The organism is Vibrio sp. STUT-A16, assembly GCF_026000495.1.
Taxonomy (GTDB): Bacteria; Pseudomonadota; Gammaproteobacteria; order Enterobacterales; family Vibrionaceae; genus Vibrio; species Vibrio diabolicus.
Window position 1 is genome coordinate 403,700 of the sequence record NZ_AP026766.1, and the last position, 461,373, is coordinate 865,072.

Genomic DNA, 461,373 nt, shown 5'->3' on the forward strand with positions numbered 1-461,373 from the left:
TAGATAAAAACAACGAATTGATTTTCCCAGTCGGTGTACGCATGGGGTTCAGCGTAACGTTCTGGTACATAAACTCCGCTTGCTGAGTGACAGGACGTACGTTACGGCAGCGGAACAAGTAAGGACGCTGGCGCCACGTAATAAAGCTGCGGCAACCTAAATCATACACGGGCTTTGTTTTTAACTTAAACCATTCCTGCGAGATTTCAGGGAAGATATCAAAGATAGAACGACCAATTGCATCATGAGATTGCAAACCACTGTGATGAGTCATAAACCCATTCCACACTTGCACATTATAATCTCGGTCAATGACGACGAGCCCCATGTCGACGTTTTGTACCATGTCTACCATCCAATGGAATTGTTCAAACTCTGCTGGCATATTCAACATTAGAACTCCTCCATTAGATATGACAGTTTGTTATCGAGCAGCGGCAAAGATTCATCGACGAACATAAACAATAAATCACAACGGATTGACGTTCCCTCAATGTTGTAGCTCACCTCGAATGTCATGGTGCGGCTGAATGCGCCCGTCGTAGACTCAATGATCGAATCAATTGATATATGCTGACCAAGAAGCACTGGAGGGCTTTGGAAGAATCGCACTTCAGATTGTTCGCCCAAGCCATTTAAGAATGACCCCACCAAGATATTGGAAATATCCATGAGCAGCTCAAGCTCTTCCAGTTCGTCGCTATCAGCTGGCACTTTCATCAACTTCTTGAGATCCGATACGCTCGAATCGCTCAAAATCACCAGCGCTTCACCCGCAATACCTTCGCCACAAAAGCCCTGACAAACGCCCGATACGTTATCATGCGACGCTAAGTCACGGAGTGCCATGTGTAGTTCGCTCACTTCGAAAATATTAACGTTCGGAAGCGGTAATTGCACAAACACATCAAAATGACGCGCCAATGCATCTGCGGCTCGACCAATAGAGACGTTCGCCACTTCCATATAAATATCGCGACGACGTAAAATCGGTAACTCAATAGAAACAGGCGTGATAATTTGAGGACGAGGCTCTGGCTCAACCAACTCTTTAAGCGCATTCTTGAGTTCATCTTTGGCGATCGGTTTTTGAATAAACGCTTTTGCACCCAGTGCGAACACGCGCTCTTTCGCTTTAGGTTGGATATCCCCCGACACCACAACCACCGGAGTTGTATTCCCTAACCGCTGCATGTTTTCTAGTGTTTCAAAGCCATCCATTTCTGGCATGGTCAAATCAAGAAACATCAATTTAAACTCGTTCTTTTCGAGTTCTTCTAGCGCATTTTTTCCGTGGATAGCAAACGTAATATCGGCATTCAATGTGGCTGGTAGTGATCTCGCCATCTGTTTGCGTGCTAACGCTGAATCATCACAGATGAGTACGGGAAAAGACATTCAATCACCTTTTTATATTCCACAATCTGCGCCGGAGTCTAACAGATTGTTACAGCATGTAGTACGAGAAAACTGACGAGTTTTTATTTCTTTTTTTATTCAATAAGCATACGCAATATGAATGGATGAGTGAACAAAATGGCGAAAAAGCAAACATCCCATTCGCTGTTTAGTGACATGAAACAAACATGGATAAAACGCCTCCATTAAAAATAAGCACAAAGTTGCATTTTAAATTAAAAATCCGTTTTTACTCCCACTCTATCTGCTCAGTATGAGTACTGGGTAAATCGGTATCGCGTAGCAATAAAAAAGCACCCTTTCATAGGGTGCCTTGAATAATGTATTCATCAATAAAATGTCACGTCTATGGCACACCGTGACCTTTAGAAGCCACCCATACGCGATACCATTGCTCTCGAGTCAATTCGATATTCAGCGCATTTACTGCCGTTTGCACACGCTCAATCTTACCAGAGCCAATGATTGGAATTGGGTTAGATGGTAAACGACGTACCCAAGCGTAAATCACTTGGTCAATGCTAGTCGCCCCCACTTCTTCGCGAATCGCTTCTAATTCGTTGCGAACACGAACGGCTTGCTCACTGTCACCACTGAAGATTGAGCCACCACCGAGGCAAGACCAAGCCATTGGGCGCGTGCGCAACATTTGCATTTGATCAAGCGTTCCATCATGTGCAACCTCAAAATTAAGCGGGTTGATTTCCACTTGGTTAGTCACAAGAGGCTTACCCAAACGAGATTGCAACAATTCGAACTGACGTGGAGTAAAGTTAGATACACCAAAGTGCTTCACTTTACCCACTTTGTGTAGCTCTGAGAATGCTTCAGCCACTTCATCGGCATCCATTAACACGTCAGGGCGATGGATTAAAAGCACATCGATTTCGTCCACATTCAAACGCTCAAGCGAGTTATTCACCGATTGGTAGATGTGAGCGGAACTCGTATCATAGTGATTGATCTTACGCTCTGGTGTTTTATCTCCGCACAGATTGATATCACACTTTGTGACGATCTGAATCTGCTCTCGCACACTCTTATCGAGAGCAAGTGCTTCACCAAACAATTTCTCACACTCATAATTACCGTATATGTCCGCGTGATCGACCGTGGTAATGCCTAACTCAATATGTTGCTTGAGGAATGACAAACGCTCTTGAGCAGTCATGCCCCAATCAACTGCACGCCAATATCCTTGGACCAGCTCTGAGAACTCAGGACCTTTTGGTGCAGTCACAACTTTTGCAACCATGGTTTTTCTCCTTCAATTGATCTGCATTCATCGTAGTCTTGTTTTCACATCGGCTCAACGGGTAAACTTTGGCAATTCGAACTGGAGTACGAAATATGTCTTTTGCCCAACGCCTAGCCACCTTGATCGGAGAAGAAAGCATCAGCGGATTTGCACGACGCGTAGATGTGTCTGAAGCTTTAATACGCAAATATTTAAAAGGCAGTGAACCGAGCCTAACGAAAGCAAATCAAATTGCGATGCGAGCCAACTGCTCTCTTGAATGGTTAGCGACCGGATGTGGTTATTTATATCGCCGCGCTGAAGTCGTAGATATGGATGCGTACAAACTTGCATTTCAACACGTTATGAATCAGCCGTTGCCAGATGAGGCAGAAGAACAGCACCGTAAGCTCATCGCTGGCTATCAATACCTGCGTGCGCACAAAAAATCGGATGGATTTTTGGACGAGTCTGCGATGGCGACCTTCCTATCTCTCCATAAAGAATCTAAAAACGAGTCACTTTAACATCGATAATTTCGCCATCGCTGTGCAATTCCACATTTAAAGACGGTGATGGCGACGAAAACTCGTCCGGTTTTACCCAAAATAAGCTTCGAATCGTTTCTTGCGGATAGCGGTTTATCAACAAGATAACTTCTTTATCGACGAGCTCAGAAGATTTCTTTTCCAGCGCTTCAACGACGTCATAGTGTTCTTGTCCGATAGTTATATTGCGTAAAACCAATCCGTCTGTTCTTAAATTGAGGATTAAGTCATTGAGACTTTGCCATTGATATTCGGTCAAAAAAGAGAACTGAGCACTGTCCTTTCCCAAAACAACTTCACCATACAGATGCTGCTGATAGTACGAAAAATCGTCCAAACAAAATGTGCTGAAATACGTTGAAGCATCTTGCTGCTGCACGTCACAGCGATACCAGCTTCCCTTTGTTTCTATACGCTCTCTTAAATTGGAGTACGGCATTGCAGACAACGTGTCCTGCCACCAACTCTGGGTTGAAAATGCTGGAAACGTTACCGAAAAACAACATAAAGAAAACAGGACTCGAGGATAAAAGCGCATGAATTACTCTGGTTGATTAACATCGACCCCAGACATTACCGACTAGTAGAAATTGTTCAAGATAAAAATAGTGGCAGGTAGTGCGGAAAGTTGTAGAGCAGAAATTAAGAAGGCGCACATTTGCGTGCGCCTCTACCTCGTTACTCAATCGTGAGTGTGCGAATCGGAGATGTCTATTGATGCATCCCGAACATAAAACGAGGACTTACCGTAGGGTTTGAATCCATCCAAGTTGTGTGTAAAACCTCACATCCCTCCTTCTGAAGCAGTCATGTTGCTTTACACCTAAAGCATGGTTCATTTTGCTCAAAAAACAAGTTTTTTATCCCAAATTATGAGAGCAATAGCACAGTCTTGGTGAATGAATGACATCGCGACACTTCGAACACTCAATAGTGAAAAGCTAAATTGCATCTTTATTGATTAGGTCTAGACTCTGCGAAGCGTATACTTTCTCGCGTCCCTTCCACCAGCAACAGGAGAACTTGTTAATGACCAAACGAGAGAGAATTGTGAAATCTGTGTTAGCGCACGTACCGAAAGATGCGATTAACCAGTTTGTCTCTCGAGGGTCCACACCATTTTCTGTCCTGATTATGGCCGCAATCGTTGGCACACTAGCTGGTTTTGTCGGCACTTACTTCGAACTTGCGGTTCATTTTGTTTCTGAAACTCGTACCGAATGGCTAAGAAGCGAAATCGGTAGCGTACTTCCTCTTTGGCTTGCTGCGGTGCTGATCAGCGCGTTGCTTGCTTTTATTGGCTACTTTCTTGTTCACCGCTTTGCCCCAGAGGCGGCGGGCTCAGGTATCCCTGAAATTGAAGGCGCGATGGACAACATTCGCCCTGTGCGTTGGTGGCGAGTCCTGCCAGTAAAATTCTTCGGCGGCATGGGCGCACTTGGCTCCGGAATGGTGCTCGGTCGTGAAGGCCCAACGGTGCAAATGGGCGGTGCTGTCGGTCGAATGGTGACCGATATTTTCCGTGTGAAAGATGACGATACTCGTCATTCCCTACTCGCTTCAGGTGCCGCTGGTGGTTTGGCTGCCGCCTTTAATGCCCCACTCGCTGGCATTATGTTCGTTGTGGAGGAAATGCGACCTCAATTTCGCTATTCTCTGATCTCAATTCGCGCGGTGATCATCTCTGCTATTATGGCCAACATTGTGTTTCGCGCCATCAACGGGCAAGACGCTGTCATCACAATGCCGCAATATCACTCTCCAGAGCTTCAGTCCCTTTGGTTATTTTTATTGCTTGGCGCATTGTTTGGCGTATTCGGAGTGATCTTCAATAAATTGATTACCGTGGCACAAGACAGTTTTGTCGCAATTCACAAAAACGATCGTAAACGCTATTTAATTGTGGGTTCACTACTTGGTGGCATTTTTGGTCTGCTTCTCTTATACGTGCCACAGCTAACTGGCGGTGGCATCGGCCTTATTCCTGATATTACCAATGGCAACTACTCGGTATCCGTTTTAGTTCTGCTTTTCTTTGGTCGCGTCATCACGACGTTGCTATGCTTTGGCTCTGGTGCGCCGGGTGGTATCTTTGCACCGATGCTTGCTCTGGGGACCTTGTTTGGCTATGCATTCGGAGCGAGTGCTGATGTGTTGCTTCCTACGCTTGATATCGAACCTGGCGTATTTGCTATTGCGGGCATGGGGGCCCTGTTTGCTGCAACGGTACGCGCACCGATCACGGGCATTTTGTTGGTGATTGAAATGACCAATAACTACTACTTAATTCTACCACTTATCATTACTTGTTTAGGTGCCGTGATTATTGCTCAGTTGTTTGGCGGACAACCGATTTACAGCCAGTTGCTACATCGTACAATCAAAAACGATAAGTTACGTCAGCAGGATCTTCCTGAAAACCAATCGACATAATTCTCGCTTTGTTATTATTTCGCTCCAAACTATCGAAGGGTTTGGAGCGATAAACTCTACATTTTTACATCTTTTCCAAAATATTCGATACCAAACTCACAAAAACACCATTCTCTGATATTTCCTCACCACCTTTCATGAGTAAGCACTCTCTAAACTTGCTAGTATTCGCTACTCAAATAGAGCATTTCATCCAAATCATCACGTTTCGTTTCATTCAGGCAAAAATCAAATGGAGTAGATTTGAACTGGAGAAGACTTGTGCAGTTTTATAGCGTTCCGCCGTCTCAAGCCGCGTTAGCGCTAGGTATGATAGGTTTAGGACAAGCTTGGGCACTCTATGTCCCTGAAATTGGTGAACCAATACGCCCATTTTTAGCGTCACTCGGCGCGCTTTTACTCGCCCCTGTGCTGATAAAATATGCCACGAATCCACGATTATTTATGGTCGACATTCGTCACCCATTGAGCGGTAGCTTAATGGCCCCCATGAGTATGGCGTTACTGATCCTTGCAGATTATCTTGCTTCTGTAGCGCCAATCATTGCTTATCCACTCTGGTTTATGGCACTTTTGCTGCATTTTACTATGATGGTACTGTTTTTTAGCTTTCAGCTAATGAACTTCAAAATGTCGAATATTGTACCTAGCTGGTTTCTCTATCCAGTGGGACTGATCAGCAGCTCATTAGCAGGCTCCCAATTGGGTCACAACCTATTCTCTGAAACCTTAGCGATGATGTGCATTGGCATTTATTTCTTTATGTTACCGCTGGTGCTCTATCGTTTGGTGTTTTTCGGATCTCTACCGAGACGAGCCAGGCCGACCCTCGCAATTATGGCCGCACCGGTAAACTTGTCATTGGCGGCATACTTGGTGAACTTTCCCCTGCCCGATCCGATACTGACTGGCGCATTAGCAGGGATTGCTATCACAATGACGTTATTGATCTACCTGTGTTACTTCCGCTTACTTCGACTGAAGTTTCAACCTTCTATCGCGGCGGTAACCTTTCCTTCCGTGATCAGTGCCATTGCGATGCACCGCTTAACCTCCTTTTTTGCCGAATCGCATCCACATTGGCACTGGCTACACGATTTTGGCTTTTTAGAGCTCAGTATTGCGACTGTGTTAGTGGTTTGGGTATCGGCAGGTTACGTCAAAATGTATTGGCCAGAAATCGTTAAGTCGCCCTCTAAACAAGCATAAAAAACGGCCTCATCTGAGGCCGCTGTTCATCTCTATCAATAAGACATCAACCCGCAAACTTCGCCATGAAGTTCCCAATGTTAGTCAAACTCGATGCCGCCATTACGATAACAATCGCTGCTCCAGTTAGCGTTAAGTACATTGGGTGTTGGTAGTCACCGACAATATCTTTGCGTTTTGTCGCAACCAATACAGTGCCCAAAACGATAGGAAGAATAATGCTGTTCACTAGGCCCGCTAGCATCAAAAGAAGAATTGGCATGTCCATGGTTACCGTGCCTAGCGCGGTTAGGATAATGAAACCAACACACCACGCTTTCTCGTTTCGCGCCACAACTGGGAAAAGCGTCTTAATTAATGATATAGCCATGTAAGAGTTGCCAACCACAGACGTGATGGAAGCTACAAACAGTACTAAGCCAAAGATGAAGTAGCCGAGTTGGCCCGCACCTTGACGGAAAGCATCCGCCGCAGGGTTAGCTGTATCCAGCGTTGCGCCTGTCGCGATAACGCCAAACACCGCCAAAAACAGTAGGATTCGAATAACCACCGCGATAGAAATACCAGCCCACGCTGTTGAGGTGATGGAAGGCACGTTCTCTTTGCCTTTCAAGCCGATGTCTACTAGGCGTTGTGCACCCGTGTAGTAACCGCCAACTGCGCCGCCAACGATAGTCAACGTAGGCAGAAGCAAACTACCAACATCCATAGGCATCACCGCTGCACTTAGTGTCTCTCCCATCGGAGGTAAGCTCGTCATAGCCACGTATGCGATCAGAACAATCATAAACAAGCCAAGATAGCGGGCCATTTGGTCCATTCGTTTGGAAGCGTTATGAACCACAAACAACAAACAGCCAACGACACCGGTAAACAGTGCGCCCCATGTTGTGTCCACGCCCGTTAGCACATTGATGCCTAACGCTGCGCCACTCACGTTGCCAAAGTTAAACGCCACTGCACCAAGCGCAAGGAGAATACCAACACCATAACCCATGCCGGGTGCCACTTTGTTCGCAATGTCTTGGATTCGCATGCCAGAAACGCCCACAATGCGCCACAAGTTCATCACGATACCAAATGTGATAAAAATGGAAGCCAAAACAGGAAATGCCATGTCGACTTTGTAGATATTTGTGAAGACTGCGGTTTGAGTCAAAAAGCCGGGACCAACAGAGGTTGTCGCCATCAAAAAAGCGACACTAAGCATGGCTTTCTTTTGCCAACTGCTTTCTTTAACTGGAGCTGAAATAGAGGAGGTGCTGATAGTGCTTTGTGTAGTCATGCCGAGTCCCAAATTTGTTGTCTTTCTATTATTAGAAAATAGAAATACAACTGACCGAGATCAGCTGAACTTAGAGAAATATCTCTTTTTAAAACAAACGATTACAAGTTGTAGTCGTTCATTGGGCGCATATATTAAGAGCAACGAATGTGACTGTCAATACACAATTGCATAATTACTATTTATTGCGACTCACTTGACGATGATTTGGATATAAAAGATATAAAAAAGGATGGCAACTCGCCATCCTCTCTCAATTTTATTTGTCGATTTGATTAACGCAGGCCATGCAGAAATTCAGCACGGGTCGCTGGGTTGCTCTTAAAAATACCACCTAACGCTGTAGTCGTGGTTTCACTGGTGGCATCCATCACACCGCGTGATTTCACACAGTAATGCGTCGCGTCGATAGTCACCGCTACATCGTCAGACTCAAGCAATGTTTGCAAAGCAACAAGGATTTGCTGGGTCATACGCTCTTGAACTTGAGGGCGTTGCGCAAAGAAACGAACAATACGGTTGATCTTAGACAGGCCAATGATCTTACCGCGAGGAATGTAAGCAACAGCGGCTTTTCCGTCGATTGTCACAAGATGGTGTTCGCACGTACTGGTCACAGTAATGTCTTTCACGCGAACCATTTCGCTCACGTTCATCTTGTTTTCGATAACGGTGATCTTGGGGAAGTTGGAGTAATCCAAACCAGAGAAAATCTCGTCCACGTACATTTTTGCAATGCGGTGTGGCGTTTCCTCTAAGCTATCATCCGTAAGGTCGAGCTGAAGCAGACCAAGAATCTCACGCATGTGGTATTCAATCTTTTCCTTCTTCTCTTCACGGCTAACGGCATTAGGGCGCATTGGTGTTTCTAACCCGCGTTGCTCTAGCGCTTCTTTCACTAACTTTGCTGACTCGCTAAGACCTGACATTCCACTTCCTCTTTTGTAACTACCACTCTCGGTGTGAAATACAATTGCCGTGTTTTCATCCCGTAGCGTTAAAGTCGCTCAGTCCGATGTTTATAACGCCAAGGCACATAACAAGAATACACTGAGCTATTTTCTCATGCTCCGTAGGAACTTTACCCCTTTCGGATGGGTGACAAGGATACTCGGATTTTTGAATAATTACACCCATATTTTATAGGTGGACATTCTTACTCGGTCCCCTTTTATGGTAGAGTTGCCACAAAACAAAAGAACATAGGATTATCTCAATGGGCTGCTGCGACGCACCTGGCTTGATGCCAATTGAAGAAGCGATGGATAAGATGCTATCGCGAATCAAACCTATCCAAACGACACTTTCTCTTCCTCTTGCTGACGCTCTGGGTTTTGTGCTGGCTGAAGACATTTTATCGCCAATTCACGTGCCCCCTTTCGACAATTCAGCGATGGACGGTTATGCCATTCGTATTCAAGACCTAGAAGTGTCTACAGTGTTGCCTCTGGCAGGTAAATCCTTCGCAGGTCAGCCTTTTGAGGGTGAATGGCCGGCAGGCACTTGTGTTCGAATCATGACTGGCGCGAAAATTCCGGAAGGCTGTGATGCCGTTATCATGCAAGAAAATACGGAAGTGACCGACGCTGGTATTCAGTTCAACCAAACGGATGTGAAGCCGCAAAATAACATCCGCCCTACGGGTGACGACATCAAGCAAGGCGATATTGTATTGGCAAAAGGCGCGCGCCTGACACCGCGCGATATTCCAATGATTGCCTCTCTTGGTGTCAGCCATGTCACCGTCGTGCGTAAGCCAAAGGTGGCATTTTTCTCCACAGGTGATGAACTTAAACCATTGGGTGAGCCACTCAAGGCGGGTCAAATCTACGACAGTAATCGTTACGGTATTAAGCCGCTGATTGAAAACTTTGGTTGTGAAGCGATTGATCTTGGCATTATCCCTGACTGCCCAGAAACACTAAAAGCAACATTCGAAAAAGCACAAACTCTCGCGGATGTAGTTGTAACGTCTGGCGGCGTCAGCGTTGGTGAAGCAGATTACACCAAAGACATTCTTGAAGAACTTGGCGAAATCGGTTTCTGGAAACTGGCAATCAAGCCGGGTAAACCTTTCGCATTTGGCAAGTTAAGTACTGCTTGGTTCTGTGGGCTACCAGGTAACCCTGTATCTGCGGTGCTAACAATGTACGTACTTGTTCAACCAATGTTGACTAAATTGGCAGGCCACACTGAATGGAAAGCACCTGAGTCTATCCCTGCGACGACTAAAACCGCATTTAAGAAAGCGCCGGGACGTACAGACTACCAACGCGGTATCTATACTCTAGAAAACGGTAAATTTGTCGTTGAAACCACTGGCAACCAAAGTTCAGGAGCCTTCCGCTCAATGAGTTTGGCAAACTGCTTTGTTGTGTTGGAACGTGAGCGTGGCCGTGTGGAAGTTGGCGAAACGGTTCAAATCCAACTGTTTAACTCAACGTTATACTAGGAACATACCGTGGATATTCTTTCCGATCAGGAGATGCTGCGCTATAACCGCCAGATCATTCTTCGCCAGTTCGATTTCGAAGGGCAAGAAGCGCTCAAACAAAGCTCAGTGCTTATTTTGGGTGCTGGCGGTTTAGGTTGCGCTTCTAGCCAATACCTTGCCACGGCTGGTGTTGGCAATATTACTTTTATCGATGACGATATTGTTGAGCTCTCCAATTTACAACGCCAAGTATTGCACCACGACGCCGATATTGGCAGTAAAAAGGTTGACTCCGCGGCGGATGCATTGCGGGAACTTAATCCTCATATCGAAGTAAACACCGTCGCTAAACGCCTTGACGACACTCAGCTTCAAGCTTTGATTGAACAACACACTGTGGTGGTCGATGCTTCAGATAACGTCGACACTCGCAATCAACTCAACCGACTCTGCTTTGCAACAAAAACACCGCTTATTTCTGGTGCAGCCATTCGTATGGAAGGCCAAGTGAGTGTGTTTACGTACGACGACCCAACTCAACCGTGCTATCAGTGTTTGAGCGCGCTATTCGGCAGCAGTGCATTAAGTTGCGTTGAAGCTGGCGTCATGGCGCCTGTTGTGGGTATTGTAGGCGCTGTACAAGCGATGGAAACCATCAAGGTGATTGCAAATTACGGCCAACCCAAAAAAGGGAAGATCCTCATTCTCGATGCGTTTAGCATGTCCTGGCGGGAAATGAATTTGATGAAAATGCCGACCTGCCCTGTTTGTGGCTAAGTAATGCTGTCAGCTTATCAATGAAGATTCTCAAAAAGCTCAACGTAACGTTGAGCTTTTTCTTATTCTGAGATTCATATTTCGAACCAAATAACTTACCGATATAAAATTCATTATAAACAGTAAGTTAAAAACTGGCACATTCCTTTCATTGCATATCATACAAACCAATGAGAGGGCGAATCATGAAAAGGACATCACTATTACTTGGATCTCTGTTTGCAAGCGCATACGTAAGCGCAGCGCCATTCGACACTTGTCCGAGCAAAGCATATTTATTCCAATCGACCCCAGTGCAAGTTTACGGCGTTAATCTGGTTACCGGATCAACCAAGTTACTGACCGACGATGTGGGCTTAGCATCTGGTATTAACGGCGTCGGTTTCAACTTCACTGATCGATACATCTATGGTTACGATACAACCAACTTGAAAATCGTACGTTTAGGCCAGGACTTTCAAGCAGAAACTCTCAACGTACAAGGGCTTCCTAGCCATACGTTTTTTGTCGGTGACGTGTACAACCACGTATACTACTTGTATCGCAAAGGTAAAGGGCTGTTTTCCATTGATCTGTCGCCGTTAGATACGGACCCAAATGCTACCTTAACCCTGAATAAAATCACATCAAATGCAAGTGTGAGTTTAACCGATTTTGCGTTCCACCCTGGCGACGGTGCGCTCTATGGTATCGATAATGGGTCTGGCGTATTGTATAAATTCGATACAAAAACAGGCCAAGCAACCGCGATCGGCAATACAGGGGAAACGGGTACCTTTGGTGCAGGCTACTTTGATGTAAACGGAAACTACTACGTATCGCGTAACCAGGACGGCAAAATTTATCGCGTCGACTTATCAGAAAATAATGCCGCCAATATCGCTGCGGGCATTGTTCCTGCTGTAGAGTTTGTGTCTAACGGTCCAAGTTCCAGCCAAAATGACGGTGCCCGATGCGCGAACGCTCCTGTTATTGACGAAGACGAGCCAATTGACTTTGGTGACGCACCTGACACTTACGCTACCTTGCTCTCTTCTAACGGACCACGCCACGCTGTTGATGGTGTAACTTGGCTTGGCACAATTGCGCCAGATGGTGATGCCGATGGACAAGTGGCTCCGTCTGGAGATAACAAAGTTGGTACAGCAGATGAAGATGGCGTCGGCTTTGTTGCCGCACTCGACCCAGGGTTAAGTTCACTAGTGAGCGTAACTGCATCAACATCCGGCTACTTGTCAGCTTGGTTTGACTGGAACCGAGATGGTGACTTTGCTGACGAAGGTGAGCAAGTATTCACCGATGAGTTACTCTCTGCAGGCAGCAATACGCTTCCATTTGTCGTCTCTGAACTGGCAACCGCAGGTCCTAGCTGGAGCCGATTCCGCTTTAGCCAACAAACTGGTCTGAACTTCGATGGCGGATCAACATCAGGTGAAGTAGAAGATTACCCAATCACAATCACTGAAAACGGCGTATCCGTACAGCACTTCCCAAGTGCCGATTCCTACGCAACGGTCGCGTATGAAGACAACTGGCCTTACACCGCTGACTACGACATGAATGACGTAGTCATTAAGTTCCGTATGACTGAAACACGTATGGACGGCACGGTGGAAAATATCCAAATTAGCGGAGATCTGGCCGCCTATGGGGCTGGCTATAAAAATGGCTTTGCTATTCGTCTACCTGGCGTTTCGAAAGCGAGCATTGAAAACGGCTTAACAAAGCTAACGTTTAATGGCAAAGAACAACCGACCAACGGTCTAGAAGCGATATCAGAAGAAGCCATCTTTATTATCAGTGACGACCTCAGTCAGTATGCGCAAAGTCAATGTGCGTATTTTCGAACCCAAACGGGTTGCAATGATAACGTCGCGTTGTCTTTCACACTGACCATCTACTTTAAGGAAGGAGCCGACCGCTCAGCGCTACAGGCCATGCCTTATGACCCATTTATCTTTGCCACACCCAATACATATCACGGCGATGGCATCACCTTTCAACCAGGTAGAAAATGGGAAGTACATTTGCCAGACCAAGCACCAACTGAGCAGTTTGATGACGCAAACCTATATGGCGTGGGCGTAGACGCAAGTGACCCGGCTCGAGGCGTGTACTTCAAAACAGCGAACAATCTCCCTTGGGCATTGCTTATCGTCGAAGAGTGGAATTGGCCGCTAGAGAAAGTTGACTTAGTTGACGCTTACCCAGAGTTTGCCACCTACGCCGAGTCTGGTGGGCGAGAAGGAGCAAACTGGCATACCCAACCTAAAGCAAACAAACGTTACATTCCATAGGAGAAGCATCATGAAAAACTTAATCACAATCATCATGGGATTAGCGTTAACAGCCTGCGGTGGTGGCGGTGGCGGCGGTGGCGACAAAAGCAACGATAACGCTACTCCACCTCCAGCTCAAACTACCGTTATTGTTGAAGAGCCAAGCATGCAAAATTTAGACGTACCAGATGGGTTCGATTATGACCCAAGGTTAGAAAGCTCACTTGCGGTAGATATTAGTGGTTACTCTTTACAGCGCGCACATCTGAGCATTTATAAGGAGTACCGTGAAGATGCGTCTGGAACCTACCAAGCGAAATATTCGAGCAATGTTGCTTCTGCTGCGCTGACGAGTGGGAAAGCTAACTTAGACTTCTCCACCTCGGATAGCCAAGGTAACCTGTTAATCGAAATTTGGTTCTACGATGGCTCAGAACCTCTGCAAAAAGTCGTCTCAACCGGAAATACGACATGGCGCATGTAAGATGCTCTATTGGTGAGCATTGATACTCGGGACTGGCGCAAGCCACAGGTTTTAAGACAAAATCGCATCGTTCTTTGAACATGCGATTTTTTTGTTGTAAAACAAAATGATTACTTGAAACAATAGCAATGGAGCGCAAATTGGATAATCCCAAAACCTATATGTTGGTCTTCAGCGGTTTCATTGCCCTACTTGTGCTCTTGTTGCTCATTAAGCAGACGGATGAGAACACGGTTTCAGCCACCGTCATTAGCAACACTTTAACTCAGTCCCTTGATGGTCAACGTCGGTACCTCACTATCAATTCACCTGAGATAGAGCAACAACGAGTGACGGTTCCAGTGTCCGCATCTTGTCCAGTGGGCTCTATTGCGTTGTTCCACCAAGCATCCCGCTCAAGTTTTGACTCATCCCTTTCATTCATTCGCTGTGAGTAAAAATACTGTGCGGACTTCCCAAATCAGAAGGATTTAACCATGCAAGCATTGATCGATGCCAAAGAACTTCATGCTTTATTAGACCAACCGAATGTAAAACTTCTAGACGCGAGTATTCGTTTTCAAATTCCTTCCGAAGGGAAAAAGGTCACCAATAAGTGGATTCCAGGCTCATTGCGTTTCGACTACGACAATGACTTTTGTCTCCCAGATACCAATCTCCCTCATATGATGCCAACAGAAGAAGGGTTTAATCACAGCGCTCAGAAACTTGGCCTGAACAACGAAGACCTTATTATTGTTTATGACAACTCTGGAACACTCGCCTCTCCGCGCGCATGGTGGATGTTTAAGGCAATGGGACACGATAATGTCAAAGTACTTAATGGTGGCCTCCCGGCTTGGATTGAGGCTGGATTGCCTGTCACGGATGCCTTGTCAGAAGCTAAGCAGCTTGGAAACTTTACCGGGAAATTAAATAAACATGCTTTTTTGGACGCAAATGCAATATTAGAGTACTCAAACAATTGCAGTGCAAACATTGTTGACGCTCGCTCACGTGCACGTTTTTTAGGCGAGGTACCAGAGCCAAGAGAAGGACTGCGTTCTGGTCATATTCCTAATTCTGTTTGCCTCCCTTTTCAAACATTATTGAGTAATGGCTTTATAAAGGCAGACTCGGAATTGAAACAAGCATTTAGTGCACTAACGTTATATAATGATAAATCAATCATTTTCAGTTGTGGCTCAGGTGTAACGGCCTGTATTTTGCTGCTAGCAGCATACCAGTTAGGTTGGCGTGATTTATCGGTCTATGACGGGTCATGGACAGAATGGGGCGCAGACCACTCATTACCCATTACTCGCTAATCTAGGAGCTATCGAAGCGGCATGGTCAGGTTAAAGAAGAACATTTGGACACTATACATGGCGCTACTTACGATAAGCGCCGTGCTGTTCGTGTTGTTTGGCCGCTACCATTATGAGTCAACCCTGAATAAGTACAAAGATAAGCAGCTCCTACAATTGGAGCTGTTTGCCTCTTCTGTCGAATCACTTCTGAAAGGACAAGAATCGTTACTTGAAGTCATTGGTCATCAGTTGGTCGAGAGAAATGACTTTACTCGTACAGCAGCAGTTCAAACTCGCCCGATGCTGGACAAACTGCTCAGTATCCATCCGGCGATTATTGGATTCGGCCTAACCAACCCCGATGGAGACTACATCGCCGTAAGCTCCAATTTGATCTTGGCAAAGCTGCATAATCTAAAACAAGATCCACTGACTCGTGATACCTTTTTGGCAGCGCTCAACTCTGACCGAATGATTATAGGTCGAACGTATTTTATGCCAGCTCAAGATTCACTTGTGATTCCGATCCGAAAAGCAATTCCAAATAAAGATGGTGTTGTACAAGCAGTGATGACGGCTGGCTTTAATATGAATTCATCTTCGGTTTTTCGTAACGACATCCATGCTAATGAGCACAACCGGGTCACATTGATCCGCAGTGATGGCTACCTTACTTTTAGCTCGTCAGAAGACACAACCCTAGAAGATTACCTAAAACCTGCCAATGATTTAGATATAAAAGCCGTTATGGCTCAAATAACAAAAGATTCAGGCTGGGATATGGCGCAACTAAAAGAGCTCACACGAGCGCTAAATATTGTTGTCGACAATTCTCGCCTGAGTGAGTTAATCACATTGAGATACCTTCCTGATTATCATCTTTGGGCCTCTTCCTCGACAGATTTGAATTTTATTAAGCGCGGATTTTACGAACAGTTTGCACTGTACTCGATTGTTTTTCTTATCGTCCAAGGTGCTTTTTACGCTTTATTTCGCTCCATTGCGAATAATGAACATAAAACAAAACTGCGTTTGCTCTATCAAGCGAACCACGATCACCTCACTGGATTGCCAAACCGAGAGTACTTACGCGCAAACATTCGACACTGGCTTTCTGGGAAAGGGAATCCTTTTTCTTTGATGTTTATCGATATTGATAATTTCAAATCAGTCAACGACACACATGGTCATGACTTTGGCGACGAAGTTCTAAAACAAATATCTATCCGCTTAAACACCTTTGTTAGCGATGGCCGATTAATCATCCGTGAAGCCAGTGACGAGTTTATTTTTCTAACGAATCGAATTGATGAAGTAAGCGTTAAAAGACTAGCGAGCGACTTAATAAAGGCGCTATCAGAACCCTACGAAGTCAATGACAGTCAGTTCCTGCTCAGTTGCAGTATTGGTATTGCCTGCTATCCACACCATGGTGAAACATTAGATGAATTGCTCCTGTCAGCCGATATTGCGATGTATCAAGCGAAAAAACAACGCAACGTATACAGCCTGTTCAATCAACAGATGCAAGCTACACATCTGCGTAAAATGAAAATTGAGCAACGCCTGAGGCTCGCGATAGATAAGCAAGCGCTTCATATGGTTTATCAACCTCAGTTAAACCTAGAAGGCGATATTTATGGTGTCGAAGCGCTTATTCGTTGGAGTGATGATGAGCTCGGCTTAGTCCCACCAAGTGAATTTATTCCCGTCGCAGAAAGCACTGGGTTGATGGTTCGTATTGGTGAACAAATCATTGAAAATAGCCTGACAGATATGGCTAAACTGACTGGTAATATTGATACATCTATCCAGATGTCTATTAACATCTCGGTCAAACAGTTTGTTCACGCCAAATTCATTACTAATCTTATGAATGCTATTGAGAAACGCGGCATCGAATGTTCAAAGATTACCCTAGAGATCACCGAAAACCTGTTTATTGAAGATCTTGAAAAGTTCGCACCAATTTGCGAGCGCTTGCATGCTCTTGGCTTTAAAATCTCGCTCGATGATTTCGGGACTGGCTACTCTTCATTAAGCATGTTGCGTACGCTACCTATTGACGAGGTGAAGATTGACAAGAGCTTTGTCGATCACATTGAGCATGACAAAAAAGCACTGAATATGGTTAAGAATATCATTTCTATCGGCAAAAACTTTGAAATGAAAGTACTGGCTGAAGGAGTAGAAACGCTGCAACAACTGAATGAGTTAAAAGCTTGCGGTTGTGATTTGATTCAGGGCTACTTCTACTCTAAACCTTTATCGCTTGAAGACCTGATCGCTTTTACGAAGCAGAACCAAAGCAAAGAAACCGTAGTTGAATAACTACGATCGCTTTGCTTAGAAGGTTTTATTTATTCATTTCTTGGTACATCACCTCCACCAACTCGCCTTTCGGGTCGCCTGATAATTCCCAGGTAAAAATGCCACCTAAGTTCGCCTGTTTAGCCCAATTTGCTTTGGCTTTGATCGAGCGTTGATCTTCGTAAGAGATAAAGACTTTCTTTACAGGATGCCACAAGTAAGGCGCTTGAGATTGCTCATCATACTTGTACTCGTAGCCCTGCTCCGCTCCATAGTTCTTCACTAAATCCCAGAACATGAAATAGCCGTTCTCACCCGTACCAAACTGCGCTCCTTGCTCGGATACGAGATCTTGCGTTGGTAAGCCACCCGAAAAGTCTTTAGTACCTTGCCAGCCACGCCCATAAAATGCAGCGCCAATCACCAGTTTTTCACTTGGAATACCCAGCTCGATCATCTGGTTGATGAACACGTCTGCGCCCATGCCCCACCAGCTTCGCTCTGTCGCGTGCAAGTTGGTAGTATGGCCAGTTTGTTGCCCCCACCCACCAAGAAAGTCATACGTCATCGCAAACATGTTGGTTAGGTACGGCTCTGCTGCTTTCCAATCGATACCTGCCGCTTTTGGACCAACGCCTACCGCCGTAGAAAGCTCGTATTCACGTTTGGTTTGATTTGTGAGTTCATCTAACTCTGCACGCATGGTTTTCACCAAGTAGGTAAACGCCTCACGCTCAGACGCTTTTTGTTCATCAGAAAGCTTGGTATCTGGGTTCCAAGGCGACGTTGTTAAACCGCCACCGCCTGGGTATTCCCAATCCAAATCAATGCCATCAAAGAAATCATATTGAGCAATCAACTCAACGGCACTTTTTGAGAATTGATCCATCGCTTGTTTGTTTTTCGCCATAGCATGGAACGGTTCGGACATTGTCCAACCACCAAAAGAAGGAAGAATTTTGAGATCAGGATGTTGTTTCTTCATTTCGGCAAGTTGAGCGAAGTGACCTTTGTATGGCACGTTAACTGAGACAGCGCCAAAGTTCTTTTCCAGTGCCGCTTCGGTATCGACAATGATCGCCGTATAGGGATCTTTTCCTTCGCATTGTTTAGCTGCTAGGTTTTGCACCGTTTCAGAGGCACCGGTATGAGGACCGCACATACTGAGAAACGCGTAAATCACATGTGTCAGTTTATCGGCGGGAATATCTTTCACCGTGTATGGGTTTTCTGCATTCGCGTACTGCCAATCCGCAAAGTAACCCGCTACGACTTTTTGCTCGGCGTGCGCCGCACCAGTTATCCCCATAATTAGTGCAGCAAGAAGTGTCTTTTTCATTGTTTTCTCCAGAGTAGGTGTACAAATTTAAAGCTACTCCTAGAGAATATTTTTAACTTGAAAACGAAATCAGGCTGCGAGTCATTTATAAATCCTCGCAGCCTGATTACATAAGTTGCATATTATTTGTGCTAACTCTCAGATGCCGCGTTACCGTGCATCTGCTCATCCAAGTTCAATACTGTCAAAGCGTTGCTTACACTGGTAGCAATCACGTCGATTGCACCGGTACGTAACGCACCAAGTAATGCAAGCGGTTTACTGTTTTCAGCAGCGATAGCAATCACTTCTGCGATTGGCCGAAACTCTTCAATTCCAAGGCCAATGACACGGTCACTCATTACGGTGTTGGCAACGTTACCGTGAATATCAAAGAAGTCATAACCCGCAAAGTCCCCTACTACGCCTTGTTTTAGTCGGGATTGAACCACTTCATCTGGTGTAAACCACCCTAGATCGACCATGTAGCTGTTTTCGCTCATATCACCAATACCGACTAAAGCGACATCGGCTTTACGTGCCAAATCGAGCGTTTGTTTGACGGTCGCATTCTGCATGAACGCCATTTTTTGCTCGCGGTTTTCTGCATAAGCCGGCGCGTAAAGCGTTTCGGACGTTCCGCCGTACTTTTTCGCTAACTGACGACAAATGTGGTCAGCATTGTACATACCACCACGCGGGTGAATACCGCCGATACCACACACAAATTTGCAGTCTCGTGGGGTGATCACCCCAATATGATGAGCAACAGAAGAGACGTTACGCCCTTGTCCAACGGTCACCACCATGCCGTTTTTAAGCGTACTGGTGAGATAATTGGATACTAATCCCGATACCTGCAGTCGCTGCGCTTCTTCATTCGGTTGGTCAAGAGCGACAAGCGCGCGCTTTACGCCAAATCGCTCGATCAAACGTTGCTCAATCTTGGCGCTGAATACCGGGTGATATTTAACGGTGATTTCAACGATGCCTTCATCACGCGCTTGTTTGAGCATTCGCCCTACCTTCGCGCGTGAAATGGCAAATTTTCTCGATATCTCTTCCTGAGTCGCACCGTCCTGATAGTAGGCAACGGAGATCTCTGTCAACAAATCCGTGTTTTCAATGGAAATATCTTGGTTAGAACTGCTCATGTTTACTCTCGTCGTTTAAGAGGCCCGACATTGTATGCAATAAGTGAGCATCTGCTCATTGACTTAGCATATGTTCTCCATCAATTTAAACGCAACATTTGCTCACTGCAATAACATTTTCTCAGTACGATTTTTTGCTATTTCTAACAACGCTCAAGCATTGAGCAATAAGGGCAAACGTTTATTTGGGTTAACCGCTAAACACACAGTAAAAAAACGTTGATGAAGTTCACTATAAGTCGATTTCACCGATTGACTTTCGGCATAGATAGGATAAATATGAACACATCATTTACTCAGCTATCGATCAAATGTTCATAGCATTTGTTCGGTAACGAAATTTTCCGTAGTTGGCTGAGCAGATGTCTCATTAAACGCGATGAGACGATTAGCTAACTCGCTTGCAAATGCACAAGCTGTGGCAACAAAAACCACGCTTAAGCCCATTTATATAGGATGATCGATTATGAGCAACAAGTTAGAGCAACTTCGTAAACTAACGACTGTAGTAGCAGACACTGGTGAAATTGATGCAATCAAAAAGTACCAGCCAGAAGACGCAACAACTAACCCTTCTCTTATCCTAAAAGCAGCTCAAATCGCAGAGTACGCACCTCTAATCGATGCTTCAATCGAATACGCTAAAGCACAGAGCAACGATAAAGCTCAACAAGTTCAAGACACTTGTGACATGCTTGCAGTAAACATCGGTAAAGAAATCCTAAAAACTATCCCAGGTCGTATCTCTACAGAAGTTGATGCTCGCCTATCTTACGATATGGAAGGCAGCGTAGCGAAAGCACGCCAACTAGTGAAAATGTACAACGATGCTGGCATCACTAACGACCGCATCCTTATCAAACTGGCGTCTACTTGGGAAGGTATCCGCGCAGCTGAAATCCTAGAGAAAGAAGGCATCAACTGTAACCTGACTCTTCTATTCTCATTCGCTCAAGCGCGTGCTTGTGCAGAAGCGGGCGTATTCCTAATCTCTCCATTCGTTGGCCGTATTATGGACTGGTACAAAGCAAAAGAAGGCCGCGACTTTGAAGCATCAGAAGATCCAGGCGTACTGTCTGTTACTAAGATCTACAACTACTACAAAGAGTACGGCTACAAAACGGTTGTTATGGGCGCAAGCTTCCGTAACATCGGTGAGATCCTAGAACTTGCTGGTTGTGACCGTCTAACTATCGCTCCTGCTCTACTTGCAGAACTAGAAGCTGCAGAAGGTGAAGTGGTTGAGAAGCTAGTTGATTCTAAAGGCGCAGCTGAGCGTCCAGCACCAATGACTCATGCTGAGTTCCTATGGGAACACAACCAAGACCCAATGGCTGTTGAGAAACTGGCAGAAGGCATCCGCAACTTCGCAGTTGACCAAGGCAAACTAGAAGCGATGATCGAAGCTAAGCTTTAATTGCTTACCAAGAGCGAGTAGCCCGTCTACTCGCTTTTAGCATCAACGCTCATTCAAAATTTTCTATTTGAACTTGTTTAGACGAGTTCCCTCTATTTAAACACTTATCGAGAAGTAATCACTATGGATCGTAAATACCTAGCAAATGCAATCCGTGCGCTAAGCATGGATGGTGTTCAACAAGCTAACTCTGGCCACCCAGGCGCACCTATGGGTATGGCTGATATCGCTGAAGTTCTTTGGCGCTCTCACCTAAACCACAACCCATCAAACCCTGAATGGGCAGACCGCGACCGTTTCGTACTGTCTAACGGCCACGGCTCAATGCTAATTTACTCTCTACTGCACTTGAGCGGTTACGAGCTATCTATCGATGATCTGAAAAACTTCCGTCAGCTTCACTCTAAGACTCCAGGTCACCCAGAGTACGGCTACGCTCCTGGTATCGAGACAACAACGGGCCCTCTAGGTCAAGGCATCACCAACGCTGTTGGTATGGCAATGGCTGAGAAAGCGCTAGCAGCGCAATTCAACAAAGAAGGCCACGACATCGTTGACCACTTCACTTACGTGTTCATGGGCGACGGCTGTCTAATGGAAGGTATCTCGCACGAGGCTTGCTCTCTTGCTGGTACGCTAGGCCTAGGCAAACTGATCGCATTCTGGGACGACAACGGCATCTCTATCGACGGTCACGTTGAAGGTTGGTTCTCTGACGATACACCTAAGCGTTTCGAAGCTTACGGTTGGCACGTAATCCCAGCAGTAGACGGTCACGATGCTGACGCAATCAACGCAGCGATTGAAGCTGCAAAAGCGGATCCTCGCCCTACTCTAATCTGTACTAAGACTATCATCGGTTTTGGTTCACCAAACAAATCTGGTTCACACGACTGTCACGGTGCACCACTAGGCGCTGAAGAAATTGCAGCGACACGTAAAGAACTAGGTTGGGAGCACGGTCCTTTTGAAATTCCGCAGGAAGTCTACGCAGAATGGTCAGCGAAAGAAACAGGCGCAGCTAAGGAAGCAGCGTGGAACGAGAAATTTGCAGCTTATGAAGCAGCGTACCCTGAGCTGGCAGCTGAATTTAAACGCCGCGTAAACGGTGAACTTCCAGCTGAGTGGGAAGAGAAAGCAAGCCAAATCATTGCAGATCTTCAAGCAAACCCAGCAAACATTGCGTCACGTAAAGCATCACAAAACGCTCTAGAGGCATTTGGTGCTTTACTACCTGAATTCATGGGCGGCTCTGCTGACCTAGCGCCTTCTAACCTAACCATGTGGTCTGGTTCTAAGTCTCTAGAAGCGAATGACTTCTCTGGTAACTACATCCACTACGGTGTACGTGAATTTGGTATGACTGCTATTATGAACGGTATCGCACTACACGGCGGTTTCGTTCCTTACGGCGCAACATTCCTAATGTTCATGGAATACGCTCGTAACGCAATGCGTATGGCTGCTCTGATGAAAATTCAGAACATCCAAGTGTACACTCACGACTCTATCGGTCTTGGCGAAGATGGCCCAACTCACCAACCAGTTGAACAAATCGCGTCTCTACGTTTGACTCCAAACATGAACACATGGCGTCCATGTGACCAAGTTGAGTCTGCTGTAGCATGGAAACTAGCGATTGAACGTAAAGATGCACCAACAGCACTTATCTTCTCTCGTCAAAACCTAGCGCAACAACCACGTAGCGCTGAGCAAGTTGCAGACATCGCGAAAGGTGCTTACATCCTGAAAGACAGCGATGGCAAACCTGAGCTAATCCTAATCGCAACAGGCTCTGAAGTTGAGCTAGCAGTGAAAGCCGCTGAACAACTAACCGCAGAAGGTAAGAAAGTACGCGTGGTTTCAATGCCATCAACAGATGCATTCGACAAACAAGACGCAGCTTACCGTGAAGCAGTTCTACCATCAGACGTAACAGCACGTATCGCTATTGAAGCGGGCATCGCAGATTTCTGGTACAAGTACGTTGGTTTCGACGGTCGCATCATCGGTATGACAACGTTTGGTGAATCTGCGCCAGCTGACCAGTTGTTCGAAATGTTTGGTTTCACTGTAGAAAACGTAGTGAACACAGCAAAAGAACTACTAGCGTAATTGCGTTAAAAGATAATCAGTTTTCTCTATTGCGAATTTGAAAACTGAAAAGCCCCGCCAGAAATGGCGGGGCTTTATTTTATCTCGAATTTGTTTGAGATATTTGGCGTCGCTAAAAGGCAGCTTTACGACTGCTTATCTTCAAATCGAATCGCAAGCTGATAGAAATCTTGTACTTGTTCTTTCAACTGACGGCTGTTTTGCTCAACAGAATGCGTAGCTGCTAAATTTTGCTCTGCGGTCGACGCAATAGAATGAATGTGCTGGTTTACATCGCTAGATAGCTTTAACTGGTTATTCGCCGCTTCTGCCACATCAACCATCAAACCACTCATGCTTTGCATCATCTGTTCAACTTCAGACAAACGCAGCGCGCTTTGCTCAGCAACTTGAGAACAGGCATCGGTTTGCTCTTTGTTTGCCAAAATATCTTTCTGCCAACCTTCTATCGTCGAAAGCATAGCAGAGATAGACGCTTGAATTTGCTCCGTCGCATTCGACGTACGTCCAGACAGTGCGCGAACTTCATCAGCAACAACAGCAAAACCACGACCTTGCTCACCTGCCCTTGCTGCTTCGATCGCCGCGTTCAGCGCCAGCAAGTTGGTCTGCTCTGCAATACCACCGATTTCAACCATCAAATGATTCACTTTCTGTGCCTGATCGCTCAGTTGATACGTCGTTTCCGTTGCTTTTTCAGCTTGAAGACTCAATTGAGCTAGGTTGGTATGCGTTTGATCGATCGTCTCTTTGGCCATCATGCATGACTTCAAGGTGTCATCAATTAGCATATGCGCATCGTTGGTGCTTGAAGATACCGAATTCGCTGAAGATTCCACTTCTTGCGTCGCATCTCGCACGCGTCGAATATCACTGTTTTGTTGGTTCAACGCGGCTGAAACCTCAGCAGTTGTTTGACTGAGTTCTTCAGCGCAATTTTGCAGTGGCAGCGCCGAATCGGTCATTCTTCCCAATACGGTTCGAATCCTTGCAGACAACATTTTGATATGGAAATCAGCAATCGAAAATGCGCTATTGCCTGAATAGATCAAACGGCTCACGCTGTCATACTGTTTTTGCAGCTTTTTGAGCTGTTGCGGCGTATCAATCAACTCTTGGCGGAACAATAACGCTAAAACGCTCGCTGGTAATCCACTTGCAAGCCAAGCAAGCGGACCTTCAACAGATAGTGCGTACGCTGCGGCAGGTGCAGTTAATGCACCAAGTAGAATCGCATAGCGAACCGTTTCGTTAATTTTTAACGACCAGGTTCTACCCGCTTTCTCGGCGGCTAGCATCCCCTTGTAAGCTTTTGCAGCAATATCCACCCATTCACGCTTAGGCTTAACGCGCACAGATTGATAACCGACAACTTGGTTTTTTTCATAGATAGGCGTTACGTAGGCATCTACCCAGTAATAACCGCCAGATTTGGTGCTGTTTTTAACCATACCTCGCCACGCTTTGCCTTCTTTAAGGCGTGCCCACATATCACCAAAAGCGGCTTTAGGCATGTCACTATGACGGACGATGTTATGATTCTGACCGACTAACTCCTCGTACGTGTATTCTGCAACGCGACAAAACGCGTCATTACAATAAGTAATAACGCCTTTTAAGTTAGTGGTCGAAACGAGTTCTTCAAGTTCTCCGACGAGGGTTTCTTGAGCTTTCTGAGAAAAATTGGCTGACATAGACGATACTTCTATAATTTTTATTAGTTTTCGGCGAGATGTATACAGGATTATTGTTTTTATTACAAAATGTTAGATAAAAAGTATTATCAATACGACATTTTTAGTGTGGGAATTATCATCACTGGCAGAAATTTGCGCGTCACCAGTCAAAATTTGAGCTAATAAACAAAAAACTCAGCGTTCATATGCTGAGTTTTTCTGTGACAGGTTGAAAGTTAGGCTATTTGGGATTCTGTTTTGTTATCCGTTTTCATCGCAAAGATCACAATCACGAGCAATACGAACGGAAGAACATACAAGTTCAGGTTTTGCCAACCGACTGTCGATTCAAGCCAGCCAGAAAGTAAGGCAGTAATGGTGACACAGCTGAACACGAAGAACTCATTAAACGCCTGCGCTTTACTGCGGTTTTTCGCTTCGTAACTTTGGCTAAACAGCCCCGTTGCAGCGATAAACATGAAGTTCCAACCTACGCCCAACAAAACTAAGGCAAGGCTAAAGTGCCAAATGGACACACCATGAATGTTAATCCCTATACAAGCAATAAACAGCACACCTCCCGCTAGGATCATTTTCTTTGCGCCGAACTGCTCAATTAATCGACCAGTAATAAAGGCTGGAGCGAACATGCCGAGCACATGCCACTCAATCACACCTGCGGCTTTGTCGAAATCGAAACCACAACCAATCATCGCCAAAGGCGTCGCTGTCATTAGAATATTCATCACCGCATAAGCCACCATTGCCGCTAACACAGCAATCATAAAGTTCGGGCGTCTTATGATGTCACTAATAGTATCGACTTTAACATGCGACAGCTGAGTATACGCTGGCGGGAACCGAATCGTTTGAAGCAATACAAGCGCGGTGATGTAGAGAACAATCAGGACAGAAAAAGCACTCGTATATAAACCATCGTCTGACCATTGTTGCGAATACACCGCTAAGTTCGGACCGAGAATAGCCGCTAATACCCCACCCGCCATAGATATTGAAATTGCTCTGTGTCTTGCCGATTCTTCACACACTTCTATTGCAGCAAAACGATAGAGCGTGCCAAAGCCGATTCCGACACCGAGCAAAAACGTAGAAAAACAGAATAGATAAAAGGTTTGTTGGCTTAACGCGTACGTCGCTAGGCTGGCACCCAAAATGCCAATAACATTACCGAGACTAAACCCAAGGCGACGTCCTAACTTGCCCATAATCAGTGATGCTGGGATCGTCGCAGCCATCAGTCCTAAAAATTGCAGCGCAACGGGCAACGTAATAAAACTTGATGACGGCGCAAGTGTTTTGCCAATAAGGGCAATAACAGATATGAGTAAAATATTCCCTGTCATTAATAGGGCTTGGCAAAGGGATAATAGCCATACATTACGATTCAATTCCAAATTCCTTTTGGTTACAGCGCATACAGATAACATATAGGAAAGCAGAAACAATAGAAAGAGATGCGAGTAATTCTCAATAAAAAGAGCCAGAGGCACAATGCCTCTGGCTCTTTAAAAAAGTTCTTTCTGTTGAGCTTATTTGTTACGGCGCGCTTTTACTGCATCAGAAAGCTGACGAAGTACGGTTTCCGTATCTTCCCAACCGATACATGCATCGGTAATCGACTGACCATAAGTGGCCGCTTTGCCATCTACTAGGTCTTGGCGACCTTCAACTAAATGAGACTCAATCATCACACCAAAAATTGCTTCTTCGCCACCAGCGATTTGCTCTGATACGTCATCAGACACCAACATTTGACGTTTGAACTGCTTCGAGCTGTTAGCGTGGCTAAAATCAATCATCACTTTTTTCGGTAGCCCTGCACCATCTAACTCATCTTTAATTTGAGCAACATGCGCTGCACTGTAGTTTGGCTCTTTACCACCACGGAGAATGATATGGCAATCAGGATTGCCAGCGGTTTCTACGATCGCAGAATGTCCGTATTTTGTTACTGATAAGAAGTGGTGAGAAGCACTTGCAGAACGAATCGCATCGCTCGCGATCTTAATGTTCCCGTCTGTACCATTTTTAAACCCAACAGGACAAGAAAGACCAGAAGCAAGCTCACGGTGAACCTGAGATTCTGTCGTACGAGCACCAATAGCACCCCAACTGATCAGATCCGCCACGTACTGAGGCGTAATCATATCTAGGAACTCACTCGCGGTCGGCAAGCCCATATCGGTAAGATCAAGAAGAAGCTTACGTCCAATACGCAGACCATCATTCAGCTTGTAGGTATCATTTAGGTAAGGGTCGTTGATCAGACCTTTCCATCCTACCGTTGTACGCGGTTTCTCAAAATAAACTCGCATCACAACTTCTAGTTGTTCACCAAGTTCATCACGTAATACTTTTAGCTTTTTACCATATTCAACCGCAGCAGCAGGATCGTGAATGGAACACGGGCCAACAATTACAAGCAATCGGTCATCTTTTCCTTCAAGAATATTGTGAATGGCATTACGGCAATCAAAAGTGGTCGAAGAAGCGGTTTCAGTCGCTGGGAACTTCTCTAATACTGCTACAGGTGGCAATAACTCTTTTACTCTATTTATTCTTACATCATCAGTTTGAAACATTACTTCTACTTCCTGGTTTTTATTTCCGACCCAATTTTTTGCCAACTGAACTCATTGCAACATTGTTCACAAAGCGAGCAGCATCAAGGGCTCTGGTCATTTTCTGTCTAGCGTTTAAGTAACTTATCGGCTTAGGCGTAGACTTGCAATCAGTTTTTGCAAATAAATGCAAATAAAAACCACCCGTTAACTACCGCGCACAATGTAAAATAAAGTTTACGAAAAAAAGTTCAAAATAATCATCAATTTTCTTATGACCCCAAAAATCTTTACTACAATGTAAGAAATATCAGAAGTTTGTGAGGTGTTATTGGTTAGTAAATGTTGATCAAGTTCAAAGATATTGTTGCTTGATATGAAATGATTAGAATATTAAACTAATTTCTTATAAACGCTGGTTTTTTCTAATTTTTTGATAAAACGAAGTAGAAGTTAATATGCAATCAATACAAGGAAACATTATGAACAAAGTAGCAATTGCAGTAGCAGCAGTGGTAGCTGGTAGTAGCGCGCTTTTAAACTCTGCTCAAGCTGAAATGTATATCGGGGGCAAAGTAGGCATGACTACACTTGACGATGCTTGCTATCTAAATAGCCCTTGTGATGATGAAGCTTTTGGTGCTGGACTACATATCGGTTATGACTTCACCGATATCATCGGGCTAGAGTATGGTGTCGACTTCTTAGGCGATTACAAAGCTAACTTTAAGTCAGGGGCTAATACAGTTAATACAATCGACGGCAATTTAACGGCTTTAACTCTCGCACCTAAATTTAACTGGCACTTGAACGAATCTTGGAACTTATTCGCTAAGATCGGTGGTGCTTACATGATGTCTGATGACGAAAAAGATTTCGTTCCAACTGGCTCGCTAGGTGCTGAATACACTATCGACAGAAACTGGAGCGTACGCGCAGAATATCAACGCTATCAAGACCTGTCTGATGACGTATGGGACGACATGGACGCTAACTTCTTCGGTATCGGTTTTAACTACAAATTTGCGGCTGCGCCAGTGGTTGCGGCAGTTGTAACAGAAGAAGTGGTTGAGCCAGATCCAGAACCAGTGATGATGAGCAAAGTGCACAAAGAAGAGTACGGTACAGGTACGTTTGAATTCGACAGTGCTAAGCTAACAGACTCTGTTTCGGAGCGTCTAGACAACTTCGTATCATTCTTGAACGAATACCCTCAAGCTCAAGTTGAGATCACTGGCTACACGGATAGCTCTGGTCCTGCGACTTACAACCAAAAACTGTCTGAGCGTCGTGCTCAATCTGTTGCGGATTACCTAACTGCTGCAGGCATTGACTCAGATCGTTTAACTGTGAAAGGCATGGGTGAAGAAAACCCAGTTGCTGACAACAGCACTCGTGAAGGTCGTGAGAAAAACCGTCGCGTAGAGGTTGTGGTTCCTTCGTTTGAATACCAAGAACTAGTTCAACCTGAATAAACATTTATGATACTTTATCTATGATGTTGTAAAAGTTAATGGGGTGCGTTTGCACCCCATTTTGATCTCGCTTTATCGCTCTTTTTACTATGGTTTTGGAAAAAAGATTAACTCGTTATCTTGCACCATAACGCAATCCATACCCGCTGCATGCGCCGCTTGTTTACCTAGCTCGGTATCCTCGAATACAAGACATTGTGACGCTTCCAACCCGAGATGCTCGGCCGCCACCAAAAAGGTATCCGGAAAAGGCTTATGATTCTCTACATCACTTGCTGTTACCACAACATCCAACTTATCCAATAAACCGGAGTGGCTCAGTAAGCGCATTGCACTTTCTCGTTGACTGCCAGTTCCGACCGCTATTTTCTTGTGGCCTAAATATTCTTCTAACACGATATTAGTGCACGGAATAACGTCCCCGTGTAGCTCCATAGCAGCGAACGTTTCCATTTTAAATGTAGCGACGGTTTTAGGATCTAATGAAAGCTCATGCACACGGTTTAGCTCCTCAACAATTTTAAAGCTCGGCATGCCCCCTAAACTGTGAAACCACTCCTGACAAAACGGAAAATCAAAGCGATCTGCGGTTGCTTGCCAAGCAGCCAAATGGGCTGGCATGGTATCTATTAAAGTACCATCCATATCAAATATGAATCCCTCATAGGGCCTAAAATCAATCGTGCTCATGTCTTTTCTTCTATTTGTACATCTGTGATGTTAATTTATCAGCTCTTTCAATCGTCCTTACCGGCATTTACTTATCATGCTCAAAATTTCGAACTCCGTCACAATTCAAGAGTGGGAAATTCAATTATCCCCAATTAGAGCTCAAGGAAATGGTGGCCAGAACGTTAACAAGGTAGCGTCCGCTATACATTTACGCTTTGATATCCGACATTCCAGCTTACCTGACTTCTACAAAGAACGATTACTTGCTCTTTCTGACAGTCGTATAACTAAAGATGGCGTGATCATCATCAAAGCGCAACAATTTCGCACGCAAGAACAAAATAAGGAAGACGCCCTGAATCGGCTTCAAGCTTTAATTAAAGCTGCCGCCTTACAGGAGAAGAAGCGTATTAAAACGAAACCAACCCGCGCTTCTCAACGCCGAAGACTTGATACCAAGAACAAGCATGGAGCGAAAAAGCAGCAACGTAAGAAAGTGCTGTATTAATGCATGTCGTTTTCTCGACATGTTAGTTGAACAACGTTTGCTAGCCCTTGGGAAATCTCATTGGATTTCTCTTTTTAGTTACTTATTCAGGAAACAACAATATGACTATTAGGCAAAAACTCTACTTCCTCGGAGTTATCGCCATTTTAGGCATCGTGGCCCTTTTGGGTACGTCATCCCATTTCGCCAATAAGAGCAATGAACTTAACCACGCCATCAAACTCGTTGGCGATCTAGAAATACGTTTACTCAACTTACGCAGAAACGAGAAAGATTTCTTACTGCGTAGTAATGACAAATACTTAAACAAATTTGATGCGAATGTTGATAAGTTTCTAAATACCGAAAAAGAGCTTGCGAGCATACTCACGAGCAATGAATTACCTTCCAGTCAACGATTCAAACAAGACCTTCTTGCATACCAAAAGGGCTTTCAGAATCTGGTCAGTGCTTACCAACGCTACGGACTTGATGCAAAGAGTGGCCTTCTTTCTGGTTACGAGCAAGCACTGTTAGAAGCCAAGCAACGCTCCGACCACCAGCAATTGCTGGCGTTGGTTCGTTTTGACTCTGCAGTCAAATCAGGTCAATTCAATAGTGATTTGCTTGTTGGGCTATATGCTCCGGAGCTCATCAAAACAGGTAAGCTAGTAGCGGCACAAAAACAAGTTGTAGGGGTCGCTTACGACCAAGGCCTACTTGGTGAAACTCGCGCATTATCTCATGCTGTAGAAGAGCAATTTGAAACCTTTTCGACAGCCCTTAGCTCTGCTGCTGCAAAGCGTGATGAACAAATGTCGACCATCAAGCAAGTGATTACTGCCCTGATCTTAGGTGTTATTTTCGCATTGATTTGGCAGATCTCTCGCTCAATCAATACACGAGTAAACAGCTTGCTTGGCACCATTCGAAGCATTAGCGAAACAAACAACATGGGACTGCGCTCTGACTTGAAAGGCAAAGATGAGCTATTTGATATCAGCCACCACCTCAATGATCTGTTGGATAAGCTTGAGCAGTTAATTAGTGGCACCCAAGAAAAATCGGCGCAGTTAACGGCCAGTACCGATAATATGCATCGTGAGCTAGAAGGGGTTATGGAGCAGTTCCATACTCAAACTGACCACACTGCATCGATGGCTACTGCGGTTCAGCAAATGGTGGCAACGATAGGTGAAATATCGGAAAGCACGTCGGTTGCGGTAGAGGGTGTACATCAAGCCGCGAATAACGCCGAACAAGGCCGAAGTGTTGTTGAAACCACTGTAACCAACATTGGTCAATTGACCAGTATTTTATCGAACAGTCAGCAGTCGATTGGCTCGTTGAACCAGCATGTAGATAAAATTGGTGGTGCGGTGAACATCATCCAAGAAATTGCGGAACAAACTAACTTACTGGCTCTCAATGCAGCAATTGAAGCCGCGCGAGCAGGCGAGCAAGGTCGTGGCTTCGCCGTTGTTGCCGATGAAGTACGTGCCCTAGCTAGCCGAACTCATCAATCTACCGAGGAAATCACGCGAGTTGTTGTTGATATTCAAGCTCAAATGTCGACGGTCGTGGCGGATATTGATCAATGTAACGATCAAGGACAACAAACGCTTAATGCCTCTGAAAAACTGGATTCTAGCCTGCAACAGATCATCACTGACATGCATGCAATTCAAGGCAATTCGGAGCGCATTGCTTCAGCGATTGAAGAGCAAGGTATCGTGATGAACCAAGTTAGTGGCTCAATCACCGAGCTTAACGCGATATCTGAAAACAACATGCAATCTGCTCAGGAATGCTTGCACGAAGTGAACTCTGTTTCTGCTCAAGCTCATGATATGGACGAAGCCGTTGCACAATTTAAAACCGCGCTAAAATAACCTTCCCTACAAATAAAAAGCCCGAGGCAATCATTGCTTCGGGCTTTTTTTCGACTTTAACTTCGTGCTCTACTGTGCACAGCGGGTGTGATTACTCATCATCAAGAGGAACCAGCTTGGTGTTGCCGCCATGAACTTTCTCACGCTGTCTTTGCACCAGAGCGTAGAAGCCTGGGATCAAGAATGTACCTGCTAGAAGCACACACAATAGACCACCAATCAGCGACACGCCGAGCGAGTTTTGACTCACGTGCCCTGCACCTGCGGCGAAGATCAGCGGGAAGATACCCAGGATAAACGACCAAGATGTCATATTCACAGCGCGGAAACGTAACGTGCCTCCTTTAACCGCTGCACTATCGATATCAGCATCTTTTTCTTCACGTTCTTGCTTGGCGAACTCCACAATCAAAATTGCGTTTTTCGCCGCCAAGGCTATGAGCAAGACAAGACCAATTTGCGCATACAAGTTAAGCGGTGTCCCAGTCAGATTCAACGCCAAGAAGGAGCCTAACGTTGCTACTGGCACCACCAAAATGATGGCTAATGGAATACTCCAGCTCTCATATTGTGCCACCATGAACAAGTAAATGAAGATCAAAGCCAGTGCAAACGCATAAATGGCTTGGTTACCCGCAAGTACTTCCTGGTAAGCCATACCTGTCCATTCGTACGTGTAGCCCTGCGGAAGAACCTCTGCAGCAACGCGTTCCATTGCGGCAATCGCATCACCACTAGAGTAGCCCGGAGCTGGTTGGCCTTGAATGATAGCACTGCGGTACATGTTGTAACGCCATGCCACATCAGGCTCAAACACTTGCTCGTAGCTCACTAGCGTACTTAGCGGAACCATATCGCCGTTCGAAGAACGAACATGGAAACGCTCTAGATCTTCCATGCTGCTACGGTGCTGGCTATCAGCTTGCATGGTTACGCGGAAGTTCTTACCAAACATGGTGAAGTCATTCACATAAAGCGAACCTAAGTTGCCTTGCAAGGTTTGGAAAATAGACGATAGCGAAATACCCAACTGCTGTGCTTTCTCACGGTCGATATCAACGTAGTAGTGCGGAACATTCGCGCGGAACGTACTAAACGTGTAGGCAATTTCAGGGGCTTGGTTGGCCGCTTGGATCATTTCTCCCATGACCATCGACAAATCGGTACGGCTTCGCCCTAGCGTATCTTCAAGCACAAACTCAAAACCAGACGCTGCCCCCATACCAGGAACCGCTGGTGGCCCCATCGCAAACACAACCGCTTGAGGCAACTCTGTTGCAGCACGACCGTTAATACGCGCCGCGATGGCATTGGCAGAGTGCTCCCCTTGCAACGAGTTACGAGTATCCCAGTCATGCAGTTTGATAAACACAGATGCACCGTTTGATGCTGCTGCGCCTGTCATAAACGAGTAACCGTTCGCAACCGTCACGCCATCCACACCAGGTTCTTCACCAATCATGTTCATTAAATCATTGGTGACTTCTTCAGTACGAGATAAAGAAGCTGAATCTGGTAGCTGAACGTTAACCAGCAAAATGCCTTTATCTTCTTGAGGAACAAACGCTGTTGAGGTGGTTTTCGCAAAGAAAGTGACGGCCGCGATAGCGACTATAAAGAACGTCACGAGCAGCAAAGATTTCTTCACCAAAAAACCGGCGACCTGACCATAACGCGTTGTGATACGCTCTAAGCCTCGGTTGAAAGCCTGGAACCAGTTAGCAGTGTTGCCCCCACCCTGCTTCAATACCAAAGAACAAAGCGCTGGAGACAGCGTCAATGCGTTAATGGATGAGATCACAACCGAAATACAGATGGTCAAAGCGAACTGGCGATACATGATACCAGTGATACCCGGCAGCATCGCGACTGGTATGAATACCGCAAGTAAAACCAAGGTCGACGTGATGATTGGGCCCGTTACTTCTTTCATCGCTAGCAACGTCGCTTTACGCGGTGAAATGGTTGGGTCTTTCGCCATGGTGGTATCGACGTTTTCGATAACCAGAATCGCATCGTCCACCACGATACCAATTGCGAGGATCAAGCCAAACAAAGTGACCGTATTGATGGTGAAGCCCGTCGCCTGCATGATGGCAAACGTACCAATCAGAGAAACGGGGATCGCAACAACAGGAATCAAAGTTGCACGCGCACTACCTAAAAACAAGTAAGTTACAGCAATCACCAATAGAATCGCTTCAATCAGTGTTTTGACTACCCCTTTGATCGATTCAGATACGAACACGGTTGTATCGTAGCTGGTCTCATACGCCATGCCCTCAGGGAAGTTTTTACTCAAGTCCTCAAGCAGCTCCATGACGGCCTGACCACTTTCTAACGCGTTCGCATCCGATTGAAGAGACAATGCAACAATTGACGCGTCCTGACCACGGAATTTACCGTTACCATCGTAGAACTTTTTACCTAGTTCGACACGAGCGACATCTTTCAGATAAACCGTGGAACCATTTGGATTAGCTCGAAGGACAACGTTCTCAAACTCGCTCACGCTTTCCAAGCGACCTTTGGTCACAAGGTTAAACTGAACTTCTTGCGGATTGTTGTATGGTGCTGCACCAACACGTCCTGCCGCAACTTGAACGTTTTGTTCAGCCAAAGCGGCGTATACGTCTGACGTGGTTAGCTTAAGATTGGCCATTTTTTCCGGATCTAACCAAACACGCATTGCGTATTCGCCACCACCAATCACGTTAACTTCACTGATACCTTTCGCACGAGCCAGCTGATCTTTTACATTCAAGTTAATGTAGTTAATCAAGAACTGATCATCGTATTTGCCATCAGGTGAATAGAAGTTAAGTACCATCAGCAAGTCAGGTGAACGCTTTTTCACCGTCACACCAACCATGCGCACTTCTTGAGGCAGTTTTGACTCGATCTGTGACACACGGTTTTGCACGTTTACTTGCGCCATATCTGGATCGGTCCCGACATCGAACGTGACGTTTAGGCTGTATGAGCCATCGTTCGCGCTCTTTGAAGACATGTAGATCATGTCCTCAACGCCATTGACCGACGTCTCTATGGGGTCCGCAATGGCCTGCTCGACAACTTCCGCACTCGCACCGGTGTAGTATGCCGAAACGCTGACTGATGGCGGACTTATCTGTGGGTACTCCGCCACTGGCAAAATCGCCAGTGAGATAGCGCCTGCTAGCGTTAATATGATCGAAATAACCAGCGCGAATTTAGGTCTCTGAATAAAGAAACGACTTAACATAGTGCCCCCTACTGCTTATCTTCAGCAGGTGTTTGAATGCGCACTTCTACACCATTACGCACACGCTGTAGGCCCTGTGTAATAACCGTATCTTCCTGTTCGAGGCCTTCTCGAATGATAATGCCTTGTTCAACCTGAGGTCCAAGCTCGACATTACGACGCTCTGCCACACTTCCCTCAGCCATCACCATCACAAAGTCACCTTCTAAGTCAGTCTGTACGGCACGTCGTGGGATAACAATAACGTCTTTTGTGTTCTTATCTCTCAAGTTCACTTTGATGTGCTGACCCGGAAGTAACTTCTGCTCTGGGTTTGGCACTAGCGCACGCATTGCAATCGTACCAGTTTTGGTATCAATACGATTACCTAAGAAATCGAGCTTACCGAGATGCTCAAAAAACTGACCATTTTCCAGCTCAAGCTGAACTTCAACTCTGTTTGATTCTGCTGAGCCGTCGCCTTTGACCTGATCCATCCCCATGGCTAAGCGCTCGCGCTCACTCACACTAAATGAAGTATGAACTGGGTCTAAGCTCACCAATGTCGTCAGCACGCCAGATGAAGGGGAAACAAGATCACCGGTACTCACTTTGGTATCGCTAATGCGACCGCTGAACGGAGCTCGGATTTGAGTATAAGAAAGGTTAACTTCAGCAAGCTTAAGCTGAGCATTTGCTGCTTCTAGCTCTGCTTTCGCACCAAGAAGTGCCGCAGTTAAGGCGTCAAACTCAGATTGAGAGATACTACCGCGAGGCAACAAGTTTTTACCTCGGGTGTGGTCTAGTTCCGCTTTTTTTAGCGCGGCTTTTGCTTGTGCAAGTGCCGCTTTAGCGCTCGCGACTTGTGCTTCAAAAGAAGATGGCTCGATAGAATAAAGAAGCTGCCCTTTTTCTACCATTTGCCCCTCTTCAAAGTGACGAGCTTTTAAATAGCCAGAAATCTGCGCGGTAATATTGGTATCTTCTACTGCTTCAATGCGACCGATATAAGACTTGCTCGGTTGGTAGTCGATAACCGTGACATCCTGAGTCACTACGAGAGGCGCCTGGCCTTCCCTTTGGGCATTATTAGCTTCCCCGCATCCAGCGAGGATTGCTGTAGCCGCCATTAGTGCGACAAGTGGTTTCTTTTGCATGTATTTACCGTCTTTATAGAACAGGATATTGTTGAATTCCCATCAACCTTACTCCTTGCTGCAACTGAAAACTTCACTCAAAAGCCCCCAAAATGTTTCTAAATGTAAACATGAGAAACAAAAAGAAAATAAAGTAATTTAGTTAACAGTGATATTTAACGAACAATACACAAGCATCTCAATCATAACTATTTGATATACACTCTCAGGCATCGTGCATTTAGAGGCGCCAGGAAACACTAAGTGAGATATCGTATAAAGACGGAAAGTGAGATTCGGTGCTCAAGATAAGAACGTTTTATGGTTAAAAAGACAAAAAATGACGCCTTCATACTCAAGACCCCGATTTTGACTATTTTTTTAATATAAATGGGTTATCATTCAATTAATTCAACGCCTTCGACAGAGAGGATGACTATGATTTCTAAATGGGCAAAACGCTTTTACCAGATGGCAGAACTAGTGGCGTCATGGAGTAAGGACCCATCAACACAAGTCGGTGCAGTTATCACTAAACAGAATCGCATTGTATCTGTTGGATTTAATGGCTACCCGCACGGTGTTTCTGACAGTGTCGATACCGATGAACGCGAGTTGAAATACCTTAAAACACTACACGCGGAAGAGAACGCAATTTTGTTCTCAAAACGTGATTTAGACGGATGTGATATTTGGGTGACTCATTTTCCATGTCCTAACTGCGCGGCAAAGATCATTCAAACAGGGATCTCACACGTACACTGCCCTGAGCAGTCTGAAGACTTTTTATCTCGCTGGGGAGATAAAATCCAAGTCAGCCAAGACATGTTCGATCAAGCGGGTGTGAAAGTCGACTGGCTACCACTAGAAGACATTGAAATTGAAGACAAAGACGTACGTTAATGTTTCGTTTTTGAATTTAAAAATAGCCCAGATGACTCTGGGCTATTTTTCCCCATTCAATCGAGAAGAACCGCTCGACCTGGTCTGTTAACCGTGTTTTTTCGCGGTGAGTTCAGCAATTTTGACGATGACAAGCACTGACTTCTCCATCATTTCAACCGAAATAAACTCATGAATCCCATGGAAGTTAAAACCACCAGTGAAGATATTCGGGCACGGCAACCCCATAAAAGATAAACGTGCGCCATCTGTACCACCACGAATAGGTTTTATAATCGGTTCAACATCACACGCTTCCATCGCTTGCTTCGCTAACTCAATGATATGCGGGTAAGGCTCAACCATTTCTCTCATATTGTAATAGCTGTCTGTTATTTTCAGTTCTACAGAACCATGGCGTAAGCCCGCGTTCATGTCATCAACGAGTTTCTGCATAAAGGCTTTTCGCTCTTCAAGGCCCTGACGATCAAAGTCTCGGATAATGTAACCAAGTTCGCTTCGCGCCACGCCCATTTCTGCCGACTTTAAATGGAAGAACCCTTCGTAGCCTTCGGTTGTTTCGGGAGTTTGATCTTGAGGCATTTGAACCTGAAATTTCGCAGCCAAGTTCATCGCATTAACCATTTTACCTTTTGCAGTACCAGGATGAACGCTGACACCATGAAAAATCACATCTGCGTTTGCCGCATTAAAATTTTCGTATTCCAGTTCACCTTGCGGGCCACCATCAATAGTGTATGCCCATTTCGCGCCAAACTTTTCAACATCAAATAAATCTGCGCCCCGGCCAATCTCTTCATCTGGTGTAAAGCCGATACAAATGTCGCCGTGTGGAATGTCTGGATTTTCTAGTAACAGCGCGACTGCAGAGAGAATCTCAGCAATACCAGCTTTGTTATCCGCGCCAAGTAATGTAGTGCCATCGGTAGTGATAAGATTGTGGCCATGTAGATGATGTAAATCTGGATATTGCACCGGAGATAGCACTTCATCCCCCAACCCTAGCGCAATATCGCCGCCTTGGTAATCTTCAATAAATTGCGGTTTTACGTTTTTTCCTGAGGCGTCAGGCGCGGTATCCATATGGGCAATAAAGCCTATAGGCGGCACCTCATAATCAACGTTAGCTGGCAGTCTAGCCATCAAGTAGCCATTTTTATCTAATGTCACATCACTTAAGCCAAGTTCAATCATCTCTTTCTTAAGCAACTCAGCAAACACAAGCTGACCAGGCGAGCTTGGGCAAAGCGTAACATGTGGATTTGATTGGGTATCGAACGTGACGTAGCGAAGAAATCTTTCAACTAAATGTTTCATATTTATTCTCATTGTTTTTATACGATGAGGCTTTATCAACCATCAATAAGCTGACCTTACCTCATCAAACCTCAAGCTATGTTACGCTCTTAGCTCAATAAGAATTTGCTTTGAATCATTTTTTCATAAGAAAGGCTACGGCACATCCCCTCGTCAATTGAAGCATGAATCTAATCTAATAATTCCTCAGCTAGTACTCGCCACTCTTTTACCTTACCGCGAAAATGACGCCATTGTTTATCGGTCATAGATTGAGAAATATCTAATGTCAGTTGATCGACCAGCACAAAGTTAGAATCAATATTTTTAGAAAGCTGCTCACTGTAATAGCTCTCTGGCTCGAACAACAGGCGCATAAATATATCCTGATAAGTGACAGCATTGGACTTGTTGTCGAACAGATATTCGAGCTCTTGATATATCGTTGCTCGATAACCTTTCCATAAAGGACTGTTAAGAGTGACTTGCTGAGAAAACGTTTGAGCTAATTGGCGCTGACTTTCTGATAGGCTTCCCAACCACTCTTCCATCCATTCTTCTGTGTTATCTAGAATAATTTCACGTATTTCATCTTCCGTTTTATCCGCATATTTTGCGTTTCGCTCTTGATAATGCTCTTGTACATTACTCAGAAATTCCCGTTCTTGATCTGTCGTTAACTGTAAACTCAAAGCAAAAAGGTCTGGTGCCGCTTTGCTTACCACTCTATCGTAATGCGCTCGCATTCTATCTCGATTTTCCTGCAAATAATTTAGGGTGATATCGCTCGCTTTTAATCTCTCAAGCTCTTTTAAATGATCGATATATAACGGTAACTCTTCTTTCTTATGCCATTCTGCTAACAATAATAAGCGTTCTTCGACCAAGACTTCTTGTTCACCTTGCAGAGAAACATAATCCTCTATGTAATCGATAACGAACCAATCGATATTGTTGTATAGAAACTTCTTCGTACATCCGGCAAGAAGAAATACGAAACAAAATAGAAGGCCATAACCAAGCACCTTATTAGATACACCCTGTAATTTAGTCACTTATTCGTATTCCCTTTTCTATTGATTAAGTTCTATACTCAACTTGTATCACTTAATATTGCGGCAAACTTACACCAGTGTGACAAATATTGATTGCCACCTTAATAATATATAGAGTTTGAAATTAACTTTTTGATCACAACTATCCGCAAAAAAGTGAGTTAGAGCGCAATTATCGGCTAAAAAACACACCGAACGACGCTCCCTATAACGGCATATAATTTGCATGGATGTTTTTTGGATGGTTTATGGAGGCGAAGTATGGCAGCCGCTGAGCAACTTGATACCAGTGTAGAATATGAGATTCGATATTTTGAACAGGGGAAAATGCACTGCATGAGAGTCATTGCTGAAAGCAAAAAAGTGGCTTATCAGTATTATTTAGAGTGCGGTAAGCACAACAGTGACTTGTACTCTATTCGCCCAGACAAATAAAAAAACCGCCTTAAAGGCGGTTTTTTTATTATTAAAATTACGCTAAATGGTTGATTATATTAGTGATTTTTAATCAACCTTCAACTGTATTATTTGATGTCTCCAAAACGCTCAAGATAAAGAACGGTTGCCGCAGTGCGAGAAGGAACTTGAAGCTTTTTAAGTAAACTCTTCATATGCACTTTAACCGTTGATTCAGAAATAAAAAGACGATCGGCAATCTGCTTGTTGCGGAAACCTCTTGCCACCTCTCTTAAGATCTGCGTTTCGCGATCCGTCAGCGTATCAAAAACGTCCTCTTGTCCTGAACGCTCACTCAAATACTTAGAAACTTCCTGGCTGTAAGCTTTGTCGCCTTGATGCGCTTGATTTAGCAACTCAACCAGCTCATCAGGCTCAGTGTCTTTCAATAAATAGCCATCTGCGCCACTTCGAACTATTGCTTCTATGTCAGCAGGACTATCCGATACGGTTAAGATAACAATTCGAGCTTCACAACCATCAGCACGTAGCGCTTGTAAGGTATCGAGGCCTGACATGCCTTTCATATTGAGATCAAGAAGTACAAGATCCAGTTCCAGCTCATGCGCTTTCGCTACCGCATCTGCGCCATTACTTGCTTCTGCAACGACTTCAAACTCAGGCTCAAAGCTTAAAAGTTGGTGAATACCTCGTCGCATGAGTGGATGATCATCCACCAGCATTACTTTACACACTGTCACTGTTTACTTCCTTACTATGTTGGAATTCTAGTTTTACGGTACAGCCTTTGTTGATCGATGCTTCAATGTGAAGATCGGCATGCAGCCTAGCGGCTCGCTCTTGCATGATACTCATACCGTAATGATTTAATTTTTCGTCTTGATGTTCAAAGCCTATTCCATCATCGGTAACGGTTACTGTGACTTTTCCATCATTATCAAGACATTGAATGTGAATATTATCTGCTTGCGCATGCTTGATGGCATTAATTGCCGCTTCTCTTATCAACTGTAGTAAATGAACCTGCTGGTGTGCATCCAGTTCAGTTGAAGAAAGTCTATTTTTTAACGTAATGTCAGCGACGGTTTGTTCGTTGAGCGTTTCGACCATATCTTGCAATGCTTGGCCAAAACTGCCCTCTTTAATCGTAAGACGAAACGTCGTCAGTAATTCGCGTAGTTGGGTATAGGCAGCAGATAAGCCCGTATCCAACTCGGCAATGACTTGATTCGCCTGAGCTATCGCTTTTTCATCAGGCAAATTCTTTACGCTTCTCTTTAATAAAGCGACCTGAATTTTTAAATAAGAGAGTGCTTGAGCTAATGAATCATGCAGTTCCCGAGCAATGGTGGCTCGCTCTTCCATCAGTAGGATTTGTTCTGCTTGGCGTTGGGCTCGATTGTAATACACGGCACGCGATAAAATCTGCACAAAGTTGTCAATCAGTGCCTCATTCGGACAAGGTAACCCGGCCTTCCAATACAAATAGCCTAAGTGCTCACCGTCTAACGTTAGAGCCTTACTGTGGCAATCTTCATCACAGTCGTGGCAGCACTCTTCCCCTTCCATCAATATCCAGCTCGGTTCTCCCAATTGCTCTATTTCAAGTTTGACCGCTTTAATGCCTTCAAGACTTGCAATATGTTGCAATATGGCTTGGAAGTTATCCTGATTAATACGCGAAGCCGTTAACTCTTTCGACGAGTCATACAATACTTCTAAAGACTGATTCGCATGCTGTAATTTACGCGTTTTTTCATCAACCGCTTGTTCTAGCCCTCGGTATAACTTACCAAGGTCCGTCGCCATCCGATTAAAGGTTCGAGTCAGGATCCCCATTTCATTATCGCTGGATACATCAAGCGATATATTAAATGAGCGATTCTTAATTTGCTCGCTAGCAAAAACTAAAGCACGCAAAGGCCGTACAACTTCGAGGCGCACAAAATGAACAACAAACATACTGACACAAAGAATGCCGCCTAGCCCTAACCCACCAATCCAAGCTAAGTTAATCAGCTTTTGTTCCGAAAAGCTTTGCAGCTTAAATACAAACTCATCGATCTGATTTACAAAACCAGCCACTAGGAGTTGGTACTCCGCCGGATTATCTCCTCTCAACACCGACTTGAGCTCATGCCATCTCATAATAAGACGGTAGTAATCATGAGTAATGTCTTCTGGCACTGACCAGTGCTGGAGTGCTTTCATGGAAGGTGAATATATCGAATGTTCAAAGGCGTCAATATGTGAAGAGTAATCAACAGATTTAATCTGAATATCATGTGCCAAACGATAACTTTGCATTCGCATTGAGCCAGCAACATTGACGGCTTCTGCATCATTCAAGCTTGACGCTAACGTAAAAATTGCAAAACCAGTCGTAGCAACTGAAAGCAGCAAAATAAGAAGCATCGCGGACGCAATCGTGCGCGTCACTGACTTTTTCACATTTTTAAACAATCTGAGTTCCTCGCCCATTAACAACCCTATTTGTACGTGCAATGAACCCATTACCTTTCAACTTTATCAATATGTGATCACCTGCGACGGAATTTATTGATCCAAAACAATATTGCATCCCATTTACCTCCTAAGAGGTATTTATACAAATATGTCAAAAACTACAATTTCGTTAGTTTAAATGACAGTTTATTAATGAAAATTGTGGACTATGCTTAGTTTGGGTTCCAAGTTTCGAGGTGACTAAGTGGTAGACCTTTCCAGAAGAAGACTCTTTGCAAGAAAAGCGCACCCCGACAACGCCGTACGTTTGCCTTGGTTAACCAAGCCAGAACAGTTTACGGACGATTGCACTCGCTGCGGTAAATGCATTGAGGCCTGCGAAACAAAGATTATAACTAAAAGTGATGGCGGATTCCCTTCGGTCGATTTTTCTATTAATGAATGCACATTTTGTTATCAGTGTGCAGACGCCTGTCCTGAGCCCCTTTTCTTGCCAAAAACAGAGCAACCTTGGCAAGCGAAAGCAAGCATCAATGATAGCTGCTTAGCAAAACAAAATGTCGAATGCCGAAGCTGTGGGGATATGTGCGACCCGATGGCAATTCAGTTCAAATTAGAGCTGGGGAAAGTAGCACAACCCAATTTAGACCTTGATGAGTGTAACGGCTGCGGCGCCTGTGTTTCAGTATGCCCGACTTCATCCATCAATGTGAGCAATATAACAGCCTAAGCCGTATGTCGTCGGCCAAAGGCAATAAATGAGAGAGCTATATGTCACTAAATGAAGTGCATATTTCAAGTTTGGTAGTACACGTACTGCCAGAACATCTGGACGAAATCAAACAACAGATCGAAGCACATGAAAATGCGGAAATCTATGGTGACAGTCCAGAAGGCAAGATTATCGTCGTGCTTGAAACCGAGAACCAAGGTTTTATCACAGACACTATCGATGCCATTAACAATTTACCGAATGTCTTGAGCACGGTATTGGTTTATCACCAAATCGAAACTGGGCTTGAAGAAACGGATGAAGAAGACACTGGAACACAACATTCCCAAATCGAGGGTGAAGTATGAAAATGACAAGACGTGCGTTTGTGAAAGCAAACGCGGCTGCATCAGCTGCTGCTGTCGCAGGTGTGACACTACCAGCATCTGCAGCCAACCTGATTGCAAGCTCTGATCAAACCAAAATCACATGGGACAAAGCACCTTGTCGTTTCTGTGGTACAGGCTGTTCTGTTCTTGTTGGTACTCAAAATGGCAAAGTGGTAGCAACACAGGGTGACCCAGAAGCACCAGTAAACAAAGGCCTAAACTGTATTAAAGGCTATTTCCTTTCTAAGATCATGTACGGTCAAGACCGCCTGACTCAGCCGATGCTGAGAATGAAAGATGGCAAATTCCACAAAGACGGTGAATTTACACCTATCTCTTGGGATGACGCTTTCGACATCATGGCTGAGAAATGGAAAGCTTCCCTCGAGAAAAAAGGTCCAACAAGCGTAGGTATGTTTGGCTCAGGCCAATGGACCGTAATGGAAGGCTACGCTGCGTCAAAGCTAATGAAAGCGGGCTTCCGTTCAAATAACATTGATCCAAACGCTCGTCACTGTATGGCTTCTGCTGTAGTTGGCTTTATGCGCGCATTCGGTATCGATGAGCCGATGGGTTGTTACGATGACTTTGAGAACGCAGACGCATTCGTTCTATGGGGCTCGAACATGGCAGAGATGCACCCTGTTCTATGGACTCGTATTACTGACCGTCGCCTAAGTCACCCTCACGTTAAAGTGAACGTGCTTTCTACTTACTACCACCGTTCATTTGAGTTGGCAGATCACGGCTACATTTTTAATCCACAGTCTGACCTAGCGATTGCTAACTTCATCGCGAACTACATCATCGAAAACGATGCGGTAAACTGGGACTTCGTGAACAAGCACACTAACTTCACTCAAGCAGATACCGACATCGGTTACGGCCTACGTGACGATGATCCGCTACAAAAAGCAGCGAAGAATCCTAACTCAGGCAAACTAACGTCTATCTCTTTCGAAGAGTACAAAAAGTCTGTTGCACCTTACACCGCTGAGAAAGCCTCTGAAATCTCTGGTGTTGAAAAAGAGAAGCTTATCGAGCTTGCGAAGCAATACGCCAATCCAAATACGAAAGTAATGTCACTTTGGACAATGGGTATGAACCAACATACTCGTGGCGTGTGGATGAATAACTTGGTTTACAACATCCACCTACTAACCGGTAAGATCTCGACTCCGGGTAACAGCCCATTCTCACTAACGGGTCAACCATCAGCATGTGGTACCGCTCGTGAGGTTGGTACGTTTGCTCACCGCCTACCTGCGGACATGGTGGTTGCTAACCCTAAACACCGTAAGATTGCAGAAGACATCTGGAAACTGCCAGAAGGTACGATTCCACCAAAACCTGGCTTCCACGCCGTATTGCAAGACCGTATGCTGAATGACGGCGTTCTGAACTGTTACTGGGTTCAATGTAACAACAACATGCAAGCAGGTCCAAACATCAACACAGAACGTCTTCCAGGTTACCGCAACCCAGAAAACTTCATCGTTGTGTCTGACCCATACCCGACGGCAACAGCGCAAGCAGCAGACCTTATTCTTCCAACAGCAATGTGGATTGAGAAAGAAGGTGCTTACGGTAACGCAGAGCGTCGTACTCAAGCTTGGTACCAACAAGTGGGCACGGTCGGTCAGGCAAAATCTGACCTATGGCAGCTAATGGAGTTCTCGAAACGCTTCAAAATGGAAGAGGTGTGGCCTGAAGAGCTACTAGCGAAAGCGCCTCAGTACCGTGGTAAAACCATGTACGACGTACTATACCGCAATGGTAATGTCGACAAGTTCCCTATCGAAGAAGCTCGCGAACTGAATGACGATGCCCACCACTTCGGTTTCTATGTTCAAAAAGGTCTGTTTGAGGAATATGCAACGTTTGGCCGTGGTCACGGGCATGATTTAGCACCATACGACCGTTACCATGAAGTGCGTGGTCTACGTTGGCCAGTTGTTGATGGTAAGGAAACACAATGGCGCTTTAAAGAAGGTTCTGATCCATACGCAAAAGAAGGTTCTGGTTGGGATTTCTACGGCAATGCTGACGGCAAAGCGAAGATTATCTCTGCACCATATGAAGCGCCACCAGAAGTGCCAAACGATGAGTTTGATATGTGGCTATGTACTGGTCGTGTTCTTGAACATTGGCACACAGGCACCATGACTCGTCGTGTACCTGAGCTATACAAAGCAGTACCAGACGCAGTGTGTTACATGCACCCTGAAGACGCAAAAGCGCGTAACGTTCGTCGTGGTGAAGAAGTACTCATGGCAAACAAACGCGGCGAAGTACGCGTTCGTGTTGAAACTCGCGGTCGTAACCGTCCGCCAAAAGGTTTGGTATTCGTACCGTTCTTTGATGCACGTATTTTGATTAACAAGCTCATCCTAGATGCGACTGACCCACTGTCTAAACAGACAGACTTTAAGAAGTGTCCAGTCAAAATCACTAAGATTGCTTAACCTTCAGATACCGAATGCTACGGCCGTCACTATGGCGGCCTAATAAAGAATTTAAGCCATAAAGGCGGAGATGAAATGATGAAAAAATTACTTGTCGCACTTTTATCTGTAGGTGCTTTAGTGACAGGCATTGCGCAAGCTGAGTTAGATAATCCAGGTGGTATTGGCGGTCTAGAGTCTCTACGTGGAATGTCTCAATTGGAAGACACACGCCCAGCAGATGAGTTCAAAGACTTCCCAAAAGACCAGATTGTTGAAGATAGCTTTGTTTATCAACCACCGTTGATCCCACACAGCATCCGTCACTACGAAGTATCGTTAAATGCTAACAAGTGTCTTGCGTGCCACAGCTGGAAAAATGCAAAAGAGTCAGGCGCGACTAAAATTAGCGTAACGCACTATGTAAACCGAGAAGATGCTGTATTGGCGGATATGTCTCCTCGTCGTTACTTCTGTTTGCAATGCCACGTGCCACAAACTAATGCTAAGCCACTAGTTGAAAACAAGTTCGAGGCAGTTGATTCGCTTCAGTAATTGAAACGCGAGTACGAAGAGGTTATTTATGAAAATACTTAAAGCGTTTTGGAAAAGACTGAAGAACCCAAGTAAAGCTGCCGCTGGTGTGGTTTTGTTCTTAGGTTTTGCTGGAGGTCTTTTATTTTGGGGCGCATTCAACACAGGTATGGAGGCAACCAACACAGAAGAGTTCTGTTCTGGCTGTCACGCACCAATCGTTGCTGAAATTCAAGAAACAATTCACTACTCTAACCGTTCTGGTGTTCGTGCCATCTGCTCAGACTGTCACGTTCCTCATGAATGGACAGATAAGATCGTTCGTAAAGTACAAGCATCCAAAGAGCTATTCGCTCACTATGTTCTGCGTACTATCGATACACCAGAGAAGTTCCAAGAGCGTCGAGGACACCTTGCTGAGCGAGAGTGGGCGCGAATGAAAAAGAATGACTCTCTTGAGTGTCGTAACTGTCACGAGTTTGATTACATGGATTACTCTCAACAAGGCTCACGAGCAGCGGAGCAGCACTCTACTGCGCTAGCTTCTGGAGAGAAAACCTGCGTAGATTGTCACAAAGGCATCGCGCACAAACTACCGGACATGAGCGGCGTTGAAGGCTGGCACTAAGGAGACTTCCCATGAGTACTTTAGAATCTGTAATTTGGCATATCCTTGGCTATAGCGCCATGCCTGTGATTATTCTTTCCGGCTTTGTGGCAGTAGCAGCAATCTCTCTCTGGCTGCTGTCATTTGGTAAGGATAAAGAGGTGTAACGTAACGCACTTCTACCCGTCAACTTGCCTATTTGTTGACACTAAGCGCTGAGTATCTACTCGGCGCTTTTTTATTCACCGTCACTTTCGACCCCAGAGTTTCCTCAACCGATACGCATATTCAATCGGTGTAATAAGGTAGTCAGTAACGACCAAAAAAAGCGACCATAAAGGTCGCTAAAATTTACTGCTATAGGGAGTTGTTTAAGATTCTTTTACTGGCAGAACCTGCTTGACGTATTGCCCTGGAGCTTCATCGATTGCTGGGTGGTCTTCCGAGCCAATAGGGAATGGTTCGACTTGCTCTTTTGGATTGAATTGAAGTAGCCATTCATTCCAATGTGTCCACCACGATCCCTCTTTGTGCTCGGCATTATTCAACCACTCGTCAGCCGAATCATCCAAAGTATCGTTCAACCAATAACCATACTTATTTTTCGCTGGAGGGTTCACGATACCCGCAATATGACCCGACTCACCGAGAACAAACGTTTTGTTGCCACCAGTGTTCAGGGCACCACGATAAGTTCCCTGCCATAACGCTATATGGTCTTCTTTCGTTGATACAAAATAGCTAGGAATTTTGATCTTATTTAGATCAATCCATACCCCACCAATTTTGACTCCTTTGTCTTGCACCAGCTTGTTCTCTAAATAGAGTTCACGAAGCAAAAAGTTATGAGAGGCAGCACTCACGTTGGTGCTGTCACTGTTCCAGTACAACAAGTCAAAATCGACTGGGCTGTTGCCCTTCAAGTAGTTGTCGACATAGTAGTTCCAGTACAAGCTGTTTTCACGCAGTAAGCTGAATGTGACGCTTAATGAACGACCGTCCATATACCCTTTTGCGTTGTTTTGCGCCTCAATTGCACTCACAATGGTGTCATTGATGTACGCGCCAACTTCGCCTGGCTGAGAAAAGTCGAGCAATGTGGTGAAGAAAGTCGCTGATTTAATACGCTTCTTCATACGTTTTGCCGCATAGTACGCAACCGTGCTCGCCAGAACCGTACCACCGATACAGTAACCAGCCGCGTTGATTTGCTCTTGGCCCGTTATATCTTCAATTGCGGCGACGGCTTTGACGACGCCTTCTGTCACATAGTCACCAAACTCTACATGCGCTTGTGCCTTGCCTGGGTTGCGCCAAGACATCATAAATACGCTATGTCCCTGCTCTAGCAACCATCGAACCATTGAGTTCTTCGCTGTTAAGTCAAGGATGTAGTATTTATTAATGAAAGGAGGAACGATGAGCAGTGGCGTCGCGTTCACTTTCTCTGTTAGAGGTCGATATTGAATCAACTCAAACAATTCGTTTTGAAAAACCACATCGCCCGGAGTGGTCGCAACGTCATCACCCACACGGAACGCATTATTGTTCGTCATACGAATTTTCAAAATGTCCGCACTGGACTCAACGTCTTCTTTTAACTGCTCTAAGCCAGCCAGCAGGTTTTGACCGTTTTGCTCAAGTGTCAGTTTCAAGAGTTCTGGATTCGTCGCGATGAAATTCGAAGGGGAAAGTGCATTGATGGCTTGACGAGAAAAGAAAAGTATTCGCTCTTTAGATTTTTCATCCAAACCTTCGAGTGACTCAATTGTATCTAAATAAGTCTTGCTGAATAACAGGTAGGATTGCTTAATGAAGCTATACATCACCTCATTTTGCCACGCTTCATTAGAAAAACGCTTGTCCCCTTTTTCTGCTTCAATGATCTGTTTTTGGTTACCCGCCAACGCGACATTCTGCCAAATTTGTAGCTGCTGTTCCCACCATTCTGCTTGCAGTTTTAAGATCGCAGCAGGCTGATTTACAGCTTGTTCGAAGAGTTTGGCAGTGTCTTCCAAGTTCACTTCTTGCATGGCCTTATTTAAAGGAGAGTTCACGACTGCCTTGTTCACTTCGAAATCATGCCACCACTGTTGATTGGTTTGTTGAAGCTGTACAAGATAGTCCGAAAAGAAGTGCTGAAACATAGTCTTACTCCTATATTCGGAAAAAACAACGCCGCCCAAATTAGGGTCTAGAGACCCTAAGGCGGCGAGAATCGGACAAATTACGCTGGAGTAACAGTCTTTAGATTTTCCGAAGTCATTTTCTCAACGTCTTCTTTGAACTCCTTTGCAATAGCTTGAAGCTTGTTGCTGTCGTCCATCATTTGTTGAGAAAGCTTAGTAAGAACGCTTAGTTGCTGGCTGTTGAAAGCAGTCAATGACGTTACGTCTTTGATTTCTGATGCCGCTTTCATTTGGTTCAGACCCACTTCGCTGTAAGTACGAATTGCGTTCAGTTGAAGCTCAGTCAACACTTCTACGTTTTTTGTCACTAGCTTGTTGAACTTCAAGTAAGGTTCTAGATTTTTTTCAGTTTGATCGCTAAAGGTTTTGAAGAAATCTGTGTACATGGTTTATCTCCTAGAGAAAGAATTAAAAATGTCCGTTTAAATAATTACTTAACTGCTTTTATAACCACAGCCGTCCCCATGCCGCCGCCCACACAAAGTGATGCGACACCATATTGACCATTTTGCTTATGAAGCTCGTGAACAAGCGTCACTAAGATTCGGTTGCCCGATGCACCAAGTGGGTGACCTAGCGCGATAGCACCACCATTAAAGTTCGCTTTATCTTGAATCGCGTTAACGGGAACTTGGTTGGTTTCCGCCAACTGATGAATCACGCCAAGTGCTTGCGCGGCAAATGCTTCGTTTAACTCGTAAACGTCAATGTCGTTTACCGTTAATTCTGCTTTTGCTAATGCTTTATTGACTGACTCCACTGGACCTAGACCCATGATTTTCGGATCAAGCCCCGATTGCGCATAGCTTACGATCTCAGCAATAGGCGTGAGTCCATGCGCTTTAACTGCACTCTCAGACGCGACGATAATTGCACTCGCACCATCGTTAATACCTGATGCATTCCCCGCAGTCACAGTGCCTTCACGGTCAAAAGCAGGGCGCAACTTGCTTAACGCTTCCATAGTCGCATTAGCCTTTGGGTATTCGTCGGTATCGAATAGCACCGTTTCACGGCGTTGCTTTACTTCTACGGGCACAATTTCGTCTTTGAATTTACCCGCTTCGATTGCCGCCACCGCTTTCTGTTGGCTAGACAGCGCATACTCGTCTTGCTGTTGACGGGTTAGGCCGATTTCTTTTGCAACGTTTTCTGCCGTCACACCCATGTGATATTGGTTATAAACGTCGGTTAAACCGTCCGCTACGAGCAGGTCTTTCAGCTCTAGGTTGCCCATTTTGTTGCCATCACGAATACTACTTGGCGCGGCAAACGGAATCTGAGACATGACCTCAACACCTGCTGCAACAACAATCTCTGTATCACCACTACGGATATGTGAAACCGCATCCATGACGGTTTTCATGCCACTGCCGCAAACCATGTTTACACCATACGCAGGAACCGCGTCCGGAATCCCAGCGAACAATGCCGCCTGACGACCGACTCCCATGCCTTGACCTGCGCCGACAACGTTGCCAACAATCACCTCATCAATCTTATCACCAGTCAACTTTGCCGCTTCTAACGCGCCTTTAATCGCTACTGCTGCCAAATTGCCAGCAGAGGTATTTTTCAGACTGCCACCAAAGGCGCCAATTGGAGTGCGCTTCGCTGCTACGATAAACACTTTTTCCATCATCTTATCTCCTTAGTGCATGTATAGGCCGCCGTTCACCGACAAAGTCTCACCGGTGATATAGGCTCCTGCATCGCTGACCAAGAAGCTCACTGATGCTGCAATTTCTTCTGGTGTAGCAAGGCGTTTCATTGGGATTTGATTCGTGATGGACTCCAATACTTCTGGCTTCATTTGCTCAACCATTGGTGTACCAGTGTAACCTGGCGCAATAACATTTACTGTCACACCCGAACGAGCACCTTCATACGCCAAGGCTTTAGAGAAACCTATCATCCCAGCTTTCGCCGCCGAGTAGTTTGCTTGACCAAACTGCCCTTTTAGGCCATTGACTGAGGAGATGTTAATGACACGACCACCGCCTTTTTCGCACATCGCAGCGAACAGAGGTTGCGTAACGTTGAATAGACTATTGAGGTTGGTATTAATGACGTCATTCCAAGCTTGCGCAGTCATCTTTTTAAACACGCCATCACGTGTGATACCTGCGTTGTTGATAACGACATCAATGGTCCCTTCTTCCTCAAGCAATTGCGCTAACTTTGCTGCACACTCTGCAGTGTTTGTTACGTCCAACTCAAAAAGGCGAACCTGATCTTTGGTAAACCCTTTACTGTTGAACCACTCCAACGCACATTCATAGTTGCCTGTAAAATACGTAGCGATTACACGGTAACCATCATTCACTAATTGAGAGGAAATAGCAGAACCAATTCCGCCTTTTGATCCGGTGATCAAAGCGACTTTCTTCATCGAAGACTCCATTCTTAACGGCATTTAAAAAAGCAAACTAAATACACTGATGAAATAAATCACCAACTGACGTGTTTATTTATTCTTTTGGCTATCAATCCTGTGATGCCTTTTATTTTAAGTTAAACCAGAAATATTACATTTCAAATAAAAAACTAATCCATTTGCATAAGATTGATTTAGATCTCATTAAACATGAAATGTTATAAAATGGTTAACTCTTTATAAGTCATTGTTTTAAATAAATTTAAGTTAAACACAAGCTTATCAGAACATAAATTTAAGCATTATTTATCAATAGGTTACATACCGAACAGTGGACGTTACATCATCTCATGATTTAAGATACCACTCTCATGCTCAGAGTTGTTCTCTATAAATACGATTAGAATAATAATTCAAATATCAATATAAGCAATTGTCAGTAATATCATTTAATTACTAACTTAAATGATATTTAAGACAGTATAAACTTAATTTTATATTTATAGTTTCGCTTATGAAAAGTGGTATATTTAGAATGTAAACAATAGAAGAAAACGTCTCATTTTGGTGCAGTTCGCACTATTATGACGCAGCAATTAAAAAATAATTTCAGTTTTATTTTAAATATCCAAATAACATCAATTAACTAGCATTTAACGTATCGAATCACTTTTTATCTATTGAAGTACCGGTACGGTGCAATATTCGATGGTGCCATCTCCTAAAGCAATCATCTAGATTCTTTAACCCAGTAAATTGATGTTATACCCAAATGACGTCAAGATGCAGAAATCGTGTCAGTGACATGCTCCGCAGGGCGAGTTGCCTTATCCCACAGCCTTTGTTAACGATTTTTGATTTAGAACCACTAGATCTTCAAATCGTTGCCGTGCCTGTGAGCCAAGTCATTCTCGCTGAACCTAGCACCTTGAGGTTATTTGGGGATATTTGGGGATAGTATCCTTTATCAATTTGCACTATCTTTGTGGCTTCTATCAAATCACTTAGTTATCAACAAACATGAATCTTGCATTGCTCAGTATGTTCATCCCTACCTTCTTTTTTGTCTCAATTACACCAGGAATGTGCATGACGCTCGCCTTAACGCTAGGAATGAGTATCGGTTATCGCCGCACATTATGGATGATGATTGGTGAACTCGTCGGTGTCGCGCTGGTTTCAGTCTCGGCCGTATTAGGGATCGCAGCGATCATGCTCAACTATCCTTGGATGTTTATCGCACTAAAGTTTATTGGTGGCGGCTACTTACTCTATCTTGGTGTAGAAATGTGGCGATCTCGAGGTAAGTTAGCAATAAATGTCGATAATTTAGAAAAACCCAAAAGTGGCAATGTCGCGCTCATCATGCAAGGCTTCGTTACCGCTATCGCAAACCCAAAAGGCTGGGCATTTATGATTTCTCTACTGCCGCCTTTTATCGATCAAAATGCGGCTCTTGCTCCACAGCTGATCGTGCTTGTCTCCATCATCCTTCTTTTTGAGTTCATTTGTATGTCTCTGTATGCCACGGGTGGCAAAGGACTGAAACGCGTGTTGGGTCAATCAAAGAATGTGCGTCTGATGAACCGTATCGCGGGCACTTTAATGATGGGGGTTGGTGTTTGGCTATTACTGAGCTAAAGCAACGCTGGAAATGATGAAAAATATCCTAAGAAAAATTACGCGAAACATAAGTGAAGTATTAGATTTTCAGGCCCGAGTTTGGGTCGTAAACGTTTATGCTGGAGAACACAAAGGCGAATCTTACGTTGTAAACGAAGACAGCTTTTCTGAGCCATTGCAATGGATGAAAAAGAAAGGTTATCACACATCCATGCTGCGCCTGGTTGAATCGATGAAGCGCTCTCAAATCATTGAGTTCGATTTAGGTCACGTCAAACACCGCCTGATGCGTGTGAAATAGCACAAAGTAAAACGCCACTCAAACTGAGTGGCGCAAGCACTTTTTACCTTCAACACCTCGCATTACGGCGCGGTATCAATCTCAACAGGCAAGTAATGCTTCGGTTCTAGTTTGAACAGTTCAGGTAATACGGTACCAATGGAAATGGAAGACCATGTACCTGATAGCACACCAATAAACATCGCGGTTGAGAAACCCGCTAGCGGTGCTCCCCCCATAATCCATAGTGCACCAACAGTAATCAGTGTTGTGCCTGATGTCACCATCGTTCTAGAGAACGTCGCGATGACAGCCTGGTCATTGATGTCTTCCATTTTCCAACTTTGTTTCGCGATCAGTAGCTCACGAATTCGATCTGAAATGATGATCGAATCATTCAATGAGTAGCCTAAAATTGCCAATACGGCAGCAAAAACCGTTAAGTTGAATTCCATTTGGGTAACGGCAAAGAAGCCGAGGACGACAATTACGTCATGAGCCAGAGCAAATACAGAGCCACTCGCTAAGCGCCATTCAAAACGGAAACACAAGTAACCAAGGATGCTCAGCACACAAATCAATAGTGCTAAACCGCCTTGGTCAAACAAATCCTGACCAACTTGAGCACCAACAATACTGTTGCTGACGACATCAACTTGATGTGAAACTGGCTTTAATACCTCTTCCACACTCGGCAGAGTTTGTCCTTCTTCTGGGGCGGAGTAGCGAATAAGCCAACGACCATCTTCACCTGTGCGGGTGACAGAGGTTGATTCACCAAGTTTTGGTTGCAGTGCATCCAGCAGATCGTGGTTGGTTAACGACTTATCGACTTTCACTTCTGTCACCATACCACCAGTAAAATCCAAGCCGAGGTTCAACCCTTTAAAGCCCAGAGCACCAAGTGCGATCACCGTCAAAACGATAGAAACTAGCGTAGTGAAGTGGCGAATTTTACGAATATTTTGTTTTAGCATTTCGACCATGATTAAACCCTCACATCACGACGGGCATCTCGGCCCCAAATTAAATTGATCATTGCTCGAGAGGCAAATACGCCTGTAAACATACTGGTTAACAAACCTAATCCGAGTGTTAAGGCAAAGCCTTGGATAGGGCCGTTACCGATGGCGTATAAAATCACGGCGGTGATCATGGTAGTAATGTTGGCATCAAGGATGGTCGAGAACGCGCTATCAAAGCCCAGATCAATCGCTTGAGCGAAACTGCGGCCTTCACGCATTTTGTCCTTAATACGTTCGAAGATAATAACGTTGGTGTCCACTGCCATACCAACGGTTAACACCAACCCTGCAATACCTGGAAGCGTTAGCACCGCACCTGGTAACAAGGCAATTAAGCCAAGCAAACAAAGCATGTTGGCACAAAGCGCCACGTTCGCCACCCAACCTAAGCGGCGGTACCAAAGGGCCATAAAGGTCAGTGTTAACCCCATACCCAAAGCAAGTGCCGCAAAGCCATTTTCAATGTTTTCAGCTCCCAAAGAAGCACCAATAGTGCGCTCTTCTACGATAGTAACCGGGGCAGTTAACGACCCCGCACGAAGTAATAGCGCTAACTGCTGCGCTTCGTCCATGCTGCCAGCGCCGGTAATACGGAATTGGCTACCAAGTTGAGATTGAATAGTCGCAACGCTGATAACGCGCTCGCTGCGCTCTGTTACGCCACGATCGTTTGTCTTGTATTCGCGATAAACCGTCGCCATTGGCTTGCCAATATGCGTTGCAGAGAAATCACTCATCTTTTTACCGCCCGCGTGGTCAAGCGAGATGTTAACTTCTGACATACCCATATTGTCGACGCCTGCACGAGCGTTAACAATGTGCTCACCCGTTAGGACTGGTCGTTTCTCTAGAACAACAGTTCGGCCATCGTTATCTTTCAGTACAAGATCTTGGCCGCTTCGCGCTTGGCCTGCATCTTTCACTTCGTAGAATGCCAAACTCGCAGTGGCACCAATAACGTTTTTCGCTTGTGCTGGGTCTTGTACACCTGGGAGCTCAATACGAATGCTGTCTTTACCCTGACGCTGAACTAATGCTTCCGTAATACCTAGCTCTTCAATACGACCACGCATAATCTTCAAGTTTTGTTGCAATGTCGTTGATTGGAACTCTTGAATATTCTGCTCACTTGGCTCAAGAACAAAACCGCGAGACGAGCTTTTCACCACCCAACCTGGATAGTTTTGACGCAAGAATTTGTTTACTTCAGCTAGGGCGGTATCACTCTCACTGTTTATCGCAATGCGGTTACCACTTTCTGCGCGAATTTGTACACCACGCACGCGCTGATCTCGCAGGCTTGCTTTGATCTCATCGATCAAAGCATTACGTTGCTCCTCAAATGCTTTATTTACGTCGACATTCAAGAGGAACTGTACCCCACCGCGAAGGTCAAGACCGAGTTTGATTGGGCTAAAACCCATCTCATTCAGCCACTCTGGAGCAACAGACACATATGAGAAGGTAATGCTGTCTTCTTTATTTAGCTCATTGTTTAGTAACGCACGAGCTTTGCTTTGCGCATTTTCATCATCGAATACAATGGTTGTTTTGCCATCTTTTTCGATGATTTTGTCTGCTGAGATGTGATTGGTTTTCAGTAGTTGATTCAACTGAACAACCGACATTTCACTGCTGTTTTGGTTTGAAAACGTTAGCTGGATCGATGGTTGCTCACCGAACCAAGTCGGAATCGCGCTTAACGTTAAGATAATGACCGTCGTGATTAATACGACATATTTCCAAGCTGAATAGTGATTCATCAGCTTTCTGTTCTTTTGCTGCTTTGCTGTTTTTTTCATGTAAACATCATCCCTTCACTACGAAGTGAAGCTTTTAATAACAAGGCTTAACACACGACAGATGCCCCCAGAAAAAATTCAGGGTATGAAATGCTCAGGACGGTTACGCCCTGTTGAATACAATCGTCGTGTTAAGAGTGCACAATGGTGCAAATAGATGGTGTTTAGGCAGAAAATTGACTATTGAGTGCGACGTACATTGCGTTGGTCTCTTTCCAACCAGAAATGCGATGACCGCTTGTGAAATGATAAAAAGTGTACTGGTTTTGACGCCAATTGATATCCATCAGGCTGTAGGCATAACCTGCGTCAGCATAGAAAGGCGTGTTTAGGTCACCAACAACGTCAACATGCTCATCATCAAGGCCTTCACGTAAGTGAGAAACCCAACGTTGAGTGTTAAATAGAGCTAGCGTATCGAGTCTTGCATGACTTTCAGAAATCGGAGACTGCGTCGTTTCTTCTGAGACTTCAGAAAAATCGATTGAGGTATTTGCAAAAGCAATACTCGCAACAAATGGTTGCAGCTTAGAAAAGTAAGGTAAATGAGCTTTCTGATCGATTTGCGCAGCAAAAACATGCGCTGGTAGCAATACCATCGCAAGCAGCATAAAAAGCAATTTTTTCAAGCAAATCTGAGACATAAGAACTCACTAAAAACAAAACGAGTCGAGTTTTTTCACTCGACTCGATGATAGTATTCCTATTAATTATGGTTCACAACTAAAAAGTTATAAATCTCTAGAGGCTTTAAACTAAAGGCGCTCTGTTAGCGGTAAAAGATATCGCCTTTATCGACATCTAAATAGATTTTGTTCTCTTGCTCCAAACCACCACAATAAATGAAGTACACATTGCGCTTGTCATAAGTAACCGAACGAACCCAGCCTCCGAGCTCTTCAAAATCACTCGGATCACAGGTTTCATCGTCTAACAATTGCTGGGTTTTCTTGCGGAAGATGTCCAAGTGGACTTTTAAATCATCCGACTTCTGCAAATATCCATCCAGTATTTCTAAACGCTCTTGTTCTTTAATAACTGGCTCTGCATCAGATAATCCTTCGGAATTCAACCACTCAGCTTTTTCTTCACCGCCCTCTTCATAAACAAGGTAACCAGAGATTCGATACCAACCATCCACTTTTTCTAACACCGATACTTTTTCTCCCTTATAGAGCGTATCGACAACCAAAGCATTAGCATTTGGCTTATTGTAAACATTAATTCGACGCTCAATGACATAGTATTCGGTCACTTCAGGAGGGGAGGTTTCTAAATCCAGAATCGGTTTGGATGTTTCTTCTTCCACTGGCGCTTGCTCCACTTGCGCAGCTTTTGGCACTTCAGGTTCATCTTTTGGCATAAAGAAGAAATAGTATCCAGCACCCGCCCCACCGAGCAATAGTATGACAATCAATGCGATGAGAATTTTCTTCATGTACTTTTCCTTTTCATTCTTTGTTCTTATCTCACCGGCAACACGCATGTCGCGGAAATTTGGGTATATACTCAAAAGGGTCGGTCAACTAACGCGAGCAATAATGATCAACAAACTCAATTGGATACTGTTGCTTCTTCTGTTCCCCATTGTGGGGCACGCCAATATTCAATGTAACCCGTCGTCGTGGAATGACAATCTTACCCAATTCAATCGTTTAGAGTCCAATTACAATAAGCATGTTGAGGTATTCAATGCACTTTTAGCCGAACATAAGCAGCGTCAGTTATTGTCCCAAACCTTTTCCCTACATGAACTCGTGTTACTTTGGCGCGCCCGCTCGAACCAAAATGCGTTCAAAACTCAATTAAAAGCCTCCATTCAATATAAAGAAGAACTCACGACTAAAGCTAATGAGTTGATTAAATTGAGCACACAATCTCAATGGTCAGCAAATGGATGGAAGAAACTTGCCCAAAAGTGCCGTGAGTCAAACGAAACTGCCAATCAAATCACTGCGGAGTGGTATAACACCAACGCTTTGCAACTTACCGAGGATTACAAACGCCTTTCTTCACAGTACCAAGCACTAGCGCAACTCTATGATAAAGAAGCGAGATCGCTTCAATACGCTCAAGATGTTTCGAGGTAAAAATCGAGCCCGTTTTGAAAAGACGATGTCGGGTTTTCACTCCAATATTGGACGTTATTCGTGCTTTAATTCCCTCTTTTAGTGATCCCAACATTATATGTAAAAAATGGGACTGTTCCCTTTTACAAACTTGACTAAACCATGACCAAGAGAGGCAACTTATAGAGACATACGTCACAATAATGCTTTACTTATGGCCAATTTTTGGTTAATTTACCCATTAATAAAATTTAATAAAAAGTCACATTTGGCTGGAGATGATGCTACAACCATGGTTATCAATCGATTAAGTAACAGGGACTGTCCTAATGCTACCAAAGCCAAGTTTTTGTCAGTAGTTAGGCACGTAAAAGAGTTTGGTTCAATCAGCGATTTGGACCTTTGTAAAATCTTCGGAGAAACAATTTGGAGTGATGGGAGGGAATACCATTCAGCTGCGTTCTCATTCAAGGTTGATAGATACACAGGTAACTGTGAAATCTCACAATACAAGCACCAATAAGGCTTAAGAATTTATAAGGCGGAGTCAGGAAACTGATTCCGCTTTTTTGATCATCGCGATCGTAAAGTCGTGATCGGAATAACCCTCGATCAATTGTGCGTCTGGACATAACCATCGGCAATAGCGTAACACCCCAACTTTATTATGCGATGCGAGCATTCTCATGCTCGGCAGCTTTTCTTCATCCAATAAGTTAAACACGCACCCTTTCTCTGCGGCCCGGTACATTTTCTCGATCATCTCAATGGTATGATTTGGATTCGCGGATTGATAATTCAATGATCCAGAAGCAAAGACATAATCACTACGGGGCAATACCAACGTTGAAAAGTCACCGCATACGAACTCACTTTGAGTACGAAAGTCCCGCTTTCTGGCCTCAGAGATAAACTGTTTTTGCTGATCAATGCCAATATAACTTTGGGGGCGCAGATTGTTGAACTCAATAAACGCTAATAAGTCTCCGTAGCCGCACCCAATATCTAAAAGACTTGAACCGTCTAACGTTAACCCACGGCACAAGGCTTCAAATCGACTGATTTGGCTGTAATTATCTCTCCATCCCAGCGTTCGCGCTCTGTCTGTACCGAACTGTCGGTATCGCTTTCGGTGATAGTGAGCAATCTTAAGTCTATCGAGAAATTTCATCTTTCTTATGCATAAATCGGCAAGCTTCCATTTCCTTTCACTTGTCTAATCGCCAAGTGCGTATGGATATCTTTTACGTTTTCTAATCGTTGTAGCTTTCTAGTGAATGTTTCATAACCAGCGAGATCTTTGCTGACCACTTCTAACAAATAATCATAAGCCCCTGATACAACATGGCACGAGATCACCTCGTCCATTTCAACAACAGCATGTTCAAATTCATCAATCGAAGAAGCTTGGTGGTTGTTCAAACTGACTTCAACAAATACAGTCATCGCAATACCCACCGTGTCTCTGGACACAATGGCTCGATAACCGCTAATTACGCCCTCCTGCTCTAAACGCTTAATGCGTCTTGCACAAGGTGATGCCGATAATCCTACTTTGTCAGCGAGCTCTGCCGTAGTCAGGGTTGCATCCTTCTGCATCAAGTTGATCAGTTGCCTGTCAATTTTGTCCATTTATCCTTCCATGCCAATAATCACTAACAATTAACATTTATACGCGCTTTATCACCAACATCAAGCTTAATTACGTCAAACTTTGCCTCCCTTTGGCACGTGTTTTATTCAACAATTAACACATCATTTACAAATGGACATGCCGACAATGATCTTGGGATACGCAGCTATATTAACGACCTTACTGCTTTGGTCTGGTTTCTTTATTTCTTTAAAAGGGGGCGCAATTTCTAACTTGCAGCCAGCCGATATCGCGCTAGTTCGCTTTCTAATCCCAAGTTTAATTTTATTACCATTTGTGATTAAGCATAAGCAGGCGCTTCGCGTCGTGCCTAAACGCTACCTAACTGGTGTTGTGGTAGGGAGTGGCCTGCCCTACCTGCTGGTCGTCGGCACAGCTATGCACTTCGCTCCCGTGGCGCACGGCAGTGCATTAGTACCTGGCACTTTGCCATTATTTGTTTCGGCTATCGCGGTGTTGTGCTATCAACAGTCGCTGAGTGCTCACCGCTTAATCGGGCTTTCTACGGTGTTGTTAGGGATTTTCGTATTCCTTCTTTCTAATAGCGGTGCAGAGTACAACTGGTCTCAATTACAAGGCCACATCCTGTTTCTAACCGGTAGCATTATGTGGGCAGTTTTCACCATCAGTGCTCGTGTTGCTAACCTTAATGCGCATGTCTGTGCTGGATTCGTTGCAATCGCGTCTTTGGCACTGCTCATCATTGCGGTTGGCTTCGGATGGGTAGATAGTTACCTAGCGATAACGCCGATCAGTCAGTGGCCGTGGGAAGAATTATTTGGCCACGCGATGTTGCAAGGTGTCGGCGCAGGCTTAATCGCCTCTTTTACCTTTATCTATGCAATCCGAATTATTGGCGCCGAAGCCAGTGCTGCTTTTGGGTCATTAACTCCAGTCGTCGCGACACTTCTTGCCGTTCCAATCTTTGGTGAACAACCAGATTCACTTACTTGGTTAGCGCTGATGCTGGTAACCTGCGGCAGTATTGTGGCAAGCCAAATCTTTATGAAAGATGGAATGAGCCAAACTTATCGCCCACCACTTCACAGATAGCGATAATTTTACAAAAACTTTTGTCCTACTATCTTGAATAACAAAATGGCGTTTTGATAGCCTCGATTTAACCAATAATTAAAACGCCAATGTAATGCCTGCCACTCATACTAAAGATGAACTGCATAGATTCCTCAAACCGGGAATGAAACTTTCGACTAATTTCGAGTTTGGGCCTAAGGACCAGTTTACGTATTCCACCACCTATCTTGGGATGAAAGAGAACGCGTATTTGATTCTTGATATACCGATGCGTTTGCTTGAAGAGCAAGTGATGAGAAAACTCCCAAACGCCGATGTCATCGTGCGTGGTGTATCAGATACGGAGTTAGGCCATGTCATTGCATTTAAATCCAGTGTTCTAACAACTGCGGTTCGTCCTTCGCCCCTTTTATTTATTCGAATTCCAGGAACATTTGCAACCAAACCAGTCCGGGAACACGAACGATATAAGCTGCAAATGGATTGTAAGATTGTTCATGCGGGGAATGTTTACGACGGTAGCCTTATCGACTTCTCACTGGCAGGTATTGGTATCTCAACCTTTATAGAGCCTGAATTCAACGTTGGTGAAAGTGTCACTATTGACTCTTCTCTAAGTCACTATATCGGAGAAGAAAATCAGTGTGTCATTGCCAACATTAAGAAGTTGGTGAAAGGCTGGGTAATAGGAATTAAGTTTGAAAGCCCAATAGCGATGAGTCACGAGCTAAAAACAGAGTTACTGGAGCAGTCCTTTCTAACCAGTAACGTCTGAACTTACTGCTGGCTAAAGCGCGTCGCCTCAAAGCTGTTGAGCACTCTGTGCACCGCATAGGTCACGAGCAGAGTGACAACAATAGCAAACAAAATACTACTCACGCGATACAGCGCGCTGAACATTAAATCGCCATCCGGAGTAAGGTATTGGCCAAATAAAATACCTAATGTGGTTAATCCGCCAAATCCGGCTCCTGAACCACTAGACTCTTTTACGTGCATATAGCTGAACATCATCGCGCCAATCCACAGTAATGGGACGATAAACAGCAAGGTATCCGACCAATCGTATAGTACGAGCTGCCCAGCGATACCAAAGGTTACCCCCATCAAGGTCCCCATTGCTCTTTTGCGCGCATACCCTAAAGCACCGTTCCAATGCATAGGAAACAATAAAAGCAAGGTTGTCGCCTGAGCGGACATAGAATCACTGAGGTCAAATAACTGGAATACAAGGAAAGACATTGTAGCGATACTCGCCCCCATAAGGGCTTCATGACGCATGCGGTGATTCTGTTTAGGCTGAGATGGTTTGGCCGATGGCTGACGAGGCTCTGCATCAGGGATCAAAAATGTCACGACGTAGGCCACGATCACTGAAATAACATTCGCTTGTAGGTTGCTGAATATCAGATCATTTAAGTCGGTTGTTGGATAACTCGCAAAATGCAGCATGATGCTTAAGCTCAGCACGCTATTTGCCCCAAACAGGAATAAGCTCCCTTTTGACATACAGGCGAACTTATACAAAAACAACCCGAAGGCGATGATCGTCATCATGCCAGGATGTCCACCAAATAGCCCACCAAGAATACCGACCTCCAATCCGCATACGACCGCTGAAAAAATCAGCTGTCGTGCAGCATGCAGGCTCATGACTGGTACCATTCCAAGTAACAACATCGGTGTTACGGTAAAAAATACGCCATAATTCCAGCCAAAGACCTTACATAAGGTGAAGCCAATGGTCGCGCCAGTTGCAATGCGCAAACACTGACGGAAGTCGTTTTCCGACATGGGATGATCCCATAACTTCATATCGCCTCCCCGTTAATAAATGTAATGAAGAAGACTCAAAAATCGGATCTGACATCTCGCTAACCAGCCAGATAACGAGTTTTCTGGCAACAGTTGCACAGTCGCACGTGCCCCGGCCGGAAATGCGCGCTGTTGAGGTTCATCGATAGCTAAATGTAAACGTAAACGCTGCGCGTCTCTCACCCAACGGTTTGAGTCTGTCGGTGTTGCTAAACGGCCATCCGCATCAAACTGGCCCGAGCTTACTCCCGCATCCACACTCGTAATACGAGCTTCAAATACGTCACCTGGCAAGCTATCAAAGGCCACTAACGCCCGACTGTCCTGATTGAAGTGTCGCAGACTCTTTTCACGAAAGTCGGCAATAATATCCACGTCATCCGAGACTAAAGCCACGAGAGGTGTACCAGCTGCTGCATAGGCACCCGTTTCCAGTTGCAAGTTAGCGACAACGCCATCATGTTCGGCCACTACTTGAGTGTAAGACAGATTAAGTTCCGCTTGTTTTAGCTGGTTTTGTGCCACGCGGATATTTACATTCGTTGCACCTAAATCGCCTCGGTTTACTTCCAACTCTTTTAAACGAGCGCGCGCGGCCAGTAAGTTTGCTCTGGCTGCCGTTGCACTACTTTGTGCGTCGTCACGCTGTTGTTGCGAGGTGCCATTGCGATGAAACAATGTATCAAGACGTTTGGCTTCGCGAACTTTTTGCTCGGCGACAATTTTGCTCGCTTCAACGTCCGCTTTTGCCGCTGCAATAGAGGCATCAAGCTGTTCATTATTTTGAATCACACGCTCAAGGTTAAGTTGAGCCTTTTCTACGGCGAGCTGATAAGGCTGTGGATCAATCTGGAATAGTAGATCGCCTTGGCTTATTTCTTGGTTGTTGGCAACATAAAGATGCGTAATCTGTCCACTCACACGGGGAGCTACTTTAGTTACCACTCGCGTTGCCATTGCCTGAGGCGTCAATGGCATGGCGAGATCTGCGACTAGAAAATAGGCAAAGACAAGGACAAACGCGACGCAAGAATACTTGATCCAACGTGCGAATTTTTGATCTGGAGTCATAGGCGTTTACTTCTCTTTTAATTCGGGTTTCTGACTTATTCGCTAAGTGAATCAAGTGCATTGTGAGCAATCTGATCTAGGATCAATGAAAGCTTTTGAAGCTCTTGGTCATTGATTTCCGTCAGTAGCTTGCTCCGTACTTGAAGAATTCGAGTCTCCATTTGCTTGAGTAGGGTTTTACCTTCTTCTGTAAGGCTAACAATGCGTGCTCGCTTGTCATGCTCACTGCAATGGCGAGTGATCAGAGATTGCTCTTCTAATAGCTTTAATGTGCGCATCAGCGATGCCAACTCAATCTCAAGCGCTTCAGCCAAATGCTTCTGACTAACGTTGTCGCCCATTCGATAAAGTTTCCATAACGCAGTCCAACGCGGGTACGTCAGGTTTAAAGGCTCCAACTCGCGATCTGCAACCATTTTCCACAAACGGGCAACACGAGATAACTTTTCAGCCAGAGAAAGGTCGCGCAAACTGTTGATGTCTTGAATCATAAGATCTACTCAATTACTTAGCTTGCTAAGTAATATAAAATAGTTAGCACGCTAAGTAAATAATTTTTTGTGATTTAAATCACATAGAATATGCCATTGGAGAACAAGTTTGCGTAACGCAAAGTAGTACTTGGGTTGTAATAGTAGTGATATACGACACTAAAGGTGATATCAGCACTCCAGGCTTATCAACAAGTGAAGCATTGAGATACAAAAAAAGCACAACCCTAAGTTATGGCGTTGTGCTTTTCGGTTTAGTGAGCGATTGAATTATCAATTAAGGCTCATAGCGAATGAGTTCATCACGTTCGTTCAATTAAGAATCGCTGCTTGAAGTCAACAAAGGCTTCATGCAGCGCATTTTCTTTAATCGGTTTGAGCAATACGTAATTCGCGCCCGCCTCCATAAAAGCATCACTGGTTTCTTTCGCCGTATCGGCAGTACAAGCATAAATTGGCGTGCCTAACTTCAGCTTCTGTCGGATCTCTTTGGTTGTTTCAATTCCTCCAAGATGCGGCAGTTGGTTGTCCATCAAAATCAAATCGTAAGTATGATCTTTTAAGAACTCCATCGCTTCCAATCCATCTTTTGCCCAATCAACCTGCATTTTGTACTTGTTACAAAATGCTTTGAGAATGAAAGCATTGGTATGGTTATCTTCTACCAACAGTACTTTTAGACTCTCTGCGAATAACTCACCAGGTTTAACTCTCAAGCTTGAATCAAGAGGGGTGAGCACTCGCTCACGATCTTTCACTGGCATTGTAATAACAAAGGTCGTACCCAAACCTTTTTGACTACGTACTTGAACGTCACCTTCCAGCATATCGACGAGGCTTTTCACAATGGTCAGTCCCAAGCCACTGCCACCGTATTCTCGAGTGGTCGTTGCTTCCTCTTGAACGAAAGGTTCGAACATTTGGTCAAGCTTATCGGGCTCTATGCCGATGCCCGTATCCGTAATTTCCACTACCAACACACTATTTTCGGCGCCGTAGAACTGCTCCAGTTCAGCATGCAAGCGTACGCTGCCCGAGGGGGTAAACTTGACTGAGTTACTGACTAAGTTAAATAAAATTTGGTTCAGACGAACTTGGTCAGTAAAGATTTCAACATTGGGATCAATCTTGTTTTCAATGACAAGGTTAACGCCTTTATTTTCGCAAATTGGACGATAAATGTTTTCTAACGTTCGAATCGTGTCAGTGAACGAAAACGGGTGCTTTTGAATATTAAACTTACCCTGCTCAATCTTCGAAAAATCCAAAATATCATTCAAAACAGCAAGTAAGTGCTCACCACTATGTCGGAGTACATCAATTTGGTTATTCTGCTCTTCCGTTTCGACCGAGTCTTTTAATAATTGAGCAACTCCTAGAATGCCATTGATTGGCGTTCGGATTTCATGGCTCATTTTAGCCAGAAAATCGGCACGTGCTTGGGCGGATTTTTCTGCCTCTTTACGTGCCAAGTTACTTTGTTTTTCCGCTTCAATAAGCGTCGTAATATCCTGACCTTGAACAATGATACCGCTGATATCACCATCCACTCGAATCGGCGATAAGTTCCAGCGATATACCTTGTCTCCAATTGGTACATTGACGCCAGTTAACGTGGCTCCTTGAGCTGCCATTCGCAGGTGCGGCATCAACTTTTCTTTGAAGCCTTTAAACACTGGGTGCATAGTTTCAATGTCGTTTTCCATGACCAATTCTTTGCGGGCTGCCGGATTGATTTGGATGAGTACACCAGACTCTGACCACACCATAATCGGCGATAACGCAAAGTTAAACAGATCGCGGAATGAACGCTTTTGCGCTTCCAGCTCTTCAAAGGTGTTTTCTAGTGTCGAACCAATATGATCGAACTCCTCGATATCCGACCCGCCAAACCGTTCGAACCCTTTTTCTTCACGAGCCGAACGAGTGTATGCCATCAACGAGCCAAGCTCTTCGACGACTCGATTCTCAATCCACTCTTTGGTCATCAACGCAATCATCACCATCCCGATAACCGAAGCCAGCATCGCCAAAAGGTGCTGGATTTGCAGCGTCACAACACTCTGATTGTCTTGCACGGTTAGTAAACACAAATCCGTCGTGGCAGCATTGACTTCGATAGGGGTTTTAATGATCAACAACTGGTCAAGCTTTTGCTGAGACTCTCGCCGCTTCAGAACATCAAATATCTTGTACGCTTCATCTCCGACTAGTGAGCTAGCTAGTGGCGTATCGTTGGCCACCAAAACAACATTATCAACGTTTCCTTCGTTTTTTAGTCTTTCCATCAACCCGAAGTTGTTATCTAGAACAACAACATTGTAAGAATACCCCATCACTTCACCGGTTTTAGGTTGTAAAACCGGTACACGACGCAGTAACAGGTGGCGAGTTCCCATTGGGGTATGTGAAGGAAGGTAATACCAATTGTTGCTAAAAGTCACTTGGCTCGCGAGATCATTGAGAATCAAGTTATTGATGCCATAGAAATGCGCATTCCCATCGTCCCAAATAATGCCTTGATGATCGGTGAGAAAGCGAAATTCTGGCGTATGGGAAGGATCACTCTGGTCAATACTCATGAAAAAGTAATTGAGAGCTTCTTCATCCCGTTCTGTATAAAAATCTAAAACAACATCACTCTTCGAGTTACTGTTGTGATGAATCTGAATCGCAGCAAAATGGCTATCAAAAATATTAAGAATCAGCGCTGACGTCTGTTGCTTAGTTCTGTCGACTTCCTGCCAAATAATTTGCTTCGAGAAGTAATAACTCTGAACGAAGATACCTAAAATGATCGGAGCAAGTACGAGAATGATTATTTTCGTAATAAGCGTCGACAATGAGCGACGCTTTCTTGTTTTTGATGTAGTTGTCATCAATTGTCTGAGTATCTAAATGCGCGTTTTCTTAATGCTTCAATTCTTTCTGGAGAATCAGATTTCGTGACGACTTCAAAATCACCAGAATAAACGGTTGGAACGGGTTTCCCTTCAAGATCCCACTTAATCGCTTCTGCCATTGCAATGCCAGTATCATCGTTCATACGCATAACGGTAACGTCTAACTCCCCTTTCGAAAGCGCTTCTAATTCTGCAGAGCCGCCACCCCAGCCGTTGATCATGACATCTTCACGCCCTAATTCTTTCAGCGCATCAACAGCCCCTAGCGCCACATCTGTAGAACACGCATAAATAAAATCGACGTCAGGGTATTTTTCCAAACTCGCTTTTGCTGCTTCATACCCAGACTGCTTTGTCGCTTTGGTATAGTAAGCAGATTGTAGTTCAAAGTTGTTATCACGGTTGACTTGATTGATAAAGGTATTGCCTCTGATATCGCTGATATATCCTTCTGAAAAGTAGAGCACACTATAATGGCTCTGTTTTGGAAAACGCTTACCAAACTCCACGGCAAGCTCACGGCTGCCTTCAGCATGATCAAAACCAACATAAAGGAACGGTTGGTGATCCTCCCAATCTCTTACCGGTGTAGTGATATTTTGTAAGATCAACTTGGTTTTCTTTGAGTCTAAGACGTGTTCAACAAACTTACGATGCCTAGTGGTATCGAGAGTGAAAATCAGATAATCGGAGTTGCTCTTCAGCGCTTCCATTAAAGACAAACTTTGTTGCTTAATATCTGCGTTGGGACGGGTAAATACTTGATTAAGTTGATAGTCGATATCGAGTTTATCTAAACGCTGTTCAAATGCGTCAATATTTCGAATCCAATAATCCGAAATCTGTTGACCTGGATAAACCACAGAAATTTTTAACGGACGCTTTTTGTCTCTTTCAACCGGAACAGGAGTCTCTCGCACGGCGTCAGCCAACGCATTCGTTAACTGCTTCTGTTCTGGAAACTGGTCTAAAAATTCTTGATATGCCCAATACCCATTGAGGACTTGAGTGGCTTGCGCTATCGGCGCGACAGTGGCCATTGACATCAGGGAGAATACTAACGCTTTTTTCATCTACTGCTCTTTTAGCTTTTTATGAGCCTAATTCAGCTCTATTCGTTACCTAGCCGAGTCATCCTTTACTCTTGTAATCTACCTTCCTCTGAGTGCCTGTTTCAATAATAAATTGGTTCTTAGTCTGAGTTGGAACGAATAAACGTTTATTGTGTACCTAATTGTAAGGTCACAAAATATCATTTCTCCTTTTCATACTCTGAGTGTTTAAACAGAACACCAACCCATTATGCGTCAGTTTGTTCTTACATGGTACTCCAAAACTAAAAAGAAACCGCCTCAGTGGACGGTTTCTTTGTTATTCGGCATGTCGCGAACGCTTATTTCGATAAAGCCATTTCTAACATCATCTGCTGATTTTCATCAACGACAATACTTGCTTTTGACGTAACAAGCAGCTCTTTCTTAGCTTTTGTTAGTTGCTTAATATAATACTCAGCCCGCATGGCAAGTGTCTTTGAATCAAAATCCGAAGACCACTCCAATACCAAGGGACCTTTTCCCTTTAAAGCTTTCGCTCCTTTGCCCGTTTGGTGCTGATTGAATCTTCGCTCAACATTGTTTGTGACACCGCAATACAGCGCATTGCGGTTATTTCGTATCAAATAGACACTCCAACGCTGCGCTGTATTTTCAATCATGAAAGTAGTGACTCGACCTTAGCTTTGAGTTCATCGAGCTCTTCTTTAAGCTGAGCAACTTCGAGCTCTAGCTGGCTGACTCGATCAGAATTAGAGCCAGCCGCTGACACTGGCACTGCTAGCTCAGAGACGTCAACGTCGCCACAGAACAAATGCATATAGCGTGATTCTCGCTTCCCGGCTTCACGCGGTAACTTGACCACTAATGGTCCTTTTTCTTCGCTTGCTAAGTGCTCCAAAACCGTTTCAACTTCTTTTACATCATGAAATGTCGCGAGACGATTGGTACGAGTGCGAATTTCCCCAGGCGTTTGAGCACCACGCAAAAGCATACAACATACGATTCCCTTCTCTTGTTCTGTCAGTTTTAAATCACCAAACTCCGTATTACAGAAACGGTGCTGATACTTGCTAACACGGCTGTTAAACGCACTTTCGTCACTGACGAGCCTACGTTCAATTAGAGCATCAACGGCATCGAGAACGTCTGACTCAGAGAGCGACATTACGGGATCACGGTTGCTTTTTTGATTACACGCGTTGGTTAATGCGTTTAGGCTGAGGGGGTAAAGATCTGGGGTGGTGACTTCTTTTTCGATCAAGCAACCAATGACTCGTGCTTCAATTGCCGTTAGCTCAACTTTCATAATGCATTTCCTTATTATTTTTGCATTTGACTTGGTACCTAAATCGCTTCGATATCATGCATCATACATTGGCAAAGAGATGCAAGAAGCGTTAGCGATTCAGGTGTCGGTGTCAGGCTAAAGCATAGCGCAAGACCTGGCACCCTTTGCGAATCGGGTCAGGTATCAATGCTCCGAGAGAATTGGCACTTTCGTCAAATTGCCATCTTGATCAACCATCATTATTTTTGAACGATTCAGCTCAACTTCGATGATTTCGAGTTGCTCGCGAGCGTTGATATACGCTGTTTTTAACTTTTCAGCCACAGAGCGAGTGGCTTGCTCATTATCTTGACTACTTACTTGCTCCGCAGTGTTCCCAGAGTCCATATCAAGTTCATCATTTTGCATTCAATGGTGTTGATAATATAGTGAAGGCCACGTTATGACAATGAATCGATGGATTCTACGATGTTGCCCAAAACTCGATTAGAGAAGCGTGATTATGTGGACACATCGCAATTGGTTGAGAAATGTTCAACTCTGCATTGTGATTGATCTAAAGACTGTTATGCCACTGGATGTTGTGCTTTAATCGAGGAAGATATTCATAAAATTAGGAAAGAGAACTATGAGTAGCGTATTTGAAATCGTTAACCAAGCTCGTCGTAAAAACAAACTAAAACGTGAGCTGCTTGATAACGAAAAGAAAGTTCGTGATAACCGCAAACGTGTTGACCTTCTAGAAAACCTTCTAGATTACATCAAACCAGAAATGACTCACGATGAAATCGTCGCAATCATCAAAAATATGAAAGCAGACTACGAAGATCGTGTTGATGACCACATCATCAAAAGTGCAGAAATCTCTAAAGCACGTCGTGACATCAGCCGTCGTATTCGCGAACTGACTGAAGAAGACAAGCAAACTAGCGGCAAAAAATAAACGCTTAAGCTAGATTTTCCAACCCCGAGTAAAGCTACCTTACTCGGGGTTTATTTTTGTCTCTAAACTAAGCGCCGTGTACAATCAATCCAACTCTTATTCCTAACGCATTCAGCTTTCTATGTCCTCAACTACGACAAGTACACAACCAACACTTGCAAAACAATTATTTACGATGACCTGGCCAATGCTATTTGGCGTTCTATCTTTAATGAGCTTTCAGCTTGTAGATAGTGCGTTTATCGGTCAGCTCGGCGTTTTACCTTTGGCCGCTCAAGGTTTTACTCTTCCGTTGCAAATGGTCATTATCGGCATTCAAGTCGGTTTAGGTATCGCCACGACCGCTGTCATTTCTAAAGCGCTTGGTGCGAATGAAAGTCGTTATGCCAAACAGCTCGGTGGCTTAGTTTTGATGATTGGCTCAATCGGCGTAGCCGTTTTTGGAGGGCTAATTTGGCTTTTGCGCTACCCCATTTTATCTCTATTAAGTGCTCCAGAGTCTGTGATGCCGATTATCGACAGCTACTGGCCTTGGTGGCTGCTAAGTTCATGGACTGGAGCGGTTTTATATTTTTACTACAGTATTTGCCGAGCTAACGGCAACACCATGTTGCCTGGCACAATGATGATGGTAACCAGCGGTGTGAACCTTGTGCTCGATCCACTATTTATTTTCACGTTTGACTTGGGTATTAACGGAGCCGCAATAGCAACCATCGTTGCTTTTGGGTTTGGTATTTTAGTCGTCGCGCCTCGCGTAAAGAAGAATCACTGGGCAACAACGCAGTGGCAAGACCTCAACGTAGCTAAAAGTGTTGCGTCTATCGGTAACATCATGGGACCTGCGATGATCAGCCAACTGCTGCCTCCGTTGTCGTCCATGTTAGCAACAAAGTTATTGGCAAGCTTCGGGACCGCAGCAGTCGCCGCTTGGGCGCTCGGTTCACGCTACGAATTCTTTGCTATCGTTTCGGTGTTAGCGCTGACAATGTCTATGCCCCCAATGGTCGGGCGCTTACTTGGCGCAAAGAACTACCAAGATATCCAATCGCTAGTCAGTATTGCCGTAAAATTCATTCTGGGCTTTCAACTTTTGATCGCAGCCATTACGTTTGCCGTCGCAAACCCACTTGCACTACTGATGACCAGTGATGTTCAAGTAGAGCAAGTATTAGAAATGCATTTGCTGATTGTTCCTATCAGCTTAGGTTCACTAGGTGTATGTATGTTGATGGTTTCTCTTTGCAATGCATTAGGTAAGTCTTACACCGCGCTCACCATTTCAGCGCTACGCTTGTTTGTCTTTTTCCTTCCTTGCTTATGGGTTGGCGCTCAAATGGGGGGAATCCGAGGTCTACTTTTAGGCGCTTGTATCGGCAACATTCTGGCGGGCATTTCCGCTTACCTAACCTATCGACAAACCATACGTAAACTCGCTGGCGCTCAAGCAAACGCATGACAATGAATGGTTAAATTAAAGCCCCTTTGATTGGGGCTTTATCGTATTGAAATGTTATCGAGTTAGGCGAGTTTTAATTCATTGAAGAGCTCAAATAGCTGATTCGATTTATAAGGCTTAGGTAAATAAGCATCCATACCTGCAGCAAAACAGTTGTGAATGTCTTCTTCCAAAACACTCGCGGTGAGCGCAATAATGGTCGTTTTCTCACGCCCGGCTTTCTTTTCCCAACGACGAATTTCTTTCGTCGCGGTCAGTCCATCCATCACCGGCATCATACAATCCATTAAAATTGCATCGAATTCTTCTCCCTTTGTGATGGCTTCCAACGCTTCTTGTCCATTGCTTGTTATCAAATAGTCATACCCTGCTTTATCCAGAAAGAAACTCGCGATTTTCTGATTCATCAAGTTATCCTCCGCGATTAAGATCCTCCTGTGAGAGCGCGACGTTCGATATTCAGACTTTGGAACACCATTAGTGACAGCGTCACTTGAAATGATTTTTTCTACCTTCGCTAAGTCGTCAATGACATGCTTAAATCGATTGCCAAGAAAAGGCAATGTGAGTACAGCATGTACTCTTTCTGCATTGTCGTAGGGAGTGGATAGATGATGCTGACAAATAATCACACGACGAAGATCATATTTGAGTGACAATTCATCTAAGGCTTCATCCGTATTGGAGTCGTCACTATGGCACAGAAATATGACATCAAAGTCATCGTTTATTGCTTTTACTTCATTAACATTATTCGCACCAAAGAGATTGATTTTTGCTAATCGACACTCTTTCAAAAGTTGATCAGCGTAATCGTAATTTGTGCAGATCAAGAGCCCTTTATTTATCACGTCCGAGCGCCAGCCAAACACCGGAATAACATCAACCTCAATAGAGAATTCAAAGCATGTGCCCACTCCTTTTGTGGATGTCGCTATAAGCTGCCCTCCCATCATGGATACCAGTTGACGACAAATTGCCAATCCCAGTCCCGTTCCGCCGAACTGCCTCGACACCCCTTCATCTTCCTGAGTAAAGGGTTCAAAAATCGTCGTTAACTTATCTTGTTCAATGCCTATCCCGGTATCTTCGACTTTAAACATCAGCGTTCCGCGCTCGTTCTCAGGTAACTCGTCATAACTGACATCAACACGTATATGACCGCTTTCGGTAAACTTGACCGCATTCGATACCAGATTCGTGATGACCTGCTTGATGCGATGATCATCAACCATCACTCGAGTTGGAATGTTTTCAGCTAAGTTAATCCCCAGCTCTAGCTGTTTAGATGTGGCTTTGGATTGAAATAAAACCATCGACTGGTACACCACCTCTAGGATATCGGCCTCGACTAACGACAACTCCAGTCGACCAGATTCGATTTTAGAAAGATCCAAAATATCGTTAAGCAAGGTAAGTAAAGTTTGGGATGAAGAGTCAATGTCATCAACGACTTCTTGTTGATGGGAAGATAATTCGCTTTGAGAGAGTATCTCCGTCATGCCCATAATACCGTTTAGGGGGGTGCGTATTTCATGCGACATGTTGGCAAGAAATACTGATTTAGCGCGATTAGCAGATACTGCTGACTCTTTAGCATGGAGTATTTCGTCTGTTTGTCTCTGCTTTTCTTCAACCACTCGATTCACTTGCTGAGCGAAAATCGTCAGTTCATCACTGCCATCGACTTTGACTTTCGTCTGTTTCTCTTCATCGTTGATCAGCGCCGTTAAGGTATGAATAATCGCATCTAGTTTGCTATTAACCCGAAACCAAGTGCCAAAGCCAAGCCAGCAAAGCATGACGATAACCAAAATAACGCCAGAGGTAATCATCGCAATATTGGTCTTTTGTTCATGAACTTGTGTTAGGAGCGACTGCTCTGTTTGTTTCGTGAACCCATCAATGAGTACTTGCAAGCGTTGCACACGGAAATCGAGTTCTCTCAAATACGCTTCATAGTCACTACGTGACATGTCCCCTGACATTAATCGCCCACGAGATGCCAAATTTCTCTGATATCTCGGCGACGTAAACAAGCCTAGCAATTTATCAACTTGATCGTATGACCCTCCTAAATTTAAAAACGCATCCAAATTTTGCTGCTGTCGATCAATAGCCTGAAAAAACAGACTCTGACTCAACCGACTCTTAGGATCTTGAACTAGGCGATGTGTCAACCAGGCTTCTTTCTGTGTCCAAAAAGACAGCTGAGCAAGGTAAGCAATAAAATTCTGCATTCGAATACCGTCCTCACTGCCATACCACTGATGATTTTGTAGCAAAGAGCGCGACATATTTTGAAGCAGTTGAAATGCCCAATCGCCAAGGTCATCCATCTCGTCCAACCTACCGGATAATACCCCTAGCATGGCCTCTTTCAGCTCATCAGCATATTCAGCGGTATTGGGGTTACTGACGAATTTTTGATGCATGGAAGAAATAACACCGTCTTGTTCTTCTATATTAAGTGCGGCTGATGCTTGAAGCGTAGGCTGGCGGCGTGCTTTCTCTATGGAGTATATAAAATGAGAGGCTTGGGATATCAACTGGAAACCTTGGATATTGATTACCGTTTGATTGAGACGGCTTACGCGCAACGCATTGTCAGAAAACTGCTGAACTGCAAAAACCACTATCACCACCGTGGGTAATAGTGCGAGGAGTGCTAAGCGTGTTTTTATTGATAATCTCAACATCCATCAGCCCAATGGTTGATCTCATCCGATTATTTAATACTAGACTAGTTTCTAGCATTGAAAGGCATATACGACATGGTTACTTTAAAACAACATTCACCTACCAAAACCATGGTCATTCCGCTTATTTCGCCATCGGTCAATGAAATGGTAATTGTGACTCGAATCATACTTTTTGATCTTCAAGCTGAGTTCAAACAGTTAAGTTTCACTCATACCTAAGATGCACATCACTTTTCATAAAATTCCAAACCATATGTTCACCTATTTCGTTGCCTTATAGAGACAAATCACACAAAAATGCAAACGAATTCACAGTGACAACAAAACTAATTTGAAAACACACATTATCATCGCGAAAAAAGTGGATGACTTTTTAAATGTCAATACGTGAAAATCACCGCTTTAGTCACATTAATTCACCACTAACACGACCTTAACTAGTGTTTTACACTGGATTTAATTTTCCTAGCAGAATAAGGGCTCCGACCTTAGAATCCGCACACATAACTATTACAACCCGATTACATAACCCACTACACTCTTGCACGCTGCCGAAGAGGCAACAGCAGGGAGTATGGTTAGCCCCCAAAACGTGAAAGGTCTAATACAACAATGAGTCCAGAGAAATATCTCCAAGACTGGCAAACTAGCCAAACGATTGCTGAATCTATTTCCCCTCTAATTGGTAAGCTATATCGTCAAAAAGGAATCGAAGTGGTTCTGTTTGGTAAAACGCTTATCAATGCTACTACTATAGACATTCTCAAAACTCATCGCGTTGCAAGACGTTATACAGGCAGCCCACTCTCACTTGAGCACACGATGCCTATCATTCAAGCGCTATGTGAAATGAGCATTTCTTCGTGTCGTGTCGATGTTGGCCAATTGGCAACTAAGTACTGGAATGAACATGACGATACTGCCTCTCTAAATGATTTCCTTATCACTGCACTTGATGGCGCACGCGATGCAGACTCTTCATTGAAAGCGCGTGATGTAGTTCTTTACGGTTTTGGTCGCATTGGTCGACTACTAACTCGCCTTCTAATCGAGAAAAGTGGCCCAGGTTACCCACTACGACTGCGAGCGATTGTGGTTCGTGGCGGTAAAAAAGGCGATTTAGAGAAGCGTGCTAGCTTACTGCGTCGTGACTCAGTCCACGGTCAGTTCAACGGTAGCATTGTGATCGATGAGGAACGTAAAGCTCTGATCGTTAACGGTAACTACATCCAAATCATCTACGCAAACAATCCAAGCGAAGTGGACTACTCTGCTTACGGTATTAACAACGCGCTTGTTGTTGATAACACAGGTGTTTGGCGTGATTCTGAAGGCCTAAGCCAACACTTAGCGTGTCAAGGTGCAGAGAAAGTGCTGCTAACGGCACCAGGTAAAGGCGATATCAAAAACGTTGTATTCGGTGTAAATGAATCAGTTATTCAAGAAGATGACACCATCATCTCTGCCGCGAGCTGTACCACAAACGCAATCACGCCGGTTCTTAAAGCGCTGAATGATAAATATGGTGTCCTTTCTGGTCACATCGAAACCGTGCACTCATACACAAACGACCAAAACTTGATCGACAATTTCCACTCTGGTGACCGCCGTGGACGTAGTGCTTCTCTGAACATGGTTCTAACTTCAACTGGCGCAGCTAAAGCAGTAGCAAAAGCACTGCCAGAGCTAGCTGGTAAGCTAACAGGTAACGCAATTCGCGTACCGACACCAAACGTTTCGATGGCAGTCGCTAACCTAAACTTAGGTGAAGACGTAGACCGTGATTCACTGAACGATTACTTGCGTGAAATGGCGTTGAACTCTGAGCTTTCGGCACAGATTGACTACACCGATTCAACAGAAATTGTATCAACTGACTTAGTTGGCTCTCGCCATGCAGGCGTCGTAGATGGTCAAGCGACTATCGCACAAGACAAGCGTTGTGTACTTTACATCTGGTACGACAACGAATTCGGTTACAGCTGCCAAGTTGTGCACTGTATGGAACAAATGATGGGTGTTCGTTACCAAACATTCCCTCGATAGGTGAACTTTGCTCCACAACGTTAACCACATAGCGTAACGGACAATATCTCATATTTGTTCTAAATAATAAGCGCAAAGCGCATTACTAATATTTTTCCCCGTTTATACGCCTGATCACCCTCAGGCGTTTTTTCATTTCGCTCATTTGACACTCTCCGGACAAAGTGAAGGCTATCATTCATGTTTTGTTCATGTTCACAGCATTAATCTGAACACATAAATTACAGAGAGGTCATGATTATGAATCGGATTATTGTTACCGCACTGGCACTGATTACGGGCTTTTTTACATTAGTCTTTAGCTTGATCATTGCGATTCCGTTGACCATCGCAGCATTGATTACAGGCAAGCGTATTGAGAAGCGCGTGAAGAAAATGCAGAAAGAAATGCATGAAGAGTATGAATTCAATACTGGTAAAGCCGATGCTATCGAAGGTGAGTTCGAAGAGGTTCGCCGATAAGTAAATAGAATTTATATAAGTTTCTCTCCCCCGACTGCTCCTGAGAAACTTCTTGCTTTCACCCTGTCTTTACAATGGCAGGGTGCTTTTTTTGAAAAGCACAACGTCAAATAAGCAACTAGCGGCTTATTGTTTTATCTTTGTGTTGTGAGAGGCTGTGTAGCCAGCCTCCCACAAATCACCATCAACACCAGAGTATGGGTTAGATTCTTTCGGGGTCCCATTTTGGCAAGCTTCTCTGCCTTCTCTCTTTATTTCTTCTATGTGATTTAAAACGAAGTCAAAGTGCTGAGGATCAACCTTTTGTAGTAGCGCGTACAAAAGCCCAAAACCAAGCATCGTGAATACAAACAGTTCAAAAAACACCCATATGCTCTTTGTTGAAAGGAATATCCAAGCAACGCTGCAAACACTGGTCAAAATTACTACTAGAGCTAGATTTACTATTCTTTGCATATTGCTCTCTCACCTTCTAAACGGTCATGAAGTCTCTACCCCTTTCATAGGATAAGTAAGAGGAAAGTCCGTTTTACCCAATAAAGCATTCTCGACTTAATATGCGACACTGTTAGTATTAACGTTAAGTGGCTCTCGTTCTAATTATAACAGTGCGTTGGAAAGCTGCGCTTACTACAAATGATAATGTGAACCAAAGTAACACTATTGATAGTATTAACTTTAGCAGCACTTAGCGTCAAGATTACGTAAATTATATGAGGGTTTACTGAGAGCAGAAAAAGGCAGCCATCCGGGCTGCCTTTAATATTTTGTTGTCTTTGCAAATTTATACGGTTACGACCACTCGAAGTGCCAATAGCATGAGAACAATCCCTGACAAACGATCAATTAACACCGCTTTAGAACGAATTCTGTCCACTACTTTAGAGCTCGATAACACTAGGGTGATAAAAGTATACCAAAGCCCGTCCACAACAAATGGTGTAGCCACAATGATCATTTGATTGCTCAAATCATTACCTAGCGCTACAAACTGACTAAATAGTGCGATAAAAAACAAGGCAATTTTGGGGCTTAAAATCGAGATAAAAAAACCTTCTCGAGCAGACTGGCTTACCGTTGTTTCCTCGCCTGACTCCAACTTCGCCGCCACACCGCCTTTCGAACGCAGCGCATTGAACCCTAAATATGCCAGATATGCCGCGCCTGCAAGGCTGATCGTCTTGAACAACATCGGGCTTTGCTGCAAAACAACAGCTAGGCCAATCAGCGTAATAAACGCATAAATGCCAATTCCAAAAGCGTGTGCCCAAGCCGTTGCCAAACCATTGATGCGTCCACCAGCCAAGGCATGTTTTGCCACAATTGCTAGGCTAGGCCCAGGTGACATAGCACCGAGTAAACACACGGTAAAAAGTGATAACCAAACTGTTAGTGTCATAAATAACCTCTCTCCATTTGAACTCAATCTATCAATTGAAGAGCTATAATTTGAAATCAAAGTTTCGCATAAAAGTCATGATTTAAAATCATAACCTAATGAATGGAGTATTCCGATATTTTCATCACCGCGTGGATTTGCTCTCGCACCCACTGATGAGCTGGATCATTGTCGTATTTAGGATGCCACATCAGCCAATATTCATGGGTAGGTGTCTCAAAAGGAAGCGCTTTATGAACCAAAGGCCAGTGCTTGGCCAAATTATTTGCAATGTGCTCCGGAACTACCATTAAGTGCTCACTTGAGACCAAACGGTTTACCGCCGCAGAGAAAAAAGGCACTTTAAAGGTAACATGACGCATCAGCCCCCTGTCTTTTAGTGCCATATCAGTACTTGAGTCTTTGTCTCCCCCACCCGTCACTTGAATATGCGAATGACTGATGAGGTCCTCTATAGAAATCGAAGCCTTACCAGCTAAAGGGTGAGACGCCTTCATCAAACAAACTGACTTATCAGAACCAATATTGATGCTAGATACACCTTCAGGCTGAGTGGGATACATAGAAGAAGCAAGATGGATTCCTAACTCGTGAAGCTTATCGATAAAATCTAGTTGCCACAGTCGATACGCCAAATCCAATTGTGGTGCTTGTTCACCTAAGTGAGATGCAATATCGGGCAAAACGTATTGTGCCACGTAATCACTTGAGGCAATAACCAGCTCGCCTTGCCACAGTTGCGGCTCAAAAGGTTTGTCATCGAGTAAATGGTCAAACTCAGCCAGTAACGCATCAAGCTTTGATTTTAATGCTATTGCTCGCGGGGTTGGTATCAGCTGATTACCTTGACGAATAAGCAGTGGGTCACCACACAGATCGCGCAATTGTGCAAGCTGTCGGCTAACCGCAGACTGAGTAATGTGCAAACGTTCTGCAGTTCGGCTGACATGACACTCTTCTAAAAGTACATGCAAGGACCTAAGTAGATTCAAATTGATGTTGTTTAACATACCGGCTCAAGAAGGTTTAATAAATAATGACACCCATGATGCTTATTTCACAAACTGGTTGCCAGTCGTATTAAAGAACTCAGCTAAAACGGTATGAGTCATGAGGTGCCTTAGCTCTGGGTAACGTTGAATTTGATCTCTGATTTCGTTCAAACGAGTCATCGTAGGTACTTCGACAAAAACCATCATATCCGTTTCACCACTGATTGCATGGCACCATTTTACGCCATCGATTTTGTATAGTTCGTCGGCATATGATTCGCAATAATACGTGGATGTAGATTTATCGAACTTTAGAGCAAAATAAGCACAAATCGAGTCCCCGCCTGAAGAGGCAATTTCAGCGTGATACCCGAGAATCACTTTGTCATGTTCTAGCTTACGAATACGAGCCGTCACCGCAGAACGAGAAAGGTTCACTTTATCCGCAATTTCAGTCACCGACAGCCGAGCGTTGTGTCGGAGAAGATCCACAATCTTGTGATCAAACTTGTCCATATACTTACCAAGCTTTCCTTATTTTTCTCATTCTATACCGATTCTAACTGCATAAGAAACCAACATTTTGTTGGAAATATTTAAAACAACCGTCATATTGACGGTTCAGTAAATCATTTTGTTATTAAGATTTTGGATATGCTATTTGGTAAGCATGAGATGAGCACCGTTATCCATTCAAATAAAAGAACGATAACGCATTGAAATCAAATACGCTTCTTATGCACTCAGCGCACCAGCGGGCTCATTAAACTCCAATAAATGAGATAATTAGAAGCCACAAGCGTTTTCGTCATAAGTCCTACAACATTGGATGAATCAATTAGCATGGAACAGCTCAAAAAAGACATTTCACTCACATCCGGTATCGCCCAACTATCCACAACATTAATGGGAACGGGGCTTTTTATGATACCAGCCATTGCAGCAGGCATAGCGGGTCATTTTTCACTATGGGCCTGGATTTTATTATTCATCGCCATTTGTCCTATTGCGCTGACTTTTGCCCAGCTAGGCAAGCGATATCCCAACGCGGGCGGAACCGCATTTTTTGTGCGTAAAGCATTTAACGCCAAGCTGGAAAGTAGTGTAGCTTGGCTATTTGTTAGTGTCATTCCGGTAGGGGTTCCGGCCGCGATTGCACTCGCCGCAGGCTTTCTACAGCAAATATTGCCAGAGCCTATTAGCAATAATCTGTTTGCACAAATTCTAACGGTATTACTTCTTGTGTTCGTCAACTTGATGGGCACTAAGTCATCAGGTCATTTACAAACTCTTATTGCTTTGAGTGTCTTTGCGCTCGTTGGCACATTTTTATGGAAAGGCGACGTTAACACCGCCGATCTCGTGATGCCAGCTATCACACAAGAGTCAATCTGGCCTATTACCGCAGCGCTTGGCGTGATGTTCTGGTGTTTTGTTGGCATAGAGGCTTTTGCTCATATGGGGGAAGAATTCAAAAACCCTCAAAGAGACTTCCCTATTGCCATTATTGTCGGTTGTTTTGTAGCGGGAGCTACGTACTGGGCTTGCTCTGTTGTTATTTTAAAGTTTGGTGCATATGGTAATGCTCAATTCGATAATGCATCGATTCCATGGTTGAGTGCTCAACTACTTGGCGATGGGGCCAAATGGATAATCAGTTTGATCGGATTCTCCGCTTGTTTCGCGAGCGTTAACTTATACACACAGAGCCTAGCGCGAATGGTCTGGGCTCAAGCTCGGGAACATCGTCCTTACAGCCCACTAGCCAAGATTTCGCGTCGTGGTGTCCCTTTCTCAGCCACCTTATTAGTTGGCGGCGTACTGCTAATATCTTGCGTGATAGGAACGCTATCGCAGCTCGATCTGGAGTTTTTCCTAAAGCTAGCAAATAGTGTATTCGTTTTGGTTTACATGTTGGCGATGTTAGCCGCTTATAAATTACTTCGTGGGTTTGGTAAAGCGCTTGCGGGACTTTCTCTATTGCTTTGTACCGCTGTTTTTATATGTTTAGGCTGGTCAATGTTTTATGCACTTGGCATTTTCACTCTACTTTTACTGCCTTGGAAACAGTGGCGACATAAACGACAAACACGCGCAGTTGAATAGTCACCGCTTCCCATGTCGAAAAATTTGGGCTAAACGTTGGATACCAGCGTCTATGTTCTCTAACGCGATATTACCGTAACCAAGCACGGCACCATGCCAGTAACGTGCTTGGAAACCTGGATGTTCATAATAGCTCAAAGGTCGCAAGATGATCCCTTCATGCTCTGCCAGTTTTGTAAAACGCAGCTCATCTATACCGTTTTGCCATTTCAACGTAATATGAAGCCCCGCCGCTTGGCTAACGACACAAACACTGTCGCCAAAATGCTGTTGAATGGATAAATGCACCTGTTCATGCTTGGTTTTATATAGTCGGCGCATTTTTCGGATATGGCGCAACAACCCACCCTCGGTAATAAAATCTGCCAACGCTTCTTGAGTGTGCGTCGGTGAATCACCACTTAACGCATCTTTAACCACCAAACATTGCTCTACTAAACGTTCAGGAACCACAAGGTAGCCAAGCCGCAATCCGTTAAACATCACTTTACTGAAGGAACCCACATACAACACACGATCATCTCGACCCATTTGAGCTGCTAGCCCCTGTAAGCTGGTGTAGGGACGATGAGCAAACTGAAATTCGCTGTCATAATCGTCCTCGATGATCCAACTTGATTGCTCGACCGCCCAGTTGATGATCTTCCCTCTTTGCTCGGTATTGAGTGTGGTACCCATCGGATATTGATTACTTGGTGTGATATACAGCGCATCGGCATCGCTTGAGGTCACCGCTTCCACATCAAAACCTAATTTCTCTCTTACGAACAAAGGCTCAAATTGATAGTTTTGGAACTGAATCAACTTCCGCATTTGCGCGTAACCTGGTTGCTCCATCAAAACCTTATCACCTTGTTTGAGCACTACCATCGTCGCAATTGACAACGCTTGCTGCGCCCCAGAGGTAATAATAATGCGCTCTGGGGAACAATTCACTGAACGACTTGATGCAAGGTAGTCAGCTAAAGCACAGCGCAATGCCCAACTGCCCTGAATATCTTGATTCCCTAGCAAGCAGGTGCGGGACATGTGGCGAGCAACTAGCTTTTGCCACTGCGCCATCGGAAATGCGTCCAAATCCGGCACACCCGGTGCAAATGCGCGGTTGATGTCAAAGTTGGTTTTCGGTGATGAGTCTCTCTGAACTGAATTAGGTTCAGGCAAGTACTGCTCCGGCAGTTCTACGGCAACATAAAAGCCAGAACCTTTTTGGCTGTTCAAGTACCCTTCCGCCACTAACTGCTCGTAAGCCGAAATCACGGTATTCCTACTTAGATTAAGCGCTTGTGAAAGCTTCCGCGTAGAAGGCAACTTCCCATTCTTCACCCACAATCCTTGAACAATTTTCTTGCGAATAGCAAAAAACAACGCTTGCTGACGCGTTCCATCACTGTCTTTTAAATGCAGGTCACCGATATCAATCAAAGACAAACTGGATCCATCCATTAGTTAAAAGTGGCTCTCTTTAAGCTACCAGTTAAACGCTACATTGCAATCAAAGAATGAGGATCAATCGCTCGTAATCGTGAGCAAACAAGGAGAGAAAATGCTATCCAACACCAATAGAACGGAAATTAAGAAAGGCGCACATAAAGCCGTCTCTGATGTTAGCAAACTGCACGCCATCATAGATGAAAGCCTAATCGCTCATATTGCGATAACCAACGAGTCAGGCCCTGTGGTCATCCCTATGCTGGCATGGCGTGTCGATGATTACGTGTATATCCATGGTGCCAACAACAGTCGACTGTTACGCTCACTCAAACGAGGAGTGCAAACGTGCTTAACCTTTACTTTGCTTGATGGTTGGGTATTGGCTCGAAGTGCATTTCACCACAGTGCGCATTATCGTAGCGCCGTGGTCTTTGGCCAGTTTGAGATGGTGGAGAATAACCAAGAAAAAGACAGGTTGCTGAATCACTTTATCGAACAGATCGCTCCAGGGAGAACAAAACAAGTCCGTTTGAGTAATGAAAAAGAGCTCAAAGCCACCATGCTGCTGCGTATCCCACTCACAGAGGCATCTGTGAAAATCAGCAATTTTGGCGTCAACGACGATGCGGAAGACATGGATATTCCTGTTTGGGCAGGTGTCCTACCCTACCGAACTGTCGTAGGTCCACTGCAAGCTTGTGAAGATTTGTATGAAGGTATCGCTGAACCAGACTACCGCAATGCCTACTCTAATCGTTGGCAGGAATAAGCACCGTAAAACGTGCGCCGCCTAAGTGACTCTCGCCGACAGAAAGTTCCCAACCTAATTGCCTCGCTGCACTGGTAGCGATGGCAAGCCCTAAACCAAAGCCTTTCACGTCGGCGTTGCGGCTTTTGTCTAAACGCGAAAATGGCATAAATACTTCTTCTCGCATCGCTTCAGGTACGCCCGGACCATCGTCCTCAATATCGATGCTCCAGCAATCCGCTACCATTCGAATCGTCACCTCAACGCAGGATTCACCGTAACGCTTGGCGTTTTGCAGTAAATTATCGAGGACGAGGTTACCCAAAGTAGGCTGAAAGTGAATCAATTGGTTCGCGAGTTCATTTTCCGCTCTCAACATGGCGGACTCTAAGCCTAGGTAATTCATACGGCTTTTGCACCAAAGTGGCAGTTCCATGGTTTCAACAGAATCGACCCAAGAGTGGTTTTTCACACTCAAGCGAGACAGCATGACGATGTCGGAAGTTAAATCCGTCACTACATCAACGTATCGTTCAATATCGTCATGTAACTCTGCCTGCATTTCACCACTCGTGCGCCTAGCTAAATCCGTCGCTAGCTGAATACGACTCAGCGGAGTGCGCACTTCATGAGGAATAGCTTGAGTAAAGATGTGTGTTTGGCGTACTCGTCTCTCAATCTCTTCAGACATGCAGTTGAAGCCTTGGGCGAGCTCTTTCACGGGTTGCGAAAATTGCTTTAGATCGACTCGCGTATTCAACTCACCATAACCAAATTGTTGTTGTGCAGCCGTTAGTTGCCGAATTTGGCGGTCAAGACGTCGTACAGGTATGTAAACCATAATGCCTAAACTGCACACAACAACCAAAAGTAGAGTCAGTATAAATACAATCTCAGAATCTTCATTCCAATCAACATCTGGGCTAAAGAAATCCGTTTTTTCTTTGAAAACTAAACTCTTCGAGGTGTTAGGTAAAGGGAATACCGCAGCATAGGTACTGCCATCAATAAGATAAACAGGTATCCCTTGTATTCGGTACAGCAGCTTACAATCTCGACAAGGCGGTGATCCGTCCCAGTTTTCAACCAATGTTAAATCAAAGATAAAGAAATCTTGCTTGCCGTTTTCGGTTAACTTCTTGTAGAGAGAATCCGGTGTACCTCGTTGCTCAATGTATTGATCGACAAAATAAGCACCATCACTCAAAAAAACACCGACTTCTGTTTTGCGCATGTACTCTTCCCCCATAAAGAGAAACAAAGCAACAGTCAGCGCAAGGCCAGTAACTAACCCCACATATAGACGAGTAAACAGGGAAAACATGCGTCATTTACCTGTCAGCATATAGCCGTGGTGACGTATGGTCTTAATGGTAGCGGTATGGATATGAGCCTTAGAGAATTTCTTCCTTAGTGAGGATATACGCATATCAATCGAACGATCAGTAATACAGTATTCAATACCTCTGGCAAGACGGCAACATGATTCACGAGATACTGGCTTATCGACATTCAGCATCAGGAGCTCTAAAATTTCAAACTCAGAACTCGTCAAACCAATATCTTTTTGCAAATAAAATGCTTGGGAACGACGAAGACAAAGGCTAATGCCATATCGGCTCAGCTTTTCTTCTTCAACGGTATCAGCTTGACTACGATAGCGACGCAACGCCGCTTCAATACGGGCGAGAAGGATATTGCCTTTTATCGGTTTGGTAAGGTAATCATCAGCACCGAACTTAAATAAGCTCACCTCGCTCATTTCATCATCGGTTGCAGTCAAAACAATGATAATCCCATGATAAAATTTACGTGCCTCTTGGCATATTTCTGCGCCATTTTTTCCCGGTAACATCAAATCTAACAGCACTAGGTCCGGATTGAGTCCGTGAATCGTTTCTAATGCATTTTGACCGTTATCGATAACAGTTACTGTATAGCCTTCGGCTTCGAGGTACATTTTGGTTAATCGAGCAATCTCAGAGTCGTCTTCTACCAGTAAGATTGTATTGCCCACCATGAATCATTTACTCCACCAATATGATGGAGGGAGTATATCGCTCGTCCTATACTGCGCAACCCACTTAAATGATAATTTTAATAAAAAGCAGGCTTACATACGCTTACAAACCATACATATACGATAATCCTAATCATTCTACGCCCCTAAAACCATGCAATAACCTGATGTTTTATTCATTAGCAGAATATAGCTTCACATAAAAAATAAAATTCGGAATAAAAATCTACTATATTTTTAAATATATCGAATGATAGTCCTTACCAAAAAATAATATCGATATATATGACTTAGTTTGCTTATATAGACAGGACTTTATGTTGCTTCTAAGTTTCTTGCTCTAATAAAGTCTACGAGTAACATGAAATGAGATATTCCCAATTAACACCTTTAGCCATATTTTGCGCGATAAGTCTAACTGCTTGCGGCGGCAGTGAATCTAATTCGAAACCATCGACAGCGACACCTCCAACACCACCAGCGCCAACATTGAGCACTGTCACAATCCCAACTGTCGTTTCTACAGAGCTTCCAGCCAAGTTAAAAGTGGCTGCTGATGCGGGCTTCACCCACTATGTGAAAATCTCCCTTTCTGAAGCAAATAACAATGATGCATTTCACATTGTGGCTGTTGATGACGGTGCGAATAATGAAAAAATCTTTCGTGCAGCCAAAATCATCCAACACCTTCTCACAAACCAACCAGACTCTAAGTACGGCGCTGACAAGTCTCGTATCGCTAAGACATTAGCCGAGCGTGATGCCACACTAATGCTGACCGAAAACGACGAACAGAATGATGAGATGCTAACCAAAATCTTTATCAACGAACTGATTCGCCAAGACAAACTGAACGATGCAGTGACAAACTCGGGCTTAGCACACTCTTTTGATACGAGTTCTCTAGAAAAGTTTGTTGTAAGCATGATGGTACTTAACGAAGATGATATGGATACACTTGTCACATCTATCGTGGCAACAGTAGTAAATAGTAAAGAAACACCAAACTGGCTAAGGAACAGCCAATCTCTGATGTATCGAGAACTGACAGTTGAAGGCGATTGCCATTACATGAGTAATTTTGCCGATTACTGTGCCAATCTTGGTAAAAAAGCCGAACGAGACGCCGCTTTTGAAGAAATTTTACACTTGGTCCAAGCGCAAGGTATTGCACCTAACACGGGGACTGCGGCACTGCAAAATGACATTCAAGCTCATGCGTTAAAAATCTATAACGATATTCAAGCGGGCAAACCGACGGTGTGGCGCCCAACTAAGTATGACTGGGACGATTGGAAATCGGACGACTTCGATCCTGAAAGTGTTAAACAAACGGGCCCTTCATATTCTCACGAATACTTTGCTGCCGCTTTTGAAGCTTACATGGGTGTAGCAAAAGCAAACGGACAAGGTTTAGATGGCTACCAAGCGTTAACACGTGAAGAAATGCAAACTCAAGATCCACAAGCCGTTGATTGGATCAGCGGCTTATTCCACGGATACTTGCAATACACCGCGAACATCGACTCTGCGGGCGTCAAACTTTACACAGAAAAGACAAATCCAGGCACAGTGCCTACCTTTCGTATGGCTCCCAACAAAGACGGCTTGATAGAAGCATACACCTACAAATCTCAGTGGCTGACAAAAGTGAAGATCATTGGCGACGACGCGATGAATGTCATCGGTAATGACCAAGACAATACCTTTGAAGGCAACAGCAAAGACAACAGCATTTATGGTGAAGGTGGTATCAACACCTATATCGTGCCACACAAACTGGCAGAATGTACTGTTATCAAAGCAAAGAGCGTTTCTGTTAAGTGCCCGAGTACAGGCTCTGATGAGTTGTACGACATTCAAAAGATCCAATTCACCGACCAAATCTTAGATGTAACCGAGCTATAAACGATGAAAAACATGAAGAAACTTACTCTATTCGCTCCCCTACTCCTTGTAGGTTGTGGTGGCCTAGCCGTCATGGATCGTACTGACGCCGTAAAAGCACAACCAGAAATGCTGATCAAAACCGACGGAGATTTTTGGGGATTCGGTGCAGATGGTCATTTTGATTTTGCTGGTAAGTACAAAGGCAACTATTCACGCAGTGCTTCTAACTCAAGTTGGTTTAACCATATATCTTTCAAAGAAGGTGCGATGGGCGCAGAAGTGACTCGTATCGACAACGGGGAAACTTGGCTTTTGAACTGCACTGGGGGCGGTATGTCGGTTAACTACATGGGCGTCGATTTTGGTGGGAATGATCCTTACACCTGTGATATCACCCAAGATGGCGTCAAAGTGGGAGAATTTGCTATGGAGCCAAAATCCGCTCTCATCGACATCAGCTTTGAGAAAAAAGAGATTGGCGTAGTGCGTATTGGCAGCACCCACTTTAATGTAGAAACCGTACATACTAGTCCCGACGCCATGATGGCGGTAGACATTCCATTGGGTTATAGCTTTAAGGAAGGCACACAAGAAATTGCCGCTGTACAGACGAACGGTACCATTGCGGTACAGATGCTCCCAGAACTTAGTGAACAAAAAAAGGATGTGATTGCCATCGGCGCTGTTGCAAGTGCACTAAGCTGGCGCCCTAAGAAATAGCCATTACATTAAACAACACCACACAAAAAATAATAAAGCCCTCTACCTTGAGGGCTTTTATTGCTTGTTTTCATAAAGACAAGTGAAGCATTACTTTTCTAATCTTCCCGCATACTGCTTGGGTGTTAATCCACGATGCTTCTTAAACATACGATTGAAGCTCGCCACATTGGTGTAACCAAGGCGCATAGCTATGTCATCAATACTCACGCGCTTACTCAATAATCCAGCCGCAACATTACTCAATACATAGCCGGATACCATCGAGAAGTTGAGGCCTAATTTGTGCAAACGACGTTGAAACTGCTGTTCAGATAAATCAAGCAGAGAAGAAACGCGCTCTAACGTTGGCAATCCATAATGGCTGCTGTAGTTCACCACTTCATAAATCACTTTCAACTCATCTTCTGGGTCGGGCATATTAAGCAAATCATCCAAATCGGAAAAACTCATAGCTAGACGGCTGTCTTCGCGATGGCTCACTTGGCGGGAAGCTAATCGGTCATCTCCCGGGATCCATATTTCTGTTTTTGGCTGACTCCATTCCACCTCGCAGCCGAAATATTCTCGGTATGGTTCAGTATTTTTTCTCGACCCTGAAACCTTCACGCGCAAAGGCTGATAGTCTTTACCAAGAAATTCGCGTAGCACTTTAATCATAAATACCGCACAGCGGATACTATCGTGCACCTTTACTGACGTTTCTATAAACGGATTGTGGTAAGTCCATTTGATGATTTTACCCGACTGTTCGCCAGCAAAAAACGCCCCAGATTGTAAGTTACTCGCACCATAATTAACGCGTCGAATCGCGCTGGCTAAATCATTCCCAGAAAATAGCCAGCGTCCCACAGGTCCAAGCTTTTGCAGTTCAATACCTCGGCTGAGACTCAACACCACATCTGGATCACTACTGGCTTGTTCAACACAACGATACCATTCTGCGACGGCTTTTAGCGGGATCAGTGTCATTGGGTTGTGAAATACCGACGACGGAATCCCCAGTTCATCCGAGCCCAAATTGTATTTAGATAACGCAAGGTTATGCATGTTTAGAATGCCCATCGCGCGAATAAATCGAACCGTCTTCATTACCAATCACATCAAATTTAATCCTCTATTGATTGAATCTGTCACAAAGAAAGACCTAAATCAAATCCAGATCACAATACGCCAACCGTTTGATAGAGGAGTGTTTAATGAGTTTACTGAGTGTCCCATTTGTCGGAACTGGTGCAGATACAGCGTTACATGTTGTCGCTGCTGTCGTTTTAATCGCGAGTGTCGCGGGCGCGTGTTACGGCTTTTGGAAAATCCATGAATTGCCAATTAATAAGGCGCACAGCAAAGACCATCATCAGATAGGGCTCATCACTGCGCTCACCTGGATAGGGTTTGTCTGGCACTGGGTTTGGGTGCTAGCTGTTATCTTTGCATTCGTTGATATGGAAAAAGCCATCATCAATCTGCGTGATACATGGAGAAGTAAACCGCAAACAGAAACACAGCCAAAAGAGGACGCGTAATGTTAGAAGGTTTAGCGGTATGGGCTCTCTTCATCTATCTGCTGCGTTTGGTTGGCATGCCTTGGAACAAAGCAACCAAATCGTTCGCTTATCTTGGCGGTTTGAGTTGGCTGATGTTCGTATGGGTAGGTTTGATTAACTTCACCCCGATGGATTTATCCGGTGGTTCTGTCGTGCAGTCACCACACATCCAATTGCGTCCAGATTCAACCAATGTGAAGGGTAAAGTTGACCACATTTACATTAGGCCGAATCAGAAAGTTAGAGAAGGTCAGCTCATTTATGAACTTGACCCAACGCAATACAAAATCGCATTAAATCAAGCGAACGTATCCGCTGATTCTGCTCGCGTTGCATTAGCTACGGCAAAAGGCGACATTGAGATTGAAGAAGCTAACCACGAAGCGCTAGTGCAAGATCTAGAAACATCCAAGAGCCAGTTGGAAGCGGCCAAAGTTGACTACAAATTGCAGAAAAAAATGCTAGATCGTTATGTTGAGCAAAACCGAGTGGTGCAAAACACCATCACGGAAAGCGACATCGACAAACAATCGAGTGCGGTTGATATGGCACGTCACAACGTGTTAACCCTTGAGTCTCAAATTAAGAAGAAACAAGTCGATATCTCACGTGCAAAACTGGCGATTCATAAAGCAGAGCTCGCAGTTGAAACCAAACAAGCCGAACTGCGCCAAGCTGAAGAGCAAATTGCAAAAGCGCAATGGGATTTGAACAGCACCAAAGTTCATGCCCCAACAGATGGCTTTGTCACCAACTTTATCCTGCGTGAAGGTCAGCGTGTATCGATGATGCCGCGTATCAACATGTACACTAACGAGAAGTATGTGCTGATGCGGGTCAACCATCAGGCGATTCGTAACATCAAACCGGGTCAGCCAGCGGAATTCTCTTCGTCCGTTTACCCAGGTAAGATCTTCTCAGCGGCCGTCGAAGGCATTGTTGAAGCAACAGGTGAGTCACAAGGTAATCTACTGGGTTTCGATGATTCCGTACGTGTCACCACTGGAAAGAACTTACAGAACAAACACCACTTTGTTCGTCTTAAGATTGATGAGCCAGAAGGCTACGACATCCCTGTTGGCTCTGTTGGCCTCGCATGGGTCAGCGGTGAAAAACCGATAGGCTTCATGGCCTTCTTAGATGTGATTCGCGGGATCATCATCCGAATGAAGTCTCAACTGTACTTCTTCTACTCTATCTAAACTCGCAAACCGCCAGTTACGCTGGCGGTTTTCTTTTCATTTGTATCCAAACATATCCTTTTCCCGTATAACAATTAGTTAGTAAATAGCGGAGAAGATTCATGTCGGCAAAGGAAAGAAGCCTACCTACCCATCGCATCTCAAGATTCAGCAAATTCGCCTCACTTGCTACCCGTGTCGCAGGCAATGTGATTGCAGAAGGCACGAAGCAGATAGCCAAAGGCAACAAACCAAAAGCGAAAGACCTATTGCTGACGCCGCAAAACATCGCGCGTTTAACCGACCAACTTGCTCACCTACGTGGCGCTGCAATGAAGCTTGGTCAAATGCTCTCAATGGATGCTGGTGATGTTTTAGAACCTGAACTTGCCGATATTCTCTCCCGCCTTCGCTCCAACGCAGACCCAATGCCTGCAAAACAACTCAACGCAGTAATGGAAAGTTCGCTTGGAACGAATTGGAAAGCTGAGTTTCTATCATTTAACTTCAAACCAATCGCCAGTGCATCAATAGGACAAGTGCACCAAGCCTACAGCGATGCGGGCGATAACCTAGCCGTCAAAGTGCAATATCCGGGCATACGGAAAAGTATTGATAGCGACGTCGATAATGTCGGTACACTACTCAAGGTCGTTGGGTTGATTCCCGAGTCTGTCGACTACAAAGGATTGCTCGAAGAAGCGAAAAAGCAGCTACATGATGAAGCCGATTACGCACGAGAGGCGCAATTTGCCATTCGTTATCATGACGCTTTGAAGGAGCACCCTCATTTTGTCGTGCCGAAGATTCATACTGAAAGTTGCTCAGACTCCGTTCTCGCGATGGAATTCATTGATGGTAGCCCGATTGAGAAAATCGAACATTATGATCAGAGTACACGGGATTTTGTCATGCACAGCCTACTCGAATTACTGTTCAGGGAGCTGTTCGAATTTAAGATGGTACAAACCGACCCAAACTTCGCCAACTACTTATATATCGAAAACACTCGTCAAATCGGCTTGCTAGATTTCGGGGCCACTCGCGAGTACAGCGAGCGGTTCAGCACTGGTTATCGCCAAGCTTTTGCATCTGTCGTTAACAATGACGAACAAGGCTTGAATGATGCGCTTGAACAAATAGGCTTCTTCAGCCAAACCATCCTACCTGACCAGCGCCAAGCGATTCTCGATTTAGTAAAAATGGCATGTGAACCTATGTTGGTCGATGAGCCCTATGATTTCAAAGCCAGCGGCTTAGCACAAAAGCTTCGCGAGGCTGGCACCATTCTAAGCATGGAGCAAGAATACTGGCATACTCCACCAGCAGATGCCCTATTTTTACACAGAAAAATCGGCGGAATGTACTTGCTGGCAGCCCGTATTGGCGCAAAAGTGAACATTCGCCAATTGGTACAGCCATATCTCACCATCAACAGCGAATAGCCTATTGTTTTTCTGTTACTTTCAAGTACCTTGAGCAAGGTTAAGATGCATAGTTGTGCATCTCAATAACATGCCATACTTCCATAAAACGAATTAACTATCGGGGTACTCGGTGAGCAAGTTTCAAGATCTCTCCACTCTAATCCAGCAAATTGGCCAAGCCGAAGAAGCGGATCAAGTCGCAACGCTCAATGAATCTATTGAAGCGGGTCTCGAACCTGGCGCAGTCGCCCTAATTCTGGAAGCCTTTCCAATCGATGATCGTGTTCGCTTGTGGCGAGCTTTGCCACTAGAACTGCATATCGACGTGTTAACGGAAATGCGTGCCGACGTACGTTTTTCTATCATCAATGCATTATCTGAAGTCGAGCTAAAACTCACCCTCGCTAAACTTGATAACTTATCGCTGATCGAATGGGCGGATTCGTTGCCTGAGTCGATCATCAACGAAGCGCTCGCGTTAATCGAAAAAGATGAGTTAGAGCTTTACGATCAGGCAAACGAATATGAAGATGAAGAACTCGGCCACTGGGCTGAGCGTAAAATCATCACCCTGCCCTTTAATATTACGATTGGAACGGCTAAGCAGTTAATGGAGCGCTATAGCTACGACACACCTCAACAGGTCTACCTGATCAACCGTAATAAACAGTATCGAGGGACTGTCAATTACTACGAAATTTTACGTAGTGATCCTGATACTCGCTTGAAAACACTCGTTATTGAAGCGGTGACGGTGCTAGACAGTAAGATGATGCTTCCCGAAGCGGTAGAAGCATTAGAGCACAGCACACTGCCCGCTCTGCCTGTGACCGATGCAGACCAAACTCTGATTGGTGAAGTCGATTGGCAATTTGCATTAAGTACGCAACGTGAAATCTACGAAGCGCGCTTAATGGCCGGTACTGGTATGGATGAAGGCGATGACTTGTTTGCGCCAGTATTAAAAAGCTCGCAAAAACGCGGCGTGTGGCTGGGCATCAATTTGCTGACTGCAATTTTAGCGTCTGTCACTATCGGGCTATTTGAAGACGTGATTGCTCAAGTGGTGGCTTTGGCCGTACTAATGCCAATTGTTGCATCGATGGGTGGCATTGCAGGCAGCCAAACGCTGACTCTAATGGTTCGTGCGATGGCGCTTAATCAGATTACCCCAGGTAACCGATTCAAATTCTTAAAAAATGAGTTGGGCATAGGCTCACTGAACGGCATTGCTTGGGCGCTAATCATCGGCGGGTTAGCCGGATTGTGGTTCCAATCACCAGTTTTAGGCGGAACCATCGCGCTGGCCATTATCGTCAACATTATTACCGCTGCTTTATTTGGTGTGTTGATACCCATTATTTTGGATAAGTTTAAATTGGACCCGGCTTTGGCTGGCTCGGTGATTCTAACAACAGTGACAGATGTAGTTGGTTTTTTCGCCTTTTTAGGGACGGCGAGTTTAGTCATGCTCTAAAAAGTCCACTGTTTATTAATCAATCATTAGCATAATAGAGTCAAATTGCATAACGCAGTTGCAAATTGCAAACAAACTCAAACTTTAAGCAACGCATGTCACAGAAACTACGTATTTTAGGGCATATTAAAGTTGGCACAGTAACTGCATTATATAAATCGACCCTTCTTAAGCCGAGGGTCACCTAGCCAACTGACGTTGTTAGTGAACTTGATTTTGTTCACATGTATATAAGCCAATCGCACTCTTTGCGGTTGGCTATTTTTTTATGTGGCTATTGCTCTTGCTCTCTTATCCTCTGACCGAGCTCGGTTGTACTTTTCTTGCCCACAACAGATTGTTTACTGTTTATAAAATTCAAATATTCGCCCACTAAACCATTAGAAATGCCAGTTTCAACAAAAACAAATCACCTACATAAAATAAAACCAAGAAAACACACCCCAAAAAAAGAACAAATAACGTCCAAACCAAAAACCTCACCATGAAATCGTTTTCTTTTCATAGAAATCGACTGAACAATCCAGAGTTATAGATAAATTTAATCCATAAAAACAAATAGCAATTCAAAACATTCATTTCACATAGAAAACCTGTCTATAAATCATAGAAAATACGTAAAAATAAACTTTTCACTTTTAGAAATTAAAAACCAAGCCATTGTTATTAAAATAAAAAACAGACACCAAAAATCAAGCAAACGTTTAAATTGCAATTTTATCATTGACTATTAAATTTACATCACGATAATACGCGCCGTTTACCTGAAAACCAGGTGCTATAATTAATATTTCAATGTGCGGAGGTAATAATGGCTGGAGACAATAACTACAGTCTTGGACCAGTTCCCAACACGGCCAGAAAAGGCTTGGCATCACTAACCATGGTGATGTTAGGACTCACTTTTTTCTCCGCAAGTATGTGGACAGGGGGTTCTCTCGGTACTGGGCTCTCCTTTAATGATTTTTTCCTCGCTGTTCTCATCGGTAACCTAATCCTCGGTATTTACACTTCTTTCCTCGGTTACATCGGCGCTTCTACTGGTCTCTCTACTCACCTTCTTGCTCGTTTCTCTTTTGGTTCTAAAGGCTCTTGGCTTCCTTCCGCTCTTCTTGGCGGTACTCAAGTTGGGTGGTTTGGAGTTGGTGTCGCGATGTTTGCGATTCCGGTGCATAAAGCAACGGGCATCGATACCAATACTTTGATCCTTGTATCCGGTTTGCTCATGACCGCGACCGTTTACTTTGGCATCTCAGCACTGATGGTGTTGTCAGCAATCGCCGTTCCCGCGATTGCGCTACTTGGCGGCTACTCTGTCATCGAGGCAGTAAAGAGCGTTGGCGGTATAAGCGAACTACAACAGGTTCAACCAACCGAGCCACTCGATTTTTCAATAGCTCTCGCGATGGTTGTCGGCTCTTTTGTCAGTGCTGGTACATTAACGGCGGATTTCGTACGCTTTGGTAAAAAGCCGCGCAGCGCCGTGATGATCACCATGGTGGCATTTTTCATCGGTAACTCGTTAATGTTTATCTTTGGCGCGGCAGGTGCGTCGGTGACGGGTCAATCAGACATCTCTGAAGTGATGATTGCGCAAGGTCTTCTTATTCCAGCTATCATCGTTCTTGGCTTGAACATCTGGACGACCAACGACAACGCGCTCTACGCATCGGGTCTTGGATTTTCCAACATCACAGGCTTACCAAGTAAATACATCTCAATGGCGAACGGTCTTGTTGGCACACTTTGCGCTCTCTGGCTCTACAATAACTTTGTTGGCTGGCTGACCTTCTTATCTTTGGCAATTCCACCGATTGGCGGCGTGATCATCGCTGACTTCTTCACGAACCGTAAACGCTACGCAAACTTTGAAGCCGCCCAATTCCAAAACGTTAACTGGGCTGGCATTATCGCTGTCGTGATTGGCGTTGGTGCGGGACACTTCCTGCCTGGCGTAGTGCCGATTAACGCTGTACTTGGCGGCGCAATTAGCTTCCTGATTCTTAATCCTATTCTTAACAAAAAAGCACTGGCTACACAGCCAGCGTAAGGAACCATCATGACAACACTACTGATCAAAAACGTAACGCTAAAAGGACAAGAAGGTCTGCAGCAAATTTTGATTGAAGATGGTCAATTCAAGCGCATTGAAAGCAACGATGTGGAGCTTAGTCATAACGGTGACATCATCGATGCTGAAGGCGGTATGGCGGTTGCGCCTTTCTGCGAGCCACACATTCACTTAGATACAACTCAAACCGCAGGCGAGCCAAGCTGGAACAGCTCTGGCACATTGTTTGAGGGGATTGAACGTTGGGCTGAGCGCAAAGAAATGCTGTCGATTGAAGACGTGAAAGCGCGCGCAAAACAAACCTTAAAATGGCAGATAGCAAACGGCGTACAACACGTTCGTACCCACGTCGATGTTTCAGACCCTACCCTAATTGCCCTAAAAGCGATGGTAGAAGTACGTGAAGAGATGAAAGAATGGGTAGATATCCAAATCGTCGCCTTCCCGCAGGAAGGAATTCTCTCTTACCCAAATGGCAAAGAGCTGCTAGAAGAAGCCGTCAAATTAGGTGCAGACGTTATTGGCGCGATTCCACACTTTGAATTCACACGCGAATATGGCATTGAATCGCTGCACTACGTGTTCGAATTAGCGCAAAAATACGACCGCCTGATCGACGTGCATTGTGATGAAATCGATGACGAGCAATCTCGCTTTGTTGAAACGCTGGCAGCATTAGCGCACAAGTTCGATATGGGAAGTAAAGTCACGGCTAGTCACACAACAGCGATGGGTTCCTACAACGGCGCATACGCATCTCGCCTGTTCCGTTTATTACGCATGTCCGGTATCAATTTCGTGGCAAACCCTCTGGTGAACATTCACTTACAAGGCCGTTTTGATGATTATCCGAAACGTCGTGGCGTAACACGAGTAAAAGAGATGCTGAATGCCAACATCAACGTCTGCTTTGGACACGATGACGTATTCGACCCATGGTATCCACTTGGTACAGCAAACATGCTGCAAGTGCTGCATATGGGTCTGCACGTCTGTCAGGTGATGGGTTACGACCAAATCAACAACTCACTGGATCTGATCAGCACCAATTCAGCACGTACACTGAACATTCAAGACAAGCACGGCATTGAAGAAGGCAAACCAGGTAGTTTACTGATTCTTCCCGCAGAAAATGGTTTTGACGCAGTACGTCGCCAAGTGCCGGTTCGCTACTCTGTTCGTCACGGTAAAGTGATTGCAGAAACACAGCCTGCGACAACTCATATTCATCTTGAACAAGCAGAGCAAGTAACGTTCAAACGCTAAAAAGATCGGCGAAACGAAAAAGGCCTGACGACATCGTCAGGCCTTTTTTCTACTGGTAAACATCACTGCTCGCTCTGTCTATTCTTATCTCATAAACCGCTGAACACATTGAAAGGTCATATAAAACGGCTCAGTACCAAACGTTGCATAAGGTTCTGATGGCTAAATCTCAATTACACTATTGAACTTGGAAATTCCTCTCTGCGTTCGGCATACTTCTGCCTTCACTTTAGTTGTAGATATAACTCATGACCTTATTAAGCCAGATAGAATCGCAATTTTTGGAATTTATGCAGCAAGAGATGCAAGTCGATGCGGCGCACGACATAAGCCATGTTCAACGGGTCGTAAACACTGCAAAAAAACTGGCTGTAGAAGAAGGCGCCGACTTATCTATTGTGCTTCCCGCCGCCTATTTACATGATTGTTTTACCTATCCGAAAGATCATCCAAACCGCAAGCAGAGCTCAATCATTGCAGCCAAAAAAGCGGTCGCGTTTTTAGAAAGTATCGATTATCCGCAGCAATACCATGATGCCATTGCCCATGCGATAGAAGCACACAGCTTTAGCGCTAATATCAGACCCAACACATTGGAGGCAAAAGTCGTTCAAGATGCCGACCGTCTGGACGCTTTAGGCGCAATTGGCATTACTCGCTGTATACAAGTGAGCACTGAGTTTGATGCGCAACTTTACGATGACAAAGACATCTTTGCTCAACAGCGAGAACTCGACGACAAACAATTCACTCTGGATCACTTCCAGACCAAGTTATTCAAAATCGCCGAAACCATGAACACAGAGTCAGCAAGACGCGAAGCGCAAAAACGCAAAGCCTTTATGCAAGCGTATATAGAGCAATTACACGACGAGGTGACAGCGTAAATGTCTGAAAGCCATACGTTAATTAAAGAGCTTAAACGCCAGCTAAAGTTAGCTGGGCTGCATTATATCGATGTTGCACAACACCTTGATTTAAGTGAAGGCAGCGTCAAACGGTTACTCGCTGAAGGTCAACACATTAGCCTTGAGCGCTTAGAGCGAATTTGCCAATTGATTGGTTTAGAAATGGCGGAACTGTTTAAGCTCGCGGCTGCGCACAATAAAGGTCTAGAGTCGCTAACGTTAGAGCAAGAAAAGCAGTTGGTTGACGATAAAGCCCTGCTACTCGTGGCGATCTGTGTTGTAAATGGTTATCAGTTTGAACAAATCGTTCAGCAATACACCTTCAATGAGTTGGAACTGGTGCAAAAGCTGGCTCAGTTGGATCGTCTGAACATCATCGACTTGCAGCCAAATAACAAAATTCGTTTGCGTATATCTCCGACATTTAAGTGGCAGATGGGAGGCCCTATTCAACGTTTCTTCCAACAGCAAGTTCAAGATGCCTTTTTCCAAAGCTACTTTTCCGGTGAAGATGAAAAGTTGTCCATGGCAACAGGATTGATGAGCGTACCAACCAACAAGAAGCTGCAACAGAAACTGCAAAAGGTCATCGATGAGTTTTATCAGGCTTGCCAAAGTGATAGCCCTCTCGATATGGACGAAAAACACGGCACCTCTCTGGTTATTGCGATGCGTCGTTGGGCGTTCCCTCTGTTTGAACCATGGGAAAGAAAACCCACTCAGAAGTCTCGAAATTAGTAACTCAATAAACAAATGGAAATAGAAGTAACGAATTTCGTTACTTTTGGTGGCATACAACGTCACTTGAAAGAGAAAGCTGGTTTAATCGTTCATTGAGCATAAAGTGCTCCCATCTCATTCAACTTTGTTTAATCGGGGCCCGTATGTTTTTCTCAAAACGCTTTTTTCCTTACTTTGTGACGCAATGCCTTGGCGCACTCAATGACAACATCTACAAAAACGTTCTGTTATTGATGGTGACATACAGCCAAATTGATAACCTACCAATATCCGTCAATCTATTCGTTAATTTGGCGGCAGGCTTATTCATCCTACCTTTCTTTCTATTCTCAACGCATGCTGGTGCCGTCGCTGACAGCATGGACAAAGCCAAATTAATACGACGTCTAAAGCTCATCGAGCTGGCTATCATGTCTTGCGCAGCAACCGCTATTGCGACCCAAAGTGCTATGCTGATGCTGGTTCTGCTGTTTATGACAGGCACTCAATCGGCCTATTTTGGTCCCGTAAAATACGCCTTGCTACCACAAGCACTCAAACCAAATGAGCTTGTTAAAGGAAATGCTTGGGTTGAAATGGGCACGTTCCTTTCGATTCTTATAGGTACGCTTAGCGCAGGCCTGCTGTTAGCCATTCCTAATGGTACCTTGATTGCTTCTTGTGTCGTGATTGCCTTGTCTTTGCTTGGTTTTATGAGCAGTGTGAATATTCCAACGATGCCTAGCCAATCGAATGACAAAGCGAAATTTGAACCGATTTCTGGTTTAAAGAACACGTTAAAAGTGGCAAAAAAACAGAGAGGCATTTGGATGTCTATTCTAGCCATCAGTTGGTTTTGGTTCATGGGTGCGACTTACCTGACTCAATTCCCTAACTTTGCGCGTGAACATTTGTTTGCAGACAGCACTGTCGTTTCTTTACTGTTGGCATTGTTTTCCATTGGTATCGCTACAGGCTCTTGGTTGTGTGAAAAGCTCTCTTTCAACCACGTTGAGCTTGGTATTTTGCCATTCGGTATCCTTGGTCTGACAGTCTTTGGCGTCGACTTGCTATGGGCAGTCCCAAGTTATCCATCACTTCCGGTGCACTTTTATGATGTGCAAAACTTCGTTGCCGAATCCAAACATCTGCGCGTCATGATTGACCTATTCCTTGTTGGTGTAAGCGGCGGTGTCTTTATTGTTCCTCTTTATGCGTTCATCCAATCGCGTTCAAACAAAGGTGAATGTGCACGTGCCATTGCTGCTAATAACATCATGAATGCGTTGTTTATGGTGGTGTCTGCTTTGGTTTCGATCGTTGTACTCAGCGCACTAGAGCTTTCTATTGTGGAACTGTTTGCCATGATGGCAATAGGTAACTTCTTCGTGGCAATCTATGTCTATCGTCAAGTACCGGAATTTACACAACGCTTTATCAGTTATTTACTCAGCCACTGTATGTATCGTGTGTCAGTAAAGGGGCGCCAACATATTCCTGAACAAGGTGCTGCGTTAATCGTGGCTAACCATGTTAGCTATGTCGATGCGTTGATTTTGATGGGAACCTCTACTCGCCCGGTTCGTTTTGTGATGGACAAATCCATCAGCGAGCTACCTGTTCTTAAATATGTATTCCGTCATGCCGGTGTTATCCCGATCTGTTCTCCACGTAAGTGTGCCGACACTTACCGACGAGCATTTGAACAGATTGAACAAGCGCTTAACGACGGTGCAGTTGTCTGTATCTTCCCTGAAGGTCGCTTAACGTCTAACGGTCAATTGGGTGAGTTTCGCCCTGGTGTGGAAAAAATCCTTGAACGTAATCCTGTTCCTGTCATCCCTATGGCACTAAAAGGGCTTTGGGGTTCTTTTTTCAGCCACAAAGGCGGACATGCTCTCACAAAACGACCGACTCGTTTTTGGTCAAAAGTGGACGTTGTTATTGGTGAAGTGTTAAGCCCAGCTTCTTTAAATCGTCATCAATTGCAACAACAAGTACAGGATTTACTGGGCTGATACGCTTGCTATACCGATCAAACTTTGCAGCAAAACGTAAATATGCACCACAAAGGGCAAGTAGTTCTTTGTTAATTAGAGTAGGATATCTACAACGTCATAAATCTAGGAGGTATTATGAAAATCATCATCTTACATGGTCTTTATATGCATGGGCTGGTCATGCAGCCTCTTAGCCAAAAGCTGAGAAAACTCGGATACGAAACGCAAGTACTCAGCTATAACACTGTTGCTATCGATGAGTCTTCACTGTTTGATTCTATTGATCATTCGCTTAATCCACTGACCACAAACGTGCTCGTGGGGCACAGCTTGGGAGGCTTGATGATTAAGCGCTATCTCGCCAACAGAAAACCGAGCACTAGCTTAATCTCTCATGTTGTCGCTATCGGTTCGCCTCTTAAAGGCGCGTCCATAGTAGGTCGGATTCAAGATCTCGGGTTGGGTGCCATTTTAGGAAACTCGCCACACCACGGATTAAACAAACATGATGACGCGTGGGCTTTTCCGCAAAAACTCGGCAGTATCGCAGGAACGATGCCGATTGGTGCTCGCCCATTGTTGATCCGTAATGACAACACCATGTCGGACGGTACGGTTACCGTAGAAGAGACAAGACTGGACGGTATGCAAGATCATATCGAAGTGAAGCAAACGCATACGAGCCTGATTTACAACACCTTCGTGCCGCAGCAGATTGATCACTTTATTCGCACAGATTATTTCCGTCGATAGCACACTTTTCCATCATACAGATGGAATCGACTTTCCAAGCTATTCAGTTCGCAGTACTATCCTAGCTCCACTTCCTCACAACTTGAATGAAGTGGCACATTTTTAATTGTTCTCAGGGCGGGGCGAAATTCCCCACCGGCGGTATACTTTTTCAAGTGAGCCCGCGAGCGCTCGATTCGTCGAGGTCAGCAGATCTGGTGAGATGCCAGAGCCGACGGTTATAGTCCGGATGAAAGAGAATAAGAATACACCAGTATCGCGAATAAGATCGCGTTGAATACTGGTGCACTTCTTTTTGATCGTATTTTACGACGATCTCTCATACCGCCCTGATTCTGGTGAAATTTAGGAGTTAACCATGAATCAGTCATCACTACTTGCCGAATTCGGCAACCCAATCACTCGCGTTGAAAACGCACTTATCGCTTTAAAAGAAGGCCGTGGCGTACTACTTCTTGATGATGAAGATCGCGAAAACGAAGGCGATATCATTTATTCAGTCGAGCACCTCACCAACGAGCAAATGGCGTTGATGATCCGCGAATGTAGCGGCATCGTTTGTTTGTGCTTAACAGATGCTCAAGCGGACAAACTGGAACTGCCTCCAATGGTGGTAAACAACAACAGCGCAAACCAAACCGCATTTACGGTTTCTATTGAAGCGAAAGTGGGTGTAACAACGGGTGTTTCAGCAGCAGACCGAGTGACGACCATTAAAACGGCGGCAAACCCGCATGCGAAACCTGAAGATCTTGCTCGTCCGGGTCACGTATTCCCTCTGCGCGCACGTCCAGGCGGTGTAATGACTCGCCGTGGTCACACAGAAGGTACGATTGACCTGATGCAAATGGCAGGGCTTCAACCCGCTGGCGTACTATGTGAAGTGACCAACCCAGATGGCACGATGGCAAAAGCACCAGAGATCGTTGCGTTTGGTCGCCTGCACAACATGCCAGTGCTGACGATTGAAGACATGGTGATGTACCGCAACCAGTTCGAGTTAAAACTGGCATAATTAAATCCCAGCTCTGAAAGAAGCCGCGCATTTGTGCGGCTTTTTTGATCGATCCTCTTTGCACTTGAGTAGTTATACTTATTGAAAACAAGGGGAACAACACCATGAAAGGATTACTGAAACTCGTCGCTCTCGTTGGCTTTATCTCCATGAGTTCGCTTGCTCTCGCATCTGAGTGCCCTGATATTCTTCAAGGTAAACAAAGGCTGTTAAATTCAACAGAAGAAGTCGACCTATGCGAAAGCTTTAAGGGAAAGACGCTTCTGGTCGTCAATACAGCAAGCCAGTGCGGCTTCACTCCTCAGTTCGAACAGTTAGAAACCCTCTATCAAACTTACAAAGAGCAAAACTTCACCGTCATTGGTTTCCCGAGCAATGACTTCCGACAGGACAGAGGAAGCGAAACAAACACAGCGAAAGTCTGTTATCTCGATTACGGGGTCACCTTTCCAATGATGGCTCGCTCCTCAGTATTAGGCGTAGATGCAAACCCCGTATTCAGCGAGATTACTAACCAAGCTGGCATCAAACCAAAATGGAACTTCTATAAGTTTCTAATTAGCTCCGAAGGCAAAGTTATTGCTACTTTTCCAAGCTCCACTTCACCGACAAGTACTACGCTTACCAATATGATAGAGCAACAATTGTAAGGTGACGACCATGACAACACGCTCAACCATGCTACAACTCGGTTACTTAGGCTTGGTTCCATTTGTGTTTAGCTTAGGGCTGATTTTCACTGACATCTCACTCTTCAATTTAAGTGGTCAGCAATTTTTCATCGCATATAGCGCCGTTATATTAAGTTTTTTATCCGGCATCCTTTGGGGTAATGGCATTGAGCATTACTACCACCGCCTTAGCCGAAATATATTAATTCTCAGCAACCTTTTTGTCTTACTGGCTTGGGGCGCATTACTGCAGGGCCACAAACATTACGCGGTCGCTACCCTACTCTTAGCAATTGGGTATCTTGCTGTTTGGTATGCAGAAAAACTCGTGAGGAAAGTCGAACAAGACGCCGAGCCCAAGGGATATCAAGGAATGAGGAGCAAACTGACCTTCGGCGTAATCGTGATGCACGGATTGGCTTTAGTTTCATAGCCTGGTCTGTCCAGTGCTAAGATCACAAAAAAACGTCTTTTTATAAAACAATGTTCATTTCGTGAATGCACACATATTTTGAACACTGTTTTGTTTCATTTATGAATCAATCCACATATAAGTATTTCAAAGCATTCACAAAGGATATGAATATGTTTTTTCGCAAACTTTTGTTTAGCACAGCGATGATCAATGCAACGACAGGTTGCGTGTCTTACCAGGCACAACAAGCCGCCGCTCAAACAGTAAACAATACAGGTGCCGTGCTTACCAATGTGATTAAAACCACGATTGCTCAGCCATGTAATGTCGCAATCACTGCAGCTAGCTTGTTTTATCCGCATGCCATATTTATGACTAGTGTTCCGACTCAAGCATGCACAAGCGTTCTTAGATAATGCGAAAGTGATAAGCATAAAAAATGGCGACTCTACCGTCGCCATTTTTAAGCATCAATGCTATTTATAGTTACAGCGTCAATAAGTAATTAACTAATTGATTGTACTCGTCGTAAGTACGAATTTCGTTGGCCAAAACAATGTATTTATTATTCACAACCACACCTGGAACCCCTCTTAACGTGCTGGCTGCAAATTGTTTGTCAAAGCCTTTCTGCATTGAGTTTACGGCAAAGCTATTGTAAGCGGCATCAAACTTCTTACCTTCTACGCCATTATCAACGAAGAGCTGTTTCAGCTCAGCTTCATCTTTTGGCGCTTGTCGCTTTTGATGAATTTGGGCAAACATGGCAGGAATCATTGTATCTTCAACCCCGAGCGACACCATCGTCGCGTAGGACTTGGCCATCGGAATCGCCATATCTCCGCCCATGAACCCCACATGTACCTTTTCAAACTTTGCCTCTTTTGGCAGAGCAGGTTTTAAACGCTCAATAAGCGACTCGAACTTGTAGCAATGTGGGCAATAAAAAGAAAAGAATTCCGTCACAACAGGTTTCGATGCTTTCTTAACATCCAGAACTTTGTAGTGCTTCCCTTCTTCAAATTGCGCTGCATGAGCGGTAAAAGTCAGTAAAAGTGCGCTACATAAGGCAAGTAGTTTTTTCATTGTTTATTTCCTTGTGGCATTCAAATGCCAAATCATTTCATTTGGTAAAAAGGGGGGAAACCCCAAGTAATTTGAGATGAGGAATTAAACAATCGGAGGACGATAAAGCTTGGTGATTACTGTCACTACTTTTTCGACTAAAGGCCTATCAATCAATGCAAGGCTGTAAGGAAGAAGCAGTAAGTCGTTTTGAGATAAGTTGGCGGGAATTTTGACCATACAGGAAGAGCTACAACTCGTGTGAGACTGTTGCACCTTATTGATAGTTGACTCATCGTGATGTGATTCTACGCAGTCGTCATTGACGCCAAGTTGTTTGTGCAGAGCAGCCTGTTGAACAATAATATCGCGTACTTCAATTGTTTTCACCGGGGCTGAAGCCTTCGCCATAGGAGCGACACTGCTCAAAAGCATAGCGGCTAAACAAACTATCGCGGTCAACAATGTACGGTTAAACTTCAACATAGCTACATCAACAAAAATGGTGATTTAAGATAATACATGATAACGGTTTGACTTCAAGATACGGACTCTGAGTTCCGCCTCGCCTAAAAACTTGGTACGTTAATGGTTCCATATCCTTGAGGCTTCTCAATACCGCTCCCCTCTCACAAGAACTCATAGCGATTAAGCTATTCATCATTTAGATAGTTCTTCACCTGATACCAGCGACAATTCGATAAAACTTGAAATCGTTATGAAACACGAGTAATAGTTAGAGCAGTTTTTGTACGAACAAGGAAAGATCAATGCTTAAAAAGAGATTCTTTAAGACAAGAGATGAAGTTGAAGTCACGTTCGAGCTAGATAAAGACCAGTGGGACTCCATCCATATTGCTGGGGATTTTAACAACTGGCAGCCAGAACCGATGAAATTAGTGAAGAAAAGCCGTCAATTTAAATTTAAAACGCGCTTACCTAAAGAGCAGAATGTTCAGTTCCGCTACTTGCTCAATGATGCAAAGTGGGAAAACGATCCTCAAGCCGACGCTTATGTTCCCAATGCTTTTGGCAGCGACAACAGCGTCGTGTGCACCACCGAATAAAACGTAAGTTCACTCTAATATTCCATATTAAGGCGCAGCAGTTGCGCCTTTTTTAGCCTCTTCATAATGTGATTAATGATTAAGTTTGAATCATTACTTGGGGTATTTATCGAATCAACTCATCCGATAACCTTATTCTGAGAAAGCTTTATTTGAAATAATTCGTAAATTTGTTTAAGTTCCAGTGATATTAAATATTGTATACATCACTCAAATGAACGCACAACAAGTCAAACCATCTTTAATCATCGTGGAAGACGATCCCAAATTACAAGCTATGCTGGGAGAGTATTTTGTTGAACAAGGTTTCCAGGTCAAATGTATCGACAACGGGACAGACGCACCCGAAGCGATTATTGACACACAGCCAGACGTGGTTTTGTTAGATTTGATGCTACCTGGACAAGACGGCCTGAGCGTATGTCGTCAAATCCGTGAATGCTACAAAGGCAAAGTGTTGATGCTGACAGCGAGTGATGACGACTTTGATCACGTCGCCGCATTAGAAATTGGCGCCGATGACTTTGTTACCAAGCCAATCAAACCTCGCGTGCTGCTGGCGCGCATTCGCATGCTATTGAGAAGAAAAGAGGCAGCCTCTACCGAGTCCGAAAACGGTCTACAAGTTGGAGTGCTGTGTTTAAACCGATTACGTAAATCATGCGTCATGAACCAGGAAGAAATTGCGCTGACTGACGGTGAGTTCGATTTATTATGGGTTCTCGCAACACACGCAGAAAAAACACTCTCACGTGAGTGGTTAACGAAAACACTACGTGGTATTGAGTACGACGGTACAGATCGCACCATTGACAACCGTATTGTGACATTGAGAAAAAAATTAGGCGATGCCTCTTGCTCTCCACAAAAAATTATTACGGTTCGCGGCAAAGGCTACCTATTTATGCCTGACGCATGGAATGAATAATGAGACGGATTTATCTGGAAAGCTTTGTCGGTCTTATCATTCTATTTATGGTGAGTTTGTGGGGTTACGAATTCTTGGTCTATGAGATCAACACAGATTACGATTACCTGCTACAAGAGCAAGAAGGTCAAGCTTTCCACGATCTTATCTACCCTATCTACGAAGAGCACGGACTAGAATACACTCAACAACAGCTTGAGCAATTTGCCACGTCCAGCCATCGCTTGTTGATTCCTCACACGCTCGAAGAACTTCCAGAGGACATCAGAAAAGCATTTGAAAGTGACACCTCTGTTAACGTGGCTTACGACGAAGAAAGGGATATATGGTTCCGCCTAGATGCGCACACCCCTATTTTCAAAATGATCGATGATCCGGATAGCTCAGTTATTCAGGCGATTAACTTTGATGACAACATTGTATGGTTATTCTGTTTAGCCGGATTTGCTCTGTATTGCATACTGCTGATCTGGTTTTTGAGCCGTCGAATTCGTGAGTTAGAAAGAGTCACGGTAGAGTTTGCTTCAGGCAACTTCAAAGCACGAGCAAGCACCTCAAGCGCTAAGTCGGTTGGAACGCTGAACAAAAGCTTTAATACGATGGCTGACAAAGTTTCTCGCCTGATCACTAGCAATAAAATGCTGACCAATGCAGTTGCGCATGAATTACGCACTCCTATTTTTCGTTTACAGTGGCAAGCTGACTTGTTATCGGACTCTACATTAACCGAACAACAGAAAAAGCATGTACGTAGTATCGTCGAGGACATTGACGAGATGGAAGACATGGTTGAAGAGCTGCTTTATTACGCCAAAATGGAACGCCCAGATACGGCGTTACAAACAGAAAACGTAGCGCTCGCCAAGTTAGTTAATGAGTTAAAACAGAGATGGCAAAAAGAGACCAAATTATCTATCTCACTCAATGAAACAAACTCTGAAAACGCGCGCGCATTCGCCGATCCAAAACTGCTAAAACGTGCCTTGGATAATCTGCTACGCAATGCAATGCGATACGCAAATACTCAAATTATGGTTGAGATAAAAAGTGATCAGCAAAGCTGTTTAATCCATGTACATGATGATGGTATAGGCATAGAAGAGCAGCATTGGCCTCACCTTTTTGAAGCATTTTATAGCGCGGATGAATCCCGAAACAAAAACACGAGTGGATTTGGGCTCGGTTTGGCGATCGTCAGGCAGATAATGGAACTTCAACATGGTGAGGTTTCGATTTCTCATAGCCCACTTGGTGGTGCTTGCTTCACACTTCGTCTTCCAAAATCAGACAGTTAAGTTAACGTCTTTCCTCCTTTACAGAAGACGACACTTCAATACACTCCAGCGACAGAGCTCAACAATAAAACAGTGTACATTTAATCCATAAATTCACAGAACAAATGGATAATACTCATGTACAAACCTTTTATTCTGGTTATGACGCTTGCCTCTACTCTTAGCGCTTGTACTTATAATCAAAAGCCTGTTGTCGACATGACTAATGTTGATCCTGCTAAATATGAACAAGATTTTCTTTATTGCCAAGGGTATGCGGACAACGTAGACAAAACGGAAGCTGCAAAATCTGAAGCCGCTAATGGCGCAGTTACAGGTGCACTAATTGGGGCTGCAGCTGGAGCGCTAGAAAGCGGGATAGATGGGGCTGCTGTGGGTGCCGCTGCAGGCGGTGCTGTAGGAGCAGGGGCCGGAGCGTTGAGTGGAAGCAATGACTCCACCAAGACACAATCTCTCGTACTGCGAAAATGCCTTCAGAATAAAGGCTATACCGTCTACGACCTTGATTAATTCAACTCTTTTTTCTTATTCAAACCCTATATCGTTGTGTGATGAATGCCATTCACAAATGTTTCACGCAAGAACGATTAGTCTCATTTCATCGTTTGGATAGATGCACAATCTAAATTATTAAGCTGTAGTAAGGTCATATTTTGAAGCCAGGAAAAACAGGTCTACGCCGTGTCATGGATGCGACCGGCTATTCATTTCAGGGATTGAAAGCCGCATGGAAATACGAAGCCGCCTTCAGACAAGAATTGATTCTAGCCTTAGTGCTTTCCGTCTGTGCTTTTTTCCTTCCAGTCACCACATTTGAAAGAGTACTGATGATCAGTAGCCTGTTATTGGTCCTGATCGTCGAACTTATTAATTCCGCCGTAGAAGCGGTTGTCGACCGTGTTAGCGATGACTGGCACGAGCTCAGTGGTAGAGCCAAAGATATCGGCTCGGCTGCAGTATTTGTTGCGCTCACTCTTGCCCTTTTTGTTTGGGCTTCGTTCTTGCTCTGATTTTGATTCAAGACATTTACTTATGAAGACACATAATTTGCAACAAAAAGGTATCTCGTACGTTACCTTTACTTTCTTGTTGGCACTCTATTTCGCGCTGGTTGTAAACATTCCTATTTACAAAGAGCTGAATGGTATTTTTTCAAGCCTAGATAATGTCAAAATTGGTTTTATTATTACGATACCCATTTTCTTTCTTGCCGCGCTCAATTTCCTTTTTAACTTATTTAGTTGGCCTTGGGTTGGAAAGCCATTCTTTATTATTTTGCTCATAATTTCGAGTATGGTGAGCTACGCAAGTTACAACTATGGCACGCTTTTCGATTCTGGAATGATTGCTAATATTGCTGAAACCGATTCGAGCGAGGCAAGCTCTTACCTGAGTACTTATTCTGTAATCTGGACGCTACTTATGGGGGGCGTCCCTGCGATGATTGTCTATAAGGTCAAGTTGCAATCTCAGCGCCACCAATTGCTATATTTTTCTCTCACGAAGTTGGTATCGATGTTGTCATCTCTTGCAGTAATTGCTGTTATTGCCAGTGTTTACTACCAAGACTATGCATCTGTCGGTCGCAATAACAGCTATCTGAAAAAAATCATTATTCCCACTCAATTCGTTTACAGCGCGACTGGGTATGTAAAGGAGAAATACTTCACCACGCCAGAACCGTACCGCGAGATTGGAATCGATGCAAAGCAGTCAGATAGCGCAGTAAAGCAAGCACAGAACAAGCCGACACTACTGGTGTTTGTTGTCGGAGAAACCGCTCGAACGCAGAACTACCAACTCAATGGCTATAAGCGAGAGACAAACCCTTACACCAGTAAGCTGGATGTGATTTCATTTCAAGAGGTTGCGTCTTGTGGCACTGCAACTGCAGTATCTGTGCCTTGCATGTTTTCTCAGCTCACGCGAAGCGAGTTTGAACGGACCAAGGCAGATAACCAAGATAATGCTCTCGACATCATGCAGCGCGCTGGAGTGGACCTCATCTGGAAAGAAAATGATGGCGGAGACAAAGAAGTCGCCCACAAGATCAAGAAAATTGAAGTTAACCGAAAGCAAGCAAGTCCTCTGTGTAACGGTCAAACCTGTTACGATATGGCGCTGTTAGATCACTTTGATCAAGAAGTTGCGGATATGTACGGCAATCGCGTTGTCGCCATGCATCTTATAGGAAGCCATGGTCCTACCTACTTCCAGCGTTATCCTAGAGACAAAGCGTTTTTCAAACCAGACTGCCCACGTGCAGATATAGAAAACTGTAGCGTCGAACAAATCGTGAATACGTACGACAATACGATACGCTACACTGATCTTGTATTGGCAGAAACTATCAACAAACTCAAAGCATTAGAGTCTCAATATAATACCGCTCTCATCTACGTATCAGATCATGGTGAATCATTAGGCGAAAACGGATTGTTCTTACATGGCATGCCTTACGGCCTTGCACCAGACTTCCAAAAACGTGTTCCTTTGCTCATGTGGCTATCTTCCGGCTTTAAGCAAGTGAAACAAATCAACACCGACTGTTTGTCGAATGAAGCGCAAAAGGCAGGCCAGTACTCACATGATAACGTATTCCACTCTTTATTAGGCATTATGGATGTACAAACCCAAGCCTACGACGGCAAGTTAGATATATTCAAGGACTGCCGCACTACTTCCTAAGTGGACCAACAAAGCCTGACTCAAAATGTGAGTCAGGCTCTTTTCTAACAAGGCATTTAAACTCATCAGCTTGCCAAGCGTTATACTACAACCTGCCATCCATACATCGAAATAAGGACTAGGATGAAAATTGGTATTATTGGTTTAGGAGATATTGCTCAGAAAGCATACCTTCCCGTTATCACTCAGCTTCCAAATATCGAACTTGTATTTTGTACACGCAACGCAAATGCACTTGAGAGTCTGGCTAAGCAATTTCGAATCTCAGAGACCTGTCAAGACTACCAGCAGCTTCTGCACTTTGACGTAGATGCTGTCATGATTCATGCGGCAACAAGCGTACATCCTCAAATCGCAGCATTCTTTTTGCAGCATGGAATCCCAACCTTTGTCGACAAACCATTAGCGGACAATGCTGATGACGTGGAAAAACTGTACGATATTGCCGAAAAAGAAAAACAACCACTTTATGTGGGCTTCAACCGACGTCATATTCCGCTTTACAACCAACACATGCCAGAGGTACAGCAAGGCAACATTTCTGACCTAAAATCGCTACGCTGGGAAAAAAACCGTCACCAACTACCAGGCGATATTCGTACCTTTATATTTGATGATTTTATTCACCCATTAGACAGTATTAACGTGACAGCCAAGACCGATTTAAAAGAGGCTTACATAACGCATCAGCTTGAAGGTGCCCAATTGGCGCGTTTAGACATTCAGTGGCAACACGGAGATACTTTACTCCACGCTTCGATGAATCGTCACTTCGGTGTGACTATGGAGCGCGTTCAAGCTTGTTATGCTAACAAAGCAGTGGAATTCGACTCTTTCGTTGAAGGGAAACGATGGCAAGCGAACCAAGAGCAAAAAATCAATTTGAAAGATTGGACGCCAATGCTGACGAGCAAAGGTTTCCATGCGATGTTGCTCGACTGGTTTAGCGTCGTTGAATCTGGAAAAATCGCTAGTGAAGTAATGAAACGCAACATTGCTAGCCATCAGTTAGCAGAGCAAATTTGTCAATATATCGAGAAAGTTACCTCTAGGTAGCTTAATTCTTGGCTATGTGCTTAATCGAGTATTACGCTCTATACTAAAACAAACGTAGCTTCAGAGAGTCATTCATTCTCTGTTAATACTTATGCGGCTATTCTATCAAGCAAGTGAATGAGGGAACGGCTCACGTTCATTAACGGATCGGTTGGTGGTTTTAGTTTTACATTACGATCCCCTCAGGAACCAGCATCATCACATTCAAGAGTAAAGGAAATAGAATGAGAACACTCGGTAACATCATTTGGTTTGTATTTGGTGGCGTATTTATGGGGTTGCTATGGTGGTTTTTCGGTATCTTAGCCTTTATTAGCATCATCGGAATACCTTGGGGGCGTGCGTGTATCGTTATGGGTAATTTTTCCTTTTTCCCATTCGGAAAAGAAGCCATTTCACGCGATGAATTGACCAATGAAATGGACATTGGTACGAGCCCTCTAGGCGTTATCGGTAACGTCCTTTGGTTTGTCTTTGCAGGCCTTTGGTTAGCAATCGGTCACGTACTTTCCGCCGCAGCGTGTTTTGTAACCATCATTGGTATTCCGTTTGCACTCCAACACCTGAAGCTTGCGGTTATTTCACTCGCACCAATTGGTAAAACGGTTGTGTCGTCAGAAGAAGCTGCAATGGCTCGGTACAATATCAACCGCTAACAAACAGCCAATATACTTTCTATCCTCTGGGCAATCGTGCTCAGAGGGCAACTCCCGTCAAAAGTAAGCCTATTATCGCTATCGCATATTCAATAATGGTTGATTGTATATCCATACCGTCACCTTTAAGTTGAAGTTCACCCTAGCTATGTACTACTTTACTTTTTATTAATCAATGGATTAGCTTAACTCTCCAAGCTCACCCACGCTCAAAAATCAGTATTATTTCCTCTCCTCTAAATTGAGTTTATTTACGAAAAGTCGAACTATAAGCATAGTTGATATTAATGATTTTTGACGATAAATAACTCACACCAATCCAGCGATAGTTCCAGCGTTTACTTTTTCTCAATAAACGTAAGCCGTTACGAAAGCGGGTTTCTTCCCGATCAAAGCCACCACTTCGCATCACTATCGCTTTTCTTTAAAAGGCAACAAATATTCGTTGTTATCTTGAGTAAATTATTTTGTTTGTCGCATTTAAGTTCAATCAATATTATTCGCGACATCGGAGAAATAGACCATTGAGCTCCTTAGCATTTATCACAGACATAGAACGTAAAGCCCCTTTTTTGCTCGTTTTTCTTTTTACAAATGTTCTAACTCAACGTCTATTCAGACAGGAATATACCGTGGATAAATATCAAGCTGCTTATGCCAAACGTCTAGAGAAGTTAAAGGGTAATCAATCCCCAAAAACGATAGCCCGTCTTTCGGCTTGGGAGGCATTTCTTAACAAAGAGTACGAACTCCAAGACTTAGAATACCAACTATCAGACGCAGCACACCTACACTATGAACAATCTCATGTGAAAAATGATATTTCTTTTAAGGCGTTCAAGCGGGCGTTCTATAACGAATCCATCAAAATCTACAATCTAACCGATGGCGCCTCTATACAGAAAGTATTCACTCCGCTGCTCGCATTAACGACAGTTTGGGTGCTATTTATCTGCTTTTTTGACAAGTGATCATCACTTTTATTAGAACAATAAACTTAGGGCGCTTGCATCATGATTCAAAATGATAACCAGACGCACAACGCCCCACTTAAATATAAAAAAGGAGTTTGATCTTGTATGTCTAAGATGACACTTCTTTTAATTACAACAACGATCAGTATCGGAATTACAGGCGCCGCTTTCTGTGTGGGAGTGACATATTTATTCAGTGCGCTTTCACTAAATGAGCTGCTCAATAACCTGTAACTCCCTAGGCTTAATATAAAAAGGGCATCCATCAATGCCCTTTTCTTTTACTTAAGGAGATGCCCTAGCACTTAGGACCACTTGGGTATAAAACCGTTATGCGTTAAGCTGCATTCTATTCATCCAATAGGTAAAGAATGGAACACAGTGATGGAACAAGTAGGAGAGCGTGCGTTGATTGTCGAAGGTGGTGCGATGCGAGGTGTATTTTCTTGCGGCATACTCGATCATTTTCTCGCTAACGATTTCTCTCCATTTGATAGCTTTTGGGGTGTATCGGCGGGCGCAAGTAACTTGGCGGCGTATTTAGCTAAAATGCCCGGGCGCAACTTAAAAATCTATCTCGATTACAGTTTAAGGAAAGAATTCATCTCACCATCTCAGATTCTACGTGGCGGCGATATGATGAACTTAGATTGGATGTGGAACGTCACTCTCGAAGAGCTTGGTATCGACAAGTCCGCACTAAAAGCGGATTCGAGACCTTTCTTTTTAGGCGTAACACGTCAAGACAATGGCCAAGCCGAGTACCATACTCCTGATGTCGACAAGCTCGCAGAAACAATGAAAGCCAGCAGCGCACTTCCCGTACTTTACCGAAATGGTGTCTTACTGAACGGTACCCGATACGTTGATGGTGGGGTTTCTGATGCACTTCCTGTCGCAGAAGCAATAAAGCGAGGCGCCAAAAAGATTATGGTTTTACGCAGTCAACCCTCTAGCTATCAAAAGCCGAAAGGAAAGTTCAGCACACTAACCAAACGGATGTTGAAAGAAACGCCAGGATTAATTGAGCCGATGTTGACGCGTGAAGTTCGCTACAATCAAACTTTAGCACTGATCGACAATCCACCATCGGGAGTCGAAATCATCCAAGTTTGTCCTCCTGAATCATTTAAATTAAAACGATTGAGTCGCTCGCCAGCACCATTGCGCCAAGCTTATGAGTTAGGTATTGAAGCAGGAAAAGAAGCCATCATGCGATGGAATCAGAAGTAGAAAAAAGCCACGTGTATTAGACGTGGCTAACGCAAATTCGATGGCAGTGGATTATCGTATTTGCTTCTGGTCGAGCCCAATGGTCAGGCTCAAAACTGTTGATAACTGCGCTACTCACAGAAAAGGGAGTTAGGATGTTGATGCTAGTAGCTTTCAAACAATCCTGAATTGTAATCTTGGATTGCTTGTTCTATTTCTTCCATGCTATTCATTACAAAAGGGCCATAGTGAACAACTGGTTCATTGATTGGTTCGCCAATAAAAATCAGAGCACCACTCTCCTTTTCGGCTTGTAATTCAACCCATTCACCTTTCGATAGAATCGCCATTTCGCCTTGATTGATCTCACGATCTTTTACCTGAATACGACCTTTATAAACGTAGAGCATCATGTTGTGGTCTTGCTCCGTGGTCAAATTCAAAGCGTGACCAACCATCGCTCTCCAATCGGCCACCGTGGCAGCAACACCTGTTTCTGTTAAAGGCCCCTGAATACGTTCGTTGTCTATAGTCAGATGACCAGCAATCAAGCGAACAACACCCGAGCTTTGAGTTTCGAATTCCGTTATCGTTTCAGGTTGAAAGTCATGATATTGAGCCGGTGACATCTTATTTTTCGCAGGCTGGTTTATCCAAATTTGGAAACCATGCAATTCACCTTCCTGCATAATAGGCATCTCACTATGAATGACGCCTCTTCCTGCCGCCATCCATTGAGCGCCACCAGAACGAAGCTCACCAACATTATCCATGTGGTCACGATGCTGGAAATGACCTTTCAACATATAAGTAAGCGTCTCGATGCCGCGATGAGGATGAGGAGGAAAGCCACCCACATAATCAGCACGGTCGTCAGACTTAAGTTCATCCATCATCAAAAATGGAGAAAAACTCTCATTATTAAACCCTGCTACTCGACGAATTTTCACTCCGTCACCATCAGCAGTGGGTTGTGATTGAATAAGCTGACGAATTTCTCTGAATGTGCTCATACTATTTCTCCTCGTTTACCTTTGTGGCCGCTTGCAAACCGCATGTTCAGCCATGGCTATCGATATGGTTCTATTTTAGATTGAAGAAAAATAATCATGAGCCTTGCTATTTGAGCTACTTATTCAAATTTTTCGAACAGCACACTTATCCAAGCTATCGACATATATTTAAAAATAAGTGTAGCTATTTCCTAAACAAGGTGTATAGTAGGCCTTGGCTCTTAGAAGAGAGCTGTTAATGCAACATTTAGTTTAAGTTTCCTCTCAGTAAAATCTTGAATCCCCCAATTCAGACACCTGCGTACAACTTCCTCTTGATTGAACATTCAATAGCTTAGAAAAGATCCACAAAACAAATTCAAATTTTAATGTTTAATTCAAAGGTATTTTTATGTCTAAAGTAAACGGCTCAGTAAAATGGTTTAACGAAACTAAAGGCTTTGGCTTCCTATCTCAAGACAACGGTGGTCAAGATGTATTCGTACACTTCAACGCTATCGTTTCTGACGGTTTCAAAACACTGACTGAAGGTCAGAAAGTAAGCTTCAACGTAGAGCAAGGTAAAAAAGGTCCTCAAGCGACTGAAGTAACTCCTCTATAAGACTGCTTTTCTTGGTGTAGCATCCCCATGCTGCACCAAACCTCTCTCCTTCAAAAATATTCTCACATTAATCACTCAGCCTAATATCAGGCATTGCTTTGTGCTACCTAAAATAAATAGGATAGTACTGCTTAATTTATTATTTATAGGAAAAATCATGTCCTCAAAAAGAACAGGCCGTCAAAGGCATTGGTATCAATTACTTAACAAAGACAAAATCACTAAGAAACAGGAGAATAAATGTTAGAAATTGAATTTAATCTAGAACAAGCTCACACCTCTTGGAACGCTAAAATACATCAATTAAATGGTGATATTTTACGAAGGCACGTATTACCTAAGCTTCATTCTCATAGCTACATGATCGATTTTGAATATTGTGAGAAAACGCAATCTGGAACTATTCTCTGTGATTCAGGTTCAAAGTTAGGAAGTTTTACTGTTAACTAATTCAGTTTTCATGCATTAATGAATGATGCAACTAATTTGGAAGGTATCCAATGGCTAGAAAAAGTAAGAAGCAAGCAGAAAAAGACAAAAAAGAGTCTGAGCAAAACGCGGCGGCGGTAAAACAAAAAACGCGACGCCGTATAGAAGACATTATGGAACAAAGAGAATTTGACAAGTTATTTGATCTATAAGCTATCCTTGACTCTCTCAATGCTTTCTCTGCTCCATCGTTGTGCAAGGTACCGCCACCTACCTTTGCTCAAACGAAGCCTCACTCTTTTCCTCGCTTATAACAACACGATAAGCCTCGTTCACGCTCAAAAACCAATTTGCTCCTCTATACCCAAGTGACTTATACGGTTGCCAGTTACTTTTCTTAGAAAAACCCTTCGACTACTGACAACTAGGTTATTTGCGTATAGCCAAATTGAGAATTTTGCGTATAATCGCCTCGTTTGCTTCGTATAACCCCAATGATATGGTTTGGGGGTCTCTACCAGTTCCCGCAAAGTGCTGATTACGAAGAGTTGAGATCATCGTGGGTCTTACTCTTTGTGATAGCGTTCGATTTATTCTTATCTATACCTATTCTTAGAGTAACTGCATCCACAATACACATAAGGTGGAATATGAACGCATTTATTCAAGGTCTTCCAAAAGTAGAGCTGCACTTACATATCGAAGGTTCACTTGAGCCAGAACTTCTCTTCAAGTTAGCACAACGAAACGGCATCGACATTCCTTACTCTTCTCCGAGTGAACTACGCAGCGCGTATCAGTTCGAAGACTTACAGTCATTCCTTGACCTTTATTACCAAGGGGCGGATGTTTTGCGTACAGAGCAAGACTTTTACGATCTCACTTGGGAATACTTACTGCACTGTAAAGCGGATAACGTTATTCATACCGAAATCTTTTTTGACCCACAAACGCATACAGAGCGCGGTATTGACTTTGACACCGTTATCCACGGGATCGCCCGCGCACTACAAGATGGGCACGAGAAGCTCGGCATTACTTCACAAATCATTGCGTGTTTCCTCCGTCACCTTTCAGAAGAAAGCGCTATGGAGACTCTGCAAGCCGTTCTGAAACACCGTGATAAGATCATCGGTGTCGGTCTAGATTCTTCAGAACAAGGCCATCCACCAGCTAAGTTCAAACGAGTATTTAAACAAGCGGTAGAAGCAGGCTTACTGACTGTTGCTCACGCAGGTGAAGAAGGCCCCGCACAAAACATTACCGATGCAATTGAAATGCTTCACGTCAGCCGCGTGGATCATGGTGTTCGCTGTGTTGAGGATGAAGCATTAGTCGAGTCGTTAATTGAAAGCAAAATGCCACTGACGGTATGTCCATTATCGAACCTTAAATTGTGTGTATTTGACGATATGAACGATCACAATATTGTCGAGCTACTGCGCAAAGGTGTCGCTGTGACGATTAATTCGGACGATCCGGTATACTTTGGTGGTTACATGACAGATAACTTTTTAGCCGTCAACAACGCACACCCAATGAGTAAGAATGAACTAGCTCAATTCACAATGAATGCGATTGATGCTAGCTTCATCGATAATGAGTTGAAAGCGAAGTATCGCCATCTCGTTAGTCAATACGTAAGTCAGCATGAAGCGTTGTAATAAAGCCATCAGTGCTACATCTTGGGTCAAACACTTAGGTGTTAAAACCTTACAAAAGCTCTGTGGTTAACCGCATTTATAAGCGCTAGACTGAGAAAGCTAAACTAGCACACAAAAAGGAATAAAATCATGATTCAACAAGGCCAAGCTCTACCAGTTGCGACTCTAAGCGAATTGACTGCCAATGGTATGGTTAACCACGACGTTACTGAGCTGTTTGCAAACAAGAAAGTCGTACTCTTCGCTGTACCTGGCGCATTCACCCCAACGTGCTCGGAAGCTCACCTACCAGGCTATGTGGTATTAGCCGACGAGTTGAAGGCAAAAGGTGTTGATTTAATTGCGTGTGTTTCTGTAAACGATGCATTTGTGATGCAAGCTTGGGGCGAAGCTCAAAACGCTTCAGAAATCCTGATGTTGGGTGATGGCGACGCAAGCTTTACTAAAGCATTGGGACTTGAAATGGATACTGGCGGCTTTGGTGGTATTCGCTCACAACGCTACGCCATGATCATTGAAAACGGCATTGTGACCAAACTTAACGTTGAAGAACCAAAAGAGTTTGAAGCAAGCAAAGCAGAAACGATTTTAGCGGCGCTTTAAGCTTACCCTTAGATACAAAAACGGAAGCCATCGCTTCCGTTTTTTGTTGGCTAACGCATTCTCACAACACTCGTTTGTTGCTTACGCTGCATTTCCGCAAAAGTCAGCACAAATGGGGATGACTGCTTTACGCGGCTCGGCAGTGAAGAAAGCGCATTGTAGGCATCCTGTTTCGTTTTAAAATCACCAACAGTTACCGTATACCAACGCGTGCCTCGGCTGTTTTTCCAGTTAACCCAAACCGGATGCTTAGGATCGATATAACGAATGTAATCTTTCACATCTTTTTCTTGCTTTAGCGCGAGTACCTGCATCGTGTAATGGTTTGGGTTTAAATAACCATACGCATCCTGAGAGGTCATTACTCCAACACATTGGCCACTATCGACCTGCTGCTGGTAAGGCATAGCGCAGCCCATGAGCGATAAAATCAATGTCAAAGATAAAATCTTGTGCACGTGTCACTCCATTTTTGTTCTAGTTTCTTTTCTCTCGCACTCAAAAACACAAAAACGCTTCTAATTAGGCGAAAATAGCCCCATACGAGAAGGTTCGATGTTTTAGCGCAACGAGTATTCCAAAAAAGTAAGGCGACCACGTTGGCCGCCTTAGTAAATTGATTTAATAGAACAATAACAAGATAGAGTGATAATGGCAGAAGTTAGCTGTTTTTTAGAGCCAACTCGCGACCAATTGCTTAAACCAGTCTAAAATTCGCTTGAATAAGCTGCCTTCTTCCACCGATTCCAACGCAACAAGTTCGGCTTCATTCACAACTTTACCTTCGACTTTGTAAAGCACTTTACCAACCACTTGTTGTTGAGAAATTGGCGCTACCAAATCGCCATTATATTCAACTTCAGCTTGTAGCTTTTTCACACCCCCTTTTGGTAAAGTGAGATAAACGTCATTGGCCACGCCTACTTTAAGCTCATCTTGTTCACCCATCCAAATTCGAGCGTTCGCAACTTCCGTTCCTGCCTCAGTCGGCATTACCGTATCGTAAAAGCGGAAGCCATAACTTAACAATTGCTTGCTTTCGGATTCACGGATATTCTCACTTTTCGCTCCCATTACAACAGCAATCAAACGCATATCACCTTGAGTCGCTGAAGTCGCTAGACTATAACCAGCACCGCTCGTATAACCAGTTTTCATGCCATCAACATTCATACTGCGATCACGAAGCAAGCCATTGCGGTTATATTGCGTAATGCCGTTGTAGGTAAACGAGGTTTCGCTATACAGTGGGTAGATGTCAGGTAAGTCACGAATAATAGCTTGACCCAACTTGGCAATGTCATAAGGTGTTGAATATAAACCGTCACTGTCTAGACCATGAGGGTTGGTGAAAGCCGTGTTATTTAATTCAAGCTTAGCAGCCCAACTATTCATCAAGCTTACAAACCCTGACTCACTACCTGCGACATGTTCAGCAATGGCCACACTAGCATCATTACCTGATTGAACAACCAGGCCACGGTATAAGTCAGATAAAGAAACGGAAGTATTGACTTCAATAAACATCTTTGAGGAATCTGGGAAGTTTTTTGCCCAAGCATTTCGGCTAATGACGACCTCATCATCCAAAGTAATATTACCTGCGTTAATTTCTTGACCAGCCACATAAGCCGTCATTAACTTCGTTAAGCTCGCAGGATTTAGCCGTTTATGTGCATCACGTTCAACCAGCACTTTCCCAGTGTGAAAGTCCATCAAAACATAGCCACGAGAACTGAGTTCCGGTGCATTTGGCACAACCGTTGGTGCTGCATAAGCCAACGAAGATACAGCAGCGAACCCTGTAATTAACACTGTGTTTAATATAGTACTTTTTCTCATCATGACATCTTATCTTAGTAGCATTTAAGGCTTACAAACGGTACCCGAATGAATTCAAAGCGCAGGGTTACCTAGGTAAAGAGCGAGTATATTGAAACGGCGCTCAGTTACAGCCACCTTGTTACGATTAGTTACTTTTACTCAATGTTTGTCGAGAATAATGAGAGGTAAGTAGAGCTTTCGTCTAGAAAGATGAGACAAGAGGCGAGAAATCATGCCGTTATGCTATGTAATTAGTGTTAAGAGAAAAAACCGTACAAGCCAGATCTAAAACTAAACTTGTACGGGAAAAGATAGCTAAAAATTTTATCACTATCTAACTAGGGGCAACTAAGAAAATCTACAATTCAATTAATAATCCGAACTAATAATTTACCAACCAATGCTTCATCTCGGTCATAACAAAATAATAATTTATTGTCAGAATTTCAGATAAAAATAAAAATTTAATTTATATATAACCTAAATATTATCTATTACTAGACAGGAGAAAAGTATAATTTCCCTTTCTTAAAACTAAGGGAGGCTTTTTTCGATGCCTTTGAGTTTGTATCGTCATCAGTAAACTGAGTGTAACAATGAGGGATAAGGCATCCGGCTTTAGCACGAAAAGATAAGCCACTGTTATTTAAGTTCACTCTCTGCTTTTTTATCACTAAAGACTTTAAATTTCGGTTACCTTCAGTTTGTATAGCAATTCTTTCACGTACCCCAACCCAGTACGAATCAAACGACGACATTATACATATCCTCTTTCATGGTATAAGCAGTTGTAATTAAACATTGCTCAAAGCTAGATGTAGAATTCAGTAAATTATTTAAATTTTATTTATCTCTAAATTTTAATTTAAATAGATTAACCTGCATATTCCACACAAAATAAAAGGTTATGTCAAAGATTAATTATCATTAAGTTTATTTATATTAGATATAAAATTAAGTTATAAATTTAAGGTTATCTAAAGTATAAATTTTTAGAATGTCATCAGCTAATAGTTAATAGAAATGCAGAGGGCTTGTTGAATATGAAAACGACAAATAGAAGCAAAGAACTATCTATAGATTGAATAATCTTCAACGGGGTTACAATTCAAATAAAAGTAGCGCATCTAGTAAGATGCGCTATGGATTTGATCAGTTTTGGAGTATGAGTTCGGATGAAAACAAACTTACTTGAAGTGACTGAGCCAAGGTTGCTTATGGTTTAAGCTTCAATACCTTATCAATATCTTCTGCGCTGTGACGTTCAGGTAACTGCTCCCACTCTTCTCCCCATGAGCGATTCACAATACGACCACGCTGGACAGCTTCTCGCTCATCAATCGCTTTCGCCCAACGCACAACGTTTTTGTAGCTTTCTACATCTAAGAATTCAGCCGCATCGTAAGCACGACCCAGTACAAGGTTGCCGTACCATGGCCATGTTGCGATATCAGCGATACTGTACTCATCGCCACCTAGGAATTCATTGTTCGCAAGACGCTTGTCTAATACATCTAACTGACGTTTTGCTTCCATTGTAAAACGGTTGATTGGGTACTCGAACTTCTCTGGTGCGTACGCGTAGAAGTGACCAAAACCACCGCCTAGGTATGGCGCAGAACCTTGCAGCCAGAATAACCAGTTCATTACCTCAGCACGCTTAGCGCCTTCTTTTGGTAAGAAATGATCAAACTTCTCAGCTAGATAAAACAAGATGTTGCCAGATTCAAACACGTTCACTGGCTCAGAACCCGAACGGTCAACCAATGCCGGAATTTTCGAGTTTGGGTTAACAGCTACAAAGCCAGAACCAAACTGGTCGCCGTCACCAATCTTGATCAGGTATGCATCATATTCTGCTTCTTTTACGCCTGCCGCCAGAAGCTCTTCAAACATGATCGTTACTTTCTGGCCGTTTGGAGTCCCCATGGAATAAAGTTGGAATGGGTGTTCTCCAACAGGCAATTCTTGCTCATGACGAGCGCCTGAGTCCGGGCGGTTAATGCTCGCCCACTGGCCACCGTTTTCGTTATCGTTTGTCCAAACTTTTGGTGGAATGTATTCGTTAGCCATTGTTATCCCTTATTGTGTTTGAATGCATTATCAAACTGGCAAACTCAGTGCGCCAGCAAGCATGATGAAGTAACCCACCGCATTCGATAAATGGGCATACCCAAGATATTAGGCCGGAATCTTCAAATAAAAGTCCTGACCTTTCACTTAATTAGAACCTTTGGTTATGGGATTTTCTTTCACGCTATAAGGAAAAACGTTGTGTTAATGTGAGTTAGGTTCGAGATGCTAACAATAATGAGTAAGCCCAACTCGGCGGCGCACCTCTGTTTGGTGATTTAGAACAACCGCTTAACTTTACAGTCACTAAGAGCGAAGTAGTGTTAGATACTTTGGTTCAGAAGACTTACGTACGTGAAAGATAGTTAGGTTAGATAATTAAAAAGAAAAACGCCCTTCACTGAGTCAATGAAGGGCGTTTTAATATCTTTGTAATCGAAACCGTTACTTAGCTGATTCAAACAAACCAGTGATGCCTTTCAAAGGGAAAAGCCTTGCTTGCTCCAACCCTTTCAACGTTACCTTATTGAGGTCATCAATAAAGAAACGACTGGTCATCGTGTGTTTGCCACCATTAATAAAAATCTCGATGACAGAGTTGTCGATATATATATCAATCGTCTGCTTAGCGTCCAATCTTGGTGCTTTTCGAATGCCACCAAATTCTTCTGCGTACAAATGAGACATGTAACGACGGTCCAGCATAAACTCGTGCTCTGTCGCACTAAAGACGATGTTGTCACCTTTGAGGTTACTCAGCTCAAGTTCAAAGCCATCGCCCTCAAGGTCTAATTGGATCAAACAATTGGTGCTTTCCAGTGTATGGGATTGTGCAAAGACCACCTCTTCTTTTCTCAAACTCTTCAGCTCAGGGAGTGGAGTTTGAACAAGAAAACCATCTTTCAACGTTAGTTCTCTAGGAAGAGACAACATTCCTGCCCACTGGTGTGTGACCGATGGCGTGTCGATTTCTGGCAACCCTATCCATGCAATAAGAATGCGACGCCCACTCTCATCTAAATAGGTTTGTGGGGCGTAGAAATCAAACCCATAATCTGGCTGTAAAATATCTTGGTGGTTTTCTAAAGTCATCGACTCTAGGTTCAACTGATCACCCACGATATACGCGACAGAATAGATGTTTTTGAAATCATAAGGATTACTACTGCTCACGCCCTGTGGCGAAAACAACATCACCGACTGAGCATTAATCTCAAAGAAATCAGGACACTCCCACATGTACCCAAGGTCAGAAAACTTGGTCTTGATAGGACCTTTATGCTGCCACGTTTTCAAATCTTTGCTTTGATAGAGCGCCATTGAGCCATGCTCGGTTTTGGTTTGAGCACCCACCACCATCAAATAGTCGTCGCCTTTCTTCCAAACTTTTGGGTCACGAAAGTGCTCCGTGTAATGTTCGTTCTCAATGACTACACCGTGCTTTTCAATGCTGCCGTCTGAATCCATGGTGGCAAAACACTGTGTTGGGATTCGATTCCAGTTTTGGTCACGCTTGTTGCCAGTAAAAAATAGCAAAACCTGGTTGTTTTCCACCAAAGCGCCGCCCGAATAGACACCATGTGAATCGTAGTCTTGGTCAGGATGAAGACCCACGCCATGATCAGTAAAATGGATGAAGTCTTTAGTAGAAAGGTGATACCAATACTTCATTCCATGGACTGGTCCCACAGGCGTCCACTGGTAAAAGATGTGGTGCTCACCATTGAAATAGCACAGCCCATTTGGGTCATTTAACAGCCCAAATTTAGGGGCGATATGAAAACTAGGAAAGCCTTTATCTTGCTGACGTGAAAGTGTCATTTCTTCGATATCACACTGAGGGATTTGCTCAAGTCGGCGATATCTTTGCTCTACAGTCCAACGGTTGTTTAAGCTCATAATTTTTCTCAACTGAAATTGGATCTGAAGATCATTGCCCAATAAATCGCAGCAATTCTGTCTGGGTCGGAAGCGCGGTCATTGCGCCTTTTTGCGTCGTCGCTAATGCACCACAGCCATTTGCCCATTGAATCGCAGAGCTAACAACAGGATGATTTTTCCAATCGGCATGCCGAGACAGACATGCAAGTAGCCCTCCGACAAAAGCATCACCAGCCCCTGTAGTATCAACCGGACTAACGACTTGACCAGTGATCAGCTCACTCTGGCTTTCAAAGACTCGCCAAACGCCTTTCGCACCTTGTGTCACCAAGACCAAAGCAATATTCAAAGCGGCTATTTGTTGTAAACCTTGTGCCATCGATGTTGAGTCAGTTAAGAACAAAAGCTCTTCTTCAGAGAACTTAACCACGTCAGCCATCGCTACAGCCTTCATCACGACAGCTTGGATTTCTGATTGATCTTGCCACACTTCATCGCGCAAGTTAGGGTCAAAGCTAATGAAACCACCAGCGGCTTTTGCTCTTTTGATCGCCTCAAATGTGCTGCTTCGACTTGGCTCATTTGCCAGTGAAATCGAGCAAACATGCAGCCAGTCACCTTGCTTAAAGTTTGGGATGTCTTCAACAGACATAAACTGATCAGCGCTCGGTTTTACCATAAACGTAAAGCTGCGTTCACCTTGATCGTCTAAATCCACCACCACTGTTGATGTTCTTTGCTCAGGGTCTTTAATGAGAAACTCCGTGCAAACGCCCTCTTGATCGAGTATTGATTGCATGAAGCGACCAAATGGGTCATCACCCACACGTCCAAAAAACGCACTCTTACCAGATAGACGAGCAATTGCTACGGCGACATTCGCTGGTGCACCTCCGGGACATTTGAGTAAAGAAGTCTCAGATTCCGGTATTAGATCGACAACAGCATCACCAGTTACCCACACTTGATTCATCTTGCTTACCTTAAAATTAAAGCCCTGATAGTCCAACGTGTTGAACACATTCACTACCAAGTAAAAATTGAAAAAGGCTAGCCAAACCATGAGTGCTTGGCTAGCACCCCAAACATTTAGGAAAAGAAGTGGACTTTGGGGGACTCCACCCTTAAGGAGTTCAGATTAAGCCGCTGCTTTTTTACCGACTTTAGCGCGGTCACGCATACCTAGAACAATGGTGAGAACAAATGCGGTCAAGAACGCGATCACCATACCCGCGATGTAGTACCCAATCTTATCTGGCGTGATGGAAATGATGCCTGGAAGACCAGCTGCACCCAATGCCTGAGCTTTCACATTAAACATTGTGATGAACGCACTTGATAACGCCGCAGCGCAAACTGCCGCAATAAATGGGTAACGTAGTTTTAAGTTAACACCAAACATGGCTGGTTCTGTAATACCCAGCAAACCCGTAACACCAGATGGAATCGCAATACCTTTCATCTTCTTATCTTTGCTCATCACGCCCACCGCCAACGCTGCCGCTCCTTGAGAAACGTTAGACATCGCCGCAATAGGAAAGATAAAGGTGCCGCCCGTCGTTGCAATATCCGCAAGAAGTTGAGTTTCAATCGCAATGAAGCTGTGATGCATACCAGTAATAACAAACGGAGCATAAATAAGACCAAATACCGCACCACCAACAAAGCCAGCTGTGTTGTATAGCCAGTTCAGACCATCACCCAATAGGAAACCGATATCACGCGTGAACGGACCGACGACAGTAAACGTCAGCAAACCCGCTATGAAAATCGCCAGTAATGGCGTTAAAAGGTTGTCTAAAACAGAAGGTATGACTTTACGTAAGCCTAGCTCAACCTTCGCAAGAATGAATGCCGATACCAAAACCGGTAACACTGAACCTTGGTAACCCACTTTTTGGATTTCAAAACCAAGAATATTCCAAACCGGAATGTTGCCAGACACAGATGCGCCGCCGAATCCCCAACCATTCAGCAAGTCAGGGTGAACCATCAACATACCTAGCGCTGCCCCTAAATATGAGTTGCCGCCAAACTTCTTACTGGCTGAAAATGCCAACAGGATAGGCAGATAAACAAATGGCGCGTTGGCAAACGTGTTGATCATGTTCGCCAAGTCAGTCAGTCCTGGATTGGCCTCAATCAAGGATTTACCATCAATAAACAAGCCTTGGGCAGTCAGTAGGTTGTAAATACCCATCAACAAACCGCCAGCGACGATTGCTGGAATGATTGGGACGAAAATATCAGACAGCCCCTTCACTGCGCGCTGAACGATGTTTTGTTTCTCTACGCCAGCAGACGCAACGTCGTTGGTGGACATTTCACTCATACCCGTCAACTTCGCCATTTCTGCATAAACTTGGTTTACGATGCCTGATCCAAAAATGATTTGGTACTGACCCGCAACTTTGAACTGCCCTTTTACCCCTTCAAGGTTATCAATCGCTTGTTCATCTATTTTTTGCTCATCTGCAACGGCAAGGCGTAAGCGTGTTGCACAATGTGCAAGTGCGGTGATGTTGCTTTTACCACCTAATAGAGTTAACAACTCTTTTGCTACTGCCGGATAATTCATTTCATACCCCATTGGATTATTATCTGAGCTTGCGAAATTTTCGGGAACGTTTGCAAAACAGATTTTTGCTCAATAAAACCAAATGATCAAAGATAAAGCAGAGAGAATGTGAGAATGATCGTCAAATTCTCTCCCTAAGAGCAGTATAGGAAGTTAGAATCGCTACTTATCAAAGAGCTTTTCATCTTCTCTTTGCAAACAATCCCAAAAACGAAAAACAGAATGGATAGGAACAATGGCGAGTCTACATGATGTCGCCCGTCTGGCTGGCGTATCAAAATCAACAGTGTCACGGGTTATAAACGATGAGTATGGCGTAAAAGAAGCGACAAAACAGAAGGTCCGCCAAGCAGTAGCGGAGTGTGGCTATGTGCCGAACCAAGTCGCTAAAGATCTAAAATCTCAAAAGACCAATCTGGTTGGTGTCATTGTTCCTCGGGTTTCCTCTCATGCCACATCCCAAGGTGTCGATGGATTAACCGATGTCCTTGAAAAAGCCGGGAAACATGTCTTACTTGCTAGCACTCACCAAGCCCACGAAAAAGAACTGGAATACATTCAGATCTTTAACCAAAAACGGGTTGAAGGGATCATTCTTTACGCGACCCACCTCGATTCCAAGCTGGTCAAAGCAATTCAAAACTCAGCGGTCCCAGTTGTGCTCGTCGGTCAAGATGGTTCCATGTTTAATATTCCAAGCATCATTCATGATGACGCACGAGTAGGGTTTGAAGCGGGAAATAGACTGGTTGCAAAAGGTTGCCAAACCATGGGCTTTATTGGCGTACAAGGTGACGATATCGCGGTAGATAAGCAACGCTCTGAAGGATTTGTTCAGGCGCTGCAACACCATGGTTTTGAGCTAGCCTTCCATGCTCGTGGTGACTTTACCATCGACTCTGGCTATTCATTGGCAAAACAACACTTAACAGAGAACCGTAAGCTAGATGGCTTGTTCTGTGCGACAGACCGTATTGCTATTGGTGCGATGAGAGCGATTCAAGAGATCGGGTTAACACCGGGTAAAGACGTTTTAGTGCTAGGAGTTGGTGATGATGAGCTCGCATCAGTGTGCACCCCAACCTTATCAACATTTAACTATGCATTTGATAAAGCAGGTGAAAATGGTGCGAAACTGTTGCTAGATAGAATTGCCAACAGAAGTTTTGAAATGAGTAAGATGGTGCTAACCTTCAAAACAATTGAGCGTCAGTCCTGTTAATGAAAAAGCGCCAACTGAAATCAGTTGGCGCTTTTCTTATTACTCTTTGTCGGTTAGAGCCCTTTAGAACCAAGTTTCCATTTGCAGTGCAAACAGAACTTCACCACCATCCCCCATCGTTGCAGCGCCCGTATCCTGGCTAATCGAGTAGCCATTCAAGTCTTCGCTCCAATCAACGTAGCTAACAGCAAAACGTAGCTCCGGACGGTCAAAGAAACCTGCTGCGGTAGACATCTTAAGCGTTGGTGCAATTGTCGCTTTGTAAAAACTGCCACTTGCTTTATCAATCGCATTGTCTAGGTCCATGTATTGGTATGAGCCTTCATAAACCATCTCAAAGTTTTGTGTAAACTCTTGCGCTAAGCGGATGTTGAACGATGCCCACGTAAATTCATCATTTTTGGCAAAGCGATCTTGGCTGTGCTCTGCTAACAACGCAGGTGCTACACGCCAATTGTCGCCGATGCGTGTTACACCATAGCTGAACAAGCGCACGGCTTTTGCGTCTTCTAGCAAATCACCGTTTGAACCTATGCCTTTAAGTTCCGCCCCCAGTCCATCACCCATCAAAATACCAGTTTTAGAGAAGCCTTCACTCATGCCAAAGAAGGTATCGCCATGGTAGGCAAACATCGCATGTAAACCTTTGTCCGCTGAGCCTTCTGCTCGATCATTGTTATCAGCAGACGTCATGCCGCTCAGCATCAATTGCCAATTACCAAAGCGGTTGTTCATTGTCGCGATATAGTTTTCAACATCCGTTGACGAGCTATCAATCTCACCAAAATCACGACCATAGATCGAGAAGTTTACTTTCCACGAATCGCTCATTTGGACGTCATACACGCCAGCACCAGTACCAGATAAGAAAACGATATCCGAGTCAAAGAAGTGAATGTCAAAGTTATCACGGTCAAATCGTTTACCTGCCCAAAAAGTTGCGTCAGCAAACGCACTTGATTCAGAGAACATGCTCAACTTGTTTAGCTCAGCATATACCTGACGAACGTTTAATTGACTCTCGCTCGCCGTCCATTCGTTATTGGTTTCCGTACTATCTGCCAACATGATTCGGAACAAAGCGCTGGAGCCATCATCTGCAAAGCGTTTGTGAATAAGGTTTGCTTCCACATAATGATCATCCTCAACCCCTAATCGTCCAATTGGAGCGCCAATAGCACCAGCTGCCGTCATGTAAGGACCAGTACCCACTGCACCATTCAGATCATCATTAATGAGCAGCCCGGAACGAGCGTAGCCATGAAACTCAAAGCTTGAGGCTTTCTCATTTGCTTCTGTGGATACTTTTTCTGTCTGTTCAAGCCTCTGTTCTAATTCATTAATTCGCTTTTCAAGAGCGTCAACATCTGTTGTTGCGAATGCAGGTGCAGTAACCAGCCCAAGCGCTACTGCCATCGTCAAAGTGTGTAGTTTCATTTCCATAGTCTCACGTAAATTTATACTTAGGTTATCTGCAAACGTTCCCAAGAAAAATTGCAAACTTATGGTGACTTTAAATGTCCATCTAAAGCCTGAATTTCAGAGCGCTCAGATACAGAGCGTCTCTACCACTTGTATCAATGAAGGCGATAATATATAAAAATTTCGGGAACGTTACCGCAAGGAAGCGATTTTGTTACTTCTATCACGTTCAATTGTGTTAATTACAGAAAAATCATTAACCAGCGCACAGTTAAATTATTCGTTCTAGCGGAATTAGTTTGAAGATATCAGGTTGTGAATGGGAATTTGATGTTCGCTTGAGGGAATGATAATCACTCACTTCCCCAATCTACTTTGTGACGACGCGCCTCTAGAAGAACAGCGGCTAAGCTTGAAAGTGACTAAGAGCGAAGCGGATCTCGATACCTTGGTTCAAACAACATAAAAGGCAGTTAAGACGAGATAAACGCCCTTCACTTTCTGTGAAGAGCGCTTTGTTATTCTAATTCAAACAAACGAAACACTTTTTGGGAACAATTGAGTTGCATATTTTGCTAAATTAGCATTTAATGGATAATCATAGATGTTATAAATTCTTTTGTTGGTTGGCCAAATCAACCCACCCACTACATCTTAGAAATGAATCTCGACTTAACAGTTCCTCTCGGGCTTTCTCAGCTTCTCATTTTCATTACGCTTATTAAAACCGCGCTAATTAGTGTATTCGATATAGTCGCCTGTGAAAAGCGGATCCCCGTCCTCTTTGATACTAGAGATAAAGACTGCTTTGCAATCCTGACGCCTTGATTGCATGATTTCATATTCTACTGTTACTAAAGAAAAGATAGAACTAGCAAGAAATGCAACTTCTAATGTGGCTCTACTGTGAAAAACCACGAGCCGATTAACTCACTAACGTTAGCTTAGGTATTGCAAATCTCTAATAGTAGTGGCTGAATTCATTCACCCCATTGGTCAACTACTAAAACGGATCCAGCAAATCTTCATCAAACTTAAGTCCTTCTAGTCCATGCTCTTCGCACAAAAGCTTGAAAGATTCTGTAGCATAGAGCACTGTACAGCCTTGTAAGCGAGATTTGAATACATAGCGTGGTTCGATATCCTCTTCATCAAACTCAATGGTTTCCAGACCATCTTCAAAACCATCGGTATACTTCTTAAGGCACATAGACTCATCTTCAGCGCCAAAACTAAGGCAATTAAAAGCATATATGGTTTCGTCACCAACGTTTATGGGCAAGAACTCCCCCTCAGACGCTAGTACCGATCCTAGCTTATCGCATGCACCTGCAGTTAGCGCTAGATATGTGCTATACCATGTTGATATGTCCGGCATCGTAGAGTTTTTTCCTAAAACATCCTCAAAATCGCCAACCACACCATCTTTCCAAATTGGTAGTAAAGGCTCATTAGTAGAGGGCTGTAGTCGGAGTTGCCTTACTAGCTTTTTATTACCAAGCTGATTAGCAAGATTCATAATATCCAGAGTTAGAGTTTTAAACTCCTCAGGGCGTTGCTTTAACTGGTAGATTTTCATGATTGACCGCTCCAGCTAGTGTCTTTCTTTTCAATAATTTTCTGCGGATATCCACCATGCAGAAGTTTGTGCTTTACTCTTTGTAAGCGACTAATCATTGCCTGCTCAGGCAGCATTGGAGAACTAAACGTATTCACAATCCATGATTCATAGTTATACCGATGTATCTCTCGATGAGCAGGTGCTTCACTGCCTGCCCAGTGCCCTTTGTGCTTTTTATAGCGAGGTAGCCAAGCGCCATTCAACGGGTCATTGATTCCAATACCGTGAGCATGAAGAGCTAATCGTGTCACAACAAGTCTAACCTGCTGAAACCGCCCTTTACCCGGAATGATATGATGTGGGTCATGGATGCTACTCGGCTTAGGTTCACCAACTGCAGTGAGATTACGAGCCAGCACACGAGTCGGATGATGAGCCTCCTCGAACAACTCATCTTCATCTTTCAACTTGTTTTCAGCACGGTATGTTTCAAGATCCTGCTGTAGCATCACCTGAGCAGTGATCTTTTTTCGCTCATGCTGAAGGTGTGCCCAATCCTTTTCTAAAGCATCAATACGCTGCTTGCAAGCTTCTTTAGATTCATTGTTAGGCGCAACACTATTCTTTTTGTCGTGATATTCAGCGGCCTGACATTCGTAGCGATAAATAGCCAACTCTAATGCAGATGGGTTGCTAGGTCGAATAGGCCTTGGCTTTGGCGTATACTTCACAATTCCTTCCTTGTATGTTTGGTTAATTAGGTGTGACTGGCACAACAGCTTTAATAAGAGCTGTAAGCTACCAGAAAACAAGTGGCTACAAAACACTCAATACAATCAGTTTCTTCGCTAATAAAAGTAAGCAATTATACCTTTCATTACGTACTATTGACTGGTTCCACTGAATCATTTAGGAGCAAAAAATACCAGCAGCTCAATTAACGTTCCCCAAACAGAAACGCCCTTCACATAAGTAAAGGGCGTTTGTTATTTGAGGTTTTGATTAGCGAGTTATAACACCAACCCACCATCAATCTTGAGCACTTGTCCGGTTATAAACGCACTTTTATCAGACGCTAGAAACGCAACGCCATTCGCAATGTCTTGCGCCGAGCCCATGCGTCCCAGAGGCGTTTTACTTTCCATCATTTGAATGACTTTTTCAGGCAAGCTCTTTGTCATGTCGGTAGCGATAAAACCTGGAGCAACACAGTTGACTCGGATTTGAGCGCCTTTTCTTGCGAACTCTTTCGCCCAGCCTTTGCTCATCGCTATCACGCCACCTTTACTCGCGCCATAATTACTTTGACCAATATTGCCATCCGTTCCCACGATAGACGAAATACTGACAATACTGCCTGCGCCTTGCTCTAGCATGACAGGTGCAACGCGCTGGGTGAGTAAAAACACCGCCTTTAGGTTCACGTCGATAACGCTGTCCCAGTCTTGCTCTAACATGTCTGGCAGCAGTGCATCTCTCGTTATCCCGGCGTTGTTGACCAGAACATCAATGCGTTGATGTTTCGCGACGATGCGGTCGACCACTTCACTTACCGCTGCGGCCTCACAGAGATTCACTTGATAACTTGAAAGGTTTGGCGACTGACTCCACTCCACAGGAGAGATATCTAGCCCCACGACGTGGAATCCATCTTCGAGTAATTGTTCGCAAATGGCCTGCCCTATACCGCGAGCAGCCCCTGTAACGACGGCGACTTTTTCGTCTTTCATCTTGGTCTTCCTTAAATGTTGAGAGTACAGATTCGCTTGTATCCCTAGCGTTTTTTGTTTTTATGCCTAGTCGCGCTACAGCTGCGCTTCTCATACGCAGGGTCTTTTATATCTTATAAAAACTATAGAAACAGTCTGGGAGTCGGATGTGAACTAATCAAGGCAACTTGATGACTATGGCAAGATCAACTTAAGAAAGTGTGTTGGAAGGAGCAAAGTTACACGATTGGAGGACTTGGATAGAAAAGTATTGATCTGATGACTCAAATACTACTTCATCAGACCAATATTACTTGTCTCTTAATCTCTTACAAAAGCTGGTTTTGTTATTTTCACCAGAAAAGGTTGAAGCAAAAGATTAAACAACATTCCAGTAATAAACAGGGTGATCACAATACTCGCACCACTTGGTAAGTCGTAGCGAGCCGATGCGGCAATACCCGATAAAATCCCAACAATACCGATGCTGATACTGGCGACAAAGAATCGAGTTCCCTTCAATGCTGCCGCACATAAAGCTGGAATAACCAACAAAGCAAATTCTAAATAAATGCCGGTTAACTTGACCGTAATGGGCATCAGGATAGCAAAGATCAGATAAAAACCACTACCACACATAAACGCAGGTTTTAACCAAACCAATAGCAACATCGCAGCGGTAATGAGTGCCAAAGGCCAAACGTCTGCCCAAGTCGCCCATAACAGTTGCCCATTAAGAATGCCTTGAATAAAGTCTCCGCCGTGTGGGTCTTTGCTCACCAGCAGGATCGCCAGCGATGCAGACACCACAAACAAGCTGCCAATCATGGGCTCTAAATGTTGCTGGTATCGTTTCTCCATTAAGGCAATCAAACCGCAAAGCATCAAAGACATAACCCAAGGGCCAATCATTTCACCAAAGAATGAGCCTGAGAACAGCGCGTATTGGCTCAACCAGTAGTGGCTTAATGCTGCCCCCAATGCCGCAACTTGCGCCACCGCCAAATCTATAAAGATGATCTGACGATTAAGAACTTGTTGCCCCAGAACGATGTTGCCAACTAACGCAATTAAGCCACACAAAACCGCAGGTAAAAGCCATGCATAATCTACCATGACTTAGATCTTCACTGGAACGGGTGGCACTAACACATCCAGTAAATCATCAATGACCTGATCGTACATCTCATCCAAGCTTTCACCCTCAGAAACGGTCAATGGCAGTTGAATCACAGGTTTGTCAGTATGCTCCTGCAACCAGTTCGCTGGACGCTGATCCTGATGAGAGGAGTAAACAATCGCATCAAAACTGTCGGCATCTAACTTGGTAAGTGATTTCAGGTGAGATGTGGTCGGTGAAATGCCCGGTTTAGGTTCGAGATCGGCAATCTGCTTCATTCCGAGCCAATCGTACAAATAACGATACGTCGCGTGATAACCGACAACTTGCTTACCCTTTAAAGCCGCGCCTTTCTCATTCCATTCATTAAGCTTTTTTTGCCACTGCGCGCGAAACTTCATACCATTAACTTGGTAACTTTGTGCGTTGTCGGGATCAATCGCTTTTAAGCGCTCCGTTACTTTGCGAGACAACGGAATCATGTCATTTGCCGCAAATTGAACATGTGGGTTTCCGTGCGCATGAATGTCCCCCATGCTGCGGTCAACATGATCATGAGAGTCCAACATACGCACGAAATCGGTCGCATAAATCATGCTTTGAGCACCATTTTGAACGGCACTATTGCCACTTCGATTTTGAAGCATCGGCAGCCAACCTACCTCCAACTCAGCGCCAGAGCACATCGCCATGTCAGCTTGGCGCATCTTGGCAATTAAAGACGGACGAGCTTGAACATAATGCGGATCTTGCTTAGCCGTAGTTGCTGAGTAAATGGAGGCGTTTGGGGCATGACTTTCAAGAAAAGCTTTCCATTCAGGCTCACAAACGAAAATGTTGAGAGCTAAAGCAGGCGAAGTGATGATGGCAGATCCCGCCGCCATCATCACTAAACTGCATTTACTTATCGCAAGTTTAGAACGCATGTGCACCGTGCGCTCCAAATGTCATCACGTATTGCAGAGTAAACACGTTGTCTGTTTCGCTGTCTTGGTTATCAATGCGAGTGTATTGCGCACGGATCGTACCGAAATGAGAAGAATCCCATGCGATCATCGCATCCATCTCTTTATCATTCAGTGCTGTGAAATGCATGTGATCGCCGTGTGCGTGGCCATCATAGCTTTCTGCTTCGCCGTAACGTAGGCCTGCAGACCAACTTGGGTTGAAGCGGTAAACGCCCGAAACATAGTATGCGCTTAGGTTGTCTGGTGACTCTGTATCGTTCTTGTATTTGCTGTCTACTACACCGTCTAGCAGCATGTATTCAGCCGATAGCGTGAAGTTTCTGTATTTGTAATTACCATCTGGTGCCCACTTCCACACAAAATCTGCGCCGTATAGGTTCGCACCCGTTACAGCCGCAGCGTGGCTGTGGTCATGTTCTTCTTCGTGACCATGACCATGGTCGTGATCTTCGAATTCTGTAACTTTACCATTTTCGTTACGCAGGTAACTTAAACCAAACTGCCAACTTGAAGATTCAGAGAAATCATTACCAAGCTTCATCGTTGTCGTGTAAACACCAACTTTAGAGCCATCTTCAACAGAAGACATCTTGTTGCCGCTTAATGCTTCTACACCAAACTTCACGTAAAGATCGGTTGGCAGAACGATGTTTGCGCGTACACCGTCATCATAGTAATGCGAACCAAGGAAAGTACGGTAAGCAATTGGGCGTTCAACGAAACTGTCAGTGTGCATGTGTTGATTGTTGAGGTAACCGAAGTCAGATAGGAATCGGCCTGCGCGCACGTTTACACCGTATGGCAATGCCAAAGTTTCGATGAATGCTTCTTCAAGCTCTAATTCTGTCTCATCGCCATGACTTTCAAGAACAGCGGTCAACGCACCGTGAAACTTATCGTCAATATTTGATGATAAGTTCAATTCCGTATGGCCTAGGCCAAAGCCTTCTTCGCGCTCAGAATTATGACGTTGACCATCTTGGTAGTAGCCATCAACAACAACACCAATCTGTGGGTTCGATAATGTATCGGCAAAAACAGGGGACGCAAAAATGCTACCGATCGCGAGAGAAACCAATTTCTTATTCACTACTTCTTTCCTTTTGTTATGTTATAACATTTAATTTTGCGATGTTATAATATAACAATTATCATTACACAAGCAGAAATTTAACTCGGTTCCGACTGCTAGCTCGTATTCAATCCCTGATTTTGACTATCAACAAGTGAATCAATTGATGTTTTTTATACGTATACTATTGAGAGTCAATCATTAGATAAGTAACGGAATTTCAGTATGTTGAATATGGATTTCTCGAAAAGAATCGTGATAGAAACAGGTGAACAGGAGTGGATCGCCAGCCCTTCCAAAGGCGTGTGGCGTAAGCCTTTGGAAAGAGAAGCCAAAGAATCAGGGCACACCACCAGCGTAGTGAAGTATGAGCCAAACTCGCACTTTTCGACTCATCCTCATCCTCACGGAGAAGAAATATTAGTGCTCGAAGGAGTGTTCTCTGACGAACATGGTGACTACCCTGCTGGAACCTACTTGCGTAACCCTCCTGGAAGTCAACATGCGCCCTATAGCAAAGAAGGCTGTGTGATTTTAGTTAAACTAAATCAATTCAATTCTGATGATCTTGAAACAGTTCGCATCAACACGAACGAAGCGAATTGGTTATCTGGCATTGGTGGGCTGAAAGTCATGCCATTGCATGATTTTGAGCATGAACATGTCGCATTGGTTAAATGGCCGAAAGACGAGAAGTTTCAACCACACCGTCACTTTGGTGGTGAAGAAATTTTTGTGTTATCGGGAGAGTTTAAAGACGAGCTAGGAACCTATCCTCCCTACTCTTGGATACGCAGTCCACATATGAGTGAGCACTTTCCTTTTGTAGAGCAAGAAACGGTCATTTGGGTAAAAACAGGCCACCTGCCACTCCAAGCTCCTGCTCAGCAATCCTAATGTTGGAATACTTGGCATCGTCCCTTGAAACTAAAATCGGCTCGTAGATTACGAGCCGATGATCATTGCGTCGCTAAGAGCCCATAATTCTCGAGTGGAGCCAATCTTTGAGCTCAGCTCGATTATGTTTTAACACGTTCATTTCGTGATCATCAATCGGGCTTCCTTGCAGTTCTAGTACGCGGATTTCCTTATCTAAAGCATTGTAGTTTTTAACGGTTTCAGCAAATGATGCATCGTTTTCGGCAAGCTGAGTAATGGTATCCAAATGTTCTGGGAATTCATGAGTTAATGAGTGATTTTCACCTAACATAGAGACCTCTTGGCTAGAGTTATTGATGTATATCTCCGCTCATTTTTTGAGCGACACATTCTTAACCATAGCACTTCATTGAGCACAATATCGTCGATTTGAGCACACTTTTACTGAACGTCTTAATGATGGTTCGTCGCTGTTTTCGACCCGGTAACTCCGCTCGTTGTTATTCTGTATTTTGTCAATAATAGGCTACATTTAATACACTTATCATAAAAAGGTACATCTAATGAACAGCATGAAAATTGGCCTAATCAGTGCATCAATAGCCGTTGCACTTGTTGGCTGTAATTCAGACAGTGACTCTGTCAGTACAATGACTCCTGTTACTTTGTCTGTATCAGATGCCCCTATTGATGACGTATCAGAAGTGGTGATCACATATAACAAAGTTGCATTTCTTCCTCTGGATGGTGGCACACCACAAGTATTCGATGTGTATAAAACAGACGAAGAAGGCAATTTGGTCGACGAAGATGGTAACCCCCTTCCCGAAGGTGAAGATCCACTCCCACTAAGTGTTAACTTACTCAACTTCCAAGGCAGTGACGCGCAAGAATTGGTGGATGATGAACTGATACCAACTGGTAATTATAAACTCTGCGTGTTTGCTAATGATGGCGATCATCCAAACTACCCATCATATGTGATTGACGAAGCGACAGGAAATCAAATCCCACTGACCGTCAAAGGTGATGGGGCTTGCCCACAAGGTGTCGGAAAGGATCCTGACTCTGGAGTGCTGTTCTTTAACAACACCTTTGCAGTCAACCCTGACAATAATGAGTTCGTAGTTGAATTTGATCTGCGCCGTGGCTTAAAAGACGGAACAGGCCAAAACGAAGGCTACAGAATTCAACGCACCTCCGTCACTTTAATTAACACGGTGACAACGGGGGAGATTCAGGGTGATGTCGCAACATTGACCTATCAAAGCTGCGAAACGGATACCCCAAGTGCAAACGGATATGCGCACGCGGTCTACTTATATCAAGGAAATATCGCCGAAGAAAACATGGGGCCATTTGCCGGCGCAGAAGGCCAAGCAATGCCAATCGCAGCAGCGAACGTGGTTCAAGATGTTGATGATGCAAATTACGAGTACGAATTCGGTTTTGTAGAACCTGGTACTTACTCGGTCGGTTATACCTGTACGGCAAATGACGATTCTGAAGAAGGTATTGTCGCTGGCGAAACTTTCAGCATTTATCAATCAACTAGCGGACTTAACGTATCCGTTGGTACTAATACAGACGCAAACTTTTAAGATCCCCTAGAAATGGCAGAGTCAGCACAAGCTCTGCCTTTTCTTCATGGCGTTCTTGGTCAGCTCTTTGCTCACCACAAATCGACTCACACGATAATACGTTCGTTTTCATCCTTAGAAGAAGCTAATGGGTAGATAGAAATCCAGCTCAAACGCCTCATCATGGCTGAGAAAGTGATTTTTATGATAATGGACATAAGCGGGCGTAGAACGCTGTTTAAAGCCAGAGTTAGGCAACCACTTCTCTAATACCATACTCAGTTGAGGAAGAAGCTCACCATATACTCCCGTTAAGCGAAAGACGGCATGTAAACCGCCTGGGATGGTCATTTGATTCACGACGCCACGCACTTTGAGCGGCGTATCAATCGCCATACAAGCCACATAGCGACACTTGTCGAGTTCTACCCAAGCAGGGTTGGAGTGATGCAAGCCGTATTGAACCGAAAAGTCCCGATTCTCAGAACTTGCCCACGCTTTCAAAATCAGCCACGCATTGCGAATGGAACGGTTATAGCCCTCATGTCGAACATACGCCGCAAAGCGTTGTGGAACCTCCATAATTTTAGGTTCTGGCAACTCGCGTTTCGCAACACGATGATAACCCGCAGCCACTTCCGGATCCTTCAAATACGGTTTTTCTGCGACTTGTAAATCATGCTTTCGCCACGCACCAGGTGACATAGCGAACGTCGCTTTAAACGCTCGGCTAAAAGAAGATACCGAGCTAAAACCGCACTTGTTAGCAATGTCTAACACCGACGAGCTGGTATCAAACATCAGTTGATTGGCGGCGTATTCCATTCTTGTGCGGCGGATATATTGATGGACAGACTCCCCTACCACATCTTTAAAAATACGATGGAAGTGTTGCTCAGAATAGGCTGCTACATCTGCTAGCTCTTTAGCTGATAAATCTCTGCTAATGTCCTGATGAATGTAAAACAGCACGTCATTGATTCTGGAAACTTGTTGATGGCTCACGGAGTAAACTTTCGCTCAAATAGCATAAATGGATATATTTAACAGCATAAATGGACACACCAAGCTTGGCAATTTACCTATACTATTTCTGACATAAAAAAAGACAATTACGAGAAGCACAGCACATGGAAATAGCACAGTCATTACAACAAACTAAGTCATCCTACATTCGAGAGATCCTCGCAGCAGCGAGCGATAAGAACGTCATTTCTCTTGCGGGTGGCTTACCGGACGAAAAAACCTTCCCGATCGACTTAATGAAACCGACGCTCGAAAACCTCGCGAACATGCCAGAGGTGTTTCAATACGGCGCAACAGCAGGCTACGCACCGCTACTTAACTTTTTGACCGATTATTACCAGCTACCAGAATCTCATTTGGCGATGATCACAACGGGTTCTCAGCAAGGTCTAGATTTGATTGCGCGTGCGTACGTGAATCCGGGCGATAAAGTGGTGATGGAAGCACCAAGCTACCTTGGTGCTATGCAAGTATTCGGTTTAGTGCAAGCCAACATCGTGACCGTTTCGCAAACCGAGTGCGGCCCAAACCTTGAAGAACTTGAGCAATGCTTTGCTACGCAGCAACCGAAAATGTTCTACGCCGTGCCCGATTTTCACAATCCAACGGGCGTATGCTGGGCGCTAGAGACTCGCCAAAAAGTTGCCGAGCTTTGTATCCAATACGACGTTGCATTCATTGAAGACGCACCATACCGAGAGCTGCGTTTTTCTGGTGAAGCACTGCCACTAGTTTCGGATTTCTGCCCGCAGCACTCCATCGTATTGCGTTCATTCTCCAAAATCGCCTCACCAGGCTTGCGTATTGGTGTGGTAACGGGCAAACGCAGTTACCTTGAGCCACTCATCAAAATCAAACAAGGTGCCGATCTGCACTCTAGTATTCCTATGCAAGCTTTGCTGCATGGTCTACTGCAACATGACAACTTCGAAACGCACATTTCAACCATCTGTGCGCTTTACAAATCGCGTTACGATGTCATGTTTGCTGAGCTGCAAAAACAGCTGCCAGAAAGTTGCGTACTCAAACCTGTCGATGGTGGCATGTTTGTATGGGTCGAAATTCCAGAATGCGACACCTTCGAACTTGCGAAGACTCTTCTCGCAAACTGGGTTGCTGTGGTGCCTAGCCCGGTATTTTATCCGGAAGGTTCAAAGGTAAAAGCCGCTCTGCGTCTTAACTTTACCAATGCCACACCAGAAGAGCTGACGACTGCTGTCACTCGACTTGCGGATGTACTCAACGCTTTGTAATTAAGCGCATGCGTTAGAATCTGCCTTTGAGATTCGAAAAAGTCTCAAAGGCAGCATCAAAAAAGTTCCCCAAAAAAATTTATATTTTTCTCTCAAATCAACTCTCTACAGTAAGTGCCTGTTTTCTCTTGATCCTCTCACTCATATAAAAATGAGAACCTAATCACGTATTTGATGGTTAGAAAAGTTACGTCTATCTTTCAAACAAAAGACATCAACTTCGCAGCATTAATGTTCTCAATTTCAGACACTTTACTCAGTCGTGGCTTAGCGATTGAGAAAACGACTAGAAAGCATCTGCGGGCATACCCACTACGAAGGATTGACCAGAACCATTCTGAATGTCGCGAGCCAATCTTTTGATTGGCAATTACGTCAGTGAATCGCACCAAATGACAGAGGGGTTATCAGGATGAACACTCGAACCACGACAGGACTCGTCGCCACTGGCTGGCCCGTTATCTTTTCACTTTTTACCGCATTCGCCGCGTATGCGAATACGTCTCCAAACTGTAGTGATGTTTTAGCGGGCAACACAACTGCCGTATCGCAAAAAATGATGGTTTTACTGGGCGAAGACATCACTAAATCCAACCGCATCACCACGGTGATTCCAGCCGAAAACAATCCATTTGTGACCGAAGCACTGGTCTCGGTTTCCAACGACGTGTCACCCAATGGACGTTTGCCAAAAAAGACATTGGAAGAGATCAGAAAAGTACGCTCAGATTTAGAAAAAGCCGCACAGGAAGTGAGCCGATTACAAGGTACTTTTGAAGTCGCATTTGTTAGCTTGATTGATGGTTACTGCCAGTTCTCGAACCACGAACTTACTCAGCATGCCAAAATCGACTTTGACCATTTGGAAGGTCTCACGTTGTATTCAATCCCCGCTTTGTTAGCAATGGTGGATCAATCTTACGCCATGGCAGAAAATAGAATTGCTAGCGAGCAAGAACAGTTAAGCAACATCGAGAAAGAACAACAGAGACAGAAGCAGCAAGCCAGTGCTGCCGCAGCAGCGCGTTACCAAGACGGTAACGTGTTGGTGAAAGTCGAGAATTTTGATGGCTCTAATGTGACGTTTTCCGTCACTAACGTCGGTTCACAAGGTTCATTACAGCCAAACTTCAACACGTTTAATGCCTATCGCACCGAAAGCGGAGAGCTAGTGTATAAATCGGAGTCTTTGTTGAACTTAGCAGATACCGCAGGTAATACGCTTGAAACCATGGGAATCGCAGAGCTCTCATCACGAGGGGGAAACAACTTGTCAATCTCTCCGGGTGAAACCCGAAAATTCGTCACCAGTATCGCTTCAGAAGTCGCACCACACGCACAGTTAAGCTTGGAGTTCCCAGCCAAAGTATTAAATACCGAACAAGACTTCACGCTGTCGTTTTCTGACACGACGGCCGTGGCTACAGCGAATGTAAATTAGCTGAAAAGTGCTCATCACAACGCGCACAGACGTAAACTTGTTGTTTGGCAGCAAGATCAAAGACAGGCACATTTCGCCTGTCTTTGCTTTCGGAAAAGTAAAATTATGGCTGTTTGCACTTATAAGCATTGGCAAACATAGTAACCGATGTGGAGAAGTCCAACGGCTCATATAAATACAATGTATCTGCGCCCAAATCTGCCGCTTTGATGCGCATTTGGTTTAACGTACCCCAAACCATGTCTTTATCTGCGTGCAGCCAATAATCATAAAAGTGCCCTTCCGAGCCAATTACCGTTCCCATTAGCTCGCAGTTTTCAATCGCATTCACGTTGTCCCAAAGCACTTGGACTTGCTCAGATTCTTGGGTCGGGAACGTCACACATCCCGTCAATGATGCCGCTAACGCAAGACACATCACTCGCTTTTTCATAGTCATATCGCCTAAAAATTATTTAGATGGCGGATTTTATGAATTGCTTATGTGATGACCAACAAAATATTTCTATCGCCCCTTTAAATAGAAATAATGGAAGCGCAGAAAACTCTAAAGGCAGCGTATACCGCTAGTAATTACATGGTATCTAAGATAAAACAGTAGCGATAATATACGGATGAGGGATAGAGTTTGGTTTCTAAAAATAAGCTAATTCGCTATACGGCTACGGAAGTCGCTGATGCATTTGAAAAAGAAGATGAGCTCATTAAACAAGTTCAGTCCAACCAACTCTCGCAAGTGCTATTACTTTGGCAAGTAAAAAGCCCGACGCTCGTGCTTCCCGCAGGTAAAAAGTGGCCTATTTCTAACGAGTTAGAACATGCGTTAAATGCGTCTGGCTGGAAACTCTTTTCCCGTAAAACTGGTGGTGCCCCCGTCCCTCAAGTACCGGGTATTATTAATCTATCCCACATCTATCACTGGCCAGACGGTGAGCCTTACGACATCAAGAAAGCGTATCTCGATTTGTGTGCGATTTTGACAGTTTTCTTTGAGCAGCAGGGCGTGAAAGTAGATGTCCATGCTACGCCTTATTCCTACTGTGATGGCGAGTACAACCTCAATATTGGTGGTCAAAAAGTTGTGGGAACCGCGCAGCGCGTTTTACTGAAAAAAGGCGGTGGACAAGTGGTGTTATCACAAGCATGCATTCTGATTGATGCCGACGTTGAAAAGATTGTCGCACCGGTAAAATTGTGTAATCAACTTTGCGGTTACAACGATGATATTCGTGGTGATGTCCACACACCGCTCTTCCATCATATATCCGACCGCCCCTCGATAGATTCACTCTTTCAGCAACTGACTAGCGCGTTTTTAATGCATGCTAAAGGCAACTAAAGGCGCGTTAACAACCAAAAGGAAAGGAGCTTTTCGCTCCTTTCCTACTCAATCAACCAACGTTAAAAGCGAACTTCCACTTCGACCCCTTCAATCCATCGACTTTTTTCCAACGGCTCATCAAAGCTCAGTGTGACTTTTAAATAGGCCGGCTGCCCTTCAAATGGGCTTTGAAGTTCCGAAGGCAATTTGTTCACAACCTCAACCGGCTTCGATACCGTCGCTCTAAACTTTCGACCATCAGGAAATACGACTTTTGCTTTGGTTTCCATATTACTGTATTCGAGGTATTTAGGATTTAGAAAAGCCGTAATTTCAGGTGTCACGTTGCGAGCAATAGTGAGCAATGGCGTATTTTCCGATACATTTTGCCCCTCATGCACATGAATATCGAGTACACGACCGTTCATAGGAGAACGGAAGGTGAGATCTTCTTGTTGAGCACGCTTTACTACCAGCTCACGCATTAAAGAACGATACTCTTGTGTCACTGGACCAGCCAACTCTAACTCTTCCAAGTTACGCATCGCATCCACATAAGCAATTTTCTGACTGCTTAACTGATTACTCAGTGAGTTATTCACACTCACAATAGCCGCGTAATCCACCTCAGACACTTGCCCTTTCTTTCTGTAAAGGTCGTATTTTTTCTGAATATCACGGACCTTCTTCAAGCCTTCGGTTGAGCTTTCAATAGCACTTTTGTATAGCTCATCAGTACTTTGCACCTGATTTTTAGACAGTTTCACCAGCTCATCTTTAATGAAATCAATCTCTTTATTCAACGCATTATCTTTTAACAACAGCAGCGCTTGATCCTGAGTCACTTCCGTACCGACATTCACAGGCACTGGCCCAACAATGGCAGAGCGAGTTGCCGTCACCGTAAGTGGATGTGACGTGATAATGGCAGGCGCCGTCACTAACACTTGCGTTCTAAACAAGTAATAAGCCATAAACAAAAGCGGACTGATTACAATCGCTAAAATCAAGTACCAACGGAGACGATAACCGCCACGCTTTGCCTGTCCGTAGACGACTTTCATCCCGTTCTCAGACTGCGGTTTGTTTTTCTTATCTAAGTGAAAGTTAACTTTCATACTAAAACTTTTTACCTCGCTTCAATACCCACCAAGGTGCCATACTCGACTCTTCATGACTTCTCCTCACAACTTCATTAACCATTGAGAAAGCGGTAATCAAACGCATGAAAAACTGGTAGACAGGGTAAAGAAATAACCATTTCGCTGACTTCAAATCCTCTTTTTTTCTCTCTGATACAAGCCCAATGTAGACAACAAAAATCAGAGCAGATAAAAAGAGGTAGACAAAATAGAGCATTAGCATCAACGCCAATACAAATTTAAGTGGATAGACAATCACCATGTACACGCTAAATATCACCACAAGCAGCGGCAATAAAACGTTTTGAATCACGCCATAAGCCAAAGTGAATAAAAAGTTCCCCCAACCAAGTAGCCGTGGAGACAACCCTTCATTGTGTTTACGCAAAAACAAAAACAATAAATCGCCATCCCAACGCAACCGCTGCAATACCAAGCCTTTCAACGTATCTGGTACATCAGTATGGCCGATGGAGTGCGTCGAAAAGGCCAATTTATTATCAGGGTAACGACGTTTGTATTGCTTCAAGCGCATGGTTAAGTCGAGATCTTCTGCGGTATGCGTATCCCAGCCCCCCACTTGCTTAAGCAGGTTCTTCCGAAACGCTCCGAATGCGCCAGAAATGTTATTGAGCACTCCCCATGTCGCCATCCCCGTTTTACCGGCTTGCATCGACAGCATGTACTCCAAGGATTGCATTTTGGTCAACAAGTTGGCGTTATGGTTGCGAACTCTTAACGCACCACCGCTCGCAATCACATTTTTATCCGCAAACTGTTTCATCATGGTGAAGACCATGTCGTTATCGAATGACGTATCTCCATCCACGTTAATGACGATTTCACCACTAGCCATTGATAGGCCGGCATTCAGTGTAGATACCCGGCCTCCTCGTTGCCATTTTGGCAACACGCGCACTTTACGATTACGAACGCCTGCATGCCTTTTCTCACCATTTAACGCGGCTTGATAGGTATCTTGGTTTTGTACCGCCCCATCAACCACAGCAAGTACTTCGATATGACCTGGGTAAACTTGCTCAACTAACGTATCGATAGTGATCCCAATCGCGTCACCTTCACCATAACAAGTAATAACGAAACTCACTGAAGGGAACTGTTTTAATTCTGGATCTTCTTGCGCATATGACCAACGAAATATCCCTGTTAGCACCAGCAAATATAGAGGTAGCTCGATAATGATCATGACGGGAAACAGCAATAGCCATAACTCTTCGTTGTGAAGTAGCATACCTCGAAGATAGTCGAGCAGAACGAGACTATCTTGCAGCATAAATCTCACCCATCAGCGATTCCATCCAAACAGAAACACCGTCTTCAATGATCGGATCGGGCAGGTCCCAAGCAAAGACATCCAACTCAAACTCTTCGTCTTCAACAAGCTCACCCAGATCCGATAATTTTTGCTGTAAAATGGACAGGCTCGCGTTGGTCGTATTTGGCATTAGGACAAGCAGCACATCCTGTTTGTACTGGCAACAGATATCGGTATCTCTAAACAAGCCGCTAAGACGACGCGTCAGTTGATCCATCAATGAGAATAATTTTGCATCGCCATATTGCTTACCGTATTCATCGATCGTCGGTAAATGCAGTCCAAGTAGAAGGTGCTGTTCTTTGTGTCTCAGCGCGACTTTATTTAACCATGCAAGCAAATTTTGGAAAAAGCTGACTTCCACTTTGCCTTTGATCGATAGTTCAGGAGCTTGAATGGACTTACCGTGTTGGAAAATGTATTCACCCACTTCACCAAGTCGATATTGGTAAATTTTACGGACAACAAGCTCTTCAACTTTGATCTTTGAGTCACAACTTAAACATTGACTGATCGTCGCCGCTTCAACAAATAAACTGGAGCAACTATTACAAACGTGGTTTTCAAGCGGGCGGTCATAATCAACGCCGATATGGCGCAGCTGGGTCAAACATTTAGGGCACTCGAGCTTTCCACGGCGCTGAAAGCTGTGTTGTTCACCAACATGGCCACAAGTGAAACAGTGCAAAGAGCTTTGAGAGTCGATATCGATGCTGCTGCAATCCGGGCACACCTCTACATAATTCAAGTGTCCGCTGTTGCAATGAGAACAAACACGAATTCTATCGATCAGCACTTCCGCTTCTAATACTCCGCGACCTTGCTCTGAGAGCACGTATCGATAAGTCGAATAAATATCAGGAAACAACATATCGATGATTGGGTACGAATAAACCGACATAGACTCTAAACTTTTTAAAGCAGTCACTCTTCGCTGACGATTGACCCCAAGCCAACCAATCAAAGGATCTAACACTTCCGGTTCATCAATGGCATCGAGCTTGCTCTGAATGGATCGCCAAATTTTTATTGATTCTCTAGCTTCAAAGACACCGTCGGTAACGCATCGAGAATAAGGGGTTTCCACGGTGACATAAACCGCCCAAGACCAACGCCCTTTCTCCTGATAAAACGCTTTCAGCGCGGTATCTATTTGGTGTGGATCTTGATAAGCAATACACACCATGCCACCGAGTCCCGTTGCCACCTCATCAATATGATCAACCAAAACCATATCTTCAGCTAACTCACTGACAGGCTGTTCACCAACCCAGTAGAAATTGTTATTTATTGACGACATTTTATTAGTTCTCACAACCACAAAATTAATTCATAACATCAGAAATATAGAACTTGCAGTAACAAAGCACTCTAGGTAGACAAGCCTTGCCACCGTTAAATACAACAATAGAACAAATATTTAGAGAGCTTTAACTCAGGCAGTAAAAGCAGAAAGATCTCTGAATAAAGTGTGAAGGAGGCCGTGAGTAGAGAAATCGGATAGCAAAGCGCATAGTACAACCTTTTGTTAGCAAGCTGGGATAATAGTGCGATTTGATGATGAATGAGATCCTTGCATTCACATCAAGCTCATTGTTTTATATCAGTCGATTCCTTTCTGCTCAGCATTTAACCACACCGACACGTATCAAATCTGAGACTTGGTAATACTTTACTAACTAATTTCCATTAAAATTGAGTGGTAAAACACTGAATAACATCCAATCATTCTGATTATTTATCAAACAAGTATTTTTAAGCCGTTTGAGTGATTAATAATCACCATTTGTCTCGCTGTTTTTTCCGAAAGAACACGTAACACATTCAAACTACAGAATGAATCTACGTCACTTTTCTATGCTCTTTTTTGTTCAAAAAAGAAATGAGATCCAGTTCAAATATTTATCCATAACAGAATTAGTTGAAGCCAGCGCGTAAAAGCCTCAGAATGTCGCACTTTTCGTACCGATTTGTTTTCGGCGCGTTGTTATCTAACTCTACAATTGAGAATCATACATATGGGTTTTACCTCTTTAGGTCTATCTGCTCCAATCCTTAAAGCTATTCAAGAAAAAGGCTACGACACCCCTTCGCCAATTCAGGCAAAAGCAATTCCTGCTATTTTGGAAGGGAAAGACGTAATGGCAGCAGCGCAGACTGGTACAGGTAAAACTGCAGGCTTTACGCTACCGATTCTTGAGCGTTTATCGAACGGCCCTCGCGTTCGTGCTAACCAAGTTCGTGCACTTATCCTAACGCCAACACGTGAGCTCGCAGCTCAGGTGCAAGAAAACGTGTTTATGTACAGCCGTCACCTTCCACTAAGCAGTGCGGTTGTTTTTGGTGGTGTGAAGATCAACCCGCAAATGCTGCGTCTTCGCAAAGGTGCGGATGTGCTGGTAGCAACACCAGGCCGCCTGATGGATTTGTACAACCAAAATGCGGTCAAATTCGACCAACTAGAAGTTCTGGTACTGGACGAAGCAGACCGCATGCTGGATATGGGCTTTATCCGTGACATTCGTAAGATCCTAGCTCTGCTACCAAAACAGCGTCAGAACCTACTTTTCTCTGCAACTTTCTCGGATGAAATCCGCGACCTTGCGAAAGGCTTGGTGAACAATCCGGTTGAGATTTCAGTGAACCCGGCGAACTCGACAGCGAGAACGGTTGAGCAAAGCATCTACCCAGCAGACGTGAAGAAGAAAGCACCGATGTTGGTTAAATTGATCAAAGACGGCGATTGGAAGCAAGTGCTGGTGTTTACGAAAACGAAACACGGCGCAAACCGTCTGGCGAAGTTCCTTATCGAACAAAACCTACCGGCTGCTGCCATCCACGGCAACAAGAGCCAAGGCGCGCGTACCAAAGCACTGGCGGATTTTAAATCGGGTGAAATTCGTGTGTTGGTCGCGACGGACATTGCTGCGCGCGGTATCGATATTCCTCAATTACCACAAGTGGTGAACTTTGAGCTACCTAAAGTGGCAGAAGACTACGTTCACCGTATTGGTCGTACTGGCCGCGCGGGCGAAGTAGGTAAAGCGATTTCACTTGTATGTGCGCTAGAAGCATCTGAGCTGTTTGCGATTGAACGTTTGATTCAAGAAGTGCTACCACGTAAAGAGTTGGAAGGTTTTGCGCCAACCAATGTAGTGCCAGAATCTAAACTGGATACTCGCCCAATCAAACCGAAAAAACCTAAGAAGCCGAAAAAACCAAAAGCGCCAAATGCTGCGGGTGAAAACGCTCCAGCAACCGAAAAGAAAGCAGGCAATGGTGCAAACAAACCTAAACGTCGCTTCAACGGTGGTAACAACGGCAACAAAAACAGCACCAATCAAGGTGGTACGGGCAAGCCTAAAGGCAACCGTGAAGGCCAAGGTCGTGCAAACAGCAAACCAGATGACCGCAAACCTAACGGCAACAAGCCAAATGGCAATAAACCGAATGGAAATAAACCAAACGGTAATAAGAGTGGCAACGCTGGTAAACCGTCAGGTAACCGCAAGCCAAACAATGCTAAGCCTGCAGGAAACAAACCATCAGGTCAGCGCCGTAAACCTCGTCCGCAGGCTGCAAACTAATCTGTAAACGGCCACTGATAGCAAATACAACAAAGCCGCTGATAATCTCAGCGGCTTTGTCTTTCTTAGAACACAATTTTTAGAACACAGCTTTGTTAAAACAGCCTACATTAAAGGTGTGATTCGAATATCTGCGATTTGCGCTTCGTTCTTTTCACCCTCAATACCACCAGCGTAGATGTAGGTTTCATTCGATGTGAGGTAACTCATATTGAAGTGGTCCTTCAGCGCGATCTGATAGGTTTTCCCCTGCTCCAACGTCACTTCAATTGGCGTTGAGTAACGCATACCTTGGTTTTCACCAATATGGCCCATCTGCAAATAACCTTGACCAACCACTTTGCCTGCATCATCCAATACCTCTAACAATTTCACGGTATTCGTGATGCCAGTATTAAGTTGCCCTAGGTTATTGTTGTACCAAGCATCGAACTGGTAAGTACCCGTTACAGGAGCTGTAAACGACTCTGCACCTTTTACGATGCCACTCTCTTTGCTCACCGTAACCACTGAGACATTGTCTTTGAGTGGCTGATATTCGCCATCAAGTTTGATGCGGATCTCTTCACCGACACAAACCGGCTGGCTTGGGTTAGAACGGAAGCCTTTATCGTTAATGCTTTCAGCCAAATAACAAGCAAAACCTGTTGGCGTATCGGAATAAGATTGAGCAATCACGTTCTTTTGAATCAGCTCGCCATTGCGATACAAGTTCACGTTGTACTTGCTCGTCACATCAATCGAAACCGAATTATCAACGCTTGTTACCACCAATGTTGGCTCTTGCGGAGAATAAACGCGGCTATCTTCACTCACATACGGTTTCACACCAGAAACTAAAGTAATGCTGCTATCTGCATTCACAAGCGCGCCCAGTGTCACGTGGAAATGCCCCTCTTCGTCCATCGTGACATTTTCAACTGGGTAGTAGCCTGTTTCATCTTTGCTTACTTCAGGCAAGTCAATCGTTACCGAGTAGTTCTTTCCTTTGAAGGCAAAGTTTTCCAACGTGATTTGTTCAGACTGAGCCAACAAGTTATTGCGCACCCAACTTGTGATAAATGGCTTCACTTCCAACTTACCCGTTTCGGTATGGATGCCAAATAGGGTCTCTACCACCATGTTCAAGTAGCCACCCACAGACCAAAGCTGACGCTGAGAGTTAATCACTGGGCCATCCAAGCTCGGATCTTCGCCATGATCACTATGGATGATGAATGACTTACCAGAAAGCCACTCTAAGTTCTCCATGTTGGATAAGTTGGTTGCCGTACCACGAACCAACGATTGAATCGCATTGTTCGCCGCAGCCACGTTTTGTGTTTGATGCGCGGCGCGCAAGCTGTACGCGGTAACAAATGGCCAAATTGCGCGGTTATGGTACACAGGCACATCCGGTTGTTGAGGGAAGTAAACCGGCACGCCAAACTCACTGTGTGGGTAATTGGCCATGATTTGTTTCGCCTGTGCATCACTTGCCACGCCACTGATGATCGCCAACGCTTCACCCAGCATGTCGTATTTGTCGACCGCGATGTCTTTGCCATTATCAAACAAATAGCTTACGTACATACCGCGTTCGGCATTCCAAAACTGCTCGTTGATAGCGGTTTTTAACTGCTCAGCCCAATCGGTGTATTTGACCGCGTTGGTTGAATCGTACTTCTCTGCCAACTTAGCCGCGAGCTGAATTGCACGGTAATGAACCACGTTTGTCGATAACGCTTTGCTGCTACCAATCGCATTGACATCGTTTGGCGTCCACGTTGAGTAAGTTTGCTCACGCCAATCGAGGAATGATTGTTCACCAGTGTATAAACCGGATTTCGCATCAAAAGCCGCCAGGCGATCGGCTTCAAGTGTATTACTGATCGCTTTGTAAGCGCGCTCGGCAAATTGGTTGTACTCTTCCCCATCCAATGCCGAAAGTAAGCGTTCTGCACCAAGCGCCCAAGTCGTGCGGTCGGTACTGATTGGCCAGCTGCCGCCAGTGCCCGTATCTTGCACAATCTGCTCGCCATCGTATTGCTGAGCGGTCGTGTCGCGAAAAGCGGACAATTTGAAATTCAAACCATTTTGCACGCGCGTTGGATTCATCAATGCAAGCGAAAGGTCTGCTGCGTACGCCAAATCACGCGTCCACACGTAATGCCACTTCGCGCCCGTCTCAAAAACTTCCGCTTTTATTGGGTTGTTGTAGTTGTAATTGCCGTCTTTGATTTCAGAAACGGCAAGCTGGTCTAGCTCTTTCATCGTCAACGCAAACAACGCGTCAAACGCGACATCACCCGACACCACTCGCGGCCCTGTTTGCTCATTAATCACTAAGCCTTGGTCGAGCGCATCACGCAATTCTGTCGTCGTTGAAATACCAAATTCACGCAGTTCAGCTTTAGGATCTTTCACCGAGAAAATCACGGTATCACTCGAGTCATCGTAATTGGCGAACAGTTTCACTTCTTTACTCTGATGCCCTTCATGCACCATTGCAGGGTCGAGAATCGCATCAGAGTAGTATTTTTCCGCTTCTTCTTGCGTTGCTTTCGTCACAGTCATTGTCGCGCGACTTTCATCGGCAAAGCTCACAGAAAACTTGTAATACCCTTTGTCTTCAAACGTGATCTCAGAGTTGCAATCATCGTTCATACACGCTTCATTTGTGTCTGGTTTTGGCAGGTACTCCTGAGCTTTATCGAACGCCGCGGGCTCCTCAAAATAGGTGTATTGGATCTGCCAACCCGGATCAGCAATCTTGAACTGATTGCTACCTCGAGCGACGCGCAGTACGGTTTCGTACTCGTTATTACCCAAATAGTTTAGCTTGGCATGCTCTGCCGTGCCCCAATCCCCATTTAAACCACGTAAATATAAGTCGGCTGAAATAATTGGTTTGTCGACCTGCACAGGCGCATCAGAGGAATCTGACCCACACCCAGCAAGACCAATACAAGACGCGACAGCAAGCGCAATAAAACTCGGTTTCATGTTCATCCCTTAGATTGTTGTTTTAGCGACAGTCTAAAGAACACCCTTTTGAGGGGAAAATAGGAAGTCAGGAGCGAGCTATAGATAACATCTATACGTCAAACCCCAACAGTGATGTAGATCTATGAAATGCGCATAATTTCAATCAAATGAGATTACAGATTTGTGATTTATAAATGAAATTGTGCAAAATACCCCTCATTCTTAGAGGGGAAAGAAAATGGACAAATCTCTGCAGCAATTTTTACTGGTTGCACGCTGCCAAAGCATCAGCGCTGCGGCAAGAATGGCAGGGTTAAGCCAGCCAACAGTAACAAGCAATTTAAAGAAGCTGGAAGAGAATCTCGGCGTGACGCTGTTTGAACGTCATCCTAATGGCATGGTGTTGACCGAATACGGACGCATCCTCTATCGCCATAGCAACGCGATGCAGCATGAATACAACCAAATGATGCAAAGCATTGATGAACGGAAACAGTACCAAGTCGGAAAAATTAAAATGGGTACTGGCGATGCGTGGTGGCCGCTGTTCGTCAAACAAGCACTCAATGAACATCTGACCAAGCAGCCATCGGCATCTACGCACGTCGAATTTGGCAACCACTTAGGCTTGATGGATTCATTAATCAACGAACAGATTGAATTCTTCATCGGCCACGAGATTGTCGGCTTGTCGTCTAAATGCGATGTTACGTTTATTCCACTATTTCAAACGGTTGATGCCTATTTTGTTTCCCCAAGCCACCCACTTCTAGGGAAAACCGTCACCGAAGAGATGCTGCACGAATACCCCGCTCTTTCGGTCACTTATGACGCTAAGAAATTCGCTCACGTCATCGATAACCCAATCCCGAAACAAAATGAACGCGAAAGGCAGCAACTGGATGACAGACCGACTTACGAAGTGGATTCTCTGCTCGCCAGCATTGATGTACTGAAAGAAAGCGTCGCGGTGATGTCTTATACTCGCCATCTGCAACCGTATTTGGAATCCTTTGGCTTACAATGCTTAACCATGGAAAACGAACCAAACCCTGGCACCGTCGGGATTTATCGCCACCGCCGAGAAACCTCTGAATCGCATCTAGATCTGATTGCTGGCATCACTCAGCGCGCTAAATTGCTCAACTAGAAAGTCCAAAAACAGGCGAGCTCTTTTCGGTTGATATTGACGGCTTTGATAAATGACATGCAGATCCGCTTCAGCGCCTTGCGAAAAGGCGCTGAAGTTTTTCATATACCCATCCAAAACCGTTACTAAACGTTGTTGTTTGAGGTCTTGCTGAATATCTAAAATCGATTTCAACGCAATCCCCGCACCGTCCAACGCCCATTGTCGAATTACTTCACCATCATCAGAAAATCGCTTTGGCGTGACCGTGATCGTTTGGTGAGACTCTTCATCTTTAAAGTGCCACGTTTTTAATTCTTCATTGCTGCGCACCATCGCTAAGCAGCGATGATCCGCGAGATCTTGTGGGCAGTTTGGGATACCTTGCTTCGACAAATAATCAGGTGACGCGCACAGTACGCGTTGACTCGACGCCAGCTTGCGCGAAATGAGATTACTGTCCGCTAACTCGCCGTAGCGAATCACTAAATCGAGCCCCGATTCAGCCAAGTTCGATAAATTGTCATTAAGGTAAAGATAAGGCGTGACATCCGGATATTGCTCAGAAAAAGCCGACACCATCGGCGAAATAATTTGTTTGCCAATATCTCGTGGAGCTGAAATTTTCAACGTTCCGCGCACTTGCGAAATACCCGTTTGCAGTAAGTTTTCCGTCTCTTTCACGCTATCAATGATGTTCAGACAAGCTTGATGGTACATTGCCCCTGCGTCCGTGAGTGATACGTGGCGTGTGCTTCGGTTGAGCAGCTTTACGCCATAGCGTTCTTCTATCGCTTGCAGCCTTGCCGTTACCGTCGCCGGAGATAAACCTAACTCCCTTCCCGCCGCTGCCAGACCTTGATGTTTAACGATGCTGACAAACAACGTCATATCCGAAAACTTATCCATCTTCGCGCCCTTATTATTTGGAAAAACTGAATAATCAATTCAGATATTACCCAATTATCAAATTAAGTCGAATCCATATACTGACCCTATCGACATTGTTTAGACCCAGAACGTTATGTGACAGGGCAAAGTTAAACGCCGTAACGCTGTATTCGGCGTCACTGTGTTCAACGCACAACAACACGCCCTGCCCAGCCAAGAGATAGGAAACAAAAAATGAAACTGTACATTTATGAACATTGCCCCTTTAGCGCCCGCGTCCGTTTTGTTGCAGGCATGCTGAATATTCAGCTCGACGTCATCAACATTGCTTATGACGACGAGAGCACCACCACAAACATCATCGGCGCAAAACAAGTTCCTCTTTTGATCAAAGACGATGGCGAAGCGATGGCGGAAAGCTTAGACATCATCAACTACTTCCTTGAATTGGCATCTTCCAATGAAAGCAGCCAACCCTCAGCACCGGTTTTAGACTGGCAAAAACAGGCGTTTTTACCGCTACAAAAAGTCGGGTATCCGCGTTGGTCAAACATGACGTTACCGGAATTTGCAACAGAAACCGCTAAACAAGCATGGCGTGCAAAAAAAGAAACCGAAGCATTAAATTTTGAAGCCTTGATTAACGATACACCTGCGATTGCGAAAGAAGTCGCCGCTTTGATAGAACAAACCAAATCCTTGCTCAACCTAAGTTCAGAAAAGCAAACGTCACTGGTTGATCAGGCCATTATTTTCTCCATTCTACGCGGCTTTTTCAGTGCGCCCGAAGTGCAATGGGATCCAGCCGTACTTCACTGGATGGCAACCGCTCGTAAAGCGACCAACGTGCCAGTACTTATCTGAGGAGCGCAACATGAAACAAAGAACAAATAAGCTGTTTGAACCAGCTCAACTAAAAGCGTTGTCACTACAAAACCGTATTGTCATGGCACCAATGACCCGCGCACGCACCACTCAGCCGGGCAACATCCCGAATGAGATGATGGCAACGTATTATCAACAGCGCGCTTCTGCCGGGCTGATCATTTCCGAAGCCACACAAATTTCGGACGATTCTCAAGGCTACTCGTTCACCCCTGGCGTTTACACCGATGCGCAAGTGGCGGGCTGGCAGGGTGTGACCCAAGCGGTCAAATCACAAGGCGCAGCGATGTTTTGTCAGCTATGGCATGTGGGCAGAGTGTCTCACCCAACATTCCAAAATGGTGAACAGCCTATCGCGCCATCGGCGCTCGCTCCTGTAGAGACGCAAGTTTGGATTGCGGATGAACAAGGCAACGGCAATATGGTCGATTGTGTTGAGCCACGCGCCATGACACAAGCGGACATCAACCGAGTTGTCGGTGATTTCGCGAACGCAGCCAAACGCGCTATTGAATCGGGTTTTGATGGTGTAGAAATCCATGGCGGGAATGGGTATCTGATCGATCAGTTCTTAAGGACCAACTCAAATCATCGAACAGACAACTACGGTGGTTCACGAGAAAACCGTATCCGTTTTCTTATCGAAGTGGTGGATGCAGTTATCGCCGCTGTTGGTGCGCATCGAGTTGGAGTGAGATTGGCACCATTCATTACGTTTAAAGATATGGACTGCCCAGATATCGTGCCAACAATCTTAGAGGCATCAAAACAGCTACAGGAGCGCGACATTGCCTACTTGCACTTGTCCGAGGCCGATTGGGCCGATGCGCCAACGATTCCCGAGACGTTTCGAATCGAACTTAGAAAGCGCTTTCGCAACGCTATCATTGTCGCTGGTCGCTACGATCCTCAACGAGCAAACGAAGTGTTAGAGAAAGGCTACGCGGATCTTGTCGCATTCGGACGGCCATTCGTAGCAAACCCAGACTTAGTCTCTCGCTTGCAACATCACCATCCGTTGGCAGAACTCGATGGCTCAACGTTGTTCGGTGGAAACGAACGAGGCTACACCGATTACCCTGCTCTGCAACAGGAATACGCAGAACAGGCCGCACAAAAAAAAGCCCCAACCTAGCTGCTACGGTTGGGGCTGTCACCAAACTAGAATTGGTTTTAGCTAGCTTAATCTGGCTAAGAGTTAAATCACTTCTAACGCGCCGCTGCGCCAAGGTTCGATAACGACTTTGATGTGATCATTTGGCGTCATTAACTGTCTAAACGCGTCTTCCACACCATCGATTCCCACTTTGGCGGTAAGCATTTTCTGCCAAGGCAATTTGTGTTCGGCAATCGCTTGTAGGCATTGCTCAAACTCGTGCGGTTGATAGTAGTAAGAGAATCTCAAATCGAGCTCTTTTACCGTCGCGTACGCGTAGTTAATGGTCGCTGGAGCCGTATGAATGCCTGATACAACGATTCGAGATCGGGCAGGAGCACGGCGCATGAAGTCATCAATTAAAGTATGTTTGCCAACACACTCATAAATGACCAAACGTGAATTCATTGCGTACTGTGCCCCGACGGCGATCTCGTCTTCCTTGGTCGGGTTGATCAATCGATTTGCGCCAAACTCGCTGGCAAGTTGCAGCTTCTCTTTCTGAAGATCGACCGCAAGAATGTTACTCACGCCGCGTTGTTTGAGCGCTGCAATCACCGCCAGCCCTATAGGGCCGCAACCGACAACTAGTGCTGTTTCTTCTGTTTCGATATCACTGCGATTGACCGCGTGTAAACCGACTGCCAGTGGTTCGGTTAACGCCGCTGCCTCAGACGGTACTCCATCTGGCACAGGCAGTAGGAGCGCTTCATCAAGCAGGAAGTACTCAGAGTAAGCACCATAAGTACCCGGAGTGACGCCAACGCCCGCACCATTTTGACTGAGCAACAAAGGCACAGACGTGACTCGGCTACCGACAGGCAACGTTTGCTGCGTATCGGCACCGTATTCGACAATTTCCGCACAGAATTCATGTCCCAACATCACTTGAGCGTGCTCACCTACTTCATCAGGCATCAACCCGAGCTGGTAGAATACATCAAACACCTCATCCGCGTGTCGAGTAATGTGTAGGTCGGAGCCACAAATCCCACAGGCGAGACTACGAACCAAGACTTGTCCCGCTGCGGGTTTGGGGATTTCGACTTGCTTCAGGCGGACACTACCATCCTGCATTACGATACTGTTCATCTGTTGCATGGGGTTACTCCGCTAGCTCATCACTCAGGGCAGCAATCGCACCCGGTTTGATATAGCGCGCAGTGAAGCCTTGCGCTTTGGCAGCGGCAACCACCACTTGCTCAATCCAACCTGCATCCATGATGTTGATAAAGTTACCCTCTTCGTCAAAGTTAATGTTCGCACCTTGGATCACCATAAAGCCATCTGCACCACCGGAGTTTTCAGGGCAGTGGAAGGTATGAATCGAACCACCTGGCTCATATAAGTAGCTGCCTGCGGTTTGGAGTTGGTCTGGATACTCGATATAGTGCCAAGCGCCACTTAGGGTGTAGAAGTGCACCACACCAGTATGGAAGTGTTTAGGTAGGGTCACGCCCGGTTTAAATTTGGCGCGAATCACCCAAGTGCCGTTTTCTGGATCAAGAAACAGTGGGTAAACATCAACACCCGGTAGCGCGTCTTTAATGATCGACTCTTCATTAGTATTAAGAGTTAATAGGAAATCTTGATGCTGAATAACTTCTGGTAATGACATAACTTACATCCTCACTATTGCTGTAATATGGCGCGCTCGCCTATCCCATGAGTGGGTACTTAAAGTTCTCGAATCCATCGGAAGCACTGACAGTGCAACCATTGATGCAGTTAGCTTTTTCGCTGACCAAAAACGCCACCACGTTGGCGATCTCTTCGGGTTGAGTGAAAGTTTGGCGCATCTGTTCTTTGCGGATGTGGTTCCACAAGCCAATCTCTTCGTATTGCCTTAACATCGGAGTATCAACGCGTCCCGGAGCGACGGCACACACACGAATATCCAGAGGCGCTAACTCTAAAGCGGCGCATTTGGTCATCATATCGACTGCGGCTTTGCTGACGTTGTAGGTAAACGTCATCTCGGAGGCCATTTGGGCGTAAACGGAAGAGGTATTGAGGATCACGCCCGGTGTCCCTTGCGCTTGGAATTGTCGTGCAGCGGCGAGAATTCCATAGTAAACGCCGTTTTGGTTGACTTTAGAGATAGGCTCAAAGTCGGCAATAGGATCATGTTCAAGCAGAGGTTTCGGTGCGCCGATACCTGCATTGTTGACCATGATGTCAAGTGAGCCAAATTGTTCGACCGCGTACTTCACCATGGCTTCGACTTGTTGGTAATCGGTGACGTCCGCAACAAAGGTTTCCAACTGCTTAGAGCCAAAACTTGCGTACATTTGCAGTGATTGCTCTGAAATATCGACAGCAAGCACTTTGGCTCCTTGCTCTCTTAGCTTTGCAATAATAGCTTGCCCAATTCCACCCGCAGCGCCAGTCACGATGGCAGTTTTATTGATAAGTTCCATACAGCTTCTCATCCATGCGTTGTTGTTATCGAAATGTAACTTAGATCAACTCACTGGCACTCACTTGACCTTTTACGAAGTAAATTTGATATATTGCGATTTACAACCTGTTAACATTTTAAAATCGAGACATGTATATCGTACGAAGTGGCGCTGCCGATAAATTTGATAGCTTGGTTTCAGAATTAGGTCAGAATCCGCAAGAGATAATGGCCGCTGTTGGCCTGTCTGCCGCGCAGTTTCGCGATCCCGATACCTATCTCGCCTACCCTAGGTTGGCTGAATTACTGGAAGAAGCGGCTGCTCGTTGTAAGCAACCGTTGTTTGGTGCGTTACTCGCCGAGCGCCAAAACCTGCAAAGTTTAGGCGATTTGCCGATGCTGGTTTCTCGTGCTGAAACGGTCGGTGATGCATTGGCGCGGGTGAATGATTATCTCTATCTGCATTCGTCAGGCGTTACTCTCAACATGACGCCACAAGATGATTGGGTACGATTGTCGCTCAATATTGATGTGAATAGTGACCGCGGTATTGCGCAGTTGATGCAGCTCAGTGTGTCACACTTAGCCATGTTTATCGCCAGTTTGCTCGATATTGAAGCAAGCCACTTCGCGCTACATTTGACTCAACACGCAACATTGGAAGTAGAGCAAAGCAAGTTTGCCCAACAGAACAAACTGCGTTTTGGTGATAAGTTTGACGGTGTATTGCTCAAAGCCAACCTGCTCAACGCTAAGAATCACCAAGACGAAGACGCACTGGATCGCCACTTTCAACAGCACCTCAAGTATTTGCAAACCCGCTATCCTAACAATCTCAGTGACCAAGCGGCCAATATGATTGGTCGTTTGCTATCGACGGGAGAATGCAGCGTTGAGCGCGTCGCCAGAGCATTAGACCTGCATCCGAGAATGCTACAAAACAAGTTGAAACAGCAGGAAACAAGTTATCGACAGTTGTTACAACAAGTACGACAGGATTTTGCCGAGCAGCGTTTAAGTGAAAATATTCAGAGTATTACCGATATCGCATTGCAACTGGGCTATGCAGAACCCGCGGTATTCAGCCGCCACTTTCGCAGTTGGACGGGGAAGTCTCCCAGCCAATGGAGGCTGGAGAAAAGAATAAGTTGAACCAGTTTGAGAGCAAAGATTAAAAAGCCGCTGATATTCAGCGGCTTTGAGCGTTTAGTCGATACTATCGAAACGCTAAATCACGTAAGAAAAGTGAAATCGAAGGGAAGAAAATCAACATCACAGAGACCAACAGCAAGATGAACACAAACGGTGGTGTGCCGCGAATCACTTCTACATAAGGGCGTTTAAACACGGCAATTGCGGTAAAGATGTCGCAGCCAAATGGTGGTGTTGCAGAACCTATCGCAGCTTGCAAGGTCACGATGGTGCCGACCAGTACTGGGTCAATGCCAGAGGACTTAATCACAGGTGCAAAGATAGGGATCAAAATCAGCATCACTACGATTGGATCAACGAACATACAACCAATAAAGAACGCAATTGAGATAACGACCAGTAACTCGGTCTGCGAAAGATCATTAATCCCGATCATACCCAACAATTCTTGCGGGATCTGGGCAAATGAAATTACCCAAGAAAAAGCAGCCCCTGCTGCGACTAAGATAAATACCACCGCGGTAACCATGCCCGTAGAAAGCGCGATTTCGCCAAGCTCCTTCCATTTCACTTTACGGAAGATAACCATTTCTAATAACACAGCGTACAACACCGAAACCGACGCCGCTTCGGTAGGGCTAAATACCCCAGCATAAATACCGCCAACAGTAATGATCGGAAAACCAAATGGTAAAACCGCTTTGCGTATTGTGGTCCAACGTTCTTTCCAGCTGGCTCGCGGGGCATTTTCTACAGAGCTTTTGCCTGCATAAAAATAACAGTAGGCAGAAAACATCAATAAAATCACGATCGCCGGTCCAATACCAGCAATAAACAGCTCCGCAACCGATGTTCCAGACACCACACCATAGATGATCATACCGATACTCGGTGGAATAAGGAGCGCTAAGTCAGAGGCGTTAATAATCAAAGCCAAAGCAAAACTGTCTTTGTAACCATACTCCAACATTTTCGGTCGCATAATAGAGCCAACAGAAACAACGGTGGCTTGTGTAGACCCCGATACCGCACCAAACATCGCACAGCTAAGCGATGAGGTGATCGCCAGACCGCCACGAACGTGCCCTACAAACGCCATTGCGACATCTAGCAAACGCGTTGCTGCCACGCCTCGGGTTATAATTTCTGCCGCGAGAATAAACATAGGCACAGCGATCAACGCAGCGGGTTTGATGCCAGCAAGCATTTGCTGGATCATAAAATCTGGCCCCAAGCCAAGAAAAACAATAAATCCCAACATGGTCGCCGCTAATAGCGGTACCAACATCGGAAAGCCAAAAGCCAACAACGTGATCATCGTTGCAACAAGAGCGGTCGTCATAGCGCTTTCTCCTGCTTAGTGGCAGAGCCGATGCCATCTGGTCGAGATGAGCGTGAACGCTTTGTCAGCGTTATAAAACGTTTGATATGGCGACCACCCACACGCGCGAACTGAACCGTGCTAAAGAAAAGGCCAACCGGTGCGATTAAGTACACCCAACTCAAAGGTACTTGCATTGCAGGAGAAAGACGCCCCATTTGGCTCACCTTGCCAATGTATTGCCACGAATACCAAGTTAGCACCGCCACCAATGCGGCGGTGAGTAAATAAATAATGCCGTTTGCTAAAGTTTGTATACGCTTTGGAAGCATATCGGTAAATGCCGTCATACGGATATGGCGAGATTGGCGGGCAGCATAACTGCAACCAATAAACGTGACGGCAATAATGAGGAAATAATTGAGTTCTTCTGAAAAGTAGATGCTTTGGCTAAAGAGGTAGCGCCCTAACACGTTAGCAATTGAGTTCAACGCAATAAGAAGCACCGAGCCAATGAGCAGTGCCGCCTCCGCTTTCTGTATATATTTATCTAGCCACTGAAAAATCCCTTTCATCCGCGCTGCTCCTGATCAACAAAAATGTTAATGAAACGTTATCTTTTTCATGACAATCAAGTCAATCAGGTGAATAAGAAAGATTTTCTGAACTTGGCGCTTTCGCAGAAAAAATTGGTCAGAGCATACTGCTCAGACCAAAAAGTGAGAGGTTGGAGGGTTTGTATCGAGAATTTCTGCAATCACAGATAACCCATGCTTAATGTAGCCTCGATTAGTCTCTGCTCCCAAACTGATTCGCACGTAAGGCATTGGCTGATTAGTATCGAGAACAAAAGGTTTATACCCCGTGATCTGCACCCCAGAACGCTTAGCCGAAGCGACCAGATCATCACTGCTCCACTGCTCGGGTAACCTCAACCAAATGTGCTGACCATTCGGGTGTGAGCTATAAACATGCCCTTCTAAGGTGGCTTTTGCTATTCGCTGGCGCTTGGCAAATTCATTGACTTGAAATCGAACAAGTCGATTTAATGTACCGTTTTCGATCCAAAAATGAGCGACTTCAAACGGTAACGGGGTCGCAGACCAACTCGTCGCAGCTAAACGGCCAATCGCATGCTGCAAAAAATGACGTGGGACCGTTAAATAGCCCGTACGCATACCTGGCGCTACGACTTTGGTTAAACTGGTGACATAAAAAGCCTGCTCGGGTAACAGTGCGGCGAGAGGTGGTACACGATTGGGCTCTAGTGCCCCATACACGTCATCTTCAATCACGTAGATCTCATACTGCTTCGCAATATTTGCTATCGCCTCTCGGCGCGAAATGTCCATATGCGCACTATTCGGATTGGCCATGCTCGGTGTGCAACACAGCGCCTTGATTGGTTTGTGTTTACATGCCCATTCAAATGCATCCGGCGTGATACCAAACTCATCCATCTCAAGCGGCTGTAACTTAAATCCAAGCATTCTCGAGCGAGAGATCAAGCCATGATCGACTAAGTGGCCACAAGCGACTAAATCACCGTGTTCAACAACGGTGCTTAAAGCCAAGGTCAAGCCATGGCATGCACCGTTTGTGAGTAATATTTGATCGGTACCAACGTCTAACCCTTGGCTACTGAGAAATCTCGCTCCGGACTCAATATGATGAGGCTGACCTGTTACTGGCTTTGCTTTACTGATCAAACTGCGATTGTTTGTTTGCCCAGCAATTTCCATTAACGCCTGATTAAAAAGCGTAATGTGGCGATCGGTTACTACCGGATGAGCGATCGACATATCAATTTCATCCGGCGTTTCTTTCATCTCTTGCGTCAGCATGAACTCCGTGTCCGTGCTTTCATCCACAAAACCTGATTTTACAAACGTACCGTTTCCCACCCAAGACTCGAGCGCACCTTTTTTCTCTGCATAACCATATGCATGACTGACGGTTTGTACGCTCACGCCAATTTGCTCCGCAAACTCACGATGTGTGGGTAGTCGAGTACCGGGTTTTAGGTAACCACTGCGGACACATTCGACAAGATAATTGCCAATGGAGATGTACTTAGCGGTGCCTGGGCGAATGATCGGGTTCAAAGAAATTGTCATGACACAATATTTTAATTGATTCATTTTTAATGCTCATTGTAACTTCAATTTAACAAATGGCGAGTTTTTAGCCATCAAATGCGGTGTAATGCACAAAAATGAGCCACAATTGTAATGATTGACATGAGAAATATAGATTCAACAAACATGTTAAATGGCATCGTTTAATCCAAACCCAGCCGCAGTGGTGAGTTGCAATAGTTTTTAAACGCAGGTCTGGCTGACCTGGTGGAAGGTAGAAATACCTCAACGTCTCCGAAGGCCCATAAGGCGTCGGATTTTTAACAAGGAGAAAATATGAGAGGCGTTGCTTTGCATTTTACACTGGATGAATTCCAGGACCGATTAACAAAAGTTCGGCAGTCGATGGAAGAACGAGAGTTGGATGTCCTTATCATTCACGATCCTTCTAACATGGCATGGCTGACAGGTTATGACGGTTGGTCTTTTTATGTCCCACAATGTGTCGTTGTAGGATCATCTGGCGAGCCTGTTTGGTTTGGGCGCTGCCAAGATGCCAATGGGGCATACAGAACTGCATATATGTCGGCAGAAAATATCACCTACTACCCAGACCACTATGTAATGAACCCACCATTGCACCCAATGGATTTTCTGGTAGAAGCGGTACTCGCCCCGCGTCTTTGGGATCGCGGCCGTATCGGTGTGGAAAAAGATAACTATTACTTTAGTGCCACCGCTTACGAGTCACTCACCACGCACTTACCGAATGCTCAACTTCTCGATGCAACCGGGCTAGTCAATTGGTGTCGCGCCGTTAAATCTGATCAAGAACTGGCTTATATGTACCGCGCAGCTCGCATTGTTGAAAATATGCATCGCGTCGCGTTCGATATGATCGAGCCAGGATTGCCTAAACATCACCTTGTCGCCGAGATTAACCGCCAAGCAGTACTTGGGCATGAAGATCACTTTGGCGATTACACCGCGATCGTACCGCTTTTGCCATCTGGTTCTGATGCTTCTGCACCTCACTTAACGTGGGACGATAGACCTTTCAAAAAAGGCGAAGGTACTTTTTTCGAAATCGCTGGGGCGCATCGCCGTTACCATTGCCCACTCTCTCGCACTATTTTTCTTGGAGAACCGGACGACAAATTCAAACGTGCAGATGAAGCATTAACTTTAGGTCTCGAAGCAGGATTAGAAGTGGCAAGACCAGGCAATACCTGCGCCGACATCGCCAATGCATTGAACCAAGTCCTCGATAAAGCAGGATTCTCACGTGAAGGCGCCCGATGTGGTTACCCAATTGGTCTGAGCTACCCTCCTGACTGGGGCGAACGAACCATGAGCTTGCGAGACACCGATAAAACCGTATTAAAAGAAGGCATGACATTCCACTTTATGCCGGGGCTATGGTTTGAAGATTGGGGGTTAGAAACCACCGAAAGCATTGTGATCACCCGTGATGGTGCAAAAACACTGTGTGATTTCCCACGCCACTTATTTGTTAAACACTAACTTTTCAAACCGTAAGTTCTGTTGAACTAGGCTTAAGAACAAAAAGGACTCGATATGCAAAAGAGCTCGATCACAGCCACCGTAGACTTTGACCGAGAAGGCGTGCAGCACGGCTTTTTAGCGCTGCCCTATTCCCATGATGACTCCGCTTGGGGAAGCATCATGATACCTATCACCGTGATAAAAAATGGTCACGGGCCAACGGCGCTGCTTACTGGCGGTAATCACGGTGATGAATACGAAGGCATCACCAGCCTGCTAAAATTGGCAAACTCGCTGCAAGCAGAGCAAATACAAGGTCGCGTCATTATTGTGCCAATGATGAACTTACCTGCGGTACAAAATGCCTCGCGCACATCGTCTATCGATAAAGGGAATTTAAATCGCAGCTTTCCCGGAAACCCTGTAGGCTCAGTGACCGAAAAAATCGCGGATTACTTTACTCGTTACTTAGTACCCATGTGCGACTTTGCGTTAGACATTCATTCAGGTGGTAAAACGTTAGACATCGTGCCTTTCGCCGCCGCCCATCGTCTCGACAACCTCGATCAAGAAGAAGCATGCATCTTAGGTGCAAAACTGTTTGGCGCACCTTACACCATGATCTTGCTCGAAATGGACGCCACTAGCCTGTACGACACCGCAGTGGAATCTCAAGGCAAAACCTTCGTCACCACAGAGCTCAGAGGTGGCGGAACCAGCACTCCAGAAACCATCGCTTATGCCGACCGTGGTATTCGTAACTTCTTGCGTTTTTCAGGCAACTTATCAGGTGATTACGAAAAACCCACCCTGCCAACCAGGTTGCTTGATATGCCCGATGCAAGTTGCTACGTGCAAAGCCAGCACAACGGTATCACCGAATACTTATTTGAGCTTGGCGATACCATCAAACAAGACGATGTACTGGCAAGAATCTATTCAACCGAGCGTACAGGGAGCGACCCAATCGAATACAAAGCGCAGCGCAGTGGGATTTTTGCTGCACGTCGTTTCCCAGCCATGGTCAACATTGGTGACACTGTCGCCGTAATTGCCGAAGACTGTGGCGAATTAAACTAACTCTTATTAGGGCGTATTGACCTTTCGCGGTTAAATTTTGTTCGAGGTAAAATCGTTTTAGGCGCGGCGAAGACTATGCAGCCTAGTCATTCTAAGCAAATGGTCTTCAACAAAGCATAAAACGATTTTTGCGGGGGCGCCTAGCTCGAACCCTTCGGGCAGCCTTTGTGGTTCATTTCTACTGCGTTATCGGCTTTTTATGTAGGCCACCCACAAAGCGCTGCAAAAATCAGCTCGAAAGGTCAACACGCCCTAAACACGACACAACATCGGGTCTGGTGTATCACCTGCCGTTGGTGAATTGACTCACAAACTGATTAAGGAAGAAATGGATGAATCCGATGAAACACAGCTACCTAACGAGTGCCGTACTGATCGCAGCCAGCTTTGCCACCAGCAATGTTTATGCAGAAACGTGGAAATTCGCTCTAGAAGAAGTCAAAGGCTCGGTGCAAGATGCTTATGCGCAAGAGTTTAAAAAGCGCATCGAAAATGCAACCGATGGCGACGTCACAGTGGAAGTCTATCCATACGGCACATTAGGTCAGTCAGAAGATCTTACCGAGCTTACTGCGAACGGTATTATCCAATTTACCAACGCATCGCCAGGTATTTTTGGTTCATTCGTGCCCGAAATGCAGGTTTTCTCCATCCCTTACCTTTTGTCGCAAGACAATGATGTGAATAAAAAAGTGCTGAGTTCAAGCCCTACTATCTATGACACACTCGGCGGAAAGCTAGAACAGAAAAACCTCAAACTTCTCACTATGTATCCAGAAGGTGAAATGGTGTGGACGACCAACCGTGAGATTCGTTCTCCAAAAGATTTTGATAACTTCAAAATGCGCGTGATGGCATCGCCAATGCTGGTTGAGGCTTATAAATCGTTTGGAGCCGACCCTACGCCTTTACCCTACTCAGAAGTCTATGGTGCTCTGCAACTTAAAATGATCGATGGTCAAGTAAACCCCGTTTTTGCTATCGAAGAAATGAAGTTCTACGAAGTGAACGACTACATGATCTGGGCAGGACAACAACAATTTACTACTACTGTCATTACCAATAACAGCTGGTTCGAAACCCTCCCACAAGCCCGCCAAGATCAGGTCAATAAAGTCATCGCTGGTATGACTGACTTTATATTTGAAAAACAAGATGAGTTTAACCAAAAACGTCTTGATCAAATTAAGCAAGCAAAACCAGATATGCAGATGATCAAACTCGACAGTGACGAACGTGCAGCATTTAAACAAGCCTCTATGCCAATGCGGGACAAATACATCGAGCTTACAGGCGACAGCGGTAAAGCGGTGCTGAGCTCACTGGAGCAAGAGTTCAATCAATAACAGAATCAATAACAGAATCAATAACAGAAAAAGGAGTGGCCTTCGGGCCACCTTATAGCGGTTGACCAGTCATCAACTATTCTGAACTGATTGGTATTTTACAGGGAGACCAATTATGCGCCTCGATCGCTACGACGTAAAAATTCTACAAATACTTCATGACAATGGCCGTATTACCAAATCTCACCTTGCCGAGGCCATTAACCTATCCGTGAGCCCTTGCTGGGAGCGTGTCAAAAAACTGGAAGAAGCAGGCATCATTGAAGGCTACGGGGCAAAAGTAAATACCGATGTTTTGTTCAAACGAACGTCGGTCATGGTTGAAGTTACGCTCAAAGAGCACAGCGCCCAAGCGTTCAAACGTTTCGAGCAACTGGTTCAACACTCACCAGAAGTCACTGATTGTTATGCCACAGGCGGCGGTGTCGATTACATCCTCAAAATTCAGTCGGAAGATATTGATCAATATCAGCGGCTTATCGACAACTGGTTAGAGTCAGAAGTGGGCATTGAGCGCTACTTTACTTACATCGTGACGAAAACAATCAAACGTGATGCAGGCACATTAGAAGTGAACCAAAACGCCTTGTTCTAAAAGGGAAAACACGCTTAAAAGACGACCAGAAAAATCACCATATCTGATGGTGTGGAAAAGAAAGTTTTGATGGTTTAAACCTCGGCATCAGAAATTATTTCGGTCACTTCTCCATTACAGTTTAACTATGGACAACGACGCTGGGAGAAGGACTCATGACAGCACTGCACAGCTTACATGCTGAGGAATTAAAAGCCTCGCACGACATGATGGCGATAATGAAAGACGTACGTTTGGTGAGAGGTTTAGCGTACGTAAATGGCAAATGGGTAAGTGGTGACCAATTTCATCCGGTGGATAATCCAGCGGATGGTACGGTCATCGGCTACATTACCAAGCTATCTCAGCAACAACTCTATCAAGCGATTGATGAGGCCGACCAAGCCTTTCGTCAATGGCGAAAAATGCAAGCAGAAGAACGCGCTGAAATTCTCATGCGTTGGCACGATTTGATTTTAGAATCAAAACAAGATCTTGCTCGTTTGATGGTTACGGAGCAAGGCAAAACATTAGGTGATGCTTTGGGTGAAATCGACTACGGCGCATCCTTTGTTCGTTGGTTTGCAGAGGAAGCACGCCGCAGCTATGGCGAAACCATCCCAAGTCATATTCCGAATGCGCAGCTATCGACGGTACGCGAGCCGATTGGTGTCGCAGCACTGATTACACCATGGAATTTTCCTAATGCAATGGTCACCCGTAAAGCCGCCGCAGCATTAGCGATAGGCTGTCCGGTGCTCATCAAACCTGCCAGCGAAACGCCTTTTTCCGCATTGGCCTTGGCAGAATTAGCAGACCGAGCTGGCTTTCCACCTGGTGTATTTAACGTGATCACTGGCGATGCGGTGATGGTGTCACAAACCCTGTGTCACTCCGATAAAGTCAAAGCGCTCTCATTCACAGGTTCAACTCGAGTGGGTAAGTTGCTGCTGCGCGACGCGGCACAAACCGTGAAGAAATGCAGTATGGAGCTCGGTGGTAATGCCCCTTTCATCGTGCTGCCAGATATGGATGTCGAGCAAGCAGCCAAAGCCGCCGTGGATGCCAAGTTTCAAACTGCAGGACAAGACTGCTTGGCCGCAAACCGTATTTTCGTCCCTGACGATAAGTACGAAGCGTTTTTGGAAGCGTTTGCCAAAGAAATGAACCACATTGTTTTGGGCAATGGTTTAGATGAAAAAACCACCATGGGGCCGCTGATCAATCGCGCTGCGGTGGATAAAGCGCATGATTTGGTGCGTGACGCACTCGACAAAGGCGCGCGATTGGTAGCGGGATACCACCAGCCCGTACCAGGCGAAAACTTCTTCGCGCCGACATTGCTGGCCGATGTCACCCCTGATATGGCGGTGTATCGCGAAGAGAATTTTTGTCCTGTGGCAGGCGTATTGCCTTACCAAGACTTAGATACCGTGATTGAAATGAGCAACGACACTGAGTACGGCTTAGCTGCCTATGTTTATGGCCACGATATTCACCAAATTTGGCGCTGCATGCGTGGTTTGGAATTTGGCATGGTGAGCGTGAACTCCGTCAAGATGACTGGACACCCTATCCCATTCGGCGGTGTGAAACAGTCTGGACTTGGACGAGAAGGCAGTCGCCACGGCTTTGAAGAATACAGTGAAATCAAATACTGCTGCTTAGGCGCTTTACCAACCGTCAGTGGCAGTTAAGGCACGAAATATGGATATCCAATTATTCGAGGAGAAGGATCATGAGCAACAAAACCCAACAACTTTTAGAGATCGACCGTCAGAGAGTATTTCATGCCTCAACCCACCTGAAGCAGTATGCGGCTGGGGAGCTTTCGGGAAGAATTATCTCGAGCGGAAGCGGAATACGCATCACCGATTCAGAAGGCATCGAGCTGATAGACGGCTTTGCCGGGTTATATTGTGTGAACATTGGCTATGGCAGGACTGAAATGGCCGATGCTATTTATGAACAAGCCAAAGAGCTGGCGTACTACCACACTTACGTCGGTCATACCAACGAAGCACTAGTGACACTGTCAGATCGCATCATCAAAATGGCGCCTGAAGGCATGAGTAAAGTCTACTACGGCATGTCAGGCAGTGATGCGAACGAAACTCAACTTAAGTTGGTGTGGTATTACAACAATGCTCGTGGTCTACCAGAGAAGAAAAAAATTATCTCCCGTGATCGCGGCTACCATGGTTCAAGTATCGCTTCGGGTTCAATGACAGGGTTGCCTCTGTTCCACGCACATTTTGATTTACCGCTTGAGCGCATCAAGCACACCATGGCGCCGTATTACTATCGCCGTGAAGACGAGAGCATGTCTGAGCTTGAATTCTCTCAATATTGTGCGGATCAACTCGAAGCGATGATCTTGGAAGAAGGCCCTGAAACGGTGGCAGCGATGATTGCAGAACCAGTGCTCGGTACTGGTGGTATTGTGCCACCACCAGAAGGATACTGGCAGGCGATTCGCAAAGTACTCGACAAATACGATGTACTCTTGATTGCGGATGAAGTGGTCTGTGGCTTTGGCCGCCTCGGCTCCGATTTTGGCTCACTGCACTACGACATGAAACCGGATCTCATCACGGTAGCGAAAGGGTTAACCTCAGCGTATCAACCGCTGTCTGGCGTGATCGTCGGTGAACGAGTTTGGAGTGTGCTAGAAAACGGCACCGACCAATGGGGCGCTATCGGACATGGTTATACCTACTCCGGTCACCCAATGGGAGCGGCAGCCGCGAACTGTAACCTCGATATCATTGAACGTGAAGGCTTGGTGCAAAACGCAGCCGAAGTCGGCGCTTACTTGCAGCAACGCATGGCGGAGACGTTTAACGATCATCCATTGGTCGGTGATACTCGTGGCGTTGGCTTGTTGCATGCGTTGGAGTTTTCTTCAGACAAACTCCGCCGAGCACACTTTGATCCAAACTTGAAAGTGGGTCCGCAAATCGCGGCAGCCTGTTTAGAGCAAGGCTTAATCGCTCGCGCCATGCCACATGGTGACATCCTCGGCTTTGCTCCACCGCTTATCGCGAATCGTAATGACATCGACACTATTGTCGACAAAGCGCACCAAGCGGTCAATAAAGTGATGGATAACCTCGTCACGTCTAAACAGTGGCAGCCAAAATAGCCGCGAATTAACCAACTCACAAACCTACCAATGATTACCGCCCCCTCTGACCAAATTAGAGGGGGCGGTCCTAAGAGACGTACTACATGGAAACACAAGCAATCTTTGCCGCAAAGAAAGCGATTAACGGATTAGTCAGTCGCACACCATTACTTCACTCACCACTGTTATCGCAACAATATCAATGTGAAATTTGGTTAAAACTGGAAACACTACAACCTATTGGTGCTTTTAAATTGCGTGGAGCGACTCATGCCATGAACAAACTGAGTGAGGAACAAAAACAACATGGCGTCGTCACTTGCTCTACTGGTAATCACGGCCGTGCCGTGGCTTATGCTGGGCAACGACTAGGAGTCCGCACCGTGATTTGTATGTCCAATTTAGTGCCACAAAACAAAGTCGACGCAATTAAAGCATTAGGCGCAGAAGTTCGAATTGTTGGGCAAGCTCAAGACGACGCGGAGCGAGAAGCATTGAGGCTAACAGAAGAAGAGTCGATGACCTATCTCTCACCATTCGAACACCCAGACATCATCGCCGGACAAGGGACCATTGGACTAGAAATCATTGAAGATCTTCCTGATGTCGACGTCATTTTCGCCGGGCTATCTGGCGGCGGATTGATTGGTGGTATTGGCTTAGCCGCAAAATCAAACAGCAGCAAAGTGAACGTGTATGGCGTTTCCATGGACAAAGGCGCAGCGATGGTAGAAAGCATTAAAGCAGGAAAACCAGTACAAGTTGAAGAGCACGAATCGTTTGCTGACAGCTTAGGTGGCGGCATAGGTTTAGACAATCGCTATACCTTCAAACTCGTGCAAGAAGTCATGGATAAAGCGTTTTTAGTCAGTGAACACAACATCGCCAAAGGCATGGCAGATATTTTCGATGCAGAAAAATTTGCCGTAGAAGGCGCGGCCGCAGTGGGGCTTGCCGCCATTCACCAACATCAACTGGACTTACGCGGTAAGAAAGTCGTTTTGGTGCTCAGTGGAAAAAACGTCTCTTCAGACACTTTTGAGACGGCATTAAAAATTGGCCGCCAAGTCAAAGAATAACCGAGGTCGTGCGAATGAAAATCTATAATAAATCTCAGATAGAGCAAGTGACTCAGTTAGATCTTAATGCGTTAGCGGCCGTGGAAAATGGCTTCAAAGCGCTTGGGCAAGGCAACGTCACCATGCCTCCGATTCTTAGCATGGCAATTGAAGAGCATAACGGCGAAGTGGATGTAAAAACGGCGCATATCAAAGGTAATGAGCGCTTCGCGATAAAAATCAGCCCAGGATTTTTTGATAACCCAAAACTAGGACTACCCAGCCTAAATGGTTTGATGGTGCTCTTTAGCGCGAAAACAGGGCTGGTTGATAGCGTATTGTTTGACGAAGGGTATCTAACCGACATTCGTACTGCTCTCGCCGGCGCTATCTCCGCGAAATACCTGTCGAACTCAGAAGCATCCAAAATTACGGTTATTGGCAGTGGGCTTCAAGCAGAACTCCAAGTCGCTGCGATAAAATTAGTTAGGCCAATCTCCCAAGTGAACATCTGGGCAAGAGACAACACAAAATCGCAGGCTTACAAACAACGTATGGAGCAACGATACGATCTATCCGTATCCGTGCATTCCTCTATCCAGCAAGCATGCCAAGAAGCCGACATTATTGTCACGACAACACCATCAAAAGAACCTTTGCTGAATTGGGAAGATATCCCATCAGGAGCACACGTGATCGCTATGGGTTCAGACAGCCCTCATAAACGTGAGCTTGCCACCTCAGTCATCCTAAACGCTGAGCATCTGGTGGTTGATCGAATCAGTCAGTCAGAATCACTTGGCGAATTACGTGGTGTAGACAAACCGCTCACCCGCAGCCTAGTCGAACTTGGCGACATCATTTGCGGCAAGCACCCCTACTCAAGGCGCGTTGACGATGTTTCGGTATGTGATTTAACAGGGACTGGCGTTCAAGACACCGCAATCGCTGACTATACCGCTCAACAACTCACCAGCATTCAATCCACGATGTAACTTATTCCCTGTGACTTTGGCGGTGGGCAACCACCGCACTTTTTGAGGGCCGTAACATGCCAGAGCTCTGTACGTTTCAATCTTTAACCACTCAGTTTGATTTTTCGGCGGATGTATCCACTTATCAACGTTCAATCGGACTCATTCAACTCGCGACCGACTATGTGCTAGAAAACGAATGGCGCGAGCATTTACCCGCAGATGTTCGCTTATACACTTCACGCTTTCTCACCACAGGTACTGTCGATCCTCTGCACTTAACAGACATGCAAAACAGTATCCGCGAGTGTGTACGCACCATCGTGCCAATGTGGCCAATCAACGTCATGGCGTTTGGCTGTACGTCAGCTAGTGTGCTCATTGGCTCCGATCAAATCACTGATTTAATTCGTCAAGAGAGACCCGAAGCCATAACAACTAACCCTTGGCAAGCCGCACTGAGAGCGCTTGAACACCATCAAGCTCAAAGAATCGTTATGCTGACGCCGTATACTAATGACGTCAATCACCCACTTTATGAGTCCATGACCGAACATGGCATTGACGTTCTGGCCTTTGGGTATTTCAATCTCGACTACGATCCCCATATCCCAACCATTGGAGGGCAAGACGTAGAAAATGCCTTAGCGCAGCTGCTTGAGTCGATTGATTGCACTGTGGACGCGGTATTTATTTCATGCACGAACATGCGAGTCATGCATCTACTGCCTTATTTCTCAAGCCGCTTTGGTATTCCTGTACTAAGCTCCAACCAAGTGATGCTTTGGGACGCATTGCGTTTGCTTGAGTCTGATAATTTCTCCGACGTGTCATCATCGCCCTTTCCTTGCTGATAAGGACTCGCTAAAATGCACAAAATTGCGCACTAACTGGATGAAACATGGCAAAACTTACCCTTCAAGAACAAATGCTGAAAGCTGGCTTAGTTAATGAAAAGAAACTAAAGAAAGCGAAGAAAGGCTCTAAAAAATCACGCGTTCAAGCACGCGAAGTAAAAGCGGCGGTTGAAGAGAATAAACGCCAACAGTTAGAGCGTGATAAACAATTGAGCGAACAGCAAAATGCCGAGCGTTTGAATAAAGAGATCAAAGCGCAAATCAATCAATTGATTGAGATTAACAAGATCGACTTAAAAGATGGCGATATTAAGTACAACTTCACCCATGGCACCTTGGTTAAGTCACTGTATGTTGATGCTCTCATCCGTGAACAGTTGATTAAAGGCATTCTAGCCATTGCTATTGTCGGTGAAAGCTACGTTGTCATTCCACGCGGAGTAGCAAATAAAATTGCTCAACGTGATGAATCCGTCATCATCGAACAGAAAGAACCAGAATCGGACATTCCAGCAGAAGACGACCCATACGCAGATTTCGTCGTGCCAGATGACTTGATGTGGTAACAACAAACAATAGATGCATCAACGAAAAGAGCCGCTGATATAACCTCAGCGGCTCTTTTTTTAATAGAAAAAATACGCTACAGAAATGATGTGCGTTATTGCTTACTTAGTAGTAAATTCACACCAGATGCGGCTAAAAACAGCGAACATCCGCGATTGAAACGTTTCGCCATTTTTGGATTTGAAAACCAATGTCTAAGGTACAAACCAAAAATCGCGTAAATTGAAATGGCGACCATTTCTAAAATCAAAAACGTGGAGCCAAGGGCAAAAAACTGCTCTTGAACGTTGGCGTTCACGTCTACAAACTGCGGCAAAAACGCAGTAAAAATAAGAATCGCCTTCGGGTTACCGGCGGCAAGCGTAAACTCTTGTTTCGCAAGCCCTGCATAGTTGCGTGAGTTAGTTAACTCAGAGATCGGGCTCGATTCCGAACGCCAAAGGTTGAATGCAATCCACAATAGATACAACGCACCCACCAGCTTTAACGCTAAAAACAGCATTTCTGATGTGTACAAAATCACGGCGAGCCCAGAGGCAGACAGCGCGATCATGCCAGAAAATGCCGTAATACGCCCTAAACTAGCGACAAACGCGGCACGAAAACCGTAACAACGCGCATTATTCATTGCCAATAAGTTGTTTGGGCCTGGAGTCATATTCAGAGCAAAGCAAGCGGGAATAAAAAGGAGGAGCTTCCAAATATCCATGATAAAAAATGGCCTTAATTTTTAGTAATAGCCCGCACCGTAACATTGGCTGCTAGAATGAGTAAATAAAAATTCTACGCTAGAGCATTTCCGCTTCAAACCGAGCTGCTCTGGCTTGTGCAATCGTACAGTGCGTTTCTGTCATCAACTCTGCCAAGGTGATATTTGGGTTTTGCACCACCAACCGAATCAGTTTTTCTTCTAACGGTTCCAGTTTGTCCTGATGAACGGATAACCCTTTCTCCAACTTATTCATCACAAACCTTAGCTCTTCACACTGCCCTGCTTTTAGCTGATCAAGTAACGCTTTTAAGTTCAAAGCTTCTCCAGAAACTTGCCAATGACGAGAGCGCCTAACTCGCTTAACGTCACACCCGCAATCCGCCGCAATGACTTTAATGCGTTTAGCATTCTCACCGCCAATGCGATGAATCAGAGAGGGCAGCGAAACAATAATGTCGTCATCTTTCATCCGTTACTCTCCCACTACTGACACATTCTCTCCAACCCAAGTGAGTAGCTGTTTGGCGGCTTTGGAGAGTACCTGATTTTGGCGCACAATGTAGCCGAAATCGGTGTTTGGAAAACTAGGCAAAGGCGTAACTTCTCGGGAAAGCATTAGCCTCGGATCAAGAGAGAAATCCGGCACAATGGCGGTCCCAAATCCTGCTTCTGCCCAGTCGATTTGTGCTTCCACACTGCCCACTTCCATCACGCGATGCTTAGGCAGATTTAACTCAGGTAAAGATGCATCTATCAGCTCACGGGTTCGCGTGTCGTGCCCTAGCAGAATCAACGTCTGGCTCTCTTTTCGATTGTCCTGCCACTCAAAAATGTTATCGCCAAACGCACACCAGTGAATCTGCGTGAGAGGTGTAAAATGCAGCGGTTGACTCTCTTTTTGTGCGATAACAAAGCCGATATCGGCACGCGCACTTTTCACCAAATCCACCGCTTGAGAAGATGTGGTATTGAACAATGCCAAGTCGATACCCGGATATTCACTTTTGAATTGCTGGAACGGTTTGATAAGTAGTAAACGTGAAACGATATCGCTCGCCGCAATAGAAAGCGTCCCCTGCGTAAGATCGTTGATGGCATTGAGATCCGACTGGCAAATTTGCAGCTCATTAAGCATCCGCTGCGCCGTATCTAACAAACGCTTCCCCGCCTGCGTCAGCTGTACAGGATTTCGCTCAATCAGTTTAGTGCGCGTGGCCTGCTCCAACTGCTTGATATGCAAACTTACGTTCGGCTGCGTCATGTGCAGTTCCGTCGCTGTTTTGCCGAAATGTTTTACCTCTGCAAGAGTTACGAAGGTTCGCAGCCAGTTCAAATCTAACATTGCCAATTCCGATATGGGATTCTTATCAAGTTAATGAGTATAATTAATTTCTCTTATTATGGCGAACGCCTTAAGATTTTTGCATCTGTTTTTGGAGATTAAATTATGTCGTCTATCGTTGTTGTGGGTGCAAACTGGGGTGATGAAGGCAAAGGCCGCATCGTTGACTTTTTGGCAGAGCAAGCTTCTGCGAGCATTCGTTTCCAAGGTGGTAACAACGCGGGTCATACCGTGGTTAACGACCTAGGTACGTTCAAGCTGCACCAGCTACCAAGTGGCGTTTTCAACCCAGACTGTTTGGCAGTATTAGGTCCGGGTATGGTTATCAGCCCTGCATTGCTGTCTCAGGAGATTGCGGAAGTTGAAGAAGCGGGCGTAAAAGTGAATATGTGCATCTCTGATCGCGCAACACTGTGTCTACCTCTACACGCACTAGAAGATACGCTAGAAGAACAACGTTTAGGCGACCAAGCATACGGTTCAACTCGTCAAGGTATTGCACCTGCGTACGGTGACCGCGTAATGAAGAAAGGCATCCTTGTTGGTTGGTTGAAGCAACCAGAAGTATTGGTTGAACGCCTTCAATTCATGATGGATTGGAAACTGCCGCAACTGCGTGCGCTTTACCCGACGTTCGAGTTCGAGCAAACCGCTGAAGAACTGGCGAACTGGTTGCTAGAGGTGTCTGCACCTTGGCGCGATTCAATTTGCAACGTAACGCTTCCTTTAAAAGAGCTACAAGCAAAAGACAAAACACTATTGTTCGAAGCGCAGCTTGGCGCGGGTCGTGACCTTGTTTACGGTGAGTACCCTTGGACAACATCTTCTAACGTTGTATCAATGTACGCGGGTATCGGTAGTGGTCTTCCGGCTCTTCGTCCTGAGCGCGTTATTGCGGTTGCAAAAGCATTCAGCTCATCAGTAGGTACTGGTACGTTGATCACTGCAATGGAAGAGCAAGATGCTTTCCGCGAACTTGCAGGCGAGTTCGGTGCAACTACAGGTCGTCCGCGCGATATGGGCTACTTCGACGCAGTCGCTACGAAGAACGGCGTTGAACTGCAAGCGGCAACTGAAATTGCGCTAACTAAAGTAGACTGTTTGACTGGTCTTAACGATCTGAAAATCTGTGTTGGCTACGAAGGCGACCACAGCGAAAACCCAATCTGGCCTCAAACGGCAGCACTAGCACCAATCTACGAGAAGATGGAAAGCTGGAGCGAGGACATCACAGGTTGTCGTAAGTTTGAAGAGCTTCCAGTAGCAGCACAGAAATACGTTCTACGCATTGAGGAACTGATGGGCGTACCAGTAAAAATGGTGTCTGTGGGTCCTGGTCGTGAACAAATGATTATGCGATAAGATGTGAATTAACACATCATTGGCAAGCGGCTTTTATCTGTTCCGGGGTAAAGCCGCTTTTTTTTACACTGTAAACTTTGAAGAAATTGCACTTCTCAATTCGTGTTTAGTAACCTAATCGCGCCTCCCTTCCCTCTTTATTTCCCAATCAATAGATTAGAGCATATAACGCATTATGCACGTTATTAGTACATCTCACTTGTTAAAGAAGCACGTTATTTAAGTTAATTGTTTGAATTAATGTTCTTTAACTGATTGCTTGATCACGATCTTCATCTGCAATTTGTTGAACTAGTGCTCAAAAAATCTAACCCGCTGTTTTTAGGATAGATGAGTTCCCAACATCCAACCTAATAGCAGGTGATTCCTATGACGAAAAATCTTTTCCGCCTCAGTACGATAACTCTCGGTTTATGCATCAGTTCGTTCTCTTTTGCGCAATCCGATCTTCCGAACATTAAAATCCTTGCCACTGGTGGCACCATAGCTGGAGCAGGTCAATCTGCAACCGAGTCAAACTACACAGCAGGTAAAGTCGGCGTTGAATCATTGATTTCTGCGGTGCCGAGTATGACCAACATTGCCGATATTTCTGGAGAGCAAGTGGTCAGTATCGGTTCACAAGATATGAATGATGAGGTATGGCTTAAATTAGCCAAACGCGTCAACGAACTGCTCGCTCAAGATGATGTTGACGGTATCGTCATCACGCATGGTACCGATACGTTAGAAGAAACCGCTTACTTCCTTGATCTGACCGTCAAGAGCAAAAAACCAGTCGTGATTGTCGGTGCAATGCGTCCTTCCACCGCAATGAGTGCTGATGGCCCAGTTAATTTATACAACGCCGTCGTGACAGCAACCGATGAAGATTCTGAAGGGCGCGGCGTATTAGTCGCGATGAATGACACTATATTCGATGCGCGAGACGTAACTAAAACAAACACCACTTCCGTCAGTACTTTCCAATCACCTAACTTTGGCCCTATCGGCTACATTCATAATAGCGATGCCAAATATCAACGAAGCCCAGAGCGTAAACACACCACAGAAACACCATTCGATGTATCAAAACTCAACACACTACCTAAAGTAGGCATTGTTTATAACTATGCAAATGCGTCGAGCTTACCAGTAAAAGCCTTTGTTGATGCCAAGTTTGACGGTATTGTAAGTGCTGGTGTGGGTAATGGTAACTTGTACCACACGGTCTTTGATGAGCTAGAAAAAGCGAGCAAAGATGGCGTTGTTGTTGTAAGAAGCTCTCGCACACCAACCGGATCAACCACTTTGGATGCTGAAATTGATGACGACAAATATGGCTTTGTTGCCTCAGGCACACTAAACCCACAAAAAGCACGTATCTTACTGATGCTGTCACTGACTCAGACCAAAAACTATCAAGACATCCAAAAGATGTTCCAATACTATTAAATCATTCTGTGTAAGGCATCTTTAGATGCACAAGAGGAGGTGTTACTCGCCTCCTCTTGCATACGACAATGTTGGCGCCCCCTATTAACCAAACAAACGGCGTTTCATCCCTGCTTTTTCAAGAATACGCGTGGTGATCTCTTCCACAGAGAGAGAGGACGTATTGATGTATGGGATCGCCTCTCTTCTAAACAACGCCTCTACGGTGTCTAGCTCCAGCTTACACTGCTCGGTACTGGCGTAATCACTTCCAGACAAACGATTCTCACGGATTTCAGTCAAACGTTCAGGGTCGATAGTAAGCCCGAATAATTTATGACGATGGATCTCAAACTCAGGCAACAAACGCATCATCTTCACATCTTCCGCAATGAACGGATAGTTCACGACACGCAAACCAAATTGCATCGCCATATACAAGCTGGTGGGGGTTTTTCCGCTGCGCGATACTCCCAGCAGGATGATATCGGCTTGCTCCAACCCTTTTAGCGTGATGCCATCATCATGCGCCAATGTATATTCAATGGCCGCGATACGGTCGAAATAGGTATCGGAATCTTTCCCCACACTGCGAGAACGTTGCAACTTGGGTTTTGGTGCCATCTGAATGTCGTCTTGCACTTTCTGTACAATGCTTTCCAACACATCGTAGCTGTATGCAGGCGCTTCCAGCAGCATTTCACGTACGTCTGGCACCACGATAGAGAAAAACACCAGAGGTTTGACGCCATTGCGTTGGTAGGAAGTTTCAATTTCTTTTACAACGTCAGCAACTTTGTCCTGGCTTTCTACGAACGGAAAGGTTTTTTCGTTAGGAATGAACGGAAATTGACCGAGAACAACATGTCCTAATGTCTCACATGTTATCGCCGTACCGTCAGAAACATAGAACACATCACGACTTTGGTTATTTATTTGCATTTCTGTTTAATTTTTCAAAATCTTTTGAGTAGGATGGTAAACATAATATTAATAAATCAGTTTGGCTTTCAGTTAGGTTCACCACAGCTTTAAAAATTCTTTTGAATTTTTTTCAGCCAGAACGTAATCGTTTGCCTTTGATATCAATCTAAATGAAGCAATGTATGGTCAACGTGTAATAACAGCCAACATGCGATTGTTTAGAGCGATTTAAGTCCCCCTACTAAGCTGCAATGTTTCTGGAGAAAGACATGCAAAAGAACACCCTCTGGTTCAATGGCCTATCCATGGATGATGTCGACAAAGTCGGCGGTAAGAATGCTTCACTTGGCGAAATGGTTTCTAACCTAGCGAACGCAGGCGTTTCTGTACCAAATGGTTTTGCGACAACCTCATACGCGTTTAACCAATTCCTTGACCACGAAGGTTTGGATGAGCGTATTCACCAATTACTTGATGAACTAGACGTTGAGGATGTGGAAGCTCTGCGTAAGACAGGTGCAACCATCCGTCAATGGGTATTAGAGGCCCCTTTCCCTGCGGACCTTGAACAAGAAATCCGTGAAAACTATCAAGAACTGATTGAAGGCAACCCTGAGCTTTCAGTCGCAGTTCGTTCATCTGCTACGGCAGAAGACCTGCCTGATGCTTCTTTTGCTGGTCAGCAAGAAACGTTTTTGAACGTGAAAGGCATCGACGCAGTACTAGAAGCAACTAAGCACGTTTACGCTTCTCTATTTAACGACCGTGCGATCTCTTACCGTGTACACCAAGGTTTCGACCACCGTGGTATCTCGCTATCGGCGGGTATCCAACGTATGGTGCGTTCAGACAAAGCTTCTTCGGGTGTAATGTTTACGCTTGATACTGAGTCTGGTTTCGACCAAGTTGTCTTCATCACCTCTTCATGGGGCCTAGGTGAAATGGTCGTTCAAGGCGCAGTAAACCCTGATGAATTCTACGTTCATAAGCCAATGCTTGAAGCAGGTGAGCACCCGATCGTTAAGAAAACATTTGGTTCTAAGTTGATCAAAATGATCTACTCTGACAACCAAGAGATCGGCAAACAAGTTGATATCGTTGATACTTCTGATGAAGAGCGCAACACGTTCTCACTGAACGACGAAGAGATCAAAGAGCTCGCCAAACAAGCGATGATCATCGAGAAGCACTACCAGCGTCCAATGGACATTGAGTGGGCAAAAGATGGCATCGACGGCAAGTTGTACATTGTTCAAGCGCGTCCTGAAACCGTATGTTCACAAACGGAACAAAACGTGATTGAGCGCTACGAGCTACAGAACAAAGCAGATGTTTTGATTGAAGGTCGTGCAATCGGTCAACGTATCGGTAAAGGTGCAGTACGTTTGGTTGACTCTCTGGACCAAATGTCATTGGTTCAAGAAGGTGATGTGTTAGTTACAGACATGACTGACCCAGACTGGGAACCAGTGATGAAGAAAGCTTCTGCTATTGTTACCAACCGTGGCGGACGTACTTGTCACGCAGCAATCATTGCTCGTGAACTTGGTATTCCTGCAATCGTTGGCTGTGGCGATGCGACAAGCAAACTGACTGATGGCGCAACAGTGACAGTATCTTGTGCAGAAGGCGAAACGGGTTACGTTTACCAAGGTGAACTTGAGTTTGATGTAAAACGCTCTTCTGTTGATGAACTGCCACTACTGCCGACCAAAGTGATGATGAATGTGGGCAACCCAGATCGCGCATTCGACTTTGCTCAGATTCCAAACGAAGGTGTTGGTCTTGCTCGTCTAGAGTTCATCATCAACAAGATGATCGGTATTCACCCGAAAGCATTACTTAACTTTGATGCGCAAAGCGATGAGCTAAAAGCAGAAATTAAACAGCGCATTCGTGGTTACAAAGATCCTATCGATTTCTACGTGAGCAAGCTGACTGAAGGCATCGCGACTATCGCTTCTGCTTTCTGGCCAAAACGCGTCATCGTTCGTATGTCTGACTTTAAGTCGAACGAATACAGCAACTTGGTTGGTGGTAAAGCCTACGAACCGCATGAAGAAAACCCAATGCTCGGCTTCCGTGGTGCGTCTCGTTACATTTCTCCAGTGTTTGAAGATTGCTTCGAGTTAGAAACTCAAGCTATCAAGCGCGTTCGTAACGAAATGGGTCTGAAAAACGTTGAAATCATGATCCCATTCGTGCGTACACCAAGCGAAGCTGCATCAGTGATTGATTTACTAGCGAAGTTTGATCTGCGCCGTGGCGACCAAGGTCTGAAAGTCATCATGATGTGTGAGCTGCCATCCAACGCCGTGCTTGCTGACGAGTTCTTGAAGTACTTCGATGGTTTCTCTATCGGTTCAAACGACATGACTCAGCTAACGCTTGGTCTGGACCGTGACTCTGGCGACGTTGCTCACCTATTTGATGAGCGTAACGCGGCGGTGAAAATCATGCTGAAAATGGCAATAGACGCAGCAACCAAAGCTGGCAAGTACGTGGGTATTTGTGGTCAGGGCCCATCAGATCATGAAGATTTGGCGGAATGGTTGATGGAGCAAGGCATCAGCTCTGTTTCACTAAACCCAGACACCGTTATCGATACTTGGTTACAGCTCGGTAAAGTTAGCAGCAAGTAACGCGCTAAAAACTCAAGCCCTCACACTCCCCTTGTGAGGGCTTTGTTATTCATACGTCATTTCGCAATCAGTTCGTGATTCCTCTCTCAAGATCGCCATTTAGTCAATTTCATTATCAAAGTCTGATGACCTAGAATGAATGATGTATCGACAACTCCAGAGAGAATTTGATGAAAAAGTCTATCGCACTCATTACCACATTGATGCTCCTAGCCTCTCCCGCTTACGCAGATTGGGATGATATTTCCAACAAAATGTCTGAGCTAGGCGAAGCGGTTTCTGATACTGCGCAAGATGCTTGGGACGATACCAAAGCCTTTTCAAAACAAGCGTGGCAAGATTTCACGAACTGGTCCGAGGAAGCAATCAATACCGCGGGCGAGTGGACAGAAGCCAGTATTGAGAAAAGCAAAGAATGGATAGATGCAGCCGACAAGAAAATTGATGAACTGATGGAAGGCGACACGCCAGAAGAAGCTCGCCAAGCCGTAGACTTAATGGCGGATAGTGCTTTACTCAAGTTGTTTAATGAAAAGCCGGAGGCCAAAGCCATTTACGACAACGCTTACGGCTACGCGGTCTTTGATTCTCGTAAATTGTCTTTGTTGTTTCACACCAACTCAGGGTCAGGTGTCGCAGTCAATAAGGAAACAGAAAAACGCACTTATATGAATATGTTTGGTTTGGGCGTCGCACTTGGGGCTGGCGGCAAGTTTTACCAACAAGTGATTCTGTTTGAGAGCAAAGAAGACTTTGATACGTTCGTCAACGAAGGATGGGAAGCGACCAGTGAAGCCTCTGCTGTAGCTGGCGAAGACTCAGAGCAACTTTCAAAACAATTTAACAGTGGCGTCGCCGTTTATCAGTTGAATGCAAAAGGCTTGCTCATCGATGCCAACGTGTCTGGTTCTAAATATTGGGTTAACGAAGAGCTCACCAACTCGCAGTAACGCATAGCAACTAATCGCTTAAACAGAACGGTTGTTATGCACCCTTATCAATAAGTTAACGCAGCTATGACTCCTCAAAACTGAGTACTTGTGCAACTTTCTCATGGGAAGTCACCAGAAGATGGTGACTTCCCTTTCTCGTTGGATGGCTTTTCGTTATGCTTGCCCAAAACCATCTGCGATTCGGTATCCCATGCCTGACAATAACTTTAATAATCTGCTGGCAGAAGCAATTTCTGCTCTTAATACGCCTAACTTTACTCCTAAGCTTATGCGTGTCATTCGCACTCTTTTTCATTTTGATTGCGCGGTTATTTTAGGTTATCGAGAAGGTAAACATCCTATTTATCTCTACGACTCGATTGAGAACGAGCGAGAGTTACTTTTTCAACGCTACCTTACTGACTCATTTCAAAATGACCCTTTTTTTCTCAAACTAAACGAGACAAAGCAACAAGGCGTATTTACGCTCAAAGACGTAGCACGCAAAGGCGTTGATTTTACTTCCTACTGCGAACAGTTCTACCATCAGACAGGGTGGAAAGACGAACTGAGCATGCTAGTCGAAGTCGAACCTGGCCGTTGGGTCATGTTGTACTTCGGGTATATGAATGATGGAAAATACTTTTCTCAACAGCAAATCAATAAATTAAAGCCCTACTTCCCGATAATTCAATCGCTTTGTCAGCAGCACTGGAAACAAACGGAGTTTACCTTTTCTGAGCCTGTTTTTGCCCAGAGTGCTTATTCTGGCAGTATGCGATTGGCCATTGAGCAAGCTTTAGCAACATTTGGCGTAGAATCACTCACTCGTCGCGAGCAAGAGGTGGCTTCACTTCTCGCTCAAGGGTTTGACACCAAAGAAATTGCCGCGCGGTTACACTTAGTGCAAGGCACAGTCAAAAATCATCGAAAACGCATTTACTCGCAGTTAAATGTGTCTTCATTGAGTGAGTTATTCCAGCTTTTCCTCAATCACCTCATTCTCCATTCAAGATAAAAAACTGTCCCTTAAGGGATATATGGAGAAAAGGTGTCGCGTTTTAGTCTGAATACAACAACCACTAAGACAGACAAAAAGAATGACGACACCATTACTGCAAGATTTACAAGATCGTGGCTTGATCGCACAAGCCAGCGATTTGGAAGAAATTCAGACACTTCTCTCACGGCCACAAACCGTTTACTGCGGCTTCGATCCTACAGCTGGCAGCTTGCACATCGGCCACCTTGTGCCTTTGATCATGCTTAAGCGCTTTCAAGATGCCGGACACCAAGCTGTTGCCTTGATTGGCGGTGCAACGGGCATGATTGGCGACCCGAGCTTTAAAGCGACCGAGCGCAGCCTGAATTCTTCAGAAATCGTCTCAGGTTGGGTTAACGATCTTTCTAATCAAATTCAGCAGTTGATGAATCACCAACTGACCAAGCCAATGATCATGGTGAACAATGCTGACTGGATGAAAGCGATCAACGTCATCGACTTCTTCCGTGATGTGGGTAAGCACTTTTCGATCAATACCATGATCAACCGGGAGTCGGTAAAGCAACGCTTGCAACGCCCTGATCAAGGCATCTCTTTTACCGAATTTAGCTACGCTCTGCTGCAATCGTACGATTTTGCCGAGCTAAACCGTCAATACGATTGTCGTTTGCAAATCGGTGGCAATGACCAATGGGGAAACATCGTCAGTGGGATCGATTTAACTCGTCGTCAAAATGGTGAGCAAGTATTTGGCTTAACTCTGCCGCTGATCACCAAATCCGATGGTACCAAATTTGGCAAAACCGAAGGCGGCGCAGTGTGGCTAGATCCTAGCAAAACCTCGCCTTACGCCTTCTACCAGTTCTGGCTTGGCGCAGAAGACGCCGACGTTTACCACTTCTTGCGTTACTACACGTTCTTGAGCTGCGAAGAAATTGCCAGCATTCAAGCGCAAGACCAAGCAAGCCAAGGCAAGCCACAAGCACAACGTATTCTCGCTGAAGAAATGACGCGATTTGTTCATGGCGAAGACGGCCTATCTAGTGCCGAGCGCATCACTCAAGCACTGTTCAGCGGTAATGTGCAACAACTGAGTTTGGGTGAATTAAAACAGTTGGAGTTAGATGGTTTACCAAGCATTGAGAGCACACAACAAGATTTGGTTGAGCTATTGATTGAGTCGGGCTTAGCAAGCTCGAAACGTGTTGCACGCGAACACATCAGCAACAACGCCATCAGTGTAAACGGTGAAAAAGTGTCGGCTGATAACCCGAGTTTAAGCTTCCCACTGTTTGACCAATACTGGTTACTGCAACGCGGTAAAAAGCACTTCTGCCTCGTAAAGCGTGCCGCTTAACAAAGCATCGGAGTGACACCTCACAAGGCAAAGTGATATAGCGAGTTAACTGACAAGACTTTATAAGGTTAGCTCGCTCTAGTATCGGCTGTGCATACCAAAATGATGAGACATTCCATCTTCCATTCGGCCGCCTTTCCAGCCACCAGCACCGAATAAATTAAGCACATCTTGAGCGGTATAATCGGCACTAGCAAAGAAGTCATTCGCCACATCAGAGCGGATGGCTTGCAACTCTGGTTGATTTTCCAAATCAAGATCTTGCGGATTCGCGTACAACGCCAACGCAATTTTTTGTTGGCACGTGCTTAACTCACTGGTGCTCATCTTTACCTGACCGACGGAAAAGTACTCACGACTGCCGTATCCCACCACCAATCTGGTACTCATTAGCTTAATCACTTTCTTAATGCGGCGACGTTGTATAAATCTCAACATGTTGAAGCCCTTATTTATATTTCGACAATTAATAATAAGTTTTGTATACCACACATCAATACTCTAGAGTGTCAGGGTTTAGCACGGCGCTCAAAGAGTATGGAGTTCAAGAGTGAAAATTGACGATCTAAAACTGTTCACCAAAGTCGTCCAACTTGGCAGCTTTACAGCGGCAGCCAATGCTTTGGATTTGCCACGAGCAAATGTTAGCCGACGCATTGGAGAACTGGAACGTTACCTCGGAACGCAACTTTTTCACCGCACTACTCGCAGCCTTTCGCTGACAAACAAAGGCGATGCCTACTACCAAGATCTGCAAAAAGTGCTCACCTTGCTTGATTCGGCAAACCAGCAAGCCAGTAACGAAAGCATCGAGGTCAGAGGCAAAATCAAACTTGGCCTTCTGCCAGAAACCTATGAACCTCTTCAACCCATTTTGTTTGAATTTCAGGATCAATACCCGCAGGTTGAGCTCGACATTCGCAATATCAACAATGGCTTTATTGATATGTTTCAGCAGGGGTTGGACATCGCGCTGCACGGCGGCATGCTGTTTGATTCAGACATTGTCGCCAGAAAGATCTTAACGCTAGACCGATGTGTCGTTGCCTCACCGAACTATCTTCAAACTCACGGCACGCCCGCTACATTAGAAGCGTTGAGCGATCATCAGTGCATTTGTTTTCGCTGGCCAAATGGCAATGTCGACAACCTTTGGCACTTTCAGGAACAAAACGTAGCGCTCAAACCGAAACTCATTTCCAACAACATCGGCTTTATCAAAAGCTCCACAGTGCTTGACCGCGGCATTAGTTATATCCCAAAACTGTTGGTAAAAAATGAGCTCGAATCCGGTGCATTGGTGCAAGTATTGTCTCAATATGCCGTCACAGAAGAAACGGGGTGGTTACTCTACCCTAAGCCGAAAACGCTGAACCAAGCTAGCCGGTTACTTATTGAACATTTGTGCAATAAAATTCCAAAACTTTTGTAGTTTACATTTATTGTCATAAAATTCGTGACATTGAATCATGCACACGCATGATTATCTGAACATCTGTGAATTATAAGATGGCGCCGAAATTATGGAGCCATCTTATGAATCATCAAATCAAAACCGCTGCGCTGAGCACTATCGCGCTCTCTCTACTCGGCTGTAATCAAGCTCAACCTCAGGTTGAGGAGCCAAGCGCATCCAGACCCGTTCAAGTGATTGAAGTCAACGAAAGGAATGAAGAACTCAGTAAATCATTCAGCGGGATCGTAAAAGCAAAAGAAACCGCCTCACTCTCTTTTCGTGTACCTGGCACCGTGGAAAGCGTGTTCGTAAATAAAGGCAGCTTGGTAGAAAAAGGCCAAGTCATCGCCACGCTGGACAAGCACGATTACCAAGTCTCACTAGAAGAATTACAAGCGCGCATGTTAGAAGCGCAATCAGCACACAAACTCGCGAAAGCCGAGTTAAAGCGCGTAAAACAAGCAACTTCTGATGATGCCATTGCCAGCGTCAACTTAGATCGAGCCATCAGCAGCTACGAACGTAGCGTCTCTGCCGTCAAAGTGGTTGAGAAAAACATCCAACGTGCAAAAGATGCCCTGCGTTACACCACTCTACGTGCACCATTCACTGGCATTGTTGCCGACGTTTCTGTTGATCCACATGAACAAACCTTGCCGGGCGGCAGTGTTGTGTCAATTCAGCAAGAAGGCAGCTGGGAAGTGGACATCGACGTGCCGGAAAATATGATTGCGCAATTCGCACTAGGTCAGCCAGCATCGTTGACTTGGTATGATTCGGAGCAATCCTACCGAGCAACCGTGGCAGAAATCGCGCCGAAGAAGCACCTGCTCAAACAAACCTATACCGTCACGCTAGACATCGATTCGATTTCCAGTGCGCTATTCAACGGTAAAGCAGTCACGGTTAATACCGCGCTCAACACCAGTCACTCAAGCCATTGCTTTCCTTACTCTGCAATTTTGGGTGAGAAACAAACTCTGCACGTGAATGTGGTTCGTGATGCGGTTATTCATTCAGAGCCGGTCAATCTTGACTCTATCGACGCATACCAAGCGTGTGTGACAGGAAGTTTTGAGCAAGGCGATTATGTGGTGATCAGCGGTAGCCATTATCTGAGCGAGGGTGATGCCGCCCCAAACCTGACCATCAAGACGTTGTAGGTGCGAATCCATGATCAATTTAGCTGAATTCGCGATTCGCCAACGTAAGTTCGTTCTGTTCTTTATCGTATTGAGCGTGATCGCTGGCATCTATTCTTACTTCGACTTAGGCAAGTTGGAAGACCCGAGCTTTACAGTAAAAACTGCGGTAGTCGTGACCCTTTACCCGGGTGCGTCAGCCGAAGAAGTCGAGCACCAAGTCACCGATACCGTGGAAACCAAATTGCAGGAAATGGCGGAGTTGGATCGCTTGCGCTCATTGTCTCGCCCAGGTTTGTCTATGGTCTTTGTTGACCTCAAAGAGAGCCTTAATTCCAAAGCACTTCCGCAGGAATGGGACTTATTGAGACGCAAAGTGGACGATGTAAAACTACAGCTGCCTTCCAGTGCGCAGATCAGCGTAGTACAAGACGAGTTCTCTGAAGTCTACGGCATGCTTTTCTCTATCCACAGCACAGATGCTGCACCAGAAGAGTTGCGTCGCTACGCCGAAGAGCTGCAACGCCAAATCAAAGCCGTCGACGGCATCAAAAAGATCGAGCTACACGGCGTTCAACCTCGCGTTGTACATATCGATATGCCAGACGAGCGCTTGGCTCAATATGGTTTGTCGATCGCACAAGTTTGGAACCAACTGAGCACACAAAACAGCACGTTCGAAGCGGGAAAATTCGATGCAGGCACAGAGCGTATTCGTATTGCGCAAACCAGTGAGTTTCAGTCTCTAGAAGACATTCGCAATTTAATCATCAATGGTGGCACCGGCGAGTTTGGCTCGGGGTTGATTCGTCTTGGTGACATCGCCGACATCACCATGGGTTATCAAACACCAGCATTGGCAGAAAACCGCTACAACGGAGAGCCCGCTGTGACTTTGGCGGTGAGCCCAGTTCAAGGCATTAACGTGGTGTCACTTGGCGATACGATTCAAGACATCATCGCTAACTACCAAGCAACACTGCCGCTGGGTGTCGACATCTCGACCGTTGCTTATCAACCTGAAGAAGTACAAAAGTCTATCGACGACTTTGTTGGCAACCTGCTTGAAAGTGTCGCGATTGTTTTTGTGGTGTTGTTGGTTTTCATGGGCTTTAAGAGTGCAACCATCGTTGGCGCAAGCTTGCTCCTGACGATTTTGCTTACGCTTGTATACATGAACATCGCCAGCATCGATTTGCACCGTGTCTCGCTAGGTACGTTTATTCTCGCACTGGGCATGTTGGTGGATAACGCCATTGTGATCACCGATATGATGATCGCCAAGCTCAACAAAGGTATCGAGCGAACTCGCGCCGCGATTGATTCCGTCAAAGAAACCGCTGTGCCACTTTTAGGCGCAACTGTCATCGCGATTATGGGCGCAAGCCCAGTGTTGTTCTCCAAAACCGACTCTGCCGAGTTTGCGAGCTCTGTGTTCTACATTGTGGCGTCGTCACTGTTGCTTTCATGGATCGTCGCGATGACGTTTACGGTATTAATGGCGTGGATGTTCATCAAGCCAAAAGCTAACAGCGAAGAGACCAAACCGAGCCGTTATAAACAGTTGGTATTCTGGACGGTGGACAACCCGCGTAAAGCATTAGCCGCTTTGGTTCCGTTGATTTTAGTCACCGCCGTGGCAATCCCGTATGTGGCCGTGAACTTTATTCCTCAGTCGGATCGCTCAATTGTGTTTCTCGATTACTGGCTACCCAATGGTGCCAAGATTGAACAAACCTCGGCAGACATGCGCAAAGTTGAAGAATGGTTGGTCGCACAACCAGAAGTGGAAAGTATCTCTAGCTATGTCGGCACCAGTGCACCTCGCTTCTCGGTAACGGTAGAGCCTGAGCCGCTCGACCCTGCCTACGGGCAGATTCTGATCAACACCAAAGACTACGAGAGCATCAGTTACTTGGTGACGCGTGGTGATGATTGGCTGAAAGAGGCGTTTCCGGATGCCGAACCTCGCTTCCGAGCACTGAAGTTGGCAACCAAAGATAAGTTCGCGGTTGAGGTGCGTTTTTCTGGTCCGGATGAAACCGTATTACATCAACTAGCGGCGGAAGCGAAAACGATTTTTGCTTCAAACCCTGATGCAAAATACATTCGCGATGATTGGCGACAAGAAAGCAAAGTGCTCAAGCCGATTCTAAACCAAGACAAAATGCGTCAAGCAGGCATTAACCGCGCCGATGTCGCTTTCGCGCTAAAACGTGCATCAGACGGCATGCCGCTCGGACAAATGAACCTGAATGATGAGCTGATTCCAATTCAGTTACGTGGCACATCGCAAAACATGGCGTCACTAGAAACGCTACCTGTGCGCTCGCTACTTGGCTTTAACAGCGTTCCGCTTGGTCAAGTGGTGGATGGATTCGAACTGGTCACCGAAGAAAGCATGATTTGGCGACGCGACCGCGTGAAAACCATCACGGTTCAAGCGGGTGTGAGTCGAGACTCCACACCAGCGAATGTAAGAAATGCCATTAAAGATCAGGTTGAAGCTATCCAACTTCCGGCGGGTTACAGCATGGAATGGGGAGGCGAATATTACGATGAAGACAAAGCGGTCACCGACATCATGAAGCAGCAACCAAAAGCAATGCTGATCATGGTGATCATCCTAGTCGCGATGTTCAACGGCTTTAAGCAGCCAATCATCATCCTCGCAACGCTACCACTGGCAGCATCAGGGGCTGTGTTTGCTCTGCTTGGATTCGATAAACCATTTGGCTTTATGGCACTGATCGGAGCCATCACGCTGACCGGGATGATCATCAAAAATGGCATCGTACTAATGGATCAAATTGAGCTCGAACGCACAAATGGCAAGAGCTTGTCTGACGCGATCAAAGAAGCCACGGTCAACCGTACTATGGCCATTTCTATGGGTGCGTTAACGACCGCGCTCGGCATGATCCCGCTGCTGTCAGATCTGCTGTTTGACCAAATGGCGGCAACCATCATCGGAGGCTTGGCAGCCGCAACCATATTGTCACTGTTTGTCATGCCTGCGCTGTATCGCCTTGCTTACAAAGAAAACGCACCATCCACACAAACCAACGCTGAGCTAGAGGAGGCGTCATCGTGAAAAAATTCATTCTAACGCCTGTCGTTCTAGCCCTAAGTTTAGCAGGTTGTGCAGTGGGCCCCGACTACCAAGCACCGACCACCAGCATGGCAGAAACCTACTTGAACGCCGAAAATGCAGGGTTGAGTACCGATTCACAACCCGTTGAGTTTTGGTGGACTAAGTTTCACGATCCGGTGTTGAATCAAATGGTTCAAGACATGCAGAGCCAAAACATTCCGCTGAAAGTGGCGGCCGAGCGGGTGAAAATGGCCAACAACTATAAAACCATGGTGGAGTCATTCAAGGTACCGACAATTAATCTCGGTGCGGGTTACATGAACTATCAGTTCAGTAAAAATGACTCTTCACTCGCTCCGATCTTGAATCCACTCAGTGATTCCGTGTCGGGTCTGCCACCTCAAATTGGTAACGTCACCCTAATGGATAATCAGCACGATGGCGTATTTGCAGGCGCGAGTATCGCTTGGGAAGTTGATCTGTTTGGGCGCATTGACCGCCAAGCGAACGCGGCGCATATTCGTCTCGAACAAGCTCAGATCTATCAAAGCGGCTTGAACACGGTGATCACAGCGGATTTGATTCACAACTACTTGCAATACCAAGGCGCGAGTGAGCGCCTTGAATTGGCAAAGTCGAACTTAGAAGATCAACGACGCACACTCGACCTCGTCGGAAAAGTCGTGCGCAGCGGCTACGGTTCTGATCTCGATTTAGCCCAAGCAAAGGCCACACTTGCGGCAATGGAATCGCTCGTTCCGCAGTTAGAGATTGCCCAACAAGCGCACAAACATCGTTTAGCAGTATTGCTTGGTGAGCCGCTAACGCAAGTCGAAATCCGTCTGTCTAAGCAACATAGTGTACCTGTCATGCAAGACATGGTGCCGGTCGGTTTACCTTCCGATCTGTTGAAACGTCGTACCGATATTCGCTTAGCCGAGCGCGAAATGGCCGCGCTCAATGAAGAGTTAGCAGCAAGCGTTGCTGATCAATATCCGAAGTTCTTTTTGACGGGCGCTCCGGGGTTGTCGGCGTCAAGCTTTGACGATCTCTTCAGTAGCGATTCTTTCGGTTGGATGGGCGCGGCAGGCGTAAGCTGGAACTTGTTCGATGGGGGGCGTGGCGAGGCAATTGAAGCCATCAACCAAGCGCGTTTTGATTCGGCGACATTGTCTTATCAACATACGGTAGAGGCGGCTTTGGCAGAAACCGAATCCACGCTGTTTACTTATGGTCGCAGCCAAGAAAATCAGCGCCGAATCGATGAGGCATTGAAAGCCACCAATAACGCCGTCAACAAAGCCAAGTCACTGTACCGAGCAGGCTTGATTGATCACTTATCAGTTTTGGATGCGCAACGTCAGCAACGCATGATGCAAGATCAGCGAGTCGCGGCAAAGTTACAAACCGCACACGCTACGATTGCGCTCTACAAATCGCTTGGTGGTGATTGGACGCTACAACCAGAAGCACAACCCGACACGAATGCCAAAGGTTAGGTTTCTTACAAGCCTCACACCTTTGCGTCATAACGGATGCCGTTAAATCGGTTAAAAAGAGGCCACTTAGATGGCCTCTTAGTTTGTGAGGCAAATATTTCTACCACCTATACCCTCTCTAGGTTGTATAATGCATGCTCTGAAATATTTTGTTACGTTACCTCGGTAACACCTGAGATTACAACATGAACAACAGCAGATGGGTCGGCTTTATAGGCGGCACGATTGTCTTACTTAGTACCTTTATCCTCTTCGGATCTTCCGTCCACGCTGCTTGGTACCGAATCCCTGCGGAGGCCATTCATGGTATCGCCTTCACTCTGGCTTTTGGTTTAGGGTTAAACAGCCTACTGGCGTACGCTACGGCAATGCTTACTCTCGCAGCGCTATTCTACATAGGTTTTGTTGTTGGCTACCGTATTCATCAGAAACTTAAATAAACTTCTGTCTCAACCTGAGCTTAATAACGGATACTTGATAACTAAAAAGGGAGCAAAGGCCCTAATGCCGTTCACTTAAGGCGATCGGCATTGTTTTTCTAAGATATCGACTTGGCTTATTCTTCACTACTCTAGGACAGAATCTTTCTCACCTAGGCTCCAATATTAAACTCCCACTCATTGCGTAAAAGTTTTGAAGTTGTCTCGGTATGGCTCCTAGTGACGAGTATGGAAGTCCCACTATCAGGCGTATGATGTGAGCTAATGCTCCATTGAAGCTAAGTTGATCTGGCAAGTAATCTCCATTCAACGTATTACACATCTGCACCATTTGATACCAGACCAAGTTATAGGTCAGTAGTATTCCCCAGAGTTCTTGCTTCACTAATTCAGGGAGTCCGACTTCGAAGCGTGAGTCGGTTACCAAGCATGTACTGTTTTTGCTCACGGTAGCAGAGTTCAATTTCCCAACGATACCCATATAAGCCTACGATACCTGACTTTGGTTAGAGCATAGGATCAAGCATTGAGGTGAGAACATCGTATTACTTGCCATCTTTTACTCTTGTGATTAAGCGTACAACTACTTCTTGTTCTAGCTCTGGCCACTTCTTACGCGCTTGCGGATTACTCTTCAGTTTTATCAGTTTATCTTTTCTGCCTAGAGACTGAACAATTTCATAAGTTAGTCCTTTTTCATCGGGATAAGCCAATGTCGATTGATGCCTTTCGAGCTCCATGCTTGAAGCAAACCAAGGGAGTAAAAACCTTTGTCGAAGAGCGTTAGGCTTTTATTGGGGGGTCGTCTCTATAAGTTGCTAGGCTAACTTCATTTCGTTCACGGTATAGCAGTCGAATGCACTGCCTGTGATCAAATGACTGCTCAATTCCATCTGACATACCATATGTAACTGTGGATACTGCGTCTCTTGGCCATCCTTGTTCGTGGGCTTAGCAAACGCTTCAGCATTGTCTTTCGAGTCTTCTGCTCGCCATAAAACCCCATCGACGCAGAGTAACCTCACCATTCCAATTCGGCAAGTTAGCCTGAGCGAACCAATGACGCTGCGTACACTCAAAGAGCGCTTTAGCGGCTGATTCTCCGAGAATTTTTTCTTCGCTGTGGTAATGCACTTGGAACAACAAATGGCTTACATGTGCGGTAAGCAATATCGAGCATGTTTACAATATCTGCCATGGATTTATCGTTATAGATAGCCATGCCAACCAGTAACCACAACATCGACTCTAAAATTAGCTTTCGTTTTCTTAGAGTAACGGTGTCAGTCAGCTCATAAGCACTATTGATGAGTTCAATTGGCAGGAGATCTGCGAGAATCTCAACTTGATTTGGTTTGATGATGTTGAGGGCTTGGGAAACGTGCATAAAAATCCGATAAACGTAGTCTATCGGATTTTTACATACAGGAAGAGCGTGCAATTGATCTGCCGATTAATCCGTTACCTGATCGGCATTAGAGCATTTGCTCCTCTTTCGTGTAGCGTCATATTAGATGACTTGCAGTTGAGCATCACCTTGCTCAGACAAAAAGCCGCCGGTTTGATGCTTCCACAACTGAGCGTAAACACCACCCAATTGCAGCAGCTCGTAATGCGAGCCTTGCTCAATGATTTTGCCGTCATCCATCACAATCAAACGATCCATCGCGGCAATCGTTGATAAACGGTGAGCAATCGCAATCACAGTTTTTCCTTCCATCAGAACTTCAAGGTTTTCTTGAATTGCCGATTCTACTTCTGAATCAAGTGCAGACGTTGCTTCATCCATGATCAAAATTGGCGCGTTTTTCAGCAGCACGCGAGCAATCGCCACACGTTGACGCTGACCACCAGACAGCTTCACACCGCGTTCACCCACTTCAACGTCATAGCCAACGTTACCTTGCTCGTCTCGTAGAGATTGAATGAAATCATGGGCATGTGCTTTCTCAGCAGCTGCGATAACGGCATCCATTGAAGCATCTGGATCACCGTAAAGAATGTTCTCTTTAATTGAACGATGCAGCAAAGAGGTGTCTTGCGTGATCATACCGATGTGTTGGCGAAGCGACTCTTGTTCGACTTGCGAAATGTCCTGTCCATCAATACAAATCTTACCGCTATTTACGTCGTAAAAGCGCAGCAACAAGTTGACCAACGTGGATTTACCTGCCCCAGAGCGACCGAGAATACCGACTTTTTCGCCCGGTTTGATAGTCAGATTCAAGTTCTCAAATACTGCCTTCTCATCACTGTAGTTAAAACCTACGTGATCAAAGCAGATCTCACCTTGCGAGATTTGCAGAGGCTTGGCATTTGGCACGTCTTTCACTTCAACGTCGTTTGAAATCGTATTAATACCGTCCACTACCGTACCGATGTTTTCAAACAATGCGCTAACTTCCCACATGATCCACTTCGACATTCCTTGTACGCGCAACGCAATACTAATGGCAATCGCAATAGCACCAATTGTTACAGCGTGATCTAGCCATAAATAAACCGAAATGGCACTGATAGACATCAGCAGTAAATAGTTGATGGCATCAACACTAAACAGCAAACAAGTCACCATGCGCATTTGGCGGTAAACCGTCACCAAAAATTGCTTCATGCTGCTTTCTGCGTATTCCAACTCTCGCTGTGAATGAGCGAATAGTTTTACGGTAGAAATGTTGGTGTAAGAATCGACAATGCGTCCGGTCATAACCGAGCGAGCATCCGCTTGCTCTGTCGCTACTTGTTTCATTTTAGGGATAAAGTAGAACTGGATAACCGCGTACATTCCTATCCAAATCACAATAGGCAACATCAGCAAGCCATCGGCCTCGCCCATCATCCAAAGCATCGAAAGAAAATAAACGCTGATATAAACCAGTACATCCACCAACTTCATGACCGTTTCTCGTACCGCTAACGCACTTTGCATCACTTTGGTCGCAACTCGGCCTGCAAAGTCACGTTGGAAAAATCCAACCGCTTGTTTTAGCAAGTAACGGTGAATCAACCAACGGATAGACATCGGGTAGTTACCCAATAACGTTTGGTGCATCACCATTGAGTGGACAAAACCGAGAACTGGCATCACAACCGCCACTAAGAACAGCATCATTAGCATGCGATCACCCTGATCTTGCCAGAATGTTGCGCGATCTTGATTAGAGAGAATATCGACGAGCTCGCCCATATAACGCAACAGCGTCACCTCAGTAATGGCAATAAGCGCACTGAACACAGCCATAACAAGTAAAGGGGCTTCAAAGCCACGAGTGTAAAAGCGACAGAAGCCAAAAAGTGTCTTCGGTGGCTTTTCGGTTTCCATCTGGGGAAAGGGTTGGGTCAGTTTTTCAAACCAATTGAACATAACAACGACTTTAAGTACCGCGAATGAATTTGCGAACGTTTTACTATCTTTTGATACAAAAGTCAGTAAAATACCGAAACAAAAGTTCAAATGATAATAATTACAATTAAGCTTAGCGTTAATCATAATTGTCGGGAATATATTTATGACAAAGAATAACTTACTGACCATCGCGATCCGTAACGCGTTGGTCTGTGCTTTGGCACCAACAGCAGCAGTGGTTGCATTCACAGCACAAGCTCAAGAAGACGTTGTACAAGATGACATTATTGCAATGGAGACCATTACGGTCACCGCGCAAGCACTTAAAGTAGAAACCCCTGCGGCAGAAACACCACGCAGCGTTTCTATTATCTCTGAAGACGAGCTTCGCGTTCGTGCATCGCAAAAGTTGGACGAAGCATTACGCTACACATCTGGCGTAACCGCTCAGCCTTATGGCGCCGACAACGACACTGATTGGTTCAAAGTTCGTGGATTTGATGCAGCGACTTACCTAAACGGCAACCGCCTATTCCGCGATGGTTACTACACATGGTTGGTCGAACCTTACGGCCTAGAAAGTGTGGAAGTGGTTAAAGGCCCATCAGCTATTCTGTTTGGTGAATCGGCACCAGGCGGTATCGTGAATGCGGTACAGAAAAAACCAACGTTTACGCCTCAAGGCGAAGTAAAAGTCGAAGTAGGCAACAACCAACACCAGTCTGTAGGTTTTGACATTGCTGATGAAGCAAACGACGCTGGCACAATCCGCTACCGTTTGGTTGGCCTGATGACAAGCCAAGATGGCGAACTGGACGGCACTAACAACGAGCGTTTTTATCTAGCGCCAAGTGTCGAGTTCGACATTTCTGACCGTACAATGCTGACCGTTTTGGCTACTTACCTTCGTGATGACGGTGTGCCAACCAACCCATTCTTCCCAGCAGCAGGAACTTTGATTGGTTCTAACTTTGGCAAAATCGATCCTTCGACTAACCTTGGTCAGCCAAACTACGATAAATACGAACGCACGCAGTTTTCTCTAGGTTACTTACTAGAGCACGACATCAATGACACGTGGTCACTCTCGCAAAACCTCAACTACGGTTCGAATGAGTTGTACTTGCGCAGCTCTTACGCGTTCTCAAACAACGATCCAGCGAAAGAAGAGTTAACGCAAGGCATCGTATTCCGTGACGGAAAAAACCAGAGCATCACGTTCGATAACAATGCTGTCGGCAACTGGATGACAGACAACGCAGAGCACACAGTGCTTATCGGTATGGTTCTGCAATTCCACAAAACCGATGGCGACGAGCAAGACAACTACGCATTTGGCACCATCAATCCGTGGAACCCAGTTTACGGCAACTTCACCCCTCTTGATCCTGCCAACAACGTGAAACGTGAGATTGAGAAATCTCAAGCAAGTCTCTATTCGCAATACCAATTGAAACTGCATGAACAGTGGATTGGTAACGTGGGTGCTCGTTACGACTGGGTGAAAACAGAAAACTCTGGCAAAGGCGCAGGCGTTGATCAAAACGAATCTCGTGATGATGGTCAGTTGTCTCTCAGCGCGGGTGTAATGTTCCTTGCAAACAATGGTTTGTCACCTTACGCAAACTACTCTCAGTCGTTTGAAGTGATCAGCACCATTGATGCTGCAACCAATGAGCTTTATAAACCGCTGGAAGGCGAGCAAGTAGAAGTGGGTGTGAAGTATGAGCCAAGCTTTATGGATGGCTTTATCAACCTTGCATGGTTCGACATTAAGCAAAAGAACGCGTTGGTGACCAACCCATCAACATGGATCGCGACACAAACGGGTGAAGTGACTTCTCAAGGTATTGAGCTTGAAAGCACAACACAGCTAACCGACGATCTAAAACTGATGGCAAGCTACACCTACACCAAAGCGAAAACAGATGAGAGCTTTGGCCAAGGTAAAAAACAAGCCGCACTTATTCCTGAGCACCAAGCTTCTGCATGGGTAGACTACAGCGCCTACAGCCTGATTCCAGGCCTCAATATCGGTACTGGTGTGCGCTACGTAGGTGAGTCAAAAGATAACCCTAAGAGCTCAAACCTAACTGTTCCTTCAGTCACTCTTTGGGATGCGTCAGTCACTTACGACATCACTTCACAGTGGCAAGCACAGCTAAACGTGAACAACATTCTGGATAAAGAGTTTGTTTCAGGTTGCGATTACTGGTGTTACTACGGCCAGTCTCGCTCTGTCATGCTAAACGCAAACTACCGCTGGTAATTGAACTTTCTACTCCCCTCTCTTGAGGGGAGTTTTCTCCTAAGAGTCATCCATGTTTCAACTGTCTAATATTGAGATCGTTCGAGGTGGACGTCAGATCCTCGTCATCGACCAACTTAACATCCCAACGAATGAACTAACTGTCGTTTTGGGCCATAACGGTTCAGGCAAATCGACACTGGTGAACCTGCTTTCTGGTCAAATGTCACCAGATAAAGGCACGGTAGCATTAAACGACACTTCCCTTTCATCACTCAAAACCAAAGAGCTGGCAAAGCAGATCGCCTATTTGCCACAAAAGCTGCCCTCCTCGGCTGGTTTAACAGTAGAAGAGCTAGTGCGCTTAGGTCGCTTTCCGTGGCGTGGCGCACTTGGTCGCTGGAAACCTGAAGACAAACAGATCATCGCAGAAGCCATGGGTCTCACTGGCGTAGCTCCGTTTGCTCAAGCATTAGCGGACGATTTATCGGGCGGTGAGCGCCAACGCGCTTGGGTGTCTATGCTGTTGGCTCAACAATCACCGATTTTGATCCTAGACGAACCGACCTCCGCGCTCGATGTTCACCATCAATTTCAACTGATGGCGCTACTGTCAGAGCTGAATAGAACCGAGAACGTAGGCATTATCGTGATCCTGCACGATTTGAACTTAGCACTGCGCTATGCAACCCACATTGTTGCGCTCAAGAAAGGTCAAATTGCGTTCGAAGGCAACGCCGACATGTTGCTAGATGAGGATCGCCTTTCTGAGTTGTATGAGTCACCGATTAAGCTCATTGATCATCCAACGCCAGCCAACACATTGGCGAGCCAAAAGGTGGCTGTTGTATGCGCATAATAGCTCGTTTACTTACTGTGGTTACACAATCTGCTTTTCTGTTGGCATTTTTTATGACTAATGCAAATGCAGTCATCACCGTTACCGATGAATATGGTGAGCATAGTTTTGAGCAAGCGCCACAACGCGTTGTTGCCTTAAACTGGGACATCTTAGAACAAGTTTTGGCGCTAAACGTAGAACCAATCGCAGCCCCAAATTTACCAGGCTACCGCCAATGGGTGGTTAATCCGTATGCACCAGAGTCAATTGAAGATATTGGAACCCGAGCAGAGCCCAACTTAGAAAAAATCGCCAGCTTGAAGCCAGATGTCATCCTTGCTGCGTCTCCACAGCAAGACTTGATTCCGTTACTCAAACAAATTGCTCCGGTAATCTATTTACCTAATTTTTCTGAAAGTGAGGCCGCAGCTGAAACGGCCATTCGTCACTTTCGTACGCTCGGCAAGCTATTCAATAAAGAGGCTCTTGCTGAACAGAAACTGGCAGAATTAGATGCTTCATTTGCGCAGATGCGCCAGCGAATTCGCCACTATTACTCTGAACCACTCAGTGTTCTGGTGATGCGTTTTTCAACGCCGAATACGGTGTTTCTTGCAACCGAAACTTCCACCACAGACTACGTGGTCAGAAAGCTGGGATTACAGACTCCAATTAAAGAGGCTCCACGCGCGTGGGGCGTAAAGCAAGATCGGATTAATCGACTTCAAAACCTTCAAAACAGCTACGTTCTCTACGTACAACCTTTTCCAGAAGAACGCAAACTGAAAGATTCGCCACTTTGGCAAGCGATGCCGTTTGTAAAGAAGCAGCGGGTAAATTCAGTCAGAGCAGTGTGGGCGTATGGCGGTGCTATGTCTTTGCAATACACCGCTGAAGCGATTACCGACAGTCTAATAGAGTTGGCACCAAAGCAATGAGAACGAAACATTATATTGGTTATCTGGCGCTGATTACGTTACTTAGCGTCTTTAGTCTACAAATTGACACTAATTTATCACTCTTCGAACAATGGCAATTATTAACAAAACCAGAGGTAGCGAGCGAATTTCGTGACGTATTTTTTACGCAAGCTCAGCTTCCTAGGTTAAGTATGACCCTGCTTGTTGGTGCCATGCTTGGTCTCACCGGCAGCTTAATGCAGCAATTAACGCAGAATAACCTCACCTCGCCGTTAACTCTTGGCACCTCTTCTGGTGCTTGGCTTGCATTAGTCGTGGTAAACATTTGGTTCGTCGATTGGGTAGCCGATTACTCTGCATTAGCCGCAATGGCGGGGGCTTTAGTGGCGTTTGGCCTGATCGTATCAATTGCTGGTGTGCGTAATATGACAGGTTTGCCGCTGGTCGTTTCGGGGATGGTGATTAATATCCTGCTCGGTTCTATCGCCACAGCCATCATTATTTTAAATGCTCAGTTTGCGCAAAATATTTTTATGTGGGGAGCAGGCGACCTCTCACAATACAGCTGGGATTGGTTTGAATGGTTGCTGCCACGCGCTGCTATTGCAATCGTCATTTTGATCGTCGCACCACGCATTCTGACTCTAATGAAACTAGGGCAAGAAGGCGCAGCAGCGCGTGGGTTAGCAGTATTACCTGCTTTTGGTACGTTAATGGTGATGGGTATTTGGCTGGTATCTGCCTCAATCACCGCAGTTGGCATTATCAGCTTCATCGGATTACTGACCCCCAATATCGCCAGAGCGATGGGGGCAAGAACACCGCGCGACGAATTGATCAGCAGCATGCTTTTGGGCGCAATGCTGTTAATCATCACAGACTCTGCCGCCATCTCATTAAGCTTATGGTTAGAGGAAACCATTCCTAGCGGCGTAGCGGCTGCAGCTATTGGCGCTCCCGCTTTAATTTGGTTTACTCGTAAAAAGCTGACGGCAACCGATCAACTTAACCTTTCAATGAGCCAAGGAAAAACGGCGCTTTCTAAACGCGCGGTATGCAGCATTGCGCTATTCAGTCTGGTTGGGGTTCTAGCTTACTCATTCGTTACCCATGGTATAAACGGGATCCAATGGTCCGTGCCAGGGGAGTTTCAATGGCAATTGCGCTGGCCGCGAATGTTAACCGCACTTTCTGTCGGTATTGCTCTATCCGTTGCCGGAATCATTTTGCAACGCATTGTTTACAACCCTCTGGCAAGTCCCGATATTCTCGGTGTGTCTTCCGGAGCCACGTTTGCCATTATTACGACAGGAGTCATCGCTGGGTCACTTCTATCCGCATTTAACTGGGGTATCGCTTTTTTCGGAAGTATGTCCGTCTTGATGTTATTGCTGATTATCGGTAAACGAAGCCATTTTAATCCATCTAACTTCGTGTTGTCCGGCATCGCACTAACGGCACTACTAGAAGCCCTCGTTCAATTTTCGCTAGCTCAAGGTTCTGGTGACAGTTACAAGATTTTATTGTGGCTAACTGGTTCAATTTATCGAGTCACAGCCGACACCGCACTGATGCTATGTTTGGCAATAATGGTTCTGCTTACCGCTGTATTCGCGATTTCTCGCTGGCTAACATTAATTTCCATCGGACGACAATTCTCAAATGCACGAGGACTTAACCCCACCGTAGCCAATACGCTAATGCTCACCATCGTTGCTTTATTATGCGCCTTTTCTACCGCTACAGTTGGTCCGATATCTTTTGTTGGCTTGGTCGCTCCCCATATGGCGATGATGTTAGGAGCAAGAAAAGTGAAAGAGCAACTAAGTGTCGGAGCCTTAATTGGTGCAACCCTAATGTTGTGGGCAGATTGGCTGGGACAAATCGCTATTTATCCAAGTCAGGTCGCAGCTGGCACATTGGTCGCTATTTTAGGCAGTACTTACTTTCTGTTTTTAATGCTGAAAAGTAAATTCAGCTAAGTATTCAGGGAATATAGTTAGAGCTGGAAATACCGTTAGAAAAACAAACCCCGCTATGTTTGATAGCGGGGTTTGTTTTAACTGGCGTACGACACTTCTCTATTTTTCACTCACCACAGGAAAGCGCTGCTCATAAAGTTCCATAAAGTCTTTACGAATCAAATGCTCCAAGTGGTTAGCTTTATCGGTCGGGCAGAAAATCATAACATGCAAAATCTGCTCACCATTGATATTACTAGAAATATGCATATGTGGCTCTGCACCGGGAAGATCGACCCCCGCGTGTTTTTCAATCATCGCATTGTAGCGATGCGCAACATCACTGAAGTAGCTACAATGCTCTTCAATCTTGTCGGTCAAGATTGGTAACAGAGGATACAAATTAACGAAGTCTTTCACCACGATAGAAAAATTGTGGTAGACGTAGCGCTTCATAAAATTGAGGTTCTTTACTGGGTAAGTAAAAAACATACTATTGGGTAAGGTCGCGGTTTTTCCGGTGTAGTGATATTGCCCATGGTGCAGGTCGATCTCTTGAATCACCGTCGCCATCATATTGTGCTCGATCACTTCGCCGCACAGTTTACCGACCTCAATCCAGTCACCGACACGAAAAGAACGTGAGCTTGCTCTTTGAATCGAGCCTGTAAAACACAAAATTATCTCTTTGGATGCCACAACAATGGCAACCGCTATCGCCGTGACACTTAGAGCAAACTCGTTTATTTCTGATTGCCATAAAATAAATAAAATCAGTAATGTAACGGCAAAGGTGCCGTTCTTAGTTCTGGACATCCAGCTGCGCTGATCTTCAGAAAGAAAGGCATGGTCACCACGAATCATCGATAAAATGGTACGACGAATTAACCACATAATCACAAAGATCAGTGCGGTAAAAATCAGTTTATGAGTGAGAAGAAAATCGACGACTAACTGCACTTTCTCCATTCCACGGCTCCCTTAGAATTAAAATACGGCCTAGTAACGGGTAACCATAACAAATTATTTTGTCAGTTGTCCGTGTTCACTCAAGTACTTTTGAGATTACTCCTCTCTAAAGGCGCGATTCATGCTTTCAGTGATTGGCTTTATTAAATAACTTAAAGGCGTTCGCGGTTCAGATAAAATAAGCACTTCCGCGTTCATTCCTGAAGTTAAGCGGTGTTTGGCTACATCTTCTTGCGAAATTGCAATTCTAGCGAGGTAAAAATCCTCTTGGTTTTCTTGTGAAAGCTTATCCGCAGAAATCGTTAACACCGTACCGTCTAATGGTGCCAACGTTCTAGCATTCAGAGCGGTCAGACGAACATGCGCCTGCTGACCCGGGTTAACTAAATCGATATCCTGAGGATTCACGCGAGCCTCGACTAACAACTTATCGTCTTGAGGAACCAACTCTAATAGCGTTTCACCCGAAGCAATCACACCTTTTTCGGTAAATACCTGCATGTTGACCACACGGCCTGCAATAGGTGCATTGATGGTTGTTCTCGCTACAATATCTTGGGCTGAGCGATACTCTTCACGGATGGCGACGATTTCCTTTTTGGTGTTTCGTAGCTCCTCGACAATCTCATTCAGTCTTTCAAGCTTCAACTCTTCAATTTGCGCTTGGTTTTCATCCAACCTTTTGCTTACTGTGAGTGATTGTCTGTCTAACTGACTTAAGGTACTCCGCACTTCCGCTGCAAGACGTTTGAGTTGAAGTAAGGTGGATTTACCCGAAAAGCCTTTTTGAACTAGAGCTTGGTTACTGTCTATTTCTTCGGTGATAAAATTGAGTCTTTCTCTCTCAATTACTTTGGTTTGCTGGAGGTTTTCCAGCTCCAAATTTGCCCCAGAAATACTCTGCTCAATGATGCTCAGCTTACTATCAAAGAATCGCTTTCTCGCTTCAAAGATCTTGTTTTGAACCAGTTGAGCTTCTTGGACGATATCGACGCGAGGAATACTTTCAAGATCATCAGACCATACGATCGTTGGCAATTCATCTAGCTCAGCACTTAGACGGTTTTCCTTCGCTAGAGTATGAATAAACTGACCACTTAATGAATCCAACTTCGCCATAGCTTGTCGCTTAGAGAGTTGAATTAATAATTGACCTTTTTCAACCAAGTCTCCCTCCTGCACGTACAGCTTTTCAATAATGCCGCCTTCTAGATGTTGAATTTCTTGTCGCTTAGTGAGAACAGACAAATCGCCATAAGCAATTGCAGCACTCTCTAATTTCGCTGTCGCAGCCCAGTAGCCTAGGCCACCAAGAAAAATACTTAGCGTCACCACACCAAGTAAAATTGGCTTTCGAAAGCTTAGTTTCGCTTGCGGACTAAAACGATAAACGGTTTCAGACGGATGCTGATTAACGGCTGGCAGTTGATTGCTCATTTCTTACCCTTGGAATATCTGTTCTTTCTTCGCCCATCAAGCGTTTTAATACTTCATCTTTAGCACCGTATAATTTGACTCGACCTTCAGCCAAATACAGCAATCTATCCATTTGTCGTAATGTACTCGGATTATGGGCAATGACGATAATCGTTGATCCTTGCGCCTTTAAATGGGCAATCAAACGTTGATATGCAGCCTCTCCTTCACCATCAAGGTTGGCATTAGCTTCATCGAAAATCACAATAGATGGATCGCCATAAACGGCCCTTGCAAGTGCGATTCTCTGCCTTTCTCCTCCAGATAAACCACGGCCATTTTCGCCAATAACGAAATCATAGCCTTTGTTTTTCTTGAGTATTAATTCATGACATCCTGCTAGTTGCGCCGCCTTGATGACTTTAGCGGGGTCTTCCTCTTTGAAGCGCGCGATGTTCTCCCGAATTGTGCCAGGAAACAACTCTACTTCTTGAGCGAGATAACCAAAATGGGCGCCGCGGTCTTCCGATGCCCAAGTAGACACTTCCATACCATCAAGCGTAACCTTACCCGCTAGTGGCTTGATCGTACCTAATAACAACCGAGCAAACGTCGATTTACCAGTACCAGAAGGGCCAATAACTCCGACAGCGACTCCGGGAGGAATAGATAAGTTGATCGATGAGAGTACAGGCTCTGTTGTGCCAGGATGGCGATAAGCAAGTCCAGTAAGTTCATAGTGTCCTTTTGGCTTTGGCAGTGGCATATTCGATTCATCTTGGCGCACGATTGCATCGATTTCTTTTAGTCGTTTATACGCGCCTTTAGCAGACATTGCACTTCGCCATGTTCCAATCGCCTGCTCCATCGGCGAGAGTGCCCGACTCATTAAAATGGAACTCGCGATCATCGCTCCCGCAGTAATCTCATGTTGGATCACTAACCATGCTCCGCCTCCCAACAAAAAGATCTGTAGTGAAGCACGTACAAACTTAGAAAAGTTAGCCATGTAAATGGACTTACTTGCAACTCGCTCTTCGAGCATATTGACTTCATTCACGCGCGACTGCCATTTCTCTAAAAACGCGTTCATCATCCCCATCGCAAGAATTGAATTGGCATTTTGCGTGGCTAGCTCGGCGTTGTTGATATGAGAGATCGCCCTAACTTCACTTTCTTGCATGGTTTTACGCGTCATTAGCTCATTGAGTAGCCCGAGACTAAACAATACGATAGACCCGAGTAACGCGATGTGACCCAATACTGGGTGCAATAAATATACGAACAAAATAAACAGCGGTGTCCAAGGCGCATCCAATAGTGGATAGGGTGCTTGGCTGCTCAAAAAGCTTTTGATGTTCTGAATGTCTCGCAGCGTTTGCGAGGTGTAACTCTTCCCTGTGTGCGATTGGTATTGAATGCTGCGCTTAAGCATAAAAGTGGACAGTTTGGTGTCCATCCAATAACCAAATGATTTACTCATTTGCGCGCGAGCGATATCAATAATCGACATAGTTAGTAACGCGACAATCACGATAATAGTGAGCAAGAGTAGCGTATCGGTTGAATAAGAGGATATCACTCGGTTGTACACTTGAAGCATGTACAAGGGAATCGAGAGGACTAGTAAGTTGATAAAAAGGCTAAAAGCGATTAGCAAGCCCGCAAGCGTGCATAGTTTTTGTCTCACTTCTTTGAAAACCGTTTTTTGCACGACTATTTCCGTTTAGATTGAAAATGTAGGCGCTAGCATAAGCTAGCACCTAACTTAAGACAGCCTCAAATACACTCTAGAATGACCGAGTTAGTTCACCTCAGCGTGACAGAGCCACACAAACTAAATCCCATTCTGAGTGATTTAAGTCATTTAGATTGCAAATAAATCCGCACCGTAAGTATTGATGTCAGTTTCGGTAACGCCAATGAGTTTCACGGTTAGATCAGCACCATCGGTAAACACGGCATTACCTACAGCATCATAGCTAAAGCTTAAATCACCGAAGTCTGTGACCGAGTCGCTAATAATGTGCAAAGAATCTTCACCAATGGTGAAATCCACAACTTTTGCTTCGCCATGGCCACCAAACTTATCCGTGAACACAAACTTATCGCCATTGCTGCCGCCAACTAGAACATTATCACCAGAACCAGCTACAAGAATATCTTCACCGACGCCGCCATTTAGTTTGTTGTCACCCAACAAACCCAAAAGCAAATCATTACCTGTACCACCGCCGAGGTAATCGTTTCCTGTACCAGCCCTTAGGATGTCATCACCAGCACCACCAGTTAGGCGATCATCACCGTCGCCGCCGATCACATAATCGTTACCGCCACCGCCAACAAACGAATCATTACCACCAAAACCAATAAACAAGTCATCGCCGCCATCGAAATCAGCAAATTGGTTATTTACACCTGCATCGCCTAGATACGTGTCATTGTCACTTGTGCTCATTTTTATTCCCTCTTGTCTTAATAATTGAATAGACCTTTTATTCTATGTCTGAGTAGATTTGTAACAGACATGAGAAGTCTAATAGTCAACCGAATAGGAATAAGTTTGAATATGGGATGATATTTCAGACTGACATTTTAATAATAAATATAAAACTTAGTACTTTATAGAGTATTTTCTTTTTATTACAGTAAGTTAATACTAGTACTACAGATTTCGCCTAGCCCAACTTGTTGCTTGCGTACGGTTCTTTACTTCTAACTTTCTAAAAATATTGTATAGATGTGATTTAATAGTATGCTCACTGATAAATAAAGAATCAGCAATTTCCATATTTGAACCTCCTTCTTTCAACATTTTTAAAACTTGAATTTCACGCCGAGTAAGCTCTACCTCGATAGCAGGCTCAATAATGCTATTCGCTTCTTTTCCTCGATAATAATTAACCAGCTGATCCAGTAATCTTCGAGACAGCCAATTATCTCCTTTTATTATTGCTTTTAACCCCTGACACACCTTGTCCATGGAGTCTCCCGGACCGAATATACCCTTTACATGCGGCCATGAGGCGAGTTCTTCTGTGTCTAAGTCATAACCTAAATTAAGCATTATGGTTCCTAGCACTTTATTACTATCTTTTAAATAAACTAAAGTTTCGGATGGAATCTCAACTGAAAAATCAACAAGCAAAAAGTAGCGTTCCGGAATGAGTTCGTGATAACTAGGGTTTTTAGTATCTATGATCGTTATTTTAGTTTCTATATTTTTAGAAAGCATTTCCTTAAAGTTTTCACTCTGTAAACTTTGTTGAGTGAGCATTAGGACTTCAGGCTTTTCCATATACTGTTCCATAATGTTTCTCATACTTTCAGTGACTTAACATTCTTAAATTAGTCGTTAATCGTCCGCACTTAGTGTGATATGTAAGTGCTAGTCCACAGAGTAAAGTTATTTGCTACTTTTTTAAATTCCAAAGTTATTAAAAAGAGAATCAAAAAAAGTGTTTCTCATAAAAGAAACACTTTTAACACATTTAGGTCACAGCAATGATTAAGAATTCACTAAATTAAATAACGTAATATTTCAAGGAGATTACACTGTTAACGAGTTATCCGAAATATTTTCTTTCGCCCAAATAAGTGCTTGGACTCTATTTTTTACTTCAATCTTCTTGAAAATATTGTGTAAATGAGTCTTTACCGTATTCTCGCTCACAAATAGTTGTTCGGCAATTTGTTGATTGGAAGCCCCCATAGAGAGAAAGGTAATTATTTGTTGCTCTCGTTTGGTCAAAATAGCGGGAACATTCTTATTTATAGGTTTGCAGTGGCGACGAAGGTGAGTAATGTATTGCTGAGAAAACTTACGGCTGAACCACATATCCCCCTGAAGCACCTTACCAATCCCAACTTGCAGCGTTTTTATATCATCAGAGGTATAGAAAATACCTGCTAGAGTACGCCAAGCAAAAAGATCTTCAGTCGAAATGGATTGATCACAATTAATTAAGATTTCGAGCGTATCTTTCTGTTGCGATTCTTTAAATTCCGAATAACGCCGAAATATTTCATCAGTGATCACGCTGCAATCAACAACAATGGCTGACGCTAAAGGCAAATCTAACGCTCCTTTAATAAGAGAGTCTGGTGTGATTAGAGCAACACTAATACCGAGTTTGGTCTCCAATACATCTTTCAGCAGAGATGACTGCAGACTGCCCTCCGTGATTAAAATGACATTTCTTGTTTTTTGTTGCTCCATCCTGATCGCATTCCCTTGGTCGCTTTTATTGAAATACGCAATAGATTTAGATAGAGCAGTAGTATTGTCAAGTATGAAAATAACTAGTACTAATTAATAACTCATTGAAGTGTCAATAATTTTTAAGTGGCAAGTATGTAAGAGGTATTAGCATTTTTCAGGCATTAAAAAAGGGAGCATACACTCCCTTTTTTGTATTTGAGTTGGTGATTTTGTCGCGCCCGTTAGAACCGAAACCTCACCCTAGCTTAGTGAACTGGAACAGAGTTTTTTTGGTTAAATTTACCAAAGTGTTGCTCTAGCACTTCTGGCGTCAACTTACCTTCTGCTTCCAGCTTTTTTAGCTCAGCGACGATCGCTTTTTGCTCTTCTAGCGACGGCAGTTTTACTTCTGGCTCCTGAGCGGCTTCCTGAGAAATCTGCTCTAGTTCTTTTTCGAAGTCATTCATAGTACTTACCTAAATTTAGTTAGTGAACTTTTAAACTTCGGCTATTCTATCCAACTCTATAGCTTGAAGCTACCAACCATCTTGTCCAGACGTGAAGAGAGCGCTTGAAGATCACGACTTGCATCCGCCAGCTCTTCTGCCGTTGCCGTTGTCATTTCATTGATCGCGTTGATTTCTTCAATGTTTTGGTTAATGGTATGCACCACAGTGGATTGCTCTTCCGTCGCCGTCGCAACTTGCGTATTACGATCAGAGATGTCTGTAATTCGCTCAGAAATATTGACTAACACTTCCACGGCTTCATCGGTTGAAGCAACCCCTTCAATAGTGACCGCTTTACCCGCTTCCATCGCACTTACTGCGTCTTGTGCGTCACTTTGAAGTTGGTTGATCATCCGTTGGATCTCTTCTGTTGAATCAGCAGTGCGTGACGCTAGGTTTCTTACCTCGTCAGCAACCACCGCAAAACCACGACCTTGCTCTCCAGCGCGTGCAGCCTCAATCGCGGCATTCAACGCGAGCAAGTTGGTTTGTTCTGATATGTCACGAATTACGCCCAGAATCGAGCCAATATCTTTAGTTGTCGATGCCAGCTGCGTGACGACAATATTGGTCGTTTCTACGTCATCAGCTAGGCGGCTAATCACCTCTTTGGCTTTCATAACCACTTCACGACCCGTTTGAGTATTATCAGAAGCCTGATTTGCCGTATCGGCAGCAGTAGCCGCGTTCGATGCAATTTCGCTGATGGTCGCCCCCATCTGGTTAATCGCCGCAACAACTTGAATGGTTTGATCACGTTGCTCTTGGCTGTTGTCATGTGTGGATGTTGCTTTCGTCGAAACACTTTCTGCCGCTTGACTTAATGAGCCGCTAGTTAAAGCAACTTCTTTCATTGTGGCGTGGATCTTCTCAATAAATCCGTTGAAGCCTTTTGAAAGCTGAGCAATTTCATCATTACCCTGAATTTCAATGCGCTGCGCCAAGTCGCCTTCACCTTGCCCAAGGTCAGTAAAACGATCGGCAATCAGTCGAATTGGTTTAGTAATACTATTTGCCAACCATACGCCCATCAGAATGAATACAACGGCGACAATGATGGTCGTAAACAGCATTTTTTGCGCAGTAGCATTTAGGTCCGCGAAGACTTCATCGACAGGAACTACACCAATGACAAACCAATTCATTGAAGGAACATACAAACTGGAAACAAACGTGTCCTGCCCTTCAAAGTCCACATTAATCAAATTGAAGCTGTTTTTATTCAGCAGTGCACTCGCATCACTACCAAATAGCTTGGTGATAGAAGTTTGGTTTTTACCTTGTTGACGATGTATTTGAATCTCACCCTGTTCGTTAGTGAGGAACACATAACCCGTATCTTCAATTTTAAACCCATTGAGCAGCGCAACCATGTCGTCCATCGACTTTGAAAGACCTGACATTGATGTACCATTTAAGTCTTGGTAGTTGGCAAACATTTTTACTTCGCCGTTTGCCTCTTGGAAAACGCTCACTGACGTTTCTTGACCAGAAGACGTAAAGCCAAAGAACCAAGCATCTTGAGTTCGATTAAGCTGACGCAAGAACCCGTTTTGATTCCAGTAATATGCCGTTTGACGATTGGCTACCGACGCATCATTAAGTCCGTACTGGGATTTAACGTTATTGAGCTGCTGAACTAACTGAACTTCTACCGACGGATCGCGGTCTGTATTAGATAGAGCTTCGACAATAAACTCGTTTGTTGCGAGCTGTTTTGCGGCTTGTTGCATCTCTACAACTTCGCGGTCAATTTCTGTATTGATTTGCTGCAGCATCGCAGGTAGTTCGATATCAATAAGACGGTGGCTCAACACATCTCTTGCATGACGCTGAGCCATAACACCAACGATAATTGTTGATGCTAAAACAGCAAACGTAATACCAAGTACAACCTTCTGTTTGATGCTCAAGGAATGAAGTTTCAACATATTCGGACCTTTTAAAAGAATCACTTGTTATTGGCCCCATAAGGGGAATCTGGTGCATATCTCATGACACGCACATCACAGAAACTTTATCGGCTCACATATACAAAACTAGAGGCATTTCTCACTATATTATGAAAAATAAATGTAACGCTCTGTCAGATAAGAACTTTCAGTGATAGCAAGTACTTGCAATTCTCTGCAGCGTCCCAATATTGAAAAGATAAATTGCGAAAGCGCATTGGAACTTTTTCCATCTGGAAAATGACCAATACTCAACACAAAAATCAAATGGATATCGAGAGTCCAAAGCATGCATAAATCTAACTTCGAAACTCTTCAGCAATACCTAGAGTCGCAGATCATTGGTCAGCAAGATCTAGTTAAACAACTGCTTGTTGCCCTTTTAGCAGATGGACATATTTTGGTTGAGGGCCCTCCTGGGCTGGCAAAAACCCGTGCAGTAAAATCGCTCTCAGATTGTGTTGAAGGCGACTTCCACCGAATTCAGTTTACCCCTGACTTGCTGCCAGCCGATTTAACCGGCACTGATATCTTCCGCCCTGAAACCGGAGAGTTCACTTTCCAATCTGGTCCTATCTTCAATTCTCTTATTCTTGCGGATGAGATAAACCGTGCACCGGCCAAAGTACAAGCGGCGATGCTTGAAGCAATGGCAGAGAAACAAGTAACAGCAGGTCGTCATACCTACCTGTTGCCAGAGTTGTTTTTGGTCATGGCGACTCAAAATCCGATTGAACAAGAAGGGACTTATCCACTACCTGAAGCGCAGCTAGATCGCTTTTTATTACATTTAGAAGTGGAATACCCAGATGCGGAACATGAGCTATCTATCTTGCGTATTAACCGCGGTGAAGCAAAAGGCGAAACTACCGTCGAGCGCCCAATGTTAAGCCAACAAGATATATTCACTGCGCGTAAAGAAGTGTTGGATATTCATATGGCCGAAACGATAGAGCAGTACATCGTCCGTTTAGTTATGGCAACACGTCGAGCCAGCGAATATGACACTGAGCTGGATAAGTGGTTGTCAATGGGCGTTAGCCCACGTGCCACCATCGCTCTGGATCGTTGTGCCCGTGCGCACGCTTGGCTTGCAGGTCGTGATTTTGTGTCCCCAGAAGATGTTCAAACCATGGCTTATCCGGTTTTGCGCCACCGTTTATTACTGAGTTACCACGCTCAAGCGGAAGGCATTACGGCAAACCAAGTCATTGATAAGCTGCTAAACCTCGTTGGCAGTGCATAAGACGAGGGAGTGATATGTCCACAACGCATCCACTGCCACCTCATGCGAATGGGGTGACATTAACCCTTGAAGAGCTGCTGCAATACCGCACTCAATCTGTACGTTGGTTGCCACCAGCACAAAGTGTCTGGTCGCAAATGAGCGGTAACCATACCAGCCGCCAAAAAGGGCGAGGCATGGATTTTATGGAAGTACGCCAATACCAACCTGGCGATGATATCCGCAGTATTGATTGGCGGGTAACTGCTCGTACAGGGAAAGCGCACACAAAGTTATTTGCAGAAGACAAAGAGCAAGCTGTGATTCTTTACCTTGACCTGAGTTCTAGCCTGCATTTTGGGTCTAAGTATATGCTTAAGTCGGTTCAATTGGCTCACTTTGCCAGCGTGTTGATTTGGCTCACTTTGGCTAAAAAGGATCGCATCGGTGCGGTGATTGACGATGGACATCAATGTTTTGAGTTTCGCCCTTCCTCTCTACAAAAACAGGGGCTGCGGATTCTTAATGCTATCGTCGATACACATAACGCGCAGGTGGCTCGTACTGCCAACAACGAGGCTCGTACACTGCAGTATACTCAGGTGTTAGAAACACTTCATACACTGACACCTAAGGGCAGCGAACTGATTATGCTCAGCGACTTTGCCCACATAAGCGCAGCAGAGTTGACGCAGTTACGTCGACTAAAACAGCACAACAGTGTGAGGGCTATTCAGTTTTATGATCCTTTAGAAAGAGGTGAAACAAACTTTAGAGGTCAAGTAAAAGCCTCGGATGGACAACGTAGTCAATGGTTCAACTTTGGCTCCAAGGGCCAAAGAAAGGAACTCGAAACACACTTTACTCAACACCAAGAAACCATTAAACAGCAATGCCATTCGATGGCGATTCCATTTAACACGCTATCAAGTGGTTGGCCCTTGATTTCACAATTAAGCTAACAAACTGTACAAGCAGCATTTATTAAGCAGTAATAATAATGACAACAAACAACCAAAGCCTAGACCTTGAACCTCTGATTTTACCAAACGCTCCGGATTGGTTTCCGCTCGCTTGGGGATGGTGGGCAGTGCTTGCGGCCACCGTACTTTTCGTTTTCAGCATTTATCTTTATACGAAGTGGCGTAAAAAACGCCTACGCGCGCAAAAGGCAGCCTTAAAACTTTTAACTCAATCTGTCACACCTCATACCCCTTCCTCTGCTCTAGAAATATTGCGTCAGGCGGCATTGAGTTACTTTCCGCGTGAAGAAATCGCGCCATTAACTGGAATCGCTTGGTATGAATTTCTCGATAGCCATACCAAAGAAACTCGATTCGTAGACAAACAACATCAGTGGCAAGAAGCGCTGTATCAGAAATCCTCTCAAGAAAATCATCAAAGCTTGGTCGATGATTGTGTCTTTTGGATAACTCACGCTTTGCCACCAAAGAAAAAGGCAAATAACCGTGACTGAGCAAACACTCATAACCGATCTTGCCCAATGGCTAAACATTGAATTTGTCTGGTGGTGGGCACTATTTTTGCTGCCTGTCCCCTGGCTGGTATACAAGCTCCTGCCACAAGAATCTCAACAAGCCGAGATCAAATTGGCGTACTTACCAACTAATGAGAATGGCAGCAAGCCTAGGCAAGCCCTGCAAAAATCACTATCAATGGCGATCTGGGTTCTTCTTATCATTGCTTGTGCGCGTCCAGTTTGGTTTGGTGATCCAGTTGAGTTCCAACCCAAATACCGGGACTTGATGTTAGTCGTCGACCTATCTGGCTCGATGCAGCAAGAAGACATGGAGCTCAACGGCGAATACATCGACCGCCTCACCGCTGTCAAAAAAGTTCTGTCTGATTTCGTGGCAAAGCGAAAAGGCGACCGTCTCGGGGTTGTTTTGTTTGGCGATCACGCGTATTTGCAAACGCCACTCACTGCAGACCGTAAAACCGTCATGCAGCAGATTAATCAAACCGTCATCGGCCTGGTTGGTCAACGAACCGCCATTGGTGATGGCATTGGTCTAGGCACGAAAACCTTTGTAGACAGTGATGCTCCGCAACGAGTCATGATTTTGCTTAGTGACGGCAGCAACACTGCCGGTGTGCTCGAACCGCTCGAAGCAGCGGAAATCGCAAAAAAATACAAAGCGACCATTTACACCGTAGGCGTAGGTGCTGGTGAAATGATGGTGAAAGAGTTTTTCATGACTCGTAAGGTTAACACCGCAGCCGACTTGGATGAGCAAACACTAACTAAAGTGGCAGAGATGACTGGTGGACAATATTTTCGGGCGCGAGATACTGATCAGCTCGAAAAGATCTACGACACGATCAACCAGCTCGAGCCCGTGTCAAGCGACACGCAAACTTGGCGTCCGCAGTCAGAATGGTTCCCATACCCATTAAGCGCTGCATTCGTACTGTCGGTATTGTTATTCCTACTGAGGAGAAAACATGGCTGAGTTTATTTTCCTTAACCCTTATTGGCTTTTGGGGCTTATCGCAATCCCTATTGCGCTCTTGCTCAATCACAAATTTAGAGCAAAAAAATCGACACTGATTGCCCCTCACCTAGCTAAAGTGCTCGGACAAAACACGCAGTCCAAACACTATTTTATTCTCTGGGGCGTAGCTTGGGCCATTGCCTGTATTGCGCTAGCGGGACCAAGCTGGCAATCCAACGCTCGCCCAAGCTTTGAGTTAAACCAAAACCGCATTTTGGTGCTTGATATGTCTCGCTCGATGTTCGCTACGGACATCAAGCCTAATCGACTCGCGCAAACACGTTATAAGGCACTGGACTTACTTCCTAAATGGAAAGAAGGGGCTACGGGTCTTATTGCTTACGCTGGCGATGCCTATAACTTAAGTCCACTGACGACTGATTCCAGTACGCTTGCTGGAATTATCGAGAATTTGTCACCAGAGCTGATGCCTTTTCAAGGGGCAAACCTGCCTTCCGCAATTGAATTAGCGCTCAACCAGTTCTCTCAAGCAAGTGTGCAACAAGGCGACATCATCGTGTTAGCTGATGACCTTGATGAGTCAGAATTGTCTCGCGCGTTGAATTTGGTCGAAGGTAAAAACATTCGCATCTCAGTTCTTGCAGTAGGAACCGCTAATGGCGCTCCCATCGCCCTACCCGATGGTTCTCTTTTAAAGACAGCACAAGGCACAACTGTCGTAGCGAAAACAAATCTGAAGAATTTACAAATACTAGCAAAGAAAACAGGTGGAATTTTTGTTCCTATTCAGCACACCAATCGCGATGTTGAGAACATTTCGGCCTTTACGAGCAACGTTGGCAGTCAACTTTCGGCCAAGAAGAGTGAAGAAGTGAGCACTGACTCTCGCTTAAACGGTGGCTTTTGGTTGCTGCCGCTTTTACTTCTGCCTGCAGCTTTACTGTTCCGACGCGGCCTGATTTGGATGTTTTTGGCCACAATAATACCGATGACTTGGACACAACACGCCGAAGCAAATCCGTTCTTAAATGCCGACCAACGAGGAGCGGAACTCTACAAGCAAGGTGAGTATGAACAGGCGCAAAACCTATTTACAAACCCAAGCTGGAAAGGAGCCGCCAGTTACCAAAAAGGTGACTACGAAGCCGCTATCGAAGCATTTTCTCATGACTCCTCTCCTAACGGCCGCTATAACCTTGCCAACTCTCTGGCGCAAAATGGTCAATTAGAAGAAGCAGCAGAGCTTTATAAAAAACTGCTTGAAGAAACGCCCAACTTTGAAGCTGCAAAGAAAAACTTGTCGGTTGTGGAACAGAAGCTGAAACAGCAACAGCAACAGCAACAGCAACAGCAACAGCAACAGCAACAGCAACAGCAACAGCAACAGCAACAGCAACAGCAACAGCAACAGCAACAAAAGTCTCAAAACGGTGAGAAGGAAGAGCAAGGACAACAGTCACAAAATCAGCAAGAATCTGAAAATAAAACAGAAAAGCAAAAAACAGAGCAACATCGACCGAAACGAGGTGAAAAGCAGGCTCAGGAACAAGGTGAACCAATGCAGGCTCAAGTGCAGCCAAAAAACACGCATCGGGATGATCCTGAATTCCGTCGTCTAGAAGCCGTCGAAAGCGCTCGCGATCCAAGCTTTTTGATTCGTGCACAAATGCAGCTTCAAGCTCAACAAAAACAACCTCCACAACAATCTCAAAAGGAGTGGTAAGCCCCTGATGAACAAAGGCGTACAACTGATCTTTATTCTTGTGGCCAGCCTATTATCCAGCTTCTCGGTGATGGCACAGACGCTTCAAGCAAGCGTCAATAAAACACAAGTTGCTAAGAATGAAGTGATCAACCTCAGAATCATGGCAGATACTGAGCTCAGCTCAGATGCAATTGACTTTAATGTACTTGAGAACGACTTTTTCTTGGGTCAACCTCGTTATGGGCGCTCCAGCAATAACATTAACGGAAGAAAATCTGTACGTACTGAGTGGAGTGTCTCGATTGCGCCGATGAAAGAAGGTGTTCTGACTATTCCGAGTTTTTCCGCAGATGGCATGAGAACGGAGCCAATAAAGCTTCGTGTCACCGCAAGCCAAGCTGAACCCAATCTCGATAACCTATTTAGCTTTAATATCAGTGTCGACAACAGCACGCTGTACCCTCAGCAATCTGCGACATTACGTATGCAGCTTTTGATCAAAGCAGATACCCGCCGTCTTGATAACCCACAAATTGTGCCTCCACAGATTGAAGGCATGAAGCTTGAAGCGATTGGTGGCTTACAGCAGGGGCAAAAGATCTTAAATGGATTAGAAGTAGCGGTCATTGAACAGTCGTTTCGCTTAACGGCGAATCAGCCGGGTACTTACACCTTGATAGGTCCTAGACTGACAGGCTCTTACATTTATGGCGACAGCTTGACGGGCTCTACCAAGATCATGCCAATCAACACCAAAGCTGAGCAAATGCCTATCGAGGTAAAACCAATCCCAAGCGAATTTGAAGGGGAATGGCTTCCAGCTTCAGCGTTAGAAATGACGCAGAGCTGGCAAGACGATCAAGGTAATCCACTGTCGGTTAATGCGCTCAACACTGTCAAACAGGGCTCTTCACTCACTCGAACCATTCAAATTAAAGCTCGCGGAACACAAGCCGAATACCTTCCACGAGTAAGTATTGATTATCCAAGTTCGCTGCGGGTCTACCCAGAACAGCCTCAATTCGACAGCGCGAGAGATGGCACCGTTATCATGACAGTGAAGCAAGTCATTATCCCCACTGAGGCTGGGTCATATACCTTGCCGGGATACCATTTGAACTGGTGGGACAGCCAAAATGATGAAGCGAAAAAAGCGACGTTACCAGAGCTACAATTAGATATAGAGCAAAGTGACACCGGGCTTATCACGTTGCCGGAATCGCCTCTGCCAACACCACCTGAGTCAGCCATCAGTCCCGAACCAAACGGTGGAGTGAGCAGTCTCTGGCAAACCCTGACCTTTGTTTTCGCTGGACTTTGGGTGGCGACGTTAGGAATCGCGATTTGGGCATGGAAGAAGCGTCCTATGACGGCGAGTAACACGGTTTCGAATACCGAGCAACCTCTTTGCGTTGATGCGTTGAAAAAAGTCATCAATGAAGGGGACGCTGCTAAAATTGAACGCTCAGTAAACGAGTATCTAAACACTCACCGAGACAGGTTAAGCTCTGGTGATGCGCAAGCCGTAAAACAAGAGCTTGACGCCATGAACCAAGCGCGTTTTAGTGCCAATCAACAACCTTGGCATCCAGACTCGCTACTGGCAAAAATTCAAAACCTTGGCAAAGCAAACGTAACGAAAACCGACCACCAGCTAGAAAAACTATAAAGCAAAATGGCAGCTCAAGAGAGCTGCCATTTTTCTTGTGCGACCAAACTCACTTTAGCAGTTTTATCTAAAAATCAACCAAACTGTCTCAGTAACTTTGATGTTATGAGCATCACTTATTCAACAAAAGCTTGATGCTCGTACTCATATCGCCTTACGCAATTTCGACCATGGCTCTTCGCTTGATAGAGTGCCTTATCCGACAGCTGATAAAGATGGTCGAAATTAAAGTCTTTGCCTTTCGTTTTGTAGCAAGAATAACCGACTGACACGGTGAGCAACTCCCCTTCTGGGTTGTGTTGGTGTTTGATGCCTTCATCTTCAATGCATTGACGAATACGTTCCGCTCTCTGCTTTACCGCCTCTTGATCGGAGCCGATCATTAGTAACACAAACTCTTCTCCACCAATGCGACAGAAAACCTCGTCTTCGCCTTTGGTATGATGATCCAAGATATGACCCACGCGCATTAATGCGATATCCCCTTCGAGATGGCCATAGTGATTATTAAACAATCCAAAGTGATCAATATCAATCAGGATAAGACCAAAGGACATCGCTTCCTCACACTCTAGCGCGCAATATTTCTGCATCACATGTTCTAACATACGACGATTGCCAAGACGTGTCAGAGGGTCAAGTTTAGAAAGCACCTCAAGCTGTCGGTTGGCTTCCTCCAACTCTTTGGTTCGGTTCTGTACTTCTAGCTCCAGGTTTTCGTTTAATCCGCGAATCGCCTCTTGCGCTTGAGTGCGCTGCAAAACCTCCGCTAGACTGGAAGCGAACATACGAATCACTTCACGTAGCTGAGAAGTCAGCGGCGCGCGCGTCAATAAGTTATCAACGGCAATAAAGGCGATGGGCCCGCTGCTATTAGAAGTCAAAACCGTCATCGCAGCCCAGCCAAAGCCGACAATATTACAGTCATGATAAATAGGAACGGATTCCTCAAATGCAACTTCACTAGGTACGGCGCGAGCTAAATTGATCAACGAAAAGTCTTGTGTCTCACCAAAGAAATAAGACTCATCCACCACATTGCCTTGAATGTCAGTCCCCCAAGTACCTTGCATGTATGAGCAGTTTTCATCGGTCAAAAACACCGCCATCCGATCAATACCAAGATTTTTGATGGCAAAAGTGACGGCCGATTTACATACATCACTGACGGTTGTACAGCGTGATAGCTCAACCATGCTTGAATGCAACATACGCACGTTCTGCTCTTGGCGCTTTCGAATGTAAATTTGTGAGAAAAGGGAACCAAACGAGTCCAACATCTGTTTTTGATACGCTGTTATCGGCTTGCGATGAATAAAGTTATCAAGCGCGAACCAACCAAATGGCTCATTGCCATCACGTAGAATCAACATCGCGTTCCACCCCTGCCCAACCACTTTACCTGCCGTGTATATCGGCGCATCTTCCACGATCACTAGGTTGCTCTCAAGGCTCGACAGCGCAGCGATGTATTCCTCACTCAGTTGATGAAGGTCGTACTGCGTGTGGAATTCATCGATCGTAATACCAGACTCATCCGTGCCGTATGTACCGCTGAAACTTCGCTTTTTCATGTCCAGCAGCATCAGTGTGGTGCGGTCAAACCCCAACCGTTGACGTAGCGCTTCGACGGCTTTGTAATACAAATCTTTTAAGGAATCAGGGTTGGAGATCTCGAGAGCAACTTGCTGAACTAACTTCATGTTCTCGATAAAGCGCTCGCGTTGGTTAATTTCATCGACATATTGCGCTTCACGAATGTCTCTGTGTCTCATCTCTTGCGACGCATTTTTCTCGGCGCGAATGCACTGCCAACGCGCCGCTGCAAGCTGCATTGCATCATAGCTTTCTTCATAGATATTGTGTGCCGTGCGAGCATGAACAGACTGAATCAGTAGGTAGGTGCGTTTGATAGGCGTGTTATCGAGCATCATTATGTAACTATCTCCACCTAAATCTTGGGTGTGATTCCAGTTACAAGTATTGATCGCCAGAGGAATGATGCTTTCAGAAGTGTCAAACTGACTCGCCCACTCCCAGAAGCTGTCAGGATAGCTTTGGATTGGGTAAAGCTCCCCGCGAGAGAAACTCACAGAATAACGAGGATTGATTGAAGGATCTTCAAAAATGGCTAAGGCTTGAGGGGAGAACAAACTCTCTAAATGATCAAATATCGCCTCCGCTAATAAGCGATGATCCCTCGTTGAAGACACTTTTCTTGTAAAACTTCTTAAACTCACCCTACCAACCTAATCTACTTTTTTATTCTCGATAAAAAACTACTTAGGCCATCATATGCAATCAATACAATCAAATTTGAGCTGTTAAGTCATTCGCAAAATTATCAGACTTAGTTTCACATTCGAGAGCTCTTCAGCACTTTTATAACCGTATTTCACATAAGTTACATGTTCTATAAAAAAGGGGGATATTTGTGCTTCCTTGCAAGAATTATTGGTATAGGTTGGTGTTATAAATCTGCAGCTTGAAAAGAAAAAGGCCCCTCAAAAAGAGGGGCAAAGTTACCATCGCTTATAGTTATTTAGTTATGCTTGTAAATATGGCGAATTAACCGAAATCACCATTTACGTAGCCTTGAGTACGGTCATCTTGAGGGTTGCTGAAGATCACTTGAGTATCGTTATGCTCAACCAGTTCGCCCATCAGGAAGAACGCAGTACGGTCAGAGATACGACGCGCCTGTTGCATTGAGTGAGTCACGATAACGATGGTGTAGTTCTTCTTCAGCTCTTCCATCAATTCTTCGATTTTATGTGTCGCAATTGGGTCAAGTGCCGAAGTTGGTTCATCCATCAGAATCACATCCGGCTCCATAGCGATCGTACGAGCGATACAAAGACGCTGTTGCTGACCACCCGACAGACCAAATGCGTGTGACTTCAGACGATCTTTCACTTCGTCCCAAAGTGCTGCACCGCGTAGTGAACGCTCTACCACTTCGTCAATGTGTTTCTTGTCTTTGATACCTTGAGCACGTAGGCCGTAAGCCACGTTTTCGTAGATGCTCATCGGGAATGGGTTTGGCTTCTGGAACACCATGCCAACCTTGATGCGAAGATCCGCGACATCAATGTTGCCGTAAATGTCTTCGCCGTCCATCGCCAATTTACCCGTGATTTTCACGCCTTCGATTAGATCGTTCATGCGGTTCAAACAACGTAGAAGCGTTGATTTACCACAACCTGACGGGCCGATAAGCGCCGTTACTTGGCGAACTGGAATTGGTAGGTTGATCGATTTCAGTGCTTGGTTTTCACCGTAGAATAAGTCTAGGTTTTCAATATCAAATTTGTTCATTTTCTTAATCTCTTAAATCTTGAATTCGTGTCTTTTAACGTGCGTTCTTAATTAGTGTTGTTAGTAAGTTGCGGTGTTAAAACGTCTAGCAATCAGTTTCGTTACCATGTTGATCAGAAGAACAACCACGATAAGCACTGTTGCGGTACCGTAAGCCTGATTCCATTCTTCAACGGTAAACAGTTCGGTAGTCAGTTTGTATAGGTGAACGGTTAATGTACGACCTGAATCCAATAAAGAATCCGGAATACGTGCAACCATGCCTGCTGTCAGAAATACAGGAGCAGACTCACCAATGACACGACCAATACTTAGAATGACCGAGGTTAAGATACCTGGCATTGCACTCGGAAGAATCAAACGCCAGATAGTGTAAATTTTTGAAGCGCCAAGGCCGTAAGAGCCTTCACGATACGTTTGAGGCACTGCCATTAGTGCTTCTTCCGTAGTACGGATGATCACTGGCAGAATAAGAATACTTAGAGTCAGTGCACCCGACAGAATCGAGAAGCCCAGACCAAGAATTGCCACGAAGAACGTCATACCGAATAGACCGAAGATGATCGACGGGATACCCGCCAACGACTCAGTACAGAATCGGATAATTTTTACCAATCGGCTACCGACTTTCGCGTATTCGGTTAAGTAGATTGCCGTCATGATACCCAGTGGCGCCGCTACCGCGATGGATGCGATAACCATGTAGATGGTCGAGACGATCATCGGGAAGATACCGTGCTCTTCACCAGTACGTGTGTAGTTATCAGTAATGAAGTTCCAATCTACGTGTTGTAGACCATTTGATAGGATGTACCAGATAATCCAGAACAAAAAACCTACCGTTAGTGCTGCCGAAATCCAAACCAAAGCGTTAAAGACGTTATCTTTGAACTGGCGAGCTTGTTTTAGTTTTGCGCGATCCATAATAGTCACCTTTAACGAGCGATTACTTCGCTTTTTCTCGGTTTAGGTAAAGAAGTACAGCGTTCAACGACATGATGAAGACCAGAAGTACAACACCAGTGGCGTAAAGAGCGTTGGCGTGAATACCACTTGCGTAAGACATTTCAATCGCGATGTTTGCGGTTAGCGTACGTGCCGAATCCAGGATGCCTTCTGGCATAGCAGGTGCATTACCCATCACCATGATGATCGCCATTGTCTCACCTAGAGCACGGCCAATACCCAAAATCACACCCGTCATGATGCCTGAACGAGCCGCTGGAACGAGCAATTTGAAGATTGTGTATATTTTCGAAGCGCCAAGTGCCAAAGAGCCTTCTTTGTATGCGCGAGGCACAGCTCGAATAGACGTTTCAGATACCGTGATTACGGTCGGTAGAATCATCACACCAAGCACGATGATACCTGCCAAAATCGTGTTACCCGCAGGGACATTAAAGATGTTTTGAATCAGCGGTACAATGATAACCAAACCAAAGAAACCATAAACCACAGACGGGATACCTGCCAAAAGCTCAACTGCAGGACGAATAATATCCGCAAGACGCTTTGGTGCAATTTCGGCAATAAAGATAGCCGTCAGCACACCAATTGGCACACCGACGATTACCGCACCTGCCGTCGATACAATAGATGCAACAATCATTGTCGCAACACCGTACAGTGCAGGCGGCAGCCAGTTTTGTCCAAGAACGATGCCCGATATACCAGCTTCTTGGAATGCCGGGATACTCTCTCGAACAATGAAGTATGCAATAACGGCTAATGAGACGATGCCGATAACGGCACTGGTTAGGAACAAGCCGTGGAAGATACGCTCTTTCCAGTCTACGCGACGTTTCTCGCGCAGGCCGGGCTTGCTGATAGCTTTAGCGTCAGTATTCATAAGCTTTTCACTATTTGTTGCGATGGTCATTTAAAAAATCTCACGGTTCTGGGCGTTTTGCCGGTGAACACTATGGATAGAAAAGGCTCAGCCCTAAATGGTGGGCTGAGCAAACTTAAGAGTCCCGATAAAATTAGTGAACTGAGATGTAACCGTTTTGGTCAACTAGCTTTTGCGCATCTTCAGTTAGCATCCAGTCTAGGAATTTTTGCGTTTCAGCTGATGGCTTGCCTTCTTTGTAAAGAACAAGGAATGGACGAGCTACTTTGTAAGAACCGTTTTTCACGTTAGCCACTGTTGCATCAACACCGTCGATTGCTAGAGCGTTAACTGTGTTGTCTACCGTACCTAGTGAAATGTAGCCGATTGCGTATGGGTTAGATGCAACCATTGTTTTGAGTGCGCCGTTACCGTTTGCAACTTGAGCACGTTGAGAGATAGCTGATACCTTCTTACCAGAAATCTTCATTTTAAGAGACATGATGTCTTCAAATGCGCCACGAGTACCTGAAGCCGTGTCACGAGTAATTGCTACGATTGGCTTGTCTGCACCACCGACTTCTTTCCAGTTTGATACTTCGCCTTTGTAGATTGCAGTCACTTGCTCTGCTGTTAGGCCAGGCAGTTTGTTTTGTGGGTTAACAACCACTGCGATACCATCACGAGCAACCACTTCTTCGATTAGTGTTGATTCTTTTTCAGAGTCTTTTAGATTACGAGAAGACATACCAAGGTCTGCTGAACCATTTTTTGCTGCTTTAACACCAGCTGAAGAACCAGGGCCTTGAACTTCGATAAATACGTTAGGGTTCTTCTTCATGTACGTTTCAGAGAAAACTTCCATCAGTGGAGTTACGCTGCTAGAACCCACTGCAGAGATAGTTTCTTTAGCAGAAACAGGAGTCACTGCCATTGCGCCTAGAAGTGCGATTGCACCGATTACTGTCTTTTTCATCACAATTTCCTTAAGTGGCTTTATTGCCGTTGTGTTTCACTTGAACGGTGCTCACTTTAGAATTTGAATATGACAGTTGTGTTTCACTTAGTTGAACCCTCTATGACACGTTGTCATTTCTGTATATTAATTCCGCGACTGATCCCTCTACCGTTTTTAGCTTAGCGCTTTTATAAATTGCCGCGCGTTCAAAATGATAACTCCATCGATTTTGGTACATTTCATAACAATTGGATATGAGTAAGTCATTGATTTGACGAGTATGGCAATTAAAATCGAAATGCTTATTTATAAAAAAGATAATAATCAAACCGATAGAGGGTCAATCATGCGTCAACTTCTTAGTACGCTTTCTATTAAACTGCAGGTCTTTTTACCTGTTCTATTCACCGTTGTATTACTCATCATTGGATTGAGCGTCGGAATCGGCAAGCTCGACCAAGCATTCAATAAGGTTTCCACTTCCACCAACAAGCTGATCATTCATAAAGAGGAACTCAGCGCCATCGTAGACAACACCTACGCCATGCGCATCAAAGCCATTTACAGTCTATTTAGAGCCGAAGATGTCCAATCTCTCAACCAAGAACTGTCTGAACGACAAAACAAAAACCGCGATTTTCTGAATTCCATCGATAGCCTCCCAGGCGTTCAAACCGAAGTGAATGCAATGCGCAAAGCCATGGATCACTATGTTGATTTCACGCGCGTCACCATGACACCTCTACTCACCACCAAGCACTCTTCTGGCTACACCACATCCGATTTCAATCAAAAGTACGAATCTGCGATGGCAGAATACCGATTGGCTGGCGAAGCAATGATCAACGCCATCGACAACCTGTCTAAACAATTGAATCAAATCGTCACCGATGAAGTGGAAGCGAATGGCGAACAGCATTCAACCACGCTCACTTACAGTGCGGTTTCACTTGCGGTGATCTTGAGTGCTGCTTCGCTTATTAGTTGGATACTAGCCAGCTATATCGTTGCACCGATTCGTAACCTTCAAGGAACCATGCAAGAAGTCGCGAAGGGAAATCTATTGGTTAAAGCCGAAGCCATCGGAAAAAACGAAGTGTCGCAACTGGCTCAGGATGTAAACCAAACCATCGACAAACTGCGTGAAACCGTGAGTGCATTAGTTCGAATTAGTGAAGATGTGGCATCAGCATCGACCGAGTTAGCGACTGTTATGACTCAAAGCAGCGTTAACTCAGATGAAGAAAAGCAAGAAGTTGAGCAAGTAGCTTCGGCAATCAACCAACTAGAATCGACTGCAGCTGAAGTGTCGACCAATGCACAAGAAGCCGATAGCGCATCAAATCAAGCACGCATGCTTACCTCACAAAGTCTGAGCATGTTTGAGGAAAGCACTCGCGCAAGCGAAAAAATGGCAGAACAACTCAACGAAGCCGCAGCCGTCGTGACATCGCTGAAAGATCAATCAGAACACATTGGTCGCGTGATCGAAGTGATTGAAGGCATTTCTGAGCAAACCAATTTGCTTGCACTGAATGCAGCGATCGAGGCTGCACGAGCGGGCGAAAGTGGCCGAGGCTTTGCGGTAGTCGCCGATGAAGTACGTATGTTAGCGGCGCGAACTCAGGAATCGACAAAAGAGATCCAGACCATCATTGAAGAGCTTCAACAGCAATCTGGTCACGCGAATGAAAGCATGCACTCTAGCTTAGCCATGTTGTCAGACAACCAAACTCTGGCACAAGAAGTTAGCCAATCACTTGTTAATATCAGTAACGCTATCGCCGATCTGAACTCAATCAACACGCAAGTGGCGACCGCATCAGAAGAGCAGAAACAGGTCACGGCCGATATCAACAACAACTTAACGAACATCTATGAACTAGTGAGCCAGAACGTGACTGGCATTACGCAGTCCGCCGCTGCCGCTCAAGAGCTTTCAGACTTAGCGGAAAACCAAAAGCACCAACTTAAGCAGTTCCAAGTTTAAACATTCTGCTCAACACGATAAGTTCCAAAGGTTAGAAATGAAGAAAGCTCCGCACTGGCGGAGCTTTTTAATATCTGGATTAGAGAAAATCCAACGGTGTGGTTATTCTTCGTCAGTGACCAGTAGAACAGAGAAAGTGTTCGTTGGCTCTAGTGGGTTCCAGTTGTAAACCTCACCATTCACTGAATCAAACACCATGACATTTGACCCATCACCGTTTGGAGTGTTACTCCAGATGTAACCTGCATAATCACCCACCTCTAGCGTGTAGCCACTTGCGAATGCAGTGCCGTTCATCGCAGGGCTGTGGCAAGCACGCTCCGTCAGCGCGACCAATTCCTTAATGTTTGGCAAGCGCCAATTCTTTTTGCCAGCGAAGTCATGTAAAGCATGATTACCCGATTCATTGCGGATTTGCTCAGCGGTTGATAGCGCTAACTGCCATGACATCTTAGTCGCAGCGCCGTCACATGCTTCATTTGCCGCATTCCACGTTGAGCCAACAGGGCAACGCATCCACGTTAGGCCCGTTTTTAAGTCAGTTACCGTCCCAGCATCAGAGTAGGTGTAACGAGAGTTAGGCGCTGTTTTTCCAAAATCAGCTGAACATTCTTGTGCCGCCATGGCTGCTTGAGAAGCTAGAACAAGAGATAACGCGGTGATTAGTTTCTTCATCTTATTGGCCCTTTACTGCTACTAGACGGATTGGGAATTGGAATGACGCGCCTGCGTTACGCTCCACTTTGTCAGAATAAATCTCAACAAAGCTGACGTAACCACGGTCAGCGCCTTTCGCTGCAACGACTGCAAATTGAAGCGCACCTTCGTAGTTAGCAGTAGAGTAATTATTAAATGTGAAATCACTCAGCCAAATAGCACCGGATTCAATATCAGGGCTGCCCTTACCCTGTTGAGGGAAGTAAGCTGTCGTCATACCATAGACATTGCCGTCGGTATCTTTCTCTGTCTCACCTAAGTCGAGAACATCGTAGAACTCTTGGTATGTTGGTAGGCGCCAATCAGTAATGCCACATAGTGATTGCTTGTTTATATGTTCAACATATTGGCTTGTTGAACAGATGCCATCAGCAGCATCCACACAACCAACAACTTCAAGATCTTCGTAATACGGTTTGAATGTTGCTGACTCATACACGAATGTACGATCTTTAAATTGAACCGAGCTCGCATCCGCACTTTTGTTTTCCCAAACAAGACCAGTACGCTCGTCCATAGTACAAGCCCACTCCGTGGCATCTGCAGCTAAAGCAGCACCTTGTGAATCTAGCTTAACGAACTTAAAGCCAGCGCCTGTCGACGTTTGCTTGTCCTCTTTGTCGAAACCGTATTCCGCATCTTGACCAGGGTAAGAAGCTTGAACCTCAGCAACGTCTGTGGCGCCATCAGCAAAATGAAGAACGGCGCCCGTATCGTTGCTGCCAACCGTTTGTTCAGCAACCGCTGCAATTTCTTCAGCAAATGCACTCACTTGAGCTTCAGACAGAAGATCAGAAACCAACGATTTACCTTGGAAGCTAAGGCTTTGAGCAAGCAACGCTACACCTTTGGTCATTTGTTGTGGTTGCATCGCAGCTAATAGCGCAACCGTGTTTTGCTCTAGCTTGTCTAGCTCGCTGGCTTGTGCGTTAGACATTACCGTACCAGACAGAGAAACGCCGGCATCGGTGAGTTGCGCTTTTACGATCTCTTCAGCTTGAGCAACGGTTTTACCGTCAATTACAAGACCTGCGAGCAACGTTGTTAAACCATTGACCGTGTTACCCGTTGCTAAGTTTTGGCCCGGAGCCGCAAGACGCAACGTTTGGTTTGAACCTTGATCAACTTGAGCAAGAATGGTGCTGGTTAGTACGTTCTTGTTGCTTGAAGTCAGGCTAAATGTACCAGCATTATCCGTTTTAGCACTCGGTTCAGTGGTATCACAAACGTAGTTTTGGTTTAAATCGATGCACACTGGCGTATCAAGAAGTGTACCTGCAGAAACGATGGTGCCAGCTACATCATAGGTCGGTGCCGACGTGTCACCACCAGAACCACCGCCACAGCCAGCTAGGGCTAGTGACATAGCAACGAAAGAATATTGAAACTTCATAGATTTTATCTTCTTTTGATTTTAATTAACGAGAGCGAATCACTCTCACCATTGAAAGCAGGAAAAGTCCTAACAAGGTCCAAGGCGAGCCACTGCCACCTGAACCACCACCACTGCTTTCTTTAGTGGTATCAGCACTGCACTGATACTGAGCAAAGTGACTCACACCCCACTCTTTCAACACCCCAGAGTTCCCTGACACACGGTCAGATACTTCGAGACGCCAAGTACCCCAACTCGGTTGACCGACAAGAGCTTGTAACTCCTCGTCATACTGAGCGGTGAAGTAACCTTTAAATCCATTGGTATTGCTTGATTGATGGCTGAGTAACACGACCGATTTGCCTTGTGGAGACACTAGCGTCACTTGCAGATCCTGCAGTGAGTCATGTTCGATGTTCAGGTAAACCGCAAACGAATCATCAATCGTGCGCGACTTGTCCGATAGCGTCTGAGAGAACAGTCTGTCGCCCTGCTCCGGCAAAGCAGAGCTCACTGATTGAGGCTGGATATCGAGATCTGGCGTACCATTAACCAGCATCACCTTTTCACTCCACTGGTGAGTCTTTAGGCCTTCAGCAAATTGGTAATCCAATGAAATAGAGGAATCGAATTGCGTGCCACACGTCAGACCGCTTGGTAACGCTACCTTCATTGAGGTCGAATCAGAAAGCGTTTCATCAAAGTCGAAAACGGATGCGTTGTTTAGCTGCCATTGCCCTTTGATGCTCGCTTCGCGGCCAGTTTGGCTCAGGCTCACACCAACGTCTTGACCTTGTGCGATGTATCGAGCGTTATAGCGAACGCGAAGAGGCGCTTTAAGTAAGTTGTGTTTGTTGAAGCTGTCCGTTAGGAATTGGGCATAGTCTTTATTTGGGAACAAGGTGTTTGCGGCAAACACGGTCGATTCCGCCAGATCATGCATTTTCACGCCACGACCAATGCCATACATGCCTTCAAGGACAATGGCGTCAAACTCGCGGAACACGCTATCGGTGTCATCACCGTATCGTTCAACCGATGCTTTAAGCGCTTGGAACAGTGGCGTTGACCACAGCTCATCGCCTAGTTCACCGCCCACACTAACGTGCGCTGGATACTCTGAGCTCTCGAAGTAACGCGCTCTTTGGTTCCATAAGCTACGAGTTGTTTTGCGTGTTCCGAACATACCGTCCCAGTTGAACACCGTATCTAACTCGAATTCTTGGCCACGGCGAGCTGCGTCTAAATACTGTGTTCGGTAGCTCGCGCTGCCCGCCCAGTAATCACCAACACCTTCTCCAATCGCGCCAGTATGTCCATACGCCCAATCAGGAACGATTTGATAGTGAATACCGTGTCCTAGCTCGTGCAAAATCACATCTGCATCTGCAGCATCTGGAGATACTCCGCCAACGCCTAACATCAGCGCACGCGAACCTGTGTAGTAAGAAGAGTTGTCGAGCGCTAAACCACGCCCATCAAAACGAAGCGGCTCTTCAAATAAGTCATAGCTCAAGCTCGATAAGTACTGCAGTGAGCTATCAAGATGGTAAAACACCATCAACTGCAAAAAGGCATTGTCGCCAAGTTGAGCGCTTTGCATCGCTTTTACATCCGCAAAAGATTGAACCCCCTCAGGCGGCAAAATACTGCTTGTATCACGCACAGGCTCCGCACCTACCGCAGGTGAAGACAGTAATGCAAGTGCATCCACCTGTTTAACGCGCTCGTTGGCTAGGTAGAACTTGCCACCAGACTGCAAAACTTGAATCTGCTTCTCAACATATTGAAGTGGCTGCGGATAATCCTCTAACGAATTCCAAGTAGAATCAGGCGCAGCTTGTTGTTGCATTGTACGTAAATCAGGATCAAAGAGTGAGACGGGAACCGTCACTAACTCACCAGAGCTCAATGCTGGCGGCTCGGTCACTTCCAATCGAACAGGCAGCTCCAGTTCTCCGGCTGGCATCGCCTCGCCATTACGAATCACCGTATCTTCAAGGCTTTTGAAAATACGCTCGACTTCGCTGTCTTGGTTAGTCGACAGCACAATGGTGCGTTGCGGTTGATACTGCCCATCGACCCACACATCAAAGTTGTAATGATCTCCGAGCTGAGAACGGGTTTGATAGCGAAACTTAAGTTCGCCAGCGCTAGCGTAATTGGCTTGTAAATAGCGCAGCGCTTCGGCTTGGTTCGTGACCGTAATAGCCGCGCTAGGGTAATCCCACTCTGCAGCGTTCGTCACTTGAACGCCTGCCAACGTAAGAGAAAGCGCCAAAAGTTTGAGTTTCATGCAGGACTCCTACTAAAAGATGTACTTCGCGTTAACCGTAAAGTAACGACCTGGTTCCGTTGAGTAGCGTTTGCTCTCATCTGCTATGCCAGCAACGTCTTGGTAGCGAATGTATTCTTTGTCGAACAGGTTGATGATGGTCGCACTCAAACGAAAATCTTTGGTGATTTGGTAACTTGCCCCCAAATCGAACGTGTTCCATGAATCTGTTTGTGCGCACTCGGTCTTTTGTCCAAGTGACGTTTGGCAACTCGGCACACGATCCATCGAACCAGCCCAGTTCCACGTTGCGAACGCATTAAAGTCTTGCTGCTGATAGTTCAGCCCAACATTGCCCTCGAAAGGTGTGATGCTACGAACGTACTCGCCTTCGGCATCCTTTCCGTCAACATAACCAAGCTTGGTACTTAGCTTCCAAGACGATGTGAAAGCATACGCACCAGAAAGCTCCGCGCCGTAGGTTTCAACGCCGTGTAAATTTTGGTATTGCTTGATGTAGTTACCGAAGTTATCTTGCCCTGTGGTAACAACATCGATGAAGTTTTGGAACTTGTTGTAAAACGCAGAAACGTAAAGTTGCGCGTGGCCATTATCGAATTTGTTACCGATTTCAAAGGAATCCGAAGTTTCAGCCTCTAGATCCATGTTCGGTGCAATGACAAACGGCGTTAGCGGCACAAAGTCATGGTTTACGAAGCCATACGCTTTGTCGTATTCCGGAGCACGATAACCGTGGTTATAAGATATATAAGCGATGTTATTGGCAAACACTTCACGAGAAATCGATAGGCTTGGAGATACCTCTGAGCTATCCATGTCTTTTAATGGGAAACCGCCCACTTCACCCTCACCGTCCGGTGTTAGACGGTGCGCATCAAAGCGCAGGCCGCCTGTAATGGTCCATTTATCCAGCTCCACCATGTCTCGAACGTACAGACCAATGTTATAAGCACGAGCAGGAGCGAAAGGTTGTTTGGTCGAAGGCGTTACCCCGTTCCAATCAATCTTGGAATCGCTATCTGTGCGTTCATAATAGTCAGTAGAAAGCTCGATACCGTAAGCCAATTGGTGCTCAGCATTTGCAGCATAAATCGTATTGGTGAAATCACCACGGAAGCCAATTGTTTCGTCAATGAAGGTTTTGTGTTCTAGCTCGCGACGTCTAACAGTCAAACCATTGTGGTCAACTTGTCTCATTAAACGATTCGTGTCTTCCACCACTTCGGTGTGGCGCCAGTAGACCTTTGTATCTAACTCTTCGAACCAAGTTGGATTAATCGGTGTAACCTCTGCACCAATGTAAGCGCTGTACTCTTTTGTCGATTCATCTTCTGCGAAGTCTTCGATATGCCATTTGCCATCCTTCTGTATAGATGGCGAACCTTCCAGGCGTTGTTGGTCTTGCCGATAAAGTTCGGCACGCGCTTTGACCATCACTTCATCATTGAGGAAATGATTGATGGCGTATGACGCGCTGTAACCATCCAAATCGCGGTTGTACAAATCTTGGCTGAAGTTACGCGTCTCTTCACCTTGCCAATACGCCGCGTTGACTAAGCTCTCCGTGTCGCCAGAACGAAATGCCAGATTGCTCGCGCCTTTGTATTTATTGCTGATCCCCGTGTACGTGCCCGTGGCATCAACATAAAAGTCACGATCTTTTAAAAACTCGCCCGGCTGTTTGGATTTTAGAATCACAGCGCCACCGATAGCACCAGAACCTAAGACTGAGGAGCTCGCCCCTTTCACTACTTCTAATGATTCCAAATTAGAAAGATCAAACGTATCGCGGCCCACTTTGTCATTGCTGTCATTCGCACCAAAACCGTCTGCTGAGCGAATGCCGTCACGAATGATCATAATGCGGTTACCCGTCATGCCTCGAATCGTGATGTTTTGTGGACGCCCAGCGCCACCCGACACACTTACCCCAGGTTCATGACGCAGCGCATCATAAAGTTCTGTTTCGCCCTTTTGTTCAATCTCTTCGCTAGTGACAACTGCGACGCTGCCTGCTAGTTCAGACATTGGTTGTTCAATCCGATTCGCCGTCACCACGACCTCTTCCATAGAGAAAACGTCAGATTTGGCGTGCACTTGGCTGGCAGCTAGTACCGAAAGTACTGCCGCTGACACTGGGGTAAGCTTCATTTACTGCTCCGCTTTAGATGTTTTAATTAGTGATAAAAGAAAGGCGTATTCTTTTGCTTGTTGTTCTTGCGCTTGTCGTGGGTCCATTTGGTGGCCCGAATTAAAATCGGTCTGCAACAAGTACGGCCCGTCGAGCTCACTTAGCGCGGAAACCTTGGCGAGATACTTGGCACCTTCCCAGTAAGGCACGCGCTGATCGATCAAACCGACTTGAACCAGCATGGGTGGGTAAGCGTCTTTATGAATGTTGAGAATTGGATCGTACGCTTTCATTAGCGCCAATTGCTCAGATTTGGTTGGGTTACCCCATTCGCCATACTGCTGTGTGGTCAGCGGAAGTGAGGTGTCCGACATGCTTGCTACCACGTCAACAAAAGGTACTTTAAGCACGACACCTGAAAATAATTTAGGGTCTTGATTAACCGCTCCCGCGACCAACGTGCCACCAGCACTTGAGCCGATGGCAAAAACCTCTCTATTGCCACGTTCGAATGTTTGCAACGCCTTAACCGCCGCGACAAAATCACCAATAGAATTGGCTTTTCGCACACCACGGCCTTGTTCGTGCCACTCATCGCCAAAATACCCACCGCCGCGAACATGGGCGATAGCGTAAATCACGCCTTGGTCGAGCAAGCTTATGACTTGAGGCATAAAGTACGGTTTCATCGTAAAACCATATGCGCCATAACCGTAAATCATCACGGGTGATTTCGCGTGTAATTTGTCTTTGCGATACGCTAAAGAGACCGGGACAGAAACACCATCGTGCTTGATAAAAATGCGTTGGGAGACATAACGTTGACTATCAAAATCTTGGTAAGCATCTTGAGAATACAAGGTTTTAGTCAGCGTTTTTACATCGAACTCTTCCCACTGAGGAGGCGTAGTCATCGACATGCTTCGTATACGAATCTTGTTTGATTCAAAATCGCCCAACGTGCTCAACCAAGCGACATTGCCATCCTGTTCCAATGGCAGTATCACTTTTTCCTGACCTTGGTATGAATACACCGTCAATGTCGCTACGTTGTTCGGCTTACTGAGTGCCACAACTCCTGCATCATAAAGGTAGAACTGGTCAAGCGGTTCACGAGGGGTAGTAAAGCGTTGCCATGTTGCGCTAAGAGGTGCTAGATCGGTTTGATAAAGTGCAAATGTACCTTCAAGGTTGCTGTTGATGTAAACGCGCCCTTTCGCCACATCCGCGTAATATTCCACGCCCGCTTCCGGCACTCTCAGTGAATCGCTTACGGTGCCCGTTTCTAGATCAACAAGCTTCTGCTCTGTGGTTGACTCGTTGTTGCTTTGCAGCACCACGTAACGGCTATCTGCCGCACGGTAGAAAGAAAGTAACCAATCTGATTTGTATTCGTGCCATACAACTGTTTTAGCCAAAGATTCAGTGGAGATGCGTAGGATCTGATGAGGTCGCTGTGTACGCATTTCCTTCGAAACGAGGTAAGCCATCTTACCATCAGGTGAAAGCAATACACCGCTATCGACGTGCGTTGACAGCTCCGTAGATTGGCCAGAGAGTAAATCAACAACCACGGCGCGATATTGCTCGCTGCCATCAATATCTTCAGTGAAAAGCAACGTGTCTCCGCTTACTTGCCACTGCCCTACTTGATAATACGGATATGCAGATTGACGTTCAGAGAAATCAAATACTGTGTTCTCTTGTGCATACTGGTTCGAACGTGATAGCAACACATAACCACCGTCACGACGCGTTAACGTCCATTCGCGTCCATTTACGATCGACCATGGTTTATCACCTTTATCTGCCACCATGGCTTCCCACTGCGCGAGCAGATCTTGCGTCAACGTCTGATATTTTTTTTGATGCTGTTCAGTCTTACGGTTCAGCTCTGTTAGGTAGGTAAGAACTCGCTCATCTTTACGAGCGTCATCTCTCAACCAATTAAAGTCATTAACGGCAAAGCAAGAACTAGAGGTAATTATGAGCCCTAAAAAAACATGAGTAAATTTCATATAGAGAGCGAATTCATTTATAGGATTAATACAATGGCGCGTATTTTGCCCTTAAATAAAAATGAGATCAATTATCATTTTCATAATCATGTGAAATTTTTATCTAGTATGTGAGGAAAAACGTTTGCTTGGACCGAGGTGATAAAACTTAATATCTCTCTAAATTAGCGATCTATGCTGTTTATATAAAACCAGATAAATATAAAAGCCTAGCAAACACGTTAGTATAGAAAGACATCATTTCGCCTGGAGATAAGCATAAAAAAACCCGAGTGCGAACACTCGGGTTTTGAAAAACTAAAATCAGTTGAAAACTGGAGCGACTTTTACTCTTCAGAGTTTGGTGCCGCTGGCTTTTTCTTCGGGATGAACACATCATCACCCACTGATACGTTTTTGTAGAAACTCTTGTCACGTTTAACAGGTTTCTTAGCCGACTTCTTCGCTTGAGGGCGTGATTTCTTCGCTGTCGCTTTCTTGTTACGGAAATCTGGCTTAGGTGGCTTCAGGCCTTTGAACTTACCTTTCAGATCTTCGAATACTGAAAACTCAAGATCTTGTTGTAGGTAAGCTTCTACACGTTTAAAGCTATCCCAGTCTTTTGGACCAACAAGAGAAATCGCATCACCCTTGTTACCAGCACGGCCCGTACGGCCAACACGGTGTACATATTCTTCAGTATGCTTTGGCATATCGAAGTTAATGACGTGTGTCACTGTCGCAATATCCAAACCACGAGAAGCAACATCTGTTGTCACTAGGATCTTGAATACCGCTCGCTCAAACTGGCTCATGATCGTATTGCGTTGAGTCTGGTTCAAGTTACCACTCAATGCAACGGCCTTCAGTTTCTTCTCGTTTAGCTTCGCTGTTAGGCGCTCAGTATCATCGCGCGTCGCCGTAAAGATGATAACTTGGCGATATTCTGCTTCTGAAAGTACGCGATCTAGAATCGCCTCTTTATGATCAAGATGATCACACAGGTAGAATTTTTGCGTGATATCTTTGTGTTCTTCGTTAGAAACACCTATAGCAATACGTTTCGGAGCATTAAGCATTTCAGCCGCAATGTCATTTACGTCGGCGTGATCCAACGTTGCAGAGAACATTAATGTTTGACGGCGACGATGCTTAGCTGCTTTATGGATACGACGAAGCTCTGGTGCAAAGCCCAAATCCAGCATACGGTCTGCTTCATCAAGGATCAGCGTTTCCAAACCTTCAAGGTAAAGCGAGCGGTGCTCTAAGTGGTCAGCCAGACGTCCTGGTGTCGCCACGATGAATTTCGGGTAACGGCGCAGTGCTTTCACTTGATCATTAAAGTTCTCACCACCCAAAATCAATGCAGCTTCATAAGATAGGCCAGCAAGCATAGAGCGAAGCTCACCATACACTTGTTTCGCTAGCTCACGAGTGGGAGCAAGAATAACTGCGCGAGGGTCTTTGGCAGAAAACGATTTTGTCTTTAAAGACTTGTGAAGCATTGGTAATACAAACGCCAAAGTCTTGCCCGAACCCGTTTTCGAAGATGCCAATAAATCCTTGCCTGCAATCGCAACAGGAATAGCCTGCTTTTGAATGTCAGTTGGTTTTTTAAAATCGTAGTGTTTTAGGTTCTTCAACAATCGGTTGTCTAGGCCTAGATCTTTAAATTGCAAAGTATTCTCCAATAAATCAGTCAGCGTCTGAGCGCTCTGTAATGTCGTTTCCGCTCTAACGCAGCAAAAAAATAAAGCTCGGTATAATACCGCAAATCATAGGAGTATAGATAGAGATCACACAAACTAATTCCCACAGATGAAAACAAAACATCATTTGCGGCTCAATTAAGAACAAACCCTCGCTTTATTGGTCAGCTGCTTGGCTTAAGATTTAGAGAAAAGCGAACTCAAGGTGTGCCTCTCGTTCTCCAATAAAATTGCGCAAATGGCAGTTATTTGCGCCGAGAAACTTTCATTTGTGTCAATATCGTCTAAATTATTGATATCAGGAACGTGGCAAAAACACCTGCTATGAGAACTGTTGTGGGAATAAGGGAGATGATAATTCACTCACCTTTGTTAAGCTCAGGTAAAAGTTGACGTCAGGTACTCCATGAAATTCTTGGGTTTTTTTGACTTTTGCTACATCATGTACTGATAAAATGTATCCACATTTAACCTCGCTACTGTATAAAATAATAGTTGGTAGCGAGACTTTCACTATAAGCAAGGAGTTCTTATATGAACAAAACGTTGATCGCAGCTGCAGCAACTTCAGTACTTCTACTAGCAGGTTGTGCTTCTTCTGATGACGCAGCAACAGCAAATGCAGCAAAACTAGACGAACTAAGCAACCAAGTTAGCCAACTAAGCCAAGACGTACAAGCTCTTCAATCTGACGTTCAAAAATCAGGTGCAGCAGCAATGGCTGCTCAAGAAGAAGCTGAGCGTGCTAACGAGCGTATCGATAACATCGCTCAGTCTTACACTAAGTAAGATTTGATACCGCGTCTTAACGCCTGTTAAGGCGCGGTTATTTCGACAGGAACCCCATTCTGTGCGGCAATCGCTGCTTTAGCCTTCACATTTTTCAGTCCGAACTCATCCAGCCACCACTTTAGCTCTTTTGGTACCTGTAGGTGATCTTTCTCACCATTGCTGCGAGTCAATGGCTCATGTGCCTCTAAAAATACACTTCTGTCCGGCTCTAGTGATACTTTCACTGGTTGGTTAATGATATTCACTTCTTCACCGTTACGAACTTTTTCAAACAACCATTCAATGTCGCTCGGGTCCATACGAATACAACCCGCGCTGACTCGCATGCCGATGCCGAAATCTTTGTTGGTACCGTGAATAAGGTACTCGCCATTTCCGTAGGCTAAACGCAATGCAAACATCCCAAGAGGGTTGTCTGGACCGGCAGGTACAACGGTTGGCAAGTCAATGCCCTTCGCTTTGTACTCGGCACGAATCGAGGCTGGCGGCGTCCACGTAGGGTTTGGACGCTTTTGGCTAATACGCGTTGTCATCACCGGGGTGTCTCGCCCAATTCGCCCGATTCCCACGGGGAATACATGCACAATATCTTCTCCTTTCGGGAAGTAGTATAAGCGCAATTCCGCTAAATTAATGACAATGCCTTTGTGGGGTACATCTGGGAGGATCAGTTGTGTTGGAATAGTAAGAACGTGTCCCTCTTCTGGCAAGAAGGGATCCACGCCTTTATTTGCCGCCATTAAACCTAGCATCCCGACATCATAGTGCTTGGCAATATTTGCCATGGTTTCGCCTTCTTGCACGACGTGGTTTTCAAGGCGACCAATTAAACGACTGCCATCCTCTGGTAGCTCGTACATTTTAGCGAATGACAAACCACTCGCTAAAGATAACGATACAGATAACAGCGTACGTTTTGCGAAACTCATTGATCGCTTTTTGCTAAGCATTTCACTTTATTCCTTGGCACTTTTAAAGAGCCGTAAGGTTATCTCTCTTTCTGTCTTGTGATCAACCATCGGCTTGTGATATTCCAGTAAAGAAAATCCCTCCCAAGTCCAAGGTTTATGGATGTATTTGTTTGGCACACTTTTGAGTTCAGGCACCCAGTGGCGCACGAATTGACCATCAGAGTCAAACTTCTCACCTTGGCTTATCGGGTTGAAAATACGGAAGTACGGCTGCCCATCACAACCCGTCGATGCAGACCACTGCCAACCACCATTGTTTGCTGCGAAATCGCCGTCCACCAGCTTACTCATGAAGTACGCTTCGCCCCAACGCCAGTCAATGTGTAAATCCTTGGTGAGAAAGCTCGCGACAACCATACGAAGCCTGTTATGCATCCAGCCTGTTTGGTTGAGCTGACGCATTGCTGCATCGACGATCGGGTACCCTGTCGCTCCAGCCTTCCACCGCTCAAAAGCCTGCTCATCATAAGACCACTGGATTTTATCTTCCCAGTCGATAAAGCCTTTGCCTTTAACGAGCTTTGGTTCGAAAACCAACAGGTGCTGATAAAACTCACGCCAAATGATCTCACTCAACCAAGTTGCTTTCCCTTCTGTTAGGTCATTTTGTTGGTTTTCAGCATACAAGCGAGCAATACATTGCCTTGGTGACAATGCACCAATCGCAAGATAGGGAGACAGTTGACTGGTGCCAACAATAGCCGGAAAATCTCGATCTTCCTTGTAAGCATCACTGCGCTCACGAGCAAATTCCCTAAGCTGCTTTAAAACATCATTGGTCGAAGCAAACCAATCCTCGCTGGACTCTCGAGGATAGCTAAACGTGAAGTCTGAACTAAATCGAATAGGCTCTAATTGTTCCAATAGTTTACTGCTTAGCGGCGCTTGTTCGTGAGGCTTTGTTACCGCTGGCATTTGAAACTGCGTCAACCAAGCACGTTTGAATGGTGTAAATACCTTAAAATACTCACCTTGCTTATTGAGAACCGTCGTTGGTGGGTGCACACATTTGTCGTGAAACAGTTCAAAATCGATATCATGGGAAGCTAGCGCCTCATTCACTTGTGCATCGAGCTCTCGTTCATTCACTTCATAGTGAATATTCGCCATAACAGACGTTGCTTCAAGTGTTTTCGCCCATCCACTAATCACTTCGGTACAATCAGAAAACGACGGCACCTCTTTATATAAAAAAGGAACATTCAGGCTTTCCAACTCGTCGTTGAGATACTCTAAACGACGAGCAATGAGATCCGCCTGCATCGGTGCCATGTGGTGTTCTCGCCACTGCTCTGGCGTCGCGATAAAACAAGCGACAACAGGCTGACCTGAATCTAACGCCGCCTTAAGTGCGGTGTGGTCTAACGTTCGTAAATCACGTCGAAACCATACTAAGATCATGGTGTCTCCTTCGTTTCGTCTACTCTGTTAGGTGCAGTTTCTCAATCACTTCAGAACATCCAATACGTTCTTCAAAACGTGTTTGAAGCATTTTGATGGACTCCACTTGCTTAGCTGCCAGCGCTTTATTGGAAAACAGGTAAATGAGCGAGTAGCTATCAACAACTTCGTGCTCCAGTAAACCAGAGACATCATCAACTTTGTCGATCAACGTCGTGTGATACCCTTGCTCACACAACTTCGCTGCTTGAATCCAGCTCTCTGCTTCTCTATGTTGTTCAAAGCTGATAAGCAAGCACTTCCCTTTGGAAGCGGCTTTGTTTTCAGAGTCGATAACAAGGGCAAGACGAGTAATCAAACAAGTTTGAAATAACCCCATCTGCAACGATCTCAGCGATCCTTTGACCATCTCCAGCGCGTCAAATACAGGGTCGATAAATTGTTCAATAACCAAGTTCAATGGATACTCTTTGAGAACAGAGGCAAGTAAGCTCTCCGCTTTACCTCGATTCAGTTTCGAAAGTGCTGATAACATGGTTTCTACTTCTTCGAGAGTACGAACTTCATTGTTGACTTCTACGTCAGCACTTTTTCCCAAAAGTCCCTTTACTTTACCGATGGCAATCCCCTTCGCGAGCCAACTCTGGACTTCACGAATCGTATCGAGATCTTGCTGTCGATAAAGTCTGTGCCCTTTTTCTGTTCGCTGCGGCTGGATCAAATTGTATCTTCTCTGCCAAGCTCTTAGCGTAACTGGTTTCACACCCGTGATTTCTGCGACATCTCGGATCGCGTATAGCTTTTCTTCTGAACTACAAACCATAGCGTAATCTCATCTCCTGCGGATACGGTTCTAAAAACTTCTGTTTTGCTAAGTACTCATCTGGGTAAGTGTTTAAGTAGTGCTTAATCAATGTCAACGGTGCTAATAATGGCAATGTACCAGTGCGGTAGTCATGAATTACTGTTGCTAATTCTTCTTTTTCGTCTTTAGTTAAAGCGCGCTTAAAATACCCTTGTAAATGCATTAGTACGTTAGTGTTGTTTTTTCGGCTAGCACGATTCGCAAGTGCCTTCATAAGACCTAAGCGATACTCTTGATAGAATTCTTCGATTTCATAGCTAGCGACATCGGCAACTAAACGACCAAGAGAGCGGTATGACTCAGGGTGATGCGCCATCAAGGTCAACTTATAGCGCGAATGAAAATCGATAATTTTGCCTCGAGTTGGCTCTCCGTCCATCGAGTCATAAAAGTCGTTTAGGCAAAATACTCGGGTAATAAAGTTTTCTTTTAATACAGGATCGTTGAGTCGGCCATCCTCTTCGACGGGCAACCAAGGCATTTTTTTCATCAGCGTTTGTGTGTACAAGCCGACGCCTTCTTTCGCTGCGTTATTTTTGCTATAAACCTTGACGCGCTCCATACCGCAAGTTGGAGACTTGGCACAGACGATGTAACCACAAAGTTGCTCGCTTTGTAGCTCCTCCACTTTGTTAGCAGAGTAAGCAAGCATATTATCGGTATGGTCATTTTCTGGATTTTTAGTTTCTACCAGCGCCACACGCTCTTCTTCGGAAATCAAACGAATTGTTGGTCGCGGCACTGGCATTCCGACGCCCACTTCGGGACATACCGAAACAAAGTCAAAATATGGGCTGAGCTCTTTAGTCACAAAGTTACTGACTTTATGACCAGAGTCAAAACGAACCCGTTCACCCAAAACACAAGAACTGATACCTACTTTGATTGAAGATTCCATGATGACGCATCCCTATACAAAATGTTTTGTTGTATAACTTATAGCAAGGCTTTTCAGATTGTACAAGAAAATAAATTGTACAATTTAATCGTTTTACTTTTCTCAAGAGCATTTCGATCAGCGCTTTCTCAAAAGTTTTTTATGTTCTCAATGTCCATTTTGTGCGCGCAATCGACAAATCGCTCAAAAGCGAATCGATTGCTCTTTTACTTTCAACAGATTTAGTTATCAATGACGTTCATGGTTTCTAAAAGCGTGGTTTTTGTGACTAAGCTCTCAAGGGGCCACTGTACGTCCCGATATTATTGCTTCAACGAAAACGAACAAGTTCAACAGAATTGGTAATAGCGTTCTATACTAGAGGCGTTTTATCAAAACAAAACTTTGGAGAGCACTTATGGCAACCCCACACATCAATGCACAACCAGGTGATTTCGCTGAAACGGTTCTAATGCCAGGCGACCCTTTACGTGCTAAATACATCGCAGAAACGTTTCTTGAAGATGTGAAGCAAGTTTGTGACGTTCGTAACATGTTCGGCTTTACTGGCACTTACAAAGGCAAAAAAGTGTCTGTTATGGGTCACGGCATGGGTATCCCTTCTTGCTGTATCTACGTACACGAGCTAATCGCAGAATACGGTGTGAAAAACGTAATCCGTGTAGGTAGCTGTGGTGCGGTACGTGACGACGTTAACCTAATGGACGTTGTTATCGGTATGGGAGCTTCTACAGACTCTAAAGTAAACCGTATCCGTTTCAACAACCACGACTTCGCTGCAATCGCTGACTACGGCCTTCTAGAAGAAGCGGTAAACCAAGCACGAGCTCAACAAGTACCAGTGAAAGTTGGTAATGTATTCTCTGCAGACCTGTTCTACACACCAGAAGCTGACATCTTCGAGAAGATGGAAAAACTAGGCATCCTAGGTGTAGACATGGAAGCGGCTGGTATCTACGGTGTTGCTGCAGACCTAGGTGCGAAGGCGTTAACTATCCTAACGGTTTCTGACCACATCATCCGTGGCGAAAAACTAAGCTCAGAAGAGCGTCAAAAGTCGTTCAACGACATGATGAAAGTTGCGCTAGAAACCGCAATCAACATCTAAGAACAAGTAGTAAGTAATAATTTGCAGCCAGAGTTATTGCTGGCTGCCCGAATTATCCCGAGGGGGCGATTGTGTCTAACGGCGAACTGCCAAAAGACGCAGATGGGTTACAACTCAACTTTTGTAAAACATTGGCGTGTGACAACTTTGGATTGAGTGATGCAAAGCGTTACGTTCTGCAACATGCTAACCCTAAACGTCCGGCGATGGTATGCCGTGAATGTGGAGCTTTCCCCCCCTTACTTAACAATCGCGATGTCGTGAACGAACTTCATCGCCTGCGACACGTCCACAGTGACGGGTTGCCTGCGTGCCGCAATGATGATTGCGAGAACTTTGGACTATCCGTCCACACACATAAACACCTCTACCACGCTTTCGGTTACAGTGGTGATCGTCAACGTTACCGTTGTAAAGCGTGTCAAAGTACCTTTGTTGATAAATGGTCAGGCGCGAACAAGAAGCTACAATTCCAAGAGAATTTAATGGGCTTATTGTTTACTGGTTACTCTGTGCGCGAGATCTGCCGAAAACTCAGTATCAACCCGAAAACCTTTTACGACCATGTTGATCATATTGCGAGTCGCTGTCGCCGTAAATTAGCCACTATTGATGCTCGTTGGGTAAACCACGCAACGCACTATGAATTGGCCTCAAACTATGTTGCATTGCAGCCAAACAGCAATAATGGTGTCTACTGGATTGTTTCTGGTGAAGCCCACTCAGGCTATATTCTTTGTCAACATGTGAACTATTCTGCTGATGAAGAGCCAATCGCCACGCTAGACCATAACCCGTACGACGAGGTCTCTCGTTTTGTTTCCCAAGAGTACACAGCGGAAGCAAGTGAACCGCCAGCGGAACCTTCGAACCTCCTGCGTGAGCGTATTGACCAAAAATACCAAACCATTTTGGCTCGCGGTAACGTGGAAGATCCTCTTGGTAATCTTTCTGTATTCCATTACCCATCTAAAGGTGCATTAGTTCGTCCGCCTTACACATCATACGCTCATTACCTGCATGTACTTGATATGTGTTGCCCCAACAAACGTGTATCTCTATATATGCCTCAAGACCCCCTACTACGTTCGGCAGCACTGAGCGTTTGTTTGTCTCGAATTAAAGAGAAAAATGTCGACTTGATGTACGTAGAAGAAGATGCAAATTGGGACATGAGCACACCTTTTGGCAAGGTCGATATCGCCTATATGAGCTGGTGGCGAGATCGCTGGGCGATCTCCACTCAAGACGAAAGCCACAAAGGCATTTGCTACCTTGCAGGTGATAGAAATGAGCCCGAGAAATGGTTTAACGTTGCAACAACTCGCCATGTGCAGTTCTATCAAAATCGCTTCCAGATCCTTTTCGAAAGCTTCATTAACGAGCCACGTCGCAAATTACGACCTGCTGGAATTTTACCTCTTTTAGATATATTCAGAGCTTGGCATAATTTGTGCTATCAGGATAAGCAGGGTCTTACCGCCGCACAAAGGCTAGAAGTCACTGATGCTCCTTTGACCATCAAACAGCTCCTATCGTAACTATTGGCATTTAGATGTAGTAATTAGGGGCTGTGACAGTATACATTACGGCACCTAATCGTTTACCAAAGCGTTATCCGCATCGTTTTGGTAATAAAACATGCATCTAACCACTTAATATTAGGTGTGAATTCCAGTTCGATAGTCATGGATGTGAACGTTGGATAAAAACCAAATTCAGCTAGAAGATGAGCTCAAAAAGCTTAAAGGCCAAATAAAAACGGCCCCTGAACACACCTTCAGTATTGCGCAGCAATACCGTATCCGCGCGGAGCAAATTTTATTTGTGGATGGTGAAATCAGAGCATTGTTGATAATGGCGCAGTGCTGTTGGTGCCTAATGGATTACCGACAAGGCTTAAAGCTAGTCAAAGACGCCTATAGCAAGCAAACTCAACTTGAAACCGACGACCACCTGCCCGAAATTCTTCATTTATTTGCTCTTCAATATTGGGGACAAGCAAAGTATTACTCAGCCCAACAATATTGGATTAATGCACTCGAACAATCCGCCCTCGTTGATGATATTGAAATTCAAATCGAATCTCTAATTGGGCTTGGCAACGTATGGCGCATCACAAATGAGCATCAACTTGCCGCTTCCACTCATGAGTTGGCCGTTAAAGTGGCAAACAACGTCCGTATTGCTTGGTTGGAAGGCAAAGCTCGTATCCTGTTGGCTTGGGACTATTACTTACTGAATAAGTTTGTCGAAATGCTCACTGTGCTGGATGGTGCAACCGAAGTACTAAAAGATCATGATGACAGCACATGGCAAGCCGAGATCTGGGACTTTAAAGGCCTAGCGCTACTTGGGCTAGAACGCCTTGATGCCGCAGAAGAAGCCACACAAAAGGCCCATAAACTCGCTATTGAACATGATCTCATTTGGATGAAGGCACACTCGTTTATTAGCCGCGCAAGGCTCGAACTCTTACGCAAAAATACGGATAGTGCAGCAAAGTTACTACTCGCAGCAGAAGAGTCCGCGCTTAGTTTTGACAACGGCGAGCTACTAAGTCAGATCTGCTTTCAGCAATCTCGAGTCGCTGAAGAGCAAGGTGATTTTGAATCGGCGTTTAACGCGTTTAAAAAATACCGTAAACATGCACTTAAAATGCTCAAAGAACAGACTCATCGAGTCAGTATGGATAAAGCACGCGGCTCCAAACGCCAGCTAGAGCAACGAGCGCGTAAGCTGATTAATCGAATCCGTTCTCAACATGAATATGACCCTGAAAAACAGTTTTCTAATGTTGTGTCCGAGACCTACTGGTGGGAACAGTTAGTTCTATTTAAAACAGAGCTCAAACGCTCCAACCACGCGATCATTATGATTCAGCATACAAACCCCGAATTTCTCGATGTTTGTACTGAGCTAGTTCATGCATTGACGACCTCAAATGATCTCATCTCACGAATTTCCAGTGACAGACTAGCTATGTTAATTGCTGAGAAAGGTCAAGCAGCAGAAGATGTCTATCGTACGGTTCAGGCAATGTTAGACATCTATCCATGGAAACGTCGCGGGCTAAAAGGTCCCAAACCGATACTGTATTTGCAAGATATCCTGACCTTCCCATTCACTTTGGAGCAACTCGAAGAAAGCTATATTGAGGTAATGAAGCATGGAACAACTGCTTAGCAAGGTTACTGACGCAGGCATCGATCCTTCTTCCGTCTCTGGTGAAGAAGCGATTACGCTGTGGGAGCACATCGGGTTACATATTGCATCCACGAACCGAGAAAAAGCACATTGCTATATCATTAGTGCCGAGTATCGACGAGAAATTAAACAGCTCAACGACAGCATCGAAGAACTACGACAAGCCCTTGAGTTGCTCGTTTTACCCGACGATGTAGAAGATATTCTGTCTGTAAAAGCAAGCTTGAGTGATCGTTTAGTAGAAGTAGGTGACTACAACGCGGCATTAACCGAATATGTTGCTGCAACGAATATCGCCGTCGAATATGGCTATATTGATGAGTACGTACTGGCTATTATTGGAATGGGCAATTTGTGCGATGCCTATGGGGATCACCATCGCGCCTTGCGTTATTACCAAAAAATCGATGCGATCGATCACGCCATTAGCAGTCGCTCCCTACGTCTGCGCTACAAACTTTACATGCTTGCCTGTTACATCAGTTTGAACCGTACCGCAGATGCACAAGAATTATTGAGTGAGTGTGAAGAGCTAAGTATCCTCGTCAGTGACAAAAACCTTGCTGCGCAAATTCATCTCTACCGAGCCAAACTGCATCGTTTGCAAGAGGATTACCCTAACGCATTGCTTGCTATCTCGAATGTTCAGTATACGACGGGCAGTGCTACCACGTACTGGTTGTCCACAATGGTCAAAATCGAGACCGCATATTGTCTAAACGGTGTCGGACACATCTCTTTAGCCAACTTAGTGCTGGACTCTATCGGTAAACGAATTCAGAAGCACTCGTCTCCTCTTGTCGCTCAGCATTTTTACAACGCAATGAGTCAAGTTTACGCTTCTCAAGGGTTATTTCAGAAAGCATTAAACTGTGAAAAAAAAGCGTTTCGCATTGAATCTGACCTTGTCAAACACATTCCAATTGGTGAATTGGGTTCTACTCAATTACGTCGACTTTCTCGTTTTGAACTACAGCTCAAACTCATTTTGTCAGAACTTGAAAACAAAGAACTCAAGGAAACCACCAAACAACATAAGAATACGGTCGCTCAACTACAGCAAGATGTCTTTACTGACCCGCTGACCTCTTTGCACAACCGACGTTGGTTAGAAGTCAAACTCAAAGACCTGCTTTTGCACGATACTGAATTTGCGTTGATGGTCATCGATATTGACCATTTTAAGTCCATCAATGACGAGCTCAGTCACCTTGTTGGAGACAAAGCGATTAAACGTGTGTCTCAAGAATTAGCAGGATACTTCAAATTTAAAGGCGCTTCTTGCGTTCGCTTTGGCGGTGAAGAGTTTCTTGTCATTCTAGAGAATAGCAATCTAGAGCGAGCAGAAATGCATGCCGAGAATTACCGCGAACGCATTTATCAATATGGTTGGGTCGATATTCTTGGCGAGCGGGGGTTGACCGTATCGATCGGGATTACCTTACATCGAGAAGGAGAGAATACCCAACGTACCTTCTATCGCGCCGACAAAGCCTTGTACCGCGCCAAAGCCAATGGCCGAAACCAAGTCTGTACCGAACTTTAAACCATGCCCCAACCTTCACTTGGGGCATAACCGTGGCTTTTATTCTCCATTCCTTACTTTATTACTACTTAGTTTGATTATAAGCGCCTTCACTTCTTATTGTCCTCGAATAGCAATCGATACGGATATCGCATAAACATAATTCAAGTACAAAATAACTTGATTGAACGATAGTTAAGACAAATACTTAAACTGTTCATTTACGTAAGATTTTCCATTAGGTAACAAGCACAGGCAGGTAAGATGTTTCTAGACTATTTTGCACTTGGGTTACTCATCTTCGTTGCTTTGGTGATCTTCTACGGGATTATCGTTATTCACGATATCCCGTATGAAATTGCTAAAGAACGCGAACACCCTCATCAAGACGCAATTCATTACGCAGGCTGGGTTAGCCTTTTCACTTTACATGCACTGTGGCCATTTTTATGGATATGGGCAACATTGTGGCGCAAGGAGCGAGGCTGGGGCTTCAAACAACTTGAGCAAGAAACGCACGACATTCATCACCGTCTTGAAGAGCTCATCGACGAAGTCAACGAACTTAAAAACGAAGTATCGATGTTGAAACAACAAAAGATTCAGCAAAGGCCTTTGACTGAACAAAGTAAAGAGGACGAATAATGGATTTATTGCTGATTCTGACTTACACAGCCCTTTGTATCGCCATTTTTAAAGTCTTTAATATTCCTTTGAACAAATGGACCGTACCTACAGCCGTACTTGGCGGCGTAGTGTTGGTGGGCACACTCGTCCTTCTTATGAACTACAACCACCCATTTACTCAGTTAGGTAACCAAGTATTCCCAACCACGCCTATCGTCTCTGGTGTACGTGGCCGCGTTGTGGAAGTGCCCGTTCAAGCGAACCAACCGCTCAAAACGGGCGATATTCTTTTCAAAATCGACCCTGTGCCTTTTGAAGCGGAAGTCGCACGCCTTGAAGCGAAAGTTAAAGAAGCAAGCCAAGGCGCGTTGAGTTTAGAGTCTGACTTGAGAGAGGCAGAAGCGGCAGTTTTGAAAGCACAAGCCGATAGAGATAAAGCGCAAAGAGAATTTAGCCGATATCAAAGGGGCTTTGATCGCGGCGCGTTTACGGAACAAGATTTAGATACTCGACGCCAAGCGTACAAAGCGGCAGAAGCCATGCTAGACGTTGCCATTTTGCAGCAAGAGCAAGCACAGATCGCATTAGAGTCGGAAATCGGCGGTGAGAATACCCAAGTCGCGCAACTACTCGCTGAGCTACGTAAAGCAGAGTTCAACCTTGAGCAAACCGTCGTTCGTGCGCCAACCGATGGTTACGTTACGCAATTGGCTTTGCGCCCTGGTGTGATGGCTGTGCCGTTGCCGCTTGCCCCTGCAATGACCTTCGTTCATACCGAAGACATTACGTACACCGCAGCGTTCAGACAAAACTCGCTACAACGTTTGAAGGCAGGCTTTGAAGCGGAGTTTATGTTCCGTGCGATACCGGGCAAGGTATTCCGTGGCGAAGTCATCGACGTGATTCCAGCTATTGGTGAAAGCCAAATTCAAGCCAGAGGTGCTCTGCTTGGTACCGATGCCCTGCGCACAAGCGGACGTGTATTTGCGAAGCTGAAAATCACGGACGATTTGAGCGAATACCACCTACCAATGGGTACCGCGGTTGAAGTCGCCGTTTACTCAGACAGCTTTACTCACGTGTCAGTGATGCGCAAAGTGCTGATTCGCATGAAGAGCTGGCAGAATTATTTGTACCTAGACCATTAATGAACAGCTAGCTCATTCATTTATCGATGAAAATAGTATCAGAAAGTGTAATCGGGGGCTGACAATCAGCCTCCGATTTCATTCTAGCCATCCAGACAGATAGCATTCCCACTGTTATCAATATTCTGTATAATGCGCGCCTTATTTTTAATGCTTGCTAAAAAACAAAGCCAGTCAAAGGGATACGTGAATCAAATCACACATTTCCTGAAGAAAAATAGAGCAAACAATAAGCAGCTTGGTTGTTTTGGATATATGTTACACAATCAAATAACCAATGCTTTCCAACAATATAAATGAACGTTCTTTAAAATCGACCATTGAACTGAGGTTATCTATGAATCTTTCTGCTAAAACCGTTGTGGTTATTGCAATTGGTGCTGCTCTTTACGGCATCGGTGGCTTACCTATGTTTGGCATCCCTGTGTTTGCAAACACAACGCTAAAACCAGCCATGGCAGTATTAGCATTGTTCTCAGTACTATTTGGCCCACTTGTTGGCTTTTTGGTTGGTTTTATTGGCCACTGGGTCACTGACCTATTCGCAGGTTGGGGCGTATGGCTCACTTGGGTACTTGGTTCAGGTATTGTTGGTTTGATTATCGGTCTATTCCCTTCTCTAACGCGCTACCGTTTAGAGAAAGGCGATTTCAATATGAAAGACTTCGTGTTATTCGTAGTACTTGCGCTATTAGGCAACGTATTTGGTTACGGTTGCTCTGCATTCCTCGACACGATTTTATACGCAGAACCGTTCACTAAAGTGTTTACCCAGCTTTCAATTATCGCGATCGGTAACACCATTCTTATTGCTATTGTTGGCTTCTTCATTCTTAAGTCTGTCGCTAAACGTAACAAGCAAAGCCGTAACTTAACAGAGGCTTAATGTCGAATGACAATCGAATTTTCTAACTTCTCTTTTAGATATGAGTCGCTGGACAAACCGACGCTAAAAAATATCAATCTAAGGATAGAGAAAGGAGAGAAAATCGTCATTATAGGTCCAAGTGGTAGTGGTAAATCTACCCTTGGGCAATGTCTTAACGGACTGATCCCACACGCAATCAAAGGGGAAACCAGTGGAACACTGACCATCAATGGTCAAGACACCGCCCCTTTCGACATGCACCAATACACTGAGCAAGTTGGCACCGTACTGCAAGATACGGACAGCCAATTTGTCGGCTTGAGCATTGGCGAAGACATCGCATTTGCGCTGGAAAACCAGCTAACTTCTAACATCGACATGTACCCATTGGTCAAAGCCACGGCCAAAATGGTCGACTTGGAACAGATGTTAGATCGCTCTCCCCACGATTTATCTGGCGGGCAGAAACAGCGTGTTTCTTTGGCGGGCATTCTCGTCGATGACGTCGATATCCTTTTGTTTGATGAACCACTAGCTGCGCTTGACCCTAAAACGGGTAAAAAAACCATCGAGATCATCGATAACCTACACCGCGAAACGGGCAAAACCATCGTAATCATTGAGCATCGTCTTGAGGACGTTCTGCATCGCTCAGTTGACCGTATTATCTTGATGGAAAGCGGCGAAATCATTGCCGATACAACACCAGATGAAATTTTAGCGTCGCCTCTGCTAGAAGATTACGGTATCCGCGAGCCGCTTTATATTTCGGCTCTGAAAGAAGCAGGCTGCGCGATTGAGGGCGATGCAAAACCTTCTAGCTTAACTACCTTACCGTTGGAGCAATATAAACCAGCAGTACAAGCATGGTTTGATGGTTCAACAGCACAACCACCTAAAACGCTAGCCGAGACTTTGCTTGAAGTCCGTGGCCTCACCTATTCTTACGACGGTGAGAAAAACGCGCTAGAAGACGTGAGTTTTGACATCAAGCGTGGCGAGTTTGTCTCTGTACTTGGCAAAAATGGCTCGGGTAAATCGACCATCACCAAACTGATTATGGGCGTTATTGAAGCGGATAGCGGCTCAATGAGCATGAATGGTCAAGATCTAAACGAACTGACCATCTTCGACCGCAGCCAGAAAGTGGGCGTGGTGATGCAAAACCCGAATCACATGATTTCCCATCACATGATTTTCGACGAAGTGGCCTTCGGCCTCCGTAATCGTGGCATTGAAGAGAAACAAATCGAAGCAAAAGTACTTGAAGTCCTCGAGCTGTGCGGTTTGAGCAAATACCGTCACTGGCCAATCGAAGCATTGAGCTACGGCCAGAAAAAGCGCGTAACCATTGCGTCAATTTTGGTCTTGGAACCAGAGCTTCTGATCCTTGATGAACCGACGGCAGGTCAGGACTACCGGAACTACACATCAATGCTGAGTTTCATCGAAAAGCTCAATCGCGAGTTGGGCGTAACCGTGATGATCATCTCCCACGACATGCATTTAGTGCTGGAATACACCACACGCTCTATCGTGATTGCAGACAGTAAATTAGTCGCGGATGCACCAATGACGCAGGTATTCAGCAGTCCAGAGCTACTAGACCAAGCAAACCTCACCACAACAAGTCTGTTTGAGTTGGCTACGAAAGTTGGCATCGAAGACACCAATGGCTTTATGCAGCATTTTATCAATGTAGAAAAAGCGCACCGCCAACAAAAAAGCAGCGAAGTAAACCAACCAGAGAAAGCGGTGGCATGAAAGACAATAAGATGAAGTTTGGTATCAACTACATCGATACCCAATCGCCACTTCATAAGTTGAATGGCATTACTAAGTTCTTGCTTTTCATTGCTTGGGTAACGGTGGTGTTGACCACGTTTGACTTGCGAATCATTGCACTGTTGATCGTGCTTGGTTTGGGCTTATTGAAAATGACCAAAGTGCCATTTCATGTCTACAAACCACTTTTACTCGGTACTGGCACGGTATTGCTGATCAATGCCCTGTTTATGTTCGCGTTAGCGCCGCAACAAGGCACTGAGTTCATGGGCTCATCAACGGTTTTACTCTCGTTACCCGGTAATTACTCGCTCACTCAAGAGACGTTGTTTTACCTAGTAACAGTGACGTTGAAATACTTCAGCATGTTCCCAATCGCGTTAGTGTTTGTATTTACCACTCACCCGACGGAGTTTTCAGCTAGCTTGAACCGCTTGGGTGTGCCTTACAAAATCGCCTATGCCGTGAGCTTAACGCTGCGCTACTTGCCGGAAGTGAAAAAGGACTTTGTTAACATCATGCACGCGCAACAAGCACGCGGAGTAGAACTGAGTAAGAAGGCTCCGTTGTTCACTCGTATGAAGAACGTGGCGAAGATTCTTGGCCCTCTTATTTTCTCTAGTTTGGACAGAGCAGACCAAATCTCAAACGCGATGACGCTACGTGGTTTTGGCCGTCACTCATCTCGCACCTGGTACAGCCTAAAACCCCTGACCAAAGCCGATATGATCTGCATGGCGGGGATTGCAGTGATAGTGATTGCTGCGATCAGCAAGCGTGTTATGGACACACAACTGTTCTGGTATCCGTTTTAAATTCTAAAGCTTCAAGCTGAACATAACGTGGTTAGTGTTGTGACCACGTTATGTTTCCCTCTTTCCCCTCGATAACCCGCTCATTAGCCTCTTGCTTGCAGGTGCTCAAAATAGGCGTGTAATCTCAGCGGCTCGTTGATGTGCCAGAAAGTTGCTTATTTAAGCGACCAACATGAACTAAACTCATCAGTTTTATCAGGGGCTTAATGATCAACTGTGCGCTGCCTACGATGAACAGCCAAGTCCCGCTTTCAATCAACGAATCATTCAAAAAGAAAAAACTACCAATTAAAAACCAAATAGCTATGAGCAGATCGTTGGCAGCACCTAACGCCTCATAGCGACGTTGAATAACGACGTGACGGTTTCCTAGATCTAAATCCAACTCCCTGCCATGTACCTGCACTGTAAAACTCTCCTTAGTGTTTCGACTCATGTTGTACCCGAGTAATTTCAACATACTTAGGTATAAAACCCTAACGGACTCAATAGATATGTACAACCATAGAGGAAACAACATCAAGATAAAGAAAGGGGTGCCTAAGTACCCAATTCAATGAAGCTATTAACAGTAATTAACTTCTATTACTAGTACCAACTTAGCTCCACTTTAATAAGCGGGTCTCATTGCCCTCTTCTGGCTTCGCTGGAATATTGAGTGACAGCAGTAAGCTCACAGCCGCCATACCTGCACCGATGTAAAATACGCTAGCAGGAGAAACCAGCCAAATCACACCAAACGTAACGGGTATCACAACCGCCGCAATATGGTTAATAGTAAACGCAACCCCAGCGGTCGACGCCATATCGGCAGGATCGGCAATTTTTTGGAAGTAGGTTTTGATAGCAAGCGCTAGCGCGAAGAACAAATGGTCGACAACATACAATGCAGCAGCCCACTCCGCGGTTTGCACCAAACCATAACCGACGAATACGAAGATCAAACCGACGTACTCAAACATCAGCGCTTTACGCTCACCAACAACGCCGATGAAGCGGCCGATTCGCTTCGCAAACAAGAAGTTAAAGACATAGTTGATCAAAAACAGCAAGGTAATGTCTGCGGCAGAGTAGCCAAACTTCTCTACCATCAAGAAGCCAGCGAAAACTGTGAAAATCTGACGGCGAGCACCACTCATAAACGTGAGCGCGTAGTACAACCAGTAACGTTTACGCAAAATGAGTTTCTTGTTTTGAGGCACTTTGGTCTTAAATTGAGGGAAGGCAAATGCCATCACCAAAATAAGCACAAAACCTAAACCACCAGCCATTAGATAAACCGTTTTAAAATCAAGTTTGAGCTGTTCGAGCGAAACCCAAATGGCGCCGTAGGTAAACAGAGAAGCCAAAGCTCCAACAGAAATAAATTTACCCAACATTTCCGGTGCTTCTTCTTTCGATAGCCATTGTAAAGACAAAGACTGCTTCAGCGTTTCGAAGTAATGAAAGCCGGTAGACATCAATAAGGTTGTAAAAAGTAGACCGTACAAAGTGGGAAAATAACCTGTTAATGCCGTACCAAGCGTAAGCATCGCCAAAGAGACGAGCATAAAGCGTTGTTCACGGATAAAAAGTAAAACGAATACCGCAGTGAAAGCTAGAAAGCCAGGTACTTCCCTAACACTTTGAAGTAAACCGATATCAGCGCCATCAAAGTTCGCTTTCTCGATAACAAAGTTGTTCAACAACGCCATCCAAGTAGAAAAAGCAATGGGCACGATAATGGAAATTAACAGGAGGAAATTTTGCGGCGTTCTCCAGCCTTGCGATGAGGTAGTCATGATGTTTCCTTTAAATATGAAGGCATCATCATAGCTTCAAATGTAACAAATTCGCAATATCATTATTATTTTCAACCCAAACCAAGCAGATATTGCATAGGGATATTGTTATGAAGATAAACATCGCACTCAATTCCTTGGCTAAGCGCGATGTTGAAATATCGAGAGAAATAGGTAAAACGCCAGTGATGAGGCTCAGTAACTTAATCGATATTCTTTACTGTTAGACGATTCTTAAATTCAAACACATGTTCTGGACACACATCCAAACAGCGGCCACAGCTAATGCAGTTTTGATCCATAACTCGACGATCTCCCTCTTTCAATGGTTGTCGAAGCACCTCAGGTTCTGGGCAGACGTAAAAGCAATCCATGCATTTGGTGCAATCTTCGCGGCGAACAGCAGTAACGCGCAACAGGCTTTTTCGGCCTATCACACCATAGGTAGCACCCAGTGGACATAAGTGCCCACACCACCCATGCTCAACTAAGAGTAAATCCAGTACGAACACCAGTGCGATCAACACCCAACCTGCGCCCATACCAAACACCAATCCGCGATGCAATGCCGCCACTGGATCTAACCATGTCCAAAGAATCGCGCCAGACAGAGCACTACCCAACATCAAAACAGGGATCAGCCAATAACGAATAGTAGGAGACCAACGATAGCTCGCTTTAATGTTGAGCTTTCGACGCAACCACGCCGCCAAATCTGTCACGACATTTAACGGGCACACCCACGCACAAAATGCGCGCGGTGCTAAAATCGCGTAGAACACCACGACAATCACTACGCCTAACAGCGCATTAAACTCCGGAACATGCCCTGTCGCCAAAGCTTGAAGCAAAATTAACGGGTCACTTAACGGCACTGCATCGAGCAACATACTCGATGAGAGGTTACCAGTTAGAGCCCCTAATGTCGGCCCAGCCATAAACAGCGCAATGATGGTGAGCTGGCATAGTCTGCGTAAAATCAAAAACCGATGCGCGCGCCACCAGCCAAGCTTTTCAACCGCTTCTTTGCCAGCATTTTGAGCTAAGTTCTTTGCCATTACTTACCTCCTTTTAGCGATTCAAGCGCACCTTCCGGTACAGGCGTCTCACTAGGGAGGATATTTTCGAGTGGTTTGTCGATCTCTTTCCAACCAAAATTGTAGTGACTACCCACTTTGCCTTTCGCCAAATCCGTCGGGACGACTTTAATAGCAGCGACATCCAACACGCACGCTTGTTCGCACTTACCGCATCCGGTACACACTTCGGAATTCACTGTTGGGATAAGTTTGGCGTGATAACCGGTTCGGTCGTTGTGAACCATCTCTAACGTGATGGCTTCATCAATCAGCGGACAAACGCGATAACAAACGTCGCATCGTAATCCTTGCCAGTTAAGGCAAGTTTCATGGTCAATAAGAACCGCTGTCCCCATGCGAGCATCATCAATATCGGTTAGCTTCGGATCCAGCGCCCCACTCGGGCAAGCCACCACACAAGGAATGTCTTCGCACATTTCGCAGGGAATATCGCGCGCAGTAAAGTAAGGAGAACCAGTGGCTACAGGAGAAAGTAATGTCGCGAGTTTCAATGTGTCATAAGGGCATGCTTGAACACACAAGCCACATCGAATACAGGCTGATTCGAAATCGCCTTCTGGCAATGCACCGGGTGGGCGAATAGGCACACCTTTAGTTTCTCGAGCTTGGCTTTGCAGCGATTGTAAGCCCAACACACACGCCGCTGCGCCAACGCCTGCCGCAGTTCGGACAGTATCACGCAAAAATCGACGCCGACTTTGCGATGTTTTAGACTGAGAGGATTTCATGCTATTTCCTCAACGAAACTCCTTTATCAAGTTAAGCATAAATAGCGCTAAACGTACCTCTTCCCCATACCTCATAAGAGGTAACTCCACCCTCAATTGATTCAAGTCAACTGATGTACAGTGCCGTCGTCACAGTTTGAATAATTCCATTTATTTCCTCCAACATGAAATTCACCACGATACTCTGCCGTGCACGCCATTTTCAGTACAATAATTCAACACCTTTGCAATCTATTCGCTAAATTCAAAGATAAATGACTACTAAAATTTAGAAAAACATCGCTATAACAACCTAATTTAAAAGGTGTTTATCTCTCAAACTTAAAAAAATACTATCCAAAATAAGGAACTGTGGTTAGATTGAAAATTAATACTAAAAAGCGAAGGAGAGAAGCATGGAAATTATCGTACGTCCAACAACCGTTGAAGACTCAGCGGCACTCGTAGAAATCTATTCACAACCAAAAGCACAACGTGAAACCCTGCAACTCCCAAAACCTTCGCTCGCAATGTGGGTAGAACGATTGTCAAATATGCCCGCTGGCGTTTACAGCTACGTCGCTGAAATCGATGGTAAAGTAGTGGGTAACATTGGCTTTCATCACTCGCAGCGTCCAAGAACGGCGCACACGGCCGCGTTTGGTATTGGCGTTCACGACCAGTTTCACGGCCTAGGCGTGGGAAGTAAGTTAATTGAAACCATCATCGAGTTGGCGGATAACTGGTTGAATGTAAGACGCATCCAGTTAGAAGTTAATGCCGACAACGAGGCCGCCATTGGCCTGTACAAAAAGCATGGATTTCAAATTGAGGGCGAAGCGATTGATGGCTCCTTCCGAGATGGCAAGTTCATCAATACCTATTACATGGCACGTATCAGGCCAAGTAAAAAAGTAAATCAAAGCCTCCTAATTGGAGGCTTTGCTTTTTAAACTTCTACTCACTTTTGTAAGTGAGCCAACGCTCTGCTAGTCAATGCTTCTGTGTAAGGGTTGATCTTCCAGTGATCAGGGCTCCAGCCTTTCACAAAGCGTTGAAAGTCAGCCCACGCAACCGCAAACAAAGGACGCCATTCGCGCTCGACTTCATTGGGGCCAAGATTCGGCTGATAAACCATTAACGCCTGTTGCAACTGAGCAAAATACGTGTCCAAGACCCAAACTTCCATCTCTGCACAACGTTCTGGCTTGACGGCGCTGCTCATGAACAGTGCTACGTCTTTCATCGCACAACCATGTCCAACGTATTGAAAGTCGACCGCAGCAACGCTTGATTCTTCTCGATCAAAACAGAAGTTCGCCAATTTGGCATCACCGTGTACAAGCGTCTTGAACTTGGCTTGCGAAAGCATTTGATCAATTAATTGAGCGGCATTTTTTAGCTCGGTGTCTTGCAGCACCTCAAGCTCATCAGGTCTGGTTGCCAAGTGCCAATACGTGCCGATATGCCACAGCTTATCCGAGCGAACACCGATGTAACGCGCATGAAAGTTCGCCAACCAAGCAAGGCAGGCTCGTAGATGCTCTAGCTTTGCATCGGTGATGACTTTTGGAAAGCCCGCCTCGGCGAGGTCTTCCATCACAATTAGCCATTCATTCTCCGATTGGAATGTTTTTAGACCTTGTGGTACTCGGCAGCGAGTGTTCACTTCTCTGGAAAAATCCGTATACCAATTCACTTCCACCTGATAAGAGTGCAGCTTTCTTTGGTGAGAGCGGTCCGTATTCCAACCTCTTGGGTGCTCTGAAGGCTTAGGGAGTTTTACATGCTTAATGATCACCGAACAAGTTGAATAATTAACTCGGACTAACTCACCATAGCCTCCCCATAGCGATTGTATGACTTCTACCGATTGATAATTCCCAAGCTTTAGCTCCTGGCCAATGCTTTGGTAACGTTGGTGGTTGTCGTTCATCATCATGCAAGCAGATGTGACCACGCTTGGTTTTTCTCCATATAATGAATGACATATGGACAGACTGGTTTGATTTGGTAACCGAGTGCCTCAATTTCTGGCAATACCGCTTCCATCATCACTTTTCCGTACCCTTTACCTCGTAATGCTTCAGGAACTACGGTTGATGTGATGTGCATGACATTATTCTCAAGCTGATAAACCACCTTGGCTTTATAACCTTGTTCTAAATCAACCCAAAATGTGTTGTTTTCAACTTCATGAGTTACTTTATGCATATCTTGCTCTCTAATTTTTGTTACGGATTGATTGAATCAAACTATATCACTGAATAGAATCAACACCATGCGGAAGTGCTCTGTCACTTCACGCCATTACCTTCTCAAATCAGGTACGACAATAATAATGAGAAATATGAGCCCTATTGCCAGAGACGGCAAACTACCTCTGCAAAGCAAGAAGGCACCCGAACGTCAGGCAAGTACACTAAATAGCACCGATGCAATGGCAATGGTCGAACATGGCAGTGAAGTAAGTTTAAACGTCACGACACCTGTTGGTACCAAGTTTATTACAACCAGCACATTTGTCGGCTGTCACTCAAATAATACCGCATTGATAGAGGTTCCGAACATCTCCGATGAGGACTTGAAATTCTATTTTCAAGAAGGCTTTTGGATCAATGTAAAAGCGTACTCTCATCGAGGGGAAGGTGCTGTCATTCCATTTCGGGCGCAATTGCAGCACCGACTCGGCGACCCGTATCCAATTTTAGTGCTAAGTCTACCTAACACCATGCAGGTCTTTCAGCTTCGTAAAGAAGTACGTTACGAAGTGAATTTGAGGGCGCGCGTTTGTTTAGAAGCCTATCGAACTGAATGCGAGATAAGAGATTTATCTCGTAGTGGCTGCCGCTTTGTGACATCACCAATGAGCCGACCACTTCAGGTTGGTGATCGCGTTTCATTGGACCTAACCATGCCCGGTGAAAGCCACATGCTCGCGCCATTGCGAGGTCGTATTTGTAACTTACAAAAATCGACACACCATGCTCGCTATGGAATGGAGTTTGATGAGGTTGGTAAAACCAACGCTAAAAGTCTCCTGAGTCACCTAAAATTTGATGGGACTAAACTCACACTAAAAAGGTAGCTTTGATAACGAGCACCAAGCATCGGCCAGTATTGATACCCGGAAAACAAGAAACCCCTTACTGTAAAGTAAGGGATTTTGTTTACTAAGAATAAGGCAGAATCTTAGATAACAGTTTCGACTTAGAAGTCGTAACGTAGACCTAGCGCTAGCTCATCTTTTTCATCAGCACCTTCGTTATCCATTAGATCGAAGTTGTATGATGCGTAGCCACGGAAGTTAGGCTTGAAGTAGTAAGTAACATCAACAGCTAAGTTTTCTACAGTATCAGCATCTTCTAGCTCACCTTTGTTGAACGTAGAAGTAAATACAGTTTGACCCATAGTGTATGATGCAGCTAGTTCGTAGCCTTTGTAATCCGCAGACTCACCTGCAACATCCACGTCTGCGCCTGTGTAGTTACCAGCGAAGTAGAAATCACCTACAGAGTATGCAGCAGCAAGCATGAACTCATCACTATCGTTTTGGTCTGCATAACCAGCACCTAGTTCAATACCAGTATTAGCAAATGCGTAGATACCAGATAGAGAGAAGCCATCTTCCTCGTTGTCTGTAAAACCTTTTGCATCTGTTGTGCGATCAGCAAAGCGGTAGCTAGCACGTACAGCTAGTTGCTCGAATTGGCCTTTGTAAGACAGCATGTTGTCTGTACGGTCAGATACAGGCAGTTTAAGTGCTGCAGTGTTACCGTGGTAAGCCATAATATCGGTAAAATCAGTAAGAACGAATAATGCACCGTCGTTTTTACCGTAAGTTACTTCACCGTATTTACCGCCTAGGCCTGCGTAAGCGTAACGAGTTTCAAGATCACTGTTGTTATCTACGGCACCTTCTTCTTTTGTTTCGAACTCACCTTCCCAAAAACCAACACCGTATAGGTTTTCATTGATTTCCTGTTTGCCTAGGAAGTTAAGACGGATGCGAGTACGGTCTTTTGCCTTACCATCCATCATAGAAAGACGCGCTTCAGCGCGGCCGCCCATCTCAAGAGAAGTGCCATCTTGGTTGTATAGTTCTGAAGCGACAACTTGAGATCCTGATGCCATTAGCGCCACTGCTACAGCTAAAGTTTTTAATTTCATTGTTATTTTCCATATCATTGTTTTATATGTATTTTCTCACCAGAAAAACAGGACTTTTCTGTACCAACGAGAAAACTGGCGGCATAGTAGCAGCTGTTATTTTTCACGCAACGCGTTGAATAAACAGCACTTATAGAAGAAAACACCAAGTAAAATGACGATATGAATACCTCTCAACCATCAAGTTATCGGTTGAGGTAAAAAAATCGTTCGCGTCAAAAAAAAATTGACGCAAAAAATGTAAAAACAATCTCATTATATGTGATTTTGCTCGCAAAATATTTTCACTAAATGACTGTTTTAGATAGACTTCCTGATTTTAAATCAGTTTCTCACAAACAAAAAAATCCCCAAGCAATAGCTCAGGGATTTATACATTTTGTTAGGCGAATAGCGAATTAAAGCTTAAAGAAGCTCAATTGCTCTTTCTGCTTCTCTGCAAGTAATGAAAGCTCAGTACTCGCGCTTGCGCTTTGACTAATACCCGCCACATTCTGGTTAACCAGTTCAGACATGTTAACCACGTTGCGGTTGATGTCTTGAGTGACTTGAGACTGCTCTTCGGCTGCGGTTGCCACTTGCGTGTTTGAATCGTTAATGTTGGCTACCGACTCGGTAATACCAACCAATGCCTCATTCGCTTGTTGCGTCAGTTCGTTGTTACGACTGAGCATGTCAAGGCTGACTTGCATGCTGTCATTCGCAAGCCCAGACTGCGCTTGAAGTTCTTCAATAATCGTTTGGATCTCTTGAGTCGAGTCTTGCGTGCGTGCCGCGAGCATACGTACTTCATCCGCAACAACCGCAAAACCACGACCAGACTCACCAGCACGCGCAGCTTCAATCGCAGCGTTCAATGCGAGTAAGTTGGTCTGCTCAGAGACACCGCGAATCACTTCAATAACGTCGTTGATCTGAACCGACTGCTCTTTTAAACGCAGTACGACTTGCGCTGCATCGTTCAATGCTTGAGACATCTGTGCGCTTGCTTCTGCGCTCTCTTGGAAGATAGCCAGACCTGATTGCGCAAGACCATCAGCTTCGCGAGCTGTCGAATCCGCAGACGTTGCGTTATCGCTCACGTTGTTTGCGGTGCTGGCAAGTTCATTAACAGCCGATGCAACTTGTTCTATCTCAGCGAGCTCTAGCTGAGCATTCGCTTCTGCTTGCGTCATTACTGCGGCAAGCTCAGTCGATGCCGATGCAACCTCTTCACTGATGCGAGTAAGCTGGTCGACCGTGTTATAAAGCTGTTCTGCTGTTTGGTTAACATCTTTGCTCAGCTTCGCAATTTCGTTATCACCATCTACATCTGCGCGAACTGATAAGTTGCCCATTGCCAACTGACGCATCACTTCTTGAAGTTTTTGAATAGGCGTAACAATCATGCCTGATAAGATCCACGCCCCCACCAATGAGAACGCAAATACCGCAAGAACTGTCAACATAGCGTTGTTTTGTACACGCTCATTCTGTTGATGGCTTCTTATGGTCGACTGCTCTGCTTGATCATTCACATGCTTCGACAGAGTATTGATTTGTTGAACCATTTCTCGGCCAACATTACGGTACTCTTTAATGAATGCACGGTACTCACTGTCCGATTTCAAGCCTTGATCGTACTGGTTAAAGAAAGCCACTGAGCGCTCTGAATATCGAACATAGGCTTCGATCGCTTGGCGAACTTTAATCGCATCTTCACGAAACAGATTACGAGCTTCAATCGCACTTAAATCAGCTTCAACCTGCTTTAAGCCTTCTTTCAATTCATTAAGAAAATTTTCACGACGGGAAGCGTCGTAGATAGCGTAAACCGCTGTAATACGAAGTGGATAAATTTCATCGTCAATACGCGCCAAAGTGTCTTTATGGAAAACCAAAGACTCTTGGTTGGAAGCAATAACATCTTGCTCAGCTTGAAGATTGTTTTTAGTAATCCACAAAGCAATAAACAAAACAATCGCGGTAAATAATACCGGAACCAAAATTTGCGTTCGTACTGACAAATTTTTCAGTGATAACTGCATGACTGGACCTCAGTTGTATGCGTGATGCCTATATCCAAACGAACTCAAGCAACTCTCAATACTGAAGCTGCATTTCGGTTATTTGAATATCTATGCTTCCTTGCGACGGGAAAGTTCCCAGACGAATAAACAAGTGGCGAATATTAGAGGTCGATCACACTTTTGTCTAGTACAAAAAGTCTCCATTTTCAATCTGTTATTGACAATATCCCGACAGTAGTGTCGGGATATTGTCGTTATGATAAATTTTGATCACTTATGATGAGATACATTCACATTTAGGGCGGTTTTAGGCTATTTTCTCAACGAATTGAGCTTAGCTTGAGCACGGCCAAAAATCGTATCTATTGGATAAGAACCTTCATCGGTTGGCTCACCGGCGACTTTCCCCGTGAACAGCTCGATGGCTTCAGTGACATGATCAATCGCCCAAATATTAAACTCACCTTTTTCTACTGCTTTCACGATGTCGGAACGGAGCATCAAGTTATGAACATTAGATTGCGGGATAATGACCCCCTGCCCTTCATGACGACCTTTAATCACACACACATCGTAAAAGCCTTCAATTTTTTCGTTCACACCACCAATCGGCTGAGCTTCACCAAACTGATTCATCGAGCCTGTAATCGCAATGTCTTGTCGGTTTGGTTGCTTTGAAAAAGCAGACACTACAGCACATAGCTCTGCCATGCTGGCACTATCACCGTCAACACCACCATAAGATTGCTCAAACGTAATCGTTGTGGTTAATGGTACTCGCGCCGTTTTACCAAACACGGAAGACAAGTAGGCCGATAGAATCATCACGCCTTTAGAGTGAATACTGCCGCCCAAATCCACACTGCGTTCGATATCAATAACATCCCCATCGCCGTAACACGTCGTCGCGGTGATGCGATTCGGCGCACCAAACATGTAGTCGCTGGTACTTAATACCGAGAGGGCATTCACTTGACCGATAGCCTTCCCTTCAGTGCGAATCAAGGTTGTACCGTTAACAAACGTTTCCATCACGTTGTCGCGTAATCGGCTCACTCGCATTTCTTGGTTCTTGAGCGCCTCTTCCACATGACCGATACGGATCATGTTGGAGTTGGCTTGACGAGCAACGTAGTTTGACTCACGTAATAAATTCGCAATATTGGCAGAGTGGAGTGATAGCTTGGTTTGATCACCAGACAAGCGTGAACTGTATTCGATAATCCGTCCCATGGACTTTCTATCACAGTGCAGCATATTGTTATCGTTCACGACGCTAGAAATAAAGCGCGCATAGTGCAGTTCCGACTCTGGCGTTCGCTTCATCTCATCTTCAAAATCCGCTGTCACTCGGAACAACTCACTGAACTCTGGATCGTAATGCTGCAGCAATTGATAAGTTCGGTAGTCACCAAACAGAATGATTTTAATATCGAGCGGGATAGGCTCGGGATCGAGTGATACCGCCCCTGTCAATGTCACTTCTTTTTCTAGGGAGGTAAAGCTCAATTGACGAGCACGCAGTGCGCGCTTCAAACCATCCCAAACGTAAGGCTGTTCAAGCACTTTCTGTGCATCCATTAACAGAACGCCGCCATTCGCCTTATGCAAACTCCCCGCACGAATCAGCGAAAAGTCGGTAAACACGGTTCCCTTGAAAGTGGCTGTCTCAATCGAACCGAAGAGCGAATGGTAATTGGGGTTTTCTTCAACAACGATAGGAAAGTCACTGCTGTTGCGACTTACCAAGACGTTCACTTTATAACGACGTGGCAATTTTTTATCCAACGACGCCGTTGCAATTTCGCCTTGCTCACCACTTTGGTCAAGGAAGATATCTGCGTTTTCAACAATATCTTTTTGCAGCTCAGTTAAGTACGTTTTGATTTCAGAATATTCTGCGTAATCCACTTTGAGCTTTTTAATGAAGTGAGTAATCACATCGAGCGTCACTTCATCATTAAGCTTTTTGATTTTGTCGCTGTAAGTTTCTTCCCACTCTGTGAGTTCACGGACCATCGAACGTAATCGTACTTCGAGTTCATCAATGGCATCACTGAACTGCTCTTGCTCTTTCTTACTTAGTGCATCAAAAGACTCTTCCGTATGAAGCTCGTCACCATTCATGGCGACAAACTGATAATCGCCTTGTGTGGTAAGCGTCAAGCTAATGCCTTTCTCTTTTGCCTCTCGGCTAATGCGGTCCAGCTCGTTTTGTTGCTTCGCCGCCAATTGGTTTTTTAATCGCTCAGCTCGGCTAAAGTACATTTCATTGTCGAACGCTAGGGGTAAAGCATTCAGTAGTTTGCCCATTAAGGCTTCAATATCAACACGTAACTTATTCCCGATACCACAAGGCAGCTTCAATACCTTGGGTGTGCGGGTATCTTCAAAGTTCGCAACGTAACACCAATCAAACAAGGCTGCTGCATCGTGCTGGTGACGATTCAGATAGCGCAGGATCATGGTGCGTTTACCTAGCCCATTCTGACCAATGGCGTAGATGTTATACCCTTTCTCTTTGATGGACATCGCAAACTCGACCGCTTTTTGCGCGCGCTCTTGGCCCACAATCTCATCAATTGGAGGTAACTCCTTGGTCGACTTACATGGCATATTCTCTAGATCTGCTACAGAATATAGCTGCTTAGCTTCCAATCTTAGTATTGCCATATCCACTTCCTTTTTTCTTATTTTCGTCATTTGAGTGTAGAGATTATTTGCTTAATTTTAAGTGATTTACCTTCCACCCTAGTTTGATTGGACATTTTATGAGCACAAAAGTGATATCAATACGCACTTGCAATTGATAATCAATTTCATTTAATATCAAAGCAAATCAACTCTTGTGGAGATGGACATGAATATTGAGCAATGCTGGATGCGCTACTTGAAAGCAGAGCAATTGATGGAACAAGGCCACTGGCCCGAGGCACATCGTTTATACGACGATGTACTCAGCAATCTACCGAACCACATTCATTCGGCGCTCGAAAATGCTCAAACCAAACCTTGTCAGTTTGTCTGTCTCATCACCGGGCTGAGAGATGCGTGCGTCGCACAATCGGAGATTCTCAACAAACTCGGATTGCAGCACGATGCTTTTTCAACACTCAATCAAACGTACGCACTATTCCAATTCTTGCAACTAGAGAATCATGAACTTATTGAGCGTGTGGGTCATTTACTTGGTCAACAAAGTGAAGACTTGTTAGCTCATATGGCGGCATTTTGCTTCGCTCAACGTAATGCTCAATGGATGATTGAGCTAGACCATGTGACGCGCGCACATGAGCAGTTTTTGCATTTGCAAGCGATGAGTTCGGCAAAGTCTTCGCCTTCTCACCTGTACAATTAATCTAGAATCCAAGCAATGAGGTCTGCCAGACTTAGCGCAGCCCATTGCTTGTGTTTCATTTGCTTTATCAACCACAAGGATCTGTGATGTCTTCTAAAACCATTCTTTCGGTGAATAACCTATCGGTCAGCTTTACGACAAACGATGGGATCGTCGATGCAGTAAAGAATGTTAGCTTCGATTTAAAAGCAGGCGAGACGCTTTCCATCGTTGGGGAGTCTGGGTCTGGCAAGTCAGTATCAACCAATGCACTGATGAAACTATTGCCAGACAACGCTATTTTGCATACGAACTCATCCATCATGTTTGAGGGTAGCTCCATCTTGGATAAAACGGAGCATGAAATGCAAAGCGTTCGCGGTGATCGTATCGGTATGATTTTTCAGGAGCCGATGACCTCATTGAATCCATACATGCGGGTGGGAATCCAAGTCGCTGAGGCCATCATGTGCCACCGTCCAGTGGATAGATGGAAAGCCAAAGCGAGAGTGTTAGAGCTGTTTGAACTGGTTCACATGCCAGAGCCAGAGAAAGCGTACAGCAAATATCCGCACGAGTTTTCTGGCGGTCAGTTGCAACGCATCATGATTGCGATGGCACTGATTAACGAACCCGATATTTTGATCGCCGACGAACCAACAACGGCGTTGGATGTCACGGTTCAAGCAGAAGTGCTGCACCTGATTAAAGAAATTCAGGCTCAGATGGGCATGGCGATACTTTTTATTACTCATGATTTAGGCGTTGTAAAACACTTTGCCGACCGTGTCATTGTGATGTGTAAAGGGGAAGTCGTCGAAGAAGGCGAAACGCAAACACTCTTCGAAGATCCAAAACACGAATACACACGTATGCTGATCAATTCTATTCCAAAAGGCAGTAAGGACCCTATTAGCGAGAGTGCTACACAACTATTAAAAGCTGACGATATACGAGTCAAATTCTTGATAAAGTCGCATTTTATTGCCAGTAAAAATGAGTACTTCGAAGCGGTAAAAGGCATTTCTCTTGAGCTTAAACAAGGGGAAACACTCGGGATTGTTGGGGAATCCGGTTCAGGCAAGTCTACCCTCGGCCGCGCATTGATAGGTCTCTTGCCATCCACAGGTAAAATCGAATACAAAGGCCAAGATATGGCTTTGCTAACAAACAAAGAACGTTTTGAGCTGAAAAAAGACGTTCAGATGGTGTTCCAAGACCCTTATGGTTCGCTTTCTCCTCGTATGACTATCGGCGAGATCATCACTGAAGGATTAACTGTCCACCAGCCAATGTTGAGTAAAAAAGAACGTATGCAGAAAGCACGCGACGTGCTTCGAGAGGTTCGCTTAGATCCCGCGTCCATCAACCGTTATCCGCACGAGTTTTCGGGAGGCCAACGTCAGCGTATTGCTATCGCGCGAGCACTGATCCTTGAACCTTCGTTTATTCTGCTTGATGAGCCGACCTCTGCATTGGACCGCTCGGTTCAACTGACTGTGATTGATCTGCTGAAAGATTTGCAGAAAAAGCATAACATTGGCTACTTGTTTATTAGCCACGATCTATCAGTCGTCAAAGCCCTTTCTGATCGTGTTCTTGTCATGCAAAAAGGCGAGGTCATGGAACAAGGTACGGCCGAAAATATTTTCCAAAACCCTAAAAATGACTACACGAAAAAACTGATAGATGCCTCATTTGATCTTGAAAACAGTGAAAATCAGCACAATGCGGCTTAGGTTCATCACAGTTTCATATTCATAAACTAGGATTAAGAAAAGGTGATGATTTCATCTTGTCTTAAGAATGGCGTAGCTGCCTTTCGGTTTGGCCGCCGAGACTGGTTGGTTCAAGAGTCAGACTTAGTCAACCTGGCTCACATACTGGCAAACAGTATGAATTGAGTTCCCCCAACCATGAAAAATGCCGCGACAGTGTCGCGGCATTTTTTATTCTCAGAAGCTGAGAGTAACTAGGGCATTAAATCGACTCAATACCCATATTATGTAACGTAAATGCATACACGTCTGTGGTGAGGTCAATTTGCTTACTCAGCGGCATCCCTGCACCATGACCAGCATTGACATCAATGCGTATCAATACTGGATTAGCACCTTGCTGCTTGTCTTGCAGCTCCGCAATAAACTTGTACGAATGTGCTGGAACCACACGATCGTCGTGATCGGCGGTTGTCACCAATGTCGCAGGATACTGCACGCCTTCTTTTACATTGTGAACAGGAGAGTAGCCAAGCAAGTATTGGAACATCGCTTCGCTTTGCTCAGACGTGCCATAGTCATACTTCCAGCCTTCTCCAGACGTAAACGTGTGGTAACGGAGCATATCAAGCACACCTACGGCTGGCAGCGCCACCTTAAATAACTCAGGACGTTGCGACATACACGCACCAACCAACAAGCCGCCATTTGAACCACCACGAATCGCTAGACGCTCGGAGCTAGTGTAGTCGTTTTCAATCAGGTATTCCGCCGCCGCAATAAAGTCATCAAATACGTTTTGCTTTTGCTGCTGAGTGCCTGCGTTGTGCCAAGCTTTACCGTATTCACCGCCGCCTCGCATGTTGGCGACAGCGTAAATACCACCCAATTCTAGCCAGTTGGCCACATTGCCAGAAAACATCGGAGTGAGGCTGATATTAAAACCGCCATAACCATACAGCATGGTTGGCGCACTACCATCAAGTGCGATGCCCTTCTTGTATGAGATGATCATCGGTACTTGCGTGCCATCTTTTGAGGTGTAGAACACCTGTTTTGATTCATACTCACTGCGATCGAATGGCGCTTTTGATTCTTGAAACTGCGTCGATTCACCAGACTCAACATCAAATGAGAAGATCGTCGGTGGTGTCACGTAGTTAGTGAAGGTGTAATACAACGTGGTTTCTTCTTTTTTACCCGCTAGACCATAAGCCGTGCCTTCTCCCGGCAGTTCTACATCTCGAATCCACTCACCTTGGTAGGTAAACTGCTTCACTTTAGAAAGCACATCCACCATATAAGTCGCAAACAAATAACCGCCACCTTTGCTGATTTCTAGCGGCTGTTCTTGTTCAGCAATCACGTCAGCCCATTGTTCTGTCTGAGTGTTGTAGCTGACAACTTTGCCGTTCGGCGCATCTAGGTTGGTGTAAAGCAGCAAGGTTTCGTCTTGGCTATCAATCAAGTAGGTGTCGCCTTGCGTCGTATCGCGCAGTGTTACAATCGCTTGGGAGTCAGACTGTAAATCTATATAAAACAGACGATTACCCGATGTTGATTCTGCGCCAGAAATAATGAGGAAGCGATCATCTGTCGTCGTCGTACCAGACACATAACGATGTATCTGAGCACCCTGCTCACCAAAAATCACTTTGTCTTCAGATTGAGAGGTACCAAGTTCATGATAATAAAGCTTGTGATGCTCAGTTCGAGCAGACAACTCACTGCCTTGCGGCTTGTCGTAACTTGAGTAATAGAAGCCTTTGCTGCCCAGCCAAGAAATCGACGTAAACTTCGCATCAACGATCTCTGGCTCTAGCTGTTCTTTAGTTTCCGTATCAATGACAAAGATCTTACGCCAGTCACTGCCTCCTTCCGAGATGGAATATGCCACCAAACGATAGCCTTTCGAGAAGCTGACTTCGCCAAGAGAGGTCGTGCCCTCTTCAGAGAACGTATTTGGGTCAAGGAAGACTTCGGCTTCTCCCTCGCCTTTACGGCGATACAATACGCTTTGGTTTTGCAAACCGTCGTTTTTGTAGAAATAGGTGTAGTCACCACGTACAAATGGCTGGGAATATTTTTCGTAGTTTTGGCTGTTCGCGACCAAGTCACGAATCTGTTGGCGATACGGGATCTGACCAAGAAAATCGAATGTTACCGAGTTTTGTCCCGAAACCCATTGTGCGGTTTCTTCGCTGCGATCATCTTCTAACCAACGATAAGGGTCGGCAATGTCGTGACCAAAATAAGTGTCCACGACAGAATCTTTACGTGTTTTTGGGTAATGCATAACGTCCGTGTTACTCCGTTGTTTTTATTAAGTTGTTTATTTTCATATCGTTTTATTGCGGTGACCACCTTAGAGCACCCAATTTTGATTTCAACGACATTGTTTTAAATCTATGAAGAACCTAGAAATAATGAGATATCGTTAAGTAACGATCACGAATGTGCTCAATAAGCAGTTTCACTTTATTCGGTGGTTGACGAGTAAACGGGTACACCGCGTAGATACCCAACTTTTTACCCACTAGTTCAGGAAAAATATCCACCAGTTGACCATTGCGAATATCGTGATACACCAAGCATCGCGGGACGTAAGCTATACCATGGCCGCCCAGAGCGGCTTTACGTAATGCAGTCGCGTTATCAGTAGAAAAGCAGCCCGATACTTTGACGATGTAATTTCCGTCTTCGCCTTTAAACTCCCAATCTGTTGCACCTGTGGTTTGGTAAGCGTATTGCAGACAATTGTGTGTGGTGAGATCAATAGGCTCGATCGGCTTCCCATTTTTAGCGATATATGAAGGGGACGCGCATACCACCCATTGGGAATCGAGAATATGTCGTGCGATCAAACTGGAGTCCGCTAGGTAGCCAGTTCGAATGACTAAATCGTAACCATCAGCCACCAAATCGACAAAGCGGTTATCCAATGACATGTCCACGGTCAGGCCCGGATGAAGGTTACAAAATTCCGCAACGGCATCAGCAAGTATCAAATCTCCAGAGATACAAGGCACGGACATTTTTATGTGACCGCTCACATTCTCTCCAAAGCCTGCAACAGCGTCCATAGCCTCCTGAGTGGCCTGCTTCACATTTTTAGCACTGTGGAGTAACACCTTACCTGCTTCGGTTAAGGTCAATTTACGCGTTGTTCGATATAATAGCTGCGCCCCTATCTCTTCCTCCAACCTTGCCATTCTTTTGCTAACTACCGAATTTGTAAGGTTATTTGCTTCTGCAACCTTACTAAAACTGCCCAGTTCGATTACTTGAGAAAATAGGATTAAGTCGTCTGCTCTCATACGATTATGTCACTTTTGGAATTAATTATTTTCATTATTTCCCTATATCAACAAAAAATAAAGGAGTAAATTCACGCCAAATTAACAAAACCATTACAACAAAAAGTCACCTCTACAGCGGATTGACACCGTTCGAGAAGTCAGCGTACGAAGGATGTACAAATGAGTGAAACCCTACTTGCCCTAGTGGCATTTTCGCCAATTGTTGTTGCCGCCATCTTATTGGTTGGTCTCAACTGGCCTGCTAAAAAAGCCATGCCTGTTGCGTTCGGTTTAACCGTCGCTATTGCCCTAATGTTTTGGGATATGTCAGCCAATCGCGTACTGGCTTCTGTATTCCAAGGGCTAGGCATTACTGTCTCTGTTCTATGGATCGTGTTTGGTGCCATCTTCTTGCTCAACACTTTAAAACACACTGGAGCGATCACCACTATCCGTAATGGATTTACCGATATTTCAGCTGACCGCCGTGTGCAAGCCATCATCATTGCTTGGTGTTTTGGCTCATTCATTGAAGGCGCATCAGGGTTTGGTACCCCGGCAGCAATTGCTGCACCACTACTGGTTGCAATCGGCTTCCCTGCGCTAGCCGCTGTCCTAATGGGCATGATGATTCAGTCAACGCCTGTTTCATTCGGTGCGGTGGGTACACCAATCATCGTGGGTGTAAACAAAGGTTTAGACACGCATAACATCAGTGAGTCTTTGGCTGCACAAGGCGCAACATGGGAAATGTACCTGCAAGATATCACCGCGCACGTTGCTGTGATTCACGCTGTTGTAGGTACGATGATCCCTGTATTAATGGCGATGATGTTAACACGTTTCTTCGGCAAGAACAGAAGCTGGAGTGAAGGTCTGGATATTCTACCATTTGCTTTATTCGCAGGCGTCTCTTTCACTGTGCCATACGCGTTAACTGGTGTGTTCTTGGGTGCAGAATTCCCTTCACTTATCGGTGGTTTGGTTGGTCTTTCTATTGTTGTTACCGCAGCGAAAAAAGGCTTCTTAGTACCAAAGACTAAGTGGGATTTCGAAAGCGAAGACAAATGGCCTGCTGAATGGCTGGGCTCGCTAAAAGTCGATCTAAACGACAATCCAGGCAAGCCAATGAGCATCGTAAAAGCTTGGGTACCATATGTAATGCTGGCGGTAATTCTCGTCGCAAGCCGCGTAAGCCCAGAACTGAAAGGCTTTGTACAAAGCGTAAGTTTGTCGTTCAGCAACATTCTTGGTGAGACTGGCGTTAGCGCTGCAATTCAGCCGTTGTACCTTCCTGGTGGCATTCTGGTGTTTGTCGCACTGCTTGCCGCAATGTTACAAAGCGGCAGCGCAAAGCCATTGCGTGAAGCGTTTGGCGAATCAAGCAAAACACTGATTGGCGCGGGGTTTGTCTTGGTATTTACCATCCCGATGGTTCGTATCTTCATCAACTCTGGTATTAACGGCGCTGACCTAGCAAGTATGCCGGTCACAACAGCTAACTTTGCCTCTGACCTTGTTGGTTCTGCGTTCCCAGCATTGAGTGCCACCGTTGGTGCGCTGGGTGCTTTCATCGCTGGCTCAAATACGGTTTCAAACATGATGTTCAGCCAGTTCCAATTCGAAGTGGCACAAACACTGTCTATTTCGAGTGTGATTGTTGTGTCGCTTCAAGCCGTTGGCGCAGCCGCAGGTAACATGATTGCGATTCACAACGTTGTTGCCGCATCAGCCACCGTAGGCTTACTTGGCCGTGAAGGCGCGACATTACGTAAGACTATTATCCCTACGTTCTACTACATTGTAATGACGGGCATTATTGGATTGGTGTTGATTTACGGCCTCCAAATGACGGATGTCTTGATGAAGTAACGCGAAACGCAGGGTTTGTAGCCCTGCCTAATTTGACACAGCTGTCAGCACTACTACCCCGACATGTTGATTTAGCTTGCTACATCAATCCCCCCGGCAGCTGTGTCATCCTCTCCAATTTGTATAATTGATTGAGTGATTTAACAAAATTTTTCAATCAATTATGTAAATGAGTTACCAACATCAGCAGTTCAAAAGTAAGTGAACCATAGGTAACTATACTCATTTTGATGCCTTCACTGCTTTGCGATGAAGGCTCAACGAAAGAGCAAATTGCTCCACAACTTTGCTTAGAATAACCGCTAGGACACCATTATGATTATCTCAGCTTCTACTGACTACCGCGCTGCCGCGAAAGCCAAGCTTCCCCCGTTTCTATTCCATTATATTGATGGCGGCTCTTACGACGAACGCACGCTGAAGCGTAATACTGACGATTTAGGTGATGTCGCCCTTCGCCAACGCGTCCTACGCGATATGACAGATTTGAGCCTAGAAACCGAGATCTTCGGTGAGAAACTGGCAATGCCAATCGCGCTAGCTCCTGTTGGTCTAACTGGTATGTACGCGCGCCGAGGCGAAGTGCAAGCAGCAAAAGCGGCCGAGAAGAAAGGCATCCCGTTTACTATGTCGACCGTTTCGGTTTGTCCGATTGAAGAAGTCGCACCTGCAATTGAACGTCCAATGTGGTTCCAGCTTTACGTGCTTAAAGACCGTGGCTTTATGAAGAACGTGCTTGAGCGTGCAAAAGCTGCGGGCGTAACAACGCTGGTGTTTACCGTTGATATGCCAGTTCCTGGCGCACGTTACCGTGACATGCACTCAGGTATGAGTGGTCCTAACGCAGCCATGCGTCGTGTATTCCAGGCGATGCGCCACCCAAGCTGGGCACTGGATGTGGGTCTACTTGGTAAACCGCACGACTTAGGTAACATCTCAACGTATCGCGGCGAACCAACAAAACTAGAAGATTACATCGGCTGGTTAGGCGCAAACTTCGACCCGTCTATCTCCTGGAAAGACCTTGAGTGGATTCGTGACTTTTGGGATGGCCCTATGGTCATCAAAGGCATCCTCGACGAAGAAGATGCGAAAGATGCGGTACGTTTCGGCGCGGATGGCATTGTGGTATCTAACCATGGTGGTCGTCAGTTAGATGGCGTACTTTCAAGTGCTAAAGCACTACCAAGCATTGCAGATGCGGTAAAAGGCGATCTTAAGATCTTTGTTGACTCAGGTATCCGTACTGGTCTTGATGTGGTTCGTATGCTCGCGCTGGGCGCAGACTGCACACTGCTTGGTCGTTCATTTGTGTACGCATTGGCTGCACAAGGCGGCGCAGGCGTTGAAAACCTACTGGATCTGTACGATAAAGAAATGCGTGTAGCTATGACGCTGACAGGCGCGAAGTCTATCGCGGATCTTTCTCGCGATTCGCTAGTGAAAATCCCATAATCTTTGCAGGCGAGCAAAACAGAAACGAAAAAACGAGCCACAATTGGCTCGTTTTTTATTGCTATTCAACCCGATAATTTGACGAGCAAGCTAGCTTACTTGGTGAACGTACTCAATCACGACTTGGTTGCCGTCGATAAACACGTTACTGATATCACCATCCACCGTTACACGATTTTGTAAATAAACCGTACCAGATGCAGATAGATCACGCTCCGTCAAAGACGGAATCACCTGACCAGGACGTACATGTAGCTGCTCGCATAGCTGTTTTACAAAACCTAGCGTCAGTGGAGAATTACCACGTAACAAGCCAGAAAACTCGTGTAGACTCAAACCAAGGCGCTTCGCCATTTCCATTTGAGTGATGTGCATTTTGGCTTTTTGTGACATCCAGATGTCGTAGAGCGCGTTTCGATCCAGCTCTGTAAATTCCATATCTGCCTCCGCTAATTCAAGAGCCAATACACTCTCACACTTACTTAAGATAAATGTTAGCGATAAGTCAGAGAAGTTATAATTGATCGTTCAAATATCAACGTATATCGGAGATGACGAAGCTCCGCGCACGAATGAAACGGCGGCTCATCACCCAGTTTCGACCACTCACTTTTCACCTCACGAACTAGCCTACCTCAGGCGATTTAAACATAAGTAAATGATTTAAAGGAAATCACTGGGGTGAAGGAGTAATATCTGCTACCTTTCCTTCCATGGTTCACTAGAAAGAAGTTACATATGTCACAGTGGTTTACCGATTTGCAAAGCTATATTGAAACATCTCATCAAGATTGGAGTGGGAGTGTCCTTTTCATTACACTCGCCAGCTTTATTGCTTGGATAGCTTGGCGACTGATCCGCTCTCGTCTCGCTGTACTAGTAGAGAAAACCCCTTTCCACTGGGATGACATGTTGCTTGATGCGCTAAAAGCGCCAGTCAGTACACTCATTTGGTGTTGGCCAGCAACCGTCTCTATCGGCATCATATTAGAGAGCGAGCTCAACGATAAAATAAACTGGTTAAGCACGCTGAAACTGATTTTGGTGATCAGTATCTTCGTCTGGACCGTTATGCGACTCATCACCAATGTTGAAGAGTACGTCCTAGAACAAAAAAACCGAGATGAAACCACAGTGCAAGCGATAGCTAAAGTCGCGCGCTTGTTCTTTATTACCGTCGGAATTCTCACTGTGATGCAGGCGTTTGGCTTGTCACTGTCAGGATTGCTCACCTTTGGTGGTGTCGGTGGTTTAATCGTTGGTTTAGCGGCGAAAGATCTGCTGTCGAACTTCTTTGGCGGCCTTATGATCTACTTCGATCGTCCGTTTAAAGTTGGCGACTGGATCCGCTCTCCAGATCGCCAAATTGAAGGTACGGTAGAACGAATTGGCTGGAGAATGACCATCATCCGAACTTTCGATAAGCGTCCTCTTTATGTGCCAAACTCTGTGTTTAGCAACATAGTCGTAGAAAACCCATCTCGCATGCTAAACCGACGCATCTACGAAAAAATTGGACTTCGTTACGACGACGCCGAAAAAATGCCGCAAATCATTACAGCGGTGAAAGAGATGCTTAAGAATCACAAAGATATTGATGCACGCCAAACGCTTATCGTCAACTTCGATACGTTCGGTCCATCGTCACTGCATTTCTTCATTTATACCTTCACAAAAACCGTGAATTGGGTGAGATACCATGAGGTTAAACAGGATGTTCTTCTTCAAGTAATTAACATCATTAAAGAACACGAAGCAGATATCGCCTTCCCAACTCAAACACTCAAGCTCGACCCAGTTCAAATGATAAAAGCTGAAGAGCAAGAAGATCACGGCTTCTAATTTCCATCAATACCAATAACAAAGCCCGCTTTATTCAAGCGGGCTTTTTCATTTTTTATTTGCTTGGATTGGTTAGTGTTGCATTAACACCATACGAGCATTCAATGGTTGGATAGGACGATTGTTTTTCCCCATCACTGTCGTAAACGCTTTAATCTGCTCAGGGGAAATGGTTTGTGCTTCTTTCATCACTAACCAACGTACCCCTTCAGAGCATGGTGGTGTCGTTAGTGAGCCATTAAAGCGATAATACGCTTTGTCTTTTGGAAGCAACGCATCCGCTTCAAATGGCAATTTAATCTCTACACCTTGATCTTTACTTGGTATGTTTGCTAGTAACTTCGCTAAATCTGGGTTCGCTTTTCCGGATTGAAAAAACACGGCCACAACCGCCAAATGGCCAGTTGTATCAGCATGCACAAAGTGCGCTTCTAATGGGTATTCTTTGCCATCCACATGGTTTTCTGACGGAGTATGGAAGTGGAACTGCTTTAACGTGAATGCATTGCCATCAATCAACAGTGTGTTGTCACCCTCTAGGCTGGTTTGCAGGGTGTGGCCGTTATTGAGCAATGAGATTGCTTTGCCATGGTAGTCGAACTGCAATTTGTCTAACTTCGCTTCTGCTGCGGAGACAATATTAATTGGGCTTTGGTTTTGACCTTTGGAACATTCAGACGCAAACTCGCCCCAATGCTCAGGCCCGTGACTCCCCTCGTAACCCCAGCTTGCTGCGTAAGCTGTTCCTGTAAATACCAACGCCAAACCTAGTGCTGCCAGTGACTTCTTCATAGTTTTCCTTAATTCCTTCAAGTTAAATGTTGTGAAAACAAAACTATACTAATCGCACAGAATTAAGCGGGAATAGAGTGAAAACTATGATTACAAAAGTTTTTTGGAATAGATGCCTCTAGTTATGCAATTGATATGATGCTCAAAATTGAACATCAACGATTATCGAGTCGGTATAAGTGCCAGCTGGTGGGGTGGTTTGGCTTGTTATTATCTCTGCGCGATAATTGAAGTTCTGCGGAGTGATGCCATCGGGAATGGTGTCACCCGTATCCACATCGCTCTGTTCACGACGTTCAGAACCAGTACCCCCCCACCGCTCCGTCGATGAGGATTTATAGATTTCATACTCCAAATAGTTACCGCCAGATGCCATGCGTCGTTGGCCTCCGAAGGCATTCACACCGTCGTTTAAACCAATGGTAAAAGCACTGTTCTTGGTACAGGTTAATGATATAACCTGACTGACAGGGTCAAAACCTGCCACCAATGGTGATGAACCAAAATTAATATCTGGCGCCGTGATCATACAATCGGGAGTGACTTCCAACTCTACCGTAATCAAGCTTTGTGCATTGCCTGTTTCTCGCCCAAGACATACGCCTCCAACTCCAATTCCTGAGCAATAATTCCAAATCCAAGACACCGTAATTTGGTCTCGATAAGTCCCTGCTGAGAGATTACTACCAGCTCCTGTCCGGGCATAAAGCGGAAATTCAGCTTGAGTGCCAAATAAACCTAGTAAATCGAGCAGCCCAATTTCAAAAAAATTGTAAGTTTGGCCAAAAATGTACTCTTGCGAAAGGCTTGGGTCTCCAAAAATCTGATAGCTAAGTTCCGAACTGATATCCGCCGCATTAAGCAACCGCCCATCGTTAGCGCTGTTAAACGTTGCAGACACATAATCGCCACTCAACAAAGAAACAAGTGTAGAAAAGTCACACGTTATCCCTGCGTGAGGCTGGGCTGAGCTCTGTTGCTGAATAGTTGAAACGGTAAACGAGGAAACGCTTCCAAATTGAATCAAAGGCGTCGGCGCAGTGAGCTCACAAGCCATGTTACCGGACGATATAAAAAGAAGAAAAAACCAAAGATAACGAGAATACCGACTCATAATTGTGCCTCTGTTTTTTGCTCTTTCGTGCAGACTTGTTTACCTAATGTCTGTATTTTCTCGCTCCGTGTTTGATAGAGTCCCGTTATAAATACTTTACATGGTGGAAAGCCTTCGGGGTAAAAGATAATGTACTCACCTACATTACGCCCCTCAAAATACGTTACTCCATCCCAACCAATTTGCCCAACCACTCCAGTATCTGATTGACCATAAGTTCCTAACGGCAAGTAGGCGTCATTTTCATCAACAACCTCCATACTTAACGCAACTTGCAAAGCTATTGGGAACTCGAGCAAATAGCCATACCCAGAATGTATCGACGCGTATTGTTCTGTTGTTGGGAAAAAAGCATTGGCAGGTAATCTAAGCGGATCAATTTCATATTTTGCGGTGTAATATGCCATTGCCCACGGTACAAGTAAGTAACCGTCATCATCAGTCAATCCAACGACTTGATTCTCATATTTGACGGGCACACCTTCAAAACCGCTAGTACTGACAACAGCGAAACTATCATACACATTATTTGCAGGGAATATTTCACCATCGAGTGACGCAACCGAACCCGACATTTCGGCAAAATAATCGTAATTACCACTCGTCCCGTTTAAGCCCGCTCGGAACTCCGCCCAAGAGGCTCGGTAAGTAACATCGGCCTGCTTTCTATTGTCAGGCTTTTCATTAATATCATGCGCTAAGTTGATTCCCCAACCACCTCGAATCGGCGCAAGTCGACTAACACTAGCACGGCCACTAAGATGACCATCGCTTTCACGCTTCATGGTTAATCCCGCGCTACCAGAGAAAGCGCTCAAAGGTAATGAGAATTGTGCTAACGTAACTGCCTCCCCACCTATGCTCCGATTAAACGACAATGACATGTTGATATCGAACGGAAGCGAGCGGCTGTAAGTTACATTAAGTATTCTCGATCGAGAGTCGGTTTGCTGAACATCAAAGTATCCCCCTGATAACGAACCCCACTCATTCAGCCGGGCGCCAACATTTATCTGAGAGACATGCCGAGACAAATTCTCTCGCTCGTTAGTGTTGTCACTTCTCAAGTTCTCTGGTGCTTGGGAAAGCGTGTAAAATCCCTCGCTCTCAACTTGGGTACGAGCGGAAAAGCTAAACATTCGAGATTGATAACTATAACCAACTGAATAGGAACTCGCTCTCTGCTCATAATTGCTAAACCTTACCGCCCCATCAATCGTTCCCATATTGAATAGGTTGGTAACAAAACCGACTCCCGCAACAATTAAGTCATCTTTCGCTTCGGTTTGTGCCTCCAACGTTAGCCAGTTTGTCATTCCGTGCCTCGCAGCTGCGACAACAGCACCATCGCCATAGTCATTTGAAGCGTTGCCATAGTTTCGGCGTAAAGCACCAAAACTAGCGTTGTAAGAGGTATAGTTAGCCTTCAGCAAGTTAGCTGAAAGGAAAAATGGACTGGTCATTGCAGTCCGCCTTCCCTGGGCATCCGTTGCAATCACTGTCGCTTCACCAGTTCCCGATACCATTGGAATATCATTGATAACAAACGGTCCCGACCCCACAAACATTGAATCGGTTTTTAATCCGTTTACAAATAAATCTAACGTCGTGGGAGCAGTTACTTCGCCATAAAATGCAGGTAAAGGTGCGGTAACCACATCTGGACGCATAGAGAAGTCATGTGAGAGTTGAATACCAGCCATTCGAACTGGTTGACTCCACGCAAGGGGCCTCACAATGTAATCCCCTACTTCAAAGCGCAATCGACGACTTTGATCAACATATTCGTACCTCGTGTCGAAGCGCGTATATTTATTACTTTGTTGCGCTTGAACGTCTCGATGAAGGTTAGATTTAAATATTCCCGTCGTAGAAAGTACGCCGAATTCGGAAAAGGCTCTCAATTCGTGGTTAATAGATACTTCTTTTTGACTACTCTCGTGATCATAAACACCAAACATACTGTAATTAAATAACCCACCAGTTCCGAATTTAGCAGGGGAAAAACGCCTCCTGTTCTGCGCAGAAAAGCGTTGCATCGGCAACCAATTCGGAGGCACTGTGATTGATAATTGCAGTGACGATTGCAAATAATCGACCTCTACACCCGATATTGATGTTATGTCTAACTTCTCTTGCGTCCCAGGTAATACATCCGCGACCACGCCAGCAGACAGTAAATCGTCTCTATACACGAAGTAACGCTCGCCTTTACGTTCAACATCCGCGATTAAACCAGTCGGTCGTTGATTAATGACTAGTTCTAACGACAAATGAATATTTTCAAAGTTCTCATAAGAAAAGTTTTCAGGACTAGGTAACTGCGATAAATGGGTCACTACGTTGTCGCACCAACCCACGCCAGGCGTCATACTGGTAAATAAACAAGATAGATATAAAATCTTATTCATTTTGTTCGAGTGGAATAACGTAACGCTTACCTTCAATATCCGCCTTTACTTTTATATTTTTCATATTGGAGTAAGAAATAGGCCACGTTTTATATTGCTCAGGTAATATATACCCTGCTAACCCTTTCGAAACGATAAAAGGCGATTGGTTTGGTGCGGTCACTGCTAGGTTGACTAATCTGACATAGTGATTACTGGTGTTTTCTATATGAATAAGGTCCTTATCTTTACTCTTTATAATCTTTGCCTGTAGTCCGTTCCAAACTTCATTTGTTCCTTGGGATTGTCTTTTCATCCCTTTACCGTACATAAACAATGGTATGGAATATCTCATTCTCACTTTTACTGCCAGATCATTTTCTTTATTTTCATCTTTAGGCCCTTTAGCTGGCGGGAGTTCGTCGATGATAATACGATATGCGTACTCTTTATTTGAAAGCGCCCCATCTTGATTTAATATACGAATAAGTTGCTTGGCACCAGGTGCAATTTTCACAAAAGGAGGCGTAGCTATCAGTTGTCGTTGCTGCGCATATGTATCCTGCCCATCCTTCTGTCCCCACTGAAAAATACGAACCTGCAAATAAAAATCTTCAGTGCCTTGATTAACCATCCAAATTGATGTCGCATTCGATTCAGAAGATATTTTAGGGTAAATAGGCCAAATAAGGAGAGAATTAGCATAGGCCTGTGAAGTTAACGTTGATAAGAAAATAATGATGAAAACCAGTCTTTTTATTATTAAATCCATTTAATTTCTCCGAAGGTTATCATTTCTTCGAAACAGCGCTTACCACTCAAGCGTTAAGGTAAGAGTATCTGTATAAATACCAGCGATTTCATTTCCATTTAATATCGCCTTTGCCCAAATTGGCACCTGAATGTTGTCAGGGTCTTCATTAGTTCCAACAGAATAGGGGGTATCAATGTCTAATACTTGAGAGTGTTCTGCATCTTCAAATAATAAATAATCCACCGTACTCGACTTTTCTGTGTGCTTCAGCTTGCGCACCCCTAGCGAAGCGTTCAAACCACCGTCAATCTTAATATTCATGGCTATGCCTGGAGTACAACTTAACGTAAGCCCACCGTTGTAGGTGATGCTGCCTTCTACTTCCGCAGCATAAATAGCTGAATGTTCACCAAAGTTTAACTCTCCTATTGTTCCAATTTGAGTGTTACTCTCTTCTGTCAGCGCACCATTGATCAGACATCCCGTATCAATGGTCGCTGACACTTGGAAAGTTTCACTCTGCGCTGCAAAAATAGGATAGGAAAAAGTGGCACAGGCGATGAATAAAAATACTTTGAGTAATATAGAGTTCACTTACCAACTCAGAGTTACGTTTAGTGTATCAACATAACTCCCTGCGACGCTGCTGGTACCGTATGCCGTGGCGTACAAATTAATGGTCTCTGAATCAACACCATTAAATGTAGAGAGTGCTATAGGGTTACTCGAGGTAAACTGGGTAGAACGATCTGAATCAGTGAAGAGAGTGTAATCCACAAACTCGGATCCGTTGGTCATTGCGTGATTACCTGTCGTCGAACTGGGATCGTTGGCACCACTGACTAAAGAGAAAGTAGGCGTGACTCCATTGCTGCAAAGTATTTCGATCCCCGTACCACCTTCCCCAGTCAAGACTGCGTCTTGCTCAGTAAAAATGGCCGGAACGTCACCAAAATTTAATGAGCCAAAACCAATATTACTGGAACCGTTCACCGCATTGTTGCCATTAATGACACAGCCTTCCACTAAATTGATCGAAACGTCTATCGTACCGCTAATTGTCTCTGCCCTCGTTTGTAAGCTCAACACTGTAAATAACAAGGGAATAATCAAACAAAAAATTTTCATATGAAGCTCCATTTCTATCTCTGTGAACTCTATACAGATGATTGTATTATTAGTTATAGCTCAACAAATAAAACAAAGTGCATATCAAGATTAAAAAGATAAAAAGAAGTCAGTTCATTGTAGTTGTCAAAAGAAAAGCAGAGCTTTACACCGAGATATTCTTTTAGGTTGGAATATAAAACCACCAATTAACCATATTAAATAAAAGGTCTTTGGTGTATTCTGCATACGTTGAAACACGAAGAAGGAAGTTTTTTCTGAATTAGACAGCTTTTAGAAACGAAAAGAGATAGGGTGTGAGCTAAATAATAAAAAATCTAAGCGTTTAAAAAATGAAAAAACGCCCCTTTCGGAGCGCTTTCTTATTTGAGCAGATTATTCCCAGTCAAGGATAACTTTGCCAGACATGCCTGAACGCATGACATCGAAGCCTTCTTGGAAGTCATCAATCTTGTAGTGGTGCGTAATAATTGGTGATAGATCCAGACCAGATTGAATCAGTGAAGCCATCTTGTACCATGTTTCGAACATTTCACGACCATAGATGCCTTTGATAACTAGGCCTTTGAAGATCACTTGGTTCCAGTCAATGCCCATATCTGATGGTGGAATACCGAGTAATGCAATACGGCCACCGTGGTTCATTGTGGTTAGCATTGAGTTGAATGCCGCTGGGTTACCAGACATTTCTAGGCCTACGTCAAAGCCTTCTGTCATGCCTAGTTCAGCCATTACGTCTTCTAGCTTCTCTTCAGCAACGTTTACTGCGCGTGTTACGCCCATCTTACGAGCAAGTTCTAAACGGTATTCGTTAACGTCTGTGATAACCACATGACGAGCGCCGACGTGTTTCGCAACTGCAGCTGCCATGATACCGATTGGGCCAGCACCAGTGATGAGCACGTCTTCACCAACTAGATCGAAAGAAAGCGCAGTGTGTACCGCGTTACCGAACGGGTCGAAGATCGATGCTAGATCGTCAGAAATCTCGTCAGGGATCTTAAACGCGTTAAATGCAGGAATCACTAGGTATTCTGCAAATGCGCCTTCACGATTTACACCCACACCGATCGTGTTGCGACACAAGTGAGTACGACCGCCACGACAGTTACGGCAGTGACCACAAGTGATGTGACCTTCACCAGATACGCGGTCACCGATTTCAAAGCCACGAACTTCCTGACCAATCGCAACCACTTCACCCACGTATTCGTGACCTACAACCATAGGCACTGGAATTGTCTTTTGTGACCATTCGTCCCAGTTGTAGATGTGTACGTCCGTACCACAGATAGCGGTTTTCTTAATTTTGATCAGAATGTCATTATGGCCAACTTCAGGTTTATCAACCTCAGTCATCCAGATGCCTTCTTCAGGCTTTAGCTTTGATAATGCTTTAATTTTCATAATGTAACCTTAATTAAAGGCCCTATTATCTAGGACCTAGAGTCTTAAATAAGACCCATGTCCTTACCAACTTCGATGAACGCATCAATTGCACGATCTAGCTGCTCACGAGAATGCGCTGCTGACATTTGAGTACGGATACGCGCTTGGCCTTTTGGTACCACAGGGAATGAGAAGCCGATTACGTAGATGCCTTTCTCTAGTGCTCGCTCAGCAAATTCTGCTGCCACTTTCGCATCACCTAGCATGATTGGAATGATCGCATGGTCAGCGCCGCCCATTGTGAAACCAGCAGCTTCCATACGTGCGCGGAAGTGTGCTGCGTTTTCCCATAGACGGTCACGTAGGTCACCGCTCTCTTCTAGTAGATCTAGAACTCGGATAGAAGCGCTTACGATTGCTGGTGCAACAGAGTTAGAGAATAGGTATGGACGAGAACGCTGACGTAGCCAGTCAATCACTTCCGCTTTACCAGACGTGTAACCGCCTGAAGCGCCACCCATTGCTTTACCTAGCGTACCTGTAATGATGTCGATGCGGTCAACCACGTTGTGGTATTCGTGCGTACCTGCACCCGTTTTACCCATGAAGCCAACCGCGTGAGAGTCATCAACCATGGTCAGTGCGCCGTATTTTTCAGCTAGGTCACAAATAGCCGGAAGGTTCGCCACTACGCCATCCATTGAGAACACACCGTCAGTAACGATAAGAATGTGGCGTGCGCCCGCTTCTTTCGCAGCAATCAGTTGTTGCTCTAGCTCTTCCATGTTGTTGTTTGAGTAACGGAAGCGCATTGCTTTACATAGACGAACACCGTCGATGATTGACGCGTGGTTTAGTGCGTCTGAAATAATTGCGTCTTCTTTACCGAGAATGGTTTCGAACAGACCTGCGTTTGCATCGAAGCAAGAGGTGTAAAGAATCGTATCTTCTTTACCTAGGAACTTAGACAACTTCTGCTCAAGCTCTTTGTGGATGTCTTGAGTACCACAGATGAAACGTACTGAAGCCATACCAAAGCCGTGCTCGTCCATGCCCGCTTTACCCGATTCAATTAGCGCAGGATGGTTAGCAAGACCAAGGTAGTTGTTTGCACAGAAGTTTAATACTTCTTCACCGGTAGAGATTTTAACAGCCGCTTGCTGCTGAGACGTGATTACGCGCTCTGATTTGTAAAGACCTTCAGCCTTCACTTCTTCAATTTGCTGCTGAATCTGTTGGTAGAATGCAGAAGACATTTGAAATTCCTTCCTGGTTATTTTGGCGAGTATTTACTCGTTTAGAATTAGGTTGAGCCTTTATGTGACGGGCATCACGGGCTATCACTCATCAATTAATTGTAGTGTAATTCAAGGAAGGAAGAAGGATTATCCCTTAAGGTGGAAAAGCATTAATGAATTCAAGGCACGAATTCAATTAATGCTTTCCTATAATATTGTAATAAAAGGAGTTATCGCCCAGTTGGTTGTTTAAGTAGTGCTTCAAAGTCTTTGGCTGGTAACGGGCGGCTATAGTGGAAACCTTGCCCGAACTCACAGTTTAAGTCTTTTAGATAATCGACATGACGCTGTTCTTCAATGCCTTCAGCAACAATCTTAAGGTTCAGCGCTTTCGCCATTGCAATGATCACGTTGACGAGCTCACGATCGGAGTCGTTTTCGAACATATTTTGCATAAAGCTGCGATCAATCTTAAGGCGATCGAACGGAAATTTCTGTAAGTAACTCAACGCAGAATAGCCAGTACCAAAGTCATCGATGGTAAGCTTAGTGCCTAACGCTCTTAAGTTATTGAGCATGTCTAATAGCTCTGAGTCGTGGTTAAAGAGAAGGCTCTCTGTCACTTCAATATCGAACTTATCTGATGGAAGACCAGACTCCTCAAGGCTGTTCTTAATAAACGCAAGTAAGCGATCACAATACCTAAATTGAACACTGGAGAAATTCACAGAAACAAACAGCGGCGTCAGATTTTGCCATTGCGCCGCTTGGCGGCACGCTTGCTGGATAGCGAATTCACCAATTTGATGAATCAAGCCATTTTTCTCAGCAATAGAGATAAACTCTTCAGGATTTACGAATCCGTACTTCTCATCATTCCAACGCATTAACGCTTCTGCGCCAACAATTTTACCACTGCTTAGCTCAATAATAGGTTGATAATACAACTCTAGTAATTGACTAGAGATGGCATTTCTTAGTCGATTTTCCAAATCCAAATAGCGTTGCAAGTCTTGGTTCATATTGTGGTTATAAAAACAGAAGGCATCGCGTCCATCTTGCTTCACGCGATACATCGCCATGTCAGCACAGGCGAGTAGCTGCTCGGCGTTATCTCCATCATCCGGAAATACGGACATTCCGACGCTGCTACTCAAGAAGAATTCATGGTTGTTCCATACAAATGGATCGTTAAACGCCGAAAGCACGCTTGAAGCAACGCGCTTCGCGGTGTCGTTGTCAGGCAAGTCAGGAATCACTAATAAAAACTCATCCCCACCAATTCTCGCCAGTAAGTCTGTTTTTCTCGCGACTTGATGCAGTCGTTGAGCACTAAGTTTAAGGATCTCGTCGCCAACAAAGTGACCCATTGAATCGTTAATCTGCTTAAAGTGGTCTAAATCAATAAACATGACCAATACTTTTGAACCACTACGTGACGCTCTAATCAACTCCAAAGCCAGTCTCTCAGAACCGTAGCTACGATTAGGCAAGTTAGTCAACGTATCGTATTTAGCTTGGAAGGCGAGTTCTTTTTCAGACGCTTTTCGGCGTTCAATTTCGTTAGTTAGTTTTCGGTTCTGTTGAGAAAGTATGTCTTTTCGCTTTTTCTCTTCTTCAAGTTTAATTTTCAATTCAATTCTATTATTGTTTGTGATGAACGCATAACACAGCGCAATAACAACCATAACAGCAAGAATACTCAAACCGAGAATGAAGATCCGTGATGTGAAAATATCTCGCTCACTCAAAGGCTCAAACCAAGCCATAAGTTTGAAGTGATGTTTTTCAACAGGCACTTCAAAATATATTTTTCCATCAACGGCTTCAGATATTAAATAATTCTCATCTTTATTATGAGAAGACGTTTTATTTATTGTATCCCATACGACCATCTCAACGTCTTTTATTTTGAGCACCAGCCGGCTATAACTGTCTTCGTGCTCTTGATTAGTGAGCTGATCAATAACAATGTTTTTATTGAGATCTGCAATTAGAAAGGCAACTGGCTTTCCAGAGAACTTAACTTGCTTAATGACTTGAATACGCACGTCGTCGTTATATCGAGTTGCACAAACCTCTTCGGGATGCCCATGTTGAGTCATTAAGGTTTGGATATCCATCTTATGCTCTATGTTGTCTTCAGAGCCCGTCGTGACAATCGTTGTGCCATCACTTCCTACCAGTGTGAGCTTTTTATAGATTTGGCTGCTATTAATTAACTTACCATCTATCTTTTCATCGAAACGACGCTTCAAGTTAATTAAACTCGCTCCTAATCCGTACTCCATTGACATGCCAGAGGCTAAATTAGCAAAGAAGGTTTGTACTGTTTTATCTGTAGATAAATTATCAACATCCTCACTGGCAATGGTAAATAAATTATCGAGTGTGCTTGCGTAGCTTTTTACTTTTAAACCGAGTTCCCTATGTTGGGATTCTTTTAATTTATTTTGCCCCAAACTTGTCACAACAATAAGCATAGCTAAATAAATAGAGACTAATATTGCGCTTATTGCAATAAATTTTTTACTGGATATTTTTTTAACGGCCTTTTTCATCGGGTTTTCTTACTATCTTCTATGAAGTAATCGTTATAAAAGTAGTAAATAGATGGATAGTATTTTTTTACTAATTTTTCGTAGGTTCCATCTTTCTTTATTGAATCTAAATAACGATCAAATGCTTTGCGTAATTCCGGCGAGTTTTTCCGGAATGCAACAGCCATTTTCTGATTTTCGGATACTGGACCAATGACTTTTATTTCACCTGGCCATTTTTCTAATGCAATTAACGTATCGGCGACGTCTAGTAATGTGCTTTCCGCATCATTTTTCATTATCGCTGGCACCATCTCATTAAGAAGACGAGCCCCATCAGGCAGTATGACTTTTGCGCCTGTGTCATATAAGTCATAAAGGTTAGGGTCCAAGCAAGAGTGCTCCAACGCTAACACTTCGCGACCATGAATAAGCTGCTTGACGGTTTTTACATCTTCATCAACCGAACCACTGGGTTTAATCGGACTCAGCGTGGAATCTGTTCTGGAAACTAACCAAACACCTGACGGGAAGTAATCTTGTGAAAAGTCTAAAACTTCAGAACGCCAGTCAAGAATGGTAACGCCATTTGCGATCAAGTCCCCCTCGATTGGAACACTTTCTCCCACGACGGCTTGCTTATTATGGTATTGAACATCTTGGCCCGTCAGCTTACCGACCATATCGCTCCACTGAGCTGGAACATATTGGTACTTAACGCCCAACGACTTGGCAAAGCCTTTTACTATCTCTACATCTAAGCCAGTCAAGGTTTCCACTTCACCTTGTTCAATATAAGAAACGAAGTTAGCGTACGGCACACCAATATGGCGCAACACTCCGCGATCACGGATCTGTTGTAAGTCGTCTGACCAAGCGGAAGAGGACATAACAGAGGCCGCCATAAGCGCCATCGCCGCTAAAGTTCTTTTGAATGTTTTGACTGACATAATAATATCCTTACCTTTCACAAAGCGCCCAATCATGGGCGCTTGAGTGATAAACAACGATGTTAGAACGACGAGTAATACAAATTCGTCATCGCCACCACGAGCCCTTCAACATCCTGCTCGTCATGGAACAAGTGCGTGGAGATACGGAGTGCGTAAGTATCAAAGTCATCATCTTTATGCAGCTTAAAGCTGGTTGTTCGAATGATGTAGCCATATTCTTCACGCAGACGATCTCTGAATTCAGTCAATATGTCTTCATTCGTCACATCAGAGAATGGGTTAACTGTGGTTAAGCCACTCGTTAAACCTTCCACGTTTGGTGAGTACATTTGGGCTTGTGGCAAGTACTCTTGAAGTAAGGTTTTACACAAACTACCAAGACTTAGAACACGTTCCTCAATGCGGTCACGGCCAATCTCATCCCACATTTTACAGCTATCAACTAACGCTTGTTTAGCAGGATAGTTGTCGTTCCCGATGTACTGCATCTGTAACTGCTTGCCTAAGTAATCCGCATGAGAAAGTGAAGAGTTGATCAACCACAACGGGTTATCACGATCACTCCAATACTCATTCAAGCGATTGGCGTTATCACGTACGTACAAAATACCGGTTGCGCCAGGACCACACTGCCATTTGTGGCCAGAACCTGCATAGAAATCACAATCCATATCATGGAAATCGAGGTCAAACATACCGACAGTATGCGCTCCATCTACAAGCGTAGGCACACCATATTCTTTCGCTAAAGCACAAATGGCTTTGGCTGGTAACGCCGTTCCCGTTTTATAGGTGATATGAGAGAACATGATGAGGCGAACGTTTTGATGCGCATCAAGCGCGTCACGGAAAGCTTGGATGTAATCTTGTTCAGAAACGTCTTCAGTACCGGTAAATACTGGTAGTTGAATTTCAACAACATCGACGCCAAAACGATGTTTTGCGACGTTCATCGGTGATGTTGCTGCCATATGCTCATGGTGCGTCGTTAGAATCACATCGCCTGGTTCAAAGTGTAAGCCGTTAATGATCGAACATAGACCATCAGTAGTATTGCGGCTGAGAATGATCTCTTCTGGGTTCGCACCAAAGCCAGGCGCTACTTCTTGAACCATCTCAGAGACATAAGGCCAAGAGCCAAATTTGCCCTTCATATCCCAAGGATATTTAGCCACCAACTTGTTGTTATGCTCGTAATCTTGAAGAACTTGTCTTGGCATAGAACCCGTTGTGCCAATGTTCATGTAAGTCGTACGTTTATCCAAAACGAACTGTCGTTGCACTTTACGCCAAAAGCGCTTATCGTGTTTTCTACCTAGCCCGCGGCTGCTCCAATCAATTTTCTGTTCTCGTGCTTGAACTGCGCCCGAGAAAGCGGAAGCACTCACACCAGCAACAACAGCTCCTGTTGCGCCTTTCAGAAAATTACGGCGGCTGCTATTAGTCTGAATAGATTCCTTGTCTTTCATCTTTTTCAATCCTTGTCGGAAATTAGCCATATTATTAATTTTAAGTGCGTAACTATCTGTTACTAAAACATTATTACCCATTAAAACCAGAGTTTAATTTTTTCCCCTGCCATTAAGTGACTTTAGTTCCAATTTTTTATCTTATTTGATGATATAAGCAACAGTTTGACCACAAACCTATAAACAACCATATTCACATTAAAATATTCATTAAATTGATTATTTTTTATAGAAGACAATTCCGACAACTTCTTTATAAAACAATTATGAGCTTTGTTATAAAGTCATTAAAAATTTAACTTTGCGTTAATTTAAAAATATTCAGGCTATTTTTTGATTGACGTCTATTCTTTTTATATCTGAACAATCTCAATATGTTAAGTCTTAATAATGGAGAACTGATTTCGCAGATAGATACCAGTTTAAGACCATAGAGTGAGACACATCACTCTCTGACATAAACCCACCGCTCAACAGACATAAGGAAGAGAAGTTTTCACTAATATGTGCTTTAGCGTACAACCAAAAAGAAGGAAGTCCCATGTTAAAAGGATTGCTATGCATTTCAGTTGCTGCCACTCTCGTAGCCGCTCCTAACGTACTTGCGCAGACTGTCGCGATGACCGATCTCAACAGCAAGAAGAGCGCTGGCACCATTGAGATTTCACAAAGTGACTATGGCGTGGTATTTATGCCTCAGTTATCAGGTTTGTCATCAGGGGTACACGGTTTCCATGTTCACACCAATCCATCGTGCGATAGCGCGGAGAAGAATGGCAAAACCGTCCTTGGCGGTGCAGCAGGTGGTCACTATGACCCCAGCAACACAGGGAAACATGGCTACCCTTGGACCGATGACAATCATTTAGGCGACCTGCCTCCACTCTACGTGGACATGGATGGCAATGCTAATCAGCCCGTTGTCGCGCCTCGCCTAAAATTATCAGATTTAAAAGGCCGAGCATTAATGATTCATGCTGGTGGTGACAATCATTCCGACCATCCTGCTAAATTAGGCGGCGGCGGTGCGCGCGTTGTATGTGGCGTTATTAAGTAGTCATTCGATAAGCCAAATTCGCGCTTCTCCTCAAGTAGCGAGAAGTGCGAATTTTTGTTGATACTCAGTGTCAGTCTCACACGTCTCTAAGTAGCTGTGGTGCAACATTAAAATTGACTGCACTATCTTTGTACCAATTCCTAATGCGCCACCGACGGCATCTTTATCAATTCGATTGACAAAAGTGAACAGGATTCGCGACTTATCCTCACTCAAATGCGCTCGACAATGCACTTCCGAGCCGATTGGGCTGTGGCGTAAGGCATTTTCAAGCAGGTTCAATACCAACCGCTCTAAGAGTCCTTTATCACCCACAGTTTGAATCTCGCTATCGATATCCACTTTCAACACCACTTCTTTGCGAGAAAACTGGCTCTGCATCGTTTCAGCACATTCTGCCATCAACGCGCCAAGATCCACGGGGCGGTACTCGTAGTTTGGCATTGGGGCTTCTTTACGGGCAGCGTCTAATAAAGAATGCAATTGAGTTGAGAGCTTCTCACAATTTCGGAACGCGACATCAATCAAAGGATCAGATTCCGGATGTTTCAAACGCCACGTTTCCAAATAACCAAGCACGCTCGATAACGGCGTTTTTAAATCATGACTGAGCTGCAACAAGCTCTGACGACGATGAGAAGACTGATACTCCAACTGTAAAAACTGCTGCTGAATGTGCTTCGCCATCATCTGATAAGAGTGCGCAATCGGCACGAGCTCCGGCACTTGGTGAGTAAAGTCAGGTTGCAGGTGAAAATCATGTTCGGCTTGCTGTTGAAGTTGCTTGGTCACACGCTCAATCGGGTTCAATAGGCTACGTTTCACCAGCACATAAGCCCCTAGAGCAAAGCCTAAAATGGACACTAAGACCAATCCTGCCAGCGCGATGTAAGGCGTATCGACTTGCGCATTGGCAATGGCGTCATGTCGGGTACTGCCAATCACCACATAAAGATAACCGACCGTAGAGCCTAATTCCTCTATCGCCGCAACAGAAAACACTTTGTGTTCACCGCGATTACGAGGATCTTCGCCTAAGATGGGAAGCGGTTCGTTGTTTAAGAATTGCTGAATGGGGTTCAGATCCACCGAGTCCATAAGCTTTGCCCCATCTGGCGCAGCATGGGTGGTGATATTGCCTTGGCTATCGAGGAAGTAGATTTCAAAATCAGGGCCGATCAACATGAGCGTATGAAAGATCGACTTAAGCGCTTTCGGGTTGTAATCCGTCCCGATCATCAGCGGATTATCGTCACGCATGTGGCTGGCTAGTTCTTTATGCAGGCTTTGCTTAGTGCGTAACTCAATGGTTTCTTTTTGCCAATTGTAAGTCAGTGCAATCACCACCGCCGCGAGGCAGAACCACAAGCTGGTAAATACCACTAAGCGAGATTTGAAGCTCATCCTATCGCCTCCTTAAACAGCGATGTTTTTGAAACAACCGTAATGATTGAACAATGATGGTGAAACAACTGCCGACTTACTGTCTTGCATTAGTGCCTTGGTTGAAACTTATACCCAACACCCCACACGGTTTGGATGAAGTGATGATCTGAATCAGACAAAGACAATTTGCTGCGTAAACGGTTAATGGTGCTACACACTGTGTGGTGATAACCAGAATGACTGGTGTTCCATACGTGATCGAGCAATTCATCTTTACTGTAGACTCTGCCCGGACGAGTCGCGAGAAACTGCAGCAAAGTAAACTCTGTCGCGGTAAGAGTGACATCCTTGTCGTTTAGGGATACTTGGTGCAACTCCGGAATGATTCTTAGCGGACCAAAGTCCATCGCTTCGTCGAGGACTTCATTTGCTACTTTGACTTCTGCGGTTTGGCTGACTCGGCGCAGCACGTTACGTACTCGCGCTTGGAACTCTAATACGCTAAATGGCTTAGTGATGTAGTCATCAACGCCCGCTTCTAAACCGTCAACCTTGTCCATTTCACCGTCTCTTGCTGTCAACATAAGCACTGGGCTCCAATCTTGTTGCTGACGCAAATAATGGCAGATATCTAGGCCATCACCACCTGGCAACCCTCGGTCAAGGATCAATAAATCAAAGGGGTGTTGCTGATATTGCGCTTTAGCATCGGCGACATTTGTGGCTCGCGACACTTGGTGTCCTTGAAACTTGAGATGCATCTGAACCAGTTCTGCCAAATCATCGTCATCTTCCACCAACAAGATGTTCGCGACTAAATTGATTGCCTGTTGTTCCATGGTCCTTTCCTTGCCTTCGAGTATCCTCACTTTGCACATGACCGGAACAAACTAACATTTCTTTCATATCACCAAGTGCTCCCTTACTGCTATATTCAGTGAGTATCACCTTAGGTAATGATGACGCCATGAGGGATAAAGCGCTCGGCTACAAGCGCTTTGGAAAGGAGACGTCATCGGAGCCTGTGTTACTCGACTCGGGTGATGGTGACTTTCGCACCTGGGTTCAAGAAACGATGGTTCGCAGAGAGTGCTGAGTTTGCCAATCCATCATCTTGGCTAACAACACCCGCATGGAATGCAACAACGTCATTGCTGTCATTACGTGCGGCATTGAAGCCCTCACCGCCACCTGCTGGGCCTGGAATGGTTGCGACAAGCTCATCGTTCAGTTCTGTGCCAGAATCCCAAACGTTCATGCTCATTTCATAGCTTTCACCCACTGCAAGCGATTTGAGCGATAGCCCCGTTTCTCCAACAAAGGCATCGTTGGTATTCACAAACATAGACGCCACAGACAAGTAACCGTAACGACGAGGGTCGACTGTGATGGTGACTTCGTCCGATGCACCCGGCAACACCAATCCATTACCTGAAATACCTTGGTAAACATTGTCATTGCTGTTCATCAACTCAATCAGCTCGGCGTTACTACCGCCTTCAGCAAGATGCTCAAGTTCAACAGATGCGGCTTGGCCAATTTCAAACAGTTGATAGTCGCCATTGTGAGTGAGAACCGCGAGCGGAGACATAGGTTGATTCGCAGTCAAGTTCGCAACGTTAATCGTGTAACGGTACGATTTCACTACGTCATTATCATCATCGCTTGGACAACCGGCGAGCAAGCCGACTGAAGCTGCTACTAGTAAGATTCTGTATTTCATACATCCCCCTTACTTCACAACGATTGTGATGGTTGCAACTGGGTTTAACCAACGATGGCTGCTGCTGTCTAGGTCACTGATGCCGCCGGTTGGATCACTATCACCAAGGTTACCCGGATGCACGTGGACTTTATCGTTAGTTACCGTTGCTTCAACGCCTGTGCCGCCAGTACCAAAGGTAATGAAAGGTGGGTTTGGCATGCTAGACGCAAGTTCATCGTTCGCTTCTGTACCGGCATCGTAACTTCTTAGCGTTGCTCGGTATGTACCCGTTTCCGTTGGAATCTTCCAGCTATCCAGACCGACGAAGCCATCGTTGGTTGGCAGCAACATCGCGCTCAGAGAAAGATATCCGTGGTCGCCACTGTCCAAGGTGAAGGTGGTTGCAACACCCGGATTCAAAATACCACCAGCAGGGTTCTCAACCACCGCACCACCAGCGTTACCAATCACACTAGCAAGCCCAGAGATATCACCGCCTTCTGCCATTGCTTCTAGTTCTGGCGTTGCTGCTTGACCCATTCTGAACATTTGAAGATCAGAGCCATGTGCGGCAACAATAAGTGGCGTAAAGTAGATGCCTTTGGTTGCGTTTGTCACGGTGATTTCCAATTCCGCCGCATTCACTGATGCAGAGCCTAATGCCATAGCGACTGAAGTCATGACGAGTCCGAGTTGGGTACGTTTTTTCATTGTGATTCCATCCTTTAATGAGGGTTGAACTACCCAAGCCCATGTGTACGGCTTTACTTCTTTGTTCGTGACTTGAGTAGGTTAAGCATTACGTTTCGAACGTTTTGCGTTCTTGCCTCTAAGAATGACGAGCAAATCTATCAGCAACTTCATCGAATTCTCATAAAATTCTCACAAGTTCTGTTCGAATTCTGTCAGCAGCACTTTTTTACTCTTAATCAGCTATTTACACTTCGCGCTTTCCCCTCCTACAATGCGGTATTCTCTGTTTAAATCACGATTCTCACCATGATTCATAACGTTCTGTCTGCCTACTATGGCGAAATCTACGGCATCGCTTTTTTCAACCACTACTTGAACCATTACGCCCAAAGTGAACAACAAACGCTGTGGCAAACCTTGATTGAAGTGGAAAAGCTCACCGCAGAAAAGCTCAAACCTGTACTGCTGACAAATGGCATGGATATCGAAAGTCGACACCAAGAGATGCTTGATAAAGGCTTGGCAGATGCAACCAAGTGGATTGGTTTGCCATGGCAAGAGTTGGTGGCGACTCTTCTGAAATGGGTAGAACCTTATGAGGTCAAGTATCGAGAGTGGCATGAAGAAGTGAAAGCTTCACAGCAGTATTCAATCGCTGAACGAGAAGCTATCGAGTTGATTGCAGACCACGAAACGGCCATTTATCACTGTTGGCAGCAATACCATACTGGTGAATCTGGCTTGCCTGCACTCAATGCATTTTTGGCAAAATATCGTTAAAGCGAGACGGTGACACTTGAACCTCGTGAAACCGTACCAGACAATATCGTTATTCCGCTGCGCAGAACTGAACAATTATGGTTAATCCAAAACTCATTGCCCTACTTCCTGATCTTGCTTCGTTTATCTTAGTGGTAAACGAGGGCAGTTTTACCGCTGCAGCCAAACAGCTTGGCGTGACGCCATCGGCTTTAAGTAAGTTGATCACACGGTTAGAACAAGCCCTCTCAGTGAAACTGTTCGAGCGAACGACTCGCAAGTTGATCATCACTCAAGCGGGGCAAAAGGTTTACGACCAAAGCATCGCCATGGTGAATGCGGCGCAGCAAGCGGTTGAATTATCGGCTGAAGATCATGCCGAGCCCACGGGTGCACTCACAGTGGCTGCACCCGAAGCGTTTCTTAACTCGGTGCTTCAACCATTTGTGTTGCCATTCCTAGATCGCTACCCAAACATTCAGCTCAAGCTACGTGCTGCTGATGGTGAGATTGATCTTTTTCGCCAAGGTATCGACGTAGCATTTAAGCTCACCGACAAACCCGATGAGAATCTGGTACTCAAAGAGATCAGCAAGACCAATCTTGTTTTGTGTGCTTCTCCAGATTACCTCGCCAAGCACGGTATGCCAGCGCACCCAACCGAGCTTGAGCAGCACGACTGCATTTACCTTGCCGAGAACGACAAAGACAACATCTGGTCGTTCTTTAAAGAGGAAGCTTTCCACTCCATTGCAGTAAGTGGACGTTATGCCGTCAACCATTCACAAATGCGCTTAAATGGCGTTAAGTCTGGCTTGGGAATTGGGATCTTCCATGACTTCGTGATCAAAGACGCGTTAGAGCAAGGGGAAGTGGTGGAGGTGCTACCGGATTGGATGATAAAGAGTAACTATCACGGCGCTATCGCGATGCAGTATGCGCAAACCAAATACATGCCTGCTCGTCTGCGCGTGTTTATCGACTTCGTTAAGGAGCATTTAGTCTCCGAGGACACTAACCATGTTTAATGCCATTCATCACGTCGCGATCATTTGCAGTGATTATCCAAGGTCAAAACGCTTTTACACCGAATTGTTAGGGCTAAAAGTCATTGCTGAAAATTATCGTGAAGCCAGAGACTCGTACAAACTTGACCTTGCTCTGCCTGACGGTAGCCAAGTTGAACTATTTAACTTTCCGGACGCACCAGAGAGACCGAGCTTTCCTGAAGCTCAGGGGTTACGCCACCTTGCTTTTCAAGTGGATGATGTCGAGCATGTTAAAGAATATTTAGAGGCGAGAGAAATTGAGGTAGAGCCCATTCGCATCGATGAATTTACAGGCAAAGCGTTTACCTTTTTCAAAGATCCAGATGGCTTGCCGCTAGAAGTTTATCAACGCTAACTTTGGTGGGGCACGAGGAACTGGCGTTTCAAATCGTACACTTAGAGCCAAAAAAGTGTAGCTTTCAGAAATGACCAAGCTCAGTTGTGGAAGTATTGGTGTAGTTGGAAGTGAATCATGATGAAAGGTCGAGAAGTGGCTAAAAGGACAAGGTTTGCCTTTATGGCTGACGGCATTGTCACTTTCTTCGATTTGAACCAATTCAAAACCGTTAAGCGTACATAGCGTCGCCCACACACCCATGCTGTTACCATGAGCATTGATAACAGGCATCAGGGTCACTAGCACCCAACTTAGAGCACTAGCAAATAGCATGGAGCGATAAAAAGGAATTAATCTAAGCATAACGGTGACTTAACAAATTTAATTCAGCGTAACTAATTCTGAGTGCTAGCTCAAAAACAGGATCAATAAGTGGTTGCCACCTCACAGCTTTTCTTCAATAACGCAATTGACAGACACAAAAAAGCCCACCAAAACGGCAGGCTATTTTCATATTCTATTGTCAGCTTTTATCGCGATTAGCCGAACAGCTTACTCCAAATACTTGGGTTACGCTTGTCGTGGTATTCTTCACGTAGGCTATCAATTTCACGTAATTGTGCTTTCGCGTCTTGCAGGTTACCAGCGTCTAAGTCTGCTTCAATCTTGTCTAACGTTACCGTTAGTTTATTAAAACCTTCTAAGTAGGTATCGAATTTCTCTGGTGGATAGTTACCGCGCTTAGATTGCTCGACGATTGCTTGCAAGCTATCAATTGCAGACTTCATGGTTTCAACATCCGACGCTTCTGCCGCCTGTTTGAATTCCATCTTCATCTGCTTCATGTTTTGTTTTAAATCAACCGCTTCCGCCATTGCGTATGTTGAGCCAAACGCAATCGCACACCCTAGGACTAAAGGACGTAACATTTTCACTTCTCCATTTATAGTGCCGAATTCTGTGTCGGCTTTATTTACCCAAATAACCCACGCCATAAAAGGCGACAAACTAGCTTAGTTGAGTATTTCCGGCTCGCAGTGTAAAGCAATCTTACGCCAGGTGCATACCTAAAATGTAATCAAGTTTATGCGTTGCGAATGTCGTCATACTCTGGAATTGGCTTACGGCCTCTCAGAGCCAAGAAAGACAAAAACTGCTGAGCGGTGTGAGTAATCACTTTTTTGCTATCGATACCCACTTTATCCATTAGCTCTCCAACCAAATCCAGATTACCAACATCATGACAGAAATGCGCATCACTTCCTGTTGTGAAGAAGACACCGAGATCTTTACCGATTTGTGCAATCTCGTGGCAACGGTCTACGCTACCCACTCGGCTATTCCCTTTTAGCGTGGTGTTATTGATTTCAATCGCAACATTATACTCTTTCGCGCACGCTAAAACGGCCTGAAAATCAAAGTCGAAATTTGGATTCCCAAGATGGCCAAGCGCATCAATACGACCGTTTTGAATCACATTAATGAGTGCTTCCGTATTAGTTTCTTTGTTTGCAGGACGAAAAACAGGTTCATGGAAACTTGCAATAACCCAATCTAGGTTACGATCGACACTCAGCGGAATATCGATGTCGCCTTCGGTATTAAGAATGTTGGATTCCACACCCCGAATGATCGCGATACCGTCTAAAAATCGAGGCAGGATTTTTTGGTTGGAGAAAAACCAGTAATGCGGCGCGCCCGGCATTGATTCTGCGTGATCGGTCGTACAGAACATATCCAAGCCGTTCTCTTTCGCCAATTTTGCATTTTCAATCAAGGTGCTGTACGCATGACCACTGGCGTACGTATGTGTATGGGTATCAACTTTAAATTCCATCATCCACTCTCTTAGGTGCGCTATCTTGCGTGCTATTGTATACCTACACGTGACGTACCGTCAGCCCAAGATGAGTATCAGACTTAAGCTTGCTCCTCACTGATGGCTTTTATTAGGGGCAACGCTTTTTCCCATCCGTGATTAAACATAGAAACAAAGTCGCTGTGCGTATGAATGGTGACATTGAGTAACAAACGATCACTGTTGGTGTCGATCTGATAGATCTCTCGTGATCCAATCCACTTAGATGCTAAATCTCCATCCAGTTGCTGCCTATTATCCGGATTAAAAATGGCAATGTGATGAAATTCAAGGCGCTGTTGCGGTTGCACGATATCGATAGTCGCTCGCGTTCCGCCCATATCGGGATCAAAAAAAGTGATGTCTTGCCCTTCTTCCCATATCCCATCAAATTGAGACTGGGGTGAGAAAGCCTGTGCCCAGCGTTTGTATAACTCAGCATCGGTTAGCACTTCCCACACCCGTTGCGGTGTAGCCGAAATCTCAACGTAATAATTTAGCGTAAGCATTATTTCTCTCCCTGAACCTTTCTTGACGCTAGTTCATTGTCAGAAAAAATCAAACCTCACCTCTGATTTGCCTTATTTAATCCTCTATTTTCCGACAGGCTAAGAAGTTCTCGCTTGTAACCTACCACCACGATGCGCCGTAAAGCGAACCCAACATGTGTTCAGTATGGTTGCGAGCACGATTAAACTCATCCCGATAATTTGGCTTTGACTCATTCGGTCATCGAAAAACGCACTCTGCCAAACCGCGGTGAACAGTAGGTTAGTAAAAATAAGTGGTGCAAGTTGAGAGCCGCTGCTTGCCAGTTGATACGCTTTGGAGCGGAAAACTTGGGTGTTAATGATCATCAGGGACATCACACCGAGCCACAGCATATTAGAAGAAACAGTAGATTCCATCACATTGGCTTTGAGGAAAACATCGATGTCGTTAAACAACGTTAGCGGTAACAGAAATACGGCAGCAAACCCAAACGCCCAAAAGTTGATTTCTAATGGCGACATATCAGTTTTACTCACTTTATATAGCGTAAGCTGAGAGCCGGAATTGAAGAGTCCACCAGCTAGACCGAGTAATAAATCCGAGCGCCAAGTAAACTCCCCACCAACTCCCGCCAACATAACCACTCCAGTAAACGCCATTGCTAAAGCCGCCAATGTTGAAACGCGAATGTGGCCTCCCATAAACAGCTTTTCAACCAAAGGAATAAATAATGGGCCAGTGGCAAACAATACCACCCCTTCTACCAGCGTTAACGTTTGTAATGACGCGATGAAACACAACTGTGATAAGCCGATACAAAAGGCGCGAAGCAAAATCGGTTTTAACGTCCCAGCTTTAGGAAAGGTAAGATTTTTGAAACGAAGTAAGACAAGCAAAATAAGTGCAGGAGCCAAAAAGCGTAAGAAACTAAACAGTGTGACGGAAAGTTCACCTGTCAACTGCTTTGCTAACAACCCAGTAACAGATAAGCTTAACGTAGACATCAGCATGAAAAGGATAGATTTATTTACTGCATTCATTCGATACTCCTTAATATGTGGAGTATTTTATGAGATATCACTTATTGTAAATAGCGAGTAATATTAACCATTAATGTAAGAAAAACTTACAGGTTAACTTATCTCTCATCATGTTATGGTTTCTAAAATATGCGTAAATTAGTCCCTCTAAAATCCATCTATGCATTTGTCGCTGTGGCGGAATCTGGCAGCATGACAGAAGCAGCGCAGATATTAAGTGTGAGTCATTCGGCGGTGAGTCAGGCGATAAAATCACTGGAGACTCAGGTCAACAAACCTCTATTTGATCGCGTAGGCAGACAAGTTCAACTTAATGCAGACGGTAAAAAATATTATCGAAAGGTTGCGCCAGCTTTAGAACAAATTGTCGATGCCACAGAAGCGCTAATCCAAGACCAAAACTTGCAACGTATTACGCTTAATATGGTGAATTCCTTGGCGCTGCATTGGTGGATTCCGCGAATGTCGAGTTTGCAGGACTTTGCTCCGCAATTAGACGTTCGTTTATCAAACCTGTCTGGCAGGTTTAATCTAGAGCAAGAAGGTATCGACGCTGCCCTCGTGCATGGAAACACCGAGGAATGGCAAGATTATTACTGTGAAAAGCTCAGTGAAGATGAACTGGTTTTGGTGTGTAGCCCTGAATTGATAGCTAAGACGAATGACTCAAATATAGCTCAACTGTTAAAGCAGTATCCCATCATTGAAGTCACTAACGAACGAAGAAAAAATGACTGGAACGTGTGGCAGAATGCGACTGGCATCCTGCGACCTAAAAGCAAAAAACCAATCACTTTTAATATGTCGATACAAGCCGTGCAGGCGACGACTCGTCGTTTAGGCTTATTGGTGACTCATCGCTTGTTTGTGAAAGATGACATCAAATATGGCCAGTTAATCGAGCTGGGCGAACCCGTCATTAATCCTCATCAACAGCTTTACTTTGTATGCCCGCCACACAAGCTAAAGCTGGAATCGTTTCACCTTCTGCGCTCGTGGTTGCAACAATCATTCAATTAAAGAAACCTTTTGTTAAGCACATTCATTGAAAAATTAGTATAAAGTTAGAAAGAGCACTTTTCATCCAAGGATGGTTTATGAAGCGGTATCAAATATGGTTAAGCGTACTCTGCCTCGCAGTACCCATGAGTGCAGTCGCTGAAAGTGAAGACGCTCATTCAGAGCAAGGTATATCAACGGCAATCATAGGCGGCCAGCAAGCCACTCAAAATCAATTGCCCTTTTTCGCACGACTCATTCTACACAAAACTGGCGCTAATCAATTTGCCAACATCTGTGGCGGAACTGTTGTTAATGACCGCTTCATTTTAACCGCCGCTCATTGTGTAGAGCCGAGTGTTTTTTCTGACGGATGGACAATCAATGATCTGCGAGTCTTAGTAAAAAACCCGACAATGAACGATGTGTTTGTTGATGAATTCAAAGATGTTCGCTCTATCACTATCCATCCAAATTACGAGCCTAGTGATTTATGGATTAATGATATCGCCGTACTTGAACTTACCCACCCGATCACCGACAACGTTCAATCCATTACGTTGCCGCAAGATTTTGGTGATTACAGCAGCAAATCGGTTTATCAGATATTCGGTTTAGGGCAAACCTCGACCAACGATGAAAATGGACCAAACTATTTGCGATGGGCGGAAGTAAAACCACTCACCGATGCGCAATGTGCTTCTTTAGTGACGGGGTTTAATGCTCAAGAAAGCTTATGTGCCAATGGGTTTCCTGAGCGCAGTTATACCGGTATTTGCAGCGGTGACTCTGGTGGCCCTCTCACCTATCAAGACAACAACGGAATGTATCAACAAATCGGTATTGTAAGCTATGGTTCTTCTGTTTGTGAATCCGCTGCGATTCCGAGTGTGTTTACTGAGGTTCTAAATTACACAACATGGATTGAAGCCCAAACCAGCTCGGGAGTGAAGACTCGTTACAATGCTCTCTTAGCAAGCACAGAAGATTATCATAGTGAAGGTGATTCCGGCTTTGAACCAGAAGATACCAACACATCTGGCTTTGAGGATAATGGCAGTAGTGGTGGCGCACTTGGCGCAGGGATGATCATACTTGGAGGCTGGTTTGGTTGGCTAAGACGCCGCAGAAATTATTCGCGCTCCTAATAGCTTCGATAAGACATCATAATATCTTGCGCTTAACACGAGAGTTGATGATGTCTTCTATTATTTTTTGCTCTTTTTTCGCTTTTTCATAATTTTGCTTAGTACGCCATCGTTCGAGCACTTTTTCTAACCCTTGAACACGAGCGTGTTTGTGCTCCAGCGTTTTTTGTACAGACGCGCATTCCGCTTGCATGACGGCTTGTTCATGCTCATGGTGGCGAAGCATTTTTTGCAGCATTTGATCGACACGATTAAAGTTCATCAGTGCTGCGCTTGTCAGTGTTGGAACAGTTCTGGTTGATTGTCCCGCATGACCTTTCAATGCTGACAATTGTTCCAACTGCATTGAAAGATGGGAGTGACGTTGACGCATGGCATCAAGTTGTTGACCCACACGATCACGTTGCTTTTCTTCCATTTGTTGCAGCTTACCCACTGCTTTTAACTTGGATTTCATCTCAACGATGCCACTCCCATTTGGTTAAGCACTTTGAAAAAGCTGCGCGAGCTCGGTCAAACTGGTTGGGTAATCCACTGACTCATTGGCGGCTTGTTGTAAATACGCACGTAAGTTTGGATACATAGCAACAGATTGATCTAATTCAGGATCTTGCCCCGGTTGATAGCCTCCTAACGGCAGCAGTTCTTTCACCTGAAGATAGTTGGAGTACATCTGGCGGAAATTATTCGCGATCGTGCTATGCGCCTCCTGTGTACAGGTACTCATACAACGGCTGATAGACGCATTAATATCAATGGCAGGATAGTGCCCTTGCTCGGCAAGTTGACGCGATAATACAACATGCCCATCTAAGATAGCACGCGCAGAATCCACGACAGGATCTTGCTGGTCGTCCCCTTCCGCCAACACGGTATAAATTGCGGTTAGGCTACCGTGCTGATTTTCACTGTTGCCCGCACGCTCAAGGAGTTGCGGTAACACGCTGAAGACAGAGGGCGGATAACCGCGAGATGCCGGAGGCTCGCCAAGAGAAAGAGCGATTTCACGCTGTGCCATGGCGTATCGAGTGAGAGAGTCCATCAACAACAGAACATCTTTGCCTTGGTCTCGAAAATACTCGGAAACGCGATGACAAAGTAGTGTCGCTCTTAACCTCATCAGCGGGGATTCATCAGCAGGAGCTGCGATGATAATCGCCTTCTTGCGCGCCTCTGGGGTTAAGTTTCGTTCGATGAACTCGCGTACCTCTCGGCCTCGCTCACCAATAAGACCGACCACAATCACATCGGCTTCGGTGTTTTTGGTGATCATCCCCATTAAAACACTTTTACCGACACCACTGCCCGCCATTAAGCCAATGCGTTGACCTTTTCCGACGGTCAAGAGTCCATTGATTGCGCGCACCCCAACGTTGAGTGGGGTATCAACAGGACGTCGCTTCAATGGGTTAATCGGTTTTGGTTCAAGTGAAACACGATCTCCCCCTTTAAGCGGTGCCCCGTCATCCAACGGCTCACCTAAACCATTCAGCACTCGCCCTAACCACTGAGCACTTAACTGCACGGTACTGTCACCGTCCAGAGGAATGACTTTCGCACCAGCAAATAAGCCACCTAAGCGCCGAATAGGCATTAGGTAAGCAATAGTGTGCTCAAAGCCCACCACTTGCGCTTCGATCATGTCGCCTTCTGCGGTTTCTACGAGACAGCGCTGCTCCAGTTTAAACCGGCACCCAACGGCTTGTAACATTAAGCCGTTTACTTTAATCAAGCGCCCTGTCACGCGAGCAACAGGGATTGAATCGAGCGAAGCCAATGCTTCGCTCAAACGCTCACTCAATAGCTCATGGCTTAAGGTATTACTCATGCTCTGATTCTACCTGCGGAATACTAACTTCATCCAAAAGGTGTTGTTTTACATTGTCCATACAGGCTTCTAAACGAGAGTCGCAACTTGCATCCGCCTCTGCATCATCGGTCACTAGTTGGCAGCCACCAATCGGAAGTTCCGTATTAGCCACCAGTTTCCAAGATTGTGGCAGATCAGCATTAATGTGAGTAATTCGTTCTAAATCCTGCGGATTTAAATGCACAGTTACGGTTTCCGCTTTGCCTGGCATGGCAGACAATGTCTCATCCACCAAGGCAAGGATCTGTTGAGGCATTAAAGTGAGCTCAGCACGAATCACTTGCTGAGCCACTTTTTGTACCAGCTCACAAATCATATGGCGTTGCTGTTGCTCTTTTTCGTCTTGCCAGCGAGACAGCGCATGAAAGAGCTCGTTCACGGGTTTCGCCGCCTCTAGAAAACTCTGTTTTCCTGACTGCTCACCAGACACAAAGCCTTTTTGGAAGCCTTCTTTTTGTCCATCTAACAGACCTTGTTGCTTACCCTGCTCGATACCTTGACGTAAGCCTTCTTCATGCCCTTGTTGTAAACCTTGTTGAAAACCGGCTTCAAGCTGCTGTTGAATATCAACTTGCGGCTCTTGCCAACCTTGGTTATCTAGCCCGAATTCGTCTTCTATAGCCTTAGGCTGCGCCAAAGGCGGAAAACGGTGCAAACGGTATCCACTCGGCGGCAGTCGCATCGTACTTGATTTTGTCTCTACCATGACGTTACTCCACCGTTGGCTCTTCATAAAGAAGCAACTGAACTTCACCAGATTCATCCAATTCACGCACCATTTGCATGATGTCTTGACGCGCTTTTTGAACACGACTTAGCGCAACAGCCCCGCGCGCTTCCATATCGTCTTCCAGTGCTTTCACCATACGCTGAGGCATAGAACGTTTAATGGCTTGCTGTAACGTAATTTCTGAACCTTTAAGTGCAACTGCCCACAATTCTAGTGGGATCTGCTGCACCAGCATGTCCATGGTTTCTTCACGCTGACGACCAAGAACCATAAAGTCGAACATATTCTCTTCAATGGCATTAACGACATCTTCATCATGCAACTTCAGCATTTCCATCAACGACCCGCGATCACCTTCAAAGCGGTTAATGATGTCAGCAGCTTGCTTGACACCAGATAGCGGTGTGCTTTGGCTTGCAGATACTTTTTCAATGCAGCGCTCAACGAGCTCGTGCAAATCAATAGCAACTTGATGATCGATGTCTTGCAGCTGAGCAATTCGGAACAAGATTTCGTCATGGTAATCTTGTGGCAGGTGCTTCAACACCGCTGAAGAGCTATCAGCTGGCAAATAGGCAAGAAAAATCGCTTGCATTTGCGGGTGCTCATTCACAATGAAACGAGCAAGCGTTTCTGCTTCTACCCACTGTAAGCGCTGCATATTGTTGCGAATTTCATCACCATACAGCGTATTCAGCAGCCCTTTTGCCAAATCATTACCCAATGCTTTACGTAGCGTATTAGACAAATATTCTTTAGAAGCTCCACGAATGCCACTGTGCTCACGAAAGTCTTCAAAGAAAGTTTGAATAACGCCGCGAGCGGAATCGCTCTTAATGCCATTCAACTTCGCCATTGCACGAGTCACCCGCTGGGTTTCATCACGGCTAAAGTGCTGTAAAACCTTCGCAGCGGCATCCTCGCCCATGCCTAATAGCACGAGCGCGGTTTGTTCTACATAACTAAGCGTCTGCTTTGATGGAACTGTGTTCATTGATGTTTACCCATTGTTTCAGTATTTCGGCTACGCGCTCTGGCTCTTCATTGGCAATAAGCTGTAGGTGTTTCAATTGAATCTCTAGTGGCGAACCGGCTGGAGGCAGCATGTCGCTGTTTACATCTAAACCGGAAGAGGCTGAGATACCTTTTTCTGATAGACGACGATCAAGCACTTCTTCATGCTCACGCTCTTCACGCGTTTGCAGGTTGTCGTAATCAGGCTCTTCTTGCGGCTCTGCAAAGTCTAACTCTGGTACTGGCTTATCAACGCCAGTGAGGTGCATGATCAATGGGCGTAGTACGAAGAAGATCATCGCCAAGCCTAACAAACCACCGATAACGTAACGTATTGGCTGCTGTACTGTAGGGTCTTGCCACCACGGCAGCGCAGGAGGCGCATCAATTTCAATTGGAGTGAAGTTGAAGCTCATCAAGCTTAAGCTGTCGCCTCGTGCCGCAGAAATACCGACAGCATCCATGATCATATTTGAAATCTGCTCTTTATCTGCTTCACTCCAAGCAACACCATCCGGAGAGGCTTTCGAGTTCAACAGTACCGACACACTCATTTTCTCAATTTGACCTTGTTGGTATTGAGTACGACGAACACTACTCCCCACTGCATACTGACGGTTTACTTCAGAGCGTGCGTTGGTGTTTTGGCTATCGTTCGTTTCTACTTCTTCACCAGTTACCGGCGGTTGGTTGCTTAGAGAACCTGGTACGCCTAGCGCAATTTGGTCAACTGAGTTGTTGTGAATGGTGTGCTCGTTACGTACGACAGGTGCGTTATCCAAAATCTCTTGCGTTTCTTCAACTTGGCTAAAGTCCATATCAGCAGCGACTTGCACACGGAAGTTACTCGGACCCACAATTGGCGTAAGCATGTCTGCTGCGCGTTGAATGATCTGCTTCTCAACGTTCTTTTGATATTCAAGGTATTTTGCATTGACTTTACCTGCTTCCGCCGAAGCAACATCTGCACTGAGTAAACGGCCATATTGGTCGATAACAGATACAAATTCAGGCTTCATCGCCGTCACGCTACCAACCACTAAGTTGATGATTGCTTCAACTTGCTCAGACTTGAGGTCTTCGCCAGGTTTCAGCTCAAGCATCACTGACGCTGAAGGGTTCTCGCTGTTTTGACGAACAAATAAGGTTTGACGAGGAATAGCTAAGTGAACACGCGCATTCGCCACTGAATTCAGAGACATGATAGTGCGTACTAACTCACCTTCTAAACCATGACGGTAACGCGCCGTTTCCATAAATTGGCTTGTACCGAGAGAGCTGTCTTCTTTAAGCGAATCCAAACCTGTCGGCAGTTTGGCTTTAACACCTTTTGACGCAAGCAACATGCGAACTTTCGCAACTTCGCCTTCTGGCACAAGAACTTGGCCATTTTGCTCTTGCATACGGTAGCTTACACCTTCGCTTTCTAATACCGAGACAATCTCTCCGATATCAAAACGTTCTTGTTGGCTATACAGTGGACGGAAGCTTTGTGAGGAACTCCAAAGAGCGACCACAATGATTGCCGCAACAATCGCAGCGAGTACGGCAGATAACACTAGGTTTCTCTGGCTACTCGACCAGATTTGCTTCAGCTTCGTTGTTACATCGTCCATGCTATTCGCAGTAGAAAATGTCTGTGCTGAGCCGGAGGTCATGGCTGTATTTCCGGCGACTTGGGGGGTTAGTTCTGACATGAATTACACCGGCATCTTCATAATATCTTCAAATGAGGTCACGACTTTGTTGCGCACTTGCATCAAAGCATTAAATGATAAGCTGGCTTTTTGGCTAGCGACCATCGCACCAACTAGGTCATCACTTTTTCCTGTTTCTACGGCCGTCATTTTTTGACTAGCCACTGATTGATGTTGATTCACTGTATCCAACACATTTGTCATCGCTTGTGAGAACGATAATGGTGCGTTTAGTGATTGTTGATCTAAAGGATTTGCACTCACGATAAACTCTGGCGGCTGCACTTGTGCCTGCATCGCCTGCATTTTTGACAACATAAGTTGCTCTGCCGAGACCGCATGAGTAGGTTGACTTGCCATCTATTTTTTCTCCTATTAGGCAGCCGAGCCTAGTGCCGACTGTAAATCAATACCATGTTCTCGCATGGCTGCGAGTTTGTAGCGTAGCGCTCGAGTTGATACTCCAAGCGCGTTTGCGGTTTTCGTTCGGTTTCCACCAAACTGACGTAATTTTTCTAAAATAAATTGATATTCGGCCTGCTTCTTCGCTTCTACATGACCAAAGCTTGAAGCTGGCTCAGCGGATGGAACTGGCGCAACAAGTTCAATAGGCAGCATCAGATCATGGGCAGTAATGTAGTCACCATGACGCATGACCAATGCACGCTGAATGACATTTTCCAACTCGCGAATATTGCCTGGCCAGTGATACTGACTCAGCGCACTGATCGCATCTTGGGATAGATGACAGCGACTGCTATCTTGATACTTTTCAATAAAGAATTGGCTGATCGGTAAAATGTCTTCTTTTCTTTCACGCAAAGGCGGCCAGTGCAGAGGCAAAACATCCAATCGGTAATAAAGGTCTTCACGGAATGTGCCTTTTTGAACTTCTTCACGTAAGTCTTTATTGGTTGCCGCAATAACACGAATATCAAGCTTCACCGCCTTGTGGCTGCCTACGCGTTCCACTTCACGCTCTTGAAGAACGCGTAATAACTTGGCTTGAACTGCAGGGGACATTTCACCGATTTCATCTAGCAAAATCGTCCCGCCATTCGCTTCTTCAAACTTACCGCTTTGAGAGTTAGTCGCTCCTGTGAAGGCACCTTTTACATGACCAAATAGAACCGCTTCTAGCATCGACTCTGGAATGGCGGCGCAGTTAACCGCCACAAATGGACCATCAATACGTGGAGAGTGCTCATGCACATATCGAGCCAGCACTTCTTTACCCGTTCCCGATTCGCCTGTAATTAACACACTGGCGCTGGTGCAAGCGGCACGATGCGCCAATTGCAGTACCTGCTTGCTTCGCCAAGATTCCGCAACAATGTTGGCCATTGGCTTACCTAACGCTTCAACGCGCTTCAGTAAATTAAGCAGCTGATTCGCTTCAAATGGGCGTAATAGATAATCGGTTGCTCCCGATTTCATCGTCTCAGCCGCCAAGATTCCCTGCTCTTGATCGACAATAGCGATAACAACACCAGAGTTACGTTGCTTTTGGTGGCAAGCAACAAACTCGCGGACACACATGTCCGGTAAAGTAGAGCTCACAAGAGTGATTTCTGCTCGCTCTTCAAGTAATGCGCCTCGGCCAGTACGAGTGTGTTTTGCGGTGTAACCTGCATTTTGCAACACATCCAATACTGGTTGAGCAAGAGCTTCATTCGGCTCAACCAACAAAATTTTCGTTTTCGTCATCATTGAACCTTAACTTTCGTTTGTTGATTTTGTTGTTGTACATCAGGGTGGTGTTTCACTGCCGTTCGCTCGTTATCTCTCACTAGGCGCAACGTTACACGTCGATTTTTCGCTTGGCCCTTCGTCGAATTATTGCTGGCAATTGGGTAACGAGAACCATGCGCTCTTGTTTCGATCATCGATTTATCAATACCAAGTTCAACTAAGGCCTCGGCAACTTGCTCTGCTCTAGTACGTGATACTGAAAGGTTCGCCAAACTAGAACCAACGTTATCCGTGTGGCCATCAATTAAAATCTTGGTCACACGATCATCAACAGATACATAGCTATTTAGCGCTGCGAGCGTTTCTTGCTGCTTACGACTGAGCGCCTTCTGACCAAAGTCAAAAGACAGAACAAGATTTCGTGCCTCTGAAAACGAAAGCTTAGGCAAACGCGCTCGACAGGCATTAAATGACTTGAGCGCGTTTTGAATTTGAATAGTCGGAATCACAATCTCCGACAAAGAGGAAGTATTACTTCCCCTTAGTGACAACGTCACCCAATTACCAGTAGCAATTAAATCCATGAGTTCATCAGCACCTTTGCTGAAGACAAATCGTTGGGATGGCTTAGTAAAATCAAGGGTGGCAAACTCTTTTCTATAAAGCTCACTAGACCAAGGGGCACTTTGACTTATTAGAGCAATCGTTTTCCATTTATTATTTTCATAATGTATATCGGAAATAAAATAAGTTTTATTGTTAGGTTCCGAACGGAAATAAAACTTCCCATACAATCTATTTGATTGCAATAAGTTGCACTCAAATAGATTTCCTTTATATATCCATTTTGAAAGATCCATTGGTATTGTTAAGACCTCTCCAGAATATGTTAGTTTAGAAAAAATAAAACTCACAAAAATAAGTGTGTTACAAATTATCAAACGGATAGAGTCCATGTATATCTTACAATTCCATGACCTTATCAATTTAATTAAATATGCCACTAAGCCGTGATAACTGGCATAGCTAATCATGTTAATTACCTATTCTGAATATTGAAACTGGTTACAAAATGCTCACAAGAGCATGACCAAACCTTTAAAATCAAGATTTAAGCTTTAAAAACAATGTTTTATAATTTAATTATCTAAATTAGCCGTTACACCATGAAGATGGTTTTAAAAAGTTAATAACAACTAAAACGCTTAATATTTTTATATTTTCTTATTAAGCAATTTATAAAGGAAACTAACCCTTTTTAAATTTTATTAAAAGATTAAGACTATATGCTCAAGGCAACATGTGAACTAAAGTCACAATCTTAGAGTTTGAAACTAAAAGATCATTAAAATTTCTGTGTAGACTACACGCCATTAAGTTAAAACAGTTTCGATTGTTAACGCACGGTAAAATATAAATGGAAAATAGAGTTAGCGAGCCTATTTCTGATATTCAACTACTTGATGTAGAATTATTAGGCAAACCTATTCATATCATTCGTGAAAAGCTTGAAGGCTTGATTTCAGAGTCTTGTTCCAGCCTTACGATTGAATTACAAAATTGGCTCAGTACGAGTAAAGTGGAAGCTAGCTTAACCTCTGTAGACTTGCATCGCTTTACACCGATAAAAATGGATAAAGACCAAACGTCAACCTATCAACACCAAGAGGGCGGCATGGTATTTGTTCATGGAGATGCTCACACGTTAATAAAACTGGCAGATCGGTTCTATGGCGCCAGCACTGAGCGTTCAGCAACAACACTGACAGCAAGTGACCTCCGCTTACAAGAGAGAATCAGTCGTATCATTATTGGTTGGCTTGCACCAGGTGAGATGTGGGAAATGGGTGAGTACGAAGCGCCCCGAGGGATTGGAATTAACGTGCAATTAAACATCACGTTTGACGATCACCAAGGCTCAATTCATCTCAAACTAGATAGCCACCTTATTCAAACACTGATCGAGCAGCTTGAACTGCAGCCCGATACGGATTTGTACCAACCATTCTGTCGCTCTTTAGAGGCAACGCCTGTTCGACTGAATGTTGTTTTAAGTAAAAAGAAGATGCCGTTGAGCGACGTTGTTGGCTTACAACCTAACGATATTTTACCAATTGAGCTTCTTAATACGGTTCCAGTCAGCATTGGTAACCAATCTTTATTTACAGGTCGTATTGCTGAGCAAGACGGCCAACTTGTTTTGATCTTTAACCCTGATAAGGAACCGCAGCGATGAGCGAAGCGCCAGAAACGAATGCATTCGACGCAGAAGAATTGAACTTTGACGACTTTCAATTAGAAGACTTTGAAGCTGAAAGTACGCTCCAACAAGAACCAGCAACTGCGGAACGTGATCTTAGCTTTTTCAAAAGTATTCCCGTCACTGTCACGCTGGAAGTTGCAAGTAAAGAAATCCCACTTGGGGACTTAATGAAAGCCGGAGAAGGCACGGTTATCGAACTTGAAAAGCTCAATGGTGAGCCTTTAGACGTAAAGGTAAACGGCTCTCTAATGGGTCACGCTGAAGTCGTCGTCGTTAATGATAAGTACGGACTTCGTCTGATCGATGTACATGACTCTGCATTGAGTGGCGTTGGTCAATAATCTTAGGTAGGCATCACAATGAAAAATCTGAGCGCTTGGCACCGTTGGTTACCTCTTTTGGTACTGGTGTCACTTTTGTTTGCTTTCCCAACCATGGCGGCAGACAACGGCTTAACTATCTTGTCCGTTTCTGATGGCGACACACAGCAAGAATACAGCGTTAAATTGCAAATTCTGTTGTTGATGACGGCGCTCAGTTTTCTTCCAGCATTCATTCTGATGGCAACGAGCTTTACTCGGATTATCGTCGTCCTCGCGATTTTGCGCCAAGCCCTTGGTCTTCAACAAAGTCCTCCTAACCGCGTATTGGTTGGGATTGCTTTGGCATTGACCTTGCTGATCATGCGACCTGTTTGGAGCGATATTCATGAAAATGCATTTCAACCGTATGACAATGGTGAAATCACGCTCATACAAGCATTCTCTGTAGCAGAGAAACCAGTGAGAGAGTTCATGCTGGCACAAACTCATCAAAGCTCTCTTGAGCAAATGCAGCGTATTGCCAATGAACCACTCGACCAAAACGTTGAAGATATTTCTTTTGCGGTTGTCTTGCCTGCGTTTGTCATCAGTGAACTAAAAACCGCCTTTCAAATTGGCTTTATGCTCTTCATCCCCTTCTTGGTTATCGACTTGGTTGTCGCCAGTGTGCTCATGGCAATGGGTATGATGATGCTATCGCCTTTGATTGTTTCACTCCCTTTTAAACTGGTGGTGTTTGTACTCGTAGATGGCTGGGCAATGACGGTTGGCACATTATCTGCCAGTTTCGGTTAAATAGGAGCATGCTATGACCCCTGAACTAACCGTAACGTTATTTTCCGATGCAGTATGGCTGATCATTTTGATGGTTGCGGTACTGGTTGTTCCTGGCTTAATTGTCGGTTTGTGTATCGCCGTTTTCCAGGCCGCCACACAAATCAACGAGCAAACACTCAGCTTTTTACCACGTTTGCTCGTTACGCTATTGATGGTGATTTTTGCGGGTCATTGGATGCTCCGAAAAATCATGGAACTGTTTGATTTCTTATTCCACAACATACCGGGGATGATTGGCTAATGGCCATCACATTTGCAGAGCTCTCAGCGATACTCGGTCAACTCTGGTGGCCGTTTTTTCGTGTGGGAGCTGTATTTATTTCGATGCCCTTCTTTGGTGATGCAATCATTCCCGTTTGGATCCGTACCTTACTGGCACTTTCGATCGTCGTGATTACCGCACCATTGATGCCACCAATGCCACAAGTCGAATTATTCTCCATGACGTCTCTATTCCTTGCTTTTGAGCAAGCGATTTGGGGCGTGATGTTTGGGCTAATTTTGCATATGCTCTTTAACGTTTTCACCATGCTTGGTCAGGTCGTTTCTCTGCAAATGGGATTGGGTATGGCAATGATGAATGATCCTATCAACGGACTTTCTGTCGCTATTTTGGGCCGCATATTTCTTATATTTTCAACCTTGTTATTTCTCGCGCTAGAAGGACACTTGCTCGTCCTTGATATCGTGATTCAAAGTTTTGTCGTGTGGCCGGTCGGTTCTGGCATCACATCGCTTTCTCTGCAAGGCGTTGTAAATATTTTCGGTTGGATGTTTGCCTCTGCTTTAGCACTAGCGTTGCCTGCTATTGTTTCAATGCTCTTAGCCAACATAAGTTTTGGTGTGATGAATCGCGCCGCCCCCTCACTCAACGTGTATGCGTTAGGCTTTCCAATGACGATGCTTCTTGGCCTGTTCAGCGTATTAATTTCAGTATCTGGTGTGCCGGGTCGCTACACCGCGCTTGTGCACGACACCATCAGACACTTGAGTAACTTTATGTTGGGGGGCGCATGAGCGATCAATCGTCTCAGGACAAAACTGAAAAAGCCTCGCCGCAGAAAGTAAAAAAAGCACGTCAGGAAGGACAAATTCCTCGTGCTAAAGAGTTTACTACTGCGGTGATATTTCTAGCGGTGGCGCTCTACTTTTACTCTCAGCTCAATAGCATTTGGGAAAGTATGTCAGGTATTTTTCGCTACAACATGATGCTGACGCGAGCCGACTTAGAAAACCCGAAACAGCTTGTCGAGCAATTGGGACAAAGTTTAGCGGTAATCATCGACATGTTATTACCGTTGTTTACCGTCATTATTATCGTAACCTGTGGTAGCAGCCTTGTACTAGGCGGTTGGATGTTCCGTCCGGCGAACGTTATGCCAAAGCTGAGCAAAATTAATCCTTTAAGTGGGATAAAGCGCATTTTTTCGACACGCTCAGTGGTTGAGCTATTAAAGTCCACGTTCAAAGTAGCCGTTATTTTCGGCATCTTATATGGCTATTTAGACAACCACTTACAGCCTCTGCTAGGTATGCAAAACTTACCTTTAAGCCAAGGCTTTTCCCTGGTGATGTCTATTCTCTTTGAAGGCTTACTGTTGATGGGGTTTGCGTTATTGTTATTTGGTGTTGTAGACATTCCCTACCAACGTTGGGAGCACCTAAAAGAGCTGCGTATGACCAAACAAGAGCTGAAGGAGGAATTCAAGAACAACGAAGGCCGCCCTGAAGTAAAGCAGCGAATCCGTCAAATTCAACAGCAGTTTGCACGCCGTAAAATCGATAAGATGGTACCAACGGCTGACGTAATCATCACTAACCCAACTCACTACGCTGTCGCTCTGAAGTACGAACCTTCACTTTCTGATGCTCCATTTGTGGTTGCAAAAGGCGTAGACGAAACAGCCATGCACATTCAACGAATCGCCCGAGAAAACAAGGTGGAGATCATCAACTCACCACCGTTGACTCGTTCGATCTATCACACCACGGCGATTGAACAAGCAATCCCAAGCCAACTATACATTGCCGTGGCACATATTCTTACTTACGTTTTGCAATTGAAAGCCTTCCGTAAAGGTGAAGGAAAAGAGCCAACTCCTTTGCCTCATTTTTCGATTCCAAAACATTTGCAGCACTGATTAACCCGCGTTTATCCAAGGACACGAAAGTATGCTTAACCGGTTAAAACAACTTCAAACATCAACCAAAGGCTACATTGGCATTCCAATTGTCTTGCTAATGATTTTGGCAATGGTGATTTTACCTTTGCCTCCCCTGCTATTGGATGCGTTGTTTACCTTCAATATCGTCTTGGCAATCCTAGTATTGCTGGTCAGCACTACCGCAAAGCGACCATTAGACTTCTCAGTTTTTCCAACGATTTTGTTAGTCGCGACATTATTACGTCTTACACTGAACGTCGCTTCGACACGAATCGTACTCCTAGAAGGACATAATGGGGGGGATGCGGCAGGTAAAGTCATCCAAGCGTTCGGTGAAGTCGTTATTGGCGGTAACTACGTCGTTGGTATGGTGGTGTTTGTTATCTTGATGATCATCAACTTCGTCGTAATTACCAAAGGTGGCGAACGTATCTCTGAGGTGTCAGCGCGCTTTACTTTGGATGCCTTACCGGGCAAACAGATGGCGATTGATGCCGACTTAAATGCCGGTCTTATCGATCAGGAAACCGCTCGATTGCGTCGTAAAGAAGTCGCTAACGAAGCCGATTTCCATGGCTCGATGGACGGTGCCTCAAAGTTTGTGCGAGGCGATGCTATCGCTGGTTTGCTGATTCTGTTTATCAACATCATTGGTGGTATCAGCATCGGCGTCTTTGAGCATGGACTCGCAGCATCTGACGCCTTTAAAACCTACGCACTACTTACAATCGGTGATGGCTTAGTAGCTCAAATTCCATCACTTCTATTGGCAACGGCTGCAGCGATTATCGTTACGCGAATTAATGATAGCGATAATGGCATGTCGGAAACCATGCAAAAACAATTGCTGGCAACCCCGGCGACACTGTTTACCGTCGCAGGCATCATGGCTGTGATAGGCATGGTACCAGGCATGCCACATTTGGCCTTTTTTGCTTTCGCGGGTGCTTTAGCTTTCGCGGGTTGGCGTCAAACGAAAAAGCCCGTGCAAGACTCCCAAATCGAGGAGGTCGAAGCACTTTCACAAGCCATGCAAGAGGACGATACTCCACTTACGTGGGAAGATATTCCTCATGTTCAAACGTTGTCGCTTTCCCTGGGTTACCGTCTCGTTCACCTAGTCAACAAAGAACAAGGTGCACCTTTATCACAGCGTATTCGCGGTGTGCGCCGTAACCTATCTGAACAAGTCGGCTTTTTATTACCAGAGGTGCGTATTCGAGACAACCTAAGCCTTAAACCGAATCAGTATACAATTTCTCTCAATGGCGAAGTGATCGAACAAGGCTTTATCGAGCCAGAACGTTTGATGGCGATTGCAGTCGGAGAAACGTACGGTGAAGTAGATGGTATTTTGGGCAGTGATCCTGCTTACCAATTACCAGCAGTGTGGATTGAACATCAAGACAAAGCGAAAGCGTTGAACATGGGTTATCAAGTGGTCGATGATGGCACGGTCATCGCGACTCATATTAGCAAGATAATGAAAACAAACCTTGCAGAGTTGTTTACGCACGACGATGTTGAAGCCATGACGCAACGTTTGACACAGCAAGCACCGAAGTTAGCCGAAGCCCTAGCCGCGGCACTTAACCCTGCGCAGCAACTCAAAGTATATCGCCAGTTGTTACTAGACCAAGTGCCACTAAAAGATATTCGTACGATTGCTAACACGATGCTGGAGTCCGCAGAAAACACTAAAGACCCGATTTTACTGGCATCTGATGTGCGTTGCGCACTAAAACGCACGCTCGTAAACCTGATTGCGGGACAGAAAAACGAATTAAATGTCTATGCTCTCTCTGATGAACTAGAACAAATGCTACTGACTTCGCTACAACAAGCACAATCTTCTGGTACAGTAATGTTAGACAGCTTCCCAATTGAGCCAAATATTCTTGGTCAGTTCCAACAAAACTTGCCACTGATAAGACAACAGCTCAAACAACAGGGATTACCTCCGATTCTTCTCGTTATGCCTCAGTTACGTCCACTTCTGGCTCGTTACGCACGCACATTTACGCAAGGACTGGCAGTATTGTCTTACAACGAAATTCCAGAAAACAAACAAATCAATGTGGTAGGAAACCTTGGTTAATCTTATTTCAACACATGCGATGTACGAACATTTGGTTGGTCTCGCAGTACAACATATCGTCACGGATGACGATCAATTAGTATTTGATGCTTTAAAGCACAATGACATTCAACACGCGTGCCAAGCCATTCGCGAGACTCAATCAGGAGAGGTAGAATTCCAACACCTGACGTTGAGATTTGGCACGCGTGGCGAACAAAGCGTCTATCAATTCGAACTCTCTGAACAAATGCAGTACTGCCTAGATTTGTTCAGCCTTTATCTCGCATTGCGACAAACACAGTTTCAGCTAGAAGCCTTTCACCCCGACTTAATCAGTAACGTCGTCGTGCCGATAAGAATTGACGCATTACTATGGGAGCCAGGCATATACTTTCTCGAACAGATGATTCAGTTTCACTCTTCCGCTTTTCAACATGTGATTCCTTCTCTTCAAGCAGACAAAACGCTATGCGCCTATGATAAAGTCTCAGCGCTGATAGAGAAGTTAAGAGAAAACGCCTACTCACTTTGGTTTGAAGTCGCGACATCACAAGTGAACTTCGAACGAGTCGCTGACTTTAGCCCCGACATGATCAAACTATCGGTCACATTAGAGGATAAAGAAGAAAGACATGCTTTCCTACCGATTGCTAAGTTCTTAAGAAAGCACAAATACCCTTGGGTAGCCGGGCGGGTAGCGAGCCAAACAGAGCTAAACCGCTATCGCTTGTTAGGGGCCAATTATTACTTTGGTTATTTCAGTGACATCCCGACCTCCCTCTCTTTTCAATCTTTTGGTGAGGAATGACAGAATTTTAACTATTAATCTTTATAAAACAGCGCGAATTATTCGCGCTGTTTTTTTATTTATAACGAAGAACGACAATATTGATAGATGACTGCTTCCCTGATTAAGTCAGGCTTATTCAGGTTATTTGATGTTATATCTGTATTTTCATGGAATACAAGTCACTAAAAATCATCAATTTTGATCTTTTTTAGGAATTTTTTAATTTTCAAATTAATCATTAAAGCTGACCGACCGCCTCTAGTTAGTGACTAGGGAATATCCCGAGGCCTGAAAGATATAGTGACTAACTAAGGAGACTAAGATGGCTTTATCAATGCACACTAACTACGCATCGCTTGTAACTCAAAACACTCTGAACAACACAAGCGGTCTTCTAAACACCGCAATGGAACGTCTAAGCACAGGCTACCGTGTAAACTCAGCTGCAGATGACGCTGCTGGTCTTCAAATTGCTAACCGTCTAGAAGCACAAACGCGTGGTATGTCAGTAGCAATGCGTAACGCTCAAGACGGCATCTCTATGATGCAAACAGCTGAAGGCGCAATGGATGAGATGACTAACATCACATACCGTATGAACGACCTAGCAACACAGTCTTTGAACGGTTCAAATAGCGATAAAGACCGCGCGGCAATGGACGCAGAATTTAAACAGCTTACAGCTGAACTAAAGAACATCGTGGACAACACCTCTTTTGGTGGCCAAAAACTACTAGCAACTGGTGGTGGTTTTGAAGCTGGTGCAGTTACCTTCCAAATCGGTGCTTCTTCTGCTGAAACTCTAGATGTTGACGCATCTGCAAGCATCCAGAAAGTTGCAGCGACTCTTGCTGACGCAGCAATCACAGACGGTATCGGTGATACAACTAAAGCGAAAGCAGCTCTTGATAAAATCAGTGGCGCAGCTGGTCTAGTGGAAGATATCGGTGCTACTCGTGCTCAATTTGGTGCGAACATCAACCGTCTTGAGCACACTATGACTAACCTGGGTAACATGGTTGAGAATACTTCTGCTGCTAAAGGCCGTATCATGGACGCAGATTTCGCTGTAGAATCTTCAAACATGACTAAGAACCAAATGCTAATGCAAGCTGGTACGACAGTTCTGTCTCAAACTAACCAGCTACCTGGTATGGCAATGTCTCTACTTCGTTAATAACGAACTAGAAATAAAATATACCAAAATAAAAAGCCTCCCTATGGGAGGCTTTTTTATCACCTGCGAATATAAATATAGCTTTTATTCCCACGTTGCTCTTCCGGTACTCTAAAACCTATTTTCCGCATTATATTATGAAGCACTTTATTAAATAGCTCCAACTCAACTGTCTCGCTTCCCTGTCCTTGCTGATATGTTTTCAACTCAGGGAACTTGGATATCGCTTCTTGTAGGATACTTGCTAGTTCATCTGAATTAATATTTTGTTTGCTCAGTAACTTAGCACTAATAAACGTTTCGTAAGATCGAGCACATTTCATCAGTCGCAAAACAAATTCATTCATTTCTGCCGTTCTTATCTAAGTGTTAAACTAACGTTGGAAAAATATCTTCAAACACCAAATACATACCAAGTTAAAGATACCAAAAAGCGACATCCCACTATGTAGGAATAGTCCCAATAAAATAGCAGGAAGAACCTAAAATACCGCACTATTGATAGTTTACTTAAACTCCCTCCCCCCTAAAGTGGATTAAATAATTTAGTTTTTTAGTCGCCTTGTCTTATAAGGAAACACTAGATGTTTTCTAGAGGAAGGCGGAACACACTAGGTGGAAAATCTACTTCCTCTCAAATCCAGATAACATCGTAAGCTTATGTTTTAAAAGCTCATTTCAATTGGGCACGTATCTTGCGATAAGACATATATTCCAGGCATAGAGTTACGCCAATTACCGATGAGAGAGGGAATAAGCTCGTGAGTTCATTAGATCCAATATCCATGGCAACTAAGTTGGCTACGTACGACGTTCAACCATTTAAACAGCGCTATCAGCTACAAGCCGATAAATACCAATCTCAGTTATCTGCCTTGGGCAAAGTTGAAAGTGCAATGCGTGAGTTCCGAACTGCTCTCAAAGAGATGAACAGCAGTACTAGCAGCATCATTAAAAACTCAACAAGCATTTCTCAAGAAGGTTACTTTACAGCTAATGCTGACGCAAAAGCGCTATCCGGTAGCTACCAGATTTTCGTTGAACAAGTTGCAACATCACATCAAGTCTCTACAGGCATGCCTGCAGACCTTGACGCCACTACAGAGGTTCCGACTTCAGGAACTCTCGAATTCACCATCAACGGTGAAACGATGACACTTGATCTATCAACAGTCGATACTGACGGTGATGGTACAGCAACAATAAGTGACTTAGCGACTGCAATTAATAACGACAGCGATAACCCAGGTGTAAATGCAACCTTAGTGCGCTCAAACGGCCAGACTCACTTTATGCTTTCAAGCACTGAAACTGGTGTTGCTAACCAAATCAACGTATCGGCGTCTGGTACTGGCCAAGCCTGGTTTGAAGATGCATTCACAAACCTCAATCAGATAAGTGCTCCACAGGATGCTGTGATTTGGTTAGGAGCAGAAGGAACTGGGCTAAAACTAACAAACTCAAGCAATACGTTTGAAGGTGTTATCGATGGCGTAGATATTACCGTTACCAAGGCTCAAACCTCAGGAGAAACCGCTATTGGTTTAGGTATCGGAGCTGACGACGAAGCAACAAAAGAGCAGCTCAATAAGTTCGTAGAAGCCTACAACACATTGATATCTGCGATTGATGAGCACACGCAAATCGGCGGCGAAGATAAAAAGCGAGGCGCTCTGGCAAGCGATCCAACTATGCGTTCGATTGAAAGCCAGTTAACCAGCCTGGTTCGAGGTGAGCACGGCGGCATGCGCTTGAGCGAAATCGGTGTGACATTGGACCGCAATGGCAAAATGAAAGTGGACCAAGAAAAGTTTGCCGAGGCACAAAAAAACAACGGTGCGGGCTTGGAAGCGATGTTCAATGGCGACGGCGCTTTACTCGACTCTATTGATGCTATGGTCGAACCATTCCTCAAATTCTCTTCTGGAGCGTTCAAATCTCGTAAAGAATCGCTACAAGCAAACATTGATCGCATCTCAGATAAACAAACTACTTTAGAGCGTAAATACGACATGTCGTACAAGCGTTACCTAAAACAGTTCACTCAAATGAATACATTAATGACCCAAATGAACCAAACCATGTCAATGTTTGGCTAAGGCTTTAGGAGAATATCTCATGCTTATGGACTCTGGCTATGACTCGTACCAACAAGTCGATCTCGACGCGCAAGCGGCAGCAGCAAACCCACACCAATTAGTCATTATGTTGATCGATGGCTTACTTGATGAAGTTGAACGTATTCGTGGCCATTTGGCTGCGAATCGCTTGGCTGAGAAAGGTAACGGAATCAACAAATGTATGAACATCTTGATTGGGCTCACAAGCGCTCTAGATGATGAGAATGGTGGCGAAATTGCTGAAAACTTACGCCAGCTGTATGACTTCTGCCAAGTTGAGCTTTATTACGCCAGCGTGCAGAACGATGCGAATCGCTTGGTTAATGTCGAGCGTGTAATGGGTAACATTCGTGAAGGTTGGATGAATTTTGGACAACAAGCATAAAGTGTCGCCAGAGCGATTTCGTCATTTATCTCAGCTCATCCAATTCGCTACAAAAACAGCAGATTGGCATGCGCTTAAGCGCTATGACTTGCAGTTGCGAGAGCTATTGATCAGTCACAAACCTTTTTTGAAGGATCCTAAGCTTGCACCTGAAATTCAACGTGCCAAAACCGTTCATGCTGATGCATTCGCTAGATTAGAAAAGTCGAAGAACGAGTTAGAAAAAGAGATGAACATGGTCAATGACCATCAAGAGCGCGCTATGGCCTATCAATTAGCGATGACCATGGAGCTAACTCAATGATCGTATCTCCTTCAACTCAAATATCCGGCAATGCATCACCTAGCCATGAAGGCAACATAAAACAAGCAAGAGCTGTACACGGTTTTTCTCATAACCCTATGTCTGAGCATAGCCAGTATGACGGCCAAGGTTTCGCCTCAGCTTCAACCGTGCCGAGTTTTCATCTTACCGCTCCAGCTTTGGACAGCGAAGAAAAAGCGCATGCTCGTGGTTTGGATACTGACGAACACTCGGCTTCTGAAGCAGATACTCACCTGACAAGTACACTGGGTTCAACAGAATCACCTGATCTTGCTATGCAAGCTCAGGCTCTAACCCAGAGTATGCTCACTATGGCAGAAAAGCAGTCGGGTCAGTTCGGAAAAACTCCGCCTTTATCGGTAGCTAACGACGTCAAGTCTACAACACAAGACTCAAATAACGCCTTGCTAAACACCTCTCTAAAGCAACAAGAGGTGCAGCAAAGCCAACCGATGTCATCGAACTCGCGCCTATCAATCTCCAGTGCCGACTTTCAGACCCTATTGAGTCAACCAGCTCAAGGGCAACCAACGGCCTCACCACTCCAAGGACAAACACCAACGCCACAAGCCCCGAACACCGCCGTTGCCACGAGTCATATTCAAACTCAAGGCTCTGAGTGGGCGGCTGTGCGCGTTGACACCAGTGCTGGGAAATGGGGAGAGCAAATGATGCAAGTTCTGCATGACCGTGTGACTCTTCAAGCGCAACAAAATGTACAAGAAGCCAAAATCCGCCTCGACCCACCGGATTTAGGTAAGCTGGATTTACTTGTACGTGTTGAAGGCGACCGACTAAGCGTGCACATCAATGCCAATGCAGCCGCAACACGAGAAGCTTTAATGCAAGTGTCTGAGCGTCTACGCACAGAACTGCAAGAGCAGAACTTCGTCCATGTCGATGTCAACGTGGGCTCTGATCAAAGCCAGAGTCGCAATGACCAACATACAAATGAAGAAGACGCCACTATTTTCGCAGCACGAGAATCTGGTGCATTCCAAACTACAACAACAAACTATTCAGAACACTGGCTGAACACTCAAGCCTAGTTAATCCTCGAGGAAAAAGGTTATGACCAAACAACAAATGATCGCCCTGTTTATCGCCATGATCATCACCAGCGCCCTCGTTTCGGCCGCCACGATTATGGGCGGAATCTGGTACTTAAACAAACACGCTCAAGAGTCACCTGATTCTGGTTCCTTGATCGATGATTCTCCATTGTCATTTTTAGTCACAGAAGAACCGACAAGCAAAGGTCCTAGCTTCCATCCTTTAGACAAAGTCGTTTTAACCGTAAAAGGTAAAAAGCAAACTCACTTTGTCATGCTAGAACTAGCAATTGAAACACGCCGTCCTGAGCGTATCAAAGACATTGATGAATACATGCCAATGGTACAAAACTCATTATTAAAATTGTTTAGCGACAAAACATTTGATGAGTTACAGCAAGCGGGTGCCATCGATATTCTGCAAAACGAAGTAAAACAAACGCTTTTACTGGCTTTTGCTAAGACAGACATCGTTCGCGAAATCGACGATGTTTTGTTGACTAAATATGTTGTGCAATAACGGAGCACAACCATGTTAGACATGAATATACAAGACACCTATACCACAGAAGAGGAAGTGACGACGCCATCACGTCCAATTGACGAAAATGCACTACTGCAACGTCATCAAGTTATGGTGAAACGCGTCGTTAACCAGCTACGTGTTCATGCCACTTCTCACTGTAGTATTGAAGATATGCAGCAAATTGGCCTTATCGCTCTAGTTGAAGCTGGACGCCGATACGGCGATGTTGACGATCCTCATTTCCCTGCCTTTGCCGTGTGTCGCGTTCGAGGTGCAATTTTAGACGAATTACGCCGGCTAGATTGGCGCTCACGTAAAACTCGCCAACAGGCTCACGAACTCAATGACGTGACTCGAGATCTCACACGCTCTTTAGGTCGGATGCCCACGGATGCAGAAATCATCCAAGCTTTGGGGACGAATGAGCAGGACTATTATAACCGCCAAAATGCCGCCCTTGCGGGAGAGATGCAAAGCCTTGACCAACTGATGGAAAGCAGTGGTGATAGCTATATTGGCGGGCAATATGATGGCATGGAACATGAGCATATTCGTCGTAGTTTAGATAGCGCTTTAGGCAAATTGCCGAAGCGTGATCAATTGCTGCTTACTCTGTTCTATCAACATGAACTCAACTTACACGAAATAGCTCTGGTATTGGATCTGACACCACCTCGTATATGTCAGCTTCACAAACAAGCGCTGAAACAACTCAACCAATTAATGTCCTCTTAGGAGTCACAAGATGCAAAAGTTTTTTGGAGTCCTCACTATCCTGGTGTGCGTCTTCGGTGGATACATGTGGGCCGGCGGTAACTTAGGCGCTATCTGGCAACCAGCCGAATTCCTTATCATCATTGGCGCTGCTGCTGGTTCTTTGATCATCGGTAACCCACCTCACGTACTGAAAGAAATGCGTCGCCAAGTGCCTGCGACCATCAAAGGCCCGACAGAAGAGCATGAGTACTACATGGAATTAATGGCGCTGCTCAATAACTTGCTCGAGACAGCGCGCAACCGTGGTTATAAGTTCCTCGACTCTCACATTGAGTCGCCAGAACAGAGCTCTATGTTTCTCGCTTACCCGACGATTGCAGAGGATCATCGCCTAATTTCTTTCATTACTGATAATTTACGTTTAATGGCAATGGGACAAATGTCGCCTCATGAATTAGAGGGACTGCTAGAGCAAGAAATTGAAGCTATCCAAAACGAAATGCTTTTGCCTTCACGCTCATTACAGCGTACAGCAGAAGCCCTACCTGGCTTCGGTATTCTTGCAGCAGTTGGTGGCATCATTATCACCATGCAGGCCATTGATGGCTCAATCGCTATGATTGGTTATCACGTTGCAGCAGCTCTCGTAGGTACATTCATTGGTATTTTCGGTTGTTACTGTGGTTTAGACCCACTAAGTAACGCCATGGCTCAGCGAGTAAAACGTAATATGACTGCTTTTGAATGCGTACGCGCAACCTTGGTTGCCTACGTAGCGAAGAAGCCGACATTGCTCGCCATTGACGCTGGTCGTAAACATATTCAGCTAGACATCAAACCAACATTCAACCAAATGGAGAAGTGGTTAGCTGAACAGGAGGGATAATGCAAAAACAAGAGCATGTAGTGTTCAAACGTGCCAAAGCACACAGCCATGATGAACCTCATGGCGGCGCGTGGAAAGTCGCGTTTGCTGACTTCATGATCGCCCTAATGGCGCTGTTTCTTGTGCTTTGGGTTATGCAAGTGGTAGACAAAGAAGAGCGTAAAGCAATTGTCGCCCACTTACATAGCTCAAGCGTATTCGACAAGAGTTACGGTAATCCATTTGATACTTCACAAAGTATCTCTCCTATTGACTTGGCACAGGACTCTTCTGTGCCAAGTAAACACAATTCCAACCACGTGGTAAGCTCATACTTTCGAGGTGACGGCGATGGGCCAGAAATCGACTCGTTGATTCCTGGTAACTTCGATACTCAGGAGCAACTTGCAGCGCTGGCGAAAGTCATTGAACGAATGACCGCTCAGATTAACGCACAAGGAAATGTCAACGTCACCGTGACCCCACAAGGCCTACGTATCGTCCTTCAAGATGATTACAAACAGCATATGTTCAGTCGTGGTGGCGCAGAGCTGACCCCTTTCTTCGAAGACTTATTACTTGCACTTGCGCCTGTATTTCAGCGTGTGAACAACCCACTGATCATCAGCGGACATACGGATGCGATTCCATTTAAAAAACGCTTTGGTCGTCAATCAAACTGGGCGTTATCTGCATCTCGAGCTGATGTCGCAAGAAATACGCTGGTTGAAGGTGGCATGCCGGATGATCGCGTCATGCAGGTCACAGGCATGTCGGATAGAGCACTGCTTAACCCTGATGAACCAGATTCAAGCGAAAACCGCCGTATCGAGCTGTTCGTTTTAACGACGCCAGCAGCCAAAGTACTCGAAACTCTTTTTGGTAACCACCAAGAAAGTGAACTGCAAAAAGCGAAAGATAAAGCCGAATTTAACCAACCAGTCATTCGACAAGAAGTCATCAATTACTCGGGTGATACGGCCACCAACGAAGTAAATATTCAAGAATTATAACCTCAAAAGGTCACCTCGCCTGATGGTGACCTTTCTAACTGAAACCTCTGTTACTGTGACTTTTTAGTTGAGTTCTATATGCACATAACACCATCCGAAAACAAAAAACGCGATCTGTTGAAGAAAGCCTTTTTATGGTTAATTGTCTTCGACTACCTTTTATTGGCGTTTTTCTTAACTCAGCTGTCCAGTTTAACGCTTAACAGTGGGACCATGATTAGTATGCTGCTCGTCGTCTACAACGTCTTACTCGTTTCTCTGTGCTTTCAAAGAACCAATAAACAGGACTCTTATATTATCTACCCTGTTTTATCCGCGACGTTGTTGGCATTTGTCTGCTTTCTTTATTTCTTTTTTTTAATTTAGATACCAGACTCCACCATTGATTTGATTTTTAATGCTTTTTCGAAGTGGTCGAGCCGATGGGTCTGAATCCACCACGTAGCTGCCTCCATCAACCGTTCAGGATCATCATTTTTGTTGGCGAAAAACGCATAAAATGAGAGCCCAACCTGCTCACCTTTGCTTTCGATCTTTTTGTCACAGACCTCTATTATTTTGTCTCTCAATGAAGCTCTCATTTCTATTCCCTTACGCTAGTACATACTCGCTAACCATACGGTTGAAAGAAATCAGATCAAACGAACCTTTAATTTCAAAACGTACTCTTCCCACCTCACTCATGAAGAACTCAATTTCACAATCTAAGTCAAAAGTACCAGACGTCTCGATAGAAAATGCATTGATCTTGCTATAAGGCAGCGACGTGTAATCCACTTTTGAGCCCGTAATCCCTTGCACATTCGCCGCAATCACTCGCTTGTTGGTAAACACCACTTGGTCGCGAACCGTTTTAAAGCCCGCAAATACCGACTCGCCATCAATAAGAAACTTGTGAAAATCTTCCCTAACTTTTGATACCTCAATGGGTTTAAGCTTAAACACTGATGAATTGTCGAAATCGATCATAGTCATTCCTTTTTAGTTGATAGCGAACAAACTCAACGTAGCAGATACACAGACCGTTGCCTATCAGTTAAGTACCTCAAGCCTAGGAAAAAATTCAACAAAGTGCATTACTTCCACCCTTGCCGCCATAGCCCTGGGTCTTTCAGCTCTTGCCAATTCATCTCTTGCTCGCGTTTACTCATAATGGCTTCAATAACACATTTCACAACATTGCCGTCTTCATCCAGCTCCATTTCTGTTACGACAAAGTGCTTTTCTTTATTTTTAGGTGACGTCGCCGTCCATTTGCTGTGCAATAGTTTCTTGGGGTGAATTTTATTCATAGTGGTATACCAATTTAACTATCATCTTTATGTATACGACTGAATACCAAGAGAGAATCAGATTTTATTTTTAAGCATCCACGCAAAGAAAAAGCCGCAAAAGAGGTCATCCCCTAATGCGGCCTTACTTGCAACCCAATTAGGTCTTTTGACCGTTCAAACGAGGGTTTAAGTACTGACTCTGTAGCAACTGCAACGCCTTACCAACCAGCACAATCACCACCGCGCCGATCAGTACTGGCGTGAACAGAAAACTCCACCCCTGCCCCGATGCCATGATCAAGATTGGATTTGCGCCCGCAGGTGGATGCGTTGTCTTCGTAATCAGCATTGCTGACACTCCTAACCCAGTTGCAATCGCCAGCGTGATTGGCGTGATCTCAACGTATTGACTAAACGCAATACCGATAGATGCCGTAATGCAGTGACCAATGATCACATTTTTTGGTTGAGCGAGAGGGCTGCTAGGCACCCCAAACACCAACACCGCCGTAGCACCAAATGGCGCCATGAGAAGTACAACCTCAGTAAGAGACACCTCGGCGTAAGACAACACACCAATAGCCAATGTCGCACCAAGCCCCGCGACCAACGATAAAATTAAATTATTCATAAACACCCCAAAGTAGACCGAATTGTCTACAAATTAAAATAGACAAACCTGTCTACCTTTGTCAATATGTGTTTGTAGAACTTTTTGAGGACGTAGTTATGAACAAAAAGAAACAGTTATTGATCGATACCGCGTTGTCGCTGTTTTACAAACAGGGCATCAACTCCATTGGCATCAATGAAGTCCTTAAAGTATCTGGCGTGGCTAAACGCACGCTGTACAGCCATTTTGAAAGCAAAGAAGCGCTCATCCTTGCCGCACTAGAACAACGCCACCAAATCTTCATGGCGTGGCTAGAGGAGAAACTGTCATCAGCACTATCGAGCACAGACGTGATCGACCAGTTGTTTACCGCGCTAAACGGCTGGTTTCATGGTTCTGAGGAAAAGTTGGGCGAGTTTCGCGGCTGTTTCTTCATCAACACGTCCGCCGAATTCAGTGACGACAGCGGCGAGATTGCAACGTATTGCCGCCACCATAAACAACAGGTTCGTGAGCTAATTCAACGCTATCTCAAATCAGACAACACATCATTACTCGATGCCATTTGCATCATGAAAGAAGGTGCCATCACTACCGCTTACATGACAAAAGAGTACGACGACGTCACAAAGAAATGCGTGGAAATTTTGCACAAGCTGTAGCGGTAAGAAAGCAAGAAACGAAACGACCAAACACCAAACTGGCGAGAATGTTCAGAAATGGTAAGGTTATTTTATCAACCTAATGAGACACGCTTGATATGAAAATTGGCGAACTGGCACAAAAAACGGGCCTTGCTCCCTCGCGTATTCGATTTTACGAGCGCATCGGACTGCTAAAAACCGTGACCCGTAAAGCCAATGGGTACCGCGAGTATCCGCAAGAAGCGTTAATGATTCTGGACATGATCACAACGGGTCAGCAAGCTGGATTCAGTTTGGATGAACTAAGTGCGTTACTGCCATCCGACCTTTCTAACTGGGATCATCATCAGTTGTTGACAACCTTGCAGCAAAAAGTCCAAGAGCTAGACGAGCTTGAGCGAAAAATTGCGCAGAGTAAAAGCAAGTTAAAAGAAGTACTTAAAGAGATTGAAGCTAAGCCAGATGACATGGACTGTGCAATGAATGCAAAACGCGTCATGTCTCAACTTGGTCAAACGATTCTGACCAAAGAAAATCCCTCAAATAAAAAATAAGACCGTCACCAAGTCAAGGCAATGTTAACAAGCGAAGCCTTACTCTTGATGTTGAGTTAAAGATTCGCCAATTCCCCTGCCCGCCACTAAATTGAGTCTGTCAAAACCATTCGCCCTTAGCTCAGGTGTGCCATCTCCTTGTTTCTATACTCAATAAAAAATCAATCCAATTTATCCTCAAAATGTGGGTTGACCTTAAACCTAACTTTAACGTTAGGATGAATATCAAAGTAACACAGCAGGAGATTGGTGAATGCAAACGATATTGGGTGCAAGTGGGCAAATTGGCCGTGAGCTGGCATTAAGCCTAAAACGAGACTTTACGAGCGACATCCGATTGGTGAGCCGCAATCCGCATCGAGTCAACGAGACGGATCAACTGGTAAAAGCGGACTTGCTCGACGCGAAACAAACATCAGATGCCGTAAAAGGTTCTAGTATCGTTTACCTTACTGCAGGGCTACCAATGGATACCCAACTGTGGGTGGAACAGTGGCCAACAATAATGCGTAATGTCATCGCCGCATGTAAAACTCATCAAGCAAAGCTTGTTTACTTTGATAATACCTACATGTACCCGCAAACAGATACGCCTCAACAAGAAGATGCACCATTTCAACCCAATGGAGAAAAAGGTCGAATTCGTGCGGTCATTACTGACATGCTGCTAGAATCGATGAATAAAGGAGAAATCGAAGCCGTTATCTGTCGCGCTCCGGAGTTTTACGGCCCGGGGAAAACGCAAAGCATCACTAATTCCGCCATTATAGATAATCTACTTAACCAAAAGAGCGCAAAAGTGTTTTTACGTGATGACACCAAACGCAGCTTAATTTATACGCCAGACGCAAGCCGAGCGATGGCGCTAATTGGGAATACGCCCGATGCTTACGGACAAACTTGGCATTTGCCTTGCGATGATCGTCGACTGACGTATCGGGAGTTTATCGCTGTTGCAGCAAAGTTTTTTAACGTTCAACCGAAATACAAAGTCATCAAGCGCTGGCAATTGTGGCTAGCTGGGCGATTTAATCAAACCATTCGAGATGCAGCCGAGCTTTTGCCTCGCTACGAATCTGACAACCTTTTTGTTTCGGATAAGTTTCAGACTCGTTTTCCAGATTTTAAAATCACCACATTCGAACAAGGCTTGACCACAATTCAACAAGAAAAAGCCAATGACCAGAAACCTCTTTAAGCAGGCATTGATAGGAGCTGTTTGATGAAAGATAACACACCGGCATCATCCCCAGATCGTTGGATCATATACGGAGCCAATGGTTATACAGGCGCGCTGATTGCGAGAGAGGCCGTAAAACGGGGTCACCACCCAATCCTTGCAGGTAGAAGTTTAGAGAAAGTACAAAGCCTAGCGGCTGAACTAGGGCTGCAAAGTCTTGCTTTTTCTCTTGAGGATAAAAGCAGCGCGATCCAACATATTTCGGGCTCCTCACTGGTATTAAACTGTGCAGGCCCCTTTTCTTCGACAGCAAAACCGATGATGGAAGCGTGCCTAGAAGCAGGTGCACATTACCTCGATATTACAGGTGAGATCTCTGTATTTGAGTTTGCACAAACGCTGCAATCACAAGCAAATGAAGCTAGTGTCGTATTGTGCTCTGGTGTTGGTTTTGATGTTATTCCAACGGATTGCATTGCAGCCACATTGAAAGCTGCGCTACCAGATGCAACACACTTGTCTCTCGGTTTTGACTCTCGCTCTGGTTTTTCTCCGGGCACGGCGAAAACGTCTGTCGAAGGTTTGGCTCAAGGCGGAAAAGTGCGACTTAACGGAAAAATCACCACCGTTCCGCTAGCGTATAAAGTTCGCAACATTGATTTTGGTGACGGCGAAAAACTTGCTATGACCATTCCGTGGGGCGATGTTTCAACCGCCTATTACACCACGGGGATTGAGAATATTGATGTTTTTATTCCCGGATCGCCAAACATGATAAAAAACGCTAAACGAGCGAATTGGGTTCGCCCCCTTCTCGGCATAACCTGGGTACAAAGTCTCATAAAAAGCCGTATTGAAAGAACCGTAAAAGGGCCGAATGAGGAGCAAAGAAACCAATTACCCACATATGTGTGGGGTAAAGCAAGCAACAAACTCGGACAAAGCAAAACAGCACGGGTACAAACGGCCAATGGCTACAGCTTAACCGTAACGGGATCTCTGGCGATTGTAGAACACCTGCTACATACAAAGCCTGCAGCCGGTGTATACACACCCTCTAAACTTATGGGCTCCAGTTTTGTGTCGCAGCTTCCCGGTTCTAGTGACATAACCATTGAAGAGTAAACAAAAAGGCACCAATCGGTGCCTTCTGCATTAACAGGGGTTGAGGCCATCACAACTCGTGTTCGGTACGAGCGATGATGTCATCCTGCGCGTCTGGTGACAGCGCGGTAAAGAAGGCTGAGTAGCCCGCGACTCGCACGACAAGGTCACGATATTGTTCTGGGTTCTTTTTCGCCGCCAGCAAGGTTTCACGAGAAACGATGTTGTACTGTACGTGCCAACCTTTGTGGTGATTAAAGAAGGTACGAATCAGCATCGATAGCTTGAGCTTATCTCCTTCTGAAGCGACAGCCGCTGGGCTTAACTTCTGGTTAAGCAGCACACCACCCAAGATTTTATTAGCTTGAATTTTACCGACTGAGTTGTACACCGCCGTTGGTCCCAAACGGTCAGAGCCCGATGCTGGACTTGCGCCTTCTGCCAGTGGCGTTTTCGCTTTTCGACCATCTGGTGTTGCCATCGTGGATGCGCCAAATGGCACGTTAGCAGAGATGCTCGATGTTCCCGCGTAGTAGCCGCCACCAATTGGACCGCGCCCATGACGTGTATTGACAAACTGCGCCAACTCATCAATGTAAACCTGATAAGCATCAGCCAGCAATTGGTCGACATAATCGTCGTCATTGCCGTATTTTGGCGCGAAGTTGATTAAGCGTTGGCGAAGTTGTTCGTTCTCAATACCATCGAAGTCTTCTTCTAATGCTTTTGCCAATTCCGTTTGGCTGATTTGTGCTTCTTCAAACACCAAATGTTTGATCGCCGCCAAACTGTTACCTAAATTGGCGATGCCCACTTGCAGGCCAGATACCCAATCGTATTTCGCTCCGCCTTCTTTTACTGTTTTACCACGCGCCAAACAGTCATCCACCAGCGATGAGCAGAAAATATCTTGCGCTTGCTGCTCAAGCACACTGTCGACTACGGTATCGATCTCAATCGATTTACGTGTGTAGTAACGAATTTGCTTCGCCCAAGAAGCGGTGACTTGCTCAAAGCTCTCGAAGTTACCTTTTGCTAATGACTTATCATGCGGCAAGAAGGCTTTGCCCGTCGTTGCATCCACACCTTCGTTAAGCGCAGCCAGTAAAATACGCGCAAAGTTAATGAAGCTCATGCCCGTGCAACGGTAACCCCACTTGCCTGGAACAGCGGTTTCAATACAGCCAATAGACGCGTAGTTGTAAGCGTCTTCTTTCTCGACACCTAGCTTGATGAATTCTGGAATGACGATTTCATCGTTGTTGAATGCAGGCATACCGAATCCGCATTTGATCACTTCAATACAGCCCATCAAGAACTCTTGATTCAGACCTTCATGATAGCGAACACTCAAGTTCGGTTGCGTGGAACGTAGCTGACCACAAGACTCTAAAATCGCCCAAGATAGCGGATTTACGGCGTCTTCAGGTTCTCCATTCTCATTCAGCTTTTGTCCACCGATACAGACGTTTTGATACAACGGAGAACCTGCCGACGCTTTTGAGTGCGCACCAGAGCGAATCTTGTTTACTTCAAGCAATTTCAACCAACAGCTTTGCAATAACTCAAGGGCGAACGCTTTGTTCATCGTGCCACTTTCAAGATCACGCACGTAGTAGTCGTTTAGGAACTGGTCCATCCGACCGAATGAAACAGAGTGGCCATTCGATTCTATTTGCAGCATCAACTGCACAAAATAGCTCAGTTGCAGAGCTTGCCAGAAGTTGGTTGGCGCATGGAAAGCCACATGACGACAGTTTTCTGCGATTGTCTCCAGTTCTGCTTTCCTCTCTGGTCGAGTTTCGTTTTGTGCCATTTCCAGAGCGAGATCGGCGTAACTCACCATGTTCTCCTGAATCGCAAGCAAGACAATTTCGACGGACTTATAAAACTGCTCTTTCTTTAACCCTTCATACGTCGACACGTCGTTATTAGCGCGATGCTGGCGAACCTCATCCAACAGACCGTTCATACCGATCTTCAGGATTTTTTCGTTATCCACTGCAAGGTGCGCGTCGCCCGAAGTCATGTTGCCCTCGGCTTTAATGATAGTGCTGGCTAGGATCTCTTGTTGCTCGTCGGTAAAAAGTCCATAGCAGCGATCTTGAACCGTTTTACCGCGCCAGTATGGCGTAATGGCGTGAATGCTTTGTTTGTCTTCTTCACTTACCGCAAAACCAGCCCCAGGTCGGTCGGCCAGTTCGTCGATTTCCGCTTCAATCCAACGCACCGTGTATTCAGGGAAGATCGGCGCAGCGCGTACTTTGCTCGCTTGGTTACCGACAATCAGCTCGTCGTGCTTAATCCAAATGGTACGAGTGCGTAAGTGCTCTTGTAACGCCAACGCTCGTTGCACAATCACAGGTTTGTCTTCATTTGCCTGATACGCTCGAGTATAAGCCTCTGCGCGCTCGGTACAGATAGGCGGCGTTACGATGTTGACCAGTGCCGATTTGTGGGCTTTGATTCGCTCTGGAAGGGTATGTAGGTCCATGGTTAACCTCTAACAATCACGTTAAGTTGAGTATGTTCGCTTGCGTATTGCATTGCGTTTTCTAGCAGTTCTGGATTATTTAATGGTTTGTCAGAACACTCGTAAGGCATATCGAGCAAACGGTATTTATTGATGCCGAGGGTGTGATACGGCAACAAGTGGAGTTCTTGACAGCTTTCTAAAGAAGCAGCGAAGTCAATGATCGCTTTGAGCTCATCAATGGTGTCATTGAAGCCCGGCACAACCGGCACGCGAATAACAATACGTTTGGCAATTGGTGCCAATTTTCTAAAATTGTCTTTGATGCGTTTTAACGATCCCTTCGCCCAGCGGAGAAACTTTTCTTCGTCGGTGTGTTTAAGATCCGCTAACCAGCAATCAATATACGGCGCGACTTTTTCTACGTTTTTCCACGGAACATGCATGCACGACTCCACCGCCGTAGACACATGGTTTTGATGCAAACGTTCGGCAAGTTCTGCCACAAGACTTGGCTGCATCAGCGGCTCGCCACCAGAAAATGTCACGCCACCTTGGCTTTGATCGTAGAAAGGCTTGTCTTTCATCAACACTTCAAACAGGTCGTCCGATTTCGCCTCTTCTCCACATATGCTGAGCGCTTGTGTTGGACATACGTTTCGCAGCGCAATGATCTGCGCTTCGCTCATAGCTTTTCGATTGATGATGATTTGATCGTCAATGCGTCGGATACCATCGCTCGCCATATTGCCGTTTACGGTTTGTTTATAAGCCGATATACAAAGCTGGCAGTCCGCCATACAACTGCGCTCATCAAACAGCAGAGAGTGCTTTTCACTGCGGCTTTCTGGGTTTTGGCACCAAGGACAAGACAGACTGCATCCCTTCAGAAACAGAATGGTGCGAATACCATCACCATCGTGGGTCGAGAACCTCTGAATATTGAAATACATTGCTGTCCGCCTCTTGGTTTGCTCTTCTACTTTTCACGCTTTTCTTTTGCTGAAAGCTTCATTTGATAATGAAATATTGGCACTTAACTTTCGTTTTGTGAAATTATTATAGTTTCAATTGAAATTTCAATTGATCAAAATCAAGATCTCAGCGGATTGTCAGATCTATAGTGATCCCATCATCAAAACGAAGATTTTGTATAAGGCAGAACCCATGATCGAACTCTATTTAGATACTGCTGACGTGGCAGAAGTAAAACGCTTTAACCAATGCCTACCTCTGAAAGGGGTAACCACAAATCCAAGTATTTTGGCGAAATCAAAACAAGGCTTGAACCAAACCTTAGCTGGCATGCAAGAAGCGTTAGGGGGAACACCCCGTTTCCATGCTCAAGTGGTGAGTACTACTGTAGAAGGCATGGTGGAAGAAGCACGCCAAATCCATGAATTACCCTATGATATGGTCGTCAAAGTGCCAGCAACCGAAACGGGCTTAGCGGCAATTAAGTTAATGAAAAAAGAGGGAATTCAAGTGCTCGCCACTGCTATTTACTCTGCTCAGCAAGGTTTCCTTGCGGCATTGTGCGGCGCTGACTATCTTGCGCCTTATGTGAACCGTATTGATGCGATGAACGGAAACGGTGTAGAAGTGGTCGCAGACCTGCAATTGCTACTGGATCAAAACCAACTGCCTGCAAAAATTTTGGCAGCGAGTTTTAAAAATACCCAACAAGCGATGGAAGTGATGAAGTTGGGCATTGAAGCGATCACCTTGCCTGTCGATGTGGCCGCGCAGATGTTTTCTCATCCAGCAGTTCAGCCGGCTGTCGATCAATTTGATAAAGACTGGAAATCCGCGTTTGGCAACAAACTTTCATTTGAAAGTTAAGCATAAAATTATCGAAAGTCCCGTTCCTCCTCGATCGAGGGGCTTTTGATATGGGAATCTCTGAGAAAAAGTAACATTCGCGCAGGCAACTGTTTGTAGATGCGGCTTACGAAGAGATTCCCAGCCCACTAGTCTCACCTCTCCCTTCACGCAAAGCACTCTATTCGTAACATCACTACTGACGAACAACGCTCGTTCCACAAGCAAAAAATTTTTGCTTCAAGCCGACAAACTCACAAGCGAAACGCATCAATAACTCGGTAATTATTAATTTTATCTATTGGAAATGAACACTGTTCATTTATAATCAGCGAACCTAACGCAGTAACAAGGAATCCACTTCATGAAACGCATTGCGCTTCTCTTTGCCATATTTGCATTACTTTCTGGTTGTAGCAGCATGTCGCCAGAACAATGCCAAACCGCAGACTGGTATCGCGTCGGCTACCAAGATGGCCGATCAGGCAACAACCCAAACATTTTGTACGAATACATTAAAGACTGTCGCGAAGCAGGCGTAACGCCAAATCACGTTGAGTGGCAAGACGGTTTTGATAAAGGCACCATTCTTTACTGTTCGCCAGACAATGGTTACACGGTGGGTGTAGAAGGAAAAACCTACTATGGCGTTTGCTCTAACGATCTTTTCCTTAAAAACTATCAGTTAGGCCATCAAGAATATCAGCGTCAACAACGCATTAACGCGTTAGATGCGGAGATATCACGCCTTGATCATCAATTGGATGCAAACTTAGATAAAGACAACGCGAAGCGTATTAGAGAGAGAAGAAAACAACTGGCGCGTGAGCGTGCATCACTCATCTCGCCAGGAGCTAATTACTACTTTAACTTTTAGTCGCGACGGGCTACAACGCTAGGGTCATAAAGCGGCTGTTTGGATCAGGTTGATAGTCACCAAACTGCTCGCAGTACGCGAAGCCATGTTTTTCATATAGGCGATGCGCGGGTTCAAAAAATGCCATCGACCCAGTTTCCAAACTTAGACGTTGTATCCCCTGATGTTTCGCTTGCTCAACCACGTGATTGAGTAAGCGGGATGCCACGCCCTGTTTTCTCGCCGACGGCGTCGTACGCATCGATTTCAACTCTGCGTGACCATCTTCTAGTTGGCTCATTGCCACACATCCCAATAGCTGCTCACCATCCCACCCCGTCCAAAACGTGATTGAAGGCAGCTTCAACTTGCTTACATCTAACGCATGCACGCTCTCTGGTGGCGATGTAGCGTACATGTCCTGCAAATGCTCTTCCAACAACGCAAGCACCTGCGGCCGTTCTAAATTGTCGATTTCAATTCTCATATTTCCATCCTTGGTGTTTTCCTAGTTAAAGCGGTTGTCTCATAATGTGCTGCGGTCCAACGGGGCCGCCGTGGTAAAGCTCATTGGTATCTTCAAACCCTGATTTTAAATAGCACTGATAAGCAGGTATGTTGCGGCAATTCACGGTGAGATAAAGCGCATCAAACTCGGGATAATGGCGTTTGGCGAAATCGGCAAACTGTTGAATGGCTTGCTTGGCGATGCCTTTGCCTTGATGACGGTGATCCACCAGCAAAGCACGTACGCCTAAGCTGTTTTTCGGGCAAAAATCGTATTTCTCGCTGTAAGCAGCATCGAACAGAAAAAAGCCAACCACGTCATCGTCTGCCAAAATCAGATGCGGAAGCTCTGTGGGTTCAAGACGTGTCAGCATTTCACCCACATCCGCGACCGTAAACTGCGATTGCTCTTCTAGCACGCTAAGTTCGCAAGTTTGTTCATGTCGCTCAGGCGAATACTTTTCAATGGTAATCATAATCTTCCTTGTTGTTTTTATGCTCAATTCATACAGGGTATGTCGTAAATAGAAATACCTAGTGTCGTATTTCCCACTCGCAGGCAAACGTTTAGCACTCTATTATCCTCGCCATTCGATAGAGAGGTTTCCATGTCCCGTTTTTTACTTTGTAGTTTTGCACTCGTTTTACTCTACCCTACTGCCATTGATTTGTATCTTGTTGGTTTGCCTCAAATTGCGTCAGATCTCAACGCCAGTGAATCTCAGTTGCATATTGCGTTTTCGATCTATTTAGCTGGCATGGCTACCACCATGTTATTCGCGGGGAAAATTGCAGACTCTGTGGGACGAAAGCCTGTTGCCGTCGTCGGCGCGATGATCTTCGTGCTCGCGTCTTTTCTCGGCGGGATGGCTGAGCACCCAAACACTTTCTTGATCGCTCGCTTTTGCCAAGGCATCGGAGCTGGATCTTGCTATGTCGTCGCATTCGCGATTTTACGCGACACGTTAGACGATGAACGCCGCGCGAAAGTATTGTCGATGCTCAATGGCATCACCTGTATCATTCCAGTGATCGCACCCGTGATTGGTCACTTGATTATGCTGAAATTTCCTTGGCCGAGTTTGTTTACCACGATGGCAGGAATGGGCATTCTCGTCAGTGTATTGGCCATTTTTGTTCTCAAGGAATCACTACCCAGCCAACAAGGTGAAGAACAGACAACGCCAGAGAGCCATCAAGAGACTTTCTTCGAGCGATTTTTTATCAGTAGGCTGATCATTACTGCACTTGGAGTGACCACCATTCTGACCTTTGTTAACGCTTCACCAATTGTCGTGATGAGCATGCTTGGTTTTGATCGCGGCGGCTATTCTTCCATCATGGCAGGGACTGCGACGATCAGCATGTTGATTTCGTTCTCGGCGCCATTGGCATTGGGGATTTTTAAGCAGCGAACCTTAATGATCACCTCTCAAGTATTGCTCGCTTGTGCAGCCATAGTACTCAGTGCTGTCCATTTCCATGATGGACAATCTCTTTACTATGTATTCGGACTTGGGCTGATTTGCGCTGGCTTCGCTTGTGGCTTTGGCGTGGCCATGAGCCAAGCGCTCAGCCCATTCTCTCAACAAGCTGGCGTGGCGAGCTCGTTACTGGGCATTGCTCAAGTTTGTAGTTCCGCGTTCTATATTTGGTTTATGGGTTTCATCGGCGTTAGTGCTCTGAATATGTTGGTGTTTATCTTAGTGTTAGGTAGCGTAATCAGCCTTGCTCTAATACTATTGATTCCAAAGCCTGTTCACGATACCTATTATGAAGAAATCCCTAGCGCGACTTGATTTAAACTTACTGTTCACTCTGCAATTATTGCTGCAAGAGCAAAGCGTCTCGAGAGCCTCGAAAAAGCTGAACGTTACGCCCTCTACCGTAAGTAAGTCGCTCAACAAACTTCGTCATTGGTTCGATGATCCTTTGTTTGTCAAAACACCTAAAGGTCTTGCGCCAACGCCTTTGGCACAAAGCATGGAGCAAGATCTTGCAGAATGGCTGCAAATTGGCAGCCAAATTGCAGAAAAACGCAGCGATATTACGCCGAAAGGAGTGCGTTTTGATATCACGATTGAGTCGCCATTAGTGCTCACGGTGCTGGACAGACTCATCGTCGCTATCCACCAGCGATACCCTGAAGCGAAAGTAAAAACCAGTAACTGGGATTACGATTCACTCGACGCCATCATTCGAGGCGAGGCGGATATCGGTTTTACCGGCCGAGAAAGTCACCCTAGATCGAAAGAGTCGTTGGATCTTCTGCCGTATTTCTTGGATTTTGAGATTCTATTTTATGACCTGCCGATGGTGTATTTACATAAAGATCATCCGGCATTACAGCAAGAGTGGAATCTCGAGACCTTTCTGAGCTACCAACACATCAATATTGTTTGGGAAAAAAGTGAAACTTGGGCGTTGGATGAAGTGTTAACGGAACTAGGGCTACAGCGCTCTATCGGGCTGACGATGTCCAACTTTGAGCAATCCCTTTTTATGGCTGCGCAGCCGACGCATGGCATGATCACCACCGCGCCGCACTATTGCAAAAGCTACACAGAAAAGCTGCATCTCGATTTGGTGTGCTTGCCAATTCCGTTAGACCAAACTCAACAAGACAAGTTACTGATTCCATTTACCATGATTTGGCATAAACGCAATGCGTACAATCCCAAATTGCTATGGTTGAAAAACACCATCAAGTCATTGTACGAACAACCATCCCTACCATAGTAACACTCAGGCTAAGGTCAGGTTTTCTCTGGTGATTTTTGATGATTTTCTCGCTCTGACAGCTATAACTAATCACTTTATCAACTAATGAAAAAGGTCGTTTGACGCTACACTCAATCCATATTTCTGCGTTAAGGGCCAAGGATGTCGACCTTTTTACTCACTGCTATTACGATGCTGGCGTTCGCCGCCAATTCATTATTGTGCCGACTTGCATTGGCCGAAGGGTTGATTGATGCAGGAAGCTTCACTCTCGTTCGATTGATATCTGGCGCGATTACCTTAATCGCATTGCTTGTCGTGAGAGGTCAGTGGAAAACCGATCGGCCAACTTCTCGCTTTCGCTTTTTTGCTGGCGTGGCGTTATTTGGTTACGCTGCCCTTTTCTCTTTCGCGTACTTACAACTGGCGACAGGAACTGGAGCTTTGCTTTTGTTTGGTGCCGTGCAACTTACATTACTGGCCATCTATTGGTGGCAAGGTGAGCGCTTTCAGTTTCTCGAAATCATCGGTATCGGCCTTTCGATTGTCGGCTTTGTTTGGTTAATGTTGCCATCTGCCACTCGCCCCGATATCAGTTCTGCATTTCTCATGTTGATTTCTGGCGTTTGTTGGGCTGCGTTTACTGCGCTCGGCAAACAAGCGCCTTCTCCAAGTAGTGGCATCACATGGGGGTTTATCGCTGCATCTATAATTGGCATACTCCTATCACCATTGATGCTGTCCTCAATCCATCTCTCTCTGAGCGGAATTTTGCTCGCTATCACGTCTGGCGCCATTGCATCTGGCCTTGGGTATACGCTTTGGTATCAAGTCATGCGTAAGCTCTCTTTACTTCAAGCCGCCGTCAGCCAACTTTCCGTGCCGGCCATTGCTTTGCTGTTAGGTACCGTCGTACTCCACGAGTCTCTTTCGCTGCATACACTTTTAACCAGTGGCATCATTCTTGGTGGTATCGCTTTGGTTTTTTTATCTCGATCCAAAAAAACAAGCGAACAATCGGCAAGCCGATAAAAAATAATAACTTTCCCTCTCAAATACCCATTCATCATCTATGCTTTTTAAAGCAGCAAAGCTCATTGCAGATGGTACGAGTGGCCTGCTTTAGTATCAGGCGAAGGATATAAGGTGAGAATTGGCTCACAAAACACGACGTTTTTGTTTCAAAAGTGAGAATCGTCACAGATCGCGATTTTGCTCGTTTTAGGCGTTTCGTCAATAACGCCAAGGGCTAGCGCGAGATCGAGCCAAATACGCTCTTTGTGTTTTGACAAAGGGTTTACAAAGCACACTTTTTCACCCGCTATATTCCGCCCCCCGAATTTATTCAGAACAAGATTCTGATTATTCACATAAGAAATTCATCAACTTATAACGATAAGCCTGAGCAAACTTTGACACTATGAACGACAAAATAAAATTCGCTATTAAAGTATCGCTTAGCCTGACTCTGGCTTATCTAATCCCGTTTGCCATGGGTTGGCCGCAAGCATCGACGGCCGCAACCACAGTGATGCTGATTGCATCCACAGGCAGTCGTCGTGAATCCCTCGCCAAAGGTACCTTACGCGTGTTCGGTACGTTGGTTGGCGCCGTCGTTGGCTTGTTACTGGTGGGATTGTTTGCTCAAGACCGCTTGCTGTACATGCTGAGCGTGTCGGTTGTGGTCTCTTTCATTTTTTACTTCCGTAATGCCTATCAAAAAGATCCAACGCTACTCATGCTGACCGGTGTGATGACGCTGATGATGTCCAATGGCGGTGACGCAGAAGGTGCGTTTCTTTATGGCGTTGACCGCGCTTATATGACGGTGTTTGGGGTAGTGGTTTACACGCTCGTGGGGACTTTCTTATTTCCGACCAAAACAGAACAAAATCTAAGACAGCTCATCGAACAACTCAACCAAGCACAACGCGCGTTGTTCACCGCTATCTTGCAAAATTTCGAGCAAAAATCGGCAGGGCAAGTCTCTCCTCAAGAAAAGGGAGAAGAAAATCCAGAAGCAAGAGAGCCGCAACCTAGCGTGGATTCTCTTATCGAACAGATGTTTGCCGCCCAAAATGCGCTCGAACAGCGTTTTGCCACAGTCAGTGTGGAATGCAGCGACGTGTCAGCCTACATAAAAGAGTGGCGCTTGGCAGTTCATTTGAACAAGCAGGTAACGCAACAATTGACCGTTGCGGCGCACAGCCACTTTAGCCACCAGCAAGACCGTGAAAGCATCAGCAACTTTGATCAAGCCGTTGCGGAAATTGACGCGCTATTTGATACCTGCCAACAAGTCTGGGACGAAAAAGAGCCCGCTTTTCGTGCTCAAGAGTTCAAAGTCGAATACAACCAGGCGTTGCTTGAAGACGCAGCGCACCTAGAGAAAGGCTCTGCGCTTATGCTAGGGCACCTCTTGGGGCTCATGCATCAAAACTTGTCGCGTTTAGCGGAGAGCATTAGCTGCATTGACTCTGTGACGAACAATGTCTCCTTTGACGTGCCGCTGCCGAAACCGAAAGGCAAGTTTCTATGGTGGGACGCAGAAAACTTTAAAACCGCGGTCAAAACCTTTGTCACTTATTGGGTTGCAGGACTGATTTGGATTTATTTCAATCCACCAGGCGGCTACTCGTTCGTGGTCTTCTCGACCATGTTTATGTCTTTGCTGTCGTTCGTGCCTGTGCACCCGATTTTGTTGCTTGTGCTGTTCACTTTCGGCTTTTTGTTCGCGGTGCCTTCTTACGTCTTCATTCTTCCCCAATTGGATCTCGGGTTAGAGCTTGGCCTATTCATCTTTATCTACACTTTTATCGGCTTTTATCTGTTCAACGGGCCAGTGACGATTTTCTACATGGTGGGCTTGTTTGTTCTCGGTTTAGACAACAACATGTTCTATCACTTCGGGATCCTCATGACGATCATGCTGCTGTTCTACATGGTGGTGTTCATGATCATTTTCGCGCACTACTTCCCGTTTAGCTCACGACCAGAACACCTCTTTTTGACCATAAAAGAGCGCTATTTTAGGCACACTCGGGATCTGTTTGACTCCTATCAGAAGCAGTCCAGCTCGATTATCACGCCGCTCAAACGGGCCTTGCACTTGGTGACGCTCAACGTTTCATCGAAAAAGCTCAAGGTGTGGGGTTCGAAAATCAACCACAAACACTTTGACAAAACCACGCCAGAAGCGATTGGCGCGTTTAGCAAAGCGTGTGATGTACTCAGTAATCACATCAACATCTTAATGGCCGCCGAGCAAAAGTTGCTGACCAATCCGCTGATTACTCAACTTCGCCAACAACACCGCGATTCCATCATTCCTTTGATGGCGGGCGCTTTAGCCAGCCATCAAGCAACACAAGAACTCGATTCCGTATTCGACCAATACAGTCAGGATTACCAATCATTCGAAGATAAACTGGAAGATTTTTTTAGTGAGTTAGATTTATCTGACTACGCTTATTCAGAGATAGCCAGTTTTTATATCTTGCTGAATTTAAAACGGAACGTGTTCGAAGCAATCAAGCATTGCAAGCAAACCTACGAGGATATCGATTGGGTGAACTTACAACAGAAGCGTTTTTAAAGGTGGGGATATGATGCTTCCAAAACTAACTAAACCAAGCCTCGCCATACTTTCTCTGCTCGGGCTCAGTGCGTGTACCACTGTCGGACCAGATTATGTTCATCCAAAGCAGGCGCCAATGCCAAGTGACTGGTCGGTGCAAAAAGCAGCCAAAGATACGCAGCAATCAGAGCAACAGCTACAACGATGGTGGCAGCAATTTAATGACTCAACTCTCAATCAACTGGTTGAGTTGGCGAGCAAACAAAACCTCGATTTAGAAGCCGCGGGACTGCGCATTGTCCAAGCTCGTTCATTGCTTGGCATTTCGACTGGCTTGCAATACCCGCAAGTTCAAACCGTGTCAGGAAATCTAGCGCGTGCCTACGTGAATGATCAGGGTGTAAACAACGCCGCTCTGTCGTTTGATGCTGCGTGGGAAATGGATATTTGGGGCAAATACGCTCGTGGTATCGAATCTGCAGAAGCCGGTTATTACGCATCCATCGCGTCGTATCACGACATCATGGTCACCATCACCGCTGAGGTGGCGCGCAATTACATCAACTATCGCACATTCCAAGAACGTATTTTGCTGTCTCGCCGCAACATCGAAATTCAAGAGCGTGTCGTCCGCATTACACAGGTGCAGTTCGACTCTGGCAACGTTACAGAGCTAGACGTACAGCAAGCGAAAAACCAGCTTTACACCACAAAAGCCGCGCAACCAAGCCTCGAAGTGGCGATGAAGCAGTCGCGCACGGCACTTGCTTTGCTGTTGGGTGTACTGCCTGAAGAAGTAGAGAAATTGCTGCAATCGGACGGTTTGACACAGCAAATTGCTGACTACGAAAAACAGTTCAAATCGACAGGCAGAAAATCGGCGTTATCGGGCACCGACGAGCGCTCCATTGTGCCGCGTCCACCGCTGTTGGATACCCAAGTGGACGCAAACTTAGTGATGCGACGTCCAGATTTGCAAGTCTCTGAGATGCAAGCTCGCGCGCAGAGTGCGCAAATTGGCGTGGCGGAAACCGCTCTGTATCCAAGCTTTTCGCTGTTAGGTTCCATCGGTATCGACAGTACCGTTCCCGATGGCAGCAGTTTCAGTTTTAGCGATTCGCTCACCATGGTGGTTGGCCCAACGTTCAGTTGGAATATTTTCCAATACGGACGCGTGAAAAATAACATTCGTTTCGAAGATGCTCGCTTCCAAGAAACGCTGACCAACTACAACAAAAAAGTGCTGCAAGCCGTTAATGAAGTGACCAATGCAATCGAAGCGTATGACCTGTATTTACAGCAAAAAGATTTACGTTTGCAATCAGTCAACTCTTCCATTCGTGCATTCAACATCTCCATGACGCAGTACGAAAACGGCCAAATCTCTTTTGAACGTCTGCTCAACTCGGTAGAGAAAATGACCCGTGCGGAAGACAGCTACGCAACGATCAAAGGGAACGTCGCGAACCAAGTTGTCGCGCTCTACAAAGCCCTCGGTGGAGGCTGGCAAACCCAAACAGGCAAACCCTTCCTCAGTGAATCTATTGCCAAGCCAATGACAGAACGTACTGACTGGGATGGTTATTTAGATGAAGAAAACCGCGTATTGCCGCCTTTGCGCCTCGAAACTCCGGCTGAGAACAGTGATGAAAACAAAACGGAGGATCTCTAATGCCTCATGAACTTTCTTTGGGAGACATTTACTTTTCTCCCACGTTACTGGTGCTCTTTCTCGCCGTCACGGCAACGTGGATAACGGTGATGATATTGAACAAGACACGTCTGTCTCGCTTCATTGCTTTTCCGTCTCTGACGTTTATTGCCATCATGGTCGGTTATGTGGTGGCCATCGACAGCTTTTATATTCAATTTTAGGTGCCAAACAAGATGAAAAAACTATTCGTAATCGCACTCAATCTTGTCATTCTTGGTGGCGCAGCTTGGCTCGGCTATCAAAAATTTGAAGAGTATTTTAATAACCCTTGGACACGCGACGGCCAAGTGCGCGCGAACGTCATCAAAGTAGCTCCTCGTGTATCAGGCCCAATTGTAAATGTCGCGGTGCAAGACAACCAAGAAGTGAAAACAGGCGATTTACTGTTTGAAATCGACCCTGCGACTTACGAAGTTGCTTTGTCTCAAGCCGAAGTGGCACTAGAACGCGCCATTGTTAGCTCTCGCGGTAAAAAAATCGAATACGACCGCCTTAAAGATATTCGCGCCAAAGACCGCGGCGCGGTTTCTCACAAGGATCTGATTCGTCGTGAAATCGCTTACGAAGAATCGCTACTGCAAATCAAATCTGCAGAAGAGCAATTAAAGTCAGCGCGCCTTAACCTCAGCTTCACCAAAGTTTATGCGACCGTCGATGGTTTTGTGTCTAACCTCGATATCCGAAACGGTACGCAAGCGGTCGCAAACCAGCCACTGCTGGCGCTGATCGACAAGAACAGTTTCTGGGTGTTTGGTTTCTTCCGTGAAAACCAACTCGCGCAAATCGAACCGGGTAGCCAAGCACGTGTCACTTTGATGTCTCACCCAGACACGCCAATTGACGCAACGGTTGACTCTATCGGTTGGGGTATTGCGCCGAAAGACGGCACGGTCGGCTACAACCTTCTTCCAAACGTAAACCCTGTTTTTCAATGGATTCGCTTGGCACAACGTATTCCGGTGCGAATCTCAATCCAAGAACTTCCAGAAGATGTTGATCTTCGATTCGGGCTTTCTGCGTCCATCATGGTGATGAAAGATTCATCAGCAGAAAATGAACAGTAACTAAGTGAGAAGAACCATGGTCATTGGTAAAAAACTCAAAAACATTAATGAAGAAAACAACTTCTTCTATCTAACTTTAGCGCTGGTGATTTTGTTGCTAGGGAGTGCGATGGCACAAGTGGTGGGCGAAGGGACGATTGAACACATACTGCAGGCATTCACGGTTCTCACGTTCATTGTCTGTTTTGCCAGCCTTCGCTTCGACAAAATGTGGTCTCGTTTCCTCTATACCCTGTTTGGCGTTTGGGTTCTTGTGATTGTTATCAAGACCGTTTTCAACATCCGAGAGATGAATGTAGTGATGCTTGCCCTCACCTTCGCATTCTTTTTCGGCACTTTTAAATCCATCGCAAGGCAGATTCTTTTCACTGGCCACGTCAATAGCAACAAAGTCATTGGCTCAGTCGCGCTTTTCTTACTGCTTGGTCTGATGTGGGCAATTGCCTATCTCATTCTTCTAGAGTTCTCGCCAACCTCATTCACTGGGATGGAAGCCATTTCTTGGGGGCAGAATTTCTCTAATGCGGCGTATTTTAGTTTCGTCACCTTAACCACGCTTGGTTATGGCGATATCAGCCCTCTAACGCCATTGGCTCAAGTCGTGGTGTATTTAGAGGCCATTACAGGTGTGTTCTATATGGCGATTGTTGTTTCAAGTCTCGTCAGTTCTAACATTGATCATCAGGTAAACAAAAATGGATAAACAATCGGTAAAAATCGACAGTAAGCTTTTCATCAGTAATATGGTGGAATCAGCAATACGCATTGGCTTGATCTTCGTCTTGCTGATGTTTACGTACGACATCATCAAACCCTTCATTCTTCCCGTTATTTGGGGTGCAATTATAGCCGTCGCTTTAATGCCACTTACAAAAAAGCTGGAGCGTGCATATGGCGGTCGCAGAGGCCTGGCAGCCACGACGATTGCTTTACTTGGTATTGCACTCTTAGTCACACCACTTGTTATGGTGTCAGGTTCCATTGTAGATGGTGCAACGCATGCGCTTGAAGTATTGCAAAACGGACAAGTGAAGATCCCAGGTCCAAAACCTTCCGTTGCGGATTGGCCTGTCGTAGGTGATAAGCTCTATGAGGTTTGGACCCTATTCGCGACTAACCTTGAACAAGCGATTCAAACCTTTATGCCGCAGATAAAGTCCGCGCTCACTTCTTTGCTAGGCACACTTGGCGGTGTATTGGGCAGTTTATTGCTTTCAATCTTGTCACTTGCGATTGCAGCAGGTTTTATGACGTACTCTGAATCTGCAGCATCAGGGCTAAGAACCATCGCTATTCGTACCGCTGGTGAAAACGCTAAAAGCTGGACCACGCTTATCGCCGCAACCATTAAAAGCGTACTGCTTGGCGTAGTCGGTGTGGCGGCGATTCAAGCCCTATTGATCGGTGCTGGTTTCTTTGTATTTGGCGTTCCGGCAGCTGGTTTGCTCACTCTGATTCTGATGATCTTGTGTATCGCTCAGCTACCAGCGCTGCTTGCCGTACTACCAGTGATTGGCTTCATGTACATGACTCAAGATACAACGACAGCCACCATGTTTACTGTCTGGGTAGTAGTTGCAGCACTTTCTGAAAACCTGTTCAAACCAATGTTAATGGGACGTGGTGTCGACGTACCAATGCCTGTGATTCTGCTCGGTGCCATCGGTGGTATGCTTTTCTACGGCATCGTTGGTCTGTTCTTAGGTGCCGTTATCCTGGCGATTTGGTATGAGTTATTTGTTTGGTGGTTGAGCATTGAGAAAGCACAACAGCAAGAAGAAATGGCAGAACAACAAGACGCTTCTGATGACCAATCAGAGCCTGGACACGGTGCAGGCATTTAATAAATCAATAGGTTAGAAAGAAATTTAATCCATAACTTATGATATCAAACCGCTCTATTGCAGCGGTTTGATTCTATTTGGATCACAGTTTCCCCGTAATAAATGCGATAAAAATGACGTTCTTGTTAAATTTTCATACTTCTTACACTTGGGAGTTGCAATCGGGCAATGAACGATGCACTCTCGATGACCACTAATTTGCTTAGGATAAAAACAATGAAATTGATCAAGCCTTTAACTTGTGCGCTTGCTCTCGCAATGAGTGGCATGGCATTCGCAGATGTAACCGTGAGTGTTCCTGACAACGTTTCAGTATTAGCGGCTAACGGTGAAAAAGCAGACCTTTCGGGTGGTTTTTTCGCCTCGGAAAGAACACTAACGTTACCTGATGGCGTTAACCAAGTCGTATTTCGCTTCGCCCCTTACTTTAACCAAGGCAATGACCGTTTAAGTGTTGAAAGCGATGTTATCGTTACACGATTTGACGCTGCCAATGCCGAGCTGACGCTACAAATGCCAGAATACCGCAACCTTCGCGATGCGGAAGAAAAGATCAAGGACTTAGATTGGAAACTGGTTGATGATTCAGGCAACACCGTCGCCGTTGAGCAAGACAAATTGATCAAACCGGGTATGCAAATCGGTCGTGATTACGTGCGTGAAGTGGAAAGCTACAACAAAACAGGCGGCGTTGCTGCTATCGCTGTTGCTGGTGCAGCCGTTGCTCAACCAGTCACACTGCCAGCAAAGATTCCTGAAGATATGAAACAAGCGAGAGCGACTGCGGTTAAATCAGATTCGACAGCAGAAGAGATGCTGCACTTCTGGTACCAAAAAGCAGACGCAGAAACCAAAGCTCGCTTTAAAGCGTACGTTAATCAACAATAAGTCTGATTAACTCTATCGATATTAAAAAAGCCACTTCATGTGGCTTTTTTGATCGAACAAGCTAGGACGCTTGAGCGACTTTGGTATTGGTGATCATCATGTCTTCAATATGGTTATATCAATTTAACCAAACACTACCAGTAACGCTCATAGATGATATTGCCTCCTGTTTTAGGACGATACTTTTCCAACCCAAGCCCTTGTAAGACTGGCAAGGTATCTTTGATCATCTGCGGGTTCCCACACATCATGACAAAACTACTTTGAGCAGAGAATGGCACATCAGCAGCGTTGGACAGTCTACCCGATTCGATGAGTTCAGGAATTCGACCTTGTAACTGACCATCCACCACTTCCCTACTGACTATCGGGATGTACTTTAATCTGCCTTCATATCGTTGCTGTAGTTGCTCAATCAGATATTTGTAGACCAGATCTTTTTCGTAGCGAACCGCATGAACAAGCACAATTCGCTCATTATGAGGTGGTAAGTTTATATCATCCAGTAGCGATAAAAACGGTCCAATACCTGTACCTGTAGATAGCAGCCACAGATCATGAGCCTGTTTAGGAATAGAATCGTGGATTAAGTCACCATGTGCAGTCTCACCAACATAAATGCTATCACCAGATTTAAGCTTTTGGAGACGTGGAGAAAGTTGTCCTTGAGGGTCGGCTACTATTAGGAACTCCAACCAATCGAACTGTTCGCTTGGTGCATTAACCACAGAGTAAGCACGGCTGATCGGCTTGCCCTTATCATCTAGCAAAGCAAGCTTGGTGAACTGGCCGGCTTTAAAGGTAAGAGGCGCGCCTGAGACCCTTAAACTGAACAGCTCGCCAGTCCAGTCAATGCGTTTTTCCACCTTGGCTAGATTGAAACCTTTCAGCTCAGTCATGAGACACCTCCTATTTGGTTACTCTTAGTTAAACTTACGCCTTCAACTCGATTATGTAAAGTTTCTAGTTTACATAATAAGATCGCCATTTCATTTCACATTTTAAAAACAATTTTATTACATATTAAATGATTACATCTAGAATAAATGCTCAAAGTGATAAGTCGCGTCGCAATTTGTGGCAATGCAGATGAAAAAGGAGCACTAAAAATGGACACACTGTTAAAGGACTTTCCCGTTATCACAGAGATCAAAGTCGCATGGGGTGAAATGGATGCTCTGCAACACGTCAATAACGTGGTCTATTTCCGCTACTTCGAGACGGCGCGTTTAGATTACTTCAACAAAATTAATCTGCTGGTCGACCTGCAAACCTCGCAAATTGGACCAGTACTGAGCGAGACGCAATGCCGCTACAAGCTGCCTGTCACTTACCCAGACACGTTATTAGTCGGCTCGCGCGTGATCGACATGCAAGAAGATCGAATCACGATGGAATACCAAGTGCTGAGTAAGAAGTGGGGTAAGATTGTGACCATCGCCACCGCCACTGGTGTGATGTTTGATTTTAAGAACAACGTAAAAGCGGCGATTCCAGACCACGTTCGCCAGTCGATTTTAGACTTGGAAGGAACTGTGGGTAGCACGCATCATTTGGAGTAGCAAGAAACGAGAGATTAAAGGCGAGGTTCCCGACAGCGCTTCTTCATCGCTATCGGGAATAATGCTGAGGTACTATTCCAGCCTACACGATAAGAAAAGCTGCGTCATTCTAGCAAGCCAAAGCGCGACGAAGAATCTACATACCGCTTGCTGCAGACCATAGAGCAATGAATGGACTCAATATATTCTGAGAGTAGATTCTGAATCACGCTCGTTCCTCTCGGTTCAGAATAACAGTTCGAGTTTGGCTCTGACCTCTACATAACCATCTAAAAAAGCGATTCCAGACAAGCCTAAGTGACCATCCGAAATCTCGCTTGAGACGCATCAGCAGCGCGACTCTGCCAGCCTACGCGATAAGAAAAGCTACGTCATTCTAGCGAGCCATAGCGAGACTAAGAATCTACTTACCGCTTGCTGCAGACCATAAAGCCATGAATAAACTCAATACAATCTGAGAGTAGATTCTGAATCACGCTCGTTCCTCGCTGTTCAGATTGACGGTTCGAGTTTGGCTCTGACCTATACAAAACTATCTAAAAAAGCGATTCCAGACGAGCCTATGTGACCATCCGGAATCTCGCTTTGGACGTATCAGTGGAGCGATTCTTCCAGCCTACGCGATAAGAAAAGCTACGTCATTCTAGCGAGACTAAGAATCTACTTACCGCTTGCTGCAGGCCCATAGAGCTATGAATAGACTCAATACAATCCTGAGGGTAGATTCTGAATCACGCTCGTTCCTCGCGGTTCAGAATGACGGTTCGAGTTTGGCTCTGACCTATACAAAACCACCTAAAAAAGCGATTCCAGAAGAACCTAAGTGAGTCACTCGGAATCTTGCTTTAGACGCATCAGCAGCGCGACTCTTTCAGCCTACGCGATAAGAAAAGTGACGTCATTATAGCGAGCCAAGGCGAGACTAAGAATCTACATAACGCTTGCTGCAGACCATAGAGTGATCAGCAGAACGTCTCGATATATAGCGCTTCCACCTTATCTCTTGCCCATTGCGTTTTACGCAAAAACTTCAGCGAAGATTTGATCGACGGATCTTTCTTAAAACAGTTCACTCGAACGCGCTCATACAGGCCATTCCAACCAAAGTGTTCAACTAGTCGGGTGACGATTTTTTCTAAACTCAACCCATGCAGAGGGTTATTCGGCTGTTCGTTGCTCATGTTGTTGATCCAGTAGCGATGTAAGTGGCGGGCTAATCTAACTCAAAGTGACCACTTAACCTAATGTTTTCACCTTCAAAGGCGTTTAGCTTGAATTACTTTGCTCATCTCCCCTATAGTAGCTCAAACTTCACAAACATCCTTTTCACGATGAAAGCCCTCAACGACCTCAATATTTTTGTCGAAACAGCGCGCCAAGGCAGCTTTTCAAAAGCTGCTAATAGCATGGACATGACACCTGCCGCCATTAGCGCATCGATTAAGCGTCTTGAAGGGCAAATCGGTTTCCCGCTGTTTGTGCGTTCCACCCGAAGCCTGCGTTTAACCTCAGAGGGCGAACTATTTTTAGACAAAACCACGCAAGCGTTGGCAACATTGCAAGAGGGGTTGGATCAGATCTCAAGTGCACGTGGCGAGTTATCTGGTCAACTGCACATTACTGCGCCCTCCGATTTTGGTCGCAATATGTTGCTCGATTGGGTGGATGAGTTCATCGATCTCTACCCAAATGTTTCCATCAAACTAGAGCTGTCCGATAGCTTGACGGATATGTACACCAAGCCTGTCGATATTGCGATTCGCTACGGCGAGCCTGCCGACTCCAATCTGGTCGTGTTGGCTTTGTGTGGGTCAAACGAACGGATCTTATGTGCATCGCCAGAGTACGTAGCTACACACCCAGAACTCACCTCTCCTGCCGATTTAATGCAACACAACTGCTTGTGCTATATGGTCGCGGATTCGGTCTACAACAAATGGACGCTCACGCGTGACGGCGAGAAAGAACAAGTCGTGGTCAACGGTAACTTGATGAGCAACGATAGTGACTTGCCACATCGGTTAGCGATCAAAGGCAAAGGCATTGCGAATAAATCGTTGATGGACATCAGCCGAGACTTAATCGAGGGAAGATTGGTGCGAGTGCTACCAGAGTGGGATTGCGGCCCAGTGCCACTCTACATGGTGTGTGCCGATCGTCGCTTACTGACGCCAACGATTCGGACTTTCCGCGACTTTATCCAACAAAAATGCTGCCAACAACGCGCCAACGTGCTGGCAACCTTCTGTCATTAGGCGATAAATCGAAGAGGACGAATCTGGGTATATTCAACCCAATCGTTCTCTTCTAATGTTTCAAGAAACGTCGACATGTGCGGGCTTTGCAAATGCTTATCCAAGGCCTCTTGCGATGCCCAAATCTCTTGGAACATAAATAGGCCATCAACTTTTTCGTCGAGATACAACTCGTATTGGCAACAGCCTTCTTCTTGACGAGTTGGCTCTAGTAAACCAGCAAGCAAATTCACCACCTGATCCTTGCTGTCTGGATAGGCTTTCACTTCTGCAACTAAGTGGATCATCGTTTTATCACTCTTTTGCGATTTATACATTGATTACAGGGTTCTACGTAACCTGCAAGTAAGCTCGAATTAGATCTCGGTGAATACGGTTTCTGCGTCCCAGCGAGACTTTGGCGTTTTCGCGTTGAAGTCATCTTCCGCGTGGTAGCCAAGCGGCACGATCACAACGCTAGTGTAACCTTGTTCACGCAAGCCAAATTCTTCATCCAGCACTTTGGGATCAAACCCTTCAATTGGCACTGCATCAATTTCTAGCGTCGAAGCTCCCAGTAGCAACGTACCCACGTTGAGGTAAACTTGTTTCTCCATCCAATGGTTCGCATCTTTCAGATCAAAACGGTGCATGTTTACAAAGTAGCTACGACCACCGCGCACAGCCGCTTTCGCTTCTTCAGTTGGGAATCGGCCATCTTTTTCTTCTTGCACCATTAGCGCTTCAATGTAGTCGTTATCGATGCCTGTTTTTGCACAAAACATCAATACGTGAGAAGCGTTGAGAATCTTCGCCGCGTTAAACGCGTAATTCTCTTGCGCCGCTTTAGCGATGCGCTGTTTACCTTCTTCTGTGCTTGCCAGAATGAAATGCCAAGGTTGAGAGTTCACACTCGATGGACTAAAACGAATCAGCTCTTTAACTGCGTCGATTTTTTCTTGAGGTAGCTTGCGCGTTGGGTCAAACACTTTCGTTGAGTAACGAGATTTTGCAGCTTGTACGATATCCATGAGGTTCTCCAATTAATGAATTTAAGCTGTGTAACAGCATAACCTCATGAGATAAAGGGAAAAACCGATTTCGATTAAAAACATTTTCAAAATAAATTTGAAAATAAAACGATAAGAAAGGCTTTGAACGTTCTCACTGAACTTCTTCATCTTTTCAGCAATAATGCATGTTTGCTCGCAACCAAACTCAACTCATGCTGCCTCAAGATAACGTTATTACATCCTTTCTGTGCAAAAAGCTCGGTCACAATCACCTGAGAATTGCCGGCGAATATTGGCACATTGAGAAGTTGGTTGCCTTGCAATGCATGATGTTGAAAGAAGCGCCTAACCTCCAAGAAGGGCTGCTTTGGTGGAGTAAAAGTGTTTCATTATTCGACCGCCGTTTGTACGTCACATTTCAACATGGTGATGCCCAAATCCATCTGCAAGTCGAATGTAGAACGGCCGATATGCCAAATTGGGCGGAGTCGGTGTTTGGCTTGCTCAAAATGCAATTGGAAGTGCTTGAGCTAAGCGAATCAATACAGGTACAAGTTCACGCCAACAATCCACTCGCGGCCGATATTTTTCTAGAGGAAACGCAAGATTCTAAAACGAGTTCAAACGTGTTTGACTTGGTGAAACATGTTTATTTGCTGCTTTCTCACCAGCCAATTGAACAACCAGAATTACTGAGTGTTTTGAACGCCTTGTTCATCAAAAACAGCAATTACGCGCTCAAGTTAGAGCAAGCGGCAAGGCAACTGGGCGTCTCCAAACGCACCTTGCAACGTCGACTGCAAGAGAAGCAAATGAGCTACTCTCAATGCGTTGATTTCGCTAAAAGAAAGCAAGCACTCACTTTGCTTGCCGACACCCAACTCACAACGCAGCAAATCGCCTATCAACTCGGTTATGAAGAACCATCGAACTTTCACCGCACTTTTCGTCGTTGGTATCCGTTTTCCCCCATGCAGTATCGCCAACAATGTTTGGATAACCGAACTCAACTAAATCAACAACCGATCCGCTTGTACTACGCCAAAGCCAATACCTTCGACGATAACCACATCGACCAACCTGTCGGCAAAATCTGGATGGAAGTGGACAATATTGCGTTTGAAAAAGTGGTCTCGGTAGAATGCCGTGACCGTGATGGCGCATGGCGGCGCTACCCCGCCTTCTTCGAGCGTTTTTTAAGTCATGGCACCGAACTCTGGGCAACGACCGAACTTCCGGTGGCGCATCCCCTTACCTTTCGCCTGTGTTATGAAGTCGATGGAGAACGTTACATTGAGAACAACCACCAGCGTGACTATGTGGTTTCTAAGGGGCTTTTAATTGGAGCAACGGAATACATTGTCCCGACTCGGCAGCTTATTAATATTGGGGCGCAATACACGCTCTTTGTCGAACTGGCATGCCGACTTGAAAACGTTGCGAGGATTGACTGTTACGCCGATGATGACCCCACACCTCACGCAATGCGCTTGACCAAACACTCGCTACATTATGCTTGTTGGGTGCTGCAATTATCGCTCACTCAAACTGCAAAGCAGTGCCGTTTCCGCCTTTATGATGAATACGACAACGAGCTCGCGAAAGAGCATTACCCGATACAATATCCTATTGTGCAACCGCTCAATTAAAACTGTCGGTCAGATCAAAGTCGCCGCTTCGTGACATCATTTCACGTCTTTTTTGGCGTGAAATGACACCCTCAATTTCAAACCTTTGCTTTATCGTTTCTGCATTGCTGCATAACGGAGGCAAAAACTGTGTTTGAAACTCTACCTAACCCAATGAGTAAAATAAAAATACTTCCTTTCGCGATCGCTCTTGCCCTTTCTGGCTGTGGAAGCGACGAAACCACACCAGTCGATACAGGCAGCCACGTGGCATCTCCTGATTGGCAAGATCAAATCATTTACTTCCTGATGATCGACCGTTTTAACGACGGCGACAGCGCTCTTAATGATCAAGGGCAAAACGAATTCGATCCGACTTCGGATAAAAAATTCAGCGGCGGCGACCTCGTTGGTGTGAGTGATAAGTTAAGCTACATCGAAGATCTCGGTGCCACATCGATCTGGATTACTCCGCCAGTTGCTAACCAATGGTGGGATGCAGAGCAAAACTACGGCGGCTACCACGGGTACTGGGCGCGCGATTTCCAAAAAGTGGATGAACACTTTGGTGACATGGAAAGCTACCAAGCGTTAGCACGCGAAGTGCATGCGCGTAACATGTTCTTAATTCAGGACATCGTGACCAACCATGTAGGCAACTTCTTCACTTACGATGACCCATACAATTACGATCCTAGCCTACCTTGCCAAGGTTTCCGTTTGATTAAAAATGCGCTACCCGCCGGGCAAGAACTGCCGTACCCACTCAACATGAACGAGTGTAAAACAGACGGCACAGGCAGCTACCACTGGACGCCAACCATCACCGACCACAACGATCCGGTACAAGAAAAAACCTGGCAGCTCTCTGATTTGGATGACCTTAATACGTCCGATCCTGAAGTACGCGCTTATCTAAAAGAGAGCTACCGAAAATGGATTCGCGAAGTCGGCGTCGACGGATTCCGTATCGATACGGTGAAGTTTGTTGAACACGATTTCTGGAACGATTTCCTACACGCCGACGATGGTGTGATGACGCAAGCCGTTGATACTGGTCGCGATAACTTCCTGACCTTTGGTGAAGTCTTCGAAACATCTACGCCTTACAACACCGAAGGCGAAGAGAAGATGCTGACTTACATCGGCGAAAGCGGCTCACCGGAGCAGTTAACCTCGGTGTTAAACTTCCCATTGCAAGCCACCATGACGCGCGTATTTGCATCAGGGCAACCGACCGACTATTTGCGTTTCCGTCTTGAGAAAATGATGGAGATGTTCCCAAATCCATACATCATGCCGAACTTCATTGATAATCACGACATGCCGCGTTTTCTGTCGCAAGGTAGCGTGAATGACATGAAACAAGCACTGATCACCATGATGAGCGTACCGGGTATTCCTGTGATTTACCAAGGTACAGAGCAAGCGATGTCAGCGGCGCGTGATGCGATGTTCGCCGGAGGGTACCGTGAAGATGGCAACTACGTAGACTCGTTCGACCAAAACAGTGAGATGTACTTGTTTATTCAAGAACTGGCCAAGCTACGCACTGAAAACAAAGTCATGACACGTGGCGAAATAAAAGTGATTGACAGCGATAAAGCGGGTGCGGGCGTGTTCGCCTTTACTCGAACGTTGGATAACGACGAAGTCTTGGTTGTGATGAACACATCCAACTCGCCGATGTTGATGAACCAACTCGATGTAGAGCAAGCGGGCGGTACCGTCTTCAAACAGCAAATCATGTCGAACTGGGCAGACGCTCCAGAGCAGTTAGTCGCCGATGAAAACGGTCATGTAACCCTAGAGCTACCAGCCAAGTCTGCAGTGATTTACTCAAAAACAAGCAGCAATCAATCTGTAGATACGCCAGACCTCAACATCCAACTAGCGCAAGATTGGGAAGGAAAAACCATCACTGGTGATATTGTTATCGCGGGTAGTGCGAACGCCAACGAGAAGTTGAACCTTGTCGTCGATGGTAACTTGGAAACAGCACAAACCATTACTGTAGGCGCTGATGGTCAGTTTAGCGTCACGCTGTCGACTCGTCACTTTGCAATTGGCGAACAGCAACACCGCTTCGCGATTTACTCCACCGAGAAAAAAGCAGGCATCGAGGACGTGAATTTTGTCTCTAACCTAAGCTGGTCAAACACACCGGATGACACCATTGATGATGCAGGCGATGCACAAGACGGCATGGGCGGCCCTAATGGTAACTACTCGCTACCAACTGATCCAACGTTCGACAAAGACAACAGCCAACTCGCAATCAATAAAGCAGAAGTGTTTACCGTTGGCAGTAACGTACGTTTGACCTTCACTATGGACAAAATCACCGACACTTGGTTACCACCAAACGGCTTCGACCACGTAGGTTTCACCATCTTCATTGATTTACCTGAAGAAGCCGCAACCAACTTGTCTGAGCTACCGAAGATCAACGCTTCTATGCCAAGCGGAACCTGGAGTCGCAATGCGGTTGTTTTTGGCTGGCAAAGCTCTATTTACAACACCAAAGGAGCAAATGCGACGACATGGGGAGAAGCCGTAACGCCAGCACCAACAGTGACAGTAGACAAAGCCAACAACACCATTTCAATGGACTTTGCTAGCGATGCACTAGGCCGCCCAGATTCGCTCGATGGTATCCGTTTCTATGTCACGACTTGGGACTTAGACGGTCTTTCAGCAACTTACCGTCCGCTAGAGCAAGACAAAGGCCCTTGGAACTTCTCCGGTGGCGCATCGGATGAAAGTAAGATTTGGGACGATTTACCAATCATCACCTTGTCGGAATAAACCGTTAAAAAAGACACCGCCCAGCGTTTAGCTGGGCGGCCATCAACAAAAGAATGCAGAAAGACACTTCTGCTCGTTTTTATTCTAGTTAAAGAACGATTTCACCCACAGCACCAGACTGTCCCAAAGCTGACCGAACCACGAGCCCTCTTCTACCGCTTGGCTGCTGACCAAGGGATAACTCGCCACGGTACTGTCATCGCTTTTCCAAACGACCTTACCAATCTCATCTCCTTGCGCGATCGGCGCAATCAACGGTTCATTTAACACCACACTCTTATCAAGCCCAGCCGTCATTGAACGAGGTAGAGTGAGATAGGCATCTTTAGCGAAGATCGCTTCAACTTGATTAGCATTTCCCTTCCAAACGCGAACTTTAGACTCAACTTCTCCCTGTTTAGCAACTTGCTTGGTGTCATAAAAGCGAAAACCATAGCTGAGTAGATTCTTCGATTGGCTGATCCGAGCCTGTTTACTTGGCGTGCCCATCACCACCGAAATAAGGCGCATTCTTCCTTCTTTGGCCGAGCTCACCAAGCTGTATCCGGCATTGCTGGTGTAGCCGGTTTTGCCCCCGTCGACATCAATGGAATTGTCCCACAACAACTTATTGCGGTTGTACTGCGTAATGTCGTTCCACTTGAAGACTTTCTCGCTGTATAGCGCATACACATCAGGAACATCGCTGATGATCGACTGCATGAGTTTTGCCATATCGGTTGGTGAGGTTTGGATGCCATCACTATCAAGACCATGAGAGTTCACAAAATAGGTGTCTTGAAGTCCTAATTTCTCCGCCCAACCATTCATCAAGGCGACAAAGCCGCGTTCACTACCTGCAACGTGCTCAGCCAGTGCAACGCACGCGTCATTTCCTGATTGGATGATCACGCCGCGCATTAAGTTCGCAACACTAATTTCATCTTTCGGTTTGATGAACATTTTAGAAGAACCGGGAAACTTGGCCGACCACGCGTTTTCGCTCACGGTGACAACATCATCCCAATTCAAACGCCCCGCTTTGATTTCTTGTCCAACTACATAAGCGGTCATCAACTTGGTTAAACTCGCCGGAGCAAGGCCTGCTCGCCCGTTATGCTCGGCAATAATGGCACCGGATTGAAAGTCCATTAATACGTAGCCTTTTGCCTGTAACTGAGGTGGGTTAGGCGTAACAACGGCAAAAGTAGGTACGCTTATTAAACAAGTCACAATTGTCCATCGAGCCAGTGACACTTTCATCCGACTTCCTCCATGCTCTTACTTTGTCGCAACTCTATTGAGCATAGCTCACTCAATCAGTAGCACCAGTCGCTAATCGTTTCATTTTCTTGAACTTACATTGATTTGACCAAGGTATAGAACTGAAGAGGCAATTGGGAAATAGCATTGGTTCTTCGCGCCATTCGCAGTAAAGTAGCGCTACCCCTCAATAAGGAAATAAAGATAACAATGAACGCTCAATCATTTATCGACGCAGGATTGCATTACACTCCCCACAGTTTTACCGTTCCTCTGGATTACCAAGACGCGAGCAAAGGCACCATTGAAGTCTTCGCCCGTTCGGTTTGCCTAGTTGGCGATGAAGAATCGACCAAACCTTGGTTGGTTTACTTTCAGGGCGGGCCTGGCTTTCCTTCTCCACGTCAAAACGGCAATAACGGCTGGGTAAAACGCGCCCTGCAAGAGTACCGAGTTTTACTTCTCGACCAGCGCGGTACGGGCAACAGCAGCGTAATTAATCACCAGACGCTTGCTCACCTCACGCCAGAGCAACAAGCAGACTACTTGAGCCACTTCCGAGCGGATAACATCGTGCGCGACGCGGAATACATTCGTGAGCAATTTGGCGTCGAAAAATGGGCGATCTTAGGTCAAAGCTTTGGTGGGTTTTGCTCCCTCACCTATTTGTCTTTGTTCCCAGATAGCTTGCTACAAAGCTACATCACAGGTGGCGTGCCATCAGTCTCACGTCATGCCGACGATGTGTATGAAGCCACTTTCAAACGCACCATGGAGAAAAACCAAGCGTTCTTCCAACAATTTCCAAGTGCGCAACAACTTTGCCAAAACATTGCGAATCACTTGCTGGAAAATGAAGAGTACCTACCAAATGGTCAACGCTTCACGGTGGAGCAATTTCAACAAATCGGCATCAACTTTGGTGTGAGTGATACTTTCTTACCAACTTACTATTGGCTAGAAAGCGCGTTGATTGAAGTGAACGGCAAACCACAACTTCGTTATGAGTTCTTAAACGATATGTTGGCGCAGCAAAACTTCCAAACCAACCCGATCTACGCCATTTTGCATGAATCGATTTACTGTCAAAGCTTCGCGTCGAATTGGAGTGCGCACCGCGTTCGCCAAACCCGATCAGAGTTTAATTATGAATCTGGCAAGCCATTTTACTTTACGGGGGAAATGGTCTTCCCATGGATGTTCGACCAATACGTTAACCTCAAGCCACTAAAAGACGCCGCAGAAATATTGGCCGCGAAAGAAGATTGGGCTGCGCTGTACGATCAAACACAATTGGCTCAAAATAAAGTGCCTGTCAGTTGCGCCGTTTACGCCGATGATATGTTTGTTGAAATGGATATCAGCCGAGAGACGCTCGCGTTAATCCCAAATTCAAAAGCGTGGATCACCAACGAGTACGAGCACAACGGTTTACGTGCCGACGGTGAGCGCGTTTTAGATAAGTTAATTGCGATGGGGAATCAAACCGCCGCTAATTTGAAATAAATACTATAAAAACGCCTCTTCTAGAGGTAAGAGGCGTTTCATTCCTACCATCTTGTTTTTACGAATCTCTTACGCGCTTGGTCATACGTTTCGTCATCACCCGGTAGCCCATTTTATGATAGAAATCCTCACCTTCATGGTTAAATGACGCCACGGTTAAGCCGATTTCTTCTATTCCTTGAGCACACAAATCACTTTCCATCTTATCCATCAGCGATAAACCTATTCCTAAGTTTCGATGGTTCTCTGCAACAATAAGCTCATTAATAAAACCAACGCGTTTTTCTGGTGAAATCAGCGACTGAACGTTACGAACCGAACCAGAGATAAAACCGACGACTTTTCTTTGCGAACAAGCAATAAAAGCGCTCACGCTCCCATCAAAATACTTTTCGAAGGTGCAATATGATTCTCTTAGTTGTGCCAATTCCTTGGGTGGACGATAGAAGTTCGGTTCAGCTTCATAGTGCGATGTATCGAGTTCAACGAGTAATTGTTTGAGCAAGGGAGCATCTTCTTCCCTCAGCCGCCTGATATAAAACTGCTGCATGTCCTTTCCTTGCCAACTGATCCGATTATTATTTTGTAGCTCTTGCGCACAACTTTAATGAAGAGCCGAAGAAGGAATCACAGTACAAATTTAAACCAAAAGTGTCGAGTTCAACTTACCTTGTTCTCTACAATTTATGCTTATAATTTGAACACATAGCGATTTTACCCGCGTGACGCTTTGCCGCATCAAAACACCGCTACATCCCGCCTAGCCATAATATCCGCATAATTTGTCCGTATTTCCGACTAATTTAGTCAGGTATACTTCGTGCCGCTAAAATTTTAAGGTCGTTGACCACCTGTATTTTTAAAGGAAACCTCATGAGTCAGTATGTAGTTTGTGCGCTGTACAAGTTTGTTGAGCTGAATAACTATCAAGAACTACGCGAGCCATTACTTGCGTTGATGGAAAAACACCATATTCGCGGAACATTACTGCTGGCAAGTGAGGGCATCAACGGCACTGTTGCCTCTGATCGTGCAGGTATTGATACGCTACTGGAGTGGCTAAACAACGAGCCTCGTTTGACAGGCACCGTATACAAAGAGTCGTACTCTGAGACCCAGCCATTCAATCGCACCAAAGTGAAATTGAAAAAAGAGATCGTAACATTAGGTGTTGAAGGCATAGACCCTCGCCACGTAGTGGGTACTTACGTGAAACCTCAAGAGTGGAACGATCTTATTGCTGATCCTGAAGTGTTTGTTGTCGATACACGTAATGATTACGAAATCGAGATCGGCACATTCAAAGGCGCTGTAAACCCAAATACTGAAACCTTTCGTGAATTCCCAGACTATGTAAAAGAAAACATGGACCCGGAAAAGCATAAGAAAGTGGCGATGTTCTGTACCGGTGGTATCCGCTGCGAAAAATCAACTGCTTACATGAAAGAACAGGGCTTTGATGAGGTCTACCACTTAGAAGGCGGCATTCTTAAATATCTTGAAGAAGTTCCTCAAGAAGAGAGCATGTGGGAAGGTGACTGCTACGTTTTTGATGGCCGTGTTGCAGTAAACCACCAGCTAGAAAAAGCAGATTACGACTTATGTAACGCTTGTCGTCTACCGATCACTGAAGAAGACAAACAGTCTGATTTGTTCGAGCAAGGCGTGAGCTGCCCGAAATGTCACGGCACACACTCAGAAGAACAAATTGCTCGATTCCGCGAACGTGAAAAACAAATTGTTCTTGCAGAACAACGAGGCGAGCAGCATGTTGGTGGCGAAAGTGCCAAGCAAAGAGAAGCTCGACGTGCCGCTAAGTACGCACAAAAAGAAGCTCAGCGTAAACAAGACTAAGCTCAACTCTAATTCTATTTTAAGCGAGCTGCCGTAAGGTGGCTCGCTTTTACTATGCACCAACACTCTTTCAATACAATTTTGTATCCCTCACCAAAACCTCTAGTTGATTGTCTCTTTTGCCTTCGGGTAGCCCCACCATCTCATCATAAGCACTTTGATGTACTAAAACCTGCTTATTTGCTTTGATATTCTTGCACTTCTTTTGCATCTCGATAAGGGAATGAGCCCTCAAAAAGATACCGTTGTCATCAGTGATGAATTGCGCTTTCCCATCAACTACGACAGATGCTTGATACAATGCGAGATCAAGCGAGTGAATGATCAATTTATCTACGTAGAAGAACTTTTCTAACTTACTCAGTGGTATCGACATATCTCACCTCCTTGTGAGCAACCTCTACGTTTTAATGAACAAAACCGATCATTAGGTGAGGTCTCTTCGGATCATTTGCGTACAACATCGGAAACAAAGAGGATTCCGATGCAAACAATCAATGTCGTGTGGTTAAAACGAGATTTAAGACTGACTGACCACCAGCCCTTAACACAAGCATTGTCGTCAAAGCACCCAACGGTACTTTTATATATTGTTGAACCGTTGCTGTTAAACAACCCTCACTATTCTGAGCGTCACTGGCGATTTGTTTGGCAATCATTGCAAGACATGAATGAGACGCTCAAAGCCTATGGACACCGCATCACGGCTCTGTTTGGCGATGCCTTAGCATGTTTTCAATCAATTCAAATGCAATATCAAATCAACGCTGTGTTTTCTCATCAGGAAATAGGGCTCAACTGCACCTTTGAGCGCGATAAGCAAATTGCCGACTGGCTGCATGAGCAGAACATCACGTGGTTTGAGTTCGAGCACGGTGCTGTTATTAGAGGAGCAAAAGACCGGCAGGGTTGGGACAAACATTGGGATTTGGTCATGAGAGCCTCCATAAGCCCTCTTGAGCTGCAAACCAACTTGTTGCATTCATTGGATGCAGAAGCACTCGGCTGCGCGTTTTCGCCACCTTCATCCTGGCTATCAAAATGCAAAGGAATGCAAACGGGAGGAAGCCGGCTCGCTTGGAAAACACTAGAGGACTTTTTTCATCGTCGAGGTCGTGATTACTATCGAAGCATTTCTAGTCCCACAGCCTCACGCACAGCCTGTACTCGACTTTCTCCATACCTCGCTTGGGGTAACATATCCTTGCGTGAAGTTTATCAATACCTTTTGAAACACTGGCAAGTCGCTGGATTTCGTCGCAGCTTAATTGCATTGTCTTCACGGCTTCATTGGCACTGTCACTTCATCCAAAAATTCGAATCGGAATACGACATGGAGTTTTACTGCGTTAATCGGGCTTACGAACCATTGATTAAACAAAGTAGTACTTTCGATGAAGAAAAGTTAGCAGCATGGAAATCCGGGCATACTGGCGTACCTTTGATTGATGCCTGCATGCGCTGTTTGCACCACACTGGTTACATTAACTTTCGCATGCGTGCCATGCTGGTTAGCTTTCTTACTCACCACATGAACATGGATTGGCGAGTAGGTGTAACGCATTTAGCGCAACTATTTCTCGACTTTGAGCCTGGAATTCATTACCCACAATTCCAAATGCAAGCAGGAGTAACCGGGACTAACACAATCCGTATTTATAATCCGATCAAGCAAGCCCAAGAACATGATCCTAACGGTACGTTCATCTACAAGTGGGTGCCTGAGTTACAAATGGTTCCTCCCCCTCTTTTATTCGAGCCCTGGACAATGACCCAGATGGAAGCTGTCATGTATCAGTTGCAGCCAGATAGCCGTTACCTTGCACCTATTATCGCACCAGACAACACAGCTAAGGCAGCAAGAGAGCGCTTATGGGCGTGGCGGAAACGAGCCGATGTGAAACAAGAAGGCAGACGAATTCTTGCGCGACATGTTAGGCCCTCAAAAGAAAGTAGGACGCGATGATCATCTTTCAATCACGATGCGTACAAATGCAAACACACTCAAGGGAACCCGCTGTACCCTCAACTAGTAAGGAACACACTATGTTCAAACGTATCTTAGTTATCGCGGCGACACTGATGGCGACATTATCTTTTATGCTGCCCGTCAAGGCTCATGAGCATGGCATTATGAAAGCCGATATTGTCGACGTTGCCGCTGAAAACGGCTCTTTCAATACGCTTGTTGCTGCGGTGAAAGCAGCGGGCTTGGTTGACACTCTCAAAGGGGAAGGCCCATTTACTGTTTTTGCACCAACGGATGACGCTTTTGCAAAACTGCCAGACGGCACAGTCGACATGCTCTTAATGCCGGAAAACAAAGACAAGTTAGTATCTGTTTTGACTTATCACGTCATCCCAGGGAAAGTGATGGCTGCCGATGTTGTTAAGCTAGACAAAGCGACTACGGTTCAGGGGCAAGATGTGATGATTAAAACCATGGGCGATAAAGTCATGGTTAACGATGCAAATGTCATTGCAACCGATGTGAAAGCTAAAAACGGTGTCATTCACGTGATTGATACTGTCATCATGCCGAAATAACACCATTCAGAGGGCGGTACAATCCGCCCTTCAGACAGAACTTCTTCCACCCTTAGCACGATTCCTCTCCACTTATCCCCACCCCCACTCATTCACCATGACTATAAAAAAGATAAAAACAAAATTAAAATCAATACCTTGCAATACGACACTGCACAATATTGACGAGGTTAAGATATCGTTATCTTTCAATTTGAGAACAGGATTCCATGTCAGTGACGTTTACTTTTCCACATGTAAATTCTTAAGCTAAATTTTGGCTGCTCAATCACATTTCGGCAAACCATTCGAAAGGGTGGGACGCAAAGCTTCCGGTCTGTCAGCATTTAAAAATCTAAAAGAATGCTCATGATAGCGGGGTTACCATGTTGCAACACTACATTATCCAAAGTATGGATTCATGCAGCGTTGCTTCATGCTCAGCATGCGCCGAGGTGTGACATTAATTTGTCAGCCATAACAGAGGACATGTGATGAAATCCTTCCCAACCAAATCCGTACTTGCATTAGCACTTGCAAGCATTAGCTCAAGTGCCGCGGCTCACGGCTACGTATCAGAAACCAATGATGGTGTCGCTGCAAGTCGCGCGGCACTATGTAAGTATCCAACACCTGATACTAACGAAAAAAATAATAACTGCGGTGCCATTCAATACGAGCCACAAAGTGTTGAAGGTCCTGATGGTTTTCCACAAACAGGGCCTCGCGATGGAAAAATAGCAAGTGCCGAAACCGCTCTAGCTGCCGCTCTTGATGAACAAACTGCCGACCGCTGGGTTAAACGTCCTATTCAATCAGGTACACAGACTTTTGAATGGACATTTACAGCTAACCATGTGACGCGTGACTGGAAATATTACATCACCAAACCTGATTGGAACCCAAATGCCTCACTATCACGCGACTCGTTTGATCTGACTCCTTTCTGTGTAGTCGACGGCAATATGGTTCAACCTCCAAAACAGGTGAGCCATCAATGTAATGTGCCTACGCGAGAGGGGTATCACGTCATTCTGGCGGTATGGGATGTTGGCGACACAGCGGCTTCATTTTATAACGTGATCGATGTGAAATTTGATGGTGACAGTCCAGTCATTCCAGATTGGACGCAAGGCGGTCAAATTATTCCGACGATGGATTTAAATGTTGGAGATTCGGTTTATACGCGCGTATTTGATCAGGCGGGTGAAAACATAGCTTATCGAACCGAGCTAGAAATTACCGATGCAGTCATGGGCAAAGCGAAAAATTGGTCTTACGCTCTAGCAACGAAGATCAACCAAGAGCAAACTAAACTGCAAGCTGGACAGTATGCCGAGGATAAATTCACTCCTGTTTATGGTACTAACCCGGTGTACCTGCAAGCTAATAGCGGCCTTGAGCGTGTAGAAATCGGCTACAAGATAGAAACTCCCGCTCCAGAGTACTCACTCACAGTAGATGGCTTTGCAGACGAATATATTATTGAGTCAACACCGACAACGTTGGAGCTGACACTAACTGCTGAAGGCGATTTAAACGCAGAACTCACCGTGTACAATCACCACCGTGAGCCACTTGCAAGCTGGGCAGACGAAATGAAAGACGGCTCGGTGGAGGCTGTATCGCTCGCTTTAAGCAAATCAGAGTCTGGTCACCATATGCTCGTGACTCGTATTAAAGACAAAGATGGTAACTTGGTGGATCAGCAAACGCTCGACTTTCACTTAAAAGAAGAGTCAGTAACGCCACCACCATCTGGCGAGTACGATTTTGTCTTCCCTGAAGGGCTATCTAGCTACACGGCGGGCACAAAAGTGCTTGCAAGCGACGGTGCCATTTACCAATGTAAACCCTTCCCATACTCTGGTTACTGTGTACAGTGGAAAGAAAGCGCAAACCAATACGAACCAGGAACAGGTTCACACTGGGAAATGGCTTGGGACAAAGTCAACTAAATCGCCCTTTGAACGTTAAGTAAAAAGAGCCTCGCTATGAGGCTCTTTCATTATCAAACGCAAAAATGGCAGTTTTCCCGATCTAAACCATGAACACCTGACAAATTAGCCAAATGAGCCCGCCCTTCAATCAGCCCCATTTCATAACCTTCCAATAGAACGGTTTGTCGCATTGATAAGCGCTGAACAGGAAAATTATCTGGTGGTGCAATCACTCTGACATGCGTTCCCGGTGGAGGGTTACGAATAAATTCCAACGATTGATTGTAGTTATCTGCACGTCTTAACATCGCGTCCGCCATTTTAGGATGTTCGGCAAATAACTTCTTCATCAGCCATGTGGTTTTTACTGGCTTCTTGGCATAATTTAGCGGGTGAGAAAGCACAACGGTTATGTCGCGAGCCCCGCGACGATAAGCCTCACGCACCGGGATAGAATCTGCAACCCCACCATCGGTATAGCAGCCTCCAGAAAAGCAAGGGGTGTGCTTGTATGCAATGGGTAACGCTGTCGTCGCTTCAATCGCATGGTGAAAATTATCACGCGTCACGCGATAATAATCTGCCTGTCCTGTATCTACATTCGTCGTCGCTGCCAGAAAAGGAATACCATTAAACAGTTTATTTTCATCGACGGGATACAAACGATTAGACTCTTCAAACAGCCACTTCACATCAATGAGATCCCCACCTTTAACAAATCGAGTCGGATCAAAAAAGCGTTTACTCGTTGCCAGCTTAGTAATGACATTAATGCTGCGATGCGGATAGTCGGTCAAATAACCAATCAAGTTTGATGCGCCAGCAGATACACCAATGGCAAAATCAAACGGTTTATAGCTCTGCTCTAAAAATGCATCTAGCACTCCGCTTGCGAAGACACCTCGCATCGCGCCACCTTCCACTACAATTGCTTTTGTTGCCATATTTCCCCCATTATTCTTGCCAAAAGAGTAATGAAATTCGTGCAATCAAAACAATTGAATATTCTTATTATTGAAATAGGTGAAGTCTATTTATTTCTTTCTTAGAAAGTGAAAACTAAAGTTCAAAAAATCCACACCAGCTAGAAATGTAGGTGTGGATTTAGACGAGATGGAAACGCCTAAGAGAAAACAGTTTTATAGGCTTCGCCCGCGCCATCAATAAACATTTGAGTACCGATAACCGCTAGGATTAAGCCCATCATTTTCGTCACGACGTTCAGAGCACTCGGTCCAACTGCTTTGACCAATTTGTCTCCAAATAAAAACAGTATATAGGTAATAACACACAACACAGCAAAAGAAACGATGGTAATAATGGTTTGATCAAAACCACCCGCCGTAGCAAAGTTCATCGCGGTAGCAATCGTTCCAGGCCCTGCTAATATCGGCATTGCAAGTGGAGAAACGGCAATGCTCAACGCCGCCTGCTGCTGCGCTGGAGAATACGCTTTCTCTTTAGTTTTCTGATGCGTCGAATCACCTTGAAGCATATTAAAACCGATCAAAAACACCAAGATACCGCCCGTTATTCGCAAGGCGTACAGCGTGATACCAAACAAATCAAAAATTAATTTACCGGCGATCGAAAATATCGCAATGATGACAAATGCAATAAAAACCGAACGAAGCGCCATGGAACGTACGGTTTCCCTATCCTCATCAGCCGTTAAACTCAAAAAGATAGGAATATTGGCGATGGGGTTCATGATCGCAAAGAAGCCCATAAACACCGTGACTGTATGAACGATGAGTTCTTTCATATTTTCCACTGCAGTTAAATTGTTGATTCTAAAAACAGTATATACGCTCTCAAGCAGAACGAGTGATGTATTCTCTATTCATCTTCACACTTATGCGCTAAGCATTGTTTTTCTTTTGAGATAGTTTACCGACTCATCAAATATCGCTAAGGTGAGGCTTCAGCCTTTACATGTAACAGGGGATGTTAAGTCACCATGAACAGTACGATACAAACAATTCTCAATCACCGCTCAATTCGAAAGTTCACCTCGCAACCTATTGAAAGCGAACAATTAGAAACGATTCTACAAGCTGGCCTTGCGGCGTCTTCATCAAGTATGTTGCAAGTCGTCTCAATTATCCGCGTGACTGATAAAGAAAAGCGTACGCTATTGGCACAATATGCGGGGAATCAAGGGTACGTTGAAAGCGCTGCTGAGTTTTTGGTGTTTTGCATTGATTACCAGCGCCACGCCAGTATCAATCCTGATGTGCAAGCTGATTTCACCGAGTTAACACTTATCGGTGCTGTTGATTCTGGCATCATGGCACAAAACTGCTTACTTGCGGCAGAGTCTATGGGACTAGGAGGCGTGTATATTGGTGGCTTACGAAACAATGCTCAAAAAGTCGACGAGTTACTAGGCTTACCTAAAAATACAGCCATTTTATTTGGTATGTGTCTTGGTCATCCAGATCAAGCCCCTGAAGTTAAGCCACGTCTACCTGCTCATGTCGTGGTGCATGAGAATCAATATCAAGACCTAAATTTGGATGATATTCAGGCTTATGACCAAACCATGCAAAACTACTATGCAAACCGTTCGAGCAATCAAAAACAAAGCACTTGGTCACAAGAAGTCACCAGTAAACTAGCTGGCGAATCACGTCCGCACATCCTGCCTTACTTAAACAGTAAAGGGCTCACTAAAAGGTGATGACCACTGTACGATAGGATCAAAAAAGGCCTCTGAAGAGGCCTTTAGAATTTATCAGCAAAAACTCGCTTAGTTACCGCCTGTCGCGCCAGTACCATCTCCAGGTTGTGGTTCTGGTTTAATTGGCTTACCAGGTTTCGCTTCAGGAATTGTAGGAACAGTTGGTTTAATTTGATCTACAGGTTTACCTTCAGCGATATCTTTTTCAACCTGCTCAACAACGTTCTTTGTATCTTCTTCAGAAATCTCTACGTAAATCACGTCATCAGAACCCGCACTAGCTTTAGGGTAATGTGGATTTTTCGCAATCACTTCTTCGGTAATCGATTTTGCAGCAACTGCTACAGCTTCAGGTGCAGCTGTTGGGTTTGCTTTAATGATATCCGATACAACGTTCGCTGTAGCAACTAACTTCGTAGCAAGTGCACTATTACCGCCTTCACTTTGAAGATCTTCAACTACTGACTCTGTATCACGAAGGATTTCATCAACCGTTTTACCACTTGCATTGATATCAATACCTAAGTTCTCGAATACTTTTTCGGCGATATCAGAAGAGTAAACCTCACCTTCTTTCAAAGAGTTAGAAACCAAAGTCGTAAATGGAGAGCCTGTTACTAATGAATCCGCCTGCGCTAAGCCTTGAGGGATTTTGTAGTCAGATGTAATAGGTTTGCCATTTGATGCGTCTTTACTCTCATCAGTATGCGTCAATACGAAAGCACAGTCACCTGGCGCATTTACGACATTGATATTTTCAAAACGCGCTTCACCAACCATACCTTCATAGTTTGTTGTCTTTTCAATCGCGTCGTATGTCTCACCACCACATACTGCTTGAACTTTCATGCCGATAACAGCTGGGTCATAAGCCTGAACTGAGTATCTTTTTACCTCAGGGTCGCTGTCACTACCACAACCTGCTAGTAGTACCGCTGCCACACTTGCCGTTAAAAGTTTGATTTTCAAAATTAGCTCCAATATTTGTTGTTATATCCGACCGCAACAGGAAGCATAACGGCAGTTGCATATAGTGTAAATAGGATGCATACAACTTTGGCATGAGTTTTTTCACATTCTTGCCTGTTTGCTTGTGCAAAACCATGCATTCATCTCAATAACGTCAAATAGACACAATTTTGTCATGTATTCGTCAGTATTTTTTCAAGTAACTTGTTGCCTTTATTGCAACCAGATGGATAATGGTTGACTATTTTTTGTGGGTCAGATTTTTACACCTTCATTAATGAAACTAAGAGCTCTAAGTCGCTAGCAGCCATTTGGAGTGTTTATTACACAAATAATTCTGAATGGACTCGCTTTCTAAAGGCTTAAAACTGCAGTAAATCGTCAACATTGATGAAATGCAGTTCAATTAGAATGAATCAATTTCAGTCGGCAAACTTTCTTTCGGTAGTTATAAACCAATGAACACATTTAATAAATTTTTGGGGATATCAGTACTTCCTATCCTTCTTACAGGGTGTACTCTGCCTGGTAGCCACCTTTCGGTCAGTGACAAAACAGTAATGAGCACTGAATCGAGTGATATAGAATCGCAGGTTACGGTTTATCCTTTAACTTTGGAGCGAGTGACCTCTTTAAATTCAATAGATCCTTTTTCAAAGCCAAATCCAGAGTTAGATATTGAAATCGCCAAGTATGAATACGAAGTAGGACCTGGCGATATCTTAAATATTACTATTTGGGACCACCCAGAGCTCACGATCCCAGCTGGCTCATATCGTAGTTCAGCCGAAGCAGGTAACTGGGTGCACTCAGATGGCACAATCTTCTACCCTTACATTGGTGTTGTACACGTTGAAGGTAAAAACGTTCGCCAAATTCGTGCAGACATTGCCAACCGTCTTGCAAAATACATTGAGAGCCCGCAAGTCGATGTAAGCGTTGCAGCTTTTCGTTCTAAAAAGACTTATGTGACTGGCGAAGTGAACAAGCCAGGGCAACAACCAATCACAAACATTCCTCTTACACTTCTTGATGCCGTAAATAGAGCAGGCGGACTGGCAGCCGAAGCCGATTGGCGTAATGCAACACTGACGCGAAACGGTGTGGTTGAAAATGTCTCTTTATACGCTCTGATGCAACAAGGCGACTTAACTCAAAACCGTCTTCTAAAGCCCGGTGATATTGTTCATATTCCCCGTAACGATGCACAAAAAGTATTTGTTATGGGCGAAGTTAACGATCCGAAGCTACTCAAAATTGATCGCAGCGGTATGAGCCTTACTGAGGCTCTAAGTAGCGTTGGTGGCATTAATGAAATCTCCGCCGATGCCACTGGCGTTTTCGTCATCAGACGTTCAAAAGAAGAAGCTAAAATGGCGGACATCTATCAGTTAGATGTTTCTGATGCTTCTGCTTTGGTGATTGGAACAGAGTTTGATCTCAACCCATACGACATAGTCTATGTAACAGCTGCGCCTGTTAGCCGTTGGAACCGCGTTATTGCTCAACTTGTTCCAACCATTTCCGGCTTTAACGAATTAACCGAAGGTGTACTACGAGTACGCACTTGGCCGTAAAAACGACGTGCCGCAAGAAAGTTATCTCTTGCGGCATTCAATAGTTACGTAGCTCAATTGTGCAATATAAAGAAGCAAGCAATTCAGTTGGGATCATAGGCATACAATTTAAAATAGGGTAAGCATTTGTTTTCTAATATTCTTGTCGTCTGTGTAGGTAATATTTGCCGCTCTCCAACAGGAGAGCGGCTTTTGCAGTCTTTACTACCAAACAAACATGTCGCGTCAGCGGGAATCGCGGTGGATAAAAGTCATTTAACAGGAAAAGCTGCTGATGATATGGCAACCACCATCGCGAACGAACATGGCGTAAGCTTAGATGGACACGAAGCACGACAATTAACACCTGAGCTTTGCGCTCAATACGATCTGATATTGGTTATGGAAAAAGGTCATTTAGAAGCCTTAACCAAAGTCGCTCCTGAGGCACGAGGTAAAACGATGCTGTTTGGACAATGGATAAATGAAAAAAACATCCCAGATCCATACAGACAAAGTAGAGAAGCCTTCGAACATGCTTATACGCTTATAGAAAAAGCAGCAAAAGCGTGGTCTCAAAAACTATAAGCCGCAAGGCTAAATAAATAAACGCCAATGGCAAGGTATTTAAGAAGTTAAAGTAATGACAACACAAACTATTAAGCAATCACGTCAAGCCGACGATGAGATCGATTTGGGAAAGTTATTTGGGATCATTCTTGATGCCAAATGGCTCATTCTATGTACCGTAGTCCTATTTTCAATTATAGGTGTCGGCGTTGCCATTCTATCAACACCTATCTACAAAGCTGACGCTCTTATCCAAATTGAAAGTAAGAGCTCCGGTGGTATTTCAGCGATGGTTGGTGATATGGGAGAGCTGTTTTCAGCAGAGTCATCAGCGACAACAGAAATTGAGATCATTAAATCTCGTATGATTTTGGGTGGTACCGTTGATAAGTTCAACTTAACCACGGTCGTCTCTCCGAATTACATGCCTATCATCGGTAAGGGCTTAGCTCGACTGCAAGGCGAACAAATCAGTCTGAGCGTTTCACGATTTAATACCCCTTCTTACGCAGTTGGAATTCCTCTAACTCTCGAAGTTATTGATTCTGAAAAACAGACGTTCAGACTTATAGAAGATGACAATAACGTCATTTTAGAAGGTAAGGTTGGCGAGCTCATTGAAAAGAATGGCTATCAATTCTTAGCTACAGAAATGATAGCGCAAGACGGCGCATCGTTTACCGTGAGTAAAGTCAGCAAATTAGATGCAATTAATAAACTTCAAGAAAACTTATCGATAAGCGAACGTGGTAAGCAAACCGGGATTATTTCTTTAAGCTTCTCTGGTGAAGATCGCGCTAAGATTCAAGCTATCTTGAACGACATTAGCCAGAACTACTTCTTGCAAAACGTTCAAAGAAACTCAGCAGAGGCAGAGCAAAGTCTCGAGTTCTTGAAAGGCCACCTTCCAGACATCAAAACAAAACTGACCGCTTCTGAAGACGTTTTAAATCGATTCCGTCAAGAAAATGAATCTATCGACTTAGGCCTTGAAGCTCAATCAACGCTTAAAGTGATGGTTGAATTAGAAGCGCAGTTAAATGAGCTTACATTCAAAGAGAGTGAAATCAGCCAGCGCTTTACACAAGATCACCCGGCTTATAAGTCTCTGCTTGATAAACGTGAGACGCTACTCAAAGAGAAAGAGCGTCTTAATAAACAAGTTCAAAAGTTACCGAAAACACAGCGTGAAGTTCTACGCATGACGCGCGATGTAGAAGTAAACCAACAAATCTACATCCAGCTATTGAACAAGGTTCAAGAGCTCAACATCATTAAAGCAGGAACCGTTGGCAACGTTCGAATCTTAGATAACGCTCAATCGTTCTCTAAGCCAATCAAGCCGAAAAAAGCGCTTATCGTTGTGCTAGCAACACTGCTTGGCGGCATGGCAGGCGTGGCTTTCGTATTAATTCGTGCGGCATTCCACCGTGGTGTAGAAACACCAGATCAAATTGAGCAGATTGGTATGCCTGTTTACGCTAGTGTTCCAAAATCTATTCAACAACTGGAATTTGCAAACAAGCTTAAACGAAACAAAGGCAGCAACGATGAGCTAGTCCTTCTTGCTGAAGCTAACCCGGCCGATCTTTCCATCGAGGCCCTGCGTAGTCTTCGTACTAGCCTGCACTTTGCGATGATGGAAGCGAAGAACAATGTTCTTATGATTTCAGGTCCAGCACCATCTATCGGTAAAACGTTCGTATCGACAAACTTTGCAGCCGTCGCTGCGAAAACAGGTCAGAAAGTACTGCTTATCGATGCGGATATGCGTAAAGGTTATTTGCAGCAATGTTTTGGTTTACGTTGGGATAACGGTCTTTCTGATTATTTGAGCGGCAAGACATCCCATAGCAATATCATTAAATCAACATCCATCGACAATCTAGATGTGGTTACTCGTGGCCAAGTACCACCAAACCCGTCAGAGCTTTTGATGCATCCTCGCTTTAAGAGCTTTGTTGACGAAATGTCGGCGCAGTACGATCTTGTGATCATCGATACGCCGCCTGTACTCGCGGTTACCGACCCAAGCATTGTTGGTGCAATCGCAGGAACAACACTGATGGTAGCTCGTTTTGATCAAACGACTTTGAAAGAAATTGAAGTCGCACAAGGTCGCTTTGAACAATCCGGCGTGGAAGTAAAAGGCGTAATTCTAAACGCCGTAGAGAAGAAAGCGTCAAACTCATACGGATATGGTTACGGTTACTATAACTACGCTTACAAGAGCGAGTAATTAATATCTACATGTATTACAAAGCCCTGCTAGACCTAGCAGGGCTTTTTTATTACTGGATCCTGTAATGCATATCTACTAGAAAACGGATGGTTGTTAGCATCTACATAGGCATTGGCTGTCAAACTATTCAGCACTTCTTTAATGGGGCTGATATTTTGTGATGCAGCTCTCTCATGAATAGTTGCATGATGGATTGTGAAACTCTACTATCAGCCTGCTCACGCCTAAAGCCCCCAACACTCGCGGAAAGAACTTGGTTCACGGCAACTCTTCTACCCTGCTCTGTATAGCAGGAACAATCTGTTTTTACCTTCTTTTTAGCTTCTATTTAGGCGAGTGTGGAAGAGATAAGAAAGGTGAAAAATGAACTCTACAAATAGCTTCTTAATCAACATTAACCAACAAAAATCCGTTGCTAAAAAAAGGCTCAAAGCTATACGTCAACACGATGATGAGATGTTGGATCGAGTTAAGCGATTTCATTCCAAACCAGAATCATTAGCTCCCAATACAATTCAATTAGCTGACGTTCAACATTCGCTAGCCAGAGAATTAGGTTTACCAAGTTGGAGTAAATTAAAAGCGCATGTCGAAGAGTTAGAAGCTCACAAAGACGCCATCAAAAAACACTTCCCTCCTCTTGATAGCGAGCTAAAAACGCTCCATGTCCGCTGTGGGCATGATATTCAGCAACAGCTTAAAGACAGCGGATTCGAGGGAGCATTTTTAGCCCTAATAGATCCGCTTTGTATTGGCCCCATACCAGCAACACCACAAAACTTCCTTGCCATTCGTGCCCAATATGTCGTAGAGACTCTGCTGCCCGTGATGAAGCGTGAAGATTCAGTGCAGGATATTGTCAAATTTGAGCAAGCTAATATTGATACGCTGCTCAGTGATACATTTGAACGAATCGTCTTTTGGGTCGAACATGACAGCTATGACCAATTAATGCTGCTTCGTGCCCTAACCTTGTTAGAGAATGTAGAAAACAAGGTGATAGAGATCATTGAGTTGAACCAGTTCCCTGGCACTGAGCGATTCATGGGTTTGGGGCAGTTGCCTAAAGAGGCTATTCGCGCTTGTTGGCAATACCGTAAACCCGTGACAGCCAAATTATTCAGTCAGGCTAAACATTCCTGGCACGCTGTCACATCACCGACACCCATCTCTATGGTTAATTTGATCGAGCAGCATGATCTAGATTGCTTACCCAATATGCTCAACGTGCTAATACGCCATATGCAAGAGTTACCTCATTCACAAACAGGATTAAGCTTGACTCAGCAGATTGCATTAAAGGTCCTAAGTTCTCAAAATCGTTCAATTCTCATCAAAGATTGGTTTGAGCAATATCAACAATGTGAACCTCTACCTTACCTAGGCGATGTGATGTTTTACGCCTTACTCCTCCCTCTAGCACAATGTCAAAAGCCTTTAATCACGATTGAGTCACGTGAAAGGGACTGGTGGGAACAGAGCGTCCATATCACTGAGGCTGGTCAGCATTGTTTGGAAGGCTTCATGCTAGCGAAGCAATGCTATTGGGTTGGGGGTATTAGCAATACCAATCAGAATTATTGGAGTTGGGATCACCTCCAATTATCTACATTGACCAACCATCATTGATTCAGCGGATAGGTAACATAAGCAGGGGCATAGACGGCTCGTTAGCCCCTTGTGTTCAGCCCAATACAAAAACAGTCAAAAAGAGACGGCTTCTAGCCTGAATAAAATCTAGATAGTTATGCAAGAGCAACATTCCTTAGAGATAATATGCACTCCATTTACTACTAAAAATAAATGTAAACACTCCTTCTTATCGGTTGTATGTTCGATAAAAGTGTTAAAATACAAACTTTTCGACCAGTCAAATAGTTAAGATTTGGTTAAAACTCTATTTTTATTAGTGATAAAGTTCACATCTATTAACCATTTAGAGGATTATTCTTTCGTATTTTCTCACTCCACTGCTACTCTGCTCGCCGCTTTGAAGTGAACTCAAGGTGCATAACTATAAGGAGTGTTCTCATGAATACCAAGAAACCGATGTCGCTAACCAGCCGCGTAATTTTGGGTATGGTAGCGGGTATCTTGACAGGATTTGCAATTCGCACACTTTTTGCCGGCAACGGATTTGTCGACGCATACATTGTTAATGGATTATTTGAAGTTGGTGGACAGATCTTCGTCGCCAGCTTAAAAATGCTCGTAGTCCCTCTAGTGTTTGTTTCACTAGTTTGTGGTACTAGCTCCCTCAAAGACCTTTCTACACTGGGTCGCATGGGTGGTAAAACCCTCGCTTTCTACGTTACAACAACGGCTATCGCGATTACGCTTGCTCTAACTATGGGTACTCTGTTCCAGCCAGGTGCTGGCGCTGACCTAACCGCAGCAAGTTCATTCAAATCAGCAGAAGCACCATCTTTGGGTCAGGTGATCATCGATATGTTCCCAACCAACCCTATCAGTGCGATGGCTGAAGGTAAAACCCTGCAAGTTATTGTGTTTGCGGTGCTATTTGGTATCGCGATCAGCGCAGCAGGCAAACCTGGTGAACGTATTGCAGCGTTCTTCTCTGATCTGAATGAAGTGATCATGAAACTGGTAGCGATTTTGATGAACTTAGCGCCTTATGGTGTGTTCTTCTTAATGGCGAAGCTATTTACTGGTCTTGGTCTGGGCGCGATCGTCAATCTGGCAGAGTACTTCTTAGTACTGGCGGGTACGCTTGTCCTACACGGTCTAGTTACTTACAGCTTAATGTTAAAAGGTTTCACCGGTCTAAACCCAATTACGTTCCTACGTAAGATGGAAGACGCGATCATGTTTGCTTTCTCGACCGCATCATCAAACGCGACGATTCCAGTGACAATGGAAACGGCTAAGCACCGTATGGGGGTTGAGAACCGCGTATCATCGTTCACAGTACCACTTGGTGCAACCGTGAATATGGACGGTACGGCGATCATGCAAGGTGTAGCAACCGCCTTTATTGCTCAAGCCTTCAATATTGATTTAACTATGGGCGATTACCTAATGGTAATCATGACAGCTACATTGGCATCTATCGGTACTGCGGGTGTCCCTGGTGTTGGCCTTGTAATGCTAGCCATGGTATTGAACCAAGTTGGTCTGCCGCTTGAAGGTATCGCGCTCATCATGGGTGTTGACCGTCTACTTGATATGATTCGTACTGCGGTAAACATTACTGGTGACAGTGCAGTTACCGTCATTGTCGCAAAATCAGAAGGTGCATTGGATGAAGCTCGCTTCAACGACCCAATGGCAGGCGTTGCCGAAGAAGAAGTGCATCTTAAACGCGCTGACGCCTAAATCGTTCTACGATTACCATTCTGAAATTATATAGTCCTGTCTAAAAGAAAGCCCCGATGGAAACATCGGGGCTTTTGTTTTCTCCGCGTCTAGAAATGCTCTTTCTAATCCGCCATCGAATTCAGTTTTTCTCTAGCTTGCTCTTCGTGTTCTTTAGTGATGGCATTGCCAACAGAGTTGGCGGCTAAGGTAAGCGCTGCCATGTCATCGGTAAAGCCGACGCCTGCTAACACATCTGGCACCATATCGGTGGGTAATACGAAGTAAGCCAATGCGCCACCTAAAATCGCCTTATGGCGAACGGCGGTGTTGGAATCTGTCATCGCGAGCCATGATTTGATGCCCATTACAGCAATTTCTTCACCCGCTTTCTTAACCGACCCTTTCATTTTTCGCCAGAATGTTTTCTCATCTGGCGCTTGCATCGTTTGATCTTTGGCGTCTTTCGGCGCCGATTTTACAGACATTGTTGTGCTCATCGTTGCCTCCGAAATTTATGACTGTGGTCAACATATTAATAAATCGAACCTGAACGCAAGATTAATAACAAGAAATGATAGTAAAGTGAAACAAAAACACAGATAGAAAAATCCCCAAACCGAAGTCCGGGGATTATTGTCTTGGGAACCAAGCTTTAGAAGCAGAATGCCTTATTGAGCAATCTTCTCCAGTACACGCATCAGCATTTTGATACGTGGTTCGATAGACTCAAGCAACAAGTACTCTTGGTCACTGTGGAAACCTGCACCGATAGGTCCTAGACCATCCAAAGTTGGAACGCCAAGAATTGCCGTATTGTTTGCATCAGAGCCGCCACCCACTTCTTTCCAGTTGATGTCGATAGCCAGTTCACTTGCTGCGTCTTCAACTAATGCCATCAGGCTTTCGGTTTGCGCGCTTGGCACCATAGAAGGTTTGTAAGCTTCACGAACCAACTCGATGCTAACGCCATCAACGAATGGTGTTTCCAGCATGCCGTTTAGCTTGCTATCGACATCATCGTATTCTTCATTACTCCAGAAACGCACATCCACGATCGCTTCAGCGTGCTCAGGGACGATGTTTGCGCCGTTACCGCCAGACACAATACCCACGTTTAATGTGGTGCCAGATTCGAAGTTCGTCATAGCATTGATTGCGAGAATCCAGTTCGCCATCTCGGTAATTGCACTGCGGCCATTTTCTGGCTCGTTGCCAGCGTGGGCTGCAATGCCATTAAACGTGATTTTGTAACGCGCCATGCCTTTGCGCGCTTTGACTAAACCGCCGTCTGCGCGTGCTGCTTCTGCCACCAATACGTTTTTCGCGTTTTTTGCAACAGATTGAATCCAGTCGACCGAATCTAACGATCCGGTTTCTTCGTCTGGGTTCATGCAGATACAAATCGACAGTTTATCCAACACCGCTTGGTCGAGGTTACGCATCGCGTACACAATATTCAGCAAGCCAGATTTCATGTCCGAGACACCCGGACCGTACGCTTTTTCAGAGTCTTGAGACATAGGACGTAATCCAGCGGTACCGACAGGGAACACTGTATCCATGTGACCAATCAGCATCACGTCAACTTGCTCAGCTTCAGGCTTGTTTCGAACTTCAAGACCGATACCCGCTCTGCCACAGTCGATGCGTTTTACGCTCCAACCTGACATCGCTTGGTACTTCTCTTCAAATTGAGAAGCGATGAACTCAATGCCATCAGTGGTGTACGTACCACAATCGACATTGATGAGAGGACGAAGTTCTTCGAGATATTCATTGAGAGAAAACTGCATGATTGCCCCCTAAACAAACAAGTTCATGACTAGCATTGCGCCAAATGCGTTCAATACGGAAATCGCAATCATAATTGGGATATAACGACCTTCAGTACCGATAGGTCCCATAATTCGACCCATGTACTGAACCTGTGAGCCCATTAGATAAATTGCAGGTGCAAGAATCGCGATGTGCGTTCCGTTCAAGATGCCTTGGTCAAACAATGTGATAACCACGCCAACTGCGCCGCCCATCGACATCCAAGCACCAATCAGCACCGCAGCCGCTTCACCTGGCAAACCAAAAACTGCCATTACTGGAGAAAATACCGAGCCCATCAAATCCAACGCGCCAGTAATCTGCAACGCTTTAATGATGACAAACGCCATAAGAACGTTAGGCACAGTTGATGTTGTCGCAATAACCCAGCCTTTTTTAGCGCCTTCAACGAAAATATCTGTCACCATCGGCTTACTTACTTTTACGTCACTCATTACGCCGTCTCCTCTTTTAAGTTCTCAGATTTGTTTTGCTCTTGCTTGTCTTCTTTACCTTCTGTGATGTTTAGGTAGATACGGAATAAGTTCGCGCCCACAATTTTAAACAAGAACATCACCACAACCGCCAAACCAATAGAAGACGTTACGGCAAGCGAACCATCCGCCATCGTCAGCGTAAACAGCACCGCACCTGAGGAAAAAAAATTAACAATGGTGGCACCAGCGGTGAACTGGAACATAGTGAACACATCGGTTTCGCGTTTGGTGAGGTGACCTTCATCTTTAAGCTGACGAGTCATCGCCGCACCTGCGTCGGTACTTTGCAGCGAAGCGATAAGAGCCAAACCAGAGTTACCTGGGATGCCCATTAGAGGACGTAGAAGAGGAGTAAGAAGCTTACGAGCTGCTTCAAGCGCACCATAGTGCTCAAGTACATTGATCATACCCAGTGCGAACATAACGGTAGGAATCAAAGTAAGTGCAAAAATGAAACCGTCACGTGCACCGCTACCACCAGTACCACGAAGCGACGTTGTTGCAACTTGCACACCGTCAGCCGTTTCGGTGACACCATAAGCCACCTTGCCAAAAGAGCCATTCAACGTGGTGAAATCAAATACGCCATACCATTCGTTCGATTGCATGAGACCAGAAAAGAAGACGACCGCAAACGCCAGTGCAACGTAGCACCCCAGCGTAACCTTGCGCTCGGTTTGAACAGGATTTTTCATAACATTACCTACACATGTGGGACAGGACACATATGTTCACCCGAATAATGTGCTAGAGAGATGATCAAAATCAATCCGCCTGCCGAACATTCTGGCGACTCAGTTATGAAGTTTTGTTTTATGATTTTAATCACATTTGAAAGATAATAAAAATTTGTGCTAACAATTAGGTATATTAATCTATATCGATACCTCAGGACTTCTTCATCAATCCGACCAATGATTCCAACGAATATTGCTTTCTACAACATTCATGACGTACTTCATACTTTGGCATTGAGGCGATATCGATTAACTCGAAAGTAACATTCCATAATGAAATTTAGGTTAGGATTGTCCGGTCATATGCAAACGGCATAAACCAGAATCAACAGGACTAGGCAGCCCATTGTTACGCTCACAACCTAAAATAGCCAAGTGGACACTCGCCCTCGTGTTTTGGGTGGTGATGGTATGTTTAAGCCAAAACTCCGGCTTCTCGAAAAGCTGCCCTAAGGCTCACCAAATACAGAGTCAGCAAGATGAAAGTGTGAATTTATCACCATCTTGCGACCTTTCAGAGAAGCTGGTTCAAGCGTACCAACACCAGTTGGACCATATTCTTATTCCATTTTTTCTGTTTGCTTTGATTGTGGCGCTGCCGATGGCATCCACAGCAATTCGTTATCTGGAATACACAGAACCGATACCGGAAAAGTATCGGGTTCACCTAAAACTTTGCGTGTTTAGAGAATAAACCCAGCAAGGCGAGAAACCCGCTCGCCTGACTTTTGTACGTATTTTATTCACTTCACATAACAAACAACGAAATCTAAAAGTTTTAGGAAATATTATGACATTCACTCGTACACTTTTGGCGTTAACGATGGCTATCGTACCTGCCGTATCTTTCGCATCAGAAAAGACCTCAGAACAAAAGCTAGAGGAAATTACTCAGATACTAAAAGAGAACCCTCAAATTCTTGATTCATTGCACCAAAACCTGCAAGAGTACATTGCGTATCAACAGTCATTTGGCGACACCTTGAAGGAGGTTCGTCAATATCTAAATGATGGCAAACATTCCTCTTTTGGAGCTGAAACCCCAGAGTTAACCATTATTAACGTAACGGACTACAGTTGCCCTTTTTGTAAACGTTTAGAAGGAGAACTGGTCAAAGTTGGTAAGGAATACCCGCAGATAAAAGTGCTTAACCTCAATGTCTCTTTTAAAGAACAATACGAGAAAAACGGCTACAACTCGGCAAGTTACGCATTAAATGTTTGGCAAAAACAGCGAGATAAGTACGAACAAGTGCATGAGTTATTGGTGAAAAAACCGGGCGCACATGATGCACGCTCGTTAAAGCAAATCGCGAAGAAAACAGGGACAGAAGCGCAGCTTGTCGACGACAAAGAGACCAAAGCGCTGCTTGATAAGAACTATCAGTATTTCACGCAACTTGGTTTACGCGGCACGCCTGCGTTGATCATTAATGATCAAGTCATTCCTGGCTATGTGCCGTTTGACGAGCTAGAAAAAGTCATCGACCAAGAACTGGCGAACTAAAACAACAAAGCCCTTCCTTGATAACTCAAGGAAGGGCTTTTTATTTATCGACATAAAGAGCGTTTAGTTACTTATTACGTCCTACAAACGCCACGACGACTTTGTCATTGCCAAGCGAACGAGAGAACACATACGCGCCTTCTTGTTCAATCACTTCGTGCTGACCCGCACCAATCGCTGGGTGCGCTTTACGAAACTGACCAAGGGTTTGCCAATGTTTCAGCAGCGCTTGCTTCTCATCCGATAGTTTCCATACCATGTCAGAGCGTGTGCCTTGGTGGAAATCATCCGCGTAAGGGCCAATGTTACGACCTACTTCATCACCATAATAAACCTGAACCGCACCTGGGCTAAGAAGCAATGCGTTCGCCGCGTTACGTTGCATGCCGTAATCTTTAAAACGTGAGAAAAACAACTCCGTATCGTGAGAAGACATGTAACTGACTGGGTTGAAGTCTTTCTCGTTCGCGATAGTTTCCGCATAGCTTTGGTAAGTGTCTGCCATTTGGCTAAAGCACGCCGCGCCTTTGTCTAGCTTCTTCTGCATATCGAAGTTGATCAACGCGTCAAAACCATCATCGAAATAAGGGCTGCGATACGCGGTGTGTCCCCAGACTTCGCCCATCATCCAGAACGGCTGACCTGATTTGCCATTTTCTTTACGCCACTGCTCTAGGCTGTTCGATGCCTCTTCTTTCAAGCGTTTCCACACATCACCTTCAACGTGTTTCACCGTATCGACGCGATAGCCATCAATGCCAAAGCGTTTCACCCAATCAGTTTGCCACTCAATTAGATAATCCGAGACGGTGTAATTGTCACGCGCCTTTACGCGAGTACCAGGGTTATCCAATAACCATTGCGCTGGCTTCACGGTTTTGTCTGATTCGGTGATAAAGTCAGGCAAACCCGCCAATGACATAGTGATATCACTGCTACCCGGAGCTGGGTATCCCGGTAGACCTGTTCTTACCCAGTCACCGCCCCACCATTTCGACCAGTTAGGACTCTGATAATCAATATTCTGGTGATAGCTATGCCAATTTTCACCCGCTTTTGGTTGCCAGTCGCCCCATTTCTTGGGCAGATCGGCATTAGGCTTTAACACATCGATACCGTCGAACTGTAGATCCGCCAATGTTGAGTAACCAGAATGGTTGATAACCGCATCCATCAAGACTTTGAGGCCTCGTTTGTGCGCCTCTTCCACCAGCGTTTTTAAATCTTCTTCGTTACCGAAGTTCTCATCAATCTTGGTGAAATCGCGCGTCCAGTAGCCGTGGTATGCATAAAACGGAAATGAACCACTATCGCCACCACCGACAAAGCCGTGCACTTGCTCAACGATTGGCGACAACCAAATCGCGTCTGTACCTAGGCTCTTAATGTAATCCAGTTTCTCAATCACGCCTTTAAGGTCACCGCCGTGGAAAGTACCTATCTCTTCTTTGCCGTCTTTTTTGCGACCATAACTGTTGTCGTTACTTGCGTCTGCGTTGTTGAAACGGTCGACCATCACGAAGTAAATGTTGGCATTGCGATAATCAAATGGCACCGCTTCTTTGGTTTTCTGTACAGGCTCTAAAAGCACTAGGCCGCCAGAGTCTTTGCTTGGCGTCAGCGATACTTGCTGATCTTTCACTTCAACCATTTGCCCCGAGTAAGCATCTCGCAACTTGGTGCCATCCGGGAAACTATCACCTAACGCAATAGTGACTTCTCCGCCTTGGTAAACCTCACATTGCACTTGTGGGATTGGGCGTTTGAACTCTGTCTTGGTGGCTTTCTTGGGTTCGCGCTTAAAGCGCAGTGTTTTCGCTTCCGCATCAAAAGCGAAAGAGTAATCGCCGGTAAAACGGATTTTTAACGGTAGTTCCGTTGGCTTACCGCAGTTTAGCGCAAGAGGTTTATTGAACTTCACTTTCTGACCATCGGGGGCAATGCAGTCGCCTTCAACGCCCGTGATTTTAAGCGTGTATCCGTCTTTGGTTAGAGGCACAACCAAAGGCTGCTCTGCACTTAGCGGGAAGTCACGGCTGTTGGTCGTGGTAGAAATGGTGATGTTAGGCTCGGCGATGGCACTTGCCGACGCAAGCAGTAAAGTAGTGGTAATCAGGTTCAGTTTCATCGTTCAGTCCATTGGCAGCACATGGTAACCATGCACATTTATTAGTTTTATTCACACTAATTGTGCCTAGATAAGAAACTGAACACATCATTCTAACTGCCTACGCCCCAAAGGTCGTGACGCTTCACATTTTATTGATATAGGGGCGTAGTTCTATTTAAGCGCAATAGATTGAGGGAGTTAAAGTTGCACGCTGCCAAGATTGCTCATTTGGTTCATCGCCCATCTTGTGCGGCGAGCAGTGTAATCACTTTGTGGGTAGACTTTGATTCGATATGGGTTTGGCAACACCACGGCTAAACGCGCTGCTTGCCACTTCGAGAGTTGCTTTGCACTGACACCAAAATAATTCTGCGCCGCCGCTTCAGCGCCGTAAATACCGGGACCAAATTCAACCACATTTAGATACACTTCGAGAATGCGCTCTTTACTCCACATCAGCTCCATCAGCAAAGCAAAGTAAAGCTCGTAAGCCTTGCGAGCGTAGGAGTGAGAAGGAAACAAAAACACATTTTTCGCGGCTTGTTGGGTAATCGTGCTCGCGCCTCTCGACGGGCCATTGTCACCTGCCTCGGCAATCACGTCGAATAGCGATTCGAAGTCCAATCCATAGTGATGAGGGAATTTTTGGTCTTCGGTCGCAATCACCGCTAACTGCATATTTTTTGAAATACGCGACAAGGGTACCCATTCGTGTTGGCTGCTGTCTGGATAGTTCTTTGGTGGCACAACAATGCGGCTTAACTTCCATCCCCATATTGGTGGATCGACATATTTCACCACACCAACCAAAACGACTGGGGCGATCAGCAATATCAACACCATTTTAAATAGAAATGACTTAAGCCTTTTCAACATGTGTGGCTCCCCAATGCATTAGCGATTGATGATAAACAAACCAGCGAGCTTGCCTGATTCAATCAGGAACAACAAGTTTTCGAGGTAAAAAATAGGTCAAAAAAAGCCCGATTTACATTGTAAAACGGGCTTAGAATTTGATTAGGTTGAATTATTTGTTCAGCTTGTAGAACACGGTTGAAAGTGGTGGTAAACGAAGCTCAAGTGATTGAGGCAGTGATTCACTTTCGACTTTTTCCGTTTTCACACTGGTCTGCACTTTAAAATCGCTGCCGCCGTATTTGCTGTCGTCCGTGTTCAGCAGTAGTTCGTATTGACCTGCATTTGGAACACCTAAACGGAAACGCTCGTGTGGTACGGGCGTAAAGTTGGTGATGATGAGAATACGCTCACCCTCTTTACTGATACGCTCGTGCGCTAGGATACTCGCATCCGCTTCGTCTTGTAGACGCCACTCAAAACCAGCAGGAACACAATCTTGATCGTGCATCGCCGCTTCATTTCGGTACAAGTGGTTCAAATCTCGCATCAGCTTTTGAACGCCTTGATGACGCTCATATTCCAGCAAGAACCATTGCAACTGATCATCGTGGTTCCACTCCGCCGTTTGGCCGATTTCCGCGCCCATGAAGTTCAGCTTTTTGCCCGGTTGACCATACATGTAACCGTAGTATGCACGTAGGTTTGCGGTTTGCTGCCATTCATCGCCCGGCATCTTGTTATGGATAGAGCCTTTGCCGTACACCACCTCATCGTGAGAGAGAGACAAGACGTAGTTTTCGCTGTGCGCATAAACCAACGGGAATGTGATGGTATTGTGGTGGTATTTGCGGTGAACAGGATCTTCTTTGATGTATGAAAGACTGTCGTGCATCCACCCCATATTCCACTTGAAGCCAAAACCTAAACCACCCATAAAGGTTGGCGCAGACACCCCCGGAAACGCCGTTGACTCTTCCGCAATCGTCATAGCATTCGGGAAGTGCTTGTACACTTCTTCGTTCATCCATTTTAAGGTTGCGATTGCGTCGTAGTTTTCGTTGCCACCGTCGACGTTCGGTACCCACTGATCGTGGCTACGTGAATAATCGAGATAGAGCATCGACGCGACTGCGTCCACGCGAATGCCATCAATATGGAATTGTTCAAACCAGTACAGCGCATTCGATACAAGGAAGCGACGCACATGTTCACGACCGAGATCGTAGATGTATGAGTTCCAATCTTGGTGCCAACCGCGACGTGGGTCCGGGTCGTGGAACAGCGGTGTGCCGTCAAAGTTTGCTAAACCGTGGTCATCCGATGGGAAATGCGCCGGAACCCAATCCAGCACTACACCGATACCAGCTTGGTGACATGCATCCACGAAGAATTTGAAATCATCAGGAGAGCCGTAACGGCTAGTTGGCGCAAATAAGCCAACGGGTTGATAGCCCCATGAACCGTAGAATGGATGCTCAGAAACAGGCATCAGCTCAACGTGGGTGTAGCCCATATCCACAAGGTATGGCACCAACTGCTCCGCGAGTTCGCGGTAGTTGAGGAAATCACCTTTCTCGTCGCGCTTCCATGATCCAGCATGCAGCTCATAAAACGATAACGCTTCATCACGCTTTTGTGTCACTGCGCGGTTTTGCCATTTTGCATCTTGCCATTGGTAACGCTTGTGATCGTAAGTAATGGACGCGAACGATGGGTACTGCTCAGAGTAAAAACCCCAAGGGTCTTGTTTGTGTGGCAGCCCTTCCCCATTTGGCCCTTTGAGCTCAAATTTGTACTGAACGCCTTCTTCTAAGCCAGGAATGAACAAACCCCAAATGCCATAATCTAAACGTTGCATTGGGTGACGACGACCGTCCCATTGGTTGAAGCACCCCACAAGGCTAACAGCCGATGCATGCGGTGCGTAGACAAGGAAGCGAACACCGGAGATGTTTTCACCGCCACGTTCTAGCGTGACAAAGTGTGCGCCCATATAGTGATACATGTCTTTGGGCGTATGCAGATGCTCGTACTCTTGGTAAATATTGTGGTACTGGTACGGGTCATCAATAATTTGTTCAACACCATTCCAATCGACCGCCAAACGGTAGTGGGTCAGGTGTAAATCGCGTTGCTCTTTTAAGATGAAACCGCTGTCACCATCACGCTCAAGCGCCACGCGAGGTTCGCCATTAACAAGCAGTTCAACCTTGTTTGCGCCCGGCATCCACACTCGCAGCGATCCTTCGCCATCATCAATGAATGGCCCCAACGCCGAAAATGGGTCTGAGTAAGCCGCCTCAGCAAGCAGTTCATATGCGCGTTCGTGTTGTTTCTTTATTTTCTTGGTTTTGGTGGTTTTCAAATCTTTCTCCCTAGAGCCAATATCCTTTTCAAGACCAGAAATCTGAATCAAACATCGGTTTCTCCACAGCCAACGTTGTGAACTCACAAAAGACTTCGCTTAAAACATGTATGCATCAAGCGATGTCAAAAACAAAAAATGCCCGCTATTGTCGCGGGCATAATAACGGTACTTCATCCTAACGGATTGTGTTTTCGGAATGAGTGACCTAGACGGAACTTTCGTACCTCTGAGCTAACAAAATTGGTAATCCGCTCATTCATCTACGTCACTCTACGCATCTTATTTGCTCGCCTGTGCGCGAACTTCAGTGAGGCGTTTAGAAATGCGATTCACATCTTCACGGCTGAAGATTTCATCTAGGTTCATCGACAGCTTACGACGCCAGTTTGGATACTCATCCACCGTGCCAGGAATGTTGACCGGTTGATCCATTTCTAGCCAGTCTTCAAGCTGAACGCTAAGCAGTGCAGAGTCACCCGCTGCCACGTGCAGTTGCAGCGCTTCGCTTAGGTACGAGTCCATCGGTACGTACTGAGCATCATGACCAATGCCTTCTGGCAAATAGCCGTGCCAGCGAACGCTGTCTAAGATGCCTTGCTTGCACTTCAAGCGATCAGCAAATAAGCCTTCCAACTGTTTTTCATCTGGGTACAGGCCAATCTCACGACCCATTTTCAAATCGTCGCAGTGCCAGAAACCACGCAGGGTTGGCATGTCATGCGTACACAGTGCCGCCATAGATTGCTCTGCGTAGTGCTTCGGAGAAATGAACCCACCGTCTTCTTTCGAAGTTTCGAAGAAGAACACTTTGTATGAGTGCACACCTGCATCACGAAGGATATCGACGATTTCATCTGGCACAGTACCTAAGTCTTCACCAATCACAGAGCACTGATGACGGTGCGACTCAAGCGCTAGGATTGCGAGCATATCTTCCACTGGGTAGTACAAGTAAGCGCCTTCTGTCGCTTTCTCGCCTTTTGGAATCCACCAAAGGCGAAGCAGGCCAAGTACGTGGTCGATACGCAGTGCACCACAGTGCTTCATGTTGGCACGTAACAACTTGATGTACGCGTCGTAACCAGTCGCTTCTAAAACTTGAGGGTTAAGCGGTGGCAGACCCCAGTTTTGACCTAGTGGACCAAGTACATCCGGCGGCGCACCGATACTTGCGTCTAACACTAAGTTACCGTCGTCGGCCCAAGTTTCACTACCTGAGTCGGCAACACCGACAGCAAGGTCACGGTACAAGCCCACAGCCATGCCTTTTTCTTCTGCCAGTGACTGCGCTTCTTTGATTTGATCGTCTGCGATCCACTGTAGGTACATGTACAAGTGAACGCGGTCTTGGTTGTCTTTGATGTATTTCTGAGTACCGGCTGCGTCGAATGTGCGGTATTTCTCAGGGAATACAGGCCAACCCCACATGTTTGAATCTTCTGCATGTAAATCAGCGTGAAGCGCATCGAATGCAGCTTGGTGTAACAAGCTGTCGCCGCCTTTTTCTACAAAGTCCAAGAATGCTCGAGCGCGGTCGGTGTTTTTGTCTAAATGGCGAGCTTTGAACTCACTAAACAGCAGCGGAAGAACGCTCATTTTCAGTTGCGAAACTTCTGTGTAGTTCACCCAATGAGAGTCACGTGCTTTTTGTAGACGCTGTTGAAAGTCTGCACTGCCAACACGTTGCTGAGCTTCAGCACTCAGTGCGAATTCAGGTACAGAACTTACGTCGATGTACATGATATTCAACCAACGACGAGAAGACGGGCTGTATGGGCTCGCACCTTCTGGGTTCGCTGGGAACAGTGAGTGAATCGGGTTCAAACCAATGAAGTCACCGCCACGAGAAGCGATATCGCTCACCAACTGTTTTAGGTCACCAAAATCACCGATACCCCAGTTGTGCTGAGTACGCAGTGTGTAAAGCTGGATACTAGGACCCCATAGCTTTTTATGTTGGTTTAGATCGTCTTGTTTGAAACACGCTTTCGGCGTGATGATCAATGACATCTCGTAAGGCGTTTTACGACGCTTACGGCTGACAATCAATTTGTGATAACCCCAAGCCAAGTTCTTTGGCAATGCAAACACTAGAGGGCCACCCTCAGCACGCTCATCACGAACAATTTGGGACTGAAGATAGCCTTCAAGTACCTCTCCTTGTTCTGTTTCTAAACGCCAGCTGAATTCACTCTCACGAGCACTCGTACCTAGGTTTAGTTCCACTTCGACTGGTTCGCCGTCGCGTAAAACAAGAACAGGGGCTAGTACGTCTTTTTTATGTTTCTTTTCAGCAGAAGCCAATAGTTTTTCATCGCTGCTAGTATCGTAGCCAAGCGAAGCGAGCAAGCGGCGTAGCGTCTCCTCAGACACTTTTGCCTCATCTCCCCAAGCACTGACATAGCTATCAGCCAATCTCGCCATTTCCGCGACTTTCTTTAATGCTGTTTGTTCTTTCATCGCTTTCTCCGAAGGTAATACCAACACCTTCCATGTAGGGTTTTATTGTTATCAATAACTTCTTTTGGAAAATGACCAAAGGTAGCGCTTGGCTACCTTGGTCTTAACTCTGTTCTATTAACGGTGAACCGCTTTTAGTTTCCAGATGTTGTTCACATAGTCGCGAATTGAGCGATCTGAGGTGAACTTGCCGACAAGGGCGGTATTAAGAATGGCTTTCTTCGCCCAGCCAGCTTGGTCTTTGTATTGTTCGCTCATGTCTTCGTGCGCTTTCACGTAAGATGCAAAGTCCGCAAGACATAAGTACGGGTCACCACCATCTAGTAGGCTGTCGTACGTTGCACGCAGTAAGCCTGGTTGACCTGGAGTGAATTCTTCACCCAGTAGTAGGTCCATAGACGCTTTGAGTAGGTGATCCGCATTGTAGTAATCAAATGGGTTGTAACCTTGAGCTTTCAGCGCTTTCACACCTTCAACGTCTAGACCGAAGATGTAGATGTTCTCATCGCCTACTTCTTCACGAATCTCAACGTTAGCACCATCCATCGTACCGATCGTTAGGGCACCGTTAAGCGCCATCTTCATGTTACCAGTACCTGATGCTTCTTTACCCGCAAGTGAAATTTGTTGTGATACGTCCGCCGCAGGAATAATAATTTCAGCCATGCTCACACGGTAATCAGGAATGAAGACCACTTTCAGCTTGTTGCCGATGCGAGGGTCGTTGTTCACTTTCTCAGCAATCTTGTTAATAGCGAAAATGATTTCTTTCGCTAGGTGGTAACCCGGTGCCGCTTTCGCTGCGAAGAACACAACGCGAGGCACACATTCGAAGCCTGGTTCGTTAATAATGCGATGGTACAGAGACAGTACGTGTAGAAGGTCTAAGTGCTGACGCTTGTACTCGTGCAGACGCTTGATTTGAACATCGAAGATCGCATTAGTATCGAGTTCGATACCCATGTTCTCTTTCACCCAGTTAGCTAGGCGTTCTTTGTTCTCTTTCTTCACTGCCATGAATTCTTTCTGGAATTTCTCGTCAGTGGCGTACTTAGCGATGCCTTCTAGTTGCTCTAGTTTCGCTGGCCATTCTGGACCGACTTTCTCTGTGATTAGCTTAGAAAGACCTGGGTTACAGAACTTCAACCAACGACGTGGCGTAATACCGTTCGTTACGTTGTGTAGACGTGTTGGGTACATTTCGTGGAACTCTGGGAACAGATCTTTCTTAACCAATTCAGAGTGAAGTGCCGCTACACCGTTTACTGCGTAAGAGCCAATTACACATAGGTTTGCCATGCGAACCATGCGGTGGAAACCTTCTTCGATGATAGAAAGCTTCTGTTGTTTCGCGACATCACCCGGCCACATTGCACGTACGTCTTGTAGGAAGCGGTGGTTGATCTCGTAAATGATCTCCATGTGACGTGGTAGTAGATGCTGAATTAGCGACTCTGGCCATGTCTCTAGTGCTTCTGGAAGTAGCGTGTGGTTTGTGTACGCGAATGTTTGAGAGCTGATTTCCCAAGCCGCTTCCCAAGTTAGACCTTTTTCGTCCATCAGGATGCGCATTAGCTCAGGAATCGCAATCGTTGGGTGCGTATCGTTAAGCTGAATAGTCTCTTGCTTCGGTAGATCCGCTAGCGAGTAGCCAGCTGCTTCGTGGCGACGTAGGATGTCACGTACAGACGCAGCAGAGTGGAAGTACTGTTGCATTAGACGCAGTGTTTTACCTTTCTCGTGGTTGTCATTCGGGTAAAGCACTTTAGTGATGTTGCCTGCGTCGATCAGTGCGTGCTGCGCTTCGAAGTAGTCACCGTTGTTAAAACTTGCTAGCGAGAATGGTGCAATTGCCTGACATTCCCAAAGACGTAGCGGGTAAACCGTGTCTGATTCGTAACCCACAATTGGTAGATCCCAAGGCATTGCTCTTACAGACATGCCAGGAACCCATTTGCGAACTTCTTTACCGTTCTCGTTAACCACTTCAACGTGACCGTAGAAACCGATCTCTTGTGCAAGTTCTGGACGAGCAATTTCCCAAGGGTAGCCTTCTACACCACGCCATGCGTCAGGTGCTTCTTGCTGGCGACCATCTTTGAAAGACTGTTTGAACAAACCGTATTCGTAGTGCAAGCCGTAACCGACGGTTGGGAATTCTTGTGCCGCACATGAATCCATGAAACATGCCGCTAGACGACCAAGACCACCGTTACCCAATGATGGGTCACGTTCTTCTTCTAGCAGGTCAGTTAGGTTGTAACCCAGTTCAGCCATTGCTTCTGTTACTTGTTCGTACAGACCCATGCTGATTAGGTTGTTACCCGTCAAGCGACCGATAAGGAACTCTAGAGAAAGGTAGTTAACGCTCTTCGCACTTTTAATGCGTGGATCTTCTTCAGTAGCAAGCAAATCTAAAGTAGTGAACTCAGCCAGTGCATGACCCATTGCTAGGTACCAAGCTCGACTGTCTGCGTTTTCAATCGTGTGAGCGTAAGTTACAGATAGGTGTTTCTTTACGCTTTCTTGGAACGACTTCTTGTCAAATTGTTTTTGTTGAGTAGGTTTCATTACGAAATTCTCACGTCTTTTGGTAATTCATCTGCCATACATCGTGCATTTACCTCTGTGAATAAACATCCTCCTAATTCTCCTCCTTTGAAGGAGGAGGGCTGAGGGCGTAGAGGGGGTACCATTGCTAGGTTAGTGATCCAAATCTCAACAAAGTGAGCTTTGCTACAGTTCTTAGTGATTTTGATCACAATGGAATATGAGAAAAGTTAAAACCCGTTCATGACGCTTTTTATAGCCCTCTCATCTGATGATGTGAAAATTGTAATATTGGTCACATTAACTTGGTTAACATGGAAAGATTTTTCATAATCGATGTGCAACGCGTTCTTAACGCTAACGACACAAACGATATTTAAGTGACAAGAATCACAAATAAAGGGCGTAGTTGATGGTAAATCCATCAACCCTTGAGAATTAGGAAGTGGATCAAAGTAACGGACATTTCTGATGTCGTAACATCCCACACGGCTCACAGGATTGTACGCTTTTTATACAAACTAGAATTAGGCGGTGTGAGTTATTTCTAGTTTTCGCTAGCTTTTATATCTAAGTGACCGTATGGAATGGTTTTTCAGACGGATGCAAGCCCCAACAAGAGGCGACATTAACCGGCATTCAAGCAGTTTTTGATGCTGATGACATCATTCAGTAAGACGAAGCTTTCGAGGGGGCCTTACTGAAATGATCACGTCGCAATCACTTGGGTATACATAAATAAGGACATAATTACTAATGTGGATTCCATCTAAGCTTACTCGACCAGGACGCCTGCACAATGCCATCGTGCGCCCACGAGTGTTGGACTTACTACAGCAAGCGCCTTACTACAAATTGGTTTTGTTCCGCTCCCCAGCAGGTTACGGAAAAACCACCATGGCAGCGCAGTGGCTATCCGATAAACCAAACGTCGGCTGGTACAGCATTGATGACAGCGATAACGACGGCTTTCGCTTTGTAAATTACCTGCTTCAAGCATTAAACAAAGCCACCAACTTCAGTTGCTCTAACGCACAAAAACTGGCGGAAAAACGCCAGATCTCTTCTCTACGTTCTTTATTCAGCGAAGTGTTCGCGGAAATGGCTGACTTTCATCAAGAGTGCTACGTGGTGCTTGATGACTACCATTTAATCACGAATGATGAAATTCATGAATCCATGCGTTTCTTCTTAAAACACATGCCAGACAACCTTACCGTTGTGGTAACAAGCCGTGCAGCGCCGCCTCTGGGTACTGCAAACTTACGTGTTCGTGATTTAATGATCGAAATCGGCAACGAGATGTTGGCGTTCGATACCGAAGAAACGACTCGCTTCTTTAATCAGCGTATTGCTGATGGCATCGACGAAGACATGGCAAACAGCCTCAGAACCTATGTGGAAGGTTGGCCATCGGCGATGCAGTTGATCGCGTTGCAAGCGCAACATCAAAACCGTACATTGGCACAAACCGTAGAGTCGGTATCTCAGTTCAATCACGCGCATTTGTGGGATTATTTGGTCGAAGAAGTATTTGACCTACTCGATCACGAAACTCGTCATTTCTTGATGCAAGTTTCCGTGCTTGACCACTTCAATGATGAGTTGGTGTTTGCCCTCACCCAACGCGAAGATGCGCTTGGTTTGATCGAATCATTAAACCGCTACGGCTTATTCATCTACCCACTCGAAGGGGAGCAAAACTGGTTCCGATTCCATAACTTATTTGGCGAGTTTTTGTCTCATGAGCGCCAAGCGCGTATTCCTCAGCAAGAAAAAGATCTCCACCGCAATGCAGCTGTTGCCTGGTTACAACAAAAAGCACCGCACCAAGCGATTCACCATGCACAAAAGTCGAACGATAAAGACTTGGTGGTAGAAATTCTAAACGAATTCGGCTGGAAGATGTTTAACCAAGGCGAGCTCAGCACACTGGAAAGCTCAATTAATAAGTTGGATGCTGAGCTTCTGTTCAGCCACCCAAAACTTACGATGCTCCGAGCTTGGTTGGCTCAAAGTCAGCACCGTTATAACCAAGTAGGCCACCTGCTTGAAGAAGCGGAAGAGGAGCATAAAAAGCGTAACATTGAGTTAGATATTCATTATCAAGGTCAAGCAAACGCGCTGCTTGCTCAAGTAGCTATCAACAGCAACCAACCAGAGAAAGCACTCGAATTAGCGGAGCTAGCACTTAGCCAACTTGATAACACGATTTACCGTAGCCGCATTGTGGCAACTTCGGTTGTTGGCGAAGTTAACCACGTGCTAGGTAAACTCGACCGCGCGTTACCGATGATGCAACAAACCGAAAAATTGGCGCGTCAGTACCAAGTTTACCACCAAGCGTTATGGGCGATTTTACAACAAAGCGAGATTTTGATTGCGCAAGGTTACGTACAAGCCGCCTTTGAGCTGCAAGATTCCGCATTCCGTTTGATTGAAGATCAGCAACTTCAACATGTTCCTCTGCACGAGTTTTTGCTGCGTATTCGAGCGCAAGTGCTTTGGTGCTGGAACCGACTTGATGAAGCAGAGGAATGTGCCTACCGAGGTCTACAAATTCTCGAAAACCATTCGCCAAGTAAACACTTACACAGCTACTCGATGCTGGCGCGTATTGCGGTTGGCCGTGGCGAGCTAGACAAAGCCGGTAAATTCATTGAGCACATTCAACATTTGATGAAGCAGTCGACTTACCACGTAGATTGGACAGCAAACGCCTCACTATCGTTGATCCTGTTTTGGCAAGCGCGCGGGAATACCGATGCAATGCAAGAATGGCTCAACACTGCAGTTCGTCCTGAATCGGCATGCAACCACTTTTCACAATTGCAATGGCGCAACATTGCACGAGCACACATCAACTTAGGTCAATATACCGAAGCGCGCGCAGCATTGGATTTCCTCCAAAGTGAAGCTCGTCGAACCAACCTGATCACAGATACTAATCGCAACTTAGTGGTCGAAGCGGTGTTTGCTGCTCGTCAAAAAGACGAAGAGCAAGCAAAAGCTTTGCTAAAAGAAGCGTTAGTGATGACAAACCAGACGGGGATGGTAGGTAATTTCCTCATTGATGGCGCCACCATTGGCGGGCTACTGGAGAAGTTAAGCCTCCGCCATGAGTTAGGCGATCTAGAACGTCACCGCGCTCAACAATTGATGAAGGATATTTCCTCCAATCAGCGCAGCCGCTCTATTCACTTTGATGAAGACTTCATTGAGAAGCTGGTAAACCACCCTAACGTACCGGAACTAGTTCGCACAAGCCCACTGACTCAACGTGAGTGGCAGGTGCTTGGTTTGATTTATTCTGGTTTCAGTAATGAGCAAATCGCGCAAGAGCTTGATGTGGCAGGCACCACGATTAAAACCCACATTCGCAACTTGTACCAAAAGCTCAATATCGCCAATCGTAAAGAGGCCATTGTGACAGCTGAAAATTTACTCCAGTTGATGGGGTACTGATCAGCTCAAGAAAACAGATTAAAACCTAAAGTGAAATACAAGGGGTTGGCGTGATGCGTCAGCCCTTTTTTATGAGTCTAGAACGAGGGAAGTGCAATTTGCAAAGCACGTAAGTAACGTTGTTCATATAAAAAAATAGCCAACCGCAATAATCGCGATTGGCTTATATTTAGTGTGAACAAATTGTATTCACTAACAACGTCAGTTGGCTAGGTGACCCTCGGCTTAAGAAGGGTCGAGCATTATTATGCATTAATCATGCCAAAATGCAAAGACTTATTTTTGGGCACAGGATCTCATATAAAGTGAATTTGTCTATATAAAATATAGCAAAACGCAAATTAAATTATCAAATTGCATTTGCATAATGCAACAAACGTAGCCATTGATAGTACAGTTAATCATCTCAATAATGTAAACCAAATATTAAGATATCGTTGTATTTGAATCACCTCATAACCTGTAACAAAAATAAGCAATTGCTTGGATATAAAACCTATTAGCTACAGCACTATTTCATACTTTTTTCGTCGCAATGTTTGTATACTCTGTGCCATCGAAACGACTTAGCATTAGAGCAATGAACTACTTAATTACTTTCTTCAAAGGAATCGCCATGGGCGCAGCTGATGTTGTTCCTGGCGTATCAGGCGGCACCATCGCGTTTATCACCGGCATTTACGATACGCTGCTTGAGAGCATTCGACGCATTAACCCATCACTTTTCTCTATTTGGCGAAAAAAAGGGGTTAAAGCCGCCTTTAATCACATCAACGGTTTCTTCCTTATCGCTCTGTTTGCCGGTATTTTCACCAGCATTGCTACACTAGCAAAGTTGATCACTTGGCTTCTTGACACACACCCGATCCCACTTTGGTCATTTTTCTTTGGTCTGATTTTGGTATCGGTCTATCACATTATTCGTCAAGTTGAACAACGTGATCTTATCCGCTTCGTGACTTTACTCGTTGGTGTCGGGTTTGCTTACAGCATCACCGTGCTTAAACCTCTGCACATGGAACCAACGGCGATTAACACATTGTTCGCTGGTGCTATCGCGATTTGCGCGATGATCTTACCGGGCATCTCTGGCAGCTTTATCTTGTTATTGATTGGGATGTATGCACCTGTATTAGCCGCCGTGAAAGGTTTCCAAGTCGATACATTGGCGCTGTTTTTGTCAGGTTGTGTGATTGGTTTGCTGTCCTTTTCGCATCTATTGTCGTGGTTACTACGCAAGTTCCGCGATTTCACTCTGATGTTTTTAACAGGCTTAATGATTGGTACGTTACCAAAGATTTGGCCTTGGAAAGAAACCATCACTTGGCGCACCAATTCAAAGGGTGAGCAAGTGCCCTTGCTACAGCACAACCTATCACCATTTGAATTTGAACACGTGACATCACAACCTTCTCAGTTAGTGCTTGCCGTTGTGATGATGCTTGCTGCCATTGCGCTGGTTTTGAGTCTCGAAAAATTCGCAGATTCAGACAAGTAACTGCGGTATCAAATCAATACGGAATCAACAAACAAGAACGGAGCCAATTGGCTTCGTTTTTGTTTGTTGGCTAAGAGAAAATCATCGCAATTGAAAATCTTTATGGGCTTGATTCAAAAGCCCCTAAGCCGCGCGGTTATTTTGATCTCTGGCATCGAGGCACAACGCACAATTTATCTAGGCCACGAGTTGGCGAATGACGCTTCTGTGCTACGATGCAGGTAATGTTAAGTGATAAATGCTGAACCTTAATGAAAGTGTTACAAATCGCCGCTGTTTCAGCCGCACTGGTTGCGGGATTTTATGCCCCAACTTTACTAAAAAGCTTTTCTTCATCCACTCCGATCAAACCGATAGATGAGTATTGCGTTCTCTCTACTGCCTCGTGCGTTCAAGAGAATGTTACGATGACGCTCAACGCAGATACTGCTCAACCCTTGGTCCCTACTACTCTGAATGTTGAGTGGCACACAAGCGATGCTGAGCAACTCGTCCTAAGCCTTTCAGGAAGAGAAATGGAGATGGGAGAACCCAAGTTTTTACTGAAGCAAGTCGCTCCCGGTCGATATCAAGGTGACATCATTCTGCCGGTTTGCACTCAAGACGCCATGACCTGGGTTGGTGAACTCAGTGATGGAGAGAGTACCGTTTACCCTGCTATAAAAATGCAAAGATAAGGAATCGTTATGAGCCGCAATTGGTCCCTATTTCTCGTAGTTGCTTTCGCCCTCGGGTTTGGCGTAAAAAGCTATTTAGATAATCAGAAAACGAAGCCAGAGCAAGTGGATAGTTCCACCTCTCAACAAACGGTATTGTTTGGGGAAAATAACCAAGCCGTCAATATCTTCGATGTGAATGACCCTCGCATTCGAGTCGTCTATTTTGGTTTTACTCGCTGCCCAGATGTTTGCCCCACTTCGCTTGCTATGCTGGCAGGAGCCCTGAATCAAATCGATGAAGCGCAAAAAGCACAACTGCGCCCAATGTTCATTTCTTTAGACCCAGAGCGTGATGAGGCCGATGCCTCGGCGAAATATGCCCATTACTTCCATCCAATGATTGAAGGCCTATCGGCACCGCTTGATGTAACCACACCTTTGGCACACAACTATGGTGTTATTTTCCGAAAAACCGAATTGGAAGGCTCGGAGCTCAAATACACGCTTGATCACAGCTCTTACTTTTACTTCTTGAAGCCGGATGGCACGTTAATCACCAAGGTACCGCATACACTCTCGCCGGCACCGATTGTTGAAGCCATTTCAAAACTGACGACTGAAGGCTCCTCAAATGACAGTTAAGTCAGTGCTGAAACAGTTTTTCAGTTTCCTAACTCAAACCAACCCCAATGTCGAACAAGACGTCGATACGATCATTGACGCCATTGGGGGTATAGAAAACCTGCTAGAAACCGGAGCATGCGCGACTCGGCTACGTCTTACCCTCAGAACGACGTCCATCATAGATAAAAATGCACTCAAAAATCATGGCGCACATGGCATCGTGATATTGGATGAGCGTCATGTCCAAATCATATACGGCTTAAAAGCCAACACGTATTCGCAGATTATGGAAGAGCGCATCACAAAACAAAGTTAATATTTTCGCAGTATAGCTACCCTCTAAGATAAAGGGCGGCTATACTCTTTTGGCTTAATTAACTCACTTATTTATTAGCCAACGAAGAGGACACAAGATGATTGTATTGAATAACACTAACTGGGCATCGCAAGGGTAACCCTAACAGAACCAACTCTGTGGCATAACCACAACTCCCCTTCTCTGCCCGGTCTTCACCGGGGTCAACTCTATCCGAATTAGACCCTAATGCGATTTGTATTAAGGCGCTTTTTTGCGTCTGGGATAATTCAACAATGAATCAAACACATACTTTTTGTGACACATTAATTTCAACTTCAAACCCACTAAAACGATTGGGTTGGAAACCATTTTTTCAGCAACAACTGACACTAGACGATTACGACAACACTATCTTTGCTCGTGTGATTGCGCACCACCGAAGTGGTTACTTATTGGCGACAGAAACTGGGCAAGTTCATCTTAATGCCCACCACTCTCTACCCAATATGACCGTCGGAGACTGGGTTATCTTAAATGACGATCAGCAATTTGTTCGCTTACTGGATCGCTTGAGCCTCTTTAGCCGCAAAGCAGCAGGCAGCAAAGTGGCAGAGCAACTCATCGCCGCAAATGTGGATACCGTTTTTATCGTCTGTTCCCTTAACGACGACTTCAATTTAAGTCGTATTGAACGCTATCTCGCCTTGGCTCATGAAGCCGAAGTCGAACCCGTCATCGTGCTTTCCAAAGCCGATTTGTGTGACGACGTCAATGAACTCAAAAGCCAAGTACAGAAGCTAGACCCTCTGCTAGTCATTGAGACGGTCAACGGCTTAGATGCAGAAAGTACTTCTAAGCTCATGAGTTGGTGTAATGAGGGGCAAACCGTCGCTTTTATCGGTTCTTCAGGCGTTGGCAAATCAACTCTTGTGAATGCATTACTCGGGCAGCAAGAACAGGCGACTGGGCATATTCGTGAAGACGATAGCAAAGGGCGACATACAACCACATCGCGCTCTATCCATCTATTACCTGATGGCGGCATCTTGATTGATACTCCGGGAATGCGCGAGCTTCAACTAGCAGACTGCGAAGTGGGCGTCAGTGAGGCATTTTCTGACATTGAGGTTCTCGCTCAGCGTTGTCGCTTTGGTGATTGCCAGCATCAAACTGAAACGGGTTGCGCAGTTCAAGCTGCGATTGAAAATGGCAAACTGGAGGTTCGTCGTTTCAATAACTATCAAAAACTATTGCGAGAACAAGCCTTTAACGGCGCGACTTTGGCAGAACAACGAGCTCAAAGTCGACAGTTCGGGAAACTCACTCGAAATGCCATGAGTGATAAGCGCAGGCGCCAACAAAGTTATTGATTTGTTACGTTTGAGTTGTCAATAAAATCAAAGGAGACGAAAGTCTCCTTTTTAACAACTTTATTAAAAACCATTACTCATAACTAATGATAATTTTCAACATAAAAATCCCATTTAAATAACATTGAGCAAACATTTAATCCAAAAACAAACTAAAACTAGACACAAAATATTACCAAGCTAAGATATGTGATATTCAGCAAGAAAATGGCTGAATTTATAAAAACAGGATAATTGATAATCATGTGTCTTAGTGACCAGAAGCAATGCTCACCCCTTGCAATACAAGGGCATTATCGCCGTGTAATGATGGACTATTGCCCTGCTCGCTCTGGCATAAAATTGCAGGAATGATGTATGCAACACAACAGCCTCGTTGCCCGATTTGCTCGTGGTAACCTCGTCGTCCAGATCCTTGTCGGTATTGTCTTTGGTATTTTGCTCGCCACAATCTCCCCAAGCCATGCCGAAAGTGCAGGATTAATTGGTAGCCTTTTTGTTGGTGCTCTTAAAGCGATCGCGCCAATCCTTGTGTTTATTTTGGTTGCCGCTTCAATTGCGAACCAAAAGAAAAACCAGCACACGTACATGCGTCCAATCGTTGTACTGTACCTGATGGGTACGTTCTTCGCGGCGCTATCAGCAGTGGTTCTAAGCTTCCTTTTCCCGACCAATTTAACGCTTGTCACCGGCGCTGAAGGTGCAACGCCGCCTCAAGGTATTGCTGAAATTCTACGCACACTGTTGTTTAAACTGGTCGACAACCCAGTAAATGCACTAGTAGAAGCAAACTACATCGGCATTCTTGCTTGGGGTGTGGGTCTGGGTCTTGCGCTACACCACGCATCTGCAACAACGAAAGCAGTGTTTGAAGATCTTAGCCACAGCGTGTCTCACATTGTTCGCTTTATCATTCGTCTTGCACCATTTGGTATCTTTGGCCTGGTTGCTTCAACGTTCGCAACAACAGGCTTTAGCGCACTAGCAAGCTACGCACACCTTCTGGCGGTTCTTCTTGGCGCTATGATGATCATCGCACTCGTTGTAAACCCGGCGATCGTGTTCGTTAAAACTAAGCAAAACCCTTACCCACTTGTATTCCGTTGCCTACGTGAAAGTGGTGTAACCGCGTTCTTCACTCGTTCAAGTGCGGCGAATATCCCAGTAAACATGGCACTATGTGAGAAGCTAAAACTGGACGAAGATACATACTCAGTATCTATCCCACTAGGTGCGACCATTAACATGGCTGGTGCTGCAATCACTATCACAACGCTAACGCTTGCAGCTGTGCACACTATGGGTATTGAAGTTGATCTACTGACTGCGCTACTGCTAAGTATTGTGGCTGCGGTTTCTGCATGTGGCGCATCAGGTGTTGCAGGTGGCTCGCTACTACTTATCCCACTTGCGTGTGGTCTGTTTGGTATCTCAAACGACGTAGCAATGCAGGTTGTAGCGGTTGGCTTCATCATCGGCGTGATTCAAGACTCTGCTGAAACTGCACTAAACAGTTCAACAGACGTTGTCTTCACAGCAGCAGTTTGTAAATCAGAACAGCAAAAAGCTCAGTAAGACTGACAGAATAAATAGAAAGGGGAGCCGATGATGGCTCCCCTTTTTTATATACTAATTATTTGCGCTCAATTACGCGGTGGCCAGAGCCACCTCTTCAATTGAGAAATGCTTACTTGGCTCAACAAACTCTTGCTGTGCCGCGATAGTTTGCAGCTCCCACTCCCCTGCATGGTAAGTGGCGCTTAATACCCCGTAGCACGCGTCATGGCAGTGTTGGAAAGCTTGCTTAGGAGACCACCCCTTCAATAATCCAGCGGTGAAGATAGCCGAGATAAGATCACCCACACCCACAGGCTGTTTGGCAAACTCAAACTGCGGACGCTTCGCTAAGTAAATGCCTTCTTGCGTTGCCAGTAACATGTTGAAGCTGCCATTCTCTAGGCAGTAAAGGTGCTTCACTAGCACTATTTTTGGACCTTTCGCTAGTCCACGTTGGCATGCCGTGATCGCATCGTCTAACGAGTGGATTTCCATCTCTGCAAATTGGCTTAGCTCGAACTGGTTAGGCACGATCACATCTGCCATTAGCATCAGACGGTTTAACAAGTTTTCTGCAATACCCGGTGCCACAATGCAGCCTTTGTCTGGCGCGCCCATCACAGGGTCGCAAACATAAAGTGCGTTCGGGTTCGCTTGCTTCACCTTCGTCACGGTTTCTTCAACAGCAAGGCACTGCTCTGCGCTGCCTTGGTAGCCCGTCAACACAGCTTGGCATTTTTCCAATGCACCGATGTTTCCAAGACCACGAACTAACTCGCTGATGTCTTCAGCCGCAAACGCTCGCCCAGTCCAGCCTTCTTGATACTGCGTGTGGTTAGAAAATTGAACGGTATGAATCGGCCATACTTCGAAGCCCATGCGTTGCATTGGGAAAACGGCACTGCTGTTACCAGCATGACCAAAAGAAACATGAGATTGTATAGAGAGGATACCTTGCATAGTACCTTACCTCTTATTGTTGTTATCGATAGTTCAAAGACAGCGGCAAGCGCCAGTTTTGCGAAACCAGTAGTGTATCCGACAAACCAAGATTCTCTAACTCAATTCTCGTTAACTTCTTCAGAGTAAGTTGGAGCGCTGGTTTTCAACACCATCTTCTTGATTTCCATTTTGTCTTTATTCAGTGCGATTTCTAGGGTATCTCCTTCCCTTATCCCGAGTTGAGTCAGGATTACGCTTGGAATGACTACGGCGGTATCGTCACCGATTTTAACAGGTTGACTTATCATCTTTCGTCCTCCAAATGTCGAAAATGAGTTTTCACATCATTGGATATTTATTCCCAAGAGCCTTGTTCTGACTTGGGCTTGGCATAAGCGCCTAAAAACAAAGAGCCTTCCACACCGCGTTTGGGAAGGCTCTTTCATTATTATTTTTTAATTTGCTAAAGGCTCATGCTTGGCAGCAATCAGACCGTAAGCACTCCAGCCTAGGAAGGTGACGATTGAGCCCCACATCATCGCTTCGTAGCCGGAACCATATAGCGCGTAGAAGCTGTATAGGGAACCAATCAGAGCGATAATGTTGGTGGTTTTCATCTCGCGCTCTGGCACGTGCGCCACTTGCTGCATGATGAAAATTGCGCCCATACATAGGATGTAAGGAATAACGTTCGTTACTACCGCTAGGTTAACCAGCGCTTCGAACTGCTCGTTCAGCGTTGGAGAAATAGTCATTAAAGACAGCACCGATTGGATAACCGTGATGGCCACCATACCTTTGATTGGCGTACCACGTTTGTCCACTTGAGAGAACAATTTAGGGAAGAAGCCCGCATCAGAAGATGATTTGAACACTGACGCGATAGTGAACTGCCAACCTAATAGAGAACCCGCACAAGCCAATACCGCCATACCAGCAACCGCTTTACCTGCTGCTGAGCCAAGCATCACAGACCATACGGTTGAGAATGGTGCGGTAGAAGCGGCAAGCTCAGAGTTTGCAACGATACCAGAACAGATGTTTGTCGATACAATGTAAACCACCGCAGCAATCAACGTACCGCCCAATACTGCGATTGGTACATTCTTCTCTGGGTTTTCTACCGCTTCTGAGTTCGCACATGCCGATTCAAGACCAAGAAACGCCCATAGTGTCATGGCAATAGAAGCACTCACAGCTTCACCAAATGGTAGGTGGTGTGGGTTCCAAGCTTCTATGTACATGGTTGGGTTAAACCAGAACCAACCAACAATACCTAGCGAACATACCGGTAGGATCACACCCCATACCGTGAAGGTACCGATTTGACCTGTGATTTTCGCACCACCGAAGTTAGCGAAAGTACAAATCCAAAGAATGGCGATGGTATACAAACAGGTTTCGACCGGAGATAGGGTCACTTCAAAAAATGCGGAGCCGTAACCCACACAGGTAATCGCGATCGCAATATTCGCAATAAGGAGCGACAAACCGTAAGTCCAGCCCGCCATAAACGCACCCGATTTACCGAATGCGTAAGACGCGTAACCGTTCATACCGCCGTCACGTTTACTAAAGCGACCACATTTTGCAAACACATAAGCCAACGCCAAAGAGCCCGCTGCCGTGATCAGCCAAGACAACACAGAAATGGTGCCCACCTGCGCCAGTTTACTTGGCAGCATGATAATACCGGAGCCAGCCATATTGATGAACGTCAGAATGGTTAACTGCACCACCGACATTTTTTTAGTTTCAGTACTCATAAATTATTCTCCACGAATAAGCGGTTCGCACCGACGCCGGAGCGTGGTGCGAACGGGTAGATTAATCTTTTAGGACATAGCAATGTGCGGTAGTGCGACCGTCGACATCTTCAAGGTACACACCTTGGATTTCTGGCGCGAAGCCTGGGAATCGGTTGATGCCTTCTTCTAGAGATAAGAAGTAATCCACCACCTGTTGAGTCCAGATTTCACCAGTGATCACACAGATAATGCCTGGAGGGTAAGGCAGTGCACCTTCGGCGGCTACGCGGCCGACGGCCTCTTTAAGTGGTAGGTAATCGCATTCACCGCGGAAGTATTTACGTGTTGCCACGTCTGGTTTGTGAACCATTTGTGGGAAGTATTCACTGCGGAACATCGCTTTTTGTAGCTGTTTCACGTTCAGCTCTTTGTACATGTCATGCATTTCCTGACATAGCTGACGGATGGTGTAACCACGGTAGCGCTCTTTGTTCGCTTCGTAGACGCCTGGTAGCACGATACTGAGAGGTGCATCATCACGAATGAATTTTTCAAATCGGTTGATTTGCGCGACAAGGTGACGGATCTTACCCATATCTTCGGCAGGAGTGAGTAGGAACAAGATGGAGTTCAAGTCGCACTTCTCAGGGATGATGCCGTTTTCTCGAAGGAAGTTCGCCAATAGCGTTGCCGGAATACCGAAATCTGCGTAGCTGCCGTCTTCGGCAATGCCTGCCGTGGTTAGCAACAATTTACATGGGTCAACAAAGTATTGACCTTCGCCATAACCTTCAAACTTGTGCCAGTTTGCATCTGGCTCGAACATAAAGAACTTCTTGTTGGTCGCGATCACATCCGTGTCGTAACTGCCCCAAGGTTGACCTTCAATTTCATTTGGAATGAACGGACGAATTAACTCACAACTTTTGAGAATTTCTCTACGCGCTTCGATACCTGTCTTAACTGCGTCGCTCCATAAACGTAAGCCTGCTTCACCATCGTGGATCTTCGCGTTCACATCCAATGCAGCAAACAACGCATAGAAAGGAGATGTCGATGCGTGCATCATAAACGCGTTGTTAAAGCGTTTGTGATTGCAGTAACGAGCTTGGCCTTTGATATGGCGGTCTTTTTTGTGGATTTGCGACGTTTGAGAGAAACCAGCTTGTTGCTTGTGAACAGACTGGGTCACGATCACACCCGCATCTTCTGGTTTCAGATCCAGTAGCAGTGGCGAACAATCTTTCATCATAGGGATGAACTGCTCGTAGCCTACCCATGCCGAGTCAAACAAGATGTAGTCACAAAGGTGGCCAATCTTATCCATGACGTAACGAGCATTATAAATTGTACCGTCGTAAGTCCCCAACTGGATGATGGCCAGGCGGAACGGACGTTCATCTCGTGCACGCTCTGGAGATACTTTCGCGATTTGAGCACGAATATACTCTTCATCGAAACAGTGCTCATCCATACCACCAATGAAGCCCCAAGGGTTACGCGCCGTTTCTAGATAAACTGGCATACCACCCGCTTGGATTAACGCGCCGTGGTGATTCGACTTGTGGTTATTGCGGTCGAACAATACCAAATCACCTTCAGTTACTAGCGCATTACACACCACTTTATTTGAAGCAGAAGTACCGTTAAGTACGAAGTAAGTTTTGTCAGCGTTAAATACTTTTGCAGCGTGTGCTTGCGCTTGGTGTGCAGAACCTTCGTGGATCAGTAAGTCACCTAAGTCCACGTCCGCGTTACACAAGTCGCTACGGAATAGGTTTTCGCCAAAGAAATCGTAGAATTGTTTACCAGCAGGGTGTTTTTTGAAGAACTGACCACCTTGGTGCCCTGGACAGTCAAACGCCGAGTTACCCATCTCAACGTAGTGCGTTAATTGCTTGAAGAAAGGAGGGAGCAGACGACACTCATATTTAGTCACAGCTTCATTAATTTGACGGCAGTAGTAATCGATAGATTGTCTTTCTAAATCAATAACCCCCGTTAACCAAACGTAATCTTCTGCCGAAACTGGAGTTTCATCGGTCACTAAGAAAACAGGAATTCCGTACCCTGTTTCCGAAATCATTCTGTGCAGACCCGCTTTAATGTCTGCTGACGTAATAATAGCCGCACCAACGTCGGTTAATTCAACTTGTTCTAAAGGCAGTAAGTGACGATTAAATTGTTCATCTAAAGATTCAGCTAATAAGCTAAAGTCTTCAGGCATGTAATTACTAACACCTATAATTAAACGTTTCATTTGAAATATCTCTTTTTGTTCTTTAAAAATGACAAGGACAGATATTACAAACGAAATATTTATTTAAAATTCAAATTACAAATTTCGTGATTAAATTTTCATATTTAAAAGACTTATTTTATCGAATTAAAATTTAGAGACTTTCATCACTTTCCAGCTTCTATCTCAATGATATTGAAACGCACCTAAAAGGAAAGAACCTTCAATAATTATGTGACAACGCCCATTATTAAAAAGAAGGTTATTATAAGAAAATAAAGTTTTGAGATTTCCATCACTATATAATAAGTTAAATTATATTATTGCAGTTTAAAACACTCCACTTTTAACCAAATTTAAACACATAATAAAAGAGCCATCAACACATGTATTGATGGCTCTTTACTTTGGATATAAAGAAAAAACAACTTAATTGAATAAATGACTATCTAGCTTGACTCCACCATTCGACCATTGCTGATAACGCTTTACAGACATGCCTGACGAGTACATGGTATGTTTACAATCCATACACTCAACAAAATACAACCCACTCATTCCTGCCATAACGTGCAGCCTTCGGCTATCGCAGCGCTTGCAGGACAGGCGCTTTACTTTGGTGTTGACGTCAATACGCCGAGCAAAGTTTAACGTTTCGTGAGAGCATAAAGCGTCAACAGCACTATCTTTAAAAGGATGCTCACTAAGTAAATAATTAATGGCGTAATCGTACACCGGGGGGATTGAAGATTTTCCACTTTCAATATTACTTATCTTAGCAACGGAAACGCCTAATAAAGAAGCGAACTCAGCCTTACTGTACTCTAAGATAAATCTTGAAGAGATGAATTTATCTGCACTAATGATTCTCAACATACACAAATCTCTAATAGAAATAAAAACAGAGCAAACTAATTCGCTCCATTTCTGCTGAAACATGTAATGAAAAAGTTACTTCCTAGTGTAATTCTGCATATTATCTATGCTATTTTATTTTGTACGTCATCTTGCGCCTAATTAATTATAAAATCAATAATCCATGCCTAAATATAAAAACACAATTTAAGATTTATAATACAATTTTTAATTTACATTATTAGATAAAGTAATGAATACTATTCACCTATTACTCTGGGCATCAAGTATTGCTCTTCAATCATTATTACTATCAATTGAAGAGACTTGATTTGAGCCCAACAGGAGAAGTAGATAAAGAGGGAAATCCCTCTATTTGAAGATAAACATATCCCGCCTTAGCGAAGTACTAAAAATGTGTTGAAAAATCGAATAAATAGTATGCAATCCAGTAAATAAATCGCTTAGATAAGTTTACAGTCTGTAGTTGTGACCGACAGAGATACTGAGCCAGAAAGGCAAAAGAAAAGCCTCAATTATGAGGCTTATGGATAAGATAAATTATGGTTGAAGGAAATTCTGCGTGAAATCGAGCGCCTCTTTAGAGAGCTTTTTTTCGGTAGACGATGTGGTTGTCTGTCCTTCCGTCGTTGCTGTGGTCATGTCTGGCTGGAAGTTCGGCGCCGATGCTTCATCCCATGCGTTAGCATCGTCTTTATTTTCGTCACTCAGCACCGCGTTAAGCTCCTCCTCTGCAGGAAAATACGCTTCGCGTTTGTACACCTTGTTCAGCGCCCGAATAATGGAATGCTTTCTTACCATCCCTGACGCCAGCTTTCTTTGCAACGGTTTCGCTATAGATTGCAATCCAACGACGACGTCAACACCAATATTGGTCGCCACTTCGTCACGCAACGTACGCGCTGGCTGATACCCCATATTGGCAGCAAGAAACAGCCAAACATAAGCAATCGCATTGCCTGTTTTACCTTTGTCCTTCCACGCTTCGCCAGCATGATACATCGCCTCGGCGCTGCCACCTTCTGCGGCCCTTTCAAGCCAATAGCAGCCTTTGACCATGCTTTTTTCTGTACCAACACCATTTAGGTAACATAAGCCAACTTGGATCTTTCCGTCCGCACTGTCTTTTTCAGCCGCTTTCATAAACCAATAAAGCGCATCTGCACTGCGTCCTGCACTATTGTCTGGTGAAAGTTGCCATTCACCCATGTAAAGCATGGCATCAATACAGCCTTCTTCGGCTGCAGTTTCAATCAGTTGGTTACCTTTGGGAATATTTTTTTCCGTTCCGCGACCAAAAACCAACGCTTTGCCTGTCGCAAATTTCGCTTCGGTATCACCTTCCATTCCGGCAATGGCGGTACGCCAAAAGTTTGCCTGCTCTTTTAAAATCACATCTTCACGCATGCGCTCACTCAAGCGAACAATACCGTACATTCCCGTCACGTTGTCCAACTTAGCGGCTTTATCATACCAATACAGCGCTTGACGAATGTTGTCCTTCTCGGCTTCTTTCGCTAGAAATAAAATGGTGGGGATATGCCCGGTTTCTGCTTTGAACTCACGCTCTTTACGCTCTTGCTCTCGCGCTTTTTGCATCGCCTTTCGATAAGCGGCTTCGCGAGCTTTCCTCTCTGCCTCGAGTCTCTGTTTCCGCATCGACAACGAGATCATCCACACAAATATCAGGACGAGTGAAAGGCCAGTTGCCGCAATGGCAATGCCCATACTACTCATAAATAGCCTCTTTTGGTTTCAGGGCCCAATTCATCTCCCTCTCAGGGAAATCTTAAGATTACGCGCCGACATAACGCCGACTACCTTCATTATATAACGACCACTTAGCGAAAATCTGAAGCTTGCCAAGACTTAATGGCGGTATTTTATTCAATATCACTGCAACTTATTTTTAATTAAAAAATATCGCTGCGATTTTTATAGAACTTAATCACGGTTTTGGGGCTGAGATATTCTCCTCCCCTATCATCCCCCCTTGCTCCTCCTATAAAAATTCACATTTTAATGATGTGCAGAAGCTCTCACTATGCGTCTGTTTTATTATTTAATTTGTGAACAAAATCGACTGTGACAGAAAATTTTCACTTGTAAAAAACTTAACTGCCTGCTCTCACATTTTGCTGATGATTCAGTGTATTAGCATCTAGTTGAACATTTCCTTTTTCGGCATCTGCCTTTCTAGCGTGTGCGAAACCTTCTTGATGACTGAGTCAGCGAAGGCAGCGCGCAGCTCAATATCAATTCAATAACAATGGATTTGTAAACGTGGACAATAAGACATTTAAATTATCAACAATTGCCAAAACCGTACTGCCTTTGATTTCCGTCGCAGTCATCAGCGGTTGTGGTAGTGATAGCACGAACGAAGATACGACGAACCCAGGCTCAGGCTTGTACCCTGCGGGAGAGAACGAGGTCGTCATTTATTACAAACGCGACGTGGCGTCCGCTTCAACGGCCAGCGACTACGAAGGTTGGGGCTTGCACCTGTGGAACGGTGAAGGCTGTACCAGCACAGATTTAGACGCAATGGGCATTCCTGGCACAGGAACGGATTGGTCGGCACCGCATCCATTCGATGGCATCAACGACACCTACGGTGCTTACTACGTACTGAAAGTGAACCCAGATGCCTCTGACCCACACGAATGCATGAACTTCATTCTGCACAAAGGTGATGAGAAAGCATTCGGCAGTGCAAACTCAAAAGTGGAGCTGACGAAAATCGGCGAATCTAAAGGGTTGTTTGGCTTCCACGGCAGCAGTGAGCTTTACTACGAGCCAATCGAAGAACGCCCTGTTGATATTGATGGTCAAAAAGCGCATTGGCTAGATGCCAACACCATCGCGTGGGAAGCGGCGGCCAATGCGGATTCCATGAAGCTGTTCTACAGCCTCAGCAACGATATTAAAATGGATGAAGACAAGCAAATCTCCGGTGGCACGGCGGTTGAGTTGACGAAAGCAGGTGATTTATCTGATGGTCTGAAATCACGCTTCCGTCACCTTGCTAGCCTCCAAGCTGCAGGCATTGATGTCGATGACGCGACTCTACGCACGATCCTGAAATCACAAATCGTTATGGTAGCTTACAACGCAAATGGTGACGTCATTTCTGCAACTGAAGTGCAAAAGCCGGGCGTTCTCGATGCAGTATTTGCCGATTCCAAGGCAGGTAACGCGATTGGTCAAGAACTCGGCGCAATTGTGGAAGGCGGTGCCGCAACCTTCAAACTATGGGCACCAACTGCCCAAGATGTTGATCTGATAATCTACGATGAAAACTTAGCAGAAGAAGCGACCGTTGCCATGACGGAAGACCCAGCAACAGGTATCTGGGTTTCTGAGGCACAAAGCAACGTTGTCAACAAATACTATCGCTACCAAGTTAAGGTATACCACCCAACAACTGGCGTCGTTGAAACGCGTTTGGTAACAGACCCATATTCAATGAGCTTGTCTAAGAACTCACGATACTCGCAAGTGGTTGATTTAGATGATCCAAGCTTAATGCCTCAAGATTGGAAAAACTACGCGCGCCCAACGGTTAAAAAAGACGAAGACCATGTCCTTTACGAGTCACACATTCGTGATTTTAGCTTTAATGACAGCAAAGGCACGCCAAGTCTTGATGGCAAATATCTTGCCCTTACAGAACCTGAGCGTGAGTCTGTATCTCACTTACAAGCTTTAAAAGACGCTGGCCTAACAACGCTACATATCCTGCCAGCATTTGATATTGCAACCGTGGATGAAGACGCTGACCAGCGAGTCGATATCACCGACACCGTGGGTAAACTTTGTGGCATCAAGCCAGAAGCCTCCATTTGTGAGACCGAAGACGACGGCAAAGTGATTGAAGAGGTATTAAACAGCTACGACCCAACAACGGGCAAAGCACAAGCGTTGATGAACGATCTTCGCATGCTAGACAGCTTCAACTGGGGTTACGACCCATACCACTACACCGTGCCAGAAGGCAGTTATGCGACCGATCCTAACGGGTCTAAGCGTATTCTTGAGTTCCGCGAAATGGTTCAAGCGACGCATAAAATGGATCTGAAACTGGTCATGGACGTCGTGTACAACCACACAAATGCATCTGGTGTGAACGAAAAATCAGTACTGGATAAAATTGTCCCTGGGTACTACCACCGCCTAAACGTCAACACTGGCGGCGTAGAAAACTCAACCTGTTGTGATAACACCGCAACCGAGAACCTAATGATGGGTAAACTGATGGTTGACTCATTGATGGTGTGGGCGGATGACTATAAAGTCGATGGTTTCCGTTTTGACCTTATGGGCCACCAGCCGAAAGATGTCATGGTTTACGCACTTGAAAAAGTCCGTGAAATTGATCCGAATACTTTATTCTACGGCGAAGGCTGGGACTTCGGTGAAGTCGCGCAAAACGCTCGCTTCGATCAAGCGACACAAGTCAACATGGCGGGGACAGAAATCGGTACTTTCTCTGATCGTCTGCGTGACGCAGTTCGTGGCGGAAGCCCGTTTGATGGCGGTGTAGATTCAGAAGGTAAGCACCCACTTCGCTTCAACCAAGGCTTTGGTAACGCTGCTTACCCGAACGAAGAAACCAAAACTGACGCAGAATCTGTGAATGGCCGTCTACACAACCAAGATCTGGTTCGTCTAGGTATGGCTGGTAACTTAGCTGACTACGTCCTTCTGGATTACAAAGGCGAAACCAAACTTGGTAAGAATGTTGATTACAATGGTGCTCCAGCAGGCTACACAAAAGTGCCATCAGAGAACATTTCCTACGTGTCTAAGCACGATAACCAAACGCTGTGGGACAACAACGCTTACAAGATTGCGACAGGTACTTCATCTGCTGAGCGAGCACGAATGCAGTCTGTATCACTATCAACGGTGATGCTAGGTCAAGGTATTCCGTTCATTCACATGGGTTCTGAGCTATTGCGCTCTAAGTCAATGCAGCGTGACTCGTACGATTCTGGTGACTGGTTCAACCGTGTATTCTTCGATGGAAGCGACAATAACTGGAACGTTGGTCTACCACGTGAAGACAAAGACGGTGCAAACTGGGAGTTGATCAAAACCATCGTCGGTGACAGCACGACGAAACCAGACTCAACAGACATCGAGCTGACGAAGCAACAATTCCTAGAGCTACTAAAAATCCGCAGTACAAGCGAACTGTTCCGCTTAGACACCGCGCAAGAAGTGATGAATCGTGTTGATTTCCGCAACGTGGGCCAAGACCAAGTAGAAGGCTTGATTGTGATGTCTATCGACGATGGCACATCAGCAGGTGCCGATTTGGATTCGAACTACGATGCTGTCGTGGCCGTTGTGAACTCAACATCAACTGAGAAATCTTTCAAAGTTGCTGGCGCAACTGGTTTCGAGCTGCATGAAGTTCAACAAAACTCTGCGGATGACATCGTGAAAGGTGCAAGCTTCGCCAATGAAACGTTCACAGTACCAGCACTGACAACAGCGGTATTCGTACAGCCACAAGACGGCGCGCAAGGTGCAGGCCTACCAGTAAACACGGACAATAAAGACGTATCGAGCATTCCTCCTTACGGCGAAACTGTGGTTTACGTCAAAGGCACCATGAACGAGTGGTCAGATAGCAGTGACTGGGCGATGACCTTTATTGGCAACGGCATGTACTCTGTAACTGGCGTTCTTGAAGCAGGTGAACACGAGTTCAAATTTGCGGACTCAGGATGGGCAAATCCAAACATCGGTTGTGATGCTGCGGATTTGGCTTCTGGCTCACTAGACTTAGGCTCTGCGGGGAACTGTACGTTGTCTGTCGCTGAAACTGGTAAGTACAACTTCACTCTGAACGCGTTACACGTTCAAGATGAAAGCGTAGAAAAACCTGTCGTTTCAGTGACGAAGTCAGCAGATGCACCAACGTTCGGTGAAACAGCACTTTACCTACGTGGCACTATCACCACATGGGATACTCCAGCGCAAGACTCAACTGCGAAGTTCAGCTATGTAGCAAATGACGTTTACTCGCTAGACATTGACCTAGCGGCGGGCAACTACGAGATGAAAGTGGCGAGCGCAGACTGGGCAGCAGACACCAACTTCGGTGGCGAAGGTAGTGTTGAGCTTGGTAAAGCGCTAACGATGGAAGTCGGTGGCGGTAGTGCAAACCTGAAAATTGCGATTGCAGAAGCGGGAAATTACAACTTCCACTTCAACGCGGCTGACAAGTCGGCGCCAATCGTGACGGTAACGAAAAACTAGTTTCATTTAAAAACATCCGTAATGAAAAAGGGGAAGCATCACGCTTCCCCTTTGTTTTGTTGGCATCACTAAATGGTGGATACCAAAATCAAAAAGGTGTTAGTTTCCCCAAATCTGTTCAACAAACTCAGGATGATCAATGAATGGATTGCGATTGCCCTGAAACTCAAACACTTGTTGATTGCGGTTTTGTTCTTTTTCACTAACGGGATCATTTTTGTGCCAACGTTTCAGCATGTTTAACATCCAAGGTTCAAAAACCGTTGAACTTGAACCATCAAGGACAGCATCCGCATTACTTGAGTTACCTTCCCAGTTACCTACAACATTTTCATAGCGGGTTGCCATGTAGAAATAGGCACGAGCAAAGTCGCCTTTGAACTCATCGATCGGCTCAAACACCGTACCGGAATAACCTAGGCTAGTACTTGCTTGACCAAGTTTAGAACCATTACTAGACACGTACGTCGCGGTGGCAACTTCACCAAATGGCCAGTTACTGCGCTTCGCGTTCACATAGCCATCGGTCGCAAACAAATGGTGACCATCTGAGTTCATCGGTTCAACTTTGCCGCCAAACCAGCTTTTCGGGAACGAGTGTTCACGGTTGTAGCAATCCCCTTCTTGGCTATATTGACCACATTGGTCTGTCACTTTCGTGAAGCTGATAGCATCACTGCCCGCAGGTTTCTCTGAATACATATCGAGAATAGAGCCATCATTTTCGTAATAGCGATCAATATCAGCATCTTTTACCAAGGTCCACACCGCAGAATAACCTCGGCTAGTGTGGTTGTTGATGATGTTAAACAGCGCCGTTTTTAGAGCGTAGCCCGTCTTGCCAGACGCCGCTTGGTAGTAACCATCAACCACTGGTGGGCTCGTGGTTGAGTCACCTAACGTAAAGTCGGTGGTTTCGCTTTTCGCAAATTCAGCGCCAGAAGCAAGAGTCTTATCTCCCACCTTCAACGCGTAAGACCCCGAACCATTGCCACAGCAAATGCCGTCGCCATAGCTGTCTTGAATCGTAAATTGGTAGTTACCATCGGCTAAACACATGGTCTTTTCAACAGTGGTTGACGACTCATACCCCTGACCAGAGAAAAGCACTTGCGCTTGGCTATTTTTCAACTCCCAGCTAGTTTCTGAGCCATAGTTGTCCGTCGTGAGTGTAAGAAGCACTTCATGATCACTACAACTTTCTACAGGAGGTTGTGTACTTGTCTCGGTCGGTTGAAAATTATCGATGTAGACAACTTCTGAGCCGTCAAAACCGGCCTCGTCATAAAAACGCAACCCGACATTGATGGTCTTGTTCGAACTCGCAGTATAGTTATGCGCCAGCTCTTGCCACTGGTTTACCTGCTGCGGATCTGAGTAATTGTGATAACCATCAACCACCAGACGTGCTTTTACATTTCCTTCGGTGTGATAAACCGAGACAGAAAACGGATAGGTTTTCCCTTGCTCCACATTAATGGTTTGCAAAAGGTCAGTGTTGCTTTGGGTACCTGTATTCACGACGACTTGAGCAGCCAGGCCGCCCGATTTGATTTGTTCGCTGCTTGGCGACACCGCGATGCCAGCGTCAATCACTGACCACTGCGTAGGCGCACTGCCATTCCACTGTTCAAAGTCACCATTGAGAATTTGGCTATATGCAAGCGGAGAGCTAATAACAGCAAGAAGACAGAGGGGTTTCGTTATGGATTTCATTATACTTTTCCATTAGTTATGTAAATCCCAAACACGATAAACATATTAGTAAGGCATAAGTAATCCTTCGGTCACACTTTTACGTTGCACAAGTGTTAATTTACTTTTTAATGTGCAGCTTATCTCACAAATATCTACCTGCCGAAAACAAACGCCAATGCAAAAAGCGAAGCAACCTGTTGGCTACATCGTTGGAAAACCATTAAGGGAAAAGTAAAACGGACGGAAAAAAGCCAAGTGTGCGCCTATGGGGGGTCAGCAACAACACTTGGCTTGTGTATGAGAAAAGCTTCTGGTCAGCTCAACTGATGAGCGGTGATTCTGGATACTTCCTAGGGTGTAACCGCAAAGAATCGACCTTGTAATGGCGACATCGGAATTTGATATTGACCATTGCTTGGCGTAATTTTTTCATTCGTGAGCAGATCCACCAACTCACCAGTACTAACACTTTCCTGATTAAGAATAATTGTTCTCGCGCTTTTCGAAGTGTTTAGCGCAAACAGTACTTTGTCTGTACCAGATTGTTTCAAGTCCACATAACTGCCGTTACTCGCAACTAAATTCGTGCGTGACCCCTGATACAATGCTGGGTGCGCACTGCGCATCGTCATCAGCGATTTCACGTAAGCTTTGAGATCGGCTTGGTTTGCGTCAAGTGTCGCCGTCACACCTTCAATTTTTGCACTGCTGCGCGCAACGTGATCATCGCACAAACCTTGAATGGCGCAGGTGTTGTTGTCTTCTTTTGCGGCAAAACCATCCACTTGATCCCCGATTTCATCACCGTAGAACAACGTGATTGGCCCGGTGTACGCAGCTTGGAAGGCAAACGCGGCTTTATGGCGTAACCAATATTCTGCATCATTCACATCCGCCAAGTTTCCGCGTTGCAACAAGTCACCAAAGCGTACTAAATCATGGTTGCCGATCATCAAATTCGGCTGCGCATGCGTTGGATATTGGTTGTGTGTGCTATAGCCGTTGTCTAGCCAATCCACACCGCGACCACCCACGCCACTCTCGTTCACGGCCAGTGTTTCTACGATGCGATAGCGCATCGGGAAGTCAAATGCAGAGCACAATGCTGGATCGCTGTTCGATCCATACGCCTCATTCGCGATCTCAGACTCCCCTTTCCAAATCTCTGCCACCATGTAACCCAACGGATTCACTTGTTCACCTTTGCTATTGGTGTACGTCACACTTTGTGAGGCTTCATCGACAGCTTTACGAAGTTGTGTCCAAGCGTCTGTCGGAACTTGATAGGCTTGATCTAAACGCCAACCGTCAATTTTGAGTTCTTTGATCCAATACGTCGCCACCTCTTTGTAGAAATCGAGACTGGCCGGATAATCAACCGGGTTGCTTGATCCAGATGGCAGCAAACCGGAAGGTGAGGGTTTGATCAAACCATCTTTGTGATGACCAAATACGCCATCAAAAAACACGTATAAACCGCGCTTGTGTGCTTCTTCGACTAGAGTTTTCGCGGTCGCTAAATCACCAAATTTTGGGTCGATCTTAAAGTAATCTGTCGCAAAATAGCCCGTGGCGTCCAAACGATCGGCCCAGTGATCTTGTCCTGCTATCGCTTCAGACTCAAAAATCGGCGTCAACCAAATCGCGTTCATCCCTAAATCTTGGATGTAATCAAGTGAATCAATCACCCCTTGCAAATCGCCATTATGGTGACTGGTGCCATAGCCCGTACCGTGACCAATGCTTGCATCACCATCCACAAAACTCTCGACCATGATTTGATAAGTACGAAGTTGGTTACTTTGCTCCATGACATTGGCTTGGCAAGCATAACTGGTATCCGGTAGCGGAGTGCTGCTATTAGTATCGCCACCACCAGAAGAATTACACGCAGATAAAGCACCAATCACACTTAACGCAAGCAGCGATCGATACAGGCGATGGTTACGTCGGACGTTACGCATTTTACTCTCCCTAACTTACTCAAGTTAAATAAAAACATTTGAGTAATAAAATTAACCCCAACATGCTTCCCATGTAGGAGTTAATAAATAAAAATAGATTTTAAATAACTTAATGGAATATTATTGACACTTATTTACCATAACATGAAGAGGTTTGCCTTTTCCTTCAAATTGAAGGCTCCAAACATATTTCCCGTCTTCTTTAATATCAACTGAAGTATCTGTACCGTAACCACCAAATGTTAATGGTGTTAATTCTCCAACGTTCATTCGATTGCCTTTTGCGGTAAATTGTGGGAACCACAATTCGGTCGCATACTGCATTTTGTAGGAACCTACTTTTTCCTGAACCACAGCTTGGTAGAAGTTATTTCCTTTGTAGGTATATTGACGTTGAGGCACGTGTTTCCAGTCGGAATCCGCAAACGTACCCACCACAAACAATGGTTTAGAAATTGGTCCTTTCGCCGTGCTATCTGGGTTGTCACACGCTTTCATGAAAGCAACCACTTCGTCTTGAGGCATATTCACAACAGGCTCTGCGGCCGCTTCTGGTTCTGCTGTCGATTGACAACCCACTAAGGCAACAAGTAGGGCAGCAGCAAGAGAGGTCTTCATCATGTTCATTTCACGTAATTCCTTTTTAGTATATCCAAAGCAAAATAAACTCAACGTTTAAAAGAAATATTAATCGTTATTAAAATGGAAATATCAAACGCTAAATAAATAGAGTCGGGTTGCGAATTTAAATTACTTCGAGAAGTTCATTTATTTCCTAAGTACAAAAAATAAGTTAGGAGCTGTCAATAATTATTGATCTAACCAATATAAAAAACAAAACAATAAAAATAATTATGTGAATAAGATAACTCTATGTAGGGGTATTTTTATTGGTTTATATTCTATGAAAAAAGGCCAGCATTTTGCTGGCCTTTTATATTCAATTATTTTTTATTTACGGCTTTCACAAACACTTGTTGCGCACCTTCAATACCCAGTTCTTTTGCTTCATCGAGCAAGGTGAGTGCTTTCGGAATATCGTTCGCTGCGACTGCCGCTTCAATTGAGCTGTGATAGTAGCTAGTGAGATCCGTACCTTGAGGAATGTTGTCGTTTTTCGCAACAATCTTGGTATTCACGATATCATTTGCGGATACCGACAAACGGAACTGACCCAGTGGGCTGTGTTTCGCTAAAGGGTCTGCAATATCTGGCGGCTGAGTGTGGCGCGCCATGGCGAAGGCTTTTGCAGGATGCAGAACTTGCGTACTGCCTTTTAGATCAGCGGAAGTCGTGTACACCAATACATGCAGATCGTTACCTGTCATGTCTGGAATCACATTGAGATCAAGTACGAATTTATCGTTGTCCAACAGTTTTGCTGGTTCGTACTTAAACTTTGAGAAATCGGCTTGGTAAATGGTTTCTCCTGCCGAGTTCATCACTGCGATATTAGGAGCATAAAATTGAAGTTCTTTACTTACGAATGTCTCTAATTTGATATCGAGACTGCCACGGTTGCCCGGAAGAGCAAACGCTGCAATAGCGCCAGCACTGTTACCATCCAACAGCATTTGGCTTTTATCAGTCAAAGCGAATTCAGTAACCACAGGTACATCAACCGTTACCCATTGAATATCACCCGATTGAGTGATCACTTGTTGCTGACCTTTTGGACTCATCTCTACTTGTTCTACAGACGCACAACCAGTAGCCAACATGCCCAGCAGTACGGGAGCAAGCCATTTTTTCATTACTGTCTACCTCGACTCTTTATTGTTTTTTAAATAAATACAGCCAGATAAGTTCTGGCTGTATCATTCTAGGACAATTTAGGACTTAGTGGTTAGATGATTACCACCAAGCTTCAGCTTGTACACCGAATTGAAACGTATCGTCTGAACGACCGTTGTCAAATGCGTTTGAGTTGTCGTCTTTATCAGCCGTTAGGTAAGACGCGTAAACGCGGATTTCAGGACGAGCCCAGAAGCTAGAGCCAGCAGACCATGCTTGAGCAACAGTAAACTTGGTGTATGAGTCTGTAGCACCATCTAGGTCATCTGAGCCGTAACCAGCTTCAAAGATAGTTTTGTGGTTGTCATCCCATTTGTACATAGGGCGAACAACAACTGACATGGTCTCTAACTTATCCATGCTACTCCACATATCCTCACCTACTGCGTATACTAGTTGGTGACCCATTTCCCAGCTGTCACCCATACCGATTACACCCCAGTTGATTAGGCGGTAACCTGAAGCGCCATCAGCAGCTTCTGCGCCGTACCAGTTACCACCACCATAGTATGCCATCGTTTTTGAGTAGCCTTCTGTACCGTACTGGATAGCCGTTTTGTTAAATCCAGAAGATAGACCTTGAGTTAGCTCAGCAGTTAGCATAACGCCATCTTGAGCTGCTTTTGCTCCAGCTGATGCATCGTCTGTCTCGTTGATCATTGCGTAAGCCGCACCAAGCTCAAGCGAGCCATTTTCCCATACAGGAAGACCAGCATAGCGCACATCAAATGTATTTACGTTTACAGCTCCGCCATTGTTACCTTCATCTGGTGTATCACCATCAGGATTCCAAGGTGGAGTATCATTACGGTCGTTACGTACCCATGCAAAAGATAGTTTGCCTGGGCCAGCTTCGATGTTCTCAATACCAGCACCTGCACCGGACATATCCCAGTAGTAGAAGTCAGAGATATGGATGTCGTGACGTTGGTAGTAACGTTTACCTGCCCATAGAGTCGCTTCTGGCGCGAAATCTAGAATGCCTTTAGCTTGAACGTTGAACTGACGCAGCGCAAATTTAGCGTCATCATCTTCTGTTGACTCCCAGTCGTTAGAACCATTAGAGGTCATTGCTACCATTGAGTCTACATAGAACGTTTTACCATTGTTGTTGTATACTTCTTTACCTAGTTGAATCTCACCATAAACATCACTTTCATTACCTAGACGACCGATCTGACTCTTTTTGAAATCGATTTGTTGACCACCGTCAGCGTTCACGCCAACGCCAGCACGCATGTAACCGTGGAAATCCACTGCGAACGCAGAACCAGCAGCTAAAGTTGCAGCCACAGCAGCAGCAATTGCACTTACTTTTTTCATTCTTAACTCCATTAAGGGTATTTATAATTCTGTCTTCCCTGCTCACTCTTTTAGGTGAATATAGGCAGTAAAAACACACCTAAAGAAAGAGAGGTAAGATGGGAACGAATCCCCGTTTGTTTCAACAGTTATGAGATTACCCGAGGCGTACAAGGATGACTTCCTCCGCCCCAAACTAATTTAGGGGGGATGAGAAGGGAGTAGAAAATTTACCGAATGGTGTTTTTTCGAGTCAGATCACCAATCTAGGGAGGAATTAGTAAGTTTATTCGGTTTTGAGCCGCTACAAAGTGATAGCCATTTCATATTTTTGACTCTAAGCCGTCACATAAAGTAATTAAATTACATGAATATTTTTATATTTAGGGTGGTTGACCTTAGTAAGACAAAGTTTTTAACTTATAGTTTCCTAAAGGTAGCAATAAATATTAAATAAAGTATCTCCGATGACACGACTTCTCTCTCGCCCTTACCCCTTGGGTGCAACTGTAAATAAAGAAGGTTGTAACTTCTCTATTCACGCACCAGGGAATAAAGACATAAAACTCGCCCTGTTTGCAGACGATGGCAGTTACGCGCTTCATGATTTACCGAATGAATACGCTGGCATACGTCATACTTTTATTCCGGATATTAAGCCGGGGCAAAAATACGGTTACCTTGTCTCCCACAAGGAAGAGCCACTATTAATTTCTGACCCTTACGCAAAGTCAATTGATAAAGCCCTCCACTACCACCCTCCCTACTCTCCAGCCAAAAGTTTCGATATGCCGAAGTGCATCGTTATCGAAGATAATTTTGACTGGCAAGATACGGATCATCCGCGTATACCCAGAGAAGAGATGGTGTTGTTTGAGACACACGTCAAAGGGCTTACCCAACTTCACCCAGAAGTTGAGGACAAGCTGAAGGGGCGCTATTTAGGTCTTGCATCACCTAAAATGCTGGCCTTTTATGAACAGCAAAACATCAACACGCTGCAATTGCTACCTGTCGCTGCGTGTATGCATGAGCCTCACCTACTAGAGATGGAAAAGGTCAACTATTGGGGGTACAACCCTTATCTCTTTATGGTGCCTGATCCGCGCTATGCAGAAAAAGACGCCGTCACAGAGCTCAAAACAACGATTCGAGAACTGCACAAAAACGGCATCGAAGTGATTCTCGACGTAGTTTACAACCACACCGCAGAGGGGGGGGAAGGGCCTACAATTTTTAACCTGAAAGCGCTCGATTCCCGTTTTTACATCAAACATGGCAACCACTTCGCAAATTACACTGGCTGCGGAAACACGGTCGATCTCACCTATCAACCCGCTTTAAATCTTGTAATGGATACATTGCGCTACTGGGTTAGCGAATTTAAAGTCGATGGTTTTCGTTTCGACTTAGCCGCAACGTTAGGGCGTCAAGGCGATGATTACAACCCTGAAGCAGCTTTCTTTAAAGCCGTCGCGCAAGACCCAATTTTGCGTGAAACTAAATTGATTGCCGAACCTTGGGATATTGGTCCAAATGGCTACCAAGTGGGTAACTTTCCATTTGGCTGGAACGAGTGTAATGACAAACTGCGTGATATTTCCCGCAGTTTTTGGCGCGGTGATCAAGGCTATTTAAAAGAGTTTGCCACTCGATTAATGGGCTCTCGTGACATTTATAGTGCAGCGAACTGGCCATACAAACTCACGGTGAATTACATCACGTATCACGATGGCTTCACACTGCAAGATTTAGTGTCTTACAAGCACAAACACAATGAAGCTAATGGCGAAGAAAATCGCGACGGCCACGGTGACAATCGCTCAGAAAACTACGGTGTCGAAGGCGAGACGGAAAATCTGATGATCATCGCCACGCGTGAGAAGCAAAAACGCAACCTTATTGCCAGCTTGCTGTTTGCTTTTGGAATCCCACACATCCTCACTGCTGACGTGCTGTCTCACACCCAAGGCGGTAACAATAATGCCTATTGCCAAGATAACGAAACCAGTTGGCTTAACTGGGGAGAAACGGAGCGTATGCAACATTTCAAAACGTGGATGTCGCAAATGGTCGCCAACCGAAATCAATACATGGTGCCATTTATCCGAGCTTTCAGTGGCGAAAACCGCAATAACAACCGCATTTTCTGGCGCCGAACAGACGGTCGCTTAATGGAGCATGATGATTGGAACCGTTTAAGCTCTGTCGCACTTCACCTTGGCATCGGTAAAGAAGGACAAGAGCTGGTCTATCTCATCAACCAAACTAACGCCACAGCGCGCTTTAAGCTCCCAAATGAGCGAAAGCAAGAATGGGTAACGATCTGCGACACAAACGTACGTAACCTCAACCCAGGACATGCTGAAGGTGAGGTTTTGCTATCACCTACTTCGATGGTGATTTTGCACTATCAACCAAACCAACGCACACCAAAAGGTGAGCAAACGCATAGCTAAATTATAAACGCTCCAAAAAAGCAAAGCCGATGCATCTCTGTGCTTCGGCTTTTTTATTGGTTAGATTTACTTAACTCATTATTCGCAAGGTGGCGCTAGGTGAATCAGAGCCAATCCACCCAGTGACGTTTCGCGGTATTTCTTGTTCATGTCTTTGCCCGTTTGGTACATGGTTTCAATCACCTTATCCAACGAGATCAAACATTTACTATTACGCTTTAATGCCATGCGAGAAGCATTGATCGCTTTCATTGCACCCATTGCATTACGCTCAATACACGGTACTTGCACTAAGCCACCAATTGGGTCACAAGTCATGCCTAGTGAGTGCTCCATGGCAATCTCGGCCGCAATACAAATTTGCTCATTGCTGCCACCACGTAGCGCGGTTAAGCCAGCTGCCGCCATCGAAGAAGACACGCCGACTTCGCCCTGACAACCCACTTCTGCCCCCGAGATAGACGCATTAGTTTTGTACAAGATGCCAATCGCACCGGACACAGCAAGAAAGTCTTTAAGCTGTTTAGTATCGAGCTCTTTGATGAAGCGATGGTAGTACATCAATACCGCTGGAATCACACCCGCCGCACCATTGGTTGGTGATGTCACCACTTGTCCACCAGCCGCGTTTTCTTCACTCACAGCAAAAGCAAACAGGTTAATCCAATCCATGATTTCCATTGGATCGTTTTCGATTGCTGCATTTGCTTCAAGCTTTTTCAGCAAGTTAGGCGCACGGCGGGTCACGTTCAAGCCACCATCCAAGATACCTTCTGTCTCGAAACCGCGCTCCATGCAACGCGTCATCACACGCCAGATCTGTTCTGCGCGTTGATTGATGGCTTCCATATCCTGAAACGCTTGTTCGTTTTTCAGAATCATACCGCCGAGGCTCATGCCATTCTTCTCTGCCTGTGCCAACATTTCGTCTGCACTGGAGAATGGAAACTCAACGTCTACGGGTGAAGTCGCACTGCCATTTTGCAGTTCATCCGCCGTTGCGATGAAACCACCACCAATAGAGTAGTAAGTTTCAGACCCAACCTGATTGCCGTGCGCATCTAACGCAGTAATCGTCATTCCATTCTCATGCAGAGGAAGGTTCTCTTCATGGAACAACATGTCCGTTTTGTAGTTGAATTCGATTTCATGACGGCCATCGACAGACATCATGCCCTCTTCAATCGCCTTGCGCATCGCTTTATTAGCAGAAGCGATTTTGATGGTATCTGGTTTGTTACCCAACAGACCCAAAATCGTTGCGCGGTCTGTATGGTGACCAATCCCCGTTAACGAGAGTGAGCCATATAAATCGACTTGAATACGAACCACTTTTGCCAAGTTCGATTCAATCAAACGAGTGAAGTGGTAACCCGCGATCATTGGACCATTGGTGTGAGAGCTAGAAGGGCCCACACCAATCTTGTAAATATCAAAGATGGACAGCATAAACTTACCTATTACGACAATGCAGCATAAAGCCAATCAGGGAGAACCATACAAGCGGCGATGGTCGCCACAGCGAACATCAATAGCCCGTAATGGCTTGCGGTTGGCTTTGCAAAAAGATGTTTTTGATTATTGATAAAAATTTGTTGCTCGGCAGTCACAGCGCCCCAACGACGGCTCACTAACACACCAAACAAAAGGAAGACAAACGTACCAATTGGCGCGAACCACGGCCAAGCCACGTCGAGATACATGGCAGTAAACACCGCAATCACACTCATGATACTGCCAACGATCACGCCTTTCTCATTGGCTTTCGCCCAGAATAAACCAAGCACGAATGAACCCAATCGGATACCAACGAAGATAGAAGTCAGGCTAGCGATGGTTTTGAGTACCGATTCATTCGATACCGCCAGAAGAGCTGGCACTACCACCATGGCCGCAGCGAGCAAACTCATCTTTCTCGCGACTTTTTCGTAGTGCTCATCATCGGCACTTTTGCGAACGAAACGCTTGTAGATATCGAACGTTGCGACGGTCGCCATCGAGTTGTAGGTCGAATCTAAGGTCGACATTGCGGCCGCTGCCAATGCGGAAATGATCAAACCAACGACGATTGGGTTAGTGTGGTTGAAGACGAAATCCAAAATCACTTCGTTGCTGTTTTCAAACGATTGATCTTGATAGAAAACACTTAGAAGAACACCGAGTACCGCGAAGAACAAGTACACGAAAAACGCACCGTAACCACACAACAGCATCGATTTCTGCGCCGTCTTTTCACATCTCGTCGCTAACGTGCGTTGGATGATCAATTGATTGGTGCCATACACACTCAAATGCAAAAAGCTCACGGCAACCACGCCAGCCCAGAGTGTGGTATCCACGCCCAAATCAAAGTCTAAGTTGATGATATTCAGGTGATCACGAGAAAGATAATCTGCCGCATTAATCTCTGTCATTAGAATGGCAAAGATAGCGATGCTGCCCGCCACCAATAGTGCAGATTGCAACATATCGGTCCAGATAACCGTGGAAATCCCGCCCGCATAGGTATAGCAAGCGGTGAAAATACTAATGTAGATAATGGCTTCAGAAATACTGATAGGCAGAACTTGCACTAAGATCAGCGCCACAGCATACAAAATCACACCCGCAGAGATACATTGAACCACAATGAACACAATCGAGTTGATGGTTCTTGCATACACCCCAAAACGGTGCTCAAGGTATTCATAAATCGAAGTCAGGCCCAGCTTATAGAAGACAGGCACAAAGAAAATGACGGTGAAAAAGATAACGATGGGATAGTTAAGGTGAATACTCATCGCTTCCATGCCAGAGCTATAAACCCAACCAGGCATCCCTACAAACGTCATCGCACTAATGTAAGTCGCAAGTATCGAAACACCCGCCGTAAACCAGCCAAATTGCTTTCCACCCGTGGAAAAGTCGCCACCATTGCTGTAACGCTTATTCACTAAATAGCTGATTAGTATGGTGATTAACACGTATAACGCAATCACCACAAAACTTGAGTACGTAACCATTTCAGGTTTTCCATAATTCTGGGTGCTAATTATTTGTGCTTGGATATTACTTTAAAAAAGCATATCTAAACGATAATCCCGCCATAACTGTGACTATAATCACCAATATAGACGGTTATATATTCAAAAACGCCAAAAAGACCGATTTAATGAGACTCCCATCACTAAAAATTACTAATTGGGTACGCATTCATTTTAAAATTGATATTGATCACGGATCTAATGACCTTAAAAAAACTATGATTCACCACGACACGAAATCGAAGATGATCCCAATAAGATCGTGTTCTTTAAGTTTGAATAGCAACAAATCCTAAGTGAAATAGAGGTTTATCGGTCATGAATGCCAAAAGACACATGAGCGAAGTTCCTATGATTCAAAGGGTAGCTGCCTATCTAGCGATACTGGTTGGTTACTTTTTTTATTGTTATAACTTTGTAATTATTGACTACGTACGCCCATACATCGTTGAAGCGTATGATGGTATTAGCCTGTCAGACACTGCCCAGTTCTATACATGGCAGTCGGTTGGTGCACTTATCGGTGCATTGAGCTGTGCTTGGTTCGCAACAAAATTTGGTAAGAAATCCACTCTTATTACCATCACAGCCCTAAACGGTGGCGCAACGATCATCAATATGATGTTCACCGACTACACAACATGGGCAGCAATGCGTTTCATCATTGGTTTGTCACTGGGTGGTTACTTCACCGTGGCAGTGAGCCTGATGATCGGCCTATTTACGCCAACGGTACGTGGTAAGTTGACGGCATTCGCGTCTTCTATGTTCTCTGTAGCACTGATGGTAATGGGTGCGTATGCAGCATTTATTGCAAGCATCGATGCACCATGGGAAAGCCTAATGCTTGTAGGTGGTATCCCACCATTGGCAGCCGCTGTTGTCATGATCTTTGTACTACCTAGCGACAGCAAAGTGATCGCTTACGGTGAAGAAGAGCAAGCAAAAGCAGAAGAATCAGATGCACCAGCGAAAAAAGGCTCTTGGGGCGAAATGCTAAGCAAGCCTTACCGTAAGATCACATTAACGTGTCTATTACTGGCTGGCCTTAACTTCTACGGTTTCCAATTCTTTGGTGGCTTCGTAACCACTTACCTACGTGATGTACGTATGTTCGACGCTGCAACCATCGGTCTCATCTTCTCTATCTCAGCATTTGGTTCACTGTTTGGTGCGTGGGTCTGGGGTTGGGCAGCTGACAAATTCGGTCGTAAGGTGAACGCATTTGGCTTCATCCTAGCGGGCATCATGGTTTCAATCTTCTTTGTTGCACCTGGCGACATGGTGATTGGCGGCCTAAACATGCTGGCTCTACTCGGTCTGATTTACAACTTCGGTCTGTCTTCTTCAGCGGTATGGGGTGGTTACTTCTCAGAACTGTTCCCAGCACACCTACGTAGCTACGGCGCGGCGCTATTCCACGGCGGTCGTATCCTCGGTATGTGGGCACCAATGGTACTTATCTTCATCCAAGAGCGTACCGACCTACAAACCGCAATGTGGGGTTCACCAATCGTATGGATCCTTGCTGGTCTTCTATGGCTATCACTGCCAGAGACACTAAAAGACGGCGTGTACGATAAGAGCAAAAAAGCCGAAGCAGCAAAAGCGTAACTGAATTTCAAAAACTCCGGCTGGCTCCCCGGCCGGATGAAAAAACTTAATTTCGAGTCCTGTTCCCAAAGCCGACTCGACAGCAAATAAGAGAGTTTATTATGTCTAAATATCAAGAAGCGAAACGCGTTGTACGTGAATACTTCAGCGCAATCGAAAACGCAACTCACGAGAACGTGGCAGAAGTACTAAAAGCACACACTTCAGAAGATTACCTATGGCGTGGTGTTTACCCATTCCGTGAGCAACAAGGCGCTCAAGCAGCGGCTGACGTTTTCTGGGCTCCTTTGATGAAATCAATGACTCGCATGCAGCGTCGTCAAGACATCTTCATCGGTGGTGAGAACGAAGTAACATCAGGTGAAATCTGGGTAATGAGCATGGGTCACTTCATGGGTCTATTCGACGCTGAATACCTAGGCATGCGCCCAACTGGCAAGATCATGAACATCCGTTACGCAGAATTTAACTGTGTTGAAAACGGCAAGATCACTAAGACTGGCCTATTCCTAGACCTTCTAGGTGCAATGGACCAAGCGGGTTGTTACCCACTACCACCATCAACAGGTAAGCACTTCGTATACCCTGGTCCTCGTAACCACGATGGTCTACTGTTCGAAGACGCAGCACCAGAAGAAGGCGTAGCAACACTAGCACTAGTGAACAAGATGGTTGATGACCTATCTGCACTAAACGACAGCGGCGCTATGGGTTGCCCACCAGAAGTTCTTGAGAAGAGCTGGTCTAAAGACATGATCTGGTACGGTCCATGTGGTATCGGTGCGTCTTACACAATCCCTCGTTACCAACAGCAGCACCAATTGCCGTTCCGTAACAACCTGAAAGACAAGAAGTTTAACGGCCACGTATGTCGTTTCGCAGAAGGTAACTTCTCTTGTTTCTTCGGCTGGCCAAACCTATCTAACACGCCAATCGGTGGTTTCCTAGGTATGACAGGTGGTGAAGTACGCGCAGACATGCAAGTGGTTGACGTTTACTACCGTGACGGCGACAAGCTATCTGAGAACTGGGTACTGATCGACCTTCCTTACTGGCTAAAACAGCAAGGTCTAGACGTTTTCGAGCGTACTCAACAGATCCTAAACCCTTCTCTATAAGAAGTCCTAGGGGCGGATTGTCAACCCGCCTTTATGTTGCCTGAATCCCCTCTCGGTTCAGGTGACATGCTCCCAACTCGTGCCTCAAGGATGGGGCACAACCTCAAGATAGAACCCTTATTCAAAACGGGCATGAACGCACGGTGGCTTTCTGCGCCCTGAATAACGAGATTGATGATGAAAAAGTCGACCCTTTCTGCAGTGATTTTAGCAGCGCTTACTTCTAGCTCAGCCTTTGCTGCACACACTTTTGTTAATGACGCTGGCGACAGCCTAACCATCGATGGCCGTTTCGATCTTCGCTACCAAGACCGTGGCGGTGATGACAACGGCGAATGGAACAGCGGCAGCTCACGTTTCGGTTTGAAAGGCCAAATGGGCCTAGATAACGGCTGGACTGGTTTCGGTCACGCGGAATGGGGCTACAACTCTGGCGCGAACGGCGACAACATTTACGACCGCTTGCTATACGCAGGTGTTGATCACGAAAAATACGGCAAGATTGCTGCGGGTACTAAGCAGTGGTCTACCTTCTACGACGTAGCATGGTACACCGATTTAGGTCGTGTATTCGGTACTCGTGGCTCAGGTGTTTACAACCTAGCTGACTGGGGTATCGCATCCGGCGCGGGTCGTGCAGAAAACTCAATTACGTACCGTAATTCAATCAATGAAAAAGTGAGCTACGGCTTTACTTACCAAACCACGCGTGAAGATGTTGCTCTAGCAAGCAATGCGACAGCCTCATTGAAAAACGGCATGGGTGCGTCGATCACTTACAAACCGGTTGACGGCGTAACACTTGGTGCAGCTTACCATCAAAATGAAGTTGCGGATCTAGACGCAAGCGTGGTTGGCGTAGAAAACAGCGACAACATGCGCATCATGCTATTGGGCGCAAACTACAGCAACGGTGGCTTCTACGCGGGTGCGACTTTCCACGTTGGCGAAAACTGGGAAGCAGTGAGCCAAGGCGGTACGGACGTAATGTTCGATACCCTAGGTGGTGAAATCTACACTTACTACCACTTCGACAACGGCCTACGCCCAACGTTGAACTACAACTACATGGAAGATCGCAGTGACGAGACACAAGGTTACGAGCGTAACTTGCTGACTCCTGGTCTTGAATACCACTTCCAGAAGAACAAATTCCTAGTTTGGACTGAATACCAGTTCGACCTAGGTAAAGATCAGTACGATGGCAGCAAATTCGAAAACCGTGATGATCAATTCGCGGCAGGTATTCGCTACTACTTCTGATAACCACGAGATAAGTTATTCCGGTTACGTAACTTATTTGATTTAGTGGAAATGGGAAATAAGAGCAAGCCTTACCTTTCTTAGGTAAGGCTTTTTTCGTATGCAAAACATGAAATGTGACTTGGGTACTACCCAAATTGCGCCACCAAAGACAATCCAATCCTTTATTTACCTAAATCTTGCTTATTTCTCTTTATGAGTACGTACCTATTTGTGTTAACCTAGTCACAGTTAAACTGACTTATGAATCCACTCACATGAATCCTGCAAAACAAACCGTAACATCGAAGGACGTTGCCAAACTGGCTGGCGTTTCTCAATCTACTGTATCGCGTGTGTTTGTTCCGGGCAGCTCAGTGTCAGAGAAGACCAAGCAAAAGGTCTTTGAAGCTGCGAAAGCCCTAAACTACCGTCCAAATGCTTTTGCACGTAGCTTGACCACCAACGAATCTAAGTTGATCGGTTTGGTATTCCCCGATGCGGATTACCCTATCCACATGAAAACACTCCAATTGATTTCAAGTGAATTGCAGAAGCAAGGCTACTCAGCAGTGTTGATTCCATGGCAAGTGGATGATGAAGACAACCACTCAATCCCGAACATCTTCCAATACCGTGTAGATGGTGTCATTGCCGCTTCCGCTACCTTCAACAAATCACTGTATGAAGAGTGTGAAGAGTTCAATATCCCTATCGTTCAGTATGCACGCGTCGTAGAAGGCACTAAGAGCAGTTACGTTATCAGTGACAACTACGAAGCTGGCCAACAAGCCGCGCAACTTCTGCACAAAAGTGGCGTGAAGAATGCGGTTTACCTGACGGGTGAAGTGCCAACCTTTACCAACGACGAGCGCCAAAGCGGCTTCTGCTCTGAATTTGAAGACCTAACTAGTAATACGCCACGCATCGTTGAAGCCACTTATGATTACGCTAGCTCACTCGACAAAATCCGCGAAATACTCGCTGATAAAAACCGACCAGAAGCCGTGTTCTGTGCGACCGACAACCTTGCAATGGCTGTTATGGATATTGCGCGTATCGAATGCGGATTGAGTATCCCGCAAGACTTACAAGTCATTGGTTTCGACAATATTCCGCAGACAGAGTGGTTGAGTTATCAGTTAACCACATTCCGCCAAGATTTTCGTCGTCTCGCTCGCGAATGCGTGAAGATCATTGTTGATCAAATCAATACTAAAAACGGTAGCTTGGTCAAAATGATGGTACCAGTGAAACTAATCGAGCGGCAGACAACGAAAGCTTGAATGACTAAAGCCAACCATTCGGTTGGCTTTTTTATTTGCTTTTGCTCAACCTCAATGGTCCATTTAGTGTTGTAAGCATTAATGAACCTCTGTATATTTATGAGCCATTACAGCATATGAACCAAACTTAAAAGGCGTATAGTCCATATGGCTACTTATCTTTACACACGTTACTCGCCAAAGAATCGAGCTTATCAAGATCACCTCGGTGTCCTAAAAGCGTTCGTGCCTGACGCCCTACATTTTGAGGATAAGGTTCGTGGTTGCATGCCGCCAACAGAACGAGAAGCTTTCCAACAACTACTCAATATCGTCAAAGCAGGTGATACGATTGTGCTCTGGTGGCTAACGGCATTTGGTCGCGATTTTAGTCAGGCGTTAAATACAATCAAAGTATTACTAGCAAAAGGGGTCACACTGAAAACCGTTTGTGAACCACTCACATTTGAACCGGATTCTGTTCAAACTCAAACGCTACTCACCGTGTTATCTGGATATGGAAAAGTGCAGACTGAACATCGCCTGTTTGCCGCGGAGCAAGGGCGACAAGCCATTAAAGAGCAGCCAGATTTGTGGAAACAGAAATTTCGCGGACGCCCAGCAGACAAAACTAAACACCAACAGATCGCAACGTTGCTGTTAGAAGGCTATACGTTGAAGAGTGTTTCGGAGCAGTGTGATGTCAGCCTATCTACCGTAAAACGCGTCAAATCTAAGTTAAATGAAGTGGATGATGAAGGCTGCCTCAGAACACGAAAGCAAAGAGGTTATTCTAATGGTGATCCATCATGAGTCGCCCAATCAACTTTCGCACTATCTTACTCGCCTGTCTTATTATCAGTGTTGGCCAATTGAGCATGGGGCTTGTTATGCCCTCTTTGCCATGGATCGCAAAAGACTTTTCTATCTCTCTTGATCAAGCCCAACTGCTCGTGAGTATTTACTTACTCGGTTTTGGTCCCTCTCAGTTCATTTACGGTCCGGTATCGGATGCTTTGGGTCGAAAAAAAGTGCTGCTGACGGGCTTGCTCATCGCGATGTCTGGTCTATTAATGATCATTTTCCTCAGTGACACCTTCACAGGCATGGTGATGGGGCGTTTTCTACAAGGCTTAGGAACTGGGTGCTGCGCGGTACTTGCGAGAGCATCGACTCGAGATAGATTTAGCGGTGATGAGCTCCCTGTCGCCATGTCTTACATCGCTATGGCAGCTTCGATCACGCCACTCATTGCACCTGTGATTGGCGGTTTTATCAACTTCCACTTTGGTTGGAGTATGGTGTTCATTTCACTGTTAGGTTATGTCTCACTCGCTTGGGTAATCATCGCCTTTAAGTTTACAGAAACCATTGCAAAACGATCTGTTATCCCGTCACCACGCAACATGCTTTTCCAGTATCGAGACTTGGTGACGTCACGTTACTTTATGAGTTTTGCCAGCATCAGTTGGTTAAACTTCAGCCTGATGATAACGACCGTGTCCGTGATGCCATTTATCATGCAAGACCAAATTGGCATGACATCCGATCAATACGCAATGTGGGCACTCATTCCCGCTTTAGGTATGTTAGGCGGCACCACGATTTGTAACCGAGTAAGGCCAATTATCGGCAACAAAAGAATGCTACTTTGTAGTCCATTCCTGCATCTCAGTGCTGCAATATGGTTGTTCTTCTGCCCGGTAGAACCGCTGTATTTAATGTTGGGCCAACTATTAATGATCTTAGGTAACGGCATTGCCCTACCTTGCGCGCAAGCCATGGTAATGCAACCCTACAAAAAGCAGGCTGGTGCTGCAGCAGCCATGTCTGGAGGTGGACAAATGATCGTATCCTCATTGGTCAGCTTAACATTGGTACAGCTTGGTTTAAGCCAAGCCTGGCATCTATCAATCGTTATTGTGGTGTTTGCAGCAATAACGCTCACCAACATTCTACGAGGTTTTGGAGCAGGGCAACCTTCAGAACAGTAACGAAAAGACTTACTATTGTTCTTACAATTAAGAACACATCGTATAAGCTTTAACTATGGATAAGTTGGCGGGTACTAACATGATGTTGCATTTACGAATTGGCGCACTACTAGTCGCCACTTTTATATCCGCTGGCACCACCGCGAAAGCCAACGAGTACTGGCAATTTGATAGTGACGATAACGGAATCACTATCTACTCTCGAGAGCATACCGACGGTTTAGTTGAGATTCGTGCTCGGATGTTCACACCCACCAGCTATGGCGCATTTTTAACGCTATTGGAAGATAGTGACAATATCCCGAACTGGATTGACAATGCCAGTCATAGCCGGGTTTTAAATCAAATATCAGCCACCGAAAACATCGTTTATACCCAATTTACGGCGCCATGGCCTGCAAAAAATCGTGATATGCTCACCTACTCTGAATATTGGGTCGATGAGCTTGGGTTCACGATAAAAATCAAAAGCGCACCAGACTCATATCTTGCTGAACAAAAGGGCTATGTTCGCATTCGTTCGGTTGCTGCAACTTGGGAATTACAAAAGCTCACTAATGGCACGACACTCATTGACTACAAAGCGTTTGCTGACCCCGGAGGCCTTTTGCCAATCTGGCTAATAAACAAACTATCAAAACAAAGTGCACGAGCAACATTTAGTAATCTAAGAAAAGAGTTACCAAAATATCAGCAATACTCCCATCCTCAGATAAAGGAGTAAACTTCACGTTTGCTCTTTAATTACGATTACGGTGTTTGAAAAAAGTGCCCACAAAAGAGGCGAAGGCTAACCCTAAAAAGAGCCAAAACAAAGGGATAAACCCAAATGACTCTACTAATAAGCCATTTTCATCTACGTAAGAGCCCTGAGCGTGGTACGCAATTAAACATGTCACACCGCTCAAAAATAAAACTACGCTCAGTTTATATTTACGAATAAACCCCATCTAAACCTCAAGTAATCAATTGATATGTCTTCGACATATTGCCACCGTATATAGTTCACTCAAAAAACATATTGTCTCTATGCTTGCTCCAATCTTTATTAGAGGTCTTTTAGCCAGAAATAAGATAAAAACCCAAACAAAAAGAATAAAAAGTCAAATTGAACTCAAAATATTATATGCATTCTCAGAACTATCTTGACCTTTTTTCTCACATATACAGTGTAATTGTTATCATTTTGTTTGCTCAATGCTGCCAAAAATCGTTCACATCCCTCCCAAAATAATTAGTGTTCTAAATATTTTTATTACTCTATACAAAAACGAATAAAACAACAAAAGACCTTTAAAATCAAAACTTAAGATTCAGAAATCAATTGTAAAACAATAATAGAAACGAGTTGACCTCTTCATTTCTTTCGCTTTTTTAATTGAACGTCTAATCAAGTTAACGCACAATGCCATCGACAACTCACATAATAAATCATGAAAAAAAGGAAGTGTCTTCATGCATAATTTTTCAAAAAGTGCAGTGGCAACTTTAATCTCTGGCCTTTTACTTGGAACTTCAGCGCATGCGGGAGTGAGTATCACACAAGGAAAGACCACGATCCCCGATGGCGAAGCAACACACGCTCAAGACATTACCGTTCAAAACGAACATGTCGCCTTCGCTCTCGCTGTTGAATCCGCACCACCATGGGGCGTACCGCGAGGAACATTGGTCGATTTGGCAGCAGTAAAGAATGGCAAAGTAGACCTTGACCGGGTTGCCTTTGCTGACTTCATTCCTAACAGCTGGTCCGCATGGCCGAATGATCGCAAATCCATTGAAATTATCGAAGACAGCGACAATAAAGCGGTCATTAAAGTGAGCCGCAACTTCGATAACATTGATATCACAACATGGTATACACTCGCTTCTGGATCTGACTCAATTGCGCTTAAAACGGTCATGACCAACCAAGGTAAAAAAGATCTCGCGTTAGAATCAGGGCACACCATTTGGCCAGACACTGGCTACCAATTTGCCGTGCCGGGGTTGGAAGGGAAAGAAGACTCCATGGCCGACAATGCCCTCGCCGATCGCATGGTCGCTTATGATCGAGACTGGGCCTTTGCACTTCATGCTCCTTATTTTGATCGCGTCAAATACAATGGTCGTGACATGTACCTGGGGCATACCTTGAAAGCAGGTGAAAGCCGCACTTTCCAATCCCGACTACAAGTGGTTCCGAATGGAGACATGGCTCCCATTGTTAAGGCAGAAGCTGACCGACTAGGACAAGCGACAGGCACCATCAACGGCCAATTACGCGCGGATAATGGTCGTATTCCTGAAGATGCCATCGTGATGATCGAAAAAGAAGGACAACCCTATGCCTGGACATTGGCCAAAGATGGCCAGTACAGCATGGCGCTGCCTGAGGGTGAGTACCAAATCTACGGCACAGCGACTGGTCACGCAAACAGCAAGCTGCAATCGATTAAAGTGGCGAGAAATAGCGAGCAAACACTCGATTTTACGTCGCTAAAACGCCCAGCAACTCTCTCACTTCAAGTTGAAGAGGCAACATCAGGTCTGGCCAAAGATGCGAGAATCACCATTCTTGAAGGTCAAGCGCCACCGGTTGAATTTTTGGGTAAACGCACCTTCTTTACCGATCTGCTGCCTGCAGGTCATGCGGAGCTAAAACTGGCACCCGGTCAATACAAATTAGGTATCAACTCTGGTGGAGGCTTTACAGCTAAAACCCAAACATTAGACGTAACCCTAACATCCGGTAAAACGACGAAGCAACGAGTAGAAGTGCCTCAAGTGACGTTTCCTAACCGTCAGCATTGGTATGGCGCAGATTTACACCATCATGGCAACGTGTTGGAAGGCGTTACTCCGCCAGAGATTGTTGTGCGTGCTCAATTGGCAACGGATCTTGATCTGACTTTCATTAGCGATCATGACTCAACCATTAACCACCAGAAGTTTGCAGAACTATCTGCGAAACGTGGCGTGCCTTTCATCCCGTCGATCGAAGTTTCGCCATCATGGGGACATATGAACCCATTTCCTATCGATAATGGCGCCGAGCTAACGGTCGATCCTGGCACTGCTGACGTTCACACGTTACTTAACGCCGTACATGAGATGGGGGCTGAAGTCGTACCGATGAACCATCCATACAACGATTATGGCTACTTTACGAATATCGCTAAAAATGCAGTCCCTGGTGGTAAAACGGATCGCTTCGACCTTATGGAGCTTAATGCGCGCGTAGACAATGAACCAACGTTGAAGAAAGCGCATAAACTCTGGGACCTGGGTGAAGCAATGTACTTTACAGCGGGAACCGACACCCACGATGCGTGGAACCAACTCACGGGGCAGATTCGAATGATGGCAAGAGTCGATGGAGAGCTAACGCCGTCGAAGTTTGCGCAAGCACTTAAAGCCGGCCATGGCTACGCAACACAAGGCCCTATTCTTTATCCGCAAAACATTATGTTTGGTGAAACAGCAACAGCTGGCGATACGTGGGACATCCACGTCGTTGCAGCCGATGGTCTAAAAGAAATTCGATTGATCGGTAAAGGCGGCAACGTGCTGAATACCCTGACGATTAACCCGAAAGTTGATACTCAACGCATAGAGTTGTCGCTACCTATACCTAGCGACGCAGAGGGATGGATAAGTTTAGAAGTCGAAGATAAAGACGGCAACACGGCCTGGAGTAACCCTGTTTGGTTACAGTCATAGTCTTGATGAATGTCCGACTCGATGGTAAACAAACCTGAGTTCGACGATGAAATAAAGGCGGCACAGTGCCGCCTTTTTCTACTCGATGTTTTACTGCTGTGCAACCGTCACGGGTTTAGTCGCACCACGGTAATCAAACTCAAAACCAATACCTTGATCTGTTACATCCATCGTCATACCACCAACAAGCTCGCCTTGTAAGCTTTTCATAACATCATCAGGTAGCGGCTCACTAGTCACGGCTGACGCACTTTCCAACACTTCCAAAATGCGTTCTGAATCGAAGTCAAAACTGAACAAGCCATTTGGAGAAAGTGGTTGTGCCATCACTTCTTTGCTCGCGTCTTCGGCATTCTCACCACTGTAGAGCGTAAAATGGTTTTCGTTTAAGCGAGCAAACACATCCATCTTCAAGCCTGTGTGCATTTCGAGCAGGTCACTGACATTAACAGGCTGGTTATCCGGCTGAATTTGTAATTGAGCAAGCTCAGGGACAAACATTTGCGCGGTTTGAATCAGCATCATTGGATCATTGGCAGATAGAGACAACATACCATCTAGCTGGCTAAATACTTCACCGTGCTGAGCATTAGTGTCAACGTGGATATCAAACATTTGCAGGCTTAATCCTTTCAGGCCGTTAACCATGCCGGAGCCCATGCTCACAGCTGCGGCTGGGTTTTGGCCACCCATCTCTTGCTGCATTTGTGTCAATAAAGAACATTGGTACTGAGGCTGAGTCAAGTCGCTCCAAATCTGACCAATCGATGGCGCTAGCGTATTAATGTCTAAACCAAGCGCCATGCTAAAGAAGCTCTTATCATTGTTCGATTCTGCCAAAACGCCACGAATCGACTTAAGCGCATCTAGAATCACTTTATTTTTCGATTCAACAACAAAAGCACCTTTAATGAATGCCTGCTCGCCTTTCAGCTTGTATTCCGCAAATGCGACGGATTGAGGCCAGTTTTCTGCAACTTGAGTAAGTTCAGTATGACAAGCTGGTGAGCGCATCTCCTGAATAGTCGGCTCAGGATCAATGGCATCCAGCATGCTGACTTGACGCGCAAAGATATTGCCATCTTTCGTCGTCAAACCTTTAACCAATTCACGGTGATCAAAGTAACCGAAAGAGTTATTGTTTTCGCCGTATTTAGCCTGCAACGCCGCTAGGCGTCCACTCTCCGCAATGCTTTGACTTGGCGACTCAAGTCCCAATGCCATTTTAAGCGGGTTTTGAACACCCAATTGCGGAATATCAACCGTTAACGTAAGTACGTTGTCAACCACGGCAACAACCAAGCCAATGCCATCTTGCGGGTCAACCGAATCTGTCATCTCGTAACGACGAAACTCAACTTCACCGAGTTTAACCAGCTCGTGCTTAGCACCGCTCATCTGCTCTTCGTGATCCAATGTTTTCCATAACGCGGCAGGGTCTTCAATCTTCAATTTGTACACTGGTACCATACCGATTGTGTACAACACAGGATTAATATTTTCTCCGGTACCTAAGTAGGCTTTTAACGTTTCTGGCGATGCAGCGCTCTCCAGATATCCATCAAACAAGTTAACGGCAAACTGTTGCTGTGGAGAAAGTGGTTCATCGGCAAAAAGTTCAGCAATCGAGCCTTGATTAGCCGTACCAAATGCATTCATGTATTTATAATGATTAAAAGGTTCCGTCTGATACGTCACCATGAGCGAATCCGCGGGAACTTGCGAAAGTAGTGAGCCTGAATCACTCGAGGTAGTGTTATTTTGGTACAGGTAGCCAGCGCCCCCTGCAGCTGCGACCACTGCTGTAGCCAATAGTAGTTTTTTCACGACCAACTCCGTTGTCATAGTTATGTGTTCCTAAGCGAAATATTACGCTTAGGTTTAAAGCCTTTGAATAGCACTTTTATATCGACCGCTATCATAAACAAGTTATCGATATAATGAATGTCGGTTTGATAAATTATCCAACATTTATAAGGTAAACCGTGAAGTAAGTTGAATTGCGTGAGGATGCTATTGGCAATATTCACAATCTAATTTCTCGGATAACCACCTTATAAATCAAAATCTTCAGTTCAATAAAGCGATTTGGAGTAACTACGACCAAAAGCACTAGGATATTAAATCTTTATTGAGTCTTTTATCTAATATCTGAAAACGCCTCACGGCCTGACACTTCTTTCCAATTTGCCTCTAGCGGTCCCCGTTTGTTTTCCTTACATTCCCATTAACTCAGTGACGAGACGTATACCAGATACGAGCAGTAGAAGACGATGAAAGACCAGTTGACGATCTCTATATCAACCATCAATGGCTCCAGACATTGGTACTTCAGTAAAAGGATGCAACGCAATCTAAAAACGTTTTTATGCTTTTTTGTCATTGCTCTGGCCGCAACCGCGATCTTAATTCATCACTTGTACACTCGCGTCGATAATGCCGCGTTAAAACAAGCTGAATTGACAGAACATTCGCGCACTATGGGTGAAGAGCTCAGCACACTGAAAGCATTAAAATCCGAGCTGGAAAGTGATCTCTCAGAGCGAGAAGAACGAGTACAACTTGTTTCGGAGCGTTTGGGAGAGTTAGAGAAAGTCCTTGGAGTTGGAGAACATACTACCACGGATAATTTGGATGCCCGACTTGATGCGGCGGCGATTACGTCGAACGTTCGCATGGTGTTGTTAAACCAAATACCAAGCGGGTCTCCGGTCGGTAAAGCGCGGCTCTCTTCTCGCTTCGGTAAGCGCATTCATCCGGTGACAAAAGTCGCTAAGATGCATCGCGGGCTCGATTTTGCCGTGAATACCGGTACTAAGGTTTATGCCCCAGCAGATGGGGTTGTGGAAGTCACCCGCCGCAGCAATAAAGGCTCTGGTAACTTCCTCAGGCTGCAACATTCTTTCGGTTTTTCGAGTTCTTATTCGCACTTGAAAAAGTTCAAAGTAAAAAGCGGTCAGTTCGTCAAAAAAGGGCAACTGATTGCAATTTCCGGCAACAGTGGGCTCTCTTCTGGCCCTCACCTTCACTACGAGGTGCGTTTTGTTGGGCGAGCACTGAATCCGAAGCCATTTGTCGATTGGAGCCTCAATGATTTCGAAGACATTTTTACTAAGGAGCGAAGAATACGATGGGAATCTTTAATCAAAACCGTGGAACAACGAGTAGCTCAGCAGCTTCAACTCTCATCGCCAAAGGCTGTGCTGTTAGCGGAGAACTCAAAGTAGAAAACGATGTCCAGATTGATGGCATCGTCGATGGTCAAATTAATGTAGAAGGCACTCTCGTCGTTGCAGAAAGCGGCCGAGTAAACGGTGAGATCTACGCTAAGCAACTGATCATCAATGGTATGATGGATGGTAACTGTCACGCAGAACACATTCAAGTACTTGCCAAGGGACGTGTAAGTGGGAGGATCTGGAGTAATAACCTCAGCATCGAACCTGGTGGTAAATTCTTTGGTGAGGCGGCCGAATTACCTGAAAAAGAAGTGGTGACACTGAAAGGGAAGACTCAAGAGAACGCCAGCACGAAAGAAAACAATACCAACAATGAAAAGCGACCTGCGCGTAAATCAGCGTAAACTCTTTGGTTAAAGTGCATAAAAAAGACGGCTTTCACGCCGTCTTTTTTATTACTAGAGACACGAGCTTCGTCAGAAACTAAAGTGATTATTCGGCCGGGTTTAAAATCATCACCGAGCGCTTTGCTTGCGGACCAAAGGCCGCTTTCGCATGCGCTTTCACTTCTTCTAATGTCACACTCTTAGCCGCTTTCTCAACGTCAAGCAACACATCGACGCCGTAATCATGCACTAAGTAGCGAGTATACGACCATGCGCGCTGAGCAGGGTTATCATCTAATCCTTGCATCGCTACCGCCAATTGCTTCGCTGCCGTATCCACCTCTTTTTGCGTGATGTTCGAAGCCAAGTCATCAAACATTTTGCCTAACTTGCTATCTAAAGCTGCCACGTCTTCGGGCTCAACTTGAGATTCCAAGAGCCAATCAGAGATTGGTTCGCGATCTTGCGTCACGGTGTAAATATTTGGGCTGTAATCGAGACTAGACTCTTCTCGCACAATATCCAAGACACGCGCATTACTGATACGTTGCAAAATATCTTCGATAACCGTATCCCTTGCCGTACGTTGGTAATCGTTCGTGTTAGTCAAACGCATTACATACAACGATGAAGGTTCATGACCATCCGCAACGACTGTTCGCGCCGGCACGTCGGTGTTGAACGCAACATGGTAATCAATCGAACGACCCGGTTTCATCTCGATGGAGGCCACATACTTACGCAAGAGTGGCGTAATTTCTTCCGGCTCGACATTTGCCACAATGACCATCTTAAAACCATCATTGGTTTTGAAAAGTTGCTCATGCACCGCCAGTATTTGCTCGGAAGTCACTTGTTCAACATCATCACTGGACACTATACGATGACGACTACCCGGCAAATAAGAATTACCGTTTGCTTTCTGAATCAGTTTTCCCATCGGCGATTCAAAAAAAGCACCGCTCTGCTGCTTAAACTCTTGCTTCGCTGCCGCCATCTGGCGCTCGTCGACTTTAATCTCCGTCGCTAGGTTGTATAGTCCATTCAACGCGTAAGTTAAATGCGTTGTTGGCGCGGTAATTTGTGAACCGTGACTGGTCGCACCAAGAATCGCGCTAAGCGCAATGTTATTTTTGCGTAAGTAACTGTCTAACTCTGAACCAGAAAATGCCCCTAACCCACTGCGTATCGCCGTCGTTGCAGCGATTTCATACGCAGCATATAACGCTGGATCAACGGCGGCTTTACCACCTTGGCTCGCATAGTAAATATAAGCTCGGCCACCCGCTTTGGCATCTTTTTGGAACCACACTTCGACACCGTTTGATAGCGTATAAACTTGAAAACCACCCGCTTCCTGACGCATGCTGGTGATGGTACCTTCTTGAGTAGGCTGTAAGAATCCATCCACTTTGTCATACATCTCTAACGGTTTTTCGCCAGTTTGGAGGTAGGCGCTGTATAGATCGGTAAATACATCATTGAACTGAGCTGACGTTTCACTTTTCCCCAACCCAATCACAAAGATTGGTTGCTCAGACAACAAGGCATTCAATTGCGTGTTAATGCTCTCTAGATTCTCGTTGTTGATGAATTCAGACAAACTCTGGGCGTAACTCTCTTTTGATTGACTCACACTGCCTTGGTCAATTTGGAAAACGCGCGCTTCTGCATAACTGTTTGGCTTACGTTGGTCCCAGTCTGAATCAATATTTGCGAACTCACCTTGCCAATTTGACATGATGCTCTCTAACTCAGATTGCGTCGCACCATAATCTCTCAGTGACGCCAACGTGCTGATGAAAGTTTGATGCATTTGTTCACGACGCTCAGGCGCAAACGAAATACCTGCCGACATCATGCGCTGGTAGTTGGAGTAGTAAGGCTGGGCATAAGCATACTGAAAAGGTTCAGCGGCATCATTAAGTACACGAATCAGACGTTGTTGAATTAGCTGTGTTGCGACTTCATCACGCCACACTTGATGCTGTTGTTCAATCGTAGTGCTGCCACTTAGACCACGCTCAATCACTAAATGAAGGCTTGGTGATTCCATCGTGTTACTTGGCAAGATTCGGTTTTGGTTGTTCACTCGAATATCGCGGCGCTTCTCTATTACGGTATCCGACGTGCTTTCCCAGTTCGAGAATTTGTTTTTGATAATATTGGACAGTGAATCCACGTCGATATTACCGGTCACAACCAACTCGGCATTTTGTGGTTGGTACCACTTGTCGTAAAACGCTTTTAGCTTGCTTGATGAGGCATTTTGAATCGCTTCGCGAGCACCAATTGGGTCGTGTTCACCATACATAGTGCCTTCAATCGACGATTGATAAGCATGCATAGAAAAGGACTTATCATCCGGGTTAGCACGTCGCCATTCACCAAGGATCACCCCTTTTTCTTTCTCTACTTGTTCAGGAGCAAACTGAAGTCCGTTTCCGATATCTCTCATCCACTTCAGGGCATCTTCCAGCTTTGTATTATTGGCAAGATCAAGTTGGTAAGAAGTTTGCTGATAAGTGGTAAAGGCGTTGATATCGGCACCAAAGCTACCACCAGATTGCTCGAAAAGTTTAACAACGTCGTTGCCGGTAAAATGCGTGCTGCCATTAAACGCCATGTGCTCAACAAAGTGAGCGTAACCTTTTTGATTGGTTTCTTCTTGGAATGAGCCGACATTCAGAACCAAACGGACCGATACTTCTTGGTCTTTTGTTGGGTAAAGATGGTATTTCATACCGTTCGATAACTGGTCGACATGCCAATTGGCGTCAGGCTGAATCGGCGTCGATTGTTGTGTCAGAGCACACCCTGACAGTAATAACGCGGGGACTAACAATATACTGCGCATAACTATTGCCCATAACAATGATTAAGCCGATCAATATAATCCTCGTTCGATGACCTTCACATTTTTAATGGATTATTTACCACTCAAACGTGATGCAAATCACCTTTTAATGAAATCAATTATCATTTACAAAAATAGACATATCCTTACTTTACAAATAGATAAATAACACAACTTAAAAGCCTTTTTCTTATTTGATGTAAAACTCAAAATCGCGACATGGAGTCAGTATTTATTTTGAGCAATAAAATATAATTATTGAACAGATTCGAATCTGACTTTCTGCTGCATATTCAACGGCTCGGTGAGTCCTGATGAGAATAAAAACACAACAACTATTATTCAAAGATCTATTATTCGCTTTATGTTCAAAAATCTATCATTAAAAAACAAACTGGCAATCTCTGCCAGTGCTGCCATCATTCTCGGGGGAGTGCTGGTAGAAGGGCTGTCTTTTCGAGATTCATTAAACAGACTGGATGTCGAAGTCGCGCAACGACTAGAAAGCACCAGCGCATCTTACAATCAATACGTAAAGGACTGGTTACTCTCAAAAGAGCGAGCACTGACGTCACTCTCTTCCGATTCAGAGAAGCGTTCTCTAGTTACGCACTTGAAACAAGTCCGAGACTCTGGCGCGTTTGATAACGTCTTTCTCGCTTACCCAGACGGCTCACAAGACAACGCCAATGGGGTGGTTTTGCCACCAGGTAATAACGATCCTCGCAAGTGGGGCTGGTACACCAACGCCATTGCCAATCCATCGAAAGTCTTTATGGATAACCCAACCGTCGCAGCAGCTACAGGGGCTAACGTCGTGTCGCTCGGTAAAGCCCTGCAATTGCATGGTCAAACCGTCGTTCTGGGTGCTGACGTAGAGATCGGTGATATCCTGAACAGTCTGAACCAAGTGATCCTACCAGGTGAAGGTTATATGTTTATTGCCAATGAACAGGGCAATATTTTCACTCATAACAACGGTAAACTGCTGAATCAACCGGTTAGCAAGCTAGGCCTCAACAACAACGACATTACGTCTGCCGCACGTTCAGGTACAGAGCGTCGCGTCTCTATTAACGGCACCGAATATGTGATTTACGCGCGCCACATAGAGGGTACCAAGCTCACAACAGTGACGGTGTTAGATCAAAACTCGTTGGTTGCCCCACTCTACGATGCTGTTTGGGATCAGATCATCGCAACCACCATCGTCGTCGTTATCTGCGTAGCTTTGTTTAATCTGCTATGTAACATCTTGTTCCGTCCGCTCTACAACGTTTCGAATGCGCTTGCACAAATCGCAAACGGTAGCGGCGACCTAACTCAACGCATCAAAGTAGAAAACCGTGACGAAGTTGGTGAGCTGGCTGAAAACTTCAACCAGTTCGTTGAAAGTTTGCAGCAACTTATTGGTCACATTCGTCACCAAGCGGAAGAACTGAGCCAACAATCGGAGCTGAGCACGAATCGCGCGAATCAATCGGTTTCCGATCTGAACCATCAGCAACAAGAAATCACTATGGTGGCGACCGCTGTGACTGAAATGGCATCGGCAACGCAAGAGATTGCAGCACATGCAGAGCAGACGGCTAAAGCCGCTCAAGACTCTTCAGCAAGCACACAAAACGGTCATGAGTTGGTGATCAACTCCAAATCGTCCATCAACAATTTGTCTTCTGAAGTCAACCAAGCGAGCGTTGTCATCGGCGAGCTCAACCAGCACGCGCAAGACATCTCTACAGTACTATCAACGATTCGAGACATCGCAGAGCAAACCAACTTACTGGCTCTGAATGCGGCGATTGAAGCGGCGCGTGCAGGTGAGCAAGGTCGCGGTTTTGCCGTTGTTGCAGACGAGGTGCGCGTGCTATCACAACGCACACACACCTCAACCGAAGAGATTCGCTCGACGATCGAAACTTTGCAACAGACCACACAACGCGCTGTGACCATCATGGATACAAGCTCTCAACTTGCCCAAGGATCAGTGGAAGATGCCGATCGCGCAGCACTGGCTCTGGATGAAATCAACGCGGCCGTTGCGTTGATCAGCGATATGGCAACGCAAATCGCGACCGCAGCCGAAGAGCAAACGCACGTAACAAATGAAATCACACAAAACGTCACGTCAATTAAAGATGTGACTGATCACTTGGTGGTTGGTGCCGAAGAATCGATGAATCAATCTGCTGAGCTGAAATCACAAGCCGAGGATCTCAACTCGAAAGTAGCGACGTTTAAACTGGCTTAAACGCCACGTTAGGAACGCACTTAAAAACAACAAACCCCGCTAGCAAATGTATAACTAGCGGGGTTTATTTTTATGGCTCGACGTTTTTATTGCAGATAGCTTTCGAAAGACGTAAACCTACACCGCCACACACATCGGCGTACCTGAGATTGGGTCGTTAAATACTCTCGCTTGTAAATCAAACACCGATGCCAACATGCCCTCTGTTAGTACCTCTTGCGGCGTTCCCTGAGTGACTAACTGACCTTTTTCCAACACCACCAAATGATCACAGTAACGGCAAGCTTGGTTTAGATCGTGCAGCACTACCACTACAGTTTTGCCTTTGTCGTTCATCTGCCTCATAAGTTTCATCAGCTCAACTTGGTGAGAGAGATCCAAGTAAGTGGTTGGTTCATCAAGCATCACTACGTCAGTATCTTGCGCCATTACCATCGCAATCCACGCCCTTTGTCTTTGACCACCAGACAACGATTCAACTGGCTTGTCAGCAAACTCTATCACGCCAGTATCTTGCATTGCTTGCTCGACTAAGGCTTTGTCTTGTTGACTTAACCTGCCCCAATGAGAGAGGTAAGGCGAGCGGCCATATTCGACCAGTTTTCTGACGGTAATACCTTCAGGGCTGACAAGAATTTGCGGCAGCAAAGACAACGAACGCGCCAAGCGTTTATCGCCGTAGTTGCTTAGTGGTTTTTCGTCATACAACACTTGGCCGGAAGCTGGCTTGTTAATGCGTACCAAGGTTTTTAATAATGTCGATTTACCGCAACCATTTGGGCCAACTAGTGCGGTAATTTTACCTTGAGGAATCGACAAAGAGAGATCTGGAATGATGGTCTGTTTGCCGTACGCGACGGATAAGTTCTGCGTTCGTAACATGCTTACCAACCTCGATAACGATACAAAAGAAAAATGAAATATGGCGCGCCAATAACAGAAGTCAGCACACCCGCTGGCAGCTCAATTGGTGGCTGTAAGCCTCTCGCTAGACCATCGGCGCAAATCACCAACAGCGCGCCAAGGGTTGTAGAAGCAGGAATCAACAACTTGTGGTTGTGACCAAACAGCAAACGCGCAAGATGCGGCGCAAGCAGGCCAACAAAGCTGATCGTGCCTGCCACAGACACACTGATGCTCGCCAATAGCACGGCAGCAATCAACGCAAGAATTTGGATCTGTCTTGGTTTCGTGCCAAGTGTAGTGGCACTTTCTTCTCCCAGCCCCATCACATCTAGCCGCCAAGCCAGCCAAAACGCCAATGGCAGTAGCAGCATTAGAGCACTCCAAATAAACGGTACTTGTTGCCAGTTTCGTCCCCACAAACTGCCGGTTAGCCAGACCATCGCCGTGTTGATTTCAATAGGGTGCACAATCAGAAGAAAGTCGATACCGCTGGCTAAAAATGCGCTGACAGCAACACCAATCAGCGCCAGACGTGCTGGTGTTGGTTTCGACCAGTAAGCCAGCACAGCAATAAAGCCAGCAGCAAGCAAACCTCCCGCCATAGCGACCATCGGCAACATTGCCACCGGCGCGCTCGGATACAACACCAAGCAAACGGTAGCCGCAAGCCCTGCCCCTGCGCTTATCCCCATTAAATCTGGGGAGGCAAGTGGATTACGGATGACGCCTTGCACTAAGACGCCTGACAGCCCCAACCCAGCGCCCACGCCAATGGCGAGCAACATTCTCGGCAGTCGATATTGGTGAATCACAAAGTCCGAATCAGAGAAAGAAAACAACAATGCAAAAACCTGTTGAGCCGACAGATTCGCCGCGCCAACAAACAGTGTGAGAGACGACGCAATCAGCAAAAGCCCAAGCAGTGCCATCAGTTTGGTTTGATTCATCATGATGATTTCCTCATTGCAATCGCGATAAAGCAAGGAGTGCCCAACAGTGCGGTAATCACGCCCACCGGCGTTTCGGCCGGAAAGGCAATCGCGCGTGATAAAGCATCTGACCACGTCACCAATGCCGCGCCACACAAAGCGGAAACCGGAATGAGGATGTGATAGTTGTGACCAACAATCGGGCGTACCAAGTGCGGCACTAACAACCCGACAAAGCCAATTGGCCCAGCAATCGCCACGCTAGTACCCGCCAACAGCACAACCGCTAAACCACTGATTAATCGAGTAAGACGAATGTTACCACCCAACCCGACAGCAACTTCGTCCCCCAACGCGAGTAAATTTAAGTTTCGCGCTAAGCCCATAGCGAGCACCAAACCTAAAGTCGCAAAAGGCCACAGTTGCTGCCACTGCTGAGAATCTACCGCAGAGAGTGAACCCGTTAACCAATGCAACACGCTGTAAGCCATGTCATCCGCCAAAATTACCGACGCACGAGTTAACCCTATCAGCAGTGCACTGATGGCAATGCCCGCTAGCACTAAACGCAATGGGTGCGAACGCGCGGAGAAAAAACCGCCCAACAACATGACCGCACCACCACTTAGTAGCGCGCCGAATACTGCGTTGATGATGGGGTTCAATTGACTAAAGAATGGTACGCCGATGGAGGCCAAGGCCATAAAACACGCCGCACCAGCATTAATGCCGAGAACGGATGGCGACGCCAAAGGGTTGCGAGTTAACCCTTGCATCAGCACACCGGATACCGCAAGCGAAGCGCCAATCAATAACCCAGCATAGGCGCGAGGCGCACGCAGCGTCGCGAGGATTTGATGAAGCATATTGCCCTCATCAAACGCAAACCAATAGCTTGTCAGATCATTAACACTCAAAGAAAAGTTGGACCACCCAATCATTGAGGCGGTATAGCCTGACAACGTACACAACGCCATAGCACAGACAAACAAGCTCGCTTTCCAATGCGATTTGCTAACCGAAGACGGGCTTTCTGAGATTATCGACGCACTCATGAGCGCCCCAATAACGCTTCAAGGTTGCGGGCAATTTCTTCCGCCGCCAACATGCCGCGATTTAATGACCACAGTTCCGGAGAGACTTCTACCAGTTGCTGCTTTTTCGCCGCAGCTAACAGCTTAAATAATGGATTTTTGCGCCATTCATCCACGATATTTGGTTGAGAGTAAAGTCCAACTAGTAACCAATCAGGGTTGGTTTTTAGTAAAAGTTCGAAGCTGGTTGGGATATACGCATTGCGCTCAGATGGAGCCAGCGGGCTTTGGATGCCTAGAGTGCTCAAAACGCCGCCAGCGTAAGAAACCCGACTATGCAGCCACATCCCTTTGTCGGAAACCACACCAAACTGAATGGTTTCTTGTGTCGAAAAATGCTGTTTGAACTCTGCCATGGTCTGTTTGTGCTGCTCAATGCGTTGCGTCATTTGCTCTTGCTTGCCAATCGCAACCCCGATTTTCTGTGCAGATTCGAGGTTTTCTTGATATGTCTCTCCACGGCTTTTTAACAGCAAGGTTGGCGCAATTCGCTGCAAATCCTGATAAATAGCACGATGGCGTTCGGCATCGGCAATGATCAAATCAGGCTTGAGCACCGCAATCGCCTCTAAACTCGGTTGTGAGCGCATGCCGACCGATTGCCAAGGTTCGATCTTGTCACGAACAGCAGGGATGACTCGTGTGGCATCGTTGTCATCGGCAACGCCTACCGGTGAGACATCGACGGCCGCCAGAGCGTCCACAAACGAAAATTCTAAAACCACAATACGTTGTGGTATCGCTTCTGGCTCAAAAGTGCCTTGCTCATCTTGCACGCTGCGCGCCTGAGAAAATGCGCTAAATGACATCAAAGCTGAGCTCAACAGCATCAACAGCATCAACAAAACGGTTGAAAAGTATTTGATCGTAAATTGTTTTTTATTTTTCATCTTGCTTTTTCCAGTGCTAAGAGTTTTCCATTACCTAAGATCGGCAAAGTCGCCAAGGTAAATTGGCGACTTTTCTTTTCAAACTCAGTGAACGAAACGCTTAAAACTGATAGTTCAGATCCAGCGTGTAAGAGCGTCCTGGAGCTGGGTACCGACCAACTGGGCTTGTATCAATCCCGCGGAAGTAATACTCCTCGTCAAACAAGTTGTTCACCGCAACATTCATGCGTAACTTGCCTTTGTCGTCTTTGTATAAATCCGTACCTAAGTTGAAGTTCCACACCATGTAAGACGGCACTTTGCCCGTTGCACCTGTTGCGTCTTCGGCACTGGTGTTGGCGTTATCGGTATACGAATCACTGAAGTAGAAGCCCGATAGCGTGGTGTCCATGCCGTAAAATGCGTAGGTTGCATCCCAACCAAGCTGATGCTTAGAGGCGTGAGGCAGTTGATTACCTTTATTCGCGCCTTCTTCTTCAAGCGTAGCGTCTAGATAGTTGTAGCTTGCGCCTAAACTCAGTGCAGGTAGAACTTCAGGCACGTAACGAGCAGAAAGCTCTATGCCTTGGTGAAGTGTTTTTCCGATGTTATCGAAGGTCTGCGTTGAGCTTTGCCATTGCAGTTGGTCTTCAAAATCGATGCGATAAAGTGCAGCGTTAAAACTGGTCGCATCTTGGGTGTAACGCGCGCCGACTTCGTAGTTCCAAGCCAGTTCGCTCCCTTCTTCACCCAAGCCTCGGATGTAGGCAATTTGTGGCGCACGAAGTGATTTTTGCGCGTTCGCATACGTCACCCACTGTTCAGTTAAGTTGTATGCCACCGTCAAACCTGGCAACCATTCCGTCACGGTGTTGTCTGCCGTTTGTTTTTTACCACGATCGGTAAACGTCATTCGAACCGACTCAACACGCAACCCAGGCGTTACCTTCAATGTATCATTGAACAAACCAATTTCGTTGCTAACGTATCCAGCAAACGCGTCCGTATCTAAATGCCAATCACGCGGAACGCTGGTTGCACCACCGGCGATTGGAGTCTGAGTGAGTTTGTAGTCAATGTCTTCGTTAACATAACGAGTACCCACGATCCAGTTTTGGGTAACGGATTTGCCTTCACCAAAATACATCGCCATTTTCGGCTCTATGCCGTACACGGTAAATTCACGTGGAGAGGTACGAACGTCCGTCGCTGGCAGAGCCGGATCCGCCCAATGGCCACCCGCACTGTTAAAGCCCCACTTGAAAAGACGCTCTGATTTGTGACCAAACGTTAGCACTTCTAGCTCGGCACTGTCGGCAAATGGCAAATCGTGGATGTACTTAACACTCCAGCGCGTCGACTTACCTTCATAATCATCGTACGGGCGTTTCGATTGATGACGATCTTGCTCGTAATCTTGTGGCGAAAGTGCGCCCGGCATTTGCGTTTCAGCATCGTAACGTTGCAGGAATGCTTGAATCTCTTGAGTATCACTCAGTAGCCATTGTGCTTTAGCTTGAAAGTTCTTCACGTCCGTATCGGAATGTTCACGGAAGCTTTCGCCTTTTAGAAAGTTACCTTCCAACTGTAGCGCGAATGTGTCGCTTAACCAACCGCCCGTGCGTAGGTAAAAATCATTCAGCGGCGCATCACCGCCATCAAACACGGTAAGGCGGTTACTGATTTCAGTTTGCCAAGTGTGTGGAATCGGTTTGGTCACTAGGTTGATCACACCACCGACGTTGTTTGGACCGTACTGCACTGCGGCACCGCCGCGTACAATGTCAATACGATCAAGCATCGACAGCGTTGCTGGGAAGATAGACTGACCAGTATGGCCGTATGGCGCGAGCGTTAGCGGCACGCCATCCATCAAGAACTGCGCATGACCACTGCGGCTTGCTTTCAAACCACGTACGGAAATGTTAGGCAATACGCCCGTTCCGCTTTCATCCTGAACTTTAATACCCGGAACACGCTGTAGCGCATTATCGATCGAACCCGCTGCGGTTTTCTCAATTTGATCACGGGTAATGACGGTACGAGCACCAGGGTACTCTTTGACGTCTTCAATGTCAGAGTTGCCAATCACGCTGCCAGTGACAACAACCGTTTCCATCACGGTGGTTTCGTTTTTTGCGGCAGGAGCGGCAACTGCGCTCATGGAGGTGGCAGAAGCGATAGCAATCGCGAGCACACTGTAAGTGGTAGACAAACCAGCACGTACACGCACTTTACCATCCAAATTCTGGTAAAACATTAAGGTCTCCTTTGCGAGAAATTGAGCCTCGGGCAGAACATTTCCCGTAGGCTCTCGGGGCTAAAACATCCTCAATAAGAGGTAAAAGTCGGCTAACGTGCATCAACTACGCACAACAAGCCTAGAACTGGTATCCGTAGCTGAGCATGAACTCGGCTGGTGCGCCGTAGCCAATCTGGTTTAGGCCAGACGTGCCGTTTGTTGCGCCAAGAATGTATTTCTCATCCAAAATGTTGTAAGCGTTCGCTTGGATCTTGTGACGACCAGTGGTGTACGCCGCCATCAAATCCACCGTGGTGTAATCGCCGAGTGCGACGGCTTCGTCGTTACCTGCGTAACGGTCGCCCACGTACTTCACACCACCTCCTAAACGCCAGTTGTCATCCAATTGGTAAGTGCTCCAAAGAGAGAACAAGTGGTCTGATACATCGTTAGGCTTTTTGCCTGTGGCTTTGTCTTCCGCATCTAAGTAGCTGTAACCAACAGAGATATCCCACTGTTTGGTGATTTGGCCGCGAGCCTCTAATTCAATGCCTTGGTGACGCACTTCAATTTTATCGATCACATCGCCGTCCACGTTAGTTTGTGGTTGCTCTTGATCAATCTGGAACAGTGCAGCATTCAACATTAATGCGTTATCCAAAAGGTACGCTTTCGCACCCACCTCTTTTAAGTCAGTGTGGAAGAATTCCGCCAATTTTGGATTGATGTAGATACCAGCGTACGGTAACTGCCAAGAGCGCGCTAAACTAGCGTATACGGATGTGTCGGAGTTGATGCGGTATACCAAACCAGCACGGTAGCTGACTTTATCATCATCCAACTTTTCTTTATCTGAACCCGCTTTTTGTTGTTCGAGTTCCATCGAGTCGTAACGCACGTTACCGATCAAAGAAAGGTCGCCCCACGTATAAACGTCTTGCACATACAAACCTGTCGTGGTGGTGGTATTGTCACGAAATGGCTTAAAGCCCGGATCAGGCGTTGGACCAACGACTGGGTCGTAGATATTTTGCGGAGGAAGCGTTTTGTCACTTGCCAACGTTAGGTCGATATCGATCTGGTTGAAATCTGCACCCACCATCAATTGATTGTCCCTGGTTTCCCAAACCAACTCAGATTGTAAAGTGGTCGTAGTACGTGGATCGTAACCAAAGTTGTTGACGGTTTGAGACACTTCATTGCCCGTCACTTTGCCCTGACGCGTGCCTTTTTGCTCAAGTTCGATATGGTTGAACGCCGCTCGGTTGTTCCATACCCATTGATCATTCAGACGCCATTCGTAATCCACCGCAATACGGAGACTGTCTGACTCCTGATAGTCGTTTGTGCCGCCAAAGTAAGTGCTTACTGGCAAATCAACTGGCTTGCCATTTTTTGATGGCACACCACGATATGGCACTAGTTCTTGATGGGCGTATTCCACGTCAATATCAATGGTGTGACCGTCCGCTGGCAACACACGAATGGTCGGTGCAATGAAGAAATCGTTTGAATCAACATGATCAACGTACGAGTCGGCTTGACGGTATTCCAAGTTAATACGCCCGTTGACCTTATCTGTGAACGCCATTGAGCTGTCGACCTGACCGACATACTGGTTGTTGCTACCTACACTGCCGTTTACGTGAGTAAAATTCTCACCGTTAGCGCGTTTCGTCACCAAGTTGATGATGCCCCCAGCCGAGCCACGGCCATACAAAGCGCCCGCAGGGCCTTTCACAATTTCAACGCGTTCAACATTCGCTAAGCTGCGGTAAGACTGCAACGTACCGTCATCTCGCAAGCCATCACGGTACATATCGTTGAGTGAATCAAAACCACGTATCATGAACTGATCGCGGCTGCCTTCGCCCAAGGTGTTATTGACCCCGGCTACCCCATCTAGCGCATCCACTAAGCGCACCGCGCCTCGGTCTTGCATTTCTGTTTTCGTTACTACGGATACCGCTTGTGGCACATCAAGCCATTCCACATCGGTTTTGGTGCCTGATTGAGGCATGTGTTCAGCATAACCTTCGTACTGATGCCCGAAGACTTGAATCGTTTCAGTTGCTGATGAGGTTGAGTTCGTCTCTTCTGAAGCCACTGCGCTTGGTGCTACTAGTGAAGAACCAATCGCGACCGCCAAGGGGGTCAGGGTCAATAATTTATTCATTCCATAATTCCGTTTAGTTGTTATAAAGCCAACGGATGGAAATAAGAACAAATATTATTTCTATTTGCAATATTAATTTTATGCTCTATATTTATTTACCCTAAAAACACAACTAACAACAAAAAAAACCAAACATAATAACAATAAACACTAAAACTTCTGCCCTCCGTCTCGCGAGAGGCACATTGGAAGACGACCGTGAGCGACTTTATCAACGTTAGAAGAAAATGTTAGAAAATTAGGAAAGCTCATGAAATCTACGATGATTATCGTAAGTCATGTCGTTAACGATGCAGTCACTCACGGCTTCGTGCCTGCAGCTAAAGCGATGGACCTTCACGTCGTTCTTATCACCGACCACAAGATCAGCCATTTAGAGCTGGCGAGTCGTGATAGTCACTTTAATCCGGATACCATTCTAGAATGTGATGTCTTCAACCCATTAGAACTCATCGAAACCATCACGGAGCATGAATTAAAGCCAGACGCTATTTTTAGCAATAGTGATCACTTACAAACTTCCACCGCCATCTGCGCGCAATTTTTTGGCCTCCCATCCAAAGATTGGTCTGTCACGTTAAAGGCCAAAAACAAACACTTAACTCGACAAGTGTTAAATGAAAAAGCCCTACCCAACACACAAAGCTGTTTGCTGCACCGCCATTCGAATGTGGCATTAGGCATGGCCTTTCCTGTCGTGGCAAAACCCAAAGAAGGCGTGGCAAGTTTAGATGTGCAGCGCTGTGACTCCCAAAGCGAGCTCGATGCTTACTGCGAGGCGTTTTGGCAAAAGCACCCAAACGCCGCCATTCTGGTGGAGCAGTTTCTTCAAGGGCCGTTGGTTACGCTCGAAACTTTAGGAGATGGTGAGCGCCTTATCGCCGTGGGCGGCTTTGATGTGTCGCTCTCAGAGCCGCCTTACTTTATCGAAACGGCCGCAGACTGGAACGGACCAAACGGCATTGCTCACCGAGAAGCTTGCGTGGCTCAACTGAAAGCGTTTGGCGTTGGTTTTGGTGTTTGCCACAGCGAATTTATTATCACTGAAAACGGCCCAGTCCTAGTGGAAATTAACTACCGCAGCATTGGAGATGGTCGCGAATTCTTGCTCAACAATCTCGCTCACTTCGGTTGGTTTAGCACGATTTTAGGTCTGCATTTAGGCCGAAGATTGGACGGCGATTACCAAATTCATGGTTCAGCGCACGTGCACTACGTAGTTGCGGAACACAGTGGTGTGATTGACGGAGGTTCGACGTCGTTCATCCAACACGATGACGATATCATCACCCAGCAACAGGTACTAAAAACCGCTGGAGAACACTTCCAACAGAGTTATTCCAATAAGGATTATCTCGCCCGAATTTCGATTGTCTCACCATCAGGGCGAAACCTCGACCAAGCGCTGCAGAACGCACTTAGCAATTTCGATCTAGCTCCGACTCGTGAGGTGGCAGCATGAATGACAACGCTTTGTATCTAACGCAACGATTGATCGACACTTGCTTACGCGAAGACATGTTTGGCATTTTGTCGAAAGCCAAGTTCAGTAGCGACGCGCCAAAAGGGGTAATTGTTCCTCAAGGCGAGCAAGTCTGGCTGATATTTGCCAACTCTGATTTCACGTTGTATTTACCCGTTGCGCCAACGTATTACATGCAGCACTGGCGCTACGGCCACGCCTATGGCGAAGCGCCGCTAGGTTGGTGGGTGGAGAAAAATGGTCAAATCGAGCATCAGCAGCATTATCAAGAGTGGATTGCGCTACTAACGACACTGACGCATGAGAGCTCTCACGAATTGTTGGCGGGGTATCTTCAAGAACTGGAATGCGCAGAGAAACACAAAGCGCTGTGTGACCAAGCGTTTCATCATCACGCAGACCACATTTCTCACCAATATCCAAGCTTAGTTCTTGGCATAAAAAGCTACTGCTTGCCGACCAGATCGCTTCTTACCTTGACCACCCGTACTATCCAACTGCGCGGGCGAAGTTTGGTCTGAGCGATGAAGACCTTGCTGAGTACGCGCCCGAGTTCGCACAAAGCTTTGCTCTGCATTGGATTGCGATTGAAAAATCACTGGTGACATTAACCAGCGGACAACCTGATTGCTGGCCAACAATGGAGCAAGTGGGGCTTCCTGCTGATTTTGCACTGAGCCACGTACTGTTCCCTGCGCATCCGCTCACCCTTCGCTCTTTAGAAGCCTTACCCGAAGGCATGATAGAAGCGCCGTTTACGTACCTAGACGTGACGCCAACGCTTTCCGTTCGTACTGTGGTAGTCAACGACGCGCCGCATATTCACATCAAAGTTCCGCTGATCATGCGATCGCTAGGCACGAAAAACATTCGCTTAATCAAGCCTTCAACACTGTATGACGGCCACTGGTTTGAACGCCTACTCAGCCACCTTGAACAAACGGACGCAGACTTAAACACTCGCTTGCTCCATTGCAACGAAAAACACGGTGGACACGTCGGTGAGGATAAAACCTTCGCGTACATCGTACGTGAGTACCCACTTACTCATTGCGAAGATAAAGCGTTAGTTCCGGTTGCCGCACTGGCTAGCCCAATGCCTGACGACCGCTTGTTCTTAGAACATTTGGCAGAGCAGTACTATCAACAAGATACGCTGGCGTGGTTCCAAGATTACGTCGACCTATTATGCCAAGTGCACCTCACCTTGTGGCTTCGTTATGGCATCGCATTGGAGTCCAACCAACAAAACGCCATCGTTGCATTTGATCAACAGGGCAAAATGACGCTCGCGATGAAAGACAACGACGCGGCGCGAATTTGGCCTGAGCGCTTCCACTTTGCTACAGAGTATGCTGCCCAAAAACACGTCGCAGGAACAACTCCCGTGGATTGTGATGAACTGCTCGACCAACGCATCAAAGTCGACAATGAATTGGCGCTCGGTCAGATGTTTACCACCATCACATTACAACTGGATATTGCAGCGATTGTAGAAGCCATGGCTGCGAAGGGCATTGCCTCTTCAGCATCGCTTTACGCCATCGTGGCCAAAAGCATTGCAGAACAACTCAACCGATTAGAAGGCGAAGGGTTAGAGACAAAACTGGCACGCGAGTTACTGCAAGAAGCACCTGATTTGTACGCCAAGTACTTGTTGAGCTCTGGCAGTTTGCTCTCGAAAGAAGCCTCTGGCGCGAGCGACATCAATAAGTTCTATGGTTTGTCGGCTCCGAACTTCTTGCTGCTTTCTAGCGAAGAAGCGCAACGCGCCTACTTAGAAGCCATCAAAAAAAGCGTACGTTAAACGATTATGACCAAACTCATCTACAGTGTGTTGTTGTGCCACTTTATCGCTGCGTTTGCCGCGTTAGGTATGCCGCTATTTCTACCCGTCGTGTTGCCAACGTTAGGCGCAAGCATTGATGCGGACTGGGCAGGGGTATTGTTTATCCTACCCACGTTTTGTACTGCGTTGGCGGCGCGATTTTGGGGCAACTTTGCCGATCGCTACGGTCGCCGCCGCTCACTCTTGCGTGCGCAACTTGGCCTTGCAGCAGGGTTTGCGCTGTGCGGCTTGGCAGACAACCTCGCCATGTTTGTGTTTGGTCTTATTGTTCAAGGAACCTTTGGCGGCACCATGGCCGCCTCGAACAGCTACTTATCTAGTCAAATTAAAGAAGCCAAAACACTCGGCAAGTCACTCAATAAAACCCAACTATCTGCTCGCTTGGCGCTGATCGTTGCGCCCATTGGGCTCGGCTGGAGCTTGTCAGAGACCAACCCGCTCAACGCGTACCTTTGGTTATGCGTTTTGCCTTTAATTGCGATGGGCATCACACTAACACTGCCAGTGGATAAACCCGCCGACCAAAACCTCGAAAAGCCAAACTCAGAATCTCAGCAAGAACAACCTGTTGCAAAGAAAAACGCAATGCATGCCATTCGCTGGATCTTCTTTGCTCAGTTCGGGTTTGCGTTTTCTATGGTGGTGACCTTTCCTTATTTCTCGCCGTTTGTGCAGCAATATGGCATCACTCACCAC

At 45.3% G+C, this 461,373-nt stretch carries 399 protein-coding genes, 3 pseudogenes and 3 riboswitches (2 of these 405 only partly in view); of the genes and pseudogenes, 207 read left to right on the top strand and 195 right to left on the bottom strand.

Going from position 1 to position 461,373, the window contains the following annotated elements:
- The 3 genes from OO778_RS18345 to OO778_RS18355 all read right to left on the bottom strand — a co-directional run.
- On the bottom strand, positions 1–394 hold the 5' portion of the coding sequence (locus tag OO778_RS18345) for a PAS domain-containing protein (RefSeq protein WP_074190505.1). The gene continues 44 nt to the left of window position 1, outside the view; the window shows 394 of its 438 coding nt (coding positions 1–394); it begins with the start codon at positions 392–394; its stop codon lies beyond the left edge, outside the window.
- Positions 394–1,398: a response regulator gene (locus tag OO778_RS18350; protein ID WP_006741121.1), complete on the bottom strand. Its 1,005-nt coding sequence runs from the start codon at positions 1,396–1,398 to the stop codon at positions 394–396. The genes OO778_RS18345 and OO778_RS18350 overlap by 1 nt, the downstream gene beginning before the upstream one ends.
- Before the next feature lie 367 nt (positions 1,399–1,765).
- Positions 1,766–2,674: an aldo/keto reductase family oxidoreductase gene (locus OO778_RS18355; RefSeq protein ID WP_047008144.1), complete on the bottom strand. Its 909-nt coding sequence runs from the start codon at positions 2,672–2,674 to the stop codon at positions 1,766–1,768.
- A gap of 95 nt (positions 2,675–2,769) precedes the next feature.
- Between OO778_RS18355 and OO778_RS18360 the strand changes: the two genes are divergently transcribed.
- Positions 2,770–3,183: a helix-turn-helix transcriptional regulator gene (locus OO778_RS18360; protein WP_005396084.1), complete on the top strand. Its 414-nt coding sequence runs from the start codon at positions 2,770–2,772 to the stop codon at positions 3,181–3,183.
- Here OO778_RS18360 and OO778_RS18365 read toward each other — a convergent pair.
- Complete coding sequence (locus tag OO778_RS18365) at positions 3,164–3,643, bottom strand: hypothetical protein (protein WP_083612654.1); 480 nt, start codon at positions 3,641–3,643, stop codon at positions 3,164–3,166. The genes OO778_RS18360 and OO778_RS18365 overlap by 20 nt on opposite strands.
- Before the next feature lie 590 nt (positions 3,644–4,233).
- Here OO778_RS18365 and clcA point away from each other — a divergent pair.
- Both clcA and OO778_RS18375 read left to right on the top strand, forming a co-directional pair.
- Positions 4,234–5,637, top strand: a complete 1,404-nt coding sequence (gene clcA / locus OO778_RS18370; protein WP_074190503.1) for a H(+)/Cl(-) exchange transporter ClcA — start codon at positions 4,234–4,236, stop codon at positions 5,635–5,637.
- A 261-nt stretch (positions 5,638–5,898) separates the two neighbouring features.
- Positions 5,899–6,846 (top strand): TDT family transporter, encoded by a 948-nt coding sequence (locus tag OO778_RS18375; protein WP_074190502.1) that lies wholly within the window; start codon positions 5,899–5,901, stop codon positions 6,844–6,846.
- A 46-nt stretch (positions 6,847–6,892) separates the two neighbouring features.
- On the opposite strand, the gene OO778_RS18380 is transcribed toward OO778_RS18375, so the two are convergent.
- Together OO778_RS18380 and folE are read right to left on the bottom strand one after the other, a co-directional pair.
- Complete coding sequence (locus OO778_RS18380) at positions 6,893–8,131, bottom strand: NRAMP family divalent metal transporter (RefSeq protein WP_074190501.1); 1,239 nt, start codon at positions 8,129–8,131, stop codon at positions 6,893–6,895.
- A gap of 275 nt (positions 8,132–8,406) precedes the next feature.
- Positions 8,407–9,060, bottom strand: a complete 654-nt coding sequence (gene folE, locus OO778_RS18385; protein WP_006741127.1) for a GTP cyclohydrolase I FolE — start codon at positions 9,058–9,060, stop codon at positions 8,407–8,409.
- Between the two features lie 287 nt (positions 9,061–9,347).
- Here folE and moeA point away from each other — a divergent pair, with 287 nt between their 5' ends.
- The 7 genes from moeA (at position 9,348) to OO778_RS18420 (ending at position 17,725) form a co-directional block, all read left to right on the top strand.
- A complete protein-coding gene (gene moeA, locus OO778_RS18390) occupies positions 9,348–10,583 on the top strand; it encodes a molybdopterin molybdotransferase MoeA (protein ID WP_074190500.1) in 1,236 nt (411 codons plus the stop codon).
- 9 nt (positions 10,584–10,592) lie between these two features.
- On the top strand, positions 10,593–11,342 hold the full coding sequence (gene moeB / locus OO778_RS18395; protein ID WP_074190499.1) for a molybdopterin-synthase adenylyltransferase MoeB: 750 nt from the start codon (positions 10,593–10,595) through the stop codon (positions 11,340–11,342).
- A gap of 185 nt (positions 11,343–11,527) precedes the next feature.
- The gene (locus tag OO778_RS18400; RefSeq protein ID WP_006741130.1) at positions 11,528–13,639 is read left to right on the top strand and encodes an LruC domain-containing protein; all 2,112 of its coding nucleotides are present in this window, start codon (positions 11,528–11,530) and stop codon (positions 13,637–13,639) included.
- Positions 13,640–13,649: 10 nt separating this feature from the next.
- Positions 13,650–14,105 (top strand): hypothetical protein, encoded by a 456-nt coding sequence (locus tag OO778_RS18405; RefSeq protein ID WP_074190498.1) that lies wholly within the window; start codon positions 13,650–13,652, stop codon positions 14,103–14,105.
- A gap of 140 nt (positions 14,106–14,245) precedes the next feature.
- Positions 14,246–14,542 (top strand): hypothetical protein, encoded by a 297-nt coding sequence (locus tag OO778_RS18410; protein ID WP_005396101.1) that lies wholly within the window; start codon positions 14,246–14,248, stop codon positions 14,540–14,542.
- A 39-nt stretch (positions 14,543–14,581) separates the two neighbouring features.
- Positions 14,582–15,412 (top strand): sulfurtransferase, encoded by an 831-nt coding sequence (locus OO778_RS18415; protein ID WP_074190497.1) that lies wholly within the window; start codon positions 14,582–14,584, stop codon positions 15,410–15,412.
- 21 nt (positions 15,413–15,433) lie between these two features.
- The gene (locus OO778_RS18420; RefSeq protein WP_074190496.1) at positions 15,434–17,725 is read left to right on the top strand and encodes an EAL domain-containing protein; all 2,292 of its coding nucleotides are present in this window, start codon (positions 15,434–15,436) and stop codon (positions 17,723–17,725) included.
- Between the two features lie 25 nt (positions 17,726–17,750).
- Here the strand turns inward: OO778_RS18420 and OO778_RS18425 are convergent, their stop codons facing one another.
- Together OO778_RS18425 and OO778_RS18430 are read right to left on the bottom strand one after the other, a co-directional pair.
- Positions 17,751–19,043: a glycoside hydrolase family 18 protein gene (locus tag OO778_RS18425; protein ID WP_264912325.1), complete on the bottom strand. Its 1,293-nt coding sequence runs from the start codon at positions 19,041–19,043 to the stop codon at positions 17,751–17,753.
- Positions 19,044–19,174: 131 nt separating this feature from the next.
- Positions 19,175–20,176: a sugar-binding transcriptional regulator gene (locus tag OO778_RS18430; protein WP_005463541.1), complete on the bottom strand. Its 1,002-nt coding sequence runs from the start codon at positions 20,174–20,176 to the stop codon at positions 19,175–19,177.
- Between the two features lie 466 nt (positions 20,177–20,642).
- On the opposite strand from OO778_RS18430, the gene tal reads away from it, so the two are divergent.
- Positions 20,643–21,593, top strand: a complete 951-nt coding sequence (gene tal / locus OO778_RS18435; protein ID WP_005463537.1) for a transaldolase — start codon at positions 20,643–20,645, stop codon at positions 21,591–21,593.
- A gap of 123 nt (positions 21,594–21,716) precedes the next feature.
- Positions 21,717–23,708 (top strand): transketolase, encoded by a 1,992-nt coding sequence (gene tkt / locus OO778_RS18440; protein ID WP_029558376.1) that lies wholly within the window; start codon positions 21,717–21,719, stop codon positions 23,706–23,708.
- Positions 23,709–23,833: 125 nt separating this feature from the next.
- Here tkt and OO778_RS18445 read toward each other — a convergent pair whose 3' ends face one another.
- From OO778_RS18445 to aroG, 3 genes are all read right to left on the bottom strand, one after another.
- On the bottom strand, positions 23,834–25,402 hold the full coding sequence (locus OO778_RS18445) for a PAS domain-containing methyl-accepting chemotaxis protein (protein WP_264912360.1): 1,569 nt from the start codon (positions 25,400–25,402) through the stop codon (positions 23,834–23,836).
- A 218-nt stretch (positions 25,403–25,620) separates the two neighbouring features.
- Entirely contained in the window at positions 25,621–26,793 is a 1,173-nt protein-coding gene (locus tag OO778_RS18450) for an MFS transporter (protein ID WP_264912362.1), read from the bottom strand.
- A 141-nt stretch (positions 26,794–26,934) separates the two neighbouring features.
- Positions 26,935–27,987, bottom strand: a complete 1,053-nt coding sequence (gene aroG, locus OO778_RS18455; protein ID WP_005396134.1) for a 3-deoxy-7-phosphoheptulonate synthase AroG — start codon at positions 27,985–27,987, stop codon at positions 26,935–26,937.
- A gap of 461 nt (positions 27,988–28,448) precedes the next feature.
- Here aroG and OO778_RS18460 point away from each other — a divergent pair, with 461 nt between their 5' ends.
- Complete coding sequence (locus OO778_RS18460; protein ID WP_005396135.1) at positions 28,449–29,441, top strand: OmpA family protein; 993 nt, start codon at positions 28,449–28,451, stop codon at positions 29,439–29,441.
- An 87-nt stretch (positions 29,442–29,528) separates the two neighbouring features.
- Here the strand turns inward: OO778_RS18460 and OO778_RS18465 are convergent, their stop codons facing one another.
- Positions 29,529–30,131, bottom strand: coding sequence for a beta-phosphoglucomutase family hydrolase (locus tag OO778_RS18465; protein WP_074190492.1), 603 nt, complete (start codon positions 30,129–30,131; stop codon positions 29,529–29,531).
- 76 nt (positions 30,132–30,207) lie between these two features.
- Here OO778_RS18465 and arfB point away from each other — a divergent pair, with 76 nt between their 5' ends.
- The gene (gene arfB / locus OO778_RS18470; protein ID WP_005396137.1) at positions 30,208–30,621 is read left to right on the top strand and encodes an alternative ribosome rescue aminoacyl-tRNA hydrolase ArfB; all 414 of its coding nucleotides are present in this window, start codon (positions 30,208–30,210) and stop codon (positions 30,619–30,621) included.
- Between the two features lie 101 nt (positions 30,622–30,722).
- Positions 30,723–32,492, top strand: a complete 1,770-nt coding sequence (locus OO778_RS18475) for a methyl-accepting chemotaxis protein (RefSeq protein ID WP_074190491.1) — start codon at positions 30,723–30,725, stop codon at positions 32,490–32,492.
- A 91-nt stretch (positions 32,493–32,583) separates the two neighbouring features.
- On the opposite strand, the gene vmeZ is transcribed toward OO778_RS18475, so the two are convergent.
- Together vmeZ and vmeY are read right to left on the bottom strand one after the other, a co-directional pair.
- Entirely contained in the window at positions 32,584–35,736 is a 3,153-nt protein-coding gene (gene vmeZ, locus OO778_RS18480; RefSeq protein ID WP_046875892.1) for a multidrug efflux RND transporter permease subunit VmeZ, read from the bottom strand.
- Positions 35,737–35,744: 8 nt separating this feature from the next.
- Positions 35,745–36,872, bottom strand: coding sequence for a multidrug efflux RND transporter periplasmic adaptor subunit VmeY (gene vmeY, locus OO778_RS18485; protein ID WP_005396140.1), 1,128 nt, complete (start codon positions 36,870–36,872; stop codon positions 35,745–35,747).
- A gap of 417 nt (positions 36,873–37,289) precedes the next feature.
- Between vmeY and OO778_RS18490 the strand changes: the two genes are divergently transcribed.
- Positions 37,290–37,754 (top strand): cytidine/deoxycytidylate deaminase family protein, encoded by a 465-nt coding sequence (locus OO778_RS18490; protein WP_005373515.1) that lies wholly within the window; start codon positions 37,290–37,292, stop codon positions 37,752–37,754.
- Between the two features lie 87 nt (positions 37,755–37,841).
- Here the strand turns inward: OO778_RS18490 and pepT are convergent, their stop codons facing one another.
- Positions 37,842–39,071: a peptidase T gene (gene pepT / locus OO778_RS18495; protein WP_047008127.1), complete on the bottom strand. Its 1,230-nt coding sequence runs from the start codon at positions 39,069–39,071 to the stop codon at positions 37,842–37,844.
- A gap of 170 nt (positions 39,072–39,241) precedes the next feature.
- Positions 39,242–40,105, bottom strand: a complete 864-nt coding sequence (locus OO778_RS18500; protein ID WP_074190490.1) for a DUF6279 family lipoprotein — start codon at positions 40,103–40,105, stop codon at positions 39,242–39,244.
- A gap of 261 nt (positions 40,106–40,366) precedes the next feature.
- On the opposite strand from OO778_RS18500, the gene OO778_RS18505 reads away from it, so the two are divergent.
- Complete coding sequence (locus OO778_RS18505) at positions 40,367–40,540, top strand: hypothetical protein (RefSeq protein WP_005373524.1); 174 nt, start codon at positions 40,367–40,369, stop codon at positions 40,538–40,540.
- Positions 40,541–40,629: 89 nt separating this feature from the next.
- Here OO778_RS18505 and OO778_RS18510 read toward each other — a convergent pair whose 3' ends face one another.
- Entirely contained in the window at positions 40,630–41,262 is a 633-nt protein-coding gene (locus OO778_RS18510; RefSeq protein ID WP_242657415.1) for a response regulator, read from the bottom strand.
- Positions 41,249–42,985: a nitrate/nitrite two-component system sensor histidine kinase NarQ gene (gene narQ / locus OO778_RS18515; RefSeq protein WP_258634976.1), complete on the bottom strand. Its 1,737-nt coding sequence runs from the start codon at positions 42,983–42,985 to the stop codon at positions 41,249–41,251. Before narQ ends, OO778_RS18510 begins: the two co-directional genes overlap by 14 nt.
- 247 nt (positions 42,986–43,232) lie before the next feature.
- Here narQ and napF point away from each other — a divergent pair, with 247 nt between their 5' ends.
- The 6 genes from napF (at position 43,233) to OO778_RS18545 (ending at position 47,841) form a co-directional block, all read left to right on the top strand.
- Positions 43,233–43,718 carry a ferredoxin-type protein NapF gene (gene napF, locus OO778_RS18520; protein WP_258662407.1) on the top strand — a complete coding sequence of 162 codons (486 nt, stop codon included), beginning with the start codon at positions 43,233–43,235 and terminating at the stop codon, positions 43,716–43,718.
- A gap of 41 nt (positions 43,719–43,759) precedes the next feature.
- On the top strand, positions 43,760–44,068 hold the full coding sequence (locus tag OO778_RS18525; RefSeq protein ID WP_005398456.1) for a chaperone NapD: 309 nt from the start codon (positions 43,760–43,762) through the stop codon (positions 44,066–44,068).
- Positions 44,065–46,554, top strand: coding sequence for a periplasmic nitrate reductase subunit alpha (gene napA / locus OO778_RS18530; protein ID WP_006741149.1), 2,490 nt, complete (start codon positions 44,065–44,067; stop codon positions 46,552–46,554). Before OO778_RS18525 ends, napA begins: the two co-directional genes overlap by 4 nt.
- 78 nt (positions 46,555–46,632) lie before the next feature.
- Entirely contained in the window at positions 46,633–47,088 is a 456-nt protein-coding gene (locus OO778_RS18535) for a nitrate reductase cytochrome c-type subunit (RefSeq protein WP_031780699.1), read from the top strand.
- Between the two features lie 28 nt (positions 47,089–47,116).
- Positions 47,117–47,695: a NapC/NirT family cytochrome c gene (locus OO778_RS18540; RefSeq protein WP_005398274.1), complete on the top strand. Its 579-nt coding sequence runs from the start codon at positions 47,117–47,119 to the stop codon at positions 47,693–47,695.
- An 11-nt stretch (positions 47,696–47,706) separates the two neighbouring features.
- On the top strand, positions 47,707–47,841 hold the full coding sequence (locus OO778_RS18545) for a TIGR02808 family protein (protein WP_005373546.1): 135 nt from the start codon (positions 47,707–47,709) through the stop codon (positions 47,839–47,841).
- Positions 47,842–48,045: 204 nt separating this feature from the next.
- Here the strand turns inward: OO778_RS18545 and phaC are convergent, their stop codons facing one another.
- From phaC to OO778_RS18565, 4 genes are all read right to left on the bottom strand, one after another.
- A complete protein-coding gene (gene phaC / locus OO778_RS18550) occupies positions 48,046–49,821 on the bottom strand; it encodes a class I poly(R)-hydroxyalkanoic acid synthase (RefSeq protein ID WP_006741150.1) in 1,776 nt (591 codons plus the stop codon).
- An 80-nt stretch (positions 49,822–49,901) separates the two neighbouring features.
- Positions 49,902–50,249, bottom strand: coding sequence for a phasin family protein (locus OO778_RS18555; protein ID WP_005398278.1), 348 nt, complete (start codon positions 50,247–50,249; stop codon positions 49,902–49,904).
- Positions 50,250–50,293: 44 nt separating this feature from the next.
- Positions 50,294–51,502, bottom strand: coding sequence for an acetyl-CoA C-acetyltransferase (locus OO778_RS18560; protein WP_048625156.1), 1,209 nt, complete (start codon positions 51,500–51,502; stop codon positions 50,294–50,296).
- 12 nt (positions 51,503–51,514) lie between these two features.
- Complete coding sequence (locus OO778_RS18565; RefSeq protein WP_005398281.1) at positions 51,515–52,255, bottom strand: SDR family oxidoreductase; 741 nt, start codon at positions 52,253–52,255, stop codon at positions 51,515–51,517.
- Positions 52,256–53,260: 1,005 nt separating this feature from the next.
- Between OO778_RS18565 and OO778_RS18570 the strand changes: the two genes are divergently transcribed.
- Positions 53,261–53,881 (top strand): LysE family translocator, encoded by a 621-nt coding sequence (locus OO778_RS18570; RefSeq protein ID WP_046875887.1) that lies wholly within the window; start codon positions 53,261–53,263, stop codon positions 53,879–53,881.
- A 16-nt stretch (positions 53,882–53,897) separates the two neighbouring features.
- Positions 53,898–54,164 (top strand): hypothetical protein, encoded by a 267-nt coding sequence (locus OO778_RS18575; protein ID WP_012842361.1) that lies wholly within the window; start codon positions 53,898–53,900, stop codon positions 54,162–54,164.
- Between the two features lie 62 nt (positions 54,165–54,226).
- Here the strand turns inward: OO778_RS18575 and secF are convergent, their stop codons facing one another.
- From secF to OO778_RS18595, 4 genes are all read right to left on the bottom strand, one after another.
- Complete coding sequence (secF, locus tag OO778_RS18580) at positions 54,227–55,129, bottom strand: protein translocase subunit SecF (protein WP_005397711.1); 903 nt, start codon at positions 55,127–55,129, stop codon at positions 54,227–54,229.
- Between the two features lie 2 nt (positions 55,130–55,131).
- Positions 55,132–56,970: a protein translocase subunit SecD gene (gene secD / locus OO778_RS18585; RefSeq protein WP_203347586.1), complete on the bottom strand. Its 1,839-nt coding sequence runs from the start codon at positions 56,968–56,970 to the stop codon at positions 55,132–55,134.
- A gap of 164 nt (positions 56,971–57,134) precedes the next feature.
- On the bottom strand, positions 57,135–57,614 hold the full coding sequence (locus OO778_RS18590; RefSeq protein WP_264912395.1) for a hypothetical protein: 480 nt from the start codon (positions 57,612–57,614) through the stop codon (positions 57,135–57,137).
- Between the two features lie 125 nt (positions 57,615–57,739).
- Positions 57,740–58,408, bottom strand: coding sequence for an SH3 domain-containing protein (locus OO778_RS18595; RefSeq protein ID WP_264912397.1), 669 nt, complete (start codon positions 58,406–58,408; stop codon positions 57,740–57,742).
- Positions 58,409–58,511: 103 nt separating this feature from the next.
- Between OO778_RS18595 and OO778_RS18600 the strand changes: the two genes are divergently transcribed.
- Entirely contained in the window at positions 58,512–59,060 is a 549-nt protein-coding gene (locus tag OO778_RS18600) for an ATPase (protein ID WP_104973894.1), read from the top strand.
- A gap of 271 nt (positions 59,061–59,331) precedes the next feature.
- Entirely contained in the window at positions 59,332–59,562 is a 231-nt protein-coding gene (locus OO778_RS25080) for a hypothetical protein (protein WP_031780651.1), read from the top strand.
- 24 nt (positions 59,563–59,586) lie between these two features.
- On the opposite strand, the gene OO778_RS18605 is transcribed toward OO778_RS25080, so the two are convergent.
- Both OO778_RS18605 and OO778_RS18610 read right to left on the bottom strand, forming a co-directional pair.
- Positions 59,587–60,210, bottom strand: a complete 624-nt coding sequence (locus tag OO778_RS18605; RefSeq protein WP_264912399.1) for a class I SAM-dependent methyltransferase — start codon at positions 60,208–60,210, stop codon at positions 59,587–59,589.
- 5 nt (positions 60,211–60,215) lie between these two features.
- Entirely contained in the window at positions 60,216–60,671 is a 456-nt protein-coding gene (locus OO778_RS18610; protein ID WP_031780652.1) for an Lrp/AsnC family transcriptional regulator, read from the bottom strand.
- A 148-nt stretch (positions 60,672–60,819) separates the two neighbouring features.
- Here OO778_RS18610 and OO778_RS18615 point away from each other — a divergent pair, with 148 nt between their 5' ends.
- Both OO778_RS18615 and OO778_RS18620 read left to right on the top strand, forming a co-directional pair.
- On the top strand, positions 60,820–61,746 hold the full coding sequence (locus OO778_RS18615; protein ID WP_047008123.1) for a DMT family transporter: 927 nt from the start codon (positions 60,820–60,822) through the stop codon (positions 61,744–61,746).
- A gap of 94 nt (positions 61,747–61,840) precedes the next feature.
- Complete coding sequence (locus OO778_RS18620) at positions 61,841–62,503, top strand: flagellar brake protein (RefSeq protein ID WP_264912402.1); 663 nt, start codon at positions 61,841–61,843, stop codon at positions 62,501–62,503.
- Between the two features lie 2 nt (positions 62,504–62,505).
- On the opposite strand, the gene OO778_RS18625 is transcribed toward OO778_RS18620, so the two are convergent.
- The 8 genes from OO778_RS18625 to OO778_RS18660 all read right to left on the bottom strand — a co-directional run bounded on the left by OO778_RS18625 (position 62,506) and on the right by OO778_RS18660 (position 70,738).
- Positions 62,506–63,543: a DUF2955 domain-containing protein gene (locus OO778_RS18625; RefSeq protein ID WP_006741160.1), complete on the bottom strand. Its 1,038-nt coding sequence runs from the start codon at positions 63,541–63,543 to the stop codon at positions 62,506–62,508.
- Between the two features lie 12 nt (positions 63,544–63,555).
- On the bottom strand, positions 63,556–64,614 hold the full coding sequence (locus OO778_RS18630) for an HlyD family secretion protein (protein ID WP_264912403.1): 1,059 nt from the start codon (positions 64,612–64,614) through the stop codon (positions 63,556–63,558).
- Positions 64,615–64,649: 35 nt separating this feature from the next.
- Positions 64,650–65,105 carry a MarR family transcriptional regulator gene (locus OO778_RS18635; RefSeq protein ID WP_005397727.1) on the bottom strand — a complete coding sequence of 152 codons (456 nt, stop codon included), beginning with the start codon at positions 65,103–65,105 and terminating at the stop codon, positions 64,650–64,652.
- A 302-nt stretch (positions 65,106–65,407) separates the two neighbouring features.
- Entirely contained in the window at positions 65,408–67,984 is a 2,577-nt protein-coding gene (gene luxQ / locus OO778_RS18640; RefSeq protein WP_005397731.1) for a quorum-sensing autoinducer 2 sensor kinase/phosphatase LuxQ, read from the bottom strand.
- Positions 67,984–69,081 carry an autoinducer 2-binding periplasmic protein LuxP gene (locus OO778_RS18645; protein ID WP_005397733.1) on the bottom strand — a complete coding sequence of 366 codons (1,098 nt, stop codon included), beginning with the start codon at positions 69,079–69,081 and terminating at the stop codon, positions 67,984–67,986. Before OO778_RS18645 ends, luxQ begins: the two co-directional genes overlap by 1 nt.
- 320 nt (positions 69,082–69,401) lie before the next feature.
- A complete protein-coding gene (locus OO778_RS18650) occupies positions 69,402–69,722 on the bottom strand; it encodes a GIY-YIG nuclease family protein (RefSeq protein ID WP_012842363.1) in 321 nt (106 codons plus the stop codon).
- Positions 69,719–70,369: a YceH family protein gene (locus tag OO778_RS18655; protein ID WP_152815489.1), complete on the bottom strand. Its 651-nt coding sequence runs from the start codon at positions 70,367–70,369 to the stop codon at positions 69,719–69,721. The genes OO778_RS18650 and OO778_RS18655 overlap by 4 nt, the downstream gene beginning before the upstream one ends.
- Positions 70,370–70,534: 165 nt before the next feature.
- A complete protein-coding gene (locus OO778_RS18660) occupies positions 70,535–70,738 on the bottom strand; it encodes a hypothetical protein (RefSeq protein ID WP_031780656.1) in 204 nt (67 codons plus the stop codon).
- A gap of 241 nt (positions 70,739–70,979) precedes the next feature.
- Between OO778_RS18660 and OO778_RS18665 the strand changes: the two genes are divergently transcribed.
- A complete protein-coding gene (locus OO778_RS18665; RefSeq protein WP_005373603.1) occupies positions 70,980–71,294 on the top strand; it encodes a DUF496 family protein in 315 nt (104 codons plus the stop codon).
- Between the two features lie 121 nt (positions 71,295–71,415).
- Positions 71,416–72,753, top strand: coding sequence for an MATE family efflux transporter (locus OO778_RS18670; protein WP_065646232.1), 1,338 nt, complete (start codon positions 71,416–71,418; stop codon positions 72,751–72,753).
- A 62-nt stretch (positions 72,754–72,815) separates the two neighbouring features.
- Here OO778_RS18670 and OO778_RS18675 read toward each other — a convergent pair whose 3' ends face one another.
- Entirely contained in the window at positions 72,816–75,452 is a 2,637-nt protein-coding gene (locus tag OO778_RS18675; RefSeq protein WP_264912415.1) for an ATP-binding protein, read from the bottom strand.
- Between the two features lie 615 nt (positions 75,453–76,067).
- Here OO778_RS18675 and OO778_RS18680 point away from each other — a divergent pair.
- Positions 76,068–77,501 (top strand): glyceraldehyde-3-phosphate dehydrogenase, encoded by a 1,434-nt coding sequence (locus OO778_RS18680; RefSeq protein WP_006741169.1) that lies wholly within the window; start codon positions 76,068–76,070, stop codon positions 77,499–77,501.
- Between the two features lie 240 nt (positions 77,502–77,741).
- Entirely contained in the window at positions 77,742–77,963 is a 222-nt protein-coding gene (locus OO778_RS18685; RefSeq protein ID WP_005397748.1) for a hypothetical protein, read from the top strand.
- 126 nt (positions 77,964–78,089) lie between these two features.
- On the opposite strand, the gene OO778_RS18690 is transcribed toward OO778_RS18685, so the two are convergent.
- The 4 genes from OO778_RS18690 to OO778_RS18705 form a co-directional block, all read right to left on the bottom strand.
- A complete protein-coding gene (locus OO778_RS18690; protein WP_237308774.1) occupies positions 78,090–78,329 on the bottom strand; it encodes a hypothetical protein in 240 nt (79 codons plus the stop codon).
- 418 nt (positions 78,330–78,747) lie between these two features.
- Positions 78,748–79,362, bottom strand: a complete 615-nt coding sequence (locus tag OO778_RS18695; RefSeq protein ID WP_046875874.1) for a LysE family translocator — start codon at positions 79,360–79,362, stop codon at positions 78,748–78,750.
- A gap of 95 nt (positions 79,363–79,457) precedes the next feature.
- Positions 79,458–80,372: a LysR family transcriptional regulator gene (locus tag OO778_RS18700; protein ID WP_065646227.1), complete on the bottom strand. Its 915-nt coding sequence runs from the start codon at positions 80,370–80,372 to the stop codon at positions 79,458–79,460.
- 42 nt (positions 80,373–80,414) lie between these two features.
- On the bottom strand, positions 80,415–80,870 hold the full coding sequence (locus OO778_RS18705) for an Lrp/AsnC family transcriptional regulator (protein ID WP_005396378.1): 456 nt from the start codon (positions 80,868–80,870) through the stop codon (positions 80,415–80,417).
- Positions 80,871–81,197: 327 nt separating this feature from the next.
- Here OO778_RS18705 and yjeH point away from each other — a divergent pair, with 327 nt between their 5' ends.
- On the top strand, positions 81,198–82,460 hold the full coding sequence (gene yjeH, locus OO778_RS18710; RefSeq protein ID WP_258459525.1) for an L-methionine/branched-chain amino acid transporter: 1,263 nt from the start codon (positions 81,198–81,200) through the stop codon (positions 82,458–82,460).
- Here yjeH and OO778_RS18715 read toward each other — a convergent pair whose 3' ends face one another.
- Positions 82,461–83,906, bottom strand: coding sequence for a PLP-dependent aminotransferase family protein (locus OO778_RS18715; protein WP_264912421.1), 1,446 nt, complete (start codon positions 83,904–83,906; stop codon positions 82,461–82,463).
- Between the two features lie 100 nt (positions 83,907–84,006).
- Here OO778_RS18715 and OO778_RS18720 point away from each other — a divergent pair, with 100 nt between their 5' ends.
- Entirely contained in the window at positions 84,007–84,663 is a 657-nt protein-coding gene (locus OO778_RS18720) for a pyridoxamine 5'-phosphate oxidase family protein (RefSeq protein ID WP_264912422.1), read from the top strand.
- Here OO778_RS18720 and OO778_RS18725 read toward each other — a convergent pair.
- On the bottom strand, positions 84,644–85,966 hold the full coding sequence (locus OO778_RS18725) for an ATP-binding protein (RefSeq protein ID WP_264912424.1): 1,323 nt from the start codon (positions 85,964–85,966) through the stop codon (positions 84,644–84,646). The genes OO778_RS18720 and OO778_RS18725 overlap by 20 nt on opposite strands.
- 3 nt (positions 85,967–85,969) lie before the next feature.
- A complete protein-coding gene (locus OO778_RS18730) occupies positions 85,970–86,662 on the bottom strand; it encodes a response regulator transcription factor (RefSeq protein ID WP_264912426.1) in 693 nt (230 codons plus the stop codon).
- A 366-nt stretch (positions 86,663–87,028) separates the two neighbouring features.
- Between OO778_RS18730 and OO778_RS18735 the strand changes: the two genes are divergently transcribed.
- Together OO778_RS18735 and OO778_RS18740 are read left to right on the top strand one after the other, a co-directional pair.
- The gene (locus tag OO778_RS18735) at positions 87,029–88,570 is read left to right on the top strand and encodes a hypothetical protein (RefSeq protein ID WP_264912428.1); all 1,542 of its coding nucleotides are present in this window, start codon (positions 87,029–87,031) and stop codon (positions 88,568–88,570) included.
- A 12-nt stretch (positions 88,571–88,582) separates the two neighbouring features.
- Entirely contained in the window at positions 88,583–89,272 is a 690-nt protein-coding gene (locus tag OO778_RS18740; protein WP_256894333.1) for a hypothetical protein, read from the top strand.
- Positions 89,273–89,362: 90 nt separating this feature from the next.
- Here the strand turns inward: OO778_RS18740 and OO778_RS18745 are convergent, their stop codons facing one another.
- Entirely contained in the window at positions 89,363–90,364 is a 1,002-nt protein-coding gene (locus OO778_RS18745) for an AraC family transcriptional regulator (RefSeq protein WP_006741180.1), read from the bottom strand.
- Between the two features lie 107 nt (positions 90,365–90,471).
- Between OO778_RS18745 and OO778_RS18750 the strand changes: the two genes are divergently transcribed.
- The 14 genes from OO778_RS18750 to OO778_RS18815 all read left to right on the top strand — a co-directional run bounded on the left by OO778_RS18750 (position 90,472) and on the right by OO778_RS18815 (position 105,139).
- Positions 90,472–90,798, top strand: coding sequence for an MFS transporter (locus OO778_RS18750; protein ID WP_104970539.1), 327 nt, complete (start codon positions 90,472–90,474; stop codon positions 90,796–90,798).
- The gene (locus OO778_RS18755; RefSeq protein WP_104970538.1) at positions 90,798–92,021 is read left to right on the top strand and encodes a biotin/lipoyl-binding protein; all 1,224 of its coding nucleotides are present in this window, start codon (positions 90,798–90,800) and stop codon (positions 92,019–92,021) included. Before OO778_RS18750 ends, OO778_RS18755 begins: the two co-directional genes overlap by 1 nt.
- A 101-nt stretch (positions 92,022–92,122) precedes the next feature.
- The gene (locus OO778_RS18760; RefSeq protein ID WP_258615282.1) at positions 92,123–93,445 is read left to right on the top strand and encodes an AarF/ABC1/UbiB kinase family protein; all 1,323 of its coding nucleotides are present in this window, start codon (positions 92,123–92,125) and stop codon (positions 93,443–93,445) included.
- 112 nt (positions 93,446–93,557) lie between these two features.
- Complete coding sequence (locus tag OO778_RS18765; protein ID WP_005396363.1) at positions 93,558–94,904, top strand: magnesium transporter; 1,347 nt, start codon at positions 93,558–93,560, stop codon at positions 94,902–94,904.
- An 811-nt stretch (positions 94,905–95,715) separates the two neighbouring features.
- Positions 95,716–96,954, top strand: coding sequence for a cytosine permease (gene codB, locus OO778_RS18770; RefSeq protein WP_104970535.1), 1,239 nt, complete (start codon positions 95,716–95,718; stop codon positions 96,952–96,954).
- 9 nt (positions 96,955–96,963) lie between these two features.
- On the top strand, positions 96,964–98,241 hold the full coding sequence (locus OO778_RS18775; RefSeq protein ID WP_104970534.1) for a cytosine deaminase: 1,278 nt from the start codon (positions 96,964–96,966) through the stop codon (positions 98,239–98,241).
- Positions 98,242–98,489: 248 nt separating this feature from the next.
- Positions 98,490–99,128 (top strand): HD domain-containing protein, encoded by a 639-nt coding sequence (locus OO778_RS18780; RefSeq protein WP_046875861.1) that lies wholly within the window; start codon positions 98,490–98,492, stop codon positions 99,126–99,128.
- Positions 99,129–99,887: a helix-turn-helix transcriptional regulator gene (locus OO778_RS18785; protein ID WP_104970533.1), complete on the top strand. Its 759-nt coding sequence runs from the start codon at positions 99,129–99,131 to the stop codon at positions 99,885–99,887.
- Positions 99,888–100,033: 146 nt separating this feature from the next.
- On the top strand, positions 100,034–101,887 hold the full coding sequence (locus OO778_RS18790) for an MFS transporter (protein WP_264912434.1): 1,854 nt from the start codon (positions 100,034–100,036) through the stop codon (positions 101,885–101,887).
- A gap of 117 nt (positions 101,888–102,004) precedes the next feature.
- Entirely contained in the window at positions 102,005–102,622 is a 618-nt protein-coding gene (locus OO778_RS18795) for a triacylglycerol lipase (protein WP_264912436.1), read from the top strand.
- A 104-nt stretch (positions 102,623–102,726) separates the two neighbouring features.
- Positions 102,727–102,867: riboswitch (FMN riboswitch) on the top strand.
- Between the two features lie 113 nt (positions 102,868–102,980).
- Entirely contained in the window at positions 102,981–103,637 is a 657-nt protein-coding gene (ribB, locus tag OO778_RS18800; protein ID WP_043046034.1) for a 3,4-dihydroxy-2-butanone-4-phosphate synthase, read from the top strand.
- 104 nt (positions 103,638–103,741) lie between these two features.
- On the top strand, positions 103,742–104,287 hold the full coding sequence (locus OO778_RS18805; RefSeq protein WP_005396353.1) for a glutathione peroxidase: 546 nt from the start codon (positions 103,742–103,744) through the stop codon (positions 104,285–104,287).
- Between the two features lie 10 nt (positions 104,288–104,297).
- On the top strand, positions 104,298–104,741 hold the full coding sequence (locus tag OO778_RS18810; RefSeq protein WP_005396352.1) for a DUF3429 domain-containing protein: 444 nt from the start codon (positions 104,298–104,300) through the stop codon (positions 104,739–104,741).
- A gap of 152 nt (positions 104,742–104,893) precedes the next feature.
- Positions 104,894–105,139 (top strand): hypothetical protein, encoded by a 246-nt coding sequence (locus tag OO778_RS18815; RefSeq protein WP_005373664.1) that lies wholly within the window; start codon positions 104,894–104,896, stop codon positions 105,137–105,139.
- Positions 105,140–105,209: 70 nt separating this feature from the next.
- Here the strand turns inward: OO778_RS18815 and OO778_RS18820 are convergent, their stop codons facing one another.
- Positions 105,210–105,809, bottom strand: a complete 600-nt coding sequence (locus OO778_RS18820; protein WP_005396351.1) for a thiol:disulfide interchange protein DsbA/DsbL — start codon at positions 105,807–105,809, stop codon at positions 105,210–105,212.
- An 84-nt stretch (positions 105,810–105,893) separates the two neighbouring features.
- Positions 105,894–106,274, bottom strand: coding sequence for a hypothetical protein (locus tag OO778_RS18825; protein ID WP_031780538.1), 381 nt, complete (start codon positions 106,272–106,274; stop codon positions 105,894–105,896).
- 284 nt (positions 106,275–106,558) lie between these two features.
- On the opposite strand from OO778_RS18825, the gene OO778_RS18830 reads away from it, so the two are divergent.
- The 10 genes from OO778_RS18830 (at position 106,559) to OO778_RS18875 (ending at position 115,685) form a co-directional block, all read left to right on the top strand.
- Positions 106,559–106,855: an isoamylase early set domain-containing protein gene (locus tag OO778_RS18830; RefSeq protein WP_264912438.1), complete on the top strand. Its 297-nt coding sequence runs from the start codon at positions 106,559–106,561 to the stop codon at positions 106,853–106,855.
- Between the two features lie 214 nt (positions 106,856–107,069).
- A complete protein-coding gene (locus tag OO778_RS18835; RefSeq protein ID WP_104970528.1) occupies positions 107,070–107,783 on the top strand; it encodes a response regulator in 714 nt (237 codons plus the stop codon).
- Positions 107,783–109,078, top strand: coding sequence for an ATP-binding protein (locus OO778_RS18840; protein ID WP_256936429.1), 1,296 nt, complete (start codon positions 107,783–107,785; stop codon positions 109,076–109,078). Before OO778_RS18835 ends, OO778_RS18840 begins: the two co-directional genes overlap by 1 nt.
- A gap of 117 nt (positions 109,079–109,195) precedes the next feature.
- Positions 109,196–109,588 carry a glycine zipper family protein gene (locus tag OO778_RS18845; protein ID WP_264912440.1) on the top strand — a complete coding sequence of 131 codons (393 nt, stop codon included), beginning with the start codon at positions 109,196–109,198 and terminating at the stop codon, positions 109,586–109,588.
- 143 nt (positions 109,589–109,731) lie between these two features.
- Positions 109,732–110,088 (top strand): diacylglycerol kinase, encoded by a 357-nt coding sequence (locus OO778_RS18850; protein WP_012842368.1) that lies wholly within the window; start codon positions 109,732–109,734, stop codon positions 110,086–110,088.
- A gap of 22 nt (positions 110,089–110,110) precedes the next feature.
- Positions 110,111–111,766, top strand: coding sequence for a phosphoethanolamine--lipid A transferase (locus OO778_RS18855; protein ID WP_264912442.1), 1,656 nt, complete (start codon positions 110,111–110,113; stop codon positions 111,764–111,766).
- Positions 111,767–111,889: 123 nt separating this feature from the next.
- Positions 111,890–112,822: a Gfo/Idh/MocA family oxidoreductase gene (locus OO778_RS18860; RefSeq protein WP_264912444.1), complete on the top strand. Its 933-nt coding sequence runs from the start codon at positions 111,890–111,892 to the stop codon at positions 112,820–112,822.
- A gap of 224 nt (positions 112,823–113,046) precedes the next feature.
- Entirely contained in the window at positions 113,047–113,478 is a 432-nt protein-coding gene (locus OO778_RS18865) for a YccF domain-containing protein (protein WP_005373685.1), read from the top strand.
- Positions 113,479–114,110: 632 nt separating this feature from the next.
- Positions 114,111–114,449, top strand: a complete 339-nt coding sequence (locus OO778_RS18870; protein ID WP_006741201.1) for a hypothetical protein — start codon at positions 114,111–114,113, stop codon at positions 114,447–114,449.
- A gap of 387 nt (positions 114,450–114,836) precedes the next feature.
- The gene (locus OO778_RS18875) at positions 114,837–115,685 is read left to right on the top strand and encodes a patatin family protein (protein WP_264912447.1); all 849 of its coding nucleotides are present in this window, start codon (positions 114,837–114,839) and stop codon (positions 115,683–115,685) included.
- Between the two features lie 143 nt (positions 115,686–115,828).
- Here the strand turns inward: OO778_RS18875 and OO778_RS18880 are convergent, their stop codons facing one another.
- Positions 115,829–116,677, bottom strand: coding sequence for a pirin family protein (locus OO778_RS18880; protein ID WP_264912449.1), 849 nt, complete (start codon positions 116,675–116,677; stop codon positions 115,829–115,831).
- A 391-nt stretch (positions 116,678–117,068) separates the two neighbouring features.
- Between OO778_RS18880 and OO778_RS18885 the strand changes: the two genes are divergently transcribed.
- From OO778_RS18885 to OO778_RS18905, 5 genes are all read left to right on the top strand, one after another.
- Complete coding sequence (locus OO778_RS18885) at positions 117,069–117,278, top strand: cold-shock protein (RefSeq protein ID WP_005396336.1); 210 nt, start codon at positions 117,069–117,071, stop codon at positions 117,276–117,278.
- A 240-nt stretch (positions 117,279–117,518) separates the two neighbouring features.
- Entirely contained in the window at positions 117,519–117,728 is a 210-nt protein-coding gene (locus OO778_RS18890) for a hypothetical protein (protein ID WP_264912451.1), read from the top strand.
- 50 nt (positions 117,729–117,778) lie between these two features.
- On the top strand, positions 117,779–117,919 hold the full coding sequence (locus OO778_RS18895) for a hypothetical protein (protein WP_005396335.1): 141 nt from the start codon (positions 117,779–117,781) through the stop codon (positions 117,917–117,919).
- 249 nt (positions 117,920–118,168) lie between these two features.
- Positions 118,169–118,268, top strand: a riboswitch (purine riboswitch).
- Between the two features lie 89 nt (positions 118,269–118,357).
- The gene (locus OO778_RS18900; RefSeq protein WP_104973475.1) at positions 118,358–119,371 is read left to right on the top strand and encodes an adenosine deaminase; all 1,014 of its coding nucleotides are present in this window, start codon (positions 118,358–118,360) and stop codon (positions 119,369–119,371) included.
- A 129-nt stretch (positions 119,372–119,500) separates the two neighbouring features.
- Positions 119,501–119,974 carry a peroxiredoxin gene (locus OO778_RS18905; RefSeq protein WP_167427310.1) on the top strand — a complete coding sequence of 158 codons (474 nt, stop codon included), beginning with the start codon at positions 119,501–119,503 and terminating at the stop codon, positions 119,972–119,974.
- 50 nt (positions 119,975–120,024) lie between these two features.
- On the opposite strand, the gene OO778_RS18910 is transcribed toward OO778_RS18905, so the two are convergent.
- From OO778_RS18910 to yghU, 3 genes are all read right to left on the bottom strand, one after another.
- Positions 120,025–120,432: an SPOR domain-containing protein gene (locus OO778_RS18910; protein WP_006741205.1), complete on the bottom strand. Its 408-nt coding sequence runs from the start codon at positions 120,430–120,432 to the stop codon at positions 120,025–120,027.
- A gap of 214 nt (positions 120,433–120,646) precedes the next feature.
- Positions 120,647–121,816 carry a D-alanyl-D-alanine carboxypeptidase family protein gene (locus tag OO778_RS18915; RefSeq protein ID WP_264912800.1) on the bottom strand — a complete coding sequence of 390 codons (1,170 nt, stop codon included), beginning with the start codon at positions 121,814–121,816 and terminating at the stop codon, positions 120,647–120,649.
- A 1,197-nt stretch (positions 121,817–123,013) separates the two neighbouring features.
- The gene (yghU, locus tag OO778_RS18920) at positions 123,014–123,871 is read right to left on the bottom strand and encodes a glutathione-dependent disulfide-bond oxidoreductase (protein WP_006741427.1); all 858 of its coding nucleotides are present in this window, start codon (positions 123,869–123,871) and stop codon (positions 123,014–123,016) included.
- Between the two features lie 254 nt (positions 123,872–124,125).
- Between yghU and OO778_RS25085 the strand changes: the two are divergent.
- A pseudogene (locus OO778_RS25085) lies at positions 124,126–124,236 on the top strand (dihydrofolate reductase); the annotation flags it as partial.
- Between the two features lie 79 nt (positions 124,237–124,315).
- On the opposite strand, the gene OO778_RS18925 reads toward OO778_RS25085, so the two are convergent.
- The 3 genes from OO778_RS18925 to OO778_RS18935 all read right to left on the bottom strand — a co-directional run bounded on the left by OO778_RS18925 (position 124,316) and on the right by OO778_RS18935 (position 128,330).
- The gene (locus tag OO778_RS18925) at positions 124,316–125,770 is read right to left on the bottom strand and encodes a sucrose-6-phosphate hydrolase (RefSeq protein WP_104970517.1); all 1,455 of its coding nucleotides are present in this window, start codon (positions 125,768–125,770) and stop codon (positions 124,316–124,318) included.
- A 31-nt stretch (positions 125,771–125,801) separates the two neighbouring features.
- Positions 125,802–126,725 (bottom strand): aminoimidazole riboside kinase, encoded by a 924-nt coding sequence (locus tag OO778_RS18930; RefSeq protein WP_104970516.1) that lies wholly within the window; start codon positions 126,723–126,725, stop codon positions 125,802–125,804.
- Positions 126,726–126,890: 165 nt separating this feature from the next.
- Positions 126,891–128,330, bottom strand: a complete 1,440-nt coding sequence (locus OO778_RS18935; protein ID WP_104970515.1) for a sucrose-specific PTS transporter subunit IIBC — start codon at positions 128,328–128,330, stop codon at positions 126,891–126,893.
- Positions 128,331–128,565: 235 nt separating this feature from the next.
- Between OO778_RS18935 and OO778_RS18940 the strand changes: the two genes are divergently transcribed.
- Positions 128,566–129,552 (top strand): LacI family DNA-binding transcriptional regulator, encoded by a 987-nt coding sequence (locus OO778_RS18940; RefSeq protein WP_074190457.1) that lies wholly within the window; start codon positions 128,566–128,568, stop codon positions 129,550–129,552.
- A 63-nt stretch (positions 129,553–129,615) separates the two neighbouring features.
- Here OO778_RS18940 and OO778_RS18945 read toward each other — a convergent pair whose 3' ends face one another.
- The 7 genes from OO778_RS18945 to OO778_RS18975 form a co-directional block, all read right to left on the bottom strand.
- The gene (locus OO778_RS18945; protein WP_074190699.1) at positions 129,616–130,989 is read right to left on the bottom strand and encodes a carbohydrate porin; all 1,374 of its coding nucleotides are present in this window, start codon (positions 130,987–130,989) and stop codon (positions 129,616–129,618) included.
- A 988-nt stretch (positions 130,990–131,977) separates the two neighbouring features.
- Complete coding sequence (locus OO778_RS18950; protein WP_046875841.1) at positions 131,978–132,553, bottom strand: hypothetical protein; 576 nt, start codon at positions 132,551–132,553, stop codon at positions 131,978–131,980.
- Positions 132,550–133,266 (bottom strand): AHH domain-containing protein, encoded by a 717-nt coding sequence (locus OO778_RS18955; RefSeq protein ID WP_052708194.1) that lies wholly within the window; start codon positions 133,264–133,266, stop codon positions 132,550–132,552. The genes OO778_RS18950 and OO778_RS18955 overlap by 4 nt, the downstream gene beginning before the upstream one ends.
- Before the next feature lie 279 nt (positions 133,267–133,545).
- Positions 133,546–134,265, bottom strand: a complete 720-nt coding sequence (locus OO778_RS18960) for a beta-ketoacyl-ACP reductase (protein ID WP_005392780.1) — start codon at positions 134,263–134,265, stop codon at positions 133,546–133,548.
- A gap of 300 nt (positions 134,266–134,565) precedes the next feature.
- Positions 134,566–135,360 carry a metal ABC transporter permease gene (locus OO778_RS18965; RefSeq protein ID WP_264912459.1) on the bottom strand — a complete coding sequence of 265 codons (795 nt, stop codon included), beginning with the start codon at positions 135,358–135,360 and terminating at the stop codon, positions 134,566–134,568.
- Between the two features lie 3 nt (positions 135,361–135,363).
- A complete protein-coding gene (locus OO778_RS18970; protein WP_264912461.1) occupies positions 135,364–136,290 on the bottom strand; it encodes a zinc ABC transporter substrate-binding protein in 927 nt (308 codons plus the stop codon).
- Positions 136,280–137,422 (bottom strand): hypothetical protein, encoded by a 1,143-nt coding sequence (locus OO778_RS18975; RefSeq protein ID WP_264912462.1) that lies wholly within the window; start codon positions 137,420–137,422, stop codon positions 136,280–136,282. Before OO778_RS18975 ends, OO778_RS18970 begins: the two co-directional genes overlap by 11 nt.
- Positions 137,423–137,629: 207 nt before the next feature.
- Here OO778_RS18975 and OO778_RS18980 point away from each other — a divergent pair, with 207 nt between their 5' ends.
- Positions 137,630–138,301 carry a cupin domain-containing protein gene (locus OO778_RS18980; RefSeq protein WP_258459506.1) on the top strand — a complete coding sequence of 224 codons (672 nt, stop codon included), beginning with the start codon at positions 137,630–137,632 and terminating at the stop codon, positions 138,299–138,301.
- Positions 138,302–138,374: 73 nt separating this feature from the next.
- On the opposite strand, the gene OO778_RS18985 is transcribed toward OO778_RS18980, so the two are convergent.
- Positions 138,375–138,614 carry a YdcH family protein gene (locus OO778_RS18985; protein ID WP_005392770.1) on the bottom strand — a complete coding sequence of 80 codons (240 nt, stop codon included), beginning with the start codon at positions 138,612–138,614 and terminating at the stop codon, positions 138,375–138,377.
- A 232-nt stretch (positions 138,615–138,846) separates the two neighbouring features.
- Here OO778_RS18985 and OO778_RS18990 point away from each other — a divergent pair, with 232 nt between their 5' ends.
- Complete coding sequence (locus tag OO778_RS18990; RefSeq protein ID WP_264912464.1) at positions 138,847–139,884, top strand: DUF4382 domain-containing protein; 1,038 nt, start codon at positions 138,847–138,849, stop codon at positions 139,882–139,884.
- A 114-nt stretch (positions 139,885–139,998) separates the two neighbouring features.
- Here the strand turns inward: OO778_RS18990 and OO778_RS18995 are convergent, their stop codons facing one another.
- Positions 139,999–140,868 (bottom strand): helix-turn-helix domain-containing protein, encoded by an 870-nt coding sequence (locus OO778_RS18995; protein ID WP_025506064.1) that lies wholly within the window; start codon positions 140,866–140,868, stop codon positions 139,999–140,001.
- Between the two features lie 125 nt (positions 140,869–140,993).
- On the opposite strand from OO778_RS18995, the gene OO778_RS19000 reads away from it, so the two are divergent.
- Together OO778_RS19000 and OO778_RS19005 are read left to right on the top strand one after the other, a co-directional pair.
- Positions 140,994–142,142: a PLP-dependent aminotransferase family protein gene (locus tag OO778_RS19000; protein ID WP_006741414.1), complete on the top strand. Its 1,149-nt coding sequence runs from the start codon at positions 140,994–140,996 to the stop codon at positions 142,140–142,142.
- 412 nt (positions 142,143–142,554) lie between these two features.
- Entirely contained in the window at positions 142,555–143,583 is a 1,029-nt protein-coding gene (locus tag OO778_RS19005; RefSeq protein WP_264912466.1) for a hypothetical protein, read from the top strand.
- A 103-nt stretch (positions 143,584–143,686) separates the two neighbouring features.
- Here the strand turns inward: OO778_RS19005 and OO778_RS19010 are convergent, their stop codons facing one another.
- Positions 143,687–144,016 carry a DUF4156 domain-containing protein gene (locus tag OO778_RS19010; RefSeq protein ID WP_005392758.1) on the bottom strand — a complete coding sequence of 110 codons (330 nt, stop codon included), beginning with the start codon at positions 144,014–144,016 and terminating at the stop codon, positions 143,687–143,689.
- Positions 144,017–144,211: 195 nt separating this feature from the next.
- On the opposite strand from OO778_RS19010, the gene OO778_RS19015 reads away from it, so the two are divergent.
- Positions 144,212–144,922 (top strand): lipoate--protein ligase, encoded by a 711-nt coding sequence (locus tag OO778_RS19015; RefSeq protein ID WP_264912468.1) that lies wholly within the window; start codon positions 144,212–144,214, stop codon positions 144,920–144,922.
- Positions 144,923–144,984: 62 nt separating this feature from the next.
- On the opposite strand, the gene OO778_RS19020 is transcribed toward OO778_RS19015, so the two are convergent.
- Genes OO778_RS19020 through OO778_RS19030 form a run of 3 tightly spaced genes read right to left on the bottom strand, consistent with a single transcriptional unit; the run spans position 144,985 to position 148,682 of the window.
- On the bottom strand, positions 144,985–146,022 hold the full coding sequence (locus tag OO778_RS19020; protein WP_104970508.1) for an HlyD family efflux transporter periplasmic adaptor subunit: 1,038 nt from the start codon (positions 146,020–146,022) through the stop codon (positions 144,985–144,987).
- Between the two features lies 1 nt (position 146,023).
- Positions 146,024–147,340: a glycosyltransferase gene (locus OO778_RS19025; protein ID WP_172605941.1), complete on the bottom strand. Its 1,317-nt coding sequence runs from the start codon at positions 147,338–147,340 to the stop codon at positions 146,024–146,026.
- Positions 147,327–148,682 (bottom strand): diguanylate cyclase, encoded by a 1,356-nt coding sequence (locus OO778_RS19030; protein WP_170901908.1) that lies wholly within the window; start codon positions 148,680–148,682, stop codon positions 147,327–147,329. Before OO778_RS19030 ends, OO778_RS19025 begins: the two co-directional genes overlap by 14 nt.
- A 718-nt stretch (positions 148,683–149,400) precedes the next feature.
- Here OO778_RS19030 and OO778_RS19035 point away from each other — a divergent pair.
- Positions 149,401–150,969, top strand: coding sequence for a DEAD/DEAH box helicase (locus OO778_RS19035; protein ID WP_264912473.1), 1,569 nt, complete (start codon positions 149,401–149,403; stop codon positions 150,967–150,969).
- Between the two features lie 105 nt (positions 150,970–151,074).
- On the opposite strand, the gene OO778_RS19040 is transcribed toward OO778_RS19035, so the two are convergent.
- Complete coding sequence (locus OO778_RS19040) at positions 151,075–153,954, bottom strand: amylo-alpha-1,6-glucosidase (RefSeq protein ID WP_264912475.1); 2,880 nt, start codon at positions 153,952–153,954, stop codon at positions 151,075–151,077.
- A gap of 220 nt (positions 153,955–154,174) precedes the next feature.
- Here OO778_RS19040 and OO778_RS19045 point away from each other — a divergent pair, with 220 nt between their 5' ends.
- On the top strand, positions 154,175–155,086 hold the full coding sequence (locus tag OO778_RS19045) for a LysR family transcriptional regulator (protein WP_182018757.1): 912 nt from the start codon (positions 154,175–154,177) through the stop codon (positions 155,084–155,086).
- Here OO778_RS19045 and OO778_RS19050 read toward each other — a convergent pair.
- A complete protein-coding gene (locus OO778_RS19050) occupies positions 155,039–155,974 on the bottom strand; it encodes a LysR family transcriptional regulator (RefSeq protein ID WP_182018758.1) in 936 nt (311 codons plus the stop codon). The genes OO778_RS19045 and OO778_RS19050 overlap by 48 nt on opposite strands.
- A 216-nt stretch (positions 155,975–156,190) precedes the next feature.
- Between OO778_RS19050 and grxB the strand changes: the two genes are divergently transcribed.
- Together grxB and OO778_RS19060 are read left to right on the top strand one after the other, a co-directional pair.
- Positions 156,191–156,820 carry a glutaredoxin 2 gene (grxB, locus tag OO778_RS19055; protein WP_100088690.1) on the top strand — a complete coding sequence of 210 codons (630 nt, stop codon included), beginning with the start codon at positions 156,191–156,193 and terminating at the stop codon, positions 156,818–156,820.
- A gap of 10 nt (positions 156,821–156,830) precedes the next feature.
- Positions 156,831–157,976, top strand: a complete 1,146-nt coding sequence (locus tag OO778_RS19060; protein WP_264912479.1) for an alkene reductase — start codon at positions 156,831–156,833, stop codon at positions 157,974–157,976.
- A gap of 63 nt (positions 157,977–158,039) precedes the next feature.
- Here OO778_RS19060 and OO778_RS19065 read toward each other — a convergent pair whose 3' ends face one another.
- The 3 genes from OO778_RS19065 to OO778_RS19075 are packed head-to-tail and all read right to left on the bottom strand — an operon-like array spanning position 158,040 to position 160,417.
- Positions 158,040–159,098: a zinc-binding dehydrogenase gene (locus OO778_RS19065; RefSeq protein ID WP_258674506.1), complete on the bottom strand. Its 1,059-nt coding sequence runs from the start codon at positions 159,096–159,098 to the stop codon at positions 158,040–158,042.
- A 4-nt stretch (positions 159,099–159,102) separates the two neighbouring features.
- Positions 159,103–159,615 (bottom strand): 2,4'-dihydroxyacetophenone dioxygenase family protein, encoded by a 513-nt coding sequence (locus OO778_RS19070; RefSeq protein WP_258674508.1) that lies wholly within the window; start codon positions 159,613–159,615, stop codon positions 159,103–159,105.
- A gap of 40 nt (positions 159,616–159,655) precedes the next feature.
- The gene (locus OO778_RS19075) at positions 159,656–160,417 is read right to left on the bottom strand and encodes an SDR family oxidoreductase (protein WP_264912482.1); all 762 of its coding nucleotides are present in this window, start codon (positions 160,415–160,417) and stop codon (positions 159,656–159,658) included.
- Positions 160,418–160,548: 131 nt separating this feature from the next.
- Between OO778_RS19075 and OO778_RS19080 the strand changes: the two genes are divergently transcribed.
- Complete coding sequence (locus OO778_RS19080; RefSeq protein ID WP_258644535.1) at positions 160,549–161,550, top strand: AraC family transcriptional regulator; 1,002 nt, start codon at positions 160,549–160,551, stop codon at positions 161,548–161,550.
- A 64-nt stretch (positions 161,551–161,614) separates the two neighbouring features.
- Here the strand turns inward: OO778_RS19080 and OO778_RS19085 are convergent, their stop codons facing one another.
- The 3 genes from OO778_RS19085 to OO778_RS19095 form a co-directional block, all read right to left on the bottom strand.
- Positions 161,615–162,892 (bottom strand): TRAP transporter large permease, encoded by a 1,278-nt coding sequence (locus OO778_RS19085; protein WP_005392736.1) that lies wholly within the window; start codon positions 162,890–162,892, stop codon positions 161,615–161,617.
- Entirely contained in the window at positions 162,889–163,446 is a 558-nt protein-coding gene (locus tag OO778_RS19090; RefSeq protein WP_145472721.1) for a TRAP transporter small permease, read from the bottom strand. Before OO778_RS19090 ends, OO778_RS19085 begins: the two co-directional genes overlap by 4 nt.
- 132 nt (positions 163,447–163,578) lie before the next feature.
- Entirely contained in the window at positions 163,579–165,012 is a 1,434-nt protein-coding gene (locus OO778_RS19095) for a PLP-dependent aminotransferase family protein (RefSeq protein ID WP_258674514.1), read from the bottom strand.
- 273 nt (positions 165,013–165,285) lie between these two features.
- Between OO778_RS19095 and doeA the strand changes: the two genes are divergently transcribed.
- The 10 genes from doeA to OO778_RS19145 all read left to right on the top strand — a co-directional run bounded on the left by doeA (position 165,286) and on the right by OO778_RS19145 (position 176,037).
- On the top strand, positions 165,286–166,473 hold the full coding sequence (doeA, locus tag OO778_RS19100) for an ectoine hydrolase DoeA (protein ID WP_005392731.1): 1,188 nt from the start codon (positions 165,286–165,288) through the stop codon (positions 166,471–166,473).
- A 54-nt stretch (positions 166,474–166,527) separates the two neighbouring features.
- Positions 166,528–167,535 carry a N(2)-acetyl-L-2,4-diaminobutanoate deacetylase DoeB gene (gene doeB / locus OO778_RS19105; protein WP_139059274.1) on the top strand — a complete coding sequence of 336 codons (1,008 nt, stop codon included), beginning with the start codon at positions 166,528–166,530 and terminating at the stop codon, positions 167,533–167,535.
- 332 nt (positions 167,536–167,867) lie between these two features.
- A complete protein-coding gene (dctP, locus tag OO778_RS19110) occupies positions 167,868–168,881 on the top strand; it encodes a TRAP transporter substrate-binding protein DctP (RefSeq protein WP_005392727.1) in 1,014 nt (337 codons plus the stop codon).
- 115 nt (positions 168,882–168,996) lie between these two features.
- Positions 168,997–169,476, top strand: a complete 480-nt coding sequence (locus OO778_RS19115) for an Lrp/AsnC family transcriptional regulator (protein ID WP_006741393.1) — start codon at positions 168,997–168,999, stop codon at positions 169,474–169,476.
- Between the two features lie 155 nt (positions 169,477–169,631).
- Complete coding sequence (locus OO778_RS19120; RefSeq protein ID WP_258674518.1) at positions 169,632–171,152, top strand: NAD-dependent succinate-semialdehyde dehydrogenase; 1,521 nt, start codon at positions 169,632–169,634, stop codon at positions 171,150–171,152.
- A 41-nt stretch (positions 171,153–171,193) separates the two neighbouring features.
- Positions 171,194–172,600, top strand: coding sequence for an aspartate aminotransferase family protein (locus OO778_RS19125; protein WP_053808062.1), 1,407 nt, complete (start codon positions 171,194–171,196; stop codon positions 172,598–172,600).
- An 86-nt stretch (positions 172,601–172,686) separates the two neighbouring features.
- On the top strand, positions 172,687–173,661 hold the full coding sequence (gene eutB, locus OO778_RS19130) for a hydroxyectoine utilization dehydratase EutB (RefSeq protein WP_006741390.1): 975 nt from the start codon (positions 172,687–172,689) through the stop codon (positions 173,659–173,661).
- A 14-nt stretch (positions 173,662–173,675) separates the two neighbouring features.
- Positions 173,676–174,635, top strand: coding sequence for a cyclodeaminase (locus tag OO778_RS19135; protein WP_006741389.1), 960 nt, complete (start codon positions 173,676–173,678; stop codon positions 174,633–174,635).
- A gap of 56 nt (positions 174,636–174,691) precedes the next feature.
- Positions 174,692–175,468 (top strand): Asp/Glu/Hydantoin racemase superfamily, encoded by a 777-nt coding sequence (locus tag OO778_RS19140; protein WP_005392716.1) that lies wholly within the window; start codon positions 174,692–174,694, stop codon positions 175,466–175,468.
- Between the two features lie 47 nt (positions 175,469–175,515).
- Positions 175,516–176,037: a DUF2058 domain-containing protein gene (locus OO778_RS19145; RefSeq protein ID WP_264912493.1), complete on the top strand. Its 522-nt coding sequence runs from the start codon at positions 175,516–175,518 to the stop codon at positions 176,035–176,037.
- Between the two features lie 95 nt (positions 176,038–176,132).
- Here OO778_RS19145 and OO778_RS19150 read toward each other — a convergent pair whose 3' ends face one another.
- The 3 genes from OO778_RS19150 to OO778_RS19160 all read right to left on the bottom strand — a co-directional run bounded on the left by OO778_RS19150 (position 176,133) and on the right by OO778_RS19160 (position 178,092).
- Positions 176,133–176,747, bottom strand: a complete 615-nt coding sequence (locus OO778_RS19150; RefSeq protein WP_006741386.1) for a LysE family translocator — start codon at positions 176,745–176,747, stop codon at positions 176,133–176,135.
- 79 nt (positions 176,748–176,826) lie between these two features.
- The gene (locus OO778_RS19155; protein ID WP_048624767.1) at positions 176,827–177,219 is read right to left on the bottom strand and encodes a ribosome recycling factor family protein; all 393 of its coding nucleotides are present in this window, start codon (positions 177,217–177,219) and stop codon (positions 176,827–176,829) included.
- Positions 177,220–177,222: 3 nt separating this feature from the next.
- The gene (locus OO778_RS19160; protein ID WP_006741384.1) at positions 177,223–178,092 is read right to left on the bottom strand and encodes a LysR family transcriptional regulator; all 870 of its coding nucleotides are present in this window, start codon (positions 178,090–178,092) and stop codon (positions 177,223–177,225) included.
- A gap of 105 nt (positions 178,093–178,197) precedes the next feature.
- Here OO778_RS19160 and OO778_RS19165 point away from each other — a divergent pair, with 105 nt between their 5' ends.
- Together OO778_RS19165 and ansB are read left to right on the top strand one after the other, a co-directional pair.
- Positions 178,198–179,454 (top strand): adenylosuccinate synthase, encoded by a 1,257-nt coding sequence (locus OO778_RS19165; protein WP_264912495.1) that lies wholly within the window; start codon positions 178,198–178,200, stop codon positions 179,452–179,454.
- A gap of 369 nt (positions 179,455–179,823) precedes the next feature.
- A complete protein-coding gene (ansB, locus tag OO778_RS19170) occupies positions 179,824–180,888 on the top strand; it encodes an L-asparaginase 2 (RefSeq protein ID WP_006741383.1) in 1,065 nt (354 codons plus the stop codon).
- A gap of 84 nt (positions 180,889–180,972) precedes the next feature.
- Here the strand turns inward: ansB and OO778_RS19175 are convergent, their stop codons facing one another.
- Positions 180,973–181,809: a pyruvate, water dikinase regulatory protein gene (locus OO778_RS19175; protein WP_005392709.1), complete on the bottom strand. Its 837-nt coding sequence runs from the start codon at positions 181,807–181,809 to the stop codon at positions 180,973–180,975.
- A 251-nt stretch (positions 181,810–182,060) separates the two neighbouring features.
- On the opposite strand from OO778_RS19175, the gene ppsA reads away from it, so the two are divergent.
- The 4 genes from ppsA (at position 182,061) to tyrS (ending at position 187,725) form a co-directional block, all read left to right on the top strand.
- Positions 182,061–184,433 carry a phosphoenolpyruvate synthase gene (gene ppsA / locus OO778_RS19180; protein ID WP_006741382.1) on the top strand — a complete coding sequence of 791 codons (2,373 nt, stop codon included), beginning with the start codon at positions 182,061–182,063 and terminating at the stop codon, positions 184,431–184,433.
- Positions 184,434–184,603: 170 nt separating this feature from the next.
- Positions 184,604–185,383 (top strand): hypothetical protein, encoded by a 780-nt coding sequence (locus tag OO778_RS19185; RefSeq protein WP_006741381.1) that lies wholly within the window; start codon positions 184,604–184,606, stop codon positions 185,381–185,383.
- 193 nt (positions 185,384–185,576) lie between these two features.
- Positions 185,577–186,383: a helix-turn-helix transcriptional regulator gene (locus tag OO778_RS19190; protein WP_046876144.1), complete on the top strand. Its 807-nt coding sequence runs from the start codon at positions 185,577–185,579 to the stop codon at positions 186,381–186,383.
- An 82-nt stretch (positions 186,384–186,465) separates the two neighbouring features.
- On the top strand, positions 186,466–187,725 hold the full coding sequence (gene tyrS / locus OO778_RS19195; RefSeq protein ID WP_104970495.1) for a tyrosine--tRNA ligase: 1,260 nt from the start codon (positions 186,466–186,468) through the stop codon (positions 187,723–187,725).
- A gap of 78 nt (positions 187,726–187,803) precedes the next feature.
- On the opposite strand, the gene OO778_RS19200 is transcribed toward tyrS, so the two are convergent.
- Positions 187,804–188,163 carry a DUF6559 family protein gene (locus OO778_RS19200; RefSeq protein ID WP_074190430.1) on the bottom strand — a complete coding sequence of 120 codons (360 nt, stop codon included), beginning with the start codon at positions 188,161–188,163 and terminating at the stop codon, positions 187,804–187,806.
- 112 nt (positions 188,164–188,275) lie between these two features.
- Between OO778_RS19200 and OO778_RS19205 the strand changes: the two genes are divergently transcribed.
- The 5 genes from OO778_RS19205 (at position 188,276) to OO778_RS19225 (ending at position 195,356) form a co-directional block, all read left to right on the top strand.
- Positions 188,276–189,157 (top strand): LysR family transcriptional regulator, encoded by an 882-nt coding sequence (locus OO778_RS19205; protein ID WP_046875810.1) that lies wholly within the window; start codon positions 188,276–188,278, stop codon positions 189,155–189,157.
- Between the two features lie 104 nt (positions 189,158–189,261).
- Complete coding sequence (locus tag OO778_RS19210) at positions 189,262–190,344, top strand: efflux RND transporter periplasmic adaptor subunit (RefSeq protein WP_074190429.1); 1,083 nt, start codon at positions 189,262–189,264, stop codon at positions 190,342–190,344.
- Between the two features lie 10 nt (positions 190,345–190,354).
- The gene (locus OO778_RS19215; protein WP_074190428.1) at positions 190,355–193,417 is read left to right on the top strand and encodes an efflux RND transporter permease subunit; all 3,063 of its coding nucleotides are present in this window, start codon (positions 190,355–190,357) and stop codon (positions 193,415–193,417) included.
- Positions 193,414–194,916 carry an efflux transporter outer membrane subunit gene (locus tag OO778_RS19220; RefSeq protein ID WP_074190427.1) on the top strand — a complete coding sequence of 501 codons (1,503 nt, stop codon included), beginning with the start codon at positions 193,414–193,416 and terminating at the stop codon, positions 194,914–194,916. The genes OO778_RS19215 and OO778_RS19220 overlap by 4 nt, the downstream gene beginning before the upstream one ends.
- A gap of 185 nt (positions 194,917–195,101) precedes the next feature.
- Complete coding sequence (locus OO778_RS19225) at positions 195,102–195,356, top strand: hypothetical protein (RefSeq protein WP_046875806.1); 255 nt, start codon at positions 195,102–195,104, stop codon at positions 195,354–195,356.
- A 151-nt stretch (positions 195,357–195,507) separates the two neighbouring features.
- Here OO778_RS19225 and OO778_RS19230 read toward each other — a convergent pair.
- Together OO778_RS19230 and OO778_RS19235 are read right to left on the bottom strand one after the other, a co-directional pair.
- Positions 195,508–196,743 (bottom strand): annotated as a pseudogene (locus OO778_RS19230) (IS4 family transposase); the annotation flags it as partial.
- Positions 196,744–196,866: 123 nt separating this feature from the next.
- Positions 196,867–198,720: an ABC transporter ATP-binding protein gene (locus OO778_RS19235; RefSeq protein ID WP_074190697.1), complete on the bottom strand. Its 1,854-nt coding sequence runs from the start codon at positions 198,718–198,720 to the stop codon at positions 196,867–196,869.
- Positions 198,721–198,865: 145 nt separating this feature from the next.
- On the opposite strand from OO778_RS19235, the gene OO778_RS19240 reads away from it, so the two are divergent.
- From OO778_RS19240 to fhuB, 4 genes are read left to right on the top strand one after another with little or no spacing between them, the layout of a single operon-like run.
- Entirely contained in the window at positions 198,866–200,971 is a 2,106-nt protein-coding gene (locus tag OO778_RS19240) for a TonB-dependent siderophore receptor (protein ID WP_264912502.1), read from the top strand.
- Positions 200,972–201,023: 52 nt separating this feature from the next.
- Positions 201,024–201,809 (top strand): ABC transporter ATP-binding protein, encoded by a 786-nt coding sequence (locus OO778_RS19245; protein ID WP_074190424.1) that lies wholly within the window; start codon positions 201,024–201,026, stop codon positions 201,807–201,809.
- Positions 201,800–202,729 carry an iron-siderophore ABC transporter substrate-binding protein gene (locus tag OO778_RS19250; RefSeq protein WP_074190423.1) on the top strand — a complete coding sequence of 310 codons (930 nt, stop codon included), beginning with the start codon at positions 201,800–201,802 and terminating at the stop codon, positions 202,727–202,729. Before OO778_RS19245 ends, OO778_RS19250 begins: the two co-directional genes overlap by 10 nt.
- A complete protein-coding gene (fhuB, locus tag OO778_RS19255) occupies positions 202,726–204,693 on the top strand; it encodes a Fe(3+)-hydroxamate ABC transporter permease FhuB (RefSeq protein ID WP_074190422.1) in 1,968 nt (655 codons plus the stop codon). Before OO778_RS19250 ends, fhuB begins: the two co-directional genes overlap by 4 nt.
- A gap of 99 nt (positions 204,694–204,792) precedes the next feature.
- Here fhuB and OO778_RS19260 read toward each other — a convergent pair whose 3' ends face one another.
- From OO778_RS19260 to OO778_RS19295, 8 genes are all read right to left on the bottom strand, one after another.
- Positions 204,793–205,641, bottom strand: coding sequence for a mechanosensitive ion channel family protein (locus OO778_RS19260; protein ID WP_005392418.1), 849 nt, complete (start codon positions 205,639–205,641; stop codon positions 204,793–204,795).
- Between the two features lie 96 nt (positions 205,642–205,737).
- Positions 205,738–207,078: an HlyD family type I secretion periplasmic adaptor subunit gene (locus OO778_RS19265; protein ID WP_074190421.1), complete on the bottom strand. Its 1,341-nt coding sequence runs from the start codon at positions 207,076–207,078 to the stop codon at positions 205,738–205,740.
- Positions 207,053–208,771, bottom strand: coding sequence for a type I secretion system permease/ATPase (locus OO778_RS19270; protein WP_074190420.1), 1,719 nt, complete (start codon positions 208,769–208,771; stop codon positions 207,053–207,055). The genes OO778_RS19265 and OO778_RS19270 overlap by 26 nt, the downstream gene beginning before the upstream one ends.
- Before the next feature lie 153 nt (positions 208,772–208,924).
- Positions 208,925–209,515 (bottom strand): calcium-binding protein, encoded by a 591-nt coding sequence (locus OO778_RS19275; protein WP_005392412.1) that lies wholly within the window; start codon positions 209,513–209,515, stop codon positions 208,925–208,927.
- Positions 209,516–209,722: 207 nt separating this feature from the next.
- Positions 209,723–210,379 (bottom strand): LuxR C-terminal-related transcriptional regulator, encoded by a 657-nt coding sequence (locus tag OO778_RS19280; protein ID WP_080619247.1) that lies wholly within the window; start codon positions 210,377–210,379, stop codon positions 209,723–209,725.
- A gap of 228 nt (positions 210,380–210,607) precedes the next feature.
- The gene (locus OO778_RS19285) at positions 210,608–211,276 is read right to left on the bottom strand and encodes a LuxR C-terminal-related transcriptional regulator (protein WP_074190419.1); all 669 of its coding nucleotides are present in this window, start codon (positions 211,274–211,276) and stop codon (positions 210,608–210,610) included.
- 248 nt (positions 211,277–211,524) lie between these two features.
- Positions 211,525–211,725 (bottom strand): restriction endonuclease subunit S, encoded by a 201-nt coding sequence (locus tag OO778_RS19290; RefSeq protein WP_005392406.1) that lies wholly within the window; start codon positions 211,723–211,725, stop codon positions 211,525–211,527.
- Between the two features lie 56 nt (positions 211,726–211,781).
- Positions 211,782–213,698, bottom strand: coding sequence for a methyl-accepting chemotaxis protein (locus OO778_RS19295; protein ID WP_005392399.1), 1,917 nt, complete (start codon positions 213,696–213,698; stop codon positions 211,782–211,784).
- A 310-nt stretch (positions 213,699–214,008) separates the two neighbouring features.
- Between OO778_RS19295 and OO778_RS19300 the strand changes: the two genes are divergently transcribed.
- From OO778_RS19300 to OO778_RS19325, 6 genes are read left to right on the top strand one after another with little or no spacing between them, the layout of a single operon-like run.
- On the top strand, positions 214,009–214,965 hold the full coding sequence (locus tag OO778_RS19300; RefSeq protein WP_264912507.1) for a MoxR family ATPase: 957 nt from the start codon (positions 214,009–214,011) through the stop codon (positions 214,963–214,965).
- A 14-nt stretch (positions 214,966–214,979) separates the two neighbouring features.
- Positions 214,980–215,906 carry a DUF58 domain-containing protein gene (locus OO778_RS19305; RefSeq protein WP_074190418.1) on the top strand — a complete coding sequence of 309 codons (927 nt, stop codon included), beginning with the start codon at positions 214,980–214,982 and terminating at the stop codon, positions 215,904–215,906.
- A 38-nt stretch (positions 215,907–215,944) separates the two neighbouring features.
- Positions 215,945–216,421 (top strand): DUF4381 domain-containing protein, encoded by a 477-nt coding sequence (locus OO778_RS19310; RefSeq protein ID WP_047008481.1) that lies wholly within the window; start codon positions 215,945–215,947, stop codon positions 216,419–216,421.
- The gene (locus OO778_RS19315; protein WP_074190417.1) at positions 216,414–217,418 is read left to right on the top strand and encodes a VWA domain-containing protein; all 1,005 of its coding nucleotides are present in this window, start codon (positions 216,414–216,416) and stop codon (positions 217,416–217,418) included. The genes OO778_RS19310 and OO778_RS19315 overlap by 8 nt, the downstream gene beginning before the upstream one ends.
- The gene (locus OO778_RS19320) at positions 217,411–219,144 is read left to right on the top strand and encodes a VWA domain-containing protein (RefSeq protein WP_264912510.1); all 1,734 of its coding nucleotides are present in this window, start codon (positions 217,411–217,413) and stop codon (positions 219,142–219,144) included. Before OO778_RS19315 ends, OO778_RS19320 begins: the two co-directional genes overlap by 8 nt.
- Before the next feature lie 4 nt (positions 219,145–219,148).
- Positions 219,149–220,795: a BatD family protein gene (locus OO778_RS19325; RefSeq protein ID WP_264912803.1), complete on the top strand. Its 1,647-nt coding sequence runs from the start codon at positions 219,149–219,151 to the stop codon at positions 220,793–220,795.
- A gap of 116 nt (positions 220,796–220,911) precedes the next feature.
- On the opposite strand, the gene OO778_RS19330 is transcribed toward OO778_RS19325, so the two are convergent.
- The 5 genes from OO778_RS19330 to OO778_RS19350 all read right to left on the bottom strand — a co-directional run bounded on the left by OO778_RS19330 (position 220,912) and on the right by OO778_RS19350 (position 226,917).
- Positions 220,912–223,035, bottom strand: coding sequence for a GGDEF domain-containing protein (locus OO778_RS19330; RefSeq protein ID WP_046875793.1), 2,124 nt, complete (start codon positions 223,033–223,035; stop codon positions 220,912–220,914).
- 328 nt (positions 223,036–223,363) lie between these two features.
- Positions 223,364–224,113, bottom strand: a complete 750-nt coding sequence (pstB, locus tag OO778_RS19335; RefSeq protein ID WP_005397884.1) for a phosphate ABC transporter ATP-binding protein PstB — start codon at positions 224,111–224,113, stop codon at positions 223,364–223,366.
- 60 nt (positions 224,114–224,173) lie between these two features.
- On the bottom strand, positions 224,174–225,037 hold the full coding sequence (gene pstA / locus OO778_RS19340; protein ID WP_005397882.1) for a phosphate ABC transporter permease PstA: 864 nt from the start codon (positions 225,035–225,037) through the stop codon (positions 224,174–224,176).
- Between the two features lie 22 nt (positions 225,038–225,059).
- Entirely contained in the window at positions 225,060–225,992 is a 933-nt protein-coding gene (gene pstC / locus OO778_RS19345) for a phosphate ABC transporter permease subunit PstC (RefSeq protein WP_005397881.1), read from the bottom strand.
- A 103-nt stretch (positions 225,993–226,095) separates the two neighbouring features.
- Complete coding sequence (locus OO778_RS19350; protein WP_005397879.1) at positions 226,096–226,917, bottom strand: phosphate ABC transporter substrate-binding protein PstS family protein; 822 nt, start codon at positions 226,915–226,917, stop codon at positions 226,096–226,098.
- A 328-nt stretch (positions 226,918–227,245) separates the two neighbouring features.
- Here OO778_RS19350 and OO778_RS19355 point away from each other — a divergent pair, with 328 nt between their 5' ends.
- Positions 227,246–228,889 carry a methyl-accepting chemotaxis protein gene (locus OO778_RS19355; RefSeq protein WP_074190696.1) on the top strand — a complete coding sequence of 548 codons (1,644 nt, stop codon included), beginning with the start codon at positions 227,246–227,248 and terminating at the stop codon, positions 228,887–228,889.
- 102 nt (positions 228,890–228,991) lie between these two features.
- Here the strand turns inward: OO778_RS19355 and OO778_RS19360 are convergent, their stop codons facing one another.
- The 6 genes from OO778_RS19360 to OO778_RS19385 form a co-directional block, all read right to left on the bottom strand.
- The gene (locus tag OO778_RS19360) at positions 228,992–229,564 is read right to left on the bottom strand and encodes a DUF1566 domain-containing protein (protein WP_074190412.1); all 573 of its coding nucleotides are present in this window, start codon (positions 229,562–229,564) and stop codon (positions 228,992–228,994) included.
- A 1-nt stretch (position 229,565) separates the two neighbouring features.
- A complete protein-coding gene (locus OO778_RS19365) occupies positions 229,566–230,999 on the bottom strand; it encodes a DUF1566 domain-containing protein (protein WP_074190411.1) in 1,434 nt (477 codons plus the stop codon).
- A 25-nt stretch (positions 231,000–231,024) separates the two neighbouring features.
- On the bottom strand, positions 231,025–233,277 hold the full coding sequence (locus OO778_RS19370; RefSeq protein WP_074190410.1) for a proprotein convertase P-domain-containing protein: 2,253 nt from the start codon (positions 233,275–233,277) through the stop codon (positions 231,025–231,027).
- A gap of 12 nt (positions 233,278–233,289) precedes the next feature.
- Complete coding sequence (locus OO778_RS19375; protein ID WP_074190409.1) at positions 233,290–235,428, bottom strand: TonB-dependent hemoglobin/transferrin/lactoferrin family receptor; 2,139 nt, start codon at positions 235,426–235,428, stop codon at positions 233,290–233,292.
- Complete coding sequence (locus OO778_RS19380) at positions 235,429–237,426, bottom strand: prolyl oligopeptidase family serine peptidase (protein WP_074190408.1); 1,998 nt, start codon at positions 237,424–237,426, stop codon at positions 235,429–235,431.
- Positions 237,427–237,752: 326 nt separating this feature from the next.
- A complete protein-coding gene (locus OO778_RS19385) occupies positions 237,753–239,096 on the bottom strand; it encodes a DEAD/DEAH box helicase (protein ID WP_047009779.1) in 1,344 nt (447 codons plus the stop codon).
- A gap of 552 nt (positions 239,097–239,648) precedes the next feature.
- Here OO778_RS19385 and OO778_RS19390 point away from each other — a divergent pair.
- Positions 239,649–239,903 (top strand): Lpp/OprI family alanine-zipper lipoprotein, encoded by a 255-nt coding sequence (locus OO778_RS19390; protein WP_005375145.1) that lies wholly within the window; start codon positions 239,649–239,651, stop codon positions 239,901–239,903.
- A gap of 26 nt (positions 239,904–239,929) precedes the next feature.
- Here OO778_RS19390 and OO778_RS19395 read toward each other — a convergent pair whose 3' ends face one another.
- From OO778_RS19395 to OO778_RS19410, 4 genes are read right to left on the bottom strand one after another with little or no spacing between them, the layout of a single operon-like run.
- Positions 239,930–240,856 (bottom strand): L,D-transpeptidase family protein, encoded by a 927-nt coding sequence (locus OO778_RS19395; protein ID WP_005394922.1) that lies wholly within the window; start codon positions 240,854–240,856, stop codon positions 239,930–239,932.
- 6 nt (positions 240,857–240,862) lie between these two features.
- A complete protein-coding gene (gene phrB / locus OO778_RS19400; RefSeq protein ID WP_074190407.1) occupies positions 240,863–242,278 on the bottom strand; it encodes a deoxyribodipyrimidine photo-lyase in 1,416 nt (471 codons plus the stop codon).
- Positions 242,279–242,297: 19 nt separating this feature from the next.
- Complete coding sequence (locus OO778_RS19405) at positions 242,298–243,101, bottom strand: MerR family transcriptional regulator (protein WP_074190406.1); 804 nt, start codon at positions 243,099–243,101, stop codon at positions 242,298–242,300.
- Complete coding sequence (locus OO778_RS19410) at positions 243,091–244,041, bottom strand: DUF523 and DUF1722 domain-containing protein (protein WP_046875782.1); 951 nt, start codon at positions 244,039–244,041, stop codon at positions 243,091–243,093. Before OO778_RS19410 ends, OO778_RS19405 begins: the two co-directional genes overlap by 11 nt.
- Positions 244,042–244,438: 397 nt before the next feature.
- Between OO778_RS19410 and deoD the strand changes: the two genes are divergently transcribed.
- The 9 genes from deoD (at position 244,439) to OO778_RS19455 (ending at position 255,124) form a co-directional block, all read left to right on the top strand.
- Complete coding sequence (gene deoD, locus OO778_RS19415; protein ID WP_005394915.1) at positions 244,439–245,149, top strand: purine-nucleoside phosphorylase; 711 nt, start codon at positions 244,439–244,441, stop codon at positions 245,147–245,149.
- A 71-nt stretch (positions 245,150–245,220) separates the two neighbouring features.
- Positions 245,221–246,690, top strand: coding sequence for a hypothetical protein (locus tag OO778_RS19420; protein WP_005394913.1), 1,470 nt, complete (start codon positions 245,221–245,223; stop codon positions 246,688–246,690).
- Positions 246,691–246,850: 160 nt separating this feature from the next.
- Complete coding sequence (locus OO778_RS19425; RefSeq protein ID WP_046875780.1) at positions 246,851–248,335, top strand: hypothetical protein; 1,485 nt, start codon at positions 246,851–246,853, stop codon at positions 248,333–248,335.
- On the top strand, positions 248,319–249,902 hold the full coding sequence (locus tag OO778_RS19430; RefSeq protein WP_104972897.1) for a diguanylate cyclase: 1,584 nt from the start codon (positions 248,319–248,321) through the stop codon (positions 249,900–249,902). The genes OO778_RS19425 and OO778_RS19430 overlap by 17 nt, the downstream gene beginning before the upstream one ends.
- A 243-nt stretch (positions 249,903–250,145) precedes the next feature.
- The gene (locus OO778_RS19435) at positions 250,146–250,526 is read left to right on the top strand and encodes a DUF3302 domain-containing protein (RefSeq protein ID WP_006741936.1); all 381 of its coding nucleotides are present in this window, start codon (positions 250,146–250,148) and stop codon (positions 250,524–250,526) included.
- On the top strand, positions 250,526–251,656 hold the full coding sequence (locus tag OO778_RS19440; RefSeq protein ID WP_047009576.1) for an HlyD family secretion protein: 1,131 nt from the start codon (positions 250,526–250,528) through the stop codon (positions 251,654–251,656). The genes OO778_RS19435 and OO778_RS19440 overlap by 1 nt, the downstream gene beginning before the upstream one ends.
- A 337-nt stretch (positions 251,657–251,993) precedes the next feature.
- The gene (locus OO778_RS19445; protein ID WP_006741939.1) at positions 251,994–252,542 is read left to right on the top strand and encodes an ECF-type riboflavin transporter substrate-binding protein; all 549 of its coding nucleotides are present in this window, start codon (positions 251,994–251,996) and stop codon (positions 252,540–252,542) included.
- 6 nt (positions 252,543–252,548) lie between these two features.
- Complete coding sequence (locus tag OO778_RS19450; RefSeq protein WP_258614115.1) at positions 252,549–254,288, top strand: DUF3744 domain-containing protein; 1,740 nt, start codon at positions 252,549–252,551, stop codon at positions 254,286–254,288.
- Complete coding sequence (locus OO778_RS19455) at positions 254,285–255,124, top strand: energy-coupling factor transporter transmembrane component T (RefSeq protein ID WP_005394899.1); 840 nt, start codon at positions 254,285–254,287, stop codon at positions 255,122–255,124. The genes OO778_RS19450 and OO778_RS19455 overlap by 4 nt, the downstream gene beginning before the upstream one ends.
- Positions 255,125–255,248: 124 nt before the next feature.
- On the opposite strand, the gene OO778_RS19460 is transcribed toward OO778_RS19455, so the two are convergent.
- The 4 genes from OO778_RS19460 to napG all read right to left on the bottom strand — a co-directional run bounded on the left by OO778_RS19460 (position 255,249) and on the right by napG (position 258,733).
- Positions 255,249–255,560, bottom strand: a complete 312-nt coding sequence (locus tag OO778_RS19460; RefSeq protein WP_074190695.1) for a YrhK family protein — start codon at positions 255,558–255,560, stop codon at positions 255,249–255,251.
- Positions 255,561–255,723: 163 nt separating this feature from the next.
- Positions 255,724–256,905 carry an MFS transporter gene (locus OO778_RS19465; protein ID WP_005394895.1) on the bottom strand — a complete coding sequence of 394 codons (1,182 nt, stop codon included), beginning with the start codon at positions 256,903–256,905 and terminating at the stop codon, positions 255,724–255,726.
- A gap of 203 nt (positions 256,906–257,108) precedes the next feature.
- Positions 257,109–257,963 carry a quinol dehydrogenase ferredoxin subunit NapH gene (gene napH, locus OO778_RS19470; protein ID WP_048625377.1) on the bottom strand — a complete coding sequence of 285 codons (855 nt, stop codon included), beginning with the start codon at positions 257,961–257,963 and terminating at the stop codon, positions 257,109–257,111.
- The gene (napG, locus tag OO778_RS19475) at positions 257,963–258,733 is read right to left on the bottom strand and encodes a ferredoxin-type protein NapG (protein ID WP_015313573.1); all 771 of its coding nucleotides are present in this window, start codon (positions 258,731–258,733) and stop codon (positions 257,963–257,965) included. Before napG ends, napH begins: the two co-directional genes overlap by 1 nt.
- Positions 258,734–259,128: 395 nt before the next feature.
- On the opposite strand from napG, the gene OO778_RS19480 reads away from it, so the two are divergent.
- A complete protein-coding gene (locus OO778_RS19480) occupies positions 259,129–259,665 on the top strand; it encodes a GNAT family N-acetyltransferase (RefSeq protein WP_074190403.1) in 537 nt (178 codons plus the stop codon).
- Positions 259,666–259,673: 8 nt separating this feature from the next.
- On the opposite strand, the gene OO778_RS19485 is transcribed toward OO778_RS19480, so the two are convergent.
- Both OO778_RS19485 and OO778_RS19490 read right to left on the bottom strand, forming a co-directional pair.
- The gene (locus tag OO778_RS19485; protein WP_074190694.1) at positions 259,674–260,651 is read right to left on the bottom strand and encodes a phosphotransferase; all 978 of its coding nucleotides are present in this window, start codon (positions 260,649–260,651) and stop codon (positions 259,674–259,676) included.
- Positions 260,651–260,926 (bottom strand): GNAT family N-acetyltransferase, encoded by a 276-nt coding sequence (locus OO778_RS19490; protein ID WP_006741945.1) that lies wholly within the window; start codon positions 260,924–260,926, stop codon positions 260,651–260,653. The genes OO778_RS19485 and OO778_RS19490 overlap by 1 nt, the downstream gene beginning before the upstream one ends.
- 136 nt (positions 260,927–261,062) lie before the next feature.
- On the opposite strand from OO778_RS19490, the gene OO778_RS19495 reads away from it, so the two are divergent.
- Positions 261,063–261,800: a flagellar brake protein gene (locus OO778_RS19495; protein ID WP_041853113.1), complete on the top strand. Its 738-nt coding sequence runs from the start codon at positions 261,063–261,065 to the stop codon at positions 261,798–261,800.
- Positions 261,801–261,922: 122 nt separating this feature from the next.
- On the opposite strand, the gene OO778_RS19500 is transcribed toward OO778_RS19495, so the two are convergent.
- The 3 genes from OO778_RS19500 to OO778_RS19510 all read right to left on the bottom strand — a co-directional run bounded on the left by OO778_RS19500 (position 261,923) and on the right by OO778_RS19510 (position 267,564).
- Positions 261,923–262,882: a porin gene (locus OO778_RS19500; RefSeq protein WP_005394882.1), complete on the bottom strand. Its 960-nt coding sequence runs from the start codon at positions 262,880–262,882 to the stop codon at positions 261,923–261,925.
- Positions 262,883–263,280: 398 nt separating this feature from the next.
- Positions 263,281–264,909: a methyl-accepting chemotaxis protein gene (locus OO778_RS19505; protein ID WP_005394881.1), complete on the bottom strand. Its 1,629-nt coding sequence runs from the start codon at positions 264,907–264,909 to the stop codon at positions 263,281–263,283.
- A gap of 294 nt (positions 264,910–265,203) precedes the next feature.
- Positions 265,204–267,564, bottom strand: a complete 2,361-nt coding sequence (locus OO778_RS19510) for an ATP-binding protein (protein WP_074190402.1) — start codon at positions 267,562–267,564, stop codon at positions 265,204–265,206.
- Between the two features lie 187 nt (positions 267,565–267,751).
- Here OO778_RS19510 and OO778_RS19515 point away from each other — a divergent pair, with 187 nt between their 5' ends.
- Entirely contained in the window at positions 267,752–268,249 is a 498-nt protein-coding gene (locus tag OO778_RS19515) for a hypothetical protein (RefSeq protein WP_074190401.1), read from the top strand.
- An 86-nt stretch (positions 268,250–268,335) separates the two neighbouring features.
- Positions 268,336–269,967, top strand: a complete 1,632-nt coding sequence (locus OO778_RS19520; protein ID WP_074190400.1) for an ABC transporter ATP-binding protein — start codon at positions 268,336–268,338, stop codon at positions 269,965–269,967.
- Positions 269,968–270,208: 241 nt separating this feature from the next.
- On the opposite strand, the gene OO778_RS19525 is transcribed toward OO778_RS19520, so the two are convergent.
- Positions 270,209–272,242 carry a prolyl oligopeptidase family serine peptidase gene (locus tag OO778_RS19525; protein WP_074190399.1) on the bottom strand — a complete coding sequence of 678 codons (2,034 nt, stop codon included), beginning with the start codon at positions 272,240–272,242 and terminating at the stop codon, positions 270,209–270,211.
- Between the two features lie 121 nt (positions 272,243–272,363).
- The gene (locus OO778_RS19530; RefSeq protein WP_005375112.1) at positions 272,364–273,263 is read right to left on the bottom strand and encodes a LysR family transcriptional regulator; all 900 of its coding nucleotides are present in this window, start codon (positions 273,261–273,263) and stop codon (positions 272,364–272,366) included.
- A 162-nt stretch (positions 273,264–273,425) separates the two neighbouring features.
- Between OO778_RS19530 and OO778_RS19535 the strand changes: the two genes are divergently transcribed.
- Together OO778_RS19535 and lldD are read left to right on the top strand one after the other, a co-directional pair.
- Positions 273,426–275,117, top strand: a complete 1,692-nt coding sequence (locus tag OO778_RS19535; RefSeq protein WP_006741952.1) for an L-lactate permease — start codon at positions 273,426–273,428, stop codon at positions 275,115–275,117.
- Positions 275,118–275,432: 315 nt separating this feature from the next.
- Positions 275,433–276,572 (top strand): FMN-dependent L-lactate dehydrogenase LldD, encoded by a 1,140-nt coding sequence (lldD, locus tag OO778_RS19540; protein ID WP_005383962.1) that lies wholly within the window; start codon positions 275,433–275,435, stop codon positions 276,570–276,572.
- A gap of 90 nt (positions 276,573–276,662) precedes the next feature.
- Here lldD and OO778_RS19545 read toward each other — a convergent pair whose 3' ends face one another.
- Positions 276,663–277,010, bottom strand: a complete 348-nt coding sequence (locus OO778_RS19545) for a helix-turn-helix transcriptional regulator (protein WP_005375109.1) — start codon at positions 277,008–277,010, stop codon at positions 276,663–276,665.
- A 300-nt stretch (positions 277,011–277,310) separates the two neighbouring features.
- Here OO778_RS19545 and OO778_RS19550 point away from each other — a divergent pair, with 300 nt between their 5' ends.
- A complete protein-coding gene (locus OO778_RS19550) occupies positions 277,311–278,414 on the top strand; it encodes a mechanosensitive ion channel family protein (RefSeq protein ID WP_046875767.1) in 1,104 nt (367 codons plus the stop codon).
- Between the two features lie 72 nt (positions 278,415–278,486).
- Here the strand turns inward: OO778_RS19550 and OO778_RS19555 are convergent, their stop codons facing one another.
- From OO778_RS19555 to OO778_RS19605, 11 genes are all read right to left on the bottom strand, one after another.
- The gene (locus OO778_RS19555; protein WP_048625383.1) at positions 278,487–279,206 is read right to left on the bottom strand and encodes a carbonic anhydrase; all 720 of its coding nucleotides are present in this window, start codon (positions 279,204–279,206) and stop codon (positions 278,487–278,489) included.
- Between the two features lie 142 nt (positions 279,207–279,348).
- Positions 279,349–280,320: a spore coat U domain-containing protein gene (locus OO778_RS19560; protein ID WP_074190397.1), complete on the bottom strand. Its 972-nt coding sequence runs from the start codon at positions 280,318–280,320 to the stop codon at positions 279,349–279,351.
- On the bottom strand, positions 280,317–282,692 hold the full coding sequence (locus tag OO778_RS19565; RefSeq protein ID WP_207545965.1) for a fimbria/pilus outer membrane usher protein: 2,376 nt from the start codon (positions 282,690–282,692) through the stop codon (positions 280,317–280,319). The genes OO778_RS19560 and OO778_RS19565 overlap by 4 nt, the downstream gene beginning before the upstream one ends.
- A gap of 31 nt (positions 282,693–282,723) precedes the next feature.
- On the bottom strand, positions 282,724–283,482 hold the full coding sequence (locus OO778_RS19570; RefSeq protein WP_074190395.1) for a molecular chaperone: 759 nt from the start codon (positions 283,480–283,482) through the stop codon (positions 282,724–282,726).
- 39 nt (positions 283,483–283,521) lie between these two features.
- Positions 283,522–284,058: a spore coat U domain-containing protein gene (locus tag OO778_RS19575; protein ID WP_242657413.1), complete on the bottom strand. Its 537-nt coding sequence runs from the start codon at positions 284,056–284,058 to the stop codon at positions 283,522–283,524.
- Positions 284,059–284,592 (bottom strand): spore coat protein U domain-containing protein, encoded by a 534-nt coding sequence (locus OO778_RS19580; RefSeq protein ID WP_242657412.1) that lies wholly within the window; start codon positions 284,590–284,592, stop codon positions 284,059–284,061.
- A gap of 375 nt (positions 284,593–284,967) precedes the next feature.
- Positions 284,968–285,999 (bottom strand): L-threonine 3-dehydrogenase, encoded by a 1,032-nt coding sequence (gene tdh, locus OO778_RS19585; protein WP_005394871.1) that lies wholly within the window; start codon positions 285,997–285,999, stop codon positions 284,968–284,970.
- A 44-nt stretch (positions 286,000–286,043) separates the two neighbouring features.
- Entirely contained in the window at positions 286,044–287,237 is a 1,194-nt protein-coding gene (locus OO778_RS19590; RefSeq protein WP_074190393.1) for a glycine C-acetyltransferase, read from the bottom strand.
- Between the two features lie 212 nt (positions 287,238–287,449).
- Positions 287,450–289,780, bottom strand: a complete 2,331-nt coding sequence (locus OO778_RS19595) for a bifunctional diguanylate cyclase/phosphodiesterase (RefSeq protein WP_074190392.1) — start codon at positions 289,778–289,780, stop codon at positions 287,450–287,452.
- The gene (locus tag OO778_RS19600) at positions 289,777–290,709 is read right to left on the bottom strand and encodes a transporter substrate-binding domain-containing protein (RefSeq protein ID WP_005394865.1); all 933 of its coding nucleotides are present in this window, start codon (positions 290,707–290,709) and stop codon (positions 289,777–289,779) included. The genes OO778_RS19595 and OO778_RS19600 overlap by 4 nt, the downstream gene beginning before the upstream one ends.
- Positions 290,710–290,771: 62 nt before the next feature.
- Positions 290,772–292,181: an aminotransferase class V-fold PLP-dependent enzyme gene (locus OO778_RS19605; RefSeq protein WP_074190391.1), complete on the bottom strand. Its 1,410-nt coding sequence runs from the start codon at positions 292,179–292,181 to the stop codon at positions 290,772–290,774.
- Between the two features lie 541 nt (positions 292,182–292,722).
- On the opposite strand from OO778_RS19605, the gene OO778_RS19610 reads away from it, so the two are divergent.
- Positions 292,723–293,238: a superoxide dismutase family protein gene (locus OO778_RS19610; protein ID WP_005394862.1), complete on the top strand. Its 516-nt coding sequence runs from the start codon at positions 292,723–292,725 to the stop codon at positions 293,236–293,238.
- A 30-nt stretch (positions 293,239–293,268) separates the two neighbouring features.
- On the opposite strand, the gene OO778_RS19615 is transcribed toward OO778_RS19610, so the two are convergent.
- The 4 genes from OO778_RS19615 to OO778_RS19630 all read right to left on the bottom strand — a co-directional run bounded on the left by OO778_RS19615 (position 293,269) and on the right by OO778_RS19630 (position 297,040).
- Positions 293,269–294,642: a HAMP domain-containing sensor histidine kinase gene (locus tag OO778_RS19615; RefSeq protein ID WP_074190389.1), complete on the bottom strand. Its 1,374-nt coding sequence runs from the start codon at positions 294,640–294,642 to the stop codon at positions 293,269–293,271.
- 89 nt (positions 294,643–294,731) lie between these two features.
- Positions 294,732–295,463 carry a response regulator transcription factor gene (locus OO778_RS19620; RefSeq protein WP_005394859.1) on the bottom strand — a complete coding sequence of 244 codons (732 nt, stop codon included), beginning with the start codon at positions 295,461–295,463 and terminating at the stop codon, positions 294,732–294,734.
- A gap of 188 nt (positions 295,464–295,651) precedes the next feature.
- On the bottom strand, positions 295,652–296,347 hold the full coding sequence (locus OO778_RS19625; protein WP_074190388.1) for a spondin domain-containing protein: 696 nt from the start codon (positions 296,345–296,347) through the stop codon (positions 295,652–295,654).
- A gap of 9 nt (positions 296,348–296,356) precedes the next feature.
- Positions 296,357–297,040: a spondin domain-containing protein gene (locus OO778_RS19630; RefSeq protein WP_074190387.1), complete on the bottom strand. Its 684-nt coding sequence runs from the start codon at positions 297,038–297,040 to the stop codon at positions 296,357–296,359.
- A 288-nt stretch (positions 297,041–297,328) separates the two neighbouring features.
- On the opposite strand from OO778_RS19630, the gene OO778_RS19635 reads away from it, so the two are divergent.
- The 3 genes from OO778_RS19635 to OO778_RS19645 all read left to right on the top strand — a co-directional run bounded on the left by OO778_RS19635 (position 297,329) and on the right by OO778_RS19645 (position 299,185).
- Positions 297,329–297,802: a hypothetical protein gene (locus tag OO778_RS19635; protein ID WP_074190386.1), complete on the top strand. Its 474-nt coding sequence runs from the start codon at positions 297,329–297,331 to the stop codon at positions 297,800–297,802.
- A gap of 77 nt (positions 297,803–297,879) precedes the next feature.
- A complete protein-coding gene (locus OO778_RS19640; RefSeq protein WP_074190385.1) occupies positions 297,880–298,809 on the top strand; it encodes a LysR family transcriptional regulator in 930 nt (309 codons plus the stop codon).
- On the top strand, positions 298,802–299,185 hold the full coding sequence (locus tag OO778_RS19645) for a VOC family protein (RefSeq protein ID WP_264912574.1): 384 nt from the start codon (positions 298,802–298,804) through the stop codon (positions 299,183–299,185). Before OO778_RS19640 ends, OO778_RS19645 begins: the two co-directional genes overlap by 8 nt.
- Here OO778_RS19645 and OO778_RS19650 read toward each other — a convergent pair.
- The 5 genes from OO778_RS19650 to OO778_RS19670 all read right to left on the bottom strand — a co-directional run bounded on the left by OO778_RS19650 (position 299,165) and on the right by OO778_RS19670 (position 302,557).
- A complete protein-coding gene (locus OO778_RS19650; protein ID WP_074190383.1) occupies positions 299,165–299,530 on the bottom strand; it encodes a hypothetical protein in 366 nt (121 codons plus the stop codon). The two genes, OO778_RS19645 and OO778_RS19650, sit on opposite strands and share 21 nt — an antisense overlap.
- A 176-nt stretch (positions 299,531–299,706) precedes the next feature.
- Positions 299,707–300,096, bottom strand: a complete 390-nt coding sequence (locus OO778_RS19655) for a cytochrome b562 (protein ID WP_005394852.1) — start codon at positions 300,094–300,096, stop codon at positions 299,707–299,709.
- Positions 300,097–300,251: 155 nt separating this feature from the next.
- On the bottom strand, positions 300,252–301,004 hold the full coding sequence (locus OO778_RS19660; RefSeq protein WP_264912805.1) for a phosphatase: 753 nt from the start codon (positions 301,002–301,004) through the stop codon (positions 300,252–300,254).
- 83 nt (positions 301,005–301,087) lie between these two features.
- Complete coding sequence (locus OO778_RS19665; protein WP_005394850.1) at positions 301,088–301,534, bottom strand: SRPBCC domain-containing protein; 447 nt, start codon at positions 301,532–301,534, stop codon at positions 301,088–301,090.
- A 99-nt stretch (positions 301,535–301,633) separates the two neighbouring features.
- Positions 301,634–302,557: a DMT family transporter gene (locus tag OO778_RS19670; RefSeq protein ID WP_005394849.1), complete on the bottom strand. Its 924-nt coding sequence runs from the start codon at positions 302,555–302,557 to the stop codon at positions 301,634–301,636.
- Between the two features lie 129 nt (positions 302,558–302,686).
- Between OO778_RS19670 and OO778_RS19675 the strand changes: the two genes are divergently transcribed.
- The gene (locus tag OO778_RS19675) at positions 302,687–303,577 is read left to right on the top strand and encodes a LysR substrate-binding domain-containing protein (RefSeq protein ID WP_046875754.1); all 891 of its coding nucleotides are present in this window, start codon (positions 302,687–302,689) and stop codon (positions 303,575–303,577) included.
- 125 nt (positions 303,578–303,702) lie between these two features.
- Positions 303,703–304,704, top strand: a complete 1,002-nt coding sequence (locus tag OO778_RS19680; RefSeq protein ID WP_264912578.1) for a serine protease — start codon at positions 303,703–303,705, stop codon at positions 304,702–304,704.
- A gap of 16 nt (positions 304,705–304,720) precedes the next feature.
- Here the strand turns inward: OO778_RS19680 and fliJ are convergent, their stop codons facing one another.
- Genes fliJ through OO778_RS19720 form a run of 8 tightly spaced genes read right to left on the bottom strand, consistent with a single transcriptional unit; the run spans position 304,721 to position 312,741 of the window.
- Entirely contained in the window at positions 304,721–305,161 is a 441-nt protein-coding gene (fliJ, locus tag OO778_RS19685; protein WP_005394844.1) for a flagellar export protein FliJ, read from the bottom strand.
- A 24-nt stretch (positions 305,162–305,185) separates the two neighbouring features.
- Positions 305,186–306,532, bottom strand: coding sequence for a flagellar protein export ATPase FliI (fliI, locus tag OO778_RS19690; protein ID WP_005394843.1), 1,347 nt, complete (start codon positions 306,530–306,532; stop codon positions 305,186–305,188).
- On the bottom strand, positions 306,525–307,280 hold the full coding sequence (gene fliH / locus OO778_RS19695) for a flagellar assembly protein FliH (RefSeq protein WP_005394841.1): 756 nt from the start codon (positions 307,278–307,280) through the stop codon (positions 306,525–306,527). The genes fliI and fliH overlap by 8 nt, the downstream gene beginning before the upstream one ends.
- Positions 307,281–307,284: 4 nt before the next feature.
- The gene (locus tag OO778_RS19700; RefSeq protein ID WP_005394839.1) at positions 307,285–308,298 is read right to left on the bottom strand and encodes a flagellar motor switch protein FliG; all 1,014 of its coding nucleotides are present in this window, start codon (positions 308,296–308,298) and stop codon (positions 307,285–307,287) included.
- Entirely contained in the window at positions 308,267–310,015 is a 1,749-nt protein-coding gene (gene fliF, locus OO778_RS19705; protein ID WP_031780427.1) for a flagellar basal-body MS-ring/collar protein FliF, read from the bottom strand. Before fliF ends, OO778_RS19700 begins: the two co-directional genes overlap by 32 nt.
- A 3-nt stretch (positions 310,016–310,018) precedes the next feature.
- Positions 310,019–310,375: a flagellar hook-basal body complex protein FliE gene (gene fliE / locus OO778_RS19710; RefSeq protein ID WP_005375045.1), complete on the bottom strand. Its 357-nt coding sequence runs from the start codon at positions 310,373–310,375 to the stop codon at positions 310,019–310,021.
- Positions 310,376–310,390: 15 nt separating this feature from the next.
- Positions 310,391–311,722 (bottom strand): sigma-54 dependent transcriptional regulator, encoded by a 1,332-nt coding sequence (locus OO778_RS19715; protein ID WP_006741978.1) that lies wholly within the window; start codon positions 311,720–311,722, stop codon positions 310,391–310,393.
- A complete protein-coding gene (locus OO778_RS19720; protein ID WP_264912582.1) occupies positions 311,722–312,741 on the bottom strand; it encodes an OmpA family protein in 1,020 nt (339 codons plus the stop codon). Before OO778_RS19720 ends, OO778_RS19715 begins: the two co-directional genes overlap by 1 nt.
- A gap of 383 nt (positions 312,742–313,124) precedes the next feature.
- On the opposite strand from OO778_RS19720, the gene OO778_RS19725 reads away from it, so the two are divergent.
- From OO778_RS19725 to lafA, 9 genes are all read left to right on the top strand, one after another.
- Positions 313,125–313,943, top strand: coding sequence for a flagellar motor switch protein FliM (locus OO778_RS19725; protein ID WP_264912584.1), 819 nt, complete (start codon positions 313,125–313,127; stop codon positions 313,941–313,943).
- On the top strand, positions 313,940–314,311 hold the full coding sequence (gene fliN, locus OO778_RS19730) for a flagellar motor switch protein FliN (protein ID WP_005398044.1): 372 nt from the start codon (positions 313,940–313,942) through the stop codon (positions 314,309–314,311). Before OO778_RS19725 ends, fliN begins: the two co-directional genes overlap by 4 nt.
- Positions 314,312–314,329: 18 nt before the next feature.
- Complete coding sequence (fliP, locus tag OO778_RS19735; protein ID WP_264912586.1) at positions 314,330–315,088, top strand: flagellar type III secretion system pore protein FliP; 759 nt, start codon at positions 314,330–314,332, stop codon at positions 315,086–315,088.
- A 13-nt stretch (positions 315,089–315,101) separates the two neighbouring features.
- A complete protein-coding gene (fliQ, locus tag OO778_RS19740) occupies positions 315,102–315,371 on the top strand; it encodes a flagellar biosynthesis protein FliQ (RefSeq protein WP_005375036.1) in 270 nt (89 codons plus the stop codon).
- The gene (gene fliR / locus OO778_RS19745; protein WP_258635288.1) at positions 315,371–316,147 is read left to right on the top strand and encodes a flagellar biosynthetic protein FliR; all 777 of its coding nucleotides are present in this window, start codon (positions 315,371–315,373) and stop codon (positions 316,145–316,147) included. The genes fliQ and fliR overlap by 1 nt, the downstream gene beginning before the upstream one ends.
- Positions 316,144–317,271: a flagellar biosynthesis protein FlhB gene (gene flhB / locus OO778_RS19750; protein WP_006741983.1), complete on the top strand. Its 1,128-nt coding sequence runs from the start codon at positions 316,144–316,146 to the stop codon at positions 317,269–317,271. The genes fliR and flhB overlap by 4 nt, the downstream gene beginning before the upstream one ends.
- A 31-nt stretch (positions 317,272–317,302) precedes the next feature.
- Positions 317,303–319,393, top strand: a complete 2,091-nt coding sequence (gene flhA / locus OO778_RS19755; RefSeq protein ID WP_006741984.1) for a flagellar biosynthesis protein FlhA — start codon at positions 317,303–317,305, stop codon at positions 319,391–319,393.
- A gap of 19 nt (positions 319,394–319,412) precedes the next feature.
- Positions 319,413–320,183, top strand: coding sequence for an EAL domain-containing protein (locus tag OO778_RS19760; RefSeq protein WP_046875750.1), 771 nt, complete (start codon positions 319,413–319,415; stop codon positions 320,181–320,183).
- 304 nt (positions 320,184–320,487) lie between these two features.
- A complete protein-coding gene (lafA, locus tag OO778_RS19765; RefSeq protein WP_053807553.1) occupies positions 320,488–321,342 on the top strand; it encodes a lateral flagellin LafA in 855 nt (284 codons plus the stop codon).
- Positions 321,343–321,401: 59 nt separating this feature from the next.
- Here lafA and OO778_RS19770 read toward each other — a convergent pair whose 3' ends face one another.
- Positions 321,402–321,689, bottom strand: coding sequence for a hypothetical protein (locus OO778_RS19770; RefSeq protein WP_053807552.1), 288 nt, complete (start codon positions 321,687–321,689; stop codon positions 321,402–321,404).
- A gap of 414 nt (positions 321,690–322,103) precedes the next feature.
- Here OO778_RS19770 and fliD point away from each other — a divergent pair, with 414 nt between their 5' ends.
- From fliD to OO778_RS19815, 9 genes are all read left to right on the top strand, one after another.
- Positions 322,104–323,441 (top strand): flagellar filament capping protein FliD, encoded by a 1,338-nt coding sequence (fliD, locus tag OO778_RS19775; protein WP_104970451.1) that lies wholly within the window; start codon positions 322,104–322,106, stop codon positions 323,439–323,441.
- Between the two features lie 19 nt (positions 323,442–323,460).
- Positions 323,461–323,847: a flagellar export chaperone FliS gene (gene fliS, locus OO778_RS19780; RefSeq protein WP_005375014.1), complete on the top strand. Its 387-nt coding sequence runs from the start codon at positions 323,461–323,463 to the stop codon at positions 323,845–323,847.
- Positions 323,831–324,151 (top strand): hypothetical protein, encoded by a 321-nt coding sequence (locus tag OO778_RS19785; protein ID WP_005398525.1) that lies wholly within the window; start codon positions 323,831–323,833, stop codon positions 324,149–324,151. Before fliS ends, OO778_RS19785 begins: the two co-directional genes overlap by 17 nt.
- Positions 324,148–325,221 carry a flagellar hook-length control protein FliK gene (locus tag OO778_RS19790; RefSeq protein ID WP_104970450.1) on the top strand — a complete coding sequence of 358 codons (1,074 nt, stop codon included), beginning with the start codon at positions 324,148–324,150 and terminating at the stop codon, positions 325,219–325,221. Before OO778_RS19785 ends, OO778_RS19790 begins: the two co-directional genes overlap by 4 nt.
- Positions 325,222–325,243: 22 nt before the next feature.
- Positions 325,244–325,744 (top strand): flagellar basal body-associated FliL family protein, encoded by a 501-nt coding sequence (locus OO778_RS19795; RefSeq protein ID WP_005398533.1) that lies wholly within the window; start codon positions 325,244–325,246, stop codon positions 325,742–325,744.
- Between the two features lie 12 nt (positions 325,745–325,756).
- Complete coding sequence (locus OO778_RS19800) at positions 325,757–326,485, top strand: FliA/WhiG family RNA polymerase sigma factor (RefSeq protein WP_005396579.1); 729 nt, start codon at positions 325,757–325,759, stop codon at positions 326,483–326,485.
- Positions 326,486–326,495: 10 nt separating this feature from the next.
- Positions 326,496–327,353 (top strand): flagellar motor stator protein MotA, encoded by an 858-nt coding sequence (gene motA, locus OO778_RS19805; RefSeq protein WP_005396580.1) that lies wholly within the window; start codon positions 326,496–326,498, stop codon positions 327,351–327,353.
- A complete protein-coding gene (locus tag OO778_RS19810; RefSeq protein ID WP_005396581.1) occupies positions 327,353–328,345 on the top strand; it encodes a flagellar motor protein MotB in 993 nt (330 codons plus the stop codon). The genes motA and OO778_RS19810 overlap by 1 nt, the downstream gene beginning before the upstream one ends.
- 78 nt (positions 328,346–328,423) lie before the next feature.
- Complete coding sequence (locus OO778_RS19815; protein ID WP_031780567.1) at positions 328,424–328,711, top strand: hypothetical protein; 288 nt, start codon at positions 328,424–328,426, stop codon at positions 328,709–328,711.
- On the opposite strand, the gene OO778_RS19820 is transcribed toward OO778_RS19815, so the two are convergent.
- The 4 genes from OO778_RS19820 to OO778_RS19835 all read right to left on the bottom strand — a co-directional run bounded on the left by OO778_RS19820 (position 328,708) and on the right by OO778_RS19835 (position 330,250).
- The gene (locus OO778_RS19820) at positions 328,708–328,926 is read right to left on the bottom strand and encodes a DUF6500 family protein (protein ID WP_104970449.1); all 219 of its coding nucleotides are present in this window, start codon (positions 328,924–328,926) and stop codon (positions 328,708–328,710) included. The two genes, OO778_RS19815 and OO778_RS19820, sit on opposite strands and share 4 nt — an antisense overlap.
- A 10-nt stretch (positions 328,927–328,936) precedes the next feature.
- Positions 328,937–329,314 carry a PH domain-containing protein gene (locus tag OO778_RS19825; protein ID WP_005396583.1) on the bottom strand — a complete coding sequence of 126 codons (378 nt, stop codon included), beginning with the start codon at positions 329,312–329,314 and terminating at the stop codon, positions 328,937–328,939.
- Between the two features lie 107 nt (positions 329,315–329,421).
- Positions 329,422–329,637, bottom strand: a complete 216-nt coding sequence (locus OO778_RS19830; RefSeq protein ID WP_104970448.1) for a TIGR02450 family Trp-rich protein — start codon at positions 329,635–329,637, stop codon at positions 329,422–329,424.
- A gap of 139 nt (positions 329,638–329,776) precedes the next feature.
- A complete protein-coding gene (locus tag OO778_RS19835; RefSeq protein WP_005396586.1) occupies positions 329,777–330,250 on the bottom strand; it encodes an HPP family protein in 474 nt (157 codons plus the stop codon).
- Positions 330,251–330,348: 98 nt separating this feature from the next.
- Between OO778_RS19835 and OO778_RS19840 the strand changes: the two genes are divergently transcribed.
- From OO778_RS19840 to OO778_RS19855, 4 genes are all read left to right on the top strand, one after another.
- Entirely contained in the window at positions 330,349–330,894 is a 546-nt protein-coding gene (locus tag OO778_RS19840; protein WP_104970447.1) for a TetR/AcrR family transcriptional regulator, read from the top strand.
- 98 nt (positions 330,895–330,992) lie between these two features.
- Positions 330,993–331,430 carry a MerR family DNA-binding transcriptional regulator gene (locus OO778_RS19845; protein WP_006741992.1) on the top strand — a complete coding sequence of 146 codons (438 nt, stop codon included), beginning with the start codon at positions 330,993–330,995 and terminating at the stop codon, positions 331,428–331,430.
- 253 nt (positions 331,431–331,683) lie between these two features.
- Entirely contained in the window at positions 331,684–332,628 is a 945-nt protein-coding gene (locus OO778_RS19850) for an SDR family oxidoreductase (protein ID WP_104970446.1), read from the top strand.
- Between the two features lie 24 nt (positions 332,629–332,652).
- The gene (locus OO778_RS19855; RefSeq protein ID WP_104970445.1) at positions 332,653–333,735 is read left to right on the top strand and encodes a saccharopine dehydrogenase NADP-binding domain-containing protein; all 1,083 of its coding nucleotides are present in this window, start codon (positions 332,653–332,655) and stop codon (positions 333,733–333,735) included.
- Between the two features lie 49 nt (positions 333,736–333,784).
- Here the strand turns inward: OO778_RS19855 and OO778_RS19860 are convergent, their stop codons facing one another.
- The gene (locus OO778_RS19860; protein ID WP_104970444.1) at positions 333,785–336,208 is read right to left on the bottom strand and encodes a formate C-acetyltransferase/glycerol dehydratase family glycyl radical enzyme; all 2,424 of its coding nucleotides are present in this window, start codon (positions 336,206–336,208) and stop codon (positions 333,785–333,787) included.
- A gap of 2 nt (positions 336,209–336,210) precedes the next feature.
- Positions 336,211–337,140, bottom strand: a complete 930-nt coding sequence (locus tag OO778_RS19865; protein WP_005396594.1) for a glycyl-radical enzyme activating protein — start codon at positions 337,138–337,140, stop codon at positions 336,211–336,213.
- A 214-nt stretch (positions 337,141–337,354) separates the two neighbouring features.
- On the opposite strand from OO778_RS19865, the gene OO778_RS19870 reads away from it, so the two are divergent.
- Positions 337,355–338,029, top strand: coding sequence for a fructose-6-phosphate aldolase (locus tag OO778_RS19870; protein WP_006741998.1), 675 nt, complete (start codon positions 337,355–337,357; stop codon positions 338,027–338,029).
- 343 nt (positions 338,030–338,372) lie between these two features.
- A complete protein-coding gene (locus OO778_RS19875; protein WP_053808269.1) occupies positions 338,373–338,885 on the top strand; it encodes a DUF2799 domain-containing protein in 513 nt (170 codons plus the stop codon).
- Between the two features lie 10 nt (positions 338,886–338,895).
- Here OO778_RS19875 and OO778_RS19880 read toward each other — a convergent pair whose 3' ends face one another.
- Together OO778_RS19880 and OO778_RS19885 are read right to left on the bottom strand one after the other, a co-directional pair.
- Positions 338,896–339,351, bottom strand: a complete 456-nt coding sequence (locus tag OO778_RS19880; protein ID WP_264912611.1) for a GNAT family N-acetyltransferase — start codon at positions 339,349–339,351, stop codon at positions 338,896–338,898.
- 25 nt (positions 339,352–339,376) lie between these two features.
- Entirely contained in the window at positions 339,377–339,847 is a 471-nt protein-coding gene (locus tag OO778_RS19885; RefSeq protein ID WP_005499894.1) for a GNAT family N-acetyltransferase, read from the bottom strand.
- A 132-nt stretch (positions 339,848–339,979) separates the two neighbouring features.
- Here OO778_RS19885 and OO778_RS19890 point away from each other — a divergent pair, with 132 nt between their 5' ends.
- The 10 genes from OO778_RS19890 to OO778_RS19935 all read left to right on the top strand — a co-directional run bounded on the left by OO778_RS19890 (position 339,980) and on the right by OO778_RS19935 (position 351,179).
- Positions 339,980–341,170 carry an MFS transporter gene (locus OO778_RS19890; RefSeq protein ID WP_104970442.1) on the top strand — a complete coding sequence of 397 codons (1,191 nt, stop codon included), beginning with the start codon at positions 339,980–339,982 and terminating at the stop codon, positions 341,168–341,170.
- Positions 341,145–342,110 carry an HTH-type transcriptional regulator YidZ gene (yidZ, locus tag OO778_RS19895; protein ID WP_104970441.1) on the top strand — a complete coding sequence of 322 codons (966 nt, stop codon included), beginning with the start codon at positions 341,145–341,147 and terminating at the stop codon, positions 342,108–342,110. The genes OO778_RS19890 and yidZ overlap by 26 nt, the downstream gene beginning before the upstream one ends.
- A 144-nt stretch (positions 342,111–342,254) precedes the next feature.
- Entirely contained in the window at positions 342,255–343,124 is an 870-nt protein-coding gene (locus tag OO778_RS19900) for a DMT family transporter (protein ID WP_104970440.1), read from the top strand.
- A 388-nt stretch (positions 343,125–343,512) separates the two neighbouring features.
- A complete protein-coding gene (locus tag OO778_RS19905) occupies positions 343,513–345,687 on the top strand; it encodes an FUSC family protein (protein ID WP_264912618.1) in 2,175 nt (724 codons plus the stop codon).
- A 10-nt stretch (positions 345,688–345,697) separates the two neighbouring features.
- Entirely contained in the window at positions 345,698–347,341 is a 1,644-nt protein-coding gene (locus OO778_RS19910) for a TolC family protein (protein ID WP_258616295.1), read from the top strand.
- Positions 347,341–347,544: a DUF1656 domain-containing protein gene (locus OO778_RS19915; RefSeq protein WP_085342527.1), complete on the top strand. Its 204-nt coding sequence runs from the start codon at positions 347,341–347,343 to the stop codon at positions 347,542–347,544. The genes OO778_RS19910 and OO778_RS19915 overlap by 1 nt, the downstream gene beginning before the upstream one ends.
- Positions 347,545–347,556: 12 nt before the next feature.
- On the top strand, positions 347,557–348,447 hold the full coding sequence (locus OO778_RS19920; RefSeq protein WP_006740779.1) for an HlyD family secretion protein: 891 nt from the start codon (positions 347,557–347,559) through the stop codon (positions 348,445–348,447).
- A 16-nt stretch (positions 348,448–348,463) separates the two neighbouring features.
- Positions 348,464–349,150 carry a potassium channel family protein gene (locus OO778_RS19925; protein WP_005396612.1) on the top strand — a complete coding sequence of 229 codons (687 nt, stop codon included), beginning with the start codon at positions 348,464–348,466 and terminating at the stop codon, positions 349,148–349,150.
- Complete coding sequence (locus OO778_RS19930; RefSeq protein WP_005396613.1) at positions 349,143–350,291, top strand: AI-2E family transporter; 1,149 nt, start codon at positions 349,143–349,145, stop codon at positions 350,289–350,291. The genes OO778_RS19925 and OO778_RS19930 overlap by 8 nt, the downstream gene beginning before the upstream one ends.
- 216 nt (positions 350,292–350,507) lie before the next feature.
- A complete protein-coding gene (locus OO778_RS19935; protein WP_054866817.1) occupies positions 350,508–351,179 on the top strand; it encodes a DUF2057 domain-containing protein in 672 nt (223 codons plus the stop codon).
- A 134-nt stretch (positions 351,180–351,313) separates the two neighbouring features.
- On the opposite strand, the gene OO778_RS19940 is transcribed toward OO778_RS19935, so the two are convergent.
- Positions 351,314–352,078 carry a ferredoxin--NADP reductase gene (locus tag OO778_RS19940; RefSeq protein ID WP_264912625.1) on the bottom strand — a complete coding sequence of 255 codons (765 nt, stop codon included), beginning with the start codon at positions 352,076–352,078 and terminating at the stop codon, positions 351,314–351,316.
- A gap of 210 nt (positions 352,079–352,288) precedes the next feature.
- On the opposite strand from OO778_RS19940, the gene OO778_RS19945 reads away from it, so the two are divergent.
- Complete coding sequence (locus OO778_RS19945) at positions 352,289–352,741, top strand: thioesterase family protein (RefSeq protein WP_258674724.1); 453 nt, start codon at positions 352,289–352,291, stop codon at positions 352,739–352,741.
- 962 nt (positions 352,742–353,703) lie between these two features.
- Here OO778_RS19945 and OO778_RS19950 read toward each other — a convergent pair.
- Positions 353,704–353,922 (bottom strand): VF530 family DNA-binding protein, encoded by a 219-nt coding sequence (locus tag OO778_RS19950; protein ID WP_005396617.1) that lies wholly within the window; start codon positions 353,920–353,922, stop codon positions 353,704–353,706.
- Positions 353,923–354,072: 150 nt separating this feature from the next.
- Here OO778_RS19950 and OO778_RS19955 point away from each other — a divergent pair, with 150 nt between their 5' ends.
- Positions 354,073–354,996 carry a LysR family transcriptional regulator gene (locus OO778_RS19955; RefSeq protein ID WP_253652398.1) on the top strand — a complete coding sequence of 308 codons (924 nt, stop codon included), beginning with the start codon at positions 354,073–354,075 and terminating at the stop codon, positions 354,994–354,996.
- Here the strand turns inward: OO778_RS19955 and OO778_RS19960 are convergent.
- On the bottom strand, positions 354,993–355,283 hold the full coding sequence (locus tag OO778_RS19960) for a putative quinol monooxygenase (protein WP_005484222.1): 291 nt from the start codon (positions 355,281–355,283) through the stop codon (positions 354,993–354,995). The two genes, OO778_RS19955 and OO778_RS19960, sit on opposite strands and share 4 nt — an antisense overlap.
- Positions 355,284–355,352: 69 nt before the next feature.
- Entirely contained in the window at positions 355,353–356,006 is a 654-nt protein-coding gene (nfsB, locus tag OO778_RS19965) for an oxygen-insensitive NAD(P)H nitroreductase (RefSeq protein ID WP_264912675.1), read from the bottom strand.
- A gap of 167 nt (positions 356,007–356,173) precedes the next feature.
- Here nfsB and OO778_RS19970 point away from each other — a divergent pair, with 167 nt between their 5' ends.
- Entirely contained in the window at positions 356,174–357,637 is a 1,464-nt protein-coding gene (locus OO778_RS19970; protein ID WP_264912676.1) for an AraC family transcriptional regulator, read from the top strand.
- Positions 357,638–357,766: 129 nt separating this feature from the next.
- A complete protein-coding gene (locus OO778_RS19975) occupies positions 357,767–360,424 on the top strand; it encodes an alpha-amylase family glycosyl hydrolase (protein WP_264912678.1) in 2,658 nt (885 codons plus the stop codon).
- A gap of 84 nt (positions 360,425–360,508) precedes the next feature.
- Here the strand turns inward: OO778_RS19975 and OO778_RS19980 are convergent, their stop codons facing one another.
- The gene (locus OO778_RS19980; protein ID WP_047102396.1) at positions 360,509–361,666 is read right to left on the bottom strand and encodes a D-alanyl-D-alanine carboxypeptidase family protein; all 1,158 of its coding nucleotides are present in this window, start codon (positions 361,664–361,666) and stop codon (positions 360,509–360,511) included.
- Positions 361,667–361,876: 210 nt separating this feature from the next.
- Here OO778_RS19980 and OO778_RS19985 point away from each other — a divergent pair, with 210 nt between their 5' ends.
- Positions 361,877–363,172: an alpha/beta fold hydrolase gene (locus OO778_RS19985; protein WP_074190355.1), complete on the top strand. Its 1,296-nt coding sequence runs from the start codon at positions 361,877–361,879 to the stop codon at positions 363,170–363,172.
- Between the two features lie 58 nt (positions 363,173–363,230).
- Here OO778_RS19985 and OO778_RS19990 read toward each other — a convergent pair whose 3' ends face one another.
- Positions 363,231–363,722 (bottom strand): GNAT family N-acetyltransferase, encoded by a 492-nt coding sequence (locus OO778_RS19990; RefSeq protein ID WP_048625423.1) that lies wholly within the window; start codon positions 363,720–363,722, stop codon positions 363,231–363,233.
- A 323-nt stretch (positions 363,723–364,045) separates the two neighbouring features.
- On the opposite strand from OO778_RS19990, the gene OO778_RS19995 reads away from it, so the two are divergent.
- Positions 364,046–365,026, top strand: coding sequence for a rhodanese-related sulfurtransferase (locus OO778_RS19995; protein WP_047009631.1), 981 nt, complete (start codon positions 364,046–364,048; stop codon positions 365,024–365,026).
- 70 nt (positions 365,027–365,096) lie between these two features.
- On the opposite strand, the gene OO778_RS20000 is transcribed toward OO778_RS19995, so the two are convergent.
- Entirely contained in the window at positions 365,097–365,402 is a 306-nt protein-coding gene (locus OO778_RS20000; protein WP_006740792.1) for a DUF6482 family protein, read from the bottom strand.
- 108 nt (positions 365,403–365,510) lie between these two features.
- On the opposite strand from OO778_RS20000, the gene OO778_RS20005 reads away from it, so the two are divergent.
- The 3 genes from OO778_RS20005 (at position 365,511) to gbpA (ending at position 369,510) form a co-directional block, all read left to right on the top strand.
- Positions 365,511–366,992 (top strand): deoxyribodipyrimidine photo-lyase, encoded by a 1,482-nt coding sequence (locus OO778_RS20005; protein ID WP_264912682.1) that lies wholly within the window; start codon positions 365,511–365,513, stop codon positions 366,990–366,992.
- An 80-nt stretch (positions 366,993–367,072) separates the two neighbouring features.
- Positions 367,073–367,573, top strand: a complete 501-nt coding sequence (locus OO778_RS20010) for a fasciclin domain-containing protein (RefSeq protein WP_264912683.1) — start codon at positions 367,073–367,075, stop codon at positions 367,571–367,573.
- 267 nt (positions 367,574–367,840) lie between these two features.
- A riboswitch (cyclic di-GMP riboswitch) is annotated at positions 367,841–367,941 on the top strand.
- Positions 367,942–368,046: 105 nt separating this feature from the next.
- Positions 368,047–369,510, top strand: coding sequence for an N-acetylglucosamine-binding protein GbpA (gene gbpA, locus OO778_RS20015; protein ID WP_074190351.1), 1,464 nt, complete (start codon positions 368,047–368,049; stop codon positions 369,508–369,510).
- 53 nt (positions 369,511–369,563) lie between these two features.
- Here gbpA and OO778_RS20020 read toward each other — a convergent pair whose 3' ends face one another.
- Positions 369,564–370,436, bottom strand: a complete 873-nt coding sequence (locus tag OO778_RS20020) for a patatin family protein (RefSeq protein WP_005397800.1) — start codon at positions 370,434–370,436, stop codon at positions 369,564–369,566.
- Positions 370,437–370,615: 179 nt separating this feature from the next.
- On the bottom strand, positions 370,616–371,257 hold the full coding sequence (locus OO778_RS20025; protein WP_046875716.1) for a MarC family protein: 642 nt from the start codon (positions 371,255–371,257) through the stop codon (positions 370,616–370,618).
- Positions 371,258–371,452: 195 nt separating this feature from the next.
- Between OO778_RS20025 and nfsA the strand changes: the two genes are divergently transcribed.
- Complete coding sequence (gene nfsA, locus OO778_RS20030; protein ID WP_006740796.1) at positions 371,453–372,175, top strand: oxygen-insensitive NADPH nitroreductase; 723 nt, start codon at positions 371,453–371,455, stop codon at positions 372,173–372,175.
- Positions 372,176–372,244: 69 nt separating this feature from the next.
- Here the strand turns inward: nfsA and OO778_RS20035 are convergent, their stop codons facing one another.
- Positions 372,245–373,144 (bottom strand): hypothetical protein, encoded by a 900-nt coding sequence (locus OO778_RS20035; RefSeq protein WP_074190350.1) that lies wholly within the window; start codon positions 373,142–373,144, stop codon positions 372,245–372,247.
- Between the two features lie 458 nt (positions 373,145–373,602).
- Between OO778_RS20035 and OO778_RS20040 the strand changes: the two genes are divergently transcribed.
- The 5 genes from OO778_RS20040 to OO778_RS20060 all read left to right on the top strand — a co-directional run bounded on the left by OO778_RS20040 (position 373,603) and on the right by OO778_RS20060 (position 380,848).
- On the top strand, positions 373,603–374,721 hold the full coding sequence (locus OO778_RS20040; RefSeq protein WP_006740798.1) for a polysaccharide export protein: 1,119 nt from the start codon (positions 373,603–373,605) through the stop codon (positions 374,719–374,721).
- A gap of 126 nt (positions 374,722–374,847) precedes the next feature.
- Positions 374,848–375,288 carry a phosphotyrosine protein phosphatase gene (locus tag OO778_RS20045; protein WP_047009636.1) on the top strand — a complete coding sequence of 147 codons (441 nt, stop codon included), beginning with the start codon at positions 374,848–374,850 and terminating at the stop codon, positions 375,286–375,288.
- 55 nt (positions 375,289–375,343) lie between these two features.
- Positions 375,344–377,509 (top strand): polysaccharide biosynthesis tyrosine autokinase, encoded by a 2,166-nt coding sequence (locus OO778_RS20050; RefSeq protein ID WP_048625432.1) that lies wholly within the window; start codon positions 375,344–375,346, stop codon positions 377,507–377,509.
- A gap of 366 nt (positions 377,510–377,875) precedes the next feature.
- Positions 377,876–379,141: a DUF1835 domain-containing protein gene (locus OO778_RS20055; RefSeq protein WP_264912687.1), complete on the top strand. Its 1,266-nt coding sequence runs from the start codon at positions 377,876–377,878 to the stop codon at positions 379,139–379,141.
- A 402-nt stretch (positions 379,142–379,543) separates the two neighbouring features.
- Entirely contained in the window at positions 379,544–380,848 is a 1,305-nt protein-coding gene (locus OO778_RS20060; protein WP_005397791.1) for a dicarboxylate/amino acid:cation symporter, read from the top strand.
- Between the two features lie 104 nt (positions 380,849–380,952).
- On the opposite strand, the gene OO778_RS20065 is transcribed toward OO778_RS20060, so the two are convergent.
- The 4 genes from OO778_RS20065 to OO778_RS20080 form a co-directional block, all read right to left on the bottom strand.
- Positions 380,953–381,327 (bottom strand): YkvA family protein, encoded by a 375-nt coding sequence (locus tag OO778_RS20065; protein ID WP_047009638.1) that lies wholly within the window; start codon positions 381,325–381,327, stop codon positions 380,953–380,955.
- Positions 381,328–381,498: 171 nt separating this feature from the next.
- Positions 381,499–382,623 carry a M20 family metallopeptidase gene (locus tag OO778_RS20070; protein ID WP_264912690.1) on the bottom strand — a complete coding sequence of 375 codons (1,125 nt, stop codon included), beginning with the start codon at positions 382,621–382,623 and terminating at the stop codon, positions 381,499–381,501.
- Between the two features lie 9 nt (positions 382,624–382,632).
- The gene (locus OO778_RS20075; RefSeq protein ID WP_005458317.1) at positions 382,633–383,100 is read right to left on the bottom strand and encodes a YjiG family protein; all 468 of its coding nucleotides are present in this window, start codon (positions 383,098–383,100) and stop codon (positions 382,633–382,635) included.
- Complete coding sequence (locus tag OO778_RS20080) at positions 383,100–383,837, bottom strand: nucleoside recognition domain-containing protein (RefSeq protein WP_104970429.1); 738 nt, start codon at positions 383,835–383,837, stop codon at positions 383,100–383,102. The genes OO778_RS20075 and OO778_RS20080 overlap by 1 nt, the downstream gene beginning before the upstream one ends.
- A 448-nt stretch (positions 383,838–384,285) precedes the next feature.
- Here OO778_RS20080 and OO778_RS20085 point away from each other — a divergent pair, with 448 nt between their 5' ends.
- Positions 384,286–384,573 carry a hypothetical protein gene (locus OO778_RS20085; RefSeq protein WP_308322742.1) on the top strand — a complete coding sequence of 96 codons (288 nt, stop codon included), beginning with the start codon at positions 384,286–384,288 and terminating at the stop codon, positions 384,571–384,573.
- 96 nt (positions 384,574–384,669) lie between these two features.
- Positions 384,670–385,386 (top strand): DsbA family protein, encoded by a 717-nt coding sequence (locus OO778_RS20090; protein WP_256950660.1) that lies wholly within the window; start codon positions 384,670–384,672, stop codon positions 385,384–385,386.
- A gap of 67 nt (positions 385,387–385,453) precedes the next feature.
- On the opposite strand, the gene OO778_RS20095 is transcribed toward OO778_RS20090, so the two are convergent.
- From OO778_RS20095 to OO778_RS20115, 5 genes are all read right to left on the bottom strand, one after another.
- Complete coding sequence (locus tag OO778_RS20095) at positions 385,454–387,514, bottom strand: alpha-amylase (RefSeq protein WP_264912698.1); 2,061 nt, start codon at positions 387,512–387,514, stop codon at positions 385,454–385,456.
- A 180-nt stretch (positions 387,515–387,694) separates the two neighbouring features.
- Entirely contained in the window at positions 387,695–388,372 is a 678-nt protein-coding gene (gene mtgA, locus OO778_RS20100; RefSeq protein WP_005396756.1) for a monofunctional biosynthetic peptidoglycan transglycosylase, read from the bottom strand.
- Between the two features lie 151 nt (positions 388,373–388,523).
- A complete protein-coding gene (glgB, locus tag OO778_RS20105; RefSeq protein WP_242446586.1) occupies positions 388,524–390,719 on the bottom strand; it encodes a 1,4-alpha-glucan branching protein GlgB in 2,196 nt (731 codons plus the stop codon).
- Positions 390,720–391,001: 282 nt separating this feature from the next.
- Positions 391,002–393,182, bottom strand: coding sequence for a 4-alpha-glucanotransferase (gene malQ, locus OO778_RS20110; RefSeq protein WP_203347823.1), 2,181 nt, complete (start codon positions 393,180–393,182; stop codon positions 391,002–391,004).
- Positions 393,183–393,299: 117 nt separating this feature from the next.
- Positions 393,300–395,753, bottom strand: a complete 2,454-nt coding sequence (locus OO778_RS20115; protein WP_005396762.1) for a glycogen/starch/alpha-glucan phosphorylase — start codon at positions 395,751–395,753, stop codon at positions 393,300–393,302.
- A 735-nt stretch (positions 395,754–396,488) separates the two neighbouring features.
- Between OO778_RS20115 and malT the strand changes: the two genes are divergently transcribed.
- The 7 genes from malT to sstT all read left to right on the top strand — a co-directional run bounded on the left by malT (position 396,489) and on the right by sstT (position 405,221).
- The gene (gene malT, locus OO778_RS20120) at positions 396,489–399,197 is read left to right on the top strand and encodes an HTH-type transcriptional regulator MalT (RefSeq protein ID WP_005396763.1); all 2,709 of its coding nucleotides are present in this window, start codon (positions 396,489–396,491) and stop codon (positions 399,195–399,197) included.
- Positions 399,198–399,777: 580 nt separating this feature from the next.
- Positions 399,778–400,695: a DUF368 domain-containing protein gene (locus tag OO778_RS20125; protein WP_041853110.1), complete on the top strand. Its 918-nt coding sequence runs from the start codon at positions 399,778–399,780 to the stop codon at positions 400,693–400,695.
- Between the two features lie 251 nt (positions 400,696–400,946).
- A complete protein-coding gene (locus OO778_RS20130) occupies positions 400,947–401,372 on the top strand; it encodes a hypothetical protein (protein ID WP_074190343.1) in 426 nt (141 codons plus the stop codon).
- A 9-nt stretch (positions 401,373–401,381) separates the two neighbouring features.
- Positions 401,382–401,996, top strand: a complete 615-nt coding sequence (locus OO778_RS20135) for an SCO family protein (RefSeq protein WP_006740812.1) — start codon at positions 401,382–401,384, stop codon at positions 401,994–401,996.
- Positions 401,986–402,294, top strand: a complete 309-nt coding sequence (locus tag OO778_RS20140; protein WP_074190342.1) for a PTS transporter subunit EIIB — start codon at positions 401,986–401,988, stop codon at positions 402,292–402,294. The genes OO778_RS20135 and OO778_RS20140 overlap by 11 nt, the downstream gene beginning before the upstream one ends.
- A 275-nt stretch (positions 402,295–402,569) precedes the next feature.
- On the top strand, positions 402,570–403,646 hold the full coding sequence (gene rsgA, locus OO778_RS20145) for a ribosome small subunit-dependent GTPase A (protein ID WP_074190341.1): 1,077 nt from the start codon (positions 402,570–402,572) through the stop codon (positions 403,644–403,646).
- Between the two features lie 357 nt (positions 403,647–404,003).
- Entirely contained in the window at positions 404,004–405,221 is a 1,218-nt protein-coding gene (gene sstT, locus OO778_RS20150) for a serine/threonine transporter SstT (protein ID WP_005396770.1), read from the top strand.
- A 72-nt stretch (positions 405,222–405,293) separates the two neighbouring features.
- Here the strand turns inward: sstT and pdxY are convergent, their stop codons facing one another.
- The 6 genes from pdxY to OO778_RS20180 all read right to left on the bottom strand — a co-directional run bounded on the left by pdxY (position 405,294) and on the right by OO778_RS20180 (position 412,745).
- A complete protein-coding gene (gene pdxY / locus OO778_RS20155) occupies positions 405,294–406,163 on the bottom strand; it encodes a pyridoxal kinase PdxY (RefSeq protein WP_264912703.1) in 870 nt (289 codons plus the stop codon).
- 101 nt (positions 406,164–406,264) lie between these two features.
- Entirely contained in the window at positions 406,265–406,453 is a 189-nt protein-coding gene (locus OO778_RS20160) for an AbrB/MazE/SpoVT family DNA-binding domain-containing protein (protein ID WP_005396772.1), read from the bottom strand.
- Between the two features lie 147 nt (positions 406,454–406,600).
- Positions 406,601–407,911 carry a putrescine-ornithine antiporter gene (potE, locus tag OO778_RS20165; RefSeq protein ID WP_005396773.1) on the bottom strand — a complete coding sequence of 437 codons (1,311 nt, stop codon included), beginning with the start codon at positions 407,909–407,911 and terminating at the stop codon, positions 406,601–406,603.
- Positions 407,912–407,972: 61 nt separating this feature from the next.
- On the bottom strand, positions 407,973–410,153 hold the full coding sequence (gene speF, locus OO778_RS20170) for an ornithine decarboxylase SpeF (protein WP_264912705.1): 2,181 nt from the start codon (positions 410,151–410,153) through the stop codon (positions 407,973–407,975).
- 408 nt (positions 410,154–410,561) lie between these two features.
- Positions 410,562–411,008 carry a helix-turn-helix transcriptional regulator gene (locus OO778_RS20175; protein WP_031780583.1) on the bottom strand — a complete coding sequence of 149 codons (447 nt, stop codon included), beginning with the start codon at positions 411,006–411,008 and terminating at the stop codon, positions 410,562–410,564.
- A gap of 540 nt (positions 411,009–411,548) precedes the next feature.
- Entirely contained in the window at positions 411,549–412,745 is a 1,197-nt protein-coding gene (locus tag OO778_RS20180) for an SEL1-like repeat protein (protein WP_046875696.1), read from the bottom strand.
- A 546-nt stretch (positions 412,746–413,291) separates the two neighbouring features.
- Here OO778_RS20180 and pulA point away from each other — a divergent pair.
- Positions 413,292–417,281, top strand: a complete 3,990-nt coding sequence (pulA, locus tag OO778_RS20185; RefSeq protein WP_264912707.1) for a pullulanase-type alpha-1,6-glucosidase — start codon at positions 413,292–413,294, stop codon at positions 417,279–417,281.
- A gap of 99 nt (positions 417,282–417,380) precedes the next feature.
- Here the strand turns inward: pulA and OO778_RS20190 are convergent, their stop codons facing one another.
- The 5 genes from OO778_RS20190 to OO778_RS20210 form a co-directional block, all read right to left on the bottom strand.
- Positions 417,381–418,997: an endonuclease gene (locus OO778_RS20190; RefSeq protein WP_074190338.1), complete on the bottom strand. Its 1,617-nt coding sequence runs from the start codon at positions 418,995–418,997 to the stop codon at positions 417,381–417,383.
- Between the two features lie 332 nt (positions 418,998–419,329).
- Positions 419,330–420,943 (bottom strand): alpha-amylase family glycosyl hydrolase, encoded by a 1,614-nt coding sequence (locus OO778_RS20195; RefSeq protein WP_258615498.1) that lies wholly within the window; start codon positions 420,941–420,943, stop codon positions 419,330–419,332.
- 120 nt (positions 420,944–421,063) lie between these two features.
- Positions 421,064–421,570 carry a glycosidase gene (locus OO778_RS20200; protein ID WP_074190336.1) on the bottom strand — a complete coding sequence of 169 codons (507 nt, stop codon included), beginning with the start codon at positions 421,568–421,570 and terminating at the stop codon, positions 421,064–421,066.
- Positions 421,571–421,887: 317 nt separating this feature from the next.
- The gene (locus OO778_RS20205; protein WP_203347817.1) at positions 421,888–422,697 is read right to left on the bottom strand and encodes a MalM family protein; all 810 of its coding nucleotides are present in this window, start codon (positions 422,695–422,697) and stop codon (positions 421,888–421,890) included.
- Between the two features lie 100 nt (positions 422,698–422,797).
- Positions 422,798–424,060, bottom strand: a complete 1,263-nt coding sequence (locus tag OO778_RS20210) for a maltoporin (protein WP_074190334.1) — start codon at positions 424,058–424,060, stop codon at positions 422,798–422,800.
- 446 nt (positions 424,061–424,506) lie between these two features.
- Here OO778_RS20210 and glgX point away from each other — a divergent pair, with 446 nt between their 5' ends.
- The gene (glgX, locus tag OO778_RS20215; RefSeq protein ID WP_074190333.1) at positions 424,507–426,498 is read left to right on the top strand and encodes a glycogen debranching protein GlgX; all 1,992 of its coding nucleotides are present in this window, start codon (positions 424,507–424,509) and stop codon (positions 426,496–426,498) included.
- A 78-nt stretch (positions 426,499–426,576) separates the two neighbouring features.
- On the opposite strand, the gene OO778_RS20220 is transcribed toward glgX, so the two are convergent.
- Both OO778_RS20220 and OO778_RS20225 read right to left on the bottom strand, forming a co-directional pair.
- Complete coding sequence (locus tag OO778_RS20220; RefSeq protein ID WP_264912711.1) at positions 426,577–427,947, bottom strand: L-serine ammonia-lyase; 1,371 nt, start codon at positions 427,945–427,947, stop codon at positions 426,577–426,579.
- An 11-nt stretch (positions 427,948–427,958) separates the two neighbouring features.
- Positions 427,959–429,500: a sodium:solute symporter gene (locus OO778_RS20225; RefSeq protein ID WP_074190331.1), complete on the bottom strand. Its 1,542-nt coding sequence runs from the start codon at positions 429,498–429,500 to the stop codon at positions 427,959–427,961.
- Positions 429,501–429,839: 339 nt separating this feature from the next.
- Between OO778_RS20225 and OO778_RS20230 the strand changes: the two genes are divergently transcribed.
- From OO778_RS20230 to OO778_RS20260, 7 genes are all read left to right on the top strand, one after another.
- Positions 429,840–431,135 (top strand): MFS transporter, encoded by a 1,296-nt coding sequence (locus OO778_RS20230; protein WP_074190330.1) that lies wholly within the window; start codon positions 429,840–429,842, stop codon positions 431,133–431,135.
- A gap of 101 nt (positions 431,136–431,236) precedes the next feature.
- The gene (locus OO778_RS20235) at positions 431,237–432,253 is read left to right on the top strand and encodes a nuclear transport factor 2 family protein (RefSeq protein WP_038894599.1); all 1,017 of its coding nucleotides are present in this window, start codon (positions 431,237–431,239) and stop codon (positions 432,251–432,253) included.
- 177 nt (positions 432,254–432,430) lie between these two features.
- On the top strand, positions 432,431–433,516 hold the full coding sequence (locus OO778_RS20240) for a porin (RefSeq protein WP_074190329.1): 1,086 nt from the start codon (positions 432,431–432,433) through the stop codon (positions 433,514–433,516).
- Between the two features lie 257 nt (positions 433,517–433,773).
- Complete coding sequence (locus OO778_RS20245) at positions 433,774–434,781, top strand: LacI family DNA-binding transcriptional regulator (RefSeq protein WP_074190328.1); 1,008 nt, start codon at positions 433,774–433,776, stop codon at positions 434,779–434,781.
- A 147-nt stretch (positions 434,782–434,928) separates the two neighbouring features.
- Complete coding sequence (locus OO778_RS20250) at positions 434,929–435,573, top strand: recombinase family protein (protein ID WP_074190327.1); 645 nt, start codon at positions 434,929–434,931, stop codon at positions 435,571–435,573.
- Complete coding sequence (locus tag OO778_RS20255; RefSeq protein ID WP_264912717.1) at positions 435,570–436,754, top strand: multidrug effflux MFS transporter; 1,185 nt, start codon at positions 435,570–435,572, stop codon at positions 436,752–436,754. Before OO778_RS20250 ends, OO778_RS20255 begins: the two co-directional genes overlap by 4 nt.
- Positions 436,755–436,833: 79 nt before the next feature.
- Entirely contained in the window at positions 436,834–437,478 is a 645-nt protein-coding gene (locus tag OO778_RS20260) for an START domain-containing protein (RefSeq protein WP_203347813.1), read from the top strand.
- A 16-nt stretch (positions 437,479–437,494) separates the two neighbouring features.
- Here OO778_RS20260 and OO778_RS20265 read toward each other — a convergent pair whose 3' ends face one another.
- Positions 437,495–437,704 carry a DUF3955 domain-containing protein gene (locus OO778_RS20265; RefSeq protein ID WP_005395601.1) on the bottom strand — a complete coding sequence of 70 codons (210 nt, stop codon included), beginning with the start codon at positions 437,702–437,704 and terminating at the stop codon, positions 437,495–437,497.
- Positions 437,705–438,209: 505 nt separating this feature from the next.
- Between OO778_RS20265 and OO778_RS20270 the strand changes: the two genes are divergently transcribed.
- Entirely contained in the window at positions 438,210–440,456 is a 2,247-nt protein-coding gene (locus tag OO778_RS20270) for a CehA/McbA family metallohydrolase (RefSeq protein ID WP_074190325.1), read from the top strand.
- 90 nt (positions 440,457–440,546) lie between these two features.
- Here OO778_RS20270 and OO778_RS20275 read toward each other — a convergent pair whose 3' ends face one another.
- A complete protein-coding gene (locus OO778_RS20275; protein WP_207545962.1) occupies positions 440,547–442,301 on the bottom strand; it encodes a hypothetical protein in 1,755 nt (584 codons plus the stop codon).
- A 428-nt stretch (positions 442,302–442,729) separates the two neighbouring features.
- Here OO778_RS20275 and OO778_RS20280 point away from each other — a divergent pair, with 428 nt between their 5' ends.
- Together OO778_RS20280 and OO778_RS20285 are read left to right on the top strand one after the other, a co-directional pair.
- On the top strand, positions 442,730–443,683 hold the full coding sequence (locus OO778_RS20280) for a M23 family metallopeptidase (protein WP_005395595.1): 954 nt from the start codon (positions 442,730–442,732) through the stop codon (positions 443,681–443,683).
- Entirely contained in the window at positions 443,587–444,039 is a 453-nt protein-coding gene (locus OO778_RS20285) for a polymer-forming cytoskeletal protein (protein WP_074190324.1), read from the top strand. The genes OO778_RS20280 and OO778_RS20285 overlap by 97 nt, the downstream gene beginning before the upstream one ends.
- 88 nt (positions 444,040–444,127) lie before the next feature.
- Here OO778_RS20285 and OO778_RS20290 read toward each other — a convergent pair whose 3' ends face one another.
- The gene (locus tag OO778_RS20290; protein WP_264912721.1) at positions 444,128–446,878 is read right to left on the bottom strand and encodes a M16 family metallopeptidase; all 2,751 of its coding nucleotides are present in this window, start codon (positions 446,876–446,878) and stop codon (positions 444,128–444,130) included.
- 364 nt (positions 446,879–447,242) lie between these two features.
- On the opposite strand from OO778_RS20290, the gene OO778_RS20295 reads away from it, so the two are divergent.
- Complete coding sequence (locus tag OO778_RS20295; RefSeq protein WP_025768674.1) at positions 447,243–449,129, top strand: methyl-accepting chemotaxis protein; 1,887 nt, start codon at positions 447,243–447,245, stop codon at positions 449,127–449,129.
- 117 nt (positions 449,130–449,246) lie between these two features.
- Here OO778_RS20295 and fecE read toward each other — a convergent pair whose 3' ends face one another.
- From fecE to OO778_RS20325, 6 genes are all read right to left on the bottom strand, one after another.
- Positions 449,247–450,011 carry a Fe(3+) dicitrate ABC transporter ATP-binding protein FecE gene (fecE, locus tag OO778_RS20300; protein ID WP_020841541.1) on the bottom strand — a complete coding sequence of 255 codons (765 nt, stop codon included), beginning with the start codon at positions 450,009–450,011 and terminating at the stop codon, positions 449,247–449,249.
- A gap of 2 nt (positions 450,012–450,013) precedes the next feature.
- Positions 450,014–450,985, bottom strand: coding sequence for an iron chelate uptake ABC transporter family permease subunit (locus OO778_RS20305; protein WP_258586296.1), 972 nt, complete (start codon positions 450,983–450,985; stop codon positions 450,014–450,016).
- Positions 450,982–452,019, bottom strand: coding sequence for an iron chelate uptake ABC transporter family permease subunit (locus OO778_RS20310; protein ID WP_264912724.1), 1,038 nt, complete (start codon positions 452,017–452,019; stop codon positions 450,982–450,984). The genes OO778_RS20305 and OO778_RS20310 overlap by 4 nt, the downstream gene beginning before the upstream one ends.
- Entirely contained in the window at positions 452,016–452,948 is a 933-nt protein-coding gene (locus OO778_RS20315) for a Fe(3+) dicitrate ABC transporter substrate-binding protein FecB (protein ID WP_269468971.1), read from the bottom strand. Before OO778_RS20315 ends, OO778_RS20310 begins: the two co-directional genes overlap by 4 nt.
- Positions 452,949–453,048: 100 nt before the next feature.
- Positions 453,049–455,187 carry a TonB-dependent siderophore vibrioferrin receptor PvuA gene (pvuA, locus tag OO778_RS20320; protein ID WP_264912726.1) on the bottom strand — a complete coding sequence of 713 codons (2,139 nt, stop codon included), beginning with the start codon at positions 455,185–455,187 and terminating at the stop codon, positions 453,049–453,051.
- Between the two features lie 121 nt (positions 455,188–455,308).
- Positions 455,309–457,345, bottom strand: a complete 2,037-nt coding sequence (locus OO778_RS20325) for a TonB-dependent siderophore receptor (RefSeq protein WP_033906633.1) — start codon at positions 457,343–457,345, stop codon at positions 455,309–455,311.
- A 250-nt stretch (positions 457,346–457,595) separates the two neighbouring features.
- Here OO778_RS20325 and OO778_RS20330 point away from each other — a divergent pair, with 250 nt between their 5' ends.
- From OO778_RS20330 to OO778_RS20340, 3 genes and pseudogenes are all read left to right on the top strand, one after another.
- The gene (locus OO778_RS20330) at positions 457,596–458,807 is read left to right on the top strand and encodes a hypothetical protein (RefSeq protein WP_264912729.1); all 1,212 of its coding nucleotides are present in this window, start codon (positions 457,596–457,598) and stop codon (positions 458,805–458,807) included.
- A pseudogene (locus tag OO778_RS20335) lies at positions 458,804–460,635 on the top strand (IucA/IucC family protein). Before OO778_RS20330 ends, OO778_RS20335 begins: the two are co-directional and overlap by 4 nt.
- 6 nt (positions 460,636–460,641) lie before the next feature.
- Positions 460,642–461,373: the 5' portion of an MFS transporter gene (locus tag OO778_RS20340; protein WP_258683864.1), read on the top strand. The gene runs 474 nt beyond the window's last position; 732 of the gene's 1,206 nt are visible here — the first part of the coding sequence; the start codon lies at positions 460,642–460,644; its stop codon lies off the right edge, out of view.

Coding starts and splice junctions, on each gene's coding strand:
- OO778_RS18350 (WP_006741121.1), bottom strand. CDS start 1,398: ATGTCTTTTCCCGTACTCATCTGTGATGATTCAGCGTTAGCACGCAAA.
- OO778_RS18355 (WP_047008144.1), bottom strand. CDS start 2,674: ATGGTTGCAAAAGTTGTGACTGCACCAAAAGGTCCTGAGTTCTCAGAG.
- OO778_RS18360 (WP_005396084.1), top strand. CDS start 2,770: ATGTCTTTTGCCCAACGCCTAGCCACCTTGATCGGAGAAGAAAGCATC.
- OO778_RS18365 (WP_083612654.1), bottom strand. CDS start 3,643: ATGCCGTACTCCAATTTAAGAGAGCGTATAGAAACAAAGGGAAGCTGG.
- clcA (WP_074190503.1), top strand. CDS start 4,234: ATGACCAAACGAGAGAGAATTGTGAAATCTGTGTTAGCGCACGTACCG.
- OO778_RS18380 (WP_074190501.1), bottom strand. CDS start 8,131: ATGACTACACAAAGCACTATCAGCACCTCCTCTATTTCAGCTCCAGTT.
- folE (WP_006741127.1), bottom strand. CDS start 9,060: ATGTCAGGTCTTAGCGAGTCAGCAAAGTTAGTGAAAGAAGCGCTAGAG.
- moeA (WP_074190500.1), top strand. CDS start 9,348: ATGGGCTGCTGCGACGCACCTGGCTTGATGCCAATTGAAGAAGCGATG.
- OO778_RS18400 (WP_006741130.1), top strand. CDS start 11,528: ATGAAAAGGACATCACTATTACTTGGATCTCTGTTTGCAAGCGCATAC.
- OO778_RS18405 (WP_074190498.1), top strand. CDS start 13,650: ATGAAAAACTTAATCACAATCATCATGGGATTAGCGTTAACAGCCTGC.
- OO778_RS18415 (WP_074190497.1), top strand. CDS start 14,582: ATGCAAGCATTGATCGATGCCAAAGAACTTCATGCTTTATTAGACCAA.
- OO778_RS18420 (WP_074190496.1), top strand. CDS start 15,434: ATGGTCAGGTTAAAGAAGAACATTTGGACACTATACATGGCGCTACTT.
- OO778_RS18425 (WP_264912325.1), bottom strand. CDS start 19,043: ATGAAAAAGACACTTCTTGCTGCACTAATTATGGGGATAACTGGTGCG.
- OO778_RS18430 (WP_005463541.1), bottom strand. CDS start 20,176: ATGAGCAGTTCTAACCAAGATATTTCCATTGAAAACACGGATTTGTTG.
- tal (WP_005463537.1), top strand. CDS start 20,643: ATGAGCAACAAGTTAGAGCAACTTCGTAAACTAACGACTGTAGTAGCA.
- tkt (WP_029558376.1), top strand. CDS start 21,717: ATGGATCGTAAATACCTAGCAAATGCAATCCGTGCGCTAAGCATGGAT.
- OO778_RS18445 (WP_264912360.1), bottom strand. CDS start 25,402: ATGTCAGCCAATTTTTCTCAGAAAGCTCAAGAAACCCTCGTCGGAGAA.
- aroG (WP_005396134.1), bottom strand. CDS start 27,987: ATGTTTCAAACTGATGATGTAAGAATAAATAGAGTAAAAGAGTTATTG.
- OO778_RS18460 (WP_005396135.1), top strand. CDS start 28,449: ATGAACAAAGTAGCAATTGCAGTAGCAGCAGTGGTAGCTGGTAGTAGC.
- OO778_RS18465 (WP_074190492.1), bottom strand. CDS start 30,131: ATGAGCACGATTGATTTTAGGCCCTATGAGGGATTCATATTTGATATG.
- arfB (WP_005396137.1), top strand. CDS start 30,208: ATGCTCAAAATTTCGAACTCCGTCACAATTCAAGAGTGGGAAATTCAA.
- OO778_RS18475 (WP_074190491.1), top strand. CDS start 30,723: ATGACTATTAGGCAAAAACTCTACTTCCTCGGAGTTATCGCCATTTTA.
- vmeZ (WP_046875892.1), bottom strand. CDS start 35,736: ATGTTAAGTCGTTTCTTTATTCAGAGACCTAAATTCGCGCTGGTTATT.
- vmeY (WP_005396140.1), bottom strand. CDS start 36,872: ATGCAAAAGAAACCACTTGTCGCACTAATGGCGGCTACAGCAATCCTC.
- OO778_RS18490 (WP_005373515.1), top strand. CDS start 37,290: ATGATTTCTAAATGGGCAAAACGCTTTTACCAGATGGCAGAACTAGTG.
- pepT (WP_047008127.1), bottom strand. CDS start 39,071: ATGAAACATTTAGTTGAAAGATTTCTTCGCTACGTCACGTTCGATACC.
- OO778_RS18505 (WP_005373524.1), top strand. CDS start 40,367: ATGGCAGCCGCTGAGCAACTTGATACCAGTGTAGAATATGAGATTCGA.
- OO778_RS18525 (WP_005398456.1), top strand. CDS start 43,760: ATGTCACTAAATGAAGTGCATATTTCAAGTTTGGTAGTACACGTACTG.
- napA (WP_006741149.1), top strand. CDS start 44,065: ATGAAAATGACAAGACGTGCGTTTGTGAAAGCAAACGCGGCTGCATCA.
- OO778_RS18535 (WP_031780699.1), top strand. CDS start 46,633: ATGAAAAAATTACTTGTCGCACTTTTATCTGTAGGTGCTTTAGTGACA.
- OO778_RS18540 (WP_005398274.1), top strand. CDS start 47,117: ATGAAAATACTTAAAGCGTTTTGGAAAAGACTGAAGAACCCAAGTAAA.
- OO778_RS18545 (WP_005373546.1), top strand. CDS start 47,707: ATGAGTACTTTAGAATCTGTAATTTGGCATATCCTTGGCTATAGCGCC.
- phaC (WP_006741150.1), bottom strand. CDS start 49,821: ATGTTTCAGCACTTCTTTTCGGACTATCTTGTACAGCTTCAACAAACC.
- OO778_RS18555 (WP_005398278.1), bottom strand. CDS start 50,249: ATGTACACAGATTTCTTCAAAACCTTTAGCGATCAAACTGAAAAAAAT.
- OO778_RS18560 (WP_048625156.1), bottom strand. CDS start 51,502: ATGGAAAAAGTGTTTATCGTAGCAGCGAAGCGCACTCCAATTGGCGCC.
- OO778_RS18565 (WP_005398281.1), bottom strand. CDS start 52,255: ATGAAGAAAGTCGCTTTGATCACCGGATCAAAAGGCGGAATTGGTTCT.
- OO778_RS18570 (WP_046875887.1), top strand. CDS start 53,261: ATGAATCTTGCATTGCTCAGTATGTTCATCCCTACCTTCTTTTTTGTC.
- OO778_RS18575 (WP_012842361.1), top strand. CDS start 53,898: ATGAAAAATATCCTAAGAAAAATTACGCGAAACATAAGTGAAGTATTA.
- secF (WP_005397711.1), bottom strand. CDS start 55,129: ATGGTCGAAATGCTAAAACAAAATATTCGTAAAATTCGCCACTTCACT.
- secD (WP_203347586.1), bottom strand. CDS start 56,970: ATGAAAAAAACAGCAAAGCAGCAAAAGAACAGAAAGCTGATGAATCAC.
- OO778_RS18590 (WP_264912395.1), bottom strand. CDS start 57,614: ATGTCTCAGATTTGCTTGAAAAAATTGCTTTTTATGCTGCTTGCGATG.
- OO778_RS18595 (WP_264912397.1), bottom strand. CDS start 58,408: ATGAAGAAAATTCTCATCGCATTGATTGTCATACTATTGCTCGGTGGG.
- OO778_RS18600 (WP_104973894.1), top strand. CDS start 58,512: ATGATCAACAAACTCAATTGGATACTGTTGCTTCTTCTGTTCCCCATT.
- OO778_RS25080 (WP_031780651.1), top strand. CDS start 59,332: ATGGTTATCAATCGATTAAGTAACAGGGACTGTCCTAATGCTACCAAA.
- OO778_RS18605 (WP_264912399.1), bottom strand. CDS start 60,210: ATGAAATTTCTCGATAGACTTAAGATTGCTCACTATCACCGAAAGCGA.
- OO778_RS18610 (WP_031780652.1), bottom strand. CDS start 60,671: ATGGACAAAATTGACAGGCAACTGATCAACTTGATGCAGAAGGATGCA.
- OO778_RS18615 (WP_047008123.1), top strand. CDS start 60,820: ATGATCTTGGGATACGCAGCTATATTAACGACCTTACTGCTTTGGTCT.
- OO778_RS18620 (WP_264912402.1), top strand. CDS start 61,841: ATGCCTGCCACTCATACTAAAGATGAACTGCATAGATTCCTCAAACCG.
- OO778_RS18625 (WP_006741160.1), bottom strand. CDS start 63,543: ATGAAGTTATGGGATCATCCCATGTCGGAAAACGACTTCCGTCAGTGT.
- OO778_RS18630 (WP_264912403.1), bottom strand. CDS start 64,614: ATGACTCCAGATCAAAAATTCGCACGTTGGATCAAGTATTCTTGCGTC.
- OO778_RS18635 (WP_005397727.1), bottom strand. CDS start 65,105: ATGATTCAAGACATCAACAGTTTGCGCGACCTTTCTCTGGCTGAAAAG.
- luxQ (WP_005397731.1), bottom strand. CDS start 67,984: ATGACAACTACATCAAAAACAAGAAAGCGTCGCTCATTGTCGACGCTT.
- OO778_RS18645 (WP_005397733.1), bottom strand. CDS start 69,081: ATGAAAAAAGCGTTAGTATTCTCCCTGATGTCAATGGCCACTGTCGCG.
- OO778_RS18650 (WP_012842363.1), bottom strand. CDS start 69,722: ATGATTGAAAATACAGCGCAGCGTTGGAGTGTCTATTTGATACGAAAT.
- OO778_RS18655 (WP_152815489.1), bottom strand. CDS start 70,369: ATGAAAGTTGAGCTAACGGCAATTGAAGCACGAGTCATTGGTTGCTTG.
- OO778_RS18660 (WP_031780656.1), bottom strand. CDS start 70,738: ATGGACTCTGGGAACACTGCGGAGCAAGTAAGTAGTCAAGATAATGAG.
- OO778_RS18665 (WP_005373603.1), top strand. CDS start 70,980: ATGAGTAGCGTATTTGAAATCGTTAACCAAGCTCGTCGTAAAAACAAA.
- OO778_RS18670 (WP_065646232.1), top strand. CDS start 71,416: ATGTCCTCAACTACGACAAGTACACAACCAACACTTGCAAAACAATTA.
- OO778_RS18675 (WP_264912415.1), bottom strand. CDS start 75,452: ATGTTGAGATTATCAATAAAAACACGCTTAGCACTCCTCGCACTATTA.
- OO778_RS18680 (WP_006741169.1), top strand. CDS start 76,068: ATGAGTCCAGAGAAATATCTCCAAGACTGGCAAACTAGCCAAACGATT.
- OO778_RS18685 (WP_005397748.1), top strand. CDS start 77,742: ATGAATCGGATTATTGTTACCGCACTGGCACTGATTACGGGCTTTTTT.
- OO778_RS18695 (WP_046875874.1), bottom strand. CDS start 79,362: ATGACACTAACAGTTTGGTTATCACTTTTTACCGTGTGTTTACTCGGT.
- OO778_RS18700 (WP_065646227.1), bottom strand. CDS start 80,372: ATGTTAAACAACATCAATTTGAATCTACTTAGGTCCTTGCATGTACTT.
- OO778_RS18705 (WP_005396378.1), bottom strand. CDS start 80,870: ATGGACAAGTTTGATCACAAGATTGTGGATCTTCTCCGACACAACGCT.
- yjeH (WP_258459525.1), top strand. CDS start 81,198: ATGGAACAGCTCAAAAAAGACATTTCACTCACATCCGGTATCGCCCAA.
- OO778_RS18715 (WP_264912421.1), bottom strand. CDS start 83,906: ATGGATGGATCCAGTTTGTCTTTGATTGATATCGGTGACCTGCATTTA.
- OO778_RS18720 (WP_264912422.1), top strand. CDS start 84,007: ATGCTATCCAACACCAATAGAACGGAAATTAAGAAAGGCGCACATAAA.
- OO778_RS18725 (WP_264912424.1), bottom strand. CDS start 85,966: ATGTTTTCCCTGTTTACTCGTCTATATGTGGGGTTAGTTACTGGCCTT.
- OO778_RS18730 (WP_264912426.1), bottom strand. CDS start 86,662: ATGGTGGGCAATACAATCTTACTGGTAGAAGACGACTCTGAGATTGCT.
- OO778_RS18735 (WP_264912428.1), top strand. CDS start 87,029: ATGAGATATTCCCAATTAACACCTTTAGCCATATTTTGCGCGATAAGT.
- OO778_RS18740 (WP_256894333.1), top strand. CDS start 88,583: ATGAAGAAACTTACTCTATTCGCTCCCCTACTCCTTGTAGGTTGTGGT.
- OO778_RS18745 (WP_006741180.1), bottom strand. CDS start 90,364: ATGAAGACGGTTCGATTTATTCGCGCGATGGGCATTCTAAACATGCAT.
- OO778_RS18750 (WP_104970539.1), top strand. CDS start 90,472: ATGAGTTTACTGAGTGTCCCATTTGTCGGAACTGGTGCAGATACAGCG.
- OO778_RS18755 (WP_104970538.1), top strand. CDS start 90,798: ATGTTAGAAGGTTTAGCGGTATGGGCTCTCTTCATCTATCTGCTGCGT.
- OO778_RS18760 (WP_258615282.1), top strand. CDS start 92,123: ATGTCGGCAAAGGAAAGAAGCCTACCTACCCATCGCATCTCAAGATTC.
- codB (WP_104970535.1), top strand. CDS start 95,716: ATGGCTGGAGACAATAACTACAGTCTTGGACCAGTTCCCAACACGGCC.
- OO778_RS18775 (WP_104970534.1), top strand. CDS start 96,964: ATGACAACACTACTGATCAAAAACGTAACGCTAAAAGGACAAGAAGGT.
- OO778_RS18780 (WP_046875861.1), top strand. CDS start 98,490: ATGACCTTATTAAGCCAGATAGAATCGCAATTTTTGGAATTTATGCAG.
- OO778_RS18785 (WP_104970533.1), top strand. CDS start 99,129: ATGTCTGAAAGCCATACGTTAATTAAAGAGCTTAAACGCCAGCTAAAG.
- OO778_RS18790 (WP_264912434.1), top strand. CDS start 100,034: ATGTTTTTCTCAAAACGCTTTTTTCCTTACTTTGTGACGCAATGCCTT.
- OO778_RS18795 (WP_264912436.1), top strand. CDS start 102,005: ATGAAAATCATCATCTTACATGGTCTTTATATGCATGGGCTGGTCATG.
- ribB (WP_043046034.1), top strand. CDS start 102,981: ATGAATCAGTCATCACTACTTGCCGAATTCGGCAACCCAATCACTCGC.
- OO778_RS18805 (WP_005396353.1), top strand. CDS start 103,742: ATGAAAGGATTACTGAAACTCGTCGCTCTCGTTGGCTTTATCTCCATG.
- OO778_RS18810 (WP_005396352.1), top strand. CDS start 104,298: ATGACAACACGCTCAACCATGCTACAACTCGGTTACTTAGGCTTGGTT.
- OO778_RS18815 (WP_005373664.1), top strand. CDS start 104,894: ATGTTTTTTCGCAAACTTTTGTTTAGCACAGCGATGATCAATGCAACG.
- OO778_RS18820 (WP_005396351.1), bottom strand. CDS start 105,809: ATGAAAAAACTACTTGCCTTATGTAGCGCACTTTTACTGACTTTTACC.
- OO778_RS18825 (WP_031780538.1), bottom strand. CDS start 106,274: ATGTTGAAGTTTAACCGTACATTGTTGACCGCGATAGTTTGTTTAGCC.
- OO778_RS18830 (WP_264912438.1), top strand. CDS start 106,559: ATGCTTAAAAAGAGATTCTTTAAGACAAGAGATGAAGTTGAAGTCACG.
- OO778_RS18835 (WP_104970528.1), top strand. CDS start 107,070: ATGAACGCACAACAAGTCAAACCATCTTTAATCATCGTGGAAGACGAT.
- OO778_RS18840 (WP_256936429.1), top strand. CDS start 107,783: ATGAGACGGATTTATCTGGAAAGCTTTGTCGGTCTTATCATTCTATTT.
- OO778_RS18845 (WP_264912440.1), top strand. CDS start 109,196: ATGTACAAACCTTTTATTCTGGTTATGACGCTTGCCTCTACTCTTAGC.
- OO778_RS18855 (WP_264912442.1), top strand. CDS start 110,111: ATGAAGACACATAATTTGCAACAAAAAGGTATCTCGTACGTTACCTTT.
- OO778_RS18860 (WP_264912444.1), top strand. CDS start 111,890: ATGAAAATTGGTATTATTGGTTTAGGAGATATTGCTCAGAAAGCATAC.
- OO778_RS18865 (WP_005373685.1), top strand. CDS start 113,047: ATGAGAACACTCGGTAACATCATTTGGTTTGTATTTGGTGGCGTATTT.
- OO778_RS18875 (WP_264912447.1), top strand. CDS start 114,837: ATGGAACAAGTAGGAGAGCGTGCGTTGATTGTCGAAGGTGGTGCGATG.
- OO778_RS18880 (WP_264912449.1), bottom strand. CDS start 116,677: ATGAGCACATTCAGAGAAATTCGTCAGCTTATTCAATCACAACCCACT.
- OO778_RS18885 (WP_005396336.1), top strand. CDS start 117,069: ATGTCTAAAGTAAACGGCTCAGTAAAATGGTTTAACGAAACTAAAGGC.
- OO778_RS18890 (WP_264912451.1), top strand. CDS start 117,519: ATGTTAGAAATTGAATTTAATCTAGAACAAGCTCACACCTCTTGGAAC.
- OO778_RS18895 (WP_005396335.1), top strand. CDS start 117,779: ATGGCTAGAAAAAGTAAGAAGCAAGCAGAAAAAGACAAAAAAGAGTCT.
- OO778_RS18900 (WP_104973475.1), top strand. CDS start 118,358: ATGAACGCATTTATTCAAGGTCTTCCAAAAGTAGAGCTGCACTTACAT.
- OO778_RS18905 (WP_167427310.1), top strand. CDS start 119,501: ATGATTCAACAAGGCCAAGCTCTACCAGTTGCGACTCTAAGCGAATTG.
- OO778_RS18915 (WP_264912800.1), bottom strand. CDS start 121,816: ATGAGAAAAAGTACTATATTAAACACAGTGTTAATTACAGGGTTCGCT.
- yghU (WP_006741427.1), bottom strand. CDS start 123,871: ATGGCTAACGAATACATTCCACCAAAAGTTTGGACAAACGATAACGAA.
- OO778_RS18925 (WP_104970517.1), bottom strand. CDS start 125,770: ATGAGCTTAAACAACCGTTGGACTGTAGAGCAAAGATATCGCCGACTT.
- OO778_RS18930 (WP_104970516.1), bottom strand. CDS start 126,725: ATGAATCAAGTGTGGGTAACTGGTGATGCTGTTGTCGATCTAATACCG.
- OO778_RS18935 (WP_104970515.1), bottom strand. CDS start 128,330: ATGAATTATCCGGCAGTAGCAAAAGAGTTGTTAACTCTATTAGGTGGT.
- OO778_RS18940 (WP_074190457.1), top strand. CDS start 128,566: ATGGCGAGTCTACATGATGTCGCCCGTCTGGCTGGCGTATCAAAATCA.
- OO778_RS18945 (WP_074190699.1), bottom strand. CDS start 130,989: ATGAAACTACACACTTTGACGATGGCAGTAGCGCTTGGGCTGGTTACT.
- OO778_RS18950 (WP_046875841.1), bottom strand. CDS start 132,553: ATGAAAATCTACCAGTTAAAGCAACGCCCTGAGGAGTTTAAAACTCTA.
- OO778_RS18960 (WP_005392780.1), bottom strand. CDS start 134,265: ATGAAAGACGAAAAAGTCGCCGTCGTTACAGGGGCTGCTCGCGGTATA.
- OO778_RS18965 (WP_264912459.1), bottom strand. CDS start 135,360: ATGGTAGATTATGCATGGCTTTTACCTGCGGTTTTGTGTGGCTTAATT.
- OO778_RS18970 (WP_264912461.1), bottom strand. CDS start 136,290: ATGCGTTCTAAACTTGCGATAAGTAAATGCAGTTTAGTGATGATGGCG.
- OO778_RS18980 (WP_258459506.1), top strand. CDS start 137,630: ATGTTGAATATGGATTTCTCGAAAAGAATCGTGATAGAAACAGGTGAA.
- OO778_RS18985 (WP_005392770.1), bottom strand. CDS start 138,614: ATGTTAGGTGAAAATCACTCATTAACTCATGAATTCCCAGAACATTTG.
- OO778_RS18990 (WP_264912464.1), top strand. CDS start 138,847: ATGAACAGCATGAAAATTGGCCTAATCAGTGCATCAATAGCCGTTGCA.
- OO778_RS19000 (WP_006741414.1), top strand. CDS start 140,994: ATGGAAATAGCACAGTCATTACAACAAACTAAGTCATCCTACATTCGA.
- OO778_RS19005 (WP_264912466.1), top strand. CDS start 142,555: ATGAACACTCGAACCACGACAGGACTCGTCGCCACTGGCTGGCCCGTT.
- OO778_RS19010 (WP_005392758.1), bottom strand. CDS start 144,016: ATGAAAAAGCGAGTGATGTGTCTTGCGTTAGCGGCATCATTGACGGGA.
- OO778_RS19020 (WP_104970508.1), bottom strand. CDS start 146,022: ATGAAAGTTAACTTTCACTTAGATAAGAAAAACAAACCGCAGTCTGAG.
- OO778_RS19025 (WP_172605941.1), bottom strand. CDS start 147,340: ATGCTGCAAGATAGTCTCGTTCTGCTCGACTATCTTCGAGGTATGCTA.
- OO778_RS19030 (WP_170901908.1), bottom strand. CDS start 148,682: ATGTCGTCAATAAATAACAATTTCTACTGGGTTGGTGAACAGCCTGTC.
- OO778_RS19035 (WP_264912473.1), top strand. CDS start 149,401: ATGGGTTTTACCTCTTTAGGTCTATCTGCTCCAATCCTTAAAGCTATT.
- OO778_RS19040 (WP_264912475.1), bottom strand. CDS start 153,954: ATGAAACCGAGTTTTATTGCGCTTGCTGTCGCGTCTTGTATTGGTCTT.
- OO778_RS19045 (WP_182018757.1), top strand. CDS start 154,175: ATGGACAAATCTCTGCAGCAATTTTTACTGGTTGCACGCTGCCAAAGC.
- OO778_RS19050 (WP_182018758.1), bottom strand. CDS start 155,974: ATGGATAAGTTTTCGGATATGACGTTGTTTGTCAGCATCGTTAAACAT.
- grxB (WP_100088690.1), top strand. CDS start 156,191: ATGAAACTGTACATTTATGAACATTGCCCCTTTAGCGCCCGCGTCCGT.
- OO778_RS19060 (WP_264912479.1), top strand. CDS start 156,831: ATGAAACAAAGAACAAATAAGCTGTTTGAACCAGCTCAACTAAAAGCG.
- OO778_RS19065 (WP_258674506.1), bottom strand. CDS start 159,098: ATGCAACAGATGAACAGTATCGTAATGCAGGATGGTAGTGTCCGCCTG.
- OO778_RS19070 (WP_258674508.1), bottom strand. CDS start 159,615: ATGTCATTACCAGAAGTTATTCAGCATCAAGATTTCCTATTAACTCTT.
- OO778_RS19075 (WP_264912482.1), bottom strand. CDS start 160,417: ATGGAACTTATCAATAAAACTGCCATCGTGACTGGCGCTGCGGGTGGA.
- OO778_RS19080 (WP_258644535.1), top strand. CDS start 160,549: ATGTATATCGTACGAAGTGGCGCTGCCGATAAATTTGATAGCTTGGTT.
- OO778_RS19085 (WP_005392736.1), bottom strand. CDS start 162,892: ATGACGACCGCTCTTGTTGCAACGATGATCACGTTGTTGGCTTTTGGC.
- OO778_RS19090 (WP_145472721.1), bottom strand. CDS start 163,446: ATGAAAGGGATTTTTCAGTGGCTAGATAAATATATACAGAAAGCGGAG.
- OO778_RS19095 (WP_258674514.1), bottom strand. CDS start 165,012: ATGAATCAATTAAAATATTGTGTCATGACAATTTCTTTGAACCCGATC.
- doeA (WP_005392731.1), top strand. CDS start 165,286: ATGAGAGGCGTTGCTTTGCATTTTACACTGGATGAATTCCAGGACCGA.
- doeB (WP_139059274.1), top strand. CDS start 166,528: ATGCAAAAGAGCTCGATCACAGCCACCGTAGACTTTGACCGAGAAGGC.
- dctP (WP_005392727.1), top strand. CDS start 167,868: ATGAATCCGATGAAACACAGCTACCTAACGAGTGCCGTACTGATCGCA.
- OO778_RS19115 (WP_006741393.1), top strand. CDS start 168,997: ATGCGCCTCGATCGCTACGACGTAAAAATTCTACAAATACTTCATGAC.
- OO778_RS19120 (WP_258674518.1), top strand. CDS start 169,632: ATGACAGCACTGCACAGCTTACATGCTGAGGAATTAAAAGCCTCGCAC.
- OO778_RS19125 (WP_053808062.1), top strand. CDS start 171,194: ATGAGCAACAAAACCCAACAACTTTTAGAGATCGACCGTCAGAGAGTA.
- eutB (WP_006741390.1), top strand. CDS start 172,687: ATGGAAACACAAGCAATCTTTGCCGCAAAGAAAGCGATTAACGGATTA.
- OO778_RS19135 (WP_006741389.1), top strand. CDS start 173,676: ATGAAAATCTATAATAAATCTCAGATAGAGCAAGTGACTCAGTTAGAT.
- OO778_RS19140 (WP_005392716.1), top strand. CDS start 174,692: ATGCCAGAGCTCTGTACGTTTCAATCTTTAACCACTCAGTTTGATTTT.
- OO778_RS19145 (WP_264912493.1), top strand. CDS start 175,516: ATGGCAAAACTTACCCTTCAAGAACAAATGCTGAAAGCTGGCTTAGTT.
- OO778_RS19150 (WP_006741386.1), bottom strand. CDS start 176,747: ATGGATATTTGGAAGCTCCTCCTTTTTATTCCCGCTTGCTTTGCTCTG.
- OO778_RS19155 (WP_048624767.1), bottom strand. CDS start 177,219: ATGAAAGATGACGACATTATTGTTTCGCTGCCCTCTCTGATTCATCGC.
- OO778_RS19160 (WP_006741384.1), bottom strand. CDS start 178,092: ATGTTAGATTTGAACTGGCTGCGAACCTTCGTAACTCTTGCAGAGGTA.
- OO778_RS19165 (WP_264912495.1), top strand. CDS start 178,198: ATGTCGTCTATCGTTGTTGTGGGTGCAAACTGGGGTGATGAAGGCAAA.
- ansB (WP_006741383.1), top strand. CDS start 179,824: ATGACGAAAAATCTTTTCCGCCTCAGTACGATAACTCTCGGTTTATGC.
- OO778_RS19175 (WP_005392709.1), bottom strand. CDS start 181,809: ATGCAAATAAATAACCAAAGTCGTGATGTGTTCTATGTTTCTGACGGT.
- ppsA (WP_006741382.1), top strand. CDS start 182,061: ATGCAAAAGAACACCCTCTGGTTCAATGGCCTATCCATGGATGATGTC.
- OO778_RS19185 (WP_006741381.1), top strand. CDS start 184,604: ATGAAAAAGTCTATCGCACTCATTACCACATTGATGCTCCTAGCCTCT.
- OO778_RS19190 (WP_046876144.1), top strand. CDS start 185,577: ATGCCTGACAATAACTTTAATAATCTGCTGGCAGAAGCAATTTCTGCT.
- tyrS (WP_104970495.1), top strand. CDS start 186,466: ATGACGACACCATTACTGCAAGATTTACAAGATCGTGGCTTGATCGCA.
- OO778_RS19200 (WP_074190430.1), bottom strand. CDS start 188,163: ATGTTGAGATTTATACAACGTCGCCGCATTAAGAAAGTGATTAAGCTA.
- OO778_RS19210 (WP_074190429.1), top strand. CDS start 189,262: ATGAATCATCAAATCAAAACCGCTGCGCTGAGCACTATCGCGCTCTCT.
- OO778_RS19215 (WP_074190428.1), top strand. CDS start 190,355: ATGATCAATTTAGCTGAATTCGCGATTCGCCAACGTAAGTTCGTTCTG.
- OO778_RS19225 (WP_046875806.1), top strand. CDS start 195,102: ATGAACAACAGCAGATGGGTCGGCTTTATAGGCGGCACGATTGTCTTA.
- OO778_RS19235 (WP_074190697.1), bottom strand. CDS start 198,720: ATGTTCAATTGGTTTGAAAAACTGACCCAACCCTTTCCCCAGATGGAA.
- OO778_RS19240 (WP_264912502.1), top strand. CDS start 198,866: ATGACAAAGAATAACTTACTGACCATCGCGATCCGTAACGCGTTGGTC.
- OO778_RS19245 (WP_074190424.1), top strand. CDS start 201,024: ATGTTTCAACTGTCTAATATTGAGATCGTTCGAGGTGGACGTCAGATC.
- OO778_RS19250 (WP_074190423.1), top strand. CDS start 201,800: ATGCGCATAATAGCTCGTTTACTTACTGTGGTTACACAATCTGCTTTT.
- fhuB (WP_074190422.1), top strand. CDS start 202,726: ATGAGAACGAAACATTATATTGGTTATCTGGCGCTGATTACGTTACTT.
- OO778_RS19260 (WP_005392418.1), bottom strand. CDS start 205,641: ATGGAGAAAGTGCAGTTAGTCGTCGATTTTCTTCTCACTCATAAACTG.
- OO778_RS19265 (WP_074190421.1), bottom strand. CDS start 207,078: ATGAGCAATCAACTGCCAGCCGTTAATCAGCATCCGTCTGAAACCGTT.
- OO778_RS19275 (WP_005392412.1), bottom strand. CDS start 209,515: ATGAGCACAAGTGACAATGACACGTATCTAGGCGATGCAGGTGTAAAT.
- OO778_RS19280 (WP_080619247.1), bottom strand. CDS start 210,379: ATGAGAAACATTATGGAACAGTATATGGAAAAGCCTGAAGTCCTAATG.
- OO778_RS19285 (WP_074190419.1), bottom strand. CDS start 211,276: ATGGAGCAACAAAAAACAAGAAATGTCATTTTAATCACGGAGGGCAGT.
- OO778_RS19290 (WP_005392406.1), bottom strand. CDS start 211,725: ATGAATGACTTCGAAAAAGAACTAGAGCAGATTTCTCAGGAAGCCGCT.
- OO778_RS19295 (WP_005392399.1), bottom strand. CDS start 213,698: ATGTTGAAACTTCATTCCTTGAGCATCAAACAGAAGGTTGTACTTGGT.
- OO778_RS19300 (WP_264912507.1), top strand. CDS start 214,009: ATGCATAAATCTAACTTCGAAACTCTTCAGCAATACCTAGAGTCGCAG.
- OO778_RS19305 (WP_074190418.1), top strand. CDS start 214,980: ATGTCCACAACGCATCCACTGCCACCTCATGCGAATGGGGTGACATTA.
- OO778_RS19310 (WP_047008481.1), top strand. CDS start 215,945: ATGACAACAAACAACCAAAGCCTAGACCTTGAACCTCTGATTTTACCA.
- OO778_RS19320 (WP_264912510.1), top strand. CDS start 217,411: ATGGCTGAGTTTATTTTCCTTAACCCTTATTGGCTTTTGGGGCTTATC.
- pstB (WP_005397884.1), bottom strand. CDS start 224,113: ATGAACAAATTTGATATTGAAAACCTAGACTTATTCTACGGTGAAAAC.
- pstA (WP_005397882.1), bottom strand. CDS start 225,037: ATGGATCGCGCAAAACTAAAACAAGCTCGCCAGTTCAAAGATAACGTC.
- pstC (WP_005397881.1), bottom strand. CDS start 225,992: ATGACCATCGCAACAAATAGTGAAAAGCTTATGAATACTGACGCTAAA.
- OO778_RS19350 (WP_005397879.1), bottom strand. CDS start 226,917: ATGAAAAAGACAGTAATCGGTGCAATCGCACTTCTAGGCGCAATGGCA.
- OO778_RS19355 (WP_074190696.1), top strand. CDS start 227,246: ATGCGTCAACTTCTTAGTACGCTTTCTATTAAACTGCAGGTCTTTTTA.
- OO778_RS19360 (WP_074190412.1), bottom strand. CDS start 229,564: ATGAAGAAACTAATCACCGCGTTATCTCTTGTTCTAGCTTCTCAAGCA.
- OO778_RS19365 (WP_074190411.1), bottom strand. CDS start 230,999: ATGAAGTTTCAATATTCTTTCGTTGCTATGTCACTAGCCCTAGCTGGC.
- OO778_RS19370 (WP_074190410.1), bottom strand. CDS start 233,277: ATGAAACTCAAACTTTTGGCGCTTTCTCTTACGTTGGCAGGCGTTCAA.
- OO778_RS19375 (WP_074190409.1), bottom strand. CDS start 235,428: ATGAAGCTTACCCCAGTGTCAGCGGCAGTACTTTCGGTACTAGCTGCC.
- OO778_RS19380 (WP_074190408.1), bottom strand. CDS start 237,426: ATGAAATTTACTCATGTTTTTTTAGGGCTCATAATTACCTCTAGTTCT.
- OO778_RS19390 (WP_005375145.1), top strand. CDS start 239,649: ATGAACAAAACGTTGATCGCAGCTGCAGCAACTTCAGTACTTCTACTA.
- OO778_RS19395 (WP_005394922.1), bottom strand. CDS start 240,856: ATGCTTAGCAAAAAGCGATCAATGAGTTTCGCAAAACGTACGCTGTTA.
- phrB (WP_074190407.1), bottom strand. CDS start 242,278: ATGATCTTAGTATGGTTTCGACGTGATTTACGAACGTTAGACCACACC.
- OO778_RS19405 (WP_074190406.1), bottom strand. CDS start 243,101: ATGGTTTGTAGTTCAGAAGAAAAGCTATACGCGATCCGAGATGTCGCA.
- OO778_RS19410 (WP_046875782.1), bottom strand. CDS start 244,041: ATGGAATCTTCAATCAAAGTAGGTATCAGTTCTTGTGTTTTGGGTGAA.
- deoD (WP_005394915.1), top strand. CDS start 244,439: ATGGCAACCCCACACATCAATGCACAACCAGGTGATTTCGCTGAAACG.
- OO778_RS19430 (WP_104972897.1), top strand. CDS start 248,319: ATGGAACAACTGCTTAGCAAGGTTACTGACGCAGGCATCGATCCTTCT.
- OO778_RS19435 (WP_006741936.1), top strand. CDS start 250,146: ATGTTTCTAGACTATTTTGCACTTGGGTTACTCATCTTCGTTGCTTTG.
- OO778_RS19440 (WP_047009576.1), top strand. CDS start 250,526: ATGGATTTATTGCTGATTCTGACTTACACAGCCCTTTGTATCGCCATT.
- OO778_RS19445 (WP_006741939.1), top strand. CDS start 251,994: ATGAATCTTTCTGCTAAAACCGTTGTGGTTATTGCAATTGGTGCTGCT.
- OO778_RS19450 (WP_258614115.1), top strand. CDS start 252,549: ATGACAATCGAATTTTCTAACTTCTCTTTTAGATATGAGTCGCTGGAC.
- OO778_RS19455 (WP_005394899.1), top strand. CDS start 254,285: ATGAAAGACAATAAGATGAAGTTTGGTATCAACTACATCGATACCCAA.
- OO778_RS19460 (WP_074190695.1), bottom strand. CDS start 255,560: ATGAGTCGAAACACTAAGGAGAGTTTTACAGTGCAGGTACATGGCAGG.
- OO778_RS19465 (WP_005394895.1), bottom strand. CDS start 256,905: ATGACTACCTCATCGCAAGGCTGGAGAACGCCGCAAAATTTCCTCCTG.
- napH (WP_048625377.1), bottom strand. CDS start 257,963: ATGGCAAAGAACTTAGCTCAAAATGCTGGCAAAGAAGCGGTTGAAAAG.
- napG (WP_015313573.1), bottom strand. CDS start 258,733: ATGAAATCCTCTCAGTCTAAAACATCGCAAAGTCGGCGTCGATTTTTG.
- OO778_RS19480 (WP_074190403.1), top strand. CDS start 259,129: ATGGAAATTATCGTACGTCCAACAACCGTTGAAGACTCAGCGGCACTC.
- OO778_RS19485 (WP_074190694.1), bottom strand. CDS start 260,651: ATGATGAACGACAACCACCAACGTTACCAAAGCATTGGCCAGGAGCTA.
- OO778_RS19490 (WP_006741945.1), bottom strand. CDS start 260,926: ATGCATAAAGTAACTCATGAAGTTGAAAACAACACATTTTGGGTTGAT.
- OO778_RS19495 (WP_041853113.1), top strand. CDS start 261,063: ATGAGCCCTATTGCCAGAGACGGCAAACTACCTCTGCAAAGCAAGAAG.
- OO778_RS19500 (WP_005394882.1), bottom strand. CDS start 262,882: ATGAAATTAAAAACTTTAGCTGTAGCAGTGGCGCTAATGGCATCAGGA.
- OO778_RS19505 (WP_005394881.1), bottom strand. CDS start 264,909: ATGCAGTTATCACTGAAAAATTTGTCAGTACGAACGCAAATTTTGGTT.
- OO778_RS19510 (WP_074190402.1), bottom strand. CDS start 267,564: ATGGCAATACTAAGATTGGAAGCTAAGCAGCTATATTCTGTAGCAGAT.
- OO778_RS19515 (WP_074190401.1), top strand. CDS start 267,752: ATGAATATTGAGCAATGCTGGATGCGCTACTTGAAAGCAGAGCAATTG.
- OO778_RS19520 (WP_074190400.1), top strand. CDS start 268,336: ATGTCTTCTAAAACCATTCTTTCGGTGAATAACCTATCGGTCAGCTTT.
- OO778_RS19525 (WP_074190399.1), bottom strand. CDS start 272,242: ATGCATTACCCAAAAACACGTAAAGATTCTGTCGTGGACACTTATTTT.
- OO778_RS19530 (WP_005375112.1), bottom strand. CDS start 273,263: ATGAGAGCAGACGACTTAATCCTATTTTCTCAAGTAATCGAACTGGGC.
- OO778_RS19535 (WP_006741952.1), top strand. CDS start 273,426: ATGAGTGAAACCCTACTTGCCCTAGTGGCATTTTCGCCAATTGTTGTT.
- lldD (WP_005383962.1), top strand. CDS start 275,433: ATGATTATCTCAGCTTCTACTGACTACCGCGCTGCCGCGAAAGCCAAG.
- OO778_RS19545 (WP_005375109.1), bottom strand. CDS start 277,010: ATGGAATTTACAGAGCTGGATCGAAACGCGCTCTACGACATCTGGATG.
- OO778_RS19550 (WP_046875767.1), top strand. CDS start 277,311: ATGTCACAGTGGTTTACCGATTTGCAAAGCTATATTGAAACATCTCAT.
- OO778_RS19555 (WP_048625383.1), bottom strand. CDS start 279,206: ATGAAGAAGTCACTGGCAGCACTAGGTTTGGCGTTGGTATTTACAGGA.
- OO778_RS19560 (WP_074190397.1), bottom strand. CDS start 280,320: ATGAGTCGGTATTCTCGTTATCTTTGGTTTTTTCTTCTTTTTATATCG.
- OO778_RS19565 (WP_207545965.1), bottom strand. CDS start 282,692: ATGACGCCTGGCGTGGGTTGGTGCGACAACGTAGTGACCCATTTATCG.
- OO778_RS19570 (WP_074190395.1), bottom strand. CDS start 283,482: ATGGATTTAATAATAAAAAGACTGGTTTTCATCATTATTTTCTTATCA.
- OO778_RS19580 (WP_242657412.1), bottom strand. CDS start 284,592: ATGAAAATTTTTTGTTTGATTATTCCCTTGTTATTTACAGTGTTGAGC.
- tdh (WP_005394871.1), bottom strand. CDS start 285,999: ATGAAAATTAAAGCATTATCAAAGCTAAAGCCTGAAGAAGGCATCTGG.
- OO778_RS19590 (WP_074190393.1), bottom strand. CDS start 287,237: ATGTCTTCTGCATTCTACCAACAGATTCAGCAGCAAATTGAAGAAGTG.
- OO778_RS19595 (WP_074190392.1), bottom strand. CDS start 289,780: ATGAAAAAGGCCGTTAAAAAAATATCCAGTAAAAAATTTATTGCAATA.
- OO778_RS19600 (WP_005394865.1), bottom strand. CDS start 290,709: ATGTCAGTCAAAACATTCAAAAGAACTTTAGCGGCGATGGCGCTTATG.
- OO778_RS19605 (WP_074190391.1), bottom strand. CDS start 292,181: ATGAAAGACAAGGAATCTATTCAGACTAATAGCAGCCGCCGTAATTTT.
- OO778_RS19610 (WP_005394862.1), top strand. CDS start 292,723: ATGTTAAAAGGATTGCTATGCATTTCAGTTGCTGCCACTCTCGTAGCC.
- OO778_RS19615 (WP_074190389.1), bottom strand. CDS start 294,642: ATGAGCTTCAAATCTCGCTTAGTGGTATTTACCAGCTTGTGGTTCTGC.
- OO778_RS19620 (WP_005394859.1), bottom strand. CDS start 295,463: ATGGAACAACAGGCAATCAATTTAGTCGCGAACATCTTGTTGGTGGAA.
- OO778_RS19625 (WP_074190388.1), bottom strand. CDS start 296,347: ATGAAATACAGAATCTTACTAGTAGCAGCTTCAGTCGGCTTGCTCGCC.
- OO778_RS19630 (WP_074190387.1), bottom strand. CDS start 297,040: ATGAAAAAACGTACCCAACTCGGACTCGTCATGACTTCAGTCGCTATG.
- OO778_RS19635 (WP_074190386.1), top strand. CDS start 297,329: ATGATTCATAACGTTCTGTCTGCCTACTATGGCGAAATCTACGGCATC.
- OO778_RS19640 (WP_074190385.1), top strand. CDS start 297,880: ATGGTTAATCCAAAACTCATTGCCCTACTTCCTGATCTTGCTTCGTTT.
- OO778_RS19645 (WP_264912574.1), top strand. CDS start 298,802: ATGTTTAATGCCATTCATCACGTCGCGATCATTTGCAGTGATTATCCA.
- OO778_RS19650 (WP_074190383.1), bottom strand. CDS start 299,530: ATGCTTAGATTAATTCCTTTTTATCGCTCCATGCTATTTGCTAGTGCT.
- OO778_RS19655 (WP_005394852.1), bottom strand. CDS start 300,096: ATGTTACGTCCTTTAGTCCTAGGGTGTGCGATTGCGTTTGGCTCAACA.
- OO778_RS19660 (WP_264912805.1), bottom strand. CDS start 301,004: ATGGAATTTAAAGTTGATACCCATACACATACGTACGCCAGTGGTCAT.
- OO778_RS19665 (WP_005394850.1), bottom strand. CDS start 301,534: ATGCTTACGCTAAATTATTACGTTGAGATTTCGGCTACACCGCAACGG.
- OO778_RS19670 (WP_005394849.1), bottom strand. CDS start 302,557: ATGAATGCAGTAAATAAATCTATCCTTTTCATGCTGATGTCTACGTTA.
- OO778_RS19675 (WP_046875754.1), top strand. CDS start 302,687: ATGCGTAAATTAGTCCCTCTAAAATCCATCTATGCATTTGTCGCTGTG.
- OO778_RS19680 (WP_264912578.1), top strand. CDS start 303,703: ATGAGTGCAGTCGCTGAAAGTGAAGACGCTCATTCAGAGCAAGGTATA.
- fliJ (WP_005394844.1), bottom strand. CDS start 305,161: ATGAAATCCAAGTTAAAAGCAGTGGGTAAGCTGCAACAAATGGAAGAA.
- fliI (WP_005394843.1), bottom strand. CDS start 306,532: ATGAGTAATACCTTAAGCCATGAGCTATTGAGTGAGCGTTTGAGCGAA.
- fliH (WP_005394841.1), bottom strand. CDS start 307,280: ATGGTAGAGACAAAATCAAGTACGATGCGACTGCCGCCGAGTGGATAC.
- OO778_RS19700 (WP_005394839.1), bottom strand. CDS start 308,298: ATGAACACAGTTCCATCAAAGCAGACGCTTAGTTATGTAGAACAAACC.
- fliF (WP_031780427.1), bottom strand. CDS start 310,015: ATGTCAGAACTAACCCCCCAAGTCGCCGGAAATACAGCCATGACCTCC.
- fliE (WP_005375045.1), bottom strand. CDS start 310,375: ATGGCAAGTCAACCTACTCATGCGGTCTCGGCAGAGCAACTTATGTTG.
- OO778_RS19715 (WP_006741978.1), bottom strand. CDS start 311,722: ATGACGAAAACGAAAATTTTGTTGGTTGAGCCGAATGAAGCTCTTGCT.
- OO778_RS19720 (WP_264912582.1), bottom strand. CDS start 312,741: ATGATTAGCTATGCCAGTTATCACGGCTTAGTGGCATATTTAATTAAA.
- OO778_RS19725 (WP_264912584.1), top strand. CDS start 313,125: ATGGAAAATAGAGTTAGCGAGCCTATTTCTGATATTCAACTACTTGAT.
- fliN (WP_005398044.1), top strand. CDS start 313,940: ATGAGCGAAGCGCCAGAAACGAATGCATTCGACGCAGAAGAATTGAAC.
- fliP (WP_264912586.1), top strand. CDS start 314,330: ATGAAAAATCTGAGCGCTTGGCACCGTTGGTTACCTCTTTTGGTACTG.
- fliQ (WP_005375036.1), top strand. CDS start 315,102: ATGACCCCTGAACTAACCGTAACGTTATTTTCCGATGCAGTATGGCTG.
- fliR (WP_258635288.1), top strand. CDS start 315,371: ATGGCCATCACATTTGCAGAGCTCTCAGCGATACTCGGTCAACTCTGG.
- flhB (WP_006741983.1), top strand. CDS start 316,144: ATGAGCGATCAATCGTCTCAGGACAAAACTGAAAAAGCCTCGCCGCAG.
- flhA (WP_006741984.1), top strand. CDS start 317,303: ATGCTTAACCGGTTAAAACAACTTCAAACATCAACCAAAGGCTACATT.
- OO778_RS19760 (WP_046875750.1), top strand. CDS start 319,413: ATGTACGAACATTTGGTTGGTCTCGCAGTACAACATATCGTCACGGAT.
- lafA (WP_053807553.1), top strand. CDS start 320,488: ATGGCTTTATCAATGCACACTAACTACGCATCGCTTGTAACTCAAAAC.
- OO778_RS19770 (WP_053807552.1), bottom strand. CDS start 321,689: ATGAATGAATTTGTTTTGCGACTGATGAAATGTGCTCGATCTTACGAA.
- fliS (WP_005375014.1), top strand. CDS start 323,461: ATGCTTATGGACTCTGGCTATGACTCGTACCAACAAGTCGATCTCGAC.
- OO778_RS19790 (WP_104970450.1), top strand. CDS start 324,148: ATGATCGTATCTCCTTCAACTCAAATATCCGGCAATGCATCACCTAGC.
- OO778_RS19795 (WP_005398533.1), top strand. CDS start 325,244: ATGACCAAACAACAAATGATCGCCCTGTTTATCGCCATGATCATCACC.
- OO778_RS19800 (WP_005396579.1), top strand. CDS start 325,757: ATGTTAGACATGAATATACAAGACACCTATACCACAGAAGAGGAAGTG.
- motA (WP_005396580.1), top strand. CDS start 326,496: ATGCAAAAGTTTTTTGGAGTCCTCACTATCCTGGTGTGCGTCTTCGGT.
- OO778_RS19810 (WP_005396581.1), top strand. CDS start 327,353: ATGCAAAAACAAGAGCATGTAGTGTTCAAACGTGCCAAAGCACACAGC.
- OO778_RS19815 (WP_031780567.1), top strand. CDS start 328,424: ATGCACATAACACCATCCGAAAACAAAAAACGCGATCTGTTGAAGAAA.
- OO778_RS19820 (WP_104970449.1), bottom strand. CDS start 328,926: ATGAGAGCTTCATTGAGAGACAAAATAATAGAGGTCTGTGACAAAAAG.
- OO778_RS19825 (WP_005396583.1), bottom strand. CDS start 329,314: ATGATCGATTTCGACAATTCATCAGTGTTTAAGCTTAAACCCATTGAG.
- OO778_RS19830 (WP_104970448.1), bottom strand. CDS start 329,637: ATGAATAAAATTCACCCCAAGAAACTATTGCACAGCAAATGGACGGCG.
- OO778_RS19835 (WP_005396586.1), bottom strand. CDS start 330,250: ATGAATAATTTAATTTTATCGTTGGTCGCGGGGCTTGGTGCGACATTG.
- OO778_RS19840 (WP_104970447.1), top strand. CDS start 330,349: ATGAACAAAAAGAAACAGTTATTGATCGATACCGCGTTGTCGCTGTTT.
- OO778_RS19845 (WP_006741992.1), top strand. CDS start 330,993: ATGAAAATTGGCGAACTGGCACAAAAAACGGGCCTTGCTCCCTCGCGT.
- OO778_RS19850 (WP_104970446.1), top strand. CDS start 331,684: ATGCAAACGATATTGGGTGCAAGTGGGCAAATTGGCCGTGAGCTGGCA.
- OO778_RS19855 (WP_104970445.1), top strand. CDS start 332,653: ATGAAAGATAACACACCGGCATCATCCCCAGATCGTTGGATCATATAC.
- OO778_RS19860 (WP_104970444.1), bottom strand. CDS start 336,208: ATGGACCTACATACCCTTCCAGAGCGAATCAAAGCCCACAAATCGGCA.
- OO778_RS19865 (WP_005396594.1), bottom strand. CDS start 337,140: ATGTATTTCAATATTCAGAGGTTCTCGACCCACGATGGTGATGGTATT.
- OO778_RS19870 (WP_006741998.1), top strand. CDS start 337,355: ATGATCGAACTCTATTTAGATACTGCTGACGTGGCAGAAGTAAAACGC.
- OO778_RS19875 (WP_053808269.1), top strand. CDS start 338,373: ATGAAACGCATTGCGCTTCTCTTTGCCATATTTGCATTACTTTCTGGT.
- OO778_RS19880 (WP_264912611.1), bottom strand. CDS start 339,351: ATGAGAATTGAAATCGACAATTTAGAACGGCCGCAGGTGCTTGCGTTG.
- OO778_RS19885 (WP_005499894.1), bottom strand. CDS start 339,847: ATGATTACCATTGAAAAGTATTCGCCTGAGCGACATGAACAAACTTGC.
- OO778_RS19890 (WP_104970442.1), top strand. CDS start 339,980: ATGTCCCGTTTTTTACTTTGTAGTTTTGCACTCGTTTTACTCTACCCT.
- yidZ (WP_104970441.1), top strand. CDS start 341,145: ATGAAGAAATCCCTAGCGCGACTTGATTTAAACTTACTGTTCACTCTG.
- OO778_RS19900 (WP_104970440.1), top strand. CDS start 342,255: ATGTCGACCTTTTTACTCACTGCTATTACGATGCTGGCGTTCGCCGCC.
- OO778_RS19905 (WP_264912618.1), top strand. CDS start 343,513: ATGAACGACAAAATAAAATTCGCTATTAAAGTATCGCTTAGCCTGACT.
- OO778_RS19910 (WP_258616295.1), top strand. CDS start 345,698: ATGATGCTTCCAAAACTAACTAAACCAAGCCTCGCCATACTTTCTCTG.
- OO778_RS19915 (WP_085342527.1), top strand. CDS start 347,341: ATGCCTCATGAACTTTCTTTGGGAGACATTTACTTTTCTCCCACGTTA.
- OO778_RS19920 (WP_006740779.1), top strand. CDS start 347,557: ATGAAAAAACTATTCGTAATCGCACTCAATCTTGTCATTCTTGGTGGC.
- OO778_RS19925 (WP_005396612.1), top strand. CDS start 348,464: ATGGTCATTGGTAAAAAACTCAAAAACATTAATGAAGAAAACAACTTC.
- OO778_RS19930 (WP_005396613.1), top strand. CDS start 349,143: ATGGATAAACAATCGGTAAAAATCGACAGTAAGCTTTTCATCAGTAAT.
- OO778_RS19935 (WP_054866817.1), top strand. CDS start 350,508: ATGAAATTGATCAAGCCTTTAACTTGTGCGCTTGCTCTCGCAATGAGT.
- OO778_RS19940 (WP_264912625.1), bottom strand. CDS start 352,078: ATGACTGAGCTGAAAGGTTTCAATCTAGCCAAGGTGGAAAAACGCATT.
- OO778_RS19945 (WP_258674724.1), top strand. CDS start 352,289: ATGGACACACTGTTAAAGGACTTTCCCGTTATCACAGAGATCAAAGTC.
- OO778_RS19950 (WP_005396617.1), bottom strand. CDS start 353,922: ATGAGCAACGAACAGCCGAATAACCCTCTGCATGGGTTGAGTTTAGAA.
- OO778_RS19955 (WP_253652398.1), top strand. CDS start 354,073: ATGAAAGCCCTCAACGACCTCAATATTTTTGTCGAAACAGCGCGCCAA.
- OO778_RS19960 (WP_005484222.1), bottom strand. CDS start 355,283: ATGATCCACTTAGTTGCAGAAGTGAAAGCCTATCCAGACAGCAAGGAT.
- nfsB (WP_264912675.1), bottom strand. CDS start 356,006: ATGGATATCGTACAAGCTGCAAAATCTCGTTACTCAACGAAAGTGTTT.
- OO778_RS19970 (WP_264912676.1), top strand. CDS start 356,174: ATGTTTGCTCGCAACCAAACTCAACTCATGCTGCCTCAAGATAACGTT.
- OO778_RS19980 (WP_047102396.1), bottom strand. CDS start 361,666: ATGAAAGTGTCACTGGCTCGATGGACAATTGTGACTTGTTTAATAAGC.
- OO778_RS19985 (WP_074190355.1), top strand. CDS start 361,877: ATGAACGCTCAATCATTTATCGACGCAGGATTGCATTACACTCCCCAC.
- OO778_RS19990 (WP_048625423.1), bottom strand. CDS start 363,722: ATGCAGCAGTTTTATATCAGGCGGCTGAGGGAAGAAGATGCTCCCTTG.
- OO778_RS19995 (WP_047009631.1), top strand. CDS start 364,046: ATGAGTCAGTATGTAGTTTGTGCGCTGTACAAGTTTGTTGAGCTGAAT.
- OO778_RS20000 (WP_006740792.1), bottom strand. CDS start 365,402: ATGTCGATACCACTGAGTAAGTTAGAAAAGTTCTTCTACGTAGATAAA.
- OO778_RS20005 (WP_264912682.1), top strand. CDS start 365,511: ATGCAAACAATCAATGTCGTGTGGTTAAAACGAGATTTAAGACTGACT.
- OO778_RS20010 (WP_264912683.1), top strand. CDS start 367,073: ATGTTCAAACGTATCTTAGTTATCGCGGCGACACTGATGGCGACATTA.
- gbpA (WP_074190351.1), top strand. CDS start 368,047: ATGAAATCCTTCCCAACCAAATCCGTACTTGCATTAGCACTTGCAAGC.
- OO778_RS20020 (WP_005397800.1), bottom strand. CDS start 370,436: ATGGCAACAAAAGCAATTGTAGTGGAAGGTGGCGCGATGCGAGGTGTC.
- OO778_RS20025 (WP_046875716.1), bottom strand. CDS start 371,257: ATGAAAGAACTCATCGTTCATACAGTCACGGTGTTTATGGGCTTCTTT.
- nfsA (WP_006740796.1), top strand. CDS start 371,453: ATGAACAGTACGATACAAACAATTCTCAATCACCGCTCAATTCGAAAG.
- OO778_RS20040 (WP_006740798.1), top strand. CDS start 373,603: ATGAACACATTTAATAAATTTTTGGGGATATCAGTACTTCCTATCCTT.
- OO778_RS20050 (WP_048625432.1), top strand. CDS start 375,344: ATGACAACACAAACTATTAAGCAATCACGTCAAGCCGACGATGAGATC.
- OO778_RS20055 (WP_264912687.1), top strand. CDS start 377,876: ATGAACTCTACAAATAGCTTCTTAATCAACATTAACCAACAAAAATCC.
- OO778_RS20060 (WP_005397791.1), top strand. CDS start 379,544: ATGAATACCAAGAAACCGATGTCGCTAACCAGCCGCGTAATTTTGGGT.
- OO778_RS20065 (WP_047009638.1), bottom strand. CDS start 381,327: ATGAGCACAACAATGTCTGTAAAATCGGCGCCGAAAGACGCCAAAGAT.
- OO778_RS20070 (WP_264912690.1), bottom strand. CDS start 382,623: ATGCAGTTTTCTCTCAATGAATATCTCGAAGAACTTCGTCCTCTCATC.
- OO778_RS20075 (WP_005458317.1), bottom strand. CDS start 383,100: ATGAGTGACGTAAAAGTAAGTAAGCCGATGGTGACAGATATTTTCGTT.
- OO778_RS20080 (WP_104970429.1), bottom strand. CDS start 383,837: ATGAAAAATCCTGTTCAAACCGAGCGCAAGGTTACGCTGGGGTGCTAC.
- OO778_RS20085 (WP_308322742.1), top strand. CDS start 384,286: ATGGTATGTTTAAGCCAAAACTCCGGCTTCTCGAAAAGCTGCCCTAAG.
- OO778_RS20090 (WP_256950660.1), top strand. CDS start 384,670: ATGACATTCACTCGTACACTTTTGGCGTTAACGATGGCTATCGTACCT.
- OO778_RS20095 (WP_264912698.1), bottom strand. CDS start 387,514: ATGAAACTGAACCTGATTACCACTACTTTACTGCTTGCGTCGGCAAGT.
- mtgA (WP_005396756.1), bottom strand. CDS start 388,372: ATGTTGAAAAGGCTTAAGTCATTTCTATTTAAAATGGTGTTGATATTG.
- malQ (WP_203347823.1), bottom strand. CDS start 393,182: ATGAAAGAACAAACAGCATTAAAGAAAGTCGCGGAAATGGCGAGATTG.
- OO778_RS20115 (WP_005396762.1), bottom strand. CDS start 395,753: ATGAAACCTACTCAACAAAAACAATTTGACAAGAAGTCGTTCCAAGAA.
- malT (WP_005396763.1), top strand. CDS start 396,489: ATGTGGATTCCATCTAAGCTTACTCGACCAGGACGCCTGCACAATGCC.
- OO778_RS20125 (WP_041853110.1), top strand. CDS start 399,778: ATGAACTACTTAATTACTTTCTTCAAAGGAATCGCCATGGGCGCAGCT.
- OO778_RS20130 (WP_074190343.1), top strand. CDS start 400,947: ATGAAAGTGTTACAAATCGCCGCTGTTTCAGCCGCACTGGTTGCGGGA.
- OO778_RS20135 (WP_006740812.1), top strand. CDS start 401,382: ATGAGCCGCAATTGGTCCCTATTTCTCGTAGTTGCTTTCGCCCTCGGG.
- OO778_RS20140 (WP_074190342.1), top strand. CDS start 401,986: ATGACAGTTAAGTCAGTGCTGAAACAGTTTTTCAGTTTCCTAACTCAA.
- rsgA (WP_074190341.1), top strand. CDS start 402,570: ATGAATCAAACACATACTTTTTGTGACACATTAATTTCAACTTCAAAC.
- sstT (WP_005396770.1), top strand. CDS start 404,004: ATGCAACACAACAGCCTCGTTGCCCGATTTGCTCGTGGTAACCTCGTC.
- pdxY (WP_264912703.1), bottom strand. CDS start 406,163: ATGCAAGGTATCCTCTCTATACAATCTCATGTTTCTTTTGGTCATGCT.
- OO778_RS20160 (WP_005396772.1), bottom strand. CDS start 406,453: ATGATAAGTCAACCTGTTAAAATCGGTGACGATACCGCCGTAGTCATT.
- potE (WP_005396773.1), bottom strand. CDS start 407,911: ATGAGTACTGAAACTAAAAAAATGTCGGTGGTGCAGTTAACCATTCTG.
- speF (WP_264912705.1), bottom strand. CDS start 410,153: ATGAAACGTTTAATTATAGGTGTTAGTAATTACATGCCTGAAGACTTT.
- OO778_RS20175 (WP_031780583.1), bottom strand. CDS start 411,008: ATGTTGAGAATCATTAGTGCAGATAAATTCATCTCTTCAAGATTTATC.
- OO778_RS20180 (WP_046875696.1), bottom strand. CDS start 412,745: ATGAGTAGTATGGGCATTGCCATTGCGGCAACTGGCCTTTCACTCGTC.
- OO778_RS20190 (WP_074190338.1), bottom strand. CDS start 418,997: ATGAAATCCATAACGAAACCCCTCTGTCTTCTTGCTGTTATTAGCTCT.
- OO778_RS20195 (WP_258615498.1), bottom strand. CDS start 420,943: ATGCGTAACGTCCGACGTAACCATCGCCTGTATCGATCGCTGCTTGCG.
- OO778_RS20200 (WP_074190336.1), bottom strand. CDS start 421,570: ATGAACATGATGAAGACCTCTCTTGCTGCTGCCCTACTTGTTGCCTTA.
- OO778_RS20205 (WP_203347817.1), bottom strand. CDS start 422,697: ATGAAAAAATGGCTTGCTCCCGTACTGCTGGGCATGTTGGCTACTGGT.
- OO778_RS20210 (WP_074190334.1), bottom strand. CDS start 424,060: ATGAAAAAAGTAAGTGCAATTGCTGCTGCTGTGGCTGCAACTTTAGCT.
- glgX (WP_074190333.1), top strand. CDS start 424,507: ATGACACGACTTCTCTCTCGCCCTTACCCCTTGGGTGCAACTGTAAAT.
- OO778_RS20220 (WP_264912711.1), bottom strand. CDS start 427,947: ATGCTGTCCATCTTTGATATTTACAAGATTGGTGTGGGCCCTTCTAGC.
- OO778_RS20225 (WP_074190331.1), bottom strand. CDS start 429,500: ATGGTTACGTACTCAAGTTTTGTGGTGATTGCGTTATACGTGTTAATC.
- OO778_RS20230 (WP_074190330.1), top strand. CDS start 429,840: ATGAATGCCAAAAGACACATGAGCGAAGTTCCTATGATTCAAAGGGTA.
- OO778_RS20235 (WP_038894599.1), top strand. CDS start 431,237: ATGTCTAAATATCAAGAAGCGAAACGCGTTGTACGTGAATACTTCAGC.
- OO778_RS20240 (WP_074190329.1), top strand. CDS start 432,431: ATGAAAAAGTCGACCCTTTCTGCAGTGATTTTAGCAGCGCTTACTTCT.
- OO778_RS20245 (WP_074190328.1), top strand. CDS start 433,774: ATGAATCCTGCAAAACAAACCGTAACATCGAAGGACGTTGCCAAACTG.
- OO778_RS20250 (WP_074190327.1), top strand. CDS start 434,929: ATGGCTACTTATCTTTACACACGTTACTCGCCAAAGAATCGAGCTTAT.
- OO778_RS20255 (WP_264912717.1), top strand. CDS start 435,570: ATGAGTCGCCCAATCAACTTTCGCACTATCTTACTCGCCTGTCTTATT.
- OO778_RS20260 (WP_203347813.1), top strand. CDS start 436,834: ATGATGTTGCATTTACGAATTGGCGCACTACTAGTCGCCACTTTTATA.
- OO778_RS20265 (WP_005395601.1), bottom strand. CDS start 437,704: ATGGGGTTTATTCGTAAATATAAACTGAGCGTAGTTTTATTTTTGAGC.
- OO778_RS20270 (WP_074190325.1), top strand. CDS start 438,210: ATGCATAATTTTTCAAAAAGTGCAGTGGCAACTTTAATCTCTGGCCTT.
- OO778_RS20275 (WP_207545962.1), bottom strand. CDS start 442,301: ATGACAACGGAGTTGGTCGTGAAAAAACTACTATTGGCTACAGCAGTG.
- OO778_RS20280 (WP_005395595.1), top strand. CDS start 442,730: ATGAAAGACCAGTTGACGATCTCTATATCAACCATCAATGGCTCCAGA.
- OO778_RS20285 (WP_074190324.1), top strand. CDS start 443,587: ATGGGAATCTTTAATCAAAACCGTGGAACAACGAGTAGCTCAGCAGCT.
- OO778_RS20290 (WP_264912721.1), bottom strand. CDS start 446,878: ATGCGCAGTATATTGTTAGTCCCCGCGTTATTACTGTCAGGGTGTGCT.
- OO778_RS20295 (WP_025768674.1), top strand. CDS start 447,243: ATGTTCAAAAATCTATCATTAAAAAACAAACTGGCAATCTCTGCCAGT.
- fecE (WP_020841541.1), bottom strand. CDS start 450,011: ATGTTACGAACGCAGAACTTATCCGTCGCGTACGGCAAACAGACCATC.
- OO778_RS20305 (WP_258586296.1), bottom strand. CDS start 450,985: ATGATGAATCAAACCAAACTGATGGCACTGCTTGGGCTTTTGCTGATT.
- OO778_RS20310 (WP_264912724.1), bottom strand. CDS start 452,019: ATGAGTGCGTCGATAATCTCAGAAAGCCCGTCTTCGGTTAGCAAATCG.
- OO778_RS20315 (WP_269468971.1), bottom strand. CDS start 452,948: ATGAAAAATAAAAAACAATTTACGATCAAATACTTTTCAACCGTTTTG.
- pvuA (WP_264912726.1), bottom strand. CDS start 455,187: ATGTTTTACCAGAATTTGGATGGTAAAGTGCGTGTACGTGCTGGTTTG.
- OO778_RS20325 (WP_033906633.1), bottom strand. CDS start 457,345: ATGAATAAATTATTGACCCTGACCCCCTTGGCGGTCGCGATTGGTTCT.
- OO778_RS20330 (WP_264912729.1), top strand. CDS start 457,596: ATGAAATCTACGATGATTATCGTAAGTCATGTCGTTAACGATGCAGTC.